Origin of the sequence: Pontibacter aydingkolensis (genome assembly GCF_019443125.1) — a bacterium.
In the GTDB taxonomy this organism is placed as follows: domain Bacteria; phylum Bacteroidota; class Bacteroidia; order Cytophagales; family Hymenobacteraceae; genus Pontibacter; species Pontibacter aydingkolensis.
Window position 1 is genome coordinate 1 of sequence record NZ_JAHYXK010000003.1, and the last position, 405,844, is coordinate 405,844.

333 protein-coding genes, 2 tRNA genes, 1 other RNA gene and 3 pseudogenes are annotated in these 405,844 nt (G+C 45.2%); 170 read left to right on the forward strand and 169 right to left on the reverse strand.

The genetic code is table 11. The features are described from left to right. Nucleotides 1-294: 294 nt before the first annotated feature. The gene (locus tag K0O23_RS04525; RefSeq protein WP_219876215.1) at nucleotides 295-720 is read left to right on the forward strand and encodes an STAS/SEC14 domain-containing protein; all 426 of its coding nucleotides are present in this window, start codon (nucleotides 295-297) and stop codon (nucleotides 718-720) included. 116 nt (nucleotides 721-836) lie between these two features. Beyond that, entirely contained in the window at nucleotides 837-1,130 is a 294-nt protein-coding gene (locus K0O23_RS04530; protein ID WP_219876216.1) for a (2Fe-2S) ferredoxin domain-containing protein, read from the forward strand. Nucleotides 1,131-1,192: 62 nt separating this feature from the next. Here K0O23_RS04530 and K0O23_RS04535 read toward each other — a convergent pair whose 3' ends face one another. Further along, nucleotides 1,193-1,729, reverse strand: coding sequence for a ferritin (locus tag K0O23_RS04535; protein ID WP_219876217.1), 537 nt, complete (start codon nucleotides 1,727-1,729; stop codon nucleotides 1,193-1,195). Nucleotides 1,730-1,907: 178 nt separating this feature from the next. Further along, the gene (locus K0O23_RS04540) at nucleotides 1,908-2,258 is read right to left on the reverse strand and encodes a hypothetical protein (protein WP_219876218.1); all 351 of its coding nucleotides are present in this window, start codon (nucleotides 2,256-2,258) and stop codon (nucleotides 1,908-1,910) included. Between the two features lie 92 nt (nucleotides 2,259-2,350). Between K0O23_RS04540 and K0O23_RS04545 the strand changes: the two genes are divergently transcribed. Further along, nucleotides 2,351-2,734, forward strand: a complete 384-nt coding sequence (locus K0O23_RS04545; protein WP_246596936.1) for a cupin domain-containing protein — start codon at nucleotides 2,351-2,353, stop codon at nucleotides 2,732-2,734. Between the two features lie 19 nt (nucleotides 2,735-2,753). On the opposite strand, the gene K0O23_RS04550 is transcribed toward K0O23_RS04545, so the two are convergent. From K0O23_RS04550 to K0O23_RS04560, 3 genes are all read right to left on the reverse strand, one after another. Next, a complete protein-coding gene (locus K0O23_RS04550; RefSeq protein WP_394371679.1) occupies nucleotides 2,754-3,788 on the reverse strand; it encodes a hypothetical protein in 1,035 nt (344 codons plus the stop codon). A 173-nt stretch (nucleotides 3,789-3,961) separates the two neighbouring features. After that, nucleotides 3,962-4,714 (reverse strand): LytR/AlgR family response regulator transcription factor, encoded by a 753-nt coding sequence (locus K0O23_RS04555; RefSeq protein WP_219876219.1) that lies wholly within the window; start codon nucleotides 4,712-4,714, stop codon nucleotides 3,962-3,964. A gap of 77 nt (nucleotides 4,715-4,791) precedes the next feature. Next, nucleotides 4,792-5,895, reverse strand: coding sequence for a sensor histidine kinase (locus K0O23_RS04560; protein WP_219876220.1), 1,104 nt, complete (start codon nucleotides 5,893-5,895; stop codon nucleotides 4,792-4,794). A 399-nt stretch (nucleotides 5,896-6,294) separates the two neighbouring features. On the opposite strand from K0O23_RS04560, the gene K0O23_RS04565 reads away from it, so the two are divergent. The 6 genes from K0O23_RS04565 (at nucleotide 6,295) to K0O23_RS04590 (ending at nucleotide 13,225) form a co-directional block, all read left to right on the forward strand. After that, complete coding sequence (locus K0O23_RS04565; protein ID WP_219876221.1) at nucleotides 6,295-6,843, forward strand: RNA polymerase sigma-70 factor; 549 nt, start codon at nucleotides 6,295-6,297, stop codon at nucleotides 6,841-6,843. 119 nt (nucleotides 6,844-6,962) lie between these two features. Beyond that, a complete protein-coding gene (locus tag K0O23_RS04570; RefSeq protein ID WP_219876222.1) occupies nucleotides 6,963-7,946 on the forward strand; it encodes a FecR family protein in 984 nt (327 codons plus the stop codon). A gap of 24 nt (nucleotides 7,947-7,970) precedes the next feature. Next, a complete protein-coding gene (locus K0O23_RS04575; protein WP_219876223.1) occupies nucleotides 7,971-10,649 on the forward strand; it encodes a TonB-dependent receptor in 2,679 nt (892 codons plus the stop codon). An 11-nt stretch (nucleotides 10,650-10,660) separates the two neighbouring features. Beyond that, complete coding sequence (locus tag K0O23_RS04580; protein WP_219876224.1) at nucleotides 10,661-11,518, forward strand: DUF4249 domain-containing protein; 858 nt, start codon at nucleotides 10,661-10,663, stop codon at nucleotides 11,516-11,518. A 483-nt stretch (nucleotides 11,519-12,001) separates the two neighbouring features. Further along, a complete protein-coding gene (locus K0O23_RS04585; protein ID WP_219876225.1) occupies nucleotides 12,002-12,781 on the forward strand; it encodes a PKD domain-containing protein in 780 nt (259 codons plus the stop codon). 3 nt (nucleotides 12,782-12,784) lie between these two features. Then, the gene (locus K0O23_RS04590) at nucleotides 12,785-13,225 is read left to right on the forward strand and encodes an SRPBCC family protein (RefSeq protein ID WP_219876226.1); all 441 of its coding nucleotides are present in this window, start codon (nucleotides 12,785-12,787) and stop codon (nucleotides 13,223-13,225) included. A 48-nt stretch (nucleotides 13,226-13,273) separates the two neighbouring features. Here K0O23_RS04590 and K0O23_RS04595 read toward each other — a convergent pair whose 3' ends face one another. After that, the gene (locus K0O23_RS04595; protein ID WP_219876227.1) at nucleotides 13,274-13,615 is read right to left on the reverse strand and encodes an MGMT family protein; all 342 of its coding nucleotides are present in this window, start codon (nucleotides 13,613-13,615) and stop codon (nucleotides 13,274-13,276) included. Nucleotides 13,616-13,842: 227 nt separating this feature from the next. Between K0O23_RS04595 and K0O23_RS04600 the strand changes: the two genes are divergently transcribed. The 4 genes from K0O23_RS04600 to K0O23_RS04615 all read left to right on the forward strand — a co-directional run bounded on the left by K0O23_RS04600 (nucleotide 13,843) and on the right by K0O23_RS04615 (nucleotide 20,872). After that, nucleotides 13,843-14,919, forward strand: a complete 1,077-nt coding sequence (locus K0O23_RS04600; protein ID WP_219876228.1) for an efflux RND transporter periplasmic adaptor subunit — start codon at nucleotides 13,843-13,845, stop codon at nucleotides 14,917-14,919. A 76-nt stretch (nucleotides 14,920-14,995) separates the two neighbouring features. Next, on the forward strand, nucleotides 14,996-18,118 hold the full coding sequence (locus K0O23_RS04605; protein WP_219876229.1) for an efflux RND transporter permease subunit: 3,123 nt from the start codon (nucleotides 14,996-14,998) through the stop codon (nucleotides 18,116-18,118). Nucleotides 18,119-18,166: 48 nt separating this feature from the next. Beyond that, nucleotides 18,167-19,504 (forward strand): TolC family protein, encoded by a 1,338-nt coding sequence (locus tag K0O23_RS04610; protein ID WP_219876230.1) that lies wholly within the window; start codon nucleotides 18,167-18,169, stop codon nucleotides 19,502-19,504. 102 nt (nucleotides 19,505-19,606) lie between these two features. Next, nucleotides 19,607-20,872: an MgtC/SapB family protein gene (locus K0O23_RS04615; RefSeq protein ID WP_219876231.1), complete on the forward strand. Its 1,266-nt coding sequence runs from the start codon at nucleotides 19,607-19,609 to the stop codon at nucleotides 20,870-20,872. Between the two features lie 145 nt (nucleotides 20,873-21,017). Here the strand turns inward: K0O23_RS04615 and K0O23_RS04620 are convergent, their stop codons facing one another. The 5 genes from K0O23_RS04620 to K0O23_RS04640 form a co-directional block, all read right to left on the reverse strand. After that, on the reverse strand, nucleotides 21,018-22,166 hold the full coding sequence (locus tag K0O23_RS04620; protein WP_219876232.1) for a hypothetical protein: 1,149 nt from the start codon (nucleotides 22,164-22,166) through the stop codon (nucleotides 21,018-21,020). A 765-nt stretch (nucleotides 22,167-22,931) separates the two neighbouring features. Further along, nucleotides 22,932-23,219 carry a hypothetical protein gene (locus tag K0O23_RS04625; RefSeq protein WP_219876233.1) on the reverse strand — a complete coding sequence of 96 codons (288 nt, stop codon included), beginning with the start codon at nucleotides 23,217-23,219 and terminating at the stop codon, nucleotides 22,932-22,934. A 126-nt stretch (nucleotides 23,220-23,345) separates the two neighbouring features. After that, nucleotides 23,346-24,068 carry a 7-carboxy-7-deazaguanine synthase QueE gene (locus K0O23_RS04630; RefSeq protein ID WP_219876234.1) on the reverse strand — a complete coding sequence of 241 codons (723 nt, stop codon included), beginning with the start codon at nucleotides 24,066-24,068 and terminating at the stop codon, nucleotides 23,346-23,348. 15 nt (nucleotides 24,069-24,083) lie between these two features. Continuing rightward, entirely contained in the window at nucleotides 24,084-24,767 is a 684-nt protein-coding gene (gene queC, locus K0O23_RS04635; RefSeq protein WP_219876235.1) for a 7-cyano-7-deazaguanine synthase QueC, read from the reverse strand. A gap of 30 nt (nucleotides 24,768-24,797) precedes the next feature. Then, complete coding sequence (locus K0O23_RS04640; RefSeq protein WP_219876236.1) at nucleotides 24,798-25,277, reverse strand: 6-pyruvoyl trahydropterin synthase family protein; 480 nt, start codon at nucleotides 25,275-25,277, stop codon at nucleotides 24,798-24,800. 278 nt (nucleotides 25,278-25,555) lie between these two features. On the opposite strand from K0O23_RS04640, the gene queF reads away from it, so the two are divergent. Beyond that, nucleotides 25,556-26,056 carry a preQ(1) synthase gene (queF, locus tag K0O23_RS04645; RefSeq protein WP_219876237.1) on the forward strand — a complete coding sequence of 167 codons (501 nt, stop codon included), beginning with the start codon at nucleotides 25,556-25,558 and terminating at the stop codon, nucleotides 26,054-26,056. Between the two features lie 116 nt (nucleotides 26,057-26,172). Here the strand turns inward: queF and K0O23_RS04650 are convergent, their stop codons facing one another. Continuing rightward, entirely contained in the window at nucleotides 26,173-28,281 is a 2,109-nt protein-coding gene (locus tag K0O23_RS04650) for a T9SS type A sorting domain-containing protein (protein ID WP_219876238.1), read from the reverse strand. Between the two features lie 775 nt (nucleotides 28,282-29,056). On the opposite strand from K0O23_RS04650, the gene K0O23_RS04655 reads away from it, so the two are divergent. Next, on the forward strand, nucleotides 29,057-30,178 hold the full coding sequence (locus tag K0O23_RS04655; protein ID WP_219876239.1) for a T9SS type A sorting domain-containing protein: 1,122 nt from the start codon (nucleotides 29,057-29,059) through the stop codon (nucleotides 30,176-30,178). Between the two features lie 857 nt (nucleotides 30,179-31,035). Here the strand turns inward: K0O23_RS04655 and K0O23_RS04660 are convergent. Further along, entirely contained in the window at nucleotides 31,036-31,191 is a 156-nt protein-coding gene (locus K0O23_RS04660; protein WP_219876240.1) for a hypothetical protein, read from the reverse strand. Nucleotides 31,192-31,307: 116 nt separating this feature from the next. Here K0O23_RS04660 and K0O23_RS04665 point away from each other — a divergent pair, with 116 nt between their 5' ends. The 6 genes from K0O23_RS04665 to K0O23_RS04690 all read left to right on the forward strand — a co-directional run bounded on the left by K0O23_RS04665 (nucleotide 31,308) and on the right by K0O23_RS04690 (nucleotide 35,156). Next, nucleotides 31,308-32,564 (forward strand): PAS domain-containing protein, encoded by a 1,257-nt coding sequence (locus K0O23_RS04665; RefSeq protein ID WP_219876241.1) that lies wholly within the window; start codon nucleotides 31,308-31,310, stop codon nucleotides 32,562-32,564. A gap of 43 nt (nucleotides 32,565-32,607) precedes the next feature. Further along, complete coding sequence (locus tag K0O23_RS04670) at nucleotides 32,608-32,961, forward strand: histidine kinase (RefSeq protein ID WP_219876242.1); 354 nt, start codon at nucleotides 32,608-32,610, stop codon at nucleotides 32,959-32,961. A 51-nt stretch (nucleotides 32,962-33,012) separates the two neighbouring features. Then, complete coding sequence (locus K0O23_RS04675; RefSeq protein WP_219876243.1) at nucleotides 33,013-33,402, forward strand: hypothetical protein; 390 nt, start codon at nucleotides 33,013-33,015, stop codon at nucleotides 33,400-33,402. Nucleotides 33,403-33,483: 81 nt separating this feature from the next. Further along, nucleotides 33,484-33,894: a hypothetical protein gene (locus K0O23_RS04680; RefSeq protein WP_219876244.1), complete on the forward strand. Its 411-nt coding sequence runs from the start codon at nucleotides 33,484-33,486 to the stop codon at nucleotides 33,892-33,894. Nucleotides 33,895-33,952: 58 nt separating this feature from the next. Next, a complete protein-coding gene (locus tag K0O23_RS04685) occupies nucleotides 33,953-34,522 on the forward strand; it encodes a heme NO-binding domain-containing protein (protein ID WP_219876245.1) in 570 nt (189 codons plus the stop codon). 130 nt (nucleotides 34,523-34,652) lie between these two features. Beyond that, on the forward strand, nucleotides 34,653-35,156 hold the full coding sequence (locus tag K0O23_RS04690) for a GAF domain-containing protein (protein WP_219876246.1): 504 nt from the start codon (nucleotides 34,653-34,655) through the stop codon (nucleotides 35,154-35,156). 43 nt (nucleotides 35,157-35,199) lie between these two features. Here K0O23_RS04690 and K0O23_RS04695 read toward each other — a convergent pair whose 3' ends face one another. The 8 genes from K0O23_RS04695 to mltG form a co-directional block, all read right to left on the reverse strand. Continuing rightward, on the reverse strand, nucleotides 35,200-35,631 hold the full coding sequence (locus K0O23_RS04695; protein WP_219876247.1) for a hypothetical protein: 432 nt from the start codon (nucleotides 35,629-35,631) through the stop codon (nucleotides 35,200-35,202). Between the two features lie 13 nt (nucleotides 35,632-35,644). Continuing rightward, on the reverse strand, nucleotides 35,645-36,082 hold the full coding sequence (locus tag K0O23_RS04700; RefSeq protein ID WP_219876248.1) for an STAS/SEC14 domain-containing protein: 438 nt from the start codon (nucleotides 36,080-36,082) through the stop codon (nucleotides 35,645-35,647). Between the two features lie 45 nt (nucleotides 36,083-36,127). Further along, nucleotides 36,128-36,688 (reverse strand): GAF domain-containing protein, encoded by a 561-nt coding sequence (locus K0O23_RS04705; protein ID WP_219876249.1) that lies wholly within the window; start codon nucleotides 36,686-36,688, stop codon nucleotides 36,128-36,130. A gap of 990 nt (nucleotides 36,689-37,678) precedes the next feature. Then, a tRNA-Ser gene (locus K0O23_RS04710) sits at nucleotides 37,679-37,763 on the reverse strand. Between the two features lie 124 nt (nucleotides 37,764-37,887). After that, nucleotides 37,888-39,714 (reverse strand): DUF4153 domain-containing protein, encoded by a 1,827-nt coding sequence (locus tag K0O23_RS04715; RefSeq protein ID WP_219876250.1) that lies wholly within the window; start codon nucleotides 39,712-39,714, stop codon nucleotides 37,888-37,890. A gap of 118 nt (nucleotides 39,715-39,832) precedes the next feature. Then, the gene (locus tag K0O23_RS04720) at nucleotides 39,833-40,801 is read right to left on the reverse strand and encodes a YihY/virulence factor BrkB family protein (protein ID WP_219876251.1); all 969 of its coding nucleotides are present in this window, start codon (nucleotides 40,799-40,801) and stop codon (nucleotides 39,833-39,835) included. Next, the gene (locus tag K0O23_RS04725) at nucleotides 40,798-41,211 is read right to left on the reverse strand and encodes an acyl-CoA thioesterase (protein WP_219876252.1); all 414 of its coding nucleotides are present in this window, start codon (nucleotides 41,209-41,211) and stop codon (nucleotides 40,798-40,800) included. The genes K0O23_RS04720 and K0O23_RS04725 overlap by 4 nt, the downstream gene beginning before the upstream one ends. 96 nt (nucleotides 41,212-41,307) lie before the next feature. Further along, the gene (gene mltG / locus K0O23_RS04730; RefSeq protein WP_219876253.1) at nucleotides 41,308-42,378 is read right to left on the reverse strand and encodes an endolytic transglycosylase MltG; all 1,071 of its coding nucleotides are present in this window, start codon (nucleotides 42,376-42,378) and stop codon (nucleotides 41,308-41,310) included. Nucleotides 42,379-42,610: 232 nt separating this feature from the next. On the opposite strand from mltG, the gene K0O23_RS04735 reads away from it, so the two are divergent. After that, nucleotides 42,611-43,237, forward strand: a complete 627-nt coding sequence (locus K0O23_RS04735; RefSeq protein ID WP_219876254.1) for an L-threonylcarbamoyladenylate synthase — start codon at nucleotides 42,611-42,613, stop codon at nucleotides 43,235-43,237. Nucleotides 43,238-43,390: 153 nt separating this feature from the next. On the opposite strand, the gene K0O23_RS04740 is transcribed toward K0O23_RS04735, so the two are convergent. Beyond that, nucleotides 43,391-44,299 (reverse strand): lysophospholipid acyltransferase family protein, encoded by a 909-nt coding sequence (locus tag K0O23_RS04740; RefSeq protein ID WP_219876255.1) that lies wholly within the window; start codon nucleotides 44,297-44,299, stop codon nucleotides 43,391-43,393. Between the two features lie 285 nt (nucleotides 44,300-44,584). Between K0O23_RS04740 and K0O23_RS04745 the strand changes: the two genes are divergently transcribed. The 6 genes from K0O23_RS04745 to K0O23_RS04770 all read left to right on the forward strand — a co-directional run bounded on the left by K0O23_RS04745 (nucleotide 44,585) and on the right by K0O23_RS04770 (nucleotide 52,065). Next, a complete protein-coding gene (locus K0O23_RS04745; protein WP_317195638.1) occupies nucleotides 44,585-45,190 on the forward strand; it encodes a WbqC family protein in 606 nt (201 codons plus the stop codon). A gap of 113 nt (nucleotides 45,191-45,303) precedes the next feature. After that, nucleotides 45,304-47,913 carry an ATP-dependent Clp protease ATP-binding subunit gene (locus tag K0O23_RS04750; RefSeq protein ID WP_219876256.1) on the forward strand — a complete coding sequence of 870 codons (2,610 nt, stop codon included), beginning with the start codon at nucleotides 45,304-45,306 and terminating at the stop codon, nucleotides 47,911-47,913. A 222-nt stretch (nucleotides 47,914-48,135) separates the two neighbouring features. Further along, nucleotides 48,136-49,695 (forward strand): acyl-CoA carboxylase subunit beta, encoded by a 1,560-nt coding sequence (locus tag K0O23_RS04755; RefSeq protein WP_219876257.1) that lies wholly within the window; start codon nucleotides 48,136-48,138, stop codon nucleotides 49,693-49,695. Between the two features lie 97 nt (nucleotides 49,696-49,792). Continuing rightward, nucleotides 49,793-50,863 carry a M42 family metallopeptidase gene (locus K0O23_RS04760; protein WP_219876258.1) on the forward strand — a complete coding sequence of 357 codons (1,071 nt, stop codon included), beginning with the start codon at nucleotides 49,793-49,795 and terminating at the stop codon, nucleotides 50,861-50,863. Nucleotides 50,864-50,970: 107 nt separating this feature from the next. Then, complete coding sequence (locus K0O23_RS04765) at nucleotides 50,971-51,213, forward strand: hypothetical protein (RefSeq protein WP_219876259.1); 243 nt, start codon at nucleotides 50,971-50,973, stop codon at nucleotides 51,211-51,213. Nucleotides 51,214-51,300: 87 nt separating this feature from the next. Continuing rightward, the gene (locus K0O23_RS04770; protein ID WP_219876517.1) at nucleotides 51,301-52,065 is read left to right on the forward strand and encodes an ABC transporter substrate-binding protein; all 765 of its coding nucleotides are present in this window, start codon (nucleotides 51,301-51,303) and stop codon (nucleotides 52,063-52,065) included. A gap of 376 nt (nucleotides 52,066-52,441) precedes the next feature. On the opposite strand, the gene K0O23_RS04775 is transcribed toward K0O23_RS04770, so the two are convergent. The 4 genes from K0O23_RS04775 to K0O23_RS04790 all read right to left on the reverse strand — a co-directional run bounded on the left by K0O23_RS04775 (nucleotide 52,442) and on the right by K0O23_RS04790 (nucleotide 56,491). Beyond that, on the reverse strand, nucleotides 52,442-52,966 hold the full coding sequence (locus K0O23_RS04775; RefSeq protein WP_219876260.1) for a hypothetical protein: 525 nt from the start codon (nucleotides 52,964-52,966) through the stop codon (nucleotides 52,442-52,444). A 5-nt stretch (nucleotides 52,967-52,971) separates the two neighbouring features. Continuing rightward, a complete protein-coding gene (locus K0O23_RS04780) occupies nucleotides 52,972-54,201 on the reverse strand; it encodes a 3-phosphoshikimate 1-carboxyvinyltransferase (protein ID WP_219876261.1) in 1,230 nt (409 codons plus the stop codon). After that, nucleotides 54,198-55,235, reverse strand: a complete 1,038-nt coding sequence (gene aroB, locus K0O23_RS04785; protein WP_219876262.1) for a 3-dehydroquinate synthase — start codon at nucleotides 55,233-55,235, stop codon at nucleotides 54,198-54,200. Before aroB ends, K0O23_RS04780 begins: the two co-directional genes overlap by 4 nt. A 164-nt stretch (nucleotides 55,236-55,399) precedes the next feature. Continuing rightward, a complete protein-coding gene (locus tag K0O23_RS04790; RefSeq protein ID WP_219876263.1) occupies nucleotides 55,400-56,491 on the reverse strand; it encodes a bifunctional 3-deoxy-7-phosphoheptulonate synthase/chorismate mutase type II in 1,092 nt (363 codons plus the stop codon). A gap of 248 nt (nucleotides 56,492-56,739) precedes the next feature. On the opposite strand from K0O23_RS04790, the gene K0O23_RS04795 reads away from it, so the two are divergent. Then, nucleotides 56,740-57,924 (forward strand): proline dehydrogenase family protein, encoded by a 1,185-nt coding sequence (locus tag K0O23_RS04795; RefSeq protein ID WP_219876264.1) that lies wholly within the window; start codon nucleotides 56,740-56,742, stop codon nucleotides 57,922-57,924. A 152-nt stretch (nucleotides 57,925-58,076) separates the two neighbouring features. On the opposite strand, the gene K0O23_RS04800 is transcribed toward K0O23_RS04795, so the two are convergent. Further along, the gene (locus tag K0O23_RS04800) at nucleotides 58,077-58,268 is read right to left on the reverse strand and encodes a hypothetical protein (RefSeq protein ID WP_187067582.1); all 192 of its coding nucleotides are present in this window, start codon (nucleotides 58,266-58,268) and stop codon (nucleotides 58,077-58,079) included. Between the two features lie 145 nt (nucleotides 58,269-58,413). Between K0O23_RS04800 and K0O23_RS04805 the strand changes: the two genes are divergently transcribed. From K0O23_RS04805 to K0O23_RS04835, 7 genes are all read left to right on the forward strand, one after another. Then, nucleotides 58,414-58,986 (forward strand): RNA polymerase sigma factor, encoded by a 573-nt coding sequence (locus K0O23_RS04805; protein ID WP_219876265.1) that lies wholly within the window; start codon nucleotides 58,414-58,416, stop codon nucleotides 58,984-58,986. A gap of 46 nt (nucleotides 58,987-59,032) precedes the next feature. After that, nucleotides 59,033-60,118, forward strand: coding sequence for a S1C family serine protease (locus K0O23_RS04810; RefSeq protein WP_219876266.1), 1,086 nt, complete (start codon nucleotides 59,033-59,035; stop codon nucleotides 60,116-60,118). A gap of 154 nt (nucleotides 60,119-60,272) precedes the next feature. Further along, nucleotides 60,273-60,935: a fasciclin domain-containing protein gene (locus K0O23_RS04815; protein WP_219876267.1), complete on the forward strand. Its 663-nt coding sequence runs from the start codon at nucleotides 60,273-60,275 to the stop codon at nucleotides 60,933-60,935. A gap of 119 nt (nucleotides 60,936-61,054) precedes the next feature. Further along, nucleotides 61,055-61,747 (forward strand): fasciclin domain-containing protein, encoded by a 693-nt coding sequence (locus K0O23_RS04820; protein ID WP_219876268.1) that lies wholly within the window; start codon nucleotides 61,055-61,057, stop codon nucleotides 61,745-61,747. 127 nt (nucleotides 61,748-61,874) lie between these two features. After that, nucleotides 61,875-62,519, forward strand: a complete 645-nt coding sequence (locus K0O23_RS04825; protein ID WP_219876269.1) for a fasciclin domain-containing protein — start codon at nucleotides 61,875-61,877, stop codon at nucleotides 62,517-62,519. A gap of 185 nt (nucleotides 62,520-62,704) precedes the next feature. Continuing rightward, nucleotides 62,705-63,244 (forward strand): hypothetical protein, encoded by a 540-nt coding sequence (locus K0O23_RS04830; RefSeq protein WP_394371680.1) that lies wholly within the window; start codon nucleotides 62,705-62,707, stop codon nucleotides 63,242-63,244. Nucleotides 63,245-63,408: 164 nt separating this feature from the next. Continuing rightward, nucleotides 63,409-64,023, forward strand: coding sequence for a DUF4142 domain-containing protein (locus K0O23_RS04835; protein WP_219876270.1), 615 nt, complete (start codon nucleotides 63,409-63,411; stop codon nucleotides 64,021-64,023). A gap of 28 nt (nucleotides 64,024-64,051) precedes the next feature. Here K0O23_RS04835 and K0O23_RS04840 read toward each other — a convergent pair whose 3' ends face one another. Then, nucleotides 64,052-64,609: an arylesterase gene (locus K0O23_RS04840; RefSeq protein WP_219876271.1), complete on the reverse strand. Its 558-nt coding sequence runs from the start codon at nucleotides 64,607-64,609 to the stop codon at nucleotides 64,052-64,054. Nucleotides 64,610-64,704: 95 nt separating this feature from the next. Then, a complete protein-coding gene (locus K0O23_RS04845) occupies nucleotides 64,705-65,157 on the reverse strand; it encodes a ferritin-like domain-containing protein (RefSeq protein WP_219876272.1) in 453 nt (150 codons plus the stop codon). Between the two features lie 265 nt (nucleotides 65,158-65,422). Between K0O23_RS04845 and K0O23_RS04850 the strand changes: the two genes are divergently transcribed. Continuing rightward, nucleotides 65,423-67,531, forward strand: a complete 2,109-nt coding sequence (locus tag K0O23_RS04850) for a carboxy terminal-processing peptidase (RefSeq protein ID WP_219876273.1) — start codon at nucleotides 65,423-65,425, stop codon at nucleotides 67,529-67,531. Nucleotides 67,532-67,781: 250 nt separating this feature from the next. Continuing rightward, nucleotides 67,782-69,371: a gamma-glutamyltransferase gene (gene ggt, locus K0O23_RS04855; RefSeq protein ID WP_219876519.1), complete on the forward strand. Its 1,590-nt coding sequence runs from the start codon at nucleotides 67,782-67,784 to the stop codon at nucleotides 69,369-69,371. Between the two features lie 124 nt (nucleotides 69,372-69,495). Here ggt and K0O23_RS04860 read toward each other — a convergent pair whose 3' ends face one another. From K0O23_RS04860 to K0O23_RS04870, 3 genes are all read right to left on the reverse strand, one after another. After that, entirely contained in the window at nucleotides 69,496-72,489 is a 2,994-nt protein-coding gene (locus tag K0O23_RS04860) for an endonuclease/exonuclease/phosphatase family protein (RefSeq protein WP_219876274.1), read from the reverse strand. Nucleotides 72,490-72,881: 392 nt separating this feature from the next. Beyond that, the gene (locus K0O23_RS04865; RefSeq protein ID WP_219876275.1) at nucleotides 72,882-73,901 is read right to left on the reverse strand and encodes a T9SS type A sorting domain-containing protein; all 1,020 of its coding nucleotides are present in this window, start codon (nucleotides 73,899-73,901) and stop codon (nucleotides 72,882-72,884) included. 195 nt (nucleotides 73,902-74,096) lie between these two features. Beyond that, nucleotides 74,097-75,254, reverse strand: coding sequence for a trans-sulfuration enzyme family protein (locus tag K0O23_RS04870; RefSeq protein WP_219876276.1), 1,158 nt, complete (start codon nucleotides 75,252-75,254; stop codon nucleotides 74,097-74,099). Between the two features lie 301 nt (nucleotides 75,255-75,555). On the opposite strand from K0O23_RS04870, the gene K0O23_RS04875 reads away from it, so the two are divergent. Next, nucleotides 75,556-76,584, forward strand: a complete 1,029-nt coding sequence (locus K0O23_RS04875; protein WP_219876277.1) for a hypothetical protein — start codon at nucleotides 75,556-75,558, stop codon at nucleotides 76,582-76,584. Between the two features lie 548 nt (nucleotides 76,585-77,132). After that, nucleotides 77,133-78,680 (forward strand): lysine--tRNA ligase, encoded by a 1,548-nt coding sequence (lysS, locus tag K0O23_RS04880; RefSeq protein WP_219876278.1) that lies wholly within the window; start codon nucleotides 77,133-77,135, stop codon nucleotides 78,678-78,680. Between the two features lie 71 nt (nucleotides 78,681-78,751). Here lysS and K0O23_RS04885 read toward each other — a convergent pair whose 3' ends face one another. The 3 genes from K0O23_RS04885 to K0O23_RS04895 form a co-directional block, all read right to left on the reverse strand. Beyond that, nucleotides 78,752-79,192, reverse strand: a complete 441-nt coding sequence (locus tag K0O23_RS04885) for a YtxH domain-containing protein (protein ID WP_246596937.1) — start codon at nucleotides 79,190-79,192, stop codon at nucleotides 78,752-78,754. A 277-nt stretch (nucleotides 79,193-79,469) separates the two neighbouring features. Next, entirely contained in the window at nucleotides 79,470-79,838 is a 369-nt protein-coding gene (locus tag K0O23_RS04890) for a YtxH domain-containing protein (RefSeq protein ID WP_219876279.1), read from the reverse strand. A gap of 165 nt (nucleotides 79,839-80,003) precedes the next feature. Further along, nucleotides 80,004-80,423: a YtxH domain-containing protein gene (locus K0O23_RS04895; RefSeq protein ID WP_219876280.1), complete on the reverse strand. Its 420-nt coding sequence runs from the start codon at nucleotides 80,421-80,423 to the stop codon at nucleotides 80,004-80,006. A 199-nt stretch (nucleotides 80,424-80,622) separates the two neighbouring features. Between K0O23_RS04895 and K0O23_RS04900 the strand changes: the two genes are divergently transcribed. Together K0O23_RS04900 and K0O23_RS04905 are read left to right on the forward strand one after the other, a co-directional pair. Continuing rightward, on the forward strand, nucleotides 80,623-80,862 hold the full coding sequence (locus tag K0O23_RS04900) for a Kazal-type serine protease inhibitor domain-containing protein (protein ID WP_219876281.1): 240 nt from the start codon (nucleotides 80,623-80,625) through the stop codon (nucleotides 80,860-80,862). Nucleotides 80,863-80,879: 17 nt separating this feature from the next. Beyond that, on the forward strand, nucleotides 80,880-81,251 hold the full coding sequence (locus K0O23_RS04905; RefSeq protein ID WP_219876282.1) for a cupin domain-containing protein: 372 nt from the start codon (nucleotides 80,880-80,882) through the stop codon (nucleotides 81,249-81,251). A 185-nt stretch (nucleotides 81,252-81,436) separates the two neighbouring features. Here the strand turns inward: K0O23_RS04905 and K0O23_RS04910 are convergent, their stop codons facing one another. The 9 genes from K0O23_RS04910 to K0O23_RS04945 all read right to left on the reverse strand — a co-directional run bounded on the left by K0O23_RS04910 (nucleotide 81,437) and on the right by K0O23_RS04945 (nucleotide 90,019). After that, nucleotides 81,437-82,249, reverse strand: a complete 813-nt coding sequence (locus tag K0O23_RS04910) for an enoyl-ACP reductase FabI (protein WP_219876283.1) — start codon at nucleotides 82,247-82,249, stop codon at nucleotides 81,437-81,439. Between the two features lie 448 nt (nucleotides 82,250-82,697). Further along, nucleotides 82,698-84,377, reverse strand: coding sequence for a DNA repair protein RecN (gene recN / locus K0O23_RS04915; protein ID WP_219876284.1), 1,680 nt, complete (start codon nucleotides 84,375-84,377; stop codon nucleotides 82,698-82,700). A gap of 280 nt (nucleotides 84,378-84,657) precedes the next feature. Beyond that, entirely contained in the window at nucleotides 84,658-84,888 is a 231-nt protein-coding gene (locus K0O23_RS04920; protein WP_219876285.1) for a hypothetical protein, read from the reverse strand. A gap of 74 nt (nucleotides 84,889-84,962) precedes the next feature. Beyond that, nucleotides 84,963-85,868: a type IX secretion system protein PorD gene (gene porD, locus K0O23_RS04925; protein WP_219876286.1), complete on the reverse strand. Its 906-nt coding sequence runs from the start codon at nucleotides 85,866-85,868 to the stop codon at nucleotides 84,963-84,965. Then, complete coding sequence (gene coaBC, locus K0O23_RS20360; protein WP_317195640.1) at nucleotides 85,861-86,523, reverse strand: bifunctional phosphopantothenoylcysteine decarboxylase/phosphopantothenate--cysteine ligase CoaBC; 663 nt, start codon at nucleotides 86,521-86,523, stop codon at nucleotides 85,861-85,863. Before coaBC ends, porD begins: the two co-directional genes overlap by 8 nt. Next, nucleotides 86,504-87,064, reverse strand: coding sequence for a flavoprotein (locus K0O23_RS20365; protein WP_317195641.1), 561 nt, complete (start codon nucleotides 87,062-87,064; stop codon nucleotides 86,504-86,506). The genes coaBC and K0O23_RS20365 overlap by 20 nt, the downstream gene beginning before the upstream one ends. A 9-nt stretch (nucleotides 87,065-87,073) precedes the next feature. After that, nucleotides 87,074-87,403, reverse strand: coding sequence for a DNA-directed RNA polymerase subunit omega (locus tag K0O23_RS04935; RefSeq protein ID WP_219876287.1), 330 nt, complete (start codon nucleotides 87,401-87,403; stop codon nucleotides 87,074-87,076). An 11-nt stretch (nucleotides 87,404-87,414) separates the two neighbouring features. Further along, a complete protein-coding gene (locus tag K0O23_RS04940; RefSeq protein ID WP_246596938.1) occupies nucleotides 87,415-88,245 on the reverse strand; it encodes an outer membrane protein assembly factor BamD in 831 nt (276 codons plus the stop codon). A 79-nt stretch (nucleotides 88,246-88,324) separates the two neighbouring features. Further along, nucleotides 88,325-90,019, reverse strand: a complete 1,695-nt coding sequence (locus K0O23_RS04945) for an OstA-like protein (protein ID WP_219876288.1) — start codon at nucleotides 90,017-90,019, stop codon at nucleotides 88,325-88,327. A 123-nt stretch (nucleotides 90,020-90,142) separates the two neighbouring features. Between K0O23_RS04945 and tilS the strand changes: the two genes are divergently transcribed. Then, nucleotides 90,143-91,483 carry a tRNA lysidine(34) synthetase TilS gene (gene tilS, locus K0O23_RS04950; RefSeq protein ID WP_219876289.1) on the forward strand — a complete coding sequence of 447 codons (1,341 nt, stop codon included), beginning with the start codon at nucleotides 90,143-90,145 and terminating at the stop codon, nucleotides 91,481-91,483. 164 nt (nucleotides 91,484-91,647) lie between these two features. Continuing rightward, the gene (gene mdh, locus K0O23_RS04955) at nucleotides 91,648-92,589 is read left to right on the forward strand and encodes a malate dehydrogenase (protein WP_219876290.1); all 942 of its coding nucleotides are present in this window, start codon (nucleotides 91,648-91,650) and stop codon (nucleotides 92,587-92,589) included. Nucleotides 92,590-93,001: 412 nt separating this feature from the next. On the opposite strand, the gene K0O23_RS04960 is transcribed toward mdh, so the two are convergent. From K0O23_RS04960 to mutL, 3 genes are all read right to left on the reverse strand, one after another. Beyond that, on the reverse strand, nucleotides 93,002-93,910 hold the full coding sequence (locus K0O23_RS04960) for a rhomboid family protein (protein WP_219876291.1): 909 nt from the start codon (nucleotides 93,908-93,910) through the stop codon (nucleotides 93,002-93,004). 6 nt (nucleotides 93,911-93,916) lie between these two features. Beyond that, entirely contained in the window at nucleotides 93,917-94,696 is a 780-nt protein-coding gene (locus K0O23_RS04965) for a rhomboid family intramembrane serine protease (RefSeq protein WP_219876292.1), read from the reverse strand. A gap of 135 nt (nucleotides 94,697-94,831) precedes the next feature. After that, nucleotides 94,832-96,691, reverse strand: coding sequence for a DNA mismatch repair endonuclease MutL (mutL, locus tag K0O23_RS04970; protein WP_219876293.1), 1,860 nt, complete (start codon nucleotides 96,689-96,691; stop codon nucleotides 94,832-94,834). 471 nt (nucleotides 96,692-97,162) lie between these two features. Between mutL and K0O23_RS04975 the strand changes: the two genes are divergently transcribed. The 3 genes from K0O23_RS04975 (at nucleotide 97,163) to serA (ending at nucleotide 103,287) form a co-directional block, all read left to right on the forward strand. Further along, nucleotides 97,163-100,066 carry a glycoside hydrolase family 3 N-terminal domain-containing protein gene (locus tag K0O23_RS04975; RefSeq protein WP_219876294.1) on the forward strand — a complete coding sequence of 968 codons (2,904 nt, stop codon included), beginning with the start codon at nucleotides 97,163-97,165 and terminating at the stop codon, nucleotides 100,064-100,066. Between the two features lie 73 nt (nucleotides 100,067-100,139). Continuing rightward, nucleotides 100,140-101,276: an N-acetyl-alpha-D-glucosaminyl L-malate synthase BshA gene (bshA, locus tag K0O23_RS04980; protein WP_219876295.1), complete on the forward strand. Its 1,137-nt coding sequence runs from the start codon at nucleotides 100,140-100,142 to the stop codon at nucleotides 101,274-101,276. A 118-nt stretch (nucleotides 101,277-101,394) separates the two neighbouring features. Further along, nucleotides 101,395-103,287, forward strand: a complete 1,893-nt coding sequence (serA, locus tag K0O23_RS04985; RefSeq protein ID WP_219876296.1) for a phosphoglycerate dehydrogenase — start codon at nucleotides 101,395-101,397, stop codon at nucleotides 103,285-103,287. A gap of 67 nt (nucleotides 103,288-103,354) precedes the next feature. Here the strand turns inward: serA and K0O23_RS04990 are convergent, their stop codons facing one another. Continuing rightward, entirely contained in the window at nucleotides 103,355-103,888 is a 534-nt protein-coding gene (locus tag K0O23_RS04990; RefSeq protein WP_219876297.1) for a DUF7935 family protein, read from the reverse strand. A 159-nt stretch (nucleotides 103,889-104,047) separates the two neighbouring features. Here K0O23_RS04990 and K0O23_RS04995 point away from each other — a divergent pair, with 159 nt between their 5' ends. Continuing rightward, on the forward strand, nucleotides 104,048-104,395 hold the full coding sequence (locus K0O23_RS04995; RefSeq protein WP_219876298.1) for a HesB/IscA family protein: 348 nt from the start codon (nucleotides 104,048-104,050) through the stop codon (nucleotides 104,393-104,395). Between the two features lie 93 nt (nucleotides 104,396-104,488). Here K0O23_RS04995 and K0O23_RS05000 read toward each other — a convergent pair whose 3' ends face one another. The 11 genes from K0O23_RS05000 to K0O23_RS05050 all read right to left on the reverse strand — a co-directional run bounded on the left by K0O23_RS05000 (nucleotide 104,489) and on the right by K0O23_RS05050 (nucleotide 116,813). Further along, nucleotides 104,489-105,337: a hypothetical protein gene (locus K0O23_RS05000; protein WP_219876299.1), complete on the reverse strand. Its 849-nt coding sequence runs from the start codon at nucleotides 105,335-105,337 to the stop codon at nucleotides 104,489-104,491. A gap of 119 nt (nucleotides 105,338-105,456) precedes the next feature. Next, nucleotides 105,457-106,341 (reverse strand): ChaN family lipoprotein, encoded by an 885-nt coding sequence (locus tag K0O23_RS05005; protein ID WP_219876300.1) that lies wholly within the window; start codon nucleotides 106,339-106,341, stop codon nucleotides 105,457-105,459. Nucleotides 106,342-106,419: 78 nt separating this feature from the next. Continuing rightward, nucleotides 106,420-107,766 (reverse strand): ABC transporter permease, encoded by a 1,347-nt coding sequence (locus K0O23_RS05010; RefSeq protein ID WP_219876301.1) that lies wholly within the window; start codon nucleotides 107,764-107,766, stop codon nucleotides 106,420-106,422. Beyond that, nucleotides 107,759-108,670: an ABC transporter ATP-binding protein gene (locus K0O23_RS05015; protein WP_219876302.1), complete on the reverse strand. Its 912-nt coding sequence runs from the start codon at nucleotides 108,668-108,670 to the stop codon at nucleotides 107,759-107,761. Before K0O23_RS05015 ends, K0O23_RS05010 begins: the two co-directional genes overlap by 8 nt. 200 nt (nucleotides 108,671-108,870) lie before the next feature. After that, nucleotides 108,871-110,016 carry a molecular chaperone DnaJ gene (gene dnaJ / locus K0O23_RS05020; protein WP_219876303.1) on the reverse strand — a complete coding sequence of 382 codons (1,146 nt, stop codon included), beginning with the start codon at nucleotides 110,014-110,016 and terminating at the stop codon, nucleotides 108,871-108,873. Nucleotides 110,017-110,019: 3 nt separating this feature from the next. Further along, on the reverse strand, nucleotides 110,020-110,589 hold the full coding sequence (locus tag K0O23_RS05025) for a nucleotide exchange factor GrpE (protein ID WP_219876304.1): 570 nt from the start codon (nucleotides 110,587-110,589) through the stop codon (nucleotides 110,020-110,022). A 319-nt stretch (nucleotides 110,590-110,908) separates the two neighbouring features. Further along, the gene (obgE, locus tag K0O23_RS05030) at nucleotides 110,909-111,901 is read right to left on the reverse strand and encodes a GTPase ObgE (protein WP_219876305.1); all 993 of its coding nucleotides are present in this window, start codon (nucleotides 111,899-111,901) and stop codon (nucleotides 110,909-110,911) included. Between the two features lie 21 nt (nucleotides 111,902-111,922). Further along, complete coding sequence (locus K0O23_RS05035) at nucleotides 111,923-112,519, reverse strand: adenylate kinase (RefSeq protein ID WP_219876306.1); 597 nt, start codon at nucleotides 112,517-112,519, stop codon at nucleotides 111,923-111,925. A gap of 115 nt (nucleotides 112,520-112,634) precedes the next feature. Then, nucleotides 112,635-113,177 (reverse strand): hypoxanthine phosphoribosyltransferase, encoded by a 543-nt coding sequence (hpt, locus tag K0O23_RS05040; protein WP_219876307.1) that lies wholly within the window; start codon nucleotides 113,175-113,177, stop codon nucleotides 112,635-112,637. 218 nt (nucleotides 113,178-113,395) lie between these two features. Beyond that, on the reverse strand, nucleotides 113,396-115,657 hold the full coding sequence (locus K0O23_RS05045; protein ID WP_219876308.1) for a sodium-translocating pyrophosphatase: 2,262 nt from the start codon (nucleotides 115,655-115,657) through the stop codon (nucleotides 113,396-113,398). Nucleotides 115,658-115,898: 241 nt separating this feature from the next. After that, nucleotides 115,899-116,813 (reverse strand): M20/M25/M40 family metallo-hydrolase, encoded by a 915-nt coding sequence (locus tag K0O23_RS05050; protein ID WP_219876309.1) that lies wholly within the window; start codon nucleotides 116,811-116,813, stop codon nucleotides 115,899-115,901. Between the two features lie 113 nt (nucleotides 116,814-116,926). On the opposite strand from K0O23_RS05050, the gene K0O23_RS05055 reads away from it, so the two are divergent. After that, nucleotides 116,927-118,195, forward strand: coding sequence for a tetratricopeptide repeat protein (locus tag K0O23_RS05055; protein ID WP_219876310.1), 1,269 nt, complete (start codon nucleotides 116,927-116,929; stop codon nucleotides 118,193-118,195). On the opposite strand, the gene K0O23_RS05060 is transcribed toward K0O23_RS05055, so the two are convergent. From K0O23_RS05060 to K0O23_RS05070, 3 genes are read right to left on the reverse strand one after another with little or no spacing between them, the layout of a single operon-like run. Beyond that, on the reverse strand, nucleotides 118,188-119,249 hold the full coding sequence (locus K0O23_RS05060; protein WP_219876311.1) for a glycosyltransferase: 1,062 nt from the start codon (nucleotides 119,247-119,249) through the stop codon (nucleotides 118,188-118,190). The genes K0O23_RS05055 and K0O23_RS05060 overlap by 8 nt on opposite strands. Further along, nucleotides 119,246-120,466, reverse strand: coding sequence for a glycosyltransferase family protein (locus tag K0O23_RS05065; RefSeq protein WP_219876312.1), 1,221 nt, complete (start codon nucleotides 120,464-120,466; stop codon nucleotides 119,246-119,248). The genes K0O23_RS05060 and K0O23_RS05065 overlap by 4 nt, the downstream gene beginning before the upstream one ends. Before the next feature lie 4 nt (nucleotides 120,467-120,470). Continuing rightward, nucleotides 120,471-121,649 (reverse strand): glycosyltransferase family 4 protein, encoded by a 1,179-nt coding sequence (locus K0O23_RS05070; protein ID WP_219876313.1) that lies wholly within the window; start codon nucleotides 121,647-121,649, stop codon nucleotides 120,471-120,473. Nucleotides 121,650-121,704: 55 nt separating this feature from the next. Between K0O23_RS05070 and K0O23_RS05075 the strand changes: the two genes are divergently transcribed. After that, nucleotides 121,705-122,949 carry an alpha-2,8-polysialyltransferase family protein gene (locus tag K0O23_RS05075; protein ID WP_219876314.1) on the forward strand — a complete coding sequence of 415 codons (1,245 nt, stop codon included), beginning with the start codon at nucleotides 121,705-121,707 and terminating at the stop codon, nucleotides 122,947-122,949. A gap of 34 nt (nucleotides 122,950-122,983) precedes the next feature. Here K0O23_RS05075 and K0O23_RS05080 read toward each other — a convergent pair whose 3' ends face one another. The 3 genes from K0O23_RS05080 to asnB all read right to left on the reverse strand — a co-directional run bounded on the left by K0O23_RS05080 (nucleotide 122,984) and on the right by asnB (nucleotide 127,298). After that, nucleotides 122,984-123,946: a UDP-glucuronic acid decarboxylase family protein gene (locus K0O23_RS05080; protein ID WP_219876315.1), complete on the reverse strand. Its 963-nt coding sequence runs from the start codon at nucleotides 123,944-123,946 to the stop codon at nucleotides 122,984-122,986. Continuing rightward, nucleotides 123,947-125,299, reverse strand: coding sequence for a UDP-glucose dehydrogenase family protein (locus K0O23_RS05085; protein ID WP_219876316.1), 1,353 nt, complete (start codon nucleotides 125,297-125,299; stop codon nucleotides 123,947-123,949). It lies immediately after the preceding gene. 94 nt (nucleotides 125,300-125,393) lie between these two features. Next, the gene (asnB, locus tag K0O23_RS05090) at nucleotides 125,394-127,298 is read right to left on the reverse strand and encodes an asparagine synthase (glutamine-hydrolyzing) (protein ID WP_219876317.1); all 1,905 of its coding nucleotides are present in this window, start codon (nucleotides 127,296-127,298) and stop codon (nucleotides 125,394-125,396) included. Nucleotides 127,299-127,455: 157 nt separating this feature from the next. On the opposite strand from asnB, the gene K0O23_RS05095 reads away from it, so the two are divergent. After that, the gene (locus tag K0O23_RS05095; RefSeq protein ID WP_219876318.1) at nucleotides 127,456-128,352 is read left to right on the forward strand and encodes an alpha/beta fold hydrolase; all 897 of its coding nucleotides are present in this window, start codon (nucleotides 127,456-127,458) and stop codon (nucleotides 128,350-128,352) included. 23 nt (nucleotides 128,353-128,375) lie between these two features. Then, entirely contained in the window at nucleotides 128,376-128,630 is a 255-nt protein-coding gene (locus K0O23_RS05100; protein ID WP_219876319.1) for a hypothetical protein, read from the forward strand. Between the two features lie 61 nt (nucleotides 128,631-128,691). On the opposite strand, the gene K0O23_RS05105 is transcribed toward K0O23_RS05100, so the two are convergent. Next, nucleotides 128,692-130,095, reverse strand: a complete 1,404-nt coding sequence (locus K0O23_RS05105; RefSeq protein ID WP_219876320.1) for an FAD-binding oxidoreductase — start codon at nucleotides 130,093-130,095, stop codon at nucleotides 128,692-128,694. A gap of 72 nt (nucleotides 130,096-130,167) precedes the next feature. Between K0O23_RS05105 and K0O23_RS05110 the strand changes: the two genes are divergently transcribed. Both K0O23_RS05110 and K0O23_RS05115 read left to right on the forward strand, forming a co-directional pair. Next, on the forward strand, nucleotides 130,168-130,803 hold the full coding sequence (locus tag K0O23_RS05110; RefSeq protein WP_246596939.1) for a C40 family peptidase: 636 nt from the start codon (nucleotides 130,168-130,170) through the stop codon (nucleotides 130,801-130,803). 128 nt (nucleotides 130,804-130,931) lie between these two features. Further along, the gene (locus K0O23_RS05115; RefSeq protein WP_219876321.1) at nucleotides 130,932-134,114 is read left to right on the forward strand and encodes a TonB-dependent receptor; all 3,183 of its coding nucleotides are present in this window, start codon (nucleotides 130,932-130,934) and stop codon (nucleotides 134,112-134,114) included. Nucleotides 134,115-134,193: 79 nt separating this feature from the next. On the opposite strand, the gene K0O23_RS05120 is transcribed toward K0O23_RS05115, so the two are convergent. Together K0O23_RS05120 and K0O23_RS05125 are read right to left on the reverse strand one after the other, a co-directional pair. Next, nucleotides 134,194-135,366 (reverse strand): hypothetical protein, encoded by a 1,173-nt coding sequence (locus K0O23_RS05120; RefSeq protein WP_219876322.1) that lies wholly within the window; start codon nucleotides 135,364-135,366, stop codon nucleotides 134,194-134,196. Between the two features lie 11 nt (nucleotides 135,367-135,377). Then, nucleotides 135,378-137,975 carry a TonB-dependent receptor gene (locus K0O23_RS05125; RefSeq protein ID WP_219876323.1) on the reverse strand — a complete coding sequence of 866 codons (2,598 nt, stop codon included), beginning with the start codon at nucleotides 137,973-137,975 and terminating at the stop codon, nucleotides 135,378-135,380. A 741-nt stretch (nucleotides 137,976-138,716) separates the two neighbouring features. On the opposite strand from K0O23_RS05125, the gene K0O23_RS05130 reads away from it, so the two are divergent. The 3 genes from K0O23_RS05130 (at nucleotide 138,717) to K0O23_RS05140 (ending at nucleotide 142,472) form a co-directional block, all read left to right on the forward strand. Further along, nucleotides 138,717-141,989 (forward strand): TonB-dependent receptor, encoded by a 3,273-nt coding sequence (locus tag K0O23_RS05130; RefSeq protein ID WP_219876324.1) that lies wholly within the window; start codon nucleotides 138,717-138,719, stop codon nucleotides 141,987-141,989. Nucleotides 141,990-142,105: 116 nt separating this feature from the next. After that, nucleotides 142,106-142,179, forward strand: a tRNA-Ala gene (locus K0O23_RS05135). 41 nt (nucleotides 142,180-142,220) lie between these two features. Next, nucleotides 142,221-142,472: a GIY-YIG nuclease family protein gene (locus K0O23_RS05140; RefSeq protein ID WP_246596940.1), complete on the forward strand. Its 252-nt coding sequence runs from the start codon at nucleotides 142,221-142,223 to the stop codon at nucleotides 142,470-142,472. Between the two features lie 116 nt (nucleotides 142,473-142,588). Here the strand turns inward: K0O23_RS05140 and cysK are convergent, their stop codons facing one another. The 6 genes from cysK to K0O23_RS05170 all read right to left on the reverse strand — a co-directional run bounded on the left by cysK (nucleotide 142,589) and on the right by K0O23_RS05170 (nucleotide 148,874). After that, entirely contained in the window at nucleotides 142,589-143,506 is a 918-nt protein-coding gene (gene cysK, locus K0O23_RS05145; protein WP_219876325.1) for a cysteine synthase A, read from the reverse strand. Between the two features lie 11 nt (nucleotides 143,507-143,517). Continuing rightward, on the reverse strand, nucleotides 143,518-144,360 hold the full coding sequence (epsC, locus tag K0O23_RS05150; RefSeq protein ID WP_219876326.1) for a serine O-acetyltransferase EpsC: 843 nt from the start codon (nucleotides 144,358-144,360) through the stop codon (nucleotides 143,518-143,520). Between the two features lie 237 nt (nucleotides 144,361-144,597). Further along, entirely contained in the window at nucleotides 144,598-145,728 is a 1,131-nt protein-coding gene (locus K0O23_RS05155; RefSeq protein ID WP_219876327.1) for a hypothetical protein, read from the reverse strand. 325 nt (nucleotides 145,729-146,053) lie between these two features. Continuing rightward, on the reverse strand, nucleotides 146,054-146,776 hold the full coding sequence (locus tag K0O23_RS05160) for a hypothetical protein (protein ID WP_219876328.1): 723 nt from the start codon (nucleotides 146,774-146,776) through the stop codon (nucleotides 146,054-146,056). A 296-nt stretch (nucleotides 146,777-147,072) separates the two neighbouring features. Continuing rightward, entirely contained in the window at nucleotides 147,073-148,272 is a 1,200-nt protein-coding gene (locus K0O23_RS05165) for an MFS transporter (protein ID WP_219876329.1), read from the reverse strand. Between the two features lie 107 nt (nucleotides 148,273-148,379). Continuing rightward, nucleotides 148,380-148,874, reverse strand: a complete 495-nt coding sequence (locus K0O23_RS05170) for a hypothetical protein (RefSeq protein WP_219876330.1) — start codon at nucleotides 148,872-148,874, stop codon at nucleotides 148,380-148,382. 366 nt (nucleotides 148,875-149,240) lie between these two features. On the opposite strand from K0O23_RS05170, the gene K0O23_RS05175 reads away from it, so the two are divergent. Together K0O23_RS05175 and K0O23_RS05180 are read left to right on the forward strand one after the other, a co-directional pair. Continuing rightward, the gene (locus K0O23_RS05175; RefSeq protein ID WP_219876331.1) at nucleotides 149,241-151,181 is read left to right on the forward strand and encodes a peptidylprolyl isomerase; all 1,941 of its coding nucleotides are present in this window, start codon (nucleotides 149,241-149,243) and stop codon (nucleotides 151,179-151,181) included. A gap of 8 nt (nucleotides 151,182-151,189) precedes the next feature. Continuing rightward, the gene (locus K0O23_RS05180; protein WP_219876332.1) at nucleotides 151,190-151,609 is read left to right on the forward strand and encodes a VOC family protein; all 420 of its coding nucleotides are present in this window, start codon (nucleotides 151,190-151,192) and stop codon (nucleotides 151,607-151,609) included. Nucleotides 151,610-151,666: 57 nt separating this feature from the next. Here K0O23_RS05180 and K0O23_RS05185 read toward each other — a convergent pair whose 3' ends face one another. The 5 genes from K0O23_RS05185 to yidD form a co-directional block, all read right to left on the reverse strand. Then, entirely contained in the window at nucleotides 151,667-152,329 is a 663-nt protein-coding gene (locus K0O23_RS05185) for a thioredoxin family protein (protein WP_219876333.1), read from the reverse strand. Nucleotides 152,330-152,617: 288 nt separating this feature from the next. After that, nucleotides 152,618-152,893 carry a hypothetical protein gene (locus K0O23_RS05190; protein WP_219876334.1) on the reverse strand — a complete coding sequence of 92 codons (276 nt, stop codon included), beginning with the start codon at nucleotides 152,891-152,893 and terminating at the stop codon, nucleotides 152,618-152,620. 191 nt (nucleotides 152,894-153,084) lie between these two features. Next, complete coding sequence (locus tag K0O23_RS05195) at nucleotides 153,085-153,780, reverse strand: ABC transporter ATP-binding protein (RefSeq protein WP_219876335.1); 696 nt, start codon at nucleotides 153,778-153,780, stop codon at nucleotides 153,085-153,087. A 29-nt stretch (nucleotides 153,781-153,809) separates the two neighbouring features. Continuing rightward, a complete protein-coding gene (locus K0O23_RS05200; RefSeq protein ID WP_219876336.1) occupies nucleotides 153,810-155,288 on the reverse strand; it encodes a DUF5687 family protein in 1,479 nt (492 codons plus the stop codon). A 151-nt stretch (nucleotides 155,289-155,439) separates the two neighbouring features. After that, entirely contained in the window at nucleotides 155,440-155,661 is a 222-nt protein-coding gene (gene yidD / locus K0O23_RS05205; protein ID WP_219876337.1) for a membrane protein insertion efficiency factor YidD, read from the reverse strand. A 99-nt stretch (nucleotides 155,662-155,760) separates the two neighbouring features. On the opposite strand from yidD, the gene K0O23_RS05210 reads away from it, so the two are divergent. The 3 genes from K0O23_RS05210 to K0O23_RS05220 all read left to right on the forward strand — a co-directional run bounded on the left by K0O23_RS05210 (nucleotide 155,761) and on the right by K0O23_RS05220 (nucleotide 161,616). After that, on the forward strand, nucleotides 155,761-158,091 hold the full coding sequence (locus K0O23_RS05210; protein WP_246596941.1) for a S46 family peptidase: 2,331 nt from the start codon (nucleotides 155,761-155,763) through the stop codon (nucleotides 158,089-158,091). A gap of 586 nt (nucleotides 158,092-158,677) precedes the next feature. Continuing rightward, nucleotides 158,678-159,538, forward strand: coding sequence for a PorV/PorQ family protein (locus K0O23_RS05215; protein WP_219876338.1), 861 nt, complete (start codon nucleotides 158,678-158,680; stop codon nucleotides 159,536-159,538). After that, on the forward strand, nucleotides 159,535-161,616 hold the full coding sequence (locus K0O23_RS05220; protein WP_219876339.1) for a helix-hairpin-helix domain-containing protein: 2,082 nt from the start codon (nucleotides 159,535-159,537) through the stop codon (nucleotides 161,614-161,616). The genes K0O23_RS05215 and K0O23_RS05220 overlap by 4 nt, the downstream gene beginning before the upstream one ends. An 86-nt stretch (nucleotides 161,617-161,702) precedes the next feature. Here the strand turns inward: K0O23_RS05220 and sigZ are convergent, their stop codons facing one another. Next, the gene (gene sigZ, locus K0O23_RS05225) at nucleotides 161,703-162,314 is read right to left on the reverse strand and encodes an RNA polymerase sigma factor SigZ (RefSeq protein WP_219876340.1); all 612 of its coding nucleotides are present in this window, start codon (nucleotides 162,312-162,314) and stop codon (nucleotides 161,703-161,705) included. 86 nt (nucleotides 162,315-162,400) lie between these two features. Next, nucleotides 162,401-162,823, reverse strand: coding sequence for an ArsI/CadI family heavy metal resistance metalloenzyme (locus tag K0O23_RS05230; protein ID WP_219876341.1), 423 nt, complete (start codon nucleotides 162,821-162,823; stop codon nucleotides 162,401-162,403). Nucleotides 162,824-163,221: 398 nt separating this feature from the next. Between K0O23_RS05230 and K0O23_RS05235 the strand changes: the two genes are divergently transcribed. After that, entirely contained in the window at nucleotides 163,222-163,917 is a 696-nt protein-coding gene (locus K0O23_RS05235; protein ID WP_219876342.1) for a hypothetical protein, read from the forward strand. A 75-nt stretch (nucleotides 163,918-163,992) separates the two neighbouring features. Here K0O23_RS05235 and K0O23_RS05240 read toward each other — a convergent pair whose 3' ends face one another. The 4 genes from K0O23_RS05240 to K0O23_RS05255 all read right to left on the reverse strand — a co-directional run bounded on the left by K0O23_RS05240 (nucleotide 163,993) and on the right by K0O23_RS05255 (nucleotide 166,827). Continuing rightward, complete coding sequence (locus tag K0O23_RS05240) at nucleotides 163,993-164,361, reverse strand: hypothetical protein (protein ID WP_246596942.1); 369 nt, start codon at nucleotides 164,359-164,361, stop codon at nucleotides 163,993-163,995. A 173-nt stretch (nucleotides 164,362-164,534) separates the two neighbouring features. Further along, nucleotides 164,535-165,326 carry a TIGR03915 family putative DNA repair protein gene (locus K0O23_RS05245; RefSeq protein WP_219876343.1) on the reverse strand — a complete coding sequence of 264 codons (792 nt, stop codon included), beginning with the start codon at nucleotides 165,324-165,326 and terminating at the stop codon, nucleotides 164,535-164,537. Nucleotides 165,327-165,338: 12 nt separating this feature from the next. Then, a complete protein-coding gene (locus tag K0O23_RS05250) occupies nucleotides 165,339-165,479 on the reverse strand; it encodes a hypothetical protein (protein ID WP_219876344.1) in 141 nt (46 codons plus the stop codon). An 82-nt stretch (nucleotides 165,480-165,561) separates the two neighbouring features. Continuing rightward, nucleotides 165,562-166,827 (reverse strand): putative DNA modification/repair radical SAM protein, encoded by a 1,266-nt coding sequence (locus K0O23_RS05255; RefSeq protein WP_219876345.1) that lies wholly within the window; start codon nucleotides 166,825-166,827, stop codon nucleotides 165,562-165,564. Nucleotides 166,828-167,060: 233 nt separating this feature from the next. On the opposite strand from K0O23_RS05255, the gene K0O23_RS05260 reads away from it, so the two are divergent. The 7 genes from K0O23_RS05260 to K0O23_RS05290 all read left to right on the forward strand — a co-directional run bounded on the left by K0O23_RS05260 (nucleotide 167,061) and on the right by K0O23_RS05290 (nucleotide 175,445). After that, entirely contained in the window at nucleotides 167,061-168,956 is a 1,896-nt protein-coding gene (locus K0O23_RS05260) for a BamA/TamA family outer membrane protein (RefSeq protein WP_219876346.1), read from the forward strand. A gap of 88 nt (nucleotides 168,957-169,044) precedes the next feature. Beyond that, entirely contained in the window at nucleotides 169,045-169,680 is a 636-nt protein-coding gene (locus tag K0O23_RS05265; RefSeq protein ID WP_219876347.1) for a Dps family protein, read from the forward strand. Nucleotides 169,681-169,909: 229 nt separating this feature from the next. After that, nucleotides 169,910-170,752 (forward strand): CvfB family protein, encoded by an 843-nt coding sequence (locus tag K0O23_RS05270; protein WP_219876348.1) that lies wholly within the window; start codon nucleotides 169,910-169,912, stop codon nucleotides 170,750-170,752. A 212-nt stretch (nucleotides 170,753-170,964) separates the two neighbouring features. Beyond that, complete coding sequence (locus K0O23_RS05275; protein ID WP_219876349.1) at nucleotides 170,965-173,334, forward strand: DUF5916 domain-containing protein; 2,370 nt, start codon at nucleotides 170,965-170,967, stop codon at nucleotides 173,332-173,334. Nucleotides 173,335-173,343: 9 nt separating this feature from the next. Further along, the gene (locus tag K0O23_RS05280; RefSeq protein WP_219876350.1) at nucleotides 173,344-174,015 is read left to right on the forward strand and encodes an oxidoreductase; all 672 of its coding nucleotides are present in this window, start codon (nucleotides 173,344-173,346) and stop codon (nucleotides 174,013-174,015) included. Between the two features lie 38 nt (nucleotides 174,016-174,053). Beyond that, complete coding sequence (locus K0O23_RS05285) at nucleotides 174,054-174,854, forward strand: SAM-dependent methyltransferase (protein ID WP_219876351.1); 801 nt, start codon at nucleotides 174,054-174,056, stop codon at nucleotides 174,852-174,854. A 96-nt stretch (nucleotides 174,855-174,950) separates the two neighbouring features. After that, the gene (locus K0O23_RS05290; protein ID WP_219876352.1) at nucleotides 174,951-175,445 is read left to right on the forward strand and encodes a hypothetical protein; all 495 of its coding nucleotides are present in this window, start codon (nucleotides 174,951-174,953) and stop codon (nucleotides 175,443-175,445) included. A gap of 341 nt (nucleotides 175,446-175,786) precedes the next feature. On the opposite strand, the gene K0O23_RS05295 is transcribed toward K0O23_RS05290, so the two are convergent. The 8 genes from K0O23_RS05295 to cmk all read right to left on the reverse strand — a co-directional run bounded on the left by K0O23_RS05295 (nucleotide 175,787) and on the right by cmk (nucleotide 182,780). Continuing rightward, entirely contained in the window at nucleotides 175,787-176,728 is a 942-nt protein-coding gene (locus K0O23_RS05295; RefSeq protein WP_219876353.1) for a succinylglutamate desuccinylase/aspartoacylase family protein, read from the reverse strand. 1 nt (nucleotide 176,729) lies between these two features. After that, the gene (gene rimK, locus K0O23_RS05300; RefSeq protein ID WP_219876354.1) at nucleotides 176,730-177,632 is read right to left on the reverse strand and encodes a 30S ribosomal protein S6--L-glutamate ligase; all 903 of its coding nucleotides are present in this window, start codon (nucleotides 177,630-177,632) and stop codon (nucleotides 176,730-176,732) included. Nucleotides 177,633-177,639: 7 nt separating this feature from the next. Next, the gene (locus K0O23_RS05305; protein WP_219876355.1) at nucleotides 177,640-178,122 is read right to left on the reverse strand and encodes an ATP-dependent zinc protease family protein; all 483 of its coding nucleotides are present in this window, start codon (nucleotides 178,120-178,122) and stop codon (nucleotides 177,640-177,642) included. 133 nt (nucleotides 178,123-178,255) lie between these two features. Beyond that, on the reverse strand, nucleotides 178,256-179,458 hold the full coding sequence (locus K0O23_RS05310) for a PQQ-dependent sugar dehydrogenase (RefSeq protein ID WP_219876356.1): 1,203 nt from the start codon (nucleotides 179,456-179,458) through the stop codon (nucleotides 178,256-178,258). A 100-nt stretch (nucleotides 179,459-179,558) separates the two neighbouring features. After that, on the reverse strand, nucleotides 179,559-180,362 hold the full coding sequence (locus K0O23_RS05315; RefSeq protein ID WP_219876357.1) for an alpha/beta fold hydrolase: 804 nt from the start codon (nucleotides 180,360-180,362) through the stop codon (nucleotides 179,559-179,561). Between the two features lie 186 nt (nucleotides 180,363-180,548). Next, nucleotides 180,549-181,091: a DUF502 domain-containing protein gene (locus tag K0O23_RS05320; RefSeq protein WP_219876358.1), complete on the reverse strand. Its 543-nt coding sequence runs from the start codon at nucleotides 181,089-181,091 to the stop codon at nucleotides 180,549-180,551. A 79-nt stretch (nucleotides 181,092-181,170) separates the two neighbouring features. Next, nucleotides 181,171-182,061 carry a 4-hydroxy-3-methylbut-2-enyl diphosphate reductase gene (locus K0O23_RS05325; protein WP_219876359.1) on the reverse strand — a complete coding sequence of 297 codons (891 nt, stop codon included), beginning with the start codon at nucleotides 182,059-182,061 and terminating at the stop codon, nucleotides 181,171-181,173. 11 nt (nucleotides 182,062-182,072) lie between these two features. Next, complete coding sequence (gene cmk / locus K0O23_RS05330; protein ID WP_219876360.1) at nucleotides 182,073-182,780, reverse strand: (d)CMP kinase; 708 nt, start codon at nucleotides 182,778-182,780, stop codon at nucleotides 182,073-182,075. Nucleotides 182,781-183,042: 262 nt separating this feature from the next. On the opposite strand from cmk, the gene ade reads away from it, so the two are divergent. Both ade and K0O23_RS05340 read left to right on the forward strand, forming a co-directional pair. Then, entirely contained in the window at nucleotides 183,043-184,677 is a 1,635-nt protein-coding gene (gene ade, locus K0O23_RS05335) for an adenine deaminase (protein WP_219876361.1), read from the forward strand. Nucleotides 184,678-184,731: 54 nt separating this feature from the next. Beyond that, the gene (locus K0O23_RS05340) at nucleotides 184,732-185,580 is read left to right on the forward strand and encodes a sulfite exporter TauE/SafE family protein (RefSeq protein ID WP_219876362.1); all 849 of its coding nucleotides are present in this window, start codon (nucleotides 184,732-184,734) and stop codon (nucleotides 185,578-185,580) included. Nucleotides 185,581-185,772: 192 nt separating this feature from the next. Here K0O23_RS05340 and K0O23_RS05345 read toward each other — a convergent pair whose 3' ends face one another. Next, nucleotides 185,773-186,195 carry a response regulator gene (locus K0O23_RS05345; RefSeq protein WP_219876363.1) on the reverse strand — a complete coding sequence of 141 codons (423 nt, stop codon included), beginning with the start codon at nucleotides 186,193-186,195 and terminating at the stop codon, nucleotides 185,773-185,775. Between the two features lie 207 nt (nucleotides 186,196-186,402). Continuing rightward, a pseudogene (locus tag K0O23_RS05350) lies at nucleotides 186,403-187,386 on the reverse strand (PLP-dependent cysteine synthase family protein); the annotation flags it as partial. Between the two features lie 319 nt (nucleotides 187,387-187,705). Here K0O23_RS05350 and sucD point away from each other — a divergent pair. Next, the gene (sucD, locus tag K0O23_RS05355; protein WP_219876365.1) at nucleotides 187,706-188,596 is read left to right on the forward strand and encodes a succinate--CoA ligase subunit alpha; all 891 of its coding nucleotides are present in this window, start codon (nucleotides 187,706-187,708) and stop codon (nucleotides 188,594-188,596) included. 347 nt (nucleotides 188,597-188,943) lie between these two features. Here the strand turns inward: sucD and K0O23_RS05360 are convergent, their stop codons facing one another. Then, nucleotides 188,944-189,417, reverse strand: a complete 474-nt coding sequence (locus K0O23_RS05360) for a Dps family protein (RefSeq protein ID WP_219876366.1) — start codon at nucleotides 189,415-189,417, stop codon at nucleotides 188,944-188,946. Between the two features lie 157 nt (nucleotides 189,418-189,574). Between K0O23_RS05360 and K0O23_RS05365 the strand changes: the two genes are divergently transcribed. Continuing rightward, nucleotides 189,575-190,534, forward strand: coding sequence for a LysR substrate-binding domain-containing protein (locus tag K0O23_RS05365; protein ID WP_219876367.1), 960 nt, complete (start codon nucleotides 189,575-189,577; stop codon nucleotides 190,532-190,534). Nucleotides 190,535-190,958: 424 nt separating this feature from the next. Here K0O23_RS05365 and rny read toward each other — a convergent pair whose 3' ends face one another. The 5 genes from rny to K0O23_RS05390 all read right to left on the reverse strand — a co-directional run bounded on the left by rny (nucleotide 190,959) and on the right by K0O23_RS05390 (nucleotide 197,424). Next, nucleotides 190,959-192,524: a ribonuclease Y gene (gene rny / locus K0O23_RS05370; protein ID WP_219876368.1), complete on the reverse strand. Its 1,566-nt coding sequence runs from the start codon at nucleotides 192,522-192,524 to the stop codon at nucleotides 190,959-190,961. A gap of 120 nt (nucleotides 192,525-192,644) precedes the next feature. Next, nucleotides 192,645-192,932: a cell division protein ZapA gene (locus K0O23_RS05375; RefSeq protein ID WP_219876369.1), complete on the reverse strand. Its 288-nt coding sequence runs from the start codon at nucleotides 192,930-192,932 to the stop codon at nucleotides 192,645-192,647. Between the two features lie 78 nt (nucleotides 192,933-193,010). Beyond that, nucleotides 193,011-193,307, reverse strand: a complete 297-nt coding sequence (locus tag K0O23_RS05380) for a hypothetical protein (RefSeq protein WP_219876370.1) — start codon at nucleotides 193,305-193,307, stop codon at nucleotides 193,011-193,013. 4 nt (nucleotides 193,308-193,311) lie between these two features. Further along, nucleotides 193,312-195,729 (reverse strand): phenylalanine--tRNA ligase subunit beta, encoded by a 2,418-nt coding sequence (pheT, locus tag K0O23_RS05385; RefSeq protein ID WP_219876371.1) that lies wholly within the window; start codon nucleotides 195,727-195,729, stop codon nucleotides 193,312-193,314. Nucleotides 195,730-196,809: 1,080 nt separating this feature from the next. Next, entirely contained in the window at nucleotides 196,810-197,424 is a 615-nt protein-coding gene (locus tag K0O23_RS05390) for a DUF1684 domain-containing protein (RefSeq protein WP_219876372.1), read from the reverse strand. A 490-nt stretch (nucleotides 197,425-197,914) separates the two neighbouring features. Between K0O23_RS05390 and K0O23_RS05395 the strand changes: the two genes are divergently transcribed. The 6 genes from K0O23_RS05395 to K0O23_RS05420 all read left to right on the forward strand — a co-directional run bounded on the left by K0O23_RS05395 (nucleotide 197,915) and on the right by K0O23_RS05420 (nucleotide 202,865). Continuing rightward, nucleotides 197,915-199,756, forward strand: a complete 1,842-nt coding sequence (locus K0O23_RS05395; RefSeq protein WP_219876373.1) for a pyruvate kinase — start codon at nucleotides 197,915-197,917, stop codon at nucleotides 199,754-199,756. Between the two features lie 195 nt (nucleotides 199,757-199,951). Further along, complete coding sequence (locus tag K0O23_RS05400) at nucleotides 199,952-200,185, forward strand: hypothetical protein (RefSeq protein WP_219876374.1); 234 nt, start codon at nucleotides 199,952-199,954, stop codon at nucleotides 200,183-200,185. Beyond that, entirely contained in the window at nucleotides 200,172-200,669 is a 498-nt protein-coding gene (locus tag K0O23_RS05405) for a hypothetical protein (RefSeq protein WP_219876375.1), read from the forward strand. Before K0O23_RS05400 ends, K0O23_RS05405 begins: the two co-directional genes overlap by 14 nt. 34 nt (nucleotides 200,670-200,703) lie before the next feature. Beyond that, on the forward strand, nucleotides 200,704-202,329 hold the full coding sequence (locus tag K0O23_RS05410) for a right-handed parallel beta-helix repeat-containing protein (protein WP_219876376.1): 1,626 nt from the start codon (nucleotides 200,704-200,706) through the stop codon (nucleotides 202,327-202,329). A gap of 38 nt (nucleotides 202,330-202,367) precedes the next feature. Continuing rightward, nucleotides 202,368-202,568, forward strand: a complete 201-nt coding sequence (locus tag K0O23_RS05415) for a YwbE family protein (RefSeq protein WP_219876377.1) — start codon at nucleotides 202,368-202,370, stop codon at nucleotides 202,566-202,568. A 15-nt stretch (nucleotides 202,569-202,583) separates the two neighbouring features. Beyond that, complete coding sequence (locus K0O23_RS05420) at nucleotides 202,584-202,865, forward strand: hypothetical protein (RefSeq protein WP_219876378.1); 282 nt, start codon at nucleotides 202,584-202,586, stop codon at nucleotides 202,863-202,865. A gap of 491 nt (nucleotides 202,866-203,356) precedes the next feature. Here K0O23_RS05420 and radC read toward each other — a convergent pair whose 3' ends face one another. After that, nucleotides 203,357-204,079: a RadC family protein gene (gene radC, locus K0O23_RS05425; RefSeq protein WP_317195644.1), complete on the reverse strand. Its 723-nt coding sequence runs from the start codon at nucleotides 204,077-204,079 to the stop codon at nucleotides 203,357-203,359. A 154-nt stretch (nucleotides 204,080-204,233) separates the two neighbouring features. Here radC and K0O23_RS05430 point away from each other — a divergent pair, with 154 nt between their 5' ends. The 4 genes from K0O23_RS05430 (at nucleotide 204,234) to uvsE (ending at nucleotide 207,955) form a co-directional block, all read left to right on the forward strand. Beyond that, nucleotides 204,234-205,472, forward strand: coding sequence for a metallophosphoesterase (locus K0O23_RS05430; RefSeq protein WP_246596943.1), 1,239 nt, complete (start codon nucleotides 204,234-204,236; stop codon nucleotides 205,470-205,472). Between the two features lie 209 nt (nucleotides 205,473-205,681). Then, nucleotides 205,682-206,197 (forward strand): hypothetical protein, encoded by a 516-nt coding sequence (locus K0O23_RS05435; RefSeq protein ID WP_219876379.1) that lies wholly within the window; start codon nucleotides 205,682-205,684, stop codon nucleotides 206,195-206,197. Nucleotides 206,198-206,377: 180 nt separating this feature from the next. Then, on the forward strand, nucleotides 206,378-207,013 hold the full coding sequence (locus tag K0O23_RS05440; protein ID WP_219876380.1) for a carboxypeptidase-like regulatory domain-containing protein: 636 nt from the start codon (nucleotides 206,378-206,380) through the stop codon (nucleotides 207,011-207,013). Nucleotides 207,014-207,061: 48 nt separating this feature from the next. Continuing rightward, nucleotides 207,062-207,955 carry a UV DNA damage repair endonuclease UvsE gene (gene uvsE, locus K0O23_RS05445; RefSeq protein ID WP_219876381.1) on the forward strand — a complete coding sequence of 298 codons (894 nt, stop codon included), beginning with the start codon at nucleotides 207,062-207,064 and terminating at the stop codon, nucleotides 207,953-207,955. Here the strand turns inward: uvsE and K0O23_RS05450 are convergent. The 3 genes from K0O23_RS05450 to K0O23_RS05460 all read right to left on the reverse strand — a co-directional run bounded on the left by K0O23_RS05450 (nucleotide 207,952) and on the right by K0O23_RS05460 (nucleotide 209,223). Continuing rightward, a complete protein-coding gene (locus K0O23_RS05450; RefSeq protein ID WP_219876382.1) occupies nucleotides 207,952-208,449 on the reverse strand; it encodes a DUF4112 domain-containing protein in 498 nt (165 codons plus the stop codon). The two genes, uvsE and K0O23_RS05450, sit on opposite strands and share 4 nt — an antisense overlap. 87 nt (nucleotides 208,450-208,536) lie before the next feature. After that, entirely contained in the window at nucleotides 208,537-208,767 is a 231-nt protein-coding gene (locus K0O23_RS05455; protein ID WP_219876383.1) for a hypothetical protein, read from the reverse strand. A 210-nt stretch (nucleotides 208,768-208,977) separates the two neighbouring features. After that, entirely contained in the window at nucleotides 208,978-209,223 is a 246-nt protein-coding gene (locus tag K0O23_RS05460) for a hypothetical protein (protein ID WP_219876384.1), read from the reverse strand. 336 nt (nucleotides 209,224-209,559) lie between these two features. Between K0O23_RS05460 and K0O23_RS05465 the strand changes: the two genes are divergently transcribed. Further along, nucleotides 209,560-211,206 (forward strand): UxaA family hydrolase, encoded by a 1,647-nt coding sequence (locus K0O23_RS05465; protein ID WP_219876385.1) that lies wholly within the window; start codon nucleotides 209,560-209,562, stop codon nucleotides 211,204-211,206. Between the two features lie 416 nt (nucleotides 211,207-211,622). On the opposite strand, the gene K0O23_RS05470 is transcribed toward K0O23_RS05465, so the two are convergent. From K0O23_RS05470 to K0O23_RS05555, 18 genes and pseudogenes are all read right to left on the reverse strand, one after another. After that, nucleotides 211,623-212,282, reverse strand: a complete 660-nt coding sequence (locus K0O23_RS05470) for a LamG domain-containing protein (RefSeq protein ID WP_219876386.1) — start codon at nucleotides 212,280-212,282, stop codon at nucleotides 211,623-211,625. A 207-nt stretch (nucleotides 212,283-212,489) separates the two neighbouring features. After that, nucleotides 212,490-213,248, reverse strand: a complete 759-nt coding sequence (locus K0O23_RS05475; RefSeq protein ID WP_219876387.1) for a rhamnogalacturonan acetylesterase — start codon at nucleotides 213,246-213,248, stop codon at nucleotides 212,490-212,492. Then, the gene (locus K0O23_RS05480; RefSeq protein WP_219876388.1) at nucleotides 213,248-213,688 is read right to left on the reverse strand and encodes a VOC family protein; all 441 of its coding nucleotides are present in this window, start codon (nucleotides 213,686-213,688) and stop codon (nucleotides 213,248-213,250) included. Before K0O23_RS05480 ends, K0O23_RS05475 begins: the two co-directional genes overlap by 1 nt. A 9-nt stretch (nucleotides 213,689-213,697) precedes the next feature. Further along, nucleotides 213,698-214,939 (reverse strand): dienelactone hydrolase family protein, encoded by a 1,242-nt coding sequence (locus K0O23_RS05485; protein ID WP_219876389.1) that lies wholly within the window; start codon nucleotides 214,937-214,939, stop codon nucleotides 213,698-213,700. Between the two features lie 88 nt (nucleotides 214,940-215,027). After that, on the reverse strand, nucleotides 215,028-217,052 hold the full coding sequence (locus K0O23_RS05490; protein WP_219876390.1) for a pectate lyase family protein: 2,025 nt from the start codon (nucleotides 217,050-217,052) through the stop codon (nucleotides 215,028-215,030). 253 nt (nucleotides 217,053-217,305) lie between these two features. Then, complete coding sequence (locus K0O23_RS05495; protein WP_219876391.1) at nucleotides 217,306-219,903, reverse strand: pectinesterase family protein; 2,598 nt, start codon at nucleotides 219,901-219,903, stop codon at nucleotides 217,306-217,308. 326 nt (nucleotides 219,904-220,229) lie between these two features. Further along, entirely contained in the window at nucleotides 220,230-221,054 is an 825-nt protein-coding gene (locus K0O23_RS05500; RefSeq protein WP_219876392.1) for a rhamnogalacturonan acetylesterase, read from the reverse strand. A 76-nt stretch (nucleotides 221,055-221,130) separates the two neighbouring features. Further along, a complete protein-coding gene (locus K0O23_RS05505; protein WP_219876393.1) occupies nucleotides 221,131-222,894 on the reverse strand; it encodes a glycoside hydrolase family 28 protein in 1,764 nt (587 codons plus the stop codon). A 12-nt stretch (nucleotides 222,895-222,906) separates the two neighbouring features. Continuing rightward, complete coding sequence (locus K0O23_RS05510) at nucleotides 222,907-224,613, reverse strand: glycoside hydrolase family 43 protein (RefSeq protein WP_219876394.1); 1,707 nt, start codon at nucleotides 224,611-224,613, stop codon at nucleotides 222,907-222,909. Between the two features lie 3 nt (nucleotides 224,614-224,616). Then, the gene (locus K0O23_RS05515; RefSeq protein WP_219876395.1) at nucleotides 224,617-226,308 is read right to left on the reverse strand and encodes a FlgD immunoglobulin-like domain containing protein; all 1,692 of its coding nucleotides are present in this window, start codon (nucleotides 226,306-226,308) and stop codon (nucleotides 224,617-224,619) included. 37 nt (nucleotides 226,309-226,345) lie between these two features. Next, entirely contained in the window at nucleotides 226,346-227,332 is a 987-nt protein-coding gene (locus tag K0O23_RS05520) for a pectinesterase family protein (RefSeq protein ID WP_219876396.1), read from the reverse strand. A 237-nt stretch (nucleotides 227,333-227,569) separates the two neighbouring features. Next, a complete protein-coding gene (locus K0O23_RS05525; RefSeq protein ID WP_219876397.1) occupies nucleotides 227,570-228,799 on the reverse strand; it encodes a glycoside hydrolase family 88/105 protein in 1,230 nt (409 codons plus the stop codon). A gap of 27 nt (nucleotides 228,800-228,826) precedes the next feature. Further along, nucleotides 228,827-229,773 (reverse strand): annotated as a pseudogene (locus K0O23_RS20110) (pectinesterase family protein). A gap of 9 nt (nucleotides 229,774-229,782) precedes the next feature. Next, nucleotides 229,783-231,183, reverse strand: a complete 1,401-nt coding sequence (locus tag K0O23_RS05535) for a pectate lyase family protein (protein ID WP_317195647.1) — start codon at nucleotides 231,181-231,183, stop codon at nucleotides 229,783-229,785. A gap of 40 nt (nucleotides 231,184-231,223) precedes the next feature. Next, complete coding sequence (locus K0O23_RS05540) at nucleotides 231,224-232,528, reverse strand: DUF4861 domain-containing protein (protein WP_219876398.1); 1,305 nt, start codon at nucleotides 232,526-232,528, stop codon at nucleotides 231,224-231,226. A 98-nt stretch (nucleotides 232,529-232,626) separates the two neighbouring features. Further along, entirely contained in the window at nucleotides 232,627-234,273 is a 1,647-nt protein-coding gene (locus tag K0O23_RS05545) for a DUF4957 domain-containing protein (RefSeq protein WP_219876399.1), read from the reverse strand. 22 nt (nucleotides 234,274-234,295) lie between these two features. Continuing rightward, nucleotides 234,296-236,086 (reverse strand): RagB/SusD family nutrient uptake outer membrane protein, encoded by a 1,791-nt coding sequence (locus K0O23_RS05550; protein WP_219876400.1) that lies wholly within the window; start codon nucleotides 236,084-236,086, stop codon nucleotides 234,296-234,298. A 19-nt stretch (nucleotides 236,087-236,105) separates the two neighbouring features. After that, nucleotides 236,106-239,324, reverse strand: coding sequence for a SusC/RagA family TonB-linked outer membrane protein (locus K0O23_RS05555; RefSeq protein ID WP_246596944.1), 3,219 nt, complete (start codon nucleotides 239,322-239,324; stop codon nucleotides 236,106-236,108). A 534-nt stretch (nucleotides 239,325-239,858) separates the two neighbouring features. Between K0O23_RS05555 and kduI the strand changes: the two genes are divergently transcribed. The 10 genes from kduI (at nucleotide 239,859) to K0O23_RS05605 (ending at nucleotide 250,410) form a co-directional block, all read left to right on the forward strand. Beyond that, on the forward strand, nucleotides 239,859-240,698 hold the full coding sequence (kduI, locus tag K0O23_RS05560) for a 5-dehydro-4-deoxy-D-glucuronate isomerase (RefSeq protein ID WP_219876401.1): 840 nt from the start codon (nucleotides 239,859-239,861) through the stop codon (nucleotides 240,696-240,698). A 9-nt stretch (nucleotides 240,699-240,707) separates the two neighbouring features. Continuing rightward, nucleotides 240,708-241,493, forward strand: a complete 786-nt coding sequence (locus tag K0O23_RS05565; protein WP_219876402.1) for a gluconate 5-dehydrogenase — start codon at nucleotides 240,708-240,710, stop codon at nucleotides 241,491-241,493. Nucleotides 241,494-241,534: 41 nt separating this feature from the next. Continuing rightward, nucleotides 241,535-242,563: a LacI family DNA-binding transcriptional regulator gene (locus K0O23_RS05570; protein ID WP_219876403.1), complete on the forward strand. Its 1,029-nt coding sequence runs from the start codon at nucleotides 241,535-241,537 to the stop codon at nucleotides 242,561-242,563. 206 nt (nucleotides 242,564-242,769) lie between these two features. Then, entirely contained in the window at nucleotides 242,770-244,203 is a 1,434-nt protein-coding gene (locus tag K0O23_RS05575) for a tagaturonate reductase (protein ID WP_219876530.1), read from the forward strand. Between the two features lie 105 nt (nucleotides 244,204-244,308). Continuing rightward, complete coding sequence (gene uxaC / locus K0O23_RS05580) at nucleotides 244,309-245,742, forward strand: glucuronate isomerase (RefSeq protein WP_219876404.1); 1,434 nt, start codon at nucleotides 244,309-244,311, stop codon at nucleotides 245,740-245,742. A 1-nt stretch (nucleotide 245,743) separates the two neighbouring features. Next, entirely contained in the window at nucleotides 245,744-246,760 is a 1,017-nt protein-coding gene (locus K0O23_RS05585) for a sugar kinase (protein ID WP_219876405.1), read from the forward strand. Nucleotides 246,761-246,777: 17 nt separating this feature from the next. Then, complete coding sequence (locus tag K0O23_RS05590) at nucleotides 246,778-247,452, forward strand: bifunctional 4-hydroxy-2-oxoglutarate aldolase/2-dehydro-3-deoxy-phosphogluconate aldolase (RefSeq protein WP_219876406.1); 675 nt, start codon at nucleotides 246,778-246,780, stop codon at nucleotides 247,450-247,452. Nucleotides 247,453-247,532: 80 nt separating this feature from the next. Next, entirely contained in the window at nucleotides 247,533-248,552 is a 1,020-nt protein-coding gene (locus K0O23_RS05595) for a TRAP transporter substrate-binding protein (protein WP_219876407.1), read from the forward strand. 17 nt (nucleotides 248,553-248,569) lie between these two features. After that, the gene (locus tag K0O23_RS05600; protein ID WP_219876408.1) at nucleotides 248,570-249,064 is read left to right on the forward strand and encodes a TRAP transporter small permease; all 495 of its coding nucleotides are present in this window, start codon (nucleotides 248,570-248,572) and stop codon (nucleotides 249,062-249,064) included. 47 nt (nucleotides 249,065-249,111) lie between these two features. Continuing rightward, nucleotides 249,112-250,410, forward strand: a complete 1,299-nt coding sequence (locus K0O23_RS05605) for a TRAP transporter large permease (RefSeq protein WP_219876409.1) — start codon at nucleotides 249,112-249,114, stop codon at nucleotides 250,408-250,410. A 71-nt stretch (nucleotides 250,411-250,481) separates the two neighbouring features. Here the strand turns inward: K0O23_RS05605 and K0O23_RS05610 are convergent, their stop codons facing one another. The 5 genes from K0O23_RS05610 to K0O23_RS05630 form a co-directional block, all read right to left on the reverse strand. Beyond that, entirely contained in the window at nucleotides 250,482-250,988 is a 507-nt protein-coding gene (locus K0O23_RS05610; RefSeq protein WP_219876410.1) for a cupin domain-containing protein, read from the reverse strand. A 246-nt stretch (nucleotides 250,989-251,234) separates the two neighbouring features. Next, nucleotides 251,235-251,605, reverse strand: a transfer-messenger RNA (tmRNA) gene (ssrA, locus tag K0O23_RS05615). A 129-nt stretch (nucleotides 251,606-251,734) separates the two neighbouring features. Next, the gene (locus tag K0O23_RS05620; RefSeq protein WP_219876411.1) at nucleotides 251,735-253,150 is read right to left on the reverse strand and encodes a DUF4932 domain-containing protein; all 1,416 of its coding nucleotides are present in this window, start codon (nucleotides 253,148-253,150) and stop codon (nucleotides 251,735-251,737) included. A gap of 23 nt (nucleotides 253,151-253,173) precedes the next feature. Beyond that, nucleotides 253,174-254,559, reverse strand: coding sequence for a S41 family peptidase (locus K0O23_RS05625; protein WP_219876412.1), 1,386 nt, complete (start codon nucleotides 254,557-254,559; stop codon nucleotides 253,174-253,176). Between the two features lie 28 nt (nucleotides 254,560-254,587). Then, nucleotides 254,588-256,942, reverse strand: a complete 2,355-nt coding sequence (locus K0O23_RS05630) for an ABC transporter permease (protein ID WP_219876413.1) — start codon at nucleotides 256,940-256,942, stop codon at nucleotides 254,588-254,590. A gap of 399 nt (nucleotides 256,943-257,341) precedes the next feature. Between K0O23_RS05630 and K0O23_RS05635 the strand changes: the two genes are divergently transcribed. From K0O23_RS05635 to cfa, 3 genes are all read left to right on the forward strand, one after another. Beyond that, a complete protein-coding gene (locus K0O23_RS05635; RefSeq protein ID WP_219876414.1) occupies nucleotides 257,342-258,709 on the forward strand; it encodes a sigma-54-dependent transcriptional regulator in 1,368 nt (455 codons plus the stop codon). Continuing rightward, a complete protein-coding gene (locus tag K0O23_RS05640; RefSeq protein ID WP_219876415.1) occupies nucleotides 258,699-260,054 on the forward strand; it encodes a sensor histidine kinase in 1,356 nt (451 codons plus the stop codon). The genes K0O23_RS05635 and K0O23_RS05640 overlap by 11 nt, the downstream gene beginning before the upstream one ends. A gap of 203 nt (nucleotides 260,055-260,257) precedes the next feature. After that, a complete protein-coding gene (cfa, locus tag K0O23_RS05645) occupies nucleotides 260,258-261,379 on the forward strand; it encodes a cyclopropane fatty acyl phospholipid synthase (protein ID WP_219876416.1) in 1,122 nt (373 codons plus the stop codon). A gap of 44 nt (nucleotides 261,380-261,423) precedes the next feature. Here the strand turns inward: cfa and K0O23_RS05650 are convergent, their stop codons facing one another. Together K0O23_RS05650 and K0O23_RS05655 are read right to left on the reverse strand one after the other, a co-directional pair. Further along, nucleotides 261,424-261,888 carry a T9SS type A sorting domain-containing protein gene (locus tag K0O23_RS05650; RefSeq protein WP_219876417.1) on the reverse strand — a complete coding sequence of 155 codons (465 nt, stop codon included), beginning with the start codon at nucleotides 261,886-261,888 and terminating at the stop codon, nucleotides 261,424-261,426. Nucleotides 261,889-262,256: 368 nt separating this feature from the next. After that, entirely contained in the window at nucleotides 262,257-265,064 is a 2,808-nt protein-coding gene (locus K0O23_RS05655) for a T9SS-dependent M36 family metallopeptidase (RefSeq protein ID WP_219876418.1), read from the reverse strand. Between the two features lie 563 nt (nucleotides 265,065-265,627). Here K0O23_RS05655 and K0O23_RS05660 point away from each other — a divergent pair. The 3 genes from K0O23_RS05660 to K0O23_RS05670 all read left to right on the forward strand — a co-directional run bounded on the left by K0O23_RS05660 (nucleotide 265,628) and on the right by K0O23_RS05670 (nucleotide 271,540). Further along, the gene (locus K0O23_RS05660; RefSeq protein ID WP_219876419.1) at nucleotides 265,628-267,529 is read left to right on the forward strand and encodes a DNA polymerase III subunit gamma/tau; all 1,902 of its coding nucleotides are present in this window, start codon (nucleotides 265,628-265,630) and stop codon (nucleotides 267,527-267,529) included. 52 nt (nucleotides 267,530-267,581) lie between these two features. After that, nucleotides 267,582-270,542: a M16 family metallopeptidase gene (locus K0O23_RS05665; RefSeq protein WP_219876420.1), complete on the forward strand. Its 2,961-nt coding sequence runs from the start codon at nucleotides 267,582-267,584 to the stop codon at nucleotides 270,540-270,542. Between the two features lie 731 nt (nucleotides 270,543-271,273). Further along, nucleotides 271,274-271,540: a hypothetical protein gene (locus K0O23_RS05670; protein ID WP_219876421.1), complete on the forward strand. Its 267-nt coding sequence runs from the start codon at nucleotides 271,274-271,276 to the stop codon at nucleotides 271,538-271,540. 48 nt (nucleotides 271,541-271,588) lie between these two features. On the opposite strand, the gene K0O23_RS05675 is transcribed toward K0O23_RS05670, so the two are convergent. Then, nucleotides 271,589-273,817, reverse strand: coding sequence for an NADP-dependent isocitrate dehydrogenase (locus K0O23_RS05675; RefSeq protein WP_219876422.1), 2,229 nt, complete (start codon nucleotides 273,815-273,817; stop codon nucleotides 271,589-271,591). A 502-nt stretch (nucleotides 273,818-274,319) separates the two neighbouring features. Here K0O23_RS05675 and K0O23_RS05680 point away from each other — a divergent pair. Continuing rightward, nucleotides 274,320-275,627 carry a GDSL-type esterase/lipase family protein gene (locus tag K0O23_RS05680; RefSeq protein ID WP_219876423.1) on the forward strand — a complete coding sequence of 436 codons (1,308 nt, stop codon included), beginning with the start codon at nucleotides 274,320-274,322 and terminating at the stop codon, nucleotides 275,625-275,627. Between the two features lie 4 nt (nucleotides 275,628-275,631). On the opposite strand, the gene K0O23_RS05685 is transcribed toward K0O23_RS05680, so the two are convergent. Further along, nucleotides 275,632-276,258, reverse strand: coding sequence for a phosphoribosyltransferase (locus tag K0O23_RS05685; protein ID WP_219876424.1), 627 nt, complete (start codon nucleotides 276,256-276,258; stop codon nucleotides 275,632-275,634). Between the two features lie 172 nt (nucleotides 276,259-276,430). After that, entirely contained in the window at nucleotides 276,431-277,111 is a 681-nt protein-coding gene (locus tag K0O23_RS05690) for a dienelactone hydrolase family protein (protein WP_219876425.1), read from the reverse strand. A 133-nt stretch (nucleotides 277,112-277,244) separates the two neighbouring features. On the opposite strand from K0O23_RS05690, the gene K0O23_RS05695 reads away from it, so the two are divergent. The 11 genes and pseudogenes from K0O23_RS05695 (at nucleotide 277,245) to K0O23_RS05745 (ending at nucleotide 292,291) form a co-directional block, all read left to right on the forward strand. Further along, nucleotides 277,245-277,901 carry a hypothetical protein gene (locus tag K0O23_RS05695; RefSeq protein WP_219876426.1) on the forward strand — a complete coding sequence of 219 codons (657 nt, stop codon included), beginning with the start codon at nucleotides 277,245-277,247 and terminating at the stop codon, nucleotides 277,899-277,901. 180 nt (nucleotides 277,902-278,081) lie between these two features. After that, a complete protein-coding gene (gene nfi / locus K0O23_RS05700) occupies nucleotides 278,082-278,792 on the forward strand; it encodes a deoxyribonuclease V (protein ID WP_219876427.1) in 711 nt (236 codons plus the stop codon). Further along, nucleotides 278,779-279,228 (forward strand): GxxExxY protein, encoded by a 450-nt coding sequence (locus K0O23_RS05705; protein ID WP_317195648.1) that lies wholly within the window; start codon nucleotides 278,779-278,781, stop codon nucleotides 279,226-279,228. Before nfi ends, K0O23_RS05705 begins: the two co-directional genes overlap by 14 nt. A gap of 209 nt (nucleotides 279,229-279,437) precedes the next feature. Next, nucleotides 279,438-282,056, forward strand: a complete 2,619-nt coding sequence (clpB, locus tag K0O23_RS05710; RefSeq protein ID WP_219876428.1) for an ATP-dependent chaperone ClpB — start codon at nucleotides 279,438-279,440, stop codon at nucleotides 282,054-282,056. A gap of 352 nt (nucleotides 282,057-282,408) precedes the next feature. After that, nucleotides 282,409-286,173 (forward strand): T9SS type A sorting domain-containing protein, encoded by a 3,765-nt coding sequence (locus K0O23_RS05715; protein WP_219876429.1) that lies wholly within the window; start codon nucleotides 282,409-282,411, stop codon nucleotides 286,171-286,173. A gap of 494 nt (nucleotides 286,174-286,667) precedes the next feature. Continuing rightward, nucleotides 286,668-287,176: pseudogene (locus K0O23_RS05720) on the forward strand (AAA family ATPase); the annotation flags it as partial. A gap of 216 nt (nucleotides 287,177-287,392) precedes the next feature. Next, entirely contained in the window at nucleotides 287,393-287,674 is a 282-nt protein-coding gene (locus tag K0O23_RS05725) for a hypothetical protein (RefSeq protein ID WP_219876430.1), read from the forward strand. 82 nt (nucleotides 287,675-287,756) lie between these two features. Next, nucleotides 287,757-288,626 (forward strand): alpha/beta hydrolase, encoded by an 870-nt coding sequence (locus K0O23_RS05730; protein WP_219876431.1) that lies wholly within the window; start codon nucleotides 287,757-287,759, stop codon nucleotides 288,624-288,626. An 80-nt stretch (nucleotides 288,627-288,706) separates the two neighbouring features. Beyond that, on the forward strand, nucleotides 288,707-289,111 hold the full coding sequence (locus K0O23_RS05735) for a hypothetical protein (protein WP_219876432.1): 405 nt from the start codon (nucleotides 288,707-288,709) through the stop codon (nucleotides 289,109-289,111). A 187-nt stretch (nucleotides 289,112-289,298) separates the two neighbouring features. After that, complete coding sequence (locus K0O23_RS05740) at nucleotides 289,299-289,892, forward strand: HupE/UreJ family protein (RefSeq protein ID WP_219876433.1); 594 nt, start codon at nucleotides 289,299-289,301, stop codon at nucleotides 289,890-289,892. A gap of 56 nt (nucleotides 289,893-289,948) precedes the next feature. Then, on the forward strand, nucleotides 289,949-292,291 hold the full coding sequence (locus K0O23_RS05745; protein ID WP_219876434.1) for a M1 family metallopeptidase: 2,343 nt from the start codon (nucleotides 289,949-289,951) through the stop codon (nucleotides 292,289-292,291). 326 nt (nucleotides 292,292-292,617) lie between these two features. Here the strand turns inward: K0O23_RS05745 and K0O23_RS05750 are convergent, their stop codons facing one another. From K0O23_RS05750 to K0O23_RS05760, 3 genes are all read right to left on the reverse strand, one after another. Then, entirely contained in the window at nucleotides 292,618-292,914 is a 297-nt protein-coding gene (locus K0O23_RS05750; protein WP_219876435.1) for a GIY-YIG nuclease family protein, read from the reverse strand. 83 nt (nucleotides 292,915-292,997) lie between these two features. Beyond that, on the reverse strand, nucleotides 292,998-294,344 hold the full coding sequence (locus tag K0O23_RS05755; protein ID WP_219876436.1) for an NAD(P)/FAD-dependent oxidoreductase: 1,347 nt from the start codon (nucleotides 294,342-294,344) through the stop codon (nucleotides 292,998-293,000). A gap of 246 nt (nucleotides 294,345-294,590) precedes the next feature. Continuing rightward, nucleotides 294,591-295,214, reverse strand: a complete 624-nt coding sequence (locus K0O23_RS05760) for a carboxypeptidase-like regulatory domain-containing protein (protein WP_246596945.1) — start codon at nucleotides 295,212-295,214, stop codon at nucleotides 294,591-294,593. A 116-nt stretch (nucleotides 295,215-295,330) separates the two neighbouring features. On the opposite strand from K0O23_RS05760, the gene K0O23_RS05765 reads away from it, so the two are divergent. Then, nucleotides 295,331-295,717, forward strand: coding sequence for an ArsR/SmtB family transcription factor (locus K0O23_RS05765; RefSeq protein ID WP_219876438.1), 387 nt, complete (start codon nucleotides 295,331-295,333; stop codon nucleotides 295,715-295,717). A 141-nt stretch (nucleotides 295,718-295,858) separates the two neighbouring features. Continuing rightward, the gene (locus K0O23_RS05770; protein ID WP_219876439.1) at nucleotides 295,859-296,560 is read left to right on the forward strand and encodes a YjjG family noncanonical pyrimidine nucleotidase; all 702 of its coding nucleotides are present in this window, start codon (nucleotides 295,859-295,861) and stop codon (nucleotides 296,558-296,560) included. Nucleotides 296,561-296,682: 122 nt separating this feature from the next. Here the strand turns inward: K0O23_RS05770 and K0O23_RS05775 are convergent, their stop codons facing one another. Continuing rightward, nucleotides 296,683-297,078 (reverse strand): hypothetical protein, encoded by a 396-nt coding sequence (locus K0O23_RS05775; protein ID WP_219876440.1) that lies wholly within the window; start codon nucleotides 297,076-297,078, stop codon nucleotides 296,683-296,685. 191 nt (nucleotides 297,079-297,269) lie between these two features. Between K0O23_RS05775 and pruA the strand changes: the two genes are divergently transcribed. The 11 genes from pruA (at nucleotide 297,270) to K0O23_RS05830 (ending at nucleotide 307,673) form a co-directional block, all read left to right on the forward strand. Next, nucleotides 297,270-298,904: an L-glutamate gamma-semialdehyde dehydrogenase gene (gene pruA, locus K0O23_RS05780; RefSeq protein ID WP_219876441.1), complete on the forward strand. Its 1,635-nt coding sequence runs from the start codon at nucleotides 297,270-297,272 to the stop codon at nucleotides 298,902-298,904. A 451-nt stretch (nucleotides 298,905-299,355) separates the two neighbouring features. Continuing rightward, nucleotides 299,356-299,736 (forward strand): NADH-quinone oxidoreductase subunit A, encoded by a 381-nt coding sequence (locus tag K0O23_RS05785; protein WP_219876442.1) that lies wholly within the window; start codon nucleotides 299,356-299,358, stop codon nucleotides 299,734-299,736. 82 nt (nucleotides 299,737-299,818) lie between these two features. Next, complete coding sequence (locus K0O23_RS05790) at nucleotides 299,819-300,370, forward strand: NADH-quinone oxidoreductase subunit B (protein WP_219876443.1); 552 nt, start codon at nucleotides 299,819-299,821, stop codon at nucleotides 300,368-300,370. Between the two features lie 3 nt (nucleotides 300,371-300,373). Then, nucleotides 300,374-300,880, forward strand: coding sequence for an NADH-quinone oxidoreductase subunit C (locus K0O23_RS05795; RefSeq protein WP_219876444.1), 507 nt, complete (start codon nucleotides 300,374-300,376; stop codon nucleotides 300,878-300,880). 63 nt (nucleotides 300,881-300,943) lie between these two features. Then, entirely contained in the window at nucleotides 300,944-302,188 is a 1,245-nt protein-coding gene (gene nuoD, locus K0O23_RS05800; RefSeq protein WP_219876445.1) for an NADH dehydrogenase (quinone) subunit D, read from the forward strand. A 54-nt stretch (nucleotides 302,189-302,242) separates the two neighbouring features. Next, complete coding sequence (locus tag K0O23_RS05805) at nucleotides 302,243-302,776, forward strand: NADH-quinone oxidoreductase subunit NuoE family protein (RefSeq protein ID WP_219876446.1); 534 nt, start codon at nucleotides 302,243-302,245, stop codon at nucleotides 302,774-302,776. Between the two features lie 170 nt (nucleotides 302,777-302,946). Continuing rightward, the gene (nuoF, locus tag K0O23_RS05810) at nucleotides 302,947-304,293 is read left to right on the forward strand and encodes an NADH-quinone oxidoreductase subunit NuoF (RefSeq protein WP_219876447.1); all 1,347 of its coding nucleotides are present in this window, start codon (nucleotides 302,947-302,949) and stop codon (nucleotides 304,291-304,293) included. A 208-nt stretch (nucleotides 304,294-304,501) separates the two neighbouring features. Beyond that, entirely contained in the window at nucleotides 304,502-305,482 is a 981-nt protein-coding gene (locus K0O23_RS05815; RefSeq protein WP_219876448.1) for a 2Fe-2S iron-sulfur cluster-binding protein, read from the forward strand. A gap of 3 nt (nucleotides 305,483-305,485) precedes the next feature. Next, on the forward strand, nucleotides 305,486-306,553 hold the full coding sequence (nuoH, locus tag K0O23_RS05820) for an NADH-quinone oxidoreductase subunit NuoH (protein ID WP_219876449.1): 1,068 nt from the start codon (nucleotides 305,486-305,488) through the stop codon (nucleotides 306,551-306,553). Nucleotides 306,554-306,640: 87 nt separating this feature from the next. Then, nucleotides 306,641-307,150, forward strand: a complete 510-nt coding sequence (locus K0O23_RS05825; protein ID WP_246596946.1) for a NuoI/complex I 23 kDa subunit family protein — start codon at nucleotides 306,641-306,643, stop codon at nucleotides 307,148-307,150. Nucleotides 307,151-307,154: 4 nt separating this feature from the next. Beyond that, a complete protein-coding gene (locus K0O23_RS05830; RefSeq protein ID WP_219876450.1) occupies nucleotides 307,155-307,673 on the forward strand; it encodes an NADH-quinone oxidoreductase subunit J family protein in 519 nt (172 codons plus the stop codon). A 471-nt stretch (nucleotides 307,674-308,144) separates the two neighbouring features. On the opposite strand, the gene K0O23_RS05835 is transcribed toward K0O23_RS05830, so the two are convergent. Then, on the reverse strand, nucleotides 308,145-309,188 hold the full coding sequence (locus tag K0O23_RS05835; protein ID WP_219876451.1) for a DUF6929 family protein: 1,044 nt from the start codon (nucleotides 309,186-309,188) through the stop codon (nucleotides 308,145-308,147). Nucleotides 309,189-309,434: 246 nt separating this feature from the next. Here K0O23_RS05835 and nuoK point away from each other — a divergent pair, with 246 nt between their 5' ends. From nuoK to K0O23_RS05860, 5 genes are all read left to right on the forward strand, one after another. Beyond that, entirely contained in the window at nucleotides 309,435-309,764 is a 330-nt protein-coding gene (gene nuoK, locus K0O23_RS05840; RefSeq protein ID WP_219876452.1) for an NADH-quinone oxidoreductase subunit NuoK, read from the forward strand. A gap of 42 nt (nucleotides 309,765-309,806) precedes the next feature. Then, complete coding sequence (nuoL, locus tag K0O23_RS05845) at nucleotides 309,807-311,771, forward strand: NADH-quinone oxidoreductase subunit L (RefSeq protein ID WP_246596947.1); 1,965 nt, start codon at nucleotides 309,807-309,809, stop codon at nucleotides 311,769-311,771. Nucleotides 311,772-311,783: 12 nt separating this feature from the next. Then, the gene (locus K0O23_RS05850; protein ID WP_219876453.1) at nucleotides 311,784-313,235 is read left to right on the forward strand and encodes a complex I subunit 4 family protein; all 1,452 of its coding nucleotides are present in this window, start codon (nucleotides 311,784-311,786) and stop codon (nucleotides 313,233-313,235) included. Between the two features lie 42 nt (nucleotides 313,236-313,277). Continuing rightward, the gene (locus K0O23_RS05855) at nucleotides 313,278-314,660 is read left to right on the forward strand and encodes an NADH-quinone oxidoreductase subunit N (RefSeq protein WP_219876454.1); all 1,383 of its coding nucleotides are present in this window, start codon (nucleotides 313,278-313,280) and stop codon (nucleotides 314,658-314,660) included. A 129-nt stretch (nucleotides 314,661-314,789) separates the two neighbouring features. Continuing rightward, complete coding sequence (locus tag K0O23_RS05860) at nucleotides 314,790-315,467, forward strand: dioxygenase family protein (RefSeq protein ID WP_219876455.1); 678 nt, start codon at nucleotides 314,790-314,792, stop codon at nucleotides 315,465-315,467. Between the two features lie 546 nt (nucleotides 315,468-316,013). Here K0O23_RS05860 and aspS read toward each other — a convergent pair. Both aspS and K0O23_RS05870 read right to left on the reverse strand, forming a co-directional pair. Then, complete coding sequence (gene aspS / locus K0O23_RS05865; RefSeq protein ID WP_219876456.1) at nucleotides 316,014-317,774, reverse strand: aspartate--tRNA ligase; 1,761 nt, start codon at nucleotides 317,772-317,774, stop codon at nucleotides 316,014-316,016. A gap of 71 nt (nucleotides 317,775-317,845) precedes the next feature. After that, complete coding sequence (locus K0O23_RS05870) at nucleotides 317,846-318,751, reverse strand: glycerophosphodiester phosphodiesterase (protein WP_219876457.1); 906 nt, start codon at nucleotides 318,749-318,751, stop codon at nucleotides 317,846-317,848. 89 nt (nucleotides 318,752-318,840) lie between these two features. Here K0O23_RS05870 and K0O23_RS05875 point away from each other — a divergent pair, with 89 nt between their 5' ends. Beyond that, complete coding sequence (locus tag K0O23_RS05875) at nucleotides 318,841-320,478, forward strand: glycosyltransferase family 39 protein (RefSeq protein WP_219876458.1); 1,638 nt, start codon at nucleotides 318,841-318,843, stop codon at nucleotides 320,476-320,478. 123 nt (nucleotides 320,479-320,601) lie between these two features. Here K0O23_RS05875 and K0O23_RS05880 read toward each other — a convergent pair whose 3' ends face one another. After that, a complete protein-coding gene (locus tag K0O23_RS05880; protein ID WP_219876459.1) occupies nucleotides 320,602-320,997 on the reverse strand; it encodes a GtrA family protein in 396 nt (131 codons plus the stop codon). Nucleotides 320,998-321,853: 856 nt separating this feature from the next. Further along, complete coding sequence (locus tag K0O23_RS05885) at nucleotides 321,854-322,303, reverse strand: hypothetical protein (protein WP_219876460.1); 450 nt, start codon at nucleotides 322,301-322,303, stop codon at nucleotides 321,854-321,856. A 182-nt stretch (nucleotides 322,304-322,485) separates the two neighbouring features. Here K0O23_RS05885 and K0O23_RS05890 point away from each other — a divergent pair, with 182 nt between their 5' ends. From K0O23_RS05890 to K0O23_RS05900, 3 genes are all read left to right on the forward strand, one after another. Continuing rightward, nucleotides 322,486-323,043 carry a hypothetical protein gene (locus K0O23_RS05890; protein WP_219876461.1) on the forward strand — a complete coding sequence of 186 codons (558 nt, stop codon included), beginning with the start codon at nucleotides 322,486-322,488 and terminating at the stop codon, nucleotides 323,041-323,043. Nucleotides 323,044-323,426: 383 nt separating this feature from the next. Further along, the gene (locus tag K0O23_RS05895; RefSeq protein WP_246596948.1) at nucleotides 323,427-323,882 is read left to right on the forward strand and encodes a nucleoside deaminase; all 456 of its coding nucleotides are present in this window, start codon (nucleotides 323,427-323,429) and stop codon (nucleotides 323,880-323,882) included. A gap of 76 nt (nucleotides 323,883-323,958) precedes the next feature. Then, nucleotides 323,959-324,567, forward strand: a complete 609-nt coding sequence (locus tag K0O23_RS05900) for a superoxide dismutase (RefSeq protein ID WP_219876462.1) — start codon at nucleotides 323,959-323,961, stop codon at nucleotides 324,565-324,567. 208 nt (nucleotides 324,568-324,775) lie between these two features. On the opposite strand, the gene K0O23_RS05905 is transcribed toward K0O23_RS05900, so the two are convergent. Continuing rightward, a complete protein-coding gene (locus K0O23_RS05905; RefSeq protein ID WP_219876463.1) occupies nucleotides 324,776-326,977 on the reverse strand; it encodes a protein-disulfide reductase DsbD family protein in 2,202 nt (733 codons plus the stop codon). Between the two features lie 579 nt (nucleotides 326,978-327,556). On the opposite strand from K0O23_RS05905, the gene K0O23_RS05910 reads away from it, so the two are divergent. The 3 genes from K0O23_RS05910 (at nucleotide 327,557) to K0O23_RS05920 (ending at nucleotide 329,858) form a co-directional block, all read left to right on the forward strand. Beyond that, nucleotides 327,557-327,868 carry a hypothetical protein gene (locus K0O23_RS05910; protein ID WP_219876464.1) on the forward strand — a complete coding sequence of 104 codons (312 nt, stop codon included), beginning with the start codon at nucleotides 327,557-327,559 and terminating at the stop codon, nucleotides 327,866-327,868. A gap of 214 nt (nucleotides 327,869-328,082) precedes the next feature. Next, on the forward strand, nucleotides 328,083-329,396 hold the full coding sequence (locus K0O23_RS05915; protein WP_219876465.1) for a hemolysin family protein: 1,314 nt from the start codon (nucleotides 328,083-328,085) through the stop codon (nucleotides 329,394-329,396). Nucleotides 329,397-329,402: 6 nt separating this feature from the next. Beyond that, nucleotides 329,403-329,858, forward strand: coding sequence for a hemerythrin domain-containing protein (locus K0O23_RS05920; RefSeq protein WP_219876466.1), 456 nt, complete (start codon nucleotides 329,403-329,405; stop codon nucleotides 329,856-329,858). An 8-nt stretch (nucleotides 329,859-329,866) separates the two neighbouring features. Here the strand turns inward: K0O23_RS05920 and K0O23_RS05925 are convergent, their stop codons facing one another. Both K0O23_RS05925 and K0O23_RS05930 read right to left on the reverse strand, forming a co-directional pair. Continuing rightward, complete coding sequence (locus tag K0O23_RS05925; protein ID WP_219876467.1) at nucleotides 329,867-330,385, reverse strand: gamma carbonic anhydrase family protein; 519 nt, start codon at nucleotides 330,383-330,385, stop codon at nucleotides 329,867-329,869. A 152-nt stretch (nucleotides 330,386-330,537) separates the two neighbouring features. Then, nucleotides 330,538-331,524, reverse strand: coding sequence for a radical SAM protein (locus K0O23_RS05930; RefSeq protein ID WP_219876468.1), 987 nt, complete (start codon nucleotides 331,522-331,524; stop codon nucleotides 330,538-330,540). A 252-nt stretch (nucleotides 331,525-331,776) separates the two neighbouring features. On the opposite strand from K0O23_RS05930, the gene K0O23_RS05935 reads away from it, so the two are divergent. After that, nucleotides 331,777-332,208, forward strand: a complete 432-nt coding sequence (locus K0O23_RS05935) for a RidA family protein (RefSeq protein ID WP_219876469.1) — start codon at nucleotides 331,777-331,779, stop codon at nucleotides 332,206-332,208. Nucleotides 332,209-332,600: 392 nt separating this feature from the next. On the opposite strand, the gene K0O23_RS05940 is transcribed toward K0O23_RS05935, so the two are convergent. Next, on the reverse strand, nucleotides 332,601-332,822 hold the full coding sequence (locus K0O23_RS05940; protein ID WP_317195650.1) for a sensor histidine kinase: 222 nt from the start codon (nucleotides 332,820-332,822) through the stop codon (nucleotides 332,601-332,603). A gap of 700 nt (nucleotides 332,823-333,522) precedes the next feature. Further along, a complete protein-coding gene (locus tag K0O23_RS05945) occupies nucleotides 333,523-335,049 on the reverse strand; it encodes an AbgT family transporter (RefSeq protein ID WP_219876470.1) in 1,527 nt (508 codons plus the stop codon). A 236-nt stretch (nucleotides 335,050-335,285) separates the two neighbouring features. Between K0O23_RS05945 and K0O23_RS05950 the strand changes: the two genes are divergently transcribed. After that, entirely contained in the window at nucleotides 335,286-336,179 is an 894-nt protein-coding gene (locus tag K0O23_RS05950; protein ID WP_219876471.1) for a S66 peptidase family protein, read from the forward strand. A 41-nt stretch (nucleotides 336,180-336,220) separates the two neighbouring features. Continuing rightward, nucleotides 336,221-336,742 carry a GNAT family N-acetyltransferase gene (locus K0O23_RS05955; protein ID WP_219876472.1) on the forward strand — a complete coding sequence of 174 codons (522 nt, stop codon included), beginning with the start codon at nucleotides 336,221-336,223 and terminating at the stop codon, nucleotides 336,740-336,742. A 126-nt stretch (nucleotides 336,743-336,868) separates the two neighbouring features. Here the strand turns inward: K0O23_RS05955 and K0O23_RS05960 are convergent, their stop codons facing one another. Beyond that, nucleotides 336,869-337,576 carry an endonuclease III domain-containing protein gene (locus tag K0O23_RS05960; RefSeq protein ID WP_219876473.1) on the reverse strand — a complete coding sequence of 236 codons (708 nt, stop codon included), beginning with the start codon at nucleotides 337,574-337,576 and terminating at the stop codon, nucleotides 336,869-336,871. A 222-nt stretch (nucleotides 337,577-337,798) separates the two neighbouring features. Here K0O23_RS05960 and K0O23_RS05965 point away from each other — a divergent pair, with 222 nt between their 5' ends. Next, nucleotides 337,799-338,491: an MBL fold metallo-hydrolase gene (locus K0O23_RS05965; protein WP_219876474.1), complete on the forward strand. Its 693-nt coding sequence runs from the start codon at nucleotides 337,799-337,801 to the stop codon at nucleotides 338,489-338,491. A gap of 204 nt (nucleotides 338,492-338,695) precedes the next feature. Further along, nucleotides 338,696-339,352, forward strand: a complete 657-nt coding sequence (locus tag K0O23_RS05970; protein ID WP_246596949.1) for a DUF2238 domain-containing protein — start codon at nucleotides 338,696-338,698, stop codon at nucleotides 339,350-339,352. Between the two features lie 137 nt (nucleotides 339,353-339,489). Here the strand turns inward: K0O23_RS05970 and K0O23_RS05975 are convergent, their stop codons facing one another. From K0O23_RS05975 to K0O23_RS06005, 7 genes are all read right to left on the reverse strand, one after another. Next, nucleotides 339,490-339,870: a hypothetical protein gene (locus tag K0O23_RS05975; RefSeq protein ID WP_219876475.1), complete on the reverse strand. Its 381-nt coding sequence runs from the start codon at nucleotides 339,868-339,870 to the stop codon at nucleotides 339,490-339,492. A 139-nt stretch (nucleotides 339,871-340,009) separates the two neighbouring features. After that, the gene (locus K0O23_RS05980; protein WP_219876476.1) at nucleotides 340,010-340,675 is read right to left on the reverse strand and encodes an OmpA family protein; all 666 of its coding nucleotides are present in this window, start codon (nucleotides 340,673-340,675) and stop codon (nucleotides 340,010-340,012) included. A 335-nt stretch (nucleotides 340,676-341,010) separates the two neighbouring features. After that, nucleotides 341,011-341,775 carry an OmpA family protein gene (locus K0O23_RS05985; protein ID WP_246596950.1) on the reverse strand — a complete coding sequence of 255 codons (765 nt, stop codon included), beginning with the start codon at nucleotides 341,773-341,775 and terminating at the stop codon, nucleotides 341,011-341,013. A 256-nt stretch (nucleotides 341,776-342,031) separates the two neighbouring features. Then, complete coding sequence (gene accD / locus K0O23_RS05990; protein WP_219876538.1) at nucleotides 342,032-342,931, reverse strand: acetyl-CoA carboxylase, carboxyltransferase subunit beta; 900 nt, start codon at nucleotides 342,929-342,931, stop codon at nucleotides 342,032-342,034. Nucleotides 342,932-343,079: 148 nt separating this feature from the next. Beyond that, nucleotides 343,080-344,138, reverse strand: a complete 1,059-nt coding sequence (locus K0O23_RS05995) for a class I fructose-bisphosphate aldolase (RefSeq protein ID WP_219876477.1) — start codon at nucleotides 344,136-344,138, stop codon at nucleotides 343,080-343,082. Nucleotides 344,139-344,397: 259 nt separating this feature from the next. Then, nucleotides 344,398-345,612: an amidohydrolase family protein gene (locus K0O23_RS06000; protein ID WP_219876478.1), complete on the reverse strand. Its 1,215-nt coding sequence runs from the start codon at nucleotides 345,610-345,612 to the stop codon at nucleotides 344,398-344,400. Between the two features lie 103 nt (nucleotides 345,613-345,715). After that, complete coding sequence (locus K0O23_RS06005) at nucleotides 345,716-347,017, reverse strand: amidohydrolase family protein (RefSeq protein ID WP_219876479.1); 1,302 nt, start codon at nucleotides 347,015-347,017, stop codon at nucleotides 345,716-345,718. Between the two features lie 193 nt (nucleotides 347,018-347,210). Here K0O23_RS06005 and K0O23_RS06010 point away from each other — a divergent pair, with 193 nt between their 5' ends. After that, complete coding sequence (locus tag K0O23_RS06010) at nucleotides 347,211-347,873, forward strand: DUF4136 domain-containing protein (RefSeq protein WP_219876480.1); 663 nt, start codon at nucleotides 347,211-347,213, stop codon at nucleotides 347,871-347,873. A gap of 846 nt (nucleotides 347,874-348,719) precedes the next feature. Here K0O23_RS06010 and K0O23_RS06015 read toward each other — a convergent pair. The 3 genes from K0O23_RS06015 to K0O23_RS06025 all read right to left on the reverse strand — a co-directional run bounded on the left by K0O23_RS06015 (nucleotide 348,720) and on the right by K0O23_RS06025 (nucleotide 352,446). After that, nucleotides 348,720-349,730, reverse strand: a complete 1,011-nt coding sequence (locus K0O23_RS06015; RefSeq protein ID WP_219876481.1) for a M28 family peptidase — start codon at nucleotides 349,728-349,730, stop codon at nucleotides 348,720-348,722. Further along, complete coding sequence (cysS, locus tag K0O23_RS06020; RefSeq protein ID WP_219876482.1) at nucleotides 349,720-351,213, reverse strand: cysteine--tRNA ligase; 1,494 nt, start codon at nucleotides 351,211-351,213, stop codon at nucleotides 349,720-349,722. Before cysS ends, K0O23_RS06015 begins: the two co-directional genes overlap by 11 nt. A 108-nt stretch (nucleotides 351,214-351,321) precedes the next feature. Beyond that, nucleotides 351,322-352,446: an endonuclease/exonuclease/phosphatase family protein gene (locus tag K0O23_RS06025; protein ID WP_219876483.1), complete on the reverse strand. Its 1,125-nt coding sequence runs from the start codon at nucleotides 352,444-352,446 to the stop codon at nucleotides 351,322-351,324. Nucleotides 352,447-352,764: 318 nt separating this feature from the next. Here K0O23_RS06025 and K0O23_RS06030 point away from each other — a divergent pair, with 318 nt between their 5' ends. From K0O23_RS06030 to infB, 3 genes are all read left to right on the forward strand, one after another. Further along, nucleotides 352,765-353,238, forward strand: coding sequence for a ribosome maturation factor RimP (locus K0O23_RS06030; RefSeq protein WP_246596951.1), 474 nt, complete (start codon nucleotides 352,765-352,767; stop codon nucleotides 353,236-353,238). 7 nt (nucleotides 353,239-353,245) lie between these two features. Continuing rightward, nucleotides 353,246-354,499 (forward strand): transcription termination factor NusA, encoded by a 1,254-nt coding sequence (gene nusA / locus K0O23_RS06035; RefSeq protein ID WP_219876484.1) that lies wholly within the window; start codon nucleotides 353,246-353,248, stop codon nucleotides 354,497-354,499. A 121-nt stretch (nucleotides 354,500-354,620) separates the two neighbouring features. After that, nucleotides 354,621-357,695, forward strand: coding sequence for a translation initiation factor IF-2 (infB, locus tag K0O23_RS06040; RefSeq protein WP_219876485.1), 3,075 nt, complete (start codon nucleotides 354,621-354,623; stop codon nucleotides 357,693-357,695). Between the two features lie 94 nt (nucleotides 357,696-357,789). Here infB and K0O23_RS06045 read toward each other — a convergent pair whose 3' ends face one another. The 3 genes from K0O23_RS06045 to mscL all read right to left on the reverse strand — a co-directional run bounded on the left by K0O23_RS06045 (nucleotide 357,790) and on the right by mscL (nucleotide 359,691). Continuing rightward, a complete protein-coding gene (locus K0O23_RS06045; RefSeq protein ID WP_219876486.1) occupies nucleotides 357,790-358,140 on the reverse strand; it encodes a hypothetical protein in 351 nt (116 codons plus the stop codon). A gap of 92 nt (nucleotides 358,141-358,232) precedes the next feature. Beyond that, the gene (locus tag K0O23_RS06050; RefSeq protein ID WP_219876487.1) at nucleotides 358,233-359,189 is read right to left on the reverse strand and encodes a DUF3078 domain-containing protein; all 957 of its coding nucleotides are present in this window, start codon (nucleotides 359,187-359,189) and stop codon (nucleotides 358,233-358,235) included. Nucleotides 359,190-359,244: 55 nt separating this feature from the next. After that, complete coding sequence (mscL, locus tag K0O23_RS06055; RefSeq protein WP_317195653.1) at nucleotides 359,245-359,691, reverse strand: large-conductance mechanosensitive channel protein MscL; 447 nt, start codon at nucleotides 359,689-359,691, stop codon at nucleotides 359,245-359,247. Nucleotides 359,692-359,859: 168 nt separating this feature from the next. Here mscL and K0O23_RS06060 point away from each other — a divergent pair, with 168 nt between their 5' ends. The 18 genes from K0O23_RS06060 (at nucleotide 359,860) to K0O23_RS06145 (ending at nucleotide 387,225) form a co-directional block, all read left to right on the forward strand. Next, nucleotides 359,860-360,642, forward strand: coding sequence for an enoyl-CoA hydratase/isomerase family protein (locus tag K0O23_RS06060; RefSeq protein ID WP_219876488.1), 783 nt, complete (start codon nucleotides 359,860-359,862; stop codon nucleotides 360,640-360,642). A gap of 34 nt (nucleotides 360,643-360,676) precedes the next feature. Further along, complete coding sequence (locus tag K0O23_RS06065; RefSeq protein ID WP_219876489.1) at nucleotides 360,677-362,167, forward strand: lipopolysaccharide biosynthesis protein; 1,491 nt, start codon at nucleotides 360,677-360,679, stop codon at nucleotides 362,165-362,167. Nucleotides 362,168-362,181: 14 nt separating this feature from the next. Then, nucleotides 362,182-362,631, forward strand: coding sequence for a dUTP diphosphatase (gene dut / locus K0O23_RS06070; RefSeq protein WP_219876490.1), 450 nt, complete (start codon nucleotides 362,182-362,184; stop codon nucleotides 362,629-362,631). Between the two features lie 152 nt (nucleotides 362,632-362,783). After that, nucleotides 362,784-363,791, forward strand: a complete 1,008-nt coding sequence (locus tag K0O23_RS06075) for a sugar phosphate nucleotidyltransferase (protein ID WP_219876491.1) — start codon at nucleotides 362,784-362,786, stop codon at nucleotides 363,789-363,791. Between the two features lie 6 nt (nucleotides 363,792-363,797). After that, nucleotides 363,798-365,561, forward strand: coding sequence for a tetratricopeptide repeat protein (locus K0O23_RS06080; protein ID WP_219876492.1), 1,764 nt, complete (start codon nucleotides 363,798-363,800; stop codon nucleotides 365,559-365,561). Continuing rightward, the gene (locus tag K0O23_RS06085; protein ID WP_219876493.1) at nucleotides 365,554-366,306 is read left to right on the forward strand and encodes a DUF4292 domain-containing protein; all 753 of its coding nucleotides are present in this window, start codon (nucleotides 365,554-365,556) and stop codon (nucleotides 366,304-366,306) included. Before K0O23_RS06080 ends, K0O23_RS06085 begins: the two co-directional genes overlap by 8 nt. 75 nt (nucleotides 366,307-366,381) lie before the next feature. Then, nucleotides 366,382-367,617 (forward strand): murein hydrolase activator EnvC family protein, encoded by a 1,236-nt coding sequence (locus tag K0O23_RS06090; RefSeq protein WP_219876494.1) that lies wholly within the window; start codon nucleotides 366,382-366,384, stop codon nucleotides 367,615-367,617. An 856-nt stretch (nucleotides 367,618-368,473) separates the two neighbouring features. Beyond that, the gene (locus tag K0O23_RS06095; RefSeq protein ID WP_187067804.1) at nucleotides 368,474-368,683 is read left to right on the forward strand and encodes a Sec-independent protein translocase subunit TatA/TatB; all 210 of its coding nucleotides are present in this window, start codon (nucleotides 368,474-368,476) and stop codon (nucleotides 368,681-368,683) included. A gap of 27 nt (nucleotides 368,684-368,710) precedes the next feature. Then, entirely contained in the window at nucleotides 368,711-368,923 is a 213-nt protein-coding gene (locus K0O23_RS06100; protein WP_219876495.1) for a Sec-independent protein translocase subunit TatA/TatB, read from the forward strand. A 1-nt stretch (nucleotide 368,924) separates the two neighbouring features. Beyond that, entirely contained in the window at nucleotides 368,925-370,361 is a 1,437-nt protein-coding gene (gene gatA, locus K0O23_RS06105; RefSeq protein ID WP_219876496.1) for an Asp-tRNA(Asn)/Glu-tRNA(Gln) amidotransferase subunit GatA, read from the forward strand. Between the two features lie 6 nt (nucleotides 370,362-370,367). After that, the gene (locus K0O23_RS06110) at nucleotides 370,368-371,900 is read left to right on the forward strand and encodes a lytic transglycosylase domain-containing protein (RefSeq protein WP_219876497.1); all 1,533 of its coding nucleotides are present in this window, start codon (nucleotides 370,368-370,370) and stop codon (nucleotides 371,898-371,900) included. A 263-nt stretch (nucleotides 371,901-372,163) separates the two neighbouring features. Further along, entirely contained in the window at nucleotides 372,164-374,440 is a 2,277-nt protein-coding gene (locus tag K0O23_RS06115) for an NADP-dependent malic enzyme (RefSeq protein WP_317195655.1), read from the forward strand. Next, the gene (gene ruvA, locus K0O23_RS06120; protein WP_219876498.1) at nucleotides 374,441-375,031 is read left to right on the forward strand and encodes a Holliday junction branch migration protein RuvA; all 591 of its coding nucleotides are present in this window, start codon (nucleotides 374,441-374,443) and stop codon (nucleotides 375,029-375,031) included. Between the two features lie 47 nt (nucleotides 375,032-375,078). Next, a complete protein-coding gene (gene sov / locus K0O23_RS06125) occupies nucleotides 375,079-382,200 on the forward strand; it encodes a T9SS outer membrane translocon Sov/SprA (RefSeq protein WP_246596952.1) in 7,122 nt (2,373 codons plus the stop codon). 60 nt (nucleotides 382,201-382,260) lie between these two features. Then, nucleotides 382,261-382,641, forward strand: coding sequence for a glycine cleavage system protein GcvH (gene gcvH / locus K0O23_RS06130; RefSeq protein ID WP_219876499.1), 381 nt, complete (start codon nucleotides 382,261-382,263; stop codon nucleotides 382,639-382,641). Between the two features lie 69 nt (nucleotides 382,642-382,710). Continuing rightward, entirely contained in the window at nucleotides 382,711-383,043 is a 333-nt protein-coding gene (locus K0O23_RS06135; protein WP_219876500.1) for a VanZ family protein, read from the forward strand. Between the two features lie 50 nt (nucleotides 383,044-383,093). After that, nucleotides 383,094-384,365, forward strand: a complete 1,272-nt coding sequence (locus tag K0O23_RS06140; RefSeq protein WP_219876501.1) for a M28 family metallopeptidase — start codon at nucleotides 383,094-383,096, stop codon at nucleotides 384,363-384,365. A 283-nt stretch (nucleotides 384,366-384,648) separates the two neighbouring features. Continuing rightward, entirely contained in the window at nucleotides 384,649-387,225 is a 2,577-nt protein-coding gene (locus tag K0O23_RS06145; RefSeq protein WP_219876502.1) for a S8 family serine peptidase, read from the forward strand. A gap of 182 nt (nucleotides 387,226-387,407) precedes the next feature. Here the strand turns inward: K0O23_RS06145 and K0O23_RS06150 are convergent, their stop codons facing one another. The 8 genes from K0O23_RS06150 to K0O23_RS06180 form a co-directional block, all read right to left on the reverse strand. Next, entirely contained in the window at nucleotides 387,408-388,211 is an 804-nt protein-coding gene (locus K0O23_RS06150; RefSeq protein WP_219876503.1) for a M57 family metalloprotease, read from the reverse strand. A 367-nt stretch (nucleotides 388,212-388,578) separates the two neighbouring features. After that, complete coding sequence (locus K0O23_RS06155; protein ID WP_219876504.1) at nucleotides 388,579-389,382, reverse strand: M57 family metalloprotease; 804 nt, start codon at nucleotides 389,380-389,382, stop codon at nucleotides 388,579-388,581. Nucleotides 389,383-389,869: 487 nt separating this feature from the next. Continuing rightward, nucleotides 389,870-390,748, reverse strand: coding sequence for a YicC/YloC family endoribonuclease (locus K0O23_RS06160; RefSeq protein ID WP_219876505.1), 879 nt, complete (start codon nucleotides 390,746-390,748; stop codon nucleotides 389,870-389,872). 111 nt (nucleotides 390,749-390,859) lie between these two features. After that, nucleotides 390,860-391,258, reverse strand: coding sequence for a TSUP family transporter (locus K0O23_RS20115; protein ID WP_246596953.1), 399 nt, complete (start codon nucleotides 391,256-391,258; stop codon nucleotides 390,860-390,862). A gap of 89 nt (nucleotides 391,259-391,347) precedes the next feature. Next, complete coding sequence (locus K0O23_RS20120) at nucleotides 391,348-391,626, reverse strand: TSUP family transporter (protein ID WP_246596954.1); 279 nt, start codon at nucleotides 391,624-391,626, stop codon at nucleotides 391,348-391,350. A gap of 14 nt (nucleotides 391,627-391,640) precedes the next feature. Further along, entirely contained in the window at nucleotides 391,641-392,792 is a 1,152-nt protein-coding gene (locus K0O23_RS06170) for a serine hydrolase domain-containing protein (RefSeq protein ID WP_219876506.1), read from the reverse strand. 9 nt (nucleotides 392,793-392,801) lie between these two features. Continuing rightward, nucleotides 392,802-395,993 (reverse strand): hypothetical protein, encoded by a 3,192-nt coding sequence (locus K0O23_RS06175; RefSeq protein ID WP_219876507.1) that lies wholly within the window; start codon nucleotides 395,991-395,993, stop codon nucleotides 392,802-392,804. A gap of 4 nt (nucleotides 395,994-395,997) precedes the next feature. Beyond that, complete coding sequence (locus tag K0O23_RS06180; protein ID WP_219876508.1) at nucleotides 395,998-397,086, reverse strand: NAD(P)/FAD-dependent oxidoreductase; 1,089 nt, start codon at nucleotides 397,084-397,086, stop codon at nucleotides 395,998-396,000. A gap of 81 nt (nucleotides 397,087-397,167) precedes the next feature. On the opposite strand from K0O23_RS06180, the gene K0O23_RS06185 reads away from it, so the two are divergent. From K0O23_RS06185 to K0O23_RS06205, 5 genes are all read left to right on the forward strand, one after another. Next, nucleotides 397,168-397,803 (forward strand): MBL fold metallo-hydrolase, encoded by a 636-nt coding sequence (locus K0O23_RS06185; RefSeq protein ID WP_219876509.1) that lies wholly within the window; start codon nucleotides 397,168-397,170, stop codon nucleotides 397,801-397,803. 20 nt (nucleotides 397,804-397,823) lie between these two features. After that, nucleotides 397,824-398,528: a CDP-diacylglycerol--serine O-phosphatidyltransferase gene (pssA, locus tag K0O23_RS06190; protein WP_219876510.1), complete on the forward strand. Its 705-nt coding sequence runs from the start codon at nucleotides 397,824-397,826 to the stop codon at nucleotides 398,526-398,528. Between the two features lie 221 nt (nucleotides 398,529-398,749). Beyond that, nucleotides 398,750-402,598, forward strand: coding sequence for a type IX secretion system sortase PorU (gene porU, locus K0O23_RS06195; protein WP_219876511.1), 3,849 nt, complete (start codon nucleotides 398,750-398,752; stop codon nucleotides 402,596-402,598). Nucleotides 402,599-402,649: 51 nt separating this feature from the next. Further along, nucleotides 402,650-403,765 carry a type IX secretion system outer membrane channel protein PorV gene (gene porV, locus K0O23_RS06200; RefSeq protein WP_219876512.1) on the forward strand — a complete coding sequence of 372 codons (1,116 nt, stop codon included), beginning with the start codon at nucleotides 402,650-402,652 and terminating at the stop codon, nucleotides 403,763-403,765. A gap of 17 nt (nucleotides 403,766-403,782) precedes the next feature. Next, the gene (locus tag K0O23_RS06205; RefSeq protein ID WP_219876513.1) at nucleotides 403,783-405,069 is read left to right on the forward strand and encodes a M16 family metallopeptidase; all 1,287 of its coding nucleotides are present in this window, start codon (nucleotides 403,783-403,785) and stop codon (nucleotides 405,067-405,069) included. Nucleotides 405,070-405,844: the final 775 nt, after the last annotated feature.

Consider the following 405,844-nt stretch of genomic DNA (forward strand, 5'->3'; position numbering starts at 1 on the left):
TGCCTGGCTATTCAACTTTAGAAGAACATTGGTCAGGCATGAGCACAAGGCTGAAAACTATCTCGCCTTTGTCCTGCTAGCCTGCATGAAAATCATGCTAAGGTATTTTTGAGATAGCTTCTAGTAAGTTGCCTATATTTTGTATCCCACAAGCCACTTCCAAAGCCGAGACAAGCCTCTCAATCAGACGGAGTTTATACTTTATCATAGCCCTATGCCTAATGCTCTTAAGGCTTTTTTATAACCTGCTAACTGTCCTGAAAAAAATGTATATTTGATTATCAAACACAGATAATGGAGTACACAGCAAAACACCAGGAATTAAAATCATCTACCGGTAAAGTATACCTTACCATTACCTATGATGAAAAAAACAGGTGCGTGCATAATAATTGGCTTGGATATTTAAGCCTCGAAAACGTTAGGCAAGGCGCAATGGCTGTGCTGCATTTTATAGATACATTTAAAGCACCGCATACTTTAAACGATAACCGAGAATTAGTTGGTCCCTGGGACCAGGCAGTAGACTGGATTGAGCAGGAATGGATGCCACGCGCTGTTGAGGCCGGATTAAAATGTTTTGCTCACGTAGTAGACCAGGACGCTTTTGCTGCTGCAGCTGCCACTGACATGCTTAACAGAGTTAACGGCCAGTTTCAAATGCGTATTTTTAAAGATATATACGATGCAAAACAATGGCTGGGCAGTTGTGAAAAGTAAACTTACCAGGTCTTTGTTTTAGGTTAAAGCGATAGCCTATACTTCTAATTAAAGTTATCAGGAAACATTTTTTCCTGTTTTAGGCTTTAGAGCTATGTAATACCGTACTAAACCTCATGAGCAAATCATTTAAAACTCCAGATAAAGTAATTTATGTGTGCACAGGCAGCAAGTGCAAAAAAAAGGGCGGCAAAGAAAACGGTAAAACGCTGCGTAACATGATAAAGGATGCAGGCCTGAAGGGAAGCGTTGAAATAGTCAAAACCGACTGCACTGATCGCTGCGACTTTGCCCCAGTTATGTGTTTTCAGCCTGAAAATATTTGGATGCACCACGTCACAGATCAGCAGGCAAAGCAGGCTTTTGAAGAGTATATCTTGAAAAAGACTCCTCCCGCCGAAAAATTCTAGCTATAAAAAAAGCCTTTGGTGCGAAACCAAAGGCTTTATACTTTTAAGCAATTATAACGTTGTTAACCTTCGTAGGTATCTTCGTACTTGATCTTCGGTACGCGCTTATCAATCTCATAATGCCCGGTTCCTTCTTCGCCTATTATCTCAAACAGTTCCAGGGCACGCCTTGCTACATACTCTTCCTCAATCTGCTCTTTCAGGAACCACTGCAGAAACGTGAATGTAACATAATCCTTTGCTTTCTGGCACTTATCAGCCATGCGGTTAAACGACTGCGTTACAGAAATTTCCTGCTGCAGGGCTTGCTCAAATACACTTCTGAAAGACTCGAACTCTACCTGCACACCAGTAATATCCGGCGAAACAGCGCGGCCTCCCATATCTGACACATACTTAAACAAACGCAGCATATGCTCACGCTCCTCATCCGACTGGTTCTTAAAATAGCCAGCACTGAAATCGAAGCCGTTGCGGTCGCACCAGCTACTCATAGCCAGGTACATTGCAGAAGCTTCTGCCTCCATTTTGATCTGGTCGTTCAGGGCTTTTTCTATATCCTCGGTAAGTGATGTTCTTAGTCTGAGTAAATCCTTCATTGGGTTAGGGTAGTTTTTAGATTAGATTTGGCAGGCTCTTGTAAAATGGGCCTCCTTATACATACCCAAAATACAGAGAATTGTTTTAAATCCGGCTACTGAGTCAAAATATGGAAGTAGTCTAAATAAAAAGGCACAGAGGTTGGGCTGTGCTGAAATAGGAAAGTAAAGTTTAATTTTAAGCCATCTGTGTATACAGGCATTCGTGCAACATACTGTTCAGGTCAAGTGCAAATTTAGCCTGCGCAAGCAATTCTTTAAAGGCATACAGCTGCGGCAGCGTAAGTACGTAGCATTTGTCGCAACCACAAACTGATATAATCTCAAAATCTGAAGCACGGGATGTACTTCCAGCCATTTCAACCAGATCTATACTTTCAACAGCAGTTTTCAAACGCAGAAAAGCATCTACTTTTAAAACTGTAAGCTCTCCGGCAAAATCAATTATAAGCCTGTTACGGCGGTCGCACTGGTAAACTGCCCCTGCTTCTGAAGTATAAATATCGGTTAATTGAATAGATGTATGCATCTTGTGTCTTAACTTAGCTGTAGCTGCTTGCTTTTAATATCACAAAGCTACATGCTATTTAGAATAAGTCCAAATAAATTTAACTGATATTAATGATCATCCCGATGGAAAGTATAGAAAAGGTAAGTCTGGCAGAGAAATTCAGCCTGATTCAGGATTACTGGAACCCGCGAATTGCAGGAGAATTAAACGGCCAGCAGGTAAAACTGGCCAAGTTTAAGGGTGCGTTTGAATGGCATCACCACGAGCACGAAGATGAATTTTTCCTGGTTATAAGCGGCCAGTTCGAGATGCATCTGCGCGATAAAGTGGTAGTGTTAAATCCTGGAGAGTGTATTGTGATACCGCGCGGCGTAGAACACAAACCTGTAGCCCCTGTTGAAGCCGATGTGCTGATGTTTGAACCTGCAAGCACCGTAAACACCGGCAATTTGCAAGACAACGAGCGCACCAGAACGGATTTGGAAAGGCTTTAATTGGTGGTTATTAATTGCCTCACACCATCTTCGGCACTTTTACGAGTATGGTTTTAAGGTTAAGGCGAACCAGGTCACCCATACATTTACACTTTAGAAACTCTTTGGAGTTATGATGTTCGGCCAGCTCTTGTTTTAGCTGTTCAATTTTTTCGGGAGTCGAAATGGTGTCCTGGCGCATACAGTCTATCAGGTCCTTTAAGCGGTACCGCGCTGATTTAAGTCTACGAAAAATAAGCGTGCGTTCTTCGTTTTGGTACTGCTTTACCACATCAGGTTTAAGCAACGTTAGCACCAACTCTACAATCACATTATTGTCTTTAAAAAACTGTGGCAGGTACATGGTTTTCTTGCCTTCGTAAGACTGCTGGTCGAAGTCGATGGGGCGCACCCGATACTGCTCGTCCTCAAAGTCTGGGGTTACATCTATTACATAGTTATAAGAGCGCATATCGCCTAGCAAACGGATAAAGCAGCGTTCGTTAAACTTTACAAACTCTTTGGCAATACGCACCTTGTTAGCGCTCTTCCGGTTCAGGTAATCTTTTATAAAAGCATCGCCTGGTATACCTGCAATGTGTTCTTCTATCAGAGAGTCGCCGTCAACTAAGTAGTTAATGCGGTTAGGCGACAAGATGTGCTCCAGCTCCAGACCATATACACGAGAGGCATCGGCCTTTTTAACATAAAAATAATCGTAGTTATCGTTCAGCTGGTTCATGATCTGCACCCTGAACGGGTTGGAGTTGCCAAAGGTGCAGTAATCTATCCTGGACACATACAAGTGCTCCATCACTGACATATCTCCGTCTGTTTTCAGCAACGCGTAGATCATGGTAAGCCCACGGTTAAGCTCCTGCTGGGCCTGCTGGTCAAACATCACCGACTCCCACAGCGTGTCGTGCCCCTGCTTATCGTAGTACGGAAATGCATCGGAGTAATGCAGCAGGTCTTCATACTTTACCGGCAGTTGTGTTTCGCGGTCGTAGTTATGCAGGTACTTGCGCAGCCCTTTCGAGATGGAGTAAAACAGTTTCTTTTTGGAGATGTACACTTTCAGGAATTATAAATGCTGGATTATTAACTATGAATGGTGGTATGGCAGAAAACTATACTTCTGAACGACTGCTATAGTTTTGCTTATACCTACCAATTTAGGTAATCAAAGTATAAATCTAAACTTCCCTTAACTCTTAATTTATAATTCAACATTCATAATTCAGCCAACTACGCTTCGAGCAGGTTGTTTTTGCCCAGTACCTGCAGCACTTCGTTTTTGTAAAAGCGGCCAATCGGGATCTCGGTTTTGCCAATATCTACGGCAGTAGCTGAGAAAGCCTGTATCTTATCCAGGGCTACGATAAAAGACCGGTGTACGCGCAGGAATTTATCTGTTGGCAGCTTTTCTTCCAGAAAGGAGATTTTTTGGTATGAGATAATTTCTTTACCCTCAGTTTTTACCCGGATGTAGTCTTTCAGACTCTCAATGTAAAGTATATCAGCAAGCATGACCTTCACCATTTTCTTGTCAGCTTTTAAGTAAATAAAAGCCTCTTTGTAGTCGGTTGTAGTGGTAGTGCCGGCCAATGAAGTGGCAGGAGTAGTCGTGCTGGCCGGTTTTGTAGCTTCAAAGGTGCTTACTTTAGAAACGGCCTTCAAAAACCGCTCAAATGAAATGGGTTTAAGCAGATAATCCACGACGTTTAACTCAAAGCCTTCCAGGGCGTAGTCGCGGTAGGCAGTGGTAAAAATAACTTTAGGAGGGTTAGATAAGGTTTTCAGAAAATCAATGCCAGTTAGCTTTGGCATCTGGATATCAAGAAAAAGCAGGTCTATATCGTGGGTTTGCAGGCAATTATAAGCCTCTACGGCGTTATTGCAACGGCATACCAACTCCAGGTTGTCCAGCCGTTCGATAAACGTTTCCAGCACATCCAGCGCCAGCGGCTCATCGTCTACTATCATGCATTTAATTTTCATAGTTTTTATTTTAAGGTTAACCAGGGCTAAGTTGTTACCAATGTTCCGAGATATAATTTTTATACGTAGGTTTATACTTAATCAAGTATGACCTCCAGCCTTGCAGAATAGCTGTCTGGCTCGTCTTCTATCTCCAGCTCAAATTTGCCATCGTAAAGGAGTTCCAGGCGGCGCTGCAGGTTCTTAAGACCTATACCGGAAGCCATGTCGCGGGTGCTGCTGCTTGCTTTTACACTGCACTTACAGTTTTCTACCAGCAACACCAGCTCATTGTCTGTTACCTTTACATCTATGCGCACCCAGGCGTTTTCGGTTTCGGTGGTAACACCGTGCTTAAAGGCATTCTCTACAAATGGCAGCAACAACATAGGCGCAATTTGCTTGCCTGCTATACTTCCCGACTCTGTAAACTGCACATCTACCCTTGTTCCGTAACGCATCTGCTCCAGGGCCAGGTAGTTTTTTATGTAAGCCAGTTCTTTCTCAAGCGGCACCTTGGCGGCGTTGGCATCGTAAAGCATGTAGTCCATCAGGCTGGATAGCTTAAGTACTACCTCCGGGGCATTATCAGACTTTTTTAGAGTAAGCGAGTACAAACTGTTAAGCGTGTTAAACAAAAAGTGCGGGTGGATCTGGGCTTTAAGCACTTTAAGCTCGGCCTCCAGTTTGTCCTGCGTAAGGTTCTGGGCGGCTTTCTGATGCCGGTACCAGTTCTTAAGCAGGGCAATTGCCGCTGTTATGGCAACTACATAGTTTATGTTTACTCCGTTTCTAATAAAGCGGTAAAGCGTAAGATTATCTTTGGTGCAGGTAGTAGGGCAAAAGAGCGGGTGGATCAGAAACGGTAGCAGCACAAACTGCATTATCGATGTAATGACTCCCATCATCAGCAAAAGGTATACAACAAACTCTAGGTAGCGCTTCTCCAGCAGGTAACGCGGCATCAGGTAGTACATATTAAAGTATACCAACAGCATTTTAAAAGGAAGCTCTACCAGCTCCACCATAAAAGCATTGTAGTAGTCGTCTATGTAGCTGCCATAAAGTAATCCAAAAAACAGCACATAGGCTGCCCAGAAAAGCACGTGCAGCAACAAGCGGTTCTGCGTAATATTACGCACCTCCGGCAAACTCCAGGTTCTCGGCTCTATGGCACTTGCTGTACCCAACTTTATCTCCATACTACAAAGTTATACTTTATACTGCTGTGTGCTAGTGTGCTATACTTTGTTTTAGACAGGTAACTGCAAAAATTAGCCAGGAAACAGCAATTGCAGGTCCAACAGCTTTTGAGGAATGGTCCTGATACCCGTGCCTGAGTTTAGCAGCAGCAAAAAATCTCACGCGTTACTTTACCAGTTGCAGTATCCTTTAGCTTGGCCATGCTTCACTTCAATAAAATGCCTTGTCTAACTGCCCAGACGCGGGTTCCTTAAGCTTCAGCACTCTTAATCATTAAATACTACAGGATCGGACTAAACTTTAATTCACCTTTACAAGAACAAAAAACACTCTGAACGGGGCTTCGACATTTAAAAATTCTATACTTTTATGCACCATACCACCCTTAACATGGCATTATGCCTGACGAGCAGAACAAACTTAAAGCATACGAAAGCCTCTTCCGGAGTAATTATCAAAAGCTGTGCAGCCGGGCCTGCCGCATCACAAATGACATGGCAGCTGCGGAAGACCTTGTACAGGAGGTATTTGTAAACTACTGGAACAATGCAGAGTATCAGGTAATAGATACGCCTGAAGCTTATCTTTACACTGCAGTAATCAATAAAGCACTAAACTATTCCACCAGCCAGAAACGCCGGTTAGAAATAAACGCACAGTACCTGGAGTTGCAGTCTAAAGCAGGCAACAGCATTGAGCAGGAAATACTTGATCAGGAGTTCCAGCAAAAGATACAACAATCAATAGAGGCTTTGCCCCCTGTGTGCCAGAAAGTATTTCTATTGAGCCGTTATGAAGAAATGACCCATAAAGAAATTGCGAACTTCCTTAACATCTCCCCTAACACCGTTGATAACCATATTAAAAAAGCGCTTGCCATACTGCGGAAAGTACTCCTGAGTATGTCTATGGCACTATCTGAAATTTATTTTCACTTTTTTTCCTGAGAGACTAGCGGTAAAGCAACTCTCACCTGTCATCTATATGAATAACACGAACTATAAGGTGCCCCTGGCGAAAGCCTCCAAGCTAGAAACAAACTTTAATACACCAAGCGCTACCAGATATGGAGGGTAAATATTGGGACATTGTAACTAAACAATTAGCCGGCAAGGCCAGTGCGTCAGAGCTACAGGAACTCCAGGATTGGTTAGCAGAGTCGCCGGAACATGAGGCTGAATACCAGGCGCAAAAACGCCTCTGGCAGTTAACACCTCCTTCAGACGTAGATGACACAGACGTAGAAGCAGCCTGGAAAAAAGTAAAAAGCCAGCTGGTAGATAAGCAACCTGCTAAAGTAATCCCGATGTACCACAATGTCTGGCGTGTGGCTGCTTCTGTTATTTTGTTGATTGGTATATTTTGGCTGGCCAAGTACTTTCTCTTCCCACACTTTGGTATGGAGGTAGTGGAATCAGGTAACAGGCGAATAGCAGTTGTATTACCAGATAATAGCCAGGTATGGCTAAACACAGGCAGTAAGCTCATTTATGATAAAGATTTTGATGGGAATGAACGGAAAGTGCAGTTAGAGGGTGAAGCATTCTTTGATGTAAAACGTGATGTGGAGCGGCCTTTTATTATTCATTCAAATGAAGCACGGACTAAGGTATTAGGCACCTCCTTTAACTTGCGGGCCTATCCGGATGAACCGCTGGTTGAATTAGCTGTGGCAACAGGAAAAGTTGCTTTTAGTTCGAGGAAGCAAAGAAACGAAGTTATTGTAACACCAGGCTTTGCGGCACAACTCAATACTCTGAGCAACGAGTTAAGAAAAGAAGCGATTGCGGGAGAAAATGTATGGGCCTGGAAAACAGAGAAACTACAATTCCAAAATGAAGAACTAAGAAATATACTGCCCATCCTGGAGCGATATTATGACACAGAAATAGAGTTAAAGAACGGTACGTTAGGCACCTGTCGCTTTACAGGTACTTTTCAGCAAGCTGAACTGGAGGAGGTTTTACAAGTGCTGGCAGCAACCATGCAGTTAAAATACATTGAGCAGGATAAGCAGGGTTATTCCCTGACCGGACAGGGCTGCAAATAACAAACTTAACAGATTTATTAGCCGATGAGTAAATTTTTACTATGCTTTAGCGTGGGGTGGCTTGCCTTTGCCCTTTCTGTACTGGCTCAGACTTCAGTGCTGGACCAACAGGTGACGGTACACCAGCGTAATGCCACCATTCAGGAGGTGCTCACAGAACTTTCAGAGAAGTATAAGATCAGCTTCTCGTACAGCAATAACCTGGTGCCTTTGCAGCGAAAAGTAAACCTGCAAACCGGGCAAAGACAGCTGCGCCATGTGCTGGATGAGTTGTTGCGCGGCACTAATATGAGCTATAGCCTAATTGGGAGCCAAATTGTCCTGCAACCTGCAAAACCACTGGCTGATAAAAAAGAGAAAGCGTGGTATACTATCAGCGGACATGTGATTGATGAGGCTTCTGGCGAGGCCCTGGCAGGTGCCACCATAACAGAAGGTGTAACAGGCACCTCCAGTAACGCCTATGGCTTTTACAGCTTACAAACGGCCGCAGGGCAGCCACAGCTCCAGATCCGCTATTTAGGATATGCACCGCTGCAGGTAAAACTTGCACCTCTAACCCAGGACACGGTCATTATATGGAAACTGCAGGCGCAAGCAAATAACCTTAGCGAGGTAGCAGTAACGGCTGAAAAAATAACTGACCTGCAGCAGGCAAACCGCCTTTCTATGCGCAGTCAAGAGATAAAGCAGTTGCCCCGCTTTATGGGAGAGTCCGATGCCGTAAAAGCACTCCAGCTAATGCCAGGAGTACAGGGCGGCAGAGAAGGTTCCTCTGACCTCATCGTGCGTGGCGGCAGTCCTGACCAGAACCTGATCCTGCTTGATGGAGTGCCTGTATACAATGTATCGCACTTATTAGGCACCTTTTCAGTATTTAACCCTGATGCCGTTAAGAATGTGGATATGATCAAAGGTGGGTTTCCTGCCCCTTATGGCGGCAGGTTATCTTCGGTGATAGATGTGCAGCTAAAAGAAGGAAATAATAAGCACTTTGCAGGCGAAGGGGCTATCGGGCTTATCTCTTCTAAACTACTTCTGGAAGGCCCGATTAAAAATGATAAAACCTCTTTTCTGATTGCAGGCCGCCGTACCTATCTCGACCTGCTGGCGATGGCTGCAGCAGCCATGAGCGGGGAGTCAATACCGCGTTATAATTTTGGTGACTTGAACGCCAAAATAAACCATACTTTTTCATCTAGAGACAGAGTATATCTCAGCCTGTATGGAGGGCAGGACAAGTTTGCCGACAACTACACTTTTGAACGCCTATTGGAGAGTGAGGTGCAAAATTTTAAGATGCACTGGGGTAATACAACTGGCGCTCTGCGCTGGAACCATGTATTTGGCCCAAGGTTGTTCAGCAATGTTACCCTTACACACAGCCGCTACAGTTTCAACCAGTTCAGTGAAGTGAAGCGAAATCAGCCTGATAATATTACATCACGGGTAGTAGACTACTCCTCCAGTATAAAAGACTGGGGAGCCAAGGCAGATTTTGATTTTGCAGCCTCAAATCAACATAAAATGCGGTTTGGAGCCAGCTATACCTACCATAACTTCAGACCGGAATCTGTTCTACTGCAGACTGATACCTTAACGCTCACATCAGATTCCTTTTCAAAAATAATGGCTCATGAGTTTTATACTTATGCAGACGACCAGATTCAGTTAAGCGAGCGTCTACAGGCAATCCTGGGGCTACATTTCTCAGGTTTCACTGTAAATGGCCGGACTTTTACGTCACTGCAGCCGCGCCTCGGCCTGGGTTATACATTTCCAAAAGGATTTAGCATCAGGGGCTCCTATGCTACCATGGCGCAGTACATGCACCTGCTAAGCAATACATCTACAGGCACTCCTACCGATGTATGGGCACCTGCCACCGATAAGGTTAAGCCGCAGCGTTCATGGCAGGTCACCTTAGGGGCAGCTGCACTACTAAAGCAGGACCAACTGGAGCTTACCTCGGACCTCTATTATAAAGAGATGAAGGATGTAGCTGAATTCAAAGATGGTGCAGATTTTATAACGGACTTTATGCGAAGTGGGCCTAAAACCAATTTCGCTAATTTTGTTGCCCCACCATACGAAACCCGAGTAGTTAGCGGCAGAGGATGGACCTATGGTTCTGAATGGATGTTGCGTAAACGGCAAGGTAAAACGACAGGCTGGGTCAGCTATACCCTAGCCTGGTCGTGGCGCCAGCTCGACAGCATCAACTTTAATCAGAAATATCCCTACACCTACGATAGCCGGCATAGTGGTTCTGTGATTATCAACCACCAGTTTAATGAGAAGTGGAGCGTCGGGGGAAGCTGGATTTACCGGACAGGTTATGTTACGACCCTCCCTCTGACCCGCTATAAAGCTTACAATGAATTTGAAGACCAGCCTGGCTCAAGTTCACCTTACATCGCTAACGTGGACCATGTGGGAGAGCGGAACAACTACCGCATGCCCTCTTATCACCGTCTGGACCTAAACCTAACCCACACAAAAAAGAAAAAATGGGGAGAGCGTTACTGGAATTTATCAGTGTACAATGCCTACAACCGGCAAAACCCTTACTTCCTGCAGCTAAGTGAAAACAGCAGGGAGAGTACTGGCAATGATGGTAGCAGCTCTTCACGCAAACGCTACCTGTATCAGACTTCCCTGTTCCCAATTCTGCCTTCCTTTAGTTATGGCTTCAAATTCTAGTTATTACAACCATGAGAAAGAGCACATTTAACCTATGCCTTTTGTTTAGTTCTGCACTTTTGCTGTGGAACTGTACCAATGTGATAGAACTTGAACTACCTGAGCATAAGCAACGCCTTGTAATAAACGGCATCTTTAACCCGGATAGCACCTGGAGCATTGATATTAGCGGCAGTCAGAATGCTCTTTCCAGTGAGCCCTATGAGCAGGTACAGCATGCAACAGTTGGAGTGTACCAAGGCGATAGACTTTTGTACAACCTGACTCATACAGGAAATGGAAAGTATAACGCCGAAGAAAGCACGCCAAAAGAATTAGAGCACTACACACTCAAAGCTTCTGCGCCAGGTTACCCTGAAGTTCAAGCCACAGGGTTTGCTCCAGGCAAGCCTGCTGTTAGCAACCTTAGAGGTAAAATAATTAATACTTCTGATGGTTCACGTGAAGTAGAGTTAACATTTGTGTTGAATGACGTGCCGGACTTACAGAACTATTATTTTATTAGCGCCTTTCACAATGATACCAGTTATTATAATAACCAGGCCTTTAAACATTACACTAGTATAAACTTTGAGGCGCCTATAGAGCATGAATTCAGCTTAGGCTGGCTCTATTTTTTCAGCGATAAATTGATAGATGGCAAGTCTGTTACACTAAAAGTACGATATGGATACCCTGGGAAAGGCAAACTTCTATACTTCAACATAGCGCAGGCTAGTCCTGATTATTACCACTATGTAAGAACGCTTACTAAGCAGGCTACTGTTGATAGTTTTTCACACTCACCTACCACAGTACATAACCACATACAGAATGGCTATGGCATTTTTGCTGGTCACCATATTCGTACCTATCGCATACAACATTAAGCAGTAAGTACAGCAACCCCGGATTTTGAATTCTCAAGCTCCAGCAACTCCTTCGCCGGATCCCAGAACAGTTTTTGAACTCCACCACCTGGTTATTCTCTACCCCTAACAAATAAAATATTGTCTAAAACAGCCCAATTTAAATATTAGAAATATTTTGAATAATAGGTGCCACGGCTAAAATTAACTGGGTGAAATTACAAGCTAAAATAGGTCTATTTGTATGCTATAGAATTTACTTTCCGTGAGCTGTGCTATTGAATAAGATGTATTACCCAACTTGAGTTAATAAAGTAAAGTCAATTGTAAATTCACCTCCTGTTTTAATATCTCTGCTAAATATCCTGATACAAGGAAAGATTACCTGCAGCAAGGCCGTACATACTTAAAGGAACTTACAAGTGAGTTACACATCAAAACAAAGATCTGTACCTAGTTTAACTGTACATTACATGCACCTATTTAGATTTAATTACAAGGTTTATGAAAAAGAGATTTCATTCCTTGACAATGACAGTGTTCATTTTCTTGTTGATACTTGCAGCCTGCTCAAAAGATGACGCTGTCAGCCCTCTTCAACCTGGTCAGACAATTGTTCCACCGCCCTTTGCACCTAATCCGCCGCCTCCTTCCATTCCTCCACCTCCACCACCTGTTAGTAATGTAGCACCAGTCGCCCAAGCTGGCAACGATACAACCATTCATGTTCCTTTTAGCACTTATACCCTAAATGGTAAAGCAAGTACAGGTAGCATTGTTTCTTATACATGGAAATTGATAAAAAGCCCTTCTCAGCAGGAAACAATAAATTATGGCACCTCTGATAAGCCTAAAACATTTGTAGACAGGCTTGTGAAAGTTGGTGTTTATGAATTCGAACTAACTGTGACCAATGCCTATAATGTATCATCGGCAGATACGGTAAAGGTTACTATTGCTGAGCCTACCTGTACCACTGCGAATAAAGAAGTAATCATTAAAGACTTAAAATGGACCCACCCCTGGTACACTCAGATCAGCATATCTAATGTTTTTTCTTACCTGCCAGCAAACAGTTACATCAAGAACTTTTATATAAAAAGAGACAAGTCAGACCAATGGGAGTTAGTACTTCCTTGGGACTACAATTCATCTATCTACAACGGACAACATACATGGGATTATGTTGAATATTTTGAATATGGCACTTGGGTATTAGCTATCTACCCTGGCAGTAACACTACAGACGACACTCCTGATGTAAAAATAGAATATTGTAATTAACCGTTGGCCGTTAATATACTTACCGAAACTATTATCCAACGTCCTGCCGATGAGGTGGCAGCTTATGCAGCCAACCCGGATAACGCACCAGAGTGGTATGTGAACATCAAGGCTGTGAAATGGAAAACACCAAAGCCCTTGCAGGTTGGTTCACAAATAGCTTTTATTGCCAAATTTCTGGGCCGGGAGCTTGCTTATACTTATGAGATAGTAGAGTATGTGCCCGGTCAAAAACTGATGATGCGAACTGTGCAGGGTCCCTTTCCTATGGAAACCACTTATACCTGGGAGGACCTTGGAAATGGGCAGACCCGAATGACGTTAAGAAATGCAGGAGAGCCTTCAGGTTTCTCAAAACTGTTCTCTCCTTTTATGGCTTCAGCGATGCGGCGGGCCAACGAAAAAGACCTGAAGAAGCTGAAGGAATTGCTGGAAAGCAGGTAAGTATACTTTGCTTCGGTTTACTATACTTTAACTCCAAAACTCTCTAACTTAAATCAGCTCCTTGGCCGGGTCCCAGAACAGTTTATAAAAATCTACCACCTGATTGTTCTCTACCTTTACTCCCTCCTGCTCCAGCCTTTCCTGCATGGCATTAGGCTCATCAAAATGCTGGCTACCTGTTAGCATCCCGATACGGTTTACTACACGGTGTGCCGGTATTTTGGTAAAAGGATGCGAGGCAATCAATGCCCAGCCAACCATGCGCGCAGAGCCTTTAGACCCCAGGTAACTGGCAATGGCACCGTAAGACGTCACCCTGCCTTTAGGTATCAGCTTGACTACTTCATACACATCTTCGAAAAAATTTCGCTTCGTACTGTTTTCGCTCATAACGGGACTAATTTCGCTGTACTACTGTTAAAACACAGAAACTAACTGTTTGTCGTGCTAAAATACCTGTTTGCAGAGGATGTAGTGTACATGTTTTTCTTATACCTACCAAGTTAGTAATTTTAAACGTTTTACTATTTAGACTGTCTAAGTACGAACCATACGCTACTAGCCTTGTTAAGGCTTTAGCATTTAGAACTATACATAAAAACCCGGAAAAAACTCAGATGAGTAAACCTGTCAAATCCATACTAATTCTGGTAGCAGTTGTGGCTGTAGGCTACCTCCTTTATTCAAAAATATTTACTGGCGAAGAACAAGTGGCACAAGGCGTCGCAGGCCCAATGGCCCAGAAAGTGGCCGTAGATGTGTACGTGGTATCGCCAACAGCTTATCAGAACAAAATCGTATCGACAGGTACAGTATTACCAAACGAGGATGTGGAGTTACGCAGCGAGATAGCTGGCCGGGTAACCAATATTAACTTTGAGGAAGGCAGCCGTGTGCGCAAAGGGCAGTTGTTATTAACTGTAAATGCCGCTGAGATGCAGGCTCAGCTGCAGAAGCTGCAGTCTAACCAGAAGCTTTACCGCGATATGGAACAACGCCAGCGCACCCTGCTGGAGAAAGACTACATCAGCAGACAGGAGTATGACCAGGTAAGCAACCAACTGGCTACTGCCACAGCAGACATACAGGCACTAAGAGCCACCCTCGATAAAGCGTATGTTCGTGCGCCGTTTAACGGTGTGGTTGGCCTGCGCCAGGTAAGTGAAGGCAGCTATGTTACTGCCACTACTCCTATTGCACGCATTGTTGATGTTAGCCCTGTTAAGATAGAGTTCGCTATTCCGGGCCGTTACAGCCAGATGATAAAGGAAGGCGATAAAATAACATTTACAGCTGAGGGCAGCCCTGAGAATTATGAAGCCAAGATCTATGCGATTCAGCCTAACATTGACCCTACTACGCGAACCCTGCAGGTACGTGCCCTTTATGCAAACGCGAACGAGGAAGTAAGGCCGGGTGCTTTTGTGAGAATAAACATTGGCCTTAAAGAAGTAGAGGAAGCTATACTTGTACCAACAGAGTCCATCATACCTGAGGCAGCTGGGCACAAGCTGTTCCTGGTAAAAGGTGGCAAAGCAGTACCGCAAATGGTTAAAATCGGGCAACGTTCCGAAACCCTTATCCAGATTCTGGAGGGTGTGCAACCCGGCGATACCATTATTCAGTCTGGCGTGCTGCAGGCGCGTCCAGGTTCTGACCTGACCATCCGACGTGTAAAATCGTCAGGAGAATAGTTATTGGATGTAACGATGCCAGAGGCTCTTTTGGCTTATTAACCCATCCGCAGTTTATTTTTGATCTAGAAAAAGTATGGCAAGCTTATCATCCATAAGTATAAAACGACCGGTGCTGGCAATTGTGATGAGTATCACGATTGTCGTGTTCGGTATCATTGGCATCTCCATGCTGGGTGTGCGCGAATACCCAAGCGTAGACCCGCCTATCGTAAACGTATCCACGAGCTATACAGGTGCTAACTCCGAAACTATTGAGTCGGAGATCACAGAGCCGCTCGAGGAATCTATCAACGGTATTGCGGGTATCCGTACGCTTACCTCCTCCAGCCGCGAGGGAAGTAGCAACATTACCGTAGAGTTTAACCTGGGCGTAGACATGGAGGCGGCAGCAAACGATGTACGTGACCGTGTGGCCCGTGCCCAGCGCAGGCTCCCTGACAACGCAGACCCTCCTACTGTTTCCAAAGCCGACGCAGACTCGAACCCGATCATATTTGTGGGTATTAAGAGTGCCACCCGTAATTTGCTGGATATTTCTGCTATTGCCCAGAACGTATTTAAAGAGCGTTTACAAACCATACCGGGCGTGAGTTCTGTGGATATATGGGGCGAGAAACGCTACGCCATGCGCCTGTGGCTTGACCCTGATAAACTGGCTGCCCTGCAGGTTACCCCTATCGAGGTGCAGAATGCATTGGTCCGCCAAAACCTGGAGCTGCCATCCGGTAGAATTGAAGGTGCCACTACAGAGCTTTCGGTTCGTACCATGGGCCGTATCTCTACTCCTGAAGAATTTAACCAGCTAATTGTTCGCGAAGATGCAGACCGCCTTATCCGCTTCAGCGATATCGGCCATGCTGAGCTTGCCCCAGAAAACGAGAAATCCATACTTCGCCGCGATGGTATACCAATGGTGGGTGTGGTGCTTATACCGCAGCCGGGCTCTAACCAGGTAGAGATAGCAGATGAGTTTTATGTACGCCTGGAGCAGATCAAGAAAGACTTACCCGAAGACATTGAAGTAGTTATCGGTTTCGACAATACCAAGTATATCAAGGCCTCTATTTCCGAGGTAAAAGAAACCATCTTCGTAGCCTTCGGACTGGTGGTAATCATCATCTTCCTGTTCCTGAGAGACTGGCGTTCTACCGTTATACCTGTAGTTGCTATTCCGGTATCGTTGATTGGTGCGTTCTTTATCATGTACCTGATGGATTTTTCCATTAACGTACTAACATTGCTGGGTATCGTACTGGCTATTGGTCTGGTAGTGGATGATGCCATTGTAATGCTGGAAAACATCTACTCCAGGATAGAGAATGGGCAGGAACCGATGAAGGCTGCCAAAAAAGGCTCAGAGGAAATATACTTTGCCATTATCTCTACTACAGTGGCTTTGGCTGCTGTATTTATGCCCGTTATTTTCCTGGAAGGTATAACCGGCCGACTGTTCCGTGAGTTTGGTTTGGTAGTGGCAGGCTCTGTTATCATATCATCCTTTGTCTCGCTTACGCTAACTCCGATGATGTGCTCGCGCATGCTAAAGCACCGCGAAAGGCCAAACTGGTTCTACCGGAAAACAGAGCCATTCTTCACCGGTTTAACAGATGGCTATAGAAGCAGCCTTGAAAGCTTTATGCGTGTTCGCTGGGTTGCCTTTATCATCGTTGTTGTATCGGCTGGCGCTATTTTCATGTTCATGAAAACACTGCCATCCGAACTTTCGCCGGATGAAGACAGAAGCGGGCTGCGTGTAAGTGTTACTGGTCCTGAGGGTGCGTCGTATGAGTTTATGGATGAATACATGAGTGAGTTAACTCAACTTGTGAACGATTCCATTAAAGGCATTGACAATATGGTAGCCATGACCTCTCCGGGCTTTGGTGGTGGTGGTTCTAACTCCGGCTTCTTACGTGTAAGATTAGTTGACCCGGAAAAACGCAGCCAGACACAGCAAGAGATCGTGGACGAGATCGGAAGGTTATCTAACCAGCTAACCGGTGCCCGTGCTTTTGGCTCAGGAGACAAAGGCCTTGGCGGCGGACGCGGATCGGGACAACCGGTACAGTTCGTGGTACAGTCGCCGGATGGCTCTAAACTGCGTGACATTATTCCGCAGATAATGGATGAAGCACGACAGGACCCAACTTTTGGCTTTGTAGATGTTAACCTGAAGTTTAATAAACCTGAACTGCGCGTTGACATCAACCGTGAAAAGGCACAGGCCATGGGTGTGAGCGTACGCGATGTGGCGCAAACACTACAGGCAGGGCTTAGCGGTCAACGTTTTGGTTACTTTATAAAAGACGGAAAGCAGTACCAGGTATTAGGCCAGGTAGCCCGCGAAAACCGTTCTGCACCGATTGACCTGCGCAGCCTTTATGTAAAAAACAACCAGGGCAAGTTAATACAATTGGATAACCTGATAGAGCTGAGCGAAGAAAGTGCCTCACCGCAACTTTACCGTTTTAACCGTTTCGCTTCTGCTACCTTCAGTGCCTCGCTTGCAAAAGGAAAAACCATCAGCGATGGTATCACTGCAATGGAGACCATCGCCGATAAAGTACTCGACGAAACTTACCAGACATCCCTGGCAGGCCAGTCACGTGACTTCTCAGAAAGCTCCAGCAGTTTGCTATTTGCGTTTATACTTGCCCTTGGCCTGATCTACCTGGCGCTCTCGGCGCAGTTCGAGAGTTTCAGAGATCCGGTTATTATCATGTTTACAGTACCGCTTGCCCTGGCAGGAGCCTTACTAAGCATCTGGTATTTTGGCGAAACGCTTAACATCTTCAGCCAGATCGGTATGATCATGCTGGTGGGCCTTGTGACCAAGAATGGTATCCTGCTTGTGGAGTTTGCCAACCAGCGCAAAGAAGCAGGCCTTAGCAAGCTGGAGGCAGCCACTGATGCAGCCGTACAGCGTTTCCGCCCTATCCTGATGACATCCATGTCAACTATACTTGGTACCTTGCCTATTGCTTTGGCTTTAGGTGCTGGTGCAGAAAGCCGGGTGTCGATGGGTATTGCCGTAGTAGGAGGCCTTATTTTTTCAACTGGTTTAACGCTTTATGTAATTCCGGCTGTTTATTCATACTTCTCATCTGCAGAGGCCAACGTAGCACGCATGCAGGACAATGACGAAGAGGAAGCACCAAAAGTAAAGCAGCAGCCAGAGCCTGCCTTTAGCAAATAAAGTATAAAGAAACTTTCCGTTTAAGAACCAATTTTGGACAAACGATTAATGTCTCCATTAAAAGTTGCAGCGCTACTGCTAACCATGGCAGCGCTGCTTTTGCCTGTAACCTCGTATAGCCAGGAGCAACTGTCGCTTCAGGAAGCTATCCGTATCGGACTGGAAAAGAACTATGATATCAGAATTGCCGACAGGCAGGACGATATTGCAGCCAATAACGTAACCCTCGGGAATGCCGGTTTTCTGCCGGCAGTTGATGGCCGGGCAACCCGTTTGTTCAGCGAGAATAACTCCCGGCAGGAATTCCAGGCCAGACCGCCGGTTGTGCGTTCCGGGGCCAGCTTTAACAACATAAACACCAGCGTAAACCTTAACTGGACCATTTTCGATGGCATGGGCATGTTCATTGAGTTAGACAGGCTGAGGGCACTGGAAAAATCAGGGAAGTTATTTACGAGACAAACTGTAGAAAACACTGTAGCTGATATCTCTGATGCATACTTTGAAGTGGTACGCCAGAGCCGCAGAATTCAGGCCTTGCAGGATGCCATAGCCATTTCGCAGCAACGCATAGACCTGGCACAGGCGCAATATGAGGTAGGCGTTAGCGCAAAGGTAGAGATACTTCGGGCACAGGTAGATTACAATGCAGACCGTTCGGACCTGCTCAGGCAGGAAGAGGCACTGCAAAATGCCAAAATAGACTTGAACCAGTTGCTGGGCCGTGCACCGAACATAGCTTTTGTTCCGACAGACTCCATACAGGTAGACCACACGCTTAACTATAGCCAGGTTGATAATGGTTTACTCGCTGCCAATCCGTTGTTACAGCGCCTGCAGCTGAACCGCGATATTGCCAGCCTGGATGTTAAAGCTGTAAGAGCGAGTCGGTTCCCTGTTGTAGGGGTTACAAGCGCGTATAACTTCTCACGTTCTGAGGCCGAGCCGCTAAATGAATTCCAGGCGCAGTTTAACAGAAACTATGGCTACAACTATGGCTTAACCCTAAGCCTCCCTATTTTTAATGGCTTTAATATTAATCGTCAGGCACAGAATGCCCGAATTTCATTAGAAACAAGCAACCTGGAATTGCAAAGAGAACAGAACCGCCTGCAGTCTGAAGTAGCCAGAGCCTATAGCCAGTACGCCAACCGGTTAAGACTACTCGAACTGGAAGAGTCTAACGTGAAACTGGCCCAGGAGAATGCGAACATTGCCTTAGAACGTTATAGGTTGGGTTTGCTTACGGCTATTGAGTTGCGCGAGGCGCAACGAAACCAGCTTATAGCAGAAAATCGCCTGATAGACATAAAGTATGAAGCTAAAACCGCTGAGACAGAGTTGAAACGCCTGAGCAGCACGTTGCTTCAGGAAAGCCAGCTGTAATTGCATCACATTTAGCCCTATATCTAATATAAGTATAAAAGTATAGCCATGGCTATACTTTTATCGTTTATGGCAGTAAATTAAGCGCATAAACATTACATTATGGAGACAGAGCTCTTCCAGAAATTAGCTATTTCTCTTGGCTTGGGTTTACTCGTGGGACTACAGCGGCAGCACGAAAAGTCTGAACTAGCCGGCATTCGCACATTTCCGCTTATCACACTTTTTGGTTCCGTTGCAGCTTTGCTTTCGCAGGAATTTGGCGGATGGGTTATTGCGGCCGGCTTACTTAGCCTGACCTTGCTTGTCGCCATTGCAAACATTCTAAAGAGAAAAAACCCCCATTTTGATCCGGGCTTAACTACTGAGGCAGCCGCCCTCCTGATGTATGTGGTAGGCGCTTACATTATGCTGGGCAGTGGTGCTGTTGCCATTGCCATAGGAGCCACCACCGCCGTTCTCCTGCACCTGAAAGAAACATTGCACCGCATTGTAGAACGCATCGGCGAAAAAGACTTGAAAGCGATCATGCAATTTGTGGTTATACTTTTGGTTATACTACCGGTATTGCCCGACGAAACTTACGGTCCTTATGAAGTTTTGAATCCGCATAATATCTGGCTGATGGTCGTGCTGATTGTAGGGATAAGCCTGCTGGGATACTTTGCCTATAAGATATTCGGAGGCAGGGCGGGCATTATTCTCGGGGGCATTCTTGGCGGGCTGATATCGAGCACAGCAACCACAGTTAGTTATGCGCGCCGCAGCAAAGGTGCCGACACCAGCGTTAGCCTGGCGGCCATTGTTATTTTTATTGCCAGTATTGTTTCTGTGGTCCGTATTATTACTGAGGTAGCCGTTGTGGCTCCAGCGGCTTTAACTGTTGTTTTACCGCCGCTTGCTGCCCTGTTAATACTGATGCTACTGATAGGCGGCATTACGTATATGTTCAGCAACAAAGAACATGATATTATGCCCGCGCAGGGCAATCCTGCCCAGTTTAAAACTGCGCTTGTTTTTGGACTTATCTATGCCATTGTTATACTTGCCACTGCTTTTGCTAAAGACCAACTAGGCAATAAAGGGCTATTTATTGTAGCCATTATCTCCGGCCTTACCGATGTAGATGCCATAACATTATCCACTGCACGCCTCATGAACATCGGAAACCTGGAGGAGCAAAGCGGATGGAAGGTTATACTGGTAGCAGCTTTATCGAACTTAGTATTTAAAGGCGCACTGGTTGGCTTTTTGGGGAACAAAAAGGTATTTGTAAGGGTAGCGCTTTTGTTTGGAATCGTGCTGGCTGGGGGGCTTATAGTGCTTTGGATGTGGCCTGCTGGGTTTAGCATATCATCTTTTAAGTAGGTTAGGTAGCAAACAGATAAACCAATTGTTTTATAGCCTGAAGAGTATACGCTTCGTAATACTAAACTCTTCTCCTTCTACCCGCACCAAATAAAGCCCTGCACTCATTTCTTTTAATTGTAGATCCACAAGATTTTCGCCTACTTCAACCCCTTTTTCTACGTAGATTTTCCTGCCCCTGCACATCGAGAACCTGAACTGATATGGTCCCCCATGCCATAGTGTTTACTTTAACAGTTAGATTTCCTCTGGAGGAGTTCAGGTAAATAACAACTTTATCAGTTGGGTTAACCACTCCATTAGCTGCAACTATTTTGCTGTATATAAAAGATCCGTCCAAATCAACTTGCTTTAGTCTATAGTAATAAATACCGCTGCTCAAGATAACGTCTTTGTGCATATACTTCTGCAGGTTGTTACTATTGCCTTTCCCATCTACTTTTCCAATTGCTGCGTAACTTTGTCCGTCGGTACTTCTTTCTATTATAAAATAGGCATTGTTTACTTCTGAGGCTGTCTCCCAGGTTAATAATACATTACCGTTATTCAGACTATTGGCACTGAAACGAAGCAACTCTACGGGCAGCGGCTCTACATCAGATTCAGATACTACTGGGACATAATAAGATGCGTTCTCAGAATTGGTACTACTTGTGGTACTGCGAGCTGTATAAGTAAATGTTGATGTTCCTTTAAACTCTGTAACTGGAGCAAACCATAGATTTTCGGCTTCTGCCACTGTCAGTTCCTGGTAACCTCCAGGTAGTTCTGTGATTGCTGTTTGTAAACCGGTTGCTGAGCTTATAGTATAAAGCACACCTTCTGCAGAGGGCGGAATGCTGGTAAGCCTATAACTTCCAATCGCTGTGCCTGTTGCCTTTAAGCTGTTGATTTGTACCTCGCCACCTGAGTTCAGCATCCATTGCGACATAACAGTAGCAGGAGTAGGAGTAGAAGGAGCATATAAGCTACCTACAGGTATAGAATAGGTGGAAGGATTAGAGACAGCCCCATCACTGTCTGTAGCTCTAAAGGTAAAAGTATAAATACCTGACTTTAGGACTCGTAATAACAGCAAATCTATAGAGGTTGGCGGCTCATAATACAGATTGGAGGCTTCATCAGCAGTAAGCGTACCACCAGCGGCAAGAGCACTTCCCCCACTGCTCCCAATGTATAACTTCCCTTCGCCTGGCACGCTAGTCAGAGAGAATAAAGGAATTGGCCCCTCAGCATCATAAGCGATTGGCGCAATTATAGCTTGTCGCCCTATAGTCGTTATGGTGTTTGCCACAACATTGCTTGCAACAGGAGTATGGTTATTTAGTTGTGGATAAGCTGGAAGGCAGGATAAGGCTGTAACGAAAAAAGGTACAACAAAATAGGTAATACTCTTTTTGAATGAAATAGAAAAGTATTGTAAAGTAAATGCTCCCCTCAAGAACTGAGGAACATTTTTGTAAATTTGCTTCATTTGTAGTATAGGTAATAGTGTCTCAAATACTTATACAGCAAAGCGATACCGCCTTGCTGTACGCACCTTCGCATAGCATACAGGAAAACTGCTTTAACACAGTCAATCAAAAACAGAAAAATTAACAGCTACTTCAGAACAGATGCAGCATATTTATTAGTAATAGAAGTACTTATTTCACTCTGATTTAAAATATTCCTTTTTACTATAGTTTCAGTTCAAAAATATAGTTAGCATTTTTCAGATGCACAAATATTAGTACTATTAATCCTATTAAAATTTAAAAACCTAAATAAGATCTGCAGTTAAAGGGTTCAGCCACAATTTCATAGTTCAGGCAATAAGAGGATTATAAAATGAAGAGAAGATTTTATCTTTTTTGACTCTTGAATTTACCGATTATTAATTATTTCGAAGAAAATTTAACCTTTCACTGTTTTAGTACAGGTATAGCAACGACATAATTATGCCATGAAAATAAAATGATCAGAAGAGACTCTGGTTTTAACCTCCAAGTTATGGTTACTTGAATTTTTGAAGCTTGTTATTTAACGGCTGGATGCTGCATGAAACCCATGGAGATTTTTACTTACGACTAATTCGGATAAAGCCATTATCGTATACTTTCTTCCCAGTCTCTTTGTCCACATTGTACCAGATATCAGCCACAAAATCCGGTGTGATATAGGTTGTGGCAAACTGCTGGGTTCCGTCAATGGTTTTGTAGTCTGTTACCATTTCGCAGCCATCCTCCAATGCTTTGTAATAGGCCTCGTCGTCGTCAAACTCATCCAAGTACTGGTTGTAAACCTGGTGGTATTTAGCAGTTACGGCTTCATAAATACGCTGCAACTGCGACGTTTCGAACTCCATAAAGCCCTCCTCGTCTTTCGTCCACCAGCCTGTAGTTCCATTGCCTATACTTTTATACTTACCTGATGTGCTATACTTTGACGATTGCCATGGTATACTTGCAGCCTTCCCTTAAGTTGAGCCTGGTTATTCTACGTTCAGTATTTTATGGGTTTGCACTGAAACGCGCCATTCCGGGTTATCCAGGGCGTAGTTGATTGCCATTTGCGTTGCTTCCTGCAGCCTTGTTCCATCCTCAGGCTGAAGCCACAGCAAGGGCAGTGGATTGTTTTGTACTTCGTTGTATCGCTGCCGCTGTGCGAAAGCCTGGTAGTTTTTGGGATGGTAATCAGGCAGCACAAGTTTTAGCTCGTCAAAATACTCCAGTGTAAGCTCTTCTTGTGGCAGTTTAGGGCTGCACACGATCCAGTCCGGAGCTAGTAATTTGCCATGCGTTTCGCTCCAGCAGGCTTCCTGCAAAGGCACGGTGCCGTTTGTTTCGATAGCGATAAAGAAGCCTGCCTGGTGCAGTGCCTCTACTAAAGCGGCATCCAGGTGCAGTAATGGTTCGCCGCCGGTTACAACGCAGAAGTTAATATCGCCGCCTTTGCTGCGCATTTCCTTAGCAAGTTCTGAGGCTGTGTAGGCTTTGCTTCCTTCTTTGGTAAAATCGGTGTCGCACCACATCGGGCAGCTTGCTCCTGTGCGTGCAGCATCCCGCTCTCGGGTATCTGCGTAGCCAGACCACAAATTGCAGCCCACCATACGCACAAACACAGCCGGACGTCCCGCAAACAAGCCCTCGCCCTGCAGCGTTTTCCAAACCGACTTTACTCTATACTTTGTCTCTTTTACGATCTTAACATCCATGGTGCCAACTCTCTTTTAACCTAACCAGCCATTTGCTTTTGCCTCTTCGTAGCCTTTTGCCCGAAGTATAGATGCTGGGTTATCCAGCTTTCCGTATCCCCATTCATTGTAAGTTGTCCGGTCGCCGTTGTAATCGGTATGTGACATATCGCGCACAATATCCAGCACCTGCAGGTCATGGGCCAGTTTCCAGGCTTCTGCCTTACTCCTATACATAAGCGGAGTATGTATACGCACATCTTTATCCAGCGCCAGCGACATAGTGGTTTGCAGGGAGTCTATAAACACGCGGCGACAATCAGGGTAACCAGAGTAATCTGCCTGGCACATGCCTCCAACTATATCAGTAATGTTGCGGGTAAAGGCGTGGCTGATGGCAATGGTGAGGAACACAGCGTTTCTGCCTGGCACAAAAGAAGCAGGAAGATCCTCGTTCAATTCATGCGGTGCCGACATGTCTTTATCATGCTCGGTAAGGGCTGACCCCTGCAACATGCCGCTGATATCTATCACATTAAAGGGCACCTGTGCTTTCCCAGCAATAAGGCGCGCCTGCTCTAACTCTATTTCGTGCTTTTGGCCATACCTAAAGCCAAGCGCCTCTACATGCTTAAACTGCTCTTTCGCCCAAAACAAACATGTGGTAGAATCCTGACCTCCCGAAAAAAGTACGAGTGCTTTATCTGTCGTTAATGACATATTGGTATTGATAATCTTTATATCGTTGTGCTAAAGAGTGAATGCCTCCGCAACACGTTTCTCATTTATCTCTGCCTGCAATTCGGCTATACTTACCTCGTGCGTTGCATAACAACTTTCAGTTTCCTGAAGCTTTACATGGATGGAGTTTACCTGCTGTTGCAAAAGTAAGTCTAATGCGTTCTCGGCTAGGTAGCTTATCACATACCGGCAAATGTTCTCCGAGGTGGTATCGTAAGGCAACGTATAATGCTTGGACTTAAGCAGCTCCATTGCTTTGAGCAATTCGGTATCTGTTTCAGCCACCAGCACGGCATGATCCCAGGCTTTTACCAGCGGAGCCAGCACTTTTTTGATATCCTTGAAATCCAGCAGCATGCCGTTTTCACCTGTCGGTCCGCTAAGCTCAACCCACAACTGGTACGAGTGCCCGTGCAGGTTCTGGCATCCGTCTGTATGCCACGGAAGCCTGTGCGCTCCCTCCCATCTAAATCTTTTGGCTACTTTCATCACTACTTTACTATTGGCACAACACAAATCCTGAATTATAAATTTCTTATGAGGGCTGATGTTCTTACTTTATACTTGGCTGTTAACCGATATAAAGCGGGTGCTTAATTTTCTGCAAAGGTATTTCATTTAAAATTAATAGCGCCTTTTACCTTGCAAGTTTGTCATTATTTGCCCGTGTTTTTAAATCTTTCCTGCCTTGGGCTTAGATATTTATACAAATAGCACCAATTATGTAATACCTTTGTTGCACAAAAAAATCATGACAAGTAAAAGTGATGAACAGTACAGAAAAGGTAGATATTAAAGAACAACTTAAAGACTCTTACAAAAAAGCATTAGAGCACACAAGCAGCGCGCTTGACTACATGGCTGAATATGGAATTAAGCCAGATGGTAAGTTCGGACTGTTTTTTTCTCCGGACACCCGCCAGCAGGAAATCCACATTATGCCTTACAAGCATAAGGCGAAGCAGGTAGTAGTATATGAAACAGAACCAGGTGAGTTCTCGGCACTTTGCCCTTTTTCAGGTTTGCCTGATTTTGGAACGCTGCGCGTAGAGTATGTACCAGGCTCTGATATACTTGAGCTGAAAAGCCTGAAATACTACCTTCTTTCGTGGAGAAACATAGGCTCGGCACAGGAAGACATTACAGCGTATGTTTTTGAAGACCTGAGCAGAATACTGACTGACGCTGATTACATAAAAGTAACTACTGTATACAATGTACGAGGTGGTATTAATACTACCTGCGAGATAGACAGCAGAATGCAGTAATTATAAGCTAAAAAGGAACAGCCCACTTCATTACAGACATGAAGTGGGCTGTTCCTTTTTAAAGTATACCCTATACAACTGGTAGTAGATAGCAGGCTTTTAATGACCTGGCAGTTTTACCGCATCAACAGCTTTACTACCTGCACGCCTGAGGCAGTAGTTACCCTACCCATATACATACTCTTACGCCCTATACTTCTATCTATTGTGAAAGACAACTCACGGTTAGCTTCAGCATTGCCGGAATAAAGCTTTCTTACAACACGCCCTGACAGGTCCACAATTTCAATAGTCACAAAACTGCTTTCCTTAAGTAGGACAATAAGCTGAGAAGTTTCCGTGACCGGGTTTGGAAAAACGACAATGTCTGTGGTACTTACTAATTTGACTTCGGCCAAATAATCAGCTATTGCTTTATTGGTTCCTGTTGCTGACAAACTAGTTGTTGTATTTGTAGCCGTACCCTGGCCTCCCGCACGAGATGGCGGGCCCGGGGATGCAGGCGGACCAGGACTTGTTGGCGGCCCTGGGGATGTTGGAGCACCCGGCTCAGTTGGCTTATTCTCTTTGCCTCCGTTACTATTCTGCATTAGTACGTTTACAGTTACCTTACTTACACTTGAACAGCCCAGTGCATCGGTTACAGTAACTGTATAGGTAGTAGTATCAGTTGGGCAAACATTTATACTTTGTGACGTCTCTCCGGTACTCCAGCTAAAAGTATAAGGCAAGCTTCCGGCAGTGGCGTTAGCAGTTAATGTAACACAACTCTGCTGCCCGCGGCCCCCTACAACATCCTGGTCCGGACCTGCATTGGCTATTGGGGTTTCGTTAATTGTTATCTGGCTGGATGCGGTGTTGCTGCAGCCGTTACTGTTAGTATAAGTATAGTATAATGTATGGGAGCCAACCCCAACCTGACCAGGATCGAATACTCCATTCTCTACTCCTGCTCCAGAGTATACTCCCCCTGCCGGATAACCGCCGGAAAGGGTTATAGCACCGGCATTAACACAAAGTGCGGCTGGTAAGCTTAGAGTTACATCCGGCAGAGGATTTGCCTCCAGCGTAACACTAACCGGTTCGCTAAGGCACCCTATCGCATCCTTTACAATAGCAGTGTAATTTCCTGCAGACAGGTTTCTAAAATCAGGGGTACTTTGAAAGGTTACGCCATTATCTAGTGAATAGGAATAGGGCATAATACCCTCTGTGGCACTAAGTACAACCTTGCCATTACTGCTACCCATACAAGGTTTGGCAGTAGTGCTGTAAGTTACCAAAACCCTGCATGGCTCTACAGTTATACCAATACTTACCTGCGTAGAAACAGGTGGCTGCTGATTATCAGTGGCTACAAACTGTACACTATAATAGCCTGCTGTACCCTTACCCGGAGTCCAGGTAAAGGTGCCTTTAGCCGGATTGCCCTGTGCTGTCTGAATAAACGAAGCACCATTTGTTAGCGCAGCACCATAAGCAGTTAATGTTACATGTTGCCCTACAGTATCCGAAGCTTCTACTTCAAAAGATAAAGTTTGCCCTTCTCTTATGGTTTTATCCTGAACGGGCACGAACACCGGAGCATCACTGCCGTCAGAGGAGCTGACACTGATGATAAATTCACGGTCAACGTAAGCTCCTGTATAACTACCTCCAATCTTTTCGTGCAGTCTGATGTTTACCAGCCATTTTCCCTCCAAAGGGTTTTGCCACTTAACGGTCCCATCTTTTTCTACCTGGAAACCTGTAGCCAGCATGGCATCATACGCTGTTGTAGATAAGCCGTAGGGCAGTTGTAGCGTATATTCCTGCTCATGCCCGTCCGGGTCGCCGCCATTTATACTATGGTTTATTGCCTGCCCTGTTTTAAAACTAAAAATTGGATAATCAGAGAAGTGAGGCGATGAACTGGGTAAATTCGGGTTATAGTTGACTGAGGCAAAAAGCCCGTTTGAATTATTATCGAAGTTTGAACCAACGCCTCTGCAACATGTTTTCCAGGAAACCTCATAAGTCCCTGGCTGAGACCACGTAACTGTTTGCTTTTGCACATGCTCTACAGTTCTACCATCAGGCAACAGCGTTTGCGACACCGTAACGGGTGCGCCGCTTAATGCCGGAAAGCCCTGGTATCGGGGAAGTATAGATCCCACTTCTTTCACATCCCAGTATCCTTTAATAAGAAACTCATACTTGCCCCCTCCAAGGTATTTATAGGACATGTGCCCTCCCTTAAAATGAGAAGCGAATCCCATATTAGTTGCTAACCCTAAAAGCAGTAAAACAAGTAAAGCCCGTGATTGAAAAACTTTCAAAAGTATACTCAATAAAGCAGTCTGCGGCTTACCACCTTTAGCTACATTATCAGAAAAGATGCAGGGTAGATTTCTCTTCATATGAATATATTATTTTACAAATTCTTAAGCAGTATAAAATAAATTCAATCATAAAGCAATACACCTGATATTGTACTTTTACATAAACATAGCGATTGTTAAATATCTGCAAAAAATAGTTTGCAAATAACAACTAAACCTCCTCTGGTTTAAATATTTATTGAACTTTAACAACAAACCAATCACTACAACACTTTAACATCAATTCAATAAAGCACCTAAATACTATCCCAGCCAATTGCACCACCCTGCCCACAAACCCCTGTTTATAGCCACAAACTCATTACCTGTTAAAAAAACAGTATAATACACTATTACTCTTAGCACGAAAGAGGCAGCAACTCAACATTCACACAGCACAGGCAGCGCCTTTACAAAATATAACTATTCCAAATGCAATCAAACTTAAAAAAGAAAGACTATCACTATATCATGAATCTTAACACAGCCTGTTTATTAATCTGTTTTTACACTATATATTAGTCATAAGCTATGTTTTATCTAATCACAAAGGGTATTTAGGGGGAGTTAAATACCCAAAATAATTTTATTTAACAACCATGCAACTTTAAGAAATGTAAAAGAAACTTTACTAAAGAAGATGAACATACTTTCTACCTGCCTCATTAAAGGCTTTCTGTTGGGTTGCATATTTATTGGCAATCCTGAGACAACTGTGGTAGCTGCTTCCCCTGGCAAAATATCAGGCAACACCACCCCATTACAGGCGCTGGCAGTTACCGACACCGGCCTACCTCAGGCATGTGCAGACAACCTGATTACGACAATTCTGATTTCAGAAGCCCCTACTATTATACTGGACAGCAAAATAGGAACGTTCAGTGCAGAGGCAGGCACCCAACAGCAGCCACCTTATCCTGATTACTATTATGTTGATGGTTTCAATTTCCCTCCAGGGCAGGTAGTCCAGATTGTCTTAAGCGACCCATCTGGTGCTTTCTTACTCTCTACCACTGGCAACGCAGATGACTTCAGCACCACTATAGAAGTCAAAGCTGGCATTGATAAAAGAATCGAAGAGATGATAATTGTGAAGTATGAGCCCAAAGAGCCCGGCAACCATGTTGCCACAATACTTCATGCAAGTGATGGCGCAGAATCCAAGACTCTCACCCTAGAAGGAAATGCCACTAGCCCAATGCCAGTAGAACTCATTTCTTTTAAAGCAGTTACTCAAACCAAGTATGCCGTTCTGAACTGGGCTACAGCCTCTGAGCAAAACAACTCGCATTTTGAAATTGAGCTATCCAGAGCTGAGGCAAATGACTTTAGAAGTATAGGCCGGGTAACCAGCAAAAACATCAACAGCAATATACTTACAAACTACAGTTATCAGCACTTATTAACCGGTAAGGCAGAGACATTATACTTTCGCCTGAAGCAGGTTGATATAGATGGCACTTATACTTATAGCAAAATTGTAGCTTTGGAAGCACCTGCTACGGGCACGTCAGAGATCTTATTAGCCCCAAACCCCATAGAACCATCTACCCGCCTAACTATTTTTACAACTGAACATGGTTTAGTTAAGATCAGGGTATTTAATATGAGTGGCAAGGAAGTTTACATCCAAAACCTTCTCATATACGCAGGAGAAAATAGTATAAGCCTGGAAATGTATAATAAGATTTCTCCGGGCATATACATGCTAACCACGGAGTTTAATAACGTAGTTAGCCGGCTAAAGCTTATAAAAGATTAGCTACGCTACATTCAAGGTCTACTAAGCATCAGGCATACGTTGGTGGGAAAGCGTTAAATACAGCTTAATTGTTGGCTCGCATCTTCAGATCATCCATAATATAGGCCAGTTCGGAATCAGTAAAGGGCTTCTCAAGATAACATCTACATTGAACACTCTAAAGGGAAAGAACTTGAAATAGGCGTGTCAAAGTAATTGTTGGTACGGGCTAAAGATTACTTTATAGTCAGCATACTTACTGCAAACAGGATATCAGATTTACGCAACATAAAACGCCACCATATTGAACTGGGAAACAAAAAGCGAAGAAGACCAATGCCGGGTTCCTGCTCACCTCCAACTAGACAATCGTATAATTGCTGGAAAAGAACAGCTACAATCTTAATATGAATGATGGGAAATACAACAAGTGTATTAAGGTTTTCTTGATGCAATTTTACAGAGAATACTTAAAGAAAGTGGATCGGGTATGGGTAGTTGAATGGCGTGGTAAATATGCGCAGTATCAAGAAGTGGATAACTACTCTCTTGCTGGTAACCACTCAGACAGGCGCTCATTGGTCTTTGGAAGCTTACAAAAAATTATCTGTGCAACTTCTTGACTAACACTGTGGTTCCAACATCAGATATTTTTGTCTTAGATGTTTTAGATGATGAACAAAACCTGCTAATTTGTCTAATCTCAAAAGAAGATATACACCAAGTGCATGAACACGCTACACGGTTGAAGAGAGTTATTGCTGACATCGTTCCTGAACTCTAAATAGAACAGAAGTTTCTATTTACTTCAATGTATCATATACATAGCCAAATAGTTATACAAAACACATCAACATTGTTAGAACTATATTTATTGATCATACTTCTTCCCATCTTGCTATTTCATAGCAGTTAGCATTAGATATTCGGTGCTCTTTAAATGTCTGCGTTAAGCCATCTAAATCTTTCCAGTTTACCATTTGCAGTACATTCTCAACAGATGAAAACAGTAATTCCACGAGATTATCATCCATAGCGAAAATGACTCAGAAAATTCTCTGATCAATTTTTAATATAAAGAGTATACAGTTCTCAGGCAAAGTAATATTGGTTAGCTTTGTAGCGTATTATTGACTTTGAAAAGCATCTTATGCTGGATTTATATAAACTTTTAGTTCACCTTCCTGATGCCGTTGTTCTGCTTTCCCCAGACCTCAAAGTACTGGAAGCCACGGACGAGTACCTTCGGGTAACGCTTCGCAGCAGAGAGCAACTAATTGGCAAAGATTTTCTCAAAGAGTTCCCAGACAATCCGAAGGAGCCAGAATCCAAAAACGAGCAACTGCTTCGAAAATCCTTGGAAACTGCTCTGCGCACCAAGAAGCCAGACAACCTGGATGTGCTGCGCTACGACATTCCCAGGTCAGATGGCAGCTTTGATGTGCGGTATTGGGAAGCCGTACACACCCCCGTACTGGATGAAGCTGGCAACGTGAGCTTCATCATACAGAAAACATCGGACATAACGGAGCGAGAGCTGAACAAACATGCGCTTGCCGTGCAGGAGAGCAAGTTCAGGTTTATGGCGGATGCCATGCCTCAACTTATTTACATGACAGACGAGAACGGCACGATTACTTATTACAATAAGCGCTGGTTTGACTACACGGGGAACAGCGCTTCTGACTTGCAGTGGGAAAAGTCCATTCATCCTGATGATCTGGAAGTATTGAAAAGCAAGTGGAAAGAGGCACAGCGCTCTGTTACACCGCTTCAAGCCGAAGTACGCATGAAGGATGCTGAAGGCAGGTATCGCTGGCACTTAACAAGAGCCGTTCCAATGCGTGGTGAAGATGGCAAAGTGATGATGTGGGTGGGCAGTTCCACAGACATTCATGAAACACGACTATTGGTACAAGAGCTACTTTCATCCAACGAGCAAATGGTAACCATGGCTGACCAACTTCAAGAAACGTATCAGAAAGCCGAGGCAGAGCGCAAGATAATGGAGCAACTAATTCAGAAAGCTCCTTTCTTCTGCTGCATCCTCAAAGGTGCAGCGCATCGCTTTGAGTTGGCTAACGAAAACTACCAGAAACTGATGCCTGCAAAGGATCTGATCGGCAAAACAGTAGTGGAGGCATTGCCTGAGGTAGTGGAGCAAGGCTTTATAGCAATACTGGACAAGGTGTATCAGACAGGTGAAGAGTTTGTTGCCGAAAATATGCCTGTGAAGCTTGACCGTTACAACACAGGCAAGCTGGAAGACGTGTACGTTACCTTCATCTATCAGGCAATGCGCAACGAGTATGGTGAGATTGTCGGCATTCTTGTCTTCGGGCATGACGTAACAGAGCAGGCGTTGCTCATAAACAAAGCCAAAGCTTTAGGAATCAGTTTAGCATAGGCGAAAATCATATAACATAAGAGTGTAGAGGGCATGGCAGGCAATGGATATAAGCCAGATTGATTTTCAGCAGCTTCGGGTAAAGCACATCTACTTTAAGACCAAGGTAAGGGCACTACTCTATGGAGTGGGATTTGACGAGCAGTTCTTCTCTGATAAATCTCCCTTAAGCGTATGGTTTGATACCACAGGGAAGCAACGGTATGCAGGCTCTCCCGAGATCATCCAACTGGCAAGGCTGCACCAAGAACTTATCTTTTCGGCACGTGCGCTCCACCGCCAGTACAGCAACGGTGAGATAGAGCAAGCGCATGAAGCATTCAAAAGTATCAACCAGCAGTCAGAGCGGTTCCTTTCTATTCTTGATCAGATGGAGCAACGTTTGACGCTAACATAAGCATACTGCTTCCGGTGTTGAAAAGAAAGTATTTTGTCAAAACATAGTACATTGAAAGGCAGGATTTTATTAAAAAAACTACACATTACCATTGGATATGATATCCTGATGGTGGATTGGACGGGCGATCAGACGAAGGAGAGCGTGATGGATGGCTGTGAGCGGATGTTATTCTACCTTAATACCTATAAAGTCAGCAAAGTGCTCAACGATAACACCCACGTAACCAGCATCTGGGATGATGCCTCGAAGTGGGTGGCGGTGGACTGGTTTCCCCGTATGCACCTGGCTGGCTGCAGGTTGTTTGCGTGGGTATACTCCCCAAACCTATACAGCAAGCTATCGACAGACAAAAGCCTCTCTTATGGCATAAAAGGAGTTATCGCAACCACGTTTGACAGCAAAGAAACAGCGATGGCTTGGCTTATTGCCATGACATAATGAAAGTGATAGCCTGTTGTGCATTTTGCATAAAAGGCATTACCTTTATGAGTTTTATAAATTTCTGTAACAGCATACCTTGTGATACTCTACGACAACAGCATCTTAAAATTAGATTACGATCCCGCCACTGACATATTGGAAGTAGCTTACCCTGACCTGCACGACTTTCTTCTGGTAGAAATCAAATACAGCATCGATCAGCTAATCGAGAATGTGAATAACTACGATGTAAAACGCCTGCTGCTTGATTCATCCCGTACTGTGATTGCGGTGAATGGGGAAAGGAGCAGGGAGATTACCTCATATTTGGCAGCCAGTCTTTGTAAAACAAGGCTGCAAAAGCTGGCAAGGCTTCAGTCGCCTGACTCAACCGTAGAAGTAACTGCGCAAAGTAACATCAAACACATAGAAACACATCTACATCTTCCGTTTGTGCTACGCAACTTTACAAGCCGAAAAGAAGCCTGTGGTTGGCTAACGACAAACTAACTTATCATACCACAATGCCCGTAATACATTTTAGTAAAAGGAGTTATAATATTTAAGAATGGATAAACCTCAAAAGATAGATGTGATGCATGGTTCGCTGTTTGTGCTACTCAAGCGTTTCGTAGAGTACCAGCATGATTACAGTACTTGGGTAAAGCTGCTGGGAGAAGCAGGCGTGCAACACAGCACTTATCAGATGCAGGAGATGTATCCAACCCAAGAGTTATTCGACATTATAGAGAGCGCATCCAAGCTAACGGGAATCTCGACGTATGAACTCATGGAGAAGTATGGTGAATTTATTGTGCCCGACCTGATGCTGGTATACACGAAATACGTAAAGCCCGAGTGGCGTACGTATGAGATGCTGTTGCACACCGAAGAAGCCATGCATGAAGCGGTAAGAAAAGAAGACAGCAGAACTACACCGCCAAAGCTGCTGATTACGAAAGTGGGCAGCAAACAGCTTATTATTGATTATTATTCGAAACGCAAGATGGCAGGTGTTGCGGTAGGTATCATTAAAGGGATCGCCCGATATTTTAACGAAAGCGATTTAGTGGAGATCACTCGTGTAACGCCTGCTGATCAGGAAAGAGTACAGATAAGAGTGAATTTTTTGCCTTAGCGAAAGCTTACTGTTGGCAGTTAAAGCCGACAATATGTAAGGTATGCAACTATGTGTAGTAAACCTTTGTTAGCTTAGTTGGTATATCATGCGCTTAAAAGCAGTTCTGCCTTAAACTCAAGACCTCCTAATGAAAAACAATAGTTTCGGAATGCCTATCATTCCAGATAATGAAGAAGAGAGGCTAGCGAAACTGCGCAGCCTTAACCTATTAGATACCTACGAAGAAAATGGCACTTTTAAGCATATCGCTGCTATTGCCTCCCGTATGTTCAACGTCCCAATTGCCCTTGTCAATCTAGTGGACAGAGATTTTGTTGTAACCAAAGCGCAGGCAGGCATGGATGGAATAACAAAAGTGGAAAGAGGCATCAGCCTGTGCTCACTATCCATTTTGCGGTCAGAAGTAACTGTTTTTGAAAATGCCAGAGAAGAGCCATGTTTGTTGGCAAACCCGATGGTAACTGGTGAGTTTGGATTACAGTTTTATGCCGCCGCACCGTTGACCACAAAAGATGGTTTTAATATTGGGGCTGTCTGCATCGTAGATAAAGCGTCACGTAAGTTCCCCGAATCAGACCAGAAGATGCTCGAGAGCCTTGCGGCAGTGGTGATGGAAGAGATAGAGAAATAAGAGTTAACTATCTTATTTTAAACAAGATGCCGTAGCAGTACTGTTAGGTTGTGGATTTCATTGCCTCCACCGAAAGCAGCCATGCTTTGGCATCTTCATCATCTTCAAATGTCCTGATCTCGAACTGATCATCTATTTTATGTATCAGTGATTCAATAGTCAGCGTGGCGTAAATGCTGGAAGGAACGACCTGCGCTATGTATCGCAGTCCTGCTTTTTTCATCTGTGGCGCCCACTCATTCTCTGCCCACTCGAGTGCCATATCCCAAGACCCAAGCACATGCTTGTTGCTGTTTAACAGCTTTGCGTAAGGCTTCTCAAGCATCATTTCAAGCATCTTGTAACCTCCCTCTTTCACTGTTTCCACAGACTGCACGCCAAACCACTGTGCATTGACATAGGCATTTTCCCCCACTCGCTCAGCAGTAAAGAACACATCTCCGAACACTTTCTTTAACTCTATCTTCTGTTCCATTCTCTACGATTCCTTACCTGCTAATTTTGCTTATCCTATTTTGGTTTAAGGAGTACTGGCGCAACCAGTCTTTAGCATCCGCTATATCGTCAAAGACCATTACTTCAAAGGCTTTCAGGCTCTCATAAAAGCTTGTTGCGGTTGAATCTGCAAAAGATTCGGGCTTGGTGATAATCGCAAAGTGCGCTATACCAGCATTGGCTGCCTGCGGACTCCACTGATTCACTACCCAATCAAGCGAGTGATCCCACCCACCGAGTACTTGACTTGTATCGTTTAGCACGCAGCAAAAACCTGACTTTTTCACTGCCTTGGTATAGGCAAGCGCACCTGTCATGATGTTATCCTTCGTGAGATACCCAATCCAGTTCGTATGCACCCACCTATTCTTAGTATCAACTTCTACTTCCAGGAAAACTCTACCGAAAGCGTTCTTTAATTCTTCTCTCATGATGTCAGTTCAGCAAACCTATTACTGAATTTATAGACAATTTGTTTAAGCAGATTGATTGCTTTTTAGAATTTTTATCTCCTCTTCGAGTTGGGTTATACGTTCTTTACTTTCCGAAATAGCGTTGCGTGCCGATAACCTCAGTTCCATTTCATCCATCACAATGCCAGCCAATTCCTGCAGCATCTCCATCTGCTCCCTGTTGATGTAGCGTTGGTTTTTGTCAATGATGCAGAGCGTTCCAAGGTTATAGCCATTGTGAGTGTGCAAGGGTGCGGCAGCATAGAAACGCAGCCCAAATTCTCCGCATACAAGAGGATTTGTAAGTGTACGGGGATCCTCAATAGCATTCTCAACCAAATACACTTCTTTAGAGAAGATCGCAGAGGCGCAGAGCCCAGGGACCCTGTCGATCTGTGTTACACCTTCTAAACCGCTTTTAGATTTGAACCAGATCCTGTCATGGTCTACCAGCGTGATCAGGGCGATGGGCATGTTGAACATCTTGGCTGCCAGAGCCGTAATGCGGTCAAAGCTGCCATCGGGTGGAGTGTCCAGTATCTGGTAGCGGTGCAAGGCACTTATTCTTTCTTCTTCAATTACCATGGTCTTCTGTATTAGTAAGCTTATATCCCAAGATCATTAACTACAGAAATCGGATAGCAGGGCAAATCAGCTAAGCGCAAGTTACGGCATTAAAGCCAAAGCAACTAATTACTACCATAAAGTCTTGAATATTAGGCTACAACAATAGCCTATCTTTAAGATCAAATAGCATCATATAGTCAACTATCCTGCATCAATTTAGGCTATATACGACAGATTACCCTATCACGATCCTGCAACCGACATATAAGAAGTAGCCAACCTCCAACTTGCCCGACTTTTAGCTTCAATAGATCAAATAAAGGATTGATAAGTTGACTAAGAACGTGACTAGCTACGATGTGAAATGTCTAGGCTTGGCTCACCCTGTATGATAGTGGATGTGGAAAGAAGTTGAGAGGAATGTATTGTTAACCCATAATTGAGATTTCATACAATATACTTTATTGCATGTATAACAACAGAAAGTAACGAAACTCAGTTAGATATTCAGATTAAAGCTCGCGATGCGCCTCGTATACCTTTACCTGCAGGGTGTTTAGGTAACTATTCAGGCACTTAACGGTTTCTTTCATTCCAGTTTCCCTGCCAGAAGCTGAAAACCGTTTGCCGGATTCACAGCCCTACCAGTTACCCACTTAGTACGCTTGCCGGCAACAATAACGCGAAAAAATGGATACAGGACCAAACTGGTAACCCTTAAGCTTTTAAGATAAAAGAGGAGTTTGAAGTTGATGCTCATAACTGTGACATTGAAGGTTAAACAAATGTAGCCTTGCAGTCACCCGCTGTCAAGATGCACATCGATTGTACACCTTATAAATCAATCAGTTACGTGATATCTGGTGAGTAAATTTATTGCTTTCACAAACTCACCAAATCACTCACCTAAACTTTGCAAAAAAGTGGCGAATTTGGTAAACTTATAAAAGCAAAAAGCCTGCAAATCAAGTATTTGCAGGCTTTTTTTGATTGTGGTATGGCTACCAGCAGAGAGTGAGGGATTCGAACCCCCGGACCTGTTACAGTCAACGGTTTTCAAGACCGCCGCGTTCGACCACTCCGCCAACTCTCTAATTATTTCGAGTACAAAAGTATGGCACCGCACTGGATTATCAAAGCTATACTCGAAAATTTTTCAGCAGTTAGGCGCTCACAAAGTATAAGTTTCTGATTTTGAAGCTGAAAATTTTATCTGATTAGGGCACTTGTACAAAAAGCAATAGCTTCGCATCGGTAGTTTTACACTTCTTACCTTTCTGGTTGCCGCTTAGCTCTTGCAATACCACTTGTATTCGGGCTTGTTTACCCTGCAAAGTATAGGTTAGCTCAGATTTAGTACGGATGCTGCCCGACATCTTATTTAGCTTTTTAATTATCGGCTCTAAGTTAAGGTACAGGCTTTCCTGCTGTATTTGGAAGTATAAACTGTTATCCCGCATCGAAACGATCAGTGGATTTTTACCCAGCTTTAGTTCCTGACGTCCATCACCATTACCAGAAAATAGAACCTCAGCCACATAATCGTACTCTGCTATAGTATAAACTTCACTTTTATCTTCGTAGGCATAGCCATTCATCGTAAAACTGAAGTAGCGTTCTACAGGAGCCTTACTTATGGTAGTATAATCCAGCCCCATCAACTCCAAAACCAGGTCACGGGTAACTGCGCGTCTCCCCCACTTACTGTCAGTATTAATGGCTGCAGTGTCTATGGCTGTACTTAAATCTACTGTAAACCAGTCTTCCAAACTATCAAAGTCATGATTTTCGGATAGGTAATCCACAATGGCGCTGATCTCTGCTTTTGCTTCCTGTTCTACAGGTCCGTGCTTTGGATTAACCTTACCAGCTTCCATAATGCCATTTTCCCGCAGCAGGTTTTGCAGGCGACTTACCTGGCTCCATTCCGAAACCACAAACATATTCACCGGACCAAAAGCAGCCAGCAGGGTAACTATGCTTAGTGTAACAGGTATAAATTTAATGTTTTCAGCACTACTGAAAAGAAAGTATAAAACTGCGATCAGTAACCAGACAGCAAGTGCCAGCACAACGTAACGTTCTTCTGTTATGCCATATTCTGATACTCTTCGCCAAATAGCCAGCGCCAAAAGAATGGTAAGAGGGAACAATGCCCTGTAAAACCATTTAGAGAATGTACGGATCCAGGTGTTACCAGCGAGGTTGCGAATGGGATGAATAAGCAGCAGCGATAAAATACCAACTATAGAAAATACCAGCACGAGCACAGATACCCAACCCTCAGGCCACTCCCACTGCACCACAATCTTCCCGAAGTAAGCGTAAAGTATAACAAGGTAAATAGTAACCAGCGTCAGCAGCACAAACTGCGTGAATACCTTCAGGCCTTTGGGGTAATCCTGCGCCTCCTCCAGCTCCTCTACATTTAGCGGCACGCCAGCCAGGAAAAACCAGGTATTGAATACACCTACCATAAATACCCATAGCTCCGGGTATATCTTTTCATCAACTTGAATGGCAAAAAGCTGATCTAAAGCAACTATAGCTACAACAAGACCAATATACAGCACTCCAGAGTAAAGCACTGAAGTAAGCACCCGCAGAAAAAGGGATTTGTTAAACTGCCAGAAAGCGTTCTCCTGCCGGCGGTTCAGGAACATAGCATAAGAAGCCATTAAGTGCAGGACAAATACAAGTGCCAGGTGGCGCAACATAGATTTAAAATCAGGTTCCTCAGGCAGCAGGAAAAAGTATAGTACCAGAAAAGACAAACCGCCCAGCCAGGTTAGCATCCTGCCCCGCTGCGCCAGTTTGTACCGCCGCACCAGCAGCTCCAGGGTAAAGAACAGGATTAACCCCACAGAGCTTATTAAAACCAACTTTATTAACCACTCTTTCGGCTCACTGCTTTCCAGTTCAATAAGTAGTATAACAATGGCAGTGCCTGTAATGGCAGAGAGCAACACCATCGGAAAACGAAAAAAGGTGTGCAGGGCGACTTGCCAGAGTTGCTGCAGCGAAATGTTCTTAAAAAGTGACATGTTTGTTTATAGCTTACTTCGTATTTTGCTGCCCTGAATGGCACAGCTCATTCCAAGATAAGTATAAATCGTGTAAAATAGCAGAAATGCTATGTTAAGGGAAATGGATTGCTATGATCTATACTTTAGCCGGAACATGAACCGCTTTTCCGCCTGCACGCACAAGACGTTTTGTAACTGTATCAATGCTCACGTTTATCTCAAAGCCAAGTATAAGGATCATTGATACAAAGTCCAGCCAGATCATCAGACCGATAAGAGCCCCGATGGAGCCATAGAATTTGTTGTAGGTATCAAAAGCGCTGATGTAACTGGAGAAGATCATCGACACCAGAAAGATAAGACCGGTTGCCACCACAGCCCCCGCCGAGAAGAAGGGCCATTTATCCTCTATTGCCGGCACAAAGTAATACACAATGGATGTAGCCAGCAAAAACAAAAGTATAATGGCGATGTACTTAAGTATTACGATCAAAGTATAGGTATAACTCTCCGTTACCACCTCATAAAACACCAGCACATCCAATATCCACTGCCCAAAGAAAATAGCCGCCACCGCCGTGAAAAGTATAAGCGATAGCACAACAGTTAAAGCTGTGGCAATCAGTCGCTTTTTAAGGTAACTGCGTTTGTAAAACGTATGGTATTTTTTGTCAAAAGCATCCATCAACGACATAATGCCATTCGTGGAAAGTATAAGCGCAAACAAAAAACCGAAAGACAGCAATCCGCCGCGCGGTTTGTTCACAATATCCTCGATGGTAGTATAAGCCGCTGCATACATCTCTTCGGGCATAAAATCGCCTAAAAAGTCCAGTATACTTTCGCCAAGATCCAGGGAAAGTATGTTAGGGATGTATGGGATGAGTGTGAACAGGAAGATGATGCTCGGGAAAATGGCCAGCGTAAAGTTAAATGCCATGTAAGAGGCCCGCTTTGTAACAGAGTCGAGGCGCAACTCCCCTATCAGCACATCGGCAACATCAAACACTGAAGACTGCCCATTATTGAACCGCCATCGTTTTAAGAAAACGATGAACTTACGGTACGCTCTGCGGCGCTTCAGGTATTGCTGGTTAAGCCTCATGCACTAAAGTATGCGTCCAGTTTTTCGTGAATCAGATCCGGCACTGCAGTAGGCCTGCCAGAGTTCATGTCTACAAAAACCATCGTGGTCTCCCCTATGTTTAACAGGGTTTGCTCTTCGTTGTATACTTCATACTCAAAAAGTATACGAGAACCCTTTGGCTTCTGCTTAAGTAACAACTTGATCGTGAGCAGGTCATCATACTTAGCAGGGCGCAGGTATTTACACTTTAGCTCCAGTACAGGCATCATGGTACCGGTTGCTTCCATCTCTTTGTAATGGATACCCAGCCTTCTGAAAACCTCTGTGCGCGCAACCTCATAGTATGCTGCATAGTTACCATAGTAAACATACCCCATCTGGTCTGTTTCGGCATAACGCACCCGTATCTGTACTTCTGATTCAAACATAGCTTTTTTGACAAAGGATTGATAGACAAAAGACAAAGGACTTTAAATTTACGCTTCTTTCGTCCTTTGTCTAAAAGTCTTTTGTCCAATTAAACATCACTTAAGAATATTCCGGGCATTCAGCGCTGCGTGGAAGCGGCGGGCATTGGCCTGATGCTCAGCTACGGTACGGGCAAAAGCATGGTAGCCCGAGAAGTCTTCTCTTGCGCAGAAGTAAATATACTCGTGCTGCTCAGGATTAAGAACCGCATCTATACTTGAAATGGTAGGCACATTGATCGGGCCAGGAGGCAGGCCTTTGTTAATGTAAGTATTGTAAGGCGACTGGTGGCGCAGGTGTACATTAAGCACACGGCGAATCGTAAAATCACGCACCGCAAACACAACGGTTGGGTCTGCCTGCAACAGCATGCCTTTCTGTAAACGGTTCAGGTAAACACCTGCCACGCGGGGCTTCTCGTCGTTTTTAATGGTTTCGGCTTGTACAATAGAGGCAAGTGTACTTACTTCCTGCTGGCTAAGCCCTAACTGATCTGCCTTAGACTTACGCTCTGCCGTCCAGAACTTGTCGTACTCCGTTTTCATGCGGTTCAACAGTTCCGGGGCAGTGGTAGTCCAGTATACCTGGTAGGTATTCGGAATGAACATACTTACGATGGTAGTGGTGTCGAAGCCTAGTGTGGCCAGGTATTGTTCATCATTTAGCAGGCTGTCCAGTTCTTGTTCGCTTGCTTCAATCTCTGTAGCGAGTTTAGTTGCCAGTTGGCTGCGCAAACGTATGTTGGCAAAGGTAAGGTTAACGGGAGTTTGCTGACCAATGCGGAGCACGCCAATTAACTGACGGTTGCCCCAGCCATGTTCCAGTTTGTAACGCCCTGGCTTTACAAGTTCATCGTAATCCATGAGCTTTGCCATAAAGCGCAGCGAAAGCTTGTCTATAATAACCCCGGTTGCTTCAATAGAATCCATTGCCTGCTCGTAGCTTGCTCCGGTAGGTATGGTTACAAAGGTGTCGCGCTTTTTAGTGTCTACGTTAGGGGTGTATACAATCTGAAAAGCGTAGTAAGAGAAGCTTACAAAAAGAAACAGGCCAAGCACGATAATGCCCGGCACCAGTATGCTTTTCTCTTTTTTCTTTCTTCTGGGTGTGTTAGGATTTTCAGCCATAGTGTAATTAAAAGGCCTGGAAAAGCTTTTAGGTTCCGGGCCAAACTGTATTCAGGCAGCAAAAATAATACTTATGTTCTTAATTGTGTATGAGTGGATGTGTGAATGAGAGAATTATCTTTGCCACGGCATCAGCAAAAGTATAGCATATATTGCAATACAGCCTCACCATAACGTTTGGCTCCCGAAAAGAGTATGCCTATTTTATACTTGCACACTTAAAACCAAAACTATGGCCAACGCTATTTTCCTGCAGATACATCCTGATAACCCACAAGAGCGAAAAATACAGGAGGCTGTTGAGATCCTGCGAAACGGAGGTATCGTTATCTACCCCACTGATACGATTTACGGCATTGGATGCGATATTCATAACAACAGAGCCGTGGAGCGTGTGTGCCAGATAAAAGGAGTTAAGCCTGATAAAGTAAATCTATCTTTTATCTGCTCAGACCTCACGCACATTTCCGACTACGCCAAAATAGACACGCCCACTTATAAGGTCATGAAAAAGGCTTTGCCCGGTCCTTTTACCTTTGTGCTTGATGCTACGAGCAGCGTACCAAAATATGCCGGCGGCAAAAAGAAGACAGTGGGCATTCGTGTCCCAGATAATAGAATAGCGCTGATGCTCGTGAAAGAACTGGGCAACCCCATACTTTCCACCTCCATCCGCGACGAAGACGAAGTAATAGAGTACAGCACCGACCCCGAGTTAATCTATGAAAAGTATAGAAACCTGGTTGACTGTGTGATTGATGGCGGCTATGGCAACAACATTGCCTCTACGGTAGTAGATACCAGCAACAATTTTGAAGTACTGCGCCAGGGCGCCGGGGATATTGAAGAGTTTTTGTAGTTAGTTTGGTAGGTAGGGGGTTAGAGAGGTAATATTATTACGTGTTTTTAAATGAAATCCTGCTGCGAGTTTAGCGATAGCGCAACTTGTGGCAGATAGATAGACGCAAAATATTGCGTCTCTACAGTTATACTTTCCTAACTTGCAACCTTTCTACCTTTCAACCTCAGCGCCCACAGGCCGCTTGTGTTTCCAGCGTTTGTGGGTCCAGAGGTAATCTGCAGGGCTTCGGCAGAGGGATGCTTCCAGTTTTCGGGCAAATATTTCCGTAATAGAGGGTTGATCTAGAGCAGCAGTAGTCCCATCAGAAATAAGCTCGAAGGTAAGCGTGTAATGTCCCCGGCTGGTTCGTTTTACATCAAGGAACAATACCGGGCAACCAAAGCGAGTGGCTAACTTTTCGGCACCTTCATAAAAGGGCGTATCCTGATGAAGGAAAGTTGTCCAGAAGGTAATCTCGCTTTTTAAAGGAGTCTGGTCTGATAGCATGGCTACTACGCGCGGCTGGTTGCGGTTTGCTGCAAAGTCGCGTAGTGTATCCTTCATTTTTATCAATTTTGCCCCTAACTGGCTTCGCGTTTTTAGCATAAAGGCATCAAAAAACGGGTTGTTCAAAGGCTTGTAAATACCGTAGGCTGGAAAGTTAAACTGCACAGCACCCGCAGAAAGTACCCACTCCCAATTGGCAGAGTGCGAGCCCATCGTAATAACCGTTTTGCCTTGTTTTACAAAATTGTCCAGCAATTCCTGGTTAGGGAAAGTTATGCGGCGGTCCATCTCTGCAGCACTCATAGACCTAAGCTTTAGCGTCTCTACCACCACATCCATAAACTGCTTGTAAAAGTCTTTTGTAATTTGGTGTATCTCTGCATCGGTTTTTTCCGGAAAGGCATTGCGCAGGTTATTTACCACAACCTTTTTGCGGTAGCCAACCACATAGTATACTACAAAGTATAAAAAGCCGGAAAGCAGGTACAGTACAGAAAGCGGTAATATAGACAAGCCCTTTAGCAACAGCCAGAGCGGGTAATAAAGCGGCGGTATTTTTATACTTTTATCCATTAGCTAAACAGCAGCCGCAAATGTACAACCAACCGCCGGCATTATGAAATCTCATAATTCATGCTTATTTAGCAGGAAAGCGTATCACGTAGCACGAATCAAGTATCACGACTATACCAGATATTAATTATATAGGTAAAGTTTTAAAACACGATGCATAAACTTATCTGTCTCGCAGTTATTTGTAAATTGTTTATTGAAGAAGTCGTGATACTTGATTCGTGCTACTCAAATGTCTTTGTCATACTTGTATCTCTCTAACTTTCTAACGCTTTAACTATAAAAGTGCTTCTCCTTACTGAAATAATGTACAACCCGCCTGCCCGGTATTTTGCTCATGCTTTGCATGCCGATGGAACTTTGATAGAGGCCCATGAAAATTATGTAAAGCAAAGTTACCGCAACCGTTGCCATGTGTTAACGACGCAGGGCGTGCAACCACTAAGTGTGCCCATACTTAAAGGCAACAGCAAAGACAAAACACTAATAACTGATATAGAGATAGATTATAGTCAGAAATGGTACAACGTGCATTGGCGCACTATACAGGCAGCGTATGGCCGGGCACCCTATTTTGAATTTTATAGTGACTATATAAAAGAGGTATACGAAAGGCAGCCAAAATTTTTATTCCAATTAAACGTTGATTTATTACAGCTTTATTTTAAATTACTAAAGCTAAATAAGCCACATCAATTTACAGCGTTTTACAGCGAACATGCTCCGGAAAACGTACTGGATCTTAGAAATAAAATCCATCCAAAAATCTATCCTGACAATTTGCACGTAAAACCCTATACACAAGTATTTGGCAAACATTTTGTACCAGAGCTAAGTATAATTGACTTGTTGTTTACCCAAGGGCCAGCATCGCTTTCATATCTGCAGTAAGGGTTCGTGATTACTGAACATAAATACTGTACAGCTTGTTTAAAGGTAGAGTTCTAAGTAAGCCTAAGCCAATTATCAATTTTTGACTTTTTTTAAGATTATAAACAGTATACATGGAAGCTAAATTCTCAAACCGAGTGAAAGAGGTAATCTCGCTCAGCCGTGAGGAAGCTATTCGACTTGGTCATGATTACATCGGCACCGAACACCTGGTGCTGGGCATGATTCGGGAAGGAGAAGGTACAGCCATTGCTCTGCTTAAGAAGCTGGGCGTTTCGATAGATGAATTAAAGTACGCTTTAGAACAAGCTACCCGAAATACAGCTACCCAAAGCAGCAACATTACCGGCAGTATCCCGCTTACAAAGCAGACTGAGAAGGTGCTCAAGATAACATACCTGGAGGCTAAGATCTTCAAGAGTGATATCATTGGTACAGAGCACCTCTTATTATCCATCCTAAGGGATGAAGACAATATTTCTTCTCAAATCTTAGCGAAATTTAACGTGAACTACGAAGCAATAAGAGACTCCCTGGATTATCATAGCAATAATCCACTTGCGTCGTCTGATACAGACGATACCGATGATTCCGACAAGTTCCTGGGCAGTTCGTCTTCCCGCTCTGGCAGCTCAAGCAAAAAGCCTGGCGAAAAGTCGCGTACGCCTGTACTCGATAACTTTGGCCGCGACTTAACCAAGCTGGCTGAAGATGACAAACTGGACCCTATTGTTGGCCGTGAAAAAGAAATTGAGCGTGTAGCTCAGGTACTTAGCCGCCGCAAAAAGAACAACCCTATACTTATAGGTGAGCCGGGTGTTGGTAAAACAGCTATCGCGGAAGGTCTTGCCCTGCGCATTATCCAGAAAAAGGTAAGCCGCGTGCTTTTCAATAAGCGTGTAGTTACTCTGGATTTAGCATCGTTGGTTGCCGGCACAAAGTATAGAGGTCAGTTTGAAGAGCGTATGAAAGCGGTGATGAATGAATTGGAGAAGTCTCCGGACGTAATCCTGTTCATTGATGAGCTGCATACCATTGTTGGTGCCGGCGGTGCATCAGGCTCACTGGATGCCTCTAATATGTTCAAGCCTGCGCTTGCCCGCGGCGAGATTCAGTGCATCGGTGCTACTACCTTGGATGAGTATCGCCAGTACATCGAGAAAGATGGTGCTTTGGCCCGTCGTTTCCAGATCGTAATGGTAGACCCTACCACACCGGAAGAGACAATCGAGATATTGAACAATATCAAGGACAAGTACCAGGATCACCACCATGTAAACTATACCGATAAGGCAATCGAGGCCTGCGTTAAGCTAAGTGACCGCTACATGAGTGATCGCTTTCTGCCAGACAAAGCCATCGATATTTTGGATGAGGCTGGTGCGCGTGTGCACATCAACAACATTATTGTACCGGATGATATCCTGAAGCTGGAAGAGCAGATTGAGAACATCAAGGTAGAGAAAAACCGCGTTGTAAAGAGCCAGAAGTATGAAGAGGCTGCCCAATTGCGTGATAAAGAGAAAAAACTGATTGACCAGCTTGAAAGTGCTAAGAAAAGCTGGGAAGAGGAGACTAAGAAGAAGCGTTATACCGTAAAAGAGGAAAATGTGGCAGAGGTTATTGCCATGATGACAGGTATTCCGGTAAAACGTATCGCTCAGAAAGAAGGCGTTAAGCTGCTAAACATGGGCGATGAACTAAAAGGCAAAGTGATCGGCCAGGACAAAGCCATTACACAGTTAGTAAAAGCTATTCAGCGCACGCGCGTTGGCCTGAAAGATCCGAAGAAGCCAATCGGTTCGTTTGTGTTCCTTGGTCCGACTGGTGTTGGTAAAACAGAGCTTGCAAAAGTGCTGGCTACTTACCTGTTCGATAAAGAAGATTCGCTGGTGCGTATCGACATGAGTGAGTACATGGAGAAGTTCAGTGTGTCTCGCCTGGTAGGAGCGCCTCCGGGATATGTTGGTTACGAAGAAGGTGGCCAGCTTACCGAGAAGATCCGCCGTAAGCCATACTCTGTAGTATTACTGGACGAGATAGAGAAAGCGCACCCGGATGTATACAACCTGCTTTTACAGGTATTGGATGATGGTATACTTACAGATGGACTGGGCCGCAAGGTTGACTTCCGTAACACAATCATCATCATGACATCGAACATCGGTGCCCGCGACCTACAGGATTTCGGAGCTGGTATTGGTTTCATGTCGAAGAGCAAGCAAGAGAACGTAGACGATATCATGAAGAGCACAATTGCCAGCGCTTTAAAGAAGACGTTCTCGCCTGAGTTCCTGAACCGCCTGGATGATGTGATCGTGTTTAACTCGCTTAACCGTGAGGACATGCACAAGATTATCGAGCTTTCGCTTGGCAAGCTGTTCAAGCGTGTGGAGGCATTGGGTTATACGATCGAGCTTACAAAAGAGGCAAAAGACTTTGTGGCCGAAAAAGGATATGATCCAAAGTATGGTGCCCGTCCGTTGAACCGCGCTATTCAGAAGTATATCGAAGATCCGATTGCTGAGGAAATTCTGAGAGCTGAGGTAAACCAGGGCGACGTTATTCAGGTAGACTATAAGGAAGGCGAAGAAAAGTTAACCTTTAAGTCTAAGAAGAGTAACAGCAAAAAAGCCAAAGGTGCTTCTGACGAGACAGAGGAAGAAAAAGAAGCTTCCAAGTCATCAGGAACGGATAAGACACCGGACAAAGAAAAAGAATAACATTTGTTAAAGTATAGTAGAAGGGCTGCCTGCATCAGGCAGCCCTTCTTTTTTATCTAAGCTATCTGTTTCTGTAACATAAGAGGCTGCCAGATTCATTTTTAATAGACTGGTAATCTATATATTCAAAAAATGCTGCAATTGTAACGGATTTAGGTACATAGTTTTTAAATTTGAGGATTAATCAATCCGAATCGCTTACATAAGTTATACCACACATACATGGCCGGAGAAATCAGACAAGCCCAAATAGAAACACTTGAGCGCAAAAACGCAGAAGCCCTGCTGGGTGGCGGAGAAGACCGAATAGAAGCCCAACACAAAAAAGGCAAACTAACCGCCCGCGAAAGAATTCACCTGCTGATGGATGAGGGCTCTTTTGAAGAGATCGGCAAGTTTGTAATGCACCGCTCCAAAGACTTTGGCCTGGACAAGCAGTACTTTTTAGGCGATGGCGTAGTAACTGGTTATGGTACGATTAATGGCCGCCTGGTTTATGTCTTTTCCCAGGATTTTACGGTATTGGGAGGTTCGCTTTCTGAGACTCACGCTGAGAAGATCGTGAAGATAATGGAATTGGCCATGAAGAACGGTGCGCCGGTAATTGGCCTGAACGACTCTGGCGGTGCCCGAATTCAGGAAGGAGTTGTATCGCTGGGCGGTTATGCCGACATTTTTTACCGCAACACCCTTGCCTCTGGCGTTATCCCTCAAATATCTGCCATTATGGGGCCATGCGCAGGTGGTGCTGTATACTCACCGGCTATCACAGACTTTATCATGATGGTACAAGATACGTCTTACATGTTTGTGACAGGCCCGAACGTAGTAAAAACCGTTACCCACGAAACAGTAACATCCGAAGAGCTTGGAGGAGCCAGCACGCACAGCGCCAAAAGCGGCGTAACGCATTTCTCCTGCGCAAATGAGGTAGAGTGTATCAACTACATCAAAAAACTGTTGAGCTACGTGCCTCAGAATTGCGAAGAGCTGCCGCCAGCATTGCCTTACGAGACACAAGGCGACGAAACGCGTGATGTACTGGATACCATCATCCCTGAAAACCCAAACCAGCCTTACGACATACGCGAGGTAATTGAAGGTATAATCGATGCTGATTCTTTCTTTGAAGTACATAAGAACTTCGGAGAGAACATCGTAGTAGGATTTGCCCGCCTGGCAGGCAGAAGTATAGGCATTGTAGGCAACCAGCCTGCTGTACTTGCCGGTGTACTGGATATTAATGCCAGCACGAAAGCAGCCCGTTTCGTTCGTTTCTGCGATAGCTTTAATGTGCCTTTGCTTGTACTTGAGGATGTCCCAGGCTTCCTGCCGGGTACTGACCAGGAGTGGCGAGGCATTATCACTAACGGGGCCAAACTTTTGTATGCTTTCTGTGAGGCTACGGTTCCGCGTATTACTGTAATTACACGTAAGGCTTATGGGGGAGCTTATGATGTAATGAACTCGAAACACATCGGGGCAGACATGAACTTTGCCTGGCCAACTGCCGAGATCGCCGTTATGGGTGCACAGGGTGCAGCAGAGATCATCTTTAAGCGTGAAATTGCTACTGCCGAAGATCCGGCTGCCAAACTAGCCGAAAAAGTACAGGAGTACAAAGACAAGTTTGCAACGCCTTACCGTGCCGCGCACCGTGGTTTTATTGATGAGGTAATTATGCCGTCTGAAACCCGAACCAAGTTAATTAAAGCGTTTAAGATGCTGGAAAACAAAGCCGTGTCGCTTCCGCGTAAGAAGCACGGTAACATTCCGCTTTAAAAACACATATACTATACTTACAGCCTGTGCCAGGGTTTCTCAGCCAAAGGCACAGGCTTATTAGATTCTAACACTAACCAACAACCTCACCTTAAACATGAGACAAGAATCTTTTGATTTTTTACAGAAATACCTAAATAACTCTTCTCCTACGGGTTTCGAGTCGGAAGGCCAAAAAATGTGGCTGGAATACGTAAAGCCATACATCGACGAGTATTTTGTGGACACTTACGGCACTGTTGTAGGTGTTATTAACCCAAATGCAGAGTATAAAGTAGTTATTGAGGCCCACGCTGATGAGATCTCCTGGTTTGTAAACTACATAACACCGGAAGGCTACATTTACTTAAAACGCAACGGCGGTTCTGATGCTTTAATCGCTCCCTCTAAACGCGTAAATATTTATACTTCCAAAGGCATTGTAAAAGCTGTTTTTGGCTGGCCGGCCATCCACGTTCGCAAAGTTGAAAACGACAAAGCACCTACCATCGAAACCGTATTCCTGGACTGTGGTGCCAGCAACCGCGAAGAGGTGGAAGAAATGGGCATACACGTAGGTTGCGTGGCTACCTTTGAAGACGAGTTTACGGTAATGAACAACAAGTACTACGTTGGGCGTGCCTTAGACAATCGTATTGGGGGATTTATGATTGCCGAAGTAGCGCGCATGCTGAAAGAGAACAATAAAACGTTGCCATTTGGTTTGTACGTGGTTAATGCCGTGCAAGAAGAAATTGGTCTGCGTGGGGCCGAGATGATCGCACACCGCATTAACCCGGATGTAGCCATCATTACTGATGTTACCCACGACACGCAGTCACCGATGTACGATAAGAAAACCAGCGGCGACATACACTGCGGCAAAGGCCCGGTTATCGCTTATGGCCCGGCAGTACAGAACAACGTCCGCGACCTGATCATCAGTACAGCGAAGGAGAAGGACATCCCATTCCAGCGTTCTGCCGTGTCGCGTGCCACAGGCACAGATACCGATGCGTTTGCTTACTCTAACGCTGGCGTTGCCTCTGCCCTTATTTCGTTGCCGCTCAAGTACATGCACACCACCGTAGAAACCGTGCACAAAGACGACGTGGATAATGTGATCAAGATGATTTACGAAACTGTACTTAAGATTCAGGACAAGCAGGATTTCCGTTACCTGAGTTAAGATTTATACTTTATACTTTAAAAGCCTCACATGCCGCTTTGGTTTGTGAGGCTTTTGCTTTATTTGCATGCTATCCGTATCTTATACTTGAAACAAGCCTTATACTTATGAACCGCTACCTGTTTTGGATACTAATGGTTTTACCATGGATAGCTTTAACAATGTATTTGAAATCCTCTGCTGAGACGGAGATAACAACTGCAATTTTTATAATGCTGTTTCTTTACCTTATTACTGTAGTTGAAATAAGGAGAAGAACTGTAAAAATCTCAGTTATAGATACCTTAAAAGCACAGATTCCTTTTTGGGGTTGGGAAGAACGAAAGCGTTTATACTTTACCAAACCCTAAATACCAACAGTTTTAAAGATGCTATGAGGTTCATAGCTATTCTTAATTCATTATTCATAATTCCTGAAAGTGACCTTCACTGATCAAATGGGCAACAGCATTTTGCTCGAACAAGTCCCCCAACGTATTGTATCGTTAGTACCCTCCCAAACAGAGCTACTTTTTGATCTAGGTTTAGGAGATCATATTGTTGGCGTTACCAAGTTTTGTATACATCCCAAAGAGCACGTTAAGCAGAAAAGTAAAGTTGGCGGCACCAAAAATTTCAACTTTGATGTAATTGACCAGTTGCAACCCTACCTGATCATCGGTAATAAGGAGGAGAACTATAAAGAAGGCATAGAGCAACTGCAACAGAAGTATAAAGTATGGATGAGTGATATTTATACTTTAGATGATGCGCTGGAAATGATGCTACAGGTGGGGCAAGTAACCGGTTCAGAAATCAGAGCTCATGAACTTACGCAAAGTATAAATGCTGGTTTCGAACAGCTACGCCCATTGGAACCAAGAATTAAAGCAGCATACTTTATCTGGCGAAAACCTTACATGGCCGTTGGCAGCAATAACTTTATAGATCACGTGTTGCAGCGGTGTGGTTTTGATAACGTCTTTAATAAAATGGCTCGCTACCCCGAAATAACCGCTGAACAACTGCAACAAGCCAACCCACAACTTATACTTTTATCATCGGAGCCCTACCCTTTTAAAGAAAAGCACATACAGGAGTTTCAGGAGATTTGCCCACAGGCAAGTATAAAAATAGTAGATGGCGAGATGTTTAGTTGGTATGGCAGCAGGCTACTTAAAGCTCCGGCTTATTTGCAGCAGGTAATTGAAGAGGTTAGGTAAAACCTAAGTATCTCGCCGTCTGAAAGCTTTCGGGATGGCTAAGTATGGCAGCAGTTCTCAACTGCTTTGCTTTGAAAAAGCAAGGGCTGTAGTGGCTGGATCTATACTTTGACTACAAATCTGCTACAGTATAAAATCTGCTGAAACTGGCGTTGATTTGTAGGGGCAGGTCGCGACCTATCTGCAGATGGCCTAAGCTATACTTCATACTTTGGCTACTGTGGATTAACCCACCCCTACCCCTCCCAAGAGGAGAATTTCCCAAAAAGTATAAATCAAATAAAGTATACTTTTCTGCTTGCGCAGAAAGCCAGTTAAAAACTGCTGTCGGACTTAGCCACATTTACACTTCGCTAAACTTGAGGAATGTATACACTTACAACCTATCCAACAGTAGTAGCGCCTTCTCTGAAACGTCTTCAAAGTATGCGACATCAGCCTTTAGCTGCGCTACTGTTTTGCCCTTTATCTCGCGTTTATTCATAGGGTCTGCCAGTGAGGTCAGAGTAATGATCTTTCGTATTCGTTGCTTTTTATCTGAACTTATACTTTCAAACTCTTTATCCTCCAACTGCTGCACCAACACATGCCGAAAATTTTTCTGCTCCAGTGCTTCTTCATCGAGTAAGCGCATAACTGCAGCCACAGCTTCATCCTCAAAAGGAGATTCTATGGCAACGGTGATTAACTCTTCTGTAGTAGGTAACGGAAGCCTGATCAGCAGTTCGTAACCACCACTACTTTGTTCGCCGGCAGTGGTATAACATTTCATCCAAAACCTGCCAGAGGCAACATCTTTGTAAACAGCTGCCCAGCCCCCAGCTGCCTCCTCCATCAGCTGCATTTTGTTCAGCAACTCATTTATAAGCCTGCCCTCTCCATACAGCCTCCGCTCTTCCATTAGCTTTAATCGTTATACTTTATATTAAACCCAGCTTTTTCCAGGTCTTCCCAAAATCTTGGATACGACTTTCTGACAACACTAGGTTCTTGAATCTCAACGGGAGCAAGCAAGGAAAGCGGGGCAAAAGCCATAGCCATGCGGTGGTCCTGGTACGTGCGAAAATTGAGACTCTTTTTAGTGATGATTCCCGGTTGTACCCTAAATACTCCGGGTGTTACCTCCTCCATTCTAGATCCCATCCCCAGCAATTCTATCTGCAACGCCTGAATCCGATCTGTTTCTTTAATGCGCAGACTTTCAAGGCCTGTCATCTCCAGGGTTACACCAAGCGCGGCGCTAAGGGCAACCACCGTCTGAGCCAGATCGGGGCAATCGGAGAAATCGTAGAGCAGGTGCTTTTCGTGCCGCTTTTTAATCAGGTTGACTCCCTCGCTGGTAAAGGTGGTGTACACGCCAAGGTGCTGCATAATGTCTGCCACAGCGCTATCTCCCTGAAACGAGTTTTCTTTTGGCCCCAGAAGGGTAACATCAGCCTCTTTGGCCAAAGCCACCATACTGTACCAATAACTAGCCGCCGACCAGTCTGACTCCACGTGAAAGCTCGCTGGTTTATACTTTTGATGCGGAACAGTAATGGTATTGCCCTTAAAAGTAGCCTCTGCGCCAAAGTGCCGCATAATGGAAAGCGTCATGTCGATATAGGGCTTCGAGCCGATCTTGCCTTCCAGCTCCAACGCTAAACCATCCGGAAGCAGAGGCGCTATCATCAACAAAGCTGAAATGTACTGGCTACTGATATCGGAGCGTATTTTAAGCTGCTTTTTACCATTGCCCTTAAAAGTGTCTATCTTTAAGGGAGGATACCCTTCTTCGCCGAGATAATTTATACTTGCTCCAAGCTCACGCAAAGCATCCACTAACACTTTTATAGGCCGCTGGCACATACGATCTGTACCGGTTAAAACTTTCTGCTGGCCAGTAACGGCATAATAAGCTGTTAAAAACCGCATTACCGTGCCGGCATCCTCAGCATCTATGGTGTCATCATCGCTTTTAAGCAGGCGCTGTAGCAGCTGTGTATCGTTGGCTTCGGATAAATTATGTAGTTCTGCTGTTCCTCCGGATAAAGTTGAAATAATAAGCGCACGGTTAGCCTCGCTTTTGGAGGCCGGCAACTTTATACTTGTGTGTAAAACACCTGTAGGGTGCGTTAGGGTAAGGCTTTTACTCATATAAGGGTATAGTAACGTAACGACTCCACTATTTGCTGCACCGTCACAGGCTGGTTGTACACCGCCTCTCCAATTCCGCTAAGCAATGTACAGTTAATGGTAGTACGTGTATTTTTTTTATCCTGCAGGGCAAGCTGGGCTATACTTTGAATATCGGCCTCGCTTAGCTGCACTTTCTCGTAAACTGACACTAAAAATGTTTCAATTTTATCCAGCTCTTCCTGCTGCAACAGTTTATGGTTAACCGATAACCAGGCTTCGCAAAGCATGCCTAACGCCACTGCCTCGCCGTGAAGAAGTTCCCGCCCCGGTTTTTCAAGCAGATAGCTTTCTACAGCATGCCCAACCGTATGGCCAAAGTTAAGTACCTTACGGTAACCGCCCTCCAATGGGTCTGCCTCCACTACCTTGGACTTTATACTTACCGAGTGGCGAATAAGGTCCTCCCAGTCTTCGGTAAATAAACCCACATGGCGCTGTGTCTGGAAAGCATCTGCATCGGCAATTAACCAATGTTTAATGATCTCGGCATAGCCTGACTTAAGCTGCTTTGGTGGTAACGTTTGCAAAAAGGCAGGGTTGATGAATACAGCTTGTGGTTCTTGGTATACGCCAATGTGGTTTTTAAGGCCATGGAAATCAATACCGGTTTTACCGCCTACGCTGGCATCTACCTGTGCAAGTAAGGTAGTAGGCACCTGCACAAAGTATAAACCGCGTTTAAAAACAGCCGCACAAAAACCACCCATGTCTCCGATTACGCCACCACCAAGATTTACAAGTACCGCCCACCGGTCCAGGTTAAGCTCCGTCATGCGTTGCCAGATGTGCTCGCAGGTTTGCAGTGTTTTGTGTTCTTCGCCACTTTTTACCTGAATAAGGTCATGCTCGGACAAGTATGGCTTTATAGCCGGATAGCAGTGGTACAGCGTATTTTCATCAACAAGCACAACCACCTTGCTAAAAGCACGGTTCCGCAAAAAGTCCGACAGATCCTGTAGCACGTCCTGCCCAATGTATATAGCTTCGTTCATAAGACCACAGATTAAAACCGGTGATTAAGGATATTTTATAGATTTAAATTGATTAGGAAATCTATAAAATATCCTTAACCCATTTAATTCCCGGCGCATTCAAGGTTTATATTTTATTTTATCTAATCAGGAAATCATACTTAATACCGGTCAAATCCCTTTAATCACCGGTCCTCGTTTAGTATCTGAGTTTGCTTGCGGATAGATTCCACGTGGATTAGCTTGTAAAGCTCAGCTACAAAATCAGGGTTAATGCCTGCTTCCTCAGCCCACTCAACACGACTCCTGAAAATCTCTTTCCAGCGTTCCAGCTGCAGCACCTGCACGTTATTCTGCTTTTTATACTCTCCTATCTGCTCTACAAGCGCCATGCGTTTAGCCAGTGCGGCAATTATATCATGGTCGGCAGCATCTATTTGCAGACGCAGTTCTTCGGCACGGTTTTCCAGCTCCGCATCATCGTAAGCGGTTTTGCGCACCTGCAGTCTTTCAAGTATATCTTTCAGGGCGTTTGGTGTTACCTGCTGCTCTGCATCGCTTAAGGCATTTTCCGGGTCCGGGTGCGTTTCTATCATTACACCGTCATAACCTAAATCCAGCGCTTTCTGCGATACCGCAAAAATCAGGTCCCGGTTACCGGCTATATGGCTTGGGTCTACAATAATAGGCAGGCTCTGGAAACGAGCCTTCAACTCTATCGGAATTTGCCACACCGGTACATTTCTATACTTTGACTTTTGATAAGATGAAAACCCGCGGTGTATGGCTGCCAGATCGGTAACGCCAGCATTATAAATACGCTCTAATGCGCCAATCCAAAGCGCCAGATCAGGGTTTATAGGATTCTTAACCATAACCGGCACCTGTACGCCCTGCAAAGCATCGGCAATTTCCTGTACGGCAAAAGGGTTAACTGTAGTGCGGGCCCCGATCCAGAGAGCATCAATACCATACTTTAACGCTTCCTCCACGTGTCTTGCATTGGCAACCTCTGTAGTTACTTTTAAGCCAAGTTCCTGCTTTACCCGGCTCAGCCATTCCAGTCCTTTATACCCTACACCCTCAAATGTATTTGGCCTGGAGCGCGGCTTCCAGATACCTGCCCTGAACATATGTACATCCTGTTTTGCAAGTGCCTGTGCTGTAAGCATAACCTGCGCTTCGCTTTCTGCACTACAAGGTCCGGCAATAATTAAGGGGCCTTGCTCCTTTACACGCAGCTTCGTAAAAAAAGACTCTTTATTATTAAACTTCATCCTTAACTCTAATTCCTGTAAAGTTAACCTTTGTTTAGACAAATGACTACTGATTACGTATATCTGACGCTCAAACGTATTATGGACAAAATCATAGTTTGCAAGATGTGGCTGTTCCGTATACTGAACACGTAGGCAGACACAACTGTTTCTGGTTTGGGATTTGAGCAAATAAAGCCGTAATTGCTCCCTTAAATGGTTGTGAACTATACCCGAAGCAGTATCTTTGCAGCGCAAAATTTTCTTACATGAACCCGATTACCAAAGTATCTTTCGATGATACAGCCGTTGCGTTCTCATCGAAATCCGACGCCGAATTATACAAAATGTACCTGCTGTTTAAATCAATGAACAGCAACAACTTTGTAAAAGTAGGCGGCAGCCTTCTTAACATGGCAATAAACCTGCATCTGCCGGTTAAGTTTCTGATCAAGCCAACCATCTTTAATCACTTCTGCGGTGGCGAAACAATAGAAGAATCTGAGAGGGCTATTAAACAACTGAGTAAGTATAACATCGGCACCATCCTGGATTACTCTGTAGAAGGAGAAGGCAATGAGAAAAGCTTTGACGCTACCCGCGACGAACTGCTGCGTGCCATCGAAAAAGCCCATGGCAATAAGAACATTCCTTTTGCGGTTTTTAAGATTACAGGCCTGATCGACATTAACCTGCTGGAGAAGGTACAGAAGCAGCAAGAGCTTTCTGCGGATGAGCGTGCTGCCTTTGAGCGCGGGCGTGATCGTGTAAACGAGATCTGTAAAAGATGTTACCAGAGAGATGTGCGTGTTTTTGTGGACGCAGAGGAAAGCTGGATACAGGACACCATCGATAACCTGACATATGAGATGATGGAGCTTTACAATAAAGAGAAGGCCAACATCTACAACACATACCAACTTTACCGCCACGACCGCCTGGATGTACTACAGCGCGACCATGAAAATGCGATAAAGAACGGGTATTACCTGGGTGCTAAGTTAGTGCGCGGCGCCTACATGGAAAAAGAGCGTAAGCGTGCCCAGCAGGAAGGATACCCAAGCCCGATAAACCCAACCAAGCAGGCCTCTGATGAACTGTTCGACAATGCACTGCGCTTTTGCATGGAGCACCTCGACAGGGTCTCGCTTTGCAACGGCACCCATAACGAAGAGAGTTGTTATTTGCTTATGGAGTTGATGGACAAGTATAATGTTGCTCCGAATGACCCGCATGTATACTTTGCACAATTGTATGGCATGAGTGATAACCTGTCTTATAACCTGGCAAACGCCGGTTACAATGTAGCCAAGTACGTACCTTACGGACCAGTTAGAGAAGTAATGCCATACTTGCTGCGTAGGGCAAACGAGAACACTGCTATCGCAGGCCAGAGCAGCCGTGAGTTCCAGCTTATAAAAAGCGAGATAGAGCGCCGCAATAAGAAGAAATGATCAGAAGGGCCAGTTACAAGCTGGCCTTTTTAATTAGGCATCAACTCTAATAATAACATAAACGCCATAAAAAAAGCAGGACCTCGCACTTAAGTACGAGGTCCTGCCTTGTGTTTCGAACTATAAGCTATTCGCTGAAGTTCTTGCTTTAATTACTGTACTGGAGCAACAGTAGTGTCAGCCTCAACAGCAGTAGTGTCTTCTACTACAGTCTCTTCCACAACTGGAGTTTCTTCAACAACTTCAGTCTCAACTGCTTCAGTTTCAGTAGTTGCTTCTTCGTTGTTGCAAGCTGTGAAAGAAAGAGCAAGAGCTACGATAGCGAAAGTGAATAAATTTTTCATTTTGTGTTTGTGTTTAAGTGTTTTGGTTTCGATTTTGGAACTTTATACCGGAACCGTAGATAGGTAACCCGACTTTTTAAAAAATTTAAAAATATTTTTTTTGTGGGTTACAATCCTGCCTTTAATGTATTAAAAATTGACTGGAATGAAGAAGAGTTTGTATGAGACGGATGAGGCGGTGATAGAAGGCATCCGGCGCGACGACGAGCGCGCGCTGGCTTATCTGTACAAACTTTATTTCCCGATGATCTCTCATTTTATTTTGAGCAACAGCGGAACCGACGACGAGGCCAAGGACATTTACCAGGAAGGCGTTATCGTGTTCTATGAAAAAACAAGAGATAACAGCCTGGAACTTAGCTGCCAGATAAAAACGTACCTGTACTCTGTCTGCAGAAGGCTATGGCTGAAAAGACTGGCTGAAAAAGGACGCTACGCCTCTAAACTGGAAGAAACAGACAGTTTTGTGCAGGTTGAGGAAGACACCAGTCAGCACGAGGAGCAGGAAAGGCAGTTTGGCGTGATGGGTGAGGCGCTTGGCCAACTGGGGGAACCCTGCCGCTCTTTATTAGAGGATTATTACATTAATACTCAAAGCATGCAGGTAATTACGGAGAAGTTTGGTTACACCAACTCTGATACCGCTAAAAACCAAAAGTATAAATGCCTGCAACGCCTTAAAAAGATATTTTTTGCCACCTATAAGCCAGGTGTTTAATATAAGCTTAAATAATAACGAGGCTTTTGGCCATATTTAAACAAAGATGTTAGAGTACCGCGCTTACGAACAGATTGAACGCTACCTGAACGGAGAAATGGCAATAGAGGAGCAGCAGGCTTTTGAGGCTTTGTTGCATACTGATGTGCGCCTTGCCGAGCAAGTACGTGAGCACAAGCAACTGCTCGATTCCATGCAAAAGTATGGCAGGCGACAGGCGCTGAAACAGCAGTTACAAAATATTCATGCAGATATGGAGGCTGAAACCATGCAGGCCTCGCCAGGCGCCTGGAAAGTATTCTGGAACCGCCACATGCAAACTGTTGCCGTTGCCGCAAGCGTATCTTTATTATCTGTTTTCGGTACACTTTGGAGTGTACAACAACTAAAGGCACCAGTACAGCAACAAACAGCGCGCTACGTAGAGCTTCGCCGTGAAGTAGAGCGCCTCAAAAAAACACAAACAGCTATTATCAATGGTATAAATGACGCCTCTAAACCAGCACCCCGCGCGGCTGCATTTAGCGGAACCGGCTTTGCTATTTCTGCTGACGGCTACCTGGTTACCAGTTCGCACGTAGTGGAAGGCGCCGACTCTATCATGATCGAGAACAAAGCTGGTTTAAAGTATAAAGTAAGCGAAGTATACCGCGACGAAATTCATGACCTGTCTATACTTAAGGTTTCAGACCCTGCCTTTTCTGGTTTCGGTAAGCTGCCTTATACTTTTAAAACAAACGAGTCTGATCTTGGCGAGAAGGTTTTCACGTTAGGCTACCCGCGCGAAGACATCGTTTTCGGCGAAGGCTCCCTTAGCTCCGGTTCCGGCTTTGAAGGCGACACAACCTCTTATCAGGTTTCTATACCATTAAACCCAGGCAACAGCGGCGGCCCCTTACTCGACGACAAAGGCAACCTGATCGGTGTTATCAGTGGTAAACAGGCAGGTCAGGAAGGTGCAGCTTTTGCAGTTAAGTCGGCTTACCTGTTGCAAATGATTCACGAATTGCCGGCTTCTACTACTATGGCGCCCATGTCTCTTTCTAAGCATAATTCACTTTTAGGAGTTTCGAGACCTCAACAGCTAAAAAAACTAAAAGACTACGTTTTTGTGGTTAAGGTCTATAATTGATCTGTCAACATACTTTTCTTCTTAGTAAACTTATGTTTCCGCTATATTCCTTGAGAGCCCTTACAAGGATTTAGGCTAACATTTTCTTGCTATTTCAGTTAAACAATAGGTGTATGGATTATTTAACTTACACTATGAACCAGAAATACAAGCTATGAAAAAGAGATTATTAACACCGGTTATTGCAGTTGCAATAGTATCTTGTTCACTATTCGGCTGCGCAGGGTCCAGTGAGACCACAGCCATGGAATCTACTACCATGAGCGAAACGCAAACAATGGCTGGCGATACCGAGATGGAGACAACTACCTCTCCTGCCCTATCTGTTACAAACGAGGAGGAATATGATGAGATGTTTACCAATGTTGATGATACAAAGCAATATGATCTCATTTCCTTAGCCAAAATCAGCCCTAACTTATCAACTTTTGCCACCCTGGCAGAAACAGCAGGCATAGCCAACGCACTTACCGCGGATGGTAAATACACTATTTTTGCACCTACAAACCAGGCATTCAGTTCTATGCCAAGAGCAAAACTTGAAAGGCTTTCAAAGCCTGAGAATAAGGCTGAACTAATCAAAGTCCTTCAGCTCCACATTTTGCCTAACGAGGTGGCGTCTACCCGCCTATCAGACAACCAGCGCATTAAAGCCGGCGAGGATCAGTATATCACTATAAATGTGGATAGTAACACCCGTGCTGCTACCATAGGAGGCGCCACCATCATGCGACCTGATATAGAAGCATCTAACGGGGTTTTACACGTAATAAATGGTGTAATAACCACCACTCCTGGCACAGGTATAACCCGGTAATCACCCGAAAAGCATTTATTAAATAGCCTATACTTTGCTAATAATAAAGTGTAGTCTAAAACCTTATCCGGACAATTAAGTTGTCCGGCTGATCAATTTTTAACTTAAAATTTAGAATTATGAAAATGATAAAACCTTTAGCTGTAGCAGCCTTTGCATCTACAGCACTATTTGGTTGTGCAAGCTCTGATACTACAGCCGACACAACTACTATGAGTGAAACGCAAACCATGGCAGGTACAACGGCCGATATGGATGACGCAGAAAGTGTGGTAGTAGAAAGAGAGGTAGCTGTACCGGTTGCCACCATAACTCTTGCTACGTTATCCCTCACTAATACAGAGGATGTAAGTGATATGTTTGAGAACATAGATGATTCTGAGAAGTATAACCTGATTGAACTGGCTAAGATGAGTCCGAACCTAAGCACTTTTACTCAGTTGGCAGAAGCAGCAGGTATTTCCGATGACTTGATGCGTGATGGAGACTTTACACTTTTTGCACCGACAAACGAAGCTTTCTCTAAGTTATCAAAAGAGGATCTGGAAATGTTGTTGCTACCGGAAAACAAAGCTAAGCTGGCTGCAGTACTGCAGACTCATGTGCTTCCTTCAAAAGTATCCTCTACTATGTTTAATAATAGCCAGCGTATTACATTGGCAAACAACAGATACATACCTGTTAGTGTAGATAATAATGTTATCTCGTTAGGAGGCGCCACTGTACAGGTTTCTAACGTAGAAGCATCTAATGGTTACATACACGTTGTGGACAGCGTAATCATACCTAGCCAGGATGCAATAGACAAATAAGTAAGCGATCAACAAGATTAGATATTAAAGGCTCTTCCTCTGCAGGGAGGGCTTTTTTTTATGTGAAATACCCCTGAACATAAGTTTACCGTAGTAAAAGCTTAAAAGACATAACTCTAATAAGACTATGAAAACAAAACATGGATATCCACTTTTTATAATTGCTATAGCCTCAATGTCACTGCTGGGGTGTGCCAGTTCTGATACTAATACAGATACAACCACAGGCACTACACTGGAAAGCGAAATAAAGGAAGACACCTCAGGTTCTAAGAAGGCAATGGACCCAGACACAGATATGACGGCAGAAGATACTACAGATACTAATGTATCGGCCAGCAATCAGATTGGCAGGGAGATGAACATAGTTGCACTTGTACAGCAGAATCCAAATCTGTCTACCTTTCTGGAACTTATAAAGGCGGCGAACATGATCGTAACTTTAGAAAGTCCTGCACCCTACACCGTGTTCGCTCCCACAAACCAGGCTTTTGCAGCATTACCAGCAGGTACAGTAGAAGCCTTTAAACAACCTGGCAACGAGCTGGAACTAAGGCGGCTGATACAGTCCCATATTCTTCCTAACAGAATTACCTCAGCAGATATACGTGATAATATGCCAATGAAGACAGCCCAGGGAGAAGAGGTGATTGCAAGGAGAAAAGGACAAACTTTTACGGTGGGTGGAGCCACAGTATTAACTGCTGATGTAAATGCATCGAATGGTGTGGTGCACATAATAGACAAGGTACTTGTGCCGCCAAAAGAATAAGCATTAAGAGCAGGACTTAGGCGGCTACTGAACTGATACTTATGCTAGGTATTAAGTACTATGGCCACATTCAGTACTGCTTTCCTATCGTAACTAAAAGCATTTGGAGCCGTTATTATAAACCAACAGCAAAAAAACAATAGCTGTTATATTTCTATAATTGATCAAAACAATAAATAAAAGCTATGATGGACAAAAGAGATAACGATGGCATGATGACTGCCATGTTCCGTGACAGAGAAAGCGCAGAACGTGCATATAACGAATTGCGCGCACGCGGATACGATAAAGATGATATTAACGTAGTGATGTCGGATAAAGCCCGTGATCGCCACTTTGGTGATGACGTTGATGAGCGTGGCGATACAGAATTAGGTAACAAATCATTGGAGGGTACTGGCGCAGGTTCTGCTATTGGTGGTACTTTAGGCGCTATTATTGGTGCAGTTGCGGCTATTGGTACTTCGATTGCGATACCAGGCTTAGGACTGGTGGTTGCTGGTCCGTTGGCAGCTGGTTTAGCCGGTGCAGGCGCAGGTGGATTAACTGGTGGCTTAATTGGTGCCCTAGTAGGCGCAGGCATACCTGAAGAGCGTGCCAAAGTATACGAAACAGGCATTAAAGAAGGTAATATAGTACTTGGCTTTAAACCTCATAATGCAGAAGATGCGCGCTACTTTGAGTCGCATTTCCAGAAGCATAGAGGCGAACACATCTATTACTAAGCTTCGGCTTAAATGCTTAAAACACCTGCCCTACAATACATTAGGGCAGGTGTTTTTCATTTCAGCACTTACTGCCAACTAAACCTTACACATTGCTTAGGCAAACAATTTACGCTTGTTGCGTATGCAAATGATAGACACAATTGTATCAAACAAATAAACCTATGAAAAAATACCTGATAGGCGTAATTTGCCTCACTTTCCTGTCTGGATTGCCAGCCTGCGATTCTGGTAGTAACGGCCAAGCTAACGGTACCACAGAAACCGCTGCAGACTCAACCTTAACAGAAGAAAGGCAGGAACTGCTTGCCTATACATCACGCCACATGATGCTGCAAAAAGAACTTGCCTCACTGGCACAACAAAGAGCTCAGACTGACAGCTTAAAGCGCTACGCTCAGGATCTCAATAACTGGGCTACTATAAAACTAAATGAGCTTAAGGACCTGGAGCAACAATACAGTTTATCATTACCACAACAGCTAACAGAGGACGAACAGGAATACCTTGAGAAGCCACGTGAAACTGAAGCTGACAAGTTTGATGCAGAGCTTTGGGATAATCTTGTAAAGGCTCAGAAAGACGCGATTAAACACATCGACGATAATTCAAAAGACATTGAACAGACAGATGCCACGGCTTTTGCCATTTGGGAACGCAATACCTTAAAAGAATTAAGAGCCCGTATGGAGCAGGCCGCAGCTTATGAGCTGGAACTTAAAAACCGCAGCGACAGAGGTGGCATTTCAAAACCAATAGTAGAGGATATAAATAATTAACTTAAGGGCAGTAGAACAGCTGACTTTTTCATGGCTCAAGCATATCTTTAAGTACATCCCAGGTATGCTTAGCCAGTATTTTTTGCCCTTCAGCGTTTGGGTGCAAACCATCAGGCAGGTTAAGATGCTGCATGCCGGCCACACCCTCCAGCAAAAATGGCACAAAAGCAATGTTGTTTGTAAGTGCCAGCTCTCTGAAAAGTTTTCTGAACTCTGCAGCATAACGGCCAGGCACAATGTCTGGAATTTCCATACCGGAAAGTATAATTTTTGCTTCTGGGTAGTGCAGTTTTACTTTGTCAATTATCTTCTGCAGGTTTTGCGTTGTTTCGCGGGTTGGTATACCTCTAATTCCATCATTGGCTCCCAGGGCCAGCACAAAAATATCTATTGGTTGCGACAGCCACCTATCTAATCTGTACAGTCCCCCGGAGGATGTATCGCCGCTAAGCCCTGCATTTAGAACAGTGTACCGGGTGTATCCTTCTTCGCTCAATTTTTTCTGTATCAGGCTCGGATAAGCCTGTGCAGCAGGCAAGCCATACCCTGCAGTTAAGCTGTCTCCTAAAAACAATATATTCTTCATGCTACAAAAAGTATAAGGCAAACTGCAAAGCATAGATTTTTAAATAAAAAAAGGGCTGCCTTATCCAGGCAACCCTCTTTTTATTTACTATTTAATTAGTCAGCAGAGTCTTTCATCTGGCGCAGGCGCTCACAAGTAGCCATAGAGGCATTCTTTTGCTTTTCAACCATCTGCACCACGTTTGGTGGTAATTCACCTCTATGGTCCAGCGCATCGTTATAGGCTTTCTGCGCCCACTCCTCGCCGTAGATATTTGATTCTATAACAGATTCTTCGTCGCTGCCTGTAACTGTGTTCTTAACATCCATCCAGCCACGGTAAATTTTACCTTTAGCAGTTGTGCCTGATTCTGTAGTACCGCCCATGCTGCTAATTGTACTGTTAATCTCGTTAGAGAACTTAGAACTCTGGTTTACCAGGTCGTTGTAGTATGATTGGTGCGCAGGGTCCTTTGTTAGTTTAGCTGCATGTTTGTAACCTTCAATTCTATCGTTTACAAACTGGTTTAACTCCTGTAAAACATCTACTGCTTTTTCATTATTATTCATAGCTTTTAAATTTTGTTTCTATAATCGGAAACGAAAAAAACAAGCGTATAGTTATAATATTCGTATACCGCCACCGTATGGTATAGATAAACAGGCCGTTTGTCTGAATAATAGTGCAACCTGTATAAAGGCTGCGGCCTGGCTTATGATTTGATTTCTAATTGTGCTACATTACGCATTAATACACGCACAAATAAATTAAGATACCCGCTATAAGCGGCATCACTTTTGCACAGACTATAATAGGTTCAACTAACTTAATTAGATGCTATCATTGACAACCAGAATTAAAATAATATTGTCGGTACTTGCAGTTGTTTTACTGACAGGCTCATTTATTCTTTACAGGGCGTCGGATGTGCCTGAAGGGAAAAACGAGATCCTGATCAAGGCATTGATGCAGGGCCTTAACCAGGGCCACTACCGACCTGAGAAAATAGACGATTCTTTCTCTAAGAAAGCGTTTGGTTTATACTTAGACCGACTAGACTACAACAAGAAGTTTTTACTTGAGTCTGATGTAGCACAGTTGCGCAAGTATGAAACAGCCATTGACGATCAATTGCGTGAAGGCAGTTATGAGCTTTTTGATGTTTCTGCCGCGCTTATTGAGCAACGTGTAAAAGAGTCGGAAGCTTATTACAAAGAAATACTTGCACAGCCATTTGACTTTAACACCGATGAGTCTATAGAGTTGGAGAGCAAAAAGCTTAAGTATGCTAAAGACAAAGCCGGCCTGAAAGAAGAATGGCGCAAGCAGTTAAAGTACCAGGCACTTGTACGACTGGCCGACATGCAGAAAGACCAGGAGCAGGCTATTGCCAAAGGTGAAAAAGTTGAGAAAAAGACTTTTGAGCAGATGGAAAAAGAAGCCCGCGAAAAACTAACTAAGAACTATAAAGACCTGTACGATCGTCTTTCAAAGATCAATAAGGAAGACAGACGTGCTGTGTATATCAATGCAATTGCCAATGTATATGATCCGCATACTGGTTATTTCCCTCCTAAAGCCAAGTCTGATTTTGACATTAACTTTAGCGGAAGGCTGGAAGGCATTGGAGCCTCTTTGCTTGAAGTAGACGGCCAGATAAAAGTAAACGAGATTGTACCAGGCAGCCCTTCTTACCTGCAGGGCGACCTTAAGCCTGGCGATGTTATCCAGAAAGTTGCCCAGGGCAAAGAAGAGCCGGTTATTGTAATGGGTATGCGCATCGATGATGCTATACAGCTGATACGCGGTAAAAAAGGAACAGAAGTACGCCTTACTGTTAAAAAGCCGGACGGATCCAATAAAGTAATTCCGATCGTGCGTGATGTGATTATCTTTGAAGAGACCTATGCGCAGTCTGCTATAATCGATGCTAAAGAGAAGATTGGTTATATTAAACTTCCAGGCTTTTATGCTGACTTTGAGCGCAATGGTGGCCGTAACAGTGGCGCCGATGTTAAGAAAGAAGTCGAGAAACTGAAAGCTGCCGGCATGCAAGGCCTTATACTTGACCTGCGTAATAACGGTGGTGGCTCTTTGGGCGATGCCGTAGAAATGGCGGGTCTGTTTATAGATAAAGGGCCAGTGGTGCAGGTAAAAACAGCATCCGGAAAAGCCATTGTACTTGACGACCGCGATCCTAAGGTGCAGTACGACGGACCGCTTACTATACTTGTAAACGCTAACAGTGCATCTGCCTCTGAAATTCTGGCAGCGGCTATGCAGGATTACAAACGTGCTGTAATTATTGGTAGCCCGACTTATGGCAAAGGTACTGTACAGCAGTTTTTTGAGCTTGATGAAGCACTTCCTGCGCAGTTTAATGCCTACAAACCGTTTGGCGCACTTAAGTTAACTACCCAGAAGTTTTACAGAATTAACGGTGGTACTACTCAATTGCGTGGCGTAACACCTGATATTATACTTCCGGACATGTACAGCTACATGGAGTTTGGTGAGAAGGAGCAGGAGTACCCGCTTCCGTTTGATGAGATTGCTCCGGCCAACTATAAAACCTGGATGAACAACAGGCTGAACGTAGCTAAGATACAGGCAAACAGCAAGAACAGGATCGCACAGAATAAATCATTCTCACTTATAAAAGAGAGTGGTGAGCGCCTTAAAAAGCAGTCTGAGAATACGGTTCGCTCTTTACAGTTTGCTAAGTATGTAGCCGAGGAGAAAAAAGCCGAGGCAGAGTCTAAGCGATACGAAGAAGCCCAGAAAGAAGTACCGGTGCTAAACGTTAGCCGCTTGCCTCAAGACCTTAAAGCCATTGGTACAGATACAGCACAGGTAGCCCGAAATAAGGAGTTCCTGAAGAGCCTTCGCAAAGATATTTACATCGAAGAGGCTATGGCTGTTATCCAGAGCGACCTTAAATAAGAAAGATAAATCATACTTAAAGCACCCGTTATGTTGAACATAGCGGGTGCTTTTTTTATATTACCTGCACTAATCCTCTTCTTATACTATGCAAAACCAAATAAGCCATCACACTAACCATACTTTAGCTGCCGGTACACGTAAAGTATGGCTGCTTCTGATAGCTATACTTCCTGCCTTCTTTAGCGGATGCGGTAAAACAACCAGAACCCCGGAAACCAGCCAGTTAGGCTATACTTCGGATAAAGCCATGGTGGTATCTGCCCACCCCGATGCAACAAGAATTGGCCTGGAGGTTCTCAGGAAAGGAGGCAACGCATTTGATGCAGCCATTGCTACGCAGCTGGCACTTGCTGTTGCTTTTCCGGCAGCCGGTAACCTTGGCGGCGGCGGCTTTTTAGTTTATCGCAGTGCAGACGGCAGTATCGGCTCCCTGGATTACCGCGAAATGGCACCTGCCGCAGCTACCGAAAAAATGTACCAGGATGCGCAGGGAGAAGTAATTGAAGACCTAAGCCTGTCAGGGCACCTGGCATCGGGTGTGCCGGGCAGTGTGGCCGGCATGTATGAAACACATCAGAAATTCGGTAAGTTATCGTGGTCAGAACTGGTACAGCCAGCCATAGACCTTGCCCGCAGCGGAGTGGTGTTAACTCAGAAAGAAGCCGCCGGACTCAATAACAATAGAAGCAGATTTATAGAGTATAACAAGCACCGCCCCTACCTGGCCGCAACAACTATTTGGAGTGCCGGCGACACGCTTAAGCACCCTGACCTTGCACGCACCCTGGAGCGCATCCGCGATAAGGGCCGTGATGGTTTTTACAAAGGCGAAACAGCAGACCTCATTGTAAAGGAAATGCAGCGCGGCAATGGCATTATCACGCACCAGGACCTGGAGAATTATACTTCGGAATGGCGCCAGCCGGTGGTGGGCAAGTATAAAAACTATAAAATTATTTCGATGGGGCCGCCATCGAGTGGCGGTGTGGCTTTGCTGCAGCTGTTAACGATGGTAGAGCCTTATAACCTTAGTAAGTATGGCTGGCAGAGCTCTGAGGCAATACAGCTTATGGTAGAAGCCGAACGCCGTGCCTACGCTGACCGTGCCGCTTATCTTGGTGATCCTGATTTTGTAAAAGTTCCCGTAACGCAATTACTCGACCCGGAGTACCTGAAAGACAGAATGAAATCTGTTGATCTGGCTCGCGCAACTACCTCTGTGGAAATCAAAGAAGGTGCCCTGCCTGTGTATGAATCGGAGCAGACCACGCATTTAAGTATAGTAGACGCAGCCGGTAATGCTGTATCTGTTACCACCACCCTGAACGGAAGCTATGGCTCTAAAGTAGTGGTAGAGGGTGCTGGCTTTTTACTTAACAACGAAATGGATGATTTTAGCGTGAAGCCGGGCTCACCGAATATGTATGGCTTGGTTGGCGGCAAAGCCAATGCCATTGCACCAGGCAAACGCATGCTTAGCTCCATGACGCCAACTATACTGGAAAAGGATGGCAAGCTGTTTATGGTAGTGGGCACACCGGGTGGCTCAACTATTATTACCTCTGTTTACCAGGCCATCCTGAACGTGACAGAGCATAACATGACCATGCAGCAGGCTGTTGCCGCACCACGCTTCCATCACCAGTGGCTACCCGATGAAATACAGCACGAGCCAAAAGCCATCAGCCCGGAAGTAAGGGCTGTACTACAAAGCAGAGGCTATAAACTACAGGAACGTGGCACCTATGGCCGCATAGATGCCATACTCATACTGCCAAACGGCAAACTAGAGGGCGGGGCTGACCCACGCGGAGATGACTCTGCCATGGGATACTAGAAAGTATAGCATACACCAATTTATACTTTGCCTATACTTATAACTCCCTACAACTCCAGTAGCAAGTATAAAAACAAAAGAGCCTGCCGCAAATGCGGCAGGCTCTTTTTAGTATATCCTATGCTTAGTTCTTCATTAACCTCGACTGATACACCTCGTTACCAGCATGGATCTTAATGATGTAAACACCTTTGGCCAGGCTGCTTACTTTACTGTTCAGGTTTTGGTTTGCATCATGTAGATTTCCGCTTGTCTCGAAAACTCTTCTGCCATCCACGGACCATACGCTTAAGTGTACGTTGCCCTTGGTGGCTCTATCCGGAAGCACCAGGTTTACGTAATTCGCAGTCGGGTTCGGGTATACTTTAAACTGACCTTTTGTGGCATCGGCAATACCTGTTGTGTTGTCGGTACTCAGGTAAAAACGTGCCGACACCGGTAAATGATCCGAAGTTGTCGTTCTGAAATTCGCAACACTTTCCAGTAATTGCGACTCGATCATGGTGGAGTTGGCAATGTACTCATCTTCCAGCGCCTTGTTAATGATTAGGTGGTCCAGAAAGCTATTAAACGAGCCAGACTCATAGGTAGCAGCGCCAGTCAGGCTCAGGCTGTATGTAAGGGTTATAAAGTTGTTATCCGATACGAATGTATTGAAAGAGGATGGCTGATTTGTGCCCACAACTGATACATCCACATCATCGTTGTAATCGCCAAGTATGATCAGGTTCGTATTGGCATACTGCGCGTTCAGAGAGTCCTTAAGTACCCGGGCATCATATACACGCCTGTTGTAATCTTCTGTAGGGTTAGTTGTGTTGGCTTTGGCGTGTATATTTACAACATTGTATAGCTGTTTAACACCGTCTATATCTGCCTCAAACTGCACCATGTACGGCAGGCGGCCACTTGCCCATAATAAAGAGCTGCTACCAGGGTAATCAGTTAATGTAGTTCTGCCGGCTCTGATATCCTCGTACAGCTTAGAAAGTATTACCTTCTCTTTTTTAACCGTAACAACTTCCGGCTTGTACAAGAAAGCTACTTTCTGCTCAGAACTGGCCTGCCACGACATGGTCATACTTTCGTAGGCGTAGCCAATTTCGGTGGCAAGTGCACGAAGCTTGTTTTCGTCTACAATCTCCTGCACACCTATAATATCAGCATTAAGATCTTGAATTACCTTTTTAGCATTCTCATATTGCAAGTCTTCGTTTGTAGGGCCACTGCTGGTAGACCCGAACCACTCTATGTTCCAGGTAACTACATCAAGTGTTTTGGCTTTAAGTATAGATGAGCCGGATAGCTGCCCGCGCGCTACAGAAGGGCTGGTGCCACTTGTAAAGCTAACAGGGCCTGCGTTCATGGCCACAGCCGTAAGTGGCTTAAAACGCACATAAACTGTGTTGTTGCCGGCAGCTTCTGCCGGAGTATAGGTTAATGCAGTGGCAAATGCAGTTCCGTCTTTAGATAGTTCGAAGTTAGCTGGTGCTGCTACGATTACATCCTCTGTAAAACCTCCTGCCTGAAAAGTAAACTGCTGCGCTGCAGTAGTGTTCCCTACAGCCGTTTCTGCAAAGCTCAGCTTCACAAGGTCGGTTGTTACAAAGTTCTCTACATTCTGCACCTCAAAGTTATCCAGTGTCCAGCGGGCAGAGGCTGTTGTTGTAGAAGTATAAACAAACGCGATATAGGTATTCGCTGACTTATAGGCCGCAAGGCTCAGGTTTGCCAGTGTTTCCCAAGCGTCTACGTTGTTGGCAGGCAGTGTTAGAAGATCTGTCCAGGTGGCGGCAGCAGGATTGCCGGAGCCACTGTAATTCGTTGACACTTTAATTACCAGCCCAGCGCCGGAAAATTTGGTTCTGTAGTCTACAGACATTAACGGGATAGAGAATGCGCTGAAGTCCATGGCAGGCGAGACAAGCCAGTCTTCGTTTTCGTTGCTTGTATTTGTGTAGCCGTTCATTTGCACCCCGTTGCCATCTCTGCCAAAAGTAGTACAAGCCCAGGTTTGTGCTCCGGTTACACTGTACTGCATCCAGCCGCCAACTATGTCAGCGCCGTTTACGCAATTGTTGAAATCCTGCACGTAAGGGCTGAAAGTTAAAACAGAAACTGACAACTCTGTATCTGTGGCACCTGTACTGGTGTGCAGTATTGTTCCGCTTATAACGCCTGCAGTAGTAGGGGTTACACGAACATATACTTTAGGGTTAGACGCCAGTTCTGCAGGAGTAAACGCAATGGCGGTTGCAAAGCCACTTGTCGCTGACCTAGACACTTCAAAAGGAGCTTGAGAAGTGATGTTCAGGTTAGCTGTAAGGTTAGAAGTTGACAAAGTATAATCAGCAACTACAGGGTTGCCAACTAACGTTTCGCCAAGGTTAAGTGAGCTGGGAATAAAGATGGAAGGTGCTGTGCTGTTAGAGGCAAACTCAATCTTAAAATCATCAATCGCATAAATACCATCCGAACCCACATTGTCAGTATCTACCCATCTGATCCATAAATTGCTTCCGTTGGCCCAGTTAAGAGCTGTCAGGTCTGCAGCAATATTTGTTTTGTTTGCATCTGCGTTTCCATTAACCGGCCCTGCCGATGTCGATGATTTTAATATCTCATTCAGGTCTAAACTTGAAACGGCAGTCCAGGTAGCGTTTGCATCGTTAAGGGCTATAGCGTTTAAGCTATACTCAAACTTTACAACTTCATCGTGGTCGTTTCTGCTGCCAGATCGCCACTGCTCCATTACAGCTGATATTTTGATCAGGTTGAGCGTACTTCCGGTATTGTTTGTAAATGCAGCACCCATAGCCGGAATAGTTGTGCTGGAGGCCAAAGTACCCAAGGCACGATCAGTACCGGCACCAGCACTGTATATACCGCCAGAACTTGCACTTCCATCCGTATCTACAGGTGAAAGTACAGCCCCTGCACTGCCTGTACCTGCATAGCGTAACGCAGTCCAGCCTGAAGGAAAGCCACTGGAGAGATTATCGAAATTCTCTGTATAAGGAGATTGCTGAAGGTTTATCTGGCCCCATGCATTGCTGCTACCTAAAAAGGCACAGCAAACCAGCACAAGAGCTGTGAGCTTTTGTAATTGTTTGGTCATAATAACAAGTAACTATGAATTGGATTGATTTGCCTTGACAAGTCGGCCTGCCTGTGGTATGCGGATGATGAAACGGAAGGTATGGCCTTGTACTTTTCATTATACAAAACTAGCAACAATTACTTAATGCTTTATTAATAAAATATTAAGTATTAAGTTTTTACAATAATTTACGACTTAACACTGGAATTATCTTCTAATAACACAAGTAATCTTATAGCCTCTGTTATGGCATCTTTTCATATATTCATTAATATAGCTTTTCTAATATAGCAGGTTTTACAGAAGTATAAACCTGCTATTTGTAACTGATGTATAAGCTTAGCCACTGACCATAAAAAAAGCCTGCCACTTTAAAAGTAGCAGGCTTCTTAAATACTTTATTTGTATTACTAGTTCTTTAACAACTTAGTCTGGTATACTTCTTTACCGGCTGTTACATTCACGAAGAACATACCTTTAGATAGAGAAGACATTTTGCTGTTAAGAGACTCCTGTACCTGTGCCTGAGAACCAGTAGTCTTGAAAAGCTCTTTACCTTCTACAGACCAAACAGTAAGGCTAACTTTCTGAGAACCGATGTGGCCAGGAAGCGAGAATCTTACTTGCTGGTTCTGCATTGGGTTAGGATAGATACTGAACATGCCTTTTGTAGCGTCAGCGATGCCAGTGGTAGTAGCAGCAACCATTGTCAAACTAAAGTCATCAATAGCGTATAGTCCATCAGAGCCAAAGTTATCTGGATCGCTCCATCTAATCCAAAGCGTTGCTTCAGGCGCTAATGTTATTCCTGTTATCTGACCGCTAATATTTTGCTTATTCGCAGTAGTATTACCATCTATTGCTGCAGCTGTTGTTGTAGTTCTGTTAACCTCTAACTCTACTAAATCCATAGATGTCATTGGAACCCATGTTGCATTAGCATCATTTATACCCGTTGCATTAAGACTGTATTCAAATGCAGTAACTTCATTTCCTTCAGGAGTGTTATTTGAACCTGTTTTCCATTGCTCCATTACGGCAGCAAAATTGATAGTACCTACAGTAGCTGTTGTGCCGTTTGTGAAACCCGCACCAAATCTAACATAAGTAGAACCTGAGCTCAGGCTGCCGAATGCTCTATCTGTAGCATCAGTAGTTCCTACATTATATATCGCTCCTGAGCTTGCTGAACCATTAGTTACAACAAGATCAATCGGGCCGATTGCAGGTGGGGTACTTGAAGTACTAGTGGTATGATACCTCACAGCGCTCCAGCCATCAGGGAAAGTAGTTCCAGTAGCACCCATGCCATCAAAATTCTGGGTGTAGGTAAGAGTTGTTAAATTAACCTGAGCATTCGCCTCTGTGTTCGCCAGGAAAGCAAAGCCTAGCAGCGCAAGGGCAGAAACTTTTTGTAAATGTTTAATCATAAAAGTTTGGATTAGATTTGGTTGATTTTCATACTTCAAAAGAGATGAGTAGGCTGTAGGTAGTTAAGCTCCTGCAATAGGTAAACATCTCATTACAAATCTAACCTGATTTTTAATATTTTATGTTATCTATATATTAATTTTTTTGTGTTATAGCCTTAGTTTTCAACATCCTCCCTTAGTTAAGCGTATACTCTAGATTTGTTCCAGTGCCTGCGCAATATCTTTGATCAGGTATTCCGGGTCTTCGAGGCCAATGTAGAAGCGCACCAGGTTAAATGGCAAACTGGATTTTAAACCTCCCTCGGTATAAGAGGCAGCTATCGGGTAAATTAAAGATTCGTGTCCACCCCAGGATGCTGCCATCAGAAAATGTTGCAGTTTATCGCAGAACGCCTCTACCCTTTTTATGTCATCCGTCTTAAGCAAAACAGAGAACTGTCCTGTGTTATTGCGCAGTTGTTTTTGAGCTAATTTGTACTGCGGATGCGATGGCAGAAACGGAAAGTATACTTTCTCTACCTTCGGGTGGCTGTCCAGAAAGCTAACCACCTGCCTTGTAGAGGCTGCTATCCGCTCCATCCGGAGGGGCAGTGTTCTGAGGCCGCGTATGAGTAACCAGGCATCTTGTGGCGGAAGTATGGCACCCAGCGTCATAAATTCACGCTCAAATATCCTGTTTATACTTTCGCGGCGACCACAGATCACACCACCCATTACATCGGAGTGTCCGCCAATATACTTGGTGCAGGAGTGTACTACCAGGTCTACTCCCATCGCAATCGGGTTCTGATTTATAGGGCTGGCAAAGCTGTTGTCGATGATGGTGCTACAGTTATGTTCTTTGGCAATAGCCGCCACAGCGGCAATATCCTGCAGCTCAAAAGTATAAGAGTTGGGGCTCTCCATGTACAGCAGGCGCGTATTGTGCTTTATGGCGTTTCGGTAATTCTCCGGATCTGTGCCATCTACCATTGTTACCTCCACTCCAAATCTTGGTAAAAACTTGTTCATCAGGGCATTGGTCCAGAAGTATGGTTTTTTAACAGATACAATGTGATCTCCGGCACTAACCTGCGAAAGTATGGCCGCTGATACCGCAGCAATGCCGCTACCAAAAGCGATGGCATGCTCCGCTCCCTCAAGGGCCGCTATTTTTTTCTCCAGTATGGTTACGGTTGGGTTATTGCCGCGGGTGTACAGGTGCGCTTCGGCCTCGTTTTGTAGCATGCGCCTGAGATCTGCTACGGTGCTGGCTGCAAAATTACTCGTCTGTAGAATGGGTGGAGCAACAGCATTAAAGTATAGCTCCCGGTCTTCACCTAGCTCATTTAGTATATAAGATAGCTCCATAGTTTCTGGTATCGGTTTCCTCCTCTTACTCCTATTTTGTATCTGTTGTTTTAAATGCTTGAACCGGCCATACTTCATCTTGAACTCAGGCCACCTTTATACTTTTGCAACAGCTAAATGCTGGATTGTTGGCTATTATAACCTCCATACTTTCAACTACTTAATTCTGTATCTGCATAAAGTATAAATTGTTTTTAATAGCATGTATAAGCGCCTGATTTACAATAGTTTAAAAACATAAAACAACCTCAATTTTTAGCCACTTTTGCAACTGTAACCGCTTCAGAATTGTTTATAAAACATGAAAGAGAAAGAAGAAGATAACGTATTTCAGCTTAACCAAAACGAGCCTGTTGAGCAGGATAAAGACTGGCAAAAGTCTATCCCGGCGCAGGTGTTTCTGAACTACTTTTTCGCTATCAATTATCATTTACAGCACGGCGAAACAAGTGGTGTGGAGCAGCTGGCTTTCCTGAAAGAATCACAGGCCGAGCTTAGTGAACAAGACACAGAAAGAATAAAACGCTACCTGTTAAACTCCTGGAGCACTGAGTATGCCCTGCGTACAACAGCAGCCTTAGGTGACGAAGCCTATATGCGTAACGCACTTTACTGGACCTTCCCGCAGGCATACTATACTGTGTTCTCGGGCTTACAGGCTTTCCTGTATACGCGTGGTGTAAAGTCCAGCAACGAGGCACTTATACTTCGTGAGGCTGGCAGGCTGGTAGTTAAAAATGCTTACCCGAAGGCAATTGGCTTCTACGCATCTGGCCACTACGACGATTTTAACATTCATCGTTTGCCTTTGTCGCATTACAAGCCGGGTTTGCAGATAGCAGGCAAGGAACTGGAAGCACAGGCACAGATAGGTCAGTTTTTGCGCACTACCCGCCGCCAGAAAGCTAAAAGTATACGGCAGCAGGTACAGGCTAATTCAGCAATAGCAATCCGTAGCGCTAAAACCGGTGAGGTATTGCAGAAGTTCGGGCCACAGCACTGGCAGCAGTTAACCTGGCGCGTAGGCTATACTACGCTGTTCGACTTATTGGCGCGTTTGCGTATTTCGTCTTCGCACCGCGAGATAGATCGTTTTGTGCAGGCCGACATCGACTTTAAGCTTTTCCATGAGTCTTTACTCGAGATTGTGAGTTACCTGAACGGCATACACGAAAGTTATGTGGCACAGGCCATAGGCATACAGCAGTACGAGGCGTATGTAAAAGAACTGCCGGCTTACCTGCAAAACTCTTTTGTGGCAGCCAGGTTGCAACAGCACATCAAACCGCTTTTCGGCGACGAAGATTATCAGCTGGGGCAAGCGGCTTAAAATATACCCTTGTTTATACTTCAGACTCCTGCAGGTTTATACTTGCAGGAGTTTTTGTTTACCGGTGATGAAGGGGATTTGAGTGATTGAAGGGATTTTTTTGCAGCACCAGGTCCAACCACCCCTCTCTCAAACTATATCCGGGATCTTTGATTAGCCTAAGGCGGGGAATTTTCGTATTTCCGGAATTCCTCTCTTGAGAGGGGTAGGGGTGTGTTTTTACTATGTAGTATTGGCATAACCTCCCTCCTGTCAGGATCCTTAACAGGATGACAAAGAGAAAGATGAGTAGCTAAACTATTATGATTTAAGAAAAAGGAGTAAGTAAAACTCCCCTCCCTGGTTAAGTCATCGATCCCGGACTTACTTCGGGGCAGGGGTGGTTGGGCCCACTACCAGATGCAATCCTGATTAAAATAAAGAATTATTCAATATCTACCCTTTCAAACATTCTAACTCTCAAACTCTCTAACGCTTTAACTTTCTAACTCACAATTATTCCTTATTTTTGCACCTTGATATAAACTACACACTTTTACGATAATTGCATGCAACTGAGCGAACAGGAACTACGCAGACGCCATGAGCGCGAAGAGTTGGAGAAAATGGGCATCAACCCATATCCCTCTGAAACATTTGAAGTTACTGCTACTGCCAAAGAGATAAAGGAAAATTTCGATAAGGAGAAGAATAACTACCAGGAAGTAACACTGGCAGGCCGCCTGATGAGCCGCCGCATTATGGGTAAAGCCTCTTTTGCGGAGCTGATGGATAGCACGGGCCGTATCCAGATCTATGTTTCCAGGGATGATATTGCTCCGGGCGAGAACAAGGACATGTACAACACCGTGTTCAAGAAAATGCTCGACATCGGTGACTTTATCGGTATCAAAGGCTATGCATTCGTAACGCAGGTTGGCGAGATATCTGTGCATGTTACAGAACTTATCGTACTTGCAAAATCACTGCGCCCACTGCCAATCGTAAAACGTGAGATAGACGATAACGGCAACGAGATCGTACACGATGGCTTTACTGACCCTGAGCTGCGTTATCGCCAGCGCTACGTAGACCTTATCGTGAACCCGCATGTGCGCGAAACTTTCCAGAAGCGCACTAAGCTGGTAAACACCATGCGCAACTTCCTTTCTGACAAAGGGTACCTGGAAGTTGAAACGCCAATACTGCAGCCTATACATGGTGGCGCGGCGGCACGTCCGTTTAAAACGCACCACAACACCCTGGACATGACGCTGTACCTGCGCATTGCCAACGAGTTATACTTAAAGCGCCTGATAGTGGGTGGTTTTGACGGTGTATTCGAGTTTGCCAAAGACTTCCGCAACGAGGGCATGAGCCGCTTCCATAACCCGGAGTTTACTGTAATGGAGCTTTATGTTACCTACAAAGACTACAACTGGATGATGGACCTCGTGGAGGAAATGGTAGAGAAAGTGGCCCTGGCCCTGCACGGTAAAACAGAAGTACAGGTAGGTGAGAATGTGATCAACTTTGCCCGCCCATGGAAGCGTTATACTATGTTTGAGGCTATTGAGCACTTCACGAAGATCGATATCTCTAACATGGATGAGCCTGAACTGCGCCAGGCTGCTCAGAAACTAGGCATCCACGTAGACCCAACTATGGGTAAAGCAAAAATCATTGATGAGATATTCGGTGAGACGGCAGAGCCATATTTAATACAGCCAACCTTTATCACTGATTACCCTGTAGAGATGAGCCCGCTGGCTAAGAAGCACCGCAGCAAGCCAGGTTTGGTAGAGCGTTTCGAGGCAATTTGCAACGGTAAAGAGATCTGCAATGCCTTCTCTGAGCTTAACGACCCTGTTGATCAGCGTGCCCGCTTTGAAGAGCAGTTGGAACTGGCTCGCCGCGGCGACGTAGAAGCCATGGCCCTTGACGAAGACTTCCTGCGTGCCCTGGAGTATGGCATGCCGCCAACAGCAGGTTTAGGCGTTGGTATAGATCGCTTGAGCATGATCATGACTAACTCCAACTCGATTCAGGATGTGTTGTTCTTCCCGCAGATGAAGCCGGAAAAGCAAGACAAAAAAGAAGAGGAAAAAGTAGGCTAACACCCTACTCCAAGTATAAAAAGAAAGGGCCCCGCAATACTGCAGAGCCCTTTCTTTTTATGTTTTATACTTTACAAACCCGGAGTTTTGCGGGAGTCGTTTATCATGCGGTTTACTTCTGTATCGTCCCAGTTCTTGTTTTCACCGGTGCTAGATGCAGTAGTAGTTCTGTTCTGGTTTTTGCTTAGGTTAGGATTAATGTAAGGCTCCTTTTTCTTGCCTGTCCAGGAGTCTACTTTTGATTTGGTAGATGAATATCCTTTGCTAACCTGATCACCTAACTTAGAGGCAGAGTCGGCTACTTTTTTACGAGTTGCAGTACCTTTATCCGGTGCCAGCAAAATACCTGCAATAGCACCTGCCGCAGCACCTGCCAATAAGCCCAGAGCTACTGCACCACCGCTACCACTCTTATTCTTTTTATATGATGGCGTTTCTTGTTGCTTCATCTGGCGCACAGATGCATTCGTCGTGTAAGTTGATCTATCTTCTCCAAGTGATCTCGTTTCCATTTTAGTTCTCATAGTTGTATTTGTATTTTGTTTACAGTTTAAACTTAAAATCAAAGCCTATTATTGTGCTCTGATATACTTTTAGTAACGGTATACCTGCGCTCAAGGTTAAAAAACAACATAGGCAAATAAAACAAAAACGCCAGTTGTAGTTAAACAACTGGCGTTTTTCAGGCAAACTTTTTGTGGCCGCCTCAGCAACTATTATACTTCTACAATAGTTTCGGCTACAGAGCTTTTTAGGGCTCTTTTAGTATTGCCTTCATAAATTTATAATTTAAGCGTTGCTGCCAGAAGAACCAGCTCCGCCGGCACCAGAAGTACCAGAGCCGCTGCTAGTTGTGCTGCCACCTGTAGAACCAGAACCACCTGTAGAACCAGATCCGCCGGTTTTACCAGTATTGCCTCCGCCTTTGTTCTCAGATCCAGAACCAGCTCCGCCAAATGTGCTTCCACTCATGTTTTTGATTTCATCAAGGCCAGCCTGCAGGTTCTTCTCAAGATCTTTGCTAAGCTTACCAGCCCATTTTCTTACACTGCCACGAGTAACCTCGCCAGTATCTGGTGCCATAAGCAAGCCTGCAATCACACCTGCACTTGCACCTGCTAAAAGGGCTAAAAGCACTTTTCCGCTATTGTCTTTCATAGTTGATATAATTAATAATTTTTGATGTATCTTTTGATTGAGTACTAATAACGTTAGTCTGCAGCATTAAGTTATATCTATACAACAGAATACTACTATACTTTAGTTAAAAGTATAAAAATTGTTTAAGATACTCTTCATTATTGTTATAAGAAGTTTGGCGGTTTAGCCTCTCAAATCAGCTAAAAGCTTTAGCACCTCGTCTTTTGTTTTGTTAAGGCGAGCCTGTAAGCGGCTTAGTAATTCATTTTCACTGCCCTGCTGGTAGCTCAGGTCTTCTTCGGTTAGCTCTGCGTAATTTTGGCTTAACTGGCGCTTCACGTCCTCCCACGAACCATGCATCACCAGTTGGTCATCATCCTGATGCGCGTTTTTACCCATCTTGCTTTTAAGGTTTTCCGTCCAGCCTTTTAGCGTGGTGTTTATATCATCTCCTGCTTTGGTTAAAGTACGTTTCAAGTCGTCGCGGTTTGCCTGTCCGTTTTTAGGTGCAAGCAAAATACCGGCTGCAATGCCAGCGCCAATACCTGCAAGCGTTGCCATCAGAATTTTGCCATTGTCATTGTTCATGTTATCAGTGCGCATGTTATTTTATTATAGTTTATAGTTTTACAGATTAGCGCAGCCCATCGTCGTTTTCATTGTTCAGGAGAAAGCCTGATTAAAATAAAATTAGATATTTTTGCGCTTCAAGTATCATACGGTTGCAGTCCTAGTTGGTTAGTTAGCGACGCAAAACAGTGTGGTAACGTATAACATCCTATCAATTTAAAGTATAAAAACTATGAAGAAAATTCTGACCATACTTCCGCTGGCTGCCTTGCTAATGAGCAACTCTTGTACAAAACCTGTGCAAGATGCCACAGCCTGTATCGATAAAAGCAAAATAGACCCTGAGAAAATCTGCACCATGCAATACGACCCTGTTTGCGGTTGCGACGGCAAAACGTATGGCAACAACTGCGAAGCAGACCGCGCCGGTGTTACTTCTTATACCAAAGGCGAATGTGCTGATAAAAACTAAACTATACTTTAACCGAGATGAGCAAAAAAAAATACTTTAAGCAAAACAAGCCATTTAAGGTACCTACCACCGACGGCAAACTGATAGAGGAACACTTTGGAAAAGCCTCCACCAACACATCAGGATTTAGCGTGGCACACATGGTTGCCCCTCCTCATTGGGGTGAGCCGCACCAGACACCAGAATTCGATGAGGTAACCATTGTGCTGAGAGGCCGCAAGCTAATAGAGATAGACGGAGAGGAAGTGGAAGTAAAAGCCGGCGAAACTATTCTTATAAAAGCAGGAACACGTGTCCGCTATGCCAACCCTTACGACGAAGAAACTGAGTACTGGTCTGTGTGCGTGCCGGCTTTTGATTTTGAAAAAGTAAACCGCGAAGATAGTTGATTGGTAGATTTGGAGATGAGAAGATTTGAAGATGAAAAAGTCTTACAAGTATGAACTGTAACTCTCGCTCGCCTCTGGCGAGAGAGTCCATTAACTATAATATAAAAGCCCCTGCTAAACTTTAGCAGGGGCTTTTATATTATAGGAGTCTGAGAAGATCATTTTCAAATCCTCACATCTTCAAATTACTTGCTGATCATCTCCACTATATCCTCAGATATACCCATGCTGCTGAATCCACCATCGTGCATCAGGTTCTGCATAGTTACGTAACGTGTTAAGTCCGAGAACAATGTGATAGTGTAATCGGCACATGCTTCTGCAGATGCGTTGCCAAGCGGCGACATTTTATCTGCGTAATCGTAGAACGCATCAAAGCCACCTACACCAGTACCAGCCGTTGTTTTAGTTGGCGACTGAGAGATCGTGTTAACACGGATCTTTTTGCTGCGGCCTAAACGGTAACCATAGTTACGCGCAATAGACTCCAGCACCGCCTTCGCCTGCGACATATCGGTATAATCAGGGAATACGCGCTGCGCTGCAATGTAAGAAAGGGCTACAATAGAACCCCACTCGTTCATGGCGTCCTGCTTCTCGGCAACATGCATTACCTTGTGGAAAGACAAAGCAGAAATATCCAGCGTTTTCATAAACCAATCATAATTCAGATCGCCGTAGGTTTTGCCTTTACGGATGTTTGGACTCATACCGATAGAATGCAGTACAAAATCCAGCTTACCGCCTAAGATCTCCTGTGCTTTAGAGAACAAATTCTCCAGGTCTTCCACAGAAGTTGCATCAGCAGGTATAATTTGTGCATTGCACTGCTCTGCCAGTTTATTGATCTCACCCATACGCATAGCCAGCGGAGCATTCGTCAACACAAACTCAGCACCTTCTTCTTTAGCACGCATCGCTACTTTCCAGGCAATAGACTTTTCGTCCAGCGCTCCAAAAATTATTCCTTTCTTTCCTTTAAGCAGATTATAAGACATGTCTTTATCGTTGTTTTATACTTTCAAAGATTTGAGCAGGCAATATAGCAATAACTAAGTATAACTCAAGATGCAAGGGTAGTACATTCTGGTGAACAGGTAGTAAACGTATGTGGTATCTAGTCCAACCACCCCTGCCCCTCCTTATCCAAGGAGGGGAGTTCTGCTATTACTTTAGCAAAAGTATAAGTTCTGTAGTTCTTGCTTAACCTCCCTTCTACCAAGATCCTTTCAGGATGACAAAAAGGAATTTCTTTAACTATTATGATGGCAGTGGAAATAGTAATAGCAGGCTCCCCGCCTTAGATAAGGAGGGGTAGGGGTGGTTGGACCCAGTATAGTTGAATCGGGGACAAAGATGTCCCCCCATCAGAGAGGTTTCGGACAAGAAAGTCCGAAACAGCATAATAGCACCCCCTCCTGTTTTTAGGAGGGGGCAGGGGAGGTCTTACATCGCCAGCAACTCCTTCGCACTTTTAAAAGCACTGGCGCTCGGGTTGGCACCGGCTATCATGTGTGCTATTTCGTTTACGCGTTCCTCTTTGTTTAGCTTTTTAATGCGGCTAATGGTGCGGTCTTCGGTATCGTGCTTGTACACGAAGTAATGTGCGTTGCCTTGTGCAGCGATCTGCGGCAAGTGTGAAATAGCAATAATCTGGTGCTTCTGCGCCATCTGCTGCATCATCTTACCTACTTTCACAGCTACCTCTCCGGATATACCTGTATCAATTTCATCGAACACGATGGTTGGCAAGGCAGTTTTATCAGCCAGCATATACTTAACGCTTAGCATCAACCTCGAGAACTCACCACCGGATGCTGCTTTTACCAGCGATTGCGGCTGCGCTCCTTTGTTGGCGCTGAAAAGTATACTTATCTCATCGGTACCCGTGGCAGATGGTGTTGTATTGGCATGCTGAATAACGATGCGCGCGTTAGGCATACCAAGTTCGGCAAGCAAAGTATAAAGCTCCTGCTCAAACTGGCCGAAGGATGATTTTCTACGCTCTGAAAGTATGGCTGCTTTGCCAAGCACTTCCTTCTCTGCTTCTTCCATCGCTTTTTTAGTGCTGGCAATGGCTGCGTCCAGATTAAGAACACTACCTACTTTGCCTTCCAGGTCGCGCTGTATTTCAAGTAACTCGGCATTAGATTGTACCTGGTGCTTACGCTGCAACGTATAGATCATGTTCAGGCGTTCCTGCACTTCTACAGTCCGCTCCGGGTCTGCCTCTGTTTTACGTTCCGCGTCTTCCAGTTCACCGGCAATATCGCTCAGCTCTATCATGCAACTTTCGGTGCGGGTACGCAATTCGTCGTACTTAGGAGAGAACTGTGCCAGTTGCGCGATAAGGTGTGCTGTGTCTTTTAAAGCTGAGGTAATGTTAAATTCCGATTCTGTAAGGTACTGAACAGCCTGCGTTAGCTTAACTTTTATATCTTCGGCATTCTCCAATTGCTTCAGTTCGTTCTCCATTTCTTCCTGCTCTGCTTCCTGCAGGTTTGCCTCCTCCAGTTCGTTCAGCAGGAAAGTATGGTAATCCAGTTCTTTCTGTGCTTGTGCCAGTTGGTCTTCCAGTTTCTTAAATTCGGAGTCCAGCTTTTTATACTTGCGGTACGTGTCGTTGTAGTCCTTTAAGTATGACAGGTTGCCAGCGTAAATATCAAGCGAGGTGTTCCCGGCATACACATCCAGGATGTTAAGCTGATAACTGGTGTCTCCCAATTGCAGCGTGTCGTGCTGCGAGTGGATATCCATCAGGTTCTCCCCTATCTTACGGATCACGTCCAGCGTTACCGGTGTGTCGTTTACAAAGGCACGTGACTTGCCGCTTGGGCTTATCTCACGGCGAAGTATACATTGGTCGTCGTAATCCAGGTCCTCGGCAATAAAGATTTCCTTCAGGTTATACAACGAGATATCAAAAACACCTTCTATCACACACTTCTGCTCCTGGTCGAACAGCAGTTTAGAGTCGGCACGGTTGCCCAGCAACAAACCAATGGCACCCAGCATAATGGATTTACCGGCACCTGTTTCGCCTGTAATAATATTAAGCACCGGAGAAGGGTTCATCTCCAGCTTCTCGATCAGGGCGTAATTTTTAATTTTAAGATCTATCAGCATATAAGTAGTCTCGAGACTATAGACATAAGATGTAAGACTTTTTGCCTATGCTAAAGTTCGGTATTTCTGTAAATATTTTTGATGTAGTTAAAGTATAATTTATACTTTGGACTGCTGGTTAAGATAAAGGATTTTTTCTTCTCCTCCAGTATTAAGATTCAGTTTTACTAATATAACTAGTTTAACCTCCGGGCGTAGGGGCCCTCTTTTTTTCTACCAAGAACCTTTTGGATGACAAAATGGGAAGATAAGATTTAGGATGAGGCACCTAAAGTATACTTTAATAAGGCGCTTCTATATCATAAAAGATCTCCTCCACCTCATCTGGCGTAAACTCATGCTTGTTAAAACGAAAGTCTTTCAGCTGTAACCTACTTGAGTTTATACTTGATAATGAACCAGCTAGCACGGCTTTAGTGCGCAACACGACCTGCACAACAGGTTGTTGCAGTAGTTCGGGTAAACGTTGCTCTAAATCTTTCTGAAAAATGCGGACCTGGCGTTTGCCCATAGTATAAAGTATAATATCAGGCAGATTGTTCTGCTGCCGTGAAGTTACGCTCTTTTACCGAAATTCTAAAAATTTTAGCGTTTTAGCAAAACTTCGTATTTACCATTGTTGGTGGGGTCTGTTTGGGAGAGTAATGTGAAGGCCTGCTGTTTTTGTGCAGGTGTAGCATTTTTGAACATATTTACAAGTTCATCGGCCTTGGCATCAAAGAAAGAACGGACAACTGCAGAGTTTGGCTTTTGCTGTTGCAGGCGCTGCACACTTTCCAGAACCGTAATTACCGACTGGCGTGCCTTCTCCGGGTTTTCCACCATAATATCTAGCCCCTGCCGGTGCATGTTATAAAGTCCTTCGCGGTAAGGCAAGAACTGCGGGTCCTGCATGTTGTCGATCAGCCAATAGCGGTTGCGGTTGCTGTCGAAAGCTTTCCAGCCTTGGTAACCAGGCCCTTGCGAGGCAGCCAGGTTAACTATGCCCCTTGCTTTATCAAAGGCAGCTGCTCCACCCAAACGGCCAAAGCTGTCGTTATCTATGCCTATGATCATGTAAGCATAAAATGCCAGCATCGAAGAAAGGTTGGAAGTATAACTGTTCTCTGCAAAGTCAAGTGGTTGGGCGGTATTAAACTGGAAGGTCCAGTCTTTGTCGATAAAAGAGAAGAGCGTGGATTCATAGCCTGTGCCATAAGCTGGTCTCACAGAAACTACCTGCACATTTGCTCTAAACACCCCGATTTCCGGCATCTCCGTCAGGTTTATCAATAGGCGGCATTTAATTCGTTCGTCTGGTCTGTAAGCCTGGTCGGTCCAGCGGCGGTTGTTCATGAACTCGAAAATGCGCGTTTGCATGTCTGTAAACAACTGCTTGTCTGTGTACTGTACCTGCTCGCTGTTAACCACAACATCACACTGCAGCTCCTGGGCATTGGCTGTCCAAGCTGTCAGGCAAAACATCAGCATAACAAGTATCTTCTTAACCATGTGTTCGTTCCCAGATCAGGTTTACAATATCTTCGGCTACCTCCGTTTTCTGCTTAAGCTCAAAAGCGGTGGTAGCGTCTTTTTCAATAATTGTTACTTTATTTGTGTCGTGCTTAAAGCCAGCCCCCGGATCATTCAGCGAGTTCAGCACGATCATGTCCAGATTCTTTTTCTGCAGCTTTTCGCGGGCATTTGCACTTTCGTTGTGCGTTTCCAGGGCAAAGCCTACCGAAAACTGGCCTTCTTTTTTCTCTTTGCCGAGGGCCGCTGCTATATCAACGTTCTTAACCAGTTCTATCGTCAGTTCGTCGCCGCTTTTTTTGATTTTTTTATCAGCAACCATTTTAGGTCTGTAGTCGGCCACAGCTGCTGCATATACTATAATATCAGCCTTTGGCGCCAGCTGCTTTACAGCGGCATACATTTCGTCGGCAGTAGTAACCGGGGTAATATTTATACTTTGGCTTTCTGCCTTAATATTTACAGGGCCAGAAACCAACTGCACCTTAGCTCCGCGTGCTGCAAAGCACTCGGCTAATGCGTAACCCATTTTACCCGTAGAGTGGTTCCCGATAAAGCGCACCGGATCGATAGGCTCGTGGGTTGGGCCAGCTGTAAGAAGTATAGTTTTGTCTTTAAACGAGTTTTCGGTCACCTGCAAAATATTTCTGAAGTACCTGAACAATCTCTTCCGGCTCTGCCATGCGCCCCTGCCCTATTAAGCCGCTTGCCAACTCGCCGTAACCAGCCTCTATTATATGGTTGCCGTAGCCGCGTAACTTTGTAAAGTTATTTTGTACCGATGGGTGCTGGTACATGTCCAGGTCCATGGCAGGAGCTACAAAAACAGGGCAGCGTGCCGAAAGATAAGTAGCTGTTAGTAGATTGTCGCAGAAGCCATTAGCCATTTTAGCCACAGTGTTGGCACTTGCCGGGGCTATTACCATCGCATCGCCCCATAGGCCAAGGTCTACGTGGTTATTCCACGTGCCGGTTTCGTCTTTCACAAATTGGGTGAGCACCGGCCTTTTAGAAAGTGTGGCTAAGGTTAGGGGGGTAATAAACTCAGAAGCAGAAGTGGTCAGGATAACCTGCACTTCTGCTTCTGCTTTTATGAGTTCACGAACCAGTAAGGCCGCTTTGTACGCAGCTATACTTCCGCAAACTCCTAATATGATCTTTTTATGCCGGAGCATTTGCCCGTATTACAGGGAAATTTCCTCTGAAGTTTCCTCGTCTGGTGTACGGAAGTATACTTTTCCTTCCAGGAACTCCTCGATAGCAAGACTGGTAGGCTTTGGTAAACGCTCGTAGTATTTAGAGATCTCGATCTGCTCGCGGTTCTCGAATACTTCCTCCAGGTTATCTACGGTTGTTGCAAATTCAGCCAGTTTAGAGTTCAACTCTTCCTTTATCTTAACTGCAACCTGGTTCGCTCTTTTAGAAATAATAGACACAGACATGTAAACGTTACCGGTTTGCTCTGCAAAGTCGGCCATGTTGCGCGTAACGATTGTTGATGGAACTGATGCCATATATTTTATACTTAAGAATTTGCTTGTGCTTGATTTATTTTTTTAACCTTTTCCAGTTCTGCCAGTGTGTTTTCGTACACCTGCAGGGCATTACGGGTAAACTTGCTGTCAGGATACTGATCGATAAAGCTCTGATAATACTCTACTGCCTGCTGAAAGCGCTCTTCCTGCTTGCTCGGTATACTTTCCAGAGCAAAACGATATTGAGCATCTACTTTTAAATAAGCTGCCTCCTCACTATACGGCGATGAAGCATGCTCTTTCTGAAAGTTATCAAATGCCACCACTGCTGATTTCCAGTAGCGAAGCTTATAGTATAAGTGGGCGTTATCGAAAGCCTTTCTATCCAGCTTCACCAGCAGTTCTTCAATCAACTCATTAGCCTCAGCCTGGCGATCCGTGTTCGGATAACGAACTAAAAACTCCTGAAGTGCTTCAATAGCTGTGATAGTAGCTGTCTGGTCCTGCTCAAAGCTCGGCGACTGGTTGTACAACGAAAGTGCTTGGTTATACATTGCCTGCTCTGCTAGCGGACTGCGTGGGTATGTCTGGTAAAATGATCTGAAATGGAAATCGGCTAGCAGGTAATCACCAAGTTCATAGTATGTATCTGCCAGGTAAAATTTTGCCTGCTCGGCTTGCTCGCTGCCAGTAAGCAATGGCGATACCTGCTCCAGCAACTGGTTGGCGCGGTAGTAGTCCTCTTTCTGGTGGTACTCGAGGGCAGCCTTGTATTTCTTGTCAACGTCGTCGCTCTTTAAAAGCTTCTGAAAATTGCTGCAGCCACTTATAACTAGCAACAAGCCTACTATTACGACGGTATGTAAAAAGCCTCTATTCATGAACGGGCAAAATTATACAATATCTATGTGATTTACAAAACTGAAATATCAGGCCAGGTATTGCCTGAGTAAGCGTAAGTTATTTATTCTTTTTAAGCGGCTCTGTTTTAACAGCAGGTTTATTAGCTCCTTTTTTTGAGGGTTTTGAGGCCGGCGCTTTTTTTACCGGAGTTGTGACCTTTTTCTTTTCAGGCACCCGTACAGCAAACACATCTTTCTTTGTGGGCCTTAAATCTGCCATCCAGGTAAAGCCCTCCAGCTGTCTTTCCGATTCCGGCAACTCATGCGGCGGGATAAAACTTGCATCCGGCTGTACCAGAAACGAGATTGTCTTCAGTTTATTTTCTGCAAACTTTAAAACCATATTACTGCAGATAGCTTTGTTCATGCCGGTTAAGGCAGTATCGCCCTCAAGGGCAAAGTATAAGCTCTCGCCATTGCCGTTCACGTTCACCCTTCTTATGTTGCCTTCCTGGAAGTATGCCACCATGTTGCGGCCTTTTACCTGGTTATAATTTTTGATGGAATCCTCAGAAGCGATAAAGGCATTGCTGTACATGTACATCCTGTCGATGGTCTTGTTGCGCAGCTGCACATGAATAGTATCGGATACCAGCTGGCTGTTTTCGCTCCAGAGCACAGGTTTACGGTTAAAGTGCATCACAGAGTCGGTGCGATTGTAGCTTAGTGAGTCGGCTTTACCCTGCAGGTCTTTTTTAAAAATCTTTACATTAGGATAGGCAAAGAGCATACTTTTTGTCCTGCCGGCACTTGCCTCCCTGGAGTAAAGCGTATCTGCCGACAAGTATAAAGTATCCTTATCAAGTATAGATTCCATTACAGGGCTGCCGTATACTTTGGCCTCGCCTCTGTCGCGCCAATAGCGGCCTACCTGTCCTCTAATAGTTACATCATCTTTTAAAGATCGGAGCGATACGTTTTTCTCGGCAAAGCCATAGCCGGTATTCTGGTTATAGTATAGCTTGTCGCCACCCAGCCTATACTCTTTTGTGAGGATATAAGCGTTTCGCCCAAAGTTTGAGACCTTGGTTATCGTATTGTATGTACCTTCTTCAGCATACAGATCGCCCTGCTGTCCCCGGATAAAGGTTGGCCCCTGAAAGTACACGATTTTGCTTAGTGTGTTATAGCGTAGGTTCTGAGCCGTAATTTTATAATCCTGAGTAGCTACTTTTACATCCTGCTGAAAAGTATACATTTTAGATCGGGTATCATACGTACCCCGTCGGCTTTCCAGGCGGTTCTCAGGGTCTACAATAACGCCGCCCTCTGTGTACGAGGCTGTTTTCTCGTTCAGGTTGTAGTCCATACTTGGTGTGGTAAGCGTCATGCGCGGGTCATTCATCACCACGTTCCCTACCATTTTTGCTATTCTGCTATTGCCGTCATAGATGGCACGATCGCTGCGCATGGTTACAGTATCGGCCTGGTTAATGCGCACATTGCCAAATGCCTCCAGAAAATTTCGCTCTTTGTACTGGTAAACCGAGTCTGCAAACAGCACGGCGTCTCGCTGCTTAAACTTCACGTTGCCGATCAGTTTATCAATGCGCTGCCCGTTAAAAACTCCGCCTACCAGCGAATCGGCACTCTGCAGTTCTACTTTATCGCCTTGTTGCTGTGGCTTTGGCTGCTGCTGTTGTTTAGGAGCCTGCGGTTTTGTCCCTGGAGCCCTTTTTAGCTGACTCTGTCCGAAAACCACCACCGAAAGCAGCGTAAAGACAATAGAAAACAGTATTTTTGTATACTTCATTTAGATTCTTGACAAAGGACAAAGGACGCTGAGACAAAGGACTTATTTCTTTCGCCTTTCATCTAACAGTCTTTCGTCTAATTTATACTTCAAAATTATAAAAAATTTACCAGCCGCTGCTTTATGCTACAGAAAGTTTCAGGTTTTATACAAGCGCAAAATCTTTGCCAGCCCGACAGTAAAATTTTAGCGGCCGTTAGCGGTGGCATCGATTCGGTGGTACTCTGCGAAGTGCTGCACCAGCTAAAGTATGAATTTGCCGTTGCCCACTGCAATTTCGGACTACGCGCCGAGGACGCAGAAGCCGACCAACTCTTCGCCAAAAAGCTTGCCAAGCAGTATGATGTGCCGTTTTTTACCGAAAACTTTAACACCCGCGCCTTTGCCGAGCAGGAAAAGCTTTCGATACAGATGGCTGCCCGCACGCTACGCTACGAGTGGTTTGAACAAGTGCGCCAGCAGGAGGGCTACGATTATATCGCCACGGCCCACCACAGCAACGACCTGACTGAAACCATATTGCTGCACCTTACCAAAGGCACCGGTATAGCAGGCCTGCACGGCATCCCGGCTAAAAACGACAATATCATCCGCCCAATGCTTACAGTTACTAAAGATGATATTTATGACCTGGTTACAAGTCGTAAACTTATCTGGCGCGAAGACTCCTCTAACGAAACCACCAAGTACCAGCGTAACAAAATAAGGCACGAGGTAATTCCGGTTTTAAAGGAGATAAACCCGAGCCTGGAAGAAACCATGCAGCAAACCGCTGAGCGCGTAAGCCATGCCGAACGTATAGTAGCCGCGTACATTGATGATCTGCGTGCACAAAGTATAAAAGAAGCCGAAAATGCATGGTATATATCGCTGGTGCCGCTGCAAAATGCCACAGGCCTGCCGGTGGTACTGCATGAACTGCTTCGTCCGTTTAGTTTTAGCTACACTGTAGTTTTGGAGTTAGTTGATGCATTGGATGGTATCTCGGGTAAGCAATTCGACTCACCGACCCATACGTTGGTAAAAGACCGCGACCAGCTGGTGATTACACCCCGCAACCTTAGCAGCTTCGGAAGTATACTTATTAACCAGGGTGACACAGAAGCAGAGGCAGGCAACCTGGTATTTAAGATAAAGTATGCAGAGGCTGACAAGTATAAACTGAACACCAAACCGCATGTGGCCGCCCTGGATGCAGACCAGCTTAAATTCCCGCTAAAGCTGCGCAGCTGGCAGGAAGGCGACTGGTTTGTACCACTTGGTATGAATGGCAAGAAAAAAGTAAGCGATTTTTTAATCGATAAGAAGGTACCAGCCAACCTTAAACCCCAAACATTGGTATTAGTATCCGACCAGTCGATTGCCTGGATCGTGAACCAGCGCCTGGATAACCGCTTTAAGGTAACTGATAAGACGGAACGGGTGGTGGAAATAAGCGTGCAGGCGAAGCCTTCGGCTTCTTGACAAAAGACTGTTTGACAAAAGACAAAGGACTAAATGGTGTATGAGAAATCTTTTGTCCTTTGTCACATAGTCTTTTGTCCGAAAACCAACGGTTTTAATAATAGATTTTCCTAATTTTACGGGAGTTAACCGAATTCTCAAACTAACATAAAGTATATCCGATAATGAAAGTAACTGTAGTTGGAGCTGGTAACGTAGGTGCAACATGTGCCGATGTGCTTGCTTACCGCGAAATCGCGAACGAAGTAGTTTTAGTGGATATTAAAGAAGGTTTTGCTGAGGGCAAAGCGCTTGATATCTGGCAGAAAGCCCCTATCAACCTATACGACACACGCACTGTAGGTGTGACCAACGATTACAGCAAAACTGCTGGTTCTGATGTAGTGGTAATCACTTCTGGTTTGCCACGTAAGCCAGGCATGACCCGCGACGACCTTATTTCTACTAACGCGGGCATCGTAACATCAGTAACTGAGAACATTGTTAAGCACTCTCCTGATGCGATCATCATCGTAGTTTCTAACCCACTTGACGTGATGACATACGCTGCACACATTACTTCTAAGCTGCCACGCACAAGAGTAATGGGTATGGCTGGTATCCTGGATACGGCCCGTTACAGAGCATTCTTGGCTGAGGCCCTGAACGTATCTCCAAAAGACATCCAGGCTGTACTGATGGGTGGCCACGGCGATACTATGGTTCCGCTTCCGCGCTACACTACAGTTGGCGGTATCCCGGTAACAGAACTTATCGACGAAGAAACATTGAACGCTATTGTTGACCGCACCAAGAACGGTGGTGGCGAACTAGTGAAACTGATGGGTACTTCTGCTTGGTATGCACCGGGTTCAGCAGCTGCCCAGATGGTAGAAGCTATCGTTCGTGACCAGCGTCGTGTATTCCCGGTTTGCGTGAAGCTGGAAGGCGAGTACGGCATCGACGGCGTATACCTGGGCGTACCAGTTATACTTGGCAAGAACGGTATCGAAAGAATTATTGAGCTTGACCTGAACGAAGATGAGAAGCAACTGCTTGAGACATCTCGCGGACACGTAAAAGAAGTAATGGAAGCACTTGACAACATCAACGCTGCCAAAGCTTAATTTACAAAGTATACTTATTGATTTAAGAGCGGCGCTTCGGAAACGGAGCGCCGTTTTTTATTGATCGGAGATTAAGGGGATTAGATTGATTATAGAGATTATCTGCAGCCCCGGGCCCAACCACCCCTGCCCCTCCTTATCCAAGGAGGGGAGCCTGCTACTACGGCTTCTTCTGCCATCACAATAGTAACTATAATGTATCCTGTAGGGACAGTTCGCGACCTGTCCGCGCGATGGCCGCAACAATGAAACCCATACTTTTACTAGAGTAATGTCAGAGATCCCTGCCTTGGATAAGGAGCGGCAGGAGTGGTTGGATACTTATGCAAAAACCAAAAGCCAGCTCTGATTAGAACTAGCTTTTGGTTCTTCCCAGACACTTGCAGGAGCTGCGCACACTGCGAGGTCTTCCCTACTCCTTCTGGCTAGCCTGAAACAGCTTTTGCTTCTCCTCTTTAGACAAACTTTCATACCCGGAGCTGGATATCTTATCAAGGATAAGGTCTATTTCTTTCTGGCTTGGTTTGCCTACAGGCTGGGTAGCGGTAGTAGTGCTGCGGCCATTGGAGAAAGGGTTGCTGGTGCGGTGCGTTACTTTAAGTTTTGGTCTGCTCTTAAATAAGCTTGCAAAAAAATCTGTTATCGCAAGTATAGGGCGTCCCATATCATTGCCGCGTTGTAACTGCTTTATAAAGATCCAGCCAATTAGTGCTCCCCCTAAGTGGGCAATGTTACCACCTGCGTTATCTCCAACTGCTCCCGAGATAGAAAGCAATACCAATACCGCAGCAATATACTTTATGCGTATCGGCCCGATCAGAATAAGGTTGAAAGTATAGTTAGGCAGCAGCGAGGCTGCAGCCACCACAATAGCCAGCACACTCGCAGAGGCCCCAATCATGAACGAGAAAGCAGCCCTGTCGGCAAAGTATGGAATTAAGTTGTAGCTAAGCATGTACAGCGCACCGCCTGCAATACCACCTAACAAGTATAAACTCAGCAGCTTGCGCTCTCCCAGGTATTCTCTAATCAACTGCCCAAACCAGTACAAGTTAAGCATATTGAAGATGATGTGCAGAAACCCCTCATGTGTGAAAAAATAGGTGATCAGCGTCCAGGGGCGGGTAATAAAAATAAATGGATCGGAGTTGAGCGCAATAAAGCGCATCAGCATATTATAAACACCTGATCCGCCTGTCAGTATCAGAATAGTACGCGTAACGATCAGCACCACAAACACGATCACATTAATCAGGATGAGCTGCTTAAGTGTGTTGTTCGGCTGCTTAAAAGAGTGTTTTATATCTTCTAGAATGCTCATTATTCGTTAGTAGTTGTCCTGGTAATCGCTGCGTTGCCACATCTTTACGAGTATATACGCGAACAGCATACCGCCAAGGTGTGCAAAGTGTGCTACGTTATCGCCGGGCATGCGGTTAAACCCGGCATATAACTCGTAGGCACCATAGAGTAACACAAAGTATTTCGCTTTAATAGGTACTGGGAAGAAGAGCAGCATTAGCTCCAGGTTCGGGAATAGTAAACCAAAAGCCATCAGAATACCAAACACGGCTCCTGATGCACCTAACATAGGTGTATTCTCCAAAACATTGTATACTTCTCTTACAGCGCTCTTGCTTTCCTCGATATACGTCTGGTTATCCGGATTGCGTCTGTACTCTACAACAAACTGGCGCTGGTATCTTCCTTCAAAGTGATTTTCCAGGTAATTGTAGAACGCCATTGGCGATGGGCTTTCTATGTATTTGGCGGCATCTTCGCGTACCTCGCTAAGCTCATAAGCCCGTACGCCAGAGTAAAGCAAGCTGGCGCCTAAACCTGTAATCAGATAAAAGGCCAGAAAGCGCTGGGGTCCCCAGAAACGCTCCAGCATTGGCCCAAAAATAAACAAGCTGAACATGTTGCTGAACACGTGTGCCCAGCCGCCATGCAAAAACATGTGCGTAAACAGCTGTACGGGCTGGAAGTATTCTGAACTAAAGTGGTACAAGGCAAACTGCCCCGTAGAGAACAGCCTGTCCTGAAGTATAAAGATGACCACGTTGATGATCAGGAGGTTCCTGACCATAGGGGTGATATTGAACATGCGATTTTTTGTTTTGGAAGTATAGCTCCTGAACTTTCAGCGCTCAAAGCTTATACTTTAGATCAATAGTAGTGTTGTAAATTCAGGCAAATATCCGGAAACAACAATTAAACAATCAACAATCTAGCAATTAAACTAACCTTTCAAGAAGAGCTCGTGCAGCTGGTTTAGCTCCATAATAACCAACGTTTTCTGTCCGCCTGGCGTATAGTTTGGCACCTGGCAGGCAAAAAGTTTATCTACGAGCGAATTCATTTCCAGATCCGACATACGTGCCAGTGAGCGCGATGCCAGTCGCCTGGCCATGGCACGGGCCAGATTTTCACTTCTATCAAGCTTTAACGTAGCCGAATTGTTTTTGTACTGCTCAACCAGCTCTTCCAACAACTCTTTTTCGTTTGCTGCGTGCACATCGGCAGGTATGCCGTTAAGTATAATGGTGTTGCCTCCAAAATCCTCAAACTGGAAACCCATAGCCTTAAACTCAGCAGCAAGCTCTTTTACAAGTATGGCATCTGCCGGCGATAATTCTATGGTCTGTGGAAACAGCAATGCCTGCGAAGCACCTGTCTTTTTCTGAAGCGAGTTACTATACTTTTCGTAGAGTATACGTTCCTGTGCTGCTTGCTGGTCCACAATCATCATCCCTGACTTTACCTGCACCAGCAAATACTTCTGATGTATCTGTATGGCTTTGTTTGATGCTCCTGCTCCTATCGATTCTGCTGCAAAGGCGTCATCCAGCAAGCCCATTCCTGACGAGGCGGAGCTCATACGTTCTTCCTGTGCCGGCTGCTCACGCATAGGCTCATACAATTGCTCCCAACCTTTGGAAGTGGCCCTTCTGGCCGATGCAGGCGGGGTAAAACCCGGAAAAGCGGTACTGCCTCCCCCTCCAGATGCTGGTCTGCTTTCGGTATCAAACTCATTAAAGCCGCCCTGCACACGAATAGGTTGCAAAGGCGCAAAGTTTACGTCACCGTCAAAATCCAATGATGGCGCAATATTATAAGTACCCAGTGCTTTTTTTACCGCTGCATGTACAATGGCATAAACCGTTTTTTCGTCTTCGAACTTGATCTCCGTTTTAGTAGGGTGCACATTGATGTCGATCTTTTCAGGCTCCAACTCTATAAACAGCACATAAAACGGGTGGCTGTCTTTAGGCAAAAGTCCTTCAAAGGCAGTCATCACAGCATGGTTCAGGTAACCGCTTTTTACAAAACGGTTGTTCACGAAAAAGAATTGCTCGCCACGGCTTTTCTTGGCATGCTCGGGTTTACCAATGTAGCCCCGCACGCTCAAAAACGAAGTATCCTCCTCGCAGTAAGCCATTTGTTCTTTGTAGTTGCTGCCCAGTATGCCAACAATGCGCTGGCTAAGTTTGGTTGCCGGCAGGTTAAACACCTCCACATCGTTGTGGTATAGGCTAAAGGCCACCTCCGGGTAAGCCAATGCCACTCTTTGAAATTCATCGAGCACATGGCGCATTTCTACCGCATTCGTTTTCAAGAAATTACGGCGGGCAGGCACATTATAAAAAAGATTCTTAACAGCAATAGACGTACCCTCCGGGGTGGCAACAGGCTCTTGCAGCACAATGGCTGACCCCTCTATCAGCAGCCTTGTACCCGTTTCAGAGCCTTTACTTTTTGTCTTCATCTCTACCTGGGCCACAGCAGCAATAGAGGCCATAGCTTCTCCCCTGAAACCCATCGTCCGGATCTTGAAAAGGTCTTCTGTCGTGCTGATCTTGGAAGTGGCATGACGTTCGAAACACATGCGGGCATCAGTTTCAGACATTCCTGTGCCATTGTCTACTATCTGGATAAGCTGCTTACCGGCCTCCTTCACAATCAGCTGTATACTTGAGGCCTTGGCATCGATGGCATTTTCGAGCAGTTCTTTTACAACCGAAGCCGGGCGTTGCACCACTTCGCCGGCGGCAATCTGGTTGGCAAGGAAATCAGGCAATAAATGTATGATATCTGGCATCCGGTAGTTAATATACTCTTTTACTATATTTTTTTACTAAAATTCAGCTATTTACAGCAACCCGGCTAAGTTTTTGCTTTTATTTAAATGTAAAAACAGAACTTATTCAGTATTAAAATTATTACTAATTTACAGACTGATTCATTTCAGGTGTTCTGAATTTGCTAAATAGGTACGATGATTGATTAATTCCTAAAAAAAGAAATTAATTCTTGTATCGGTGAAGGGGCTGGTGGCGTTAGCATAAATAGGCAGCTACTCTTGGTGCCACGAAAGCTTCAGGCTGGCATTTTGGCAATCCTCTCTTCCCGATCAGCATTTTGCCTGCGGCAATGCATCTGATTAGTAGCCTGTTTTTTCTGAACCGTCTATGCAAAATTAGGCTTAATTTTTACTTGTTCCAATTAATAAATAGTACTGCGGATGTTGAAGAGTTTTAGCTTAGGGTTATTGATTTTAGTTTTTCTCGGAATGGGACCACTGATGTCTTTAAAGTCGTCAGACAACATTGTTGTGAATTCCAAAGAGCAAAGCTGGGTTGATAGCGTTATGATTTCTCTTACTCCCGAACAACGCATTGGGCAGCTGTTTATGGTGGCCGCCTACTCAAACAAAACCGAAAAGCATTTTCGCGAAATAGACACTCTTGTAAGCCGCTATGGTATTGGTGGTGTTATGTTTATGCAAGGCGGACCTATGCGCCAGGCAAAGCTTACTAACCGTTACCAGCGCCAGGCCAAAGTACCCATGCTGGTAGCCATGGATGCCGAGTGGGGCCTGGGCATGCGCCTGGACAGTACCATACAGTTTGCCCGCCAGATGACGCTGGGCGCCATGAACGACGAAAAGTACGTTTACCTGATGGGCCGAGAGATAGCACTTAAGATGAAGCGCCTGGGTGTTAACGTAAGCTTCTCGCCTGTGCTGGATGTAAACGTAAACTCAAAAAACCCTGTAATCGGAAACCGATCTTTCGGAGAGTCTAAAGAAGAAGTTAGCCGCCGCGGCATAGCCTACATCAGAGGCTTGCAGGACCATGGTGTAGTAGCCGTTGCCAAACACTTCCCCGGCCACGGCGACACCGACACCGATTCTCATCATGCCCTGCCTATTGTACCGCACGACATAAAGCGCCTGACTGAAGTAGAGCTCTATCCTTTTCATAAGTCTTTTGAGGCCGGTGTAATGGGTGTTATGGTAGCGCACCTGTACATGCCTAAAATAGACAGCACCCGCAACCTGGCTACTACCTTATCAAAACCGCTTGTAACAGGCCTGCTTCAGGAAAAAATGAAGTATAGAGGCCTGGTGTTTACTGATGCCCTGAACATGAAAGGCGTAAGCAGATATTACAAGCCTGGCGAGGTAGACCTGAAAGCCCTAATGGCCGGCAACGATGTGCTTTTGTTTCCTGAGGACGTGCCAATGGCCATTAAAAAGATTAAGGGCGCCATTGCAACCGGCCAGCTAACACAGGCCGAAGTAGACCATCACGTGCGTAAAATATTGCATACCAAGTACTGGGCCGGCTTAAATAACCCAAAACCTGTTTCGCTGGATAACCTTTCAGAAGAAATGGAGAGACCCATAAGCTCTGTAGTACAGGAACAACTTTATAACCATGCGGTTACGCTGGTACAGAACAAGGACAACCTGTTGCCCCTCCGCACGCTGGATACGCTGCGCATCGCTTCAGTGGCTGTGGGCGTAACGGAGATAAATAAATTCCAGGAAACACTGGGTTATTATGCTCCTGTAAACAAGTATGCTATATCCGATCGTTTTGCCCCGGATTCTGCTTTTGCCAGGTTAATACCAAAGTTAAAGGATAACAATGTGGTGGTAGTAAGTATCCATAACATGAACTCTACCCCTGCCAAAGATTATGGCATCGGCCTGGGCACCAGAGCCTTTATCCAATACTTGCAGGAGCGCACCGATAAAAAAGTGATTGTAGCTGTAATGGGCAATGCCTACAGTTTAAAGCACTTCGAGAAAACCAACTGGCTGCTGTGCGGCTACGAAGACCACCCGGTTGCCCAGTCGCTGGTGCCACAGGTACTTTTTGGAGCAAGACCAGCAAGCGGCAAATTGCCTGTAACAGCATCTGCTAAATTTAAAGCTGGCACTGGCGTCACCACAGTACCACTGGGCCGCCTGAAGTATGGCGTTCCGGAAAGTGTTGGCATGGACTCTAAGGTGCTGGACCAGATCGATAATGTTGCCCGTGAAGCTATTGCTTATGCAGCTACCCCTGGTGCGCAGGTACTAGTAGTAAAAGATGGCACCGTGATCTTCAATAAATCGTACGGGCATTATACTTATGATAAAACCAGGCCGGTTACAAACAGCACAGTTTACGATGTGGCCTCTATCACCAAAGTTGCCGCTACGCTGCAGGCAATCATGTTCCTGAAAGATCAGGGCAAGATCAACCTCGATGCAAAAGTAGCTACTTACCTACCTGAACTGAAAGGCACTAACAAGCAGAACATTGTGTTGCGCGATGTGCTGGCACACCAGGCAGGTTTACAGGCAGGCTTGCCGGCATGGCAGAACACGCTTAAATCAGTAGAAACCAAGAAGATGTTCTACGCTAGCCGCCAAAATGATATCTACCCGAATGAAGTAGTGCCAGGCTTTTACTCTATTAAAAGTATGGAAGATTCGTTGTGGACGTGGACGGTAAAATCGAAGATGCTGCCGCCACGCAAAGATGGCAAAGGCTACGACTACAAGTATAGCGACCTTGATTTCTATGTGCTGAAGCGACTGGCAGAACGTATGCTAAACCAGGCTTTAGATGAGTTCATGGACCAGAACTTCTACGCGCCGCTTGGTTTAAGTACTATGACGTATAAGCCATTACTAAAGCACCCGCAAGAGAAAATAGCACCGACTGAGGATGACAAATATTTCCGTCACAATCTACTTTGGGGTAGCGTACACGACCAGGGAGCGGCTATGCTGGGCGGTGTGGCAGGCCATGCCGGTTTGTTCTCCAATGCCAACGACCTGGCCATACTTTTGCAAATGAACCTGCAGAACGGTAGCTACGGTGGCCATAAGTATTTCAATACCGATGTGGTACCGGAGTTCTCTAAAAAGCAATTTAAGAACAGTCGCCGCGGCCTTGGCTGGGATAAGCCAGAGCCGGAAAGCGGAGGACCTACATCTAGCATGGCATCGCTTAGCACTTTTGGCCATACCGGTTTTACAGGTACAGGCGCCTGGGTAGACCCAGAGAATAACCTGATCTACATCTTCCTGTCTAACAGGGTATACCCTGACGGAGGAAACAACAAACTGGTTACTTATAATATTCGCACCCGTATACACGATGTGATATATAAAGCGATAATTCCTAAAACATAAAAGATATTATGTAGTTTAGCAGGTGCAGCCATTTAACTTGGCTGCACTTGTTATTTACACAGCACGCATAACTATGAGAATCGGAATAGTTTGTTACCCTACCTTTGGCGGTAGCGGTGTGGTAGCCACAGAACTGGGCAAAGAGCTTGCTTTAAAAGGCCATAAGGTTCATTTTATTACATACAGCCAGCCTGCCCGCCTCGATGTGTTTAACGAGAACCTGTTTTACCACGAAGTATACATTCCTACTTACCCGCTCTTCCAATATCCGCCTTACGAACTGGCACTAGCCAGCAAAATGGTAGATATTGTGCAGTTTGAGAAATTGGATGTACTGCACGTGCATTACGCCATACCTCATGCATCAGCCGCTTATATGGCCAAGCAGATTCTAAAAACAAAAGGTATTAGTATTCCTATAATTACAACACTGCATGGTACCGACATTACGCTGGTAGGCAAGGATGCCTCTTTTGAGCCAGTGGTAACGTTTAGTATAAACCAGTCGGATGGAGTAACTGCCGTATCTGACAGCCTGCGCACCGAAACGTACGAATACTTCCAGATAGAGAAAGACATAGCGGTTATTCCCAACTTTATTAACCTCGAAAAATTCCGGCGCCAGAAAAAAGAGCACTTCCGGATGGCCATTAGCCCGAACGATGAAAAGCTGCTGGTTCATACATCCAACTTCAGGTCGGTGAAGCGTGTAGAGGATGTAATACAGATATTTGCTCAAGTGCGCCAAAAGATGCCTAGTAAACTGTTGCTGGTAGGCGATGGCCCGGAGCGTCCTAAAATGGAAAAACTTTGCCGTGAGCTGCAAATCTGCAACGACGTTCGTTTCCTTGGTAAACTGGATGCTGTTGAGGAGGTTCTTTCGATTGCCGACCTGTTCCTGATGCCATCTGAAAAAGAAAGCTTTGGCTTGGCCGCCCTGGAGGCAATGGCCTGCGAAGTACCAGTCATATCCTCTAACGCAGGTGGTATACCAGAATTAAATATTAATGGCACAACCGGATTTACAAGCCCTGTTGGTGCCGTAGACGAGATGGTGCAAAACGCCCTGATCATACTGGACGATGCAAACCTGTCTCGCTTTAAAGCAAATGCCCTGGATAGAGCCAGAGATTTTGACATTGCCAAGATTGTGCCCCAATACGAGGAGTTTTATCAGAAAATAATAAACGAACAGCTGGCATTACTCTAATTATCAGCTTATTTGCTTAAAAAAAACCGGTTGCTGCGTAAGCAACCGGTTTTTTTATACTTATATTTAGCTATACCGCCATAATGGCTCGTATCATACTTTGCCTTACACCCGCACTATGAACAAAGACAAATACTTTATACTTGACTTCGACAGCACCTTTACCAAAGTAGAGGCCTTGGATGAGCTAGGAGAAATATCGCTGCGCAACGAGCCCAACAAAGAAGATATACTGCAGGAAATTAAGAACCTGACCAACAGCGCCATGAACGGGAGCAGTTCTTTTTCGGAAGGTTTGACCAAACGCCTGGACTTACTCAAGGCAAACCGTACTCATTTGCAGGAGCTCATCGCTATACTTCAGGAAAAAGTATCCGACTCCATTCATCGCAACAAGGCTTTTTTTGAGGAGTTTGCAGACCAGGTCTTAATTGTATCAAGTGGGTTTAAAGAGTTTATACTTCCAATTGTATCGCCATATGGTATAAAAGAGGAGAATGTGCACGCCAACACTTTTACCTTCGATAAGCAGGGTAATATTGTTGGGTATGATACAGATAATGTGTTGTGCCAGGACAAGGGAAAAATAAAGCTGCTGGATAAGCTTAACCTAAGCGGAGATGTATATGTACTGGGAGATGGCTACACCGACTACGAGATAAAAGAAGCAGGCCTTGCCAACCGCTTTTACGCCTTTACCGAAAACGTGGTGCGCGACAAAGTAGTAGAAAAAGCAGAGCACGTGGCCCCCACTATGGATGAGTTTCTGTATCAGAACAAGCTCCCCATGACAATCTCGTATCCCAAAAACCGCATTAAAGTACTGCTACTCGAGAATGTACACCCTAATGCTTTAGAGCTTTTCGGGAAAGAGGGTTACCAGATAGAAACTGTACATGGCGCTTTAAGCGAGGATGAGCTTTGCGAGCAGATCAGGAATGTATCTATACTTGGGATCAGGTCTAAAACACAGGTAACGGCCAAAGTACTGGAGCATGCCAACCGCCTGATGACCATCGGAGCCTTTTGCATCGGTACTAACCAGATAGACCTGGACGCTTGCCTTAAAGCCGGTATAACTGTTTTTAATGCCCCATTCAGCAATACCCGAAGTGTAGTAGAGCTGGCACTTGGCGAGATCATTATGCTCTCGCGCAGGATCTTTGATAAAAGTATAAAAATGCACCAGGGCACCTGGGATAAGTCTGCTACAGGAAGTATAGAAGTGCGGGATAAAAAACTGGGCATAGTGGGTTATGGTAATATTGGTTCACAGCTGTCGGTGCTGGCCGAGGCAGTAGGAATGCAGGTATACTATTACGATGTGGTGGAGAAACTACAACTGGGCAATGCCCGCAAATGCGAATCGCTGCAGGAACTGCTACAATTAGCCGACTTTGTGACGCTGCACGTTGATGGCAGCAAGAGCAACACGAATATATTTGGAAAGGCAGAATTCGACGCCATGAAACCCGGTGCCATTTTCCTGAACCTGAGCCGGGGCCATGTGGTGGAGATTCCGGCGCTGGTAGGGGCTTTAAAATCGGGTAAACTTGGTGGTGCTGCCGTTGATGTTTTTCCTTACGAGCCCGCCACGAACAACGAGGAGTTTATAAATGAACTGCGTGATTTACCTAATGTTATACTTACACCGCACATTGGGGGCAGCACTACCGAGGCCCAGGAAAACATTGCCCGCTTCGTACCGAACCGCATTATTCAATACATTAACACCGGTAACACTTACCAAAGCGTTAACTTCCCGAACATACAATTGCCGGAGCTCAAAAACGCGCATCGCCTTATACATATACACACTAACGTACCAGGTGTGCTTGCCAACATCAACAATGCCTTAGCCAGAAATGAGGTAAATATACTTGGCCAATATCTTAAAACCAATGAGCAGATCGGCTACGTGATTACGGACATAGATAAAGTGTACGACAAGCAGGTTGTAAGCGACCTAAAGAAAGTGCCGCACACCATCAAGTTCAGAATTCTGTATTAGAGCTAACAAGAAAAAGGGCCGCAACTAAGTATAGCTGCGGCCCTTCTTTTATACTTTAAAGTATGCTTTAGAACACCTGCCCTATCTCCTGCTTTACAAAACTAATGGCACGTGCGGTAGGGTCGCTTTCAGCGGCAAGAATAGTTTCCAGAATTTTCTTAGCCAGATCAGTGCCTCGGGCATTTTCGGGCAGTTCGCGATATGTTTTGTTTATCAGGTTTACTACTTCTTCGCGAGCGTGTTTTACCTGCTGCCAGGCTTGCTCCGTCATGTACACCTGCTGCGACATGTTGTGGTTAAACTCATTACGGATCTCGGCTAAAAGCAAACGGTGATATTCAGCGGCTGTCTGACCGGCGGCGCCAACACGCAGCAGCATATTACTTGGCGTGATGCGCTCCAGCAACAGCACTACTCTTTCGTAAGCCTGCAATCTGATCGGCAAAACAGTATCAGAGTTCTTCTTCCGCAGGTCCAGTAATCGTAGCTTATAATCGCGCTCATAGTGTTTTTTTACAAGGTAATACATGGCTCCCGCCACGATCAGTGCAGGTAATGCTATTTTTAAAAGTTCTATAATTAAGATGGTTGCTTCTTCCATATCTGTTCCTAGTTAAGCTATAAATATCGCAAAAAATTAATCTAATACCCATGAATCATTTATACGCTTTACCTGTTTACTTATTAGAACAGTTTGCCACAAGCATATTTAAGAAGAAATGCTTAAGTTTGTGGCTACAAATAAAGAATAGCTTATACTATGGCAACAGAAACTAAAACTGCACCTATCACTCTGACGGAAAGAGCTTTAGCTGAGGTTAAAAATATAATGCAAGAAAAGAACGTACCAGCAGAATATGGTTTGCGCGTTGGTGTGCAAGGCGGCGGCTGCTCTGGCATGTCTTACCTGCTGGGCTTTGACAAGGCAAAAGATTCTGACGAGATCTTCAAACTGGAAGGCGTTGACCTGATCATGGATAAGAAGCATGCCATGTATGTGCTTGGCATGGAGGTTGATTTCCAGGATGGTTTGAACGCACGTGGTTTTGTCTTTAACAACCCTCAGGCTTCAAGTACCTGTGGTTGTGGCAGCTCGTTCTCAGCATAACAGAAACCTTCTTTCTCTTTAGAATAGGCAAAGCCCGGCTATATAGTCGGGTTTTGCTGTTTTTTTAAGATTAGCAAATGTGTTAACTTATCCTCATAGAAATGTGTATTCATATCGAAGTACCCCCTTCAGCTCATATTCTCTGCCGTCTGGTGTGGTAGCTTCATATACGTCTACAGAATATAATCTGCCTTTACTTCCCGGCTGCTTATCATCACCATAATGGTAAACCCATTTCTGAAACTCCCTATCTGTGTACGTGGAGAACTCACGCTCTGAAATTCTCCCCTTGGCATCATAGGTGTAGTAGGATACATGACGGACGTATAGATAACCCCCTCCCATTTTTTCACTGGTTTCTCTGGATAGATTGCCAAGCTCATCGTATTCCCGCTTAATTGTGTTACCTACGCCGTTGAAATAAACGGAGTTTTCCTCAACCACCCTTCCAGCTCCGTTATAGGTGTAAGTGTAGGTAAGATAAGGCTCAGTTAAATCAGCGACATAGTGCAGCATACGGGAGGGATGATTGGCCCCATCATATTCGTATTTATAAGTGCCGCTGTACTCCGAGTTGACATACTCCTTCATCTCAACCAGACGGTTATTGCTGTAAGAGTAGGTATATTTGGTAAAGGAGTTGTCAAACATTTTCTGAACTGTTCGCTCCTTCAGCACCTCGTTCTCATAGGTGTTAACCTCAGTAACCTTACAGAAACATGGCTCTTCCACGCGCTTGTCCCCGCGATACTCCTTTTTACTGATTAGCCCCTCAGGAGTGTAACTTTCGCTGCTCCACTTGACTCTTTGTCCATTTAGGTAATGCATGTAAGCCGTAACGGACTGTACATACTTCTCCTGAGAAGGAGCAGGAGTACCAGATTCTTTGCTACAGCCAGTGAGTATTATTAATAAGCTGAGGAGTAAGTATAGCTTATTCATAGCAGATAGATGTGATAAATATAGTACTATACTTGTTTAATAAAATACAAATAATTATAAAAATTACGCATAATTACTCATTTAAGTTATGTACCATAGTTTTCGGCAACAGCTTCATCTCAGTACGTTCTCGTCATACTTGCCGGTACTACAAGTATAAAATCAGCTTTGTTTTTATGCTCATCCAATAGCTTTTCCAGATCTTCCTGCAACACTGTGGTAATGGTGAGCATTTTTAACTGCGGTTTGCTTTGCTTCAGGTACCAGCCAATGCCTTCAAAATTATCAGAGTGATATGCTCCGTTGAAGTGCAGTACCTTTTTACCAGCATTAACCTGACCAAGTATAAAATGCGCCATGGTGGCATCTTTTAATGCTTGTGCCTGTACAATGTTCTGGCTTTTGGTATTGCCGTGGGTGCTGTTTCCGAACATGGCCAGCATGTTTTTATACCCGTGCAACTCCATATCTACTTTTACCGGAAGTGGGGCAATATACTTTTTAGCTTCTAATGACATGTTATCCAACGCGGTTAAGCTACCAGCAGAAACTGCAGCAGCATAGCGGCGGGGCACGTTGGTGGCAATAAAGGGCAGCTTGTTATCTTTTGCATAGCGCACCAACGGCTTATAATCGGTTTTGTAGTTGGTCCAGATACGCGACTCCTGTTCAAAATTGCTTTCAGGCACCTGCCCTGATAGATACTCGTTTAGTACCAGCTGTACATCAGATTCAAACATTTCAGCACCTAAGGCAAAGTTCTGCCCGTGTCTTTTATGCAGGTCTTTTGCCACTTCCAGCTGTAACCAGTGTGCAATCGGGTCGTTGTGCTGCTCTCCAAACAGCACCACATCCGCTTCCTTCAACTCATCCAGCATTTTACTATACTTTATACTTTTGCCGCTTTTGGTAAACAGCTGATAAGCCGGCTTGTCTTTTTGCGCAAATGCTGTTAGCGTTGTCATCATCAAAAACAGGATTAGTGCAGGTTTTATCTTTTTCATCAGGGTGTGGTTTATACTTCAAGATACAAAAAAGCCGGTACTGTAGAGCACCGGCTTTCTATACTTTTATACTTGTGGCTATACTCTATAAAACAGCCATTTCGATAGTTCTTTGTAATTTATCTTTTTACCGTACATCAGAATACCTACACGGTAAATGCGCGACGCAATCCAGGTGGTAAATATAAAGCCCAGTACCAGCAGCGCCATTGATAGCAGTAACTCCCAGGCAGGCACCCCAAAAGGCACACGCACCATCATCACAATCGGAGAGGTTAACGGGATAATCGACATCCAGAATGCTACTGGCCCATCAGGGTTCTTCAACACCAACGTATAAGACATGATAAAGGAGATGATCAGTGGGATTGTGATCGGGAACATGAATTGCTGGGTGTCCGTCTCGTTATCCACGGCGGCACCTATGGCACCGAACAAGGAGCCGTATAGCAGGTATCCTCCTAAAAAGTAAAACAGGAAGCAACCAAGTATAAGCGCAATAGGAAGGTTCGAGAATGCCGTCATACCTTCACTCACCATTTTGGCGGCTTTATTATCCTCCTGTGCCTGTGCCTCAGCGTCTAACTCTTCGCCATAAGCCGCATCACGGCCACTGGCCATTTGCTCTATCGGTGTTGGTGGCGGCTTTACCCCAAATGCCGACTGTACACCTCCTACAACTATCAGCGAGAGCACGATCCAGAGCAGGAACTGCGTTAAGCCCACAGCAGCAATGCCAACTACTTTGCCCATCATCAGCTGAAACGGTTTAACCGAAGAGATCATCACCTCAATAATACGGTTTGTCTTTTCCTCAATTACACCACGCATGATTTGCACACCATACAAAAAGATGAAAAAGTATATAATAACCGCACCGGCCACTCCTGCAATAGAGGTAACAACGGCATTATTATCTTTTTCGCCTTCATCGCTGATGCTTACAGCTGTAAGCGAAATATTGGCTTTCATCTTTTCCAGGGTGCTGCGGTCCATACCCGAGGCTACAAAACGTTGGTTCTCTATCTCTTTCTCCAGCGCATTCTCTAACCGCACCTGTGTTTGCAGGCTGGTGTTCTTTTTAGAGTAAATTACTACACCCTCAGGTTTATTGATGTCAAACTCCTTTGGGATATAGAGCAGAGCAGTGTTATCGGTTTCGCGGTATACAGTTTTAGCCTGATCCAAAGAACCCGCCAGTGGCAGGTATTTCAGGTCTTTTTTGTCTTCCAGCTTATCGGCAAACAAACCGCTTTGGTCTAATACCATTACGGTTTCGGCACTATCGGATATCGTTACCAGCCACGCAGGAATTACCATAAAGGCAGCCAGCAACAGCGGGGTAAGCAGCGTCATGATAATGAAGCTTTTCTTACGCACACGGGTCAGGTACTCACGCTGTATTATTAGCCAGATTTTATGCATGATGGGTTTCGGTTACTTTTCGGATGAAGATATCATTTATACTTGGCACCAGTTCTACAAAGGAGTGTACCTCTACGCGCTTGATGAGGTAGGCCAGCAGGTCGTTAGGTTTTGTTTCGTTCAGCAACTTAACGTTTGCCCTGAAAACACCGTGGGTGTCGTGTTGCTCCAGCACTTCAAAATCAGGAGAAGTGATCATAAGCTGACCGTTGCCTATTATCTGAAACGTATCGGTTTTGTAGGCATCCTTTATTTCTTTTACGGGGCCATCCAGCACTTTGTGCGCACGGTTTATCAAAGCAATGTAATCGCAAAGTTCCTCTACAGATTCCATGCGGTGCGTCGAGAAAATGATGGTGGCGCCACGGTCACGCAGTCTCAGAATCTCATCCTTAATCAAGTTGGCATTGATGGGGTCGAAGCCGGAGAAAGGTTCATCAAGTATAATTAAAGACGGCTCGTGCATCACAGTGGCGATAAACTGTACTTTCTGTTGCATTCCTTTCGAGAGGTCCTCAATGTTCTTTCCTAGCCACTCTCTTATCTCAAATCTATCCACCCACTCTTTAATTCTAGTCTTGGCTTCGTCTTTGCTTAAACCTTTAAGTTGCGCCAAGTATAGCAGCTGCTCTCCTACCTTCATCTTTTTATAAAGACCACGCTCTTCGGGCAGGTAACCAATATCCTTTATGTGGCTTGGTTTTAACCGTTCGCCTTTAAAGTATACTTCGCCGCTGTCGGCTCCGGTTATTTGGGTAATAATTCGGATAAGGGAGGTTTTACCGGCACCGTTTGGCCCCAGCAAACCAAAAATACAGCCTTTTGGAATCTCGAAGCTCACATTATCGAGGGCGGTATGGTTACTGTAGCGTTTAGTTACGCCGTCTATTTTAAGGATGCTCAACGTCGGATTGTTTTTGATGTACTCAAATATAGCTTTATGCTATGTATAGGACAAGTTTATCTTAAGTATAGCCAATGGATTATCGACTAAGCTGCATATACGCCGGACAAAGAAGAAAGTATAGAAGATGAATAAGTATAAAACAAAAGGGCCGCCTTTCACGTGGAAAAGCGGCCCTGATGCGTTCTTATCAGCCTCTGTTACTGAAAGTAGTCTTTTACTTTCTCGAAGAAGCCTTTTTCGTTTTTACCCGGATGCGGCGCAAAGTTTCTGGAATCGCGCAGGCCTTCAAGCGCAGCGCGCTCTTCACTGTTCAACGACTTCGGCGTCCATACATTTATGTGTATCAGTTGGTCTCCTGTGCCATAGCCATTTATGTCTTTTACACCTTTGCCACGAAGCCTGAAAATCTCTCCGCTCTGCGTGCCTGGTTTAATACTGATCTTAACTTTACCGGTAATGGTTGGTACTTCGATCTCGGCACCTAGGGCAGCATCTACAAAACTGATGTACTGATCGAAGATTACGTTGTTCCCGTCGCGCTTCAATGTTGGATGCGGCTCCTCCTCTATCTGGATAAGCAGGTCGCCTGGTATACCGCCACGCTCCGGCACGTTGCCTTTGCCGTTCATAGACAGCTGCATGCCATCCATTACGCCAGCCGGTACGTTAATGCTGATCACTTCTTCCTGAAGCTCTCTGCCGCTGCCATGGCATACTTCGCAGTTGTGCGTTACGATGCGGCCTTCGCCGTTACAGGTTGGGCATGTTGCCGTAGAAACCATCTGGCCCAACATAGTATTTACTACCTTTCGCACCTGGCCTGAACCCTGGCACTGACCGCAGGTTTGCATATCAGTACCGTTTTTGGCACCGTTGCCGCCACAGGTGCCGCAGGCTACATAACGTTTAACCTTTATCTTTTTCTCAACACCGTTGGCTACCTCTTCCAGGTTAAGTTTAAGCTTGATGCGCAGGTTAGATCCTTTACGGGCACGGCGTCCGCCGCCAGAACGGCCGCCTCCAAAGAAGCTTTCGAACGGGCTGCCGCCACCGCCAAAAATATCGCCGAACTGAGAGAAAATATCTTCCATGTTCATGCCACCACCGCCAAAGCCACCGTTCATGCCCTGGTGGCCGAACTGGTCGTAACGCTGGCGTTTTTGCTGATCACTCAGTACTTCGTAGGCCTCTGCAGCCTCCTTAAACTTTTCCTCAGCAGTATGGTCGTCTGGGTTTTTATCCGGATGATATTTGATGGCCAGTTTACGGTAAGCCTTCTTAATCTCCTCCTGGCTTGCACTCTTGCTTACACCTAAAACCTCGTAATAATCTCTCTTAGCCATTGCTTACGCTCCAATTATAACTTTTGCGAAACGGATTACCTTATCATTCAAAGTATAACCCTTCTCTATAACATCTACTATTTTGCCTTTAAGCTCTTCTGACGGGGCAGGAATCTGCGTAACTGCCTCGTGCATGTCTGGATCAAAATCGTCACCTGCCTGTAGCATCATCGGCTTCAAGCCTTTTTGCTGCGTTACATGCTTTAGTTTATGGAACACCAGCTCCAAACCTTGCAGCATAGCATCTACATCTTTGGTAGACTCCATAGACTGGCGGGCACGCTCCATGTCGTCCAGTACAGGCAACAACTCTACCATTACATCCTGCGAGGCTGTTTTTAGCAGTTCCTGGCGCTCTTTCGCCGTTCTGCGTCTGAAATTCTCAAACTCAGCCATCAGGCGCACAAATTTATCTTTCATTTCAGCCAGCTCAATGGCTGTATTATCTTCCTGCGTAGTCTCAGCAGTTTCATCCTGGGTCTGCTCCTCCTCCTGTTCGTTTGCTTCCGCATTGACAGGCTGATCCTGCAGTTCCTCGTTCTCCTGTGCTTTCTTAGTGTCTTTCTCTGACATAATGCCTTAAAAGTTTAGGTTGTTAAGTCCGTTTTGTCTTTTCAATTAACTTGCCAAACCGCTGTTTGTGCCAAGATGGCATTGTTTAATTGTGAATGAGTGGTTGAGTGAATGTGTGAATAATGATTCACTTAAGCTATTCTTCGTAGTTATGGCTTAACCTCCCTTCCACCAAGATCTCCCGAAACCAGTTCGGGATGTGCCACTTACAGGATGACAAGAGGGGAAAAGTCAATCACTAATTCTCTCATTTAAAAAAAATCGGTAGCAAGCTTTTCAGCCCCTACCGATCTGTGATATTAAGTAATCCGGGCTTTGCTTAGCTGTTAAGCGCGTTCCAGATCAAATCTTTCAATTGAGTAATATTTTTACCGGTTATACTTGAGATAAATACTGTTGGCAAGCCTTCTGGCAGCGTTTTTCGCATTTCTTCTTCCAGTTCCTCGTCCAGCATGTCGGATTTGGTAATAGCAAGTATGCGTTTTTTATCCAGCAACTCCGGATTGTATGTCTCTAGCTCGTTTAGCAGTATTTTATACTCTTCCGCAATATCGGCGCTATCACAGGAAACCATAAACAGCAGCATGGAGTTCCGTTCGATGTGCCGCAGAAAGCGCAGTCCAAGACCTCTGCCTTCAGATGCTCCTTCTATGATACCTGGAATATCGGCCATCACAAAGGACCTGTAATCGCGGTAGGCTACTACCCCCAGGTTAGGCTCTAGAGTAGTAAAAGCGTAATTGGCAATTTTAGGCTTAGCTGCCGATACAACTGACAATAACGTAGATTTACCCGCATTCGGGAAACCCACAAGACCAACATCGGCTAACAGTTTTAGCTCCAGAATTACCCACTCTTCTATACCTGGTTCGCCTGGCTGGGCATAACGCGGTGTCTGGTTAGTAGCAGATTTATAGTGTGCATTTCCCTGACCGCCGCGACCACCTGGGGTAAGTATAATTTCCTGGCCATCTTCTGTGATCTCGCACATCAGTTCGCCGGTTTCAGCGTTTCTGGCAATGGTACCTAGTGGTACCTCCAGCACTTCGTCGTGGCCCTGCGCACCCGATGAGTGGCTTGGTCCTCCGTTCTGGCCGTTTTCCGCAATAATGTGCTTGCGATACTGCAGGTGCAGCAGTGTCCAGAGCTGTGAGTTTCCACGAAGTATGACATGCCCGCCACGGCCCCCGTCGCCCCCATCGGGGCCACCTTTTGCCGTTTGCTTGTCACGGTGGAGGTGGGCTGAGCCGCCACCGCCGTGTCCAGATCGTGAGCAGATCTTAACGTAATCTATAAAGTTGCTTTGAGCCAAATTGGGTAAGCGTAAGTATGCTTATTTCTTTTCTTCCTGTTTTTCTTTCAGGCTGTCAATCTGCTTGCACAGGGCCTGAAAAATATCTTCAATTTCTCCGATACCTTCTACGGCACAGAATTTACCCTGACCGGCATAATAGTCTGCCACCGGGCGGGTTTTGGTGTTATACTCCTCTACACGCTTACGAATCAGTTCTTCGTTCTGATCGTCGGGGCGACCTGAAGTCTGGCCACGAAGCAGTAATCGTTTGGTCAGCTCTTCATCGTCCACTTTCAGGGCGATCATGCACGATATCTCGGTGCCATTGTCCTGCAGTAGTTTGTCCAGCCCCTGCGCCTGCGGAACAGTGCGCGGAAAGCCATCGAAAATAAAGCCGGCAGCATGAGGATTCTCTTTCACCTTGTTCTCGATCATACCAATCACGACTTCATCGGGAACAAGCAGACCATTATCCATTAGCTTTTTAGCTTCCAGGCCAAGGGCGGTGCCAGCGGCTATCTCAGAGCGAAGCAAATCGCCTGTAGAAAGGTGTATCAGGTTGTATTTATCTATCAGTTTCTGACTCTGGGTACCTTTTCCGGCTCCTGGAGGACCAAACAATACGATGTTAAGCATATCTTATAGCTAAATAAAAGGCAAATGTAAGTATAAAAATGTTGTAAGTCTATTTTTGATGCTGGCAAAGCCATTCATACTAAAGGCCTGCTAACGCAATTCGCCCCGAAAAGGGTTACGACACGATTTTATAAATATCTCTCAGATTCCGGCCAAGGCCGTTATAGTCCAGACCATAGCCAACTACAAAGTCATTTGGAATAGTCTGGGCAACATACTTTACATCCAAAGGATGCTGCAGGCACTCTGGCTTCATGAGCAAAGTTGCTACCTCCACAGAGGCAGGACTATGCGTTTTGAGCTGCTGCAGTAGCGCATGCACTGTATGGCCTGTATCCACAATATCCTCCAACACCACAACATGCCTGCTATGAATATCTTCTGTAAGCCCTAAAACCTCTTTCACGTTGCCTGTGCTGGACATGTCCTGGTAAGAAGAAAGGCGGATAAAGGAAATCTCACATGGTATACTTACACGCTTTAACAGATCTGCCGCAAACATGAACGAGCCATTAAGTACAGCCAGAAAAAGTGGCTTTTTGTGGGCGTAATCCTGCCCAAGCTGTTCTGCCAGCATGGTAATACGGGCAATAATTTCTTCCTCGCTGATATAAGGTCTGAATTCACAATCGTGCAGCTGTATATTTCTCGGATCCATGCGGTTTGTGGGTTGTGCCTAGACAAAGGTAAGTAAGTACTCGGACAAAAGAAATTATGACTACGGACAATTGCTATAAACCGACTAAGGTCATATTAGAAAAAGTAAGGACTAACCGTGCACTTGGCCTATGCCAGACCTCTTGATCGGAGTAAGTATGTAAAAAATAAGCCCAACACGAAGGCTGGGCTTATACAATATTTAATTTTTAAATTTTACTATTTGAGTGCAATGTGGCCCAGAACCACCGTATTCTCAGAGTCAAGCTCAGCTTTTCCGGTTTCCGGGGTAAGCATCTGTTCGTTCATGTTAATTTGGTCCAGGTCGATTGGTGCCTCTGGTATGGCCGGTTCCCGGTCAAGGGCAATATGCGGCGCAATTACCAGCGACACGATAGACATTAATTTGATCAGGATGTTCATACTTGGGCCAGATGTATCTTTGAAAGGATCGCCTACGGTATCTCCGGTTACCGATGCCTTGTGCGGCTCAGAGCCTTTATACTCCATCACCCCGTTGATCATCACCCCTTTCTCGAAAGACTTTTTAGCATTATCCCAGGCGCCGCCGGCGTTTGACTGGAACATGGCCATTAATACACCCGAAACAGTTACACCGGCCAGCAAGCCACCCAGTATCTCAGCTGAAGAAGTATCCGGAAACACACCCTTAAAACCGAAACCAATAATAAGCGGAACAATAAGGGCAATAGCACCCGGCAGCATCATTTCGCGGATAGCGGCTTTAGTAGAGATAGCCACGCACTTTTCATACTCTGGTTGGCCTGTGCCCTCCATAATACCCGGAATCTCACGGAACTGGCGGCGTACTTCGTGCACCATGGCCATAGCCGCTCTGCCTACCGCCGCAATGGCAAGCGCAGAGAAGATAAACGGGATCATGGCACCAATAAATAAACCGGCCAGTACAGGCGCTTTATAAAGATCTATACTTGAAATACCAGCTATACCCACGAAGGCGGCAAATAAGGCAAGAGATGTTAAAGCAGCAGAAGCAATGGCAAATCCTTTACCGGTGGCAGCCGTTGTGTTACCTACGGCATCAAGTATATCGGTACGCTCACGCACTTCTTTAGGTAGTTCACTCATCTCGGCAATACCACCTGCATTATCGGCAATAGGTCCGAAGGCATCAATTGCAAGCTGCATAGCTGTAGTAGCCATCATACCTGCGGCAGCAATAGCCACACCGTAAAGGCCGGCTGCGGCATAGGCAAGTACGATACCAGCTGCAAGCACAATGATCGGCATTACCGTAGAGTGCATACCTACCGCTAAACCTGCAATAATATTGGTCGCATGGCCAGTAGAAGACTGCTGCACAATAGAGTTAACAGGGCCTTTGCCCATGGCTGTATAGTACTCTGTTATGATACTCATTAAAGTACCTACTACCAGGCCTACGATAACTGCCATAAACACGCCGTTGTTCGTAAACTCAAAGTTTCTCAGCATCAGGTTTTCAGGTAGCAGCCATTGTATCACAAAGTATGACACCACTGCTGTAAGTATAACCGATATCCAGTTGCCACGGTTAAGCGCAGCCTGTACATCGCCACCTTCTTTTACACGCACAAACAGCATACCTATCAACGAGAAAACAATACCAAGCCCGGCAATCAGCATCGGAAGTATGATCGGGGAAAGTCCGCCAAAGTTATCTGATGCTACTACCTCGCGGCCTAGCACCATCGTTGCCAATATAGTAGCCACATAAGAACCGAAAAGGTCGGCGCCCATACCAGCCACGTCGCCTACGTTATCGCCTACGTTATCGGCAATAGTGGCAGGGTTACGCGGGTCATCTTCCGGAATACCGGCCTCTACCTTACCTACAAGGTCGGCACCAACGTCGGCAGCTTTGGTATAAATACCACCACCCACACGTGCAAACAGGGCTATACTTTCAGCACCAAGCGAGAAACCGGTAAGTACCTCCAGGGCCACTTCCATTTCATGGCCGTTTACGTTGCCACCTGTGCTATACACAAAAGAATAATACAGCACAATAAACAGCGAGCCTAAGCCCAGCACAGCCAGACCAGCCACACCCATACCCATTACAGTACCTCCTGCAAAAGATACGTCCAGCGCTTTAGAGAGGCTGGTGCGGGCAGCCTCGGAAGTACGCACGTTGGCTTTGGTAGCAATGCGCATACCTATAAAGCCAGCTATAGCCGAGAAAACAGCACCAATAACAAATGCGATTACGATTGTCCAGTGTGAGTTTTCGCCTGTATAACCTAGGTAGAACAGGAACACAGAAGCGATGATCACAAAATAAGTGAGCACTTTATACTCTGCTTTTAAAAAGGCCATGGCGCCATCGGCGATGTGGCGTGCAATACTGCTCATGCGCTCGTTGCCAGCAGGCTGTTTAACAACCCACGCAGACCTTATCCAGGTATAGAGTAAGGCTGCCAGTCCCAATGCAGGAATTGCGTAAAGAATAGGTTCCATTTAAATTGTTTAAGGTTAGAGAATATAGGTATATAACTATTAAAGAAAGTAGTTTGTATAGACATTTCCAAATATTGAAGGGCCTTTTGCGCCATTGCCAATAGCCTGACACACCGCAATACGCCAACAATTTAAATGATGGGCAAGCCCTTAGTACCTTTAGAGCACCTTATGTACATAAAAAAGGCCGATTCTTAATCAGAACCGGCCTTTATAAATCATTTCAAATCATTAGTATAAACTACAGTTTCTGCATCAGCACCTCATAGAGTGCCACCATACTTTCAATGTCTTTTTTATGCACGATCTCATCAGGTGTATGCACATTATCCTCTGGGGCGCCAATAAAGCACCAGTCCCAAGGGTAGGCGCTGTGCTGCAGCTCTTTGGCATCGCTGCCACCTGCTCCCTCCACCTCTAACTGGTAAGCCACACCGGACTCTTTGGCTATGCTTATAATCTTCTGCACATAAGAACGTCTTGGTATCAGGCTATCGCGCATCGAAATTACCACACCGTCGCCGGGCTGCACTCCTTCTGTAACCCAGGTTATATCCGAAACAATAGCCTGCTTTACGCCATAGTTCTCATAAATATACTTTGCCAGGTAAGCCACAGATCCACCGCCGTGCTCTTCCCAGCAGCTAAAGGCAATTATTCCATTTTCTAAAGTTTCAGCTACTTTCAGGGCACTCCATACACCAAGGCGGTTATCCATATAGCAGCTCTGTACCGTTTCTTCCGTCTCCCGGAAATCACATTTAAAAACCAGTTCTGTGCCGCGCTCTATCTCCCGATGAAAATCGTAATGCAGATCGCCTTCCTCTTCATTGCTTTCCAGTGTACATTCAATCTTACCTTTGCTATCTTCGCCTACAAGTTTGTAGCCCGACATTATACTTGGTCCGCCAATTTTTACCAGCTGCGTGCCATAACGCACTGTAAAACCAATAGAATCCATGTGTGCGAAAATAGCCGTTCGGGGCTCACCGAATATAAGTAAAATACAATCCTGAAAACCTTCTCCAGATATTACGGTTGGCTGTACCTTCCATTGAACTTTATGCTGTTCTATATAGTTGAGCAGAAATTCTGAAAGGTTTTTTTCGTTACCTGAAGGAGCATGTATCCGGCAGAGTTGTTCTAGGAGCTTCATAAGTTATTTCCATTTATGGAATTCAAATTTAATATAATTGTTGTACTTTTAGAACCTACGGCTACATACTTAAAGAGCCTAAGTATAGCAGCACAGAAAATCATACTTAATACATGAAGAAGTTAGTACTTACAGTCTTCGCACTTAGTTCATCGTTACTTGCATTCGCACAATCGCCTACCGACACCACGGCTATGCGCCATGTTACTATCGGATCTATTGAGGTAATACCGGAAGCTACCAGGGTAAAAGGCATGTTGCTGCTGAACAAAGACGTGCAGTATGAACTGGAGGGTGCTGTTGACAATATGTACAACTTTAAGTATGCGCTGGCTGAAAAACAGTTTAAATCTATCCGCCGCCGCTACCCTGAGCATCCTTTGCCATACTTTTTAATGGGCCTGAGCCAGTGGTGGAAAATCGTGCCAACCAATATACAGACGTTAAAGTATGACGACCTTTTCTTTTCCTACATGGACTCTACCATACAAAAGGCAGAAAAGATGTATGACCAGGATAATAAAGATTTTGAGGCATCCTTTTTTATGGCTGCGGCTTATGGTTTTACGGCCCGCCTGCACTCTGAGCGTAGCAACTGGCGCAAAGCCACTGTAGCCAGCAAGCGTTCGCTGGAGTACATGGAGCGCGCGAAAGCTGGTAATGGCCTTAGTCCTGAGTTCCTGTTCGGTGAGGCGCTATTTAACTACTATGCTGTCTGGATACATGAGAATTATACTATGCTGCGCCCTGTGCTGGCTTTCTTCCCGGACGGAGATAAGCGCCTTGGCTTAAAACAACTGCGTTACGTGGCCAATACTGGTTTTTACACCGGTACAGAGTCCAAAACGTTTCTGATGAAGATCTACTCTAATGAAGAGGGTAATTTAAATGAAGCCTTGAAGGTTTCACAGGACCTGGCTTTAAAATATCCTGACAATGCCTATTTCCAGCGTTTTTATGCACGCCTGCTGTTTGTGCAGGGCCATTTTACAAGGGCAGAACGAATTTCAGAAGACATATTAGCTAAGATTGCACAGGACATGCCAGGTTACGAAGCCGTAAGCGGACGCTATGCTTCTTATATCCTGGCTTATATTAACCAGAACAAGTATCGCGATTTCGAGAAAGCGAAAAAGCACTACCAGGATGCTATTATGTATGCTGAGATGAGCAATGAGCGTGAGTCCGGCTACTTTATAAACTCCTATCTAAATCTTGCCCGCATTGCAGATCAGCAAAAAGACGTGGTAACTGCCAAACGTTACTATACTGTTGTGCTGCAGCAGTCTGAAGACAAAAAATCGGCTAACTACAAAGAGGCTAAAAAGTACCTGAAAGACAATAAGAAAGCAGGTAAAACAACCCTTAAGAAAGCTAAGTAAACAGCTGTAAGAATGTTAGCTGATGCACCCTCAGGCTATACTTTTCTGAAATCCATTTGCGGCCAGCTTCTCCCATTTGCGTTCGTAACGAAGTATTTAAAAGCAGTTTTTCCAAGCTTGCGAACCATTCCTGGTTTGTATAACAGGTGTATCCTGCTTTGCCATCAGGCACTGCATTTTGGTTTTCCCCCACCCCCGACACCACAACCGGAACACCCAGCGCCATATACTGCAGTGCCTTAAACGCACACTTGCCTTTAGCCCATTCTGTATCAGGTAATGGCATAAGGCCAATGTTTAACTGCAACAGATCTTCTATCTCGGTTTCAGGTTTCCAAGGTATGAATCTCAATGATTTCAGGTTCAGGTCAGGGGCCTTATCGGCAATCACTACAAAATTAAAATCATACTTTTGCTCCAGTTGCCGCAGCGCTGGCTCTATGAGTTTTAAGTAAGACAAAGTAGAGTGCGAGCCAGTCCAGCCGATCACAAGCCTTTCCGTATCCTGATTCTTTAATCGGTTATACTTTGCCAGGTCTATGGTTGTGGGCAAGTATTCTACCTGGCTGTTAAACTGCATGGCATACTTTTGCAGATAGCTGTTGCCGGCACTCACTTTATAGCTCCAGGCGCAGATATTGGCTGTTTTGCCATGTTGTTTATACTTTGCTACCTGCTTGTTCTCCTCGGATGTGTTATCCAGCCAGATGGCATCATCAAAATCAAAGATCAGCTTTTTGCCAAACACTTTTGCCGCCAGCCACTCAAACCAGGGCGGCCCTACTGGCGTGGCTTCCCGATGTACAAAAACATAATCATACTTGTGCAGTTGCAGCAGCAGCGCTTTTCTTTTTGCAAAGCCTTTAATAGTGCCGATTACCTTCTGTAGCGTATTTCCATTTTTGTAAAGTATGGCCCAGGTTTTACCATCCCAGAAAGGAGCAACTTTATACTTTATACTTTGCGCGTCTAAAACAGGGAAAAACTGCTCTACCCTGAACCGCTGTGAAGCTGCTTTGCCTATAGGGTAAGGCACTACAAAAAGCACTTTCATACTTTCACCTCCTGATCAGGTTCACCCAGAAAATATTCGAATGCCTCCCGCAACTTGTCAGGTGACCTGTACTTTAAAGCAAGTTTTGGAATTTTTTGCCGGTGCTGAGGATCTTTTATTATTTCCAGTATCTGCCGGATTGCCTGCTGTAGACTTCCCTCCTGCTCCATATCAAATAAAGCGCCTCCTCCCTCATTCATAATTATATCGCTGTCATCGCCGATGCCTTCGGTTAGTAGCACAGGCAGGCCATTTGCCCAATACTCGCCGATCTTAACCGGAGAAAGATATTTTTTGGAAGGTCCGGGTTTATAAGTGGCAAATGCAAAATCTGCGGCAGACAAGTATAGGGGCACTTTTGTGTGTGGCACCTGCTTTACCAGCACATGCTCCAGATTTATATTTTGCGCCTTTAACAAAGTATAAATTTCGTCCTTAGGATGGGGTGTAAGTATGATAAGCCTGAAGGATGGGATCATTTTAAAGCAAGTTGCATAAATCTCAAAAGCCTCATTTTGATAGTATAACCCGCCATACTTGCCTGTGTAAAGCCCGATCAGGTTATTTTGCCAGTTTAGCTTTTCACGTATGCTTCCTCTTTGGCCTGCATCAAAAACAAAGTGTTCAGCCTGTACAGGACTGGAAACCGTCTTTATCTTGCTGCCTGCAACGCCTTTACTTATAAGATGCTTGCGGTAATTTTCAGATACAGGTATAAGCCCGGAGGCAAACTTAAGCTGCTGCGCTTCCCAATACTTCTGGAAATTATACTTTAACCCTGTACGGCTCCAAACCTCTGACTCTGCCATATAACTAGCGTGCGGCTCAAAAGAACTGACGTAAAACGGAAGCTTTACCTGCTTCCATACTTTGTAGGCTAACGCACCTGCCGGCGCACCGTGCGCAAAAAGTGTAGTGGCTTTATACTTAGCTGCAACCTCAGATATCTCTCTCGGAAACTGCACAAAGTCACTTATTTTGGTTAAAAGTGGGTACTTGCTTTTAAGTGGGTATAAAGGCTGATGTTCCACTTTAGACAAACTGGCAACAGTATTTATACTTTTAACTTGCGTGCTATCGCGCTCAATCGTGCAAAGTATAATTTCCTCAACAGCATTAGATGCCTGCATTACACCTAACCACGGCAGTATAGTTGCAATGGTTAGTCCATCGTTTATACTCCAGTAGCCAATAAAAACGATCCGCAGCTTTTTCATATTGTCAGGCGCTTTCAACTACAGCAATAAGGTTCTGTATATGCTTCTCAAAAGAGAATTTACTATTAAGATGCTCTTCTATGGCCGTTTTGTCTACCAACTGCTGCTCTCTGTGCTGATAAATAAACTGTAGTTTGTCTACACAATCAGTGATATTACCTGCTTTAAATAAATAACCGATCTCTTTACTACTGATCACTTCACGGTTTGGCGCTATATCAGATGCCAGAACAATTGACTTCTGTTGCAGTGCCTCCAGAATAACCAGCGGTAATCCTTCTACGAAAGACGGCACTACCACCAGGTTACTTTGCTGCATGTAAAGCATCAGCTCACTGTTCGGAATTTTGCCAACCACCTTAACAAATGCCTGTAAATTTTGAAGCTTTATCTCCTGCTGCAGCTTAACCAACTGGCTACCTTCTCCGGCCACAACTATCTGCATCTGGTCCGGGCTTAATTGCTCTTGCCTTATAAACTCCTTTAAAGGCTCTATAAACCAAAGTTGTCCTTTAGATGATTCAACTCTTCCAGGCAAAAGTATGCGAAACACACTTGTAGCATAACTCGCTTGTGCAGTTTCTATACTTGGCCGTGAAATGGCATTATAGACCACCTTACTATTTTTTGCCTTGATCAAATGCGCCTGTACATCTGCCTTAACTGACTCAGACACGAAAATATGTCCAAAGTCAAATCTATTAGCCAGCCATTTATTCAGGTTATTGATAAGCTTCCGCCTCCAGGAGATGAGAGGATACTCGGCATACTGCGTGATATGAAAATATTGCCATAGTTTGATACTTGAGATTTTCCCTCTGCTTAAAAGCATCGTGAGCCGCATTATAAAATGGGCATAAGGCGCATGTGCAAAAACAACTTGCGGGTGCTCTCTTCTCAAAAAACGCCTAATCTGTAAGGCAACAGAAACCGATGATTTTAGCGACCTAACAGATAAGTGTGCATCAGGCTGCTTTAGCTCCAACACATGTTCAGGACAAAGCTTAGGAGCAAATGTTGCTAGTACAGACCTGTCAACTGCAGTCAAAACAATTAACTTTACATCGTATTGCTTATTTAAGAGCGCGTCAATTTGTAAAAGCACCTGTTTAGAGATACCTTCATGTGCAATGGCAGGCACAACATAAACAACGCCTGGCTTTTGGTCCGCAGCTTTTCTCAAATTGATCTGGCAGAAATAATTTACTAAAGATAGTTATTAATCTATTTACCAGCAGATGCTAAGCAAGCCAAAAATAATATTTGTGGGTGACTACAGCAGAGAAGACTATGTAGGATTGCTGGAAGCTGCAAAAGGTTATTGTGAGTTTTATTTCCTGTTCTACGCTTCTGCTAACGAGGAAAAAAGCAGCCTTTACAAAGCCTACGGGAAAGCCATTTACTGGAAAGATTTTAAAAGCGCACAGCAACTTCTCAAAGCTATCTCTCCTGACAAAGTTGTTTTACTTTACATCGAATCTTATAATCATGTTGTGCTTAACCTAGCCTGCAGATCGGCGGGAGTGCCTACTTACCTGCTGGAACATGGCTTACGTGCAGACTATGTGTTTGGCTTTGATCCTCAAATAAGCCCAGGCCAAGAAAACACCTTACGCAATCAGGCCACCCGCTACTACCAGATTGCACGCGATTTCATCCCACGGATCAAATCCAGACGGTTTTTGAACCAAAGTATAAAACAACTCTCTCCTAACGACCAACAGTTTGTTAATCAGTTTATAGAAATCCGAAGCAAGCACAACTACCTGGATACCTTCAGGCAAATACACTCCGAAAAGCGGCTGGCAGATAATTACATAGGCTTTAGCTCCAAAATACTCGAAGCATTTGAAGCACATGAAGCGCCATACTTTGGAGGCAATGTTAATCTAATCGGTATCCCATACTTTGATAAGCTGGCTTTACTTAAACCGGAGGCACAAACCAAAAGTATACTTTTAATAGACCAGCCCCTGGCAGAACAGGGCCTGCTGCAATGGACCAAGAAGTATAAAGAAGAATTTGCTGCAGGCCTTGCTGCGATATGCATAAAGCAAGGTTATCAACTCTATATTAAGCCTCACCCGAAACAAAAGACAAGCTTATGGGATAAATTAGAGAGGCAAGGGCAATGTATAGTAATTGATGATGAAAAACTCAGGCAACTTGCACCTGTTATACCTGTAGTTTTAGGTTTTTACTCCACCTATTTAATGCCCTTTGCAGCTTATACTCATACCACAGTGATAACCTACGAAAAGCACCCTGCAGGCAAGTACTTTTTATCAAAGCCTCTTGTTGATGCCGGCGTGGCTCATCCAATCCATACTTTAGAAGAGCTTAATATTATACTACCTGACCCTGAAAAGCTGCACCAGCGGCAACTGCCCAACAAAGTCAGGTTTACAGAAGAGTGGATGTATAAATTTGATGGCAAAAGCGGGGAAAGGCTCAGGGATATACTTTTAAGTACTAAGCCATAACAAAAGAGGCCACACAAATGCGGCCTCTTTCTTTTTATACTTCCTGCGGTGATATGGCAGGGATTTTCTCTTTGAAATACTCCAGGGTTCTTTTCAATCCCTCGGCTCGGTCTACCTGTGGCTCCCAACCTAGTATCTCTTTTGCTTTAGTGATGTCTGGCTGGCGCATCTGCGGATCGTCTTTTGGCAAGGGCTGGTACTCAACTTTTAGCTCTACGCCAGTAAGCTTGCATATCTCCTCTGCAAACTGCTTGATCGTGATCTCAGAAGGGTTACCTACGTTTACCGGTAAATGGTAATCGCTAAGCAGCAGTCTGTAGATTCCTTCTACCAGGTCGTCTACGTAGCAGAAAGAACGCGTCTGGCTTCCGTCTCCGAAAATGCTCAGCGGCTCACCTCTTAATGCCTGACTCAGGAATGCCGGCAGCACACGGCCATCATCCAGTCGCATTCTAGGGCCGTAGGTGTTGAAGATGCGCACAATGCGCGTCTCCAGGCCGTGGTGCATGTGGTAGGCCATTGTCATGGCCTCCTGGAAGCGCTTGGCCTCATCGTAGCAGCCGCGCGGACCAACAGGATTCACGTTGCCCCAGTAATCCTCTGTTTGCGGGTGCACCAGCGGGTCTCCGTATACTTCCGAAGTAGACGCGATAAGCATGCGAGCACCTTTTGCTTTAGCCAGGCCAAGCAGGTTGTGCGTACCCAACGACCCTACTTTAAGCGTCTGGATCGGAATTTTAAGGTAATCTATCGGGCTGGCAGGCGATGCAAAGTGCAAAATATAGTCGAGCTTACCCGGCACGTGCACAAACTTAGATACATCGTGGTGGTAAAACTCAAATTCCTTTAGTTTAAACAGGTGCTCAATGTTTTCAAGGTTACCTGTTATCAGGTTATCCATGGCAATCACATGATAGCCTTCTTTTATAAACCTGTCACACAAATGAGAACCTAAAAAACCGGCCCCGCCTGTAATTAATACTCTTTTATTTGCCATTTATACGATTGCTTTTTCCTGCTGTACAAGTTGTTTAACGCCGATGCCATAGTAGGCGAAGCCCTTGTCGGCCATTTCGGAGGCGTCGTAGATGTTTCGTCCGTCGAACACCACCTTCTCCTTCATCAGCTTGCTTACCACCGCGAAGTTCGGGGAGCGGAACTCAGGCCACTCTGTCACCAGCAGCAGCGCGTCGGCGTCTATCAGGGCCTCGTACTCATCCTTGCCGTACTCGATCGTGTCGCCGAGCGTGTGCTGGGCTTCTTTCATGGCCACCGGATCGTAGGCGCGCACCTTAGCGCCCTGGGCCAGCAGCTTCTCGATGATCACCAGTGATGGTGCCTCGCGCATGTCGTCTGTTTTTGGTTTAAAGGATAGCCCCCAGATGCCGAAGGTCTTGCCGGCGATGTCGCCGTTGAAGTGGGCCATGATCTTGTTGAACAGCACTGACTTCTGGTTCTCGTTCACGTTCTCCACAGATTTCAGCACCTGCATCTGGTAGCCGTTCTCCTCGGCCGTCTTGATCAGCGCCTTCACGTCCTTGGGGAAGCAGGACCCGCCGTAGCCGATGCCCGGGTAGATGAACTTGTTGCCAATACGTGCGTCCGAGCCGATACCCTTGCGCACCATGTTCACGTCTGCGCCCATGATCTCGCACAGGTTGGCGATGTCATTCATGAACGAGATCTTGGTGGCCAGCATGGCGTTTGCCGCGTACTTGGTCATCTCGGCAGAGGGGATGTCCATGAAGATAAGCGGGTGGCCGTTCATCAGGAAAGGCTTGTAGAGCTTGCTCATCACCTGCTCGGCTCGCTCAGAGGCCACGCCCACCACAATGCGGTCAGGTTTTAAAAAGTCCTCAATGGCGGCGCCCTCCTTTAAAAACTCAGGGTTGGAGGCCACGTCAAACGGAATGTCTACGCCGCGGGCGGCAAGCTCATCCTCAATGGCCTGGCGCACCTTCTGCGCAGTACCCACCGGCACGGTGCTCTTGGTCACCACCACCATGTAGTCGGTCATGTTCTGGCCAATGGCGCGGGCCACGGCAAGTACGTGCTTCAGGTCCGCCGAGCCGTCCTCGCCCGGAGGCGTGCCAACGGCGATGAAGGCAGCCTCGCAGCCGCAACCCTGAATGCTGGAGGCAAGGTCGTTGGAGAAGGTCAGGCGCTCTTTCTGTGCGTTGCGCGCTACCATTTCCTCCAGGCCAGGCTCGTATATAGGCAAAATCCCCTTTTTCAGGTTCTCTATCTTCTTTGTGTCGATGTCTATGCAGGTAACGTCTATCCCCACCTCAGCAAAACAGGTGCCCGTTACCAGGCCCACATATCCAGTACCAACTACAGATATTCTCATAAGTAAATGTTTTCGTTAAGATTACAAATTTAACCTTTCTATATTATTTTTTTATTATTTGATGGTTTAAAACTCATCTGCCATACATTTAGCGCTAAGCCATGTATTTTTGCCACCAATACTGAAATACCAGCAAACTCCATAATTTCGTTTGCTGCGTTCCGCCGCCTCTTTTATCGGCTATACTTTTACGCAGCAATCTTATTTCTTCACAGCTAAATATACCCTGTGCTTTTATAAGGTAATCTGATAAAAGCTCCTGCACCAAATCTTGCCCCTTTGTCGCCAGAAAATCCTGCAGGGGTATCTCAAATCCCTTTTTGCGTCTTGTCAAAAGCTCAACAGGCAGTATATCCTTAAACGTATCAATCAGGATTCGCTTTTGTCCAGCCCCATTTATCTTAGATTTAGCCGGCAAAGAAAAGGCATATTTCACTACCCGATGGTCCAGGTAAGGGCTTCGGATCTCTAAACCATTGGCCATTCCCATTAAATCGACCTTTGGCAGCATATCATTTGCCAGCACCAGGTGCCAGTCGGCACACAATACGTTGTTCAGGTCGTGGTGGTTGTTAATGCAGTCAAGCAAACGACTTTTGCGTGCAGTATATAATCTGTTGGCTGCTATAGCGCGGTGCCTGGGAGCTATAAACTGCAAAGCCTCCGTTTCATGTTGCCATGTAGCCCAATACCAGTAACGCTCCTGCGGAGATAATCCGGAGCCTGTAGCAAAACGCTGTAACTGTCTTACCTTGTTTGAGATAAAAGAGTTTCTGGATTTAGGCAGAAGTTTCCAGAGAGGCTCTAACTGACTAACGGTCTTTGCCTCTAGCCCTCCTGCTATAGTCTTATACTCAGCAAGATGCTTGTTATAGCCTCCAAACAGCTCATCAGCCCCATCACCAGACAAAACCACTTTTAAAGATTTGCTAACTTCTTTGCTTAGCGCGTACACTGCCAGTGCAGAAGAATCTGCAAAAGGCTCGCTTATACTTTCCAACATCCCAAACAGGCTGTCACCTAAGTCGTTGGCTGTAAGCATTACTTCCGTATGACAGGTGTTATACTTAGCTGCAACTAATCGGGCATACTTTGTTTCGTCGAAATATGGGTGTTCCGGAAAACCAACAGAAAATGTCTGCAGGCCTGGAGTTTGCTCAGCAGCAAGCGCCGTTACGATAGAGGAATCTATGCCTCCACTCAGGAATGCCCCAACCGGTACATCTGCCACCATCCTGTCTGTAACAGCCTTACCTAGTAAACTCTTTAGTTTTGACTGCTGTTGGGTGTAGGATAATGGGTTCTGAGATGCTTTTCTGGCATCGTATGGCAACTTATACCACGAGCTAATTTTTACTTTGCCGTTTTTAATGTAAAGTGAGTGTCCTGGCAACAGCTTTTTAACACCTGCCAGCATAGTTGCCGGTGCCGGAACATAGGTAAGCTGCAGGTACTGGTATAGCGAAGTATAATCTAATTCACGTGGAACGCCCAAAGCAAACATAGCCCCCAGTTCTGACCCGAACAAAAGCTTATCGATATCTTTAAAGTATAAAAGCGGCTTTTCACCGAACCTGTCGCGGGCAATAAACAAGCTGCTGTCGTAGGTATCATAAATAGCCAGTACAAAAAAGCCTCTTAACTTCTTTAAAAACTCCTGCCCTTCTCTTATGTACAGTTGCAGCACTACTTCCGTATCAGAGTCTGTTGTAAAAACGCAGCCTTTGCCAATCAGCTCTTCCCGCAGCTTTGTGTAGTTAAATATCTCTCCGTTAAAAATGATGGTATAGCGGCCTGTGGCATCGGCAAGGGGCTGATTGGCTGCTGCCGATGGGGCAAGTATAGAGAGCCTGGCGTGCACCAGCCCAACTGCCCCATGCCGGAAAGCGCCTTTGGCATCAGGGCCGCGGTGCGCTACTGAAGCAGAAGCAGCAGGCAACAAATCAAGTGACTTGTAACCTGTATCTGTAAAGGCATAAACTCCCGCTAATCCGCACATGTATATTTTCAGTTATTGATAATACTGGTTTATAGTTGGCTATATTTAACTATACCCCTGCCTAAGTTTTGCCGTACAGCTAACCTTATTTTAGGTAAATTTAACAACCTGCCTTCTCAATCAAAGTATAGTTAAGTAAATACACCCTATACTTTCTATGAAACCAGAATGGTTGGATACGAAAGAGTATCCTTTTAAATCGCACTATCTTCAGCTTGACGCTGGTAAAATGCATTATATAGACGAAGGAGAAGGCATGCCGATCGTGATGATACACGGTACCCCGGCCTGGTCTTTTCTCTTCCGAAACCTTATTAAAACATTACGAAAAAAATATCGCTGTATTGCTTTGGACCTGATCGGCTTCGGACTTTCGGATAAGCCGGACAACTTTAGTTATAAGCCCCGTGCCCACGCTGCCAACTTTGAGCAACTAATGGACCATCTTAAGTTAAAGGATGTTACACTTTTAGTGCATGACTTTGGTGCTCCAATTGGCTTTGCCTACGCTATCAACCATTCAGACAATGTTAAACGCATTGTCATGCTCAATTCCTGGACCTGGTCTTTATCCAAGCATCAGACTTTTGGCAAAACGAGCAAATACCTGGTAGGGCCACTTGGCAAGTTTCTGCACTCAAAGTTAAATGTTTCTGCTAAAACACTGGTTAACGAGCTTTTCGGTGAAGAAGAAAACCTTCCCGAGCCAATTAAAGAACACTATGTACAGGCATTGGGCAGCCCGAATGAGCGTGTCAAAAAATTAGCTTGTGCCCGCGAACTGGTAGGCGTAACCAAATGGTACGAAGAGCTCTGGAAACAGCGCAAACAGATCCAGGATATACCTACGCTTATACTTTGGGGAGAGCGGGACAAACTGATCAAGATAGAGGCATTACAGCGCTGGAAAAAATTTTTCCATGAGTGCTACGTTATTCATTTTGAGGACAGTGGTCACTTTCTGCTTGAAGAAAATGCCGATGAGGTTGCCAGCTATGTAAGCAACTTTATAAAGGAGGAAGAAAAGAAGCACGAGACAGTACACCACTCCTAGTATTATTAATTAAACCGGATATCATGAAAACAAACAAATCATACAAAGAGGCTATACTTCGCGCTTACCCTACCAAGAAGGAAAACACCCAGGACCAGGAAAAGCTGCTGCATTTAAAACAGCAGTCGGAAAACACAACATCTGCATCCGATACTGATAATACGCCTGTAGTAGAGACCCACAAAAACTTGTTAAGGTCATGGTTAAACTTACGAGGCCTGGACCAGAACCTTGCTGAAGGTAAGCGTGGTCAGAAAAATTCTGAGAAGGAGAAATAAGACAGACATACAAAGTATAAATTGAACAGGTGCAACGTTTAAAGCTGCGCCTGTTCTGTTTCTAAAATATTTTGCCCGGATTAAGTATGCCATGCGGGTCAAAAAGCTGTTTTATGCCTTTTAACAGGCGTAGCTGAACCTCATTTAGCGCAATGCCAATGTATGGCCTTTGCACAAGGCCAATACCATGCTCCCCGGATATGGTACCACCCAACGAAACACAAAGCCTGAAAATTTCCCTGATACCCTCTGGCAGTTTGTTGTTCCAATCATCATCCGTCATATCACCTTTTACAATATTAATATGCAGGTTGCCATCGCCGGCATGTCCGTAGCAAACAGATTTGAAGTTATACTTTGCACCTATCTCCTTTACTCCTTTTAGCAGTTTAGGCAGCTCGGCGCGGGGCACTACCGTGTCTTCCTCTTTGTAGATCGAGTTGCTCTTAACAGCATGGCCTACGTTTCGGCGAAGTTGCCAAAGGTCAGCTTTCTGCTTTTCGGTATCAGCTACCAGTATTTCTCCTACATCATACTTTTCCAGCACCTGGTATACTTCCTCGGCATCTTTGTAAAGTAAATCCATGTCTTTACCATCCAACTCTATCAGCAGGTGCGCCAATATATCCTCGGGTAAGTCTACAGCAATGTTCATATACTTTGAGGCCCATAAAATGGCATCCCGTTCCATAAACTCCAATGCAGAGGGCACTATGCCAGCCATAAAAATTCTGGATACGGCAGCGCAGGCCTCTTCCTCGTCGCGGAAAGGCACCAGCATTACCAGGTTCTGCGGTGGGTAAGGTATAAGTTTAAATACGATTTTAGTGATAATTCCCAATGTGCCTTCGCTGCCTACCATCAGTTGAGTCAGGTTATATCCTGTAGCGTTCTTCAGTACATTGGCTCCTGTCCAGGTAATTTCACCGGTTGGTAGTACTACCTCCATGTTCAGCACATAGTCTTTAGTAACACCATACTTTACAGCCCTTGGTCCGCCACTGCTCTCACTCAGGTTACCTCCTAAAAAACAACTGCCCCGGCTAGAGGGGTCGGGTGGGTAAAATAACCCACGCTCAATCACTGCCTCCTGAAAAACCTGGGTAATTACGCCTGGCTCAACAGTAGCCTGCAGGTTGCGTTCGTCAATGCTGATTATCTTGTTTAACCGTTCTGTAGAAAGTATAACTCCCTGGTGCACAGCCAAAGCGCCTCCGCTTAAACCTGTACCCGCCCCTCGTGGTGTAATCGGAATAAAATTTTGATGGCAATACTGCATAATACGGCTGATTTCTTCCGCGTTAACAGGTTTAACAACTACCTCCGGCAAGTAGCGCAGGTCTTCGGTTTCGTCGTGGGTGTAGCGCAGCATAGCATCAGTTGCTTCAGGCAACACAATATGCTCCGGACCAACAATGGCCAAAAGCGCTTCCACTACTTTAGGAGTTACTTTGTTAAATTTCATTTTCAAATAGAACAGCTAATCTGTAAATTAGCATTAACTTATATTTTAGTCACCCTTTTTTTATAATACGCTTTGAGGTCACTGTTTACTACTTCTGCCTTATTTATCTTTTTCCTGGTACTGGCGGTCTCTTGCCAAACCTCACAGCCTACTTTTAGCAAGCGTGGCGAAGATTACCGCTCTGCCCGCGAGATTGCGGAAGCAAAACGCCAGGAGCGAAAAGCCCGAAAACTGGCAAATAAGAACGGTAGCAAAGACGCTCCCCTTGCCTCTAAAGACCGCACCAGCCGGACCCGCATGCCCGGTAACCTTGATGAGCAGGTAGCAACCGTAATCAAGACAGCCCGATCCTATACAGGTACGCCCTACAGGTGGGGCGGCACTACCCGTGTTGGCATGGATTGCTCCGGCCTACTGTGCACTTCTTTTCAAAGTATAGATGTTATTCTGCCTCGTACCTCAAACGAACAAAGCCGCTTTGGTGATGAGGTGAAAATAAAGAATCTTAAAGAAGGAGACCTGGTATTTTTTGGTGCAAATAAAAACAGCCGCGAAATAACCCATGTAGGAATGGTTACGGAAGTTGTAAGCAACGATGAAATCCGCTTTATACATGCATCTACTTCTTTGGGAGTTATTGAGAATAACCTGTTTTCTGATCATTATCAGAAGATATTCATAAAAGCAGTAAGACCACCAGTTTTCTAGGTTAAGGTATACTTTTTTTTAGGGAATCAAACCCTCGTCTTCATAACCGAAATTTAATATAGCGTAACTATAACATAGGTACTTAAAAACTAGTAAAAGTGATTGTTTATCAACTAGTTATAAGTACTATGAAATCTTTATACTTTATTTTAGCGCTTTGCGCTACCCTTTTGGTTCAGGTACAGGTGGCGTGGGCGCAGGGTACAACTACAGCTGCTATGAATGGGGTGGTGGTAGACCAGAGCGGAGTGCCATTACCGGGCGCTACAGTTATTGCTGTTCATACACCTACCAATACACAGTATGTGGCAGGTACAAATGCAGAGGGCCGTTACAACATCCAGAACATGCGGGTGGGCGGGCCATACACGGTAAGAACCTCCTATGTAGGTTACCAGGAACAGCGGTTCGAGAACATCAACTTAGCGCTGGGCCAAAACTTCAGGCTGGATTTAACCCTATCCGAAAGCACCACGACTCTGGGCGAGGTAGAAGTAACCGCGACCCAGGACAAAGTGATAAACTCTGACAGAACAGGTGCCGCCACCAACGTTTCCTCAGAGCAAATCCAGTCGCTCCCAACCATATCCAGAAGCCTTAACGACTTTACCAGGATCACACCGCAGGCTTCAACCTCTGGTGCTGGTATATCGTTTGCCGGTCAGAATAACCGCTTTAACAACTTCTCTATAGACGGCACAGTGAACAATGATGTGTTTGGCCTCTCAGCTTCAGGCACCAACGGCGGCCAAACTGGGGTGCAACCTATCTCATTAGATGCAATTGAGGCAATTCAAGTGGTTATAGCACCGTTTGATGTACGTCAAAGTGGTTTTACCGGAGGTGGAATTAATGCCATTACCAGAAGCGGCTCTAACAGGTTTACAGGGTCTGCCTATTATTTCTGGAACAATGAGAACCTGGTAGGTAAAAGCCCTGACGAGGAAAGGACACGACTGCCGGAGTATAAGGATTACCAGGCTGGCCTAAGAATCGGCGGACCGATCATTAAAGACAAGCTGTTTTTCTTTGTGAACGGCGAGAAAACTAACCGAACCGCCCCTCTTCTGTTTGAACCGGGCACACCAAGCTCAAACATTACCGTGGAAGAAGCAAACAGAGTTTTAGCAGTAGCCAACAGGCTTGGCTATAACCCGGGCAGCTTTACAAGCATTGAGGATGAGACAACCAGCGAAAAGATATTTGCTCGCTTAGATTGGAATGTCACTAATAATCACCAACTAACACTACGACATAGCTATGTATCGGCAGAGAACATTGATAATAGCAGAAATCCTAACGCCTTGCGATTCTCCAATAATGCCGAATTTTTCCCCAGCACTACAAACTCAAGCGTGTTGCAGCTAAGAAGCCAGTTTGGAGACAAGTATGCCAATGAGGCTATTATAGGCTATACCAGGGTACGTGACGACAGAGATATTATCGGGGAACCTTTCCCCAGTGTCATATTAAGGCTTTCTGGCGGACGTACTATTGCTTTAGGCAGTGAGCCTTTCTCTGTACAAAACCAACTGGACCAGGACGTACTTACAATTACAAACAACTTCAATATCTTTCTTGGAAAGCACACTTTCACTTTAGGTACGCATAACGAGTTTTATAAGACCTTTAACCTTTTCATTAGACAGGAGTTTGGCGCTTACGAGTATAACTCTATCGATGCTTTTGAAGCAATAGGCACACCGGACGAGCAGGCGCCTTCCGCCTTCTTCAGAAATTACTCCAGAACAGCTGAACGCCAGCAAGGGGCAGAGTTCTCTGCTTTCCAACTTGGCTTTTATGCACAGGATGAATATTCTGTAATGAATAACCTTAAGTTAACGTTCGGATTAAGACTAGATATCCCGACATTTAACGACGACCCTCCTGCTAATACTGAGTTTAATGAAGCATTTGCCAACCGTGGCCTCGCAACTGACAGAACGCCTGGCGCTCAGTATATGTTCTCGCCAAGATTGGGGGTAAACTGGGATGTATTTGATAACGGTAACACACAGGTTCGGGGTGGTGCAGGTATTTTTACTGGCAGAGCGCCTTTCGTTTGGATTGCAAACCAATACACTAATACAGGCCTTCTGCTGGGAAGCGTTGCCCTTACATCTGGCAATACGCTCGCAGGTATTCGCTTTGAGCCTAATGCAGCTGCTCAGCCTAACGCAACAGACCTTGGCCTTTCTGATAGAACAGCCGAGATAAACATCACAGACCCTAATTTTAAATTCCCGCAGCTTTTCAGGGTAAATGCAGCAATCGACTACAGGCTACCTGGCGGATTCGTAGGTACACTGGAAGGTATTTATTCTAAAAACCTGAATAACATTTATTACCAAAACTTAAACCTGGAACAGAATAGCACCCTGAATGGCGCAGATAACCGCCCTGTATTCAGAAGAATACCAGGTAATAGCTTTCAGGATATTATCTATTTAACAAACACCAATGATGGATATGCCTATAGTTTCACAGGACAGCTTCAAAAAACGTATGACACTGGCTTATCCGGCTCTGTAGCGTATACTTACTCACGTGCCAAAGATGTAAACCCAGGCAACTCCAGCCAAGCACGGTCTAACTGGATAAATGTAAACCAGGTAAACGGTCTTAACAGTATAGAGAGAGCATTTGCTGATAATGATATTCGCTCCAGGGTTGTAGCAGGTTTAACTTATACTATAAACTATTTAGGCTTTGCCTCCACCACTGTTTCAACTTTCTACAATGGCCAGTCTGGCGCACCGCTTTCTTATATTTACAATGGTGACGTGAACAGTGATGCAGGCAGAACTAACGATTTGATCTACATTCCTAGAAATGCGTCAGAAATAAATCTGGTACCTATAACAGACCGGAGTGGTAATGTAGTGCCTGGCTCTCCTACACCAGCGGAACAGTGGCAGGCGTTAGATGAATTTATATCTGGCAACGACTATCTGAGCGAAAGAAGAGGACAGTATGCAGAACGAAATGGAGATCGCCTGCCATGGACCAACCAGATTGACCTTAGGTTAATGCAGGAATTTAAGCTCGAACAGTCAGACAATGCACACAGGCTACAAATAACCTTTGACGTTTTTAACTTTACTAACCTTTTAAACAAAGACTGGGGCAGACAATACTCTGCTACATTCAACGCCTTCCAGGCTGTTGACTTTGTTGGTTATGAATCTGGTACTACAACACCTCGGTTTAACTATACGGGCAGAGGCCTAACCGATGGTAATCCATACTTTGTAAATGATTTTCTTTCAAGATGGAGAGGCCAATTGGGAGTAAGGTATATATTTAACTAGATTGACATTTACCCTTTAGTAGCAAAAAAGGCCTGTCGGTAGTTACCGACAGGCCTTTTAAATAGTATAAAGTCTATGATTATTCTCCTTCTTGGGCAAGTTCGTAATCACCTGTCTCTCTTTTTATAAGAATAACAGTATTTACTTTATTGCCACCGGCAAAGTATGTATAGCTTACACCAAACTTCTGACCAACTTCCTCATTAGGGAATTTGTTTTTGATCAAAGCAGCAAGCGCATTAACAATATTACTATTGCTCCAATAGTTAGCGCTACCTTCCCAGCTCTGGTAGAAGTTACCATACTGACCGAGGTTTTTAAGCTGAGCTACTGTTCCTAAGGTTGGCTGTTGTGATATCCAGGTATAATCTGCAGCTGCCAGCGTGTAGCTCTTAGTTAAGTCTGGTACCCAAACACCGTTCTTCTTAGAGAATTTGGCAGTAACAACTAAAGGAGATGTTGCAGTAGCTCTTGTCCAGCTAGAGCCATTGTAAACCATTGCTGTTACAGCCTGAGATGTTTTGCCACTTTCAAAGTATGTATAAGCTACATAGTACACACCTCCAACCTCTGCTCTGATATCATTTTCGATCAAGAAACGATTGAAATACGTGCCTAACATATCCTGGTCAGCAGCAGTAAAGTTGTTGTAACGGTTACGGTTCACAGAAACATAGTCAGCTTCAGTTACCAGGTATGATTTTACCCACTCACCGTTGATGAAATAGAAAGCATCTGTTACGGTTTTAGAAGTTGGAGAGCCACTACCATCGTAACGGGTATAAGTTAAGTTCACCATTCTTCCTTCTACTGGCGCGCCATTTGCTTTTGCCTGCTCAGCAGGGAATTTCGCTTCTAAAAACGCTTTTATCTGTGACCAGCTATCAAAGTTTGTAAATCTGGCACCACCAAGCTCATAATCAGACTTCTCAGTGATTGTATAATCAATCTTAGTCTTTATACCAACACTAGGAACCAGGTTATACTTAACTATTACCGAAGATCCGTTTTCAAGTTGAGGGTATTTACGGTTCAGCATTGCTGGAATAGTGGAGATCGCCTCCTCATTAGAACCGAAATAGGTCACCTTCATTTTAGCATTGTCGTAATCAGCCTTTACTAAAGCAACTTCAATGTCTTTTTTGTTAAATGGCCCCTTCTGAGCATCCAGCTCTTCATAAACATCCTCCATTGGGTCACATGCTGTGAATACCAGCATTAAAGAGGACAATAGATATAATAACTTTTTCATCTAAGTATTTATTAGAAGTTGATTCTTAAAGTTGTTGTCCATGTTCTGCCTGTACCAAAATACACGAATGCGTTGCTGGCATTGCTGAACTGTGGGCTATTGTCGGCGTTTGGATTACGCTTCTCGTAGTTTGCAAGCGCATCAGAAATGTACTCGGTGTCAAACAGGTTATTCACGTTACCAATAAGAGATGCGTTTAGGCCAGCCACTTTAAATTTGTAAACAGCATTCAGATCAAACAAAGAATAGTTCGGAACCATCCATGGATCAGTTTCTCTGTTCTGAGGCAAGTTGATAGGGTTAAACTCTGAGTTAAAGTTGGCAAAGTAGTTATAGTCAACTCCAAGCTTCAGTCCTTCAATTACTCTAACATCCAAACCAATAGCAGCTGTTGTTTGTGGCGCATCACCTACTTTAAGGCCTGCCATCGTTATTGGTCCTATTGTTTCTACTACTTTTTCAGTTTGAGGATCAATCACAGATACTTCGTCCAGGTTATTTAACCAGGTCCAGTCGCCAAGAGAAACCATACCTGTTAATGTAATTGCTCTTACAGGCTCGTATCTAAAGTCGATCTCAACGCCCTGGTGAAGTGCATCAACACCCAAAAGGTTAGCAAAAAGAGGCTCGTTAACATTCTGGCCAGGTATTCTTCTTGTAAAAGAGCGGTCTTTCCAGGTTGTTCTGTACAGGTTTACGTTTGCAGAAAGGTTAGAAGCTCTGTAGCCATAACCTAGCTCATAGCTAAGAATCTTCTCATTCTGTGCGTCTTTGTTAGCTATGTTCTGGTTATTAATGAAAACCGCATTAAAGAAAGGCGCTTTCTCGAAGTAACCAACATTAGCGAAAATGTTATGGTTATCAGTCAGGTTATAGTTTGCACCACCCTTTGTCTGGTAACCAAGGAAATTTACAACATCGCTTTCACGCAGTGGATCATCATTTTTGTATCTGAAATAATCGATACGCTGATAAGAAGTGTTAGACGCCGCAAGTGATACGAATGCCGCTAAAGGACCTGACTTATATTCTCCCTGAAGAAAACCACCTTGCCAGTTTACGATACCGTCATTATTGAAACCTATCTTGTCTCCGTTCTTTGCTCTCTTGTTAGGGTTGTTAACATCACCGTTATCAAGTACATACTCAGCACCTAGTAAATCTCTCACAGAGTTATAGTGCATACCCTGGTAGTATCTCAGGTCTAAGCCTGCCAACAGGTCAAACTTTTCGCTAATTGACTTCTGGTAAGTGCTTAGTGCGCCAACCCACTTATGCTCGTTTCTGTTAGACTGTATGTAAGCTAATGCTCTGCCATCCTGTGCCTCTACGTTCATGTCTACAATAGCATCTATATCTACAGGAGAGTATTCGCCGCCTGTTCTTGTGCCAAGGAATAAGGTAGAGTTGTTTGGATATGCATTACCGCCAATACCCATCGAGCCATAAAGTGCCGTAGATAGGAATGAAGTTTCGTTAATGTTCCAGTAGTGGTTTAATGAAACCTGTGGTTTATGATAGTAGTTACCGCTTATCGTTCTTGCTTCGCCATTGTGGATACCCCAGTTAGGAGTAAATCTTCTGCCTTGCGGAGCATCTCTGTAATACTGGATACCTTTGCGCTCAAATCTTGAACCATGCTCCTGCGGTGCGCCAAAGCCAGTTAAAGAAAGCGTGTGTTTGCTGTTGATCTGCTTAGACACGTTAAAGAAATAGCTATAAGCTTCGAAACCTAAGCCTTCGAACCAGCCTTCACCCTCTGTCTTAGAGCCGGCAAAAGAAACAGCCCAGCCATTTTCAGTTAAACCTGTAGAAAGTGAGAAGGCAGTTTTAGAGAAACCATTGTTACCTATGCCTTGAGAAATAAAACCACCTTTTGTAGCATCAGTGGTTTTAGTAATAATGTTGATCGTACCACCAATAGAAGGCACGGCCACTTTAGAAGCACCTAAACCTCTCTGTACCTGCATAGACTTGGTAACATCATTTAAACCAGCCCAGTTAGACCAGTAAACTCTACCGTTTTCCATGTCGTTTACAGGGATACCATTAATCATTACAGCAATGTTAGCACTCTGAAAACCACGCAGGTTAATTCTTGAGTCGCCGTAACCACCGCCTGTACCTTTAGTTGCATAAACACCAGGAGTTGATTTAAGCAACTCAGGGAATTCCTGCTGAGCACCCTTCTCAACAATTACTTCGCTGGTGATAGACGACATCGCAACCGGTGTTTGCCTGTCGATGGCGTAGCTGTTTGCTGTGATAAGCACCTCGTTTAAGGAGTTGGCGTTAGCAGCTAATGCTACTGTTCCTACATCCTTAGTTCCATTGATACCTGCGACAGATACTTCTTTCTGAACGTATCCAACGTAGTTCACTAAAATAGCCGTTGCGCTTGCATCGTCTACTTTCATCGAAAAAGTACCATCAGCAGAAGTTGGGACTGCCTGGTTCGTACCTTTAAGGATTACAGTTGCACCTGGTAAGGGCTCTTTAGTAGTTGCATCCACAACTTTACCTCTCACTGTGCCTTGTGCAAATAGTTCTGCTGGCGCCATGCCTAAAAACAGCACAAGCACAACAAGACTGAGTAAATTGTACTTCATTTTTTGTGATTAAAGATGGTTGGTTGATTTTACGACGCGAAGATACAATTAGTAACCTCTAAATCACAACCATATGGGTTAAAAAAACGTAAAAGGGCGGGCAAATTTTTAACATAAAAATAACTGGCAACTAATCTAAAATAATACTAATAAAAGATTGCCACACTTTTACAAATCTGTTTTTCAAAATCACTTAAATTAGTATTCTGCCCTACCAATAGCAGCACTTTAAGTTTAAGAGTAGCTTATCAGCTATTAGCAGACTTTAACTTCACAGCCTAAATTATTCTATTTATCAATTAACATTACATCTGCTGTTATACTTCGGAAAAAGGAACCTGACTAATAAAATGAATTTGCCACTACTAACTTATACAAAGCATGTAAACTTAAAATCTTGATTCTAATTTCGCTTACTCAAAAATTAAAGTAGAACACATAAATCATTTCAGCACAAAGTATAAACACCCAATAAACCCTGCTGCCCAAATGCAGAAAAAAATCAATCGCTAAACATTGATAATATTCTCTGCCACGCACCTGCGCCCCTTCCATTCAGCATTGTTAAATCCAACATAAAAAACTGATAATTAAAATATTACAAATCATGTTGCTTTAAGAAAAAAAATAAACCTGCCTAAACGGTTGCACGCAACAACAAGTAACAAATAAATAACACAAGGCATGATTGATATATGGAAACGGCAACTTACATTTGCGCCAAAATCAATCAACCCATTTATGAAAAACATTTATAGTGCATTATGTCTCGCCCTAGCAATGGTACTGACAGTTCAGTACAGCTGGGCACAAGGAAGCACCACGTCCGCTATGAACGGCAGAATTGTCGATGAAAGTGGCATGGGATTACCAGGCGCAACAGTAGTTGCAGTTCACACACCAACAAACACACAATATGTAGCTGGTACAAATACTGATGGCCGCTATAACTTTCAAAACATGCGTGTAGGTGGACCTTACACCATCAAAACCAGTTATGTTGGTTATCAGGAACAGCGCATAGAAAATGTTTACCTGAAACTCGGCCAAGCGCTTAATTTGGATTTCAAACTGACTTCAGGTAATGTGAACTTAGGAGAGGTTGAGATTGTAAGCAAAAAAGACAACGTAATCAATATTGATCGTACAGGAGCTGCCACTAACGTAGCGCGCGATCAAATTGAGAAGTTACCTACTCTTAGCCGCAGTATTCAGGATTTTACTCGTCTTACACCGCAAGCAAATGGTAATTCTTTTGCCGGACGTAGCGGCAGCTTTAACAACACTACTATTGATGGTGCTTTGTTTAATAACTCTTTCGGTCTGCAGGCAAATGTTGGTTCTCAGACTGGTGCTCAACCAATTTCATTGGATGCTGTTGAGCAAATCCAAGTAAATTTGGCTCCTTATGATGTTCGCCAAGGTGGTTTTACCGGTGCAGGTATTAACGCTGTCACTCGTTCAGGAACTAACAAATTCAGCGGATCTGCATATGTTTTTGGTCGTAACGAAGACCTTGTAGGCCTTAAAGTTGGCGATACTGAAATGCCAAAGCAAAACTTTACTCTTTCACAGCGTGGTGCACGTATCGGCGGCCCTATCTTGAAAGACAAATTATTCTTCTTTGTAAACTATGAAGAAGAAAGAATGTCAGCTCCAGGTGCAAACTTCATAGCTACGCGTCCAGGTTTAACTGGTTCTAACGTATCATCAGCTGACGCTGAGAAACTTGATGCTCTTAGCAAATTCTTAAAAGATAAGTTTAACTATGAAACTGGACCTTATGAGGCCTACAACATGGACACTTATAATGACAAGGTCAATGCGAAGTTAGACTGGAACATTAACAAGAACCACACATTCTCGTTCAAGTATAATTACTTAAAATCTTGGAAAGACATTCCTGCATCTAACTCTGGTGCACCAAGCGGAGGCCGTCAGCCTAGTATCAACGCGCTGCCATTTAAATCTTCTTTTTATATTATTAATAACAACCTGAACTCATATATAGCAGAATTAAACAGCCGATTCGGTGATAAATTTGCTAACAACATGATCTTAGGTTACACTGCATTCCGTGATTTCCGTGAGAGCAGTGGCGGTATTTTTCCACTTGTTGATATTGAAAATGGCAATGGCGTAGGATTCACAACTTTTGGTTATGAGCCATTCTCTGCAAACAATAAGTTGAATTCTGATGTATTCCAGTTCAGCGATAACTTCTCTATCTTCGCTGGCAAGCATGTGCTTACCCTTGGTACTTCTAACGAAGCTTATAAATTTACCAATGGTTTCGCTCCTAACTTCTATGGCCGTTACCGTTATGCTTCACTTCAGGACTTTTATGATGACGTAAACAACGGCACAGCCAAAGCAAAGGAATATCAGTTACAGTACTCTGCTCTTCCAAACGGCGAGTTCCCTTTTGCTGAAATTAAAGCAATGCAATTAGGATTGTATGCTCAGGATGAGTGGACAGTAACAAATAATCTGAAATTAACTGCTGGTGTTCGTGCTGATATGCCAATTTTTAACACTGACCTATTGCGTAACCCACAAGTTGAAGGTTTAACATTCCGTGATGGCGAGAAAATTGATGTAAGCAAAATGCCTGACACCAAAATTCTTTGGTCTCCACGCTTTGGCTTTAATTGGGATGTGAAAGGTGACCAGACTACACAAGTACGTGGTGGTACAGGTATCTTTACCGGCCGTGTTCCATTTGTTTGGATTTCTAACCAAGCTTCAAACAATGGTGTTTTATTCGGTTCATTCACAGACAGAGGAACAGCTGTACGTCCATTTAATCCTAATGTGGCTGCTTATGTACCAACTAATGCAGCAGCAGCATCTCGTTACAACCTTGCAGTTACAGCTCAGGACTTTGAGTTCCCGCAGGTATTCCGTAGCAACCTTGCTATCGACAAGCAACTTCCATTTGGTATAGTAGCTACTTTAGAAGGTATCTTCACAAAAGATGTAAATGCTGTTTATCACAAAAACGTAAACCTTCCGCATGCTACTAGAATGGCTAAAGGTGCTGATAACCGCCCTATCTTCTATCAACTTGATGCGAATGGTAACATCAAATTTGACTCTAAAGGAAATGCTATTCCTAACAGCAAAATCCACACTAGCAATCCTGATATTACAGATGCCATCGTAATGGAGAACACCAGTAAAGGTTATTCTTATACTTTAACAGGTCAGTTGCAGAAATCCTTTACTAATAACCTATTTGCAAGCATAGCATATACATACTCTGACGCACGTTCAGTTAATGATGGTGGTTCAATTGCACAATCAATCTGGAGAGACAGACAAATTTCTGGAGATCCTAATGCTGAAGCACTTTCTTATTCTAGCTTCTTAACAAAGCATAGAGCTATACTTGCTTTATCTTATAAGAAAGAATATTTCAATCACCTTGCAACATCTGTATCAGCTTTTGTTGAGGCGTCTTCTGGATTTAACTACTCTTACACTTATTCTGGAGATATCAATGGCGACTTACAGATTTCAAATGACCTAATCTACATTCCTAGAAATGCTAGTGAAATCAGATTAGTGCCTGCTGATAAAGATGACAAGCGTGATCCCACTACAATTTGGAATCAGTTAGATGCTTATATCTCTCAGGATGCTTACCTTAACTCAAGAAGAGGTCAATATGCAGAGCGTAATGGTGCAACAGCTCCAATGACAACACGCATAGATGTGCGTCTCCTTCAAGATGTTTTCGCCAACGTAGGTGGTAAGAAAAACACGCTTCAGCTGAGCTTTGACATATTCAACTTCGGTAATATGTTAAACAGCGATTGGGGCATTGTTCAGGTGCCTAACAGAACCGGTTTACTTAACTTTGTAGGTTATGAAGCTGATGGCACTCCGAAAGTTTCATTCCCTTATTTAGATAAGAACACATCTACTCCTCTTACAAAGACTTACCGTGATAACACAGGTGAATCTTCTAGATGGAGAGCGCAGCTAGGTATTCGTTACATCTTCAACTAAGCATCATTTGCTTAAACACAAAAAGGGGCAGCAGTAGCTGCCCCTTTTCTTTTATACTATTTATACTTACTTATTTTGCAATTCAGAAAAAACCTCTATTTTTGTGACACTCACACGGGGGATTAGCTCAGCTGGCTAGAGCGCTTGCATGGCATGCAAGAGGTCATCGGTTCGACTCCGATATTCTCCACAAAAGGCAACCTATATGGTTGCCTTTTTCGTTTTGTCAGCATGCCATGTTATACTTACATACTTTATTCACATAAAACTGACCGTTACTATATAGGCAGCTGCCAGGATATGAACGACAGACTTGCCAGACATAATGCTGGGTATAGTAAATCTACAAAAGCTGGTGCACCCTGGCTGTTAAAGCACATCGAGGAATATGAAACAAACTCAGAAGCCAGAAAAAGAGAAGCAGAAATAAAAAAGAAAAAAAACCGAAACTATATTGAGCAATTGATTAGCTCAACTGGCTAGAGCGTCCCGAATGCTTACGGGAAGATCATCGGTTCGACTCCGATATTCCCCACTTAAAGGCAACCTATACGGTTGCCTTTTTCGTTTTGGCAGTATGTCGTTTTATACTTTAACTCTTACACAAACAGATCCTCTACAGACAGATACCTTTCGCCTGTATCGTAGCAAAAGGTCAGAATTTTGGATCCATCAGGTAAGCCTTCCTGCAACTGCTTATTTACAGCAACCAGGGATGCTCCCGAGGATACCCCAATAAATAAGCCTTCTTCGCGTGCGGCACGCCGGGCAAAGTCAAAAGCGTCATCACGCTCCACCTGTATCACACCATCCAGCAACGTGGTGTCCATTATACTTGGGATAAACCCTGCACCTATACCCTGTAGCGGGTGCGGACCTGGCTGGCCACCACTAAGCACAGGCGAGGCAGCAGGCTCTACAGCAAATACTTTTAGCTCCGGAAAATGGCTTTTCAGTACTTTTGCCACGCCGGTAATATGACCTCCTGTACCTACGCCAGTTATAAGATAATCAAAGCCTTCCGGAAAATCATCGAGTATCTCCTGGGCCGTTGTATCTATGTGTATCTGCACGTTGGCCTCGTTATCAAACTGCATGGGCATCCAGGCATTTTCATTCTCTTTCACTAATTCCTGTGCTTTTTCGATAGCCCCTTTCATACCTTTCTCGCGTGGGGTAAGTTCCAGTTTAGCACCATAGGCAGCCATCAGCCTGCGCCGCTCTATTGACATAGATTCCGGCATCACCAAAACTAAATTATATCCTTTTACGGCAGCTACCATAGCCAGGCCCACACCTGTATTGCCGGAAGTCGGTTCTACAATTATACTGTCCTCTTTCAGAATTCCTTTTCGCTCCGCATCCTCAATCATAGACAAAGCGATCCTGTCTTTTATACTTCCGCCGGGGTTGCTGCGCTCCATTTTCATCCATACTTCTGCCTTATCATCAAATAATTTATTAATGCGCACGTGCGGTGTGTTGCCAATGGTGCCAAGTATAGTAGTTGCTTTCATATGTTGTGTTTTTAGATTGAAAAGTTGATGAGGTAAGACGGGTCGGGTTTCTGGCTAACCTTAATCTGAGGGCGATGGTATACTCTTGAATAGGCAGGTACGCTTTCTGTGAGCCATACATTACCTCCTATCAGGCTGTGCCTGCCCACCACTGTTTTTCCGCCAAGAATGGTTGCCCCGGCATAAATAACCACATTATCCTCTATGGTTGGATGGCGCTTGGTATTGGCCATGGCTTTATCTACACTGGCAGCCCCTAAGGTTACGCCCTGGTATACTTTTACATGATTGCCTATAATGGCTGTCTCCCCGATTACAACACCTGTGCCATGGTCTATGCAAAAAGCAGTGCCTATTTTTGCCCCTGGATGTATATCTATACCGGTTTTAGTATGTGCATGTTCTGAGTAAATGCGCGGAAGCAACGGAACATCTAACTGATAAAGTAAATGAGCAATTCTGTACACTGCCACTGCATAAAAACCTGGGTATGTGCGGATCACTTCATCGGTATTTACGGCAGCCGGGTCGCCTGCTTCGATGGCGCGTGCATCATCCATTATCTGTTCGTATACTTCTGGCAGGGCATTAAAAAAGGAGTTTACTATACTTGTCGGGGAATCAGGAAGACGTTCCTGAAGCTTTCCAAGAATTAATTCCAGGTCAGATTCCAGCACACGCAGGTGGTGCTCCACTTCATCACCGGATTTGATAACCTGCTCAGATAAAGGCGGGAAAAGCAACTGAAGCAAACCATCAAGAAATGCACAGCTTACAGATGGCGGCACTACATGGGCAGTGTGCAGGTGGCTATTTACCAAGTGCTCTATAAAGTTCTTTTTGTCTGTAAGCATAAGCTATCATTTATACTGATTACAGTTGTTTTTATACTTTAAAACTATAAAGATGTTCTGTACTGGATTGCTTTTAAGACTATACTCGCTATAGCTAAGTATAGTCTTAAATAAGTACTACCTTGAACTTATTGTATACGCTTATCCAACAGATGGCATTTTGCTGTAAAAATATAAGCGCTCGTAGCATTAACTACGAGCGCTTAACTTTGTTAGGGTTTAAAGCCTGTTTTATGCTTAATTGCAATGAGGCACTCCCATTCTACCGTTATTATAGGCATCCAATATTTCAGCCCACTGAATTAAGGTACTTCTGCTTGGGCTAGACTTGCCTTCAAAATATAGCGTAGCATTATTGTACACTGTTAATACATTAGCTGGTATAGATGCACCTGCAGCAACATTAAGTTTAGCAGCAATATATTGATGCGCTAAGATATAGTATGCATCTCCTTTAGGTGGCGTGTTAAGTACTTCCATGTAGTTCTTACCACTGCTGAAGAATGAATCATCATACAGGCTACCCCAGGCTGGATCTACTTTGGTCTTGCCATTCTTATTACTCTTACTGTTCGGAGCATGGTTTTTCCAGTATCCCTGAGTTCTGGTACAGCCTCTTGGCACTTCCGGTACATTTACACAGAACATGATATTATCAATAGCTCCTGATCCAACGGAAGTTCCTACGCCATCAAACACAACGATAAGCTTTTTGGCGTTGGCTACGTTCATGTTTACAGTTTGTGCGCTACCTTCTGCTGCGAACATCTGAAGCGGGAAATTATGAATTGCATTACTTGCATCTAGTACCCGTACATAAGATTGATTTTCTACCACATGATTGTTGTCAACATCTACCACTACAATAGATTTTAGCGTAACAGGATGTGCAATGGATGAGAAGTCCATTTCTATAGTTGCTCCCCAGGCATTATCGCTTGGCTCCGAGTACTTGAAACCATCTTCACCTATGGCATTAGGAGTAGCAGCCACCTGGGCAGGTGTATACATGTTAGCCATCAACATCTTGCCTAGTTCTTTTCTTAACCCCAAGTCATGCCAATCGTCTCCTGTTGGGTTATTGGCATCATATACTCTTGCTACGTTTGTGCTGGTGTACACGTCGCTTGTATTACCCTTCTCTCTCTTCATGGCCATAATACCCACTGTACCATAAGCTCCGGATACCTGGGTAATAGGGAAATTACTGGTTGAGAAGTTCTCGAAGTTTATGGTGTAACAGTTTTGAACCACCGCATCCTGGCTAGCTGAAGAATTTAATGATATCATATCATCTTCTTTCTCGCAGCCGAAGATGAACATGGCACCCAGACACAAGGCACCAATTTTGTTTAATTTTCTTTTCATAATTTTCACAGTTTTCATAGTTAAAATAAAATATTTATCACTTACCACAACCGCTTGAGCATAGCAGTGAAGTCCATGACATACGGCACAGAATAACTAAATATTATATTTAAGGGTGATATTACAGCTTTGGGTGCGTGCTGCAATTATAGGAGGGTGATTACCTGCTGATGTTAAAAACAGAAGCCGGGCAAACAGAAGGCTACCAGGCTTAGGGCACTCTATTTATACTTTAAAAGTTAAGTAAAGTATAAGATTATTTAATTTATTTTTCAATACTGCCTGTTTAGTGTCGCTAACAGGCAGTATTGAATTACATTTATTCTTAGTTTCTGCAGAACTCGATCACATCAATGGCACCAGATCCTGCTCTTTTGCCTTCGCCTCCGATCGTAACGCGTATTTTAGCTACGCCAGGTGTATCCAATGTGTTCAGGCGTGTGGCACCAAAAGCCCCCGTTACAGGCAGGTTAAAAGTTTTGATCACGTTTCCGTTCCTGTCCAACAACTCCAGTTTCGAATCTGCCTCATCTGCAGTAATATCCAGCACATGAATGGCTTTTAAAGTGATTGTTCCCATTGCTGAGAAATCCATCTCCAGCTGGCTGCCCTGGTCATAGATCGAGGTTGTGTTTCCCTGCACTTTACCGGCGGTAAGCACATTACCCATTGGCCTTACGGCGTCTTTGTTAGGGGTAACAAAGTTTTTGTTTTTTGGGTCTGGCTGTGATGTATTGTAAAGTATGGCCGCGTTATTATTAAGATAGTTACCTCTGTCAGTAGCAACGTTATTACCTCTTGCAGACCTTAATTTAGCTGATACTCGTACAGGCGTGCCTTCGCTGTATACTGTTGTTATAGCACCTGCTATGGCTTCAACCTCATTATATTCATCAAATTCAATTATCTCGCAGGTACCCGGGGCGGTACCAAAGTTTTTACTGCCGTTTGCCGATAATGGAGACGTCGCATCGCTTTCATTCTCACAACTCATCAATACAAAACCTAACGCAAAAACACACAGCGATCTTAAAGTAAACTTTTCCATACTCACACACTTTAGATATTTTAACACATACTATCAGCTCTTCCACTCAATTGGTAAAATCATACTTACACCTGCTATACTTTTTAGGTCAAAAGTCTGCTGAATAATCCGGCTATAAAAGCTTAGGTAAGTTTGAAGGGAAGTGTAAGAACTGTATTGAGGGTGTTTACGGGCGAAGATCAAAAGGTGTTCGTTGTTTTTTGATTTTTTTAGTGAAATTTTTTCATATCAAAAAATGGTCTAACATATAGTAAAACCACATTTTAAACAAGTTATCATATATAGATAGTACAATATTACTGGTTATACTTCTGTAAAAAAGAAGGGCGATCCAGTTGCTTTTTAGATAGCAGGACAAGGTAAAGAAAAGACACAGCAGCAAAGCCGGCTGATACCCAGAATGTAAGTGTAAAATTTGCCACATTGTTACTATAGAGCCATCCTGAACTGAGTGCTCCTAGCCCAATGCCTGCCTCCAGTGCAATATACATGGTTGCCATAGCGCGGCCTCTATGAGCTTCGTGGCTAAGGTCTATGGTCCACGCAAAAACAGTGGGCGAGTTCATGCCAACTGCTACCCCGAAAAGCATTCCCGCCAGCAACAGTTGCGTAGCCGATGTACAAAGGCCTATGGCAAGCATGGCTATTGTAAGTAAGCCTGTACTTACCCGCAGCACATTAATGCGGCCGTACTTATCAGAAGCACGCCCGGCCAGAAAACGAATAGCCAGCGACGACACCGTAAAACTAGTAAAGAAGAGGCCTTTGTTTTGTATACCTAAATGCGCACTAAAGTCTGGGATGATGGTAAGTATAGTACCAAAAGCAAATGTAGAAAAAAGCATTACAACAGATGGGCCCCATACACGCGGCTCAAAGAGCTCTTTTTTGGAAATACGCAGCAAGCCCATCCTGAACCGGTGCGGGTTATCAAGGGTTTCATGCATGCGCACCAGCACCGCCACCGACAGGAAGGCTGCAAAAGACGATGCATAGAACATGGTGTTTACGGAGAATTGATTGGCAATGGCTCCACCTAATGCTGGACCGGCAGCCATGCCCAGGCTACCCGAAAGCCCTATCAGGCCCATTGCTTCGCCGCGTTTCTGCATCGGAACCACATCGGCCACATAAGCTGAGGTACCTGTTGGCGTAAAGCCCGTAGAAAAGCCATGCAGGAAACGTAACAGCAGAAAAGCCGCTACAGAGCCGGTTACAGGATACAGAAAACCAGCCAGTATACAGACAGCCCCGCCCACCATCATAACAGGTATGCGACCTATCTTATCGGCAAGTTTGCCGCTAAAGGGCCTCGACAAGCCAGCGGTAAGCGTAAACAGGGAAATAATAAGGCCTTTATACTCTGCGCCTCCCAAACTGGTAAGATAATCCGGAAGCTCCGGAATAATCATGTTAAAACTGGCAAAGAAAAGGAAAGAGCTCAGGCACAGCAAACCAAACTGAAGACCATAAACCCGCGTAATTTGCTCTGCCATACTTTATCGATAAGACTGCAAAGTTGGCAAAGCTTGGGCATTGATACCAGCAAAAGATATATTAAAAGTATGACTTAAAGCAGCTCAGATAAAATGAGAAGAGAATATTATGCCACAGAGCTTTGCTGCACCGTTTGCACCCCATTTACCATAATACCTTTTTCCATAGCGGCCAGGTGTATACTTCTGGAAACATGCAGTATTATTTCGGGTTGCTGAATATTACCCAGGCGCATTGTTACACTTTTTCCGGAAGTAAGGTTGAAAACAACACTATGAACAGAGATATCTACTGCATCTACCTCTTTCCAGTGCACAGCTTGCTCTCGTGCGAAAAGTGTCAGCCTATACTTTATGCGTTCGGGGTTCATCGAAAAGTATGCTTCTTTAGTGGCAAGGCTTTTATCGGCGATGAGCCAGAAAGTTACACCCGCACTAAAAACTAGAGCATTGCTTATTGCCCAACCTAAACGAAACGCATCCTGGAGGAAAAATTCTCTGAATAAAGCATATGCCCCGCCGGCAATCAGAAAAAGTCCAAACATCAGCATATACCTTCTGGTCTGCATCAGTTGTTTCTGTGGAAAAAGGTTAACGTACATGTATTCTAATTAAAGGTAAAATAGCCTGGTCTTTTGCCCCATTGCTCTGTATGCTATACTTTATTAGTTTATTTACTTGTTGATAATCAGGAGGTTTGCCAAAAAATTTCGGATTACAACCAAACAGTTCCTGAAACACAATTAGTTCTTTTTCAAGGAATACTTGTCTTTATTACTGCAATTAATGTCTTAGTTGAAGATGGTGTCAAACTAAAAATAATTCAATTAAATAATGCCTATTCCCTTAAAAAGGAGCATAGGTATAAATATAGTAAAGTTTAAAGATATATCAATCAGGGCACATTTATTTTATACTTTAACCTGTAGATGATTTTGAGTATATTGAGGTGCAAAATAAAAATATCCATGAAAAAGCTTTCCATCATTGCCGGAGCCGTTTTGGCTTTAGCTGCCTGCCAGCAACTGCCTCAGCAAACCCCGGAAATTGCCCTTAACAAGTTCTCAGATACTACATTACAAAAAATATACACCCTGCAGGATGAGCGAAACACCGCAGAGTTACTGCCATTTTTGCACCATAACAAACCTGCTTACCGTACAGAAGCCGCGCTTGCATTTGCATCGGTACAAGACACCCTTGCCATTCCTGATCTGTTGGGCATGCTTTCAGACACCACCACCAGTGTACGCAAAGCAGCTGCTTATGCACTAGGCCAGATCGGTCACAAGAAAGCGGAGGATAGTATTATAAAGCACATGCCTCACGAAGGCAAACCTGGAGTACAAGCTGAGTTGCTGGAAGCCCTGGGTAAGCTAGCCACACCTGTTGGCGCAGATTACCTGGCTAATTATAATGCCACCAACCAACTCGCCCTGGCTGGCCAGGCCTGGGGTATTTACAGAGCTGGCTTAAGACAACAGCACACTCCTAAAAGTATAGAACTGGCCATAAAACTGCTTTCATCGGTAAGGCCTTATGAAGCTCGGCTGGCTGCCGCACATTTTCTGGCCCGCACACCAAGGCTCGACCTAACTCCATACCGCCAGCCTTTGCTTAATGCCGCCACCTCTGATGCAGCCCCGGAAGTACGCATGGCAGTAACACAGGCCCTTGGAAAAGTAAAAGCTTCCGATAAGGCCCAGTTCCTATCTACAATTGCGCAAAGCGACCCCGATTACAGGGTAAGGTTAAGCGCCATACGCGCCATGGCCGGACTTGAATTTGCCCAGGTAAAGCCAGCCATACTTGCTACATTACAAGATAAAAATATAAACGCCGCAGTAGCTACCGCTGAGTTTATACAGACAAACCCAGCTGGTGTGGAGGTTGATACGCTGCTAAAGTTATTGCCTGCTATACAGGATGCACGTGTGCGAAGTGGTGTGATCTGGGTAATATTGCGTAACAGCCAGCCGCAAAGCAAAAGCTTTTTAAGCAACCGTTATAAGCAGCAATACCAAAATGTCCGAAACCCATACGACAAAGCCTATCTTCTAAAAGCTTTATCAGGCTACATCGAAAATTATCAATTTATAGCTGAGCAGATGTTCGGCGCGGAGCAGCCAATTATTGCCACTACCGGCATGGATGCCATTATTACCATGCGCCAGCAGGGGGATTTTCCGAGAAGGCTGGATGCCGACTTTGCAGAGATATTTAAGAGAGCCGTTAGCTCCGGTGACGTGGCTTTGGTAGGCATGGCGGCGGCAGCCATACGAGACCCTAAATTTAACCTGCGCAGCCAGTATAAAGAGTATAACTTTTTAACACAGGCACAGCAAAAGCTACAGTTGCCCCGCGACATGGAAACCAACATAGAATTGCAGCGAACACTAGATTACCTGAGCGGCAAAAGAGAAAGTATAACTCCGGAAAACCCGTTCACGCACCCTATTAACTGGACTTTGGTTAAATCGATACCAGAAGGGCAACAGGTGCTTCTGAGAACAGAAAAGGGTACTATAGTGATGCAGTTGTTTGTAGAAGATGCCCCCGGCTCTGTTGCCAACTTTGTGGAACTGATCGATAAAAGGTTTTTTGATAATCTATACTTCCACAGGGTAGTGCCAAACTTTGTGGCGCAGGGCGGCGATAAGCGCGGCGACGGCTGGGGCAGCTCCGATTACTCCATCCGATCAGAGTTTGCGCCTTTACATTATCGCGAAGGGTTTGTCGGGATGGCCTCAGCGGGTAAAGACACTGAAAGTAACCAGTGGTTTATCACCCACTCCCCTGCCCCGCACCTGGATGGCAAGTATACTATTTTTGCTAAGGTAATTGATGGCATGGAGGTAGTTCACCAACTGGAAGTAGGCGATAAAATAATAGAGGTAAGTCTTAAGTAGCATAAAGTATGAGCAAAGTATGGCCCGCTGAATTGCCTGTAGCGCAGGTGCGTATTGCCCGCCCTACAGCTAAATTACAGGAACTTGAATACTTTTACTGCGAGGGTATCGGACTGCAGAAACTAGGCTCTTTTGAAAACCATAATGGCTATGACGGTCTCATGATCGGGTTACCCGGTTACAGTTACCACCTGGAGTTTACGCAACATAAGGCCGGGAGCCCCTGCCCTGCCCCTTCCAAAGATAACCTGCTGGTGCTCTACATACCCGACCGGGAAAGTATAAAACGGATAACCAACCGCCTGCTAAACCTTGGCTACCCGGAAGTACCCCCTGAGAACCCCTACTGGCAAACAAAACACGCTGTAACAGTTGAAGACCCTGATGGCTGGCGGGTAGTGTTAATGCCTGCAGCGGGTATAAACTAAAAGCGGCGACACCAGGTGTCGCCGCTTTTAGTTTATACTTTTATAAGGAGGGTAAGTTTAAGAACAGCGCTCAACCAGTTGCTCTTCCGGGGCTACCAGGTTGCCCCACAAAGTAATCAACTGTGTAAACTCCTTTTGCAAAGTGTAACTACGGTCTTTGCCGTACCAGCCATGCAGTTTCTCTGCCATCTCCTGGAAAGGCACATCATGCTGTTTTGCTTCCATTACCAGTTGTTGCGCAGGTGCAGGTCGGGGGCCCCAGGTGCCAAGTACCTCCAGTGTATCTGCATGTAAGGCAATTAATTTTGGAATAGAGCGGCCACCATTGGTCAGATAAGCATCCATGATTTCCGGGTGCTCGTCGCGGAGCAGCAGCTTTACCTCTACAATAGGCGAGGCATCTGCGATTTTAACGATTGATGGTATATTCTGAGCTGCATCGCCGCACCAGGCCTCTGTAAGTATAACCCAGATCATTGGTGTCTGGAGACTCAGCATTTTCTGCACCAGCTCGTCCTGCAGTACAGTAGTTTTTTCAACCCGTCGCATGCGCTGCATGTTCATGCGGGTGTATTCTACCATAGCTTCAGAATGATTTTGCCCGGTAGTTTTATTTTCAGCCAGCAGTTTATCGATTAGCTCACGATACTGCATGTAGCTGATGGTGTTTTTGAGGGTGTTAGTAGTAATAGGTGTGTTCGTTCTTTTTGTATCAATCATAGGTAATCATTAATATTAAAAAAAGCCATATAAATATATAGCCACTTATATATTACAAATACAGGATATAAATAGTTCCGCTACTCTGCCTTTAACTGCCCTATCTAGTACGACCAACATCAACCAACTCCACCTTACCTTCTGACAAACAAAACATTAGGTGCATCATCGCCAAACCAGATTAATTTAAAGTTTTTTCTCCGTTTAATAAATTCCCGTCTACGGCTTCAGTCTCTATTAAACGAGAATGCTTTTATAAATCAGACAGTTTATTGACTTTAACATATGCTAAGCCGGCATTGGCTCCATTTCCAAGGTAACATCCTCCGGAGAGGCCTTTTTCAGGAGAGAAGAAATGGTATCGTAAGCAAGCAACATATCTACCTGATTCTTATAACAGAATAAAGAAAACACTTCCTGGTTATGGTGCTGCCTTACTACAATATACAGGTTGTGGGCACATGACTCAAAAAAAGAAAGAGAGCGTTTCTCGATGCGGATAACATCAGCGAGAGATAAAGAAATGCCATTACAATCGTGTGGCGCTGGAATTTTGACGTTCATTTTGCCTATGTTAAACTATTGAAAAACTTAGGCACCAGCCAAACATATGACTGACGAATGTGCAGTTTAACAAAATAATTCTTACGAATGAAGCCAAAGTAAGTTTTTATACTTATAAGTAAGTATTTATACTTAGAGAATATTACTTGAGCTACATCTTAGGCTAATGTAAAAATTAATGTTCTATGAACTTAAACCGTAAAGTATGTTTCCAATTCGCGTAGTGTGTTCTCAGTAGTCCGCATATCCTGCACCACTTGCCCTTTCTCCAGAATAATGATTCGCTCACAAACATCTATTACATGACTAAGGTCGTGGCTGGAGATCAGCATGGTCATGCCATTGTTCTCTCTCAGGTTCTTAAGCAGGTTTTTCAGGCGTATCTGGGAGCTCGGATCCAGGTTGGCAAAAGGCTCGTCCAGAATCAGTAATTCCGGGTTAGAGAGTGCAGCGGCAGCAACACCGATCTTTTTTTGGTTACCTTTGGAGTAGTCGCGGATGTATTTGCGCTGGTTTAATATCTCGTCGTTAAATAAATCCATAAAAGGCAGCAGGCGCTCTGTAATGTCACCGTCAGTAAGGCCATGCAGGTCGCCGATAAACTTGAAGTACTCCTCAGTAGTCAGGTAGTCAATCAGGAAGCCTTCGTCCAGGTATGAGCCGGTGTATACTTTCCAATCATCCGACTGCATCACATTGGCATCCATTGAAAGCACTTCTCCTTTGCTTGGCCTGATCAGGTCCAGTATCATTCTGAAAAGCGTGGTTTTACCGGCTCCGTTATTTCCCACAAGCCCCACCGACTCACCAGCTGCTATGTTTAGTGCAGGCACATTAACTACTGTGGTGCCGTTATATACTTTCTGTAAATTGTTTATCGTTAGCATTGTTCGCGTTTTATACTTGTTAAAGATAATTAAGCTGATTGGCGATAGCCGGCTGCCAGTTTATACTTGTGCTCTAAAAAGCGATTGGCAGAAAATTGCAGCAACTGCTTCTTAAAAATAACACCAAGCAAACCAAGTCCGCCAATAGCAGCTATACCGGCATAAGGCACGCCCAGCAACCCAAAAGGCAGGTAAATAAGTATAGGCAGCACCATGGCCGGCAGTATCATCACAAACTTAGAGGCTCCTACTCCCTGCCAGTTAAAGGCACTGCCCTTGCTCAAGTCCAGCCTGTCTTTGTTATACACCGAGAAAAAGAAGATAACAAATACATTAACGCCAATATTATACAGCAGCGTAGCAGTGTTTATAAGAATGATCTTGTACCCAAAAAAGCCGTAGGGCAGCGTGAGCACGTAAGCCAGCAGTATAACAGGAACCACCATCCAGTACTTGGCTCTGTAAAACTGGTAAGGCGAAATGCGCTGCGTTAGTAAACCATCAAAGTGTGCGCTCTGCCAGCCCGGCAAGAACTGACCGTAGTTAAACATCGGCATTCCGGAAAGTATGATTCCTACAAAAATCAGAAACCCGAAGCCGTCCAGGTAAGTGCCTTTGTTGTAAAAGATAAGACCGTAAAAGAGAAAAAACACCGACATGGTTATAATTGACTTGGTGCGCTTGTGTCGCCAGATCAGCTTTAACTCCAGCTCTATCAATTTACCGATCTCTCCGAAGCGGTTCAGGAAAGCAATGTTTGCTCCAGTAACTGCCGCCGTTTTATGCACTTTTAGCTCCTCCGGATAAGTATGGCCTTTTAAGAAGCCATAGTTAAGCGTATAAGCACCCACTAGCAAAAGCATTGGCACTGCCAGTAACCAGGGCTGCTGCAGCATTGCTCCGAAAATAGCTTTAGATACAACCTGCAGTTGTAGCACGCCAATGTAATCGAGCAGCATTAGCAGTGCAATGGTAAGGCCAAAAGCCAATGTATAAAGTGGCTTGGTGCTCATTTGCCGCTTAAAGTATAGCAGCAGGTAGTTATTAAGCAGTGTTATGGCAACAAGCGCAAGCAGCCATACTACAGCCATACTTTGCCCATGCGCCGGCACTACCGCCGATACCATGAAAGGCACTATCAGCAGGAAAGGTAGTAGGTTAAAGAAACTCGGTATTGATTTTAACAGCAGATAGTGCACCAACTTGCTTTTTCTGACAGGCAGGTGCAGGTACGGCTGTACTGCCAGCACAGGCATCTCCTGCAGCAAAAACCTGAAAAACAGATCAATTAGAAAATAGTACAGCAGCCCCCCGTTAAACACGGCAACCACATCCTGTCCCGGAAAAACTTTTAGCAGGATATCATCCAGGTAAAACCCCAGGAACAGAAAAATGCTGCCAAAGTATAAAATAAGCAGTCCAAGGATAATATTAAGTACAAGGCTTTTCTTAAAAACGGAAGATCGCAGTTCGGATTTCCATTGATGGGTAAGTAGCGTCAGGATCATAGGTAATGGAGAAGGAGAAGTATATACTTTTCACAATATACTTAAAGTCTCACCAAATCTCAACCAACGCTACCGTTAATTAGACTAACACAGGATAAATTTATACTTACCGGGCAGAATTACCGATAAAACCATTATAATTAAAGTACGGCTAAGGCACAGGATCATACCCGCTACCTCCCCATGGGTGGCATCGGCCAATTCGTTTCAGTGCCATCCAGCCGCCTTTAAAAGGGCCATACTTATTAATAGCCTGAACTGCATACGTAGAGCAAGTAGGTGTATAACGGCAGGTTGCAGGCTTAAGCGGTGATATCAGGTGTTGATATACCCAGATTAACCCCAGCATCAATTTTTTGAATATCCAGGTCATGGTAAGGTTTTTGCGAAAAGCTAAACTACCCTAACATACGTTAGGTAATACAATTTTTTACTAAATTAGCGACAGTTTAACTTATCTAAACAAACATTCATGCTAAAAAGAATCCTTTCACTCCTGTTATTAGTCTCGCTAAGTGTGCCTTTTGCCGCTAAAGCCGACGAAGGTATGTGGCTGCCGATGCTTATCAAGCGTCTGAACTATACAGACATGCAGAAGCAAGGCCTAAAGCTTACTGCCGAAGAAATCTATTCTGTAAACAACTCTAGTTTAAAGGATGCCATCGTGCAATTCGGTGGTTTCTGTACTGCTGAGTTCATCTCTCCGGAAGGTTTATTGCTTACAAACCACCATTGCGGATACGGCCAGATACAATCACACTCTACACCGGAGCACGATTATTTAACAAATGGCTTCTGGGCCACCTCCAGAGACAAAGAGCTTCCTAACGAGGGCTTGTTTGTGGACATTCTGGTGCGCATGGACGACGTGACAGGCAAAGTGCTGGAAGGAATCAGCAACAACACTTCTGACCAGGAGCGTGCACAACTGGTAGGCCAGCGCATGCAGGCCATTGCCAAAGAGGCTAGCAACAACGGTCAGTATGTATCTTATGTGCGCGACTTCTTTAACGGCAACGAGTTTTACCTTTTTGTGTATGAGCGTTTTAACGACGTTCGCCTGGTAGGTACTCCTCCATCATCTATCGGCAAATACGGTGGCGACACCGACAACTGGATGTGGCCACGCCACACCGGCGACTTCTCTATGTTCCGTGTGTACATGAGCCCTGACGGAAAGCCTGCTGCTTACTCAGACAAGAACGTACCTTATAAGCCTAAGCATCACCTGCCAATCAACATCGGCAACAGAGAGCCCGGCGATTTTTCTATGGTATTCGGTTTCCCTGGCCGTACCAAGCGCTTTATGACATCGCACGGCCTTAAGCTGGAGGTAGACCAGCTTAATAAGTCGCGTATTAAACTGCGCAACGACAAACTGAACCTTTGGAAAGAGGAAATGGACAAGAGCGATGCCACCCGCATCAAGTATGCGTCTAAGTATGCCTCTACGTCTAACTACTACAAATACTCCATCGGCCAGAACGAAGGCATCAAGCGCATGCGCACCATCGAGGGCAAAATTGTAGACGAGGATAAGTTCCAGAACTGGGCTAATGCCGATGCAACACGCAAAGCTACCTATGGCAACCTGTTAAACGATATCAACGAGGCTTATACTAACATTGAAAAGTATAACTTAGGCACTGTTTACCTGAATGAGGCTATACTTGGAACGGAGTCTCTGATGATGGCTTACCGTTTAATGCCGCTTTACAGCACGCTTAAGTCTGGCGATCAGGCCGCTGCCAAGAAAGCTGTAGAGGACCTGAAGCCACGTGTAGATGCTTTCTTTAAGGATTACTACATGCCAGCTGATAAGAAGGTATTTGCAGCCCTGATGAAGTATTACTCACAAGACATCCCTAAAGACCAGCAGCCTGATGCTTTCAAAGCGATGGTGAAGAAGTTTAACGGCAACTTCGAAAAACTTGCCGACCATGTCTACAGCAATTCGGTGGTAGTAACGGAGCAGAAACTGCGCGACTTCCTGAACAACCCGACACAGAAGAAACTGGACAATGATCCTGCTTACCAGATCGTATCTTCTATCATTGACAATTATAGAAATAACATTGCTCCAAAGCTTGCCGAAAGTAACGCAAAACTGGACAAAGCTAACCGCTTGTATGTAGCTGGCCTGCGCCAGATGAACCCTGACAAAGTGTTTTACCCGGATGCCAACTCTACACTGCGCTTAAGCTATGGCTCTATCCAGGATTACAGTCCGCAGGATGGTGTAATGTATAACTATTATACTACCCTGGAAGGCGTAATGGCCAAAGAAGACCCTACCAACGAGGAGTTTATCGTACCAGCTAAGCTAAAAGAGCTGTATAACAAGAAAGACTATGGCCAGTATGCAAACGATAAGGGCGAACTTGTTGTAAACTTCATCACCAACAACGACATTACAGGTGGTAACTCTGGTTCTCCGGTAATAAACGGTAAAGGTGAGTTAACCGGCCTTGCATTCGACGGTAACTGGGAAGCTATGACTGGTGACTTGGTATACGACCCGGATTACAAGCGTTGCATCAACATGGACTCGCGTTATATCCTGTTCATCATCGACAAGTATGCCGGTGCCAGCAACCTGATAAGCGAAATGACGATTGTAAAAACCGATAGCCCAGGAGTTGGTGATGCTGCAGAAGCATCAGCTGCTCCTGCGACCCCACAGGCAGAACTACTGGATGCAGCTATGCAGGAAGCCAACGAGAAGCTTCGTGCCGGTAAAACAGAGTTCAAAATAGAGAAGAAGCAAGGCAAAGCAAAAGTTAAGCTTCAGGTAAAAGACTAAGTTTAGTTTTTATACTTTTAGAAAAGGCGCTGGATTTCTCCAGCGCCTTTTTTTGGTGCCTGCCCCTGGCCGAAATTTATATTTCTGGCGCCAGCATCCAGTTGGTGACGTAAGGTGCGTGCGAGTCTCCAGACTGCTTGTCTTATAAAAAGTTTGTTATGCCAGACGCTCGCAGGAGCTTCGCACACTGCTAGATCTTTAATATTTCTTGGGCTCTATCAGGCTTCCTTGTTTGAAACCAATCTGCCGGTGAAATCCTTTGGCGCGGAAATTATTTCCGTGACTTGTAATAATGTCGAATCTTAGATTCGACTGGACCAGCCTGTTCCGGAGAGGCCCATACTTTAGTTAGTCACGAGTCAAAGATTCTGCTGTTGCTTTAGCCGAAGTTATAATTTCATAGCCTCTGCCATTCCTCGGACAGGTCGCGACCTGTCCCTACAAAACAAGAACTATACTTTTACGCTGCAGCTTCCTATTAAACAGAAAACTTTAAGCACAACAGATAACCCATAGGGTTTGTACTATTCCATCTCCATTACAAACCCTAAGGCCCTGATCATTCGTAAGGTATACTTCAGAAAAAGTGCAACTCAATTACCCGAATGTGAGGAACAAACTTTTACGCTTTTATCTATACTTTATACTTTCCCTCTCTCCTGCCATTGCCTTTGCGCAGGCCGATATGCCTGTGGGTGCCCGTGGCGCCGCCTTGGGCAATGCCTCTGTTACCTTGCCTGACCTGTGGGCACTGCACAACAATGTGGCAGGTATAGCCGGTTTGTTACAACCTCAGTTTGGTGCTTATGTAGAGAATCGTTTTGGGATGCGTGAGTTAACAACCGTTGCGCTTTTGGGTGTTATCCCTACAGCAAAGTATGGCAGTTACGGGTTAAGCTTTAGCAGGTTTGGAGATGAGTTGTACAGTCAGCAGCATGCCGGGTTGGGTGTGGCGCATAAGCTTGGTCAGTTTAGTCTGGGAGCCAAGTTAGATGTATGGCAGATTGCAGTAGAAGGCTATGGCAGCCAGAAAGCCATGGCACTATCTATAGGTGGCCAGGCTGAAGTGATTCCCGATCTATATTTTGGAGCCTACGCTTACAATCTGAACCAGGCAAAACTAGCTGCCTACGAAGACGAACGTTTGCCTACCATTATGAAAGCGGGACTAGCATATCGCCCTTATTACAAACTACTGCTAGCCGCCGAAACAGAAAAGAACATCGACTACGACGCCACCTTCAAGGCAGGAATCGAATACCAGCTTCTTACAGATAAATTTACGCTCCGATCCGGTTTTAACTCTCTTACAAGCAAAGCCACTTTTGGAGCCGGGTTTATAGCACGTCACTTGCTCGTAGATTATGCACTTGGCTCCACCACGCTGCTCGGCACCAGCCATCACCTGTCTCTTACCTATCGTGTGCAGCCAAAAGAAAAGCTATGAGAAAGTATGCCTGGCTTATACTTTTGCTCTACTTCCCTGCCCAGGCCCAGGATTACCCGCGCCAAAGTATAGATTTTGACTTGTTTGTGCAGGAGCTTTTCGCGCAGCAGGAAGAAGACGATATACCCTATGAAGACTTTTACGAAACACTTTTCCAATATTACCAACGCCCTATAAACCTAAACAACACCACACCCGAAGAGCTGGCCTCGCTGTTTATACTTTCACGCCCCCAGATCGCCTCCTTTTTTAAGCATATTACTGAAAACGGCAAACTGCTAAGCATCTACGAACTGCAGGCCATTCCCGATTTTGATCTGCTTACCATTTACCAGTTGGTACCATTTGTGCGTGTTGATGATGCCGGACTTAATGCAGACCAGCGGCCTTTGTGGCATCGGGTAATAGGAGAAGACAACAACGCGCTTATACTTAGATATGAACGCACCATGCAGGAGCGCCGCGGCTACATGCCTCCAGACACCAATGGCCGCTCCAGCAGCCGCTATCTAGGCTCTCCGGATAAGGTACTTCTGCGTTACCGTGTTAGCCACACCCGCGATTACAGTATGGGTTTTACTGCCGAAAAAGATGCCGGCGAAGAATTTACCTGGTCTCCCGGCACCCGCAGGTATGGTTTTGATTTTTATTCGGCACATCTTCAACTTTACAATAAAGGCAAATTTAAAGCGATTGCTCTTGGTGATTATCAGTTGCAGATCGGGCAAGGGTTATTACTATCGTCGGGATACAGTGTGGGCAAAGGCAGCGAAACCATAACAACAGTGAGCAGGGCAAACCTGGGAATCAGGCCTTACAGTTCAGTGCTTGAGTATGCTTTTTTCAGAGGCGCGGCTGTTACGTATACTCTGAACCGGGTAGATGTGACAGGCTTTTACTCCAACAAGCTGGTAGATGCCAACCTGCAGGTACAGTTAGATACTCTAAGCCAGTTCAGCGATTTTTTTACCGGTTTTCAAACTACAGGATTCCACCGCACCCCAACCGAGCTGGCTAACAAAGACCAGGTACGCGAGCAGATCTACGGCACCAACGCCAGTTATTTGTCCCCGGACAGATCGGTGGCTGTTGGCATTACGGCATTAGGTACTCATTATAGTTCGCCTGTACAAAAAGCCGGCGCACCTTACCAGCGCTTTGAGTTTGGGGGTACCAGCAACTATAACCTTGGTGCCAACTACAGCTATACCTGGCAGAATGTGTACCTGTTCGGAGAAATAGCTATGAGTAAAAGCGGGGGCATGGGCACTGTAAACGGCCTTATCGCGAACTTATCCAATAAGGTGGAAGTGGCGATGGTGTACCGTAACTACGCCCGTAATTTCCATACGTTTTATGGCGGAGCCTTTGGTGAGGCTACCCGCAATATTAATGAACGCGGCTTTTACACTGGCATCAAGTTAAAGCCTTTTGCCAAATGGGAACTGACCGCCTACTATGATCGCTTCCGGTTTCCTTGGCTGCGCTACCGTGTAGATGCACCTTCCCACGGCGATGAATACTTGGTGCGTTTATACTTTAAACCTAACCGCCAGAGCAGCCTGTATGCCCAGTTTCGCACTGAAACCAAAGGATTAAATGCAGCCAACAACACAACAAGTATAGATTACGTAGCGCAGGTGCTCCGCAGAAATTACCTGTTATACTATGAGTTTGCGCCTACCAAAACTGTCTCCTTAAAATCGAGGGTGCAGTTTAGCAGTTACGAGCAGGAATCGCCGCAGCAGACAGGCTACTTAATTGCCCAGGATATTAACTTCAACTTTGGGAACATCCGCCTCAGCAACCGCTACGCAATTTTCGACACAGACAGCTACGACACACGCCAGTATGCTTATGAGCGTGATGTGCTGTATGCTTTCTCAATACCAGCTTTTAGCGGCAAAGGCACCAGGGTATATACGTTGCTTCAGTTCAGTATTTCCAGGGATATGGATGTATGGGTAAAGTATGGCCTTACGCATTACCGCAACCAGGATAGCATTGGATCAGGATTAGAGACAATTGAAGGCTCCAGAAGATCGGATGTAAGAGCTCAGGCAAGGTATAAGTTTTGAGATATACACCTTTTAATTAAAGCTGTTGCTTATCCGCTGTTTTACCAAGCAGAGCTGGTTGAGCCGTTCTACAGTAATTGTTTAAACTACTTTACCAAATGCTTTAACGGCTTACAACTATCTTTTACACTGGCACCAATTACCTGCCCGTCGTGGCTGAACTCCAGATGGCAGCACTCCATAAACAAGGCCTTTAATTTATCGCGCCCACGCTGCACCCGCGACTTTGCCCCGGAGTAGGATATACCCAACCGTTCAGCAATTTCTTTCTGGCTGATCTCTTCCAGTTCGCTCAGGCGCAGTGCTTCGGCATACTCTTGTGGCAGCAGGTTAATAAGGGGTTCTACCAGCGCTTCCACATCGTGGCGGGTGTCTTCAGGCAGTTCCCCCTCTGTCAACTCCAGGTCGGCTATACTTTCGCGGCGGCTGTTCTCTCTAAAAAAGTCGTACACGGCGTTGCGGGTAATCTGGTACAGCCAGGCCTTGGTATTCTTTACCTCCTCCAACTGCTCACAGTTCTTGTATACTTTCAGGTAAAGCTGCTGCAGAATATCGTTAGCCTCATCTTTATCCAGAATACGCTTCTGTACAAAGCCTTTCAGTTGGGCCTCATACGCCAGAAACACAGGGGCCACTGCAGCGCAACTGTCAGCGGCAGGCTTTGAATTTTCGTTTGGGGTGGTACAGCAGTTTTCCATACTTAAATAAACGAAAATTATAAAAATAAAGCAGCAGCTACAAGTATAAATAACCTGCCGCTGCTGCCTCTTAGTTTTATTTTGTACTAAATGGCGGGTGCTGTTTCTGGTTTTGTGGTTCTGGCATTTGCGCCTTCGCCGTATACTGTGGCATCTCCGAAAGTATAAAATGCTTCCCAGTCTACGCCCTGCGGATCAGTTATCCACGATTTTTCTGACTTGGCATAGCAGCAGGTACATTTTCCCTCTTCACGGATGGCGCCTTTTGCCTCTTTTAGTCTGCCGTATACTTCGGTTAGTTCCTCTTCGCTTTCTGCCTGTATGCCCAGGTGCTCTATACCTGCGTTTTCAGGATGCAGCGATATAGCAAAGTTTATTCTTGGGTCCTCCAGCATCCACTTGGCATAATCTTCTTTTTGCACAGTGGGCGTAGTGCCGAAAAGGGCAGTATAAAATGCAACAGACTCATTCAGCTCTTTTACTCTTACATTAACGTGAAATCTTTTCATGGCTTATCTCCTTTAAGGTTTTTCTTTTTCGATTACACCCTGATGACGGAGCCGCCTTTAAAAAGACGCAGCCCTTTGCAAAAAAATTTACAAAGGGCTGCAGAATAATTATTTAAGTAAGATAATCTTTTGAAGAATGTTTGGAATTGCAATGGCTTACTGAACAACTTCTCCAGCACGTCGTTGATAACACGCTACTCAGTTAGTTCTAGCAATAGGAATATAATTTCAGTGAATTAACTAGTTATCCTATCGCATTAGTTAGTTGGTAAAAAGTAGTAGAATAGCGCAGCCACTGCAGCACCGTACTATAGGCTTAGGTTATCGTACTTGCATCTGATAGCTTGCACTTACCTATAATTTGCCATACCTTTCTCCTTTGATCGTCAAATCTACCTATGAAAAAAATTTCTCTATTGTTTCTGGTATGTTTTTGCACAGCAGTTCAGGCACAGCAAAACCGCGCCTCTGTAAAAGCTATGCGTGTTAAGGCTGCTATGCTGAAAGCCATGGGCGGAGAGGAAACAATAAAAGGTGTGGACTACTTTAATTATAGTATAAATAGAACTGCCTACAATACCGACACTACAGTTACCCGCACATACTTTGTCCTGGATTTAAACAACAGGTTTATTACCGAAACAAGTTACACTCCAACCGATACCATAATAAAGGAAATTGGCGCAGGTAGCTCCTGGTTAACCAAAGCTGGCGTAAAAATGCCTCTGCCTATCGAAGACAAGCAGAGGCTACAGCGAACATTTTATACCAACTTTCTTCCCATGCTCCAGAATGACACATTGGTTTACAAGTATAAAATGCGCACAAAGTATAAAGGCAGGCAGGTTGATGTACTGCAAGTATACATGCCAGACAAGCAAACTCTAATTATGGATATGTTTGTTGATACCAAGAACGGCAGTATACTTACCTCCTCCAGACCCGACGATAAAACCGGAAAGTATACATACTATGCTGATGAACTGGATTATCAGCCGATAGGTAAAGGTGTAATTTTTCCGTTAGTGTACCAGATTTGGGTTAACGAAAGTATGGTAACAGAGGGTAAGTTTGAAAATGTAGTAGTGGAGTAACACAAAAAAACGGAGCAGTTGTTAAGGGTGTGGTACAACTGCTCCGTTTACTGCTATAGAAAGGTTTTTACTTTACTATAGAAAGGATGAATAATTTACTTTGTTTGTCCAGAAGTTGCGGCATGCCTCGCGCTGCTCCTCAATAAATTTAGCATCGCGCTTCAGTTCCTTCCAGTTACCGAGGCCAAGACGTTCACATAACCTGAAAAAATTGTCTCCCTGGTTCTTCTGTCCTTTAACCTGAACAAGGCTGCTCAGTAGGGGCCGGCCGTTCTTATACTCGCTCTCCGAAATTTCATCAATTACTTCAGTAAGCATTGATTTCTCGTGTGAATTATCGAGGTTTAGTCCCAGCTCTGCTTCGTAAATAAGATTTTGGAAGGTCATCAGGTTAGCCCTGCCGCGAGCTACTTGAATTAGTTTCTTTCGTACGCGTGTGTTCATAATGCGGAAAATGGTTTAATTTAAGATAGGTTACCTATGGCTACAGGTTTTGGGTCTTGTAGCGTTCCCTATTTGTACAATAAAAGATCTATATATTGTTTTAAACGTATTTTTTGGAGGAATAGTTTCGCAGGTGGTGCAATTTTGTGGTAATCGCTATAATCTTTGTTCTTCTACTGGCTAATGCGCGCCTGAAGCCCTCTGGGCTGTTTTTCTGAAAGGTATTTCCAGTAGCGTTTGGGGATGTGCCTTAAGTGCAGCTTTGGGTTTTTACGCTCAGGTATGTTCACATTATCGAAGTATACTTGCCACAGTTGCTTATACTTATCTTCTTCTTCGGCAAATGCATTTACAGGCATTGCTCCGTGCCGTTGGTTTTGGGGCAGATCAAGGTTAACGAGAGAGACAGTATGCAGATCGTAGTAGGCGCCGTATCTACGCTGCGTATCATAAATGGCCCAGCGCTGGTCTGCATAGCGTTTTTCAAAGTGCTGTATGATCAGGGGCAATACGTTAAAATCCGGGGAAATGGTTGCGTAGTATAAACCGTCGGCTGTTTTCTGGAATCGTACAAAAGCCTCCATGCGGTGCTTTTCCCGGAACATTTGCTTTGCAGCCTGCTGCACCTGCAGTACACAGGAGGCGGCGTAGTTATCTTCTATACTTTGGCTTGAATCGAAGGCCAGTTTTATGTAACTGAAGATGAGCATCTCGAAACCGGGTTGTTCCCACAGAAAAGTATGGTATAAAGCTTTAAGCGCCGTTACACTTAACTTTTTTTGAAGACCTTTCCATACCCTGCTCACTTTCTCTTCGCCGGTGGCAATGGCTATGGTCTGGCCAAACATAATAGGCTGCGCCAAATTCTCCTGCTCAATGGCAGTAGGCCAGGCTTTGCGCTCATACGCCTCAAACACCACAGTTAGTAGTCCTTCAAAAGTGCCGTCGTAAGTATAAAGACACATGACCAGCGTTGTTTATTTGTGGCCGTTTGCCGCCGCTCTGTTCTTCTCGCTTGTCTCCGTCTGCATTCTGGCCGATAGGTTCTTAAGCTGTGGCACTAGCATGTTCAGTTTGCAGTAAAGCGATACACGGGCAACTTTCTGGTTCTTTCTCATAACAATAACTTTCTTAGCTTGTATGTTTTGGTTCGTATTTGCTGATTTCTTTTTTGTAGAGGCCATAGTACTGCACTTAAATTCAGCCTACCTGCTTAAACAGGTCTAACTGTTGTGTTAACAATGCGCTTCTCACAGAGCCGTCGCCGAAAAGGATGCGTCGCTTCAGGGTCTGCGAATCAAAATCCTGACGGTACATAGTTCTGGTCTGGCAGGTAATAAAATATTTTGCCCGCTTAAGCACTACTCCCATCTGGCGCAGGTTGTCAAAATTCAAAGGTGTAAAACGCCTGGCCGATACGATCTTCTTTGCCGACTTTACTCCTATGCCCGGTACTCTCAAGATCATCTCGTAATCTGCCGTGTTTATCTCTACCGGAAACATGTGCCGGTTACGTAAGGCCCAACCCAGTTTAGGGTCAATATCCAGATCCAGGTGCGGGTTTTGTTCATCAACAATTTCCTGCACATTAAATCCGTAAAAGCGCATCAGCCAGTCGGCCTGGTAAATGCGGTTCTCCCGGATAATAGGCGGCTCTGTAATAATTGGCAACCTGTTATCGCTGCTAATGGGCACGTAGCCGGAATAGTAAACACGCTTCAGGCTATACTCTTTATATAACTGGTTAGAGAGCTGCAGAATCTGATGGTCGTTCTCCGATGAAGCTCCTACTATTAGCTGCGTACTCTGCCCTGCCGGTGCAAAAGCAGGAGCCGACTTAAACAGTTGCTTTTCTTCTTTTGCCAGTACCAACTGATCTTTTATACTACCCATAGGCAGCAAAATCTCTTTATAGTTCTTTTCAGGCGCCAGTTGCTGCAGGCTCGTCTCGGAAGGCAGCTCAATATTCACACTTAATCTGTCAGCATACAGCCCTGCTTCTTTTATCAGTTCGTCGCTGGCTCCAGGTATGGTTTTCAGGTGGATGTATCCGTTAAACTTATGCTCCTGACGCAGCTTTTTTGCCACACGCACCAGGCGCTCCATCGTATAGTCGGCATCTTTAAAAATACCGGAGCTAAGGAACAGGCCCTCGATATAGTTGCGCCGGTAAAAGTTTATGGTAAGATCTACCACCTCCTGCACTGTAAAGGCAGCGCGTTTTATATCGTTGCTTTTGCGGGTAACGCAGTAGGCACAATCAAAAATACAATGGTTGGTAAGCAGTATCTTTAACAACGAAACGCAACGGCCATCTTCAGTATAGCTATGGCAAATACCCATACCCTCAGCATTACCTAAGCCTTTGTTCTCGTTTTTTCGTTTAGCACCGCTAGATGAGCAGGAAACATCATACTTTGCAGCATCTGCTAATATCGTTAGTTTCTCCGTAATTCTGCTATCCATTTGCTTAACTCTTTGTTGGTAAGACGGTTTAAAGGTACAACTTTTGCCTAAGCAAACCCAATATTTTTAGCATTTATTTATCAACCATGTTTTCAACACCCTAAATATGCTAATATAATTAGTAGTTAGATTTTGCTTTTGTACAAGCATAAGGTGCTAAAAATAGCCTGACGAACACATCTACAGTGATTAATCGTTATATTAGGAAGCTTATATTGCCTGACCAGTTTACAATGCACCCAACACACCCTTTCATAAAACTGCTGCCACACTGCCTTTTGGTTAGTGTGCTGTTGTTGCTTGCACAGGTGTGTCATGCGCAGGATCCTGTAAAGCTCAAGCCAGACACCACTGCCATTCAGCAGGATACAGTTAAGCAGAAATTTGACGAACGCCTGATGGATAACCTACGCCGCATGTCGGAACGGAAAACTATTATGGGCAAGTTGCTGGATGCCATCCTAGTGTTTGACCGGAAAGACCAGGAAGTATATGGATTGGATGCTGAACTGATACAGCGCGAGTACGAAAAGCACAACTACAAAATTGTAAGGCGCCTGGATATTGTAACGCTTGATGCCTTTGGCTATTCTATCAACGACTCGACCCGGGTACCCCGCAACTTTTTTGAAAAGGCCGGCAATACCCTGCATGTTAAAACAAGCCGTGGACTGGTACGCAATCAGTTACTGTTCAGAAGGAATCAGCCCCTTGAGCCGCTTAGCCTGGTAGAGTCGGAGCGTTTACTTCGCCAGACAGATTATATACTGGACGCACGCATTGTTGTTAATGAACTTACCACCACCGACGACAGCGTTGATGTCTTTGTAATAACCAAGGATGTGTTCAGTTTAGGCGGTTCCGGCTCTTATTCTCCATCTTCAGGCAGAGGAAAAATATCTTTACGAGAGCTTAATTTTCTGGGACGGGGGCACCAGGTACGCGGCACTTACAGGTTTAACATGGACCGCCCCCGCCCCTGGGAAGCATCCGGCGCGTATTCCATAGAAAGTATAGGCAGAACCTACGTGGGGGCCGACCTGGTTTACACCAACGAGAACTATTATAAGGAAAAAAGCGCATACCTGCAGCGGGACTTCTTCTCCACTACCACAAAGTATGCCGGTGCTGTAGGCTATGCCGATATAGAAGAGAAACTGCTACTGCCCCCGGTACCCGAAGATACCATTCCCCGCTTTGGCGACCTGAAGTATAACCGGACAGATGTATGGCTGGGTAGGTCATTTAAATTTAAATCGTACCATTTGGGCTACGAGCCACGCGGACGCTTAATTGTCGGCCTCCGGATGATTGACACTGATTACAGCCAGATACCCACCGATAACTTCCAGAATAACATCCTGATGCTTGCAAGTGTAGGTTACAGCGTACGTAAGTATTATAAAGACCGCTACCTGTTTGGTTTTGGTAGAACAGAAGACATTCCGGCAGGCACTCTGGTATCGTTTACGACCGGCTACGAAAAAGGCGATGTAATGGAAAGACGGTACTTTGCAGCCTCTACATCCTATGCAAGATACCGTACCGAAACCGGCTATTTTTACGGTAGCGCTACCTGGGGCTCGTTCCTCCGCGACGACAGGTGGGAACAGGGGGTATTAGAACTTGAAACACTATACTTTACCCCGCTTAAGGAGTGGGGCAACTGGAAGCTCCGACACTATGTCCAGGGCAGGGCTACCTTTGGCATTAACCGCAACCCTGAAGAACTGCTGGCCATAAATAACGAGAGCGGTTTGCGCGGCTTCCGGTCAGATCTTCTGCGTGGGTCTCGCCGTGTCACGTTAAACTATGAGGCCAACCTGTACACGCCTCTTTCACTGCTGGGCTTCAGGCTGGCTGCAGTGGCTTTTACAGATATTGCATGGCTATCTACAGGTAACAAAAGTTCTCCCTTTAAAAATACCCCTTACCGTGGTTACGGCATCGGCGTCCGTTTCCGCAACGAGTACCTCTCTTTCAGCACTATACAGCTTCTAATAAGCTATTACCCAAAGATGCACCCAAACGAGGATTTCGACAATTTCAGAATCCTTGAGTCATCGCGCCCGTACTATGACTTTACAGACTTCCGGTTCACCCGCCCCGGTGTAGCCAATTTCAGGTAAGCCAGCCACGGGTAGTTCCCGGTTAAGATCTGCAAAAAAGTAGTATGTTTAACCGCTTATACAAGCACCTATAGAGTACATAGTAACTATGGAAAAACTTAGAGAGAAATCTGAATATGATGGCAACCCGGTTGGTTTATCAAAAGACACAGCCACCAAAATGGCCAAAGAACTTGACAGGCACCTTGCATCATTTATCACGATTTATAACCAGTACCACAAGCACCATTGGGTTGTAGAGGGGCCGCAGTTCCGCGACCTGCACCTTTTCCTGGAAGAGCATTACACGCAAGTGCACGAGCAGTACGATGCCATTGCTGAGCGACTTACCGTGATGGGCTATTGCCCAACCTGCCACCCGGCCAAACAAATGGAGCTTTCTTATATCCAACACGAAGACGAAGGTGTGTATAGGATACGTGAAATGCTGCAGAAAGACATGGAAGATGAAAAGCAGATAGCCGTAGAGTTGCGAAAAAGTATAAAACTGGCATTTCAGCACGACGACTTTGCCACAAAGGCTTTACTAGAAGGTATCCTGCTTAAAACAGAAGACAGATGCCACCACATTGAGCATTTCCTGGGAGAAGACAGCTTGTCAATAGGACTAACCACCAGACCAGAGGATATACTGGAGGAGGATACTAAACCTGCACCAGGCAAAAAGCCAGCATTGCGCGCCAGCTCTGGTAAGGCAACTACTAAAGCAAAGTCAAAAGCTTAAGTTAAAAACACCTTCAAAGTATAAAGGCAATTCAAAGTGGGTTGCCTTTATACTTTGAAGGCTCTTCCACACTAACTACTCTCACAAAATTATACTTAACCCACTCTTATTTATACTTTACAGCTTCAATATACTTATGCTCTACTTATCGGATTAGGAAGCTTTTAACCCACCCCTCTTTTTGTTAGTTTTGTAAAGCAGCACTTTATACTTCAATCAAACAAAAATTATGGTAGAGCTAGGCGATTACAACGAACTGGAAATTGCACGCGCAGTAGATTTCGGCTTTTATTTAACCTCAGAAGACGGCGATATCCTGCTGCCAATGAAGTATGTTCCGGAAGGTGCCCGCATAGGAGACAAAGTACGTGTTTTCATATACCGCGACTCCGAAGACCGCATGATCGCCACCAACCTGGAGCCTTACGCCACAGTTGGTCAGTTTGCCTGCCTTACCTGCACCGACGTAACGCCTTTTGGAGCCTTCCTGGATTGGGGACTGGAGAAAGACCTGCTGGTACCTTTAAACAATCAGAAAGATAAAATGCAGGTGGGTAAAAAGTACTGCGTGTATTTATACTTAGATGAAACCTCAGACCGTGTAGTAGGCACCTCCAAACTGGGCAAGTACCTTCAAAACGAGCATATACAACTAACAGAAGGCGAAGAAGTGCAACTGCTGGTAGCAGGGTTCACAGACCTGGGTATTAAGGTGATTATCAACAACGCCTATATGGGCATGCTCTACAGGAACGAAGTATTTAAGGATCTGCGCCTTGGCAACACTGAAACAGGCTACATCAAACACATTCGCCCGGACAACAAGATAGACGTAACATTGCGTAAACCTGGGGCAAGCCAGAAAACAGAATCTGATGAGGCATCTGATAAAATCATGAACCTGTTAAAGCAGGGCAGCGGCTGGTTACCGTTATCCGACAACAGCACTCCTGAGGAGATCTACCAGCTACTAGGCATGAGCAAAAAAACATTTAAACGTGCCATTGGTGGTTTGTACAAAGCAGGGCTCATTACTATTTCAGAAGACAGTATCCGCCTTACAAAGGCGTAAACTCCAATCTCTACATTTTTTTTGCTATACTTTAAACCAACCCGCCATAATTTACTCTAACAGCTGCGTTCTCACCTGTCGTAGCCAATATAATGTTTTACAAATTATTACCACTCGTACTTACACTTTGTACTCTGTCTTTTTATGCTTTAGCCGATAAAACTAACCCTGAAGCTAACTCAAAAGTAAAGACAACCCAAGCCTTTCGCACCATGCAAGCCCCCGTGCTGGATGGCGTACTGGAACCTGAAGTATGGCAAACCGTTGTACCTGCAACCAACTTTGTGCGCTACGAACCGCATAACGGAAAGCCTTCGTCGCAGAAAACAGAAGTATACATGCTGTATGACAACGATGCCATTTACATTGGTGCGCAATTATATGACACCGCCCCCGATTCTATACTTACCCAACTAGGCGAACGCGACTCTGGCGAGAATAACTCCGATATGTTTGGGGTATACCTCGACACTTACAATGACAAACAAAATGCCTTTGCCTTTTTAGTATCGGCAGCAGGTGTGCAAACCGATATTAAAATATCGCAGGGCAGCGAAGACCGCAACTGGGATGCCGTGTGGGCAAGTAACGTAAAGCGTAACGAGCAGGGCTGGGTCGTAGAAATGCGCATCCCCTATGGCGCCATTCGTTTCCCGAAAGCAGCTGTGCAAACCTGGGGCATCAACTACATGCGCATCATCCGCCGCACCCGCGAAAAATCGTATTGGAACCACGTTGATAATTCTGTGTCAGGTTTTGTGAACCAGGAAGGCCGCGCCATTGGCATAGAAAGTATAAAATCTCCGGTGAGGCTGCAGTTCACACCATATGTTTCGGGTTACGTAAACCACTATCCTTCTAATCTGGAAGGCAAGAGCAATTACAGCCATTCTATAAACGGAGGAATGGATGTGAAGTATGGTATAAATGATGCTTTTACGTTAGATGTAACACTTATACCTGATTTTGGACAGGCACAGTCTGATAACCAGGTGCTCAACTTGTCACCATTTGAGGTAAAGTTTAGCGAAAACCGTCAGTTCTTTACCGAAGGCACCGAGCTATTTAACAAGGCCGGCCTTTTCTACTCCCGCCGTATTGGAGGAACCCCGCTTTTGTATAGTAAAGCAAGAAATCAACTTACTGCCGGTGAGACCCTGGAAGAAAACCCGAGTGTTAGTAGCCTGGTAAATGCTGCAAAAGTATCAGGCAGAACACGTAAGGGCTTAGGTATTGGTATTTTTAACGCCCTTACCCGAAACATGTTTGCCACTGCCAAAAACGAAGAAGGCGAAACGCGAGAGATCCTGACTGACCCGTTCACAAACTACAATGTGTTTGTACTGGACCAAACGCTGCGCAACAACTCTTTTGTAACATTTACCAATACCAACGTTACACGTTCACAAAGCTTTTACGACGCCAACGTGTCGGGTATACAGTTGCGTTTTGCTGATAAAACAAATACCTATGCAGTGCGTGCCGGTGGTAATGTAAGCCAGTTGTTTGGTAAATTTGAAGGCGAGGATGTAACGCTAGGCCACCAGTACAACATTAACTTGGCAAAGGTAAGCGGCAACTTTAAGTATAACCTGAACCATAGCGTAGAGTCCGATAAGTATGATATAAACGATTTGGGCTTCATTAGAAACAACAATGAAGTAAGCACATCGGCGCAAGTGAACTACAACTTTTACCAGCCTATCTGGAAGTTCCTTAGCTGGAACAATCGCTTGAATGTGAACCATAGTATGCTTTATGCGCCACGCGAGTTTATAAGTATGAATATTGGCGGTGGCCACTCTGTAAAGTTCAGGAGTTTTACGAGCGCCCACTTTAACTGGTCTGTTAGGCCGGGCAACGCCTACGATTACTTTGAGGCACGTAATTTTCCGCAGGTAGTTATAAAGCCTCCGGCATTCGAGGCTAGCGGTGGCATCTCCACAGACTATCGTAAAAGACTAGCTTTCGACGCATCTTTAGGCCATTGGGAATCGAATAAGTATAACCAGAGCAATTGGTGGGGCAGTTTTAACCCACGCTTTAGGGTAAACGACAAGCTCCTACTCGTTAATGGCAACAATTATAGCATTAATAAGCACAGCATCGGTTACATTTCAGATCCTAACCTGCCGGGCAAGCCTTCCAATATCCTGGCAGATAGGGATGTAGTGACAATAACTACTACCCTATCCGGGGCTTATATATTTAACGAACGTACCGGCCTTACGCTTAATATGCGTCATTATTGGTCTAAGGCAGAGAACAACTGGCTTTACGCACTGCAGAAGGATGGCGATATTACGCGTATCACAGAAGAGCAGGACCCTAATCAGAGCAGGTTTAAAGACATTAATTACAATGCCTTTAACATAGACCTGGTATACAGCTGGCGTTTTGCTCCGGGTAGTGAATTGCGCGTGGTATGGAAAAATGCAATTCAGGAAAGAAGCAATACCGTTAGCCCCCTATACTTTGATAATCTGTCCCGCACCATACAGGCGCCGCAGAACAATAATTTCTCAGTTAAGTTATTATACTTTATAGACTATATAGCCATAAAAAACGTACTTTCTGCATAAGCCAATAATATGCAGAAAGTACGATTCGCACTTATAGCCGGAGCCACCGGCCTGGTAGGCGGCCATTGTCTGGAACACCTGCTTAAAAGCGACAGGTATAGCCAGGTGATATCTGTGGGTCGCCGTGAGTTACCCCTGATACACCCCAAACTGGAACAGAAAATTGTAGACTTTAATAAACTGCAAAGCTATGCTACCTCTCTGGCCGCAGACGATGTTTTCTGCTGTCTGGGCACTACCATTAAAAAAGCCGGGTCTAAAGAAGCGTTTTACAAAGTAGACCACACCTATGTGTTGGAGTTAGCGAAAATAACCGCTAATAAAGGTGCAGCGCAGTTTATAGTAGTATCGGCTATGGGAGCCGACGCTGGCTCTATGGTTTTCTACAATAAGGTAAAAGGCGAGATGGAGCGCGACATTCAACAGCAGGGATTTGAGGCAGTTCACATTCTCAGGCCATCGCTGCTGCTCGGAGAACGCACCGAACATAGAACCGGCGAAGAACTGGCCTCCAAAATAATGAAGCCTTTAAGCAGCCTGATGATAGGCCCCCTCGAAAAGTATAAACCCATCGAAGCCGAAACAGTAGCCAAAGCCATGCTGTATGCGGCAGCACAGCATCAGAAAGGTACCCATATCTACCAATCCGACGAAATAGCCAGACTAGGTTCAAAACTGTAGCACGTGCGTTGCCGTATTTGCTTGCATATATTTGACATATGCACTCACAGCACTTACACCATATATTCCCGAAAGCCTCTCAATACGACCCGGAGTGGGTGCGCAAGCATTCCATGGGCGAGAATGTACTATTTAACCTCGAAAGCCTCACCAAATCCCTTGACCTGAAACCTGGCATGCGGGTGCTCGACCTGGGTTGCGGCAAGGCCATCAGTTCTATTTTCCTGGCCAAAGAGTTTGGCGTTAAAGTATGGGCCGTAGACGAAGCCGTTTCTGCCAGCGACAATTACCAGCGAGTTAAAGAAGAAGAATGCGACGACCTGGTTATTCCGATTGAGGCCGATGCGCGTGCCCTGCCCTTTGCCGAAGAGTACTTTGATGTTGTGATTGTAGTGGACTCATATACTTACTTTGGCACTGACGAAAAATACCTGCCTTATATTGCCCGTTTTATAAAGCCAGAAGGCTACATTGCCATTGTGGATGTGTGTTTTACAAAAGAGATAGAAACCCTGGACCAAGTACCAGACTTCCTGCGAGAGGACTTCCAGAATTACTGGTACTTTGTGCACACCATAGACTGGTGGAAGAAGTTGTGGGAGAAAACAGGATTAGTTGAGGTTCAGGCGGCAAAACTCCTGAACGAAGCCGACCTGGTACGCGAAAACTACATTAAAGACTTTAAAGACTCTGAAGAACCGGATCCCTTTGCAAAAGCGCTAGAGCTTGATAAGCAACACTTTATTTCCTTTTTTAAGCTAATAGGCCAACGTACCAAAAAAACTGTTTATTTGCAGGACTATAAAGTTGAACTTAAAAATCAGAGTAGCATACAATAATCAACAGTTACTCCGTTAGAAGTATTAATTTTGCCTACCCGTAACCCTTTCTTGAGGTTCAGGCAAACTATAATCTTTCAATATTTTTATACTTAAATGAAAAATTTATTACGCATTAGTTTTGCATTGGCTGTTATGCTGTGTGTTTCTATGGGAGCACGCGCGCAAAGCGGTTACTCTACAGGTATTGGTTTAAGAGGCGGTGTTGCCTCAGGCCTTACCATCAAACATTTCATCAAAAGCGATGCTGCCATCGAGGGTATCATTAGCACCAATTTCAGGCATAGAGGTGCTGTAATCACAGTGCTTTATGAGAAACACGCACCAGCCTTTAATGCCAGGGGCCTGCAGTGGTATTATGGTTTAGGTGGGCACGTGGGTTTCCATGACGGACGACATTACTATGATCGCGGCCACAAGCATTATTACGATGATCGTGTAGTAGCTTTAGGCGTAGACGGTGTACTAGGCTTAGAGTATTACATTCGAGATATTCCGTTTACCATCGGTGCAGATATTAAACCGTACATTAACATACCTTACGGCGGAGGCTTCTGGGACAGCGCCCTGCATGTGCGTTATGTGTTTTAATTGTTAAATTGTTGAATGGCTGGATTGTTAAATTGTTAGCCAAAAATTATAAAAGTATAAAGGCCCTGCTAGAGTTTAGCAAGGCCTTTATACTTTTAACGATAGTGCAGTAAGGTTAGCGTAAATATGGCTAAGATGGCCTGAGCACACATTATGCTTTGGCTGTTACTGATTAACCCACCCCTACCCCTCTCAAAGGGGAATTTCTCACAAAGTACACTTTTCTGCTTGCGCAGAAAACAGTTACAAACTGGCCTCATGCATAGCCACATTTACGCTGCCGCTAAATTTGCGGTAGGCATAATCATACTTAATCAATCTAATCCCCATTAATCTGTGGTCTAATAAGCTATGTGCAGCAGCGCATCGCCCTGGTTAACCACAGGCATGTTGTTTAAACCTACAATATAGCCCGATGCTGGCGCATTCAGCCTGACCTCCATCTCACCGTAGGGGTCGGTTATACTTCCTATCTGCTGGTTCTTTTTAACATACTCTCCTATTCCGATGGATGTACGCCACAAGCCGGCATTTTTTGCGCGAAGCCATATATCTTTCATGCATACTATACTTGGCTCGGTTGGCTCTGTATGGCTGGCCATCATGCCCAGGTGGTGCAATACACGGCAAGTACCTTCTATACCTATGTTGATACCCTTTTCATCAAAGCGAAGGCTTTCTCCTGTTTCATACACAAGTATAGATTTACCCAGTTTGCCAGCCTCTTTTCGTAGCGAGCCTTGCCGGTAAGGAGCATTCATGATAAAAGGAGCAGCAAAAGCTTTAGCCAGTTCCTCGTTTTTATAGTCTCCGAGTACACAGCGAATCTGTGGGTAGTTGGCACGGCTGCTGCCACCTGTATGGAAGTCGAGGCCATAGTCTATGTATGGCATTACTTCTTTCATAAAGCGATGTGCCACGCGGCTGGCCAGCGAACCGTCGCGGTTGCCCGGAAAACTGCGGTTTACATCCTTGCCATCAGGCACCTCTCTGGAGAAGTTCAGGAAACCGTAGATGTTAAGTATAGGCACAGCTATAATGGTACCTTTAAGCGGGTAAAGCATCTTTTTAGAAAGCATCCTACGGATGATCTCAGTACCGTTTACTTCGTCGCCATGCATGCCGGCCATCAGCAATACTACTGGGCCATCATTTACTGAGCGGAAAACATATACTGGTATTTCTATTACGGTGCCGCTTGGCAGCTTACTGATCACCAGCTTTGTCAGCACTTTTTCTCCACGGTCAATACTTCTGCCGTTGATCTTAATTGTTTCAGGCATACTACTCTTTTACTCTCTTCTTAGGCGTCTTTTTTGTAAGCCCCTCCATGTACTCGATAACTTTTGAAGCAATGTCTTTCTGTGTAGCACGCTCTATGCCCTCCAAGCCAGGCGAGGAGTTTACTTCTAAAATAAGCGGCCCACGCTTGGACTGTAGCATATCTACGCCAGCTACACCTAAACCCAGTGATTTGGCAGCCAGTAAAGCGGCAGCCTTCTCCTGGCGCGTTAACTTAATAAGCGAGGCATTACCACCACGATGCAGGTTAGAGCGGAACTCTCCTTCTTTTCCCTGTCGCTTCATGGCACCAACTACTTCGCCGTTTACGATAAAAGCACGGATATCGGCACCACCAGCCTCTGCAATAAACTCCTGCACAATAATACGTGCCTTTAGGTTATGGAAAGCCTCAATTACAGATTCTGCGGCTTTTCTTGTTTCAGCCAGCACCACGCCAAGCCCTTGCGTACCTTCCAGCAGTTTAATCACCAATGGGGCGCCTCCTACTTCTTTTACAAGTTCTGAGGTTTCTTTAGAGTAATTGGTAAAGGCTGTTTTTGGCATTCCTAACCCGGCGCGAGAAAGGATCTGGAGGCTGCGAAGTTTGTCGCGTGAGCGTACGATGGCCTGGGAATCCACGGCACTTTTAACCTTCATCATCTCGAATTGGCGCACCACTGCTGTACCATAAAAGGTAACCGAGGCCCCTATTCGCGGAATAACGGCATCGAAATCGGTCAGGCGCTCACCTTTGTAAAGTATGTGCGGGTCGCCCTGCTCAATTACAAGGTCACAGCGTAAGTGATCTAGCACAACGGCTTGGTGCCCCCGCTGCTCGGCTGCTTCTACCAGGCGGCGGGTAGAGTATAGCTTTGGGTTACGGGAGAGTATGGCTATCTTCATATAATGTTTATTTCTGCTTTTGCTTAAGTTTATACTTTTGCGCAACGTTTTTACGGGAAACGTCAACGATAAACCGCCCTTTCAATAATTTTCTTCCGATAAGTACCGGGTACTTCATGTCACTGCGATCTGATAAGGAGAATTCGGCCTCGATAGTTTCGTCGAACAACCTAATTTTGGTACGGATAACATAACGTTCCTGCTTTTCTCCGATCGAGCTCTTTATCTCGCGCAGTTCATACTCGGCAAACCACAGTTTTTTATGATTGTATTGCGGATGAGACGGGTCCAGCAGATCCAGGCATATTACTTTGGTACCATCAGGCCTTGTTTCCTCGTGTATGTCGGAGCAATGTATGGCAGAAGTATAAGCACCAGTATCAACCTTAGCTTCAATCTCTTCAATATCCAACTCCGGAAAAGAGACAAGTTCCCGCCTGCCTATTACCTTCTTTTCAATCTTTGGTTTATCTGATGCTTCCTTTCTCATTAAGGCAAATTAGCAATTCTGTAACATGAATGATGAAATATTAATGAGAATTTTCAGAATAAAAGTATAAATAAGTTACACCTTCACTTATGAGGCAACCATCATTTATACACTAATAATTCATCATTTGTAATTATTTATTGTAGTTGATCCTGTAAACAGCGTCATTTTTATCGTCAGATACAAGCAAGGCGCCATCCGGCATCACCAGCACATCCACTGGGCGGCCCCAGTCGTCCTGCCCCTGTAACCAGCCTTCGGCAAATGGTTCGTATGATGTAGCGTTTCCGTTACCATCCAGTTTAACCTGCATTATTCTGTAACCTGATTTTTCGGAGCGGTTCCAGGAGCCGTGCTCTGCGATAAGAATTGTGTTCTTATACTCTTGCGGAAACATGTTGCCGGTGTAGAATTTTATTCCCAACGGAGCTACGTGTGCTCCCAGGTTTTGCACCGGTTTTACAAACTCCCTGCAATTTCGCTTATTGCCGAATTCCGGATCGGCTATATCACCGCCATGGCAGTATGGGTAACCAAAGTGCTGGCCTTTTTGCGTAGCGCGGTTCAACTCGCATGGTGGAATATTATCGCCCATCATATCGCGGCCATTGTCAGTAAAGTACAGGTTTTTAGTTTGCGGATGCCAGTCGAAGCCTACTGTGTTGCGTACGCCCTGCGCATATACTTCCAACCCTGATCCATCGGCATTCATGCGGGCAATGCTGGCATAAATGGGTTTGTCTTTGTTTTCGCAGATGTTGCAGGGCGCACCAACAGGCACGTACAACTTCCCATCAGGCCCAAAAGCGATATACTTCCAGCCGTGGTGGAGGTCTGTGGGCAGTTTGTCGTTTACCACCTCATACTTTGGCTTCTTGCGGTAGTTATTTTCTATGTTCGGGTACTTGAGGATGCGATTTATCTCAGCCACATACAGGTCGCCGTTGCGGATGGCCACGCCGTTTGGAGTATTCAGGCCAGAGGCTACTTCAATTACCTCTTCTGCCCTGCCGTCCTTGTTTTTATCTACAATGGCAAAAACCTTATCGTTACTCCGTGTGCCCACGAAAAGTATACCTGATGGGCTTAATGCCATTGAACGTGCGTTTTTTACGTTTCTGGCATAGTATGAGATCTTAAAGCCGGCTGGCAATTTTATCTTACTAAGGTTGGCGTCTGTTGGTTCCGGCTCTTCAGCGCTGGCAGCAGCATCCTGTTTTACGGCTTTAAGCTCGGTTGCATTTTCAGTGTCACCGGCAGTGTTATCGGAAGAGCAGCCAACTGTAAGACTTAGAAGTATAAAACAGCATAACAAAAGGCTTAGTGGATTTTTCATGGTTTGCAGGAGGTTATGAAAGAGTATAAGTATAAAACGGCTATAGGTTATAGCCAAAGTATAAAAAGCGGCTTTGTTAGAGCATAAAACACATTGTAATTTAAGTCGTTCGTTTACGGTGCAGCAGTTCGGCTACATCGTTAAGCAAATTAGAATGCCCGGCTTTTAGCACTACCAGTTCGCCCTGGTCCAGGGCATTTACAAATACACCAACCCGCTTCGGAGAGATGATCTGATCATACTCCCCCAGAAACATTGTAACCGGAATTTTATACTTGTTTAACAGTTTAACAATGTGCCGGATGTCGAAGTTTAGCTCCCGGAAACCGATCCAGCTACGGTATACACGCAGGCGCTTCGTGGTGCTGTCCATCTGGTAATGGGCAAATCTGATAAGGCTTTTGTGCACCATATTATACTTATCGAGCATCCGCAGTAAACCAAAGAACATTTCTGGCTTTACTACTGTGCGTTTAAACAGCTGTTGCAGCCAACCAGGGTAAGTAGCAATGTTATACCAAAAACTCGTTTTGATTCCGTCAGGGGCAATCAGAAAAAGCTCTTCAATTCGATCAGGCATCGTTTCTACAAGCGTAAGTGCAAATTTGCCTCCCATGCTAAATCCCATCAACGAGAACTTAGCTATGTTATACTTTCCCAGAAAGTGGGTAACTATCTCGTAAAGGTAAGACTTTGTAAGCGGGAGATCGTTTTTGTGTAAAGTGCTGCCCCCATGAAAGAATAGGTCGAAAGCGTAAATAGTGTAGTCACTGCCCAGTGCCCGTTCCATACTTTGATAATAGGCACTGCTCTGCCCGTACCCATGAAAAGCAAGCAGTACCTTATCTCCATGCCCGATAACCCGGTAATGTAGCTTAGATCTGTCTTTAAGAATAAAAGGCATTTTAAGTTAGAGAGTTTGGGAGTTATAAAGTTAAAGAGTTGTACTGAGCTTTAAGGCTAAAAGGTTATTAGATTAGTAGATGGAGGCAAATTTTAAAAGCAGGTCCAAAAGCGTTTCTATCAACCGTCACATCATCCTAACTTTTTAATTTTCTAACTCCCAAACTCTCTAACTCATTCAACTCTTTCAGAGTTTAGATACACCTCCTGATACGATGAACTTCATGATCTCGCTGCTGGGCACGTCCAGAAACGTAACATTACGAAGCGGCACCAGGAACAGCTCACCTGAGAAGTTATAGGAGTGCGGAAAGTACACAGCTACTTTGTCCTGGCAGTCTACACTTATAATGGTTTCCTGGGTTACAAATCCGAATTTATGGTTATCAGAATCTTCCGACATTTTTACCATCACCGGTTTGTTAAACTTCTGGTTATCGCCTACAAATGCATCAAACAGGTCTTTTATACTGGAGTAGATAATACTTACCAGCGGCACTTTATGAAATAGCCGCTCCGTGATAATGAAAAACGGCTTTACAAGGAAAGATGATCCTATGAACCCGACCAGTGTTAGTAGAGCCACCATCAGCAAAATGCCCAGTCCTGGTATACCTATATCAAATAGCCCATCCAGCCAGTCTATAATGGCTACCACTATCCAAACAGTAAGGGTAAAAGGGGCTATAATTAATAACCCATTGAGGAAATATCCGAATAAACGTCTCATATTGTTATGGTCACAAAAAAGGCTTTGCCGAAGCAAAGCCTAAATTAGCAAAAATGGTTTATAGTATAAATGACATGTTTTATACTGTTGCCAGGCTTAGGTTTTCTATATAGGTAGCTACCCGTTGCATCAGCCACATAGGTGTAGAAGTTGCCCCGCAGATGCCAACACTTGCAGCATTTGCGAACCACTCTGGCTGCAGTTCCTGCTCGTTCTCTACAAAGTAGCTGTTGGGGTTGTGCTGTTTGCACACGCTGTAAAGCGCTTTCCCGTTCGAGCTTTTCTTGCCACTTACAAAAACCAGCACATCATGCTCTGTAGAGAACTTCGCCAATTGTGGCTCACGGTTAGATACCTGGCGGCAGATGCTGTCGTTGGCATTAAACAGCGGCTGCGTACTATCCGCGTTTGCCTGCTTTATACGCTCTTCTATCAGCTCTTTAATATGGTAAAAGCCTTTGGTGCTCTTGGTTGTCTGGCTAAACAAGGTAACAGGTCGAGTAAAGTCGATCTTGTCAAGGTCTTCTTCAGTAGTTACGATAATGGCCTCATCGCCTGTCTGGCCTGCCAGCCCGATAACCTCTGCGTGCCCCACCTGCCCGTATATTACGATCTGGCTGGCTTCGCTTAGGCCGCTGTCGTAAGCATGCTTTACGCGGTTCTGTAGCTTTAATACTACCGGGCAAGAGGCATCAACCAGCTCTATGTTATTCTCAAGCGCCAGCTTATACGTTTCAGGAGGCTCGCCGTGTGCTCTTATAAGTACTTTGCAATCGCGCAGCTCTTTTAGTTGCTCACGGTCTATAATGCGCAGGCCCTTTTCGTAAAGGCGCTGTACTTCCATACTGTTATGCACAATATCGCCTAGGCAATATAGTTCTTCGCAATTCTCCATTTCGTCCTCAGCCATCTGTATGGCGAATTCCACGCCAAAGCAATAGCCTGAGTTTTTATCGATGGTTACTTTCATGATCTTTTACTTCAAACCTGATTTACGGCCTTCTCTTCTTCGCTGATGAGCGCAGATGTTACCTTTTCCAGCACAAAATCTACCTGCTCATCTATCGTCATGTGCGATGTATCCAGCAAGGCGGCATCCTTGGCACGACGTAACGGGCTTTCTTCTCTGGTAGAGTCTATATGGTCGCGCTTTTGCAGGTTCTGCTTAATTTCGCCTAAGTTAACTAACTGCTTCTTTTCCAGCAATTCTACCTGCCGGCGTTTGGCACGTGTATCTACATCGGCGGTCATAAAGATCTTTACCTCTGCATCCGGGAAAACAGCTGTGCCAATGTCGCGCCCATCCATTACCACACCGCGCTTTTTGCCCATCTTCTGTTGCTGCGACACCATAGCACGGCGCACCTCAGCTACTACGCTTACCTCACTTACCTGGTTAGAGATATACATCTTGCGTATTTCATCTTCAACATTCAGGCCATTTAAGAAAACTTCGTTCCGATTGGTCTTTGGATTGTAGTGAAAATCTATCTCAATGTTACTAAGCGCCTCTTTAACTTCTTTAGGGTTGGTAAGCGACACGTGATGATCGAGAAAGTATAATGTAACCGCACGGTACATAGCGCCGGTATCAATGTAGGCATAGCCAAGTGCTGCTGCCACTAATTTTGCCGTAGTGCTTTTACCGCATGAGGAATAGCCGTCGAGTGCGATTACGATCTTCTTCATAGAGAGAAAATAAAAAGGAAATTAGTTAGAGTCGCAAGGGCAAGGCTGGTTACCGCGCTTGCTCTTTTTCTGGTACTTAGCCGTTTTTTTCTGCTGAGGAGTCTTAGTGGAACAACCAGCCAACGGACCAGTGGCCAGGAAGCACGCTAAAACCAAATATGAAATATACTTTCTCAAAACGACTGAATTTAATGCAAATATAAAGTAATTTAACGTTTTAAGCCTTATGGCAAGGCAATAAATCATAACAAAACACAGCACCATGCACGTAGACTTTACCGTTTCCGGACATATCATCGATATACAGCAGCAAGATATCTACACCGGCACTGTTCATGTGTCAAACGGCCGCATTTCTAAAATAGTTCGTGAGGCAACAGATGCCAACAATTATATTTTACCGGGCTTTGTAGATGCTCACGTGCACGTAGAAAGCTCTATGTTAGTACCCAGCGAGTTTGCACGACTGGCTGTTCCGCATGGCACCGTGGCTACCGTTTCGGACCCCCACGAAATTGGCAATGTGCTTGGCCTTGAGGGCGTAGAGTACATGATAGAGAACGGTAACAAGGTGCCATTTAAGTTTTACTTTGGTGCCCCGTCCTGTGTTCCGGCCACTCCTTTCGAGACAGCAGGCGCTGAGATAACGGCTGCAGACATTGAGAAATTATTTCAGCGCGATGAAGTAAAGTACCTCGCAGAAATGATGAATTGGCCTGGCGTGCTTAACCGCGACCCGGATGTGATGAAGAAGATCGCCCTGGCGCAAAAGTATAATAAAGCTGTCGACGGACACGCTCCTGGCTTAAGAGGCGAGCAAGCCGCGCAATATGCAGCAGCCGGCATTACCACCGACCACGAGTGCTTTACTGCTGAGGAAGCTTTAAACAAACTGGCCGTTGGCATGAAGATACTGATACGCGAAGGCAGCGCTGCCAAGAACTTTGAAGCCCTGATACCGCTTTTGCCTGAGCACTACCAGAACATCATGTTCTGCTCCGACGACAAGCACCCCGACAACCTGGTAGAGGGCCACATCAACTTACTTGTAAAGCGCGCGCTGGCAAAAGGCAATGACCTGTTTCATGTGCTGCGGGCAGCCTGTGTTAACCCGGTACTGCACTACAAACTGGATGTGGGCCTGCTATGCGAAGGCGACCCGGCCGATTTTATACTTATCGATAACCCGGAAAGCTTCAACATTAAGGCAACCTACATTAACGGACAACTAGTAGCAGAACAGGGCAAATCTAAAATAGAATTTACGCCAAGCGAAGAAATCAATAACTTCGACACCGACGAGAAAGCCGCAGAGCAATTTAAAGTTGCGGCAGCCGACGCCACTAAAATCCGGGTTATAGAAGCGTATGACGGGCAATTGATAACCAAAGAAGTATGGGCAGAAGCTAAAATTGAAAACGGCTTTATTGAAGGAGATGTGGAGAAAGACGTGCTGAAACTGGCCGTGGTAAACCGTTACGAAAACACGATACCGGCTGTGGCATTTATCAAAAACGTAGGTTTAAAGGAAGGTGCCATTGCCTCATCTGTTGGCCACGATTCGCATAACATTATTGCCGTAGGTGTGGATGATGAAAGTTTAGCCAGAGCCGTTAACTTAATTATACAGGCAAAAGGCGGAGTGGCTGCTGTAGGTTTGGGCAGAGAAGAGTTGCTGCCGCTGCCGGTGGCCGGCATTATGTCGGCGCAGGACGGGTATAAGGTAGCAGAAGCTTATTCGGCTATAGACAAAATGAGCAAAGAGATGGGCAGCAAACTGGAGTCTCCGTTCATGACACTTTCGTTTATGGCGCTGCTTGTTATACCTTCGCTTAAACTCAGCGATAAAGGTTTATTTAACGGAGATGTGTTTCAGTTCGTACCAGTAGCAGAGTAGTTGTTGCATCATAGCAAAGTATAAACCTAGTTAGCCCAGGCTGGGCTGCAATTAATGGAGGAGCTTATCCTTTTTCTTGTTGGCGTTCTGGTTAGCGCGTTTGGTACGATCATTGGGTTTGGCGGTGGTGTATTCATGGTGCCTATCCTTATCATTTTCTTTGGATACAACATCGAAATCGCTATCGGGTCTACGATGGCTGCGCTGGTTCCGGCCTCTGTAATCGCCTCCGTTTTTAACCTCCGCGATAGAAGTATAGACTATGTGGTAGGTACCCTGATACAGTTGCCTGCCGTGGTGGGTACCGTACTGGGGGCGTTTATGGTAGCTTTTATGCCAGTGTTTAAGCTGCAGTTTATTTTTGCGATGTTTGTTGTAGCCATAGGCGCTACCATGTTCACCCCCAAAAAGAAAAAGACCAGATCTAAACGTTCCGGGGTAATGTACCGCATGCGCCGGGTGCCTACATCGTTTATCCGCAAGAACCGGGCAAAGCATCTGGCTTACAGAATCAACGGCGGTTTGGTATCTACATTTGGTTTTATTTCCGGTGTTATGGCGGGCCTTTTTGGGATCGGGGGCGGCTTTGTACAAACCCCTGCCATGATCAAACTATTCCGGATACCACCGCAAATAGCCACCTCTACCTCGCTGTTTATACTTGTGATCACAAGTTTTACCGGGCTTATAAGCCACTTTTTATTAGGCAACGTGATGTGGAGCCGTAGCCTGCCCCTTGTAGCTGCTTTTGCCCTGGGTGCTTTAGGTGGCAATCTGGTAAAAAAGAGAAGAGGGCCTCAGGGGTTAAAAATGGAAAAACTGATCGGGATAGGCTTACTTCTGGCTGGTGCTGGTGTGTTGCTTAACCTGGCCATCAAGTCAAATTTCGGTTTCTCTTTTTAAGCTGCATCTATTGTTGTTTTGCAGACGTTTGGCATCACTCTGCCGCGAGCTTTCAATTCGTGGCAGTGTATGAGCAAAGATGTAACAGGCCTTAAAATGTAAAGTGCTTTTGCAGGAAGCTATCCTGAGGCACCTTAAAAACAAAAGCCAACCGCTGCAGCAGTTGGCCTCTTAAAACCCGGGTTTTACTTATTATACTTTAAAGTGCTTATCCAGCAGGTCTTTTACCTTTTCTATACTTAAGGGTTTGGTAAGATATTCGGCTGAGTACTTTTTTGAGGTTTCTGTATCCTGCGGATGCGTGGAACTGGTAAGCACGGCAAGCACAATATTTTCCCTGAAGTCGGCGTCGAGTCGTTCATACAGATCCAGCATTTCAAATCCGTCCATTACCGGCATATTGATGTCCAGAAAAATCAACTGTGGCTTAAAGTAATTTTCTGTATCGGCGTCGTAGTTATTGTTGCTGATGTTATACAGATAATCAAAAGCCTGCTTCCCGTTCACGAAAGTGCGTATGTTCTCTGTTACTCCCAACCTCTCGAGCAGGCGGCGATTCAGAAAATTGGTAGTTTCATCGTCGTCTATAAGTAAGACTCCTGATAACTTTTTCATGATGGGTTAAATACTAAAAAATGGTGCTACTACCTATTGCATTTTAAAAGACCAGGCAGAGCCAGTTTGCAAATAGTAAAGCAAAACTATACATAATTATGAAAAATCAAACCTGATATCAAGCAAGATAGAAATTACTTTAGATAGAATTAAAAAGCCTGAAATGTTAATTCAGGCTTTTATTAGTTTCTTTAGCGTAAGCACTTAGTCAATGTAACCTTGCGCACGCATCCAGTCGTCGTTGTATATTTTGCCAAGATAACGGGTACCATGGTCAGGCAACAACACTACCACTACGTCGTTCTCAGTAAGGTTGTTTTCGCGGATGTACTCCAACGCACCGTACACAGCCGTACCGCAAGACCAGCCCACAAAAAGACCTTCTTCTTTTGCCAGTCTTCTTGTCATTACGGCACCGTCTTTATCAGTTACCTTTACAAACTGATCGATTACGTCAAAATCTACGTTCTTTGGCAGAATATCCTCACCGATACCTTCTGTGGCATATGAATAGATTTCGTTCTCATCAAAAACACCAGTCTCTTTATACTTCTTGAAAACAGAACCATACGTATCGATACCGATTGTTTTTATGTTCGGGTTCTTTTCCTTCAGATACCTGGATATACCGGTAACAGTTCCGCCCGTACCCACACCAGTTATAAAATGCGTTATTTTACCTTCCGTCTGTTCCCAGATTTCCGGGCCGGTGCTCTCGTAATGAGCCGCCCAGTTAGACATGTTGTCGTACTGGTTAGGGTAAAACGAGTTTGGGATCTCCTCGTTCAGTCGCTTTGCTACCGAGTAGTATGAATCCGGGTGGTCAGGAGACACATTTGTAGGGCATACTACAACCTCAGCTCCTACCGCACGCAGGATATCCATTTTCTCCTTACTCTGCTTATCAGCTAGTGTAAAGATACATTTGTAACCTTTGGCGATAGCAGCCAGGGCAAGGCCCATACCAGTGTTGCCTGAGGTACCTTCTATTATTGTACCGCCCGGCTTAAGAATACCAGCTTTCTCAGCATCTTCTATCATTTTGACAGCCATGCGATCTTTTACAGAGTTGCCCGGGTTCAGGTACTCTACTTTAGCCAGAACAGTAGCCTTAACGCCTTTTGTTACGTTGTTTAGCTTTACTAAGGGTGTGTTACCGATGGCCTCGGTAATATGATTCAGATATTTCATCAAGCTCAATTTTGATTTTGGTGCAAAGGTAAGAAATTTAAATAAATGTAGAAGGTTAAGGTAATAAGCTTATGCCTGTTACAACCTATTACCTCCTGCGCAAGGTTTAGCACCGCATTAGCATGCCATAAGCAAAAAAACTGCTACTCTAAACCTGCATGCATACTTAACCAACAGGCAGATAGGCATATCTTGTTCCGGTAATTAGTATACTTTGTTCCTATATTAGCCTTAACTATTTTTTGTAAGCGCCATAAAAAAGCCTATTTTTGCACATCCTTATAGTTCGACCTGTTTTTACAAACTAAAAAAGATACACATGAGTGTTTTAGTAAATAAAGATTCGAAAGTGATCGTGCAGGGCTTCACTGGCTCTGAAGGTTCTTTTCATGCTTCTCAAATGATCGAGTATGGCACCAACGTAGTAGGTGGCGTAACTCCGGGCAAAGGTGGCAACAACCACTTAGACCTTCCTGTTTTTAATACAGTAGAAGAGGCCGTTAAAAGAACCGGCGCTGATGTATCTATCATCTTCGTTCCGCCTGCTTTCGCTGCAGACGCCATCATGGAAGCTGCTGACGCTGGCATTAAGGTGATCGTGGCTATTACAGAGGGTATTCCTGTAAAAGACATGGTAATGGCTAAAAACTACCTGAAAGGAAAAGACATTACACTTATCGGACCTAACTGCCCGGGTGTTATTACGCCAGGCGAGGCAAAGGTTGGTATCATGCCAGGTTTCGTATTTAAGCCAGGTCGTATTGGTATCGTGTCTAAGTCTGGTACGTTAACCTATGAGGCCGCTGACCAGATCGTGAAGGCTGGCCTTGGTATCTCTACAGCTATCGGTATCGGTGGCGACCCGATTATCGGAACGCCTACAAAAGATGCGGTTCAGTTGCTGATGGAAGATCCTGAGACAGATGCGATTGTAATGATCGGTGAGATTGGTGGTAACTATGAGGCAATGGCTTCTAAGTATATCAGTGAGTCTGGTAACAAGAAGCCTGTAGTTGGTTTTATCGCAGGCCAGACTGCTCCTGCTGGTCGCCGTATGGGCCACGCTGGTGCTATTGTTGGCGGTGCTGACGATACTGCCGCTGCTAAGATGAAGATCATGCGTGAGAACGGTATCCATGTGGTAGATTCTCCTGCAGAGATCGGTGAAGCCATGGTAGCTGCACTTCAGCAGGCCGGCATCACTGCTTAATCAAAGCACTTATACTTTAAAGTATAGACCATAAGAAAGGCTGCCCCGCAAAGGCAGCCTTTTTACTTTTGTCAGGATTATACCTTGCCTTACCTAAAGTATACTTTATACTTTTAACGCTATTGCTGGTGCTTTTACACTAGCTGTAAGGTTGCCAAACTGTTGTTTCAGGCATACTTGTCCGTAACTTATTCTGTCCCAAATTTCTTAGTCCGCGTAACGTTGAGGTTAATCTTTGTGGACCAGGAAGTCCCCGGCAGAGAGCTTTCGGACTTGGAAGTCCGAAAGAGCATAAGAATTTTCCCTCCTTTGTCTTTTATCAAATTGTCCTTTGTCACAAAGTCAATTTAGCTCAGGAAGGCATTCAGCATCCATAGCGTTTTCTCATTTTCATTTATATCCTCACTTATCAGCCCTACTGTACCTTCGTCGCCGGTTTCTGCTGCCAGAATCAGTATCTCACGCTCCAGGTTAAGCAGCACGGTCAGGTTTTCGTGGGTAGCTCTAACGGTTTCCGTATCGCCACTTAGGCTGCCAGCCTCTTTTATACTTGCCACCCGCACATAGTCGGAGAAAGTATGTAGTGGTGTTTGCCCTATCGTGAGAATGCGTTCTGCAATCTCGTCTATCTTGGTTAAGGCAGCATTGTACAGCTCCTCAAACTTAGCGTGCAATTGAAAGAAGTGTACACCCTTAATATTCCAATGAAAGCCACGTAGGTTCTGATAGTATAAATGATAGTTTGCCAGCAGTTCGTTTAGCTTATCAGCTATCTCTTTACTGTCAGTTTTCTGTAGTCCAATCTGGTTTAACTTATTCATAGTTGCCATGGTTTTAGATGTTGGTTTTTACAAAATTGGTTGATATTAAAATATAGATCAAATTGATATAGTTTATACTTACATTGATAACACTTATAAACTATATTTGTTCTACTGTTACCTGACGCTAATATACTATACACCTGTATCCAAAAAAATGACATTAGTACAGCTAGAATATTTAATTGCAGTAGATACGTACCGCCATTTCTCAACTGCGGCAGATCATTGCTTTGTAACGCAACCAACGCTTAGCATGCAGCTGCAAAAGCTGGAAGAGGAATTAGGTGTGCAGCTTTTTGACCGCAGCCGTGTACCGGTTCGCCCAACCGAAATAGGAAAAGAGATCATTGCCCAGGCACGCGTTGTAATTGCTGAGTCTAAAAAGATACAGGAGATCGTGCAAAGCCAGAAGCTTGAACTATCCGGTGAGCTGAAGATTGGCGTGATACCTACCCTGGCTCCCTACCTGATTCCGCTGTTCATTACAAACTTTCTGCAGAAGCACCCTAATGTGCAGGTAGTAGTGCAGGAGCTGCTCACAAACGAGATAGTAGAAAAACTGAAATATGAGATCCTGGATGTAGGCCTGCTGGTTACGCCCCTCGAAGATAAAAGTATAAAGGAGATACCACTGTTCTACGAAGCATTTGTAAGCTACATTAACCCAAACCACCCGCTGGCAAAGTATAAAAGTATAAAACCCGACCAATTGGATCTGGACGAACTGTGGGTATTAAACGAAGGCCATTGCTTCCGGAGCCAGGTACTGAACATCTGTAACCGTGGCGGCAGCACTGCATCGCAACATAGTAACCTCGACTATAAAAGCGGCTCCCTGGAAACCCTTAAACGTATAGTAGAAACGCAGCACGGCCTTACATTACTCCCAGAGCTCTCGGTATTGGAGATGCCTGAGCAAAAACGCGCACTGGTGCATACTTTTCAGGAACCGCAGCCCCTGCGCGAGGTTAGCTTGGTGGTACACCGTAGCTTTTTAAAAAAGAAGCTGATAGAAGCGCTACAACAGGAAATTATAGCTGCAGTACCGGAGGAGATCAGAAATAGAAAAAAAGAGCAGGTAGTGGCAGTGGGACCACAGATTAAAGGGACTTGATTGATTATTAAGACTTTTCTGCACCAAGTCCAATTGCCCCTCCTTATCCAATAAAGGAACTTCTGATATAGCTTTAATAAAAGTATAAGTTCTATGGTATGTGCTTAACCTCCCTTCTACCAAGATCTTTAACAGGATGACAAAGAGGAATGGCCAATCCATGGTGATGACATAAGAAGCAATAGTAGCAGACTCCCCTCCTTGGACTAGTGAGAACGGGAGTTCGGAACTAGCGGGCATAGCTCTGAGGGGCAGGGGTGGTTGGACCAGGTACTGCATAAGAGGAAATCTATCAAATCAATTAAATCCCCATTAATCTGTGGTCAAGATCCCCTTAATCACCGGTCCTTAAGCCGTGGTCAAATAAAAACCGCCTGCCACAAACGTAGCAGGCGGTTTTACAGTTTATACTTTGGCTAAAAAGTTACTTTGCGTAGCTGATGGCGCGCATCTCACGGATAACCGTGATCTTGATCTGGCCAGGATACTGCATTTCTTTCTCAATTTTCTGAGAGATATCAAACGACAGCTGTGCTGCTTTCTCATCGGTAACGTTATCAGCGTCAACCATAATGCGAAGCTCACGACCAGCCTGGATAGCATAGCACTGGTTAACACCTTCAAAAGAAACAGCAGCTGCTTCCAAATCTTTCAAACGCTTGATGTACGATTCCATGATCTCACGACGGGCACCTGGTCTAGAACCGGATATGGCGTCACAAGCCTGAATCAACGGAGAAATCATCGCCGTCATTTCGATCTCGTCGTGGTGGGCACCAATAGCGTTACAGATATCCGGATGCTCCTTATACTTTTTGGCAAGCTCCATACCGATAATCGCGTGTGGAAGTTCCGGTTCGTCTGGCGTTACTTTACCAATATCGTGCAGTAAGCCGGCGCGTTTTGCGTGCTTCACGTTAAGGCCTAGCTCTGCAGCCATGGTGGCGCAAAGGTTGGCTACCTCGCGTGAGTGCTGCAACAAGTTCTGGCCGTAAGACGAACGGAAACGCATACGTCCTACCATCTTAATCAGCTCAGGGTGCAGGCCGTGAATACCCAGGTCAATGGCAGTACGCTCACCGATCTCCACGATCTCCTCTTCAATGTTTTTGCGGGTTTTGGTAACAACCTCCTCAATGCGGGCCGGGTGAATACGGCCGTCGGCTACCAGGCGGTGCAACGACAAACGGGCAATCTCACGGCGAACAGGGTCAAAACCGGAGATAATGATGGCTTCAGGAGTATCGTCAACGATGATCTCTACACCTGTTGCTGCCTCTAAAGCACGAATGTTACGACCTTCGCGGCCAATGATCTTACCTTTAATGTCGTCGCTTTCGATATTGAAGACAGACACACAGTTCTCTATGGCGTGCTCGGCAGCCGTGCGCTGAATGGTCTCTACTACAATTTTCTTGGCTTCTTTGGTAGCGGTGAGTTTAGCTTGTGCCACTATGTCCTTCACATAGGACGATGCATGCGACTGCGCCTCGTTTTTAAGCGCTTCTACCATTTGCTCGCGGGCTTCGGCAGCGGTAAGTCCGGCAATTTTCTCCAGCTGGCCTACTACCTCCTCGTGCTGCTGCTCTACCTCCTCTTTGCGCTTCTTAAGGTGCTCCAGCTGGGTGTTCAGGTGCTCTTTTTCTTTGTTCAGTTCGTTTTCTTTGCGCTTGGCTTCTTCCATTTGCTTGGAAACGTGCTGCTCGCGCTGCTTCACTTTGTTTTCGTTCTGGATGATGATGTTCTTTTTCTTGTTCATCTCCTCCTCAAACTCCGACTTAAGCTTCAGGTATTTTTCCTTGGCCTCCAGAATGCGGTCTTTCATGATGCTTTCGCCGTTAAGCTCTGCTTCGCGAATGATGTTCTTGGCACGGTGGCGGGCAGCGTCTTCCTGCTGTTTATAGACTTTCTGTAACAGCGAACGGCCAATGTACACGCCCACTCCGAGCGCTACAACAGCCGTTACTATAATATAAAGAATAGTGGGCATAACTATAAGTTTTATGGTGTATAAAAACGTATAGCCGGTACCTGCAAAATGATAGGGATAAAGGCTCAGGGCCTAAACGAAGTATAAGTTATCTTCCGAAGTATAAATTTCTCAGATAGCCTATTTGTTTGTCGATGACAGGAGTTCGTCGAGTACATTAAGCTGCTGGCCCACTTTAGCGAGGTGAGCAGATTTCTCTTCCTCCATCTTCAGTTTCTCTACCATGGTCTCAAAAGCTACCATAGCCAGCAGATCTTGTTTGTCTTGTATACCGAACTGGTCCTTATAAAAACGCAGGCGTTCGTTCAGTAATTTTCCAACAACTCTTAATCTTTCCTCTTCCTCCTCTTTTACCCGCATCGGATACTCGCGTTCCGCGATGCGAATCTTTATAGATAATTCACTCATCCGTTGCGTTTTTTATGGTGCTGCTTACCTGCTGTTTGCTTCACTGGCTGGCTCTAAAGGAGCTTTATTACCTGATGCTTAGTCTTGTAGGTAAGCGATACACTTATCGATTTCTCTAATGTATTCGTTTAGTTTGAGCTTTAACTCTGTCGAATTTGCAGTATTTCCTGCTATCGCATCTACAATTTTAACAATATTATCCTGATTTTGAAAATTTTTTATTTGCAGCTCTTTTTCTTCTACCATACCTTCCAGGAACTTAATTTCTTCCTGAGCCTGCGCCAGCTTCTGCTGCACATCGGTATAGCGGGAGATCAGCTTGCGAAGTTTATCTTCAATCTGCTGCAGATGTTGTAATTGCGCCTCTTTTGCCATATTACTATTTGCGGATAAAAGCTCCCAGTTGTTTTTCAAATTGCTGCATCAGGCGATTCATCACACTGTCGATCACCTTATCGGTCAGGGTTTGCTGTTTATCCAGCAACGTAAAGCTAACGGCATAGGCTTTCTTGCCTGCCTCTATTTTATCGCCTTCGTACACATCGAACACGTTCACATCCTGCAGCAGCTTACGCTCGGTGCGCAGGGCAATCTGTTTTACTTGGTCGAAGGTTACATTTTTATCCAGCACTAAAGAAAGGTCGCGGCGTACTTCCGGGAATTTTGGTAACTCCTCGGCTACCAGCTTGTTTTTATACTTCTTCAGCAGGTAATCCCAGTTAAGCTCGGCATACCATACCTGCTCCTTTACCTCCATAAACTTGCAAAGTCCAGCATCCAGTAAACCTAATCGTGCTATTTCGGTACCGTTTTTCAGATAAGAGATGCCCTGGCGCATGTAGTTGTTCTGCTCCAGGTTCTGTACTTCAAACTCACCGGCGTTCAGCTTGCGCAGCACGTTCTGCACCACACCTGCCAGGTCGTGGAAAGCTGTTTTCATACTTGGCTGCTTCCAGCTTTCGGCTGTGGCATTGCCTGCCATGTATAAAGCCAGCTTGCGGCTCTCTTTATATTCACCATCCACCTGCTCGTATACTTTGCCCAATTCTACCAGCTTAGGGTCGCGCTGGCGGCGGTTAATGTTGCGGCGCAGCACCTCCAGGCCTGAGAACACCATACTTTTACGCAGCACGTCCAAGTCTTCAGAGTTATAGTTCAGTACCTTTACCAGGCTGTCCACCTCAGCCTCACCAGCTGGTTTGTAGTAGTTGGAGTTGGTAATGGAGTTGGTGATGATCTCGTTAAAGCCGTTGGCCGTAATGTAGTTCATGATCGTGTCGGTCACGTCTTCGGCGTATGGCGTTGCGAACTTGGCCAGGAAAGTAGTAGCCAGGTTCTCGTCCATCTCGATGTTGTTGAAGCCGTAGATGCGCAGAATCTCCTCCACCACATCAGCCTCGCGGGTAACATCCACTTTAAACGGCGGCACCGATAGGGTTAAATCGTTTTCAGTTTCTGCAGTAACCTCGATGCCCAGTGATGTAAGTATACTTGTGATGCGTGCCACGCCAATGTGCTGACCAATTAAAGTATGAGCACGCTCGATATTAAGTATGATTTCGCTGTTTTTGATCGGGTTTGGATACTCGTCCACAATCTCAGAAGACACCTCACCACCCGCAATTTCCTGCACCAGCAAAGCAGCACGTTTTAGGGCAGTAATTACCATGTTCGGGTCTGTGCCACGCTCGAAACGGAAAGATGCATCTGTTTTTAAACCGTGCGCCATACCTGTGCGGCGGATATAGTCCGGAGAGAAGTATGCGCTTTCGATGAAAATGCTGGTTGTTTCTTCAGAAACACCCGATTCTTCGCCACCAAAAACACCGCCAATCGCCATTGGACCTTCTGCGTCGCAGATCATCAGGTCAGTTGCCTTCAGTTTGCGCTCTACTCCGTCTAAAGTCTTTAGTATAGAACCTTCCGGTAAGGTTTTGACTACAATCTTACCGCCTCTGATCTTATCGGCATCGAAAGCGTGAAGTGGTTGCCCCAACTCATGCAGCACATAATTAGTAATATCTACAATATTATTGATCGGGGAAAGATCGATGGTGCGCAAACGCTTCTGCAGCCACTCCGGCGACGGACCAACTTTTATACCTGTAATCGTAACGCCTGCATAACGTGGGCATGCTTCTGTATTCTCTACCTCTACTGCAATAGGCTTAGCGGTATTGTTTACTTTAAAAGTATCTGTAGCCGGAAGTACAGCCGGCGTATCTAATAAAGCCTGTAGGTCGCGGGCCACACCAAAATGCGAAGCGGCATCGGCACGGTTTGGTGTTAAGCCTATTTCAAAAACTTTATCAGAGCCCAAACCAAAGAACTCGGCAGCCGGTGTTCCATTCGGCAAATCAGTGTCCAGCACCATAATGCCTGCGTGGGATGTACCAATACCAATTTCATCTTCGGCACATATCATACCTTCCGACACCTGACCACGAATCTTGGATTTCTTGATCTTAAAGGATTCTCCGCCGGAAGGGTAAAGCGTGCTGTTAACGGTTGCCACTACCACGCGCTGACCAGCTGCCACATTTGGCGCACCACACACGATCTGGCTTGGCTCTCCGTTTCCGATATCTACTGTGGTCAGGCTGAGTTTGTCTGCATCAGGGTGACGCTCACAGGCAAGTACCTCGCCCAGCACAATGCCTTCCAAACCGCCCTGCACCTGATCAAAAGTATGAATGGCCTCTACCTCCAGGCCTGCGCCAGTTAGTAACGCCCCTACTTCATCTGCAGTTTTATCTGTATGTATAAGTTGTTTAAGCCAGTCGAATGATATCAGCATGTTGTTGTTCTGTGTCTGTTAAAGTATAGCCTTTGTAATAAAAGCCAATGTTCTCCAAAATTAAGCATTATTCTTTTTAGTGCTGCATGGGAGGGTAAATTATGATGATGGTTTATACTTTGTGCTGCTTTAGTTGATCTTGTTGCTCAGGCTGGTCCTTTCTCGCCTTTTTATTGAGTTGGCTTTATTTCTCAGTCTTACTTGCCTATACTTTCTGCTATTCTTTCTAACAGGCTCTCTTCCTCAGTCTTACTTGCGTCTTATTTCATTTCTGGTTTTGGTGTGCTCACGGCCGCAAGGCCTCGTCCTTGGGCATCGCGCTGTCTATTGAAGCTGCTCCTCGCTCCGCTGCGGGCTGCTGAGCAAGCTCAGCACCGCAACAATAGAAGGCGCTCAACCCAAGGACTGGAAAGGACACTTCTTAGCTAGTGGCTGTTGCAACTGGCAAGTAATTCATATAACATTGATTCTATAAAACGAAGGCCTTTGCCAGGTGCATAAATGACGCTCCACTGTTTGAGCGTTCAGCGAGTGGGGGTAGGGGCCATCGAGAAAGGAGCGTCCCCGAATCAAGTTCGGGATGTGCCACTTGACTTTTTTGCCTACTTTTTGTGTCAAGTAGAATATCCCGAACTTGATTCGGGGACAAAAAGTAGGGCCCAGCCGGCGAGGCGAAAAGCCTGCTACGAAGAATTTAGTATTTTTAAGCAGGGTTTCCATTTCATAGCCATTGCTTAACCTCCCTTCCATCGAGATCCTTACAGGATGACAGTAAAAGAGAAAATTATACTTCCGTAGTTAAAGCTTACCTTATGATTAGCCACAAGATGGAATCTCGCGGCAGGAGATAGCGGGAGAGCGCAGTTATGCTTGGCGCTGCAGACGTGGGTAAAAGGATGTCCCCTGCAGATTGTTCGGGACTGGGAAGTCCCGAACAGCAGTGTTAAATTAATTCTGTATTATAGATAGGCGAGTCTGGAGACCCGCACCCACCCAAAGTCACGGGTTGGATACCCGCGCCAGTATCAGGAGCAAAAAAACACCCTCCCCTGTTTTTAGGGGAGGGCTGGGAAGGGGTAATTACTTCTCGTACGTCTTCTCCCCTGCAGGAATGGCTATACTTAAAAAGTTATCCTTTGGTGGCACCGGGCAAACGTAGTCTGGGTTGTAAGCGCAGAAAGGGCTGTAGGCGCGGTTAAAGTCAAGTGTTACAGTCTTAGCTCCTTCCTCAAAGGGCACATCCATGTAGCGGCCGCCGCCATAGGTCTCGAAGCCGTTGGTTTTATCGGTAAACGGCACAAACAGCTGGTCTTTTTCCTCGTTTAGTTTTTTGTAGAGTGTTAGCTTCTGCGGTTGCCCCTGTACTTCAAATTTGGCTAAGGCGTAGCGCAGGTATGGCTCGTAACTGCCATTGGTTAGTGGCATCAGCAAGGTATCTTGTTTGGCAAGCGGCTCCACCTCTGCCCTGATGAGATAATCCAGGTTTGGCTCGTAGTATACCAGGTTCTTAAAATTGCGGCGCTCATCATCATTCAAAGGGGAATTGGCCTGGCCTCTGAATGAAAGGTCTTTGTCTTCGCGCTCTTTTAACAAGGGTTTGGTGTAGTTCTCCTCGTTAAAAAAGGCATCCTTCATAAAATAGAAAAGCACCAGCACTACGCCGGCAAATATGATCAGCTTATGAGCTCGTTTCATAATAGGCAATGTTTATACTTGCAAAGGTCGGAAATTTTTGATGAGGATGGGAGGATAAATTGAACACAGGGTTCTGCTTTCACTTTTTACTTAAAAGTTGTAACTAGTATGGAGATTCAATTTATCTATTAAAATCCACAGATAAGTCGAATTGACTTTCGATTATAAATAATTATATCGACTCATTGAAAGTGGATGTTCACCAGCCGATGCGGATGAGGAGCAACGATAGTCTTTACATACAGGACTATCTAAAGAGATTTATGACTATGAAGAAGAGTCAGAAGGCTATAGGAAGAAAATGAAACTTATAGAAAAGCTTGAATCAAAAGGAGTGGATTTCAAGAACTATAAGTATAAATAAAAATAAGTACCAACTATACCATTACGGTAACTGGGCTACCGCAAAGCTTAGCACGTTCTATCCCTCCCCACAACCCTCCACCCCTATCTTCAGTTTGTAAGCATATAGCATTGCTGTTTACAAACCATGGCCAAGCAACAGAAAACAGACTACAACCATCTAATAGAGCAGCTGGAACAACTGTACGACCAAGCGGTAGCACTGGAGAAAAAATTCGCCCCTACGCTTGAGAAAGTCGCCCCGGAGTTTAAAAAGAGTGCCAAAAACCTGTTGCATTACCTTGCTCTCCGCCAACACGATATCAGGGACTTGCAGGCAGCATTGGCTGAACTGGGTTTATCGTCTTTGGGGCGGGCAGAGGGGCATGTGCTGGCAAGCTTGCAGGCCGTGCGCAAACAGTTATGTTACTTATCTGTCTGCGAGGCAGCTCTTAAACACCTGGCCTTATCGTTTAACGAAAACCGAAAACTGCTAACCAGAAACAAAGAAGCGCTGCTTGGCCCAAAGCCTAAAAAGCGCAACACAAGCATTATGGTTACCCTGGCCGCCGACATTGTAGAAAGCTACGAACTGATACTCCGGATGCTGAAGGCAGGCATGAACTGTGCACGGATAAACTGCGCCCACGACAACGAGAAAGTATGGCTAAAAATGGTGCAGCTTATCCGGCAGGCAGAGAAAGAAACAGGCACCCAATGCCAAATCCTGATCGACCTGATGGGACCAAAGCTCCGTACTGGGCCCTTAAAAGAAGGACCCAAAATGCGCGCCATACACCCGGTACAGAACGACATTGGCCAGATTACCGAGGCTGCTAAAGTATGGCTGGCTGCAGCAGGAGCCGAGCCTCCGAAAAACATGGATGCTGTACTTCCGGTAGATGGCGAATGGGTAGCGCAGCTGCAGGAAAAAGACAAAATAAACTTTACCGATACGCGTGGCCGCAAACGCACCTTTACTGTTATCCGCAAAGAAGACAACGGCTGTGTGGCGCACCTTTTCAAAACATCTTACCTTATAACGGGCACAAAGCTTAAAGCTAAAAGCAAAGCCGTGCCGGACCGTGTAACAGAAGTAGGTGAGTTGCCTGCTGTTTTCTCTCCGCTTATACTTAAAAACGATAGCCTGCTGGTTTTAACCAAAGAGCAAATTCCCGGTGAGCCGGCAAAGTATGACGAAACAGGCCATATTGTAGAACCTGCGCATATTGCATGCACTTTGCCTGAGATATTTTCGCAGGTAAAAGAAGGGCAGCCTATACTTTTTAACGATGGTAAAATAAGCGGGGTGATAGAAGAGGTCAGCAAAGAAAAACTGCTTGTAAAGATTACCTCCGCCAGCGAAACCGGCAGCAAGCTACGCGCCGACCAGGGTATAAACCTACCCGAAAGCCATATCCAGATCAAAGGGCTTACCGAGAAAGATAAAAAAGACCTGCGCTTTATAGCCCGCCATGCCGACATTGTAAACCTGTCGTTTGTAAACCATGTAGAAAATGTGGAGGCCCTGCAACAAGAGCTTAAAAAACTAAAGGCACAAAAACTGGGCGTGATGCTCAAGATAGAGACAAAAGAAGGATTCCGGAACCTGCCCCTGTTACTGCTTTCTGCCATGAAATGCTACCCTGCCGGTATTATGATTGCCCGCGGCGACCTGGCCGTGGAGTGTGGCTGGGAACGGCTGGCCGAAGTGCAGGAAGAAATTCTGTGGCTCTGCGAGGCTGCGCACATGCCCGTAGTATGGGCTACACAGGTACTCGAAACGCTGGCAAAAAAAGGCCGCCCCTCAAGAGCCGAGATTACCGATGCCGCCATGGCCCAGCGAGCAGACTGCGTTATGTTGAACAAAGGCCCCCATGTGATCAAGGCCATTGAAATGCTGCACGACATTCTGGTGCGCATGCAGGAGCATCAGAATAAAAAAACCTCTATGCTGCGCAGCCTGCATGTGTCTGAGTTGCAGGTGTAAGAAAGGCACATTAAAGGTAACACCACATATGCGTTATTTAGCCTAAAATCCACATCTTTTTGAATTTCAGCTACATAATCTAAACCTTTATAGTTTTTATACATATATTTACCCTGTAAAGTACTAATTATATACTTTAAAAGTATAAATTAGTAATTACGCTTAGTAAAGATTTGTTCAACGAAGCTTACAATTATGAGATCGAGAACGCTTGAAAAGTTGCTTTACAAGGCAGCCATTTTACTTGTAATTATCGGAGCCTTTGTTAAATTTATACATTCCCCGGACAGCGACTTTGGTTTATACCTTATACTTGCAGGGCATGTGGCTGGCGTAGCCGCCATTTTGCTGTACATGAAGTATGAAAACAACAAGGAAAGCCAGAACAAGCTGCACAGCGAAGAAGCAAATCAATATGAAAACAACTAGAATGCCTGTCATGAGATACCTGATCGCCCTTTTTACACTTGCTTGCAGCTTTGGAGCCTACGCACAAGCACCATCAAAATCAGAAATAATAGTTACTAAAAACTACCAGAGTACCGACCCGCTTATACTTGTAGAAGGACAGCAAACAGCAATGGGCGCTTTTATTCTGGAGCCGGACAAAATCAATAATATTGATATTTTGAAGGGTGAGAAAGCCACAGTGAAGTATGGCAACAAAGCTAAAGAAGGAGCCGTGGTCATAACCCTAAAGGAAAAGCTGATCAGGCTGCCAAAAGTATATGCTCACTTTAAGGTACCGGCAGCGCAGCAACAGTTAAAAGTGGCTATAAACGGTAAAGTAGTACAAAAGCCGGAGCTGCTGTTAGTTGAGCTTGCCTCTGTTAAGGATGTACAGGTAGCAACTGCCGATAATCCTTTTGTAGAGGGCGGAGAGGAAAAATACCTGAACCTCATAACAAAATAAAACCAGCCACATACCTGAAAGCGTACAGCTTTGCATGGCAAGTATAAAATCAGCAGCGCTTATACTTTTGCTGATTACCTTCAGCATGCGTGTAACCGCTAAAACATATTACATTAGCAGTACTGGCAACGACCAAAATACTGGCCTCTCTCCTGCCAGCGCCTGGCACAGCATCAGTAAAGTAAACAGCCATACTTTTATCCCCGGCGACTCCATACTTTTTGAGGGCGGCCAGGTTTTCGAGGGCAGTTTGTACTTTCATAAAGGCAATCTGGCGCAGGGTACTCAACCAGTTAGTATCACATCCTATGGCCTGGGTAAAGCCACGATAGCAGCAGACACCAGTTACGGCCTGTATGCGCATAATATAGCCAACCTCGAAATAAGTAAACTTGTGCTACATGGCAGCGGCTACCAAACCAATCAAAGCAGCGGCATCCTGTTCTACAACGATTTGCTCGGTGACACAAAACTCAGCCATGTGCTTATTAATGATGTGGAAATATCCGGTTTCAGGGATGCAGGTATAACTATTGGCAGCTGGAATGGCAACAGTGGCTACAGTAATATAAGTATAACCAAAGCTATTGTACACGATATAGGTTCGGAAGGCATTACCACATGGGGATACTTTGATCAATCTAAAAAGGGATATTCGCACCGCAACATTTACGTGGGCAATTGCCATGTGTACAACGTATACGGATTGGCTAAAAAAGACAAGCACAGCGGCAGCGGCATAGTTTTATCTGATGTAGATGAGGCCACCATCGAGCATTCGGTGGTACATAGCAGCGGTTCCAATAACATACATTGCGGCGGACCGGTAGGTATCTGGGCCTGGGACGCAAACAAAGTAACTATACAGTTTAATGAAGTATACAACATGCAGGCCGGTAGTGGCTGCGATGGCGGTGGCTTTGACCTGGATGGGGGCACCACCAACTCGGTGCTGCAATACAACTACTCCCACAACAACGACGGCCCAGGCTTCTTAGTAGCGCAGTTTGAGTGGGCCAGGCCGATGCAAAACAATACTATCCGGTATAATATCTCGCAAAACGACGGACGCAAAAACAACTACAAAGGCATTAGTTTGTGGGTAGCAGATTCCAATAACAACGGCGGCATTAGCCAGCTTTACATTCACAACAATACGATCTATGCCGATAAAGATGTAGTACCAACCGGTGGCGGCCTGCGCATCATGAGCAGCGGCCTAAAAGACGTTGAAGTATGGAATAACATCTTTTACACTGAGAATGGGGCTATACTTTTGGCAATAGAGGATACCAGCAACACCATCAGCTTTCATAATAACAATTATTACAGCAAACGTGCAGCACCTGGGTTTATCTGGGCCGATAAAACCTTTAACAACTTAAAACAGCTACAGCAGCATACAAGTATGATAACTGCCACAGAACTATTCATGCAGAAGCCAAGGCTTAAGAAAGCAGGCAAAGGTAAAACGATAGGATATCCCGGGCAGGTGGCGTTATTAAAAGCGTGTAAGCTAAAAGCACGATCTCCGTTACGCGGCAAAGGCGTTTGGCCGGAGCAGCTAAAGTTTACACCCGGCCAGCACGATTTCTTCCTTAACCCTTTGCCCCGAAAGGCACGTCTGGATGTAGGGGCGCACCAAAGAACAAGAGATTAAATCAGCTTTATACTTAACTTGCTACTTTATCTAAAACTATGGACGGCAGAAAACGATCAAACATCAAACCCGGCTTTCGGGTAAACATTGTGCTAAAAGAAGACCAGCGCACCGGTTACCTCACCGAAGGTTATGTGCAGGACATCCTGACCAATTCTCCGAATCATCCGCATGGGATTAAGGTTAGGTTAGAGACGGGGGAAGTTGGTAGGGTGAAGGAGATTTTGGAGGAAGAGTAGCTAAGCTTTTAGCAGTTGATACTGCTGATTTATACTTTAACTCCGCTATTCTTACTAACACTCTGTAATCCTCAGTCTTACTTGCCTATACTTTCACCTTTAGCTTTGGTGCCCTCAGGCCGTGAGGCCTCGTCCTCGGGCATCGCGCTGCTTTCGCTTCCTTTGCTCCTACGTCGCAATGCCTCGCTAAAGCTCGTCAACGGAACCTCTCGAGGCGCTCAACCCATGGACTGGGACGGACACTTCTTAGCTAGCGGCTATTGCAATTTGAAACAAAGTATAAATTCTGATTCGTAGGGACAGGTCGCGACCTGTCCGAGGAATGGCATCAGCAATGAAACTTTCTGCCTCTGCTTAAGCAGAGGCAGAAAGTCCCCTTTGAAGGGGGCGAAGGGGGATGTTTAACAGTTGCTATGAAACAACGGCTTTTACAAGGTGCAGTAGCGGCAATTCCCCTCTTGAAACTAGGGGTGGGTTTCATGATAGCAGCCGCTTAACCTCCCTTCCACCAAGATCCTTGACAGGATGACAAAAGGAGAGGAGTGGGTTTTATACTTTTGCTATGATACCATGGCTCTTGCCAGGTGCACTTTACGACGGTCCACTGTTGGGGGAAGGGGCCCTCGATAAAGAGCGGTCAGCAAGTTTGGTCCGTCTTGATTCTTTTGCTTACTTTTCTCATCAAGGAGAAAAGTGAGGCCCAGCCGGCAAGGCGAAAAACAAGCTCAAGGCTATAAGCTTCTAAAAGAAACAAATGAGCAAAGGGGTAACTCAGAAATTTTATACCCCTATAACATCCCTTCATCAGCGAAGCTGTAATAATCATTATCTGTGAAAATGATGTGGTCCAGCACAGGCAGATCCAGAAACTGCCCGACCTCTTTCATCTTCTTAGTTAAAGAAATATCAGCAGCACTGGGTTTGATGTTACCGGATGGGTGGTTATGAACAAGTATAATAGAACTAGCCAGTTGCTCCAGCGCTTTTTTAAAGATGATTTTTGGGTCGGCTACAGTGCCGGCCACACCGCCAGAACTTATACTTTCTTTCTTCATCACCACATTGGCACGGTTTAAAAGTATGATCCAGAATTCTTCGTGGGGCAGGTCGAGCAACTGGGGCTTTATGTAATTATAAATATCTGTAGAGCAAGTTATTTGAGTACGCGCAGCAGCGGCAGTCTCTTTCCGGCGTCTTCCTAACTCCAAAGCACTTACTATGGTAATAGCCTTCGCTTCGCCAATCCCCTTATGCTTCATCAGCTCTTTTACCGAAAGCTTTGCCAGCTCGTTTAAGTCGTTACTAACGGCACCAAGTATAAGCTTTCCTACGTCTACAGCGGTAAGTTTTGGGGTGCCGGAGCCAATAAGTATGGCAATCAGTTCAGCGTCGCTGAGGGCAGCTTTGCCTTTTAGCAAGAGTTTTTCGCGGGGACGGTCCTCCTCGGCCCAGGTTTTAATATTTAACGGCTGCAAATAAGACGCAATGGCAGTAGCTTCGGTATCTTTCACTTACGGTATAGAATTTGATAATAAGAAGATGCTAGTGCAATTATTTTTAAGATAAATTAGTTCAGCAATAGTGCTTTAATCCAAAACATCTTTTAACTAAAACGGTTACTCCCGCGCAGGCAGCGCTAACAGGCCCTGCAGCGACACGATAAACATGATACAACGCATTTTAAATTTTGGCATCGTCATCCTTATACTCTTCCTGGTTAATCTGTATGTCTTTCAGGCGGTAAGAGCTGTAACGCAGAACCTGGCGCCAACCACCCAACGCATCTTACACATTGCTTACTGGCTTATTTTTGTCATAACGGCAGGCACTTTTATACTTGCCTCTGCCACACGCGGCACGCCGCCAAGCACCTTTCAGACCTACCTGGCTAGCACGCTGTTTATTGTGTTTGCCTCTAAACTGGTAGTAGTAGCTTTCCTGATGGTAGATGATCTGGTACGTGTGGGCAAAGTAGCTTTAAACGGACTGAGCAAGGAAACGCCCTACGACCCGTCGCGCAACAGGTTTATAAGCCAGTTGGGCCTGGCTGTAGCAGCAATTCCGCTGTCGGCTTTTATTTATGGTATGGTTAAAGGCGCTTACGATTACCGCGTTAAACGTGTAACACTTCGTTTCCCTAATTTGCCGAAGGCCTTCGACGGTTACAAAATGCTGCAGATATCAGACCTGCACACAGGCAGTTTTACCTCTACGGAGCCCCTTCATGAAGCTGTGAGGTTAATAAACAAGCAGGAGGCCGATCTTGTATTTTTTACCGGCGACCTTGTAAACAACCTGGCTTCAGAGGTAGAAAACCATATTCCGGCCTTAAGCCAAATAAAGGCAAAGGATGCCGTATACTCGGTGCTGGGCAACCATGATTACGCCGATTATGTACGCGAATGGCCACACCCAAATGCCAAAGCTGAGAACCTGAAGCGCATGATAGCCACACACTCTCAAATGGGCTGGCAGCTGCTATTAAACGAGAACCGCATCATCGAGAAAGACGGTGAAAAAATAGCCGTACTTGGTGTAGAGAACTGGGGTAACCGCGTTGGCTTTCCAAAGTATGGCCGCCTGGAAGATGCCTACAAAGGCACGGAAGGCACGCCATTTAAAGTGCTTCTCTCCCATGACCCATCGCACTGGGACGGCGAGGTAAACCAGAACTATAACGACATCGACCTTACTTTATCTGGGCACACACACGGCATGCAGTTTGGCGTAAATATACCTGGTTTTAAGTGGAGTCCGGTGCAGTACGTGTACAAGCAGTGGGCCGGCCTTTACAAAAAAGGACAGCAGCACCTATACGTAAACACTGGTCTGGGCTTTATCGGGTATCCGGGCAGAGTGGGCTTTTTACCTGAAATCACTGTTTTTGAGCTTAAACGAGCATAACAAGTATAATTTATACTTTGATAGAAGCCGGCCATTGTGCCGGCTTTTTTTTATCTTCTTGAATATTGCTGTTGCAGCTTTCTGATGTATAGCTCGGTTAATCAGCTTTAAACATAACCTGCATACCAACCGTAAGCCAATTGAAGCATAACACCAATTATGCTTACAAAATTCGTAAGCTAACGGTAACACAAAAACTAACTTAGACCATGAAAAAGGCATTGAATATATTATTTGCGGCAGGCACCTTGTTTATTGTAACCTCATGTATTGAAGACAGTGGCACCTCTTTCGAGACACAAGAATCTAACGAAGATGAGAGAGTAAATCCTAATCATATCAGAGCATACTCCGGATTGGACTCAATTGCACGCTTAGTTACAAACTCCACTGCTACTATACCAACAAACGGGCAATTAGCCACAGAAATGGTAAAAGTATATTATAAACCTGGTCAGGACATAACGGATATAGTAGAACAGTTTAACCTTAACGAAACTGCCCGCATGGGTGGCCAGACCCAAAATACAACAGACGCAACCAGTGCAACCGATCCGATGGAACAGCAAAGTATGACAACAGTACAGGATAGTGTAAACGTGGTTACAGGCGCTAAAAATAATGCCGATGCAAGATCTGATCAAGATAAAAGACAAGGCACTAAAACCACTAGTGGCGGTAACTCTAAAGAACAGCAAACAGGCGAAAAGAATAAAAAACAGTAAGTATAATTCAGGTACAGAAATGGCAGGCCGTGAGATTAGAATCACGGCCTGCCATTTTTATTTTCCGCCAGGCTGGCTTATCTTTCTGAAAGAATATTTTGGAGCTGGCATACTTTTTAACAAATTTGGGCGTAATAATAAGTGCCTTGTTTAACAGGCCATCCCATCAACCTAAAGTAAATGCTCCGTTTCTCGTTACTCTTCTGTTTTACATGTTTGCTGCTTTGCATTAGCCTTCATGCCCAGGCGCAGCGAACGTTGCGGGTAAGCGGAACAATTATGCAGGCCGACAAGAAAACTCCTATCCCCGGGGCCAGCGTTGTTAAAATAAACTCTAACCTCGGAGTTATCTCTGATATGGATGGCAAATTCCTGATAGATGTGGCCCAGGAAGACACCCTGATGATACGCGCCATTGGTTTTAAGCCGCTTTTATACTTGCCTAAGCCTGTGCCTGTTTCAGAGATCAGGGTAAACATTGTGCTGCAGGAAGATAGCGTGATGCTCGGAGAAGTAGAAGTAACCAGCCGCCCTTCTCCGGAGATGATACAGCGCGCCCTGCGCAACATGAAACAAAACACCACCAGCCAGGTTAAAAAGCCGGGCTATATACCCGGTTTAGAGCCACCACCTCCTGGCGAGGCAGCACCTGCCACCATTATGAGTCCAGCCACTTTGCTATATGACCTGCTTTCAAGGGAAGGTAAGGAAAAACGCAAGCTGCAAGAGCTGCTCCTACTCGAAGAACTGGAGAGGCAGCAGAAGGAACGGGAAAATTACAACAGGTTTTTTAAAGATAACAAAGGGTACGAGTAAGCAAACAATTCTCATTTGCGTAGGTTAAGAGAAACAAAATAACCTGCCATGAAGATCGGATACCCCTGCATTAACGAGTCGCTGGACTGCACCTCGGCACGTACCTTCAGGCTGGCTTCTTACTCAGAAGAACGCCTGATAGAAACAGTAACACAAAACCTTGTTTGCCTGCGCCGCATACTGGAGTATAATGTGCAGCACGGACTGCTGTTTTTCAGGCTTACATCCGGCCTTGTTCCTTTTGCCTCGCACGAGGTAAACAAGTATAACTGGCAAGAGCATTTTAAGATGACCTTCCGGCGGCTGGGCGACTACATAAAAAGCAATAATCTGCGTATATCCATGCATCCTGACCAGTTTGTAGTACTAAACTCACCGAATGAGCAAACAGTAAAGAACAGCATTGCCGAACTGGTGTACCAAGGCAGCGTACTCGATCTGATGGGATTGGATACTACAGCTAAATTGCAGATACACGGCGGCGGAGCATACGGAGACAAAGCATCTGCTCTTAGCCGTTTTGCCGAAGTATACCACACCATGCTGCCCGATGCAGTTAAGGCTCGCCTTTGTGTAGAGAACGACGACCGCACCTATAGTTTACAGGACTGCCTTTACCTGCACGAACTTACCGGAGTACCCATTATTTTCGATAACCTGCACCACGAGTGCGTGAACAACGGAGAACCCATGCGCGAAGCCGTGGAAATGGCAGCGACTACCTGGCAACCCGAAAAAGACGGTATCCTGATGATGGACTACAGCTCACAGGCTTTAGGGGAGCGTAAAGGCAAGCATACCCAAAGTATAGAACAGCAGCTTTTCCACGATTTTCTGGCCGAAACCGAGGGCCTCGATATGGACATAATGCTGGAAATAAAGGACAAGGAAGAAAGCGCACACAAAGCCTTAAAGCTGGCCAGGGAAATGGGTCGTGCTTAAAACAAGCCGGCAATTAAATGGTAAACCCACTCTGCCAGTTCCCAAAGTGCCCACAGCAAAAGTATAAACAGAACCACAATGCCTATTAAAACGCCAATAACAATTTTCTTGCCGCTGCCCTGGTATTTGCCTTCTTCGTAGTGCGCCCTTAACAAACGTACATTACGCTCATTGGCTTTAAACACAAAGTCGAAAATGTTGCCAAGTAAGGGTATACTTCCGATCAGTGCATCCAGGAAAATATTAAGTAACATCAGTACCACCAGTTTGCCGCTTGCTCCATGTCGGGCCATCGTCATCACCAGAGAAGCTGAAATTGCAAAGGAAGCCAGGTCGCCGATAACAGGCACAAAACCGAGTATAGGATCGAGGCCAAACCTGAAGTTCGTACCCGGAAGCCTGAATTGGTTATCCATTACCTTAACCATGTGCTCCACCCACTTCAGCTTTTCGCTGCGCGGTGTGCGTGTATAGTGGCTGCTGTGTTCTACCATAAGCGCATATACGCGTTGTTACAGTTAAGGATATACCTTCATATCTCTATTTAGGGATATTCGCTTTGGTTTATGCCAGTCTGCAGTTTAGTTGCGTCTTCTTTTCTTAAAAGCCTTATCTCTTTTTTTCTGCTGCTTACCCAGGCTTTTGGAGCTGTTCCATTTTTTGTTTTTGCTTTCCTGGCGTCCGTTGTTAAAACGCATGCTTCTGCCATCGTCATCAACCAGAATAGCTTTGTTGCTTCTGCTGAGAGGTGAACATGAGGCTACCATTGCCCCGATTGCCAGCATAAGTAATCCTTTTGTAAAAATACGCATACCTTAAATTTAAAATTTACCTCGCTCCGGAGGTGATTCGCAGATACTATTGAATAAGGTATTTATACTTTATTATTTTACAATGGTTTTGTCCTATTTAAAATTTTCTATGTTTTACCACCGGATTAGCTCCTATTTAAAGTTTAAGCATAAAAAAACGTTAACACACTAAGGCATTAACGTTCTTTTTCAAAAGCAATAGCTAGTATTCTACTTTTTCTTTTTGCCGTTTTTCCCGCCTGGCTTCCCATTATTATTAACTGCTGACTTACCTTTCTGCTTGGTATGTCCTGGGTTTGTTGTATTGGGGTGATGCGGGTTGTTCGGGTTTTTAGTCCAGCCTTTGTGCAAGCCGTTGTCTTTTCGTGCGCCTTCTATGCGCACTTGTTTCCCATCTATCACAATTATACGCCCGTTGCTGCCTGTACTTTTTTTGGATGACGAACAAGATGCCATGGCAACTGCCATGGTTAATATTAATACCCCTTTGCTAAATGTAAATTTCATTTGAATCTGATATATTCTATAGTTCAGCTAAACGGCAAGTTAGATTCTTTATTATATTAATACAACCACACTTTCCGTATTCTTGCTTAATAAGCAAAGCAACTACTTTAAGTACAAAATAAATTTACCTACAACTTTAATATGTATCTGGTGCCATAACAAAACCTATTGGAATAGACTAAATCAATTTTGTCTGCTTAAAAAAATGGCAATAGATTCTGATTTGTCAAAAAAAATCACATTATTTGTAACTGTGCAATCGATTGCGCAGTTATTATAAGCAGTATGGCTAAAAGAATCTTAAAAATACACCCAAAAGATAATGTATTGGTAGCGCTTACCGACCTGCAGGCAGGTGAAACAGTGGAGTATAACAATACCACAATTAACCTTGCCGAGAATGTGCCGGCAAAGCATAAATTTGCGCAATACAAGATGGTGCCTAACCAGGAAATCATTATGTACGGCACGCTGGTTGGCAAAGCAGTGGACACCATACCTGCTGGGGGCATCCTGAGTACTGTAAACGTAAAGCACCAGGCATCTTCCTTCGGCGCTAAAACTGCTGATTTTACCTGGCAGGCTCCGGATGTAAGCAAGTACGTTGATAAAACCTTTATGGGCTTTCATCGCCAGGATGGCCAGGTGGGAACTGCCAACTACTGGCTGGTTATACCTTTGGTGTTCTGCGAGAACCGCAACGTAAACATTATCAAACAGGCTTTTCTGGATGAGCTTGGCTTCGGACATCAGGATCTGTACAAATCGTATGTGCACCAGATGGTGGAACTTTACAAGGCCGGTAAAACCGACGAGATCGCACAGCTGCAATTGCAGGAGCAATCGCAAAACGGCCAGAAACGCATATTCGAAAATATAGACGGCATCAAATTCCTGACACACGAAGGCGGCTGCGGCGGCATTCGCCAGGACTCCGACATGCTTTGCGGCTTGCTGGCTGGTTATATTCATAACCCGAACGTGGCAGGTGCTACCGTACTTAGCCTTGGTTGCCAGAACGCGCAGGTAAGTATACTTGAGGAGAAGATCAAAGCCTTAAACCCGAATTTCTCTAAACCCCTTATCGTGCTGGAGCAGCAGAAAGAAGGCACTGAGCAGGAATTGCTATCACAGGCTATCAGAAAAACTTTCTTGGGATTGGTAGAGGCAAACAACGAGGTTCGCAAACCGGCCCCGCTTAACAAACTGGTAATCGGCTTGGAGTGTGGTGGTTCGGATGGCTTCTCGGGCATCTCGGCAAATCCATCTATTGGCCATACTTCCGACTTACTTGTTGCACTTGGTGGCAGCTCTGTACTTTCGGAGTTTCCGGAACTTTGCGGTGTAGAGCAGGAACTGATTAACCGTTGCCAGGCCAACGATACTGCCGATAAGTTTGTGCATTTAATGCGCTCTTACGCACGTGCCGCCGAGGCAGTAGGCTCTGGGTTTGATATGAACCCTAGCCCGGGCAATATAAAAGATGGTTTGATTACGGATGCCATTAAATCGGCGGGTGCGGCTAAAAAAGGCGGTACTTCTCCGGTAGTAGATGTGCTGGATTACACAGAGTATGTTACCAAGCCCGGTTTAACGCTATTGTGCACACCAGGCAACGACGTAGAAAGCACAACAGCTATGGCAGGTTCGGGAGCCAATATCATACTTTTCACAACTGGCCTTGGTACGCCAACCGGCAACCCTGTCACTCCGGTTATCAAACTATCGTCTAACACCAAACTGGCCCAGCGCATGCCTGATATCATTGATATTGACACAGGTGCCGTTATTGCCGGTGAGAAAACGATTGAAGAAATGGGCGAGGATATCCTGGATTACATTATTGATGTGGCCAGCGGTAATATCAAAACCAAAGCCGACCAACTTGGTCAGGATGACTTTATACCCTGGAAACGAGGTGTATCGCTTTAATAGCACTCACTATCTAAACTACTACTATCTAACCTTAAAGCCTTCTGAGAGATCGGAAGGCTTTTTTGTTTCCGACTTATTGATTGCTAATTATTTGTTGCTAGTTAATCGTTGAAAGAAATGTAGAGACGCAATACCTTGCGTCTTTTGTATAAATGTAGAGAAGGCTTGCTCAAAAGACCTCACAGTGTTTAAAAACCTGTGAGTGTCTGTGCCAGTAGCCTTTGCTTCGTTGAGACAAGACGCTCACAGGTCTGGAAGACGCTGTGAGGTCATCGCAGATTTATACTTTGGTTTCTTAAAGTATGAAGTATGGCTCACGTAAGTCTGAAGACTTCCCTCCATTGCATGTCACAAGTCACCGCTGCGCTAAAGACTTGCGCCAGGAAGTGCGTCTTGCTTACCAGCAGATACAGCTATTTAACTTCTCGGCTAAACGAAACACTTCTGATCTCGCCTTTAAACCACGACCTTTTATCCATGCGTGTGCCAAGAGATGTTTTGGCTGATGGTGCGATCGGCATATATTCAATTTCTCCTGACACCTCCTCTACTCCATTCACAAAGCCTTTCATCATCCCATCTTTATACGTTAAAGTGATAGTTGCCCACTCATTTACAGGATGTGTTTTCGCAGAATCTATCAAAGTAAGCGCCGTAGAGTCAGTGCGCATAAAAAAGTCTGCATACCATTGCTGTTTATCGTTTAACCGGAGCTCAATCAAAATGCGGCGGTTCGGGTTACCCGGGTCCTGTATGTGCAGGAAGCGTTGTTCTATGTTTTCAGGGTAAGCAGCATAGGGCTTGAACTTAACTTCGATGGAAAATGCAGTTGCACCGGCAATGGGATTGGCGTTTACCAAAAGGCCGTCTTCTCGCCCATTAAAAGCTATAGCTTTACCGCCATCTGCTTTTACAATCTTGGGGTTGCCAAGTATAGCTGCCTTATACTTGCCTACTTTCTTCCGTGATTTTAATTGCCATACTTCGGTTTTCTGCTGTGCGTGGCTTGTACCACATAAAAAGAAAAGAAAGGCAAGTAGCCCAAGTATAGATTTATACTTTTGGTATGTCATTTTCAGTTGGCTGTTGTTAGTATGATTCTACCTTTCGCTGGCGCGGGTTTGCAACCCGTGCCTTACTACGATGTTGGGTTTGTAACCCCACTGGGCCAGAGGCCCACACTATAGCTGGTCACGAGCGAGGACGCTCGCTCCATGATGGTTTCCCCCTTAAGGGAAGAATTCTTTTGATGAAGGCCTGCATCAGGATGAAGAAATACTTTAGTTCGCTTTCACTTCCTTCTTCACAATTCTATCTGCCAGTTCCAGTTTCAGATCTTTTATACTGGCTAAAACCAGCTGCGCTACTTTTCTGGCTCCCAACTCACTGAAGTGTGTGTTATCGTCTTTGCCTTCGGGGTAGTTAGGGTGCTCGCCTAGCTCTAGTTGCAGGAAAAGGTGCTTTGAGTTTTCGGCTCCGAACTGCTGCAGCAATTCCTGGCTTTTTAAATCCAGATCGATAAGCGGCACTTTATACTTTTGGGCCACCCCGCGCACCAGCGCCGAGTACTCGTTGTGCGTGCCTTCTATTTTACCGTTGCCATCAAACTTACGCCGGGCAGCCGGGGTTAGCAGTACAGGTATAGCTTTTTTGTTTCGGGCTTCAGTGATAAAACGGCTCAGGTTTGCTACATACTGGTCTTTGGGTGTATAGCTTTTTTTGGTCTCTACCTCATCATTGTGGCCGAACTGTATAAACACATAATCACCTTCCTGCAGGTTATCTGCTACTGGCTGCCATAAACCTTCTTCAATAAAAGTGCGGGTGCTACGGCCGTTCTTTGCCCGGTTATCCACTGTAACGCTCTGGTCGAAAAAGTATACAAAGGGCATACCCCATCCTGTTTCCGGATAGGCCCTGGTTTCCTTAATTGATATAGTAGAGTCGCCTATCAGGTATACTTTTATCGGCTTCTTTTGCTGCATCATCACACAGGACATCAGCAAACCGCAAGCTGCTACAATTAAAAATCTTATCATTACATTTTAACCAGTTTGTTTAAACAAAAACCGTTACTACTCGTCAGTTCCCGCTCTGCCAGCATGGGCACGCCACGTTTGCAAAACTGTATGCTAAGGCCCCAGGGGTCGCGCAGCATTACCAGGTGCGAACCATCCTGCAGAAACTGCTCTGATGCAAACGTTGCACCAGCATTTACCAGGCGTTCTTTATCATATTCCGGGTTTGTAGATACAAAAGCCAGGTGCACGATCAGGGGGTGCATACTCTCATACTCAGGGATCTCGGCATCAGGATTTGCATATACCTCTATCATTACTCGCCCGCTGTCATCTGCCAAAAAGGTAGTAAAAGGCGTATCAGTTAGCTGTCTTACAACCTGCAAGCCCAAATGTTCCACATACCACTTCGACATGCCAATCGGGTCTTCAACGTTCAATGCAAAATGTTCTAATTTCATACTTTATAATTATTCTTTGTCTTGTTTAAGCCATTTCTCAAGCCAGGCAAAGGCATCTTCCTGCATCCGGATCGTCATGGAGTGCGGCACATCATAATAATTACAGGCAAACTTATCCGGTGCTATCATTTTTGTGTAGATGGCCTTTAGTTTGCTTTCTGCCGCCTGCATACCTTCCATGCTAAAAAGCTTGTCCTGCTTGCAGTTCATAACCATTAAAGGCCGTGGTGCGTTCAGCGAGGCCACATCTGGCAGGTCCAGAAACTCATACTGCCGGGGCACATACATCATCCAGGTATGGCGGGCATGTTCTTTAAGCATGTGCTGGTATGTGGTAGAAAAAGCAGCCACCACCCCGGTTTTAATTCTGCTGTCGAGGCCAAACAGGTAGGTACTTCTAAGGCCTCCTAAAGACAAACCTATGCAACCGATTTTTTCAGGGTCTACTTCCGGCCTCGTAAGCAGGTAATCAATGGCTACCTTGTCGCCTTGCGCAATCATACCTAACCAGGTGGTGCCGGCTGTAAGTATTGTTTTGTTCATAGGGATTTCCTGGGCAGAGGCAAACTTGTTAAAGGCCCTGATGTTTTCGCTTTCGTTAGCCGTTACATTGCTGTAATAAGCTTTGGCGTTGTTGGGACTTGTTTGAGCCGGATCCAGTTTCTGAGAGCCAAAGTATACGGCATCCGGAGAAAGAACTATAAAGCCTCTTTTGGCCAGCTCATCGGCATAAGTGCGGCCTTCATAAAGGTTATCAATATATTCTTTAAGTATAACCGGCTGATCGTCTGTTAAAGTATGTTTTTCTTTGCCGTAAAAGTAAAAACCGCCGTGGTCGTGCAGGGCTATAACGGCAGGTGCAGGCTTGGTAAGATTGTCGGGGATCAGTAAGTAAGCTTCTGTTTGCTGCAGGGCGTTCAGGTTATACTTTACAAGATATTGGGTGTAGCCGTCTCGTTTGGTAGTTTCCAGTATTTGCGGATCAAGCGGCGCTGGCTCAGGATCAAAAGCCAGCAACTCGTGAAGTTTTGCTTTTGCCTTTCTGCGCCACTTTTCGGTTTTCTTTCGATCCTTGGCCAGGTAAGATAAACTGCTGTTGTCTTTTGCGGCATAGGTATCCAGCACAGGGTAAAAATTACCCACATCCGAGATTGCCTGCTGCGCAAAACTAGTTATACTTAGCTTTAACAAAAGTATAACTATAAGTATGGTTCGTATGCCTGTTGCGCTTTTAATTATCGCTTTGCTCATACTTAAATGTATAAAAAGTACTTGGGTAAAGTGTTAAAAAAGAGGGGCAAGGCCCCTCCCCTTTTGGATTTAACTTTTTTGATAAAACTTACTTGATAACTAACTTCCCTTTTACTACACCGCCATCACTTTCAATAGCATACATGTACACCCCAGCCTTTAATCCAGAAGTTTTAAAGGATACCTGTGTTGTTCCGGCGCTAAACTGCTGATTTGCCGCAACAGCTACGCGTACTCCATTTACATTATACAGGCTGATCTTAGCTTTCTCAGATTTTGCCAGCGTTACTTCAAATGTTACGTTATCACTAGCCGGATTTGGAAGCGCTTTTATACTGCGGCCTTTATTTCCGGCATCTTTCTTAGTACCCGCCACTACACTTGAGTAGCCTATCGGGTTGGCACAGTCTGTTACCATAGTGCTTTCGCCGGTCACTTCAATCCACTCTATGTCGGCAAAAGCAAGACTTTCCAGCACTTCCAGCCTGATCTCATTCACGCCTTTTTCCAGCTGCACGCTTACAGGCGTAGTTACAGCATAGGTCTTGCTGTCTTTTGGTTTAGGAAAAGTTACGCTGGCCAGAACGGTGCTTCCGTTAATAAGGACTTTTGCAGTTTCTGCAGCAGAGCTGCCGCCTCCGGCATAGCTCCATTTTAAAGTATAGCTGCCTGCTGCAGGTGCCTCTACTTTCCAGTTTATACCTTTGCCGGCTGTGTTAGGCAGGTTTATTACATCGCCGCCAGTGCCTGTTGTGCGCAAAGCGCCATCAAAACTACACATGCCTACTGTTGCATTGTCGGTTGCTTTTATTTGTACGGTTGGGCTGCTGCCGTTTCCGCCACCCGAGCCTTCTGCTACAAAAGTCGCCGTAAGTGCTTTGTTGTTGTCCATGGTAATGGTAACCGGGTTTGTCGTGCCTGTGGCTGCTCCACTCCATCCGCTAAATAACCAGCCTGACGCAGGAATTGCTGTTACCGTAACAGTTTCGCCATCTGTGTAAACACCTCCTATTGTACTCAGGCTGCCCTCCCCAACAACTGTCGTGGTTAGCTGGTAAGTAGCAGGCTGGTTATTTGCAACGGTTATCTTGCCTACACCTACGTTGGCAGGAACAATGGTTGTAATGTCGTTTACATCATCTAAAGTATAAGTATAGGGCAGGTTGGTAGCATCCCACCAGTCGCAGCCGGTTTGGGTAATGGAGTTATTACCTGATGTGCCGGTAAAAATATTGCCCGTTGCACAGGCATACCCCTCACCGTCAAACTTGTTTGTGGTGATAGGCGTTTTCACGTTCTCGTATACGTTGTTCTCGATCTTGGCGTAGGCTCCCTGGCGCACGGCAAAACCGTAGTCGGTAATGTTTTTAAGGTAGTTGTTGTAAAAGTGTACCGCCCCCCATCGTAAGCTCGGGTTGCGGCCATCGGTGTTCTCAAAAAAGTTATGGTGAAACGTAACGCGTATCTGCCTGTCTTCGGCCTCTGCGCCGGTATTATCGGTGTGGCCTATCAGCACATTCTTCATGTGGTCATGAAAGTAGTTCCAGGACACGGTTACATAGCGTGAACCTTTTTTAATATCCAGCAGGCCATCGTAGGTGTCTACGCCTATGCCTGCGCCAATTTTGCTGTGAAACTCGTTGTGGTCTACCCATACGTGGCGGCACTCATCAATGGTAAGGGCATCGTTCGGATAGAGGACCTCATGTATCTTAAGGTTACGCACGATCAGGTTGTTGTACTCCCGGAAGTTTAGCCCCACATTCTCCAGTTCCGCATTGTTTCCGAGGCCTAGCACCGTAAGGTTGGCACCACGCTTAATAGTTACAATGGTAGAGGAAGGTGACGTGATCTTACCAGAGATATATACTATCTGAGGCGTGTTATTATTCTCGCGGGTTAAGGCCCAGGCCTCCAACTCAGCAAGGGTGCGGATGGTAATACTTGAGCCGCCTGCACCGCCTGTTGTAGTGGCATACCCCCCGCCGTTAACAGTGGCGAAGCCTTTCATGCTATAATCCGGTGAGCTTGTGTTGCCTGCCATGCCAAAGCCAAAGGTGCTACAACTTACCAGGAGCATTAAGCAAAAAAAGGTGTGTAATCTTCTATTCATAAGGTTAGTTGGATAAAGTATAGTAGTAGATAGTTGCCTTGATAGAAGTATAAAACAGCGGATCATGCGTTCCGCTGCTTTACTGTCTAACTTATAATTTACTGTACAATTAATTTCTTTGATGTGCCTATTCTATCGCCAAACATAACTATAATTTATGCAATCGATTGCACAACAGGTAAAAAAATATATGCTTTAATAAGTTTGCCACCTGCAAAGTATAAACCATACTTTGCAGGTGGCCTTAATCAACCTATTGCTTCACTATTCTTGATGCTATGCGTGTTTTATCGTCGCTGTAAATAACCACGTAGTTTCCTGTTACCAGTTTATTTAACTCTATAGTTGTTTGGGTAACGCCTGACTGTGTTGCAAAGTCTGCCAACTTTGCCCCTAATAAAGTATAAACGGCTATACTTGCCCCTTTAACTGCGGCAGGGTGTACTACAGTAAGTCTGCCTTCTGTAGGGTTAGGGTAGGCAATTAGCTGCTCTTTTGAAACTGGTAGCTTACTGGACAGCAGGCTCATGTTCTCGCCTTTTACCTCCACATCTTTTAATAAACCATACCTGCCCGCGCTTGAACTGCCGCAGCTAAAGTATAGCCTGATGCTTAATGTTTCGCCAGCTTCCAGCATCACGCCGTCTGCATCGTTCAGGGCCACTCTAAAGCGGTGGTTAGTGCCTGTATTCTGGTTAGCAAGTATAATAGGGGTTGCAAATGCTCCGTTTGCTGTGCTAGGCAAAATGCCAGCTGGCCCCTTGCCACCTGTCACATTGGTAGAGTCTGCAGTCTGGAAACCGGTTTTAGAATATACTATGCCTAGCTTAGTGTTGCTGCTTGTGTTGTAAAATGCAGATGTTACAAGTATAGAATCTACACGAACGGATGCCCCTGAAGCTGCTGTAACTTTAAACTCCTCGAAAAAAGCCCTGTTCAGGTTGCCACCGGGACCACCGCTGGCTGTACCCCAAAGGCCGCTACCATCTGCAGCAGCCGAAAATGCCTGCCCATGCGAAGCAGAGTAAGCCGGGAAAGCCGGAACGGTTGTACCGTTAGACACATACAGCTTTTTGAAAGTTGGTACACTTGCTACCACACCTGCAGATCTTACGCTGGCATTGTCCTGGTTGTTTTCTGTTAGCGGCCATTGCTGCAGCACTACAGAGTTGCGCGGGTACTCACTTAGTTTTTCGCCGGCAGCGGCTACATTTACCGTGTTTGCCCCAGTGCTGCTGTGCGAAATATTTCCACTAAAAATTCCTGTGGCAGTTGCGTTTAACCTTACATAAATGGTGGTGTTGGCAACGGCATTGTTTGTCTGCGTGAGCACAACCGGAGAAGTGTTACCGTGCCAGGTAGTTCCGTCTGTAGAAATCTCGAATGGTGCAGGCGGCGTAATGGCAATGTTATCTGTTAGGTTGATGCCTGACAAAGTATAAATCTTTGCGCTGGAAGGGCCATCCAGGTACTGGGTAAAACTGCTAAGCGAGCCGGTTACTGTTATAGTTGGCACCCTGCTAATCTCAACTGTCTGGGTAGTGTGTGTAGCTAATCCATCTTTAGAAGCCTGTAGGTAATAATAGTATTTGCTGCCTGCGGCAGGCAAGGCATCTGTTAACTGGAAGTTAATGTTCTGTGCGTCTGCTGCAGGTACCTCCCCTACTTTGGTAAAAGTGCTGTTATCGTCGGAGCGGAACAGCTCATATTTTACATCTGCAATCGGCCAGCTGATGTTCCAGCGGAAGGTGGTGTTGGTGCTGCCTTTGGTGCCCCCAAAGTTTGATACAGCTATATCCGGAGTCTGAGCGCTGCACATCCCGGATTCGATCCCACAAGGGTCCCAGTCGCCAAAAAGGTTACTGTTTGTATAGGCTGCCGCTTCTGTGTCTGTCAGTTGTTTAGACCAGGCTACGCGCTGGCTTACATCCAGCAGGCTGCCATCGTAATTTTTGCTTTTATACTCTGCGTAAAGTATGATATCGGTGTTGGTTTGCGCAGTCCATTTGGCCCAGCCTTCCGGCTTCACCGCACTGCTCATAATTGTGTTCAGGAATACCGTTTTGTTATGCGCCGGATTGGTTTGCGTGCCGTCGTTTTGCCACGGCCTGCCCAGCACATAGGTAGTTACACCCCTGTTGGCAGGTATAATGCAGTTCTTAAACACATAGCCATGCTCCTGACCTTGCTGCGTATTGGCAGCTGTAATGTAGCTTCCGCTCAGGTTGTCTTTTCTGTCTTTGGCGTAGATAATGCAATCTTCAAAAACAGCCCTGGAGCTACCGAATATAAAGTCTACCACCCCGTCAATGTAGCAGTCCTTAAAGTATTGGCGCTTACCGTCGCCGTTAGCGAGCACCGTATCCTGGCCACCCAGAAAACGGCAGTTCTTAAACGCAGCCCTGTCTGAGTTTACGTTTATTGCTAATGCCTGCGGTGCATCGCCTGTAGTGTTTTCGAAGGTTATGTTCTTTGCAAAGAAATCGTTTCCGCTAACAGTTACCGAAGCTGAATTAGATGTGCCATAAGTACCGCCACTGGGCATTGCCTTGCCTGAGTAATCGTCGTGGGTAAGTATGGTATTAGCCACGCTCTCCCCAACCAGGTGAATAAAGGTCTTGTTAGAAGCGATGGATATTTTCTCTTTGTACACCCCGTTTTTGATGTAGATCACATAGGGGGTTGTCCTGTTTGTAGGTGCCGCATCAATGGCCGCCTGAACCGTAATATGCGTGCCGGTTCCATCTTTTGCAACTGTGAGATCCTGTGCTACCACACTAAAAGGAACCGTTGCAATTAAAGCCACAACTAATGTAGCAAGTAAATTTTTAAGGGTAAGGGTTAGCTTCATAGAGGGTTAAATAATAGTTAAGCTGATGTGTGCAATCGATTGCACATTCATATAAAAAAATATATTCATTAATAAGGTATGATTTTTTATGCCTGATATTGCCTCGTTTAAATTATACTTAAGTTATTGAATTAGTAACAGGACATACTAGATCAGGCAGTAAAGCAAAGTTTCACAAAGCCCCTCCAAAACCCTTACGCTCTATACTTTACCTTCAACAATATAGGCTTTTATTATGGTAACATCAAAATGTTTTTTAACAGTGATAACTAAAGGTGCTGTATTGAAACACAGGCATTCAGACTTATACTTCTCGTAACAAGAATTTACTTCCTGCTGCTACCCGAGGCACTGCTATACTTAAGATTTTTCAACCCGTTAAACACCAGCTTTGCCACAGCAGCAGCGCCTTCCGGCTGAAAGTGTGTGTTATCCTTTAGCCCTTCAGGATAAGCTTTATACTTTCCGGCTGGCAGGTTCATGAAGTAGTTGTCTGTTACGTAGTCTTTGCCTTTGGCCGTGAAGTGATCAATTGATAGCTGGGTCAGATCGATAAACTGTACATTCAGCTCTTTGGCTACATCTTTTGCTGCTTGTGGGTATTCGCCGTGTACATTGCTCAGCTGGCCGTCTTTCCAGGGATAGTTGCGGTTAACTGGGGTTAAGATAATAGGTATGGCACCTTTTTGGCGGGTTTGGTTTACGTACAGCCGCAGATACTCCTTGTAGGCAGTCACATTTGTGTAACGCTCCGGCTTACTCTCTGCTGCATCGTTGTGGCCAAACTGCATCATCACCACATCGCCTTTTTCCAGGGCTTTATAAACTTCTGCCCAGCGGCCTTCCTCAAAAAAAGTACGGGTACTCCTGCCTCCCCTGGCTTTATCCAGAACCTGCACGCTATCCGCTTTGATCAGGTGCTTTATATGGTTAAGACTATCAGGCCTCATAAATGGCTGAAACACTTGCCCCCAACCTGCTACCGGATAGCGCGTGGTCATGTAATCATCGCTATCATAATCGCCAGTATAATCAGCTACAGTAGAGTCGCCGATCAGGTATACTTTTACAATCTTCTTTTTGAAAGGCACAAAGGCAGTTGCTAAAAAGCATATCGCCAGCAAAGAGAAGAGGAAAGTAAGCTTTTTCATATCATCTATACTTTAGGGTTTGAGTAAAAAAGCATGGCCCAGGGAGCCATGCTTAGTATATTCAAATGAAAGATCGTTATTCTACTTTTAGCGCTGAGGCACTCAGGTCTTTCCCTTTGGATACCTGCTTCGAGGCGTCTTTAAAGTCCTTGGTCTCCAGCGTCACGTTTTTGGTAAGCGGCCCCAGCACACGTACTACCTGCTCCTGACCGTCTTTATACTTCAGGCCTTTTACAGCTATGTTCTTACTGTTGTAAATGGTTAATGCCGGGCCTTTTTCTGTGATCACCTGCACGTTCTTCAGCTTTATGCCATCGGCGTCTACAGCCGTAATGCCTTTGGTAGCCTTAAGTATAGAGTTTTCGATACTCACGTTCTTCAGGTTCATCTCCGGCAAGCCCTGCAGTGCCACGGCCTCATCGGCACCAGCTACTGTAATGTTGCGCATGTAGATGTCTTTGAACGAAGGCGTTTCTTCTGTAACAGGTAACAGGCGTTCGTCACGCTTCTCTGTTTCGGAGCTCTGCGTATCGTCCAGCACAGGAGAATTACCGCCGTAGAACAGGTTAAAGCTGATGGCCTGCGTCGGGATATTGATCATGTCGATGTTGGAAATGTAAATGTTCTCTACCACACCGCCTCTGCCACGCGTGCTCTTAAAGCGGATACCGATATCAGTACCAATGAATGTGCAATTAGAAACGTGCACATTTTTAACACCACCAGACATTTCGCTGCCCACAACAAAACCGCCGTGGCCATGGTACACGATGTTGTTCTTAATGATCACGTTTTCAGTCGGGATGCCACGGTCACGACCGTCTTTGTTTTTACCTGACTTGATACAGATAGCATCGTCACCCACGTCAAAGGTGTTATCATAGATAACGGAGTTTTTGCATGACTCCAGGTCCAGACCATCACCGTTTTGCGAGTACCATGGGTTGCGTACGTTCAGGTTACGGATAGTCACATCCTCGCACATCAGCGGGTGAATGTTCCAGGCCGGAGAATTCTGGAATGTTGGGCCATCCAGCAGTACTTTCTTGCAGTTTACCAGACTCACCATTACCGGGCGCAGGTAGTCTTTTACGGCTTCAAACTCTTCTTTTGTTTTAAAATCGGGCACGTTAAAGTTGTCTTTGCTGTCGCCTTTCATCGATTTGGCAGACGGATACCAGGTTTTGCCATCCTCGCTTACCACACCACCGGATTTCACCAGGTTTTTCCATTGTGCATCAGTTAACTTGCTTTTCTTGGTAGGGCGCCACGCATCACCAGATCCATCGAATGTCCCCTTACCAGTAATAGCCACGTTCTCCAGGTCTTTGCCATTTATCGGAGAAATGCTGCGGTAGGTGTTCAGACCTTCAAAGCTGGTATAGATAAGTGGGTAGTCGTCGAAGTTTGCGCTGAAAATAACCAGAGCACCAGCCTCTGCGTGTAGGTTGATATTGCTTTTTAAGGTAATAGGGCCGGTAATCCAGATACCACGCGGGATAACTACTCTACCGCCACCTTTAGCTGCCATGGCATCAATTGCCTTTGCAAAAGCCTCTGTGTTTTTGGTTAAGCCATCGCCTACCGCACCAAAGTCGGTTATACTTACACTGTTATTCGGGATAGTTGGCTCCTGCACCCGCGGCATATCAAACTCTACTCCGGCGTACACGTCGGTTGTAGTATCTGTGGTGGCACCGGCAGATGTAGTTGTGTTTGCTTCTGAGCTTGCAGTTGTGTTAGTCTGTGCAATTGGCTGTTGCTGGCAAGACACCTGCAGCATACCTGCCAGGGCAACTAGTGCCAGGAAACGGTTAACAGTTATTTTTCTGATATTCATATGCTTCGTCTGTTATTTCTTGCTTTGAATTGATGCAGCAGAGTTTGTATTAGGTGTTATCCTGAACCAATCAACATCCACGAATCCGGCATCGTTAATCTTATCCTGGCGTGTAGCAAATACACCCACTTTAGCTCCGATCCATCGGCCTGGCGCTGCGGTGAAGGTGCTGCCAACGGATTTATACTTTTGTCCGTCTTCGCTATAGCTGAACTGGCACTTGCCACCTTTGTCTACTTCTACTCTAAAGTATACTTCGCTGCTGTTTAATTTCCCGATCACTTCTTCTTTTTCGGGCGTGCCTTTGTGGGCATCATCAACTGAAGTATAAGTTAAGTACACCCCGTCTTTTTTACTTACCAAACCAATGTAGGCATAATCTTCTCCCATCACCAGTAAACCGGTTCGTTCGTTCTGCAGCTTTTGGTTAGGCGTGAACTTCAGCTTAGTAGTGGCGGTAAATGTCTCTGCCGGAAACTTCTGCAGCAGCAGGTTCGGTACATCCCAAAGGTTTTTGGTGCCTTCTGGCACCTTATCATTGAAAAGGCGCAGATTTCCTTTACCTGGGTTTGCAAATGCCCAGGTTACTTTAGGGTTTGCATGCCATTGCCATTGCAAGCCGAGTTTGTTTCCATCAAACTCATCCGACTCCTGTGGTGTAGCAACAGGGTATACTTTGCCTACATTTGGCTTCTTGTGGCTCAGCACCGGCTCACCTTTACCGTCACCGTCTTTATCCTCGCCGATCACAGGCCATCCGTTTTTCCACTTCATGGGCTGCAGGTGCACAATGCGGCCATAGGCTTCCACATCCTGAAAATGAAAGAACCAGTCTTCACCGGATGGAGTATTTACCCAGGCACCCTGGTGTGGTCCGTTTATAGTTGTCTTGCCCTGCTCCATCACGATCTTCTCTTCGTAAGGCCCATAGGGATTTTTGGACCGCAGTACCAGCTGCCAGCCTGTAGCTACACCACCAGCTGGGGCAAAAATGTAGTAGTAGCCGTTATGCTTGTAAAATTTCGGTCCTTCTACTGTAGGGTGCTCATCGTGACCGTCAAATACCAACGTGCCTTCATCCAGCAGCTTTGTACCATCAGGGCTCATCTCATGCACCGCCAGCACACTCTTTATGCCTGCGCGGCTACCTGCAAAAGCATGTACCAGGTAGGCTTTTCCATTCTCATCCCAAAGCGGACAGGCATCAATCAGTCCTTTCCCTTCCTGCACCAGAACCGGCTTCTCCCACTTTCCTGCCGGGTCTTTGGTTTTAACCATGTAGATACCGAAATCCGGATCTCCCCAGTAAATGTAGAACTCGCCATTATAGTACCTTATAGATGGTGCCCACACGCCATTACCGTGCTGCGGCTTTGCAAAATGCTCGTAAGGCGGAAGGCGGTCCAACGCATAGCCTATGATCTTCCAGTTAACCATGTCCTTTGAGTGTAGAATCTGCAAACCTGGTATGGCATTGAAACTCGACGAGGTCATGTAGTAATCATCCCCAACGCGGCACACATCAGGGTCGGAGTAATCGGCATAAAGTATAGGATTCTGATAGGTACCATCGCCTTTATCGGCTACCCACACCTGAGATACCTGCGCATCAGGTTGGATGGCAGCGGTTTTTATACTTTGTTGCGCTACACATGAACCCGTGAGGCAGCAGGTAAGAGCCGCTAATGCTGTAGAAACTATTTTATACTTTATGCTCATACTTTACTCTCTTGCCAGAGCTATTCTTTTTACAATTTTATCCTGTCCAACCTGAATCGCGCACAGGTATAAACCAGCTTTAAGATTGTTCTTTGCAGCATCTTTTCCATCCCAATTTACCTCGTAAGCGCCTGGTGCTGCCTTTGTCTCAAGCAAGCTGGTTACTTGCCTGCCAGTTACATCATATATTTTTACTGACACCTCTGCCAGCTGCTTTACTGTAAAAGAAATGAAAGTATGGCTGGTAAACGGATTCGGATATACAGTCACGTTATACTTTTGAGAGTGGTCGGGCAAGCTGGTTACAGAGTTGCGGGTAAGGGAATTCAGGTATTTCTCCAGGTTTGTATAGCCATTACCGTTAAAGTCGCCGTTTCTGTCGCTTGCGTCGTTCGGGTTCAGGCCATTTTCTGTCTCCCATGCATCAGGCATGCCGTCTTTGTCTGTATCAGCAGGGGCTGGCTCAGAGTTAAGTGTAGGCCAGCCGCCAACTGTTGCCTGCGTGTCTATAATGCCTCTGCCTGCTCCGTATGCGCCACCGTAAGTGGCTGTTCCGGTTCTCGTTTCGTGTACAATGCGGGCATCCACGGCATCGCGTTTCGGAAGTATGGCACCGGCACTATCTAGTACCGCCAGATAAGCTTCTTCTGCGGTTTGCGTACGAACCGGAGCAAAATTGAACGGCTCGTTTACTCTGACAATGGCAAGCCACGCACTACTAACATTCTGTACGCCACCGTTCCAGTTATCTGCCGTAGTTGCAGGGTAGCCATGCACATAGTTGCCGTTTACATACCACCTGCCCAATTCAGCCTCTGAAGGTGCGTTGGCATCTAAAATACGGTTGCGCTTAGAACTGCTGGTGGTGGCAGGGCCATATTTGTAGTAGTTGTTCACGATGTTGTGGTTGCCTCTTTCGCCGCCGTACGCGCTGTTGCCTCCCCAGTTGTACAGCACATTGTTCCTGTAGTCCACGATCTCCAGCGCTGGCTGGTTGCTGTAGCGGGCTCCATTAAAACGTGGGTTGCGGCTGGAGTGATGTGCCAGCAGGTTGTGGTGGAATGTTGCTCCCTGGCCACCCCAGATACCGCCATAGCCGTGGTCGCCTTTGTTGTGCACCGATCTGTAAAGACTTTCGCTAAGTATGCACCACTGCATGGTAAAGTTCTTGTTATCGTAAAAGCTGCCAACCTCATCTACAGCCCAGCTAAGTGAGCAATGATCTATCATAATGTTCTGGCGGTTTCGCCCCCACATAGCATCATTCTCTACCTGAGCTTCGTCGCCTAACCTGAAACGCATGAATCGGATAATCACATTATCGGCATCTATGGTAACCGTGTTGTTTTTGATGCAAATTCCGTCGCCGGGGGCCGTTTGGCCGGCAATGGTCAGGTTGCCGTTTTTAATGGTTAATGGTGATAGCAACGTGATCGTACCACTCACTCTAAATACAATAGTTCTGGTTCCTGACTTGAGCACGGCATCTCTGAAGCTACCCACGCCGGAGTCGTTCAGGTTGGTTACCTCGTACACTGCGCCACCACGGCCACCGGTTGTAAACCGGCCAAAACCCTCAGCCCCCGGAAAAGCCAGCTGTTGTGCCTGTAGCTGGACAGAGCAAAGTATAAAGCCCAGCAGCAGAAGCAAACCGGCTAAGTTTATACTTTTATTTTTTGTAGAGATTGAGGCCATAGGTCAGCTAAAGTTTAGTCTTGTTAAGGTTGTAATCTTATTTGCTTGAGGTTGTTACTGTGCCCGGAACCCAGTCGCCGAAGATCTGCTCCAGCGTATACTTTTGGGCCTCGTCTGCAGTGAGTTGGTGCGCCCATTTTACTCTTGTTTTTGGGCTTGCCCCCGGGCCTCTGGAATTATACTCTGCGTAAAAGGCTGTTTTCTCCGCATCGGGTTTGTTCCAGTTATGCCAGCCTTCCGGGTTAATGTGGTTGCCTAAATAGCTGTTGAAAAACACTGTTTTGGCATAGGGTCTCCAGGGGCGACCCAGGTACACCGATTCAGCCTGTGCATCGCCTGTTAAGCGGCAGTTCAGAAATACAAAGCCTGTGGGAGTTTCGGGGAGTGTAGATGCGGCCGTTACATAGCTGCCGCCTTTTTTACTGTAGATCTCGCAGTTATCAAATACAGCCGTAGACCAGCCAAAAATAAAATCTGTGGTGCCTTCTATGTAGCAGTCTTTGTAGTACTGGCGGCTCTTTTCGCCGTGCGGGTACAGCGTATCCTGGAAACCCAGGAAACGGCAGTTCCGGAACATGACCATGTCGCCATCCACACGCACCGCTACCGCCTGTCCCACCGGGCCGGAGCTGTTCTCAAAAGTTATATTCTCTGCTGTAAAGCCATCGCCAAACACATAAAAGCTGGTAGAGCCGGTTGTGCCCATTTCCTCACCAAAGCGGTTCTTTTTAGAAGCGTAGTCGTCGAAAGTAAGGATCGTACTCTTCACATCTTCGCCTGTAAACTTTACATTGGTTTTTGTAGATGGGAGAGTAAGCTTCTCTTTATAAACCCCTTTTTTGATGAAGATGCTGGTCTGGTTTTTTCTGAAGTCAGGCACCGCGTCTATGGCTTCCTGCACTGTTTTAAAATCCCCGCTTCCGTCTGTAGCCACTACAAAATCATACTTCTGCGCCTGCACGTGTAGTGCCAGTACACAAAGTATAACTGTGAAGTATAACGTATAGGTGATGCGTGATTTCATTTTTTTGATTCTTAGTTTAAGCTATTCTTATTTGCCAGCTGTTCATCCCCCTGCCCCCTTCCAAGAGGGTCTTATTCTGCAATTGTAGATCAATCAAAAACTACTTGTGCTGAATGTCCCCCTTTGAAGGGAGCAGGGGGATGATCACAGTCTAAGTTCAATAATTGGAAAAGCTGGGCCAGAGGCCCACACTATAGCCAGTCACGAGGGTGCATCCTCGCGCCATGCTAATTTTTCTTACTTCAAAGCCGCTGCCGTACCTAACTCCTCAAAAAGCAATGATGCCATAATAAAAGGTGCTACTGCCTTCGGATCGTTGTCACGGCGCTCTTCGTTAATGTAGTATTCGTAGGTGCCATCGCGGTAAGGTGTGCCACCTAGACCAGCCACCGCACAAACCTGTGTAATGCTGATGGTACCATCCGTGTTCTCCTTAATCAGGTTAGTAAGTATACCGTTATACCCTTTCCTGGCAACTTTCAAATACTTCTGGTCGATGTGGCCATTCTTGGCAGCCTTTACCAAAAAGTAAGTGAACATGCTGGATGCTGAACCTTCGAGATAGTTACCTTCTCTTCCACCCTGGTCTACAACCTGATACCATAAGCCAGTCTTCTCATCCTGGTACTTCACTAGCGCGTTGGCCATTTTCTGAGTAATCTGCAGTATCTCAGCTCTGCGCGGGTGGTCTTTCGGGAAGTAATCCAGCACATCAACCAAAGCCATCGCATACCAACCCATTGCACGACCCCATACATTGGGTGCCTGACCAGTTACCGGGTCTGCCCACTTTTGCTCTTTGCTCTCATCCCAACCGTGTCGCCACAAGCCTTTCTTAGCGTCCCAGGTGTACTTGTCTACTAATACAATCTGGTTTGCTACATCATCAAAAATGGCCGGCTCGTTATACTCCATGGCATACTGTGCCAGAAACGGAGAGGCCATGTACAGGCCGTCGAGCCACATCTGGTGCGGATAGATCTTCTTGTGCCAGAAACCGCCTTCTGTTGTGCGTGGATGCGTGCGCATCTGGTCACGGAGGTTTTCAAAGGCCTGTTTATACTTTTGATCACCGGTTTCCTTGTACAGCTCCATCAGGAACTTACCCGGGTTCACGCGGTCAATGTTGTAGTCGCTTTTCCTATAGGTAAGGATGGTGCCGTTTTCGCTGATCATGGTGTCGGCGAAGGCCTGTATGTAGTTCAGGTATTTCTGATCGCCAGTTTTCTCATAAACCCTTTCGATAGCAGAGGCAAACAAACCTTGCGTATAATCCCACTTTGGCTTGTCCTTAAAGTCGATCATCCAGCCCTGCGGGTTGCGCTTTATATCCGAATCGGCCATACGTACCGACCACGCTTTTGCAGTAGGCTGGTTTACAGAAGATGTCGTAGCAACGGGCTCACCGTTTTTACAGGAAGCTGCTAATAAGGCAATGGCTACAAACGCGTACCTGGTAAATTTCATGTTAGTAAAGAATTATACTTTGCTCTTTTATTTTTTCGGCGCCCACTTATCATCCCCTGCCAAAATCAGCTCCGGTTTATACTTTTTAGCTTCTTTGCTGTTAAGTTGCCTGGCCCATGCTACTCTTGTATTTGCTGATGCTCCAGGCCCTTTCGACTTATACTCTGCATAGAAGGTAGTTTTCTCCGCATCTGGTTTGTTCCAGTTGTGCCAGCCTTCCGGACGAATATGCTGCCCTAGTTTTGTGTTAATGAAAACGGTTTTAGCGAAAGGTCTCCAGGGGCGGCCCAGGTATACTTTCAGGTCATCAGTCAAGGCAGTCACATTGCAGTTGAGGAACACAAAACCGTAATTTTTATCCTGTGGCGTGGAGGCGGCTGTAATGTAAGAGTTTTTTTGCAGTGGATGGTGCAGTTGTCAAAAACCGCTGTAGCAGGTCCGAAAATAAAATCGGTAGTGCCCTCTATGTAGCAGTTAATGTAGTACTGGCGGCTGTTGGCTACGCCTGCATAAAGCGTATCCTGATCACCGATGATGCGGCAGTTCTTAAATACACAACGGTCCGCTTCTACGTGCAGCGCTACTGCCTGGCCTACTCCTGGTCCTGCGGTATTCTCGAAGGTGATGTTCTCAGCCCTGAAATTGTTTCCCTGCACCAGCACGGTATAGGAAGTAAAGGTGTTGATATCGCCTTTGCCCGAATGGTCGTCCCAGCTGATGATGGTATTCTCTTTGCTTTCGCCGATCAGGTTAATATTTGTCTTCCAGGATGGGATGATCAGCTTTTCGCGGTAAGTGCCGTTCTTAACAAATATCTCAACCCCATTTACCGGAAAGGCAGGCACTGCATCTACAGCAGCCTGCACCGAAGTATAATCACCACTGCCATCCTGCGCCACTACCAACTTTACCGGCTGCGCATGCAACTGGAAGTATGAGAAAAACAGAACTAATATGGTAATTATACTTTTCACGGCTATACTTTATTTTAACTGCGGATCGGTTGCAACTAAACTGTTTAGGTAAACCTCCACGTTGGTGTACAGCTTGTCCAACGTATACGTTGCGGCATCGTCGGCACTGTTCGGGTTAAGTTTATGCTTTACCTCCCAGGCATCAGGCATACCGTCTTTGTCGCTATCTTTAGGCGCTGCTGCGGTTTTCAGCTCCGGCCAGCCTCCTACGTCCTGCTGAGAATCGATGATACCGTCTTTGCTCTTTCCGTTTGTTGGGTTGCCGCTTCTTACTTCGCTTACAATGCGTTTATCTACGGTATCTCTTTTATGGCTTGCACCTGCATGGGCCAGTACCTGCTCGTATGCCACCTGTGCAGATTGTGTAAGCGGCTCCAGCACTTTATAAGCTGAGGTTACTTTGGCAGAATCAGGATGATCGGCATGTACGCCACCTGCCCAGTTGTCTTTTGTTATTTCAGGAAAGCCATCCACATAGTTGCCATTCACATAAAATTTACCGTAAGGCTGCGACGGGTTTACAATTCTGTCTCTTTTAGATTTGGCTGTGGCAGGTCCGGCTTTAAAGTAGTTATTTACTACATTATACTTGCCTTTTTCACCACCGTAAATGCTATTGTTCTTCCAGTTAAAGATTACATTGTTCCGGAAGTCTACCAATTCGTTCGCAGTGTTTTGTGTGCTGCTCGAGCCGCTGAAGCGTGGGTTACGGCTGTTGTGGCTGGCAATCAGGTTATGGTGAAACGTTGCGCCTTCTCCGCCCCAAATACCTCCATAGCCATGGTCGCCTTTTTCGTGTACCGACTGGTTCAGGCTTTCCGAGATAATGCTCCACTGCAGGGTAAAGTTCTTGCCTCTGTAAAAAGAAGCACATTCGTCTGTAGCCCAGCTCATGGAGCAATGGTCTATAATAATGTTGCTGTTGCCTTTGTTCGCTCCCAAAGCATCGGCCTGCTGTGCAGCAGTGTCTCCCATCCTGAAACGCAGGTAACGAAGTATAACATTGTCTGCTTTTATACTTACCTGATAGTTCCGAAGTGTAATGCCATCGCCTGGCGCTGTCTGGCCTGCAATAGTTACATCGCCGTTGTTGATATCGAGGGGTCTTTCCAAAGCAATAGTACCCGACACGGCAAACACAATAATGCGCGGCCCTTTTTTCTGTATCGCATCACGCAGACTGCCTTCGCCGTCGTCATTCAGGTTAGTAACATACACTACCTGCCCGCCGCGGCCGCCTGTGGCATACTTCCCAAAGCCCTCTGCCCCCGGAAAAGCCAAAGGCTTGTCTGTTGCAACTGCCACAGTGGTTTCAGAAGATATGCCTGCCGGCTGCGGTGCGCAACCAGCAGTACATATCAGCTGAAATACCAAACCAAACAATGTGCTACTTGTAATCAATTTACTCACCTTAAATTGTGCTTTAAATCATTTAAATCAGGGCTTCAAGCTAGCGTTTTGCCTGTTTGCCGCCTGCAACTCTTACCTGTACCGGCGAGGCCAGCTCACGGGCAGTTTTGTTCAGGTAATTGATAAACTCTTCTTCTGTTTTGATACCATTCGGCTCCAGCTCCCATGCTGACAAAAAGTAATATTGCAGCCTTCCATTTGTTGGGGTTAGCTTTACAATATGGCTGTTATCATCGGTGGTAAACTCCTGGAAATCCTGCGGCCTAAAAAGCACCGCAATACCCAGGTTATCGTTATTCAGGCTTTGCTTGCCGTAGCTTGCCAGGTAACCCCAGCTGTTTGCGTCGCCTTTATGGTTTAACACCTTTGCGTTTTTGTCTTTGTTAAGGCCGGTGCTCAGGTTTTGCGGTTTGCCACCAGTTACGGTTACCTGGTAATCTGTAAGCCTGGTGCCTGCATGTATACTTAACTGCGACTGTACATCCAGTGTTAAGTCTGCTACTTTCCAGTTGTCGTAGTTAGTTTGTATTGATGAATAAACAGCGCCATTCTCGGTTACTTTGCTTACCACATTGTCTGTTTTATCTACACGTATGGCCTGGCCTTTGTCTACAATAGCCAGAGATCCGACACCCAACGATTTGCCTACTTTAAGCACATCCATTCCCCAATCCTGGTATTCGTGGTATGAATCAAAGCCGTCTAATCCAACCTTCTGCAGCACCATATCCGGAGTGGTTTTCCCGAACACATCTGTGGCATTGCGCCAGTCCAGGTAAAAACGGTAACCTACTTTATCCGATTCCCAACCCGGGCCTTCGTAACGGATGTAGAAAGAATGATCAGTATGCTCGGCAGGTACATTCAATGAGTCAACATTAGCAAACTCACCACCGATATACTTCCTGTCTTTAAACTCGCCGCCTGTTTTGTGTGAGATCTCTGCCTGCGTACGTTTGGTATACTTGCGCTGGCTTTCGCCCTTTTCGTTGTAGCGAACCGTTAAATTGCGCTTCTCTTTTGCGTTCAGCTTATCCAGCACCAGCACCATGCCTTTGTGCTCGGCATCTTTCAGATTATACTGGCTTGAGATTTCCTTTTTGCCATCCAGTACGACAAATGCTTTCGGGTTAAAGTTTGCGCCTGCTGCTTTAATGTCCTGCTCAGGTATAAATACGGCTACACTCTCACGCGCTTCAGCCAGTGGGTTTGTTACGCTAACTGGAAACGACTTCGGAAATTCCTTTTTCAGGTTCTGCCCACTAACCAAACCGGCGTAAAGCATTGGTAGGATTAACCATACTTTTAAAGAAGCCACACGTAGTTTCAATTTATCGATATTCATTTTGAAATCAGAAAACTGTAATCAAAGTATAAAATGGATTAACTTATAAGTAAACTACTAGGGCAGCCGTAGTTGCTGCCCTAGTAGTTTAAAGTTTGTTACCACCATCTCGGGTCACCAATCGGACCATTGGTCGTACTGGCTGTTCTTATTTCCGGGTTAGTTGGCAACGAGAAGTTTGTCGTGCTGCCAGTCCATCCTAAATCAATAGATTTATTATTTACCAGCTGCACATAAGCCGGAAATGTAAGCTCGACAGGTGTCGCTGAACCATCCACTAACTTAAAGAAGTTGTTATTGTTAACCGTAATGTTTGATGAGCCATCCGTGGAAGCGCGCAACAGGCTTGTACCCACAGTACCGTCTTTAGGCGCATTGGCTACTATACTGTTCTGTAAAGTATAGTTTATTGCATTTGCGTTGGCATCCATCAGTATGTTATTTCTGCCGCTAAAGCCAAAGTTGTTGATCGTGGTCTGGTTAATGGTGATCGTTGGCTTTGCAGGAACACTCATGTTTGTTGCCCAGCTGATTAGGGCCCTGCCAGAATTATAGATAGTGGAGTTTTCGATCTCCAGTTTCTTGAACTCCAGTTTGTCGATCATAAAGTAATGGTACGAGCCTGTGCCGTTTACTGAAGCCACTGTATTGCGAACGGTTATACTTTCGATCTTATGTCCGTTGGCAGACGCACGGTTTGCACGCATAAAGCAATTGTTTGTATACTTCACGGTGCAGTTCTCCACTAAAATAGAGGTAAAATCGGCTGCTTCGCCATCAGAGTTCAGGCCTGTCAGGTTTAAGAAATAATCAGCGTTACCTTTAGTGCCGTCAAAGGCGATGCCGGATAATTTAACACCTGCTCCAGATCCTTTTAAAGTGATCTCTTTAAAGTGCACGGTTGTATTCGCAGGGTTACCAGAAACTGACTGTATTGTTAAGTGTTTACTGGTTATCATAGTCCTGTTCTCTGAGATATCATAAACCCCTTGCTCCAGACCAATAACATCACCTGTTGCAGCATTCTCAATAGCGACAATAAGCTCTTCAGCTGTAGCTACTGTAACAGTAAACGCACTTGGCTCTTTTGTGGTAAAAGTAACTGTGCCCTTGTTTTTGGTGCCGGCAAAAATCTCTGCTGTATAAAGCGTATTTGGTGTCAGGCCTGTAATATTTTTCTCTCTTGCGGCAATTTCATCTGCAATAATAGGGTGCTCTGTTACAACTCCACCCGCTGTAGTTAGCACAATTTTAGTTAAACCTGCAGTCTGTCTCCAGCGCAGCACAACCGATTTGTCTTTAACGTCAGGGCTATTCACTGCTGTGAAGATCTGCTCACCGGTTATTCTAAACTCAGGGCTAATGATCCAGTTAGAAGGCGCCGCCGTGCCTAAAGCGTTTGCCCTGATGCGGGCAAAATAAGGCTGCTTAATCTCTACGTTTTCATCAGTGATGACAGCGCGGGCCGTATCTGTCTGCATCGTAAAAGCGATAACGCTGAATTCCTGGTCTTTAGATACCTCTACGGTATACGTCGCCCCCTTACCCTGTGTAAACAGCGACGGGTTCCAGAGAATTACGGCCTGTGTTTCTCCATTAGTGGCTCTTACATTTACCGGTGTAAATACACGTTCTGGCTGAAACTCCTCCATGGCTTTATCATCCTTGCATGATATCGTAGTGAAAGAAACCAGGAGTGTTAGAAACAAGCCTGTCAGTACTGTGTTGTTGTATCTTTTTTTCATATCCGTAATCATCATGAATTAATTAGTAACCATACTCCTGTTTCAAGCTCGGATTCGAATCAGTTACTGTTGTATGCAAAGGCATTAGTTCGCTCTTGTTAGGGGTAAAGCCAACTGCATAATAAGTAAGTATGGTATTTGTGATACCATTGCCTACCCATGCTATACTTCCGATATCAGCGCCAGATGGAGCAGGGCTTGGAACAGGAGCATAAAGCGAATTAACCCACTCTACTTTCGTCGAATTATTTTTGAAGTACATCGTAGAAGGCAGTGTTTCGTAAGGAGCCTTTTTAGCAACCATGGCAGCCAATGCAGCTTTTGTCTCGCTTAGGCGCTGGCCCAGCATGTTCCACCTGATCAGGTCATACTTACGAATGCCTTCACCGCCAAATTCCCAGGCTCTTTCCTGTACAACTGCGTTAAAGAAATCGGATTTTCCTAAGCCACCTGCAAGGTCTACGGTTACATCCGGTGTATTTGCTGATTTCCCAAAGGCTCTTCTTCTTACCTGGTTTACTGCCTCGTAAGCATCAGCTGTTGGCCCGTTCAGTTCATTCTCTGCTTCGGCAAACATCAACAGCACATCTGAGTAACGTATCATTGGCCAGTTAACCCCGAAATACTGCGCATTGGAAGCAAGCATACCCGGAATCCAGTCGCGGCGGAATTTGCCGTCTACCATAGTCTGCAGCGTGCGAGGCTGTATGATAGATGCAGCGCTGATATTGTAAGGTGCAGCTGTTACATCGCGGCGTAAATCATTCGGGTTAAAAGAGTAGAAATAAGTTGGCAGAATTGTTAAAGCGCCATTGCCTATACTCCCATTTAACCTTGGGCCATTGTAGTAACCTAATTTACTATCGCCTAATGCGCTGCTACCTCCGGCCATGGCTACTTCCCAAAGTACTTCGCCGTTTGGCTCTATCCTTTGGGCGGCAATGTTGTCTTTAAACACTGCCTCAAAGCTTGGGTTCAGACGGTGGTCGTTGCGATCGATGATGGTTTTAGTCTCGTCTCTGGCAATTTTATAGTATTCCAGATAATTGGAACCGCGCTCCATCTGGCGGTTAAGCCTCAAAGAGTATCCTCCTCTGTAAAGAGCCATACGGGCACGCAATGCACGAACTGCTCCCTGTGTGATTCTCTCGTCTTTAGCAGATACCTCACTTCTCCAAGGCACCAGTGTAGCGGCTTCTTCCAGGTCTGCCAGCAACTTGTCATATATCTCATCGCGGTTAGTTCTGCCGAAAAATAATTCTGTTTCTACACTTGCAGGCAGAAAACGGGCAGGCACATCTCCCCAGTTACGGATTAGCTCCAGGTAAAACTGCGCCCTTAGTGTAAGGGCCTCGCCATGCAATCTACGAAGTTCTCTTTTCTGCGCCTCAGTACCATTGGTGTACAACTCCATTTTAGGAATATAGTAGATACTGTTGTTGGCTCGCTCTATTCCCTGGTACAATTGTTTAAAAGGGTTCGCCAACTGTGTATTGCTTGGCTGCACTGTATAGTGTGCGATATCACGTCTTTCGTTATCCGGGAAAGGCGTAGCGCCTTGCCCCATCATTAGGTCATCATCCAAAGTATAGTACATGCTTAGTCTGATTCCGTAACCGTTATCTCCGGCAAGTGAGGCATATACCCCCAGCACTTGCTTCTGAACGCTGCTTACGGTACTAAAAACGTAATCTGGCCCAAACAGCGAAACCGGCTCCGTCTCTAAGTAGTCTTTACACGATGATACCGAAAAGGTAAGACCACCGGCGAGTAGCGCACTAAGTATAAATTTAGATATTTTAGTAGTTCTCATATATGAAAAGACTTTTAAATTAAATGGTAACATTTACACCAAAAATATAGGCGCGGCTTCTTGGGTATGCCGAGTAATCTACTCCTGATGTGATAGGCGTACTGCGACGTGTATTCACTTCCGGGTCGTAACCAGAGTAGTTTGTAAATACTTTCAGGTTATTTACTGTACCATACACGCGCAGCTTGCTGATTTTGGCCTTAGCCAACAGGTTAGCAGGTAAAGTATAGCCCAGTGAAATGTTGTTGATTCGGATGAAAGAACCATCTTCTACGGCCCATGAGTTAACATAGAACGATGTGGATGTTGTAAGCGGAGACCACAGGGATGCGTTTGAGTTAAGCGCTGCTAGCTCGGCTGGGTCAGTAACTACTTGCCCCTGGTCATTTACGTTTCTCCAGCGGTTATTCATCATGCTAAGCAGGTTAGAATTTGCAGTATAACCACTTGTAAACTCCAGCTTGTTTGCATTCAACACATCGTTGCCGTACTGGAAGTTCACAAATATGCTCAGGTCGAAGTTTTTGTAAGTTAACTGGTTGTTTATACCTCCAAAGAATTCTGGCTGGGTATCCCCGATAACTGTTCTGTCTTTATCATCAACGATACCATCACCGTTCAGATCTCTGTACTTTATAACACCTGGCTTCGGATCCAGTGCCGTAACAGACTTGTTGTTTGCAACACCTTCTTTCAAAGTATAAATGCCATTTTCGTAGTTAAAGTCATCTATTCCGTAGAAGCCGTCGTTTACAAGCCCCCAGATAGTACCGACAGGTTTACCTACAACTACCGCATAATCGAAAGGAGCATTTGATCCGGCCCATCCAGACTGGAATAGCTCAAAGTCTGCCATTCCGTATTTATCAATCCTGTTCTTGTTAAATGAGATGTTGAAATTAGTATTCCAGGTAAAATTCTTGTTCGTTACCGGCACACCTGTTACCTGAAGTTCAACTCCTCTGTTAGAAGTGTTACCAATGTTTTGCGTTTGGTTTGAATACCCTGATGTAGGGTCTATTGGCACACGTACCAACAGGTCTTTTGTAGTGTTTTTGTACGCATCAATGGTTACCTGTACACGGTTGTTCAGGAAAGCCATATCCAGCCCCACGTTTCTAGACACTGTAGTCTCCCACTGTAAGTATGGATTCCCTAGCTCATTAGGTCTGAAAGCAGTTACAGGCTGGTTACCTAAACCATAAAAGGCGCCTGGCTCAAATAGTGTCTGGAATAAGCTTGGGTCAATTCTGTTATTACCAGCTGAACCATAACTAGCTCTTATCTTTAAGTCGTTAAACACAGACTTGTAACGCTCCATAAAGTTCTCGTTTAGCACGCGCCATGCAACTGATGCTGACGGGAAGTAACCCCATCTGTTATCCTCACTGAATACCGATGATCCGTCTGCTCGCATAGTTAGCGTCACCAAATATTTGTCATCAAAAGCATAGTTTAATCTTGAGAAGAAAGAAAGTAATTTGGTTTCCTCTTCAAATGATCTTGGCAGTTGCGGGTTTGCACCCAACACCATATTAGCTAAGGCCGTTTTTACAGGAGTGAAAGATGGGAATTCGCGGCTTTCGATGTAGTAGCTGTTACTTTTCTCATTCACGATCTCGTGGCCAAGAAGGAAGTTGATATTGTTCCGTGTATGAAAATCAGACTTAAGCTTGCTGTTAGAGAACGTGATAACATTCGAGTTTGTCAGAACATTTCTGTCGCGTGTGTCAATAGAGGCAATCGGAAGCCCTCCACCGTTTTGCCTAGAAGCTGAAGTGATAGAATCGTTAAAAGCATCGGTACGAAACTTATTCATATCTATACCAAGCGTACTCTTAATTGTAAGGTAATTCGTCAGGTTAATACTTAAGTAACCATTCAGGTTGGTTGTGTTTCTTCTGTTATTCCTGTACTCTGCCTGAGTCAGCAAAAGAGGGTTTACCAGAGCTAAACTGTTAGCGTTGGTTTCTTCAGCATAATCCTGGTCAAAATCGAACAAACCCTGCCCTCCCATTAGCATAGGCCGGTACTTTATGCTATGGCGCAACCTGTTTACAGACGATGAACCTGCTGTAGCAGTACCGGCGCCGTTTACATCAGTGTTATTATACCTAACATTAAAGCCTGTTTTTACTTTTTTGCTTAGGTTATGGTCAAATCTGAAATTAACTAACTTTCTATCGAAGTCTGAGCCCTGCATGATACCTTCTTCTTTATTAGAGGTAAGGCTAAGGTTAAACTGCGTTTCGGATGTACCACCAGTTATACTTATGTTGTGCGTCTGCATCATGGCATCTCTTCCGAAAACCTGGTCCTGCCAATCTACAAACGGAGCGTTCTTATATAATTCCAGGTCTTCAAATATACCGTATGTATTTCTGAAAGAAGTCTCGGCAGATGAGTTTCCGCGGCTGCGCTCATACTGATACATCACAAATTCATAAGGGTTCATCACCTCCAGCTTGTTTGCCAGTTGGCGAACGCCAAAAAGACCAGAGTAGTTAACTGTGGTCTTCATCTCTCTGCCACCTTTTGTGGTAATGATTACAACACCGTTTGCACCTCGTGATCCATAAATAGCAGTAGCCGATGCATCTTTCAGCACATCGATAGACTCAATATCCTGCGGAGAAAGCACATTTAGCGCGTTCTCAACCTGAATACCATCCACTACATATAATGGTGTGTTGTTCTGGGAAATAGATGTTCCACCACGTACCTTTATCTGCACATTAGCATCCGGCGTACCTTCCGAACCAGTAACCTGCACACCCGCCAGTCGACCTGCTAACGCCTCAGCAGCAGAGTTGATCGAAATATCCTTTAGTTGCTTGGAACCTATAGAAGACACAGAACCTGTAAGGTCTCTCCTGTTTACTTCCTGGTAACCGATAACCACCACCTCTTCCAGCACCTTCTGGTCCGGGGCAAGCGTTACATTAATGGCGGTTTTAGTGCCTACCTGAATTTCCTGGCGCTGGTAACCTACAAAAGTATAAACCAAAACTGCACCGCTGTTCGGCACAGTAATCGTGTAGTTACCATCAACATTAGTAGCGGTGCCATTAGTAGCAGAGCCTTTCTGGAGAACAGTTACGCCTGGCAACCCAGCACCCTTCTCATCTACTACCTTCCCGGTAACAGTAAGGCTTTGGGCTACCACACTTGTGATCGCGACAAAGAACAAAGGCAGAATAAGCAGGCACTTCATCCTTTTAAGTAAAATATCTTTCATAAATGGCCAGTTATATTTGAGGTTTAGAACAGAATTTGCGATTACACTTTTTATTTCCGCAGGCCGGCTACAAACTACACCACCCTTACAGGCACTATTTATTCACTTTACACTTTAATAAGAGCATGATGCTGTGGTCTTAGTTTTGCACGCCTGTTGCCTGTTTTACCACAAGCACTCCAGACACAGATCAGCCACAATACTCCTATTGCCTAATCAAGTAAGGAATAAAATTTTCTTTGTGCAAACGTTTGCATAAAAAATTTTTAATTATTTGTTTACAGTTCGATAATTCGTAGATTTATAAAATCATTACAGCCAAGCCTTGCCGATCACCGCATTTTGTTAATACTTCATTGAAGTGATGAAATACTTATCAATTTGCCAATAAACAGACTTTCCAGCTTGCAAAAAGATTAAGAGCTGGAATGATTGTTTATTACAATTTAACAGGCGACAGGAGTAGCTTTTTCAAACTTTGTGTAATCGTTTGCGCATATCATATATAATAAGGAGTAAAACAAGCATAACCCGATGAGTATACAGTACACTTTAAGGCACGCAACCCACCCCGCCGACTGCAGATCTTATGACACGGCAAAACTGCGTGAAACATTTCTGATTGAGGACCTTTTCCAGGATAATGGCATTAATGTGGTTTACTCTATGTATGACCGGCTGATAATTGGAGGGGCAAACCCGGTTAGCCAGGATGTAAAACTGGAAACCTTCCCTAGCCTTCGCTCCGAAAACTTCCTGGACAGAAGAGAACTGGGCATTATTAATGTGGGTCCGGAGAGTGCCGTAACGGTAGACGGGCAGCAATTTATACTTGCCCCGAAAGAGGCCTTATATATAGGTATGGGCGTGAAGGATGTAACGTTTCACCCGGCGGCAAACGGCGAGGCTAAATTTTACTTTAACTCGGCCCCGGCACACCGCAACTACCCTACTAAAAAAGTATCGCTTGCCAAAGCTGAGACAGTAGAGCTTGGCGCCCTGGAGAACTCCAACCACAGAACTATTCGCAAAGTGCTTATAAACTCGGTGGTGGAAACCTGCCAGCTGCAAATGGGTGTTACAGAGTTAAAGACCGGCAGCGTTTGGAACACGATGCCGGCCCACACCCACGACAGAAGAATGGAGGCATACTTCTACTTTGAACTGCCGGAAGACCAGGTGGTTTGCCATTTCATGGGCGAGCCAGACGAAACAAGGCACCTTTGGGTAAAGAACAACCAGGCAGTAATTTCTCCGCCATGGTCAATTCACAGCGGTGCGGGCACCTCTAACTATACTTTTATCTGGGGTATGGCCGGCGAAAACCTGGACTACAATGATATGGATAAAGTTGCCCCAACTGATCTTAAGTAAGCCTGAAGTATGAAAGAGCTTTTTGACTTAACCGGAAAGGTAGCCCTTGTAACCGGAGCCACGCACGGCCTGGGCATGGCCATGGCCAAAGCTCTGGGTAGAGCAGGCGCTACGCTGGTAATAAACGGCAATACGCCTGCTAAAATGGAACTGGCAATACAGAACTACAGGCAGAATGGTTTTGATGTGCACAGCTACCTTTTTGATGTTACTGATGAGGCCCAGGTGAAGCAAAACATTGACCTTATTGAGCAGGAAGTAGGCCCGATACACATACTGGTGAACAATGCCGGCATGATACAGCGCACTCCAGCCCTCGAAATGGATGTAGCCGACTTCAGAAGAGTAGTTGATGTAGACCTGACATCACCGTTTATACTTTCCAAAACAGTAGGCAAGTATATGGTAGAGCGAAAAGAAGGAAAGATCATTAACATCTGCTCTATGATGAGCGAACTGGGCCGCAATACCGTAACAGCATACGCGGCTGCAAAGGGCGGTTTAAAAATGCTGACGCGTAACCTGGCAACAGAGTGGGCTAAGTATAACATACAGGTAAACGGCATTGGCCCGGGCTACTTTGCCACCGACCAGACAGCTCCGATACGCGTAGACGGGCATCCGTTTAATGAGTTTATTATTAGTAGAACCCCGGCAGGACGCTGGGGCGACCCCGACGACTTAGGTGGGACCGTTGTGTTTCTTGCCAGCAAAGCAAGCAACTTTATAAATGGCCAGATTATTTATGTGGATGGAGGTATTTTAGCAACAATTGGGAAACCAGCAAACGAATAATTAATTTAACGTTTCTTCTTCCCCAGCCTATATAAAAAGCAATGGCTACTAAAACAAAAATCACGATACAGGACATCGCAGAGAAGCTGAACATTACAGCCTCTACGGTTTCGCGTGCGCTTAACAATAATCCGCGAATCAGCGAAGAAACCCGCAAAGCTGTCCTGAAAGCTGCCAAGCAGTTGAACTATCAGCCAAATAACATTGCCGCTGCCCTGCGTAACGGTAAGAGCCATATTATAGGTGTGATTGTGCCAACTGCTGACAGAACATTCTTTGCCTCGGTGGTAAGGGGGATAGAAGAAATAGCAAACAAACTGAACTACAAGGTTATCATCTGCCAGACTTACGATAGCTACGAAAAGGAAGTACAGACCATTGACGCCCTGCTTAGCGCGCGCGTAGATGGCATCATCGCTTCTATTGGCAAGAACACGGAGAACTTTAGCCACTACAAAAAAGTACTGGCTTCTGGATTACCGCTGGTGCTTTTCGATAGAACAACCGATCAACTGGACGTGAGCCAGGTAGGTATTAACGATTACCTGGCATCCTATAAAATTGTAGAGCACTTAATTAAGGAGGGTTGCACACGTATTGCCCATTTTACCAGCCCAAAAAAGATCAGCATTTTCAGGGAGCGCTTAAGAGGTTATACCGATGCTTTACAAGACAATGGTATTCCGTTCGATGAAAACCTGGTGATATCAAGTAACCTGCAATTAGAAGGCGGCCGCCAAAGTATGGAAAAGCTCTTCGAGGCCGGAGAACTGCCTGATGCTATTTTCTCGGCAAGTGATTACGGCGCCATGGGTGCCATGCAGGTACTAAAGGAAAGAGGCGTAGCCATACCGGATAGAGTAGCCCTGGCGGGTTTCTCCAACGAACCTTTTACCTCGTTTACCGATCCGCCTTTAACCACTGTAGACCAGCTTAGCTTAACAATGGGTAATATTACGGCAGAGCTTTTCTTTGAGCAGTTTAAGTTGAAAGATAAAAAATTTGTGCCGCAACGCACTGTACTGATGCCAGAGATCATCATCCGGAAATCTTCTTTAAAGAAAGGTTAACACCTAATTTTATACTTTCCCCCTTTACCATAATCTGAAAAGTTATGCAACAGGGGGAATATTTTTCAAAAGTTGTACAATCGATTGCACAGATTCAGAAATTTATACTTACATTTCATAAGAAACCACAGCAAGTATAAACCCTGTTTTAACGGCGATCCTAACAAAAGACATATTACAGGTAATCTGATTAATTACACAGAATGATGAGGACATTGAATCGAAACACAGCAGGTATACTGATGAAGCAGCCTGTAAAAGTGCTGCAGTTTGGAGAGGGCAACTTTTTGCGCGGGTTTGTGGATTGGATGATCGACGTTTTAAACGAGCAGACAAACTTTAACGGAAGCGTACACATAGTACAGCCTCTGGAGTTTGGTATTGTGCACCTGCTCGAGCAGCAAGAGGGTTTATACCATGTTTTGCTGAACGGCATACAGCATGGTAAAGAAACACAGGTTACCCGCCTCATCAGTTGCGTAGAAGGAGTCACCAATCCATATAAAAATTATAATGCTTACCTAGAATTAGCCGAAAACCCGGATCTGGAGTTTGTCATATCAAACACAACAGAGGCCGGAATTGCCTTTGATGCAGCAGATAAAAGTATGGAGAAGTTACCGGCTAGCTTTCCGGGTAAGTTAACGGCGCTATTGTACCGCCGCTACCAGCACTTTAATGGAGCAACTGATAAAGGGCTGAACATTATTCCGTGTGAGCTGATCGAGAAGAACGGTGAGGAACTGAAAGCAGCTATACTTCAGTATGCAAAGCATTGGAATCTGCCGCAGGAGTTCAGCACCTGGATCAATGTTCATAACACCTTCTGCAATACCTTAGTTGACCGCATTGTGCCGGGCTTCCCGAAAGAGAACATTAAAGAGATACAAGAGGAACTGGGTTTTGAAGATAACCTGGTAGTAAAAGCAGAGCCATTCCACCTGTGGGTAATAGAGGCGCCGACCCAAGTCCAAACAGCCTTCCCTACTGATAAAGCTGGCTTGGATGTGAAGTTTGTAGAAGACCTCACACCTTATCGTACCCGCAAAGTTCGCATACTGAACGGAGCTCATACTGCTTTAGTGCCTGTTGCTTACTTGGCAGGACTTCGCACTGTTCGTGAGGCTGTCGAAGACCCTAAGGCAGGCAAATTTATACGCGAAGCTATTTTCGAAGAGATTACCCCAACGCTTGATTTATCTAAAGAAGAGCTGGAGCAGTTTGCCAACGATGTAATAGAGCGTTTTCAGAATCCATTTATCCGCCACGAGCTGATCACGATAGCACTGAACTCGGTGTCAAAGTATAAAGTGCGTGTGCTGCCATCTGTGCTAGAGTATATCAACCGAAAAAATGAGTTGCCGCAACGCTTGTTGCATGCATTAGCGGCGCTTATACTTTTCTACAAAGGCGAGTATAATGGTGAGGTAATTCCATTGAACGATACGCCGGAGGTACTTAGCTTCTTTGAGAATGTATGGCAAAGCGATAACGCACAAGAGGTAACTCAAGCGGTATTGGCTAAAACTGATTTCTGGGGCACAGATCTAACGCAGATAGAAGGCCTGGTAGAGCTGGTAACTCAGCAACTGGAAGTGCTACAGCAAGCAGAGAAAAGAGAAGAGACAACACAAGTATAAAGTATAAAAGCCGCAGGCCTCGACCACCTGAAAACCCATCAGCTACCTCCGGTAGTTGATGGCCGGCTTTAAAAAGTCTAGGTCAAGTATAAAGTATAATACAACATGATTACTCCTGAACAAGAAACATATACCGCTACAACGTTTCTGGATGAGAACTTCTTATTAGAAACAGAGACGGCACGCAAGCTATACCATGAGCATGCTAAGCACATGCCCATCATCGATTACCATTGCCACCTCTCGCCAGAAGATATTGCCAAAGACCGCAAGTTTAAGAACCTGACCCAGATCTGGCTCGAAGGTGACCATTACAAGTGGCGAGCCATGCGCACCAACGGTATACCAGAAAGATTCTGCACCGGTGATGCACCTGATTTTGAGAAATTCCAGAAGTGGGCAGAGACAGTGCCATACACCATGCGCAACCCATTGTACCACTGGACACACATGGAGTTGAAGCGTCCGTTTGGTATCGAAAAGATCCTGAAGCCGGAAACTGCTCGCGAAATTTATGACTACTGCTCAGAGATGCTGCAGACAGACGAGTTCAGCGTAAGAGGCATCCTGCGCAAAATGAACGTGGAGATCATCTGCACCACTGATGACCCGATTGATACACTGGAGCATCACCAGAAAGTTAAAGCCGATGGTTTTGAGGTAAAAGTACTGCCAACATTCCGCGCTGATAAAGTTGTTTTTATCGACAACGAGGAAGTGTTCCTGCCATACCTACAGAAGCTGGAAGCAGCATCAGGTGTAAAGATAATCAGCTATGGCAGCCTGATCGAAGCCATTAAGCAACGTCATGATTTCTTCCATGAGAATGGTTGCCGTTTATCTGACCACGGTTTGGAGACAATTTATACTGCAGAATATACTACAGAAGAAGTAAGTGCAATTTTTGAGAAGGCGCTGAACAGCCAATCCCTGACAAAAGAAGAAGCGCTAAAGTATAAATCGGCGATGCTGGTAGAACTGGCGCTGCTTGATCACTCGAAAGGCTGGACACAGCAGTTCCACCTGGGAGCGTTGCGCAACAACAATACCCGTATGATGCGCGAGCTTGGCCCGGATACCGGTTTCGACTCTATCGGCGATTTTGATGTGGCAAGCTCATTGGCCAAGTTCATGGACAAGCTGGATAACTCAAATCAACTAGCCAAAACCATACTTTACAACCTGAACCCGAGCCAGAACGAGCTTTACGCTACCATGATCGGTAACTTTAACGACGGCAGCACACCAGGTAAGATACAGTACGGTTCTGCATGGTGGTTCCTCGATCAGAAAGACGGTATGGAGCGCCAGATGAACGCGCTATCAAATATGGGCCTTTTGAGCCGCTTTGTAGGTATGCTTACCGACTCACGCAGCTTCCTCTCCTACCCACGCCACGAGTACTTCCGCAGAATTCTATGCAACCTGATCGGTAACGACGTGGAGAACGGCGAATTACCGGCAAGCGAAATGAAATGGCTCGGCCAGATGGTGGAGAATATCTGTTACAATAACGCTAAATCATACTTTAACTTCTAAGATGGAGAACAAAGTAGTAACCTTCGGAGAAGTGATGATGCGATTGTCTACGCCTGGTTTTTCCCGGTTTATACAGTCTGATGCCTTTGATGTGACCTATGGCGGTGGCGAGGCAAATGTGGCCGTGTCGCTGGCTCAGTTTGGCATGGGTGCTGCCCACGTTACACGTTTCCCGGATAACGAGCTAGGCCGCGCTGCTACTAACCTGATGCGTAAGTATGGCGTGGATACGCAGCACATTGTATACGGCGGCAATCGCTTGGGTTTATACTTCCTGGAGACAGGCGCCAGCGTAAGAGCCAGTAAAGTAATTTACGATCGTGCTGGTTCTTCTTTTGCTGATCTGCAGCCAGAAATGATCGACTGGGAACGCGCTTTGGATGGCGTCAGCTGGTTTCACTGGACAGGCATCACACCGGCCATCTCAGAAGGCGCGGCAGCCAGTTGCAAAAAAGCCATTGAGGTTGCCAACAGCAAAGGTATTACCGTGTCTGCCGATATCAACTACCGCAAAAACCTGTGGCAGTATGGCAAAAAAGCAAGCGAAGTAATGCCTGATCTAATTGCCGGCTGCGACCTGATTGTGTCCGGTAAAAGCGATGCAAAGGATATCCTGAAAATAACCTCTAATGAACCTGACGAAGATACTTCTTACATCGATGTGTTCAGCCAGATCATGGAGCGTTTCCCTAAGGTGAAGAAGATCGTGAACACCACCCGTGGAAGTATAAGCGCATCCCACAACACCCTTTCCGGCATGCTGTACGACGGCAGCCAATTGCTTCACACTACCACCTACGATATTAACCCGATAGTTGACAGAATTGGCGGCGGCGATGCGTTTATGGCCGGCTTGATCTACGGCATGCTTGAGTATCAGGACAACCAGAAAGCTCTGGATTTTGGTGTGGCAGCCTCTGTATTAAAGCATACCATACTAGAGGATGCAAACCTGGCGACAGTTGAAGAGGTAGAGACACTGCTGAACGGAGACACTTCCGGAAGGCTGCAGCGATAAAGTATAAATTCGCAAGTATGAAAAAGAAAGACGAAGCACTACAGGCTATACTACAGCAAGGCCTACTACCCCTGTTCTTTTACCAGGACGCGGAGGTAAGCCTTGAGATCATTAAAACGCTTTACAAAGCTGGCATCTGCACGCTGGAGTATACCAACCGTGGTGCCTCCGCTTTAGATAATTTTACTTACCTTAAAGCTGAGTTAAAGACAGTTTGCCCTGACCTGCAATTGGGTATCGGCACGATTAAAACCACAGAAGAGGCTAATAACTTTATTAAGGCTGGTGCCGATTACATTGTTTGCCCGATAGTGAATCCTGCTGTAGGAGATTTAGTGAAAGAGGCGGGCTTGCTCTGGGTACCTGGCTGCTTTACCCCAACGGAGGTGCATACAGCGCAACAGCACCACGCAGCTTTGATCAAGATCTTCCCGGCAAATATTCTGGGCCCTGCTTTCATCTCTTCTATCAAAGAGCTGTTCCCGAGCCAGTTGTTTATGCCAACAGGCGGCGTGGAGATAGACAGAACGAACATAAGTACCTGGTTTAAAGCCGGTGTATGCGCAGTAGGCATGGGCAGCAAACTTATAAGTAAAGAAATAATGGCTGGCCAACAGTACGACGAACTATACAACTTAACGCAGGAGGCAATAACCCTCGTGCAGGAGTGCAGAACTCCGGTAAGCGCATAATATAAACCTTACAAACTACTACTAAACTTTAAGCACACTCCGCCTGGAGTGTGCAACTAACCTTAAAATATAGTAAGCATATGTTTACTACAAAGTATAAAAAAGTACTCCTGGGCATTGTAGCTCTGTTTTCTGTACTGGCTACGCAGTCGTGCAGAGAGCTATCGGATACGAAGGAAATTAAACTGGCCCATGCCCTGGAAACTACTCACCCGGTACACCTTGCTATGGTGGAGCTGGCCAAAAAAGTAGAGCAGAAATCCGGCGGTAAGCTGGTGGTGGATATCTACTCCAACGGGCAGTTAGGCAGTGAACGCGAGTGCGTGGAGCTGTTACAAATTGGCAGCCTGGGTATGACCAAAGTATCGGCTGCTGTTATGGAAAGCTTCTCTCCTAACTTTAAAGTGCTTAGCCTGCCTTACATTTTCGAAGACAAGCAGCATTACTACAATGTGTTGGAGGGAGAAGTAGGTCAGTTTTTACTTACAGAAGGTGAGCCCTACTGGTTAAAGGGCCTTTGCTACTACGATGCCGGCAGCAGAAGCTTTTATACTACCAACAGGCAGATAAACGAGCCAAAAGACCTGAAGGGCCTTAAGATACGAGTGCAGGCCAGCCCTACCGCCATTAACATGGTAAAAAGCTTTGGCGGCGCCGCCACCCCAACCTCCTGGGGCGAACTTTACACGGCCTTACAGCAAGGCGTGGTTGACGGAGCAGAAAACAACACCCCAAGTTTTTACCTTTCGCACCACTACGAAGTATCCAAGTACTACTCTCTTAATGAGCACACCATGGTCCCCGATATTCTGCTGATCAGCAGCACAGTATGGGAAAGCCTGAACCCGCAGGAGCAGCAATGGCTGCAGGAAGCCGTGGATGAGTCTGCGGTAGTGCAGCGCCAGTTGTGGCAGGAAGCCGAGGAACATGCACTTGCTGAGATCAAAAAAGCCGGTGTTACAGTAACTACTCCTGATAAAGAGCCTTTCGCCAAACTGGTAGAGCCACTGTATGAAAGCTACAAAAGCGAGCCAGAAGTATACTCACTGATCCAGCGCATAAGAGGCACCAACAACCAGACTCAGTTAGGCAAACGCTAATACCTAATCCCCTGATTATGAAACTTAGACAAACTATAGACAAGGCCTTATTCACCCTGCTGATTGTGCTCATGTCTGCCATGGTGATAAACGTGTTATGGCAGGTGGCATCCAGGTATGTTTTAAAGTCGCCAAGTTCTTATACCGATGAGATTGCCCGTTTCCTGCTTATATGGGTAGGATTACTGGGTGCCAGCTATGTTGCCAGCAAAAGAATGCACCTGGCTATTGATATTCTGCCATCAAAGCTGGAAGGTGTAAAACAAGCCAGACTGAACATATTGATCAGTGCTGTAGTGGCGCTGTTTGCGCTGTTTGCTATGGTGTGGGGAGGCACTAAACTTGTATACATCACACTTACGCTAAACCAGACATCGGCAGCTTTAAATGTTCCATTGGGTTATATTTATACTGCTATTCCGCTCAGCGGACTTCTGATTGTATACTATAGCATATCAAACCTCCTGATCAAGCCTGATCTGGTTGAGGTAGATGATAAAGAAGACTACTAACAAGCCTAAACCTGTTCTCATTACACTCGCCTACTACTAACCTCATTATGGAATTTCTTGAAGTAATCGTTTTGGTTTTCAGCTTTGTAGTACTCCTTATACTTGGTGTGCCCATTGCTTTCTCTATTGGCGTGGCGGCCTTGCTGACTATGCTGGTAAGTATAGCCCCCGACGCCGCCTTTACTACCATGGCCCAGCGAATGGCCACCAGTTTGGATAGTTTTGCACTTCTGGCTATACCTTTTTTCATACTTGCAGGGCAATTTATGAACCGGGGCGGCATTGCTTCCCGACTTATTGATTTTGCAAAGGCACTGGTTGGCACGCTGCCAGGTGGTTTAGCTTACGTTAACATTATTGCCTGTATGCTGTTCGGGGCTATATCCGGCTCGGCTGTAGCTGCTGCCTCTGCCATTGGCGGTATCATGAGCCCGCGCATGGTAAAAGAGGGTTACTCCAGGCCATTTAGTGCGGCGGTAAACATCACGTCTGCGACTACAGGCATGATCATCCCACCAAGCAATATCCTGATCGTTTATTCGCTTGCCAGCGGTGGCGTTTCTATTGCTGCTTTGTTTGTGGCTGGTTATGTGCCAGGTATACTTTTAGGATTAGCACTAATGCTTGTGGCTGGTTTTATCTCGTTTAAGCAGCGCTACCCGGTTGGCGACAGAACTTCTCTTAAGGAAGTGATCAAGAAGTTTTTTGATGCCCTGCCAAGTTTATTCCTGCTTTTTGTGGTAATCGGAGGTATTATAGCTGGTGTGTTTACGGCTACAGAGGCATCGGCCATAGCTGTACTTTATACTTTGATCCTATCGATGGTGGTTTACCGCCAGATCAAAATCCAGAACCTGCCCGAGATCCTTATTAACACGGTGATCACCACCTCTATCGTAATGCTGCTGATCGGTACTTCAATGGGGATGTCGTGGGTAATGTCTTTTGAGAATATTCCGCAGGGTGTAAGTGAAGCCTTGCTTTCTATTAGTGACAATAAGATCATCGTGCTCATTATCATCAACCTGATCCTGCTGTTCGTGGGTATTTTTATGGACATGACACCGGCAGTGCTTATTTTCACACCGATCTTCTTACCGGTAGTTACGGCATTAGGCGTTGATCCTGTTCACTTCGGAATTATGATGGTGCTTAACTTGTGTATTGGCCTGTGCACGCCTCCGGTTGGCTCGGTATTGTTTGTGGGTTGCGGCGTGGCTAATATCAGCATTAGTAAAGTCATTAAGCCATTGGTGCCGCTTTTTATTGCCATGGTACTGGCTTTGCTGTTGGTAACATATATACCTGCACTGAGTCTTTGGTTACCAGGCATATTCGGATTGTAGTATTCTTAAAGCATATAAAACACAAAGGGCCTCTGAAATCAGAGGCCCTTTGTGTTAGTATACCTTTGTGTTTATCTGCCAAAATCATCCTGCACACGCACAATGTCTTCCTCGTCTGAAGGTTGCTGCGCGTCGGTGTGGCGCCAGATCTCTGCCAGCACACCCCAGTCATTTAAGCCTACTAAACGGTGACGTTCTCCCTGCTTAAGGGTAATCATATTGTCAGGCGTTAATTTCTGTAGTTCGCCTTCCTCGTCGGTGTCGCTTACTACTACGCCTACCTCGCCTTGTAAAACCTTCCATATTTCGGCGCGGCGGTGGTGGTACTGCCACGAAAGCCTTTTATCAGGGGCAACTACCAATATTTTAGGGCTTAGTTTTCCTGCTATTTTCAAATCTTCAACGGGTACCTGGCTAAAGTATACTTCGGCAAAGCGCGGAGCCTGCTCTTCTGCTATAACAAAAAAGCCACCCCAAGGCCTGCTCAGGTCTTTATTTTCTATGGTAAAACCCTGGCTCGAAATATCTTTCTCAACTTCGCTAAAAAGCGTTTGCTTGTCTTCTACTAAACTCATCATAATAGGGTGTTCTTAAGGGTATTGTAATCGGCTTTTGAATGAGTTTATACAATACTTGCTCCCAATGTATTAAGTTACTACAAACGTGGTAAATTCAAAATAAATAAATTGGCTTGCAACATATGGCCTGGCAGCCATTGAGCAACAAAATTAAAGCGCAAGTAATACTTCAAATAATTGTATCAACTAGCTTGAGCACAAAAAAGCGCCAGCCGACACAATGTCAGCTGGCGCTTTTATACTTAATAGTGGAGATGCAGGGATTCGAACCCTGGTCCAGACAAGGAAACCGTCGTGCCTTCTACATGTTTAGACGCTAGTTGGGTTGTCGGGAGCTTGCGGGCCTAGGTCAAGCCTATGCGCACTCCTTAGATGCTTAATTTCGCCTGTGCACCGCACCTTTACACAAACTAGTAAAACGGATCGAAGCCTCTGATGTGCAAGCAGTTTCACGAAACCTGCACGAGACTATGGCAATTGCTTAATACCTAGATTAAGCAGCCATGGCGTAATTAGATTCGCCAGTTATTGTTCGAACGAATTTTTAACAGGTGGCACGTTCATCACCCGACATGCTTACACGCAATCTGCACAAGCTGTCAATTCCGGTCATCCCCAATAAATAAAGAACGAATTCTTGTTGTTTATATTTCAAGAAGTATGCCACAAATGTATGTAATTTCCGGCATACTTCTATCTGTTTTCTAGCTTAGTAACATTAAAAAGTAGTGTCAGGTTTCAATTGTTTATAGTTTTGCCTGCAGGTTTTTGCTCCAATCCAGCATGGCAACAAATAACTCATCTATACTTATCTTCGGGTTCTCTTTGTAAAGTGAGATCAGCTTCTGGTTAAAATCACCGAACCGAATAAAGCCTCTGCTCTTTTCCATCTGGCGCTCCATTTTGGGTATGTAGGTGGCGTTGTCTTCCGCTGAGAACTTATCCAGGCAGTACAGTGAGTATAGGCCCCAGGTCATGTATTCTTGAAAAACATGGTCAGGAGAAGCATAAGCGCTGGCACCCGAAATATCATCGTTTACCCATTTTGCTCTGTCTACAAATGCTTGGTTTACTTGCTTAGTATACTTTTCTGCAACCGGATTTACAAAGTTGTGGTCTATCTCTGTAAATACCACACGCGTATTGCTCATCTCATTTACTTTCGCGTTATACTTTAAGCTGAGTTTTGCCCGGTTTACGAACATTACTGTCTGGCTGAAACCATTGTCTTCAAAACTCATGGTTGAGTGAGCGCCCCCTACCAGCGGCGAGAATGTAACACGGTAGTTACCATACTTGAACCCGAATTTTTCTTCCAGCCACTCCTGCTGCTGGTCTATTGGGTTTTGAGAGCGATACAGCTGTACAAGCTCATGATAGTATGGCTGGTGCTGCTTGTAAAATTCTCTGAAGCCAGACTTTCTGGCAAAGTCCTCGATCAATGCAAGGTTAGCAAGTATTGGATCTCCAGGATAGTTAAAGCCCATCTTCCGTATTACACCCTCGTTTTTGATGTTTCCTTTCTTATCGAACACATAGGCGCAGGCATTCATTTTCATGCCATAGTAATACCAGTAGCTATCGGTATCGAATGGTTCGATAATATGCTTGTTAACCACATCCATTACCGGGTGGTTTTTGTAACGAGAGAAATGCGCCATTACTTCTTTATAGTATGGCGTGGTCATATCCACCATGTTAGAGTCCAGCTGCCCAACCCTGGATATAGCTACCAGTATGTTTGCTAGTTCATGTACTTCCGGCACCTCCACGCTGAACTTGCCCTGATGCTCGCTTATATACTTCTTTGTGAAGTTCACGTTCTTCGGCACTCCCACAATCTCGGCAAGTGTTTTTTCTTTACCCGCCTGCAGTATATGTAGCCGCACCGTTTCACCGACCTTGATATCAAAGAAGATAGAATCTATATCTGTTATGAGACCTACTTTATTTACCTTCTGTTTACACTCCACCTCTAACCTGGCTGGCTTGGTACCTGAAGATAGTCTCCAGTCAGAGCGCCTGTCGGTGTCATTTACTACATAAGTATAGCTGTCGGAGTTCGACTTTATACCTGGCAGTTCTTTTGCCTTTTGCGCATAGCAGGCTGATGCAACTGTAGCTAACATAAGCGTCAGTGCATACTTTCGTAAATTTTTCATAGTTTTATTCTGAATTTCAGGTCTTATTTAGCAGCTATTTTTTGTCCTTTCAGGTGCTTCAGGGCATGTTCCAGCACAGGATCTTTTTTCTGGATATAATCCTGCAGCGTCATTTTCAGTTCAATGTCCGGTTTAACGCCATAGCCCACAAACTCACGGCCATCCGGGTAAGTGTCTTTTTTGGTGCAGATGCGGGCACCGCCGCCTCCAGGCAGGTCGAACATAAAAGGCTGGCCGGTGCTGCCATTGGTGTTTTCGCCTATTTTGGTCATGTGCTTTTGGTTATCGGCGTAAATCAGGAAATCTTCAGCGGCAGAGGCAGTTTTATGGCCGATAAGTATGGCTGTGGGCACAATTACCTTCTCACTTTGCTGCACTTTATTCTGAGCTGGATTGTAGTCGAACTCATACATCAGTTTATCCTGAAAAGCATTCAGTGATCTTGTGGCAAACTCATTACTCACTGTGTCTTTAGGCTCTGTAAACACGCCCCAGGCTTTAAAGCTGGCCAGGTGCTGGCGGGTAGAGTTTTTAGAACCATACAGCAGTGTATCAGGGCTCAGGTAATCGAGTATCTGGCGGCCTATACTTGTAGAGCCACCACCATTGTAACGCAGATCAACTATCATTGCTTTGGCTTTGCGCAACTCTGGCAATTTCTGCAGAAACATCTCATTTATCTTAGGGTCATGAAAGGCATTCAGAGCCAGATAAGCTGTTTGATTCGGGTACCACTTCAGTTCCAGCAAATCACGCTTTTCCAAAGTTGGGTATAGTTCCTGTTCAGTGGTTTTGGCAACAGTTAAAGCCAGGCTTTGTACTTTACCTTTGGGGGTTTTATACTTTATGTTAAACGTCTCCCCTTTCAGGCCTCTCAGCATGTTTTCGATGGCCCAGTCCATCAGCACATAATCCGTAGATGAGGAAATATAGGGCAGCACATTCTGCTGTAAGTGTTCTGCAGTTGGCTTACCGTTTACTTCTATAATTTCGCTACCAACCGGCACTTCGCTTTTTATACTTAAGTTGGTTCTGGTAACAATAGCTTTGTTATCTATATTGGACAAGAAAATCCTATACTTGCCGAACATGTTTTTATAAACGAGCGAGTCTATACTTTTCGGGAAATAGATGTTGGTATGGCCATCGTTTAAGGTAGCGCAAAGCTTTTGCAGCTCACGGTAATACTCGTAATCGTTTTTGGTGTTCTGCACGTTTGTAATGGCTTCGCGGTAATCGTTTTCCCATTTGGTGCGGTCCACTTTATCCAGGTACACGAAATTATAGTTTACCTCCTGCCAGAATTTAGACAGGCCATATACTTTATCAGCAGAGCTAAGTGTGTTTGGCACCTGTGCCTTCGATGCAAGTGCTATCAGGATCAACAAAAGAGGAAGCAGCTTTTTCATAGTTTTATTTTATACTTTATACTTTTGATTATTCTGTTCTGATTGAGGTAACCGGATTAGCGATGGCTGTTTTAACAGCATGGAAGCTCAGTGTAACCAAGGCAATGATGATAGTAGCAACAAGCGTCAGCGCAAAAATCCACCAGCTTAATTCTGTGCGGTAGGCATAATCATCTAACCAGCCGCTCATGAGGTACCAGCCCAGTGGCAGTGCAATAACATTAGCTAATAGCACTAGCTTTAAAAAGTCTTTGCTAAGCATGAACACAATGCTGGACACCGATGCCCCTAACACTTTGCGGATACCGATCTCCTTCTTGCGCTGCTCTGCCGTAAACAGTGCCAATCCGAACAGGCCAAGGCAGGAAATAAAAATTGCGATGCCGGCGAAATAGTTGGTAAGCTTCCCAATCACAGCTTCGCTCTTATACATTTGCTCAAAGTCATCGTCCAGGAAGTGGTAATCGAACGGAAAGGAAGGGTTATACTTCTGCAGCACAGCTTCCATAGAGGCAAGCGCTTCTTTAGTTTTGCCTGGTTCTGTTTTCACAAAAAGACGGTTTACATTTTTAGAGTCTATCCGGATGATAAGCGGCCTGATACCACCGTGCATGTTTCTCGACTGAAAATCCTTTACTACTCCAACAATATTTCCTTTTCTCTCCCACAGGTCTATCCACTCGCCAACAGGCTCTTTAAGTTGCATTACTCTTACAGCCTCTTCGTTTACCAGGTAATTTGCCGTATCGGTACCATAGGTTCTGGACAAGTCGCGGCCTTCTTTTAAGTTGATCCCTAACGTTTCGAGCAGTCCAAACTCTATATTCATTACATCAATAGATACCACTTCCTCTGGTTCTTTGCCACTCCAGTTTGCTTCACCTGTGTTGGAGCTGATCCGCAATGGGTTCTGGTTAGCCGCTGACACTGTAGCAATACCCGGCATCGAAAGCAACTCCTGCTTTACTGTCTCATAACGCTCGGCCAGGGCACCTTCTATCGGCACATACACCACATGCTCACGCTGCAACCCTAGATCTTTATTCCGGATAAAGTTTAACTGCAGGTATACTACTAATGTGCTCACAATAAGCAACCCTGAAAGTATAAACTGGAATACCACCAACCCTTTTCGCAAATAGGCCGCTTTATAATTAAGTTTCACCGCACCTTTCAGCACTATCGCCGGATCAAAAGCTGACAGAAAGAACGCCGGATAGCTGCCGGATATCAGCCCTGTAAGCAGTGCCACTCCCAGCAGCATGGCAACAAGTACAGGATCTGTCAGGTCAAACTGCACCGCTTTTTCTGTCAGGCTATTGAAGGCCGGCAGTAAAATACCAGTTAAGTTCATGGCCACGAAAAGAGCCAGTAGTGCTACTAAAACTGACTCCAGCATAAACTGCCCGACCAGCATCGATTTGTCTGCACCTATGGCTTTGCGAACGCCAACCTCTTTTGCCCGCTTTGCCGAACGCGCGGTGGCCAGGTTCATAAAGTTGATACAGGCAATAAGCAGGATAAACACAGCTACTACTGAAAACAAACGCACATATGTTATGAGGCCGCTTTCAGTTTTGCCTTTTCTAAAGTCAGAGTAAAGATGCTGTTTACTGTAGGCATGCAGGAAAAGCTCTGAGTTTATGTCTTCGTCCTGTTTTGTCAGAAAATGCTTCATCTTCGCGTCAAGCGCCGCAATATCAGCCCCCCTCTTTGCCTGCACAAAAGTCAGAATGCCATTGTTGCCCCAGGTTTTCAACCACTCATTATTAGCTTCATAGTTTTCATAGGGCATTATAAAGTCAAACTGAAGCGATGAGTTTTTAGGCACTTTTTGGATTACACCGGTTACCTTATAGCTTTCACCGTTATTCAGCTTAACAAGCTTGCCAACCACATCCGTAGAGCCAAAAATCTTTAAGGCAACACTGTCACTTAAAACAACTGATTTTGGGTTCTGAAGCACTTGTGCTGCATCGCCATATACCAGCGGGAATGTAAAAACTTCAAAAAATTCAGGATCAGCATAGTGCCCCAGCACTTTTATAGCTTTGTCGCCGAAGCTAAACAACTCCTCCTCATCAAAACTCACCCGAACAGCATGCTCCACCTCAGGCAGTTGTTGCTCAAGGGCAGGGGCTAACGGACCTGTTTGGGCAGCGATGGTCAGGTTATCGGCACCTGGGTAAATTTCAGTTCTGTACACAATGTACAGCTCGTCAATATTCTCATGGAAGCGATCAAAGCTCAGCTCATCCTTCACCCACAGCATTATAAGTATGCTGCATGTCATGCCAAGCGCCAGACCTGATATGTTGATCAGCGAAAAGACCTTATGGCGCATTAAGTTGCGGTAAGCCATCTTGAGGTAGTTCTTTAACATAGCTTCAGAAATTTATCGGCTCAGGTTGAAAATCTTTATTTTGAACAGTAGCAAGTATAGCACTGCTCTTTGTAAAACAGCTAAGAAATTAAAGTGCCAATTTTAAAAAAAGCTGATTACAAGCAATTTAAGCAACAACCTACACACAAGACTGTACGCTTTCGATACACATTTTAGAAGTACACCTGTGCGGTAATGACACAGCTTTTTTAGTAAGAATCGGGATTTACAGGATTACAGGATGAGCAGGATTGCAGAGATAAAATTAGTCAGTTCGAACTTTAAATCTTTAGCTATAAGAATGTTAATCCTGTGTATCCTTGTATCCTGAAAATCCTGATTCTGACAATATCATTTGAATTGCTTAAATTCGGTATCTGAATCAGAAATTCTTGCACAATGGCCACAGGAAAAACCGGTAGTGTTTTAGTAGTAGACGATGAGTCAGATGTGCTCTTCGCGATGAAGATGCTGCTGAAAACGGATGTAAAAGAACTAGTAACCGAGAAGAACCCGGAAAACGTGCTCAGCCTGCTGTCGAAGCAAAAGTTCGATGTCATTTTCCTGGACATGAACTTTAAAAGTGCGCTTAACACCGGCAATGAAGGCTTGTTTTGGCTGCGCCAGATTTTGGAAAAAGACAAAGACGCCACAGTTATACTTATCACAGCTTATGGTGAGGTAGAACTGGCTGTAAAATCGCTGAAGCAGGGTGCCTACGATTTTATAGTAAAGCCCTGGCACAACGATAAACTGCTGGAGACACTGCAAAACGCGCTACAGGCAAAGGGGCAAAAGAAGCCCGCCAAATCAGCGGCAAGTATAAACGGCCATGCTTCTATACTTGGAGAATCAGAGGCGATACAGGATATACTTTACAAGATCGAAAAGATTGCCCCTACCGAGGCCAATGTGCTTATACTTGGTGAGAACGGGACAGGCAAAGAGTTGGTGGCACGCGCCCTGCACGAGAAATCTTTCAGAGCCGGCCAGCCGTTTGTAAGCGTGGATGTAGCTGCACTTACAGATTCTTTGTTTGAGAGCGAGTTGTTTGGTCTCAAGAAAGGTGCTTTTACCGATGCCAAAGAAGATCGCAAAGGCAGGTTCGAGGCAGCCAACGGTGGCACTTTGTTTCTGGATGAGCTTGGAAACATATCGCCGGCCATGCAGGCCAAGCTGCTAACGGTGCTGCAAAACCGGCAGGTAACGCCACTCGGCTCTAATACGCCTGTACCTGTAGATATCAGGTTAATATCTGCCACAAATGAGCCTATTTATGAACTGGCTGCTAAAAACCTGTTCCGCAAAGATCTTATTTACCGCATTAACACCGTAGAAATAACCTTGCCGCCGCTGCGTTCCCGGGATAATGATGTAGAACTACTGGCAAGGCATTTTGCTGGAATTTATGCTAACAAAAACCATAAGCCTGTACCGGAGTTTGCTCCTGCCGCTTTGCAAAAGTTGAAACAACACAGCTGGCCAGGCAATGTGCGTGAGCTGCAACATGCCGTAGAACGTGCCATTATACTTGCCGAGAGTAATGTACTGCAGCCCCAGGACTTTAGCTTCTCACCTATGGAAATGGACTCAGCTGCCGCCACCCCTGTCTTTGCCTCAGACACAAGCATGCCGCTGCACGAGATAGAACGCGAAACCATACGCCATGTTATCGAGAAGAACAAAGGCAATATCTCAAAAGCTGCCAAAGAGCTTGGCCTTACCCGCACCGCACTTTATCGCCGCCTGAACAAGTATGATATTTAAACGACTAGAGCTCGGGCTATTTGTCCGGTTTACACTTTTGCTGGGCATAATGTTCGTCACGGTGCAATACCTGACACAGTATACCTGGCTGCAGGTAACATCCGGTATATTGGTTATGCTGGCGCAGGTATGGGAGATGGCACGTTATGTAACCCGCAGCAACAACGAACTGGCCAGGTTCCTGGAGGCGGTAAAGCAGCGCGATTTCTCACAGCGTTTTAACGAGCAAACCAACACCTCGCTACAGCAGTTGCATAAAGCCTTTAACCTGATCAACAATACGTTTAAGCAGCTACACATTGAGCGCGAAGCGCAGTTCCAGTATATGCAAACCATATTGCAGTTAGTGGATACCGGCATTATGGCAGTAGATCAGAAAACCGGTGAGGTGGAATGGGTAAACGATGCGTTTAAGAAAATAATAAGGGTACCCCATATTAAAAGCATAAGAAACCTGGACAGCCGTTACCCTGCCCTGCAGGAAGCACTGCAAAATATGAAGCCCGGCGAAAGTATACTTATCAAACTGAAATTACCCACAGGCCAGTCGCAGTTGCTGTTATCGGCCACCGCTTTTACCATGCAGCACCGCGACCTGCTGCTGATTGCCCTCAAAAATGTAAGCGCCACTGTAGATGCCACTGAGACGGAGGCCTGGCAAAAGCTGCTCCGTGTCATGACGCACGAAATTATGAACTCCGTGGCTCCTATCGCTTCGCTGGCTGACTCGCTTGGACGGCATCTGCACATGGAACGCGAACGCTATACTTCAGAACCCGAAACCAAGCCGGATATAGAACTGTTACAGGATACCGAAGAAGGCATTGGGATTATCAAAAAGCGAAGCGAAGGACTTCTGCGCTTCACGCAGCTTTACCGCAACCTGAACAAGTCGCAGCAGCTTAACCTGACTACTGTTTACGTGCAGGAGCTATTTAAAAGTATAGAGGCCCTCATGCGACCGCAACTCGAAGAAGCAGGTATAGAATTCATCTGCAAAGTATCACCTCCGGACTTAACTATGACAGGCGATGTAAACTTATTAGAGCAGGTACTCATTAACCTGATCACAAATGCGCTTCGTGCCGTCCAGGATCGTCAATCTCCCCAAATCATACTTGTGGCCAAACTACAGGACGAAAAAGTAGCTATAGAAGTACACGACAACGGCACCGGCATTCCGGAGGAGATTCTGGAGAATATCTTTATCCCATTCTTTACCTCACACAAAGAGGGTTCTGGCATTGGTCTCAGCTTATCAAAGCACATCATACTGCTACACAAAGGCACCATACAAGTAGAAAGCAAGGAAGGAGTTGGCAGTACCTTTAAGCTGTTGTTTTAGCAACAGGCCTCATGGTGTCTTTATGACCCGCGAGCGTCTGCTTGTTTACTACTTGGCTATGCCCTACAGTCCAGATGCTCGCAGTAGCTGCGCACGCTGCTAGGTCTTAGTTTAATCCCTAACAATTATACTCAGCACACGTTCAAGCCTATAACTAGTATAAATCTAATAAATTCATTAAATTATACTTAATTATTCAAACAATGAGTGCCCCGAACTTACGGCAGCAGGTTGCTGATGCATTAGCTATTGCAGATGTAAAAATTAACGGTCCTGACCCATGGGACTTGCAGGTGCACGACCAGCGGTTTTACAAGCGCATACTTACCGAAGGCACCTTAGGCCTGGGAGAGTCTTACATGGATGGCTGGTGGGACTGCCAAAGTATAGACCAGTTTGTGTTCAGGGTATTGCGGGCAGACCTTTACAAGCAGGCGAAACTTGGCTGGCGATCGGTGCTGCAGGTGCTGCTGGCCAAACTGCTTAACATGCAGGCTAAGGGCAAAGCCACCAGAAATGCACAACGCCATTACGACATCGGCAATAAACTGTACCAGCTGATGCTCGACAAGCGCATGGTCTATAGTTGTGCCTATTGGAAAAATGCTGATACCCTCGACCAGGCCCAGGAAAATAAACTCGACCTTATTTGCCGGAAACTATACTTGCAACCAGGCCAGCGTGTACTGGATATCGGTTGTGGCTGGGGAAGCTTTGCAAAGTATGCCGCCGAAAAGTGTGGCGCAGAAGTAGTAGGCATAACCGTTTCGAAAGAGCAGGCGGCACTGGCCCGTGCAATGTGCAAAGGCTTACCCGTAGAGATAAGATTGCAGGACTACCGCGATGTAAACGAGCAATTTGACCATGTGGTATCCGTAGGCATGGTAGAGCATGTGGGATACCGGAATCACCGGAAGTTTATGCAAGTGGCAGCACGTTGCTTAAAAGATGATGGCCTTTTTCTGCTGCACACTATCGGGCACAATTTCTCCAAAGTCTCCGCAGATCCGTTTACCGATACTTATATCTTTCCGAACTGCCTCATCCCCTCCATCAAACAACTGGGAGCGGCTATGGAGCACATTTTCAAAGTAGAAGACTGGCATAACTTCGGCCCCTACTACGACCCTACTTTGATGGCTTGGTTCTACAACTTTAACCGCAACTGGGAGCAACTGCAGGGTGAATACGACGAACGTTTTTACAGGATGTGGAAGTATTACCTGCTTTCCAGTGCCGGCTCGTTCAGGGCTCGCAACAACCAGCTATGGCAGCTGGTATTGTCTAGGGAAGGGATCGCAGGAGGGTATACAGCAGTAAGGTGAAGTACAGCATAGCGAAGAAGTATAAAGTATAACCAGTGAATATTTTACTTTATTATAAAGCGCGCTGAAGTGATCTCATGCGCTGTCACTAACCTACCGATATAGGCCCCTGCATTAAGCTTTTCCTTTTTAAGCTGGTAAACAAAATGCTCACCTTCTTGGCCTTCACCCTCAGCTAATACCGAAAGCACATTGCCCTGCATATTCAAAATCTCCAGCTTATAGCGGCCACTCTGCCTAAGAGTAAAACTTAAATCTGTTCTTGAGTTAAAGACATTAGGAGATGCTTTCAGTTCTAAGCGCTCTACTCCTATTCCTTCTCCTAAAGAGGAGGCTCTGCCAAAGTTTACTTCCGGAGATCTGACAGGTTTTTCATTACCGGGTTGTTGTGCTTTTGATGTCGGAGGCAAGATAATTGCTTTATCCCCTTGCCCGAAAACGAACTCCAGCCTTGACAGGAAAGCCAGCAGCAGCAGAAGCTTGATAAATGGTCCGACGTGCTTTTTCATACCAAACATTTTACAGTGAAAGCTCAAATCAGCTTGTGCTTTAGGTATGATAAAAGTACAAATGCGATTATTGGTTAACCAGGAATGAATATTCAGAAGGGTAACATCAATGCTTCAACAGTTTCATACAATTTATTTTATATTAAGTGCCTTAATATAATCAGCATACAATATATAAATAAGAATTATCCAAAGATAAACAGCCTTAAATATCCATATCCTTGCATTTAGATAACATTTATCCAAACTTCAAATCTTATTCAAAATCATCATTTTATAAAAACAAGATTATACGTTACATTAAAAACATAAATGCCCCGCGATATATTTTACCGCGGGGCATTAAAATTTGCAACGTTTAAGTTATATTACTTTATTAGTAGCATCGTACCTGAGCGTGTAGTGCTTCCATTTACAAGTTTGTACATGTAAACTCCGCTTTTCTTTTCAGATGCTTTAAAGCTATAAGTATACGTATTGCCGATCTCAACAACACCGTCGAAAAGCGTCTCAACCTCACGGCCAGTAATATCATAAACCTTTAAAAGCGTATGGCCGGCTTCTTTTGCCTTAAAGCTGATGGTAGTGCTTTCTGAGAATGGGTTTGGATAGCTTAAAACCATTTCATCTGCTTTGCTTATCTCTGACACTGTAAGTGCCGGACTTGCAGTAGAGCCACCTGCAATAACCGCAGCCGGTGGCATGTCATATGCTTCCTTCTGGTCAAATCTGAAATAGCTCAGGCCCTGGCTGGCGCTGTAGCCCACACCTCTTCTGGCAAAGGCACTCCAGATCAGCTCCTGGTTAGCACCACCATAATTCAGCTGATCAGCTAAAAGTATAGCGTCACGGCCATCCACAAATCCAGGGTAGCATGGTTGCAGTTTTAAACCGTCGATAACCAGCTGCATGGCCATGTTATTACCGCCATTGCCATTGTAAAGGTCTGGGTCGAAACCGTATTTGTCAATTAAATCCCATGTCATTTCCCAAAGTATAGTAGCAAACACAAAGCCAATGCCGTGCGGTGCGCTAAGCGATGAATTGTTGGTGGCACCATAAGTATAATTGTTCACGCTAAAGTCAGTAGAGTAAGGAGCAGGTCTGATACCCCGGCCCTCTACAGGCTGCCCTGATGCGTAAGTACCTATCCCTCTGATCTTTTCACGGGTATCGCCTTTCTTCATGGTCATCATCAATCCAAACCAGTCACTCCAGCCCTCTCCCATCTGCTCAGTTGTTAATACCTTACCGCCGGCAAGCACCTGCGTTGGCAGGCAAGAGGTAGTGTTACGTCCACCTGTCAGTCGGTTTGAGATACCATGACCATATTCGTGCACAATAATGCCATTGTCAAAGTCACCATCTATTTCAGGACCCGAACCATCATCTTTCAGGCTTACGGTTACCTCTTGATTTGCATCCAGCAATGCTATGATGTTTGCCCCTGTTTCATCGCTGATCATCACCGAAGGAATAGTAATAGAGGCATCAGCTCCGCCCATGGCACCTGGGGCACCCGGTACATTATTAATAACCACTACCGCTTTAGCACCGGCGTTCTGAGCGTTTTTAACCTTGACTGTAAACGCACATGAACCTCTGTAGACAACAGCTATATTACCTGCTACAGCAGCAGTATTAAGTACTGAGCCACACCCTTCCACTGCGTTAGCACCTTCACTATTTACCAGCACTAGCTTTCCTGTTATTGGAGTCGGAGTAAGAGCCGGACCAAAAGCCGCAGTACCTGCAAGATAGCTTCCGGCAATTAACGAGGGGGCTGTTATCCTGAACCTGTCAGGATCCGGAATACCGCTCCAGAGGTACATCTGCATTCTTGGTCTTCTGCCATCGATAGGGGTTGCAAAGTTGGCGTTGTTTCGGACATTCGGTATACTTCTGCCATCCTGTGCCTCAGCCATTACATAATCGTTGCCCAAGCCATCTTTGCCAAAGTTGCTGGACTGAAAGTTCCCGCTCTCCTCATCAAAACCATACTTATACCATACATCATGTGTGATGTTACTCCAGTAGAAAAGGTTGGTGATGGCAGCGTCTCTGTACGTCTCTGGTTGCTCCGAAAAATTCACAGGGTATTTGAAAACCCGCTGAGTTCCTCCATCAGGGCTATGGCCATGCATCACATCTGCGCCGTTATCACTATTACTTGCCACGTGACCTGTGTTATTCGGGTCTTCGTAGGCATACACGTTGTTGCCTCTTGTTATGGTATAGCTTTTCTTACTGTCTGTATGCCAGCCATTCGGAGATGCCATTTTGTCTGCCACTGCTGCAGCATTCATTGGTTTACGGTCGCCGTGGCTCGGGCTTTCGAATGGCATCGGGTATACTTCATAAACACCCGGCGTATTCGCTTGATTAACCGGTCCACCCATTGGCGCATAAGGAGTCATATCCATTTGCTCATCCAATGCCACGGAAGCAGTGTGCCGATGTGCATCGTGGAGGTATTTGCCTCCTGCACCCTCGTTTTCAAACACACAATGCACTACCATATTGTCTTTATCCAGCAATTCTCCTGTTTTGGCATCCACCCTGATATTCCACCAGTTCTGCGAATCCAACTCGTAGATGGATACTTCCCAGGCAAGTCTTAGGCTACCATCGAACATCGGCTGGTACACAAGCTTAGCAGGTATAGTTTCCAGTGAAATGCCGCCTTTCGAAAGCACCACTTCCCTATTCCTATTATTGGTGCTCTCCAGCACAGTTAACGGCTCAGAAACAGCAACGCCTAGATGGCGAGCAGCAGCCGCTACCGCTCCCTCAGCATCAAGTACAGGTTGTTTGCTGTTCACTTTACTTTCAATATCCTCATGAAAACGGTTGCCGACATTCACAACCTTACCATTGCTGGTAATACTCATATTTGTTATAGCACCATGAATCTCAATGCCTTCATACTGCTGCTTAATATAATAGTGCTTTACCCCACTCTTTTTACTTTCGGCCTCGCTGCTTAGCGCCAGGTCTTGTATGTCTTTGTCTTTTACTTTGAGTGCTTGTTTGTTTTTCTTTATGTGGTCAAGCGCCACCTGTGGGATTGGCTTTTTCTCGGACTGCCGGTTTCCTTGTGCATAGGAAACAGTACTTCCGAACAACATAGCTACAATAATAGCCAGCTGCATGTAAATGCGTAGATTTTTGCCCATAATGTTTGATGTAAATATTGGTTAAGGAACAATGCAAGCATTTACGCCTATTGCCACTCAATAGTTATTTGAAAAACACAAATTTACCTATTGTTTTTACAATACTTTAATCATATATTACATCACGTCATTTAATATTTATATATATTGATTTCCAGTTACTTTTAAAAAAATCTATTAAATAAAGGATGTTTAAACAATTGCTTACACCGGTGTTTCACAAAAACGAACGCATAAGTATAGTACAATAAAAAAATAATTTCTAAAACCATTTTCAATCCATACTCTGTCCGATTCATTTATAAGATTGGAGGTTAATCGCAATGTAGCCTTGCACACATATATTGCATATACCCTGTGTTACTTGTATATACACCCTATGTTGTGAGATTAAAAAAACTCCACTCCCATCTCCAAAAACAGCATTACACACTAATCATAGCAGGTGAAAAACTAAACCTACCCTCACATATGTTATAGAACTATCCGGTGGATAACTATCTGGAAAACTACTGGATAAAAAGCACTCCCATCTGAGCTTCAGATTGATTATCTTTGTAGTAATGGAAAATTTCGTAGTATCAGCGCGTAAATACCGCCCGAGCACATTCGATAGTGTGGTGGGGCAGCACCATATAACCAATACCCTTAAAAACGCCATTAGCAGCAAGCATTTGGCACAGGCATTCCTTTTCTGCGGACCACGCGGTGTGGGTAAAACCACCTGTGCCCGTATTCTGGCCAAAACGATCAACTGCCAGAACATCACCCCGGAAACAGAGGCTTGTAACGAGTGTGAATCGTGCCGCAGCTTTAACAGCAATAGCTCGTTCAATATTCACGAACTCGATGCTGCTTCGAATAACTCTGTAGAGGATATCCGTAACCTGGTGGAGCAGGTGCGTTATGCGCCGCAAACAGGTAAGTACAAAATCTATATCATAGATGAGGTGCACATGCTCTCTAACCAGGCCTTCAACGCATTTCTGAAGACCCTGGAAGAGCCGCCATCGTACGCTATTTTTATACTTGCTACCACAGAGCGCCACAAAATTATCCCAACTATACTTTCACGTTGCCAGATCTTTGATTTTAACCGGATCAGGATCGAGGACATGGTGCGCCATCTGGGCAGTATCGCCACTAAAGAAAGTATACAGGCCGAGCCGGATGCCCTGCACCTTATCTCGCAGAAAGCAGACGGAGCCTTGCGCGATGCCCTGTCTATTTTCGACCAGATGGTGACCTTCTCGGGTAGCAATGTAACTTACAAGGCTACTGTAGAGAACCTGCACATACTCGATTACGATTACTACTTCAGGCTAACAGACCACCTGCTGGACCAAAATCTGGCTGGCTCACTGTTGCTGTTCGACGAAATCCTAAAGAACGGTTTCGATGCGCACAACTTTTTAATTGGTATCGCAGAGCACTTCCGCAGCCTTTTGGTGTGCAAAGATGCTCAGACGATACAACTGCTGGAGGTATCGGATAGCATTAAGGCGAAGTATGCAGAGCAGTCGCAGAAAGCCAGTGTGTCGTTTTTGCTATCGGGCCTGAACCTAGTAAGCACCTGCGACACCAATTATAAGAGCAGCAAAAACCAGCGCCTGCACGTGGAGCTGTGCCTTATGAAACTGGCACACCTGAACGCGGCGTTAAACTTTGCACAAAACGGAACAGAAGCAAAAAAAGCTAAGGTAGCGGACCAGGCACCAGCCTCTACCGGAAATACAGGTGCCATACCTTCTGTCAGCATGCAGCCTGTCCATACTTCGGGCACGGTGCCATCGCAGCAGATGCAGCAGTCTACACCAGGTAGTGTACCGTCGGAGCGCATGCAGCAACCGCATACGCCAAACCAGGTACCATCAGAGGGCTTGCAGCAGCCGCCCAAACATCAGGATGTAACACTAGACGCACACCTTAGCCCACCAAAGGCTCAGGCCGCCCCTGAGCAACCACGCTCTAAAGTACAGCTGCCTCCGCCCAAAAAGCTGAGTAAGTTGCCAAGCTTAAAAGACATAGGCAATGCACAAGCCGCTGTGGCTGATGTTGCTGTAGCTGTAGAAGAAGATGATGCTAATTATGGTGCCGCAGTACCTGTAGATGAGGCTCGTCTGAAAACAGTATGGCATGCTATACTTCGCCGCAAAAAGGCCGAGAATATGATGGAGTTTACGCTCCTGAATCGCCAGTACCATATTGGGCCGGATAACGAGGTTGTACTCCACCTAGAAAACCACGTTATGATGGACCAGTTCACGGCTTTGCGACCTGATATACTCCGCGAGCTAAAAAAAGAAACCGGCAACAGAAGTATAAAATTGAGGGCAGAGGTAGTAGAAGTGCAGGACGAAGGTCGCAAACTTTATACTTCGCAGGATAAGTTTAACTACCTGGCCGAGAAATTCCCGGTAATCGTCGATTTAAAACAGCGTTTTGGCTTAGATACTGATTTTTAAATCCGTAATATTCTATCTTCGTATAGTCACATCATCACTAACAAGCTAAACTATGACATTCAAAAAGGGATTATCTCTGTTTTTGGTTGCGTCAGCCTTTGCGTTTACCCAGTGTAAGAACGAGGCTTACCAGACACAATCAACTGCTGAAACAACCACATCTACGGCATCAGCCACAGCCGAGAAAGAGTATAAGTACGAAACAGCGCCAAACGATCCGCTGAATGCCCGCATTTACACGTTGGATAATGGCCTGAAAGTATATTTATCCGATTACGAAGAGGCACCGCGCATACAAACCTTTATTGCAGTGCGCGCCGGTTCTAAAAACGACCCTGCCGATGCCACCGGCCTGGCGCACTACCTGGAGCACATGGTGTTTAAAGGCACCTCAGAACTAGGTACCCAGAACTGGGAGAAAGAGAAAGTAGAGCTGGATAAGATTGAAGCCCTGTACGAAAAGTATAGAGCCACCAAAGACGAAGCTGCCCGAAAAAGAATTTATACCCAGATCGACTCAGTTTCGGGAGTAGCTGCTACTTATGCGGTTGCAAACGAGTACGATAAGATTTTGGGAGCGATCGGTGCAAAAGGTACCAATGCTTATACCTGGGTAGACCAGACAGTTTACACCAACGACATCCCGAGCAACCAGCTTGAGCGTTGGATAGAACTAGAGGCTGACCGTTTTGGCGACATGGTGCCACGTATTTTCCATACCGAGCTGGAAGCTGTTTACGAAGAGAAAAACCGCACCCTGGACAGCGATGGTCGCAAAGTAGCCGAGGTGATCAACACAGCACTTTTCCCGACGCACCAGTATGGCACACAAACGACTATCGGCACCATAGAGCACCTGAAAAACCCTTCTATCACCGAGATCAAAAAGTATTATAATAAGTACTACATCCCGAACAACATGGCTATTGCCATGAGCGGAGACATCGATTTCGACCAGACCATCCGTCTGATAGATAAATACTGGGGAAGTATGGAGAAGCAGCCGGAGCCGGCGTTTACCGCAGCCAAAGAGCAGCCTATCCAGAAACCAATTGTGAAAGAAGTATTGGGTCCAGATGCTGAGAATGTGTCTATTGCTTTCCGTACGCCGGGCATTAACGAAAGAGATGCTCTGGTTATACAGATGATCAGCAATTTGCTTTACAACGGCCAGGCCGGTTTGATAGACCTGAACCTGAACCAGCAGCAGAAAGTGCTACAGTCGTACGCCTATGATACTCCGATGAAGGATTACGGCACCTTTAGAATGACCGGTATGCCGCGCCAGGGCCAGACTTTGGACCAGGTGCGCGACCTGTTGCTGCAGCAGCTGGACATGATCAAGAAAGGACAGTTCGATGAGTCGCTGATACAGGCGGTGGTGAACAACGACAAAATCAACACCATGAAGGCGTATGAAGAAAACAGCAACCGTGCAGATGCTTTTGTAACGTCTTTCATCTATGAAATGCCATGGAATAAATTTGTAAGCCGCCCTGCTGAATTTGCAAGTATAACCAAGCAGGATGTGATGGATGTAGCCAACAAATACTTCCAGAACAACTATGTGTTGGTGTACAAGAAAACCGGAAAAGACCCGAATGCCACAAAAGTTGAGAAGCCTACCATTACACCGGTAGCCGTAAACCGTGAGGTGCAGTCTGATTACTACAAAGCCTTTATGGCCAAGGAAGTACAGCCGCTTCAGCCAGTATTTATCGACTACAAAAAAGACATTACAGAATCTAAGTTAAAGCAGAACATCCCGCTGCTTTATACTAAGAACAAAGAGAACGGCTTGTTACAGCTATACTACATCCTGGACATGGGCACCAACAACGACCCTAAGCTGGGCATGGCTGTGAACTACCTGAAGTACCTGGGCACCGACAAGTATACAGCAGAGCAGCTTCAGAAGGAGTTTTACCAGCTGGGCACTTCGTTTGATGTGTTCTCTTCAGGAGATCAGGTATATGTAAGCTTAACCGGACTTGATGAGAACTTCGAGAAAGGCCTGAACCTGTTCGAGAGTGTACTGGCCAACCCTAAAGCTGATCAGAAGGCCCTGAGCGATATGGTGGCCGGTATGCTGAAAGCCCGCGAAGATGCTAAGAAAAACAAAGGTGTTATTCTGCAGCAGGCCATGATGAACTACGCCAAGTATGGCCCTAAGAATCCTTTCAACACCGTGCTGAGCGAGAAAGAACTGAAAGCCGTGAAACCGCAGGAACTGGTAAACATTATCAAGAGCATCCCCACGTATGAGCACCGCGTGTTATACTATGGTCCACGTGAAACGGATAATTTGGTAGCAGCCCTTAATACCGGCCATAACGTGCCTGCCACACTTAAGCCGGTACCAGCCGAGAAAGTGTACAAGGAGATAGACTTTACGCAGCCTACCGTATACTTTACAGATTATAACATGGTGCAGGCCGAGATGATGTTCGTGAGCAAATCCGTACCCTACACAAAAGACATTATACCTGTTGTGCGCCTGTATAACGAGTATATGGGTGGCATCGTGTTCCAGGATCTGCGTGAGTCTAAAGCCCTTGCCTACTCTACTTACTCGTACTATGGAACGGCTGCTAAAAAAGACCGCGCGAACTACCTGGTATCATACATTGGGGCACAGGCAGACAAACTTTCTGAGGCAATGGCTGGTATGCAGGCCTTGTTAACGGATATGCCTTTAGCAGATGCTAACTTCCAAAACGCACAGGCTGCGCTTCGTAACAGCATATCTACAGAGCGTATCACTAAATCTGGCATTTTGTTCGATTACGAGCGTGCTAAGAAGTTAGGCCTGAACTACGACATCCGCCAGGACGTGTATCAGAGCGCCAACTCCATGACCTTCGACCAGATGAAGGAGTTCCAGCAGAAGTATGTGAAAGGCCAGCCGCAGGCTATACTTGTGATCGGCGCTAAAGACAAGCTGAACTTTAAAGAACTCGAGAAGTATGGCAAAGTGAAGCAGTTGGATCTCAAGACGCTGTTTGGGTATTAACATAGACCTTAGACGCAAAGTATTGCGTCTCTACAATAGCAAAAGGGGCAGCCAAGTATGGCTGCCCCTTTTGTTTTATACTTGCGTTCTTGTTTAATGTACCTTCAAAAATTGCAACACACCGCTGTTTCGGATTTACAATCCGGAACCCGTCTAACTGCGGATTGTAATCCGCCTGCTTGCCAGTAGCTTCTGCCTTTGCTATTGCGGATTACAAATCCGCAGCTATTAAACTTTCGGATTGCAGATCCGAAAGAGCGGGGCTTTCATAATTTAAGCTTCAAATATCCTTAACAACATTTGCTAATCATTTTCGGTGTAAACCCTATATTTTGTAGCTAACAACAAAATCATCAAATCACTATCAATCAGAGTATTAATAATTATGTTGATAAATAAATTTTAGTCATTAAGCTTTAAAATGCTTTTTATATTAGCATTTTGTTTTATATCTGCTAAAGAACATTACTGCTGACATCAAACTTAGTCAGCACAATTCAATATAACCCACTCAACCTTATTACTAAAAGCATCAAGCTTTTAATTTCAAACAGCTTATCATTTTCTAGAGCTTAGTATACCTAAAGGGTATAATTCTAAACTACAACTTCTTTTATCAATATCATTGCATTGACTATCAAATTGTTATTACGACTTTGATTCAGCCACACCCCTAACGAATCACATCAAATATCTATAATATTCAATTTCCTATCCTAAAATAAACAGCAATGCCACAAAGCAAGAAGCCAAGGCACAAACACAACCCTGCCAAGGGTATGACCAATCTGCAAGGTCAAAAGACTAACTCAAAAAGAGCTAGCAAAACCATCAAAGTTAATAGATGGCTTAACTTAAAACTTGAATCTATTACAATCAATATTCCTAGACTCATAGGAATAGTCATCTTAATTTTCTCCATCTTCTTACTTAATAAGATTGGTGGTTACGAAATTTCAGACATCATACTTTTCTTAGGACTGGCTCAAAAGAAGTAACAAAAAAGGCTGCCCAATTAGGCAGCCTTTCTCATTTTATACTTCTGCTTAAAAGTTATTCAACGCAGCATTCAACGTCTCACTCGGTCTCATCGCTTCATCAACTTTCGCGTTATCTGGGTGGTAGTAACCGCCGATGTCAACTGGCTTGCCTTGTGCTGCGATCTGCTCGTCCACGATCTTCTGCTCGTTGTCGGTCAGTTCCTGTGCAAGCTTCGTGAAGCGGTCTTTCAGTTCCTGGTTTTTGTTCTGCTCGGCAAGTGCCTGTGCCCAGTACATAGCCAGGTAGAAGTGGCTGCCGCGGTTGTCGATGCCACCAACTTTACGGGCCGGCGACTTATCTTTCTCTAGGAACTCAGCGTTGGCTTTGTTCAGGGCTTCCGCCAATACTTCAGCCTTTTCGTTTTTAGTTTTGTAAGCAAGGTCTTCCAGTGATACGGCTAGAGCTAAGAACTCACCAAGTGAATCCCAACGCAGGTAGTTTTCTTCCACAAATTGCTCTACGTGCTTCGGTGCAGAACCACCGGCACCAGTCTCGAACAAGCCACCGCCATCCAGCAACGGAACGATAGAAAGCATTTTGGCGCTGGTACCTAATTCAAGAATAGGGAATAAGTCAGTCAGGTAGTCACGCAGTACGTTACCGGTTACTGAGATAGTATCTTTACCAGCTTTGGCGCGCTCGCAAGTATAACGCATGGCCTCAACCGGCGATATGATCTTGATCTCAAGTCCGTTGGTATCGTGGTCCTGTAAATATTTTTCAACTTTCTTGATCAGGTTAGTGTCGTGTGCACGCTGCGGGTCTAACCAGAAAATAGCTGGTGTGTTTGTGATTCTTGCTCTTGTAACGGCCAGTTTCACCCAGTCCTGAATCGGAAGGTCTTTTGTCTGGCAGGCTCTGAAGATATCGCCCTGCTCCACCTTCTGCTCCATCAGCGTATTGCCGTTCGCATCAACTATACGCACCGTACCAGCCTCAGCCATTTCGAACGTTTTGTCGTGCGAGCCATACTCTTCCGCTTTCTGCGCCATCAAACCGATGTTCGGAACAGTACCCATGGTAGTCGGGTCGAAAGCACCGTTCTCTTTGTTGAACTGAATCACTTCCTGGTAGATCTGTGCATAAGAGCGGTCCGGGATGATAGCCACTGTATCTTTCGGCTTGCCGTCCGGTCCCCACATCTGACCAGACGTACGGATAGCAGCAGGCATAGAAGCGTCGATGATCACATCGCTTGGCACGTGCAGGTTGGTAATGCCTTTGTCAGAATTCACCATTGCCAGTTCAGGACGCTGCACCATCTCAGCTTTCAGGTCAGCTTCAATTTCAGCACGCTTCTCAGCTGGCAGGTTTTGAATTTTATTGTACACGTCACCTAAACCATTGTTCGGGTCAACGCCTATCTCTTTGAATGTAGCACCGTGCTTTGCAAAAGTATCTTTGAAGAACACTTTCACCGCGTGGCCGAACATGATAGGGTCAGACACCTTCATCATGGTAGCCTTCAGGTGCAGCGACAGCAGGATGTTGTCTTCCTTCGCCTCAGCAATCGCTTTTTCAAAGAATGCGTTCAGCTCTGCAACATGCATTACCGAAGAATCCATTACTTCGCCTTCTTTCAGCGCGATCTTATCTTTTAATACTTTCGTTTCGCCATTCGCACCAACAAACTCGATGCGTACATCTGTTGCCTTATCAGCTACTACAGATTGCTCGCTGCCATAGAAGTCGCCTTCCGTCATGTGCGCAACGCGTGTTTTAGAATCTGAAGACCATTTACCCATCGAGTGCGGGTGGCTCTTGGCATATTGCTTTACGGCATCAGCCACACGACGATCTGAGTTACCTTCACGCAAAACAGGGTTTACCGCACTACCCAAAATTTTGGAGTAACGGGCTTTAATATCTTTTTCCTCTTCTGTTTTAGGCTCAGCCGGGTAATCCGGAATGTTGTACCCCTGCGACTGCAACTCCTTTATTGCAGCTGTAAGCTGAGGAATTGATGCGCTAATGTTTGGTAGCTTAATGATGTTTGCCTCTGGTGTTTTGGCAAGATCACCCAGGTAAGCCAGGTCATCGTTCTGCTTCTGCTCCTCAGTCAGGTTCTCTGGGAAAGCAGCAATGATACGGCCAGCCAGTGAAATATCTCTGGTTTCTACTTCTATGTCGGCAGCTTTTGTAAAAGCCTGAACTATAGGCAAGAAAGAGCGTGTAGCCAAAGCCGGCGCCTCATCGGTAATAGTATAGATGATCTTTGATGTTTTTGTCGTCATTATAAAGTTTTGTTTAATTCTGAGCCCCTGCTCTTCAGCCAGACACTACAGGTTAAAAATACTGTAATTAAGGTTAATTCAAAGTATAAACTCAGCTCAAGGACTACACTTATTAGTCCGGCTGAATCAGGCAACAAATATAATAGTCTTTTTGAAATAGGTTAGTTAACGCAGTATGTTTATGCGACCTATGCAGTTCTATTGATTCTCCATTAAAAGGATATTTGCTATGCTTTTGCACCTTCTCAGTATTCATACCCGCCTAAAACAACATAAACCTGATTGATATTAGTTAATGCATGACTGACACCACCCATCTTTCACTGCTAAATAAATCGTATAGCTGATTTTAACTTAAAGGGACTTTACTTAAAAGATAGCTTGGTAATACAACCACATGTCCGAAAATACGTCTAACACAAGTTTGAAAGTATAGTAACTTATTTCAAATCCGCCTATGGCACGCTTGTTTACAAAAACAAGAAATCGGCTTATCTTTATTTTGTCCCTGGTACTGCTTTGTGCTACCGCTACTGTTTCGGCACCGCTGCGCATTATGGCCCTGGGCAACTCTATCACCCAATCAAACGCAGAAAACTATAGCTACCGCTATTATCTCTGGAAAAAACTGCTGGACGCCAACATGGAAGTAGACTTTGTGGGCTCGCATGCTGTAAATAATGGAGGCAACCCTGCCTGGCCCCAGCACCAGGGCAAAAGTTTTGATGCGGATAACGAAGGACACTGGGGCTGGAGCGCAGACCAGATTCTTTACGGACACAGCGGATTTCCCGGGAATGGCAAACTCAGTCAGTGGCTTACCGACTATACCCCTGACCTCGTGCTCATGCACCTTGGCACCAACGACATGTTCCGCGATCATTCCTTAAGTGAAACACTAAATGAACTGCGCGAGGTGGTCAGGCAACTAAGGGCCGACAACCCTAACGTTACCATACTGCTGGCAAAACTAATACCAGCCTACGAACCAAAAGTAGGTTATCAGGCAGCAAATAATGTCAGGCTCCTAAACGAGCAGATACCGGCTCTGGTGCAGGAGCTTAATACCACCAACTCGCCGGTTATACTTGTAGACCAGTACACAGGCTTTGATGCCACCACCGGAGCCGACACCTGGGACGGAGTACACCCCAATGCCAGCGGTGATCAAAAGATGGCGCAACGATGGTATGATGCCATTATGCAGGTTACAGCTCCATCTGATGTTGCTTTGCAAAATTTTGATGCTGAAAATACAGACCAGGGTTATGTAGACCTGGATTGGCAAACAACTCTTGAGAAAAAAAGCTCACACTTTGAAATAGAGCGTGCTTCTGGTACAGGTAGTTTCGCTAAAATTGGCACCGTAAATGGGGCAGGTGATTCCAACACCCTGTTAAATTATGACTTTAAAGACGAGACTGCCCCCTATGGTGATTTATACTACAGGCTAAAACACATTGGTCTTGACGGGAACTTCAGATATTCTGAAGTTGAGTATGTGAAGAAAGAACAGGTATTAAGCGCCGCGGATGAAATAAATAAGCAGAATGATTTAGAAGTATACCCTACCGTTACCAGCCTTAAAAGAATTACAGTAGCACTAAGCAATCAACAACCTTATGCCGAGTTGGAGCTAAATATTTACAGCGTGGCCGGTAAGTTAGAACAACGACTTATAAAACGATGCGATGCAGAGGGTAGCTTTACTTCAATTATTCAATTAAGCCAAGGCCAGCAGGCGGGTTTATATTTGGTGCAAATAGTAACAGAGAGGGAAAGATTCCAGACCAGGTTTATACTTAGGTAGCAGTTTATACTTCGTCCTGTTCCTGCAATAGCTGTATTACTTCCTGGTCGGAGGTTTGAGTAAACTCCTCGTAAAACTGCCCAACAGCCTGAAAAAACGGCGGTATCAGCAGGCATATCACTTCATCTACCATACCTCTGAACCGATCTATTGCCTCGAAGGGGGCTACAGGTACGGCAATTACTATTTTGCGAGGCTGTTCTGTTTTAACCAGCTCAATTGTTGCTTCCAGGGTCTTGCCGGTGGCTATGCCATCATCCACAATAATCACTACTTTATCTTTTAGCAGAATATGCTGCCTTTTACCCATAAAGAGGTCATACTTTTGCTTCAAGCTTTCCCGGATACGCTGCACCTCACTCTCAATATATTCGTCGGGTACTTCGGCACGTTTATCAACCGCCACGCTTTTAAGGCTTACTGAGCCAATGGCAAACTCGGGATTAGAAGGGTGGCCTATCTTTTTTGTGAGAGTAACCTCCAGTGGCATCTCTAAGCTTTTGGCAATTGGCGCCGCCACAGGCACACCCCCGCGAGGTATAGCCAGCACCACTCCATGCTCTCCCTTATACTTCTGTAACCGCTCGGCCAGCAACTGCGCTGCACTCTCACGGTTTTTGATCATGTCCATACTATGTTAGTTTTGAATGAGTGATTGAGTGAATGGGTGGATAGTTGTTCGTTGATAGTTAATTGTTATTAGTTGATCGCTTGAAAGGCAAGGATAGGTCACTTCCATGTCCGGCCATTTCTGACATAAATCATTCACTCAATCAATCATCCACTCATTCTCTCATTAATATTTACGGCTGATCCTGCTTTAACGGGTGTTGCTTGCCTGGCTCGAGGTACTTCCGAAACCAGTCTGTGGCTAACTGTGCGGCCATCTCCAAGGCTCCCGGCTCTTCGAATAGGTGCGTCGCGTCGGGTACAATCTCCATATCTTTTAGGCATTGCATCCGGTCATGGGCATCGCGGTTCATACTAAGCACAGGCTCATCCAGTCCGCCTACAATTAATAGCGTAGGCGATTGCACATCCGGCAGCACAGTGTCGGCCAGGTCGGGACGGCCCCCACGGCTTACTACCGCTTTTACCATATCGCCCAGAGCAGCTGCGGCACCCAGTGCAGAGGCAGCCCCGGTACTTGCCCCGAAGTAGCCAATGTTGTAATCAGTAAGACGGCTGTCTTTCAATACCCAGTTGGTGGCATCTACCAGGCGTTGCGTAATAAGCGGTATATCAAAACGGTTATCGTAGTTCTGGTCTTCCTGTGGCGTGAGCAGGTCGAAGAGCAATGTACCGAAACCAGAGCGCTGCAGGTGTTCAGCCACAAAACGGTTGCGCGTGCTTAGCCGGCTACTGCCGCTGCCATGCGAGAAGATAACCAGCCCTTTTGCATTTTCAGGTACAGCCAGATCGCCGATAAGCGATTCCTGCCCCACCGGGATGTTTACCTGCTCGTTTATACTTAAGTTTGCCATAGCTCTATTTATTTAGGTTGCTTTACAGCATAGTGTATGTTTTGAATTACGCCCACAATTTTTAGAAGTTTAAAAGGCCTTTACCTATACTTGCCGGCATACGTACTTCAGGTATAAATAACCTCCTGAGGCCATGCAAACTCTTAGACTATTACCTGCACTATTTCTGATGCTGTTGTTTGCCTGCAGCACAGAGCAATCCACTTCTACTGCAGACAGAAAACCTGAAACAACAGCATCTGATTCTGCTCTGGTTAAGCCTCAGGCCTCAGCCACCACCGATTTTAATGCTGCCTTTGCCAGGTTCTTTGAGGATCTGCACAATGCCGACACAGCCGGTATAAATCAGTTTATTCATCCAATGCATGGCTTGTGGATCATAGAGCAGCCAGGCGCCATGCCCAAAATGACGCAGGTGTTTGCTATACAGAAATTCGGACGGGAATACCAGAACAGGTCTTTTTTTACCATTGCCCAGGAGGTGCAGCAATGTGACCTGATCGAGGAAGCTTTTCCCTCCTTTGACTGTGCTGACATGAACTATGATGCAGGGAAAACCGGCTACAGCGAAGACGGCTGCTTTGTTTGGGATGCGGAGAAGTTTAAGAAAAGCGGTTACTGGAACTACGCCAGCCTGTCGCCTGACCAGATCCACCTTGTAAAAACAACATTGCCGCTTGTCCAGAAATCTGTGCTGCACACCCAAAGCTCTTTCGAGTTTCATTTCGGCTACTTGGACGGGCAATGGCATCTGCTATTTGCCAAGATCATCTATCCTTGCAGCGCCTGATCAATTGTGAATGAGTGATTGAGCGGATGAGTGAATAAGCGTGGAGATTAACGAGGCTATGACAATTTTTTCCAGGCATCAGGATTCTTTTACATACGTACAAGGTTTCAAGCCTAATTCTACCTATACGTAAAATCAAATTCACTCATTCGCTCAATCACTCATTCACAATTAAAATACATGGCCTACTTCCGACGCTACGACTACCCTACTCCCGATCCGGCTATACTTGCCAGGCTTACAGAGCAGCAGCGCGAAATGCAGCAGCGTATTATCATCCAAAAACCTGACTTCGACCTGAAACTGATTGCCGGCTGCGATTCTTCTTTCATTGGCGAGGATACAATACTTTCTGCTTTTATACTCTTAAGCTATCCCGATCTCGAAGTTATCGAGAAAGTATGGCATCACGACACTGTTGAACTGCCTTACATTCCCGGCTTTCTCGCATTCCGTGAGGCTCCTAACCTGCTCAAGGCCTACGAAAAACTACAGCAGAAACCCGACCTGATTATGGTAGACGGCCATGGCATTTCGCACCCGCGCCGCCTCGGCATTGCTACCCACCTGGGCTTGCACCTGAACAAACCCACCATGGGTGTAGCCAAAAAAGTACTGGTAGGCAAGTATAAGGAACCCGATCTGACTAAAGGCTCCATCTCTCCGCTGGAGTATAAAGGCGAAGTAATCGGCAACGTAATCCGCACAAAAGACAATGTAAAGCCGGTGTTTGTGTCTCCCGGCCATTTAATGGACCTGGAATCCGCTACAGAAATTGCCTTAGCCTGCGCCACAAAGTATAAGCTACCTGAACCAACAAGATTGGCCGATCATTATGCGGCGGTGTTTAAGAGCGAGGTGAATCAGGATTTGCAGGATGGAGAAGGATAAACAGGATGCTCAGCACAAGTTATTTAGGGATTTATTAAATGTAGATCAAGTGATGCAATTAGATGATATAACTTTCAAGATAATCGGCTGTGCGATGAAGGTGCACAATACTATTGGCAGTGGCTTTCAGGAGGTGATTTACCAGCGTTGCTTAGCTATTGAACTTGAAAAAGCCGGATTGATCTTTGAAAGAGAAAAGGAGCAAATCATTTATTACGATGGAGCAGAAGTAGGCACTAGAAGAGCCGATTTCATTGTAGAAAGTAATGTCGTTGTAGAACTAAAAGCTTTAGTCAATCTAGAAGACATTCACTTAGCACAGGCTAAAAACTATACCGTTGCCTATAATTTTCCAGTTGGTTTGCTGATTAATTTTGGTGCTCTCAGCCTTCAATACAAGAAAGTCTTTAACAATCAGTTTAAGTCATCTAAATAAATCCTAGTCATCAAATTTTACTCGTGCTGAGCATCCTGTCTATCCTTTTCCATCCTGCAAATCCTGACTCAGACAATTTGGCTTATTTCTTTAAAAAAGCACCTCCTTTACCTGCCATAATTTCAGTATAATCATCTAAAAATACCATTGGTGCACCCTTTGCTTCTTACCTCGTAGAACTAAAACTAAGGGAAAACAGACAAAGCGATATGAACTTTAATAACTATACCATCAAAGCCCAGGAGGCCATCCAAAAGGCCACTGAGATAGCAGGCGGCAACCAGCAGCAAGCTATCGAAACCGGGCATATTTTAAAAGCGATACTGGAGACAGATGAGAATGTAACAAACTTCCTGCTCCAGAAACTTAACATCAACGGCAACATCCTGCACACGAAGCTTGATGAAATTGTAGCAGCTTACCCAAAAGTAAGCGGCGGCAGTCCGTATCTGGCTAACGATGCAGCAGCAGCCCTGCAAAAGGCGACTTCTTATTTAAAAGAATTCGGCGATGAGTATGTAGCTATTGAGCACATGCTGCTGGGTATACTGGCAGGTCGCGATAAAGTGGCTGGTCTGATGAAAGATGTTGGTTTCAATGAAAAAGACCTTAAAAAAGCTATAAAAGAATTGCGCGGCGGCGCCAAAGTAACCGACCAGAATGCAGAGGCAAAGTATAACTCTTTAAAGCGCTATGCCCGCAACCTGAACGAAATGGCGCGTGCCGGTAAAATTGACCCGGTTATTGGCCGTGACGAAGAGATTCGCCGTGTGTTGCAGATACTGAGCCGCCGTACAAAGAATAACCCGGTATTGCTGGGTGAGCCTGGCGTAGGTAAAACGGCTATTGTAGAAGGTCTTGCCCAAAGAATCGTAAGCGGTGATGTACCGGAAAACCTCAAAAACAAAACACTCATGAGCCTGGACATGGGCTTACTGGTGGCAGGCGCCAAGTATAAGGGTGAGTTTGAGGAGCGTTTAAAGGCCGTGATTAAGGAAGTGGTGGATGCAGAAGGTGAGATCGTACTCTTCATCGACGAGATCCATACGTTGATTGGCGCCGGTGCAGGTGGTGATAGCGCCATGGACGCCGCCAACTTACTTAAACCGGCTTTGGCGCGTGGTGAGCTGCATGCCATTGGCGCTACCACACTAAAAGAGTATCAGAAGTATATCGAGAAGGATAAAGCTTTGGAACGCCGTTTCCAGGCGGTGATGGTGGATGAACCGAGTGTTCAGGATGCCATTTCCATACTTCGCGGCATCAAGGACAAGTATGAAGTACACCATGGGGTGCGCATTAAAGACGATGCGATCATTTCAGCTGTGGAGCTCTCTAACCGCTACATTACTGACCGTTTTTTGCCAGATAAGGCCATTGACCTGATGGACGAGGCAGCCGCAAAACTGCGCATCGAGATTGATTCTTTGCCAGTTGAACTAGATGAGATCCAGCGCCGCATTATGCAACTGGAGATCGAGCGTGAAGCCATCCGACGTGAGAACGACAAGGACAAGGAAACCATACTTTCGAAAGAGATTGCCGAACTATCCACAAAGCGTGATGATCTAAAAGCCAAGTGGCAGAACGAAAAACAGATTATCGAGGGCATTCAGAAAGAGAAAGAAAATATTGAGCAGTATAAACTAGAAGCGGAACAGGCGGAGCGCAGCGGCGATTATGGCCGTGTAGCTGAGTTGCGCTACGGTAAAATTCAGGAGGCGGAAGAGCAGCTAAAAAAACTGCAGGAGCAGGTACACCAGATGCAGGGCGAGAACCCGATGCTAAAAGAGGAGGTAAACTCTGAAGACATTGCGGAGATAGTAGCCAAATGGACGGGTATACCGGTTAGCAAAATGTTGCAAAGCGACCGCGAGAAGCTGTTGCACCTCGAAGCAGAACTGGGTAAACGCGTGGCCGGACAGGAAGAAGCCATTGAAGCTATTTCTGACGCTGTGCGCCGAAGCCGTGCCGGTATGCAGGACCCAAAACGCCCCATCGGTTCGTTTATCTTTCTGGGCACAACCGGCGTAGGTAAAACTGAGCTTGCCAAAGCACTGGCAGATTACCTGTTCAACGACGAGAACGCGATGGTGCGCATCGACATGAGTGAGTACCAGGAACGCCATGCTGTAAGCCGTATGGTGGGAGCGCCTCCGGGATACGTAGGATATGACGAAGGTGGTCAGTTAACGGAAGCCGTGCGCCGCAAGCCATACTCTGTGGTACTACTCGACGAGATAGAAAAAGCGCACCCGGATGTGTTTAATATACTTTTGCAGGTACTAGACGATGGCCGACTAACCGACAGCAAAGGCCGCGTAGTAAACTTTAAGAACACTATCATCATCATGACCTCTAATATAGGTTCGCATATCATCCAAAGCAATTTTGAGACGATGGATGAGTTTAACCACGACGAGGTGATTGAAAAGACTAAAGAAGAGGTATTTGAGCTGCTGAAGAAATCGGTGAGACCCGAGTTCCTGAACCGCATTGATGAGTTGGTCATGTTCCGACCTTTAAGCCGCAGTGATATACGCAAGATCGTTACCATTCAGTTCCGCCAGATCCAGCACCGCTTGGATGATGCAGGAATCCGGCTGGTAGCAACCGATGAGGTCCTGGATTATCTGGGAGAGCAGGGTTACGATCCGCAGTTCGGTGCACGACCACTGAAGCGTGTTATCCAGCGCCAGGTACTAAATGAACTCTCTAAAGAGATTTTGGCTGGCAAGATCAGTAAGGATTCTGTAGTAGAGGCCACACTTAAGAACGGCGAAATTCGGTTTAACAATGTGGATGTAGAAATCCCTACCGGAGAATAATATAAGTTTAAAGTTTAGCATGTATAAAGCGCCACCCCAGCAGGGGTGGCGCTTTTTTTATTCCATGTTTTATCATCTATAAAAAAAATTACACCATTTCAACTCACATTTAATACAATTATACTTTTATAGAGTAAAGTATAATTGTACCTGCTTTTAACCCTGTAACAGCATAGTGGCCACTAAATATAAATATAAGTATAAATGAATATTTACACTGCTTTTATACATCTGTATTAAAAAACAGGTAAAATATAATTTAATCTGCTTAATTAAATATATAAATATTGAAACATTTATATTCTTGTATGAGTAATAGGTGTATATTTTAATATAAAATTATCTTAAATAAATGCAACACTTGTACTTAAACTCTTTAAAGCTTATCACCCTTATTACGATATTGCTTTTTATATCATTCCCGGCTTTCTCACAAAAGCACGCCCTTAACTCAACTGAGAAGGTGATATATTATGAACCGTTCGCAACGGCAGCCTTTCCTAAAGACTGGATCCAGTATTCCAGCAACAGTACGAAATGGGAAGTAATACAGGGACCAAACTCGAGAGGTGGCAGTAACCAAGGTTCTTATCTGAGACTTGAAAGAAAAGCTCCAGGAGAAGAGACTGGCTTGAATATCTGGACTTTTTCTGCGCCTCTAAAATTGACAGCTGGCCGCATCTACACCATTAGCTTTTATCAGAAAAACCAGGGAGGCGGAGCAGTTGGTTTCCAGGTTCTGCTAAATACGGCTCAACATCATACATCTACAACCGGGTCTCAATCTGTAATTTCAACCGTTCTTTTACCTAAATCTAAATTTGGAGGAATAGAATCTACAGAACTTGTTTCTGTTCCTGTTACAGGTACCTACTACCTTGGCTTTGGTGTTACATCCTTTACAGACAGGGCAGAGTTAGCTATTGATGATATAAGAATAACAGAAGCAACCGGGGCACTGACAGGTGTTTATACTGTTGGAGAAGATGGAGATTTCGTGAAGCCTGAAACAGCAGCAGCGCACCTGAACAAGAGAGGTATATCAGGGCCCGTTACTTTTAACTTCGCGGACGAAGATTATATGATTGATAACGGCAACAGCAGCGCTAACTGGAACATTAATATAAAAATCAACCCTTTCCCGGCCATGGGTACTGCTCCCGTAATATTTAAATCAAGCGTTCCGGGAGTGCCGGCAGTTATTACAGGTAGCTCCGATCATGGGCCCCTGTTTCACCTGAACGGAGTTAACAATGTCCATTTAAACGGACTTACCATTAACAACAACAACTCTAAAACACCTGTTGCCATCAGTATAGATGAGTCAAGTAACTGCTCGATTAATGCCTGTACTGCAATAACCAGTGCACAGCTTGGCAACACGGGAGCCAGGGGTATATCTATAAAGAACGGCAGCAACAACACACTTTCCAATAACATGGTGCACAGCATTATAGCAAATGGAAGAAGCCTCACCGGAGAAGACAGCGACTTTAGTAGCAGCATCTATGGCATTGTAGTAGATGGAGGCACCAACCACAAGCTCTACAATAACTCTGTAGCCATGACCGGCCAACGAAGTACATTATCGTCTATGGCAGCAGCCCTTGCTATAGGCGCTACCACTACGGGACTTGATTTGCGAAATAATATATTCTCTAACACACAAAGCAGCACTGCTACAGGCTCCACGAATTACGCTATTTATTCCCTTGCGGGCAACGCAGCATTCAGCCACATAAACTATAACCTGTATTTTGCTGCATCCAGTATGATAAACCACCTAGGCTATATGTCAGGCAATGGCAGTGCAACCAGGCTTTCTGACTGGAAAACAGTTACTTTAAAAGATGCAAGCTCTATGTATGGGCAGCCTGCTTTTAAAAATACGACTACGTCTGCCAATGCTCCTATAGATCTTTCTATTGATCCGGCAAACCCACGCAGCTGGTTTACCAACGGTACAGGTGTACAGCTACCTTCAGTTTCAACGGACATGAGAGGCGCAGCCAGAAGTACAACCAGAGCAACAGGAGGCGTGGACCTGGGCGCACTTGAATTTACGCCAACTGCAACCGCCCCAAACATGGTGGTTTCCGGCGCATTGGTACCGGCACCGGGCCAGCGCCAGGTGTTTAGTTTTGCAGAACGCGAAATGGCAGTGATTACATGGTCTCCTTCTTCTGTTAGCATTCCTACTGGTTTCGCCCTTAAATACAGACCAGGTCAGTTTATAAACTCTTCTTATTTAGGTCAACACATGAATAGCTCCATGGAGGTTGTGAATGCAACCGGTACCTATGCTTATGACATTGAAATGCACTACGACGAAGCCTTGCTAGGTACCCTGGTAGAAGATGCTTTTAACTTTACCTTTAATGAGAGCACCCCTGCTTTAGGCTGGGTTAGCCACGCATTAACTGACGTAGAGTATGACTTTAATGCGAACAAGCTTATTAAAAAAGGTATCTCAAGCGGTTCAGCTTTTGTGGGGGCCGACAGAAGCTACTCCTTAGTGTTTTACAACAAAGCCGGAGACGCAGACTTGACACTCCTTACAAGTTGGGCTGTATTCCCGAATGGCACCGGAATTTCCCCGACTACCTTCAGTAACGTAGGGCGCAGCTATTTTATAACAAATTATTCGCCTAACGCTATACTAAAGTTGAGCAAAGACTTAATTATAACCGGAACTAACACCAAAGTAATATTGGGCAACGGCTCTACTCCTGTAACATTACCTGTGTATGATAAGAAATCAATACTGGGTAGCCAGGTAGACCTGACCGCCAGCTCTGTACTTCTGATCGACGCTCCGGTGTGGCCAAATATTGGTACAATGGACCCAAAAAGTACCATTATGCTGGGGCCTAACTCACCACTAGATGTGCCGGTTAGCAGAGATCTTTTTAATGTTGTGGTGTTTGGAGGCAAAAAGATCAAGCTGTCTAAGAACCTGGTGATAAAGGCTAAACTGGAACTCAGAGCTGGCTCTAAAGTGGAACTTGGTGATTATGATCTGAATATAGATTATGATGGCCAGGTGGTTAGCAACGATTTCAGCAGCTACATTATTCCAAATGGAAAAGGAAAACTTAAACAAGGCATACGTGCCGGTCAGGAAGTATCGTTGCCAGTAGGTACCGCTACAACATATAACCCTGTTAAAATAAAGCTGGCAGAAGGAGCTCAGGAAGACATATTTAGTGTTGGCCTGATAGATGGAGTTTACGGGGCATATGATGCTAATGATGTACCAACCGGTGCTGCACTTACCACTCATAATATAAATAAGACCTGGTTTGTAAGTGAAGCTGTGAAAGGTGGCTCTAACATTACACTTACCCTTACCTGGGCACAGGACGAAGCGCAGACAAGCTTTGATGCTGCTAAATGCTATGTGCAGCACTACGAAAACAGCACCTGGGATGAGTATTCAGTAGGGGAAGCATCTACTACAACACTTACAGCTGCGGATGGTACTACCAAAACTTATTACTCTATCTCCCGCCCTGGCATCACTTCTTTTTCACCGATGGGGGTAAGAACCTCGGATCGTATTAACCCCTTGCCTGTTGAGCTGGTGCAGTTTAAAGCCAGTGTTACCAATGAGAACAGTGTGAGACTAAACTGGACCACCGCATCAGAAAAAGACAATGATTACTTTGTAATAGAAAGAAGTGCTGATGGCAAGCATTTCTCAGAGGTAAGCCGTGTAACGGGATCCGGTACCACAAGCCTTCGTACCAGCTATACCTATACTGATAACAACCCTTTAACAGGTGCGTCTTACTATCGCCTGCGCCAGGTAGATTATGACGGCACTTTCGAGTTTTCGGCAATGCGATCAGTAACCGTGAAGGCAGTACAAGGGCTGATACTGAGTGTGTACCCGAACCCCAGCCAGGGCAGCGAAGTAAACTTGCTCATTCAGGGAATGCCGCAGGGGGCGCAGGCAACCCTGCAGGTGACTGATTTAGCTGGTAAGACAATATTTCATCAGTCAGTTAAAGAAACCAGAACAATTTTGCCTACCAGTAACCTACAACCAGGTATTTATGTAATTAGCCTGGTGAGCTCTTTAGGTAAGCAAACACAGAAACTAGTGGTACAATAAAAATATTAAGTAAAAAGTTAAGCATAATTTCCTAAGCACTTGGTTTATCAGTTAAAACTGCCCCTAAACCGGTAACATTTTTATTTCATTTGGCAAAAGCTCCACGTATGCAATTCTCCTTCCTGAAAGTGAGCGTAGCAACCGCAGCAACATATAGCTTATTACAACCAAGGCTCCACTGTGCTACGTGACACCCTCCCTATCAAGAACTTAACCCCGCATTAATTGGGCGTATAATTAGCTGGATTTTAACTTAGTAATTGAAAGGCTATGAAAAAACTACTTTTGTGTTTACTGTAGGTGCTTTATTTATAAGCTATGCCTGCACCAGTACCGATACAACTACCACTGACAAAAAACCCTAGTGTAGTTTGAATTGGTACCGCAGTAACTGGCAGAACCGGCACAGAAGCCGATATGGCGAGCATGACCAATTTAGATGATGCCACATTTATGTCTACGCCAGCTAACAATAACGCTTTTGAAGTACAAGCCGGCTAACCGGCAGCAAAGGCCGCGTAGTAAACTTTAAAAACACCATCATCATCATGACGTCTAACATCGGCTTACACATTATCCAGTCTAATTTTGAGACGAGGTAATTGAGCGCACAAAAGATGAGGTATTCAAGCTGCTGAAGAAGTCAGTAAGGCCGGAATTTCTGAACCGCATTGACGAGTTGGTGATGTTCCGTCCGCTGAGCCGCGAGGATATCCGCCAGATCGTTGAAATACAATTCGGTCATATTCAGCACCGCCTGGATGAAGCAAGAATCCGGCTGGTAGCAACCGATGAGGTCCTGGATTATCTGGGAGAGCAGGGTTACGATCCGCAGTTCGGTGCACGACCACTGAAGCGTGTTATCCAGCGCCAGGTGCTGAACGAGTTGTCTAAGGAAATCCTTTTAGGCAAGATCAGCAAAGACTCTGTGGTAGAGGCTACTTTTGAAGATGGTCAGATCCGGTTTAACAACATAGATGTAGAAATCCCGACTGGAGAGTAATTGTGATTTAGTTTAAAGTATAGATTAGCTTTAAACCCCGCTGTTCCTATGGAGTGGCGGGGTTTTGTGTTATAGCATTTTCTTCCGCGAGTTTAGCGATAGCGTAACTTGTGGCAGGGAGGGCCATATCAATGAATATTTCATTGTCGCGCAACTATATTTAATTAGCAAATTATTCCTAAATTGATGCTCTCAGATATTTACTCACATCTTATCATGAACAGCTTAAAAACAACCTCATTAACTAAAATCAAAACAGCAGGCATAAGCCTACTTGTTCCGGGCCTGATCATGCTATTTGTGGGTTTGAACCAGAATCCGCCCACTGGAGATAATGACCTACATTTCTCTGTTATTATTGGATTAGCATTTCAGTTAGCAGGGGTTATTCTTTTGGGTATCAACTATTACAAAACCAACAAAGAGCAGCTTTATATTCGCCTTTTTATAGCTATCCTGATGCTAGCTTTAGTTACGGTTTATTTAACTATCCGCTGATAACACACACATTCATTAGAAAATCTGTAGTTTAGTTTTTTGGCAAACGCTATACTTTAGATCCGCTGACTTACCTGGTTTTATGCTATTTAAAAGATGCCTGCTTTTACTACTGCTTACCTTAGCCATACTTACTGCCCAGGCTAAAGTTGATACGCTTACCATTCAGAGCCCATCGATGCAAAAAACGCTGAAAGCTGGCGTGGCAACTCCTGAAACCTACAAAAAGAAAAAGAACGGGCCCTACCCTGTTTTATACTTGCTGCATGGCTACAGCGGCAATTTTAGTAACTGGCTTAAGGTGCCACCACAAAAAGACCTCCTACAAAGTATGGCCGATAAGTATAACTTCATCATAGTTACGCCAGACGGAGGCTACAGCAGCTGGTACCTAGATAGCCCTACCGATAAAAGCAGCCAATACGAAACCTTTATTACCAAAGAACTGGTGCAGCTAGTAGACAGCAAGTATAAAACGATAAAAGAAAAAAATGGCCGCTTTATTTCAGGCTTAAGTATGGGTGGGCATGGCGCCTTATACTTATCAGCACGCCACCCGGAGCTGTACCTGGCTGCAGGAAGTATGAGTGGTACAGTAGATATTTCAGCCATCGATCATAAAAACCTGTTGCAAAGTATAGAGGCTGTTCTTGGGCCCAAACAAGCAAATCAGCAGCTTTTTGAGGAAAACTCCATTAATCACTTGGTACCACAGCTAAAGCAAAGTGGTGTACGTCTAATTATTGATTGTGGCGTAGACGATTTCCTGATAGAAGATAACCGTGAACTGCACCGGACATTAGTAGCCGAAATAGTGCCACACGATTATACAGAGCGCCCCGGCGCGCACTCCTGGGCATATTGGAGCAATGCACTGGAGTATCACCTGCTGTTTTTCCAAAAAGCGCGATGGAATACAGAAACTAAAAACACCAGCCGGGGCAGCAATTAAACAACCTTGCTTCCGTTGCCAAAGTATAAACTTTCATTAATCATCTCCTTATTCTTTATTCTGCTTATAGTAAGCCGCCTATGAAAGCATACTTTATACTTTTCTCCCTGGCCTTATTTTATACTTTAGCCAGCTTTACCGCACCAAAGCAGGAAAACAATTACTCTATTATAGGCAGCTGGAAACTTACGGATATACAGTTTAATGCAGACGGAGCCACAGAACTGAAGACAGAAAAGCTTAACCCAACACTGGCACAGTCCAAAACAAGGTTTGTGTATGAAAGCACTGGGCAGTTCAAGCTTGTACTCAGCGAGGATGGCAGGGGGCTGCAGGGCGGCTACCACTACGACAGGCAAAACAATATTTTAAGTATAAAGTATGGCTCCCACACCGATACCGCGCTGGTAAGCTGGATAAATGCAGATAAGATGGTTCACATGACCAAGGACGGTAAAACGCGCATGGTTCTGGAACGCGAATAAGCTGCCACATCCAGCCACTAACTTACACACAACCAATATCATACTGCACACAAGTCATAATCCTACATAGAAATTTCAAAATAAAGCAAAAATACACTGCTTTTCCTGCTTCTTATGCTTGCTTAACAGTGTGCAAACACGTAATTTGCCACATTGCTATACTTGTAACCTAACGCAAACTAAGGCTGTGTCATCTGTTTTTACTTCGTACGCAACGCTGGGCTTTCACCATATTTTTAACCTGCAGGCCTATGACCACCTGTTGTTTCTGCTGGCGCTCTGTGCTATTTACACACTAAACGATTGGCGAAAGGTATTGGCACTTGTTACCAGCTTTACAATTGGACACTCTATAACCCTGGCGCTTTCTACATTTAATATCATTCGGTTCGATACAGCATTAATTGAGTTCCTGATTCCGGTAACCATACTTTTTACCTGCTTTACAAACTTCTTTAAACTGAAAGGCGCCGCTACAAAACAACGCACTGTACTTTCGTTTCATAACTTTTTGGCTGTTTGCTTTGGGCTGATACACGGCATGGGTTTCTCTAATTACCTGAAGTCTCTGCTGGGCCGCGGCTCTGATACCTGGCTGCAACTGCTTGCCTTTAACGTGGGCATTGAGCTCGGCCAGCTGCTTATTGTTTTGATCCTACTTGTAGTGGCATTTATACTCATGAATATTTTTAACGCCAAAAAACGCGACTGGATTATGGTGCTATCGAGTGCCGCAGCGGGTATTGCACTAATTCTGATGATAGAAACCAACATCTTTTAGCACTTATAACAATCTACTATACCTAACTAAATTAACCTTAAAGTATTCGCCCTCTGATGAAGAACTTTCTTACCGGCTTAGCTCTGATCGGATTACTTGCCGGCCCTGCTGTTGCGCAGGCCCAGGATAACACCGATAAATCTAAGTTTAAGCAGCTGCAGCAAGAGTTGCCAACACCAAACACTTACCGTACTGCCTCTGGCGCACCAGGCCATGAGTACTGGCAACAGCGCGCAGATTATACTATTAAAGTAGAGCTGGATGACAAAAACCAGTCTATAAAAGGCTCTGAAAGTATAACCTATACCAATAACTCTCCTGATGTGCTTACTTACCTGTGGGTGCAGCTAGACCAGAATATCTTTGAGCCAAACTCTGCCAGCAACCTTACCAAAACAGGTGAGCTAAAGCAGCAGATGTCGGTGCAGGCGGTAGAGTACCTTACACGCGAGAAGTTCGACGGAGGATTTAAGATTGAGCAGGTAAAAGACCGAAGCGGGAAAAACCTAAAATATACCATCAACAACACCATGATGCGTGTAGACCTGCCTTCGCCGCTAAAGCCAAAGCAGAGCTATACGTTCAGCATCGACTGGCATAACAACATCAACGACCAGAAAGCACTTGGCGGCCGCTCCGGCTACGAATACTTTCCGGAGGATGGCAACTACCTGTACGAAATGGCGCAATGGTTCCCGCGCATGGCCGTGTACGACGACGTGAACGGTTGGCAGCACAAGCAGTTTTTAGGCAGTGGTGAGTTTGCTCTACCTTTCGGAGACTATAAAGTAAGTATAACTGTACCAGCCGACCATGTGGTGGGTGCAACCGGTGAGCTCCAGAATGCTAGCCAGGTGTTATCTACGACCATGCAAAAGCGCTGGGCTGAGGCTATTAAAAGCGATAAGCCTGTTGTTATTGTAACCCAGGACGAAGCAGCTAATGCCGAGAAAAATCCTGTAAACAGTAAAAAGACCTGGGTGTATGCAGCCAAAAACGTGCGCGACTTTGCCTGGGCCAGTTCCCGTAAGTTTATCTGGGATGCTATGAACGTAAAAGTAGGCGGTAAAAACGTGCTGGCTATGTCATATTATCCAAAAGAGGCCAACCCACTGTGGGGGCAGTACTCAACAGAATCTGTGGCGCATACTTTAAAAGTATACTCTAAATATACCATTGATTATCCTTACCCGGTTGCTATTTCTGTACATGGCCCTGTAGGTGGCATGGAGTACCCAATGCTTTCGTTTAACGGTTACCGTCCTGAACCGGATGGCACTTACACTGACAGAATCAAATATGGTTTGATCTCTGTGATCATCCACGAAGTAGGCCATAACTTCTTCCCGATGATCATTAACTCCGATGAACGGCAGTGGACGTGGATGGATGAAGGCCTGAACACCTTTATGCAGTACCTTACGGAGCAGGAATGGGATAAGAACTACCCATCGCGCCGCGGTGAGCCTGCCAACATTGTAGAGTACATGAAAAGCGCTAAAAACACACAAGTGCCTATTATGACAAACTCAGAGTCGGTACTACAGTTTGGTAACAATGCCTATGGCAAGCCTGCTACAGCGCTTAATGTTCTCCGTGAAACAGTAATGGGCCGTGAACTCTTCGACTATGCTTTTAAAGAGTACTCTACCCGCTGGGCATTTAAGCACCCAATGCCTGCCGACTTCTTCCGTACCATGGAAGATGCCTCCGGCGTTGACCTGGACTGGTTCTGGAGAGGCTGGTTCTATACTACAGACCACACCGATATCTCTATCGAAAACGTGAAGTGGTATACTATCGACTCGCAGAATCCTGAGTTTGTAAACGCACAACTGCGTGAGCAACAAAACAAGGCACCAAAAACCCTATCGCAGCAGCGCAACCTGAAAGATATTCCTAAAACTAGGCTTGACGAAAGACCTGATCTAAAGGATTTTTATAACACTTACGACCCACTGGCAACCACAGAAGCTGACAAGCAGCGTTACCAGGCATTCCTGAAGAATCTGACACCAGCAGAGAAGAAAACCCTGGATTCCGGGCTAAACTTCTACGAGGTAAGCTTTAAGAATACTGGTGGTTTAGTAATGCCTTTGATCGTGCGTATGGAGTTTGAGGATGGCTCTGAGGAGATCGTGAATATACCAGCAGAGATCTGGCGCTACAACAACGAAAACATTACCAAAGTGTTTGTAACAGAAAAGCCAGTTGTGAATTTTGAACTGGACCCGTACCTGCAGACTGCCGATACGGAACTGTCTAATAACTACTTCCCGCGCCGCCTGGCACCGTCCCGCTTCGATATTTATAAGCAGCAGCAGCGCGAACAGCAAAACCCGATGCAACGTGAACGCTCTACCAGCCGAAACGGCATCAGGAACAATACCGGCCAATAAAACACAATCTCACCTTAAACACAAAATCCCTCAGGCGCTTCGCCTGAGGGATTTTTCTTTTACATGAAGTATAGCTCATTAACTGGTTTATACTTTGTAGCTGCTGCTTAACCTCCCTTCTACCAGGATCCCTTCTGGATGACAGGAGTGGGGCTGTTTGGTAAAACCCCGAGATATTAGTGTAGAGTAAACTTAAGAATGTAAAAAAGCCTACACTTGGCTTAGTGCCAATTATTAGCAATGAATACAATTTGCATATTGCTTACTCCCTCTTCTCCTGCCTGTCATCCTGAAAGGATCCTGGAGGAAGGGAGGTTAAGGCTAGATTAATCATCAACCTTTAAGAACTGTAAGTACGGATTGTCAATTTTTACCAACTCTATCTTCTGCTCCCGACTCAGCAGTTTCAATTCCTTCTCACGTTCTATAGCATGGTGTACCAAAGTATGGCGTTCGTAATACAGCAGTTTATAACAGAAATACCGTCCAGCAAAGGTTTCTGCCTTTCTTCGGTTTTCTTTATGCTGCTCCAGCCTTATACTTAAATCATTTGTAACACCAACGTAAAGCACCGTTTTACTTGGGTTAGTAGTAATGTAAACAAAGTAATTGTGGCTTTTCATAGTGCAAGCTTAACCTCCCTTTTACCAAAATCTTTACAAGATGACAGGGAGTGTTGCGACCAGAGAAATTAAGGCACCCCCTATCAATCGCCGCCATACTTATTAATGAAGTTCTGAGACACCCTGTCCCCCCTGCGTACGAAAGGCCTGATGATGAGGCGTGTACTGTTCTCATAGGTAAAAAACTTATAGATCCAGTTGCTGAGCACCACCAGTTTGTTACGGAATCCGATGAGGTACATAATGTGCACAAAAAGCCAGATAACCCAGGCAAAGAAGCCACCTAAGTGCATGTTATTTGGCAAGTCTGCCACAGCGCGGTTTCGACCGATAATGGCAAGCGAGCCTTTATCAAAATATTTAAACGGCTCTAGAGGTTGTTTCTCTACAATGCGCTTCAGGTTTTTTGCCAGAAGCTTACCTTGTTGTATAGCTGGCTGCGCTACGCCAGGGTGGCCTTTCGGGTATTCAGGTGATTTCATCATGGCCACATCGCCAATGGCAAATATGCTGTCGTAGCCCTTTACCTGGTTAAACTCGTTTACAAGGTAACGGCCGCGCTCTACACACTCTTCCGGTAAGCCCTCGATTACTGCACCAGATACGCCGGCAGCCCAAATAAGTGTGTTGGTCTTTATTTGCTCCCCGCCTTTTAAAATAACAGTTTCACCGTCGTAACCCTCTACCAGCGTGTTAAGCCTTACAATAATGTCCATCTCCTGCAGGTATTTTAACGTTTTCTCGCTAGCCTCCTGCGACATAGGCGGCAATACCCTGTCCATGCCCTCGATCAGGAAAATATTCATTTTAGAGAAATCTACGCCAGGATAGTCTGTAGGGAGAATGTGCTTCTTCATTTCGGCTAGTGCACCGGCTGTTTCCACGCCTGTAGGCCCGCCACCTACAATTACAAAGTTTAGCAGGCTCTGCTGCGTTTCCGGGTCAACGGTCATACTGGCTTGCTCAAAGCATTGCAGCAGCTGGCTGCGCAGGTTTAAAGCCTGTGGTATCTGCTTTAGCGGAAAGCCATACTTCTTTATCTGCTCGTTGCCGAAATAGTTTATTTTAGTACCAGTAGCAACCACCAGGAAATCAAATGGCAACTCGCCTACAATAGTCTCAACTGTTTTATTAAGGGGGTTAATGCCCGTTACCTTTACTAGCCTGAAATGAAAATCAGCATAGTCGTCGCTGCCAAACATTTTGCGAAGTGGCTCAGCAATAGAGTCAGGCTCAAGGCCAGCTGTTGCCACCTGGTATAGAAGCGGCCAGAAACCATGGTAGTTTTGCCTGTCGAGCATAACTACCTGAAAGTGCTTCTCAGAAATTTTCCTGGCGAGGTTAATTCCTCCGAATCCCCCTCCTATTATAACCACACGGGGTTTTGTAGTATCGGGTATATTGAGCGATAGCTTATCAGGTTTAAGCATAGTTTATTTTGTTTAAGATCGGTTATCAGCAGGTTTAGCTGCTGCTTTTGCGTGTATTTTTGATACACACCTCTTTCGCAAAATAACGCAGGGGGCTGCAGTAAGTTACTTTTATACCTGTTGTGATGCCTCAGGTGAGTAATTACATGTATAATTTTAACAGCAGCTGTACAAAACATACATGTGCCTTGACAGCTGGCTGGCTTAAACAGATAAAATCAAATGGATGGGATATTGTCAGAATGGTTAATTGCCGTTGCCTTTAAATATAGCGTTAAGCAGTGCCGGAATGGCAAAAGGACTGATGGTTGGGTACATTACCCGGTTCTGCTGTTGCTGCATCAGCTGTTGCTGCGAAACCCTGAAGTTGGCAGCTCCATCCATCGGGGTCGTTTTAAACAGCTCTTCAAGGCGTTCAGGATCCAGGTTACGCATAGCCATGGCACGGCCCTCGTCGGGCAGCCTGACATTGGCAACGGCCTCTCTGAAATCCCGCTCTGTTGGCCACGGAAAAACATCTACAGTAGGAAGCTCGGTGGGGTCTTCCTGCATTTGCATGATAACAGAATAGCTTTCGCTGCTGTAGGTTTTAGGGATGATGAGGTACTGCTTTTTATAGCCAAGGGCACTAAACATAACACTATCGCCGGCCACTACAGGCACTGAGAAAAAGCCAAACTCATTGGACTGTGTGCCGCGTGTGGTGCCGGGTACATACACACTTACACCCGCTACACCATACAGGCTATCGCCGGTGGCCACAAACCCTGAAAATTGTACTACACGCTTTTTGCTCTGCGCAGCAGCTTGCTCCGGCATTGCCGCAAAAAGCAAAAGCAGGAATACGATAGCTCCTAAAGCTTTTTTCAAATACCTGCTGTGCTTAACGTTATCGTGTATCCCTGAAATCATTTCGTACAATAATATGATTTATTATTTTATAATAGCAGCTTTTGCCTAATTTTGTTTCCGACCCTACTGTAACCATGAGGCTTAAACACTTCAGTATATCCTTTGGCGAACAGATTCTGAAGGCTCTGGCAGACGAATCGCGCATCCGCATCCTCAACCTGATTTTGCGCAATAAAGAACTGTGCACTTCGGACCTGGAGCAAGTGCTCGACTTTACCCAGACAAAAACATCCCGACACCTTGCTTACCTGCGTAATGCCAGTCTGGTAACCTCGCGTAAGATAGACCAATGGGTATTTTACACGATCAAAGACGAAGCCGCTGATTTTGCGACCCAGATATTTAATTACCTCGAACGTGACGCTGTACTTCAAAAAGACCAGGAGACTTACGAAATATTGTATTCTAACCGTGAACTAGCCATCAACAAACTTCAGGCCCGCCGTTGGGTGGCCCCTTAATTTAGGGCCGATGCTATAACTATTAAACCTTTGTTTTATTGTAAGGTTTAATTCAAGGCGTAACTACATTCTTCAGCTTAACCGCAACATAGGTGCTTTAGGTTCGTTCTGGAGATTTCCCTTTACTTTATTTTATTCTGCATGAAAACATACCAACACATACTCTTCGACCTGGATCATACCCTTTGGGACTTTGAGAAAAACTCCGAAGAGACTATTTATACTTTGTACGAGCAGTTTGAACTGGCTGGCTTTGGCAAGTTCGACAGCACTTCATTTTACAGAAAGTATAAGTTTGTAAACACTTTGATGTGGGACCTCTACAACAAAGGCAAGATAAACCAACAAGAACTACGTGAAAACCGCTTTAAGAAAACCCTGATGGGCCTGGGCCTGGAGGAGCACGAGGTACCGGCCGGCATTTCAAAAGCATACACAGACCTCTGCCCTACTAAAAAAGCAGTATTCCCGCATACGTATGAGGTGCTACAGTACCTGCAGCCAAAGTATAACCTGCACATTATCACCAACGGGTTTAAAGAGGTACAGCTCATTAAAATGGCCTCGTCGGAGCTTCACGGCTATTTTAAAGAGATAGTAACATCTGAGTGCTGTGGCTACAAAAAACCGGACCGCCGTATGTTCGAGCATCTGTTGGACCGTATTGAGGTAAAGCCGGAAAACTGCCTGATGATCGGTGATAACTTTGAGTGTGACATTGAAGGCGCCATGTCCTGCGGCATAGACCAGGTATACTTTAACCCGGAAGGAGTGCTCAGCAAAAAACGACCAAAGCCTACTTACGAGATTATGTGCCTCAGCGAGTTAAAAAATATACTATAGTATAATTACCCTTCAAGGTTTAAGAGTTGAGAATTTAGCTTCCTTGAAAACCGATCACACAAGTATAAGCTATTGGCAAGCAAAGCCGGAAGCAAGTGTATTTGATGTTAAAGTAAAGCGGTTCATGTTTTATTGTTTGTTTTTTCCTGCAACTCTCTGAACTCATTTTGCACTGCCTTTATTTTAGCTCTGTCACTTACACTCATTATCCTGTACAGAGATTCGCTTTTTCTAGTCAGGCGATACATGACAGCCTGGGCATTTTCCCAATCCGTCTCTGTCCAGTTGCTGTACCTGGCCCTTACATTTTGCATAAATATAGCGTGAGCATGGCTTATATTAGAGGTTGTAATTGCTCTGATATCATGATATGGCCCTAGTAGCTTCCGCTGCATCCGCATCACATCTTTTTCTTCCTGTACAATCGCAGTCGTAGCAATCTGCAAAAGCTTGGTTGGATATAAAGCAGCCTTTTCAACCTGAACAAAGAACAGGATCACAGTTACAGCAAACGTCATAGTATATACAGCCATTATACTTTTCCTCTTAAAGAGTTTACGCATTCCCCATATTAACAGCCAAGAACTATGTCCTCTAAAGTCTGAAGCGGCCTTTCTTATTCATAAATCAAATAATAAGCCTTACCTTTGTTTAGATGTCTCCCATGGAGCATTAAAACCTCATCTTTAAATCTGTAACTATAAAACAAATGGCAACCGGATTTTTTAAAGTACCAACTCCCATTAATGAACCTGTTAAATCCTACGCACCGGGCTCTCCGGAACGCGAAGAATTACAGCGTACCTACAAAGAACTTAAGTCGAAAGGGATCGATGTACCAATGTACATTGGCGGCGACAAAGTATATACTGATAACAAGAAGCCTTTAGTGCAGCCACACGACCACAAGCACATTCTGGGTAATTTTAGCGAAGGCGATGCGTCACACGTGGAACAGGCTATTAATGCTGCTTTAGCTGCGCGTGAAGCATGGGCTGCCATGGGCTGGGAGCATCGTGCTTCTATCTTCCTAAAGGCAGCCGAGTTGCTTGCCGGACCATGGAGAGCACGCTTAAATGCTGCCACTATGCTGGGGCAATCTAAAAACGCTTATCAGGCCGAGATCGATTCTGCCTGCGAGCTTATCGACTTCCTGCGCTTTAATGTGCAGTACATGACGGAGATCTATCACATGCAGCCGGAGTCATCGCCGGGCATCTGGAACCGCATGGAGCACCGTCCTCTGGAAGGTTTTGTGTTTGCGCTTACGCCATTCAACTTTACAGCCATTGCCGGTAACCTGCCATCTTCTGTGGCGATGATGGGTAACGTAGTAGTTTGGAAACCTGCCAATACTCAAATTTATGCAGCCCAGATGATCATGGAGTTGTTCCGTGAGGCTGGTTTACCTGATGGTGTTATCAACCTTGTTTATGTAGACGGCCCAACGGCTGGAGACGTGATCTTCAATCACTCCGATTTTGCCGGTATTCACTTTACAGGTAGCACAGGCGTTTTCCAGCACATCTGGAAAACTATCGGCACAAACATCCACAAGTATAAATCATACCCACGCATTGTTGGCGAAACCGGCGGTAAAGACTTTATACTTGCCCACCGTTCTGCTGATGCGAAGGCACTGGCTGTAGCTATCTCGCGTGGCGCATTTGAGTACCAGGGTCAGAAATGCTCTGCTGCTTCGCGCGCTTACATCCCTAGCAATCTTTGGGAAGAGGTTAAAGGCTACGTGGTTGAGGACCTTAAATCTTTCAAAATGGGTGCTCCGGAAGACTTCAGCAACTTTATCAATGCTGTTATCGACGAAAAGTCTTTTGATAAAATCGCAAAGTATATCGACAATGCCAAGGCAAGCAACGAAGTAGAGATCATCGCTGGTGGTAACTACGACAAGTCTAAGGGTTATTTTATAGAACCAACGGTATTGCTATCGCATAACCCGCAGTATGTCACCATGTGCGAAGAGATCTTCGGGCCGGTTATCACCATTTATGTGTATGATGAGAATAACTTCGAGGATACAGTAGAGCTTGTAAACTCAACATCTCCGTACGCGCTGACAGGTGCCATCTTTAGCCAGGACCGTTACATGGTAGAGTACGCAACCAAAAAACTGGACCAGGCGGCTGGCAACTTCTACATAAATGATAAGCCGACAGGCGCCGTAGTTGGCCAGCAGCCGTTTGGTGGTGCACGCGCCTCAGGTACTAACGATAAGGCTGGCTCTATGCTTAACCTGTTGCGTTGGGTATCGGCTCGTTCCATCAAAGAAACATTTAACCCACCGGTTGATTACCGTTACCCGTTCTTAGGCGAGAATAAATAACCTAATCAGGTTTTAAAGTATAAATCCCCTGCCGGCTTAATCACTGGCAGGGGATTTTCTTTTACTAAAATCATCAAAAAGGAGTATTCCATATGCCATGCCTTTTGACTTACTTTACAGGTGATTTAGCGCTACAAACAAGGCAAACTTAACAGCAACACCTTGTCCATACTTCTCTTACAAAGCTATGCCCCAACGTAGCAGAGTAGCCGTAACTGTACGCATAAAGACACCCGTACTATAACCCAACCCTTTACCTGAAAGCCATACTTGCCTGAAGTATGGCTTTTTCTTTTGGCTCCTCACTGGCCAAACCGGAAACTGCTGTTACTTTTTCAGTAACAGCACAAAAGTGCAAACTTAACCTCTATTTACACTATAGTTATCCTTTTGATTAATGGCTATTTATACCTAATTTTGCTCCCAAATTTGTAGAAACGATTACGTAGTTATGGAACCAACTGTAAATCAGTATGTACCGTCGGATTACCTGCCAATAATTATTCAGTTTGCGGCTGCACTCGGGTTTGTGATTTTTGCACTTGTGCTTACCCATTTATTAGGTCCTAAGCGCAAAAGTGATGTAAAGGGAGCTGCCTGGGAAAGTGGTATTGAGTCTGTGGGTGATGCGCGTACGCCTATCTCCTACAAATACTTTATGACAGCTATACTTTTTGTGCTGTTTGATGTGGAGATCATCTTCATGTACCCGTGGGCAGTGAACTTCCGTGAGTTTGGTTTAGATGGCTTCCTGCAGATGTTCGTGTTCATGGGCATGCTTCTTGCAGGCTTCTTCTACGTCATCAAAAAGGGAATCCTTAAATGGGAGTAGCCTACTAAACTTTTCACCAGGCTTCTGTGTTTCTCTTATCGGTGCAATTGCACCAAATTAAGACACAAGCAACCATATTGAAATGAGCGAAAATAAAGATATAAACTTAGTAGAGGCACCTGAAGGCATTTCTGGTGCAGGTTTCTTTGCCACCTCGTTTGAGAAAGTAATTGGACTGGCCCGTAAGCATTCGCTTTGGCCTTTACCGTTTGCCACCTCTTGCTGTGGTATCGAGTACATGGCTACCATGGGCTCTAATTACGATATTTCCCGCTTTGGCTCGGAGCGTCCAAGCTTTTCGCCACGCCAGGCCGATATCCTGATGGTAATGGGCACTATCGCCAAGAAAATGGGCCCTGTTGTAAAGCAAGTATACGAGCAGATGGCGGAGCCACGCTGGGTAATCGCTGTTGGAGCATGTGCTTCATCAGGTGGCATATTTGATTCTTATTCTGTATTGCAAGGCATTGACCGTGTGATACCGGTAGACGTGTATGTACCAGGCTGCCCTCCGCGCCCTGAGCAGATCTTAGATGGTTTGATGCGTGTGCAGGACCTGGCAGCCAACGAATCGCTGCGCCGCCGCAACTCTCCGGAATACCAGGAGCTTTTAGCCTCTTATAACATTAAATAAGCAATGGAGCTTACGAACGAAAACGTACTCGGCAAGATCATAAGCGAGTTTGGAGAAGAGAACATCTGGGATGCATTGAACCCGGATGGCATCATGACCATTACCACCAACCGCGAAACGATTCATGAGCTGATCAAATACCTGCGTGACGACAAGGAACTGCAGATCAGTTTCCTGACTACCATGTGCGGTATCCACTTCCCGGACCACAAAGACAAGGAAATGTGCATGATGTACCAACTGCACAGCCTGCGCCATAATTACCGCATCCGTATTAAGGTGTTTATGCCTGCTTCGGACCCGGTGATGCCAACCATGACAGACCTTTACGCCACAGCCAACTGGATGGAGCGTGAGGCTTTTGATTTTTATGGCTTCATCTTTACCGGGCACCCGAACCTGACGCGCATCCTGAACATTGAGGAGATGGAATACCACCCGATGCTGAAACAGTATCCGCTGGAAGACCAGACAAGGGAAGATAAAATCAACACATTTTTCGGACGATAAGCCGGTTATGCTGTTTATACTTTGGCTTTTAAAGTATGGTAGCAAACGACAAAAAAGAATATAATGGCTACTGAAAATAAGAAAGTAGAGCTTACCGACCTGGAGCAGTTCCGTTTAGACCACGGACTTGCCCTGACAGAAGAGCCACAATTAACCACGCTTAACCTGGGCCCAACACACCCGGCTACGCATGGTATTTTCCAGAATATCCTTCAGATGGACGGTGAAAAGATCATGGACGCTGTGCCAACGATCGGTTATATTCACCGTGCCTTCGAGAAAATAGCAGAACGCAGACCATTTTATCAGATCACGCCGCTGACTGACCGCATGAACTACTGCTCATCCCCTATCAACAACATGGGGTATCATATGACGGTAGAGAAACTGTTAGGCATCGAGATTCCGAAGCGCGCGCAGTACATCCGTGTGATCATGATGGAACTAGCCCGTATTTCGGATCACCTGATCTGTAACTCGATCCTGGGTGTGGACTCTGGTGCCTTTACCGGCTTCCTGTACGTGATGCAGGAGCGTGAGCACATATATGATATTTACGAAGAAGTATGCGGTGCCCGTTTAACAACGAACATGGGACGTATCGGCGGCATGGAGCGTGACCTTTCGCCAAAGGCATTGCACCTGATCGACGAGTTCCTGAAGCGCTTCCCGAAAGTATGGGCAGAGTTTGAGAAAATGCTTACCCGTAACCGTATCTTCATCGACAGAACCACAGATGTAGGTGCAATTTCTGCAGAGCGTGCCCTTAGCTACGGCTTTACCGGCCCTAACCTGCGTGCAGCTGGTGTTGACTACGATGTGCGTGTAATGAACCCATACTCTTCTTATGAGGACTTTGAGTTTGAAATTCCGGTAGGCTCTAAAGGCGATACATATGACCGCTTCCTGGTGCGTAACGAGGAAGTATGGCAAAGCTTGAAGATCATTGAGCAGGCATACAAAAACCTACCTGAAGGTTCTTACCACGCTGATGCGCCACATTATTACCTGCCTCCGAAGCAGGAGGTATACCGCAACATGGAAGCCCTGATCTATCACTTTAAAATTGTGATGGGTGAGATTGACGCTCCGGTTGGCGAGGTATACCACAGCGTAGAGGGTGGCAACGGCGAGTTGGGTTTTTACCTGATCTCTGACGGTGGCCGTACGCCATACAGACTACACTTCCGCAGACCATGCTTTATTTACTACCAGGCTTATACAGAGATGATCAAAGGCGGCCAGCTGGCTGACGCGATCCTGACGCTGAGTAGCCTGAACGTAATCGCTGGCGAGCTGGACGCTTAATTAGAATTATCAATTACCATTTAACATTGGCCGCTGGCCAGTGACAATTAAAAAATGGCAGAGACTATAAACGAAGTAAAGTTTTCTGATGCGGCCATGGCCGAAATTCAGCGTTACATCAGCCACTACCCGGAAGGACGCCAAAAGTCTGCCCTGCTGCCTATCCTGCACATTGCGCAGGCGGAGTTCGGCGGCTGGGTTAGCCCTGAGGTAATGGACAAGGTTGCTGAGATACTGAACATCAAGCCGATCGAAGTATACGAGGTGGCTACTTTCTATACTATGTTCAACCTGAAGCCGGTTGGCAAGCATGTACTGGAAGTATGCCGTACAGGCCCTTGCTGCTTGCGTGGAGCCGATCAGATGATCGACATGATCAAGCAGAAGCTGAACATTGAAGAAGGCGAAACAACAGCGGACGGTATGTTTACCCTGAAGCCAGTAGAGTGCCTTGCTTCATGCGGTTCTGGTCCGATGCTGCAGGTGCGCGAGTTATACTACGAGAATATCGATTCAGAAGAAAAGCTGGATCAGTTCCTGGAGATGATGCGCAACAAAGAGCACGAAACTCCAACCTGGGCTAAGTAATTTCCTAGACCTTGTGACAAAAGACTACTTGACAAAAGACTACTTGACAAAAGACTTTATACTTACATTATCTCTTTTGTCCTTTGTCAAAAATTCCTTTGTCAGTAACTAATTAAGTATAATCAGGCGGAAGCCGGTAAAGCAACTGCCAAGCTATATATCCTGCTAAAATGGGAATTAAAATATTAACCGAACATATTAACGTACCAGGCATCGAGACGCTGGAGGTATATCGTAAGCATGGCGGCTACAAATCTGTAGAGAAAGCCCTGAAAACGATGTCTCCGGATGAAGTGGTTGAAGAGGTAAAAACATCAGGCCTGCGTGGTCGTGGTGGTGCCGGTTTCCCTACTGGTATGAAATGGAGCTTCCTGGCTAAGCCGGAAGGAGTTCCGCGTTACCTGGTGTGCAACGCCGACGAATCGGAGCCGGGCACTTTCAAGGACCGTTGGTTCATGGAGAAAAATCCGCACGCTTTAGTTGAAGGCATGATCACTTCCAGCTACGCGCTGGGTGCCAATACTTCTTATATCTATATCCGTGGCGAATTGTTGTTCGTGCTTCGCATTCTGGAGAAAGCTATCGCTGAGGCGTATGCTGCCGGATTGCTGGGCAAAAACATACTTGGCTCAGGTTACGACCTGGACCTGCACGTTGCTCCGGGTGGTGGTGCTTATATCTGCGGTGAGGAAACTGCTCTGTTAGAGTCACTGGAAGGTAAGCGTGGTAACCCACGTAATAAGCCTCCTTTCCCGGCAGTTAAAGGTCTCTATGCCTCTCCTACTGTGGTAAACAACGTGGAAACTATCGCTTCTGTGCCCTGGATAGTGAACAATACCGGTGCAGAGTATGCTAAAGTTGGTATAGGCCGAAGCACAGGTACAAAACTGATCTCTGCCAGCGGTAACATCAATAACCCAGGCGTATTCGAGATTGAGTTAGGCGTTCCGGTTGAGGAGTTCATCTACTCTGACCAGTACTGCGGCGGTGTCTGGAAAGGTAAGCAACTAAAGGCAGTAGTGCCGGGAGGTTCTTCTGTTCCGATTCTGCCAGCCAACCTTATACTTAAAACAGCAGCCGGCGAAGATCGCCTTATGACTTATGAATCTTTGTCAGACGGTGGTTTTGTGAGCGGCTCTATGCTGGGTTCAGGTGCCTTTATCGTGTTCGATGAAGACCAATGCATCGTGCGTAACACGTGGAACTATGCCCGCTTCTATCACCATGAGTCATGTGGCCAGTGTAGCCCTTGCCGTGAAGGTACAGGCTGGATGGAGAAAGTCTTGCACCGCATCGAATACGGTCACGGACATCAACAGGACATCGATCTTTTGGTAAGCGTTGCGAAGCAGATCGAGGGTAACACCATTTGCCCACTTGGCGATGCAGCTGCATGGCCGGTAGCAAGTGCCGTACGCCACTTCCGCGACGAGTTTGAGTGGCACATCAAGCATCCGAAAGAGGCAACTGCTCCGGGTGCAGTGTACAGAGGTCAGCTTGCTGAGATTACAGCTTAAATTAGATATAAGACAAAGGACAATAGATTTTCAGAGGCATTACTATCATTCTGGAAGAAACTAGGTCGAAGGGAGGTTAAGCTTCCGCAACTCGCAAACAAGATCCTTTCAGGATGACAAATTGGGAGTTTGAATTAAAAAGTATAGCATAAATCGTTTGAGTTCTTCGCGATCAACGAAAAACGAAAAACGAACAACGATAATAAAGATGGTTAAAATAACTTTCGACGGCATCGAGGTAGAGGTAGAAGAAGGAACTACCATACTGCAGGCTGCTAGAAAAATTGGTGGCAATGTGGTGCCACCTGCCATGTGCTTTTATACGCCACTTAAAGGCAGTGGCGGTAAGTGCCGTGTGTGCCTTGTTAAGGTAGCACAGGGCTCAGCCAAAGACCCACGCCCTATGCCAAAGCTGGTTGCTTCGTGTATAACACAGGTACAGGACGGCATGGTGGTAGAAAATACAACTAACGAAGATGTACTTAACGCCAGAAAAGGTATCGTAGAGATGCTGCTCATCAACCACCCGCTGGATTGCCCTGTGTGCGACCAGGCCGGTGAGTGCGACCTGCAGAACCTGTCTTACGAGCATGGCGTGAGCGCAACCCGTTACGAAGAAGAGCGCCGTACCTTCAATAAAGTAGACCTGGGTCCATACATCCAGCTGCACATGACGCGCTGCATCCTGTGCTACCGTTGCGTGTATACAGCAGATCAGATTTCTGAAAATCGTGTGCACGGCGTATTGGGACGAGGCGATGCTGCTGAGATCGGTACTTACATCGAGAACGTGATAGACAATGAGTTCTCTGGTAACGTGATCGATGTATGCCCTGTAGGTGCGCTTACAGACAAAACATGGCGCTTTAAGAACCGTGTGTGGTTTACAAAGCCAATGGATGCGCACCGCGACTGCCCTACCTGCTCTGGTAAAGTGACGCTTTGGACTCGTGGCGAAGAAGTTCTGAGAGTAACAGCTCGTAAAGATCAGTATGCTGAAGTAGAGGAGTTTATCTGCAACACCTGCCGCTTTGATAAGAAAGAGGTAAAAGACTGGACAATCGAAGGCCCTCGTCACATAGACAGAGGTTCCGTTATCTCAGCAAACCATTATGAGTTGCCTGTAGTTAACGTTCCGATTGTACCTAACTTGCCAGTATCTACTAAGAAAAACCTTCCACAGGAATAAACCATGGAGTCTGTAGACCTAATTTACAAAGCGATTTACATTTTGGCGATATTCGGCGTCACCCTGCTGATAGCGACTTATTCAACATACTTTGAGCGTAAAATAGCTGCCTTTATCCAGGATCGCGTTGGACCGAACCGTGCAGGTCCGCTTGGTTTATTGCAGCCATTGGCCGATGCCGGTAAACTTTTCTTTAAAGAAGATTTCATACCTGCCAAGTCAAACAAAGCGCTGTTTATCATTGGTCCGGGCATAGCCATGCTGGTTGCAGCTATGTCGAGTGCGGTTATCCCATTCGGAGATACCCTTATCATTGGCGGCCATGAGATCTTCTTACAGGCTATTGAAGTAAACATTGGTGTGCTTTACATCTTTGGTGTAGTATCGCTTGGTGTTTATGGTCTGATGATCGGTGGTTGGGCATCTAACAACAAATTCTCACTGCTTGGTGCAATCCGTGCGGCTTCACAGAACATTAGTTACGAACTAGCTATGGGCCTTTCGCTGATCGCAGTACTGATGCTGAGCGGCTCTTTGTCGCTGCGTGTAATTGCCGAACAGCAGGCCGGATTTAACTGGAACATCTGGTACCAGCCGCTTGGCTTCCTGATCTTCCTGATTTGTGCCTTTGCCGAAACGAACCGTACGCCATTCGACTTACCTGAATCTGAGGCCGAGCTTATTGGCGGTTACCACACAGAGTATGGCTCTATGAAATTAGGCATGTACTTGTTTGCAGAGTATATCAACATCTTTGTGGCATCAGCTGTTATGGCTACACTATACTTTGGCGCTTACAACTTCCCATTTATGCTGGAGTTAGAAACCTGGTTGGTAGATGCAACTGAAAGTGCTATAACTGCAAATAACATTGTAACACTGATCGGTACGGCGGTAATGTTTGCAAAGATATTCCTGTTCATCTTCTTCTTTATGTGGGTACGCTGGACGCTTCCGCGCTTCCGCTACGATCAACTGATGAAGCTAGGCTGGCAAATACTTATTCCGCTTGCAATACTTAACATCCTGTTAACAGGTGGCGGTATTCTGCTGAAAGACTATTTATTTTAAACTATAGTACCGAAATTTGAATGTTGCTGGCGGGTATCCTGTTAAAAGTATAAAGCAGCCAAAACAACACTCATAATCGAAATAGAGATGAAACCACTATCAAATAGAAGCAAGAAAGTGCAAAAGAGGGAAATGTCTTTTTCTGAAAAGGCATACCTTCCTGCTATTGCACAGGGTCTTGGAATAACATTAAAGCACTTCTTCAGGAAAAAAGCTACGGTACAATACCCGGAACAAACCCGTGAAAGAAGCGATGTATGGCGTGGCCTGCACGTGCTTAAGCGCGATGAAAACGGCGCTGAGCGTTGTACTGCCTGTGGTTTATGCGCGGTGGCTTGTCCTGCCGAGGCTATTACCATGACAGCCGGTGAGCGTAAGGCCGGTGAAGAGCATTTGTATCGCGAAGAAAAGTATGCAGTAACCTACGAGGTAAACATGCTGCGTTGCATTTTCTGCGGACTTTGCGAAGAGGCCTGCCCGAAAGCGGCTATTTTCCTGCAAGACGATAAAATTGCGCCGGCACGTTACGAGCGCGACGAATTTATTTACGGCAAAGACCGTTTGGTTGAGCCCCTGAAAACTACAGAAACGAAATAACCCGATGACAGAGAATCTGTTCTATTTCCTGACTTCGCTTACGCTGCTTTGTGCACTGATGGTAGTAATATCAAAGAACCCGGTACACAGCGTACTTTTCCTGATCATTACGTTCTTTACTATCTCCGGCCATTACATTCTGCTTAATGCGCAATTCCTGGCAGCGGTTAACATCATTGTGTATGCAGGTGCTATCATGGTGTTGTTCCTGTTCGTGATCATGTTCCTGAACCTGGGCAAAGGCGCTGAAAAGGGCGTAAAGACATCAACGTTGAGCAAGATAGCTGGTACCGTAGCCGGAGGATTGCTTTTTACAGTAATGATTGCTGCTTTGAAAGATGTAGAAATAGCCGGCTATAATCCGGAAACTTACAACTCTCAGATAGGTATGGTTGAGAACCTGGGCAAAGTTTTGTTCACAGAATACCTGCTGCCTTTTGAGTTAGCCTCTGTGCTGTTCCTGGTTGCCATGGTTGGTGCTGTGATGTTAGGTAAGCGAGAAACCGGAGAACAGCACTTCTAATAAGAAGTTTCGATTATTAAATATAGAAAGCGTGCTGCAGCAATGTAGCACGCTTTTTTTATGACCGGTGATTAAAGACCACAGATTAAGTGTATTAAAGGGATTTTTCTGCAATACCCGGTCCAACCACCCCTGCCCCTCAGAGCTGTGCTCGCTAGTTTCGAACTCCCGTTCTCACTAGTCCAAGGAGGGGACCTTTTACTTACTTTTTCTTATGTCATCACAATTGAAACAGACTACTCTATTTTGTCATCCTGTAAGGATCTTGGCAGAAGGGAGGTTAAGCAGCAGCTACAGAGTATAATTCCTGCTTTGTAGGGACAGGTCGCGACCTGTCTGAGGAATGTCCATAGCAATGAAACCTATATTTTAACTAAAGTAAAAGCAGAATTTCGCCGACATGGAAGAATGTGCAGGGGTGGTTTAAATGGTATTGGGGGAAAACATTCTAATCTATTTAAATCCCCTTAATCACCGGTCCATTTTAAGCTCCACCTCAATCAACTCAGAACTTCCCTGATCATCATCAGTTACGACAACCACTTTATACTTTTTATCTTTTTGCGTTTCAGTAACAACCAACGACTCAGCTTTTACTTTGTAAGTACTTCCATCAGCATTCAATATTTGCGTACTTGGCACAGCTAGTGGGTTTGCTGCGTTCATGGCATAAGGCAATGCCAATAAATCTATTACACCAATAAAGCTACCCAGCACTTCCCCGTCGTCGATGGCATTGGGAGTGTCTTCCACAGAGGCTGTCACAAATAATTTATCACCTAAGATATAAGCACCAGAAAAACCAGCATTGTTATTACCGATGGCAGGTAGGTTAAAGTAATAAACTGCAGCAACTGGCAGATCGCCGTTACGCATCAGGAAATCTTTAAAATCATCCGCATTAAATCGAAACAGCACATTTGTATTACTTCCGGAGGGCCTTTGCAACAAATAAGCATAAGTGTTATCTATAGCGATTCCTTCCAAATTTAATATACCCTCCTGCTCTATTTTAAGAATCTGCTTCAAGAAAGTATAAAAGCGGGTAAAGTCAACTTCCTGTACTTTCATTTTATCAGACAGGTTAACCAGGTAACCTTTGTTTCTAGACTGGCTCGCACCGGACCCAAGCAAAAGCAGCATTTCGTCGCGGCCATAGGTAAAATGAGCCATACCTTCCAAGTCAGGCTTTTCAGACTTAGGTATGCGTCCGCCCTTAAAGCTTGAGGTATCGAAAAGAGTATACTTCTGAACCAGTTCATACTTGTTGTTCAACTGATATAAGAAAGGAGAATCATCGCTTAAAACATAGTAGTTCTCTTGCACATGTTCCATACCAGATGCTGATGGTATTTGCTTAATATCATGCTTGTTAAGTATAGCAGATTCTAATTTTATACTTTTCATACGAGATAGTGCTGGTGGCTCTGTTGTAGCAGTAACAGGCTCGTTAGATTTACAGGCCGACAAGAACGTTATCGCAAAAGCAATGCAAAACAGATATTTATATAGCATAGTCACCAGGAGTGATAGTTTAACTAAGCTACGCAAACAGCAGGCAAAAGTATAAACATGTATGCCTATAAGCAGTTTAGCTAAGTATAAATCCGGCACCAGTAGCTATGTAAAATTGAACAAAAACAATAAAGCTATAACCAGAAGAAGTATGGAAATAAGTTATGGATTTTACAAAAATGGGGGTAACTTTGCGACTCAATTTTGGACAGTAATTTAACAGTAATACGTTCAGTCCCATACAAGATGAACCAAATACCTGAGGTAATCAGAACCATTCCGTTAGAGTATTATTTGTTCTTTAGCGCCGCCCTTTTCTCTATCGGCGTGATCGGAGTGCTAACCCGCCGCAATGCCATTATAATTTTTATGTGCGTTGAATTGATGCTTAACGCTGTGAACCTGCTTTTAACGGCTCTTGCTTCTTATAGAGGCGATGCCAGCGCACAGGTTTTCGTGTTCTTTATTATGGCAGTGGCAGCAGCAGAAGTATGCGTTGGTCTGGCCATTATCGTGATGACGTACCGCAACATCCGCTCTACCGATGTGCAATTGCTGAATTACCTGAAGTGGTAACAGCCTCTAAATAACTCTGAATTAGCTTAAACACATACACAGATGCAAGAAATTGTAATGCCGCTTAACAACCAGGGAATGGCACTACTTTGTCTGCTGGTTCCGATACTGCCCCTGTTGGGCTTTATTCTGAACGGCCTGGGCAACCGCAAACTGGCAAAAGGCTTGGTAAGTATGATCGGGTGTGGCACCGTACTGGCGTCGTTCCTTATCTCTATCTACCTTTTCCTTGATTTTACCGCCAATGGCAGCCGCGCTTATATGGTGGATTACTACAACTGGATCTCGGCTGGCGATATGCAGATTGGTTTCTCTTTCATGATTGACCAACTCACGCTGCTGATGATGCTGATGGTAACAGGTATCGGTTTCTTTATCCACCTGTACTCTGCCGGTTACATGAGCCACGATGAGAACTTCGGTAAGTTCTTCTCTTTCATCAACCTGTTCATGTTCTCGATGTTACTGCTTGTAATGGGCTCTAACTACGTGATGATGTTCGTGGGTTGGGAAGGTGTTGGTCTTTGCTCTTACCTGCTGATCGGATTCTGGAACAAGAACACCAACTATAACAATGCCGCCAAGAAAGCTTTCGTGATGAACCGAATCGGTGACTTAGGCTTCCTGCTGGGCATCTTCCTGATCTTTATCACATTCGGTTCGGTTAGCTATCCGCAGGTTTTCGCTGAGGCTGCCCGTTACACAGGAGGTATAGATTCTAACATTATGATTGCCATTACCCTGCTGCTGTTTGTTGGTGCTATGGGTAAGAGTGCTCAGCTTCCGTTGTTTACTTGGTTACCGGATGCGATGGCGGGTCCTACCCCTGTTTCTGCCCTGATCCACGCGGCAACCATGGTTACGGCTGGTATTTACATGGTACTTCGTTCGAATGTGCTGTACGTACTGGCTCCTACTTCACTTGAGATTATCGCTATTATTGGTGTGGCTACAGCTGTATTAGCTGCCACTATCGGTCTGGCGCAGAATGATATTAAAAAGGTGCTGGCCTACTCTACTGTTTCGCAGTTGGGTTACATGTTCCTGGCACTTGGTGTGATGGCGTTTTCTTCGTCTATCTTTCACGTACTTACGCATGCTTTCTTTAAGGCGCTGCTGTTCTTAGGTGCCGGTTCGGTTATCCACGCCATGAGCAACGAGCAGGATATCCGTAACATGGGTGGCCTGCGCAAATACCTGCCAATAACCTTTATCACCTTCCTGATTGGTACGCTTGCCATTGCCGGTATACCTCCGTTTGCCGGTTTCTTCTCTAAAGATGAGTTGCTGGCGCACGTATGGGAGCACAATAAAGTACTGTGGGGATTAGGTATGTTAGCCTCTTTCATGACGTCCTTCTACATGTTCCGTTTGGTATTCCTGACTTTCTTCGGAACGTTCAGAGGAACGGAGTCACAGAGAAGTCACCTGCATGAGTCACCAATGTCTATGACAATACCGCTTATCGTGCTGGCTATACCTTCTACGATAGGTGGTTTCCTTGGCATTCCGGCTGTGTTTGGCGAGAATATGCACGTGCTGCAAAACTACCTGGCTCCTATTTATGGCTATGCCCAGGTAGCTAACGCCGCCGCCGTTGCACCAATTCACATAGATCATGCTACGGAGTGGATGCTAATGGGTATTTCAGTGGCAGTGGCAGTAATTGCCGCCACCATTGCTTATGTAATGTATGTAAGCAAGAAAACGGTTCCTGTGGCCGAAGGCTCTAAGCTTTCTCCTATCCATAACCTGATCTATAACAAATACTACATCGACGAACTGTACGACACTGTTATTGTGCGTCCGGTTATGTGGATGTCATCTGCTTTCCACCGCTTCCTGGATGTGCTTGTGGTAGATGGTATCGTGAATGGCTTTGGCAAGTTTGTGATGCAGAGTGGTCGCTCAATGCGCTATGCACAAAGCGGAGCCATAGGGTTTTATATTATGGTAATGGTGTTCAGCATCGTTCTGATTCTATTTTTAAACTTCTTTATCGGATAAGGTTCTAAGAAGATGATTACAGCTATATTACTTTTCTGGCCTGCCTTAGCTGCACTGTTGGTGTTGCTAATAAAAGGACAAGGTGCCAAGAAAGTGGCTTTTGGAGCAGCGCTTGTAGAATTTGCGCTGTCACTTTTCGCTCTCTCTGGATTTAACACTGAAAACGGCGGTACACAACTAGCTCTTAACTTCCCCTGGATAGAGAGCGCAGGTATCAGCTTCAGCATTGGTATGGATGGTATTAGCCTTCTGATGGTGCTGCTTACTACGTTCCTGGTTCCGTTGATCGTGCTTTCTTCTTTCAAACACGATTACAAGAACCCGAACGTTTTCTACGCCCTTATACTTTTCATGCAAACAGGCTTGATTGGTGTGTTCGTGGCCATGGATGCGTTCCTATTCTACTTTATGTGGGAAGTGGCGCTGATTCCGATATACTTTATCGCAGCTGTTTGGGGTGGCGAGAATAGAATCAGAGTTACGTTCAAGTTCTTTGTATACACTATTTTCGGTTCGCTTTTCATGCTGGCTGCTTTTGTATACTTATACTTACAGACACCGGGTACCCATACTTCCAATGTTAATGCATTTTACCAGCTGGCACTTAATAGCGGGCAGCAGAGCTGGATCTTCTGGTTTCTGTTTATTGCCTTTGCCATTAAAATGCCGGTGTTCCCGTTCCATACCTGGCAGCCGGATACCTATACAGAGTCGCCTACGCAGGCTACGATGTTGCTTTCTGGTATCATGCTGAAAATGGGTATTTACGGCGTGATTCGTTGGTTACTACCGGTTGTACCGATGGGCGTTAGCCAGTGGGCTGACCTGGTGCTTATACTTTCGATTATTGGTATAGTGTACGGATCAATCATTGCCATTCGCCAGCGCGACCTCAAGCGTTTGATCGCTTACTCTTCTATTGCTCACGTTGGCCTGATCGCTGCCGGTATCTTTACCCTGAACGAGCAAGGTTTACAAGGTGGTGTTATCCAGATGCTGAGCCACGGTATCAACGTAGTTGGCCTGTTCTTTATCATTGACATCATTTTTAGACGCACCAACACCAGAGAAATCACGAGCCTTGGCGGTATTACGCAAAATGCAAAAGGGCTTTCGATTTTCTTCATGATCCTGTTGCTAGGCTCTGTAGCCCTGCCGCTTACAAATGGCTTTGTGGGTGAGTTCCTGTTGCTGGCTGGTGTGTTCCAGTTTAATTACATTTATGGCGCAGTAGCCGGCTTAACCATTATACTTGGTGCGGTATATATGCTGCGCATGTTCCAGGGTGTGATGTTCGGCACAAAATCTGAAGCTACTGAAAGCTTCACAGACCTTACGTTGAACGAAAAAGCTGTACTGATTCCACTGGTGATCATGGTGTTCTGGATCGGTTTGTTCCCGAATACGTTCCTGAGCATTTCGGAGCCAGCTGTAATGAACCTGCTGACGATCATTAAACGATAACAGCAGCTTAATTAAGAATAACGAGTTTATCAGAAATACGACATGACTTCGATTATACTTCTATCCGTATTTGGCATCGCGAACCTGTTTATAGGTTTCATGAAGTCTAAGAGGATACTGTTGCCTCTGGCGATATTGTTTTTAATAGTAGTGTTTGGTGTTAACCTGCTTAGCTGGAACGACACCCAAAGCTACTTCAACAACATGCTGACTATCGACAATTATGCGGTGGCTTTTACAGGCATCATGGTGCTTACTACCTTGCTACTGGTTCCATTCTCGCAGCGCTATGTAAACGAAAAAGACTCAAACCTGGCAGAATACTACAGCCTGTTGCTGTTCTCGCTGGTAGGCGCCATTATGATGGTAAGCTACGAGAACATGTTAATGCTTTTCGTGGGTATCGAGATCCTGTCTATTGCTATGTACGTAGTGGCTGGAAGCAATAAAAAGAGCTTACGTTCTAATGAGGCAGCTCTGAAGTATTTCCTGATGGGTGCTTTCTTTACAGGCATTCTGCTGTTCGGCATCGTGATGATTTACGGTGCTACAGGTACGTTTAATATTACAGAGATCGGTGCTGCACAGATCGCAACAGGCGGTGTGATGAACTCCATGTTCATACTTGGCTTGCTACTAGTAGTGATCGGTATCTCTTTTAAGATCTCAGCTGCTCCATTCCACTTCTGGACTCCGGACGTGTACGAAGGTGCTCCAACATTCTTCACAGCGTTTATGTCGACGGTAGTAAAGACTGCCGGTGTGGCTGCTTTCTTTAAATTGATGGCTGCTGCATTCGCAGCATCTTACGCCGCCTGGTTCCCGACGATGATCGCCATTACGGTACTTACACTGGTGGTTGGTAACATTGGCGCAGTGGTGCAAGGCAGTGCAAAACGTATGCTGGCTTACTCCAGTATATCGCATGCCGGTTACCTGCTTATGTCGCTGATCGCGTTTAACGAAAGCTCTGCTTCGTCTATACTTTTCTACTCGCTGTCTTATGCTACTGCCTCTATTGCGGCTTTTGGCGTACTGATGCTGGTTGCCGACCAAAAAGGGTCTGAAAAGTATGAAGCCTTTAACGGCCTTGGCAGAACAAATCCACTGCTGGCTTTCGCTATGACGGTATCGATGCTATCATTGGCTGGTATTCCGCTTACAGCTGGTTTCTTTGCGAAGTTTTTCGTGTTCTCTGCTGTATTGCAAGACTCAAGCCTGATGTGGCTGGTTATCATTGCAGTTATACTTGCAGCTGTGGGTATCTACTACTACTTCAGAGTTGTAATTGCCATGTACATGCAGCCAGCAGACAATTATGAGAAAATACGTGTGGGAAGCTTTGCATCTTTCACTCTGATTTTTATTACGGTTTTAACCATACTACTTGGTATAGCTCCTGCACTAGTGAGCGATATCCTATAAAGTATAATTACATGTAAAACAGAAGCGGCTGCCCCAATAAGGCAGCCGCTTCTGTTTTATACTTCTACTCTAAACTAACTGGGCTGCAGGCAAGTACACAGAATATCCATCCAACTAAAATTAAATAAGATGTACGGAGCCTGTTTATACTTTAAAATTGCTTTACCTATACTCTTAACCTTTACAAGTTGCAACGGCCAGAGCGCTCAAAACCAGCAAACAGATGCTGAAGCACTACCTCAGGATGGGCCCAGAGTAGGTGGCCGCTGCGAAACCTGCGAACTTATGTATGTTGGTATGCCGAAAAGTATAAACGCTACAGACACCAGCGCTGCCTGGAATAGCGGAGCACAAAAGCTGATCTTAACCGGTACAGTTTACAAAACCGATAAAAAGACACCAGCCAAAGATGTTATACTTTACTACTGGCAAACAGATGAAAATGGCATCTATGCAGATAAGCCAGACTTAGATTCTAAAGTAAGGCGGCATGGGTATATCAGAGGCTGGTTAAAAACAGATAAGCAAAGCAGGTATACCATCTATACTATTCGACCTGGCTCCTACCCTAACAGCAACAATCCGCAACATATACACATGCTGGTAAAAGAATCAAGGTTCCCGAATGAGTATTACATTGATGATATACATTTTGAGGATGACCCGCTGCTCACAGACAGGGTAAAAAAGCAAATGCACAACATTGGTGGAAATGGAATTGTGAATATTCAGCAGCAGAATGGTATGCAGAAAGCAAACCGTGATATTATACTTGGCTTGAATGTTTCTGATTACCCGAAGAAGTGATGGGTTGTTGGTTATTGGATGTTAGTTGTTGATTATTAGTTCTTCGTTTTTCGTGATCGTAAAGACGTAGTTTCGTTTTTCGTTGATGGTTATTCGTTGTTCGTGCATGTAGAGACGCAATACTTTGCGTCTTGCTTGCTAAAGGGTAGTGTATATAAAAGTTCGCAACAGAAGCCATCTGAAAGTATAAAGTATGGCTCACGGAAGTCTGAAGACTTCTCTCCGTAACACGGCGCAAGTCACGCTAACGCTTAAGACCTGCGCCAGGAGAATGAATCGACAAAATTCAGCAGTACCGAATATTGTATACTAACTGTGCAATAGACCCATGAGGTTACACACCATACTTATCAACCTAACTTATCCACATATCCACAAAAGTTACCTGTTTATACTTTCTAAAGCCGATGGCAAAGTATAAATGAGGTGTAAGAATCAACAGTTATCAACAAAGCCTAAGTGGATAAGTGTGAAAGTGTGGATAAAAGCAAAGGCCTGCCTCCAAAACTGGAAGCAGGCCTTTGCTTTTATGTTGATAAACCGCTGTTACTGATGCGGAATATTTTTCATTCTTATGTGTAATTCGTCCAGCTGCGTTCCCGAAATTGGTGAAGGCGCGTCGATCATTACATCACGGCCAGAGTTGTTCTTAGGGAAGGCGATGTAATCGCGGATTGACTCGGAACCACCAAACAACGAGCAAAGTCTGTCGAAGCCAAAGGCGATACCACCGTGCGGAGGAGCACCATACTCAAAAGCGTTCATCAGGAAGCCAAACTGTGCCTCGGCCTCTGCATGGGAAAAGCCCAGCAAGGTAAACATCTGCTCCTGCAGCCTGCGGTCATGGATACGGATCGAGCCGCCGCCAACTTCTACACCATTGATCACCATATCGTAAGCATTCGCCCTGATATCACCCGGACGGTCATCGATCAACTCGATATCTTCTGGTTTAGGTGACGTGAACGGATGGTGCATGGCGTGCCAGCGGTTAGAATTCTCATCAAACTCCAGCAACGGGAAGTCAACAACCCAAAGCGGTGAAAACACATTTTTATCGCGCAGGCCAAGGCGCTCCCCCATCTCTAGGCGAAGCTCGTTCAGAGCCTTGCGGGTTTTGTTTTTGTCACCGGCAAGTATAAGTATAAGGTCGCCACGTTCTGCATGGAAAGCGCTGCCCCATTGCTGCAAATCACCTGGAGAATAGAATTTATCTACTGACGATTTTATACTTCCGTCCTCATTAACTCTGGCATAAACCAAACCTGTGGCACCTATCTGAGGACGCTTTACAAAATCTGTCAGCTCATCAAGTTGCTTTCGAGTGTAGTAGGCAGCACCTTTTGCGTTTATACCAACTACCAATTCAGCGTCATCAAACACTTTAAAGCCTTTGTTCTTTACCACGTGGTTCAGCTCTACAAAACGCATATCGAAGCGGGTATCCGGTTTATCAGAACCGTAGTACTTCATGGCATCGGCATAAGTCATGCGGGGCAGTTTGCCCAGTTTTACGCCTTTTACCTTATCGAACAGGTGCACAATAAAGCCTTCGAATGTATTCAGGATATCTTCCTGCTTTACAAAAGACATTTCGCAGTCTATCTGTGTAAATTCCGGCTGGCGGTCGGCGCGTAAATCTTCGTCGCGGAAACACTTCACGATCTGGTAATACCTATCAAAACCAGACACCATCAGTAACTGCTTAAACGTTTGCGGCGACTGTGGCAGGGCGTAGAACTCACCAGGGTTCATACGGCTAGGTACCACAAAATCGCGGGCACCTTCCGGCGTAGATTTAATAAGAACCGGTGTTTCTACCTCTATAAAGTAATGATTGTCCAGATAATCGCGGGTGGCACGCATCATGCGGTGGCGCATTTCCAGGTTACGGCGCACAGGGGTACGGCGCAGGTCCAGGTAGCGGTATTTCATGCGCAGGTCGTCGCCTCCGTCAGTCTCGTCCTCGATCAGGAATGGCGGCAACTTGGCAGGGTTAAGTACTTCCAGTTTGTGCACTACGATCTCGATAGCACCGGTAGGAATTTTGTCGTTTTTAGAATAGCGCTCTACAACTTTACCAACTACTCTTATTACATACTCACGGCCAAGCGTACGTGCCTGGTCTATCAAGCCTTGTGGTGTAACACCCTCTTCGTAAGTTAATTGCGTAATGCCGTAACGGTCACGCATATCTACCCACAGCATACCGCCTTTATCGCGCAGGCGCTGTACCCATCCGGTTAAAATAACTTCTTCACCAACGTTGTCGAGGCGCAATTCGCCACAAGTATGAGATCGGAGCATAGTATCTTGTATAGTTTTATGCAAATGTAATAAATTGTACTTATCGTTTACTTTAACAAAGCCTAAGTTGTTTAATCCAGCAGGTCACGCATAGTGGCCACATTATTCACCTGTATGGCATCCGGCTCCAGCTTGATCATCTTGGTTATCCGTGATCGTGACTTTCCACCGAACAGCGATACAAACACACCCTGCTCCTTGGCCTTTTTTATCTGCTCAAAAGAGGCGCTTTTACCTTCGGCACAGATGCCCTGGAAATTACGCTCCAGCACCATATGCAAAGATGCATCAAAGTCACCACCCGTATCGAGCATAAGGGGTGCCTGCGGATTTACCTGCCGGAATGCCTCCAGAAACTCTGGGTTAGGAGAGATGAACATCAGCTTTTGGAACGGGTAATCATACTTCTGCAGCATAGCCAGCAGCGTTTGTGCATAGTATAAATGCCGCTCCGGGTTGTGGTTGCGCAGGTCTATCTGCAGCACAGGCAACTCCGGGTAAGAGGCAAAGCGTTGCAGCATGGCCTCCAGCGTTATAATTTCCTCATCATGAAACAGATCATAGAAAAAACCACCTTTATACTTCAGCCCTACCACATCATCGGCTTTATGATTTTCTATTAAGCCGCTTCGCTCCGTCATGGAACTAAGGTCTACGTCATGGTAAAGTATAGGCACTCCGTCCTGGCTCAGCTGCACATCCACCTCTACCCCATCTGCTCCGTGCTCTTCCATGGCCTTCACGATAGATGACATGCTATTGGCAGGCAGCGGGTTAAACGGGTTTAGCGGCGACATAAAACCGGAACCGGCGTGGCCCAGCACCAGCACATCAGATTTGATTTTAGCACCTAAACCAAACGGATAATACAGGAAACCGAATACACCCAGCACCAACACGCCGGCTATAAGTATAATCCAACGGCTACTGCGGCTTTGCTTTGTATAAAATCTACCTTTTTCTATTGTTGTTTTCAATTTTTAGGGGACTTCTGCAATTATACAGCGAAGGTAACACCAAATCTTTTTAAATACCCTTAAATTTGCACCTGCACAACCATGACCCTATGCCAGGAACAACTAAAACCTCTGTAGCTAAAGCTTTTACCGCCGACGCTGAAACGCTGGGGCAACAGCCCCAGGAGCGTTACCTGATTCCTCTATCGGCTATACTATTAGTAGCCTTTGTGATAAGGATGCTGGCTGCGTTTTTCTCGAAGGGCTATGCATTTAGCGATGATCATTTTGATGTGATCACGATTGCACAAGGTTGGCTGGATGGTTTACCACTGTGGCTGAATGAACCCATGCCGCCCCGCCATAGCATGCTGTATGTGCTATTGCACTATGGCTTGTTTTATGTGATGGAGGCAATGGGTTTTGCAAGCCCCGAGGTTAAAATGACGGTTATGCGCGTGCTGCATGGGATATACTCACTGCTTATTGTATACTTTGGCTATAAAATAACAGAACGCTTATCTAACAAGGCTAATGCAAGGCTGGTAGGCTTAATGCTGGCCTTGGTATGGTTTATGCCTTTTATGAGCGTGCGCAACCTGGTTGAAATGGTGTGTATTCCGCCTTACCTGGCCGCTTTTTACCTGATGTTAAAGCAGGATCAAAGTACGCAGAAACGCCTGATGCCATACTTCTGGGCAGGTGCTTTGTTTGCGTTGTCGTTTACGTTCAGGTACCACACCGTGCTGTTCGGTGCCGGAGCAGGCCTGGTTATACTTTACCGCCAGCAATGGAAAGAGGCTGTTGCCCTTCTAATTGGCTTTGCTGTAGCTGCCACGCTTATCCAGGGCACTATTGATGTTATCTTCTTTGATTATCCTTTCCATTCTATTGTAGCCTACTTTTTGTATAACACTGAGAATGCCTATAACTACAGCACAGGTCCAGTTTACCGCTTCCTGCTAACTATACTTGGCTTTTTAGTGCCCCCGGTAAGTGCCTTTTTACTGATAGGCTACTCCCGCACTGTTAAACTGGCTCCTGCTTTGTTCTGGGGAGGCCTGATCTTTTTGGTGGCGCACTCACTGTTCCCTAACAAGCAGGAACGTTTCATACTTCCGTTGCTGCCCCTTGTAATGATACTGGGTGTAATTGGCTGGCAGGACTTTGTAAGAACATCGACGTTCTGGAGTAAGCGACGTAAGCTACTGGCTGTTTCGTGGGGCTTTTTCTGGGTTTTAAACATTCTGGTAGCTGTTGGGCTTGCCTTTACTTATACCAAGAAAAGCCGCGTAGCTCCGCTGGTATACTTATCCGAAAAGCAGAACCTGGATGCCATCGTGCTGGAATTCGGGAATCACAGCGTTAAAACTCCTCCGCTGTTTTACCTTAACCGCATCAGCGCCGATTACGACTTTTATACGATAGACGATGACATGGTGTGGGAGGATTACCTGGCTGGCAAAAAACCACTGCCTGAAGAGTTTGTGATGATCTATACTTTAAACGGCGATAAAACCACGGCTGCCCTCGACTCTGCCATTCAATCCACACCTTATAAACCGGATTATGTAGTAGTAGTGGGCACTAAAGACATGGACGAACGTATGGCGCGTCTCAACAGTCTTTTTCCTAGCCTGAAACTGGAGCACACTATTACACCGTCACTTTATGATAAGGTGCTGCACTTCCTGAACCCGCGCGTGCACAAGGATGAACGTGTGCAGATTTATGAAGTGGTGAGGTAGTAGAGAAGTATACTTTTATCGTTTCATTTCGAACGCAGGTCCCTTTCGACTCTCGTCTCAGGCATGTCCGAAATGACTTATTGCACTTACCCAGATAGTTAGAAGGAACTAGTTCATTTAAAGTTACCTTGTAAAAGTATACAGGTAATTTATAGAGAAATTCCAGAAGAACACAATAACGATAGCGCAGAACTTAGCCACATAAAAGTTTAATCGAAGGCGTTCTGTAAGAATATAGATAATAAAGTTATTGAGCAACAACCCCACAACAGCTACTACTAAAAACTTAGAAAACTGCCAGCCAATTTCAGGGTCGAGGCTACGGAAGGTCCAGATGCGGTTTAAATAATAGTTACTGGCACTGGCAAGTATAAATCCTAAGCTGTTGGCCAAATATTTGTTCCAGTGCAGCTTTTCTTTAGCTACATAGGTAACACCAAAATCGAGCAGCAGCCCTGAGAACCCAACCGTTCCGAACTTCAGAAACTTAAAGAAGAGATTTTGCAGGTATTCCGACATCAGCTTTTGTTAGCCATTGCAAGGGTGTAGCAGCAACAGCAATTGCAAAAGTAATATACTTCGTACAGGGTACCAACCCCTGCACCATTGTTCTGAACTCCTACAACCTTAAAAGCTATAAATTGTGCTGTTTACTTTAATTACAATGAAGATAGCCTCTAATGAAAATATCATCTGTAGTTTCACAAATCCCTGCTTAGGCACTCCATTTTTCTGAGGTCGTAAACAAATTATAAAAACAGATATTATAGTTCTGCTATCTTAAATGCAACTTAAAGCACATTACTTAGCATGCATCAACTATCTTATTATAAACACTATAGCATAAATTAAATGGCGATAGGGCATGATAAAAGGTATTATAATCGCATTTAAAACACAGACAGACGAAAATCAATAGTATAACAATGAAAAAAAATTTCTTCCGGTTGACTTTTATACTAGTGTAACATCAAGATTGTGCAGTATATTCGTGGCCGATTTTTAAATGTATCTTAGTTGCATTAAGCATTTTGTAAAAAGTGCTGATAAAACAGATACAAAGGATTATAAGGTAAAAGTAGCTTAATTCAGTAGAGGCAAGAAACTTTATAACAGCAGTTTAGGTTCTGATTATAAGGCCACTAAAGGCAGAAGTTTTATAGGTCTGTTGAGAAACAGGAATGATATACTGGAGATCAGTATAAATTATAAAGACATTGCCGGTAGGCTGATTCCAGCGCCGGCAATAAGGCAAGCTTGTTTAAGGTGAGATGTAAGTAAGAATTGCCTTACGCACTAAAAATCTACGTGACGTTGAGGAGAAGCCATACCTTTTGGGTATGGCTTCTTTGTTTTTATACTATCTCAGACTGCATTACTTAAACATTCCACCTAGCTTATCACCGAGGCCTTTACCAAGCGTACCATCAAACTTACCACCTACAAGGCTACCAAGTATATCAGAATGCGCCAGGTTATCATTGGCCATTTTACCCGATACTTTCTGTATAATAAAGTTAATGGCGAAAGGAGCTACCTGCTTGGCTATGTTCTCTGGTATGCCTAATTTGGTGGTCAGGTCGCTTACATATTTACTTATCATATTATCCGTCCCCGATGATTGTGCGGCAGCATCTTTGCCGCCTTTCAGCATGTTCATGATTCCACCCATATCACCACTGCCTGCCCGGCTTTTTACCTCGTTTATCAGGTTATCTTTTGCTAGGTCTACTGATTTATTGGCAGTGTCAGGCTGCAGTTGAAATTTGTCCTGCAGTTCTCCGGTTAGCTGTCCTTTTACCTGGTTAATGATGTTTTCAAGCATTGTAGTTGCGTTTTAGTGATTCATACTTTCTAGTATGGTATAACGGCAATTAGAATTTCAGGATATGTGACAGGAATTTTATAAAGGCCTTTTGCGTTAAGAACATTGGCAAAGTAATTGCACTAAAACAGGCAGGCTCGCCATTTTAGCCAATTATTTTATAGCTTTGCCCCTCCATACTTATGAACATGCGATATTTAGCCTTTTTAGTTATCCTAATGCTGGCCGGAGCAACTTTCGGCCAAACTAAGTTAAAGAAAACACAGATCAGCAAAGAGATATCTGTTATGCTGCCCCGTGATTTCACACCTATGCCCGACGACGGAATTGCCCGCCGCTACCCTGCTACAACTAAACCGCTTGCAGTATTTACCAGCCCTAATGGTCAGGTAGACTTTAGCGTAACCCAAAAGCGTTCACAGTTCAGATCGCGCGACCTGAACATGCTGCAGGATATTTATAAGGCCAACCTATTGGAAAAATTTACTGACGTAGACTTTATTCGTGAGGAAATCGTGGATATAAAGGGCGAGCAGTATATTGTTTTTGAGTTTGTCTCTAAGATGGCCGATGAGCGTGGCACTACCAACCTGGCTCCTGTGCAAAAGTATAGCATCATTCAGTATACTATAAAAGGCAACCAACTGATGGTGTTTACCATGCACGCCCCGTTTATACTTAAAAACGACTGGCAGACAACAATGCGCGACGTAATGAGTTCTATCAAGATAAAGGTATAACCGCGTAAGTTATATTTCAGAAAAGCCTCTCTTGCAAAAGGGAGGCTTTTTTGTTGCTGTTCATTTTAGCACACATTGCTTCGTAGGGGCAGGTCGAGACCCAATGCCGTCAATTTAAGGATTTAAGGATCCATGTTGTCATTTCGAACACCGTGAGAAATCTATCTGGAATTAGTACAGAAGGAATTCTATAAAGATCTCTCACAGCTACGCTGTTCCCTTTCGACTCTCGTCTCAGGCATGTCGAGATGACAAAAAAGCTTAAGTGACGGCATTGGATTTCGACCTGCCCCTACGAAGGCTATTCTCAAAGTAAGCTATACTTTATACTCTAAACCAAAGTATAACTTTTGTAAACCACCATAACTTATACCTTTGCAAGTATGGCAACAGACTTTTTATCGATACACAGCGACGAGCATTACATGCAGCAGGCATACCTGCAGGCACAACAGGCATTTGAGGAAGGTGAGATTCCGATTGGGGCTGTGGTAGTGGCCAACAACCGTATTATTGCCAAAGCCTATAACCAAACTGAAAAACTGAACGATGTAACGGCCCATGCCGAGATGCTGGCCCTAACAGCTGCTGCTGAATACCTGGGTAACAAATACCTGAACGAGTGCACCCTTTATGTTACCGTAGAGCCCTGCGTGATGTGCGCCGGCGCCAGTTACTGGGCACAGCTAAAGCGTGTCGTATTTGGAACATCGGAGCCCAAGCGCGGTTATAGACATGTAGGTAATTTGCTGCATCCTAAAACAGAGATGGTGAGTGGCATTATGGCCCAGGAGTGTGCTGAGTTAATGTCTTCTTTCTTTGCGGGTAAAAGAAATTAACTAACTTTGAAACGAAGACGTACATGTAACACTGTGTACGACCTATAATTTTTCACATATAAACATACATAAAACTATGGCTTTCGAACTTCCGAAACTACCTTATGCTTACGACGCTCTGGAGCCGCACATCGATGCGCGCACCATGGAAATCCACCATACAAAACACCACCAGGCTTATACCGATAACCTGAACAAGGCTATCGCAGGCACTGACATGGAGAACATGAGCATCGAAGAGATCATGCGCAATGTTAAAGAAGACAACAAAGCTGTTCGCAACAACGGTGGCGGTTACTACAACCACAACCTGTTCTGGACAGTGCTTTCTCCAAACGGTGGCGGACAGCCATCAGGCGAACTGGCTGATGCTATAAACTCAGCATTTGGCTCATTCGACCAGATGAAAGAAAAATTTAATGCTGCTGCGGCTACTCGCTTTGGCTCAGGCTGGGCCTGGCTTTGCGTTAAAGACGGCAAGCTGGAGATCTGCTCTACACCAAACCAGGACAACACGCTGATGCCGTTTGCTGAAGGTTGCGGCGGACAGCCAATCCTTGGACTGGACGTTTGGGAGCACGCTTACTACCTGAACTACCAGAACCGCCGTCCAGACTACATCAGTGCTTTCTGGAATGTGGTAAACTGGGAAGAAGTAACTAAGCGCTATAACGACGCGAAGTAGTATTTAGCGAATCACGATACACGCATTAAGTATCACGACAATAAAAAAGAAGCCCGATCAGCCATGGTCGGGCTTCTTTGTTTTACTACCGTAGAGACGCAATACTTTGCGTCTCCTGCTATAACCAAAATCAGTTGCATCCCGCAATACCCAGACGCAAAGTATTGCGTCTCTACAGAATCCTACAACTCCTTAAATCCCAAAAATCTTAGTTCTGATTTGCCTTATAAGCTGCTACACCGGCATCCAGGAACTTCACAAAGTTGTTTACATTCAGGTCGTAGGCAATAGGTTTTACCAGCACGTTCTCTTGTGCATCCATCAGCACATAGTACGGCTGCGCATTTACATTAAACTTTGTGATTTGGTAATCAGAGTATTTTTTGCCTATGGTAGCTTTCTCTTTGCCGTCGTACTCGCTGATGTATTTCTCAGATTCTGCCAGCTCAGTTTTATCGTCCACATACAAGGCCACAATTATATAATCTTCGCGCAGGCGTTTTAATACAGCCGGGTCAGACCATACGTTGGCTTCCATTTCGCGGCAGTTAACGCAGCCATGGCCTGTAAAATCGATAAAGATTGGCTTGCCCTGCGCTTTTGCACATTTCTTTGCCTGCTCTAAGTCAAAATAGCCTTGCAAGCCGTGCGGCAGGTGCAGAAAATCGCCATACTTCGGCGGCTCACAAAGCTGATTTGCAGTACCGGCTGCAACCGTAGTGCCACCCCCGTTCTGCCTGATGATCTTGTTAATATCGAAATCCTGGGTTGTTTGTGGCGGAAGGTATCCTGACAATGCTTTAAGCGGAGCGCCAAACATGCCAGGTATCAGATAAACTACAAAAGCAAATGTTGCCAAAGCCAGGAACAAACGCGGTACCGTAAGATGCTTCAGGTCCGAGTCGTGAGAGAATTTAAGCTTGCCTAGAAGGTAAAAGCCCATCAAGGTAAAAATTACGATCCATAAGGCTAAGTATACTTCACGGTCCAGGATACCCCAGTGGTATACCTGGTCGGCCACACTAAGAAATTTAAGCGCCAGCGCCAGCTCTATAAAACCCAACACCACCTTTACCGAGTTTAACCAGCCACCAGACTTTGGCAAACTGCTAAGCCACGACGGGAAAACGGCAAATAGTGTAAACGGCAACGCAAACGCCAGCGAAAAACCAAGCATACCTACTACAGGGCGCAAGGTTTCGCCTCCGGCAGATGCCACTAGTATACTTCCCACAATAGGGCCGGTGCACGAAAAAGAAACCAGTACCAACGTAAGCGACATAAAAAACACGCCTAACAGTCCGCCCCTATCAGCCTGTGCGTCTACTTTAGTTAAGAACGAGCTCGGTAACGTTATCTCGAACAGGCCAAAGAACGACATGGCAAAAATTATGAACACAGCAAAGAACAGCAGGTTCGGGAACCAGTGCGTACTGATAAAATTAGCGCCATCAGCCCCAAACAACTTGGCTACTATGGTGCCCACCAAAGTATAAATGGCGATAATGGAAACTCCATAAACCAAGGCTTTAAAAATACCCTCTCCTCTGTTCTGGCTGTTACTGGTAAAAAAGCTTACCGTCATGGGTATCATCGGGAAAACGCAGGGAGTTAGCAAGGCGCCCAGGCCAAATACAAACGCAATCAGCATAAAAGACCACAGCCCTTCTGCCTCTTCTTCCTGAACTGGCTCAGCTAAAATAGCTGGCACCTTTTCTGATGTCTCATCGGAGGTAGTAGCGGCAACTGTATCTGTAATTGCCTCTTCTGCTGTTATATTATCCGTAGGCGCAGTGGTTACCTCATCGGTACCAAATACAGGGGAAGCAGCAGGTTGTTGCGTATTGTTTAATGCTTCCTGCTTTTCCGGTGCTTGCTCTGTTGTTCCAGCCTTTGTTGCTGGCGCTACTTCACCTCTTATATTTAGCTGTTTATTAGTAAACGTAAAGTCATCATCAAATGGAATGCAGCGGCCATCAACATCGGTACACACCTGGTATTCGTAAGTGCCTTTTACCAACAGGTCTGGTTTTAAAACGCGTATTTTCTGCCTGAACTGGGCTGTGCCCACAAAGTAAGTATACTCTCCCTCCCACAGGTCGTCATACTTCTTCTTGGGGTTAACAGGCTTTATTTTGCCTACCAACTCGTATGAAGGATGCTTCTGGAACTTGAACTCCGTAACCATTGGCCCCAGGTCCGGGTCAAAATCAGAAGAGTACAGATACCAGTCTTTATCAATGCGAACGTTAAAGATAAGCTCAACCTCCTCGCCTACGGCAGCCTGTTTTTTAAATACGTCGTAGCTCCAGGTGGCAGGCTTTAGTACCTGCGCCTGTGCAAAGCTAACTGCCAATAATAAAAACAACCATGTAGCTATCAGTTGTTTTACTACTATTTTCTTGTTCATGGGTGATGTTATAAATAAGATGCAGCCAATGTATACATAACCCGGCTGCACATACTTTATGTTCAGGTTTATACTACAAAAGTATGGAATTTTGTCGGGAAGAGGTTAATGATAACAGGCTTTCAGATAAACAGCACATCTGCAAGTCCGGACGCAAAGCTATTCGCTCTAGATAACATCTGGTTGTGGTTATACTTTAGTAATAGCCAATATCGAGCTCACCAAGAAAAAAACCAGCAAACAAGCACACAATTTTATAACAAAAATAATCTACAAAACCACCTCTATTACTCTACAAGCCATTATAACATCAGTTTAACGATATTATCAAAATAATGAGCAACACAAATAATCATAAATATTATTAAATTATTACATATAAATAAAACCATTATTATATATATGCCGTAATAAATACAAATAAAAATTAAATTAATTCATTTACTATTGATTTACGTCTTTACACCACGCAAATTATAACTTTAGCGGACTCTACAGCATTACTACTATAAAGTAAGGAATTTTAAAGGAAGGCATTTTGTATAACAACTATAAGAATATTTGTAACAATTAAAACTTATGAAAAAAAATGCAGACATACAGCAAGGGCTGTTGTTACGAACTGAATGTGGTAAAGAATACAGTAATGTATTTAAAGCTATTAAGTTGGTTCGCGACGAGAAGCATAATTTTCATATCGTCTACAGAACGTACTCTGATGAATACATTTATTCTTTTTGCAATCCCTTCCAGGATACTTGTGCAGCCGAAACCTACAAACTGATCTCTGAGGCAGAGGCGATGAAAATTTTCAAGCACCGCCTGTCTCAGGACAACGCTCGCGAGTTGTTTAGCACCGCAGAAGTGTTTCAAAAACAAATGGCCCTCTGAATAGCTGTTAAAGTATCCAAAAACGAAAAGGTGCCCCTGAGGCACCTTTTCGTTTTATAGTCCATTAAAAAAATCTATATTACCAAGTATAACGCAACATATACTTTAATATAAAGTTTAGCATATATTAGCGTATTAGACCTACCCCTGTAGCACAAGCGCGTAAATTACTTTAATTTTACAGCTTGCTTTTAAATAGGTCGGGCACATAACTATGATATTAGACATACTGTTAACTCTTTTCCTGGTTCTGCTGAACGGTTTCTTCGTTGCTGCCGAGTTTGCCATCGTAAAAGTAAGGTCTTCTCAGATCGAGCTTCGGGCACAGGCTGGCAATAATATGGCAAAGATGGCCCACCGCATGATCACCCACCTCGATGCCTATTTATCTGCCACACAGCTGGGTATTACACTAGCCTCGCTTGGCCTGGGATGGATTGGCGAAAGCGTGGTAGCCAAAATGGTAATCAGCGTAATGGAATTCTTTGGTTTTAGCGGAGGCGAGACATTAGCCCATACTATAGCGCTGCCTATATCTTTTGCCATTATTACGGTACTGCATATTGTATTCGGCGAACTGGCACCTAAGTCTTTGGCCATTCAGCGCTCTGAATCTACGGCTCTGGCTGTAGCTTACCCGCTTCGCTTCTTTTATGTAATATTCAGCCCTTTTATCTGGCTCCTTAACGGTTTGGCCAACATGGTGTTACGTGCAATGGGCATTCAGGCAGTACATGGCGCGGAGGTACACTCAGCAGAAGAACTCAGGTTATTGTTTGAGCAAAGCGCAGAGGGCGGTGTTTTACAGGACAGCCATCACGAACTGATCGAGAATGTGTTCCAGTTTAACGAACGCATGGTAAAACAGATACTGGTGCCCCGAACCAAAATGGTTGCCATAGACGTGAGTATTCACGAAGACGAACTGATGGATGTAATCTTTAACGAAGGTTACTCCCGCCTGCCGGTTTACAGCGGCAACATCGATAATATTGTAGGTATACTTTATGTAAAAGACATCTTGGCCATTATACGCCAGGGCAAGGCCATAAACATCGAAGAACTGATGCGCCCTGCTTATTTCGTGCCTGAAACCAAGAAGATTAACCTGTTGCTAAAGCAATTCCAGCGCCGCCACATGCACATGGCCATTGCAACCGATGAGTTTGGAGGCGTGTCCGGTATCGTAACCATAGAGGATATTATTGAGGAACTGGTTGGTGAGATACAGGATGAATATGATGAAGAAGCACCCATTGTGGAGCGCATTAACGACTTTGAATATAAAGTAAACGGCTCTGCAGCCATAGCCGATGCCAACGATTACCTGCCTTTTGCACTACCGGAGGGCGAAGATTACGAAACAGTGGGTGGCCTGATGAACGTGATATACGGGCATATTCCTGAAAACTTAAGCGAGATAGCCACTTTTAACCAGTACGACATCCGGGTACTGGAAAAATCTGAACGCCGGGTAGAGTGGATACTTTTAGTTGTAAGAGATGAGCACCGCGACGAGATAAGTTAGCAAAGTATGAAGCGCCACGAAAGCCTGGTACCCATATCGAGACAACACCACAGTGGTTTATTAACTGCCAGGCTCCTGCAATACGGCGCTCCGCCTTATAAAGAAATGCCCACAACCCCGGAAGCTAAACGTAGCTATACTTTAGATTTTCTGGACGAGCACTTAAGGCCGCATTTTAAACTGGAGGAGGAAACTGTATTTATACTCGCTCCGGAAGTATCAGAAGAACTGGCAAAGCAAACAAAGCACCTGCTGGCACAGCATCGTGAATTGGAGAAACTTATACTTGCCTTGCCTGATGTAAAAATGGAAGCGCTGCCAGATAAACTGGACGAGATAGGAAAACTCCTGGAGCAGCACATTCGCCACGAAGAACGCGTATTTTTTGAACAGCTGCAGCAGGAACTTCCGGATGAAAAACTGAAAGTGCTGCAAGAAATGGTACTGCAGCATCTAGGATAAAGGTGCGACTAAACTTGCCCCGTAAACCAGCCGCTGTACATCACATAGTTGTTGGCTACATTGTCCAGGCCCTGTATCTGCTCTTCGCTTAGCTGCTTCACTTTTTTAGCCGGTATACCCGCGTAGATCCACCCCGATTCGCAAACAGTATTCTCCAGCACAATCGCACCTGCGGCCACAATACAGTTTTTCTGAACCAATGCTTTATCCATCACGATAGAACCCATACCTATCAGCACATTATCTTCTACTGTGCAGCCGTGCACAATGGCGTTGTGCCCGATAGATACGTTACTGCCAATGGTAGTGGCTGCTTTCTCGTAAGTACAATGTATAACGGCGCCATCCTGGATATTTGTTTTGTCGCCTATCCTGATGCTGTTCACGTCGCCACGAATGACGGCGTTAAACCAAACCGAGCAATTGCTACCCATAATCACATCGCCTACTAGTGTTGCGTTGGGAGCTATGAAACACTCGTCTCCCATTTGTGGCTTTATTCCCTTTACCGGAAGTATAACTGGCATATGTTTAGTTATTCGTTGTTAGTTATTAGATTTCGTAAAGATAAAAGGTTATACTTTTACGGAAGCGTAATGATCTACTGACTCTTAAAATTTACACCTTTCTTAAAGGAGATTTTAACCCGATAATGCTACTCAAAAAAAACGAACAACAATCAGCTAATACGAACTAACCGCCTCCACGTCCCTTTCAGGTAGTTATACTTTAGGGTACTAGGTAGGGCTTTCCAGAAGTATTTGTTCATCTCAACGGCAAAGCTGGGTTGCATGTAGCAGTTTATAGTACAGCCTTCGCATTCGGGCAATCGCCCCTCCTGCTGCTTTAGTGCTTCTACTTCCGCACTCAAGTATAAACTATATAAATTGCCATCAATCGGGTAGCTTTTAGCGCCTAAGTGGTAACACGGCAACACCAGTTCGTTTTCAGGGGAGATAACTAAAGTAGTGCTGGCCGCTTTACAAACCGGTTTCTCTATGTGGTTACCGCCATCGCGCCGAAGCTGTATAAAACCCTCATTCAGGTATACTTGTTTCCGCTTACCAAACGCAGCAAGATAATCAAGTTCTTCCTCTGTTAGTTGCTCACCAGTCTCTACCTGGTTATACTCAAAGGCTGGGTTAATAATGAGAACAAGTCTATTCGGAAGTATGATCTTCTGGTAGACTTCCTCAAGTTGGTGCAGATTGCTCTTGAACACGGTAAAAAGTATATCAGGCCGTTCGCCGAGTTGATTTGCCACCGCAATAGACTCCATTACAAAATCGTAGCAGGCCACGCCACGGCCGGTATCGTGCTCAGTTTTATCAGCAGAATCGAGAGAGAAGTGCAGCATGTCTACCTTGCCTTTCAGTTGTGCTGCAAGCTTGGGGTAAAGCAGGCCATTGGTGGTAAGCGTGGTAACAAATCCCATGTCGTGGGCCATGCCCAGCATCTGGTCTATATCGCGATGCAGCAGTGGCTCGCCGCCGGTAAAGTCTATTACCTGCACACCCAATCTTTTCAGGTCTGTCAGGTTTTGTTTTACATCCTGGAGGGTGATATAGGGGGACGGCTTTTCCCAGATGTCGCAGAATGAGCACTTTGCGTTACAGCGGTACGTAACGTAGTAGTTGCAAAGTACAGGCTTCGATCTCAGGCGCATCTGGTGGGTAATAACGATTAATAATCACGAATTACGAGTTTTGACATGAGAATAGGAAATTTGAGTAAAGTATAAGCTCTGTAAGTATGGTTGATTGTTAAATTGTTTATGCTTTGTCGCTTCGTAGTGACAAGACGCAAAGTATTGCGTCTCTACATTCTCCAATAACGAATAGCCAACAACTAATAACTGATATTGCGCCTCTACGTTTTTAACTCTTTAACTTTCTAACTTCTAAACTCTACCATCTCTATGAAAAGACAAAACATTTCTTCCGGCGCTATCTGGGAAGACATTGTAGGTTACAGTCGTGCCGTGCGCGTGGGCAACACTATTGAAGTTGCCGGCACCACGGCCACCGATGGTGACCAGATCATTGGCAAAGGCAACGCTTATGAGCAGACAAAATATACTCTCCGCAAAATCGAAAAAGCATTAACAGAAGCAGGAGCCTCCCTTAACGACGTAGTACGCACCCGTATTTATGTAACCGACATCAGCCTATGGGAAGAAGTAGGCCGAGCACATGGAGAGGTTTTTAAAAGTATAAAACCGGCCTCTACCATGGTAGAAGTAAGTGCCCTGATCAACCCTGAACTTTTGGTAGAGATTGAGGCTACGGCTATACTTGCCAGCAGCACGACTCTGATAAATGAACAGGCCACACCTTACGATGAAGTATAAGATTTTTCTCTAAATTTTGGTGTTCTAAAACAGGTGTCTAAACTACGCTAAAGCGATTTAAACGCAGATAACATAAGGCATTCATCTGGTTTTTTGCTGTGGTTGTATAGTAAAATCAGCACTTTGTATAAAAAAAAATTTTACCTCCATTAAACCATTACTTTTGTATTGCATCTAAGGTGCAATGGGTATTCTTGTTTAAGGTGAGATATAAGTAAGAGCCCTCTTATGGCAAAGGCCACATCTTCGGGTGTGGCTTTTGTTTTTTATGCACTCTACGCACTTCTCAGCTTAAATCGCGCTACAGCCCCTGGTAAAGAAGCTTAAAAAATCTGCAGTATATACCTTCCCAATAGGCAGTTGCTGTTTCTGTAGGTTTACATGATGCAGGGCTATGACGTAGGATTTATGAATCTGGTAAAATCGTTGGGAGTTAGCATCAGCATTACCTCACTAAGGGGCATCAGATGAGCCAGTTTTGCCGCGCATGCAGCAGTACCATGTGCCTTTTCGCGGCGTGCCATCGAAAACAGGTTATTCAAGGTGTTAAAAAGGAAATGCGGGTTTATCTGGGCCTTCAGGTACTTCAGCTCGGCTTCCAGTTTTTCCTGCACCAGTTGCCTTTCGCACCTTTCGTGTGCTACCTAGTCTTTTAAAAATCTATAGGAGAAAGACAGCACAGCAGGTTCATAACCAGGTTAGGATATATATACATACCGCTGCGAACTGTGTAATTTTCAGGCCACAGGTACGCCACAGCATACCATCTAACAATACCTCAAGGGCTATAACGCCAGCATATAGCAGCAGTACCTGGCTAAAGGTTGCGGTCCAATTTATACTTTGGCAGCAGCACCAGTGCGTTGTAGTAAAAAAAACACTAAAATTAAAGTATATCCATGCAAAAGCAGGCAGTATAATAGAGCCGTCCTACCCACTAAACTTGTACACGTTTACGTTAACAAAGGGACTCACGAATAGCACATACCCGATAAGCCAGACAAATACATGCAACCATACTTCTTTCTGTAGCCTTTTCATGGCAGTCGGAGGATGTTTTAAACTAATGTAAAAGGTTTTAACATCATTAACCATACTTCCGGACCAACAGCCATACTTTGTGTATCAACGTGGCAAAAAGGTATACTTTAGGATTTAATAAGTATGGCACAGCTTGACCAGGAGCGTAAAAAATGGTTGAAGCCAGTACTGAAAATAATCTTGTCCATCTTTACAGATCCTGAGAATCCTGATCTAAAACAAAAGCGCCTGAACATTACTGCTCAGGCGCTTCTCGTACCAATAATAGTTTTATTACGGCATATACAATCCTGCTCCCGGGCCTATTGGCAGGTCCATCAGTATCCAGATAATAAACAGGATAATCCAGCCGATTAAGAAAGTAATAGAGTATGGCAACATCGTAGAGATAACCGTTCCTATACCTGCTTTCTTATCATAGCGCTGAATGAAGGCCACTATCAGAGCAAAGTATGACATCATTGGGGAGATGATGTTGGTAACACTATCGCCGATACGGTAAGCCACCTGCGTAAACTCCGGTGTATAACCCAGAAGCATGAACATCGGGATAAAAACCGGCGCCATGATAGCCCATTTGGCAGAAGCCGAGCCCATAACCATGTTAATAGATGCCGCCACAAGTATAAACATGATCATTAGCGGAATGCCGCTCAAGCCCATTGTCTTTAGCGTATCGGCTCCGTTAATGGCAAGTATAAGCCCCAGGTTGGTCCAGTTAAAGTAAGCCACGAACTGCGCCGCAAAAAATACCAGTACAATGTAAGAACCCAGCGTTTCCATAGATTTTGACATGCCACGCATTACATCGCTGTCGTTTTTGATGGTTTTTGCACCTACGCCATAAGCGATACCCGCAACACCAGCCAGCAGGAAGATAAATGCCACAATACCAGACATGAAAGGCGAGTGCAGTATCTCTCCTGTTTCAGGGTCGCGCAGGTAACCGTTTTCCGGAAGCAAACCTCCAAGTATAAAGGCCACCATTAAAAGTATGGCAATAGTAGCGTAAAGCAGACCGCGCTTCTCCTGTGGGTTAAGCCTGTCTATACTTTGTGGTTTTTCGTCGCCTTCGTACTCCCCAAGTCTCGGTATCACAATCTTTTCTGTTACCCAGGTACCCAGGGCTGCAATAACAAAAGTAGAGGCAAACATGAAGTAGTAGTTGGCAGCAGGGTTTACAGCATAAGCAGGATCGATGATTCTGGCAGCTTCTGTAGATAAACCGGCTAACAGCGGGTCTACTGTACCTAACAGCAGGTTGGCACTATAACCACCCGACACACCGGCAAAAGCAGCAGCCAAACCAGCCAACGGATGGCGTCCGGCGGCCAGAAATATTACTGCGGCTAAAGGCACCAACAGCACATAACCAACTTCCGAAGCAGTATTTGACAATACACCAGAGAAAACGATAACGAACGTAAGCAAACGCTTAGGCGACGATAATACTACTAAACGCAGCACTGCCCCAATCAGGCCAGTACCCTCGGCAATACCAATACCCAGCAAAGAAACAAGCACTGTACCCAGCGGCGCGAAGCTTGTAAAGTTTGTAACCATTTTGGTCAGGATCATGTGCAGGCCTTCGGTAGAGAGCAGGTTAACCGGTGTTACTGTTTCGCCGGTTCCCGGGTGCACAACAGCCATATCAAACTGGCTGGCAACCCACGACAGGATGACAACCAATAAGGCGAAGCCTGCAAAAAGTGTGGCAGGATGCGGCAGGGCGTTGCCGATGCGCTCCACTACCGATAGGAATTTGTCGATTCCTGATTTCTTCTTCTGTAGTTCAGTCATAAAAAGGTAGAATTTAGCTTTACCGTACCAGCCAAGGTTGGAGATCGGCGCGGTAGTGTACTCTTATTTAAAGAGGTTTCGAATTTGGCCAAAAAAAGCCATCCTCGCAAATTTTATCTAAAAGCCATATCTTTAGAGGCTGTTTTGATTTTATTCACTGGGCTGCAAAGGGCATTTACGCTTCCAGCAATAAAGTCAAAACAGCCTCTTAGTCCTTTAATTTATACATCCCATTTATGATTCCAGCACTAAAGCCCGGCGACAAGATTGCCATTATTGCCACTGCACGAAGAATAACCCTGCCCGAAATTGAAGTAGCCATCAGCACCTTCGAGAGTTGGGGCCTGCAAGTAGTGCTCGGCCAAAGTATAGGTGCCAGTTACAACTACTTTTCAGGTGATGATGCCCTGCGCCTGCAGGACCTGCAGCAGATGCTGGATGATGAAAGTATAAAGGCTATTATCTGCGCACGCGGCGGCTATGGCACCACGCGCATTATAGATCAGGTTGATTTTACGAAGTTTCGGCAGTATCCCAAATGGGTAGTGGGCTTTAGTGATGTAACCACCCTGCTCAGCCATATCCACAACTTCGGCCTGGAAAGTATACATGGCATCATGCCACTGCTCTTCCCCAAAGAAGGCGCCGAACCCTCCATAGAAACTCTGCGCCGCATATTGTTTGGGAAGGAGGTAACTTACACTGTTGCACCTCATGAGTTTAATCGCACAGGCACCGCTACCGGGCAGTTAGTTGGAGGCAACCTGTCTATTTTCCAGACACTATCCGGCACCCGCTCCGACATCAGCACCGACGGGAAGATCCTGTTCCTAGAAGACCTGTGCGAGTACCTTTACAACGTAGACCGTATGATGGTACACCTGGACCGCTGCGGAAAGCTAGCCAACCTTGCCGGTCTTATTATTGGCGATATGAGTGATATGCTGGATACACCTGTTCCGTTTGGTAAAACAGCCTACGAGATCATACTGGAGCATACCGGCAAGTATAACTATCCTGTTTGTTATGGCTTTCCAGTAGGGCACGAGCCACTAAATCTTGCTTTGGTGTGTGGTAGAGAGGCTGTGCTTCATGTGAGTGCTGCTGGGGTGAAGCTAGAATACAGCTAACAACTGCCATGTTTATATAACAACTAATCCCGAGACACATTATGCAAATATTTGTAGAAACAGAGCGACTTATACTAAGAGAACTTTTGCCTTCTGATGAAAGTGGCATATTTGAACTTGACTCTGATTCTGATGTGCAAAGATATTTAGGAAACAAACCTATTAAAAGAGTTGAAGATGCAAGGAAATCGATTGAGTTTATAAGACAACAGTACCTTGATAATGGAATTGGGCGTTGGGCTGTTATCGAAAAAGAAACAAACTGTTTTGTAGGCTGGGCAGGGCTGAAGTTTGTAAGAGAAGCAACAAATAACCACATTAACTACCACGATTTAGGATACAGATTAATTAAAAAGTACTGGGGGAAAGGGTATGCAACGGAATCTGCAAAAGCTTCATTAGATTATGGTTTTGAGAAACTGAAGTTGAAGGAAATTTATAGTATGGCAGATGTGAATAATATCGCTTCAAGAAAGGTTCTGGAAAAAGTGGGGCTAAAACTCCTTAATAGTTTTGACTTGAATGGTGTTGCACACAACTGGTTCAGAATTTCAAAAGCCTAAATAAATGCAAAAGAGAAAGTCTGCAGCTAACCCAGCACTTAAACCAAGCTGCAGCTTCGCCTTGCTCACTGTATGCACCAACCCGCTATCAAAAACACAAACTACTAATCTTACAACAGCTTACTTTTACGCTGCCTTATCTATCCCTTTCTGCCGTACATCCTGGTAGTAGTTGCAGATACTGTTTAGCACGCATTCCTCACATTTAGGGCTGTAAAAGGTGCAGATGCGTTGCCCGTGACGCAGCATATGAATATGAAAGTTGTAAAGCTCCACAGGTTCAGGAGGTAGTATCTCTAAAAGTATGGAATGGGCTTTGTTGGCTGTTGCCTTGGCCCCTATCAGGCCAACACGCTGGCTAATCCGGAACACATGGGTATCTACGGGCATCACAGGCTTTTTAAAGTTAAACAGCAATACCAAAGTGGCTGTCTTCAGCCCTACTCCTGGTAACTTCATCAGCCAATTCAAGGCGTCCTCTACTGGCATGTCTTCCAGAAAGTCTATGTTTATCTCGCCGCGTTCTTCTTTTATCATGCGCAATGTTCGCTGTATCTGCGGCACCTTTTGTTCAGGATACCGCGTTGTTTGGATGGCATCGGCCAATGCATCAAAATCAGCGTTCATTATTCCTTCCCAATCTCCAAAACGCTCCAGCATGGTATTGTAAGCCATTTCCTCATCCTTGTGGTTGGTGCGGTGCGAGAGCATGGTAGAGATAAGCTCATGCATGTGGCTGCGCCTGGGCTCAAGCTTACGCCATTTATATTCCTGGTTTAGCAACTCGTGCGTGAGCTGTGCTTTTTCGCTGGCAGGTAATTCGTGTGCATCCATGGTAAGGTACTTTATGGATTATCTCTTTACGGTTTAACAAGGTGCGTGTTATCAAAGATCCACTAGCTATACTTAACACCACAAAAAAGCAGACACTTACGCTGAACAACCGTTTGCACAGGCATTGCTCTTTTTCTACCTGAAAAACCGGGCTCTGGCACAACTATTTATTTTGTTTAACGCTATACCTTTTGGCAATCGGGAAATAAGCTATCTTTTTGTATGCAGATAAAATTTTTGGGAACAGGCGGTGCTTTTGATACGGATTACTTAAACTCGGCTGCTTTGCTGGATTTCAGGGGCATACACCTACTGATTGACTGCGGCTTTACCGTTTTCCCGACACTGGTAAAAAAGAGCCTGATAGCTAAAGTAGACCACATTATACTTACCCACCTGCACAATGACCATTGCGGAAGCCTGGCCAACCTGCTGCTGTACAAGCACACTATAGAAAAGGCAAAGCCACCGGTTATACTTTACCCTTCCGAAGGCTTTAAGAACCAACTTTATAAATTCCTGAAGATACAGGTAAAGGACCCAGATAAGTATGCTGAATTTGTGCCCCTAGAGCAATTTGAGGGCATCACCGCTGTGGATACTTTTGGCCAGCACTCCGAAGGATTTCAAACCTACGCCTTCATTTTTGATAATGATGAGGAACGCATTGTGTACTCTGGTGACCTGGGCAAGCCTGATGCTTTATTTGACAAACTGCAGAAAATGCCACCCAAAACCACCTGCGTTTTCCACGATATCACCTTTAACCCCGAAAATACAGGGCATACCTACTACAAAAAGTTGCTGCCTTATTTAAATGGCCTGGACATGTTTGGCTACCACTGCGACCCTACGCAGAACCCGCCAGATAATCCCATACGGCTGGTATTCTACGAAAAGGACCTGATGGCTTAATGCTGACAGAAGTATAGCCTGTGATTAATTTAATTGCCTGAAGCTTGCCTTTGAATCTAAAAGTACAACAGTACAAGTATAAACTTCATACTTAAAGCCTCCTCAAATGCTCAGGGCATATCTGCCATACTGTTAAAGTATACAAAACCATACACATACTTTTAGGGTTATTAGCAAATAACAGATGTCGCATTGCGCAGTGCTATGAAAACAGCTACAAAAATTATGGGTCCGGTAAAAAAAACCTTTATAAGACAGCCTTTGCACATTGTATACAGTATATTGTTTGTAGTATACCTGGCATATACCGGCCTTACCACACCTGACCTTAAAAACTGGGCACTTGAGAACACCCTTACACTTTCGCTGGTAATCTTCCTGATCGCTTTTTACAATATCTTCCGGTTCTCAGACCTGAGTTATACTTTAATCTTTCTGTTTCTGCTGTTGCACATGTATGGCAGCCAGTACCAGTATGCCGAAAATCCTTTTGGAGAATGGTTAAAAGACCAGTTTAACCAACCCCGAAACCAATATGACAGAATAGTGCACCTGGGTTTTGGTTTGCTGTTGGCCTACCCTATGCATGAGGTATTTTCAAAAGCATTGCACGTACGTCCTTTTTTCAGTTACCTGCTACCCATGGAAATCGTGCTTTCTCTAAGTGCCTTGTACGAACTGGTAGAGTGGGTAGTAGCCGATGTGGTATTTGAAGACAATCAGCGGGGAATGGATTTCCTGGGGATGCAGGGCGATATCTGGGATGCGCAAAAAGACATGGCCCTTGCGCTGGCAGGTGCTGCAGTAGCCATGTTGGTTACTGCTGTTTTAAAAGCACGAAGTGCCTGGCACCAAAAATAATCATAACCCGCACCAGACAGAGCAAAACTGTTGTTACAGGCATTATTATACTTTGGATAAATCATATTCCGAAACACAGGTTCAGGTGCCTATACTTCAGCTAAAAAAGAATTTTATACTTTTTTAGCTGAGCTGCCTTACTCTGTGGTATTGGTTACTTGTTCACCGGTATATTCTATCTTCACTTTACCCTTCCGTGTCTCAATTCGCATTTTATCGCCGTTTACGGTTATACTTACAAAGTCATCCTGATACGCTGTATGATAATCTTTGTAATAATGGTGGCGTACCTTCATATACCTGGCAAATTGCTTTAAAGGCATTTTGCGGGCTTGCTGGGCATCTTCCTGCAATGCTGCCTGTACCACCCTATCTTTTTCGTTCTCTGTTGTCAGGCTAGCCGCACTCTCGTTACTGCCAGAAAAAGCATACGGACTTATGCCACTCATTCGTTCGCAGGCGCTAAAAACACTCACCAGCAACAGGCTGAGCATGCCCATTTGTAAATACTTTTTCATACTTATACTTCTGATAAAAGGCCTGCTTCCCTTTCTTTATCCTACAATGGTCTTTTTACAGTACGCTATAAAAAACCAGCCGCACCAAAAGGCACGGCTGGAAAATCATTCACAACACGTAATTCAATATACTTTTAAATTATAACTCGCCACGCTCAGCGGCCTTTTTCATTTTCTCATTCGCAAAGATTGCGATCTCTACGCGGCGGTTCTGCGCACGGCCAGCCTCAGTAGTGTTGTCTGCCACAGGCTGATCAAAGGCATAACCCTGTGTAGTTATACGGCTGCGGTCTACGCCCATTTGCGCTGCATAGTTAGCCACAGACTGCGCACGGCGCTCCGATAAAGCTTGGTTCAGCTCACGAGAACCTGTATTGTCAGTGTGGCCCTCTATCAGGATATTAGTATCAGGGTATTTTTTAAGTGTAGCTGCCAACTGAGATATCTCTGATTTAGCGCCAGACTGTAACTCAGCAGAATTTACGTTAAACAAAATACCAGAATCAAACGTGATCTTGATACCCTCGCCTACACGCTCTACCTTGGCGTTCTCCAGGTCGCGCTGCAATTCTTCTGCTTGCTTATCCATACGGCGGCCAATCAGGGCACCGGCTGTACCACCTACAGCAGCACCAATAATAGCGCCTGTGGCTGTGTTTCCTGCTGCCTTACCTATTACACCACCTACTACTGCACCGGTACCGGCACCAATTGCACCGCCCTTAGCAGTACGGCTTGCATTACACGATGTAAAAAGTATACCTATAAAGGCGAAAACTGCCAGATAAATTCTAATGTTTTTCATGGTTTTCATTTTTGTTGTTTTTATGGTCGAACACAAAAGTTCTGTGCTTAATACTCCTGTTTTTTAAAAATGTTCTGCTCTTATCGGCTACCTAACTGCTTAGAACCTGCTAAACCAGTGCAACAAAATCACTTAAACACTGATGCCTAACACTTTATATTACCTATACTTTATACTTTAACGGCTTTTATAAATTCAAGTTATTTTAATTGTATGCCCTAACTGTACAATTTAGTATAGGCACTAAAGTGATGGGTATAAAAGCAACAAGGCCCACCGGCATAACCGGCGGGCCTTGTTTACAAGTGATATGTTACTATCTAACTAAATGCAGCTTATTTTACATCGCCACTCTCAGCTGCTTTTTTAAGCTCCTCGTTTGCAACGATAATGATCTCTACGCGACGGTTCTGAGAACGGCCTTCTGCTGTGCTATTGTCAGCAATTGGCTGGTCGTAGCTATAGCCTTTGGCCTGTAAGCGTGAGCCATCCACACCAAGGCTTCTGGCGTAAGCAGCCACAGCCGCAGCACGTCTTTCAGAAAGCTTCTGGTTAAGCTCATAAGAACCTGTGTTGTCGGTGTGACCTTCTATAATCACGTTAGTACCCTTATTTTCGTTAAGCGATTTGGCAAGCTTCTCGATATCACGCTTAGCGTTAGCGCTAAGCTCAGCAGAGTTTACTTGAAAAAGGAGTCCAGAGTCGAAGTTTACTCGGATGGCCTCACCCACACGCTCTACTTTCGCGCTTTCCATGCTTTTCTCCAGTTCTTCGGCCTGCTTATCCATTCGGCGGCCAATTACTGCACCAGTTGCGCCACCCACGGCAGCACCAATAATGGCACCCGCAGCAGTATTACCCATCCTGTTACCGATAATACCACCAACTACCGCACCAGAGCCGGCACCGATAATACCACCCTTCGTGGTTTTGTTCATGCCCTTCTTTTCGGTTTCGGTAGTGCTGTTATCTGTAGTAGAGCCTGTAGTAGTTGTACCAGTATTACCGCCGTTGCTTGCCGTAGGGGCAGTTGTCTGGCATGACGTAAATAGCATAGTAGCAGCTAACAGAGAGCTCAAAGAAAATTTTACTAGTTTCATGTGTTTGTCGTTTTGGTAAATGTTTATTCTGTTTTTATATAAATAGAGTTTGTGCCTGTATTTACAGATCACCATTGCAATCCATGTGCCAATAATATATTTCGTTTTAGCTATACACGAACAATTCAATTTTTTATTTTACCTCTGTTCATAAAAATCTTCTTTGTTTACGCTTATTTATACTTTTGGATAAATAAAAAGCGCCTGCCTCTAAATAGAGGCAGGCGCTTTTTATTTATATTAAGTACAATTGCTGTTAAGATACTTTTGCTGTTTTGGCAGCTTTTGCCTTAGTGCCATTATTGGCTTTCTCTTCTACGATCATACTCAGCAGGTCTGTCAATTTGCTTTTAAGCTCTTTACGGTCTACTATAAAATCAAGAAAGCCATGCTCCAGTACAAACTCTGCACTCTGGAAACCTTTAGGCAGGTCTTTACCAATGGTTTCTTTAATTACGCGTGGGCCTGCAAAACCGATCAATGCACCTGGCTCAGCAATGTTAAAGTCGCCCAGCATGGCATAAGATGCTGTTACGCCTCCTGTGGTTGGGTCTGTCAGCATAGAGATGTATGGCAGTTTCTCTTCGGCCAGCAATGCCAGTTTTGCAGATGTTTTTGCCATCTGCATCAGCGAGAAGCCTGCTTCCATCATACGGGCACCACCAGATTTTGAGATCATCATGAAAGGAGTGCGTGTTTTACGGGCATGGTCTATGGCGCGGGCAATTTTCTCACCAACCACAGAGCCCATCGATCCCCCGATAAAAGCAAAGTCCATACAGGCGATGGTAATGTCCTGCCCATTCATTTTACCGTAAGCCGAACGCACTGCGTCTTTCAGGCCAGTTGCTTTTTGTGTGGCAACAATACGATTCGGGTAAGGCTTGGTATCCACAAAGTCAAGCGGGTTACCAGAAGTAAGGTCCGCATCCAGTTCCGTAAACTTATTATCGTCGAAGAGTATGGCAAAGTACTCTTTCGAACCAATCCGGTCGTGATGGTTACACTTTACGCAAGTGCTCATGTTTTTGCGGTGCTCGGCCATGCTGGTCACTGCTTTGCAGCTTGGGCATTTGTACCACAATCCGTCCGGCGTTTCTTTCTTTTGCTCTGTAGGTGTTATAATTCCTTTTTCAGCTCTCTTAAACCAAGGCATCATAGTAAAAAGCGTGCATTGAGCACATTATAGTTAAGTATACGCCTGCCACACAGCAACGTATAAAAAATTAGTGACCTGCCTTTTCCAGAAGCACCAGGGAAGGCAGGTCACAAAAATATGTAATAATCAGCAGTTCTGCTACAAATTATGCCAATGTAATCTCGTTGCTCAGGTACACATCCTGAATAGCGTTAAGCAACTCCACGCCAACTTTCATATCTTTCTGGAAAGCTTTACGACCAGAAATTAAGCCCATACCGCCTGCACGCTTGTTAATAACCGCTGTACGCACCGCATCTGTCAGATCAGACTCGCCTTTAGACTCGCCGCCAGAGTTGATCAAACCGGCACGGCCCATGTAGCAGTTTGCCACCTGGTAGCGCGTTAAGTCAATAGGGTTGTCGTTGGCAAGCTCTGTATACATCTTCTCATGCGACTTTGCAAAACCGATTGCCTTGAAACCACCATTGTTCTCCGGAAGCTTCTGCTTGATGATATCTGCCTGGATCGTTACTCCAAGATGGTTTGCCTGTGCAGTAAGGTCGGCAGCTACATGGTAATCCACGCCATCCTTTTTAAATCCATTGTTACGCGTGTAGCACCACAGAATAGTAGCCATACCCAGCTGATGCGCTCTTTCAAACGCCTCAGCCACCTCAATTATCTGGCGCGACGACTCCTCAGAACCAAAATAAATAGTAGCACCTACTGCAGTGGCACCTAAGTTCCAGGCCTCGTCTACTGAGCCGAACATGATCTGGTCATACTTGTTAGGGTATGTCATCAGTTCGTTGTGGTTGATCTTAACTACAAACGGAATTCTATGTGCGTATTTTCTCGACATCATAGCCAGGTTACCAAATGTAGTAGCAACTGCGTTGCAACCACCCTCAATGGCAAGTTTAATGATGTTCTCTGGGTCAAAGTATATCGGGTTCGGGGCAAAAGAGGCACCAGCTGTGTGCTCTATCCCCTGGTCTACTGGTAAAATAGATAGGTAACCTGTTCCGCCTAAACGGCCGTGGTCGAACAGCTGCTGCAGGCTGCGCAGCACCTGAGGACTACGGTTAGACTGAGCGAAGATGCGATCCACGAAATCAGGACCTGGCACATGCAGCTGCTCTTTAGATATTGTTTTGCTTTTATACTGCAGCAGACCTTCTGCTTCAGAACCAAGTAAAGAAACGATGTTATCGTAAGTCATTTGTCTTATTATTTTGTGATAGAGACACTTTGATTTGGTGATACAAATATAGAATCAAAATTTAATTCTCTCTATACTTAGGTAACACAATATAGTAAACGAGGAAAAGCCTGATTGCCTGTTTGATGGGTACTATTACTATTCACCTGAAAATATAGCGAGTTGTGGTTCCCAACATCATACTTGTTAAAGGTAAAAAGGTTTTTGTAAAAACCTTGATTCTGCAGATAGAACTGACTTTTCAGATATAAGCTTAAAGCTATTTACATTCCTCGCTTACTACTTTTCCGTTTATCAGCACGGTGCACACATGCGACGTATATTCAAAAGGGTCACCGTCGAAAAGTACCAGGTCGCCGTCCATACCTTTAGCCAGGGCTCCAACGCGCTTCTCCAGACCGATAATTTTTGCAGGCGTAGTGGTTATGGCAGCCAAAGCCTGGTCTGGCAACATGCCGTTGGCTACTGCCACACCAGCCTCGAAAAGTATAACCCTGGCGCGGGGCACATAAGCCTCGAACCCACTTTGTATCGCCACAGGTATACCGGCACTGGCAAGTATACCCGCCGTCTCGAACGACAGGTTCTTGTTTTCGCCATAGGATCTTGCCATGGTCGGGTGAAGTATAACCGGAATACCGGCTGCCTTTATTTCGTCTACCAGCAGGTATGATTCGGCTGCGCCATCTAGTACCATATCCAGGTTAAACTCCTTTGCCAGCCGCAAAGCAGCCATTATATCATTTGCCTTGTTCGCCGTTATAAGCGCTTTATACTTTCCTGCCAGCACATCCTTGAGGTACTCCATTTTCAGGTTACGGTCTGGGCGTTTGCTGGCATCTGGGTTGGCAGCTTTTTTAGCATAAACCTGTGCTGCCTGCAACTCAGTGCGCAACATGGCCATACCTTTGGCAGATGTTTTCGGAGAGTTATAATTGTCGCCTACAGAAGCACCCAGGGTAAAGGTTATCATTTTGGTGGTGTCTATCAGCGTGGCAAAGCCCTCAGGTGCTGTTTTAATGGTCATGGTCTGTCCGCTGATCAAGGCTCCAGGGCCGTGGCCGGTATTGATGGTGGTAACCCCATGGCTCCTTACCCAGTCCAACAGTTCCTCCTTGGGATTATAGGCATCTATGGCCCTCAGCTCCGGCTGTATTGGCGCCGTTTTCTCGAGCTGCTGCTGATCTGCGGGAATGTTATAGATACCAGCCAAACCAACAGAAGTATGGGCATCTACCAGGCCAGGTGTTACAACCTTAGCAGAGTATACTTTATAGTTCTGCGGAATTGACAGGTTGGCTCCTACAGCTTCTATCTTACCGTCTTTTAGTAGTACCACGCCATTTTTGATAGGCGCGCCTGCCATTGTATAAACTGTTTCGCCTTTTACGGCTACCTGCGCCATTGCCTGCTGCCCGCCAAGTATAGCAGCGCCTGCAAGTATGGCAGCACCTAGTTTTATATGTTTTTTCATGATGATTTCTATTTGACTTTTTGACTATTAGACAATTTGACAAAAGACAAGGGAGGCTTCAGAAAAGTCTTTTGTCTTATGTCAGAACTTCCTTTGCCAAAAATTAATGTGCGTGATAATGGATTTCGCCGCTAAAGGTGTTGTAACCGCCTGTGGCAAACTTTTTATCGTCGGGGTTGTGCAGGTCGAAACGCTTTTTGCCTTCTACCCAGGTTTGCTCTACTTTGGTATACACACTAAATGGCTCACCGCTTAGCACTATAAAATCAGCATCTTTGCCTTTTTCCAGTGATCCTACACGGCTGTCCAGCTCCATCATTTTAGCGCCGGCTATAGTTAGGGCTTCCAGCGCTTTTTCTTGACTCATACCGGCACGCACCCCAAGGGCAGCCCCACGAATAAACAAACGGGAATCTGTAATGCCATCATCGGTATGGAAGGCGGTTAGCACGCCAGCCTTTTCAAGTGCAGCTCCGTTTGAATTTCTTATTTCAACTGCTTCGGACTTACCGCCCGGAGAATCAAGCGTGATGATAGAAGCTGATACACCTGCCTTAGCTATTTCGTCGGCGGCTTTCCAGGCTTCGCTTACGTGGTGCAGCACCAGCTTAAAGCCAAATTCCTTCTGCAGGCGTAGGGCCGTCAGCACATCGTCGTAGCGGTGCGTGTGAAAGTGTACCACCCGCTTGCCGTCCAGTATCTCTACCAGCGGCTCCAGATTAGGCTTACGCTCCGGCATTTTATCTGCTTTGCCTTTGGCTGCCTTTATCTTGTTGTTGTATGCCTGCGCGTCCAAAAACAGCTGCCTTGCCATAGCCGCCGATTTTGCCCTTGTGCCCGGAAACGGAGCAGCTTTCATGGGGTTGGTGCCATTTGCCATTTTCATACCGCCGCAGATGCCGTTGGTCACATCATCGCAGAAAGCCATATCGGCAATGGTTTTGGCGTCGCGCATTTTAAGGTAAACCGTTTGCCCACTCATTAAATGGCCGGAGCCGGGCATAACGTTTACAGTGGTAATACCTCCGGCCAGGGCACGTTTAAAAGTATCACTTAATGGGTTGATGGCATCAATAATGCGTACATCCGGATGAAGCGCACCGGAGCCGTCGCCGCCAGAGCCCTCTCCTAAATGGGAGTGTGTATCTACCAGGCCGGGCATCAGCACTTTGCCTTTCATATCGAACTCTACAGCATTTTTAGGCAACTTTACTTTATCGGCGGTGCCCAGGGCAGTTATTTTTCCGTTTTGTACTACCAGTACGCCATTTTCTATGGGCTGACCGGCAATGGGAATAATCTTGGCGCCTCTAAAAACATGTGGTTGGTCCTGTGCCATGATCGGGTGCATGCCCCAAAGCAGAGCCAAACCAAGGGCAGCCAACAAACATTTATTGGATCTCATAAAAGTATAAAAAGTAACAGGTTAGTTAAGTTTGATTTTCCAACTTAACCATTTTATACTTTAAATAAAAATTAATGCCTCTCACAGCAACTCCAGACTCCTGCACTGTCCAATCTATCTGTTGTTTTTACATCTAATTAAAGCCCTGCTTCGTTAACATTATTATACAACCAATTAACGCTCTGCCACATACATGAAAACATCAAACAAAGACCTGTTACATAAGCTGCCTTATCTTCTGATCTGTATTATGCCGTTGTTTTTATGGGCCTGTGTTTCGTCTACCAGGATAACAGGTACCTGGAAAAGCCCTGAAGCCACAAACCAGCAGTATAACAAGATTGTTGTTGCTGCTCTCACAGATAATATCAGGGCCCGGGAAACCGTAGAGAACGACATACAAGCACAACTCCAGCGGCGGGGTGTGGCAGCTACTAAGAGTATAGATATATTTCCGCCTACTGCCTCCAGCAAATCAGGGCCTGATGTAAACCTGTTAATCGACAGACTCAAAGACGATGGTTACGATGGCATCATGACGGTAGCGTTAATAGATGAACAAACAGAGACACGCTATGTGCCGGGCACTTACAGCTATGCCCCCGTAACACGCTTTGGCTGGTACGGCAGGTTTAGAGGTTATTATACCTACTGGTATCCTACACTTTATGACCCTGGTTATTACACAGAGGATAAAGTATACTTTCTGGAAACCAACTTGTATGATGAAAGTACTGAGAATCTTGTCTGGTCAGCACAATCGCAGTCTTACAGCCCTTCCAGTTTAAGAAATGCCTCTGAAAAGCTCGCTGAGATCACAGTGGGCAGGATGGCGCAGGATGGGTTGATCAGGTAAAGGATAATGATTTGTGGCAATATAAACACACCCCAACCCCCGGAGGGAAATTTTCTGCTGTTGCTTTCGCCAAAGTATAAGTTTTAATAGCAACTGTTAAACATCACACTTTGCCCAGTCCCGAAACAACTTCGGTATCTTCGACTTCAAAGGGGGACTTTCTGCCGTTGATTTAGCTGATGTGTAAGTTTCATTGCTAATGCCATTTCTCGGTGGGGTCGCGTCCTGTACCTACGAAGTTTGATATTCCTACCCAGCCTCTTTTTTGTCATCCTGTAAGGATCTTGGTAGAAGGGAGGTTAAGCAATAGCTATGAAAAGGAAATACTGTTTACAAGAAACTTAATTCTTCCTAGCTAGCTTTTCGCCTCGCCGGCTGGGCCTACTTTTTGTCCCCGAATCAAGTTCGGGATATTCTACTTGACACAAGGGACCACCCCGAACTTGATTCGGGGACGCTCCTTTCCCGAGGGCCCCTACCCCAAAAGTAGACCGTCGGTTTGTGCACCTGGCCAAGGCCCTTGCTGTGTAGCATGGAAGAGGTTTATACTTTGTTTCAAACTGCAATAGCCGCTTACTAAGAAGTGTCCATTCCAGTCTTTGTGTTGAGCACCTTCTATTGTTGCGGTGCTGAACGGAGTTGGGCAGCGGGAACAGCGCGGAGGTAGCTGTCAATGGACAATGCGATGCGCAAAAACTAGGCCTTAAGGCCGCAAGCATACAGAAGCCAGAGATGAAAGTATGGGCTACTTAGACTGAGGAATAGAGCCAGCTAAATAGATTGCAGTAAACAAAAAAGCCAGAGCTTCATCCTTTAGAAGCTCTGGCTTTTTTGTCTGTTTATACTTTACTCGTTATACAGCACATGCAGTACCGTCTGCCCGACAGCCTTTAGTGTGTTTTTGCTGATCACATCCATGTTATCGGTGTGGCGGTGATGGTAGGGGCCAAAGTAATCATCGGGGTTATTCATGTTATACTCGATAATATCGATCATGCGGATGTTGCCCCATGCATTAACATAAGAGTGATCATCGGTAATAGCCGGTGCATTTACATACTTAAAGTAGTCGGAGTATCCAAGGCTGTTACCGGCTTTCCATACTTTGTCTACGACCTCTTTGGCGTATTGCATAGAGGTGCCTTCTCTGGCAAATTTTGCATTCTCGGCTCCCACCATATCTAACAGAATACCATAGTTGGCGCGGTAATTCGGAACATGTTTGTTCTTGCTCCAGTACTGCGAACCCAGGCACCAGGTATTGTCCTGATAAGGCAAGTCACTATCATCAGGCTGGCCATAGTCCTCGCCATCAAAGAAAATCATATCTACTCCTATCTCTGGTTTTTGCTCTGAAGTATGGATAATTCTGGCTATCTCCAGCAATACACCTACGCCGCTGGCTCCGTCGTTGGCTCCGTCAATTGGCTTTTTAGGATTCTGCTCATCCTTATCCGCAAAAGGGCGGGTATCCCAGTGAGCGGCAAGCAGCACACGATTACCAGCCTCCGGATTATAAGAGGCAATAATGTTGCGCAGGTTCAGCATCTTACCATCAAAGGCACGCATCTGGAAAGTCTGCACTTTTACATCTGCGCCATATTCACGCAACTTCTCTATTATCCATTCGCCGGTTGCATAGTGCGCAGGTGTATTAGGCACACGCGGGCCAAATGCCACTTGCTTTTCTATTAAACTATAAGCTGTATCAGCGTTGAACTCAGGAGCTTTTACCACAGGTGTTTCTTTACTTGCTACTGCAGCCTGCTTTGCGCCGCCTTTCTCTGCAGAGTCGCAACTGTATAAGTTTAAACTTCCTGCTGCAAATAGTGCCATCGCTATTATTTTATTCTTCATAAGCCCAGTCAATTCCGGTTTTCATGTCTTTTATCACAATGCCCTGCTTTTTAAGTTCGGCACGTATGGCATCTACCTTATCATAAGCTTTGTTTTCTTTGGCTTCTTTGTAAAAACCAAGCACCAGTTGCAGCATCTCGTCCATATCCCCGGCTTGCTCTTCCTTCAGACCCAGCACATCCAGCACCAGTTCCTGGTAAGTCTCCCGAATGGTATCAAAAGTACCTCTTGTCAGATGCGTGATATTGATCTGTCCTAAGTATAAACTGTTGATCTTTTTAAGCAGGTTAAACAGCGAGGCGATAGTACGGGCCGTGTTCATGTCGTCGTTCAGGCCACGGAAGCAATCCTCTGTCAGCTTCAGCAGTTCTTCATTCAATTTCGCATCTGGGGTGATTTCTGCATTTTCCGGATACCTCAGTTTCTTCAGCACGTTCAGGCCGTTCATCATCTTAGTGTAGCCTTTGCGTGCCGCCTGCAGGGCCTCGTTGCTAAAATCGAGGGTACTGCGGTAGTGCGCCTGAAGTATAAAGAAACGGATGGTCATTGGGGAGTACTTCTCCTCCAGCATCTCGTGGTTACCGCTGAAAAGCTCGCTCAGGTTAATAAAGTTGCCCAGCGATTTGCCCATCTTTTGCCCGTTTATGGTGATCATGTTGTTGTGAACCCAGTATTTGGCAGCGTCGGTGTGGTTGTTACTGGCCTGGCTCTGTGCTATCTCGCACTCGTGGTGCGGGAACATCAGGTCCAGTCCGCCTCCATGTATATCAAAAGTAGTGCCTAAGTATTTCCGGCTCATGGCAGAGCACTCCAGGTGCCAGCCCGGAAAACCGTCGCTCCATGGCGAAGGCCAGCGCATAATATGCTGTGGCGATGCTTTTTTCCAGAGCGCGAAGTCCAGCGGGGAGTGTTTTTCGCTTTGTCCTTCGGTGTCGCGGGTATTTGTCATCAGGTCCTCGATCACACGTCCGGACAGCTTGCCATACTTGTGGTTTTTGTGATAGGCCGGTACATCAAAGTATACCGAGCCGTTAACCTCGTATGCCATACCGTTGTCCAGTATCTCCTGTATCATCTCTATCTGCTCGATGATATGGCCGGATGCGCGGGGCTCGATGTCCGGGCGCAGCACGTTCAGCTTGTCCATATCCTGGTGGTACACGTTGGTGTAATGTTGCACTACCTCCATCGGCTCCAGGTGCTCCAGCTTGGCCTTCTTCGCTATCTTATCTTCTCCTTCGTCGGCATCGTTTTCCAGGTGGCCTACGTCGGTAATGTTTCTTACAAAGCGTACTTTATATCCGATGTATTTCAGGTAACGGTACAGCACATCAAACGTAATGGCGCTGCGGGCATGGCCCAGGTGCGGTTCGCCGTAAACAGTTGGGCCGCACAGGTACATCCCAACAAAGGGCGCGTGCAATGGCTCAAACTCTTCTTTCTTTCGCGTAAGCGTGTTGTACAGGTTCAGTTTCTGTTGCATGTTTATCTTAAAGTATAGGCGCCTGCGGCAGCCGTACTTAGTGTATTTGCCGTTATACCTGGCATTTTGTGGTTCAAAACTATAAATATTGCGTCCTTTCTCCTAACGCTACTCCTGAGCTTTGGGCTGCAATACATACTTTGCAGATATCGGAAAATGATCCGAAAGTCCCATTTCATAGTGTGTTTCAAACTCATAAGCCTTTAATGCTTCGCTGTAGAACTGGTTATCGATACGCAAAAATGGCAGCGGACCGTTATACGTAGCTCCCACGCCAGATCCAGCTTTCACAAAGGCGTTTTTCAGTTCCTTTGCCATTTGGTTATAAGTATAACTAAATGGGATATCGTTAAAATCACCGCACACGATAACAGGATAAGGCGATTCACGAATATGCTCAAGCAACAACTCGACCTGGTTACCGCGGGCAACAAAACCCCGCTTCAAACGCCGGGCCAGGTTGCGGCCTTCCTTCTTAAAACTCTCTTCGTTACCAATAGCCGAGTAGGTACTCTCAATGTCCTGCGACTTGATGCTCATAGATTGCAGGTGTGCAGAGTAAACTCGTATCGTATCACCCTTCATATCTATATCGGTCCAAATGGCCCGGTTAACGTGAGACTCTCCGAAACGGATTACTCCTTTATTTATAATCGGGTACTTCGAAAAGATTACACTACCGATGTCTGCTTTGTTGCGGTCTACATACGATACGGAAAAGAACCTGTACCTGTCGTAGCGGGTCCCGATCTTACTGATCGTATTGTATGTACTGGAGCCGCGGTTACTGTAAAACTCCTGCAGGCAAATAATATCAGCCGGGTGTGTGGCGACCCAGTCTATCATGTCAGTAGAAGCTTCCAGTTCACTACCATCCTTATCAGCATAGGCGTTAAAAACGTGTGTATTAAAGCTTAGCACCTGCAGTGTTTTGGTCCCCTCACTTACCTCCTCTGCAAAATTAACAGATACTAGCCGGGCATAATATCCCCAGCCAAGTATAAATACAGAAAGGGGTAGCACTACCAGCCAGGAACGGCGTAGCAGCCAGTAAAGCAGGAAAAGAAAATTAAGTACCAGTGGGGCCGGCAACGAAAAAGCGATAAAGGCAGCTGGCCAGAAGCTTTCAGGGGGCACCTGCAGGCAAATAACGCCCAGCAGCAACCAGAGCACCACCAGTGTGTTCAGAATTAACCATACGCGCCTACGGATTGTCTTGAAAGTTGCCGCCATGGAAGCAAACTTACAAATTATGCTTTTATCTATACCACACCTGCAGGCAGAATATTCAGCGTAATACAGCAATCTGCTCTTCTGTACTTAACTAGCACATAAGAGAACTATATAACTTGCAGTTTTGTTAATTTTTGCCGGACTAAGGTTGCAGCGGGATTCCCGGAACAGATCCGATATAGTATGCTCAAATTATTTAAAAGCTTAACTACACACACTATGTTGTATATATAATGTTTTTGTAGTAAATTTGTGGCGTTATATCCAAGGAGTGAGGGGACAAATGAAGTCCCCTTCTTTATTTCTTAACCATTGACTATGGCACTTACCGCGCAAATTATTAAAGCTATGGCGGAGGACAGCCTCCCCGATAACGATCTTTTTATAGTGGATATCTCTGTATCAGATTCAGCTGTGCGCCCTAAGATCACGGTGCTTGCCGATGGAGAACAAGGTATCACGATAGCCCAATGCGCCACCATCAGCCGCCGGATTAACAAGAGAATTGAAGAAGCGTTTGGTGAAGAAATAAGTTACGTACTGGAGGTAAGCTCGCCAGGTGTGGATTTCCCGCTTACGCAGCCGCAGCAGTTTAAGCGCAACGTTGGCCGTAGCCTTAAAGTAAAAATGCAGGACGGCACTGAGAAAACAGGAAAACTGGAAGAAGTGACAGAGACAGGCATAAATCTGTTGGAAGAAATAAAACAAAAAGGCAAAAAGGCAACGTATGTGCCTGTGCAAGTACCTTACGGGGATATTGTGAAAGCAAATGTTGTAATATCATTTAAATAAAAAGATAATGAACAGTTCAGTCCTGATCGAGTCGTTCGCTGAATTTGCGAAATTCAAGAACATTGACCGTCCGACCATGATGCGTATACTCGAAGATGTATTCCGCACCATGATCCGCAAAAAGTGGGGTACCGACGAGAACTTTGACATCATCCTGAACGTGGAAAAGGGTGACTTGGAGATTTGGCGCAACCGCGAGATCGTGGACGACAACTCGGAGGACATCTGGGACCATGACAAGATAAGCCTTACAGAGGCACGCAAAATAGAGCCTGACTTTGAGGTTGGCGAAGAAGTATCGGAAGAGATACAACTGGAGGACTTTGGCCGCCGCGCAGTGCTTACTGCCCGCCAGACCCTTATCCAGCGCATCAAAGACATGGAAAAGGAATTGCTGTTCCAGAAGTATAAAGACCAGGTAGGTGAGATCATCTCCGGTGAAGTATACCAGGTATGGAACCGCGAGGTGTTACTACTTGACCAGGAAGAGAACGAACTGCTTATTCCAAAAGGCGAGCAGATACCAAAAGACCGTTACCGTAAAGGCGATCAGGTTCGTGCTGTAGTACAGCGTGTAGAGATCGTAAACGGCAACCCGAAGATCATACTTTCGCGTACTTCTCCTGCGTTCCTGGAGCGTTTATTTGAGAACGAAGTACCGGAGATCTTCGATGGCCTGATCGCTATCAAGAAAATTGTTCGTGAGCCGGGTGAGCGCGCTAAGGTAGCCGTAGAATCTTTTGACGATCGCATTGACCCGGTGGGTGCCTGCGTTGGTATGAAAGGTTCACGTATTCACAGCATCGTGCGCGAACTGGAAAACGAAAACATCGACGTAATAAACTATACTGATAACCTCGAACTATACATTCAGCGTGCCCTTAGCCCGGCTAAGATCAGCAGCATGAAGATTGACGAGGAAACAGGTCGCGTGTCTGTGTTCCTGAAGCCGGACCAGGTGTCCCTGGCAATCGGTAAAGGTGGTCAGAACATCAAGCTTGCCAGCAAACTGGTAGATATGGAGATCGACGTATTCCGTGAGTCTGAGTCTTATGAAGAGGATATCAGCCTGGAAGAATTTACCGATGAGATAGAAGACTGGGTAATTGCAGAGCTTCGCCGCATTGGCCTTGACACCGCGAAAAGCGTACTGGCAGTAACCAAAGAAGACCTGCTGCGCCGTACCGAGCTGGAGGAAGAGACAATCGATGATGTACTCTCTATACTTCGCGAAGAGTTGGAAGAAGAAGACAATCAATAGTTGTTAGTTGTGCTTCGTTAGTATAATTTTGAAATAATTTTACTGCGGAGCACAGCTAAAGCCTTATATGAAGGCAGCTATACTTTTACATTAGAATTAATAAGACAGCATATAGAACAACATGGCAGAAGAAACAACAAGGAGGCTTAAACAGGTTGCGACTACTTTAAACATTGGTACATCTACCATTGTGGACTACCTCTCTGCTAAAGGTTTTGACGTGGAGAACAGGCCAACCACCAAGATCACAGCAGAACAGTTCAATATGCTGGCTAAAGAATTCGCATCCTCTATGCAGGACAAGCAGGAGGCAGAGGAGCTGAATATCGGCAAGAAACCGCAGAGCAACCAGGTTATCGAGTCGGACCCACAGCACCACGCAGAAGTTAGCAAGCCTGCCGACTCAGAACAGGAACTGCAGATCAAAACTGTACACCAGCCAAAGCCGGCAGCAGAAGAGCCAAAGGCACCTGAACCTGCTAAAACAGAAGAGCCTGCTATTGAAAGCAAGCTTCCGGGCATCAAAGTTTTAGGTAAGATCGAATTAGACGCTAAAGGCCGTCCGGTTCAGAAAAAGCCAGAGCCAAAAGCAGAAGCGCCTGCACCTGCAGCAACACCTGCCCCGGCACCTGAAGCAAAAAAAGAAGAAGCCCCGAAACAGGAAGAAGTAAAGGAAAAACCAGCCGAAAAGCCACAAGAGCCAGTAGCTGAAAAACCTGCTGCTCCTGTTGCAGAGGCCCCCAAAGCACCAGAGCCTAAACCAGAGGCACCAGCTGCCCCTAAAGCGGAAACACCGCAGCAACCACCAGTTGCCGAAAAGCCTGCTGAAACTCCTAAAGCCGAAACAACTACACCGCCTGCTGCACAGCAAGCACCTGCAACACCTGCCCCGGCACCAACCGCTGAGCCAGCTGCTGCAGATAACGAGAATAAAAGACCAATAGAAACGATTACAGGAAAAGCCGACCAGCTTAAAGGTCTGACAGTACTTGGCAAGATAGAATTGCCAACAGAGTCCAGAAGAAAAGGATCTAAGCCAGTAGCATCTTCTGACGAGAAGAAAGGCAAAAAGAAAAAACGTAAGCGCATCATGGTGGCCACAGAAGGCCAGCAGCCAGGTGGCCAACCAGGACAGCAGCAAGGCCAACGCCCACAAGGTGGAGGCCCGCAGCAAGGCGGACGTCCTGGAGACAGACCGGGCACAGGTAACCAGCGCCCAGTAAGACCTGCACAACATAAAGGCGGGCCACGCAATGCACCAGCTCCAAGACCTGAAAAGAAAGAAGTAACTGATAAGGAAATTCAGGAGCAGATTAAAGCAACGCTTGCTAAGCTTAGCGGTGGCAAAGGAGGCGGTGGTAACCGCGCCAAGTATCGCCGCGAGAAACGCTCTGCAATTGCCGATGCAACTGAAGAGCGCCGTATGCAGGAGCAGGCTGAGTCTAAAACACTCAAGGTGACAGAGTTTATCTCTGCCAACGACCTGGCCTCGCTGATGGATGTAAGTGTGAACGAAGTTATCAAGGTGTGTATGCAGCTTGGCATGTTCGTATCCATTAACCAGCGCCTCGATGCCGAAGCCATCACTATTATTGCAGATGAGTTTGGCTATGATGTTGAGTTTATGACATCGGAAGAAGAGCAGGCCTTGGAAGAAATGCAGGAAGAGAACGAGGAGGACCTGGAAGAACGCGCTCCGATCGTAACGATCATGGGCCACGTTGACCACGGTAAAACTTCCTTACTCGACTACATTCGTAACGCAAACGTAACTGCCGGTGAGGCCGGTGGTATTACGCAGCACATTGGTGCCTATAAAGTAAAAACAGAAAGCGGCCGTACCGTCACTTTCCTGGATACTCCTGGTCACGAGGCCTTTACAGCCATGCGTGCTCGTGGTGCGAAAGTAACAGACGTTGTAATTATTGTAGTAGCAGCTGACGACTCGGTGATGCCTCAGACAAAAGAAGCTATCAACCACGCTCAGGCAGCCGGTTCACCAATAATTATTGCACTTAACAAAATAGACAAACCAGGCGCTAACCCGGATAAAGTTCGTGAAGAGCTTTCTCAGATGAACATCCTGGTAGAAGAATGGGGCGGTAAATACCAGTCTCAGGAAGTGTCGGCTAAAACCGGACAAGGTATACCAGATCTATTAGAGAAGGTATTGCTGGAGGCAGAATTGCTTGAGTTAAAAGCTAATCCGAATCGCCAGGCAATTGGTACGGTAATCGAAGCATCGCTTGATAAAGGCCGTGGCTACGTGGCTACTATGCTGGTACAAACAGGTACACTTCACATCGGTGATATCGTACTGGCAGGTTCGCACTACGGTAGAGTAAAAGCGATGACAGACCACCGTGGCAGAAAAATGAAAGAGGCAGGCCCATCTACTCCGGTACAGTTACTTGGCCTGGATGGAGCACCGCAGGCAGGCGACAAGTTTCTGGTGATGGAATCTGAGCGTGAGGCCCGTGAAATTGCTTCTAACCGTTCGCAGATGCAGCGTGAGCAAAGCTTGCGTACCCGTAAGCACATTACACTGGATGAGATTGGTCGTCGTTTGGCAATTGGTACATTCAAGGAGCTTAACGTGATTGTAAAAGGTGACGTGGATGGATCGGTAGAAGCACTTTCTGACTCATTATTGAAACTATCTACTCCTGAGGTTCAGGTAAGTATCATCAACAAAGGCGTGGGTGCTATCTCTGAATCTGACGTATTACTTGCTTCAGCTTCTGATGCGATCATTATCGGTTTCCAGGTACGTCCATCACAGAACGCACGCAAACTGGCAGAGCAGGAACAGATCGATGTTCGTCTGTACTCTATCATCTACGATGCGATCAACGAGGTTAAAGACGCCATGGAAGGTATGCTTGCCCCTACGCTGAAAGAAGAGATTGTTGGTAACGCAGAAGTACGCGACGTATTCAAAATCACGAAAGTTGGTACAATTGCCGGCTGTATGGTTACAGACGGAGTTATCCAGCGAAATGCGAAGGTACGTTTAGTACGCGATGGCATCGTAGTTATGGATGGTGAGATCCTGGCCCTGAAACGCTTTAAAGACGATGTGTCTGAAGTGAGACAAGGCTACGAGTGCGGTATCAGCCTGAAAAACTATAATGACATACAGGAAGGAGATATCATCGAAGCTTACACAGAAAAAGAAGTGAAGCGTAAGCTTTAATCAAAGTATAAATTAAACAGAAACGCCCCGGCTGCACTAGTAGCCGGGGCGTTTCTGTTTATAAGTTATAATTAAGCTGACAGCAAGGATATTATTAACCTCTCCTTCTTTGCCGTTTCTTTAGCTGCTTCTTGTCACGTTTATGCTTCTTCATCATCTCCTCTTCCTTTTTAAGGATTTCTTTCATCTTTTTGCTTTTAGCTATTTTCTTCTTTTCAAAAGATTTACGTCGGCTGCCTCTCTCTTCATACTCGTTATAGCGCTTGTCCATTCCCTCGCCTCTTCTGCCAACAGCATCAGCAGAGCTGCCTTTGGTCTGCACTTTGGATGTACCCCAATACTCGTCTTTAGATTTTGTACTGCTTTGGGCAGAAGACTGAGCCTGAGCTTCAGAAAAAGCAAAAAAACAAACAAGAGTCAGGACTGATAAGAGTATTTTTTTCATGTTAACCTGCATGTGATTTTTATTACAACGCATAAAAGCGTGTAATGTATATATTTATCTCTACAACAAAGCATAAAACTTTAAAAGTTCAGCTATTTAAAACTATAGGAAAGGCCGATACCCAGTGATTGCTTTACCTGTAGCCGCGGCCCTCTCCTGACCGGAACACTAACTTCTTCAGATGGCACATCGATCATGATGTCGTCGTCATAGATCATGTGCACGAATATGCTGGCAGATATAAGCTTGTTTACCTTAAAGTTAATCAGGTTCTCCCAGTTAATATCAACATTTTCAGGGTTGTGAAGATAATTGGAGAACAGGTCGAGCTTTGATTGAAAAATCACATTCTTCAGGACCTCCTTGTTATACCTTACATTAACGTAACCACCAAACTCTTTTCGTAAACGTTCTCCTGTACCCGGGATCAATTCGCCCAGGGCATTAGTTTCTGCAGCCTCTACGCCAAATGCACCGGCATCTGCGAGGCTCTGCCTGCGCACAATCGTAAACTTACCGGTAAGCGGCGATAAGAAAACTGAAAAATTATCGTTTGGTTTATAATCCATACCTAAAGAGGCAAGCACAAAAGCTGGGGCAAAAAAATCAGATAGAAGTGCGTCACGTTCCGGTGTATAAGTAGGTGTAAGCTGCGTTTTAAGATTTACCTGCGCAGTATAAAACCAGTCTTCCGAGGCACGATGTCCATACTTGGTATTTAACTCGAATTTGTCATCGCTTTTTTGTAAGCGTTGATTTTCAAGCTTCAGCGTGCCGTAGGTTATATCTAGTGAATTTTCCCAGGAGTTGTGCCCTTTGTTATACTTGGCGAATGCGTTGGCAATACCTAATACTGAAATTGAGTTTTGCCCTCCAGCGGCCCAGTTGCTGAGGCTAACCTGGCTAAAATTGACTGTCCCGGTGCCTCCAAAGCTCCAGATGTTGGTTGTATCAGGTTCCGTAGTGTTATCCTGGGCAAAAACAGACGATGCTAAAAATAATAAAAGAGAAAGGTAAAAAAAGGGTTTACTAAGTATAGATTTAATCATGTATAAAGGGGTTGATGTGCTGCCTGCATGGCAGTGTTCATAAAATTTAGACTGTTTATACTTGTTTGGGTGGCTGGGTATTGGTTGCTTTATCGTTTTTAAGAATGTCGCGAATCTCTCCCAACAGTACTTCCTGTTTGTTAACCGGTGGGGCTGGCTTTGCTGCTTCCTGTTCACGCATGCGGTTAATGGTTCTCACAAGCAGGAAAATGGCAAATGCTATGATAAGAAAATTCACCACGGCCTGGATAAAGCTGCCATAGTTAATGGAAACTGCCTGCTCTACCACAGCGCCATTCTCTACAACGGCATCCTTTATTACCCATTTTAACCGTGAAAAATCGATGTTGCTGATAAGAAGCCCTAAAGGCGGCATGATCACATCATCCACCAACGATTTTGTAATACCGCCAAATGCAGCGCCGATTACAACACCAACAGCAAGATCGATGACATTGCCCTTTACGGCAAACTTTTTAAACTCGGAGAGAAAGCCCATCATTTAAATTTACTGGAGAAACAAAAACTTTATTACACTTTATACTTATACACAAAGGCACATTCAGCACCTTACGTTGGATTGGGGCAGACTGTTAATTAGCTGCCCGGAGATTTAACTAAATTACTATATTTGTGCTGAAAAATTAAGAATTGTTAAGGCGAAAAACCTATGGCTACATACGAAAACCTGCTGCTTGACCTAAACAACGGCATCCTGACCATTACGATAAACAGGGCAGATAAACTGAATGCGCTGAACATCGACACCATCCGTGAAATCAAAACCGCTATACAGCAGGTATATGACGACGCAGATGTGAAAGGGGCTATTTTTACAGGAGCAGGTCAGAAAGCATTTGTAGCCGGAGCAGATATTGCCGAGATTGCCGAGTTAAGCGAGCTTAATGCGCGTGGCTTTGCAGAAAGAGGGCAGGATGTTTTTGCCATGATTGAGCGTTGCACCAAGCCTGTAATTGCAGCAGTAAACGGATTTGCCCTGGGTGGCGGCTGCGAACTGGCAATGGCTTGCCACATGCGTGTTGCAAGTGATAACGCGCGCTTTGGCCAACCGGAAGTAAACTTGGGTGTAATACCTGGCTACGGCGGAACACAGCGCATGACCCAGCTTATTGGCAAAGGCAAGGCAATGGAATTAATGATGACCGGCGATATGATTACGGCAGAAGAAGCTAAAAACCTTGGCTTAGTAAACCATGTGGTTCCGCAGGAAGACTTAATGCTTAAGTGCAACGAAATACTTGGCAAGATTATCAGCAAAGCACCATTGGCCATTGGCCTGGTAATAGACTGTGTTAACGCTGTGTTCAACAAAGATGAGAATGGTTACCAGACGGAGGCTAACTCTTTTGCGCGCTGCTGCTCATCAGATGACTTTGTAGAAGGCACCAATGCATTCCTTGAAAAACGTAAGCCTGAATTTAAAGGCGCTTAACCTTTTTTAAACCCAATCCCGACCCTTGTAAAGTATGAGTATAGCCAAGAAATTGGTCGGGCAGACTGCTGCCTATGGTTTAAGTAGTATCGTAGGCAGAGCATTAAACTACCTGCTTGTACCTGTTTATACACGTGTATTCCTGCCCGAGGAGTATGGTGTCGTTTCCTATCTGTATGCTTTCGTTGCTTTCTTTAATGTGGTGTATACTTATGGTATGGAGACTGCTTTTTTCCGGTTTGCCAACAGGCCGGAAACTGACCCCAAAGCAGTATATAACCGTGTGCTTAGTGCTATACTTCTCAGCAGCTCGGTATTTACGGGTTTACTTCTTCTCCTGTCAGGATATATCGCCGACTACATTGGTTACCCAGACCGGCAGGAGTTTATTATCTGGTTAGCCCTAGTATTAGCCATAGATGCAATTGTAGCAATACCCTTCGCCTGGCTACGACACCAGAACAAGGCAATTAAATTCGCAACTATAAAGCTTTCGAACATCCTGATAACAGTTGGTGCTAACCTGCTATTCCTGGTGGTATTCCGCCATATATATGAAGGAAAATACCTGCAGGAGCTGAGGCCGTTGGTTACGTATCTGTATGATCCTGATTTTGGAGTAGGCTATATATTTGTTATCAACCTGGTGGCAAATGCCTTGCTTCTGCCTATGCTCTGGCGGGAGTTTCGCATATTCAGGTTTAAGCTTGACCTGGAGCAACTAAAGCCAATGCTTATCTATGCTTACCCACTGCTTTTCATGGGGCTTGCAGGAATGGTAAATGAGGTAATAGACCGTATTTTACTGGAGCATTGGCTGCCTGAAAGTTTTTATCCGGGTATGAGCAATATGGCCGCGGTAGGTGTGTACAGTGCCTGCTATAAACTTGCCATATTTATGACGCTAGCCATTCAGGCTTTTCGTTATGCGGCAGAGCCATTTTTCTTTTCTAAAGCCCAGGAAAAAGATTCTCCCAAAGCTTTTGCTCTTGTTATGAAGTGGTTTGTGATTGTTTGCACTTTCATATTCCTGTTCATCTCTGTTAATCTGGAAGACTTCGCCTATTTTATAGGCACAGAATACTGGGATGGCTTAATGGTAGTACCTGTTTTGCTGCTGGCAAACCTGTTCCTGGGCGTATACTATAACTTATCGGTGTGGTTTAAGCTGACGGATAAAACAAAGTATGGTACTTACATCAGTTTTGGAGGCGCCGCCATCACTATACTTTTCAACCTGCTGCTCATACCTGTACTTGGATATATGGGCTCGGCCATTGCTACTTTTATCTGTTACTTTAGTATGGCTCTTGCAAGTTACCTGCTTGGCAACCGCCACTACCCTATTCCATACCCTGTAAAAACCATTGCTGCGTACATTTTGCTGTCAATTGCACTCGTATGGTTGGCTTTGGGCGTAGAAATTGATAACTTCTGGCTGCGTCATGCGTTTCATCTGGCTGTGTCTGCTGCTTTTCTGGTGGTAGTGTGGCTACGTGAGCGTTCCCGCTTCCTTACATTTTAAGCTTTTTAGATAAGATGAACAACAAGAACCTGAAGGTTAACGTCATTAACCAATCTAAGCACGCGCTTCCGTCTTACCAAACCATACACTCGGCTGGTATGGACTTAAGGGCAAACCTGGAAACACCTGTTACGCTAAAGCCTTTACAGCGAGCCCTATTGCCAACTGGCCTTTTTATAGAGCTACCTGAAGGCCACGAAGCACAGATCCGCCCCCGCAGCGGCCTGGCATACAAACACGGTATTTCTATCGTTAACAGTCCAGGCACTATTGATGCCGACTACCGTGGCGAGATTAAAGTACTGCTGGTAAACCTGTCGGACCAAGACTTTGTAGTGGAAGACGGTGAGCGAATTGCACAGATGGTGGTAGCAAAATATGAGCGTGTAGCATGGGCCGAGGCAGAAGCCCTGACCGACACAGAACGCGGAGCAGGTGGCTACGGCAGCACAGGCACAAAGTAGTTGTTCGTTACTCGTTATTAGTTATTGGAATAGGTTTTACTTTATATAGAAACCATTTACTAATAACAAATAACCAACAACCAATAACGAAATTACCGCTGCGACCAAGGTTGTGGCATTTAATATATTTTAATTAAAACGAAAGAACAGCTATGAGGATAATAATACCTATGGCAGGTATGGGTAAGCGTATGCGCCCACACACTTTAACTGTACCAAAACCACTTATTCCTATCGCAGGCAAACCAATTGTGCAGCGCCTAGTAGAGGATATCGCAAAAGTATGCCAGGAACCAATAGAAGAAGTAGCGTTTATAGTTGGCCGATTTGGCGATGCAGTAGAAGCCGACCTTAAAAGTATAGCCGAAAAGATTGGAGCAAAAGGCAGCATCCATTATCAGGACGAAGCGCTAGGTACAGCCCATGCCATTATGTGCGCCAAAGAAGCACTTACTGGTAAAGTAGTAGTAGCTTTTGCTGATACTTTATTTAAAGCCGACTTTAAACTCGACACTAACGCTGACGGCACAATCTGGGTGCAGCGTGTGGAAGACCCGCGTCCGTTCGGAGTTATCAAACTGAACGACAACAACGAGATCACTGATTTTATAGAGAAGCCGCAGGAGTTTGTTTCTGACCTGGCCATTATTGGCATCTACTATTTCCGTGATGGAGAATATCTGCGTCAGGAACTGCAGTACCTGCTGGATAACGATATCAAGGACAAAGGCGAGTACCAGTTAACCAATGCCTTGGAGAATATGAAGAACAAGGGCACCAAGTTTATACCGGCTGTAATCTCTGAATGGTTAGATTGTGGAAATAAAAACGCAACTGTTTATACTAATCAGCGCTATTTAGAGTATATAAAAGATGAGGAGGGACTGGTAGCCTCTACTGCAACGCTGGAGAACACGGTAATTATACCCCCAGTATACATCGGTGAGAATGCGCAGATCACAAATTCAGTGATCGGGCCGCATGTTTCTATCGGCAATAATACAAGCGTATATAACTCTGTGGTTAGTAACTCCATTATTCAGGAGAACACCGGCATCAAAAACAGCAACATTGCAAACTCAATGCTAGGTAATTTTGTTGTGTATGAAGGTCGTCAGTCCGATGTTAGCCTCGGCGACTACAATACGCTTATAGATTAGATTACCATGAACACATTCAGAAACGTCCTGCTTGCTACCTGCTGCTTCTCTTTAATGGTTGTAGCAGAATCAAACGCGCAGTCTTCTAAAAAGAAGGCCAAAGCTGCAAAAGAGTCAGCTATCGCAGAAGCTCCATTGGCTAAAGAGCCATCGGAGCAGGATAAGCAGATAAGCGAGGCGTTGTTTCTGGATGGACTGAAATACTTTATGCTGGAGGACTATCAACAAGCCCTCCAGCTTTTTCAGAAAGCCCTTACCTTAACACCTAACAATGCAGCACTAAACTATAAAGTAGGCGAAACTTACTTATTACTAAAAGATTCTAAAGCTGCGATTCCGTTTGCACAGTCAGCCATCGCCCAGAACAGCAAAAACCCATACTATTATTTGTTGCTGGCCCAACTGCAAACCGAGCAAAAGCAATTCGACGCTGCTGCCCAGGCTTATAACGACCTGATGCGCAACGTGCCCAAATCAGAAGAATACCTTTTTAACCTCGCAGATCTTTACCTCGCACAGGCCCGCTACGACGACGCCTTGAAAACATACGAACGCATTGAAAAGCAATTTGGTGAACTAGAGCAACTAACAGTAAGCCGCCAGCAGATTTACCTGCGTCAGAAAAACATTGATAAAGCAATACAGGAAGGCGAGAAGTTAATTGCCTCCTACCCTACTGAGGCACGTTATTTCCTGGCTCAGGCAGAATTATACAACGCCAGCAAGAAAACTGACCAAGCCATAGCAGTATTAGACGAAGCCCTTCGTATCGAGCCTAACAACCCGTTTGCACACCTCATGCTATCGGACTTGTACCGACAGAAAGGCAACCTGGCAGAGTCTGAGAAGAGAGTAAAAAAAGCGTTTTCAAGTCCGGAGCTGGATATTGACACAAAAGTGCGCATTCTGGTAGATTTTATTCGCCAATTGCCAAACCCGGCTATAGAACAGGTATCGCTTGAACTAGTAGATCTTACAATTTTAAACCACCCCGATGAGGCCAAGGCCTATGCTGTTGCCGGTGATCTGCAAACGATAGTTGGCAAAAAGGAGAAAGCACGTAATAATTACCTTGAAGCCGTAAAATTAGACGACTCCCATTTTAAAATCTGGCAGCAGATCGTACTTCTGGATGCAGAGCTATCACAAGCAGACTCTTTGGTTGTGCACTCAGAGAAAGCACTCGAACTGTTCCCAAACCAGGCAGTGTTCTGGTTTTACAATGGTACCGGCCATATGATCGAGAAGAACTACACCAAAGCTGTAAGAGCACTGGAACATGGCAAACGCCTGTCTGCCGGTGAGGCTGAACTGGTGGCACAGTTTAATCTACAGCTAGGAGACAGTTATAACTCACTTAAAGAATATAAGAAATCTGACGAAGCTTATGAAGCAGTGCTGGCGCACGATGCCAACAATGCGCATGTATTAAATAATTACAGCTACTTTTTATCGTTGCGAAATGAGAATATGCAAAAGGCAAAGGCCATGTCGGAGCGGCTTATAAAGCAGCACCCCACTAATCCTACCTATTTAGACACCTATGCCTGGGTGCTTTACAAACTCGGCGAGTATACAGAAGCACGAAAGTACCTTGAACAGGCCGTTGCAATATCTGATGATGCAACCATAGTAGAGCATTACGGTGATGTGCTGTTTAAATTAGGCAAAAAAGAGGAAGCGGTAAGCCAATGGCAAAAAGCCAAGCTTAAAGGAGAGGCATCTGCCTTTATCGACAAAAAAATAAAAGAGAAAAAACTTTATGAGTAAACACCTTTTGGTGGGCCTGTTATCAGTGTTGCTACTGGCAGGCTGCAAAAAAGAAACTGTTCCTTCTACTGCTTCCGAAGCTACTGAAACCGTGGGGCGCATATCGGTAAATAATTTGGACTTCAACTACCTTAACTCCAAAGGACAAATCACATTCAATGATAAAAACGACAATCTTTCGTCGGGAATAACTTTGCGCATGAAAAAGGATAGCGTGATATGGATTTCGGTACAGCCTGGGCTTGGCATAGAGGCTGCCCGCATGTTGCTAACACAGGACTCAGTATACATGATCAACCGCCTGCAAAAGGAGTACGCTGCCACTGACTATCGTTTTTTAAGGAGCAAACTTAACATCGACGTTAATTTCGAAATTGTGCAATCTATCTTGCTGGGTAATTACTCTTCGCAAGGCACTGAAAAGGTAATGGCCGCAGAAAATATGCAGCACATACAGCAAAACAGGCAGAGCCTGCTATTTGATTATTTTATAAGCCTGAGCAACAACAAGCTGCAGCAACTAAATGTGCAAGACAACAGTAATGGTAACTCTATAACTGTAAAGTATAACAGTTTTAACAATATTGGTAACGTACCATTTGCGCACGATCTGGCAGCACAGGTATTGCAAAAAGGGCAGGTAACAGATTTTACTTTAAAACACACCCGTATTTCCATAACAGATACATCTCTTGATTTTCCTTTCTCCATTCCTAAAGACTATAAACGCCTTACTTTTAATTAAATCTAATCGTCTGTTGGTAGTTCACTTATAGTTTTGCCATATTTGTAAACTAAGTGCATACCAACCTCTAGTTTAATGAAGGCCCTTTACAAATTTACCTTTTTACTGTGTTTACTTTCCTTGCCGCTGTCCACACAGGCTCAGAAAACAAAGTCCAAGGCACAGCTGGAAAAAGAAAAAAAGGAAAACCTTAACAGGATAAAGCAGGCCAACCAAATCCTTCAGCAAACCAAAAAAGAAAAAGCAGCCTCTATTGGCCAACTCAATGCCATTAAAGAGAAAATTGATGTTCAGAAAGGGGTTATTACAAATATCTCCCGTGAAATAACCTACATTGAATCGGATGTACAGGAAACTGAAGGTATCGTAAATGCGCTTCAGAACGACCTGGGAAAATTGAAAGCTGAATACGCAACCATGGTTTATGCCGCGTCCAAAACGGCAAACAGCTACAATAAGTTGATGTTCCTTTTCGCCTCAGAGTCTTTTAACCAGTTTGTTATGCGCCTTCGTTACCTACAGCAATACTCAGAGGCGCGCCAGAAACAAGTAGAGCAGATAAATAAAGTACAGACGGTTCTAACCGGACAAATCAACCTACTGGAATCTAAACGAAAGCAGAAACAAGGTTTGCTTAGCAAGCAGATCACAGAAAGCAAAAACCTGCATACTTTAAAAGTACAACAGGATAGTGTAATAGACCGCTTAAGTAAACAGGAGAGCAACTTAAAGCAGGAAGTTGCCCAGCGCCAGCAAGCAGTTAAAAAGCTGGACAAGCTGATCGCCGATATTGTACGTGAGGAAATCGCCAGAGCTGCTCGTGCAGCCCGGGAAGCCGGCAAAGCTTCAAGTGGCAGCAGCAGCAAAATGACGCTAACCCCTGAGGCGGCTTTGATATCATCTTCTTTTGCGGGCAATAAAGGCAGGCTAGCCTGGCCAGTTGAGCGTGGTTTCATCTCACAGAAATTTGGTCGCCACAACCATCCTGTGTTAAAGGGTGTTGTAACAGAAAATCGCGGAATAGACATTCAGACAGCTCAGGGAGCAACGGCACGCGCCATTTTCGAAGGCAAAGTATTAACCGTTGCTTCTGTACCAGGCATGAACAACATAGTGATGGTACAGCACGGCGAATACTTTACAGTTTATGCAAAGCTGAAATCTGTTAGCGTTACAACAGGCCAGAATGTAAGTATAAAAGATGTGATTGGCACAGTTTATACTGATACTGACGGTACTACAGAGCTTCAGTTTCAGGTGTGGAAGAACAGCGATAATATGAACCCTGAAGTGTGGTTGCTTAGGAAATAAATTATACTTTGTCTATAAATGGGAAAATCACGGCTAAAGCCGTGATTTTTTGCGTTAAATCCTTTGTTTAACGCACATCGAAGCAATTATAACCAATAATGACTGGGAAATTAGTATTAATTACATATAGCTATAAAATAAAAAAACACCCCACAGTGCAGGGTGCCTTTCCAAGCTATGAAAACAAACTTAATATTTTATATATAAGTACAGCTTTGGGTTTCCAAAACTAGCACTATAATATTCTAACTCTAAATTACAACCTGAAGTTCAAAACTGCAAGTAATAAGCTAATTATTCGTTAATTCTTTTGAATCACTGTATAGCTATACTACTATCTAATAACTTTTGTTTCCAAAAAATATATCTTTTTTCAAGATACTGGTTTCCGCCCCAAAAGTAGTCAATTTGAAATTAAACGAAGTGTCGATTACCTTCGTGCAAATTTTCAGGATATAACTTTACTGCTAAAGCCATCTGCTTCTGAAACACAATTTGCAAGTATGATGCCAAGTTCTTGCAGGCCACATAACACGCTGATTATCAAAACAAAAACCTCAAGACCACTCTAAAACCTTCCCAAAAAGGGATTATTTACAAAGTTTTAATCCCAAATATGGAAATAGATAAAATCTCTTGAATTAGTCAGCTTATGTTGAAATTACTTAAATAGAAGGTAAGCCAATCAAGTCTCCTTAAATAATTGGTACAAGTTTGTAAGGCGATAAATCCGGACGCAAGGCTAAGCCGTAGCTATTTAGGTAATGAATCACAGATATTAAACTTATATCAGCTGTTGTGGGTTTATTTAAATATTAACCCTAATTTTGCAGCATACAATTTTAAATTTAACAACATGGAAATCACTAACATTTTCCTATTTATTGGTGGTCTTGGTGGCACAGAAGTAATCCTTATTCTGGTAGTTATCCTTTTACTTTTTGGTGCCAAGCGTATCCCTGAACTTGCAAAAGGCCTTGGCCGTGGTATCAGAGAGTTTAAAGACGCCACGAAAGAAGTTAAGAACGAGATCGAATCTTCTGTAAAAGACGACGAGCGCAAGTAATAACCAACACCAGCCAATAAAGAGGCTATGTGCTTAACTACTATTTTCCTTTTCCTTGGAGATCTGGGAGGAGGAGAAATGCTTGTCGTAATGACAGCAATCTTACTCTTGTTTGGCGCAGACCGCATCCCCGGCATTGCCCGCTCTTTTGGGCGTGGTATGAGAGAGTTTAAAGATGCGACAAACGGAATTAAACACGAACTAGAGCGTTCTATCGACGACGACAAGAAGTCAAAATAGATTGAAACAGTATAACTCGCTACAGGACATTCGCACTGACATTGCCAATGGGCAACTTACGTGCCGCCAGCTCGTGGACCAATATATCCACAACATTAAAGAGAAAGCTGAGCTTAACGCATTTCTGGAGATTTTTGAACAGGAAGCTTACACGCAGGCAGATATTGTAGATCATAAACTAGCCAACGGCACTGCCGGCAAACTGGCAGGTATGGTTATCGGCATCAAAGACGTGTTAGCTTACGAAGGACATGCGTTACAGGCATCAAGCCAGATTCTGAACGGGTTTAAGTCATTGTATACTGCTACAGCGGTGCAACGCCTTATAGCCGAAGATGCTGTCATCATTGGCCGGCAAAACTGCGACGAGTTTGCGATGGGTGCCTCTAATGAAAACTCCTCATTTGGCCCTGTTCTTAATGCTGATGATGCAACACGTGTACCAGGTGGCTCATCCGGCGGATCCGCAGTAGCTGTGCAGGCAGACCTGTGCCTGGCCTCTATTGGTTCTGACACCGGTGGTTCTGTGCGTCAGCCGGCTTCGTTTTGCGGTGTAGTGGGATTAAAGCCTACTTATTCGCGTATTTCCCGCTATGGCCTTATCGCCTATGCCTCATCTTTCGATCAGGTTGGCATTATCTCTAAAAGCGTATCGGATGCGGCATTACTTTTAGAGGTAATGGCTGGAAAGGATGAATACGATAGCACCGTAAGCCAGCGTGAAGTACCTGCTTACAGTGAACTGCTTGCATCTGACAGAAAGTACAAGATCGGATATATCCGTGATTGTTTTGAGAGCGAGGGATTAGACGCAGAGGTAAAGGATGCTATACTTGGCGTGAAAGACATGCTGAAAGAGGCTGGTCATAAAGTTGAGGCTGTAGAATTCCCTTACCTGGAATACATGGTACCGACTTACTACATCCTTACTACTGCAGAGGCAAGCTCAAACCTTGGCCGCTACGATGGTGTAAAGTATGGATACCGCTCAGAAAATGCCACAGACCTGACATCGCTTTACAAAAAAACCAGAGCAGAAGGTTTTGGACAGGAAGTACAGCGCCGCATCATGCTGGGCACATTTGTGTTAAGCGCTGACTACTATGATGCATACTATACAAAAGCTCAGCGCGTTAGAAAACTGATCAAGGAGAAAACAGATGAGTTGCTTCAGGCATATGATTTTCTTATATTGCCTACTGCTCCTACTACTGCATTTAAAATAGGAGAGAATACAGCAAATCCATTGGCTATGTATTTAGCTGATATCTTTACTGTTCAGGCCTCGTTAGCGGGTGTCCCGGCCATTTCTATACCAGTTGGCCGTGATGCCAACGGCCTTTCCATCGGGTTGCAATTGATGACCCGCTCATTTGAGGAGCCGCAGCTGCTTGCTTTCTCGAATTACATACTGGATAAGATAACCGTTGAAGCATAAATTTACATGACGTATTTCAGACTATTTACTGTAATAGCTACCGTAATTGGCAGCTTGTGTGCTACAGGCACGCAGGCTGCCAATTATAGTTTTATCCAGCAGCATCCTGCTCCTACGGATACAATTAAGCCGGAGCAAAACATCAGGACCATTTCTGACGAGGAACTGGCCTTGCTGGTGGAGCATATCCCGAATGAGCCCAATGATGTAATCCAGGACCGCTTAAGCTGTATAGAATCCGAAATTCCGCTGGAGTTTAATAGCACAGTAAGGGCGCATATTGATTATTTCACTATTCGTAACAGGAAGTATACCCGTACAATGCTTTCGCGCGAAAATGTATACTTCCCGCTGTTCGAGAAATACCTGGAGAAACATAATATGCCTCAGGACCTGAAATACCTTGCCATTGTAGAGTCAGGGCTTAACCCTAAGGCTGCATCATGGGCAAAGGCAGTAGGTTTATGGCAGTTTATACCTGTAACGGGCAAAGAATATGGCCTGGAGCAAAACCAATACATCGACGAACGTATGGATCCGGAGAAGTCGACGGATGCGGCCATGCGCTTCTTAAAAAGGCTTTATAAAACCTATGGCGATTGGGAACTGGCCATGGCAGCCTATAATTGCGGCCCGGGCAACGTAAACAAAGCCATTCGCAAAGCAGGTGGCGGTAAAAAAACTTTCTGGCAGATCTATCCATACCTACCCCGTGAAACCCGCAACTACATACCGTCTATGACGGCGGTTATTTACTCTATGAATTATGCTGCGGATCATAATATATTCTCAGATTCTATACTTTACACACCGGAAGTAGTATACCTGGAACTGAACAAAGAAGTAGACCTGGAAAAACTGGCTGAAGAACTGCATTTGTCTCCGCAGCAACTCATGGCCTTAAATCCGGAGATCAAACAGACAAGGATACCAGAACATTTACTTAACTACAGAATCCGCATTCCGGCTCAAACGGCTAACATGGTGGCAAATGTAACAGATAAAGAATGTATACTTCTGGCAGCGGCCCCTGTTAAGCTTCCTGAGCCAGAAATAACACCGGAGCCTACAAAAGCAACTGTGCTGCTGGCAAGTGCAAAATCAGACACAACTGTAAAGCCTGAGCAAGAAGAATCCGTCTCATCAGAGAAGGTAATTTACACAGTACGACGTGGAGACAACCTATCCAGCATTGCCCAAAGCCACAACATAGCGTTAGAAGACTTAAAAGAATGGAACAACTTAAAAGGCAGCAGCATTATGGCTGGCCAGAAACTTTCCATCATAAAACCAGCTCAGAAAACAGACACTGAATTGATCGCTGTGAACAACGAAGCCAGTGAGCCAGCAAAAGCCAATATTGCAAAGCCAGCACCTGAAAAGAAGAAAAAGCAGGATTTAATCTATCATGTTCAGCCCGGTGATACGCTTTGGACAATTTCACAAAAGCATAATGGCCTAACAGTAGAGCAGATCAAAAAGATAAATAAATTAAAGTCTAACGCCATACAGCCCGGACAAAAGCTTATTTTAGGATAATTTCTTATAAAAAACACTCATAAGAGCACCTTCTAATCAGAAAGAGTGCTCTTATTTTTTTAACAGCCGTCAGACTACAACTTTATGTAGTTAAATATTTGCAATTTCTGCTGCACAATGGCTTTAGAGCGCTTATCTTTGGAGGCTCAATTTTGGATTAACGCAAAAATCTTATGAAATTGGTCTTTAGCGAGATATATTTTACAACAGCTATAAGTGTTGGTCTACATTGAGCAGTAACAACACAAACCACGACGCATAGAATGATGATTAAAGTAAACAGAGAAGACGCCTTGAACTACCACATGCAGGGCCAACCCGGCAAGATAGAGGTAGTACCTACAAAAATGGTGAGCACGCAGCACGATCTTGCGCTAGCTTACTCGCCAGGCGTTGCAGAACCGTGTAAAGAAATAGCCGCCGATAAAGACAATGTTTACAAGTATACAGCCAAAGGAAACCTGGTTGGAGTAATATCAAATGGTACTGCAGTTCTGGGTTTAGGAAACATTGGCCCGGATGCATCAAAACCGGTAATGGAAGGAAAAGGCGTACTATTCAAGAAGTTCGCCGGTATCGATGTATTCGATATTGAGATAGACTGTACTGACCCAGCCGAATTTGTACGCATTGTAAAATCGCTGGAGCCAACTTTTGGCGGTATTAACCTGGAAGACATCAAAGCACCGGAAAGCTTTAAGATAGAGAACGCACTGAAAGAGCAGATGACCATTCCGCTTATGCACGACGACCAGCATGGCACTGCCATTATTTCGTCTGCAGCTCTTTTAAACGCCCTTGAACTTGCCGAGAAGAACATTGGCGAAATTAAGATGGTGATGAACGGCGCCGGTGCCGCTGCCATTGCCTGCGCTAAGCTATATGTTGCCCTGGGTGTAAAGATGGACAACATTGTAATGTTCGATAAAGAAGGCATTATTCGCCCTGAGCGTAACGACCTGGATATCTACAAAGCTCAGTTTGTGACAATGCGCAAGCTGGATACTTTAGAGGACGCTATGCGCGATGCTGATGTGTTTGTCGGCTTATCAGCGGGTAATGTTTTGCCACCTGAATATGTAAAACTGATGGCTCCTAACCCAATCATTTTTGCATTGGCAAACCCAGACCCGGAGATCCCATACGAGGCAGCAATGGCTACCCGTGAAGATATCATTATGGCAACAGGCCGTTCTGACCATCCTAACCAGGTAAACAACGTGTTGGGATTCCCTTACATTTTCAGAGGAGCACTGGATGTACGTGCCACCGAAATAAACGAAGCCATGAAACTGGCAGCTGTTCATGCGCTTGCAGCGCTGGCTAAGGAGGATGTGCCGGAAATGGTTCATAAAGCTTACGGCGACAATACGATCTCTTTTGGCCGCTTCTACTTAATACCAAAACCATTGGACCCACGGTTAATCACAACCGTATCTCCGGCTGTAGCCAAAGCAGCGATGGATAGTGGCGTGGCCCGCATCCCGATCACCGACTGGATAAAATATGAACACGAGTTGCAGGAACGCATTGGCATCGACCAGAAGTTAATGTCTCGCATCACAAACCAGGCAAAGGAGAATCCTAAAACAGTGGTATTTGCAGAGGCAGACCATTATAAGATTCTAAAGGCTGCACAAACTGTAAATGACCAGCGCATTGCCAATCCTATACTTTTGGGTAACCGCAAACGTATTCAGGCTATCATAGAAGAAAACAACCTGGATCTGGATGGAGTTACCATCATAGACCCATACGAGGAGGATGTAAAACGTGAGAAGTATGCGCAGTTGCTTTATAAAAAGCGCCAGCGCAAGGGCCTTACCTTGTTTGATGCACGCCGCCAGGTCCGAGACCGTATTTACTTCGGAAGTATGATGGTGGAGTGTGGAGACGCGGATGCACTTATTTCAGGCTTAACCCGCGACTACTCTAAAACCATTGTGCCGGCGCTGCAGGTAATTGGTGTTGAGGAAGGCATTAATAAAGTGGCGGGTATGTACATCATCCTGAACAAAAAAGAGCCATACTTCTTTGCCGACACCACGGTAAACGTTAATCCAACAGCCGATGAGTTAGTGGATATAATTGGCCTTACTGCCCGTACAGTGCGCTTCTTCGATACGGAGCCACGTATGGCCATGCTATCGTACTCCAACTTTGGCTCAGTGCAGGGCGACATTCCGAATAAAGGAGCTGAAGCAGTACGCAAGGCAAAGGCTAAATACCCTAACCTGTTAATTGACGGCGAGATGCAGGCTAACACTGCTTTAAACCGCGACTTACTGCGCGAACACTATCCGTTCAGCGAGCTGGCAGAGAAAGGTGCGAATACGTTGGTGTTTCCAACCTTAACTTCTGGCAACATCGCGTACAAAGTATTGCAGGAAATCGGAGGTGCTGAAGCTATTGGACCTATACTTATGGGTATGCGTAAACCGGTGCATATCTTACAGCTGGGCAGTTCTATTAGAGAAATTGTAAACATGGTAGCTATTGCTGTCGTAGATGCTCAAAACTATAATAATCAACATATATAGATGATAGCCTATATTGATGGCAAATTAACCCATAAGGATCCGACCTACGTCATCATTGATGTAAATGGTATCGGTTATCAGATCAGAATATCGCTGAGCACTTACTCGTCGCTGCCAGCCGGAGAACGCTGCAAGCTGCATACTTTCCTTCACATAAAAGAGGACGCGCACACGCTATATGGTTTTACCACAGCAGCAGAGAAAGAAGTATTTCTTCATTTGATATCTATTTCAGGCGTGGGCCCTAATACGGGGCTCATGATCCTGTCATCCCTCTCGGTAGAAGAAGTACAGCAGGCAATTATCAGAGAGGATGTAAGAACCATACAACAAGTGAAAGGTATAGGCGCTAAAACGGCCCAGCGCGTTATACTTGAGCTTAAGGATAAGATGAAGAAGGAGGCTTTGCTGACCGACACATTTGTACCTGCTGCATCACACAATACAAACCGGGCCGAAGCGTTATCTGCTTTAGTCACTTTAGGTTTTGCCAAGAATGTAGCCGAGAAAACCCTGGACACAATCATAAAAAGAGAAGGTGGACACCTGAGTGTAGAAGAGTTGATTAAGTTTGCCTTGAAATCATCTTAACAGATATACCCAATTTGATCTGGAAAAGTAAAAAAAGCAACCTGCTAATGGCAACGGTTGCAGCTATTTCTTTGCTGGCCTGGTGGTCGCAGGCGGAAGTACTGCGCTCAACGGCCAGGATCAAGTATACTATACTCCAAAATTTATTAGCACGCCAGGATACAGTTAAAAAAGATACGGCTTATATACCAAGCAGAAGGCCAACCTTCGTACCCAGCGACAGACGCGGCAATCCTTTTAGCACGCGCACCAGCCCATCTCCTCTGTTATTAGGGCAACCAAGCAACTTACATTTAAATGTGGAGCTTGATGACAGCCTGCAGCAGTATAATATTACAGAAACCCTGGGCGATGTAAATTACCGTCCGCCATCGTCTATGACACTGAAGCAGTATTCCGAGTGGCAGCAGCGCGAGGCCATACGTAATTACTGGCGCACCAAGTCTGCAGGGCTCGATGGCGAAAGTGTGGTTAGCAGCAACAGGCTTATACCTAAAATATACATCAGCCCGGCCTTTGATCGTATTTTCGGGGGCAACTATGTGGATATTCAGCCAAACGGTAACGTGTCGCTTAAATTTGGCGCGCGCTTTAACCGTAACCAGAACCCAACTATACCTTTACGCCAGCAGCGCACCGGCGATTTTGATTTTGACCAGAACATCTCCCTTAACCTTGTAGGTAAGATAGGTGAGAAAATGCGCATAAACTTTAACTGGGATAACAACGCCAACTTCGATTTTGAGAATAACATGAAGTTGGATTACACAGGCTATGAAGAAGAGATTATACGCAAGGTAGAAGCCGGTAACGTAAGCCTTCCGCTTAATAACTCTCTTATTACCGGCGCGCAAAACCTGTTCGGTATTAAAACGCAGCTGCAGTTTGGCCGGCTGGGCGTTACAACCATTGCCTCTAACGTGCGTGGCCGTAATGACGAAGTCATTATCCAGAACGGAGCCCAAAACAAGCCTTTCCTGATACGGGTAGATGAGTATGACCGGGACCGTCACTTCTTCCTGTCGCAGTTTTTCCGGGGCCGTTACGACCAGGCACTGGCCAAGTTGCCTTTGGTAAACTCAGGCATTGTGATTCGTCGCCTGGAACTGTACGTTACCAACAATAACCGATCAACAGAGAACCTGCGCAACATAGTAGCCCACATGGACCTTGGTGAGGCCGACCCGTTCAGGGACAGGTTTGAGACAAGGCCTCCTACGGCACCGGCAGATAATAGCAGCAACTCACTCTATAGTTTACTTAATAACCGCCAGGCCCGTGATAACAGCACCGTAGGTGATTATCTGCGTAGCCAGGGCCTGCAAAAAACAATCGACTTCGAGCATGTCCGCGCACGTAAGTTAGACCCAAGAGAGTATAAATTCAATCCGCAGCTAGGTTATATTTCACTGAACACTGCCCTCCTACCAGACCAGGTACTCGGTGTATCATTTGAATATACTTACAATGGCAAGACCTACCAGGTAGGTGAGCTGATAGAGGATTATCAAAACCTGGACGACCAAAAAGTAATTCACATGAAGTTGCTGCGCGCAACTAACCCCGCATTAGAGTACCCTACCTGGGACCTGATGATGAAAAACGTGTACAGTCTGGATGCCACACAGGTAAACCGCCAGAACTTCCAGATGCAGATCATCTACAAGGATGATGAGACCGGTGTAGACATTACAAGTATAAAAGAGCCAAGCCCTATCCAGAATATTCCGCTGGTGGAAGTACTTAACCTGGATAACGTTAACCCAAACAACGACAAGCCAAGTGACGGTAACTTCGACTTTTTGCCTGGCATTACCATCGACACTGAGTCCGGCCGTATCTTCTTCCCACAAGTAGAGCCGTTTGGCAGTTACCTTGCACAGAAACTCGAAGGCCGCCCAGAACTGGTTGACCGCTATGTGTTTCAGGAACTGTATGATCAAACCCAAACAGATGCCCAGCAGAATAATGTAAAGGCAAAATTTTATTTAAAAGGACGCTTACAGGCTACATCAGCAGACGAGATAACGTTACCGGGCTTTAGAATTGCCGAAGGGTCTGTGGCTGTATACTCTGGTGGTACACGTTTGGTAGAAGGAACAGACTACCAGGTATTCTACGACTTAGGCCGAATAAAAATCCTGAACCCGAGTTATATCAGTTCAGCCAGCGATTTGCGTGTTACCTACGAGAAAGCCGAACTGCTTAATATACAGCCGCGCTCGTTGTTAGGTGCCCGTTTTGATTACAGGTTGAATGAGGATGTAAATATAGGGGCTACAGTACTGCACCTGGCCGAGCAGCCATACATTAACCGGGTAAGTATAGGCGATGAGCCATCAAACAACACCATTTACGGTTTTGATGTAAATGTGCAGAAGCAGTCGCGTTTTCTGACCAAAATGACAGATGCCATACCACTGATACAGACCAAGGTGCCCTCTTTGGTTTCGTTTAGCGGTGAGTTTGCGCAGTTGGTACCAGCCAAAACCAAATCGGCGGTCAATGAAGATGGCGCTTCATACATTGATGACTTTGAAGGCGCTGAAACGCCATACAGTTTAGGAGGCTTTAATAATACAAGTTGGCGCCTGGCCGCCACTCCTGCCCCACTTGTACCTGGAACAGGACTGGCTAACGCCTACAACCGGGCAAAACTAGCCTGGTATACTATTGATCAGATTTTCTACCGAGATGCCAACGGCCTAAGGCCCAAAAGTATAACCAAGGATGAGCTTGCAAACCATTATGTACGTGGTGTTCAGAGAAACGAGGTTTTCCCGGGCCGTGACCCAGAGGTAGCTAACACCTTTGAGTATACTTTTGACCTGGCGTATTACCCAAGTGAGCGTGGCCAGTATAACTACAACCCAAACCTTACATCTCAAGGCCTGTTGGCAGGAGACCCTCGAAAAAACTGGGGTGGTATCAGCCGTGATATTTCTTTTGATACAGACTTCGACAATGCCAACATAGAGTACATTGAGTTCTGGATGATGGACCCGTTTATCACCGGGCCTAACGGAAGAAAAGACGCACAGGGCAACCCGATCACCAGAAACGAGGGAGGCCAACTGGTATTTAACCTGGGCAGTGTTTCAGAGGACATACTTCAGGATAACCGCTACTCCTTCGAAAACGGACTACCTACTTCTGCTGATAACCTGCAGGGTGTGCAAGAATCTATTTGGGGACGTATGACCACGCAGCAGTTTCTTACAGATGCCTTTACCGGTGAACCAGGAGCACGCCAGTTCCAGGATATTGGCTTGGATGGATTAAACGATGCCAACGAACGTAGCTTTTTCCAGAACACTTTCCTGAACCAGATTCCCGGCACACCTCCTCAAACCGTGCTCGACGACCCATCTGCAGATAACTTTCTTCACCACCTGGACGAAAGATACGATGCGCAGAACGCCGGTATACTTGCCAGGTACAAGAACTTTAACGGCATGGAGAACAACTCACCTGAGAACAGCCGCTTCTCCAACTACGCCTTCCCGGATAAAGAAGACCTGAACCGCGACAACGTGATAAACGACGTGGAGCAGTATTACGAGTACAAGATAAACCTGCAGCCAGGCCAGCTAAACGTTGGTCAGAATTATATTGTAGATGCTATCCAGAAAGGCGATGTAACGTGGTATCAGTTCCGTGTGCCGATACGCCAGCCAACAGGCAGCGTGGGCAACATAAGCGGGTTTAAGTCGATCAGGTTCATGCGTATGTACCTCACCGAGTTTGCCGACCCGGTGGTGATGCGCTTTGTACAGTTCCAGTTTGTAGCAAACCAGTGGCGCCAATTCCTACAGCCAATTACCGACGGCAATCCGTGCCTTACCTGTACCGACGATGCCAGGTCTTTCACCATCTCTACGGTAAACATTGAGGAAAACGGACAGGCCCTGGAAGGAACTATCCCGTATGTAGTGCCACCTGGCATTCAGCGCCTTCGTGATTACGCCTCTACAAATGACCGCCGCCAGAACGAACAGTCGCTGCAGCTTTGCGTGGATGAACTGAAGGACTCTTTCTCAAAGGCTGTATATAAGAATATCACCCTGGACATGCTTATTTACAAGCGCCTGAAGATGTTTATTCATGCGCAGAGCCAGGAGCCGGGAATCAGAGATGGCGATGTGCAGGCTTTTATCCGTATCGGTACCGACTTTACCCAGAACTACTACGAGTACGTGGTGCCCCTGGAAATTACACCGCAGGGAAGCTTAACCCCGGATGCCATCTGGCCGCAAGGAAACCAAATTGATATTGCTCTCGAAGAATTTGTAAATGCCAAAGTGCTCCGCAACAAACAACCTGGCTTCGACCGCTTCCGGCCGTTTGATGTAAATATAGATGGCAAGACCATACGTGTAGTAGGTAACCCTGATTTTAGTGAAGTAGAGGGTATCATGATCGGTATCCGAAACCCAAGCGATAACGGCCAGCCTCACTCAGTATGCATGTGGGTAGATGAGTTAAGAGTAACCGATTTCCGTAACCAGTCTGGCTGGGCTGCCAACGGACGCCTGAACACTAAACTCGCAGACTTTGCCAACATTACTGCAACAGGTGCTTACACTACCATAGGCTTTGGCGGATTGCAGCAGAAAATAGCGCAACGTGCACGCGAAAACACCGCCCTGTTTGATGTAAGCGCCAATATTGTTGCAGACAAGTTCCTGCCAGAAAAACTGGGCATCAGAGTGCCGGTCTCTGTGCAATACGGTACCCTGAATAGCGAACCACAATTCGACCCGTTAGATAAAGACGTACCGTTGGAGGAATCATTAACAAGATTTGAATCTGAAGAGGCCAAAAGAGAATACAAAAAAGAAGTGACCACCCGCGAAACACGCAAAAGTGTAAGCCTGCTGAACGTACGAAAAGAGCGAACAGACCCGGAAGACAAAGTACGGCCTTACGATATTGAGAATCTGTCTTTCTCATATTCTTATGCGGAGCGACTGTTTACCAACATCGAAACCGACAGAGACCTAACGAGAACGTACAATGGGGCTGTAGCTTATACTTATAACACCACCCCAAAAAATATTGCACCTTTTGCGAATGCAGAAAGTATGAAATCGCCGTACCTGCGCCTGATAAAAGACCTGAACTTTACGCCGCTACCAAGCAGCTTTAATTTCAGGGCAGATCTGGACCGCCGTTACAACGAAACATTCCTGCAACGCCGCGATTCGGAAACAGGGCTTATCACGACAAGAGGCATTAACCCGGTGTTTCAGAAGTATTTCTACTTTAACCGCATTTACGACCTCAAGTGGGACATCACCAAAAGCCTGGGGCTTGACTATACGGCCACTAACAGAGCCATTATAGACGAACCAGACAACAGGATAGACAGGGAGGTTGACTCGCTAGCTTATAAAAACAAGATCATTTGGGATAACCTAAAGAACTTTGGCCGTAATACCAACTTTAACCAGATGGTGGCGCTTAATTATAAATTACCGCTTGACAAGTTCCCGCTGGTAGACTGGATAGGTGCCGATACACGCTACGCTGTTAACTACATCTGGACGGCAGGATCCACAGCGCTTAACCAGGATACTACCTTCAGGCTAGGCAATACTGTAGAGAACAACACCGAATTTACTGTAAACGGTAAGTTCGATATGGTTAAACTATACAACAAGGTCAAATTCCTGAAGGCGGTAAACACCCCGGCACCGACAGGCCGCCCAATTGCACCGGCTCCTGGCGATACAACTGCACAAAAGCCGGCTTCTGAAATGAAGTTTGCCAAAGCGCTGGCCCGAACGTTGATGATGACGCGCTCTATCAACTTTACGTACCTGCAGAACCGTGGAACTCTATTACCTGGATACTTGCCAAGTACGCAGTTCTTCGGGTTTGATGATGATTTTGAAGCACCGGGCCTGCCGTTTATACTTGGCAAACAGTACGACCTAGATAATTTATACTTTAGAGCTAAAGAGAATGGCTGGTACACCGACAGTAGCCAATTCCTGAACACACCGCTTAGCAGTATACTTACCGAAGACTTCAGGGCGCAGGCAAACCTGGAGCCATTTAAGAGCTTTAATGTGCAGTTGGATGTCCGCCGTAACAAATCAACCATAGAGGAAATCTTCTACCGCAAAGAGTTTGATGATTTCGGACAGGTAGGCACAGCAGACCAACGCCAGAATCCGTTTAACACGGGAGCGTTCTCAACCTCGTTTATGGCTCTTGGCACTTTGTTTGAGTCTGGCAGCGCCGGTACATCAAATGCTTTCGAGAACTTTATCCGCAACCGTTACGATGTGCGCGAAAAACTGTTAACCGCCAATCCGGCTGCTGTAACCGACACAGCTTATACTTTAAACTCGCAGGATGTGCTTATTAAGTCGTTCCTATACGCGTACCAGGGCCGCGATATAAATGGTTTCGAAGCAGATGCAGACGATAATCCGTTTAAGCGTTTGCCTATCCCGAACTGGCGTTTAGATTACAATGGCTTATCGCAGTTGCCGTTTTTCCAGCAATGGTTTAGCCAGGTAAACATTACACACGCTTATAACTCAAGCCTTAATATTACTAGCTTTACCACCTCGCTGCTGTATGATCAGGAGCCAGCCGGCTTCCCTACTGCCACGAACAATTTCGGACAGCTGATACCATACTACATCGTAAATCAGATGACGGTGTCGGAGAGGCTGGCGCCGCTGTTAGGCGTTAACTTCAGGACAAAAACGAACCTGACCGGCCGTATAGAGTATAAGATCGAGCGTAACCTGTCGCTGAACCTGACCAATGCCCAGGTAACAGAAACCAACGTGAAAGATTATGTAGTTGGTTTTGGCTATGCTACCAGCAACTTCAGAATACCTTTCCGTATTGCAGGCAAGCGACGGATACTGGAGAATGAACTAACCATGCGCCTTGATTTCTCGGTACGCGATAACCAGACAGTTCAACGCGCCATTGCCACTGATGAGGATGGCTTTGAAGTTAGCCAGAACCAGATAACCAATGGTACACGCCAGTTGCAGTTGCGGCCAACTGTAGATTATGTACTGAGCCAGCGCGTCAACATACAGTTTTATGTATTGCGCACTGTTTCTGATCCTAAAATTTCTACGTCGTTCCGTAACAGCGTAACAGAGGGCGGCGTTCAACTACGAGTTAGTTTGCAATAAAATTTTGGCATTGCAAAAAAGGCCGTATTTTTGAGCAGTAATCTTAACCAGATAGAACAAATGAACTTACCAGAGAACTTAAAGTATACCAAAGACCACGAGTGGGTACGCATTGAAGGCGATGTAGCTTATGTAGGCATTACTGATTTTGCTCAGAGCGAACTTGGCGATATCGTTTATGTAGACATCGACACTGTGGACAAAGACATTAACCAGGAAGACGTTTTTGGTACTGTAGAAGCCGTTAAAACTGTTTCTGACTTGTTTAGCCCATTAAGCGGCACTGTACTTGAGTTTAATGATAAGCTGGAAGGCAGCCCAGAACTGGTAAACTCAGATCCTTACGGAGATGGCTGGATCATTAAAATGTCTATCAGCGACAACAGCCAGACAGCAGATTTACTTTCTGCAGAGGCTTACCGCGAACTGATCGGTCAGTAATTTTTTGAATTGAGAGATTAAGCCGGTTTGATACTACGCTATAATCTGTTTACCATATTGTGGGCAGTAATGATCCTTTTAACGACATTACTGCCCTCTTCTTCTATGCCTTCGCTCTCGATCTGGGAGCTTTTTTCCTTCGATTCGTTTGCCCACGCCTTCCTGTTTGGGGTGCTTACTTTCCTGATGATCGTCGGACTTACAAAGCAGTTTTCATACCTTAAACTGCGCCATTACGCTATCAGGGCCAGCCTTGCTATCAGCTTTCTGTTTGGGATAGCCGTGGAGCTAATGCAGCACTTCTTTATCTATGGCCGCCAGGGCGATATCATGGATGTAATTGCCAATACCGTTGGCTGCCTGATGGGCATTGTGCTGTTTAAGTGGGTTTACATCTGGTAATTCTTAATTTAGACTTCATTCTTTTCCCTGCAGATGCTTATCTTTAGTAGATGAGCAAGCTTTATACTCCCCTCCTTTTTATACTTCTGCTGGCTGGCACCACCGCTGCACAAGACATGCAGCGTGCGCGCCAAACTATTGATACATTGGCCAGTCCATACTTTCACGGTAGAGGCTATATACTGGACGGGGATGCCAAAGCAGCCAACTATATCCGGGACAGGTGTAAACAGATGGGGCTTAAACCGCTGGGAAATTCATACTGTCAGACCTTCAGTTTTCCGGTAAACAGGATCACCGAAACGCCACAATTAGAGATAGATGGAAAGAAGCTGGCAGCAGGTAAAGATTTTGTGGCGCGTGCCTCCTCTCCTTCCGGCTCAGGCAAAGCGGCTATACTTGTTCTAGATTCTCTTACTCTGACTAATGCTGCCACAGCAAAAAAATTCTTCTTTCAAAATTTCAAAGGCAAAGGTATAGTATACCGCCAGCAGGATGCGAAAGCAATAGGCCAGCTGCCGCAGCCGTACCAGCAAAAATTGCAGCAAGCCGAGGTGCATGTTATACTTCAGCCAAAGGCGCTATTAACCACTGTAGCACATAAAACAGAAAGCACACCTGTATTGGAGGTACTGATTAGTGCCTGGCCCGCCAATGCGAAAAGTATAAAATATAGTATAATAAGCAGCCTTAAGCCTAACCACCAGGCCAAAAATGTAATCGGGTTTGTGGAGGGTAGTGCTAGGCCCGATTCCTTTCTGGTTTTCACAGCCCATTATGACCACCTGGGCGGTCAAGGTAAGGATGTATACTTTCCGGGAGCCAACGACAATGCAAGCGGCACGGCCATGCTGCTTGAACTGGCAGAGCATTACACCAAACCAGAGAACAAACCAAAGTATAGTATGGCATTTATCGCCTTCGCTGCCGAAGAAGCTGGTTTACTGGGTTCTTTCTATTATGTGCAAAACCCGCTTTTCCCGCTCCGCAACATCCGCTTTCTGGTTAACCTGGACCTGTTGGGCACCGGCGGCGATGGCCTGATGGTAGTGAACGGGCAAGTACATAAGCAGGAGTTTACTTTACTAGACTCAATCAACAAAACAAATGGGTTTCTTCCCCAAATAAAGAGCCGCGGCAAAGCTGCTAACTCAGACCATTACCCCTTTTCGGAGCAGGGCGTACCAGCCTTCTTCTTTTATACTTTAGGCGGTACCGCAGCCTATCATAACACCCAGGATTTTGCCAGCCAATTGCCGCTTACAAAATTCACAGAGGTATTCAGGTTAATAACAAGTTTTGCAGAAAACCTGCAGCAATAGAAGTATAATCTGACGGGCACTAAAACAAGATAACATGCAATCCACGGCAATCTGCACCAGCCTTACATTACAGGCCAGCAACAAAGTATAAATCATTGATTTTTCTTGTGTTAAGGCGCCTTACAGGTATTGTGTTATTGAGGGCAATTCTTTAGCTTTAGCATTGTTTTGCGTTCCTTATTCCGGGCAAAACTTGATTTCTCAATAATTTCGTATGCAGAATCTTTACGCGCGCTTCCAGAGTTGTTTACTTCTCTTGCTTCTGGTAATATCTCCTATAGTAATGTATGCTCAGGGTAAAGATGATGTTCTGTTACAGAAGCTAACTACAGCAAAACTAGCCCCAACTCTGCATCAGTCGCTGCAGAAAAATACTTCTGGAAACTATAGAATAGCCGTAAAAAACAAAGCAGCTTTTAAAGTATGGCTAAAGGAGCATAATCTAAACATTAATGCCAAAGAACTTACAGTTTCTGCCAATACTTTTTCGGTTACCAGTGTAAAAGCAACACAACTAAAGCAGCTGCTAACTTGCCCCCATGTTACCTTCGTTGATAGGACAAACAGGACACCCAAGGAGGAAGCAGAGTTAAAGGATGTAAACTTTGCCGCCAATAACATCCCTGTCCTCCAATCCAAATTCCAGGAACTAACAGGAGATGGCATGGTGGTATCTGTTAAAGAGGGTGCTTTTAACCCCAACGATATTGATCTGAAGGCACGTGTATTGGCACCAGAATCATTTGCCGCAGGCTATACTCAACACGCCACCACCATGGCTACTATTATAGGCGGCGCCGGAAACTCAGGACCAAGAGGTAAAGGTATCGCCACCAAAGCCATACTTGCCACATCAGACTTCAAAGAGCTTTTCCCGGATAACAGTATCAAGCTATTAAGTAGCGGTATTAGTGTACAAAATCACTCCTATGGCGTTGGGGTAGAGAACTACTATGGTCTCGAATCGGTTGCCTACGACGAGCAGGTTTTCCAGAACCCTCAGTTGCTGCATGTTTTCTCGTCGGGTAACAGCGGCAACAAGGCCGAAACCACAGGCACTTATGCAAACCTTATTGGCTTTGCGAACTTAACTGGCCAGTTTAAAAATTCTAAAAATACCCTGAGTGTGGGAGCACTGGAGCCTGGCAACACAGTAGGCCTGCTCAGCTCCCGCGGGCCTGCCTACGACGGCAGAATAAAACCTGAACTGGTGGCTTATGGCATTGCGGGCACCTCAGAGGCAGCAGCTGTTGTATCAGGAGTGGCTGTGCTGTTGCAGCAAGCCTATAAAAACCAATTTAGCGGCGAATTGCCCTCCGCAGCACTGGTAAAGGCTGCCCTTATTAATAGTGCCGACGATGTAGGCCGAAAAGCTGTAGACTTTGAATCCGGTTATGGCAATACCGATGCCTTAGGTGCCGTGAGAAGCATACTTGAAACACGGTTTATACAAGCCGCAGTAGCCCAAAACGAACAACAGTCTTATACTATCAAAGTACCGGAAGGTGCCAGGCAATTAAAGGTAACTATTGTATGGCACGACAAAGAAGCGGAGCCTACTGCAGCCACTGCACTTATAAACGACCTTGACCTAGAAGTGCATCACCGTAGTTCCGGTGCCAGTTGGCTTCCTTGGGTGCTCAGCACGTACCCACATCCGGATTCGCTATCTAAACCAGCCAAACGTGGTGTGGACCGACTGAATAATGTGGAGCAGGTAACCATAGACCTGCCTGCTGCCGGAGAGTATGAGTTGCTGGTAAAAGGCTATAAAGTGCAGGACAAAGCCCAGGGGTTTAGCCTCGTGTATGAGTATGAACAAGAACTGGAGTGGTTATACCCTGCTTTGGGCCTCAGCTTAAAAGCCGGCGAGGTAAACAAGATCCGCTGGCAGGGAAACGCAATAGATGAATCCGTGCAATTGGAGTATAAATTATCGCAGGACAAAGACTGGACGCATATTAAAGAACTAGCTACATCGGATCTTTACTTTGACTGGCAGGCCCCCGACACAGTAGCTGTGGCAAAGCTCCGGCTTTCGGGAGCAAATACAAGTATAGAATCTGAGCCATTTATACTTTCAAAGCAATTAAAATTACAGGTAGGCTTCGATTGCACAGATAACTCTATGGTGCACTGGCCGGCCTTAAGTGGCGTTAGCGAATATCAGTTGCTGCATGTAGACAAAGCTTACACCGAAAAATTACTTACCACAGCCGACACACTTGCCGTGCTGGATAAAAAAACATTGCAGTACCTGGGAGATTATGTGTTAGTCGCTCCTGTGGTAGAGGGGATGATGGCTGAGACAAGCGATGCGGTAAGGCATAGCAAGCCAGGAACAGGATGCTATGTAAAAAGCTTTCTGCCAGAGCAATTCGTGATGGACACAATGCGGTTTAACCTGGAGCTTAGCACACTTTATCAGCTGGTATCTGTTACTCTGGAGCGCGAGCAAAACGGAGTATATAACCCTGTAAGTAAAATAAACGCTGTAAAAAGCCTGACGCTAAAGTTAAACGACCCAGATCCTGCTCCGGGTAAAAACCTGTACCGCGTAAAAGTAGAAACACTAAATAATGTATTCTATTTCAGTAGCATAGAAGAAGCCAGTTACGCCAGACAGGGATTTGCACAAGTATACCCTAATCCGGTAACTGCAGGCAGCCCCTTACACATTGCCCTCATTAATGATTCGGCCAATCTTCAGCTTTATGACCAGACAGGAAGAATAGTAAGAGAGTCAGAAGAAGTGGGTGTAATAAAAGTATTGGATACCACAGGTTTAAAGGGGCTTTATCTACTCCGGATAAAAGGAGATTCCGGTAAGTATATTACCAAGCGGGTGCTTATACTTTAATAAGCTCAAGCTATATGTATAAAAAAGGTAGGTATCGATTAAAAAGTACCCTGCTTACCCTGTGCTCTACCGAGTATCCCCTATGTTCCTTAAATAATTATACAAGTATACCTCAGACTTAAAAAAAAAGGCTCCTGCATTACTGCAGGAGCCTTTTTTTTTAGTCCTATTCTATAATAAACCTAGTACAGGTAGCTAAGCGCAGTTTTGTCGTTCGCGTTGAACGGACGGTTCTGGCCAGATCCGATGCAAGCAAGCATCCAGGAGTTCGGATCCTGCATTGTCGGCGTGCCTGGGATGTGGATAGCACCTACTGTGGAGGCACCTTCGTTGGTGTAAGAGCCGCCGCAAGAGTAGCTTCTGTCCATGTAGTCCGTGTGACGGAAACCGATGCAATGGCCAACTTCATGTGCCAGGATAGTTGCGAACCACGCCTGATTAGGGTTGTTACCGATGTATCTGGTTGCTACCTTGATCAGGTTGTGTGGATCGCCAGCTGCAGTAGGGAAACCAGCTGAAGCAAGGTACTGAGCAGATTTAGGAGCTGCTACAATAGCAATGCTAGCGTTAGAAGACACACGACGCATGGTGATCGTCAGGTTCTCAGCGTTAAAACGGGCAATAGCCTCATCAAGAGCTGGCACATAAGATGCTGGTAATGATGCATCCATAGATATAGTTATCTCACGTCCGGTTCCTGCATTTACCAGGTTAGTCGTGCGGTACTGCTCAGACTCACCTACGCGTAATGCCTTTGTGTTATGCGCTGAGGTAAGGTCGCCATCAGTTAAAAAGATATCCCCCTCAACAATATAACCACCCTCAACCTTCATCACATTCTGGTTACTAAAGCCTAGGGCTTTGATCTGGGTTAATACTTCCTGAGAAGCTTCTTCTTTGTTAGAGATTTCTTCATCCTGCTGGCAAGAAGAAAAACCGAAAGTAGCCAAGATGGCTGCACACAATAGTAAACGTTTTGCAAACATGTTTTGTAAAAATTTTAAGTTAGACATAAAATAAATATAGTAATACAAGTTAGATAACACAAGCTAAAAATCAATTATTTTAAGCTATAGCAGCAACAAAATAGCTAAATTGCAAATTTCAAATATAGAGGTTAAGTTTTTATAATTTTTCTAATAAATATAGCACTGTAATTGAACCTAAATTGCACATGCAATAGAGGAGCAAATGCAACTTAATGTTTATTTGTTACACAAAATCAGTTCTACTTATGATCAAGATTTCATGAACTGCATTGAGCTGAATATTTTATTAACAACTGCGGCTATAAAAATAAGGGGCTTAGTAGTGATACTACTAAGCCCCTTATTACTGAGTAAAGCTAGACTACTAGTATATGTAGTTAAGCGCAGTTCTGTCGTTAGAGTTGAACGGGCGGTTAACACCTGTACCAATACAAGCAAGCATCCATGAGTTTGGATCCGCCCCTGTTGGCGTGCCTGGTATATGTACTGCACCTACTGTGCTGGCTCCTTCGTTGTAGTAAGAGCCACCGCATGAGTAGCTTCTGTCCATGTAATCCGTGTGACGGAAACCGATGCAGTGACCAGCCTCGTGTGCCAGGATAGTAGCAAGGTAGTTAGTACCAGGGTTAGTGCCTAGGTAGTCAGAGTTAACCTTTACGCTATTATAAGGATTACCATTTGACGGGAAACCAGCAGAAGCCAGGTAACTTGAGCCAGATGGAGCTTTCGAGAAAAGAATCTCATAGTTAGAAGATACACGCTGGAATTTAATTCTTAAGTTCTCAGCATTAAAACGACGTATAGCTTCGTCCAAGGCCGTTACATAAGAAGATGGCAAGCTAGTAGTAATTGCCACACGGATAGTACGGCTAGTGCTGCCAACATTAACTAAATTGTTAGTACGGTACTGCTCAGACTCACCAACACGTACAGCTTTCTGATCATATGCAGTTGTCAGATCTTTTTCTCCTAAGAAAATGTCACCTTCAACTATATAGCCTCCCTCAACCTTCTGCACATTCTGGTTGTTGAAGCCCATAGCAGTTATCTGGCTAAGAGTTTGCTCAGATACTTCTGCTTTGTTTGTAATCTCCTCTTCCTGCTGGCAAGAAGAAAATCCGATTGTAACCGCCAGGGCGGCCATTGCAAGTAAACGGGTTACTTTCATAAACATTAAAAATTAAAAGTTAGACATATAGGTTAATAAGCGTAAAAACAAATGTGTAAACATACCACAGCAACTGGTTAATGCTTTATTATATACAAGCATTAACCAGCTAATTAAGCCGATATCATATAATAAGGGTGGAAGAGAAGCTTTACAAGGGCATTTTATAGCTTCTTATAACCGTAGAGGTATATAAGGGCAGATGCTTAGTAATCCAAAACTATGAGATAACATTCAATAAAAACAGGAATAACTGCAACCAAAGGTAACATAGCCTGTAACTACCACACATTGTGCTGAGAATGGTTTTTTCAAGGAAAATCTATTGAAAACCTATCATAAAACCAGCAAAAGGTAACTTTCTTATTTTTGCAACACAGTTTCAAACACACTCATTTACAGCGTTTTACATAATATAACCTATAAAAAAGCCGGCCCCTGCAACTTATTTTGTTACAGGGGCCGGCTTTTAAGATATACTTGCTGCTTAAAGTATGTTGTTGATCTGCTCTTTAATCTTCTCCAGTTCTTCTTTCATCTCCACCACATAATGCTGTATAGTAGAGTCGTTGGCTTTGGAACCGATGGTATTGATCTCACGGCCTATTTCCTGTGATATAAAGCCAAGTTTTTTACCTGTTGGCTCTGGCAAGTATACCGTCTCTGTAAAGTAGTGCAGGTGGTTTATCAGCCTCACCTTTTCTTCGGCGATATCCAGCTTTTCCATAAAGTATACCATCTCCTGCTCAAAGCGGTTCTTGTCAAAAATCTCTGAGTTCGATATCTCCGTTAGGTGCCCTTTTACCCTATTGCGGATATTTTCCATGCGCACAGGGTCGTGCTTTTCAATCTCGGCCAGCAGAATACGAATCTTGTCTATATAAGTCATGATTTCTGCCGTCAGGGCTTTGCCCTCATCGGCACGAAAAGCGTTAATGTTTGCGATTGCCTCTTCCAGCAAGGGCTGTACCACACTCCAATCTGCATCGCCGGCTTCCTCGTCTTGTTCCTGCTGCAGCACTTCCGGCATGTGCAATGCCAGCCGAAACAGGTCTTGCTTAGAGGCACCTACTGCATCAGCTGCCTGGCTTAACTCATTATAATAAACCTGCAGTAATTCGCGGTTAATGTTATTCTTAGCTTTCTGCGATTTGTTTTTAGAATAGTCTACGGATACAGATACCTTGCCTCTGATCAAGGCCTTAGTCAGCATGTTCCGGATTTCGTATTCTTTCTCGTTCAGGTAGCGCGGTGTGCGCACACTTAGGTCCATACCTTTTGAGTTTAAAGACCTGATCTCAACTGAAATCGTGTATTGATCGGAATCAAGGCGGGCACTCCCGAAGCCTGTCATGGACTGCAACATAATCTCTTTTTTAAAATGATACCCTGGCAAATTAGGGATAATTATTCAATTTTGCGCTGCACATAACACTAAAGCTATGATTCATCCTTATACTTTTAAGGTATAAGCCCTTTAGATCAATCCGGTAGCCAGGCCAAGCGCTACAAGTATAAGCATTATTCCCACGATCGTTTGCAGCGCCTCTATGGTTACTTTCTTTAATAGCCTGTTCCCCAGTAGTGCTACCGCAAAAGCCGAAGCAGGGGCTGCAGCCAGCAACGTATAGTTTATACTTTGATGCGCGCCAAAAATCAGTTTGTCATATACACTGGTTACATCAATCAGACAGGCTATAACCACTCCGGTGGCTATAAAAGCCTCTTTACTTAGCCCAGGTTTTATCAGAAAAGCACTGTGTAATGCTCCCTGGTTGCCTGTAAGTCCTCCAAAGAATCCATTTAGCAAGCCACCTAGGGGCAGGCACTTTGGGTCGAAGGATAGTTTAAAGAGGCGTGGGAGCAGATCAAACAAGGCAAAGCACACCATTAACAGGGCTGTACAAGTTTAACAGAAGTGATGTAAAATGTCTTTTCTTCCAAAGTATAACTTGCCAGCGGCTGTCACTCCGAGATAAGCACCAGCAAACCTGCTCCTGCAAAAGCGGCCACCATTGAGGGCAGGCCAAATTTCAGGACCACTGGTAACTGAGCGTGCCTGCCTATTAAGGTCAGTTTAAAAAGATTGTTCAGGAAGTGAACCACAGCAGTAAGCGCAATGGCAATATCGATGGGGAAGAATAAGGCAAAAACCGGCACTAGCAAGGTACCTAAGCCAAAACCTGAGAAAAAAGTTAAACCGGATGCTATAAATGAGGTAATACAGATTAACAGGTATTCCATCCGGCAAGCCAGCTTTAAGGAATCATTTTATTAACGGCATCGATCATAGTCAGCACTTCGCCGGGATGCTTGCCTACACGTTCTGCCCGCTCTTTACCTAATCGCACCATAACAATGTTCTTCTCCGGAATTACAATAATGTACTGGCCAAGTATACCACGTGCATAGAAGATACGCTGGCCTTTGTAATCCGGCAGCAGCCACCACTGGTAACCGTAAAAATCAACCTTTTCCTTATCATTCGCATCTATCAGACCATTAGGCGTAATCGACGCTTGCACATAGGCAGGCGGCACAATGGTATCGCCTTTCCAGATGCCGTTGTTCAGGTAAAGCTGGCCAATACGGGCAAAGTCGCGGGCATTGGAGTAAAAGCAGCAATACGCTTTTTCTATTCCATTACGTTTGTCTAAGCTCCATTCTGCATCTTCTTCGGCTCCTAATGGCTTCCATAGCTTCTCCTCTGCCAGTTTACTCAGACTTTTACCGGTAGCAGCCTCCAACACAAGACCCAGCACCTGCGTATCGCCACTTTTATAACTAAACTCTCTGCCTGGAGTCTCAACGGCCTTTAGCCTCTTAATTACTTTTCTCAGGTCGGTGCCGTAATAGGCCTCAGTAGTAACAGAAAGCGGACTACTGTACGATTCGTCCCAGTTCAAGCCGGAACTCATCCAGAGTAAATGTTTAATCCGAATCTTGGCTTTATTTCCTTCCCTGAACTCAGGCAGAAAATCCGCCACCGGCTGCTCTACACTTCTTATGTGCCCATCCTTTATCGCTGTCCCCACCAGAATGCTTACTATACTTTTAGCCATCGAGAAAGAGTTACTCAGCGACTCCTCCGAATAACCATCCCAATACTGCTCGTACAGTATAGAGTCGTTTTGGATAACCAGAAAAGCAACAGAATTAATATCCAGGTGTAACTGCACCAGTTCGTCCGGCAAACTCACTTTATTATAGGATTTGGCCAGGGGCCAGGGCTGAGATCTGCGAGGGGCGTCTATTTCACGCTGATCGAATATGTCGCGGTCATCTATATCGGCAAAGTTGTATACCACCGCCTTGTACAGGTAATTCTTATCAGCCATGTGTATCCAGGCTGCCCCTAATGTTAGCAGAAGTATAGCGCCTATACCAAAGCGCTTTGTCTTTCTATTCATGAGGTGATGTTAGAAATCGTAGCCCAGTGTTATGTAAAACTTAGGCCCTTTGCGTTCATAGTCTTCTTCGCCCCAGGCTACATCAAGCTTACCGTACACTCCCAGCAGTGTGGTGCGGGCACCAAAGCCATAGCCTAGCAAGAATGGGTTACGGTAGTTAATTACAGTTATTTCAAATGGGTCTACTTCAGTAGGACTTGTTCTGCCGCCTATCACACGCGTGTTAATAGAGTTATTGCCTGTAAAAGGGTTTGATCCGTTGTAGGCCGAGCCGGCATCAGCAAAGGCTGTAAGCTGCAGGTTGCGAAAAAACCCGGAAGGTATAGGTCCATTATACAAATATTGCACGATCGGAACCCGTAGTTCCGCATTAGCCATCAGGTATTTGGTGCCGTTACGAGTGTTAAAGCTAAATCCTCTTAATGGTGTGGCATACTCCAGGTAAAACAAATCGGCAGGCGACTGTATCAGGATATCATTCTGTTCAGATTCTTCGTCATCATCGGCTAGCAGCCAGTTATCCATACCACCTATCAGGAAGCGCTTCGGAGAGTTGCCAAAAAATGACCCATAGCCAATACGGGTGGCAAGTATAATTTGGCGGTGCAGCTTTTGGTAGTGGCGTAAGTCAACGTAAAATTTACTGAAGTTTACTGATGACTCATCAAATCCTCTGAGTGAAAGTATACCCACTTTCATTCGGGAGCCCTCACGCATATTAACCCCTGTAGACACAGAGTTATCATACACCAGTTCTACATTGGCGCCCCCAAAGTTGGTGATGCTATCTGGTGTGGCAAAGCTATTTACAAAAGTAAACCTGGTGTTTACAAACTTTGGCTGCGCCCTTAAGCTGGTACTGTGGCTAAGTGGGTACACCAACGTAGGCGAAAACTCATTTTTAGAGAAGCGGAGCCTTGCACCTGTTTCGGGCACTTCGGTAAGTATAATATCACGGCGGAATTGCATGCCCAGGTCTACACGGTTCTTCAGGTTCATGTACTCGGCCCAAATACGGCTTGTCTCCAAGTCTGTCCGGATAAAAGCACTCCCTCTGATGTGGTGGTTCTCGAACAGGTCGCTCATATTTACGCCGGCTACAATACCGAAACCTAACTGTGGGTCTGCATAAACGGAGGTAATTATTTCGTGTACGCTGAAACGAACGTCATAATCCAGCGGGCCGGCGATTTGCTGGTTTGCAGTTGCTGTTGTAGCACGCTTTACAGGCGCAGTATTTACTTTGGCACTATCGGTTTTCGCTGCCTGTTTTTCGTCTGCACTAAACTGGTAATTGTCAATGTTGATTTCGCCGTTTGTTCTGGCTGGGACTTTCTTTTTGGATTCGCTCTCCAGCAACTTGCGTGTTGCCGCTGACTGCTGTGGCACCCTGACTCTGGTCTCCAGTATAATCTGTCGTGATGTTTTGGGCAACTCCTGCAGCGAAGTAGGAGCAAAATCTGGCAACAGGTACACAAAATCACGGGAGCGGTCTTTTGCCACAAAGGCTAATGTGTTATTACTGGCGTTATAGTCGTAATCATCTATACCCTGTATAAAGTTTGTAAGCGGCTTACTGGTGCCTGTGCTAATATCATATCGGTATATACTTCTTATTCCACTTGCTTCGCTCAGGTAAACAAGGTTGCCGTCGTCGGTGGCGCGAGGTCTTAACTCACTGGCAACAGAACTGGTAAGCTGCCTTAGGTTTACTCCTTGCTGGTCCAGTAAAAAGATATCGTAATTATTAACAACGCTGCCAAACGTAGCATCAGGCGCAGTACCGGTAGTATCTACCCAGCGGTTAGAGCTAAACGCGACTCCCTGACCTCCACGCAAAAACACCGGATGTATGTCATCATAAATATCCTTGGTTAGCTGTTTCTGTAAACGCCCGTTGGCATTGAGCAGGAAAATATCTGTCTGCCCATCCTTTGATGCACTTACAACTATACTTTGGCCGTCTTCAGAATAGCTCATATTGTATACCTGTGTAAACTGGTCCAGGGTAACGGCAGGCGTGGTCAGGTTTTCGTAGAGAGGTAATAAGGTATAACGGTCGCGGGCATCTACCTGGCGCAGCGTCATTTTGCCTCGGCGCGCCTCAATAAAACCCAGTTGGTTGTTAGAGCGCCATGCCAGCACCGGCAGTTCGTAGTCTACCATCTGGTCCATGGTTTTGTAACCGCCTCGCCATACCACCTTGTCTTTCCTGGTACGCACTTCCTGCACAATTATCTTAAAGTTGCCATTATCCATCTCGGCATACGCCAGGTGGGTACCGGCCGGGTTAAGCGTAGGTTCAGAGTATCTGTGCCCCTGCTTATTTTTACTGAACAGCCTCGTAGCAGCAGGCACAGGAACCAACTGGTTTTCTGAACTGGTATTTATCTGAACATAGTAGTTGTTCCAGTCTTGTAGAAAGCGTTTGTAAGGTAAGTTCAGGCTGCTGGTAATGCCAATTTCTACATCGCGGGTAATGCGGGTAAGGTTAAGTATGTTCTGGATGGCAGTATAGCCATAACGCTCGGCAATGTAGTTCCAGATAGACTGCCCGGTAAGTTCTGCATCACGGGTAAAGAACAGTTGCGGGTTTTGTTTGGCCTCCTGCTGCATATCGCGCATAAAGTTATCCATCTCTATACTCCAGCCCTCGGCAGTATAAGCCGCCACACCGCTGATAAACCAATCTGGCAGGCGCAGCAGGTAACTGCTCTGCAAAGCTTCTTTCAGGCTGCCGCCATACATCATGTCGTTCAGGAGCAATTCGGTAAGCGTAAAGCTCAGGTCACGTTTAAACTCAGTTTGGGTGCCTTCAAATGCCAGCTCTATCTTGTTCTTCATAAACAGGGTTTCGCCTCCTGTCTGGTACTGATCCTGGTCCAGGCCTATGTTGCTTTGGCGCAGATCTGTGGTAGAGTTGTAAAGTATAAGCGTGATCTTGGAATATGGGTAATACCCAATCAGGCTGGTAATGCGCTTCAACTCTTTTTCGGCGTACTCAGCTGCGTTAATGGCTGCCTGTTTACCTCCGCTGTAAAAGTAGATGTTGAAATTCTGGGTGCTGTACAGCTGCCAGTCAAAGTTTTTATATTGAATGCGGCTCTTCCCGAAAACGTCCCGTCCAGGTTGTGCCTGTAGAGTGTTTACCGTTAACGAGCTCAGCAAAAAGAGCAACAATAACCTTGTATATAAACGCATGCGCTTAGGGTTGATGGTTCTGGTGTTTTATGTAGTCGTAATATAACGAAAAATAACGCGAAATGTGTATCTCCGGGAGCAGGTCAGTTTTGCCTTCCAAAGCATCTGCAAGATTTTCAGCCAATAAAGGAGCCATCATTACGCCTTTGGACCCCATGCCGTTAAACACACTAAGCTGCTTATGCTGGGGGTGCTGCCCTGCCAATGGATGTCTGTCGCGTACAGCCGGCCTGATACCTGCCCTGTGGTTAACTACCTGAAAGTGCTGTGAGGTAATCTGGCTAAAGCGCTCTGAAAGTTCTTCTTTACCCGCCTCCGTAGGTACTTCGTCGGGATGGCGCCAATCGTAAGTTGCACCAATTTTAAACTTCCCTCTTCCAATGGGAACAACGTAAACGGCTTTATTATAGATGCATTCGGGCTCAAAATTATCTGTTTGCACATCCAGCACCTCTCCTTTGGTTGGCTGTAAAGGCAACCATTTAAAGTATGGATTGTTCACAGCCTGATACCCCTCGCAAAAGATCAGGTGCTTCGCTTCTATGTTTTTATACCTTACGCCCTGCGCTGTTAAGTTTAGGCTTTCTATCTCGAAGCGCTCCGGTAATAGTTGGTTCTGCTGCAGTAACTCATTTGTCAACAACCTCAGCGTATCCTCTACTTTAAGATAGCCCCCTTTGTTGATCATGATACCACCCAACGAATCTTTTATACCTGGCTGATTTATACTTTGGGTGTAGGTGCCTGCAATATACCCCTGCCAGCCTTCCGAGGAGCTTTTTGCCATCCAGGTGTTTTGCTCTTCAATGGTAGAGAATATTTTGTAGATAGGCTTGCGAATGTATAGCTGCTGTCCGTAACGCTGCTCCAGTTCGCTGTACAATGCATTTGCAGCAGGTATAAAGGCATCTGCCATCCATGATTTTGCAAACCGTTTCCCAGCTACCGGGTTTACCAGGCCAGCCGCTACCTTTGAAGCAGTATTTAGTCTGGGTTCATCAATCACAAGCACATGGTAGCCTCTTTTGCGTAAAGTAAAACTTAAAAAGGCACCTGCCAGGCCATGTCCAACAACTATAAAATCGTAATTCATAGAGGCAAGTTACAAGATGTACAGGTGAAATTCGTAACTTAGATGCCGATTTTGTGGGACAGAAAACAAAAAGTATACCCAATGAAAATTACCTGCCTTACCTTTAACCCGTTCCAGGAAAACACTTACCTACTGCACGACGACACCAAAGAGTGCGTGGTAGTTGACCCGGGTTGCTCAGACAAACACGAACAGGAAGAACTGAAAAAGTATATTTCGGATAACAACCTGAACGTAGTGCGCCTGCTAAATACGCACTGCCATATAGACCACGTGCTTGGCAATAAGTTTGTAGCCGACACCTATAATGTGGAACTGGAGATACACCCTGAAGACGAGCAGGTATTGCGTGCTGTGCCAACCTATGCATCAAACTATGGTTTCCCGCAGTATGCCGAGCAACTGCCTGGAAAATACCTGAAAGAAGGCGATACCATTAAATTTGGAAACACTGAGTTGGAAGTTATTTTCGCACCGGGCCACGCGCCTGGCCATGTGGTGTTCTACAATAAACCGGACAAAACTGTGATAGGTGGCGATGTGCTTTTTCAAGGAAGTATAGGCCGGACAGATTTACCTGGCGGCGACTTTGATACACTGATCCAAAGTATAAAAACAAAGCTTTTTACCTTACCCGACGAAGTTACGGTTTACCCGGGCCACGGCCCCGAAACCACCATCGGATACGAGAAAAAGTATAACCCTTTTCTGCGGTAATTAAGCTGCCGCCTTCTTGCATGAAAAAACATATACCTAACGCCATTACATGCCTCAATTTATTTGCCGGCTGCCTGGCTTTATACTTTGCCTTTAAAGGTCAGCTGGTTTATACTGCATACTTAGTAGGCATTGCCTCTGTGCTCGATTTTCTGGATGGCATGGTTGCCCGTGTGCTGGGCGCCTATTCCGAAATTGGCAAACAACTTGACTCCCTGGCCGATATGGTTTCCTTTGGTGTAGTGCCCGGTACCATTATGTTCATACTAATACAACGCACTGCCGACACCTTTCTGGGTTTCCCGATAGAAACTGTAGCTTTCTTTGGGTTTCTGATCACGATCTTCTCAGCGCTGCGCCTGGCCAAGTTTAATATAGACACCCGCCAGACAACCTCTTTCATTGGTTTGCCCACACCTGCCTGTACTATTTTTGTGGCATCGCTGCCGCTTGTATTGGAGCACGGTGATCTAGCTCATTATGCCGTTATACTTAACCCATGGGTGCTGGTCATACTTACCATGCTGCTATCTTACCTGTTAGTGGCTGAACTTCCGCTGTTTGCATTAAAATTCAAAAACCTTAACTGGCAGGATAACTCTGTGCGGTTTATTTTCCTGATTCTGTCGGTTATCTTAGTGGCTCTTCTTAAGTTTACTGCTATACCACTTATTATAGTGTTGTACATCGTTTTGTCTATTATCAAAAAAACTTCGCACTCGTAAAATACATTTGCGGGATTAATGTCATGTTGTGTTTGAAATTGCATGACTCACACGTTAATACAAGGTTGCCTGACTTGCACCAGACAGATTAAGAAGCGTTAAACTTCCAGAGCAAAACCCTTCTGGAATACAATATTTTACACGTATATTTGTTACTTAGCAGAGGCTTGGCATTGCTCACAAACTAAAGCACGCTTCTTTAATAAAATTACGGTTAACTAATGGGGCACTTTCGACTCGTTTTTGTAAGCACGTTACTTCTTTTAGGTTTACTTACCTTTCGTACCAACGCCCAGCAAAGTATAAGTATAAACTGGCAAGGTTACGAAACTGTGCTTCCTGTCGATAACCTTCCTGACAAAGTTCCTGCATTCGAGGGAGCCACAGTAGACCCTACAGAGCGACTTCCCTACTACCGTTTCCGGTTACCCCAGGATATAGAGAATCTAGCTCTTACGGAGGCAACTTATCAACCATTCTCTGCAGAAGACCAGAAATTGTTCGGCAAGTATAAATTTGATTATTCTCCAGTAGTACATTTCGTTAACGGCATCGAAAATAAAACACCTGTTGCTGTGGTAACAATATTGCCCATCCGCAGGAATCCGCAAAGCAATCAGTTAGAGAAGCTTATCTCCTTTAGCTACAAGTATAATCAGGCACAGGCAAAGGCAGCTAATGCCCGCACCAGTACTGCAAGCTTTGCCAGCAATTCCGTGCTAAGCAGCGGCAACTGGTATAAACTAGCCGTAACGGCATCAGGAGTATACAAAATAGACAGAAGCTTGCTGCAAACACTAGGTATCAGCACACAGAGCCTTGACCCCAGAACGATACAGCTTTTTGGCAACGGAGGTGGTATGCTGCCACAGCCAAACAACATCAGCCGCCCTGACGACCTTATAGAAAACCACGTTATGGCTATAGGCGAAGCTGATGGCCGCTTTGATGAGAATGACCACGTACTGTTCTATGCCCAGGGCCCGCACACCTGGGAGTATGACGAAGCACAGAAACAGTTCAAACACAACTTTAACGTATACTCCGATACTGCTTTTTATTTTCTGAGAGTAGGTTCAACACAGGGCAAGCGCATCACTACCAGGACACAGGCATCAGGAGCATCTCAAACAATTACCAGTTATAATGAGCGCCACTTTCATGAGCGCGACCTTAAAAACATGGTCTTCTCGGGCAGAGAATGGTATGGAGAAGAGTTCAGTTCTTTTGTTCCGTCGCATACTATCAGCCTGCCTATATCAGACATTGTACCTGGCTCTGACCTAAAGCTAACGGCCTTTTTGATGGCTAACTCCCCAACAGAGACCTCTTTTACCATCAAAGTAAACAATCAGACACTTGGCAGCCAAGCTATACCTTCACGTGGTACATACAGCTATCACCCCAACGGTACCAATAGTATAAGAACCTATACCTTAAACCAACAGGCACTTGGAGCACCCGCAGCCCTTGAAACAAACCTTACTTTTAGCACAGGAGGCAGCTCTACCTCGTTGGGTTATCTTAATTATCTGCAGCTAAATTATGAGCGGCAACTAAAACTTAAGGGCGAGCAAACTAGTTTCAGATCGGTGGCAAGTATGGCTGCGCCAGTAAGTATATTCCGGATCGGAGGTACTTCGTCCGGCGCCATGGTATGGGATGTTACAGTTCCGTTTGCTCCTGTAATGCAGCAGGTAGATGCCGGCACCGATCTTAGTTTCAGCACCTCTACCGCCATACTTCGTGAGTTTGTAGTACTGCAAAGCAGCATCAGCAACAAACCAATTGCAGCAGGCAAGGTAAACAATCAGAACCTTCATGCCCAGAACCAGAACGGTGATCTGGATTTTGTGATCATCACCAATCCTAGATTCCTGCAGGAGGCAAACAGGCTGGCAGAACACCGTAGAAAACATAGCGGCATGCAGGTGCTGGTAACAACTACCACACAGGTATTTAATGAGTTCTCTTCAGGAGCGCAGGACGTAACAGCTATACGTGATTTTATGCGTATGCTTTATAAGCGCAGCAACAAAAGTGGCCACGACCACATGTACCTGCTGCTACTGGGCGATGCTTCTTATGACTATAAAAACCGACTAAGCAACAACACTAATTTTGTGCCTATCTATGAGTCAAGGCAATCGCTACACCCTATCTCCAGTTACTCGTCAGAGGATTATTTCGGTTTTCTGGATGATGAAGAGGGAGAATGGATCGAATCTACGTTGGGAGATCATTTGCTGGACATAGGCATAGGAAGGTTACCTGCAAAAACAGCTGCAGAAGCAGCCACAATGGTTAACAAAATCATCAACTACGATAGCCCGACTCACTTTGGCAAGTGGCGCAGCAGGGTAACCTTACTCGCAGACGATGGTGATTACAACGAACACCAGAACGATGCGGAGTTCCTGGCCAACTTCCTGCAGCAAAACGCCATCAACTATAACCCGAATAAAATTTACCTGGACCTTTACCGACAGGTATTTGAAGCTAACGGTCAAAGCGTTCCCGATGCCGTAGCCGCCTTAAATAAAGCTATTGAACAAGGCTCTCTAATAACAAATTACACAGGCCACGGCAACGAAGTAAGCCTGGCGTCGGAGCAAATTGTTACTATACCCAAAATAAATAACTGGAAGAATAAAGACAGGTTAACCTTTATACTTACAGCTACCTGCGAGTTTGGCCGCTACGATGACCCTACTGGCGTATCTGGAGCAGAGACGGCACTGCTGCACCCTGACGGCGGAGCAGTAGGTCTGATTACAACTACTCGCCCTGTATACTCTAACGGTAACCGCGTGCTTAACCGCAATTTTTTCAAAAGCTTTTTCACACCCGCCCCAGGCGCAAAAACCCGTTTAGGCGATCTTGTACTAAGCACCAAAAACAATAGTATTACAGATAATGTAAGCGGATCGAAAGGGGTGAACAACAGAAACTTTTCTTTGCTGGCAGACCCTTCGCAACAACTAGCTTCTACTGCCTTAAATACTGAAATAACTCATATTAACAACAAGTCTGTTGCTGCCGATACACTTAGCGCCCTTGGCAAAATCAACTTGAAAGGGCGGGTGTCAACAAATGCCGGAAGTATAGCTTCCGATTTTACCGGAGAGGTACAGGTAACTGTGTACGAAAAGCCAATTACTCTCAGAACATTCGGTGATGATGGTTCGCCACCTGTATCTATCAATGTGCGGGAAAACGTGCTCTACGATGGCAAGGCTACTGTAAAGAATGGACTATATGAACTTAGCTTTATTGTACCCAAAGATATTGCTTACAACTATGGTCAGGGAAAGATTTCGCTTTACGCCAGTAATAATGTACAAGATGCCTTGGGAGCAAATCAGTCTATTATTATAGGTGGCACCACTAAAAACGTACAGGCAGACAATACCGCTCCTACCCTGCAGCTGTACATGAACGATGAATCATTTGTGTTTGGTGGTACTACAGGTAAGGACGCAGTGCTATTGGCAAAGATCTTTGATGAAAGTGGTATAAATACAGCTGGGCTTGGCATAGGACACGAGATAACAGCAGTGCTGGATGAGAAGCGTGACAACCTGATCTTGCTAAACGATTATTATACTTCGGAGCCAGACAGCTATCAGTCAGGCCGTATAAAGTATTCTTTCAAGGATTTAGAGCCCGGCCCGCATTCGCTTAGAATCAAAGCCTGGGACACGCATAATAATGCAGCAGAAGAATATATAGAGTTTGTTGTATCTAATGATAGCAAAATTGCGTTAGAGCATGTGCTGAATCATCCTAACCCGTTCTCTACAAAAACAACTTTTCATTTTGACCACAACAGAGCCGGCGAAAACCTGGATATACAAATTCAGATATTTACCATATCAGGAAAATTAATAAAGACTCTTGAAACCACAAGCCATGCGAGTAAGTCACATTTCTCAGAATTATCATGGGATGGAAAAGATGAATACAATGATATACTGGGTAAAGGCGTTTATATTTATAAAGTGAATGTAAGATCGCAGCAAGATGGCTCAAAAACATCTAAATTTGAAAAGCTTGTAATTTTAAACTAAATAGTAACTCAATATTTCTATATTTGATATAGCGTTATCAACAAACAACCTATGTATAAAAGAAGTACTTTAATAAAAGCTTTTGCATTCGTATTAGCGTTTGCTTCGGCTCCTTTTGCTTTCGCACAGTCTACGGTTGGTAGCAATGCAGTAACAACTGCAGTTCCTATCTTAACAGTTGCACCTGATGCACGATCTGCCGCACTCGGAGATGCCGGTGTGGCAATCAGTCCGGATGCCAACGCACCATTCTGGAACCCTGCAAAACTAGGTTTTGTGCAGAATGATCTGGCTGTAAGCTTTTCGTACTCACCATGGCTTCGCAATATAGTAGACGATATGTCGCTTAGTTATCTTTCAGGTTACAAAAAGCTAAATGAAACGTCTGCCTTATCCTTCTCACTTTTATACTTTGATCTGGGAGAGATACAGTTTATAGACGAGCAGCGCAATCCGATCCAGGATTACAATCCTAAAGAATATACTATATCTGTAGCGTATGGCCAGGCTCTAAGCGAAAACTTTAGCCTTGGTATCGGAGCACGCTTTATTCATTCAAACTTGGCTGGTAATGTAAACGTTGGCGGCTCTACTCAATCCTTTGAATCTGAACCAGGCAATACTGCAGCTGTAGACGTAGGCGTATACTATAACAAAGACTTGGGCCAGAAAATTAATCTAGGTTTAGGTGCAAACATCTCAAACATCGGTGGTAAAATATCTTATACTACTAAAGATGAGAAAGACTTCCTTCCTACTAACCTGAAACTAGGTACAGCAGTTACCTATAACCTGGATGCTTATAATAAGCTAACCTTACTGCTAGATGCAAACAAATTGCTGGTACCTTCACCAGGAGCGGACAGCACACAAACTGTACTGAGCGGAATTTTCACTTCATTTGGTGATGCGGAGGGCGGCTTTAGTGAAGAGTTGCAGGAAGTTAATCTGTCAACAGGTGTTGAATACTGGTACAATGAGTTATTTGCTGCCAGAGTAGGTTATTTTTATGAGCACCCTGAGAAAGGCGGCAGAAAATACTTCTCGCTTGGTCTGGGCCTGCGTTACCAGAAATTCGGTATAGATGCTGCTTATCTTATACCTAACGATCAAAACAACCCGTTGGCACAAACCCTTCGCTTCAGCATTGCGTTGAACTTAGAATAACAGAATTAAAAAGAAGAATGCTTGATAGAACAAAAGCTCCTGAAATACACGAAATAGATGCAGTGACTCTGCAGATTGCGGAAGTAACACATTTAGATAACGGAGCAAAATTACATAGTATCATAAGCGAAACCCAGCCTGTAATCAGGCTGGATTTTGTTTTTAAAGCCGGTAAATGGTACGAACAAGAGAATGGAGTATCAGACTTGAGTTCTAAGATGCTACTGGAAAGTACAATTAATTTAACTGCTAAACAGATCGCTGAGAAAGTAGCGTTCTTTGGTGCATCATTGGATGTAAACCATGGGTACGACAGAACAGAGATAACGCTTTATTGCTTGTCGAAATATGTAGAGGAGTTACTTCCTATTGTACTAGATGTGTTGGAGAACCCATCGTTCCCTGAGAATGAATTTAACCTCCTAAAGCAACGGTCTCAGCAAAACCTTAAAGTACAAAGGCAGAAGAACAGTTATCTTGCTACGCATGCTTTTACGAAACAGATATACGGTGCAGAACATCCTTATATTTTCGGCTATGATGAGCAGGGTTTAGACAAAATTGATCTCTTAAAAACTAAAGAATTCTATCAACAGAATTTCCTGACACAGGAGCTGGAAGTATTTGCTTGTGGGGCCATAGATACTTTACTGCATCAGCATCTAACAGAAAGTATAAGTAAACTTAAACTGGAGCAGGCAGATAAAGCAAATAGAGAATCTCTATATGTTCCATTAGCGTCACAGGCTAAAACGGAGCTAGTAGAAATGCCAGAGAGCCTGCAATCTTCTATAAGACTAGGAAAACAATTCCCTTTAATGAATAGTGAAGATTATCACAAGCTATTAGTGATGAACGAGCTATTAGGAGGATATTTCGGATCTAGGTTGATGAAGAACATCAGGGAGGATAAAGGCTATACCTATGGTATATATTCCGCTATATCTCCCAAAGAGCACGATACCTTGTTCTTTATTGGAACAGATGTTAAAAGCTCAGTAACGGAAGACACCATTAATGAGATTAAAAAAGAACTAGCTCTGCTAAGAAACAAAGAAGTCCCGGAGGATGAGTTAGCTACAGTTAAGAACTACATGCTGGGCAAGTTTCTAAATGATATTACAACAATTTTTGAGCAATGCGACAGATATAAAAGAATTGTACTTTATGATTTGCCACAAAACTTTTACAATAATTATATCACAACAATAAGAACGATCACAGCACCAGAAATTCATGCTCTTGCTCAACAGTATTTGCAGGAGAATGATCTTCATATTGCTGTTGCCGGAAAGTATAGTTAATTACCACTATAACTAAAATCAAGAGGGGGGTTGTCCAAAAGGGTAGCCCCTTTTTTGTTTATTAGCCTTTTGCTATTTTAGCAGTAATGAGAAGGCGCAATGTTGATTTAAAGGAACAGCCAGGCCATCGGTAGACATGTTTCCCCAGAGCATCGGGGGCCGCATCACGGAGGGACGCCGGAAAGAAATAGACGCCCAGCGGCTCAACTAGGAGATCAGGCAGCTCAACCAGCGGGTCAAGGAGCTGGACACAAAAAGCCCGTAAGCAGGTAGAGAAACAGAGCATCTGCCGCGGCAAAAGTACGAGGAGGAGTTAGAGAAGCTTGGTGACAATAACAGCAAAACTGACAAGAACGCTACCCTTATGATAATGAAGGAGGACCACATAAAGAACGGGAAGTTGAAGCAGGCCTACAACGTACAAATCAGCTAGGGGAACCAGCTCATTCACCAATTTTCCCATGTACCGCAGGGCCGGCGACACGGCCACGCTGATCCTCCACCTGGAGCAGTTACAGGTACATTAAAAGAGCAGTCCAAAGAAGTTGTGACCGATCAGAATACAGCTGGCTTGAAGAGCACTAGGTAACCCGAAGAACACAACATTTTTCAGCAGTTAGTATTGGCTTAAGGCTACTTCTTCTTTGTTACGGGTCAAAAAAAAACCGGGGCAGCGTCCTTATGGGATGCTGCCCCGGTGTTGGGGTTGGCGGCCACCTACTCTCCCGGGTGTGACCCCAGTACCATCGGCGCGTCCGGGCTTAACTTCTCTGTT

What these genes read in the sequence shown, in the direction of transcription:
- K0O23_RS04525 (WP_219876215.1), top strand. Translation starts at nt 295, where the DNA reads ATGGAGTACACAGCAAAACACCAGGAATTAAAATCATCTACCGGTAAA.
- K0O23_RS04530 (WP_219876216.1), top strand. Translation starts at nt 837, where the DNA reads ATGAGCAAATCATTTAAAACTCCAGATAAAGTAATTTATGTGTGCACA.
- K0O23_RS04535 (WP_219876217.1), bottom strand. Translation starts at nt 1,729, where the DNA reads ATGAAGGATTTACTCAGACTAAGAACATCACTTACCGAGGATATAGAA.
- K0O23_RS04540 (WP_219876218.1), bottom strand. Translation starts at nt 2,258, where the DNA reads ATGCATACATCTATTCAATTAACCGATATTTATACTTCAGAAGCAGGG.
- K0O23_RS04545 (WP_246596936.1), top strand. Translation starts at nt 2,351, where the DNA reads ATGATCATCCCGATGGAAAGTATAGAAAAGGTAAGTCTGGCAGAGAAA.
- K0O23_RS04555 (WP_219876219.1), bottom strand. Translation starts at nt 4,714, where the DNA reads ATGAAAATTAAATGCATGATAGTAGACGATGAGCCGCTGGCGCTGGAT.
- K0O23_RS04560 (WP_219876220.1), bottom strand. Translation starts at nt 5,895, where the DNA reads ATGGAGATAAAGTTGGGTACAGCAAGTGCCATAGAGCCGAGAACCTGG.
- K0O23_RS04565 (WP_219876221.1), top strand. Translation starts at nt 6,295, where the DNA reads ATGCCTGACGAGCAGAACAAACTTAAAGCATACGAAAGCCTCTTCCGG.
- K0O23_RS04570 (WP_219876222.1), top strand. Translation starts at nt 6,963, where the DNA reads ATGGAGGGTAAATATTGGGACATTGTAACTAAACAATTAGCCGGCAAG.
- K0O23_RS04575 (WP_219876223.1), top strand. Translation starts at nt 7,971, where the DNA reads ATGAGTAAATTTTTACTATGCTTTAGCGTGGGGTGGCTTGCCTTTGCC.
- K0O23_RS04580 (WP_219876224.1), top strand. Translation starts at nt 10,661, where the DNA reads ATGAGAAAGAGCACATTTAACCTATGCCTTTTGTTTAGTTCTGCACTT.
- K0O23_RS04585 (WP_219876225.1), top strand. Translation starts at nt 12,002, where the DNA reads ATGAAAAAGAGATTTCATTCCTTGACAATGACAGTGTTCATTTTCTTG.
- K0O23_RS04595 (WP_219876227.1), bottom strand. Translation starts at nt 13,615, where the DNA reads ATGAGCGAAAACAGTACGAAGCGAAATTTTTTCGAAGATGTGTATGAA.
- K0O23_RS04600 (WP_219876228.1), top strand. Translation starts at nt 13,843, where the DNA reads ATGAGTAAACCTGTCAAATCCATACTAATTCTGGTAGCAGTTGTGGCT.
- K0O23_RS04605 (WP_219876229.1), top strand. Translation starts at nt 14,996, where the DNA reads ATGGCAAGCTTATCATCCATAAGTATAAAACGACCGGTGCTGGCAATT.
- K0O23_RS04610 (WP_219876230.1), top strand. Translation starts at nt 18,167, where the DNA reads ATGTCTCCATTAAAAGTTGCAGCGCTACTGCTAACCATGGCAGCGCTG.
- K0O23_RS04615 (WP_219876231.1), top strand. Translation starts at nt 19,607, where the DNA reads ATGGAGACAGAGCTCTTCCAGAAATTAGCTATTTCTCTTGGCTTGGGT.
- K0O23_RS04625 (WP_219876233.1), bottom strand. Translation starts at nt 23,219, where the DNA reads ATGGAGTTCGAAACGTCGCAGTTGCAGCGTATTTATGAAGCCGTAACT.
- K0O23_RS04630 (WP_219876234.1), bottom strand. Translation starts at nt 24,068, where the DNA reads ATGGATGTTAAGATCGTAAAAGAGACAAAGTATAGAGTAAAGTCGGTT.
- queC (WP_219876235.1), bottom strand. Translation starts at nt 24,767, where the DNA reads ATGTCATTAACGACAGATAAAGCACTCGTACTTTTTTCGGGAGGTCAG.
- K0O23_RS04640 (WP_219876236.1), bottom strand. Translation starts at nt 25,277, where the DNA reads ATGAAAGTAGCCAAAAGATTTAGATGGGAGGGAGCGCACAGGCTTCCG.
- queF (WP_219876237.1), top strand. Translation starts at nt 25,556, where the DNA reads ATGAACAGTACAGAAAAGGTAGATATTAAAGAACAACTTAAAGACTCT.
- K0O23_RS04650 (WP_219876238.1), bottom strand. Translation starts at nt 28,281, where the DNA reads ATGTCCTATAAATACCTTGGAGGGGGCAAGTATGAGTTTCTTATTAAA.
- K0O23_RS04655 (WP_219876239.1), top strand. Translation starts at nt 29,057, where the DNA reads ATGAACATACTTTCTACCTGCCTCATTAAAGGCTTTCTGTTGGGTTGC.
- K0O23_RS04660 (WP_219876240.1), bottom strand. Translation starts at nt 31,191, where the DNA reads ATGGATGATAATCTCGTGGAATTACTGTTTTCATCTGTTGAGAATGTA.
- K0O23_RS04665 (WP_219876241.1), top strand. Translation starts at nt 31,308, where the DNA reads ATGCTGGATTTATATAAACTTTTAGTTCACCTTCCTGATGCCGTTGTT.
- K0O23_RS04670 (WP_219876242.1), top strand. Translation starts at nt 32,608, where the DNA reads ATGGATATAAGCCAGATTGATTTTCAGCAGCTTCGGGTAAAGCACATC.
- K0O23_RS04685 (WP_219876245.1), top strand. Translation starts at nt 33,953, where the DNA reads ATGGATAAACCTCAAAAGATAGATGTGATGCATGGTTCGCTGTTTGTG.
- K0O23_RS04690 (WP_219876246.1), top strand. Translation starts at nt 34,653, where the DNA reads ATGAAAAACAATAGTTTCGGAATGCCTATCATTCCAGATAATGAAGAA.
- K0O23_RS04695 (WP_219876247.1), bottom strand. Translation starts at nt 35,631, where the DNA reads ATGGAACAGAAGATAGAGTTAAAGAAAGTGTTCGGAGATGTGTTCTTT.
- K0O23_RS04700 (WP_219876248.1), bottom strand. Translation starts at nt 36,082, where the DNA reads ATGAGAGAAGAATTAAAGAACGCTTTCGGTAGAGTTTTCCTGGAAGTA.
- K0O23_RS04705 (WP_219876249.1), bottom strand. Translation starts at nt 36,688, where the DNA reads ATGGTAATTGAAGAAGAAAGAATAAGTGCCTTGCACCGCTACCAGATA.
- K0O23_RS04715 (WP_219876250.1), bottom strand. Translation starts at nt 39,714, where the DNA reads ATGTCACTTTTTAAGAACATTTCGCTGCAGCAACTCTGGCAAGTCGCC.
- K0O23_RS04720 (WP_219876251.1), bottom strand. Translation starts at nt 40,801, where the DNA reads ATGAGGCTTAACCAGCAATACCTGAAGCGCCGCAGAGCGTACCGTAAG.
- K0O23_RS04725 (WP_219876252.1), bottom strand. Translation starts at nt 41,211, where the DNA reads ATGTTTGAATCAGAAGTACAGATACGGGTGCGTTATGCCGAAACAGAC.
- mltG (WP_219876253.1), bottom strand. Translation starts at nt 42,378, where the DNA reads ATGGCTGAAAATCCTAACACACCCAGAAGAAAGAAAAAAGAGAAAAGC.
- K0O23_RS04735 (WP_219876254.1), top strand. Translation starts at nt 42,611, where the DNA reads ATGGCCAACGCTATTTTCCTGCAGATACATCCTGATAACCCACAAGAG.
- K0O23_RS04740 (WP_219876255.1), bottom strand. Translation starts at nt 44,299, where the DNA reads ATGGATAAAAGTATAAAAATACCGCCGCTTTATTACCCGCTCTGGCTG.
- K0O23_RS04750 (WP_219876256.1), top strand. Translation starts at nt 45,304, where the DNA reads ATGGAAGCTAAATTCTCAAACCGAGTGAAAGAGGTAATCTCGCTCAGC.
- K0O23_RS04755 (WP_219876257.1), top strand. Translation starts at nt 48,136, where the DNA reads ATGGCCGGAGAAATCAGACAAGCCCAAATAGAAACACTTGAGCGCAAA.
- K0O23_RS04760 (WP_219876258.1), top strand. Translation starts at nt 49,793, where the DNA reads ATGAGACAAGAATCTTTTGATTTTTTACAGAAATACCTAAATAACTCT.
- K0O23_RS04765 (WP_219876259.1), top strand. Translation starts at nt 50,971, where the DNA reads ATGAACCGCTACCTGTTTTGGATACTAATGGTTTTACCATGGATAGCT.
- K0O23_RS04770 (WP_219876517.1), top strand. Translation starts at nt 51,301, where the DNA reads ATGGGCAACAGCATTTTGCTCGAACAAGTCCCCCAACGTATTGTATCG.
- K0O23_RS04775 (WP_219876260.1), bottom strand. Translation starts at nt 52,966, where the DNA reads ATGGAAGAGCGGAGGCTGTATGGAGAGGGCAGGCTTATAAATGAGTTG.
- K0O23_RS04780 (WP_219876261.1), bottom strand. Translation starts at nt 54,201, where the DNA reads ATGAGTAAAAGCCTTACCCTAACGCACCCTACAGGTGTTTTACACACA.
- aroB (WP_219876262.1), bottom strand. Translation starts at nt 55,235, where the DNA reads ATGAACGAAGCTATATACATTGGGCAGGACGTGCTACAGGATCTGTCG.
- K0O23_RS04790 (WP_219876263.1), bottom strand. Translation starts at nt 56,491, where the DNA reads ATGAAGTTTAATAATAAAGAGTCTTTTTTTACGAAGCTGCGTGTAAAG.
- K0O23_RS04795 (WP_219876264.1), top strand. Translation starts at nt 56,740, where the DNA reads ATGAACCCGATTACCAAAGTATCTTTCGATGATACAGCCGTTGCGTTC.
- K0O23_RS04800 (WP_187067582.1), bottom strand. Translation starts at nt 58,268, where the DNA reads ATGAAAAATTTATTCACTTTCGCTATCGTAGCTCTTGCTCTTTCTTTC.
- K0O23_RS04805 (WP_219876265.1), top strand. Translation starts at nt 58,414, where the DNA reads ATGAAGAAGAGTTTGTATGAGACGGATGAGGCGGTGATAGAAGGCATC.
- K0O23_RS04810 (WP_219876266.1), top strand. Translation starts at nt 59,033, where the DNA reads ATGTTAGAGTACCGCGCTTACGAACAGATTGAACGCTACCTGAACGGA.
- K0O23_RS04815 (WP_219876267.1), top strand. Translation starts at nt 60,273, where the DNA reads ATGAAAAAGAGATTATTAACACCGGTTATTGCAGTTGCAATAGTATCT.
- K0O23_RS04820 (WP_219876268.1), top strand. Translation starts at nt 61,055, where the DNA reads ATGAAAATGATAAAACCTTTAGCTGTAGCAGCCTTTGCATCTACAGCA.
- K0O23_RS04825 (WP_219876269.1), top strand. Translation starts at nt 61,875, where the DNA reads ATGAAAACAAAACATGGATATCCACTTTTTATAATTGCTATAGCCTCA.
- K0O23_RS04830 (WP_394371680.1), top strand. Translation starts at nt 62,705, where the DNA reads ATGATGGACAAAAGAGATAACGATGGCATGATGACTGCCATGTTCCGT.
- K0O23_RS04835 (WP_219876270.1), top strand. Translation starts at nt 63,409, where the DNA reads ATGAAAAAATACCTGATAGGCGTAATTTGCCTCACTTTCCTGTCTGGA.
- K0O23_RS04840 (WP_219876271.1), bottom strand. Translation starts at nt 64,609, where the DNA reads ATGAAGAATATATTGTTTTTAGGAGACAGCTTAACTGCAGGGTATGGC.
- K0O23_RS04845 (WP_219876272.1), bottom strand. Translation starts at nt 65,157, where the DNA reads ATGAATAATAATGAAAAAGCAGTAGATGTTTTACAGGAGTTAAACCAG.
- K0O23_RS04850 (WP_219876273.1), top strand. Translation starts at nt 65,423, where the DNA reads ATGCTATCATTGACAACCAGAATTAAAATAATATTGTCGGTACTTGCA.
- ggt (WP_219876519.1), top strand. Translation starts at nt 67,782, where the DNA reads ATGGTGGTATCTGCCCACCCCGATGCAACAAGAATTGGCCTGGAGGTT.
- K0O23_RS04860 (WP_219876274.1), bottom strand. Translation starts at nt 72,489, where the DNA reads ATGACCAAACAATTACAAAAGCTCACAGCTCTTGTGCTGGTTTGCTGT.
- K0O23_RS04865 (WP_219876275.1), bottom strand. Translation starts at nt 73,901, where the DNA reads ATGATTAAACATTTACAAAAAGTTTCTGCCCTTGCGCTGCTAGGCTTT.
- K0O23_RS04870 (WP_219876276.1), bottom strand. Translation starts at nt 75,254, where the DNA reads ATGGAGCTATCTTATATACTAAATGAGCTAGGTGAAGACCGGGAGCTA.
- K0O23_RS04875 (WP_219876277.1), top strand. Translation starts at nt 75,556, where the DNA reads ATGAAAGAGAAAGAAGAAGATAACGTATTTCAGCTTAACCAAAACGAG.
- lysS (WP_219876278.1), top strand. Translation starts at nt 77,133, where the DNA reads ATGCAACTGAGCGAACAGGAACTACGCAGACGCCATGAGCGCGAAGAG.
- K0O23_RS04885 (WP_246596937.1), bottom strand. Translation starts at nt 79,192, where the DNA reads ATGGAAACGAGATCACTTGGAGAAGATAGATCAACTTACACGACGAAT.
- K0O23_RS04890 (WP_219876279.1), bottom strand. Translation starts at nt 79,838, where the DNA reads ATGAAAGACAATAGCGGAAAAGTGCTTTTAGCCCTTTTAGCAGGTGCA.
- K0O23_RS04895 (WP_219876280.1), bottom strand. Translation starts at nt 80,423, where the DNA reads ATGCGCACTGATAACATGAACAATGACAATGGCAAAATTCTGATGGCA.
- K0O23_RS04900 (WP_219876281.1), top strand. Translation starts at nt 80,623, where the DNA reads ATGAAGAAAATTCTGACCATACTTCCGCTGGCTGCCTTGCTAATGAGC.
- K0O23_RS04905 (WP_219876282.1), top strand. Translation starts at nt 80,880, where the DNA reads ATGAGCAAAAAAAAATACTTTAAGCAAAACAAGCCATTTAAGGTACCT.
- K0O23_RS04910 (WP_219876283.1), bottom strand. Translation starts at nt 82,249, where the DNA reads ATGTCTTATAATCTGCTTAAAGGAAAGAAAGGAATAATTTTTGGAGCG.
- recN (WP_219876284.1), bottom strand. Translation starts at nt 84,377, where the DNA reads ATGCTGATAGATCTTAAAATTAAAAATTACGCCCTGATCGAGAAGCTG.
- K0O23_RS04920 (WP_219876285.1), bottom strand. Translation starts at nt 84,888, where the DNA reads ATGGGCAAACGCCAGGTCCGCATTTTTCAGAAAGATTTAGAGCAACGT.
- porD (WP_219876286.1), bottom strand. Translation starts at nt 85,868, where the DNA reads ATGGTTAAGAAGATACTTGTTATGCTGATGTTTTGCCTGACAGCTTGG.
- K0O23_RS20365 (WP_317195641.1), bottom strand. Translation starts at nt 87,064, where the DNA reads ATGCTCCGGCATAAAAAGATCATATTAGGAGTTTGCGGAAGTATAGCT.
- K0O23_RS04935 (WP_219876287.1), bottom strand. Translation starts at nt 87,403, where the DNA reads ATGGCATCAGTTCCATCAACAATCGTTACGCGCAACATGGCCGACTTT.
- K0O23_RS04940 (WP_246596938.1), bottom strand. Translation starts at nt 88,245, where the DNA reads ATGAATAGAGGCTTTTTACATACCGTCGTAATAGTAGGCTTGTTGCTA.
- K0O23_RS04945 (WP_219876288.1), bottom strand. Translation starts at nt 90,019, where the DNA reads ATGAAGTATACAAAAATACTGTTTTCTATTGTCTTTACGCTGCTTTCG.
- tilS (WP_219876289.1), top strand. Translation starts at nt 90,143, where the DNA reads ATGCTACAGAAAGTTTCAGGTTTTATACAAGCGCAAAATCTTTGCCAG.
- mdh (WP_219876290.1), top strand. Translation starts at nt 91,648, where the DNA reads ATGAAAGTAACTGTAGTTGGAGCTGGTAACGTAGGTGCAACATGTGCC.
- K0O23_RS04960 (WP_219876291.1), bottom strand. Translation starts at nt 93,910, where the DNA reads ATGAGCATTCTAGAAGATATAAAACACTCTTTTAAGCAGCCGAACAAC.
- K0O23_RS04965 (WP_219876292.1), bottom strand. Translation starts at nt 94,696, where the DNA reads ATGTTCAATATCACCCCTATGGTCAGGAACCTCCTGATCATCAACGTG.
- mutL (WP_219876293.1), bottom strand. Translation starts at nt 96,691, where the DNA reads ATGCCAGATATCATACATTTATTGCCTGATTTCCTTGCCAACCAGATT.
- K0O23_RS04975 (WP_219876294.1), top strand. Translation starts at nt 97,163, where the DNA reads ATGGGACCACTGATGTCTTTAAAGTCGTCAGACAACATTGTTGTGAAT.
- bshA (WP_219876295.1), top strand. Translation starts at nt 100,140, where the DNA reads ATGAGAATCGGAATAGTTTGTTACCCTACCTTTGGCGGTAGCGGTGTG.
- serA (WP_219876296.1), top strand. Translation starts at nt 101,395, where the DNA reads ATGAACAAAGACAAATACTTTATACTTGACTTCGACAGCACCTTTACC.
- K0O23_RS04990 (WP_219876297.1), bottom strand. Translation starts at nt 103,888, where the DNA reads ATGGAAGAAGCAACCATCTTAATTATAGAACTTTTAAAAATAGCATTA.
- K0O23_RS04995 (WP_219876298.1), top strand. Translation starts at nt 104,048, where the DNA reads ATGGCAACAGAAACTAAAACTGCACCTATCACTCTGACGGAAAGAGCT.
- K0O23_RS05000 (WP_219876299.1), bottom strand. Translation starts at nt 105,337, where the DNA reads ATGAATAAGCTATACTTACTCCTCAGCTTATTAATAATACTCACTGGC.
- K0O23_RS05005 (WP_219876300.1), bottom strand. Translation starts at nt 106,341, where the DNA reads ATGAAAAAGATAAAACCTGCACTAATCCTGTTTTTGATGATGACAACG.
- K0O23_RS05010 (WP_219876301.1), bottom strand. Translation starts at nt 107,766, where the DNA reads ATGCATAAAATCTGGCTAATAATACAGCGTGAGTACCTGACCCGTGTG.
- dnaJ (WP_219876303.1), bottom strand. Translation starts at nt 110,016, where the DNA reads ATGGCTAAGAGAGATTATTACGAGGTTTTAGGTGTAAGCAAGAGTGCA.
- K0O23_RS05025 (WP_219876304.1), bottom strand. Translation starts at nt 110,589, where the DNA reads ATGTCAGAGAAAGACACTAAGAAAGCACAGGAGAACGAGGAACTGCAG.
- K0O23_RS05035 (WP_219876306.1), bottom strand. Translation starts at nt 112,519, where the DNA reads ATGCTTAACATCGTATTGTTTGGTCCTCCAGGAGCCGGAAAAGGTACC.
- hpt (WP_219876307.1), bottom strand. Translation starts at nt 113,177, where the DNA reads ATGGATCCGAGAAATATACAGCTGCACGATTGTGAATTCAGACCTTAT.
- K0O23_RS05045 (WP_219876308.1), bottom strand. Translation starts at nt 115,657, where the DNA reads ATGGAACCTATTCTTTACGCAATTCCTGCATTGGGACTGGCAGCCTTA.
- K0O23_RS05050 (WP_219876309.1), bottom strand. Translation starts at nt 116,813, where the DNA reads ATGAAGCTCCTAGAACAACTCTGCCGGATACATGCTCCTTCAGGTAAC.
- K0O23_RS05055 (WP_219876310.1), top strand. Translation starts at nt 116,927, where the DNA reads ATGAAGAAGTTAGTACTTACAGTCTTCGCACTTAGTTCATCGTTACTT.
- K0O23_RS05060 (WP_219876311.1), bottom strand. Translation starts at nt 119,249, where the DNA reads ATGAAAGTGCTTTTTGTAGTGCCTTACCCTATAGGCAAAGCAGCTTCA.
- K0O23_RS05065 (WP_219876312.1), bottom strand. Translation starts at nt 120,466, where the DNA reads ATGAAAAAGCTGCGGATCGTTTTTATTGGCTACTGGAGTATAAACGAT.
- K0O23_RS05075 (WP_219876314.1), top strand. Translation starts at nt 121,705, where the DNA reads ATGCTAAGCAAGCCAAAAATAATATTTGTGGGTGACTACAGCAGAGAA.
- K0O23_RS05080 (WP_219876315.1), bottom strand. Translation starts at nt 123,946, where the DNA reads ATGGCAAATAAAAGAGTATTAATTACAGGCGGGGCCGGTTTTTTAGGT.
- K0O23_RS05085 (WP_219876316.1), bottom strand. Translation starts at nt 125,299, where the DNA reads ATGAGAATATCTGTAGTTGGTACTGGATATGTGGGCCTGGTAACGGGC.
- asnB (WP_219876317.1), bottom strand. Translation starts at nt 127,298, where the DNA reads ATGTGCGGATTAGCGGGAGTTTATGCCTTTACAGATACAGGTTACAAG.
- K0O23_RS05095 (WP_219876318.1), top strand. Translation starts at nt 127,456, where the DNA reads ATGAAACCAGAATGGTTGGATACGAAAGAGTATCCTTTTAAATCGCAC.
- K0O23_RS05100 (WP_219876319.1), top strand. Translation starts at nt 128,376, where the DNA reads ATGAAAACAAACAAATCATACAAAGAGGCTATACTTCGCGCTTACCCT.
- K0O23_RS05105 (WP_219876320.1), bottom strand. Translation starts at nt 130,095, where the DNA reads ATGAAATTTAACAAAGTAACTCCTAAAGTAGTGGAAGCGCTTTTGGCC.
- K0O23_RS05115 (WP_219876321.1), top strand. Translation starts at nt 130,932, where the DNA reads ATGAAATCTTTATACTTTATTTTAGCGCTTTGCGCTACCCTTTTGGTT.
- K0O23_RS05120 (WP_219876322.1), bottom strand. Translation starts at nt 135,366, where the DNA reads ATGAAAAAGTTATTATATCTATTGTCCTCTTTAATGCTGGTATTCACA.
- K0O23_RS05125 (WP_219876323.1), bottom strand. Translation starts at nt 137,975, where the DNA reads ATGAAGTACAATTTACTCAGTCTTGTTGTGCTTGTGCTGTTTTTAGGC.
- K0O23_RS05130 (WP_219876324.1), top strand. Translation starts at nt 138,717, where the DNA reads ATGAAAAACATTTATAGTGCATTATGTCTCGCCCTAGCAATGGTACTG.
- K0O23_RS05140 (WP_246596940.1), top strand. Translation starts at nt 142,221, where the DNA reads ATGCCATGTTATACTTACATACTTTATTCACATAAAACTGACCGTTAC.
- cysK (WP_219876325.1), bottom strand. Translation starts at nt 143,506, where the DNA reads ATGAAAGCAACTACTATACTTGGCACCATTGGCAACACACCGCACGTG.
- epsC (WP_219876326.1), bottom strand. Translation starts at nt 144,360, where the DNA reads ATGCTTACAGACAAAAAGAACTTTATAGAGCACTTGGTAAATAGCCAC.
- K0O23_RS05155 (WP_219876327.1), bottom strand. Translation starts at nt 145,728, where the DNA reads ATGAAAAGAAAATTAAACAAAATTGGTGCCTTGTGTCTGGGTGCCATG.
- K0O23_RS05160 (WP_219876328.1), bottom strand. Translation starts at nt 146,776, where the DNA reads ATGGAAAAGTTTACTTTAAGATCGCTGTGTGTTTTTGCGTTAGGTTTT.
- K0O23_RS05165 (WP_219876329.1), bottom strand. Translation starts at nt 148,272, where the DNA reads ATGGCAGAGCAAATTACGCGGGTTTATGGTCTTCAGTTTGGTTTGCTG.
- K0O23_RS05170 (WP_219876330.1), bottom strand. Translation starts at nt 148,874, where the DNA reads ATGTACGTTAACCTTTTTCCACAGAAACAACTGATGCAGACCAGAAGG.
- K0O23_RS05175 (WP_219876331.1), top strand. Translation starts at nt 149,241, where the DNA reads ATGAAAAAGCTTTCCATCATTGCCGGAGCCGTTTTGGCTTTAGCTGCC.
- K0O23_RS05180 (WP_219876332.1), top strand. Translation starts at nt 151,190, where the DNA reads ATGAGCAAAGTATGGCCCGCTGAATTGCCTGTAGCGCAGGTGCGTATT.
- K0O23_RS05185 (WP_219876333.1), bottom strand. Translation starts at nt 152,329, where the DNA reads ATGATTGATACAAAAAGAACGAACACACCTATTACTACTAACACCCTC.
- K0O23_RS05190 (WP_219876334.1), bottom strand. Translation starts at nt 152,893, where the DNA reads ATGAACGTCAAAATTCCAGCGCCACACGATTGTAATGGCATTTCTTTA.
- K0O23_RS05195 (WP_219876335.1), bottom strand. Translation starts at nt 153,780, where the DNA reads ATGCTAACGATAAACAATTTACAGAAAGTATATAACGGCACCACAGTA.
- K0O23_RS05200 (WP_219876336.1), bottom strand. Translation starts at nt 155,288, where the DNA reads ATGATCCTGACGCTACTTACCCATCAATGGAAATCCGAACTGCGATCT.
- yidD (WP_219876337.1), bottom strand. Translation starts at nt 155,661, where the DNA reads ATGACCTGGATATTCAAAAAATTGATGCTGGGGTTAATCTGGGTATAT.
- K0O23_RS05210 (WP_246596941.1), top strand. Translation starts at nt 155,761, where the DNA reads ATGCTAAAAAGAATCCTTTCACTCCTGTTATTAGTCTCGCTAAGTGTG.
- K0O23_RS05220 (WP_219876339.1), top strand. Translation starts at nt 159,535, where the DNA reads ATGAGAAAGTATGCCTGGCTTATACTTTTGCTCTACTTCCCTGCCCAG.
- sigZ (WP_219876340.1), bottom strand. Translation starts at nt 162,314, where the DNA reads ATGGAAAACTGCTGTACCACCCCAAACGAAAATTCAAAGCCTGCCGCT.
- K0O23_RS05230 (WP_219876341.1), bottom strand. Translation starts at nt 162,823, where the DNA reads ATGAAAAGATTTCACGTTAATGTAAGAGTAAAAGAGCTGAATGAGTCT.
- K0O23_RS05235 (WP_219876342.1), top strand. Translation starts at nt 163,222, where the DNA reads ATGAAAAAAATTTCTCTATTGTTTCTGGTATGTTTTTGCACAGCAGTT.
- K0O23_RS05240 (WP_246596942.1), bottom strand. Translation starts at nt 164,361, where the DNA reads ATGAACACACGCGTACGAAAGAAACTAATTCAAGTAGCTCGCGGCAGG.
- K0O23_RS05245 (WP_219876343.1), bottom strand. Translation starts at nt 165,326, where the DNA reads ATGTGTCTTTATACTTACGACGGCACTTTTGAAGGACTACTAACTGTG.
- K0O23_RS05250 (WP_219876344.1), bottom strand. Translation starts at nt 165,479, where the DNA reads ATGAGAAAGAACCAGAAAGTTGCCCGTGTATCGCTTTACTGCAAACTG.
- K0O23_RS05255 (WP_219876345.1), bottom strand. Translation starts at nt 166,827, where the DNA reads ATGGATAGCAGAATTACGGAGAAACTAACGATATTAGCAGATGCTGCA.
- K0O23_RS05260 (WP_219876346.1), top strand. Translation starts at nt 167,061, where the DNA reads ATGCACCCAACACACCCTTTCATAAAACTGCTGCCACACTGCCTTTTG.
- K0O23_RS05265 (WP_219876347.1), top strand. Translation starts at nt 169,045, where the DNA reads ATGGAAAAACTTAGAGAGAAATCTGAATATGATGGCAACCCGGTTGGT.
- K0O23_RS05270 (WP_219876348.1), top strand. Translation starts at nt 169,910, where the DNA reads ATGGTAGAGCTAGGCGATTACAACGAACTGGAAATTGCACGCGCAGTA.
- K0O23_RS05275 (WP_219876349.1), top strand. Translation starts at nt 170,965, where the DNA reads ATGCAAGCCCCCGTGCTGGATGGCGTACTGGAACCTGAAGTATGGCAA.
- K0O23_RS05280 (WP_219876350.1), top strand. Translation starts at nt 173,344, where the DNA reads ATGCAGAAAGTACGATTCGCACTTATAGCCGGAGCCACCGGCCTGGTA.
- K0O23_RS05285 (WP_219876351.1), top strand. Translation starts at nt 174,054, where the DNA reads ATGCACTCACAGCACTTACACCATATATTCCCGAAAGCCTCTCAATAC.
- K0O23_RS05290 (WP_219876352.1), top strand. Translation starts at nt 174,951, where the DNA reads ATGAAAAATTTATTACGCATTAGTTTTGCATTGGCTGTTATGCTGTGT.
- K0O23_RS05295 (WP_219876353.1), bottom strand. Translation starts at nt 176,728, where the DNA reads ATGCCTGAAACAATTAAGATCAACGGCAGAAGTATTGACCGTGGAGAA.
- rimK (WP_219876354.1), bottom strand. Translation starts at nt 177,632, where the DNA reads ATGAAGATAGCCATACTCTCCCGTAACCCAAAGCTATACTCTACCCGC.
- K0O23_RS05305 (WP_219876355.1), bottom strand. Translation starts at nt 178,122, where the DNA reads ATGAGAAAGGAAGCATCAGATAAACCAAAGATTGAAAAGAAGGTAATA.
- K0O23_RS05310 (WP_219876356.1), bottom strand. Translation starts at nt 179,458, where the DNA reads ATGAAAAATCCACTAAGCCTTTTGTTATGCTGTTTTATACTTCTAAGT.
- K0O23_RS05315 (WP_219876357.1), bottom strand. Translation starts at nt 180,362, where the DNA reads ATGCCTTTTATTCTTAAAGACAGATCTAAGCTACATTACCGGGTTATC.
- K0O23_RS05320 (WP_219876358.1), bottom strand. Translation starts at nt 181,091, where the DNA reads ATGAGACGTTTATTCGGATATTTCCTCAATGGGTTATTAATTATAGCC.
- K0O23_RS05325 (WP_219876359.1), bottom strand. Translation starts at nt 182,061, where the DNA reads ATGAAAGTAACCATCGATAAAAACTCAGGCTATTGCTTTGGCGTGGAA.
- cmk (WP_219876360.1), bottom strand. Translation starts at nt 182,780, where the DNA reads ATGAAGAAGATCGTAATCGCACTCGACGGCTATTCCTCATGCGGTAAA.
- ade (WP_219876361.1), top strand. Translation starts at nt 183,043, where the DNA reads ATGCACGTAGACTTTACCGTTTCCGGACATATCATCGATATACAGCAG.
- K0O23_RS05340 (WP_219876362.1), top strand. Translation starts at nt 184,732, where the DNA reads ATGGAGGAGCTTATCCTTTTTCTTGTTGGCGTTCTGGTTAGCGCGTTT.
- K0O23_RS05345 (WP_219876363.1), bottom strand. Translation starts at nt 186,195, where the DNA reads ATGAAAAAGTTATCAGGAGTCTTACTTATAGACGACGATGAAACTACC.
- sucD (WP_219876365.1), top strand. Translation starts at nt 187,706, where the DNA reads ATGAGTGTTTTAGTAAATAAAGATTCGAAAGTGATCGTGCAGGGCTTC.
- K0O23_RS05360 (WP_219876366.1), bottom strand. Translation starts at nt 189,417, where the DNA reads ATGAATAAGTTAAACCAGATTGGACTACAGAAAACTGACAGTAAAGAG.
- K0O23_RS05365 (WP_219876367.1), top strand. Translation starts at nt 189,575, where the DNA reads ATGACATTAGTACAGCTAGAATATTTAATTGCAGTAGATACGTACCGC.
- rny (WP_219876368.1), bottom strand. Translation starts at nt 192,524, where the DNA reads ATGCCCACTATTCTTTATATTATAGTAACGGCTGTTGTAGCGCTCGGA.
- K0O23_RS05375 (WP_219876369.1), bottom strand. Translation starts at nt 192,932, where the DNA reads ATGAGTGAATTATCTATAAAGATTCGCATCGCGGAACGCGAGTATCCG.
- K0O23_RS05380 (WP_219876370.1), bottom strand. Translation starts at nt 193,307, where the DNA reads ATGGCAAAAGAGGCGCAATTACAACATCTGCAGCAGATTGAAGATAAA.
- pheT (WP_219876371.1), bottom strand. Translation starts at nt 195,729, where the DNA reads ATGCTGATATCATTCGACTGGCTTAAACAACTTATACATACAGATAAA.
- K0O23_RS05390 (WP_219876372.1), bottom strand. Translation starts at nt 197,424, where the DNA reads ATGAAACGAGCTCATAAGCTGATCATATTTGCCGGCGTAGTGCTGGTG.
- K0O23_RS05395 (WP_219876373.1), top strand. Translation starts at nt 197,915, where the DNA reads ATGGCCAAGCAACAGAAAACAGACTACAACCATCTAATAGAGCAGCTG.
- K0O23_RS05400 (WP_219876374.1), top strand. Translation starts at nt 199,952, where the DNA reads ATGAGATCGAGAACGCTTGAAAAGTTGCTTTACAAGGCAGCCATTTTA.
- K0O23_RS05405 (WP_219876375.1), top strand. Translation starts at nt 200,172, where the DNA reads ATGAAAACAACTAGAATGCCTGTCATGAGATACCTGATCGCCCTTTTT.
- K0O23_RS05410 (WP_219876376.1), top strand. Translation starts at nt 200,704, where the DNA reads ATGGCAAGTATAAAATCAGCAGCGCTTATACTTTTGCTGATTACCTTC.
- K0O23_RS05415 (WP_219876377.1), top strand. Translation starts at nt 202,368, where the DNA reads ATGGACGGCAGAAAACGATCAAACATCAAACCCGGCTTTCGGGTAAAC.
- K0O23_RS05430 (WP_246596943.1), top strand. Translation starts at nt 204,234, where the DNA reads ATGATACAACGCATTTTAAATTTTGGCATCGTCATCCTTATACTCTTC.
- K0O23_RS05435 (WP_219876379.1), top strand. Translation starts at nt 205,682, where the DNA reads ATGAAAAAGGCATTGAATATATTATTTGCGGCAGGCACCTTGTTTATT.
- K0O23_RS05440 (WP_219876380.1), top strand. Translation starts at nt 206,378, where the DNA reads ATGCTCCGTTTCTCGTTACTCTTCTGTTTTACATGTTTGCTGCTTTGC.
- uvsE (WP_219876381.1), top strand. Translation starts at nt 207,062, where the DNA reads ATGAAGATCGGATACCCCTGCATTAACGAGTCGCTGGACTGCACCTCG.
- K0O23_RS05450 (WP_219876382.1), bottom strand. Translation starts at nt 208,449, where the DNA reads ATGGTAGAACACAGCAGCCACTATACACGCACACCGCGCAGCGAAAAG.
- K0O23_RS05455 (WP_219876383.1), bottom strand. Translation starts at nt 208,767, where the DNA reads ATGCGTATTTTTACAAAAGGATTACTTATGCTGGCAATCGGGGCAATG.
- K0O23_RS05460 (WP_219876384.1), bottom strand. Translation starts at nt 209,223, where the DNA reads ATGGCATCTTGTTCGTCATCCAAAAAAAGTACAGGCAGCAACGGGCGT.
- K0O23_RS05465 (WP_219876385.1), top strand. Translation starts at nt 209,560, where the DNA reads ATGGCTAAAAGAATCTTAAAAATACACCCAAAAGATAATGTATTGGTA.
- K0O23_RS05470 (WP_219876386.1), bottom strand. Translation starts at nt 212,282, where the DNA reads ATGACATACCAAAAGTATAAATCTATACTTGGGCTACTTGCCTTTCTT.
- K0O23_RS05475 (WP_219876387.1), bottom strand. Translation starts at nt 213,248, where the DNA reads ATGATAAGATTTTTAATTGTAGCAGCTTGCGGTTTGCTGATGTCCTGT.
- K0O23_RS05480 (WP_219876388.1), bottom strand. Translation starts at nt 213,688, where the DNA reads ATGAAATTAGAACATTTTGCATTGAACGTTGAAGACCCGATTGGCATG.
- K0O23_RS05485 (WP_219876389.1), bottom strand. Translation starts at nt 214,939, where the DNA reads ATGAGCAAAGCGATAATTAAAAGCGCAACAGGCATACGAACCATACTT.
- K0O23_RS05490 (WP_219876390.1), bottom strand. Translation starts at nt 217,052, where the DNA reads ATGAATAGAAGATTACACACCTTTTTTTGCTTAATGCTCCTGGTAAGT.
- K0O23_RS05495 (WP_219876391.1), bottom strand. Translation starts at nt 219,903, where the DNA reads ATGAAGCTAACCCTTACCCTTAAAAATTTACTTGCTACATTAGTTGTG.
- K0O23_RS05500 (WP_219876392.1), bottom strand. Translation starts at nt 221,054, where the DNA reads ATGAAAAAGCTTACTTTCCTCTTCTCTTTGCTGGCGATATGCTTTTTA.
- K0O23_RS05505 (WP_219876393.1), bottom strand. Translation starts at nt 222,894, where the DNA reads ATGAATATCAGAAAAATAACTGTTAACCGTTTCCTGGCACTAGTTGCC.
- K0O23_RS05510 (WP_219876394.1), bottom strand. Translation starts at nt 224,613, where the DNA reads ATGAGCATAAAGTATAAAATAGTTTCTACAGCATTAGCGGCTCTTACC.
- K0O23_RS05515 (WP_219876395.1), bottom strand. Translation starts at nt 226,308, where the DNA reads ATGGCCTCAATCTCTACAAAAAATAAAAGTATAAACTTAGCCGGTTTG.
- K0O23_RS05520 (WP_219876396.1), bottom strand. Translation starts at nt 227,332, where the DNA reads ATGAAATCACGCATCACCTATACGTTATACTTCACAGTTATACTTTGT.
- K0O23_RS05525 (WP_219876397.1), bottom strand. Translation starts at nt 228,799, where the DNA reads ATGAAATTTACCAGGTACGCGTTTGTAGCCATTGCCTTATTAGCAGCT.
- K0O23_RS05540 (WP_219876398.1), bottom strand. Translation starts at nt 232,528, where the DNA reads ATGAATATCGATAAATTGAAACTACGTGTGGCTTCTTTAAAAGTATGG.
- K0O23_RS05545 (WP_219876399.1), bottom strand. Translation starts at nt 234,273, where the DNA reads ATGAAAAAAAGATACAACAACACAGTACTGACAGGCTTGTTTCTAACA.
- K0O23_RS05550 (WP_219876400.1), bottom strand. Translation starts at nt 236,086, where the DNA reads ATGAGAACTACTAAAATATCTAAATTTATACTTAGTGCGCTACTCGCC.
- K0O23_RS05555 (WP_246596944.1), bottom strand. Translation starts at nt 239,324, where the DNA reads ATGAAAGATATTTTACTTAAAAGGATGAAGTGCCTGCTTATTCTGCCT.
- kduI (WP_219876401.1), top strand. Translation starts at nt 239,859, where the DNA reads ATGAGTATACAGTACACTTTAAGGCACGCAACCCACCCCGCCGACTGC.
- K0O23_RS05565 (WP_219876402.1), top strand. Translation starts at nt 240,708, where the DNA reads ATGAAAGAGCTTTTTGACTTAACCGGAAAGGTAGCCCTTGTAACCGGA.
- K0O23_RS05570 (WP_219876403.1), top strand. Translation starts at nt 241,535, where the DNA reads ATGGCTACTAAAACAAAAATCACGATACAGGACATCGCAGAGAAGCTG.
- K0O23_RS05575 (WP_219876530.1), top strand. Translation starts at nt 242,770, where the DNA reads ATGAGGACATTGAATCGAAACACAGCAGGTATACTGATGAAGCAGCCT.
- uxaC (WP_219876404.1), top strand. Translation starts at nt 244,309, where the DNA reads ATGATTACTCCTGAACAAGAAACATATACCGCTACAACGTTTCTGGAT.
- K0O23_RS05585 (WP_219876405.1), top strand. Translation starts at nt 245,744, where the DNA reads ATGGAGAACAAAGTAGTAACCTTCGGAGAAGTGATGATGCGATTGTCT.
- K0O23_RS05590 (WP_219876406.1), top strand. Translation starts at nt 246,778, where the DNA reads ATGAAAAAGAAAGACGAAGCACTACAGGCTATACTACAGCAAGGCCTA.
- K0O23_RS05595 (WP_219876407.1), top strand. Translation starts at nt 247,533, where the DNA reads ATGTTTACTACAAAGTATAAAAAAGTACTCCTGGGCATTGTAGCTCTG.
- K0O23_RS05600 (WP_219876408.1), top strand. Translation starts at nt 248,570, where the DNA reads ATGAAACTTAGACAAACTATAGACAAGGCCTTATTCACCCTGCTGATT.
- K0O23_RS05605 (WP_219876409.1), top strand. Translation starts at nt 249,112, where the DNA reads ATGGAATTTCTTGAAGTAATCGTTTTGGTTTTCAGCTTTGTAGTACTC.
- K0O23_RS05610 (WP_219876410.1), bottom strand. Translation starts at nt 250,988, where the DNA reads ATGATGAGTTTAGTAGAAGACAAGCAAACGCTTTTTAGCGAAGTTGAG.
- K0O23_RS05620 (WP_219876411.1), bottom strand. Translation starts at nt 253,150, where the DNA reads ATGAAAAATTTACGAAAGTATGCACTGACGCTTATGTTAGCTACAGTT.
- K0O23_RS05625 (WP_219876412.1), bottom strand. Translation starts at nt 254,559, where the DNA reads ATGAAAAAGCTGCTTCCTCTTTTGTTGATCCTGATAGCACTTGCATCG.
- K0O23_RS05630 (WP_219876413.1), bottom strand. Translation starts at nt 256,942, where the DNA reads ATGTTAAAGAACTACCTCAAGATGGCTTACCGCAACTTAATGCGCCAT.
- K0O23_RS05635 (WP_219876414.1), top strand. Translation starts at nt 257,342, where the DNA reads ATGGCCACAGGAAAAACCGGTAGTGTTTTAGTAGTAGACGATGAGTCA.
- K0O23_RS05640 (WP_219876415.1), top strand. Translation starts at nt 258,699, where the DNA reads ATGATATTTAAACGACTAGAGCTCGGGCTATTTGTCCGGTTTACACTT.
- cfa (WP_219876416.1), top strand. Translation starts at nt 260,258, where the DNA reads ATGAGTGCCCCGAACTTACGGCAGCAGGTTGCTGATGCATTAGCTATT.
- K0O23_RS05650 (WP_219876417.1), bottom strand. Translation starts at nt 261,888, where the DNA reads ATGAAAAAGCACGTCGGACCATTTATCAAGCTTCTGCTGCTGCTGGCT.
- K0O23_RS05655 (WP_219876418.1), bottom strand. Translation starts at nt 265,064, where the DNA reads ATGGGCAAAAATCTACGCATTTACATGCAGCTGGCTATTATTGTAGCT.
- K0O23_RS05660 (WP_219876419.1), top strand. Translation starts at nt 265,628, where the DNA reads ATGGAAAATTTCGTAGTATCAGCGCGTAAATACCGCCCGAGCACATTC.
- K0O23_RS05665 (WP_219876420.1), top strand. Translation starts at nt 267,582, where the DNA reads ATGACATTCAAAAAGGGATTATCTCTGTTTTTGGTTGCGTCAGCCTTT.
- K0O23_RS05670 (WP_219876421.1), top strand. Translation starts at nt 271,274, where the DNA reads ATGCCACAAAGCAAGAAGCCAAGGCACAAACACAACCCTGCCAAGGGT.
- K0O23_RS05675 (WP_219876422.1), bottom strand. Translation starts at nt 273,817, where the DNA reads ATGACGACAAAAACATCAAAGATCATCTATACTATTACCGATGAGGCG.
- K0O23_RS05685 (WP_219876424.1), bottom strand. Translation starts at nt 276,258, where the DNA reads ATGGACATGATCAAAAACCGTGAGAGTGCAGCGCAGTTGCTGGCCGAG.
- K0O23_RS05690 (WP_219876425.1), bottom strand. Translation starts at nt 277,111, where the DNA reads ATGGCAAACTTAAGTATAAACGAGCAGGTAAACATCCCGGTGGGGCAG.
- K0O23_RS05695 (WP_219876426.1), top strand. Translation starts at nt 277,245, where the DNA reads ATGCAAACTCTTAGACTATTACCTGCACTATTTCTGATGCTGTTGTTT.
- nfi (WP_219876427.1), top strand. Translation starts at nt 278,082, where the DNA reads ATGGCCTACTTCCGACGCTACGACTACCCTACTCCCGATCCGGCTATA.
- K0O23_RS05705 (WP_317195648.1), top strand. Translation starts at nt 278,779, where the DNA reads ATGGAGAAGGATAAACAGGATGCTCAGCACAAGTTATTTAGGGATTTA.
- clpB (WP_219876428.1), top strand. Translation starts at nt 279,438, where the DNA reads ATGAACTTTAATAACTATACCATCAAAGCCCAGGAGGCCATCCAAAAG.
- K0O23_RS05715 (WP_219876429.1), top strand. Translation starts at nt 282,409, where the DNA reads ATGCAACACTTGTACTTAAACTCTTTAAAGCTTATCACCCTTATTACG.
- K0O23_RS05725 (WP_219876430.1), top strand. Translation starts at nt 287,393, where the DNA reads ATGAACAGCTTAAAAACAACCTCATTAACTAAAATCAAAACAGCAGGC.
- K0O23_RS05730 (WP_219876431.1), top strand. Translation starts at nt 287,757, where the DNA reads ATGCTATTTAAAAGATGCCTGCTTTTACTACTGCTTACCTTAGCCATA.
- K0O23_RS05735 (WP_219876432.1), top strand. Translation starts at nt 288,707, where the DNA reads ATGAAAGCATACTTTATACTTTTCTCCCTGGCCTTATTTTATACTTTA.
- K0O23_RS05745 (WP_219876434.1), top strand. Translation starts at nt 289,949, where the DNA reads ATGAAGAACTTTCTTACCGGCTTAGCTCTGATCGGATTACTTGCCGGC.
- K0O23_RS05750 (WP_219876435.1), bottom strand. Translation starts at nt 292,914, where the DNA reads ATGAAAAGCCACAATTACTTTGTTTACATTACTACTAACCCAAGTAAA.
- K0O23_RS05755 (WP_219876436.1), bottom strand. Translation starts at nt 294,344, where the DNA reads ATGCTTAAACCTGATAAGCTATCGCTCAATATACCCGATACTACAAAA.
- K0O23_RS05765 (WP_219876438.1), top strand. Translation starts at nt 295,331, where the DNA reads ATGAGGCTTAAACACTTCAGTATATCCTTTGGCGAACAGATTCTGAAG.
- K0O23_RS05770 (WP_219876439.1), top strand. Translation starts at nt 295,859, where the DNA reads ATGAAAACATACCAACACATACTCTTCGACCTGGATCATACCCTTTGG.
- K0O23_RS05775 (WP_219876440.1), bottom strand. Translation starts at nt 297,078, where the DNA reads ATGACGTTTGCTGTAACTGTGATCCTGTTCTTTGTTCAGGTTGAAAAG.
- pruA (WP_219876441.1), top strand. Translation starts at nt 297,270, where the DNA reads ATGGCAACCGGATTTTTTAAAGTACCAACTCCCATTAATGAACCTGTT.
- K0O23_RS05785 (WP_219876442.1), top strand. Translation starts at nt 299,356, where the DNA reads ATGGAACCAACTGTAAATCAGTATGTACCGTCGGATTACCTGCCAATA.
- K0O23_RS05790 (WP_219876443.1), top strand. Translation starts at nt 299,819, where the DNA reads ATGAGCGAAAATAAAGATATAAACTTAGTAGAGGCACCTGAAGGCATT.
- K0O23_RS05795 (WP_219876444.1), top strand. Translation starts at nt 300,374, where the DNA reads ATGGAGCTTACGAACGAAAACGTACTCGGCAAGATCATAAGCGAGTTT.
- nuoD (WP_219876445.1), top strand. Translation starts at nt 300,944, where the DNA reads ATGGCTACTGAAAATAAGAAAGTAGAGCTTACCGACCTGGAGCAGTTC.
- K0O23_RS05805 (WP_219876446.1), top strand. Translation starts at nt 302,243, where the DNA reads ATGGCAGAGACTATAAACGAAGTAAAGTTTTCTGATGCGGCCATGGCC.
- nuoF (WP_219876447.1), top strand. Translation starts at nt 302,947, where the DNA reads ATGGGAATTAAAATATTAACCGAACATATTAACGTACCAGGCATCGAG.
- K0O23_RS05815 (WP_219876448.1), top strand. Translation starts at nt 304,502, where the DNA reads ATGGTTAAAATAACTTTCGACGGCATCGAGGTAGAGGTAGAAGAAGGA.
- nuoH (WP_219876449.1), top strand. Translation starts at nt 305,486, where the DNA reads ATGGAGTCTGTAGACCTAATTTACAAAGCGATTTACATTTTGGCGATA.
- K0O23_RS05825 (WP_246596946.1), top strand. Translation starts at nt 306,641, where the DNA reads ATGAAACCACTATCAAATAGAAGCAAGAAAGTGCAAAAGAGGGAAATG.
- K0O23_RS05830 (WP_219876450.1), top strand. Translation starts at nt 307,155, where the DNA reads ATGACAGAGAATCTGTTCTATTTCCTGACTTCGCTTACGCTGCTTTGT.
- K0O23_RS05835 (WP_219876451.1), bottom strand. Translation starts at nt 309,188, where the DNA reads ATGCTATATAAATATCTGTTTTGCATTGCTTTTGCGATAACGTTCTTG.
- nuoK (WP_219876452.1), top strand. Translation starts at nt 309,435, where the DNA reads ATGAACCAAATACCTGAGGTAATCAGAACCATTCCGTTAGAGTATTAT.
- nuoL (WP_246596947.1), top strand. Translation starts at nt 309,807, where the DNA reads ATGCAAGAAATTGTAATGCCGCTTAACAACCAGGGAATGGCACTACTT.
- K0O23_RS05850 (WP_219876453.1), top strand. Translation starts at nt 311,784, where the DNA reads ATGATTACAGCTATATTACTTTTCTGGCCTGCCTTAGCTGCACTGTTG.
- K0O23_RS05855 (WP_219876454.1), top strand. Translation starts at nt 313,278, where the DNA reads ATGACTTCGATTATACTTCTATCCGTATTTGGCATCGCGAACCTGTTT.
- K0O23_RS05860 (WP_219876455.1), top strand. Translation starts at nt 314,790, where the DNA reads ATGTACGGAGCCTGTTTATACTTTAAAATTGCTTTACCTATACTCTTA.
- aspS (WP_219876456.1), bottom strand. Translation starts at nt 317,774, where the DNA reads ATGCTCCGATCTCATACTTGTGGCGAATTGCGCCTCGACAACGTTGGT.
- K0O23_RS05875 (WP_219876458.1), top strand. Translation starts at nt 318,841, where the DNA reads ATGCCAGGAACAACTAAAACCTCTGTAGCTAAAGCTTTTACCGCCGAC.
- K0O23_RS05880 (WP_219876459.1), bottom strand. Translation starts at nt 320,997, where the DNA reads ATGTCGGAATACCTGCAAAATCTCTTCTTTAAGTTTCTGAAGTTCGGA.
- K0O23_RS05885 (WP_219876460.1), bottom strand. Translation starts at nt 322,303, where the DNA reads ATGCTTGAAAACATCATTAACCAGGTAAAAGGACAGCTAACCGGAGAA.
- K0O23_RS05890 (WP_219876461.1), top strand. Translation starts at nt 322,486, where the DNA reads ATGAACATGCGATATTTAGCCTTTTTAGTTATCCTAATGCTGGCCGGA.
- K0O23_RS05895 (WP_246596948.1), top strand. Translation starts at nt 323,427, where the DNA reads ATGGCAACAGACTTTTTATCGATACACAGCGACGAGCATTACATGCAG.
- K0O23_RS05900 (WP_219876462.1), top strand. Translation starts at nt 323,959, where the DNA reads ATGGCTTTCGAACTTCCGAAACTACCTTATGCTTACGACGCTCTGGAG.
- K0O23_RS05905 (WP_219876463.1), bottom strand. Translation starts at nt 326,977, where the DNA reads ATGAACAAGAAAATAGTAGTAAAACAACTGATAGCTACATGGTTGTTT.
- K0O23_RS05910 (WP_219876464.1), top strand. Translation starts at nt 327,557, where the DNA reads ATGAAAAAAAATGCAGACATACAGCAAGGGCTGTTGTTACGAACTGAA.
- K0O23_RS05915 (WP_219876465.1), top strand. Translation starts at nt 328,083, where the DNA reads ATGATATTAGACATACTGTTAACTCTTTTCCTGGTTCTGCTGAACGGT.
- K0O23_RS05920 (WP_219876466.1), top strand. Translation starts at nt 329,403, where the DNA reads ATGAAGCGCCACGAAAGCCTGGTACCCATATCGAGACAACACCACAGT.
- K0O23_RS05925 (WP_219876467.1), bottom strand. Translation starts at nt 330,385, where the DNA reads ATGCCAGTTATACTTCCGGTAAAGGGAATAAAGCCACAAATGGGAGAC.
- K0O23_RS05930 (WP_219876468.1), bottom strand. Translation starts at nt 331,524, where the DNA reads ATGCGCCTGAGATCGAAGCCTGTACTTTGCAACTACTACGTTACGTAC.
- K0O23_RS05935 (WP_219876469.1), top strand. Translation starts at nt 331,777, where the DNA reads ATGAAAAGACAAAACATTTCTTCCGGCGCTATCTGGGAAGACATTGTA.
- K0O23_RS05945 (WP_219876470.1), bottom strand. Translation starts at nt 335,049, where the DNA reads ATGACTGAACTACAGAAGAAGAAATCAGGAATCGACAAATTCCTATCG.
- K0O23_RS05950 (WP_219876471.1), top strand. Translation starts at nt 335,286, where the DNA reads ATGATTCCAGCACTAAAGCCCGGCGACAAGATTGCCATTATTGCCACT.
- K0O23_RS05955 (WP_219876472.1), top strand. Translation starts at nt 336,221, where the DNA reads ATGCAAATATTTGTAGAAACAGAGCGACTTATACTAAGAGAACTTTTG.
- K0O23_RS05960 (WP_219876473.1), bottom strand. Translation starts at nt 337,576, where the DNA reads ATGGATGCACACGAATTACCTGCCAGCGAAAAAGCACAGCTCACGCAC.
- K0O23_RS05965 (WP_219876474.1), top strand. Translation starts at nt 337,799, where the DNA reads ATGCAGATAAAATTTTTGGGAACAGGCGGTGCTTTTGATACGGATTAC.
- K0O23_RS05970 (WP_246596949.1), top strand. Translation starts at nt 338,696, where the DNA reads ATGAAAACAGCTACAAAAATTATGGGTCCGGTAAAAAAAACCTTTATA.
- K0O23_RS05975 (WP_219876475.1), bottom strand. Translation starts at nt 339,870, where the DNA reads ATGAAAAAGTATTTACAAATGGGCATGCTCAGCCTGTTGCTGGTGAGT.
- K0O23_RS05980 (WP_219876476.1), bottom strand. Translation starts at nt 340,675, where the DNA reads ATGAAAAACATTAGAATTTATCTGGCAGTTTTCGCCTTTATAGGTATA.
- K0O23_RS05985 (WP_246596950.1), bottom strand. Translation starts at nt 341,775, where the DNA reads ATGAAACTAGTAAAATTTTCTTTGAGCTCTCTGTTAGCTGCTACTATG.
- accD (WP_219876538.1), bottom strand. Translation starts at nt 342,931, where the DNA reads ATGCCTTGGTTTAAGAGAGCTGAAAAAGGAATTATAACACCTACAGAG.
- K0O23_RS05995 (WP_219876477.1), bottom strand. Translation starts at nt 344,138, where the DNA reads ATGACTTACGATAACATCGTTTCTTTACTTGGTTCTGAAGCAGAAGGT.
- K0O23_RS06000 (WP_219876478.1), bottom strand. Translation starts at nt 345,612, where the DNA reads ATGAAAAAACATATAAAACTAGGTGCTGCCATACTTGCAGGCGCTGCT.
- K0O23_RS06005 (WP_219876479.1), bottom strand. Translation starts at nt 347,017, where the DNA reads ATGAGATCCAATAAATGTTTGTTGGCTGCCCTTGGTTTGGCTCTGCTT.
- K0O23_RS06010 (WP_219876480.1), top strand. Translation starts at nt 347,211, where the DNA reads ATGAAAACATCAAACAAAGACCTGTTACATAAGCTGCCTTATCTTCTG.
- K0O23_RS06015 (WP_219876481.1), bottom strand. Translation starts at nt 349,730, where the DNA reads ATGAAGAATAAAATAATAGCGATGGCACTATTTGCAGCAGGAAGTTTA.
- cysS (WP_219876482.1), bottom strand. Translation starts at nt 351,213, where the DNA reads ATGCAACAGAAACTGAACCTGTACAACACGCTTACGCGAAAGAAAGAA.
- K0O23_RS06025 (WP_219876483.1), bottom strand. Translation starts at nt 352,446, where the DNA reads ATGGCGGCAACTTTCAAGACAATCCGTAGGCGCGTATGGTTAATTCTG.
- K0O23_RS06030 (WP_246596951.1), top strand. Translation starts at nt 352,765, where the DNA reads ATGGCACTTACCGCGCAAATTATTAAAGCTATGGCGGAGGACAGCCTC.
- nusA (WP_219876484.1), top strand. Translation starts at nt 353,246, where the DNA reads ATGAACAGTTCAGTCCTGATCGAGTCGTTCGCTGAATTTGCGAAATTC.
- infB (WP_219876485.1), top strand. Translation starts at nt 354,621, where the DNA reads ATGGCAGAAGAAACAACAAGGAGGCTTAAACAGGTTGCGACTACTTTA.
- K0O23_RS06045 (WP_219876486.1), bottom strand. Translation starts at nt 358,140, where the DNA reads ATGAAAAAAATACTCTTATCAGTCCTGACTCTTGTTTGTTTTTTTGCT.
- K0O23_RS06050 (WP_219876487.1), bottom strand. Translation starts at nt 359,189, where the DNA reads ATGATTAAATCTATACTTAGTAAACCCTTTTTTTACCTTTCTCTTTTA.
- mscL (WP_317195653.1), bottom strand. Translation starts at nt 359,691, where the DNA reads ATGATGGGCTTTCTCTCCGAGTTTAAAAAGTTTGCCGTAAAGGGCAAT.
- K0O23_RS06060 (WP_219876488.1), top strand. Translation starts at nt 359,860, where the DNA reads ATGGCTACATACGAAAACCTGCTGCTTGACCTAAACAACGGCATCCTG.
- K0O23_RS06065 (WP_219876489.1), top strand. Translation starts at nt 360,677, where the DNA reads ATGAGTATAGCCAAGAAATTGGTCGGGCAGACTGCTGCCTATGGTTTA.
- dut (WP_219876490.1), top strand. Translation starts at nt 362,182, where the DNA reads ATGAACAACAAGAACCTGAAGGTTAACGTCATTAACCAATCTAAGCAC.
- K0O23_RS06075 (WP_219876491.1), top strand. Translation starts at nt 362,784, where the DNA reads ATGAGGATAATAATACCTATGGCAGGTATGGGTAAGCGTATGCGCCCA.
- K0O23_RS06080 (WP_219876492.1), top strand. Translation starts at nt 363,798, where the DNA reads ATGAACACATTCAGAAACGTCCTGCTTGCTACCTGCTGCTTCTCTTTA.
- K0O23_RS06085 (WP_219876493.1), top strand. Translation starts at nt 365,554, where the DNA reads ATGAGTAAACACCTTTTGGTGGGCCTGTTATCAGTGTTGCTACTGGCA.
- K0O23_RS06090 (WP_219876494.1), top strand. Translation starts at nt 366,382, where the DNA reads ATGAAGGCCCTTTACAAATTTACCTTTTTACTGTGTTTACTTTCCTTG.
- K0O23_RS06095 (WP_187067804.1), top strand. Translation starts at nt 368,474, where the DNA reads ATGGAAATCACTAACATTTTCCTATTTATTGGTGGTCTTGGTGGCACA.
- K0O23_RS06100 (WP_219876495.1), top strand. Translation starts at nt 368,711, where the DNA reads ATGTGCTTAACTACTATTTTCCTTTTCCTTGGAGATCTGGGAGGAGGA.
- K0O23_RS06110 (WP_219876497.1), top strand. Translation starts at nt 370,368, where the DNA reads ATGACGTATTTCAGACTATTTACTGTAATAGCTACCGTAATTGGCAGC.
- K0O23_RS06115 (WP_317195655.1), top strand. Translation starts at nt 372,164, where the DNA reads ATGATGATTAAAGTAAACAGAGAAGACGCCTTGAACTACCACATGCAG.
- ruvA (WP_219876498.1), top strand. Translation starts at nt 374,441, where the DNA reads ATGATAGCCTATATTGATGGCAAATTAACCCATAAGGATCCGACCTAC.
- sov (WP_246596952.1), top strand. Translation starts at nt 375,079, where the DNA reads ATGGCAACGGTTGCAGCTATTTCTTTGCTGGCCTGGTGGTCGCAGGCG.
- gcvH (WP_219876499.1), top strand. Translation starts at nt 382,261, where the DNA reads ATGAACTTACCAGAGAACTTAAAGTATACCAAAGACCACGAGTGGGTA.
- K0O23_RS06135 (WP_219876500.1), top strand. Translation starts at nt 382,711, where the DNA reads ATGATCCTTTTAACGACATTACTGCCCTCTTCTTCTATGCCTTCGCTC.
- K0O23_RS06140 (WP_219876501.1), top strand. Translation starts at nt 383,094, where the DNA reads ATGAGCAAGCTTTATACTCCCCTCCTTTTTATACTTCTGCTGGCTGGC.
- K0O23_RS06145 (WP_219876502.1), top strand. Translation starts at nt 384,649, where the DNA reads ATGTATGCTCAGGGTAAAGATGATGTTCTGTTACAGAAGCTAACTACA.
- K0O23_RS06150 (WP_219876503.1), bottom strand. Translation starts at nt 388,211, where the DNA reads ATGTTTGCAAAACGTTTACTATTGTGTGCAGCCATCTTGGCTACTTTC.
- K0O23_RS06155 (WP_219876504.1), bottom strand. Translation starts at nt 389,382, where the DNA reads ATGAAAGTAACCCGTTTACTTGCAATGGCCGCCCTGGCGGTTACAATC.
- K0O23_RS06160 (WP_219876505.1), bottom strand. Translation starts at nt 390,748, where the DNA reads ATGTTGCAGTCCATGACAGGCTTCGGGAGTGCCCGCCTTGATTCCGAT.
- K0O23_RS20120 (WP_246596954.1), bottom strand. Translation starts at nt 391,626, where the DNA reads ATGGAATACCTGTTAATCTGTATTACCTCATTTATAGCATCCGGTTTA.
- K0O23_RS06170 (WP_219876506.1), bottom strand. Translation starts at nt 392,792, where the DNA reads ATGAATAGAAAGACAAAGCGCTTTGGTATAGGCGCTATACTTCTGCTA.
- K0O23_RS06175 (WP_219876507.1), bottom strand. Translation starts at nt 395,993, where the DNA reads ATGCGTTTATATACAAGGTTATTGTTGCTCTTTTTGCTGAGCTCGTTA.
- K0O23_RS06180 (WP_219876508.1), bottom strand. Translation starts at nt 397,086, where the DNA reads ATGAATTACGATTTTATAGTTGTTGGACATGGCCTGGCAGGTGCCTTT.
- K0O23_RS06185 (WP_219876509.1), top strand. Translation starts at nt 397,168, where the DNA reads ATGAAAATTACCTGCCTTACCTTTAACCCGTTCCAGGAAAACACTTAC.
- pssA (WP_219876510.1), top strand. Translation starts at nt 397,824, where the DNA reads ATGAAAAAACATATACCTAACGCCATTACATGCCTCAATTTATTTGCC.
- porU (WP_219876511.1), top strand. Translation starts at nt 398,750, where the DNA reads ATGGGGCACTTTCGACTCGTTTTTGTAAGCACGTTACTTCTTTTAGGT.
- porV (WP_219876512.1), top strand. Translation starts at nt 402,650, where the DNA reads ATGTATAAAAGAAGTACTTTAATAAAAGCTTTTGCATTCGTATTAGCG.
- K0O23_RS06205 (WP_219876513.1), top strand. Translation starts at nt 403,783, where the DNA reads ATGCTTGATAGAACAAAAGCTCCTGAAATACACGAAATAGATGCAGTG.